The sequence below is a fragment of the Paenibacillus sp. FSL P4-0127 genome (assembly GCF_038007325.1).
Lineage (GTDB): Bacteria > Bacillota > Bacilli > Paenibacillales > Paenibacillaceae > Fontibacillus > Fontibacillus macerans.
Genome location: NZ_JBBOWY010000001.1, coordinates 1036033 through 1497405 on the forward strand (window position 1 = coordinate 1036033; position 461373 = coordinate 1497405).

At 53.8% G+C, this 461373-nt stretch carries 392 protein-coding genes, 9 pseudogenes, 2 riboswitches and 1 other annotated feature (1 of these 404 only partly in view); of the genes and pseudogenes, 262 read left to right on the forward strand and 139 right to left on the reverse strand.

Annotated elements, in window-relative coordinates:
• Window positions 1-800: 800 nt before the first annotated feature.
• Complete coding sequence (locus NYE74_RS04600; RefSeq protein WP_270619401.1) at window positions 801-3119, forward strand: endo-1,4-beta-xylanase; 2319 nt, start codon at window positions 801-803, stop codon at window positions 3117-3119.
• Window positions 3120-3588: 469 nt separating this feature from the next.
• Here NYE74_RS04600 and NYE74_RS04605 read toward each other — a convergent pair whose 3' ends face one another.
• From NYE74_RS04605 to atzF, 9 genes are all read right to left on the reverse strand, one after another.
• Window positions 3589-5124: an amidohydrolase gene (locus NYE74_RS04605; protein WP_124332329.1), complete on the reverse strand. Its 1536-nt coding sequence runs from the start codon at window positions 5122-5124 to the stop codon at window positions 3589-3591.
• A 6-nt stretch (window positions 5125-5130) separates the two neighbouring features.
• A complete protein-coding gene (locus NYE74_RS04610) occupies window positions 5131-5700 on the reverse strand; it encodes a cysteine hydrolase family protein (protein ID WP_124332330.1) in 570 nt (189 codons plus the stop codon).
• 28 nt (window positions 5701-5728) lie between these two features.
• Complete coding sequence (locus NYE74_RS04615) at window positions 5729-6301, reverse strand: cysteine hydrolase family protein (RefSeq protein WP_036618622.1); 573 nt, start codon at window positions 6299-6301, stop codon at window positions 5729-5731.
• Between the two features lie 63 nt (window positions 6302-6364).
• The gene (locus NYE74_RS04620) at window positions 6365-7474 is read right to left on the reverse strand and encodes an ABC transporter substrate-binding protein (protein ID WP_036618623.1); all 1110 of its coding nucleotides are present in this window, start codon (window positions 7472-7474) and stop codon (window positions 6365-6367) included.
• Window positions 7475-7535: 61 nt separating this feature from the next.
• Window positions 7536-8909, reverse strand: a complete 1374-nt coding sequence (locus tag NYE74_RS04625) for an MATE family efflux transporter (RefSeq protein ID WP_036618626.1) — start codon at window positions 8907-8909, stop codon at window positions 7536-7538.
• A complete protein-coding gene (locus NYE74_RS04630) occupies window positions 8896-9699 on the reverse strand; it encodes an ABC transporter ATP-binding protein (protein ID WP_036618629.1) in 804 nt (267 codons plus the stop codon). The genes NYE74_RS04625 and NYE74_RS04630 overlap by 14 nt, the downstream gene beginning before the upstream one ends.
• Before the next feature lie 35 nt (window positions 9700-9734).
• Entirely contained in the window at window positions 9735-10541 is an 807-nt protein-coding gene (locus NYE74_RS04635; protein WP_036618633.1) for an ABC transporter permease, read from the reverse strand.
• A gap of 29 nt (window positions 10542-10570) precedes the next feature.
• Window positions 10571-12205, reverse strand: coding sequence for a PucR family transcriptional regulator (locus tag NYE74_RS04640; protein ID WP_036618637.1), 1635 nt, complete (start codon window positions 12203-12205; stop codon window positions 10571-10573).
• 31 nt (window positions 12206-12236) lie between these two features.
• On the reverse strand, window positions 12237-13985 hold the full coding sequence (gene atzF, locus NYE74_RS04645) for an allophanate hydrolase (protein ID WP_036618639.1): 1749 nt from the start codon (window positions 13983-13985) through the stop codon (window positions 12237-12239).
• A gap of 455 nt (window positions 13986-14440) precedes the next feature.
• Window positions 14441-14540, forward strand: a riboswitch (guanidine-I (ykkC/yxkD leader).
• Window positions 14541-14640: 100 nt separating this feature from the next.
• Between atzF and NYE74_RS04650 the strand changes: the two genes are divergently transcribed.
• The 8 genes and pseudogenes from NYE74_RS04650 to NYE74_RS04685 all read left to right on the forward strand — a co-directional run bounded on the left by NYE74_RS04650 (window position 14641) and on the right by NYE74_RS04685 (window position 22942).
• Complete coding sequence (locus tag NYE74_RS04650; RefSeq protein ID WP_036618641.1) at window positions 14641-15357, forward strand: urea amidolyase associated protein UAAP1; 717 nt, start codon at window positions 14641-14643, stop codon at window positions 15355-15357.
• 32 nt (window positions 15358-15389) lie between these two features.
• Window positions 15390-16046 (forward strand): urea amidolyase associated protein UAAP2, encoded by a 657-nt coding sequence (locus NYE74_RS04655; RefSeq protein ID WP_155619249.1) that lies wholly within the window; start codon window positions 15390-15392, stop codon window positions 16044-16046.
• A 294-nt stretch (window positions 16047-16340) separates the two neighbouring features.
• Window positions 16341-16478 carry a hypothetical protein gene (locus NYE74_RS04660; RefSeq protein WP_155619250.1) on the forward strand — a complete coding sequence of 46 codons (138 nt, stop codon included), beginning with the start codon at window positions 16341-16343 and terminating at the stop codon, window positions 16476-16478.
• A gap of 78 nt (window positions 16479-16556) precedes the next feature.
• Window positions 16557-18251 (forward strand): annotated as a pseudogene (locus tag NYE74_RS04665) (glycoside hydrolase family 6 protein); the annotation flags it as partial.
• Window positions 18252-18278: 27 nt separating this feature from the next.
• The gene (locus NYE74_RS04670) at window positions 18279-19226 is read left to right on the forward strand and encodes a fibronectin type III domain-containing protein (RefSeq protein ID WP_240534207.1); all 948 of its coding nucleotides are present in this window, start codon (window positions 18279-18281) and stop codon (window positions 19224-19226) included.
• A gap of 292 nt (window positions 19227-19518) precedes the next feature.
• Entirely contained in the window at window positions 19519-20349 is an 831-nt protein-coding gene (locus NYE74_RS04675) for a sugar phosphate isomerase/epimerase family protein (RefSeq protein ID WP_036618644.1), read from the forward strand.
• A 384-nt stretch (window positions 20350-20733) separates the two neighbouring features.
• Window positions 20734-21756 (forward strand): SMI1/KNR4 family protein, encoded by a 1023-nt coding sequence (locus tag NYE74_RS04680; protein ID WP_036618645.1) that lies wholly within the window; start codon window positions 20734-20736, stop codon window positions 21754-21756.
• Window positions 21757-21979: 223 nt separating this feature from the next.
• A complete protein-coding gene (locus tag NYE74_RS04685; RefSeq protein ID WP_036618648.1) occupies window positions 21980-22942 on the forward strand; it encodes a hypothetical protein in 963 nt (320 codons plus the stop codon).
• 95 nt (window positions 22943-23037) lie between these two features.
• Here NYE74_RS04685 and NYE74_RS04690 read toward each other — a convergent pair whose 3' ends face one another.
• Window positions 23038-23781, reverse strand: coding sequence for a hypothetical protein (locus NYE74_RS04690; protein ID WP_051985174.1), 744 nt, complete (start codon window positions 23779-23781; stop codon window positions 23038-23040).
• A gap of 265 nt (window positions 23782-24046) precedes the next feature.
• On the opposite strand from NYE74_RS04690, the gene NYE74_RS04695 reads away from it, so the two are divergent.
• Window positions 24047-24535: a pyridoxamine 5'-phosphate oxidase family protein gene (locus NYE74_RS04695; protein ID WP_036618654.1), complete on the forward strand. Its 489-nt coding sequence runs from the start codon at window positions 24047-24049 to the stop codon at window positions 24533-24535.
• Between the two features lie 97 nt (window positions 24536-24632).
• On the opposite strand, the gene NYE74_RS04700 is transcribed toward NYE74_RS04695, so the two are convergent.
• Complete coding sequence (locus tag NYE74_RS04700) at window positions 24633-26927, reverse strand: bifunctional 2',3'-cyclic-nucleotide 2'-phosphodiesterase/3'-nucleotidase (RefSeq protein WP_420874614.1); 2295 nt, start codon at window positions 26925-26927, stop codon at window positions 24633-24635.
• Between the two features lie 606 nt (window positions 26928-27533).
• Here NYE74_RS04700 and NYE74_RS04705 point away from each other — a divergent pair.
• A complete protein-coding gene (locus NYE74_RS04705; RefSeq protein ID WP_240752221.1) occupies window positions 27534-27866 on the forward strand; it encodes a nucleotide pyrophosphohydrolase in 333 nt (110 codons plus the stop codon).
• A 56-nt stretch (window positions 27867-27922) separates the two neighbouring features.
• Here NYE74_RS04705 and NYE74_RS04710 read toward each other — a convergent pair whose 3' ends face one another.
• On the reverse strand, window positions 27923-28186 hold the full coding sequence (locus NYE74_RS04710) for a hypothetical protein (RefSeq protein WP_036618658.1): 264 nt from the start codon (window positions 28184-28186) through the stop codon (window positions 27923-27925).
• A gap of 128 nt (window positions 28187-28314) precedes the next feature.
• Between NYE74_RS04710 and NYE74_RS04715 the strand changes: the two genes are divergently transcribed.
• Both NYE74_RS04715 and NYE74_RS04720 read left to right on the forward strand, forming a co-directional pair.
• Window positions 28315-29871: a BCCT family transporter gene (locus tag NYE74_RS04715; protein ID WP_278738207.1), complete on the forward strand. Its 1557-nt coding sequence runs from the start codon at window positions 28315-28317 to the stop codon at window positions 29869-29871.
• Window positions 29872-29972: 101 nt separating this feature from the next.
• Window positions 29973-31730 (forward strand): ATP-dependent nuclease, encoded by a 1758-nt coding sequence (locus NYE74_RS04720; protein WP_155619252.1) that lies wholly within the window; start codon window positions 29973-29975, stop codon window positions 31728-31730.
• Between the two features lie 541 nt (window positions 31731-32271).
• On the opposite strand, the gene NYE74_RS04725 is transcribed toward NYE74_RS04720, so the two are convergent.
• Window positions 32272-32922 carry a helix-turn-helix domain-containing protein gene (locus tag NYE74_RS04725; protein WP_036618664.1) on the reverse strand — a complete coding sequence of 217 codons (651 nt, stop codon included), beginning with the start codon at window positions 32920-32922 and terminating at the stop codon, window positions 32272-32274.
• 191 nt (window positions 32923-33113) lie between these two features.
• Between NYE74_RS04725 and NYE74_RS04730 the strand changes: the two genes are divergently transcribed.
• Genes NYE74_RS04730 through NYE74_RS04740 form a run of 3 tightly spaced genes read left to right on the forward strand, consistent with a single transcriptional unit; the run spans window position 33114 to window position 34703 of the window.
• Window positions 33114-33719, forward strand: a complete 606-nt coding sequence (locus tag NYE74_RS04730) for a TetR/AcrR family transcriptional regulator (protein WP_036618666.1) — start codon at window positions 33114-33116, stop codon at window positions 33717-33719.
• 15 nt (window positions 33720-33734) lie between these two features.
• A complete protein-coding gene (locus tag NYE74_RS04735) occupies window positions 33735-34196 on the forward strand; it encodes a DUF2269 family protein (RefSeq protein WP_036618668.1) in 462 nt (153 codons plus the stop codon).
• 42 nt (window positions 34197-34238) lie between these two features.
• Entirely contained in the window at window positions 34239-34703 is a 465-nt protein-coding gene (locus NYE74_RS04740) for a DoxX family protein (protein ID WP_036618671.1), read from the forward strand.
• Between the two features lie 16 nt (window positions 34704-34719).
• Here the strand turns inward: NYE74_RS04740 and imm47 are convergent, their stop codons facing one another.
• Window positions 34720-35109, reverse strand: a complete 390-nt coding sequence (gene imm47, locus NYE74_RS04745) for an Imm47 family immunity protein (RefSeq protein ID WP_155619253.1) — start codon at window positions 35107-35109, stop codon at window positions 34720-34722.
• 34 nt (window positions 35110-35143) lie between these two features.
• On the opposite strand from imm47, the gene NYE74_RS04750 reads away from it, so the two are divergent.
• Window positions 35144-35407 (forward strand): hypothetical protein, encoded by a 264-nt coding sequence (locus NYE74_RS04750; protein WP_155619254.1) that lies wholly within the window; start codon window positions 35144-35146, stop codon window positions 35405-35407.
• 63 nt (window positions 35408-35470) lie between these two features.
• Window positions 35471-35794, forward strand: a complete 324-nt coding sequence (locus NYE74_RS04755; protein ID WP_155619255.1) for a hypothetical protein — start codon at window positions 35471-35473, stop codon at window positions 35792-35794.
• A 197-nt stretch (window positions 35795-35991) separates the two neighbouring features.
• On the opposite strand, the gene NYE74_RS04760 is transcribed toward NYE74_RS04755, so the two are convergent.
• The gene (locus tag NYE74_RS04760) at window positions 35992-36648 is read right to left on the reverse strand and encodes a response regulator transcription factor (RefSeq protein WP_196427450.1); all 657 of its coding nucleotides are present in this window, start codon (window positions 36646-36648) and stop codon (window positions 35992-35994) included.
• A 326-nt stretch (window positions 36649-36974) separates the two neighbouring features.
• Here NYE74_RS04760 and NYE74_RS04765 point away from each other — a divergent pair, with 326 nt between their 5' ends.
• Window positions 36975-37559 carry a hypothetical protein gene (locus tag NYE74_RS04765; RefSeq protein WP_155619257.1) on the forward strand — a complete coding sequence of 195 codons (585 nt, stop codon included), beginning with the start codon at window positions 36975-36977 and terminating at the stop codon, window positions 37557-37559.
• 308 nt (window positions 37560-37867) lie between these two features.
• Here NYE74_RS04765 and NYE74_RS04770 read toward each other — a convergent pair whose 3' ends face one another.
• Window positions 37868-38206 carry a helix-turn-helix domain-containing protein gene (locus tag NYE74_RS04770; RefSeq protein ID WP_128630615.1) on the reverse strand — a complete coding sequence of 113 codons (339 nt, stop codon included), beginning with the start codon at window positions 38204-38206 and terminating at the stop codon, window positions 37868-37870.
• A 182-nt stretch (window positions 38207-38388) separates the two neighbouring features.
• Between NYE74_RS04770 and NYE74_RS04775 the strand changes: the two genes are divergently transcribed.
• The 5 genes from NYE74_RS04775 to NYE74_RS04795 all read left to right on the forward strand — a co-directional run bounded on the left by NYE74_RS04775 (window position 38389) and on the right by NYE74_RS04795 (window position 43412).
• The gene (locus NYE74_RS04775; protein ID WP_240752217.1) at window positions 38389-38742 is read left to right on the forward strand and encodes a helix-turn-helix domain-containing protein; all 354 of its coding nucleotides are present in this window, start codon (window positions 38389-38391) and stop codon (window positions 38740-38742) included.
• A 120-nt stretch (window positions 38743-38862) separates the two neighbouring features.
• Window positions 38863-39192, forward strand: coding sequence for an HIT domain-containing protein (locus tag NYE74_RS04780; RefSeq protein WP_155619259.1), 330 nt, complete (start codon window positions 38863-38865; stop codon window positions 39190-39192).
• 209 nt (window positions 39193-39401) lie between these two features.
• Window positions 39402-39734, forward strand: a complete 333-nt coding sequence (locus NYE74_RS04785; protein ID WP_155619260.1) for a nucleotide pyrophosphohydrolase — start codon at window positions 39402-39404, stop codon at window positions 39732-39734.
• A gap of 13 nt (window positions 39735-39747) precedes the next feature.
• On the forward strand, window positions 39748-41613 hold the full coding sequence (locus NYE74_RS04790) for a DUF2075 domain-containing protein (RefSeq protein WP_155619261.1): 1866 nt from the start codon (window positions 39748-39750) through the stop codon (window positions 41611-41613).
• 110 nt (window positions 41614-41723) lie between these two features.
• Window positions 41724-43412 carry an AIPR family protein gene (locus NYE74_RS04795; protein WP_196427451.1) on the forward strand — a complete coding sequence of 563 codons (1689 nt, stop codon included), beginning with the start codon at window positions 41724-41726 and terminating at the stop codon, window positions 43410-43412.
• A gap of 385 nt (window positions 43413-43797) precedes the next feature.
• On the opposite strand, the gene NYE74_RS04800 is transcribed toward NYE74_RS04795, so the two are convergent.
• Together NYE74_RS04800 and NYE74_RS04805 are read right to left on the reverse strand one after the other, a co-directional pair.
• The gene (locus tag NYE74_RS04800; protein WP_155619263.1) at window positions 43798-44448 is read right to left on the reverse strand and encodes a PBECR4 domain-containing protein; all 651 of its coding nucleotides are present in this window, start codon (window positions 44446-44448) and stop codon (window positions 43798-43800) included.
• A gap of 459 nt (window positions 44449-44907) precedes the next feature.
• The gene (locus NYE74_RS04805; protein ID WP_270619876.1) at window positions 44908-45129 is read right to left on the reverse strand and encodes a hypothetical protein; all 222 of its coding nucleotides are present in this window, start codon (window positions 45127-45129) and stop codon (window positions 44908-44910) included.
• Between the two features lie 200 nt (window positions 45130-45329).
• Here NYE74_RS04805 and NYE74_RS04810 point away from each other — a divergent pair, with 200 nt between their 5' ends.
• The 25 genes from NYE74_RS04810 to NYE74_RS04930 all read left to right on the forward strand — a co-directional run bounded on the left by NYE74_RS04810 (window position 45330) and on the right by NYE74_RS04930 (window position 69203).
• Window positions 45330-46328, forward strand: a complete 999-nt coding sequence (locus NYE74_RS04810) for a copper amine oxidase N-terminal domain-containing protein (RefSeq protein WP_164815225.1) — start codon at window positions 45330-45332, stop codon at window positions 46326-46328.
• Between the two features lie 236 nt (window positions 46329-46564).
• Window positions 46565-47272 carry a LytR/AlgR family response regulator transcription factor gene (locus NYE74_RS04815; RefSeq protein ID WP_051985177.1) on the forward strand — a complete coding sequence of 236 codons (708 nt, stop codon included), beginning with the start codon at window positions 46565-46567 and terminating at the stop codon, window positions 47270-47272.
• A gap of 51 nt (window positions 47273-47323) precedes the next feature.
• The gene (locus tag NYE74_RS04820; protein WP_036618691.1) at window positions 47324-48079 is read left to right on the forward strand and encodes a LytR/AlgR family response regulator transcription factor; all 756 of its coding nucleotides are present in this window, start codon (window positions 47324-47326) and stop codon (window positions 48077-48079) included.
• 1 nt (window position 48080) lies between these two features.
• Complete coding sequence (locus NYE74_RS04825; protein WP_036618694.1) at window positions 48081-49133, forward strand: S8 family serine peptidase; 1053 nt, start codon at window positions 48081-48083, stop codon at window positions 49131-49133.
• Window positions 49134-49279: 146 nt separating this feature from the next.
• Window positions 49280-49426: a pseudouridine synthase gene (locus tag NYE74_RS04830; protein ID WP_115311321.1), complete on the forward strand. Its 147-nt coding sequence runs from the start codon at window positions 49280-49282 to the stop codon at window positions 49424-49426.
• Window positions 49427-49597: 171 nt separating this feature from the next.
• Window positions 49598-50302, forward strand: coding sequence for an ABC transporter ATP-binding protein (locus NYE74_RS04835; RefSeq protein WP_124332339.1), 705 nt, complete (start codon window positions 49598-49600; stop codon window positions 50300-50302).
• Entirely contained in the window at window positions 50290-52686 is a 2397-nt protein-coding gene (locus NYE74_RS04840; protein WP_036618696.1) for an ABC transporter permease, read from the forward strand. Before NYE74_RS04835 ends, NYE74_RS04840 begins: the two co-directional genes overlap by 13 nt.
• A 134-nt stretch (window positions 52687-52820) precedes the next feature.
• On the forward strand, window positions 52821-53978 hold the full coding sequence (locus NYE74_RS04845; protein WP_036618698.1) for a radical SAM/SPASM domain-containing protein: 1158 nt from the start codon (window positions 52821-52823) through the stop codon (window positions 53976-53978).
• A gap of 19 nt (window positions 53979-53997) precedes the next feature.
• The gene (locus NYE74_RS04850; RefSeq protein WP_063836290.1) at window positions 53998-55098 is read left to right on the forward strand and encodes a radical SAM/SPASM domain-containing protein; all 1101 of its coding nucleotides are present in this window, start codon (window positions 53998-54000) and stop codon (window positions 55096-55098) included.
• The gene (locus NYE74_RS04855; RefSeq protein WP_036618700.1) at window positions 55082-56377 is read left to right on the forward strand and encodes a radical SAM/SPASM domain-containing protein; all 1296 of its coding nucleotides are present in this window, start codon (window positions 55082-55084) and stop codon (window positions 56375-56377) included. Before NYE74_RS04850 ends, NYE74_RS04855 begins: the two co-directional genes overlap by 17 nt.
• A 41-nt stretch (window positions 56378-56418) precedes the next feature.
• Window positions 56419-58119, forward strand: coding sequence for an ABC transporter ATP-binding protein (locus NYE74_RS04860; RefSeq protein WP_051985180.1), 1701 nt, complete (start codon window positions 56419-56421; stop codon window positions 58117-58119).
• 441 nt (window positions 58120-58560) lie between these two features.
• A complete protein-coding gene (locus NYE74_RS04865; RefSeq protein ID WP_124332340.1) occupies window positions 58561-59004 on the forward strand; it encodes a phage tail terminator family protein in 444 nt (147 codons plus the stop codon).
• Window positions 58994-59200 carry a hypothetical protein gene (locus NYE74_RS04870; RefSeq protein ID WP_036618704.1) on the forward strand — a complete coding sequence of 69 codons (207 nt, stop codon included), beginning with the start codon at window positions 58994-58996 and terminating at the stop codon, window positions 59198-59200. Before NYE74_RS04865 ends, NYE74_RS04870 begins: the two co-directional genes overlap by 11 nt.
• On the forward strand, window positions 59193-60521 hold the full coding sequence (locus NYE74_RS04875; RefSeq protein ID WP_036618706.1) for a phage tail sheath family protein: 1329 nt from the start codon (window positions 59193-59195) through the stop codon (window positions 60519-60521). The genes NYE74_RS04870 and NYE74_RS04875 overlap by 8 nt, the downstream gene beginning before the upstream one ends.
• A gap of 13 nt (window positions 60522-60534) precedes the next feature.
• The gene (locus tag NYE74_RS04880; protein WP_036618709.1) at window positions 60535-61011 is read left to right on the forward strand and encodes a phage tail tube protein; all 477 of its coding nucleotides are present in this window, start codon (window positions 60535-60537) and stop codon (window positions 61009-61011) included.
• Window positions 61012-61057: 46 nt separating this feature from the next.
• The gene (locus NYE74_RS04885; RefSeq protein WP_036618711.1) at window positions 61058-61477 is read left to right on the forward strand and encodes a phage tail assembly chaperone; all 420 of its coding nucleotides are present in this window, start codon (window positions 61058-61060) and stop codon (window positions 61475-61477) included.
• 192 nt (window positions 61478-61669) lie between these two features.
• On the forward strand, window positions 61670-63718 hold the full coding sequence (locus NYE74_RS04890; protein ID WP_278738234.1) for a hypothetical protein: 2049 nt from the start codon (window positions 61670-61672) through the stop codon (window positions 63716-63718).
• Between the two features lie 12 nt (window positions 63719-63730).
• Complete coding sequence (locus NYE74_RS04895; protein WP_036618716.1) at window positions 63731-64399, forward strand: LysM peptidoglycan-binding domain-containing protein; 669 nt, start codon at window positions 63731-63733, stop codon at window positions 64397-64399.
• Window positions 64396-65379 (forward strand): XkdQ/YqbQ family protein, encoded by a 984-nt coding sequence (locus NYE74_RS04900; RefSeq protein WP_082207616.1) that lies wholly within the window; start codon window positions 64396-64398, stop codon window positions 65377-65379. Before NYE74_RS04895 ends, NYE74_RS04900 begins: the two co-directional genes overlap by 4 nt.
• Entirely contained in the window at window positions 65380-65853 is a 474-nt protein-coding gene (locus NYE74_RS04905) for a DUF2577 domain-containing protein (protein WP_124332342.1), read from the forward strand.
• Window positions 65850-66254, forward strand: a complete 405-nt coding sequence (locus tag NYE74_RS04910) for a DUF2634 domain-containing protein (protein WP_036618721.1) — start codon at window positions 65850-65852, stop codon at window positions 66252-66254. The genes NYE74_RS04905 and NYE74_RS04910 overlap by 4 nt, the downstream gene beginning before the upstream one ends.
• Window positions 66247-67326: a baseplate J/gp47 family protein gene (locus tag NYE74_RS04915; RefSeq protein WP_036618723.1), complete on the forward strand. Its 1080-nt coding sequence runs from the start codon at window positions 66247-66249 to the stop codon at window positions 67324-67326. The genes NYE74_RS04910 and NYE74_RS04915 overlap by 8 nt, the downstream gene beginning before the upstream one ends.
• Window positions 67319-67909 carry a putative phage tail protein gene (locus NYE74_RS04920; protein WP_036618726.1) on the forward strand — a complete coding sequence of 197 codons (591 nt, stop codon included), beginning with the start codon at window positions 67319-67321 and terminating at the stop codon, window positions 67907-67909. Before NYE74_RS04915 ends, NYE74_RS04920 begins: the two co-directional genes overlap by 8 nt.
• The gene (locus NYE74_RS04925; protein WP_036618728.1) at window positions 67906-68193 is read left to right on the forward strand and encodes a hypothetical protein; all 288 of its coding nucleotides are present in this window, start codon (window positions 67906-67908) and stop codon (window positions 68191-68193) included. The genes NYE74_RS04920 and NYE74_RS04925 overlap by 4 nt, the downstream gene beginning before the upstream one ends.
• Window positions 68193-69203: a phage tail protein gene (locus NYE74_RS04930; protein WP_036618731.1), complete on the forward strand. Its 1011-nt coding sequence runs from the start codon at window positions 68193-68195 to the stop codon at window positions 69201-69203. Before NYE74_RS04925 ends, NYE74_RS04930 begins: the two co-directional genes overlap by 1 nt.
• Before the next feature lie 493 nt (window positions 69204-69696).
• Here NYE74_RS04930 and NYE74_RS04935 read toward each other — a convergent pair whose 3' ends face one another.
• The 6 genes from NYE74_RS04935 to NYE74_RS04960 all read right to left on the reverse strand — a co-directional run bounded on the left by NYE74_RS04935 (window position 69697) and on the right by NYE74_RS04960 (window position 75230).
• Window positions 69697-70062 carry a pentapeptide repeat-containing protein gene (locus tag NYE74_RS04935; protein ID WP_304363941.1) on the reverse strand — a complete coding sequence of 122 codons (366 nt, stop codon included), beginning with the start codon at window positions 70060-70062 and terminating at the stop codon, window positions 69697-69699.
• A gap of 6 nt (window positions 70063-70068) precedes the next feature.
• Entirely contained in the window at window positions 70069-70287 is a 219-nt protein-coding gene (locus NYE74_RS04940) for a hypothetical protein (protein ID WP_036618733.1), read from the reverse strand.
• Between the two features lie 71 nt (window positions 70288-70358).
• Complete coding sequence (locus NYE74_RS04945; RefSeq protein ID WP_227872800.1) at window positions 70359-70862, reverse strand: hypothetical protein; 504 nt, start codon at window positions 70860-70862, stop codon at window positions 70359-70361.
• Window positions 70863-71385: 523 nt separating this feature from the next.
• Entirely contained in the window at window positions 71386-71724 is a 339-nt protein-coding gene (locus tag NYE74_RS04950) for a hypothetical protein (RefSeq protein WP_036618736.1), read from the reverse strand.
• 18 nt (window positions 71725-71742) lie between these two features.
• A complete protein-coding gene (locus NYE74_RS04955; protein WP_124332344.1) occupies window positions 71743-74046 on the reverse strand; it encodes a hypothetical protein in 2304 nt (767 codons plus the stop codon).
• A gap of 299 nt (window positions 74047-74345) precedes the next feature.
• Window positions 74346-75230, reverse strand: coding sequence for an alpha/beta fold hydrolase (locus NYE74_RS04960; protein WP_036618743.1), 885 nt, complete (start codon window positions 75228-75230; stop codon window positions 74346-74348).
• A 160-nt stretch (window positions 75231-75390) separates the two neighbouring features.
• Here NYE74_RS04960 and NYE74_RS04965 point away from each other — a divergent pair, with 160 nt between their 5' ends.
• Both NYE74_RS04965 and NYE74_RS04970 read left to right on the forward strand, forming a co-directional pair.
• A complete protein-coding gene (locus NYE74_RS04965; RefSeq protein ID WP_036618746.1) occupies window positions 75391-76116 on the forward strand; it encodes a MerR family DNA-binding transcriptional regulator in 726 nt (241 codons plus the stop codon).
• Window positions 76117-76211: 95 nt separating this feature from the next.
• A complete protein-coding gene (locus NYE74_RS04970) occupies window positions 76212-77321 on the forward strand; it encodes an MBL fold metallo-hydrolase (protein WP_036618749.1) in 1110 nt (369 codons plus the stop codon).
• 626 nt (window positions 77322-77947) lie between these two features.
• Here NYE74_RS04970 and NYE74_RS04975 read toward each other — a convergent pair.
• A complete protein-coding gene (locus NYE74_RS04975; RefSeq protein ID WP_278738235.1) occupies window positions 77948-78994 on the reverse strand; it encodes an SIS domain-containing protein in 1047 nt (348 codons plus the stop codon).
• A 734-nt stretch (window positions 78995-79728) separates the two neighbouring features.
• Here NYE74_RS04975 and fba point away from each other — a divergent pair.
• The 9 genes from fba to NYE74_RS05020 all read left to right on the forward strand — a co-directional run bounded on the left by fba (window position 79729) and on the right by NYE74_RS05020 (window position 90054).
• Window positions 79729-80697: a class II fructose-1,6-bisphosphate aldolase gene (gene fba / locus NYE74_RS04980; protein ID WP_082207618.1), complete on the forward strand. Its 969-nt coding sequence runs from the start codon at window positions 79729-79731 to the stop codon at window positions 80695-80697.
• Complete coding sequence (locus NYE74_RS04985; protein WP_051985183.1) at window positions 80694-81623, forward strand: 1-phosphofructokinase family hexose kinase; 930 nt, start codon at window positions 80694-80696, stop codon at window positions 81621-81623. Before fba ends, NYE74_RS04985 begins: the two co-directional genes overlap by 4 nt.
• 412 nt (window positions 81624-82035) lie before the next feature.
• Window positions 82036-82836, forward strand: a complete 801-nt coding sequence (locus NYE74_RS04990; protein WP_036618755.1) for a DeoR/GlpR family DNA-binding transcription regulator — start codon at window positions 82036-82038, stop codon at window positions 82834-82836.
• Between the two features lie 261 nt (window positions 82837-83097).
• Window positions 83098-84390, forward strand: a complete 1293-nt coding sequence (locus NYE74_RS04995; protein WP_341004600.1) for an ABC transporter substrate-binding protein — start codon at window positions 83098-83100, stop codon at window positions 84388-84390.
• A gap of 16 nt (window positions 84391-84406) precedes the next feature.
• The gene (locus tag NYE74_RS05000) at window positions 84407-85342 is read left to right on the forward strand and encodes a carbohydrate ABC transporter permease (RefSeq protein WP_036618761.1); all 936 of its coding nucleotides are present in this window, start codon (window positions 84407-84409) and stop codon (window positions 85340-85342) included.
• 18 nt (window positions 85343-85360) lie between these two features.
• On the forward strand, window positions 85361-86185 hold the full coding sequence (locus NYE74_RS05005; protein WP_036618764.1) for a carbohydrate ABC transporter permease: 825 nt from the start codon (window positions 85361-85363) through the stop codon (window positions 86183-86185).
• Between the two features lie 18 nt (window positions 86186-86203).
• Window positions 86204-87505: an alpha-galactosidase gene (gene melA / locus NYE74_RS05010; RefSeq protein ID WP_036618768.1), complete on the forward strand. Its 1302-nt coding sequence runs from the start codon at window positions 86204-86206 to the stop codon at window positions 87503-87505.
• Window positions 87505-88464 carry a carbohydrate kinase family protein gene (locus NYE74_RS05015; RefSeq protein WP_124332346.1) on the forward strand — a complete coding sequence of 320 codons (960 nt, stop codon included), beginning with the start codon at window positions 87505-87507 and terminating at the stop codon, window positions 88462-88464. Before melA ends, NYE74_RS05015 begins: the two co-directional genes overlap by 1 nt.
• A 51-nt stretch (window positions 88465-88515) precedes the next feature.
• Window positions 88516-90054: a right-handed parallel beta-helix repeat-containing protein gene (locus NYE74_RS05020; protein WP_036618771.1), complete on the forward strand. Its 1539-nt coding sequence runs from the start codon at window positions 88516-88518 to the stop codon at window positions 90052-90054.
• Window positions 90055-92006: 1952 nt separating this feature from the next.
• Here the strand turns inward: NYE74_RS05020 and NYE74_RS05025 are convergent.
• Entirely contained in the window at window positions 92007-92744 is a 738-nt protein-coding gene (locus NYE74_RS05025; protein ID WP_036618775.1) for a glycosyltransferase, read from the reverse strand.
• A gap of 197 nt (window positions 92745-92941) precedes the next feature.
• Here NYE74_RS05025 and NYE74_RS05030 point away from each other — a divergent pair, with 197 nt between their 5' ends.
• The gene (locus tag NYE74_RS05030; RefSeq protein ID WP_371861024.1) at window positions 92942-94417 is read left to right on the forward strand and encodes a protein adenylyltransferase SelO; all 1476 of its coding nucleotides are present in this window, start codon (window positions 92942-92944) and stop codon (window positions 94415-94417) included.
• 61 nt (window positions 94418-94478) lie between these two features.
• Here NYE74_RS05030 and NYE74_RS05035 read toward each other — a convergent pair whose 3' ends face one another.
• Window positions 94479-95201, reverse strand: coding sequence for a class I SAM-dependent methyltransferase (locus NYE74_RS05035; protein ID WP_124332348.1), 723 nt, complete (start codon window positions 95199-95201; stop codon window positions 94479-94481).
• Between the two features lie 155 nt (window positions 95202-95356).
• On the opposite strand from NYE74_RS05035, the gene NYE74_RS05040 reads away from it, so the two are divergent.
• Together NYE74_RS05040 and NYE74_RS05045 are read left to right on the forward strand one after the other, a co-directional pair.
• Window positions 95357-95689: a hypothetical protein gene (locus NYE74_RS05040; protein WP_036618779.1), complete on the forward strand. Its 333-nt coding sequence runs from the start codon at window positions 95357-95359 to the stop codon at window positions 95687-95689.
• Window positions 95690-95726: 37 nt separating this feature from the next.
• Window positions 95727-95846, forward strand: coding sequence for a sporulation protein YjcZ (locus NYE74_RS05045; RefSeq protein ID WP_082207619.1), 120 nt, complete (start codon window positions 95727-95729; stop codon window positions 95844-95846).
• Between the two features lie 95 nt (window positions 95847-95941).
• Here the strand turns inward: NYE74_RS05045 and NYE74_RS05050 are convergent, their stop codons facing one another.
• From NYE74_RS05050 to NYE74_RS05065, 4 genes are read right to left on the reverse strand one after another with little or no spacing between them, the layout of a single operon-like run.
• A complete protein-coding gene (locus tag NYE74_RS05050) occupies window positions 95942-96217 on the reverse strand; it encodes a hypothetical protein (protein WP_051985186.1) in 276 nt (91 codons plus the stop codon).
• A 2-nt stretch (window positions 96218-96219) separates the two neighbouring features.
• A complete protein-coding gene (locus NYE74_RS05055; RefSeq protein WP_036618781.1) occupies window positions 96220-96423 on the reverse strand; it encodes a hypothetical protein in 204 nt (67 codons plus the stop codon).
• An 11-nt stretch (window positions 96424-96434) separates the two neighbouring features.
• Complete coding sequence (locus tag NYE74_RS05060; RefSeq protein WP_051985187.1) at window positions 96435-96833, reverse strand: hypothetical protein; 399 nt, start codon at window positions 96831-96833, stop codon at window positions 96435-96437.
• Window positions 96834-97283 carry an Hsp20/alpha crystallin family protein gene (locus tag NYE74_RS05065; protein ID WP_051985188.1) on the reverse strand — a complete coding sequence of 150 codons (450 nt, stop codon included), beginning with the start codon at window positions 97281-97283 and terminating at the stop codon, window positions 96834-96836.
• Between the two features lie 189 nt (window positions 97284-97472).
• Here NYE74_RS05065 and NYE74_RS05070 point away from each other — a divergent pair, with 189 nt between their 5' ends.
• The 5 genes from NYE74_RS05070 to NYE74_RS05090 all read left to right on the forward strand — a co-directional run bounded on the left by NYE74_RS05070 (window position 97473) and on the right by NYE74_RS05090 (window position 101600).
• A complete protein-coding gene (locus NYE74_RS05070) occupies window positions 97473-97721 on the forward strand; it encodes a hypothetical protein (protein ID WP_051985189.1) in 249 nt (82 codons plus the stop codon).
• A 198-nt stretch (window positions 97722-97919) separates the two neighbouring features.
• The gene (locus NYE74_RS05075; protein ID WP_124332349.1) at window positions 97920-98357 is read left to right on the forward strand and encodes a hypothetical protein; all 438 of its coding nucleotides are present in this window, start codon (window positions 97920-97922) and stop codon (window positions 98355-98357) included.
• Between the two features lie 11 nt (window positions 98358-98368).
• Window positions 98369-98587 carry a double zinc ribbon domain-containing protein gene (locus NYE74_RS05080; RefSeq protein ID WP_036618785.1) on the forward strand — a complete coding sequence of 73 codons (219 nt, stop codon included), beginning with the start codon at window positions 98369-98371 and terminating at the stop codon, window positions 98585-98587.
• A gap of 19 nt (window positions 98588-98606) precedes the next feature.
• Window positions 98607-99128, forward strand: a complete 522-nt coding sequence (locus NYE74_RS05085) for an Hsp20/alpha crystallin family protein (protein WP_036618787.1) — start codon at window positions 98607-98609, stop codon at window positions 99126-99128.
• Window positions 99129-99215: 87 nt separating this feature from the next.
• On the forward strand, window positions 99216-101600 hold the full coding sequence (locus NYE74_RS05090) for a GH36-type glycosyl hydrolase domain-containing protein (protein WP_213510554.1): 2385 nt from the start codon (window positions 99216-99218) through the stop codon (window positions 101598-101600).
• Window positions 101601-101610: 10 nt separating this feature from the next.
• Here NYE74_RS05090 and NYE74_RS05095 read toward each other — a convergent pair whose 3' ends face one another.
• Window positions 101611-102525 carry a phosphatidate cytidylyltransferase gene (locus NYE74_RS05095; protein ID WP_036618792.1) on the reverse strand — a complete coding sequence of 305 codons (915 nt, stop codon included), beginning with the start codon at window positions 102523-102525 and terminating at the stop codon, window positions 101611-101613.
• A 104-nt stretch (window positions 102526-102629) separates the two neighbouring features.
• Here NYE74_RS05095 and NYE74_RS05100 point away from each other — a divergent pair, with 104 nt between their 5' ends.
• From NYE74_RS05100 to NYE74_RS05110, 3 genes and pseudogenes are all read left to right on the forward strand, one after another.
• Window positions 102630-103166: a hypothetical protein gene (locus tag NYE74_RS05100; protein WP_036618794.1), complete on the forward strand. Its 537-nt coding sequence runs from the start codon at window positions 102630-102632 to the stop codon at window positions 103164-103166.
• A 73-nt stretch (window positions 103167-103239) separates the two neighbouring features.
• Entirely contained in the window at window positions 103240-104829 is a 1590-nt protein-coding gene (locus tag NYE74_RS05105; RefSeq protein WP_341004602.1) for a spore germination protein, read from the forward strand.
• Window positions 104826-105970, forward strand: a pseudogene (locus tag NYE74_RS05110) (Ger(x)C family spore germination protein). The gene NYE74_RS05105 and the pseudogene NYE74_RS05110 overlap by 4 nt, the downstream one beginning before the upstream one ends.
• A gap of 8 nt (window positions 105971-105978) precedes the next feature.
• Here the strand turns inward: NYE74_RS05110 and NYE74_RS05115 are convergent.
• Window positions 105979-107070 (reverse strand): GerAB/ArcD/ProY family transporter, encoded by a 1092-nt coding sequence (locus NYE74_RS05115; RefSeq protein WP_124332353.1) that lies wholly within the window; start codon window positions 107068-107070, stop codon window positions 105979-105981.
• A 233-nt stretch (window positions 107071-107303) separates the two neighbouring features.
• On the opposite strand from NYE74_RS05115, the gene NYE74_RS05120 reads away from it, so the two are divergent.
• The 4 genes from NYE74_RS05120 (at window position 107304) to NYE74_RS05135 (ending at window position 111666) form a co-directional block, all read left to right on the forward strand.
• A complete protein-coding gene (locus NYE74_RS05120) occupies window positions 107304-108266 on the forward strand; it encodes a hypothetical protein (RefSeq protein WP_316560355.1) in 963 nt (320 codons plus the stop codon).
• Window positions 108267-108644: 378 nt separating this feature from the next.
• A complete protein-coding gene (locus NYE74_RS05125; RefSeq protein WP_328272893.1) occupies window positions 108645-109970 on the forward strand; it encodes a cytochrome ubiquinol oxidase subunit I in 1326 nt (441 codons plus the stop codon).
• Window positions 109971-109991: 21 nt separating this feature from the next.
• Window positions 109992-111011, forward strand: coding sequence for a cytochrome d ubiquinol oxidase subunit II (locus NYE74_RS05130; RefSeq protein ID WP_341004603.1), 1020 nt, complete (start codon window positions 109992-109994; stop codon window positions 111009-111011).
• Window positions 111012-111255: 244 nt separating this feature from the next.
• Entirely contained in the window at window positions 111256-111666 is a 411-nt protein-coding gene (locus NYE74_RS05135) for a YjdF family protein (protein WP_036618805.1), read from the forward strand.
• A 56-nt stretch (window positions 111667-111722) separates the two neighbouring features.
• On the opposite strand, the gene NYE74_RS05140 is transcribed toward NYE74_RS05135, so the two are convergent.
• The gene (locus tag NYE74_RS05140; RefSeq protein ID WP_341004604.1) at window positions 111723-112616 is read right to left on the reverse strand and encodes a hypothetical protein; all 894 of its coding nucleotides are present in this window, start codon (window positions 112614-112616) and stop codon (window positions 111723-111725) included.
• 138 nt (window positions 112617-112754) lie between these two features.
• Here NYE74_RS05140 and NYE74_RS05145 point away from each other — a divergent pair, with 138 nt between their 5' ends.
• The gene (locus NYE74_RS05145; RefSeq protein ID WP_341004605.1) at window positions 112755-113696 is read left to right on the forward strand and encodes a zinc-binding dehydrogenase; all 942 of its coding nucleotides are present in this window, start codon (window positions 112755-112757) and stop codon (window positions 113694-113696) included.
• Between the two features lie 436 nt (window positions 113697-114132).
• Here NYE74_RS05145 and NYE74_RS05150 read toward each other — a convergent pair whose 3' ends face one another.
• The 5 genes from NYE74_RS05150 to NYE74_RS05170 all read right to left on the reverse strand — a co-directional run bounded on the left by NYE74_RS05150 (window position 114133) and on the right by NYE74_RS05170 (window position 120618).
• A complete protein-coding gene (locus NYE74_RS05150; RefSeq protein WP_316560350.1) occupies window positions 114133-116322 on the reverse strand; it encodes an alpha-galactosidase in 2190 nt (729 codons plus the stop codon).
• A 37-nt stretch (window positions 116323-116359) separates the two neighbouring features.
• Entirely contained in the window at window positions 116360-117169 is an 810-nt protein-coding gene (locus NYE74_RS05155) for a carbohydrate ABC transporter permease (RefSeq protein WP_316560349.1), read from the reverse strand.
• Between the two features lies 1 nt (window position 117170).
• Window positions 117171-118064 carry a carbohydrate ABC transporter permease gene (locus NYE74_RS05160; RefSeq protein WP_316560348.1) on the reverse strand — a complete coding sequence of 298 codons (894 nt, stop codon included), beginning with the start codon at window positions 118062-118064 and terminating at the stop codon, window positions 117171-117173.
• Between the two features lie 103 nt (window positions 118065-118167).
• On the reverse strand, window positions 118168-119457 hold the full coding sequence (locus NYE74_RS05165; RefSeq protein ID WP_316560347.1) for an ABC transporter substrate-binding protein: 1290 nt from the start codon (window positions 119455-119457) through the stop codon (window positions 118168-118170).
• A gap of 129 nt (window positions 119458-119586) precedes the next feature.
• Entirely contained in the window at window positions 119587-120618 is a 1032-nt protein-coding gene (locus tag NYE74_RS05170) for a LacI family DNA-binding transcriptional regulator (protein WP_316560346.1), read from the reverse strand.
• A gap of 327 nt (window positions 120619-120945) precedes the next feature.
• Here NYE74_RS05170 and NYE74_RS05175 point away from each other — a divergent pair, with 327 nt between their 5' ends.
• The 4 genes from NYE74_RS05175 (at window position 120946) to NYE74_RS05190 (ending at window position 124526) form a co-directional block, all read left to right on the forward strand.
• Window positions 120946-121722, forward strand: a complete 777-nt coding sequence (locus tag NYE74_RS05175) for a TetR family transcriptional regulator (RefSeq protein ID WP_316560345.1) — start codon at window positions 120946-120948, stop codon at window positions 121720-121722.
• Between the two features lie 131 nt (window positions 121723-121853).
• Entirely contained in the window at window positions 121854-122789 is a 936-nt protein-coding gene (locus tag NYE74_RS05180) for an alpha/beta fold hydrolase (protein ID WP_316560373.1), read from the forward strand.
• Window positions 122790-122914: 125 nt separating this feature from the next.
• Window positions 122915-123787 carry a M15 family metallopeptidase gene (locus NYE74_RS05185; RefSeq protein WP_316560344.1) on the forward strand — a complete coding sequence of 291 codons (873 nt, stop codon included), beginning with the start codon at window positions 122915-122917 and terminating at the stop codon, window positions 123785-123787.
• A gap of 199 nt (window positions 123788-123986) precedes the next feature.
• Window positions 123987-124526, forward strand: a complete 540-nt coding sequence (locus NYE74_RS05190; RefSeq protein ID WP_316560343.1) for an NADPH-dependent FMN reductase — start codon at window positions 123987-123989, stop codon at window positions 124524-124526.
• A gap of 278 nt (window positions 124527-124804) precedes the next feature.
• Here the strand turns inward: NYE74_RS05190 and NYE74_RS05195 are convergent, their stop codons facing one another.
• The 3 genes from NYE74_RS05195 to NYE74_RS05205 all read right to left on the reverse strand — a co-directional run bounded on the left by NYE74_RS05195 (window position 124805) and on the right by NYE74_RS05205 (window position 127432).
• A complete protein-coding gene (locus NYE74_RS05195; RefSeq protein ID WP_316560342.1) occupies window positions 124805-124930 on the reverse strand; it encodes a hypothetical protein in 126 nt (41 codons plus the stop codon).
• Window positions 124931-125249: 319 nt separating this feature from the next.
• Window positions 125250-126755 carry a sensor histidine kinase gene (locus NYE74_RS05200; protein ID WP_316560341.1) on the reverse strand — a complete coding sequence of 502 codons (1506 nt, stop codon included), beginning with the start codon at window positions 126753-126755 and terminating at the stop codon, window positions 125250-125252.
• Window positions 126755-127432 (reverse strand): response regulator transcription factor, encoded by a 678-nt coding sequence (locus NYE74_RS05205; protein ID WP_316560340.1) that lies wholly within the window; start codon window positions 127430-127432, stop codon window positions 126755-126757. The genes NYE74_RS05200 and NYE74_RS05205 overlap by 1 nt, the downstream gene beginning before the upstream one ends.
• Window positions 127433-127610: 178 nt before the next feature.
• Between NYE74_RS05205 and NYE74_RS05210 the strand changes: the two genes are divergently transcribed.
• Genes NYE74_RS05210 through NYE74_RS05220 form a run of 3 tightly spaced genes read left to right on the forward strand, consistent with a single transcriptional unit; the run spans window position 127611 to window position 131246 of the window.
• Window positions 127611-128354: a polyphosphate polymerase domain-containing protein gene (locus NYE74_RS05210; protein WP_316560339.1), complete on the forward strand. Its 744-nt coding sequence runs from the start codon at window positions 127611-127613 to the stop codon at window positions 128352-128354.
• A complete protein-coding gene (locus tag NYE74_RS05215; RefSeq protein ID WP_316560338.1) occupies window positions 128347-129033 on the forward strand; it encodes a DUF4956 domain-containing protein in 687 nt (228 codons plus the stop codon). The genes NYE74_RS05210 and NYE74_RS05215 overlap by 8 nt, the downstream gene beginning before the upstream one ends.
• A gap of 32 nt (window positions 129034-129065) precedes the next feature.
• A complete protein-coding gene (locus tag NYE74_RS05220; protein WP_316560337.1) occupies window positions 129066-131246 on the forward strand; it encodes a carbohydrate-binding domain-containing protein in 2181 nt (726 codons plus the stop codon).
• Window positions 131247-131296: 50 nt separating this feature from the next.
• On the opposite strand, the gene NYE74_RS05225 is transcribed toward NYE74_RS05220, so the two are convergent.
• Entirely contained in the window at window positions 131297-132331 is a 1035-nt protein-coding gene (locus NYE74_RS05225; protein WP_051985191.1) for a phosphatidylglycerol lysyltransferase domain-containing protein, read from the reverse strand.
• Window positions 132332-132442: 111 nt separating this feature from the next.
• Window positions 132443-133765, reverse strand: coding sequence for an MATE family efflux transporter (locus NYE74_RS05230; protein WP_082207999.1), 1323 nt, complete (start codon window positions 133763-133765; stop codon window positions 132443-132445).
• Window positions 133766-134043: 278 nt separating this feature from the next.
• Here NYE74_RS05230 and NYE74_RS05235 point away from each other — a divergent pair, with 278 nt between their 5' ends.
• The 3 genes from NYE74_RS05235 (at window position 134044) to NYE74_RS05245 (ending at window position 138698) form a co-directional block, all read left to right on the forward strand.
• Window positions 134044-135060, forward strand: a complete 1017-nt coding sequence (locus tag NYE74_RS05235) for an SDR family oxidoreductase (RefSeq protein ID WP_124332358.1) — start codon at window positions 134044-134046, stop codon at window positions 135058-135060.
• A 1132-nt stretch (window positions 135061-136192) separates the two neighbouring features.
• The gene (locus NYE74_RS05240) at window positions 136193-137488 is read left to right on the forward strand and encodes a GntP family permease (protein WP_316560336.1); all 1296 of its coding nucleotides are present in this window, start codon (window positions 136193-136195) and stop codon (window positions 137486-137488) included.
• A gap of 67 nt (window positions 137489-137555) precedes the next feature.
• Window positions 137556-138698 (forward strand): glycerate kinase family protein, encoded by a 1143-nt coding sequence (locus NYE74_RS05245; RefSeq protein ID WP_316560335.1) that lies wholly within the window; start codon window positions 137556-137558, stop codon window positions 138696-138698.
• A 175-nt stretch (window positions 138699-138873) separates the two neighbouring features.
• On the opposite strand, the gene NYE74_RS05250 is transcribed toward NYE74_RS05245, so the two are convergent.
• On the reverse strand, window positions 138874-139902 hold the full coding sequence (locus tag NYE74_RS05250; protein WP_036618831.1) for a CdaR family transcriptional regulator: 1029 nt from the start codon (window positions 139900-139902) through the stop codon (window positions 138874-138876).
• A gap of 696 nt (window positions 139903-140598) precedes the next feature.
• Here NYE74_RS05250 and NYE74_RS05255 point away from each other — a divergent pair.
• A complete protein-coding gene (locus NYE74_RS05255; protein ID WP_341004607.1) occupies window positions 140599-141660 on the forward strand; it encodes an LLM class flavin-dependent oxidoreductase in 1062 nt (353 codons plus the stop codon).
• 239 nt (window positions 141661-141899) lie between these two features.
• Complete coding sequence (locus NYE74_RS05260; RefSeq protein WP_124332360.1) at window positions 141900-142895, forward strand: hypothetical protein; 996 nt, start codon at window positions 141900-141902, stop codon at window positions 142893-142895.
• Window positions 142896-143019: 124 nt separating this feature from the next.
• Here NYE74_RS05260 and NYE74_RS05265 read toward each other — a convergent pair whose 3' ends face one another.
• Window positions 143020-143655, reverse strand: coding sequence for a flavin reductase family protein (locus NYE74_RS05265; RefSeq protein ID WP_036618838.1), 636 nt, complete (start codon window positions 143653-143655; stop codon window positions 143020-143022).
• Window positions 143656-143797: 142 nt separating this feature from the next.
• On the opposite strand from NYE74_RS05265, the gene NYE74_RS05270 reads away from it, so the two are divergent.
• Window positions 143798-144493 (forward strand): ArsR/SmtB family transcription factor, encoded by a 696-nt coding sequence (locus NYE74_RS05270; protein WP_124332361.1) that lies wholly within the window; start codon window positions 143798-143800, stop codon window positions 144491-144493.
• A gap of 21 nt (window positions 144494-144514) precedes the next feature.
• Here the strand turns inward: NYE74_RS05270 and NYE74_RS05275 are convergent, their stop codons facing one another.
• The 4 genes from NYE74_RS05275 to NYE74_RS05290 form a co-directional block, all read right to left on the reverse strand.
• Window positions 144515-145264, reverse strand: a complete 750-nt coding sequence (locus NYE74_RS05275) for a guanylate kinase (protein WP_227872802.1) — start codon at window positions 145262-145264, stop codon at window positions 144515-144517.
• Window positions 145265-145834: 570 nt separating this feature from the next.
• A complete protein-coding gene (locus NYE74_RS05280; RefSeq protein WP_036618844.1) occupies window positions 145835-146887 on the reverse strand; it encodes a C40 family peptidase in 1053 nt (350 codons plus the stop codon).
• A gap of 70 nt (window positions 146888-146957) precedes the next feature.
• Window positions 146958-148244, reverse strand: coding sequence for a serine--tRNA ligase (gene serS, locus NYE74_RS05285; protein WP_036618847.1), 1287 nt, complete (start codon window positions 148242-148244; stop codon window positions 146958-146960).
• A gap of 523 nt (window positions 148245-148767) precedes the next feature.
• Window positions 148768-149337 (reverse strand): hypothetical protein, encoded by a 570-nt coding sequence (locus NYE74_RS05290; RefSeq protein WP_306436801.1) that lies wholly within the window; start codon window positions 149335-149337, stop codon window positions 148768-148770.
• Window positions 149338-149900: 563 nt separating this feature from the next.
• On the opposite strand from NYE74_RS05290, the gene NYE74_RS05295 reads away from it, so the two are divergent.
• A complete protein-coding gene (locus tag NYE74_RS05295; protein WP_115311341.1) occupies window positions 149901-151097 on the forward strand; it encodes an IS4 family transposase in 1197 nt (398 codons plus the stop codon).
• Window positions 151098-151803: 706 nt separating this feature from the next.
• Here NYE74_RS05295 and NYE74_RS05300 read toward each other — a convergent pair.
• Entirely contained in the window at window positions 151804-152880 is a 1077-nt protein-coding gene (locus NYE74_RS05300; RefSeq protein WP_036618853.1) for a bifunctional transcriptional activator/DNA repair enzyme AdaA, read from the reverse strand.
• A gap of 307 nt (window positions 152881-153187) precedes the next feature.
• On the opposite strand from NYE74_RS05300, the gene NYE74_RS05305 reads away from it, so the two are divergent.
• Both NYE74_RS05305 and aguB read left to right on the forward strand, forming a co-directional pair.
• Window positions 153188-154237 (forward strand): agmatine deiminase family protein, encoded by a 1050-nt coding sequence (locus NYE74_RS05305; RefSeq protein WP_036627327.1) that lies wholly within the window; start codon window positions 153188-153190, stop codon window positions 154235-154237.
• Between the two features lie 25 nt (window positions 154238-154262).
• Window positions 154263-155141 carry an N-carbamoylputrescine amidase gene (gene aguB / locus NYE74_RS05310; protein WP_036618857.1) on the forward strand — a complete coding sequence of 293 codons (879 nt, stop codon included), beginning with the start codon at window positions 154263-154265 and terminating at the stop codon, window positions 155139-155141.
• Window positions 155142-155230: 89 nt separating this feature from the next.
• On the opposite strand, the gene NYE74_RS05315 is transcribed toward aguB, so the two are convergent.
• Window positions 155231-156277, reverse strand: coding sequence for a hypothetical protein (locus tag NYE74_RS05315; protein WP_036618860.1), 1047 nt, complete (start codon window positions 156275-156277; stop codon window positions 155231-155233).
• Between the two features lie 692 nt (window positions 156278-156969).
• On the opposite strand from NYE74_RS05315, the gene NYE74_RS05320 reads away from it, so the two are divergent.
• Window positions 156970-157869: a DMT family transporter gene (locus NYE74_RS05320; protein ID WP_036618863.1), complete on the forward strand. Its 900-nt coding sequence runs from the start codon at window positions 156970-156972 to the stop codon at window positions 157867-157869.
• Between the two features lie 193 nt (window positions 157870-158062).
• Here the strand turns inward: NYE74_RS05320 and NYE74_RS05325 are convergent, their stop codons facing one another.
• The 3 genes from NYE74_RS05325 to NYE74_RS05335 form a co-directional block, all read right to left on the reverse strand.
• Entirely contained in the window at window positions 158063-159601 is a 1539-nt protein-coding gene (locus NYE74_RS05325; protein ID WP_316561234.1) for an aminotransferase class V-fold PLP-dependent enzyme, read from the reverse strand.
• Window positions 159602-159734: 133 nt separating this feature from the next.
• Window positions 159735-160214 (reverse strand): DsrE/DsrF/DrsH-like family protein, encoded by a 480-nt coding sequence (locus tag NYE74_RS05330; protein ID WP_036618869.1) that lies wholly within the window; start codon window positions 160212-160214, stop codon window positions 159735-159737.
• A gap of 64 nt (window positions 160215-160278) precedes the next feature.
• A complete protein-coding gene (locus NYE74_RS05335) occupies window positions 160279-160848 on the reverse strand; it encodes a DUF421 domain-containing protein (RefSeq protein ID WP_316561235.1) in 570 nt (189 codons plus the stop codon).
• 242 nt (window positions 160849-161090) lie between these two features.
• Between NYE74_RS05335 and NYE74_RS05340 the strand changes: the two genes are divergently transcribed.
• The 8 genes from NYE74_RS05340 (at window position 161091) to NYE74_RS05375 (ending at window position 172074) form a co-directional block, all read left to right on the forward strand.
• Complete coding sequence (locus NYE74_RS05340) at window positions 161091-162101, forward strand: LacI family DNA-binding transcriptional regulator (protein WP_036618872.1); 1011 nt, start codon at window positions 161091-161093, stop codon at window positions 162099-162101.
• 143 nt (window positions 162102-162244) lie between these two features.
• The gene (locus tag NYE74_RS05345; protein ID WP_316561241.1) at window positions 162245-164596 is read left to right on the forward strand and encodes a glycoside hydrolase family 65 protein; all 2352 of its coding nucleotides are present in this window, start codon (window positions 162245-162247) and stop codon (window positions 164594-164596) included.
• Window positions 164597-164669: 73 nt separating this feature from the next.
• Entirely contained in the window at window positions 164670-165968 is a 1299-nt protein-coding gene (locus NYE74_RS05350) for an ABC transporter substrate-binding protein (RefSeq protein WP_316561237.1), read from the forward strand.
• 24 nt (window positions 165969-165992) lie between these two features.
• Window positions 165993-166889, forward strand: a complete 897-nt coding sequence (locus NYE74_RS05355) for a carbohydrate ABC transporter permease (protein ID WP_316561238.1) — start codon at window positions 165993-165995, stop codon at window positions 166887-166889.
• Between the two features lie 15 nt (window positions 166890-166904).
• Window positions 166905-167744: a carbohydrate ABC transporter permease gene (locus tag NYE74_RS05360; protein WP_316561239.1), complete on the forward strand. Its 840-nt coding sequence runs from the start codon at window positions 166905-166907 to the stop codon at window positions 167742-167744.
• Between the two features lie 21 nt (window positions 167745-167765).
• Complete coding sequence (locus NYE74_RS05365; protein WP_316561240.1) at window positions 167766-170033, forward strand: alpha-L-rhamnosidase-related protein; 2268 nt, start codon at window positions 167766-167768, stop codon at window positions 170031-170033.
• Between the two features lie 369 nt (window positions 170034-170402).
• Window positions 170403-171077: a beta-phosphoglucomutase gene (gene pgmB / locus NYE74_RS05370; protein ID WP_036618888.1), complete on the forward strand. Its 675-nt coding sequence runs from the start codon at window positions 170403-170405 to the stop codon at window positions 171075-171077.
• Between the two features lie 436 nt (window positions 171078-171513).
• The gene (locus NYE74_RS05375; protein ID WP_036618890.1) at window positions 171514-172074 is read left to right on the forward strand and encodes a hypothetical protein; all 561 of its coding nucleotides are present in this window, start codon (window positions 171514-171516) and stop codon (window positions 172072-172074) included.
• Window positions 172075-172525: 451 nt separating this feature from the next.
• On the opposite strand, the pseudogene NYE74_RS33260 reads toward NYE74_RS05375, so the two are convergent.
• From NYE74_RS33260 to NYE74_RS05390, 4 genes and pseudogenes are all read right to left on the reverse strand, one after another.
• Window positions 172526-172698: pseudogene (locus NYE74_RS33260) on the reverse strand (transposase); the annotation flags it as partial.
• A 392-nt stretch (window positions 172699-173090) separates the two neighbouring features.
• On the reverse strand, window positions 173091-173585 hold the full coding sequence (locus NYE74_RS05380; protein WP_051985193.1) for an AbrB/MazE/SpoVT family DNA-binding domain-containing protein: 495 nt from the start codon (window positions 173583-173585) through the stop codon (window positions 173091-173093).
• Between the two features lie 199 nt (window positions 173586-173784).
• On the reverse strand, window positions 173785-175173 hold the full coding sequence (locus NYE74_RS05385) for a hypothetical protein (protein ID WP_036618892.1): 1389 nt from the start codon (window positions 175171-175173) through the stop codon (window positions 173785-173787).
• 113 nt (window positions 175174-175286) lie between these two features.
• Window positions 175287-175451 (reverse strand): annotated as a pseudogene (locus NYE74_RS05390) (Tn3 family transposase); the annotation flags it as partial.
• Between the two features lie 195 nt (window positions 175452-175646).
• Here NYE74_RS05390 and NYE74_RS05395 point away from each other — a divergent pair.
• The 6 genes from NYE74_RS05395 (at window position 175647) to NYE74_RS05420 (ending at window position 181998) form a co-directional block, all read left to right on the forward strand.
• A complete protein-coding gene (locus tag NYE74_RS05395; protein ID WP_124332369.1) occupies window positions 175647-176348 on the forward strand; it encodes a response regulator transcription factor in 702 nt (233 codons plus the stop codon).
• Window positions 176341-177438 (forward strand): sensor histidine kinase, encoded by a 1098-nt coding sequence (locus tag NYE74_RS05400; protein ID WP_124332370.1) that lies wholly within the window; start codon window positions 176341-176343, stop codon window positions 177436-177438. Before NYE74_RS05395 ends, NYE74_RS05400 begins: the two co-directional genes overlap by 8 nt.
• 155 nt (window positions 177439-177593) lie before the next feature.
• The gene (locus NYE74_RS05405; RefSeq protein WP_124332371.1) at window positions 177594-178511 is read left to right on the forward strand and encodes a carbohydrate ABC transporter permease; all 918 of its coding nucleotides are present in this window, start codon (window positions 177594-177596) and stop codon (window positions 178509-178511) included.
• Window positions 178512-178540: 29 nt separating this feature from the next.
• Complete coding sequence (locus tag NYE74_RS05410) at window positions 178541-179413, forward strand: carbohydrate ABC transporter permease (protein WP_124332372.1); 873 nt, start codon at window positions 178541-178543, stop codon at window positions 179411-179413.
• Between the two features lie 17 nt (window positions 179414-179430).
• Window positions 179431-180591 (forward strand): efflux RND transporter periplasmic adaptor subunit, encoded by a 1161-nt coding sequence (locus tag NYE74_RS05415; RefSeq protein WP_124332373.1) that lies wholly within the window; start codon window positions 179431-179433, stop codon window positions 180589-180591.
• Between the two features lie 72 nt (window positions 180592-180663).
• Entirely contained in the window at window positions 180664-181998 is a 1335-nt protein-coding gene (locus NYE74_RS05420) for an ABC transporter substrate-binding protein (protein ID WP_124332374.1), read from the forward strand.
• Between the two features lie 78 nt (window positions 181999-182076).
• On the opposite strand, the gene NYE74_RS05425 is transcribed toward NYE74_RS05420, so the two are convergent.
• The 9 genes from NYE74_RS05425 to NYE74_RS05465 all read right to left on the reverse strand — a co-directional run bounded on the left by NYE74_RS05425 (window position 182077) and on the right by NYE74_RS05465 (window position 191411).
• The gene (locus tag NYE74_RS05425) at window positions 182077-183987 is read right to left on the reverse strand and encodes an S-layer homology domain-containing protein (protein WP_124332375.1); all 1911 of its coding nucleotides are present in this window, start codon (window positions 183985-183987) and stop codon (window positions 182077-182079) included.
• 399 nt (window positions 183988-184386) lie between these two features.
• Window positions 184387-184581, reverse strand: coding sequence for a hypothetical protein (locus tag NYE74_RS05430; protein ID WP_036618907.1), 195 nt, complete (start codon window positions 184579-184581; stop codon window positions 184387-184389).
• A gap of 6 nt (window positions 184582-184587) precedes the next feature.
• Window positions 184588-185109 carry a hypothetical protein gene (locus NYE74_RS05435; RefSeq protein ID WP_316561038.1) on the reverse strand — a complete coding sequence of 174 codons (522 nt, stop codon included), beginning with the start codon at window positions 185107-185109 and terminating at the stop codon, window positions 184588-184590.
• Window positions 185106-185396: a hypothetical protein gene (locus NYE74_RS05440; protein WP_316561039.1), complete on the reverse strand. Its 291-nt coding sequence runs from the start codon at window positions 185394-185396 to the stop codon at window positions 185106-185108. Before NYE74_RS05440 ends, NYE74_RS05435 begins: the two co-directional genes overlap by 4 nt.
• 63 nt (window positions 185397-185459) lie before the next feature.
• Window positions 185460-185738 carry a hypothetical protein gene (locus NYE74_RS05445; protein WP_124332378.1) on the reverse strand — a complete coding sequence of 93 codons (279 nt, stop codon included), beginning with the start codon at window positions 185736-185738 and terminating at the stop codon, window positions 185460-185462.
• A 200-nt stretch (window positions 185739-185938) separates the two neighbouring features.
• On the reverse strand, window positions 185939-187342 hold the full coding sequence (locus NYE74_RS05450) for an NAD-dependent malic enzyme (RefSeq protein ID WP_316561040.1): 1404 nt from the start codon (window positions 187340-187342) through the stop codon (window positions 185939-185941).
• A 2-nt stretch (window positions 187343-187344) separates the two neighbouring features.
• Window positions 187345-188607, reverse strand: a complete 1263-nt coding sequence (locus tag NYE74_RS05455) for a Glu/Leu/Phe/Val family dehydrogenase (RefSeq protein WP_316561041.1) — start codon at window positions 188605-188607, stop codon at window positions 187345-187347.
• Between the two features lie 286 nt (window positions 188608-188893).
• On the reverse strand, window positions 188894-190471 hold the full coding sequence (gene pruA, locus NYE74_RS05460) for an L-glutamate gamma-semialdehyde dehydrogenase (protein WP_124332381.1): 1578 nt from the start codon (window positions 190469-190471) through the stop codon (window positions 188894-188896).
• Between the two features lie 25 nt (window positions 190472-190496).
• Window positions 190497-191411: a proline dehydrogenase family protein gene (locus tag NYE74_RS05465; RefSeq protein ID WP_124332382.1), complete on the reverse strand. Its 915-nt coding sequence runs from the start codon at window positions 191409-191411 to the stop codon at window positions 190497-190499.
• A 257-nt stretch (window positions 191412-191668) separates the two neighbouring features.
• On the opposite strand from NYE74_RS05465, the gene NYE74_RS05470 reads away from it, so the two are divergent.
• The 12 genes from NYE74_RS05470 to NYE74_RS05525 all read left to right on the forward strand — a co-directional run bounded on the left by NYE74_RS05470 (window position 191669) and on the right by NYE74_RS05525 (window position 205283).
• Window positions 191669-193528, forward strand: a complete 1860-nt coding sequence (locus NYE74_RS05470) for a sigma-54 interaction domain-containing protein (RefSeq protein ID WP_124332383.1) — start codon at window positions 191669-191671, stop codon at window positions 193526-193528.
• Window positions 193529-194300: 772 nt separating this feature from the next.
• Entirely contained in the window at window positions 194301-195722 is a 1422-nt protein-coding gene (locus tag NYE74_RS05475) for a hypothetical protein (protein ID WP_124332454.1), read from the forward strand.
• A gap of 594 nt (window positions 195723-196316) precedes the next feature.
• Window positions 196317-196520 carry a hypothetical protein gene (locus NYE74_RS05480; RefSeq protein ID WP_036627339.1) on the forward strand — a complete coding sequence of 68 codons (204 nt, stop codon included), beginning with the start codon at window positions 196317-196319 and terminating at the stop codon, window positions 196518-196520.
• Window positions 196521-196584: 64 nt separating this feature from the next.
• A complete protein-coding gene (locus NYE74_RS05485; RefSeq protein WP_051985811.1) occupies window positions 196585-197325 on the forward strand; it encodes a hypothetical protein in 741 nt (246 codons plus the stop codon).
• A gap of 32 nt (window positions 197326-197357) precedes the next feature.
• Window positions 197358-198578, forward strand: a complete 1221-nt coding sequence (locus NYE74_RS05490; protein ID WP_051985812.1) for a glutathionylspermidine synthase family protein — start codon at window positions 197358-197360, stop codon at window positions 198576-198578.
• Window positions 198579-199223, forward strand: coding sequence for a hypothetical protein (locus NYE74_RS05495; RefSeq protein ID WP_036618930.1), 645 nt, complete (start codon window positions 198579-198581; stop codon window positions 199221-199223).
• A complete protein-coding gene (locus NYE74_RS05500; protein WP_036618932.1) occupies window positions 199220-199612 on the forward strand; it encodes a DUF350 domain-containing protein in 393 nt (130 codons plus the stop codon). The genes NYE74_RS05495 and NYE74_RS05500 overlap by 4 nt, the downstream gene beginning before the upstream one ends.
• A gap of 26 nt (window positions 199613-199638) precedes the next feature.
• Entirely contained in the window at window positions 199639-200655 is a 1017-nt protein-coding gene (locus tag NYE74_RS05505) for a potassium channel protein (RefSeq protein WP_240752192.1), read from the forward strand.
• Between the two features lie 295 nt (window positions 200656-200950).
• The gene (locus NYE74_RS05510; RefSeq protein ID WP_036618937.1) at window positions 200951-202330 is read left to right on the forward strand and encodes an ABC transporter substrate-binding protein; all 1380 of its coding nucleotides are present in this window, start codon (window positions 200951-200953) and stop codon (window positions 202328-202330) included.
• Between the two features lie 81 nt (window positions 202331-202411).
• Window positions 202412-203254 carry a carbohydrate ABC transporter permease gene (locus tag NYE74_RS05515; protein ID WP_036618941.1) on the forward strand — a complete coding sequence of 281 codons (843 nt, stop codon included), beginning with the start codon at window positions 202412-202414 and terminating at the stop codon, window positions 203252-203254.
• Window positions 203254-204087, forward strand: a complete 834-nt coding sequence (locus NYE74_RS05520) for a carbohydrate ABC transporter permease (protein ID WP_036618944.1) — start codon at window positions 203254-203256, stop codon at window positions 204085-204087. Before NYE74_RS05515 ends, NYE74_RS05520 begins: the two co-directional genes overlap by 1 nt.
• Window positions 204088-204251: 164 nt before the next feature.
• Window positions 204252-205283, forward strand: a complete 1032-nt coding sequence (locus NYE74_RS05525) for a LacI family DNA-binding transcriptional regulator (RefSeq protein WP_036618945.1) — start codon at window positions 204252-204254, stop codon at window positions 205281-205283.
• A gap of 427 nt (window positions 205284-205710) precedes the next feature.
• Here the strand turns inward: NYE74_RS05525 and NYE74_RS05530 are convergent, their stop codons facing one another.
• The gene (locus NYE74_RS05530; RefSeq protein ID WP_213510564.1) at window positions 205711-206625 is read right to left on the reverse strand and encodes a transposase; all 915 of its coding nucleotides are present in this window, start codon (window positions 206623-206625) and stop codon (window positions 205711-205713) included.
• A 257-nt stretch (window positions 206626-206882) separates the two neighbouring features.
• On the opposite strand from NYE74_RS05530, the pseudogene NYE74_RS33265 reads away from it, so the two are divergent.
• The 4 genes and pseudogenes from NYE74_RS33265 to NYE74_RS05545 form a co-directional block, all read left to right on the forward strand.
• A pseudogene (locus NYE74_RS33265) lies at window positions 206883-207105 on the forward strand (IS4 family transposase); the annotation flags it as partial.
• Between the two features lie 240 nt (window positions 207106-207345).
• On the forward strand, window positions 207346-208047 hold the full coding sequence (locus NYE74_RS05535) for an N-acetylmannosamine-6-phosphate 2-epimerase (RefSeq protein WP_051985197.1): 702 nt from the start codon (window positions 207346-207348) through the stop codon (window positions 208045-208047).
• The gene (locus tag NYE74_RS05540; RefSeq protein ID WP_213510565.1) at window positions 208034-208996 is read left to right on the forward strand and encodes an N-acetylglucosamine kinase; all 963 of its coding nucleotides are present in this window, start codon (window positions 208034-208036) and stop codon (window positions 208994-208996) included. Before NYE74_RS05535 ends, NYE74_RS05540 begins: the two co-directional genes overlap by 14 nt.
• 662 nt (window positions 208997-209658) lie before the next feature.
• On the forward strand, window positions 209659-210855 hold the full coding sequence (locus NYE74_RS05545) for an IS4 family transposase (RefSeq protein WP_115311341.1): 1197 nt from the start codon (window positions 209659-209661) through the stop codon (window positions 210853-210855).
• 423 nt (window positions 210856-211278) lie between these two features.
• Here the strand turns inward: NYE74_RS05545 and NYE74_RS05550 are convergent, their stop codons facing one another.
• The 5 genes from NYE74_RS05550 to NYE74_RS05570 all read right to left on the reverse strand — a co-directional run bounded on the left by NYE74_RS05550 (window position 211279) and on the right by NYE74_RS05570 (window position 215646).
• Window positions 211279-212484 carry an MFS transporter gene (locus NYE74_RS05550; protein ID WP_341005299.1) on the reverse strand — a complete coding sequence of 402 codons (1206 nt, stop codon included), beginning with the start codon at window positions 212482-212484 and terminating at the stop codon, window positions 211279-211281.
• 249 nt (window positions 212485-212733) lie between these two features.
• Window positions 212734-213780, reverse strand: a complete 1047-nt coding sequence (locus tag NYE74_RS05555; protein WP_341004609.1) for an ABC transporter substrate-binding protein — start codon at window positions 213778-213780, stop codon at window positions 212734-212736.
• A 91-nt stretch (window positions 213781-213871) separates the two neighbouring features.
• Window positions 213872-214702, reverse strand: coding sequence for an AraC family transcriptional regulator (locus NYE74_RS05560; protein WP_341004610.1), 831 nt, complete (start codon window positions 214700-214702; stop codon window positions 213872-213874).
• Between the two features lie 237 nt (window positions 214703-214939).
• Window positions 214940-215122, reverse strand: coding sequence for a hypothetical protein (locus tag NYE74_RS05565; protein ID WP_036618947.1), 183 nt, complete (start codon window positions 215120-215122; stop codon window positions 214940-214942).
• A gap of 83 nt (window positions 215123-215205) precedes the next feature.
• Window positions 215206-215646 carry a MarR family winged helix-turn-helix transcriptional regulator gene (locus tag NYE74_RS05570; protein WP_240752188.1) on the reverse strand — a complete coding sequence of 147 codons (441 nt, stop codon included), beginning with the start codon at window positions 215644-215646 and terminating at the stop codon, window positions 215206-215208.
• Between the two features lie 240 nt (window positions 215647-215886).
• On the opposite strand from NYE74_RS05570, the gene NYE74_RS05575 reads away from it, so the two are divergent.
• Window positions 215887-216381: a glutathione peroxidase gene (locus tag NYE74_RS05575; protein ID WP_036618950.1), complete on the forward strand. Its 495-nt coding sequence runs from the start codon at window positions 215887-215889 to the stop codon at window positions 216379-216381.
• Window positions 216382-216472: 91 nt separating this feature from the next.
• Here the strand turns inward: NYE74_RS05575 and phnE (NYE74_RS05580) are convergent, their stop codons facing one another.
• The 4 genes from phnE (NYE74_RS05580) to NYE74_RS05595 form a co-directional block, all read right to left on the reverse strand.
• Complete coding sequence (phnE, locus tag NYE74_RS05580) at window positions 216473-217279, reverse strand: phosphonate ABC transporter, permease protein PhnE (RefSeq protein WP_115311326.1); 807 nt, start codon at window positions 217277-217279, stop codon at window positions 216473-216475.
• Window positions 217276-218091: a phosphonate ABC transporter, permease protein PhnE gene (gene phnE / locus NYE74_RS05585; RefSeq protein ID WP_036618955.1), complete on the reverse strand. Its 816-nt coding sequence runs from the start codon at window positions 218089-218091 to the stop codon at window positions 217276-217278. Before phnE (NYE74_RS05585) ends, phnE (NYE74_RS05580) begins: the two co-directional genes overlap by 4 nt.
• Window positions 218091-218891: a phosphonate ABC transporter ATP-binding protein gene (gene phnC, locus NYE74_RS05590; protein ID WP_036618958.1), complete on the reverse strand. Its 801-nt coding sequence runs from the start codon at window positions 218889-218891 to the stop codon at window positions 218091-218093. The genes phnE (NYE74_RS05585) and phnC overlap by 1 nt, the downstream gene beginning before the upstream one ends.
• 179 nt (window positions 218892-219070) lie before the next feature.
• Window positions 219071-220081, reverse strand: coding sequence for a phosphate/phosphite/phosphonate ABC transporter substrate-binding protein (locus NYE74_RS05595; RefSeq protein ID WP_036618960.1), 1011 nt, complete (start codon window positions 220079-220081; stop codon window positions 219071-219073).
• Window positions 220082-220303: 222 nt separating this feature from the next.
• Between NYE74_RS05595 and NYE74_RS05600 the strand changes: the two genes are divergently transcribed.
• The gene (locus tag NYE74_RS05600; RefSeq protein ID WP_227872806.1) at window positions 220304-222025 is read left to right on the forward strand and encodes a bifunctional metallophosphatase/5'-nucleotidase; all 1722 of its coding nucleotides are present in this window, start codon (window positions 220304-220306) and stop codon (window positions 222023-222025) included.
• 4 nt (window positions 222026-222029) lie between these two features.
• On the opposite strand, the gene NYE74_RS05605 is transcribed toward NYE74_RS05600, so the two are convergent.
• On the reverse strand, window positions 222030-222905 hold the full coding sequence (locus NYE74_RS05605; RefSeq protein WP_036618963.1) for an LptM family lipoprotein: 876 nt from the start codon (window positions 222903-222905) through the stop codon (window positions 222030-222032).
• A 91-nt stretch (window positions 222906-222996) separates the two neighbouring features.
• Between NYE74_RS05605 and NYE74_RS05610 the strand changes: the two genes are divergently transcribed.
• Window positions 222997-223635, forward strand: coding sequence for a class I SAM-dependent methyltransferase (locus NYE74_RS05610; protein WP_036618967.1), 639 nt, complete (start codon window positions 222997-222999; stop codon window positions 223633-223635).
• 498 nt (window positions 223636-224133) lie between these two features.
• Window positions 224134-225180: a 2,3-butanediol dehydrogenase gene (locus NYE74_RS05615; protein ID WP_036618969.1), complete on the forward strand. Its 1047-nt coding sequence runs from the start codon at window positions 224134-224136 to the stop codon at window positions 225178-225180.
• A 23-nt stretch (window positions 225181-225203) separates the two neighbouring features.
• Here NYE74_RS05615 and NYE74_RS05620 read toward each other — a convergent pair whose 3' ends face one another.
• On the reverse strand, window positions 225204-225965 hold the full coding sequence (locus NYE74_RS05620) for a DeoR/GlpR family DNA-binding transcription regulator (protein WP_036618971.1): 762 nt from the start codon (window positions 225963-225965) through the stop codon (window positions 225204-225206).
• A 337-nt stretch (window positions 225966-226302) separates the two neighbouring features.
• Here NYE74_RS05620 and NYE74_RS05625 point away from each other — a divergent pair, with 337 nt between their 5' ends.
• The 6 genes from NYE74_RS05625 (at window position 226303) to NYE74_RS05650 (ending at window position 232789) form a co-directional block, all read left to right on the forward strand.
• Window positions 226303-227361, forward strand: a complete 1059-nt coding sequence (locus tag NYE74_RS05625; RefSeq protein WP_036618973.1) for an ABC transporter ATP-binding protein — start codon at window positions 226303-226305, stop codon at window positions 227359-227361.
• A complete protein-coding gene (locus NYE74_RS05630) occupies window positions 227354-228232 on the forward strand; it encodes a carbohydrate ABC transporter permease (RefSeq protein WP_341004612.1) in 879 nt (292 codons plus the stop codon). Before NYE74_RS05625 ends, NYE74_RS05630 begins: the two co-directional genes overlap by 8 nt.
• A 43-nt stretch (window positions 228233-228275) precedes the next feature.
• A complete protein-coding gene (locus NYE74_RS05635) occupies window positions 228276-229094 on the forward strand; it encodes a carbohydrate ABC transporter permease (protein WP_445323417.1) in 819 nt (272 codons plus the stop codon).
• Window positions 229095-229170: 76 nt separating this feature from the next.
• Window positions 229171-230505 (forward strand): ABC transporter substrate-binding protein, encoded by a 1335-nt coding sequence (locus NYE74_RS05640; RefSeq protein WP_270619256.1) that lies wholly within the window; start codon window positions 229171-229173, stop codon window positions 230503-230505.
• Window positions 230506-230540: 35 nt separating this feature from the next.
• Entirely contained in the window at window positions 230541-231326 is a 786-nt protein-coding gene (locus NYE74_RS05645; protein WP_341004614.1) for a glycerophosphodiester phosphodiesterase family protein, read from the forward strand.
• Between the two features lie 119 nt (window positions 231327-231445).
• On the forward strand, window positions 231446-232789 hold the full coding sequence (locus NYE74_RS05650) for a sn-glycerol-1-phosphate dehydrogenase (protein ID WP_124332395.1): 1344 nt from the start codon (window positions 231446-231448) through the stop codon (window positions 232787-232789).
• 518 nt (window positions 232790-233307) lie between these two features.
• On the opposite strand, the gene NYE74_RS05655 is transcribed toward NYE74_RS05650, so the two are convergent.
• The 4 genes from NYE74_RS05655 to NYE74_RS05670 all read right to left on the reverse strand — a co-directional run bounded on the left by NYE74_RS05655 (window position 233308) and on the right by NYE74_RS05670 (window position 236975).
• Entirely contained in the window at window positions 233308-233901 is a 594-nt protein-coding gene (locus tag NYE74_RS05655; protein ID WP_341004615.1) for a YkoP family protein, read from the reverse strand.
• A gap of 30 nt (window positions 233902-233931) precedes the next feature.
• Window positions 233932-234468, reverse strand: coding sequence for a phosphatase PAP2 family protein (locus NYE74_RS05660; protein WP_341004616.1), 537 nt, complete (start codon window positions 234466-234468; stop codon window positions 233932-233934).
• Between the two features lie 137 nt (window positions 234469-234605).
• The gene (locus NYE74_RS05665; RefSeq protein ID WP_341004617.1) at window positions 234606-235820 is read right to left on the reverse strand and encodes an MFS transporter; all 1215 of its coding nucleotides are present in this window, start codon (window positions 235818-235820) and stop codon (window positions 234606-234608) included.
• Window positions 235821-235832: 12 nt separating this feature from the next.
• The gene (locus NYE74_RS05670) at window positions 235833-236975 is read right to left on the reverse strand and encodes an MGDG synthase family glycosyltransferase (protein WP_036618988.1); all 1143 of its coding nucleotides are present in this window, start codon (window positions 236973-236975) and stop codon (window positions 235833-235835) included.
• Window positions 236976-237363: 388 nt separating this feature from the next.
• On the opposite strand from NYE74_RS05670, the gene NYE74_RS05675 reads away from it, so the two are divergent.
• The 3 genes from NYE74_RS05675 (at window position 237364) to rlmN (ending at window position 242316) form a co-directional block, all read left to right on the forward strand.
• Window positions 237364-239934: a DUF2339 domain-containing protein gene (locus tag NYE74_RS05675; protein ID WP_036618990.1), complete on the forward strand. Its 2571-nt coding sequence runs from the start codon at window positions 237364-237366 to the stop codon at window positions 239932-239934.
• 37 nt (window positions 239935-239971) lie between these two features.
• Window positions 239972-241168, forward strand: a complete 1197-nt coding sequence (locus tag NYE74_RS05680; protein WP_213509674.1) for an LL-diaminopimelate aminotransferase — start codon at window positions 239972-239974, stop codon at window positions 241166-241168.
• An 89-nt stretch (window positions 241169-241257) separates the two neighbouring features.
• Complete coding sequence (gene rlmN / locus NYE74_RS05685) at window positions 241258-242316, forward strand: 23S rRNA (adenine(2503)-C(2))-methyltransferase RlmN (RefSeq protein ID WP_036618994.1); 1059 nt, start codon at window positions 241258-241260, stop codon at window positions 242314-242316.
• Window positions 242317-242794: 478 nt separating this feature from the next.
• Here the strand turns inward: rlmN and NYE74_RS05690 are convergent, their stop codons facing one another.
• Together NYE74_RS05690 and NYE74_RS05695 are read right to left on the reverse strand one after the other, a co-directional pair.
• Window positions 242795-243568 (reverse strand): sporulation protein, encoded by a 774-nt coding sequence (locus tag NYE74_RS05690; RefSeq protein WP_341004618.1) that lies wholly within the window; start codon window positions 243566-243568, stop codon window positions 242795-242797.
• 90 nt (window positions 243569-243658) lie between these two features.
• Complete coding sequence (locus NYE74_RS05695; protein WP_341004619.1) at window positions 243659-245659, reverse strand: beta-galactosidase; 2001 nt, start codon at window positions 245657-245659, stop codon at window positions 243659-243661.
• Between the two features lie 286 nt (window positions 245660-245945).
• Here NYE74_RS05695 and NYE74_RS05700 point away from each other — a divergent pair, with 286 nt between their 5' ends.
• From NYE74_RS05700 to NYE74_RS05740, 9 genes are all read left to right on the forward strand, one after another.
• Window positions 245946-246878, forward strand: a complete 933-nt coding sequence (locus NYE74_RS05700) for an ABC transporter permease (RefSeq protein WP_316560548.1) — start codon at window positions 245946-245948, stop codon at window positions 246876-246878.
• A gap of 15 nt (window positions 246879-246893) precedes the next feature.
• On the forward strand, window positions 246894-247775 hold the full coding sequence (locus tag NYE74_RS05705) for a carbohydrate ABC transporter permease (RefSeq protein ID WP_316560540.1): 882 nt from the start codon (window positions 246894-246896) through the stop codon (window positions 247773-247775).
• 139 nt (window positions 247776-247914) lie between these two features.
• On the forward strand, window positions 247915-249498 hold the full coding sequence (locus tag NYE74_RS05710) for an extracellular solute-binding protein (protein ID WP_341004620.1): 1584 nt from the start codon (window positions 247915-247917) through the stop codon (window positions 249496-249498).
• Window positions 249499-249682: 184 nt separating this feature from the next.
• On the forward strand, window positions 249683-251980 hold the full coding sequence (locus NYE74_RS05715; RefSeq protein ID WP_341004621.1) for a helix-turn-helix domain-containing protein: 2298 nt from the start codon (window positions 249683-249685) through the stop codon (window positions 251978-251980).
• Window positions 251981-252590: 610 nt separating this feature from the next.
• Window positions 252591-255626, forward strand: coding sequence for an exo-rhamnogalacturonan lyase family protein (locus NYE74_RS05720; protein WP_341004622.1), 3036 nt, complete (start codon window positions 252591-252593; stop codon window positions 255624-255626).
• 36 nt (window positions 255627-255662) lie between these two features.
• The gene (locus NYE74_RS05725; RefSeq protein WP_213509788.1) at window positions 255663-256466 is read left to right on the forward strand and encodes a polysaccharide deacetylase family protein; all 804 of its coding nucleotides are present in this window, start codon (window positions 255663-255665) and stop codon (window positions 256464-256466) included.
• Between the two features lie 871 nt (window positions 256467-257337).
• A complete protein-coding gene (locus NYE74_RS05730; RefSeq protein WP_341005300.1) occupies window positions 257338-258603 on the forward strand; it encodes a hypothetical protein in 1266 nt (421 codons plus the stop codon).
• A 7-nt stretch (window positions 258604-258610) separates the two neighbouring features.
• Window positions 258611-261037, forward strand: a complete 2427-nt coding sequence (locus NYE74_RS05735; protein ID WP_341004623.1) for a glycoside hydrolase family 88/105 protein — start codon at window positions 258611-258613, stop codon at window positions 261035-261037.
• Between the two features lie 10 nt (window positions 261038-261047).
• Window positions 261048-261734, forward strand: a complete 687-nt coding sequence (locus NYE74_RS05740) for a DUF1961 family protein (protein WP_051985816.1) — start codon at window positions 261048-261050, stop codon at window positions 261732-261734.
• Between the two features lie 24 nt (window positions 261735-261758).
• Here NYE74_RS05740 and NYE74_RS05745 read toward each other — a convergent pair whose 3' ends face one another.
• On the reverse strand, window positions 261759-262961 hold the full coding sequence (locus NYE74_RS05745) for an MFS transporter (RefSeq protein ID WP_036619011.1): 1203 nt from the start codon (window positions 262959-262961) through the stop codon (window positions 261759-261761).
• Window positions 262962-263219: 258 nt separating this feature from the next.
• Between NYE74_RS05745 and NYE74_RS05750 the strand changes: the two genes are divergently transcribed.
• The 6 genes from NYE74_RS05750 to NYE74_RS05775 all read left to right on the forward strand — a co-directional run bounded on the left by NYE74_RS05750 (window position 263220) and on the right by NYE74_RS05775 (window position 268485).
• Window positions 263220-264689, forward strand: coding sequence for an FAD-dependent oxidoreductase (locus tag NYE74_RS05750; RefSeq protein WP_036619014.1), 1470 nt, complete (start codon window positions 263220-263222; stop codon window positions 264687-264689).
• A gap of 74 nt (window positions 264690-264763) precedes the next feature.
• Window positions 264764-265156, forward strand: coding sequence for a hypothetical protein (locus NYE74_RS05755; RefSeq protein ID WP_036619018.1), 393 nt, complete (start codon window positions 264764-264766; stop codon window positions 265154-265156).
• Window positions 265157-265591: 435 nt separating this feature from the next.
• Window positions 265592-266050 (forward strand): MarR family winged helix-turn-helix transcriptional regulator, encoded by a 459-nt coding sequence (locus tag NYE74_RS05760; RefSeq protein WP_036619021.1) that lies wholly within the window; start codon window positions 265592-265594, stop codon window positions 266048-266050.
• A 202-nt stretch (window positions 266051-266252) separates the two neighbouring features.
• The gene (locus NYE74_RS05765) at window positions 266253-266885 is read left to right on the forward strand and encodes a nitroreductase family protein (protein ID WP_036619024.1); all 633 of its coding nucleotides are present in this window, start codon (window positions 266253-266255) and stop codon (window positions 266883-266885) included.
• A 35-nt stretch (window positions 266886-266920) separates the two neighbouring features.
• Window positions 266921-267871, forward strand: coding sequence for a ring-cleaving dioxygenase (locus NYE74_RS05770; RefSeq protein WP_036619029.1), 951 nt, complete (start codon window positions 266921-266923; stop codon window positions 267869-267871).
• Window positions 267868-268485, forward strand: a complete 618-nt coding sequence (locus tag NYE74_RS05775) for an alpha/beta hydrolase (RefSeq protein ID WP_341004624.1) — start codon at window positions 267868-267870, stop codon at window positions 268483-268485. Before NYE74_RS05770 ends, NYE74_RS05775 begins: the two co-directional genes overlap by 4 nt.
• Window positions 268486-269017: 532 nt before the next feature.
• Here NYE74_RS05775 and NYE74_RS05780 read toward each other — a convergent pair.
• Together NYE74_RS05780 and NYE74_RS05785 are read right to left on the reverse strand one after the other, a co-directional pair.
• Window positions 269018-270082 carry a DUF4179 domain-containing protein gene (locus tag NYE74_RS05780; protein WP_341004625.1) on the reverse strand — a complete coding sequence of 355 codons (1065 nt, stop codon included), beginning with the start codon at window positions 270080-270082 and terminating at the stop codon, window positions 269018-269020.
• A 70-nt stretch (window positions 270083-270152) separates the two neighbouring features.
• A complete protein-coding gene (locus tag NYE74_RS05785) occupies window positions 270153-270755 on the reverse strand; it encodes an RNA polymerase sigma factor (RefSeq protein ID WP_341004626.1) in 603 nt (200 codons plus the stop codon).
• A 248-nt stretch (window positions 270756-271003) separates the two neighbouring features.
• Between NYE74_RS05785 and NYE74_RS05790 the strand changes: the two genes are divergently transcribed.
• The 7 genes from NYE74_RS05790 (at window position 271004) to NYE74_RS05820 (ending at window position 280960) form a co-directional block, all read left to right on the forward strand.
• Entirely contained in the window at window positions 271004-272545 is a 1542-nt protein-coding gene (locus NYE74_RS05790) for a response regulator transcription factor (protein ID WP_036619037.1), read from the forward strand.
• A gap of 18 nt (window positions 272546-272563) precedes the next feature.
• Entirely contained in the window at window positions 272564-274375 is a 1812-nt protein-coding gene (locus NYE74_RS05795; RefSeq protein WP_036619039.1) for a sensor histidine kinase, read from the forward strand.
• Window positions 274376-274377: 2 nt separating this feature from the next.
• On the forward strand, window positions 274378-275949 hold the full coding sequence (locus NYE74_RS05800) for a response regulator (RefSeq protein WP_213509682.1): 1572 nt from the start codon (window positions 274378-274380) through the stop codon (window positions 275947-275949).
• 129 nt (window positions 275950-276078) lie between these two features.
• Window positions 276079-277764 (forward strand): extracellular solute-binding protein, encoded by a 1686-nt coding sequence (locus tag NYE74_RS05805; protein WP_341004627.1) that lies wholly within the window; start codon window positions 276079-276081, stop codon window positions 277762-277764.
• Between the two features lie 18 nt (window positions 277765-277782).
• A complete protein-coding gene (locus NYE74_RS05810; RefSeq protein WP_036619045.1) occupies window positions 277783-278745 on the forward strand; it encodes an ABC transporter permease in 963 nt (320 codons plus the stop codon).
• Between the two features lies 1 nt (window position 278746).
• Window positions 278747-279706: a carbohydrate ABC transporter permease gene (locus NYE74_RS05815; protein ID WP_051985204.1), complete on the forward strand. Its 960-nt coding sequence runs from the start codon at window positions 278747-278749 to the stop codon at window positions 279704-279706.
• A 240-nt stretch (window positions 279707-279946) separates the two neighbouring features.
• Entirely contained in the window at window positions 279947-280960 is a 1014-nt protein-coding gene (locus NYE74_RS05820; protein WP_341004629.1) for an endo-1,4-beta-xylanase, read from the forward strand.
• A gap of 554 nt (window positions 280961-281514) precedes the next feature.
• Here the strand turns inward: NYE74_RS05820 and NYE74_RS05825 are convergent.
• Both NYE74_RS05825 and NYE74_RS05830 read right to left on the reverse strand, forming a co-directional pair.
• On the reverse strand, window positions 281515-282684 hold the full coding sequence (locus tag NYE74_RS05825) for an anthranilate phosphoribosyltransferase (RefSeq protein ID WP_124332407.1): 1170 nt from the start codon (window positions 282682-282684) through the stop codon (window positions 281515-281517).
• 308 nt (window positions 282685-282992) lie between these two features.
• On the reverse strand, window positions 282993-283598 hold the full coding sequence (locus NYE74_RS05830; RefSeq protein ID WP_341004630.1) for an ANTAR domain-containing response regulator: 606 nt from the start codon (window positions 283596-283598) through the stop codon (window positions 282993-282995).
• A gap of 706 nt (window positions 283599-284304) precedes the next feature.
• Here NYE74_RS05830 and nirB point away from each other — a divergent pair.
• The 4 genes from nirB to NYE74_RS05850 are packed head-to-tail and all read left to right on the forward strand — an operon-like array spanning window position 284305 to window position 288419.
• On the forward strand, window positions 284305-286737 hold the full coding sequence (gene nirB / locus NYE74_RS05835; protein WP_036619053.1) for a nitrite reductase large subunit NirB: 2433 nt from the start codon (window positions 284305-284307) through the stop codon (window positions 286735-286737).
• 21 nt (window positions 286738-286758) lie between these two features.
• Window positions 286759-287073 (forward strand): nitrite reductase small subunit NirD, encoded by a 315-nt coding sequence (gene nirD, locus NYE74_RS05840; protein ID WP_051985205.1) that lies wholly within the window; start codon window positions 286759-286761, stop codon window positions 287071-287073.
• Between the two features lie 15 nt (window positions 287074-287088).
• Window positions 287089-288036: a formate/nitrite transporter family protein gene (locus NYE74_RS05845; RefSeq protein WP_082207628.1), complete on the forward strand. Its 948-nt coding sequence runs from the start codon at window positions 287089-287091 to the stop codon at window positions 288034-288036.
• Entirely contained in the window at window positions 288033-288419 is a 387-nt protein-coding gene (locus NYE74_RS05850; RefSeq protein WP_051985206.1) for an SAM-dependent methyltransferase, read from the forward strand. The genes NYE74_RS05845 and NYE74_RS05850 overlap by 4 nt, the downstream gene beginning before the upstream one ends.
• Before the next feature lie 209 nt (window positions 288420-288628).
• Here NYE74_RS05850 and NYE74_RS05855 read toward each other — a convergent pair whose 3' ends face one another.
• Window positions 288629-289999, reverse strand: coding sequence for a right-handed parallel beta-helix repeat-containing protein (locus tag NYE74_RS05855; protein WP_341004632.1), 1371 nt, complete (start codon window positions 289997-289999; stop codon window positions 288629-288631).
• Window positions 290000-290587: 588 nt separating this feature from the next.
• Between NYE74_RS05855 and NYE74_RS05860 the strand changes: the two are divergent.
• The 3 genes and pseudogenes from NYE74_RS05860 to NYE74_RS05870 all read left to right on the forward strand — a co-directional run.
• Window positions 290588-291514: pseudogene (locus NYE74_RS05860) on the forward strand (endo-1,4-beta-xylanase); the annotation flags it as partial.
• Window positions 291491-291838: a hypothetical protein gene (locus tag NYE74_RS05865; protein ID WP_341005301.1), complete on the forward strand. Its 348-nt coding sequence runs from the start codon at window positions 291491-291493 to the stop codon at window positions 291836-291838. The pseudogene NYE74_RS05860 and the gene NYE74_RS05865, both read left to right, overlap by 24 nt.
• Window positions 291825-292022 (forward strand): hypothetical protein, encoded by a 198-nt coding sequence (locus NYE74_RS05870; RefSeq protein ID WP_341004633.1) that lies wholly within the window; start codon window positions 291825-291827, stop codon window positions 292020-292022. The genes NYE74_RS05865 and NYE74_RS05870 overlap by 14 nt, the downstream gene beginning before the upstream one ends.
• Before the next feature lie 418 nt (window positions 292023-292440).
• On the opposite strand, the gene NYE74_RS05875 is transcribed toward NYE74_RS05870, so the two are convergent.
• The 5 genes from NYE74_RS05875 to NYE74_RS05895 form a co-directional block, all read right to left on the reverse strand.
• Window positions 292441-293073 carry a polysaccharide deacetylase family protein gene (locus NYE74_RS05875; RefSeq protein WP_036619054.1) on the reverse strand — a complete coding sequence of 211 codons (633 nt, stop codon included), beginning with the start codon at window positions 293071-293073 and terminating at the stop codon, window positions 292441-292443.
• Window positions 293074-293798: 725 nt separating this feature from the next.
• Entirely contained in the window at window positions 293799-294731 is a 933-nt protein-coding gene (locus NYE74_RS05880) for a copper amine oxidase N-terminal domain-containing protein (protein WP_036619055.1), read from the reverse strand.
• A gap of 86 nt (window positions 294732-294817) precedes the next feature.
• A complete protein-coding gene (locus NYE74_RS05885; protein ID WP_036619056.1) occupies window positions 294818-295672 on the reverse strand; it encodes an SDR family oxidoreductase in 855 nt (284 codons plus the stop codon).
• A 13-nt stretch (window positions 295673-295685) separates the two neighbouring features.
• A complete protein-coding gene (gene uxuA, locus NYE74_RS05890; RefSeq protein ID WP_036619057.1) occupies window positions 295686-296768 on the reverse strand; it encodes a mannonate dehydratase in 1083 nt (360 codons plus the stop codon).
• A 14-nt stretch (window positions 296769-296782) separates the two neighbouring features.
• On the reverse strand, window positions 296783-297463 hold the full coding sequence (locus NYE74_RS05895) for a GntR family transcriptional regulator (protein ID WP_036619058.1): 681 nt from the start codon (window positions 297461-297463) through the stop codon (window positions 296783-296785).
• A gap of 1047 nt (window positions 297464-298510) precedes the next feature.
• Window positions 298511-298774: a binding site (T-box leader), on the forward strand.
• 115 nt (window positions 298775-298889) lie between these two features.
• On the opposite strand from NYE74_RS05895, the gene asd reads away from it, so the two are divergent.
• Entirely contained in the window at window positions 298890-299975 is a 1086-nt protein-coding gene (gene asd / locus NYE74_RS05900; protein WP_124332410.1) for an aspartate-semialdehyde dehydrogenase, read from the forward strand.
• Between the two features lie 130 nt (window positions 299976-300105).
• On the opposite strand, the gene NYE74_RS05905 is transcribed toward asd, so the two are convergent.
• The 3 genes from NYE74_RS05905 to NYE74_RS05915 form a co-directional block, all read right to left on the reverse strand.
• Window positions 300106-300936, reverse strand: coding sequence for a carbohydrate ABC transporter permease (locus tag NYE74_RS05905; protein WP_036619059.1), 831 nt, complete (start codon window positions 300934-300936; stop codon window positions 300106-300108).
• Window positions 300936-301808 (reverse strand): carbohydrate ABC transporter permease, encoded by an 873-nt coding sequence (locus NYE74_RS05910; RefSeq protein ID WP_036619060.1) that lies wholly within the window; start codon window positions 301806-301808, stop codon window positions 300936-300938. Before NYE74_RS05910 ends, NYE74_RS05905 begins: the two co-directional genes overlap by 1 nt.
• Window positions 301809-301884: 76 nt before the next feature.
• Window positions 301885-303219, reverse strand: coding sequence for an ABC transporter substrate-binding protein (locus tag NYE74_RS05915; protein ID WP_036627372.1), 1335 nt, complete (start codon window positions 303217-303219; stop codon window positions 301885-301887).
• Between the two features lie 216 nt (window positions 303220-303435).
• Between NYE74_RS05915 and NYE74_RS05920 the strand changes: the two genes are divergently transcribed.
• Window positions 303436-305193, forward strand: a complete 1758-nt coding sequence (locus tag NYE74_RS05920) for a sensor histidine kinase (protein ID WP_051985208.1) — start codon at window positions 303436-303438, stop codon at window positions 305191-305193.
• Window positions 305194-305214: 21 nt separating this feature from the next.
• Window positions 305215-306732, forward strand: a complete 1518-nt coding sequence (locus NYE74_RS05925; protein ID WP_036619062.1) for a response regulator — start codon at window positions 305215-305217, stop codon at window positions 306730-306732.
• Here the strand turns inward: NYE74_RS05925 and NYE74_RS05930 are convergent.
• The 3 genes from NYE74_RS05930 to NYE74_RS05940 all read right to left on the reverse strand — a co-directional run bounded on the left by NYE74_RS05930 (window position 306699) and on the right by NYE74_RS05940 (window position 310487).
• Window positions 306699-307721 carry an LLM class flavin-dependent oxidoreductase gene (locus NYE74_RS05930; RefSeq protein WP_341004634.1) on the reverse strand — a complete coding sequence of 341 codons (1023 nt, stop codon included), beginning with the start codon at window positions 307719-307721 and terminating at the stop codon, window positions 306699-306701. The two genes, NYE74_RS05925 and NYE74_RS05930, sit on opposite strands and share 34 nt — an antisense overlap.
• A 1048-nt stretch (window positions 307722-308769) precedes the next feature.
• Window positions 308770-309600 carry a carbohydrate ABC transporter permease gene (locus NYE74_RS05935; RefSeq protein WP_036619065.1) on the reverse strand — a complete coding sequence of 277 codons (831 nt, stop codon included), beginning with the start codon at window positions 309598-309600 and terminating at the stop codon, window positions 308770-308772.
• Entirely contained in the window at window positions 309600-310487 is an 888-nt protein-coding gene (locus tag NYE74_RS05940) for a carbohydrate ABC transporter permease (RefSeq protein WP_036619066.1), read from the reverse strand. The genes NYE74_RS05935 and NYE74_RS05940 overlap by 1 nt, the downstream gene beginning before the upstream one ends.
• A gap of 207 nt (window positions 310488-310694) precedes the next feature.
• Between NYE74_RS05940 and NYE74_RS05945 the strand changes: the two genes are divergently transcribed.
• The 4 genes from NYE74_RS05945 to NYE74_RS05960 all read left to right on the forward strand — a co-directional run bounded on the left by NYE74_RS05945 (window position 310695) and on the right by NYE74_RS05960 (window position 317891).
• Window positions 310695-312524 (forward strand): cache domain-containing sensor histidine kinase, encoded by a 1830-nt coding sequence (locus tag NYE74_RS05945; protein WP_341004635.1) that lies wholly within the window; start codon window positions 310695-310697, stop codon window positions 312522-312524.
• Complete coding sequence (locus NYE74_RS05950; protein ID WP_213509689.1) at window positions 312517-314166, forward strand: response regulator; 1650 nt, start codon at window positions 312517-312519, stop codon at window positions 314164-314166. Before NYE74_RS05945 ends, NYE74_RS05950 begins: the two co-directional genes overlap by 8 nt.
• Before the next feature lie 146 nt (window positions 314167-314312).
• A complete protein-coding gene (locus tag NYE74_RS05955) occupies window positions 314313-315638 on the forward strand; it encodes an ABC transporter substrate-binding protein (RefSeq protein WP_036619070.1) in 1326 nt (441 codons plus the stop codon).
• A gap of 153 nt (window positions 315639-315791) precedes the next feature.
• Complete coding sequence (locus tag NYE74_RS05960; protein WP_036619072.1) at window positions 315792-317891, forward strand: alpha-galactosidase; 2100 nt, start codon at window positions 315792-315794, stop codon at window positions 317889-317891.
• A 306-nt stretch (window positions 317892-318197) separates the two neighbouring features.
• On the opposite strand, the gene NYE74_RS05965 is transcribed toward NYE74_RS05960, so the two are convergent.
• Window positions 318198-318629, reverse strand: coding sequence for an SgcJ/EcaC family oxidoreductase (locus tag NYE74_RS05965; RefSeq protein ID WP_036619073.1), 432 nt, complete (start codon window positions 318627-318629; stop codon window positions 318198-318200).
• 160 nt (window positions 318630-318789) lie between these two features.
• On the opposite strand from NYE74_RS05965, the gene NYE74_RS05970 reads away from it, so the two are divergent.
• From NYE74_RS05970 to NYE74_RS06010, 9 genes and pseudogenes are all read left to right on the forward strand, one after another.
• Window positions 318790-319278: a MarR family winged helix-turn-helix transcriptional regulator gene (locus NYE74_RS05970; RefSeq protein WP_036619075.1), complete on the forward strand. Its 489-nt coding sequence runs from the start codon at window positions 318790-318792 to the stop codon at window positions 319276-319278.
• Window positions 319279-319374: 96 nt separating this feature from the next.
• Window positions 319375-319824: an SRPBCC family protein gene (locus NYE74_RS05975; RefSeq protein ID WP_124332417.1), complete on the forward strand. Its 450-nt coding sequence runs from the start codon at window positions 319375-319377 to the stop codon at window positions 319822-319824.
• Between the two features lie 2 nt (window positions 319825-319826).
• Window positions 319827-320165 (forward strand): annotated as a pseudogene (locus tag NYE74_RS05980) (ArsR/SmtB family transcription factor); the annotation flags it as partial.
• 512 nt (window positions 320166-320677) lie between these two features.
• The gene (locus NYE74_RS05985) at window positions 320678-321655 is read left to right on the forward strand and encodes an aldo/keto reductase (protein ID WP_124332418.1); all 978 of its coding nucleotides are present in this window, start codon (window positions 320678-320680) and stop codon (window positions 321653-321655) included.
• 108 nt (window positions 321656-321763) lie between these two features.
• Entirely contained in the window at window positions 321764-322624 is an 861-nt protein-coding gene (locus NYE74_RS05990) for a GNAT family N-acetyltransferase (protein ID WP_213509690.1), read from the forward strand.
• A 72-nt stretch (window positions 322625-322696) separates the two neighbouring features.
• Complete coding sequence (locus tag NYE74_RS05995) at window positions 322697-323266, forward strand: TetR/AcrR family transcriptional regulator (protein WP_036619081.1); 570 nt, start codon at window positions 322697-322699, stop codon at window positions 323264-323266.
• A 235-nt stretch (window positions 323267-323501) separates the two neighbouring features.
• The gene (locus NYE74_RS06000; RefSeq protein ID WP_341004637.1) at window positions 323502-324983 is read left to right on the forward strand and encodes an MDR family MFS transporter; all 1482 of its coding nucleotides are present in this window, start codon (window positions 323502-323504) and stop codon (window positions 324981-324983) included.
• Window positions 324984-325216: 233 nt separating this feature from the next.
• Entirely contained in the window at window positions 325217-325741 is a 525-nt protein-coding gene (locus tag NYE74_RS06005; RefSeq protein WP_341004639.1) for a hypothetical protein, read from the forward strand.
• 224 nt (window positions 325742-325965) lie between these two features.
• Window positions 325966-327375, forward strand: a complete 1410-nt coding sequence (locus tag NYE74_RS06010; protein ID WP_328273177.1) for a sensor domain-containing diguanylate cyclase — start codon at window positions 325966-325968, stop codon at window positions 327373-327375.
• A 397-nt stretch (window positions 327376-327772) separates the two neighbouring features.
• Here the strand turns inward: NYE74_RS06010 and NYE74_RS06015 are convergent, their stop codons facing one another.
• On the reverse strand, window positions 327773-328948 hold the full coding sequence (locus tag NYE74_RS06015; protein WP_316561863.1) for an IS256 family transposase: 1176 nt from the start codon (window positions 328946-328948) through the stop codon (window positions 327773-327775).
• A gap of 313 nt (window positions 328949-329261) precedes the next feature.
• The gene (locus NYE74_RS06020) at window positions 329262-329771 is read right to left on the reverse strand and encodes a hypothetical protein (RefSeq protein WP_328271854.1); all 510 of its coding nucleotides are present in this window, start codon (window positions 329769-329771) and stop codon (window positions 329262-329264) included.
• 181 nt (window positions 329772-329952) lie between these two features.
• Between NYE74_RS06020 and NYE74_RS06025 the strand changes: the two genes are divergently transcribed.
• Window positions 329953-330129: a hypothetical protein gene (locus NYE74_RS06025; RefSeq protein ID WP_164815302.1), complete on the forward strand. Its 177-nt coding sequence runs from the start codon at window positions 329953-329955 to the stop codon at window positions 330127-330129.
• A gap of 434 nt (window positions 330130-330563) precedes the next feature.
• On the opposite strand, the gene NYE74_RS06030 is transcribed toward NYE74_RS06025, so the two are convergent.
• Window positions 330564-330746: a hypothetical protein gene (locus NYE74_RS06030; RefSeq protein WP_124332419.1), complete on the reverse strand. Its 183-nt coding sequence runs from the start codon at window positions 330744-330746 to the stop codon at window positions 330564-330566.
• 32 nt (window positions 330747-330778) lie between these two features.
• Window positions 330779-331441: a hypothetical protein gene (locus NYE74_RS06035; RefSeq protein ID WP_124332420.1), complete on the reverse strand. Its 663-nt coding sequence runs from the start codon at window positions 331439-331441 to the stop codon at window positions 330779-330781.
• A gap of 349 nt (window positions 331442-331790) precedes the next feature.
• On the opposite strand from NYE74_RS06035, the gene NYE74_RS06040 reads away from it, so the two are divergent.
• Window positions 331791-332093, forward strand: coding sequence for a hypothetical protein (locus NYE74_RS06040; RefSeq protein ID WP_124332421.1), 303 nt, complete (start codon window positions 331791-331793; stop codon window positions 332091-332093).
• A 529-nt stretch (window positions 332094-332622) separates the two neighbouring features.
• Here NYE74_RS06040 and NYE74_RS06045 read toward each other — a convergent pair.
• Window positions 332623-332751, reverse strand: a complete 129-nt coding sequence (locus tag NYE74_RS06045; RefSeq protein WP_036619087.1) for a DUF4023 family protein — start codon at window positions 332749-332751, stop codon at window positions 332623-332625.
• Window positions 332752-332963: 212 nt separating this feature from the next.
• On the opposite strand from NYE74_RS06045, the gene NYE74_RS06050 reads away from it, so the two are divergent.
• The 4 genes from NYE74_RS06050 (at window position 332964) to NYE74_RS06065 (ending at window position 336724) form a co-directional block, all read left to right on the forward strand.
• Window positions 332964-333923 carry an ABC transporter permease gene (locus tag NYE74_RS06050; protein ID WP_124332422.1) on the forward strand — a complete coding sequence of 320 codons (960 nt, stop codon included), beginning with the start codon at window positions 332964-332966 and terminating at the stop codon, window positions 333921-333923.
• Window positions 333907-334860 (forward strand): iron chelate uptake ABC transporter family permease subunit, encoded by a 954-nt coding sequence (locus NYE74_RS06055; RefSeq protein WP_036619090.1) that lies wholly within the window; start codon window positions 333907-333909, stop codon window positions 334858-334860. Before NYE74_RS06050 ends, NYE74_RS06055 begins: the two co-directional genes overlap by 17 nt.
• A complete protein-coding gene (locus NYE74_RS06060; protein ID WP_036619092.1) occupies window positions 334857-335618 on the forward strand; it encodes an iron ABC transporter ATP-binding protein in 762 nt (253 codons plus the stop codon). The genes NYE74_RS06055 and NYE74_RS06060 overlap by 4 nt, the downstream gene beginning before the upstream one ends.
• Before the next feature lie 65 nt (window positions 335619-335683).
• Window positions 335684-336724 (forward strand): siderophore ABC transporter substrate-binding protein, encoded by a 1041-nt coding sequence (locus NYE74_RS06065; RefSeq protein WP_036619094.1) that lies wholly within the window; start codon window positions 335684-335686, stop codon window positions 336722-336724.
• Window positions 336725-336770: 46 nt separating this feature from the next.
• Here NYE74_RS06065 and NYE74_RS06070 read toward each other — a convergent pair whose 3' ends face one another.
• The 4 genes from NYE74_RS06070 to NYE74_RS06085 form a co-directional block, all read right to left on the reverse strand.
• Window positions 336771-337877 (reverse strand): serine hydrolase, encoded by a 1107-nt coding sequence (locus tag NYE74_RS06070; RefSeq protein WP_127463483.1) that lies wholly within the window; start codon window positions 337875-337877, stop codon window positions 336771-336773.
• A gap of 190 nt (window positions 337878-338067) precedes the next feature.
• Entirely contained in the window at window positions 338068-338598 is a 531-nt protein-coding gene (locus NYE74_RS06075; protein ID WP_155619327.1) for an RNA polymerase sigma factor, read from the reverse strand.
• Between the two features lie 48 nt (window positions 338599-338646).
• On the reverse strand, window positions 338647-339216 hold the full coding sequence (locus tag NYE74_RS06080) for a hypothetical protein (protein ID WP_036619098.1): 570 nt from the start codon (window positions 339214-339216) through the stop codon (window positions 338647-338649).
• Window positions 339217-339232: 16 nt separating this feature from the next.
• Window positions 339233-339742: a MauE/DoxX family redox-associated membrane protein gene (locus NYE74_RS06085; RefSeq protein WP_164815256.1), complete on the reverse strand. Its 510-nt coding sequence runs from the start codon at window positions 339740-339742 to the stop codon at window positions 339233-339235.
• A 513-nt stretch (window positions 339743-340255) separates the two neighbouring features.
• Here NYE74_RS06085 and NYE74_RS06090 point away from each other — a divergent pair.
• On the forward strand, window positions 340256-342088 hold the full coding sequence (locus NYE74_RS06090; protein ID WP_155619329.1) for an ABC transporter ATP-binding protein: 1833 nt from the start codon (window positions 340256-340258) through the stop codon (window positions 342086-342088).
• A 28-nt stretch (window positions 342089-342116) separates the two neighbouring features.
• Window positions 342117-343478 (forward strand): ABC transporter substrate-binding protein, encoded by a 1362-nt coding sequence (locus NYE74_RS06095; RefSeq protein WP_036619102.1) that lies wholly within the window; start codon window positions 342117-342119, stop codon window positions 343476-343478.
• A 47-nt stretch (window positions 343479-343525) separates the two neighbouring features.
• Here the strand turns inward: NYE74_RS06095 and NYE74_RS06100 are convergent, their stop codons facing one another.
• Window positions 343526-344350, reverse strand: coding sequence for an aldo/keto reductase (locus NYE74_RS06100; RefSeq protein ID WP_155619330.1), 825 nt, complete (start codon window positions 344348-344350; stop codon window positions 343526-343528).
• Between the two features lie 38 nt (window positions 344351-344388).
• The gene (locus NYE74_RS06105; protein WP_155619331.1) at window positions 344389-345195 is read right to left on the reverse strand and encodes an IclR family transcriptional regulator; all 807 of its coding nucleotides are present in this window, start codon (window positions 345193-345195) and stop codon (window positions 344389-344391) included.
• Between the two features lie 417 nt (window positions 345196-345612).
• Here NYE74_RS06105 and NYE74_RS06110 point away from each other — a divergent pair, with 417 nt between their 5' ends.
• From NYE74_RS06110 to cydC, 7 genes are all read left to right on the forward strand, one after another.
• On the forward strand, window positions 345613-346401 hold the full coding sequence (locus tag NYE74_RS06110) for an ABC transporter ATP-binding protein (protein WP_036619106.1): 789 nt from the start codon (window positions 345613-345615) through the stop codon (window positions 346399-346401).
• A 2-nt stretch (window positions 346402-346403) separates the two neighbouring features.
• Entirely contained in the window at window positions 346404-348080 is a 1677-nt protein-coding gene (locus tag NYE74_RS06115) for a hypothetical protein (RefSeq protein ID WP_155619332.1), read from the forward strand.
• Window positions 348077-348451: a nitrous oxide-stimulated promoter family protein gene (locus tag NYE74_RS06120; protein ID WP_316560678.1), complete on the forward strand. Its 375-nt coding sequence runs from the start codon at window positions 348077-348079 to the stop codon at window positions 348449-348451. The genes NYE74_RS06115 and NYE74_RS06120 overlap by 4 nt, the downstream gene beginning before the upstream one ends.
• 198 nt (window positions 348452-348649) lie before the next feature.
• Entirely contained in the window at window positions 348650-350056 is a 1407-nt protein-coding gene (locus NYE74_RS06125; protein ID WP_371861009.1) for a cytochrome ubiquinol oxidase subunit I, read from the forward strand.
• Window positions 350043-351059, forward strand: coding sequence for a cytochrome d ubiquinol oxidase subunit II (cydB, locus tag NYE74_RS06130; protein ID WP_124332428.1), 1017 nt, complete (start codon window positions 350043-350045; stop codon window positions 351057-351059). Before NYE74_RS06125 ends, cydB begins: the two co-directional genes overlap by 14 nt.
• Complete coding sequence (cydD, locus tag NYE74_RS06135) at window positions 351059-352795, forward strand: thiol reductant ABC exporter subunit CydD (RefSeq protein WP_316560676.1); 1737 nt, start codon at window positions 351059-351061, stop codon at window positions 352793-352795. The genes cydB and cydD overlap by 1 nt, the downstream gene beginning before the upstream one ends.
• Window positions 352792-354558, forward strand: coding sequence for a thiol reductant ABC exporter subunit CydC (cydC, locus tag NYE74_RS06140; protein ID WP_036619113.1), 1767 nt, complete (start codon window positions 352792-352794; stop codon window positions 354556-354558). The genes cydD and cydC overlap by 4 nt, the downstream gene beginning before the upstream one ends.
• Window positions 354559-355343: 785 nt before the next feature.
• Here the strand turns inward: cydC and NYE74_RS06145 are convergent.
• A complete protein-coding gene (locus tag NYE74_RS06145; RefSeq protein WP_036618208.1) occupies window positions 355344-356537 on the reverse strand; it encodes an IS4 family transposase in 1194 nt (397 codons plus the stop codon).
• 798 nt (window positions 356538-357335) lie between these two features.
• On the opposite strand from NYE74_RS06145, the gene NYE74_RS06150 reads away from it, so the two are divergent.
• The 3 genes from NYE74_RS06150 (at window position 357336) to NYE74_RS06160 (ending at window position 360093) form a co-directional block, all read left to right on the forward strand.
• Window positions 357336-358247, forward strand: coding sequence for a LysR family transcriptional regulator (locus NYE74_RS06150; protein WP_341004645.1), 912 nt, complete (start codon window positions 357336-357338; stop codon window positions 358245-358247).
• A gap of 208 nt (window positions 358248-358455) precedes the next feature.
• Window positions 358456-358899, forward strand: a complete 444-nt coding sequence (locus NYE74_RS06155; protein ID WP_036619115.1) for a DUF1641 domain-containing protein — start codon at window positions 358456-358458, stop codon at window positions 358897-358899.
• A gap of 15 nt (window positions 358900-358914) precedes the next feature.
• Complete coding sequence (locus NYE74_RS06160; RefSeq protein WP_036619116.1) at window positions 358915-360093, forward strand: NAD(P)/FAD-dependent oxidoreductase; 1179 nt, start codon at window positions 358915-358917, stop codon at window positions 360091-360093.
• A gap of 72 nt (window positions 360094-360165) precedes the next feature.
• Here the strand turns inward: NYE74_RS06160 and gdhA are convergent, their stop codons facing one another.
• From gdhA to NYE74_RS06180, 4 genes are all read right to left on the reverse strand, one after another.
• Entirely contained in the window at window positions 360166-361539 is a 1374-nt protein-coding gene (gene gdhA / locus NYE74_RS06165) for an NADP-specific glutamate dehydrogenase (RefSeq protein ID WP_036619117.1), read from the reverse strand.
• Between the two features lie 303 nt (window positions 361540-361842).
• A complete protein-coding gene (locus NYE74_RS06170; protein WP_036619118.1) occupies window positions 361843-362493 on the reverse strand; it encodes a nitroreductase family protein in 651 nt (216 codons plus the stop codon).
• Window positions 362494-362736: 243 nt separating this feature from the next.
• A complete protein-coding gene (locus NYE74_RS06175) occupies window positions 362737-363417 on the reverse strand; it encodes a CidB/LrgB family autolysis modulator (protein WP_155619337.1) in 681 nt (226 codons plus the stop codon).
• Complete coding sequence (locus tag NYE74_RS06180) at window positions 363414-363785, reverse strand: CidA/LrgA family protein (protein WP_036627395.1); 372 nt, start codon at window positions 363783-363785, stop codon at window positions 363414-363416. The genes NYE74_RS06175 and NYE74_RS06180 overlap by 4 nt, the downstream gene beginning before the upstream one ends.
• Before the next feature lie 162 nt (window positions 363786-363947).
• Between NYE74_RS06180 and cidR the strand changes: the two genes are divergently transcribed.
• From cidR to NYE74_RS06210, 6 genes are all read left to right on the forward strand, one after another.
• Window positions 363948-364841 carry a cidABC operon transcriptional activator CidR gene (gene cidR, locus NYE74_RS06185; protein WP_036619120.1) on the forward strand — a complete coding sequence of 298 codons (894 nt, stop codon included), beginning with the start codon at window positions 363948-363950 and terminating at the stop codon, window positions 364839-364841.
• Between the two features lie 122 nt (window positions 364842-364963).
• Window positions 364964-366376: an amino acid permease gene (locus NYE74_RS06190; RefSeq protein ID WP_341004646.1), complete on the forward strand. Its 1413-nt coding sequence runs from the start codon at window positions 364964-364966 to the stop codon at window positions 366374-366376.
• Between the two features lie 145 nt (window positions 366377-366521).
• Window positions 366522-367280 carry a delta-lactam-biosynthetic de-N-acetylase gene (pdaA, locus tag NYE74_RS06195; RefSeq protein WP_341005302.1) on the forward strand — a complete coding sequence of 253 codons (759 nt, stop codon included), beginning with the start codon at window positions 366522-366524 and terminating at the stop codon, window positions 367278-367280.
• A gap of 557 nt (window positions 367281-367837) precedes the next feature.
• A complete protein-coding gene (locus NYE74_RS06200; protein WP_036619124.1) occupies window positions 367838-368302 on the forward strand; it encodes a MarR family winged helix-turn-helix transcriptional regulator in 465 nt (154 codons plus the stop codon).
• 24 nt (window positions 368303-368326) lie between these two features.
• Window positions 368327-370054, forward strand: a complete 1728-nt coding sequence (locus NYE74_RS06205) for an ABC transporter ATP-binding protein (protein ID WP_036627397.1) — start codon at window positions 368327-368329, stop codon at window positions 370052-370054.
• Window positions 370051-371979, forward strand: coding sequence for an ABC transporter ATP-binding protein (locus tag NYE74_RS06210; RefSeq protein WP_036619125.1), 1929 nt, complete (start codon window positions 370051-370053; stop codon window positions 371977-371979). The genes NYE74_RS06205 and NYE74_RS06210 overlap by 4 nt, the downstream gene beginning before the upstream one ends.
• Window positions 371980-372444: 465 nt before the next feature.
• Here the strand turns inward: NYE74_RS06210 and NYE74_RS06215 are convergent, their stop codons facing one another.
• Complete coding sequence (locus NYE74_RS06215) at window positions 372445-373698, reverse strand: L-lactate MFS transporter (protein WP_036619126.1); 1254 nt, start codon at window positions 373696-373698, stop codon at window positions 372445-372447.
• Window positions 373699-373818: 120 nt separating this feature from the next.
• The gene (locus NYE74_RS06220) at window positions 373819-374544 is read right to left on the reverse strand and encodes a LytR/AlgR family response regulator transcription factor (protein WP_036619127.1); all 726 of its coding nucleotides are present in this window, start codon (window positions 374542-374544) and stop codon (window positions 373819-373821) included.
• Between the two features lie 205 nt (window positions 374545-374749).
• Between NYE74_RS06220 and NYE74_RS06225 the strand changes: the two are divergent.
• Window positions 374750-375859, forward strand: a pseudogene (locus NYE74_RS06225) (RNA-guided endonuclease TnpB family protein).
• A 107-nt stretch (window positions 375860-375966) separates the two neighbouring features.
• Here the strand turns inward: NYE74_RS06225 and NYE74_RS06230 are convergent.
• The gene (locus NYE74_RS06230; protein WP_155619341.1) at window positions 375967-377643 is read right to left on the reverse strand and encodes a sensor histidine kinase; all 1677 of its coding nucleotides are present in this window, start codon (window positions 377641-377643) and stop codon (window positions 375967-375969) included.
• A gap of 177 nt (window positions 377644-377820) precedes the next feature.
• On the opposite strand from NYE74_RS06230, the gene NYE74_RS06235 reads away from it, so the two are divergent.
• The gene (locus NYE74_RS06235) at window positions 377821-378273 is read left to right on the forward strand and encodes a V4R domain-containing protein (protein WP_036619129.1); all 453 of its coding nucleotides are present in this window, start codon (window positions 377821-377823) and stop codon (window positions 378271-378273) included.
• Window positions 378274-378630: 357 nt separating this feature from the next.
• On the opposite strand, the gene NYE74_RS06240 is transcribed toward NYE74_RS06235, so the two are convergent.
• The 6 genes from NYE74_RS06240 to NYE74_RS06265 form a co-directional block, all read right to left on the reverse strand.
• Window positions 378631-379296, reverse strand: coding sequence for a DNA-3-methyladenine glycosylase family protein (locus NYE74_RS06240; RefSeq protein WP_124332434.1), 666 nt, complete (start codon window positions 379294-379296; stop codon window positions 378631-378633).
• 16 nt (window positions 379297-379312) lie between these two features.
• A complete protein-coding gene (gene abc-f, locus NYE74_RS06245) occupies window positions 379313-381403 on the reverse strand; it encodes a ribosomal protection-like ABC-F family protein (protein ID WP_036619131.1) in 2091 nt (696 codons plus the stop codon).
• Window positions 381404-381732: 329 nt separating this feature from the next.
• Window positions 381733-382689 carry a DUF4097 family beta strand repeat-containing protein gene (locus tag NYE74_RS06250; protein WP_036619133.1) on the reverse strand — a complete coding sequence of 319 codons (957 nt, stop codon included), beginning with the start codon at window positions 382687-382689 and terminating at the stop codon, window positions 381733-381735.
• Complete coding sequence (locus NYE74_RS06255) at window positions 382686-383357, reverse strand: DUF1700 domain-containing protein (RefSeq protein WP_036619135.1); 672 nt, start codon at window positions 383355-383357, stop codon at window positions 382686-382688. The genes NYE74_RS06250 and NYE74_RS06255 overlap by 4 nt, the downstream gene beginning before the upstream one ends.
• Window positions 383354-383680, reverse strand: a complete 327-nt coding sequence (locus tag NYE74_RS06260) for a PadR family transcriptional regulator (RefSeq protein WP_036619136.1) — start codon at window positions 383678-383680, stop codon at window positions 383354-383356. The genes NYE74_RS06255 and NYE74_RS06260 overlap by 4 nt, the downstream gene beginning before the upstream one ends.
• Before the next feature lie 174 nt (window positions 383681-383854).
• Entirely contained in the window at window positions 383855-385423 is a 1569-nt protein-coding gene (locus NYE74_RS06265) for an FAD-dependent oxidoreductase (protein ID WP_270620186.1), read from the reverse strand.
• Between the two features lie 541 nt (window positions 385424-385964).
• On the opposite strand from NYE74_RS06265, the gene NYE74_RS06270 reads away from it, so the two are divergent.
• The 20 genes from NYE74_RS06270 to NYE74_RS06365 all read left to right on the forward strand — a co-directional run bounded on the left by NYE74_RS06270 (window position 385965) and on the right by NYE74_RS06365 (window position 409683).
• Window positions 385965-386867 carry a transposase gene (locus tag NYE74_RS06270; RefSeq protein WP_213509693.1) on the forward strand — a complete coding sequence of 301 codons (903 nt, stop codon included), beginning with the start codon at window positions 385965-385967 and terminating at the stop codon, window positions 386865-386867.
• Window positions 386868-387213: 346 nt separating this feature from the next.
• Window positions 387214-387609 carry a Fur family transcriptional regulator gene (locus NYE74_RS06275; RefSeq protein ID WP_036619143.1) on the forward strand — a complete coding sequence of 132 codons (396 nt, stop codon included), beginning with the start codon at window positions 387214-387216 and terminating at the stop codon, window positions 387607-387609.
• Entirely contained in the window at window positions 387585-388403 is an 819-nt protein-coding gene (locus NYE74_RS06280) for a response regulator transcription factor (RefSeq protein ID WP_082207634.1), read from the forward strand. Before NYE74_RS06275 ends, NYE74_RS06280 begins: the two co-directional genes overlap by 25 nt.
• A 169-nt stretch (window positions 388404-388572) precedes the next feature.
• Window positions 388573-389823 (forward strand): methyl-accepting chemotaxis protein, encoded by a 1251-nt coding sequence (locus tag NYE74_RS06285; protein ID WP_036619147.1) that lies wholly within the window; start codon window positions 388573-388575, stop codon window positions 389821-389823.
• Window positions 389824-390012: 189 nt separating this feature from the next.
• Window positions 390013-391509, forward strand: a complete 1497-nt coding sequence (locus NYE74_RS06290) for a spore germination protein (RefSeq protein ID WP_240534083.1) — start codon at window positions 390013-390015, stop codon at window positions 391507-391509.
• A gap of 5 nt (window positions 391510-391514) precedes the next feature.
• Window positions 391515-392714: a Ger(x)C family spore germination protein gene (locus tag NYE74_RS06295; RefSeq protein ID WP_036627402.1), complete on the forward strand. Its 1200-nt coding sequence runs from the start codon at window positions 391515-391517 to the stop codon at window positions 392712-392714.
• Complete coding sequence (locus NYE74_RS06300; protein WP_036619150.1) at window positions 392707-392925, forward strand: hypothetical protein; 219 nt, start codon at window positions 392707-392709, stop codon at window positions 392923-392925. Before NYE74_RS06295 ends, NYE74_RS06300 begins: the two co-directional genes overlap by 8 nt.
• 32 nt (window positions 392926-392957) lie before the next feature.
• Window positions 392958-394031: a GerAB/ArcD/ProY family transporter gene (locus NYE74_RS06305; RefSeq protein ID WP_036619152.1), complete on the forward strand. Its 1074-nt coding sequence runs from the start codon at window positions 392958-392960 to the stop codon at window positions 394029-394031.
• Between the two features lie 81 nt (window positions 394032-394112).
• The gene (locus NYE74_RS06310) at window positions 394113-394940 is read left to right on the forward strand and encodes a uroporphyrinogen-III synthase (protein ID WP_270619905.1); all 828 of its coding nucleotides are present in this window, start codon (window positions 394113-394115) and stop codon (window positions 394938-394940) included.
• Window positions 394941-394983: 43 nt separating this feature from the next.
• Window positions 394984-395292 carry a phasin family protein gene (locus NYE74_RS06315; RefSeq protein WP_036619157.1) on the forward strand — a complete coding sequence of 103 codons (309 nt, stop codon included), beginning with the start codon at window positions 394984-394986 and terminating at the stop codon, window positions 395290-395292.
• Window positions 395293-395296: 4 nt separating this feature from the next.
• The gene (locus NYE74_RS06320) at window positions 395297-396970 is read left to right on the forward strand and encodes an ABC1 kinase family protein (RefSeq protein ID WP_155619344.1); all 1674 of its coding nucleotides are present in this window, start codon (window positions 395297-395299) and stop codon (window positions 396968-396970) included.
• Window positions 396971-397267: 297 nt separating this feature from the next.
• On the forward strand, window positions 397268-398689 hold the full coding sequence (locus NYE74_RS06325; RefSeq protein ID WP_115311328.1) for a DEAD/DEAH box helicase: 1422 nt from the start codon (window positions 397268-397270) through the stop codon (window positions 398687-398689).
• A 234-nt stretch (window positions 398690-398923) separates the two neighbouring features.
• Window positions 398924-399865 carry a M15 family metallopeptidase gene (locus NYE74_RS06330; RefSeq protein ID WP_036619162.1) on the forward strand — a complete coding sequence of 314 codons (942 nt, stop codon included), beginning with the start codon at window positions 398924-398926 and terminating at the stop codon, window positions 399863-399865.
• Window positions 399866-400259: 394 nt separating this feature from the next.
• Entirely contained in the window at window positions 400260-401123 is an 864-nt protein-coding gene (locus tag NYE74_RS06335; RefSeq protein WP_036619164.1) for an ABC transporter ATP-binding protein, read from the forward strand.
• 39 nt (window positions 401124-401162) lie between these two features.
• Window positions 401163-401969 (forward strand): hypothetical protein, encoded by an 807-nt coding sequence (locus tag NYE74_RS06340; protein WP_036627405.1) that lies wholly within the window; start codon window positions 401163-401165, stop codon window positions 401967-401969.
• A gap of 680 nt (window positions 401970-402649) precedes the next feature.
• On the forward strand, window positions 402650-404011 hold the full coding sequence (locus tag NYE74_RS06345; protein ID WP_124332441.1) for an FAD-dependent oxidoreductase: 1362 nt from the start codon (window positions 402650-402652) through the stop codon (window positions 404009-404011).
• 299 nt (window positions 404012-404310) lie between these two features.
• Window positions 404311-405156, forward strand: coding sequence for a formate/nitrite transporter family protein (locus NYE74_RS06350; RefSeq protein ID WP_036619166.1), 846 nt, complete (start codon window positions 404311-404313; stop codon window positions 405154-405156).
• Between the two features lie 495 nt (window positions 405157-405651).
• On the forward strand, window positions 405652-407721 hold the full coding sequence (locus NYE74_RS06355; RefSeq protein ID WP_341004648.1) for a molybdopterin-containing oxidoreductase family protein: 2070 nt from the start codon (window positions 405652-405654) through the stop codon (window positions 407719-407721).
• 161 nt (window positions 407722-407882) lie between these two features.
• Window positions 407883-409109 (forward strand): MFS transporter, encoded by a 1227-nt coding sequence (locus tag NYE74_RS06360; protein ID WP_036619168.1) that lies wholly within the window; start codon window positions 407883-407885, stop codon window positions 409107-409109.
• An 85-nt stretch (window positions 409110-409194) separates the two neighbouring features.
• Window positions 409195-409683: a GNAT family N-acetyltransferase gene (locus NYE74_RS06365; protein WP_036619169.1), complete on the forward strand. Its 489-nt coding sequence runs from the start codon at window positions 409195-409197 to the stop codon at window positions 409681-409683.
• Window positions 409684-409771: 88 nt separating this feature from the next.
• Here the strand turns inward: NYE74_RS06365 and NYE74_RS06370 are convergent, their stop codons facing one another.
• Window positions 409772-410032: a DUF2164 domain-containing protein gene (locus NYE74_RS06370; protein ID WP_036619170.1), complete on the reverse strand. Its 261-nt coding sequence runs from the start codon at window positions 410030-410032 to the stop codon at window positions 409772-409774.
• 160 nt (window positions 410033-410192) lie between these two features.
• Between NYE74_RS06370 and NYE74_RS06375 the strand changes: the two genes are divergently transcribed.
• Complete coding sequence (locus NYE74_RS06375) at window positions 410193-411881, forward strand: glutamine--tRNA ligase/YqeY domain fusion protein (protein WP_036619172.1); 1689 nt, start codon at window positions 410193-410195, stop codon at window positions 411879-411881.
• A gap of 843 nt (window positions 411882-412724) precedes the next feature.
• Here NYE74_RS06375 and NYE74_RS06380 read toward each other — a convergent pair.
• Both NYE74_RS06380 and NYE74_RS06385 read right to left on the reverse strand, forming a co-directional pair.
• Window positions 412725-413705, reverse strand: a complete 981-nt coding sequence (locus tag NYE74_RS06380; RefSeq protein WP_036619173.1) for a LacI family DNA-binding transcriptional regulator — start codon at window positions 413703-413705, stop codon at window positions 412725-412727.
• 236 nt (window positions 413706-413941) lie between these two features.
• On the reverse strand, window positions 413942-415153 hold the full coding sequence (locus tag NYE74_RS06385; protein WP_115311329.1) for an MFS transporter: 1212 nt from the start codon (window positions 415151-415153) through the stop codon (window positions 413942-413944).
• A 128-nt stretch (window positions 415154-415281) separates the two neighbouring features.
• Here NYE74_RS06385 and mobA point away from each other — a divergent pair, with 128 nt between their 5' ends.
• Window positions 415282-415929: a molybdenum cofactor guanylyltransferase gene (mobA, locus tag NYE74_RS06390; protein ID WP_124332446.1), complete on the forward strand. Its 648-nt coding sequence runs from the start codon at window positions 415282-415284 to the stop codon at window positions 415927-415929.
• Here the strand turns inward: mobA and moaA are convergent.
• The gene (moaA, locus tag NYE74_RS06395; RefSeq protein ID WP_036619179.1) at window positions 415926-416933 is read right to left on the reverse strand and encodes a GTP 3',8-cyclase MoaA; all 1008 of its coding nucleotides are present in this window, start codon (window positions 416931-416933) and stop codon (window positions 415926-415928) included. The genes mobA and moaA overlap by 4 nt on opposite strands.
• 477 nt (window positions 416934-417410) lie before the next feature.
• Here moaA and NYE74_RS06400 point away from each other — a divergent pair, with 477 nt between their 5' ends.
• The 9 genes from NYE74_RS06400 (at window position 417411) to NYE74_RS06440 (ending at window position 425758) form a co-directional block, all read left to right on the forward strand.
• Window positions 417411-417551, forward strand: coding sequence for a hypothetical protein (locus NYE74_RS06400; RefSeq protein ID WP_230877241.1), 141 nt, complete (start codon window positions 417411-417413; stop codon window positions 417549-417551).
• A 46-nt stretch (window positions 417552-417597) separates the two neighbouring features.
• Window positions 417598-418104 carry a TorD/DmsD family molecular chaperone gene (locus tag NYE74_RS06405; RefSeq protein ID WP_230877242.1) on the forward strand — a complete coding sequence of 169 codons (507 nt, stop codon included), beginning with the start codon at window positions 417598-417600 and terminating at the stop codon, window positions 418102-418104.
• Between the two features lie 295 nt (window positions 418105-418399).
• Window positions 418400-419908: a cardiolipin synthase gene (cls, locus tag NYE74_RS06410; protein ID WP_036619181.1), complete on the forward strand. Its 1509-nt coding sequence runs from the start codon at window positions 418400-418402 to the stop codon at window positions 419906-419908.
• Between the two features lie 217 nt (window positions 419909-420125).
• Window positions 420126-421154, forward strand: a complete 1029-nt coding sequence (gene fni / locus NYE74_RS06415; RefSeq protein WP_036619182.1) for a type 2 isopentenyl-diphosphate Delta-isomerase — start codon at window positions 420126-420128, stop codon at window positions 421152-421154.
• A gap of 1079 nt (window positions 421155-422233) precedes the next feature.
• On the forward strand, window positions 422234-422806 hold the full coding sequence (locus tag NYE74_RS06420) for an ECF-type riboflavin transporter substrate-binding protein (RefSeq protein ID WP_036619183.1): 573 nt from the start codon (window positions 422234-422236) through the stop codon (window positions 422804-422806).
• Window positions 422807-422822: 16 nt separating this feature from the next.
• Window positions 422823-423311 (forward strand): GNAT family N-acetyltransferase, encoded by a 489-nt coding sequence (locus NYE74_RS06425; RefSeq protein ID WP_036619184.1) that lies wholly within the window; start codon window positions 422823-422825, stop codon window positions 423309-423311.
• Window positions 423312-423618: 307 nt separating this feature from the next.
• Window positions 423619-424719: a redox-regulated ATPase YchF gene (gene ychF / locus NYE74_RS06430; protein WP_036619189.1), complete on the forward strand. Its 1101-nt coding sequence runs from the start codon at window positions 423619-423621 to the stop codon at window positions 424717-424719.
• A 230-nt stretch (window positions 424720-424949) separates the two neighbouring features.
• Entirely contained in the window at window positions 424950-425294 is a 345-nt protein-coding gene (locus tag NYE74_RS06435) for a TM2 domain-containing protein (protein ID WP_278739630.1), read from the forward strand.
• Window positions 425294-425758 (forward strand): TM2 domain-containing protein, encoded by a 465-nt coding sequence (locus NYE74_RS06440; protein WP_051985214.1) that lies wholly within the window; start codon window positions 425294-425296, stop codon window positions 425756-425758. The genes NYE74_RS06435 and NYE74_RS06440 overlap by 1 nt, the downstream gene beginning before the upstream one ends.
• A gap of 94 nt (window positions 425759-425852) precedes the next feature.
• Here NYE74_RS06440 and NYE74_RS06445 read toward each other — a convergent pair whose 3' ends face one another.
• Window positions 425853-426734, reverse strand: coding sequence for a helix-turn-helix domain-containing protein (locus tag NYE74_RS06445; protein ID WP_278739626.1), 882 nt, complete (start codon window positions 426732-426734; stop codon window positions 425853-425855).
• A 165-nt stretch (window positions 426735-426899) separates the two neighbouring features.
• Here NYE74_RS06445 and yiaY point away from each other — a divergent pair, with 165 nt between their 5' ends.
• The 21 genes and pseudogenes from yiaY (at window position 426900) to NYE74_RS06550 (ending at window position 451325) form a co-directional block, all read left to right on the forward strand.
• On the forward strand, window positions 426900-428033 hold the full coding sequence (gene yiaY / locus NYE74_RS06450) for an L-threonine dehydrogenase (RefSeq protein ID WP_445323418.1): 1134 nt from the start codon (window positions 426900-426902) through the stop codon (window positions 428031-428033).
• 388 nt (window positions 428034-428421) lie between these two features.
• Entirely contained in the window at window positions 428422-429489 is a 1068-nt protein-coding gene (prfA, locus tag NYE74_RS06455; RefSeq protein WP_124333285.1) for a peptide chain release factor 1, read from the forward strand.
• A gap of 4 nt (window positions 429490-429493) precedes the next feature.
• Window positions 429494-430375, forward strand: a complete 882-nt coding sequence (gene prmC, locus NYE74_RS06460; protein ID WP_124333286.1) for a peptide chain release factor N(5)-glutamine methyltransferase — start codon at window positions 429494-429496, stop codon at window positions 430373-430375.
• A gap of 140 nt (window positions 430376-430515) precedes the next feature.
• Window positions 430516-430791 carry a hypothetical protein gene (locus NYE74_RS06465; RefSeq protein WP_051985215.1) on the forward strand — a complete coding sequence of 92 codons (276 nt, stop codon included), beginning with the start codon at window positions 430516-430518 and terminating at the stop codon, window positions 430789-430791.
• Window positions 430792-431018: 227 nt separating this feature from the next.
• Complete coding sequence (locus NYE74_RS06470; RefSeq protein WP_316560628.1) at window positions 431019-432218, forward strand: FtsW/RodA/SpoVE family cell cycle protein; 1200 nt, start codon at window positions 431019-431021, stop codon at window positions 432216-432218.
• A gap of 652 nt (window positions 432219-432870) precedes the next feature.
• Window positions 432871-433599 carry a stage II sporulation protein R gene (gene spoIIR / locus NYE74_RS06475; RefSeq protein ID WP_124333288.1) on the forward strand — a complete coding sequence of 243 codons (729 nt, stop codon included), beginning with the start codon at window positions 432871-432873 and terminating at the stop codon, window positions 433597-433599.
• A gap of 426 nt (window positions 433600-434025) precedes the next feature.
• A pseudogene (locus NYE74_RS06480) lies at window positions 434026-435323 on the forward strand (L-threonylcarbamoyladenylate synthase).
• Between the two features lie 90 nt (window positions 435324-435413).
• Window positions 435414-436268: a DUF72 domain-containing protein gene (locus tag NYE74_RS06485; protein WP_036619197.1), complete on the forward strand. Its 855-nt coding sequence runs from the start codon at window positions 435414-435416 to the stop codon at window positions 436266-436268.
• Between the two features lie 285 nt (window positions 436269-436553).
• The gene (locus NYE74_RS06490) at window positions 436554-437114 is read left to right on the forward strand and encodes a manganese efflux pump MntP (RefSeq protein ID WP_036627415.1); all 561 of its coding nucleotides are present in this window, start codon (window positions 436554-436556) and stop codon (window positions 437112-437114) included.
• Between the two features lie 49 nt (window positions 437115-437163).
• Window positions 437164-437751 carry a low molecular weight protein arginine phosphatase gene (locus tag NYE74_RS06495; RefSeq protein WP_036619198.1) on the forward strand — a complete coding sequence of 196 codons (588 nt, stop codon included), beginning with the start codon at window positions 437164-437166 and terminating at the stop codon, window positions 437749-437751.
• 61 nt (window positions 437752-437812) lie between these two features.
• Window positions 437813-437895, forward strand: a riboswitch (ZMP/ZTP riboswitch).
• A gap of 156 nt (window positions 437896-438051) precedes the next feature.
• Window positions 438052-438642, forward strand: coding sequence for a TIGR01440 family protein (locus NYE74_RS06500; RefSeq protein ID WP_036619200.1), 591 nt, complete (start codon window positions 438052-438054; stop codon window positions 438640-438642).
• An 89-nt stretch (window positions 438643-438731) separates the two neighbouring features.
• A complete protein-coding gene (glyA, locus tag NYE74_RS06505; protein ID WP_036619201.1) occupies window positions 438732-439982 on the forward strand; it encodes a serine hydroxymethyltransferase in 1251 nt (416 codons plus the stop codon).
• 233 nt (window positions 439983-440215) lie between these two features.
• On the forward strand, window positions 440216-442324 hold the full coding sequence (locus tag NYE74_RS06510; RefSeq protein ID WP_082207637.1) for a BglG family transcription antiterminator: 2109 nt from the start codon (window positions 440216-440218) through the stop codon (window positions 442322-442324).
• Window positions 442321-442614 carry a PTS sugar transporter subunit IIB gene (locus tag NYE74_RS06515; RefSeq protein ID WP_036619203.1) on the forward strand — a complete coding sequence of 98 codons (294 nt, stop codon included), beginning with the start codon at window positions 442321-442323 and terminating at the stop codon, window positions 442612-442614. Before NYE74_RS06510 ends, NYE74_RS06515 begins: the two co-directional genes overlap by 4 nt.
• Window positions 442615-442657: 43 nt before the next feature.
• Window positions 442658-443926: a PTS ascorbate transporter subunit IIC gene (locus NYE74_RS06520; protein ID WP_341004652.1), complete on the forward strand. Its 1269-nt coding sequence runs from the start codon at window positions 442658-442660 to the stop codon at window positions 443924-443926.
• A 164-nt stretch (window positions 443927-444090) separates the two neighbouring features.
• Complete coding sequence (locus NYE74_RS06525; RefSeq protein ID WP_316560630.1) at window positions 444091-445158, forward strand: ABC transporter substrate-binding protein; 1068 nt, start codon at window positions 444091-444093, stop codon at window positions 445156-445158.
• Between the two features lie 19 nt (window positions 445159-445177).
• A complete protein-coding gene (locus NYE74_RS06530) occupies window positions 445178-446833 on the forward strand; it encodes an ABC transporter permease (RefSeq protein WP_036619206.1) in 1656 nt (551 codons plus the stop codon).
• A 31-nt stretch (window positions 446834-446864) separates the two neighbouring features.
• Window positions 446865-447926 carry an ABC transporter ATP-binding protein gene (locus NYE74_RS06535; RefSeq protein WP_036619208.1) on the forward strand — a complete coding sequence of 354 codons (1062 nt, stop codon included), beginning with the start codon at window positions 446865-446867 and terminating at the stop codon, window positions 447924-447926.
• A 49-nt stretch (window positions 447927-447975) separates the two neighbouring features.
• A complete protein-coding gene (locus tag NYE74_RS06540) occupies window positions 447976-448998 on the forward strand; it encodes an ABC transporter substrate-binding protein (protein WP_036619209.1) in 1023 nt (340 codons plus the stop codon).
• Window positions 448999-449106: 108 nt separating this feature from the next.
• A complete protein-coding gene (locus tag NYE74_RS06545) occupies window positions 449107-449994 on the forward strand; it encodes an ROK family protein (protein WP_124333295.1) in 888 nt (295 codons plus the stop codon).
• 299 nt (window positions 449995-450293) lie between these two features.
• Window positions 450294-451325 (forward strand): Rpn family recombination-promoting nuclease/putative transposase, encoded by a 1032-nt coding sequence (locus tag NYE74_RS06550; RefSeq protein ID WP_124333296.1) that lies wholly within the window; start codon window positions 450294-450296, stop codon window positions 451323-451325.
• Between the two features lie 116 nt (window positions 451326-451441).
• Here NYE74_RS06550 and gtfA read toward each other — a convergent pair whose 3' ends face one another.
• The 5 genes from gtfA to NYE74_RS06575 all read right to left on the reverse strand — a co-directional run bounded on the left by gtfA (window position 451442) and on the right by NYE74_RS06575 (window position 457769).
• Complete coding sequence (gtfA, locus tag NYE74_RS06555; protein ID WP_270619901.1) at window positions 451442-452884, reverse strand: sucrose phosphorylase; 1443 nt, start codon at window positions 452882-452884, stop codon at window positions 451442-451444.
• Window positions 452885-452919: 35 nt separating this feature from the next.
• Window positions 452920-454602 carry a glycoside hydrolase family 13 protein gene (locus NYE74_RS06560; RefSeq protein WP_341004655.1) on the reverse strand — a complete coding sequence of 561 codons (1683 nt, stop codon included), beginning with the start codon at window positions 454600-454602 and terminating at the stop codon, window positions 452920-452922.
• A 42-nt stretch (window positions 454603-454644) separates the two neighbouring features.
• Entirely contained in the window at window positions 454645-455478 is an 834-nt protein-coding gene (locus NYE74_RS06565) for a carbohydrate ABC transporter permease (RefSeq protein WP_412761652.1), read from the reverse strand.
• Window positions 455475-456359 carry a carbohydrate ABC transporter permease gene (locus NYE74_RS06570; RefSeq protein ID WP_036619215.1) on the reverse strand — a complete coding sequence of 295 codons (885 nt, stop codon included), beginning with the start codon at window positions 456357-456359 and terminating at the stop codon, window positions 455475-455477. The genes NYE74_RS06565 and NYE74_RS06570 overlap by 4 nt, the downstream gene beginning before the upstream one ends.
• 90 nt (window positions 456360-456449) lie before the next feature.
• Window positions 456450-457769, reverse strand: coding sequence for an ABC transporter substrate-binding protein (locus NYE74_RS06575; RefSeq protein WP_036619217.1), 1320 nt, complete (start codon window positions 457767-457769; stop codon window positions 456450-456452).
• Window positions 457770-458012: 243 nt separating this feature from the next.
• Here NYE74_RS06575 and NYE74_RS06580 point away from each other — a divergent pair, with 243 nt between their 5' ends.
• The 3 genes from NYE74_RS06580 to wecB form a co-directional block, all read left to right on the forward strand.
• Window positions 458013-459005 carry a LacI family DNA-binding transcriptional regulator gene (locus tag NYE74_RS06580; RefSeq protein ID WP_036619218.1) on the forward strand — a complete coding sequence of 331 codons (993 nt, stop codon included), beginning with the start codon at window positions 458013-458015 and terminating at the stop codon, window positions 459003-459005.
• 470 nt (window positions 459006-459475) lie between these two features.
• Entirely contained in the window at window positions 459476-460105 is a 630-nt protein-coding gene (gene upp, locus NYE74_RS06585) for a uracil phosphoribosyltransferase (protein ID WP_036619220.1), read from the forward strand.
• 233 nt (window positions 460106-460338) lie between these two features.
• Window positions 460339-461373: the 5' portion of a non-hydrolyzing UDP-N-acetylglucosamine 2-epimerase gene (gene wecB / locus NYE74_RS06590; protein ID WP_036619221.1), read on the forward strand. 120 nt of this gene lie beyond the right edge of the window; only the first 1035 of its 1155 coding nucleotides appear in the window; the start codon lies at window positions 460339-460341; its stop codon lies off the right edge, out of view.

The following is a 461373-nucleotide window of genomic DNA, read 5'->3' on the forward strand; positions in this document are numbered from 1 at the left end:
TGCTTTGTTGGTTCCGCGAAATTTGCAAATAAAAAAACAAGTAATGAACGCATAGGTGCGCACCACTTGTCTTCGATATAGTCAAATATTAAGATAACTCCGGTCATGACGGGACGAACGACATAAGCGTCCGTAAAACGCTCGCCAACCAGCCATAAAACGCGCGCTTTTTATGAAAAAGTTCTTAATATTCAAATATATCATGTTAGGATCAGAGTCTATTTAGCAAATAATCGCCTTTACCACTCTTATTGACCGTTTCACAAGTTGATGTGCGATATGCACCGGTTGTAAAGTAACCAACTTATAAAATTTGAGCTTTTAACTCAATCAATAAGGCAACAAAAGTTGCCAATCGGCATTTGACCCGGCTGTCCGTATGGCCTTAACTCTCCGAGGAAAGTGGTCAAAAATTATCTGCTTGGAAAGACCCGAAAATATACTTGAATATTAGCTTTCCAAATTAACGCTGTCCTTATATTAGCAGGACATATGGGAAAGGGCAAGAGAAAAATAAAAAATTGTTATGAATAATTTTGGATATTTAATATATGGGTTAATTGGAAAAATTTGATTGACAAATCCTGTACAAACCTTATAGGATAAATATAGAAATGGAAGCGTTTTATGTGATGGTTGGCCGGATGACGGTTTACGGTAGCCGAGGCGGGGGCCCGTCTTGTCTATAACGATGAAACCGGAGGGAGGGTGATGTTCATTAGCAGGACTTCTTTTTGTTTCCTGTTCATGCTGAACGAGACTGGAAAACGATTTTTTTCTGTGAATGGAGGAGAATGACGATGAGAAAACGGTTGTTGCGCAAAGTGCTTAGCTTGTTTTGGATTTTAAGTTTAGTCGGGGCGTACTTCTCTGCACAGCCGGACGCCCAGGCGGCGAACACCGTTCTGGTGCAAAGCGATTTTGAGGACGGCACGGCCCAGGGGTGGACCGGACGCAGTTCGGAGGAGACGCTGACGGCGGCGGCCGAAGCGGCTCGCAGCGGTGCTTACGGATTGAAGGTGGCGGACCGCAGCATGGGGTGGCATGGGGTGACGCTGGACGTGACGGCGCAGATGGAATTAGGGAAAACGTACGTGTTTTCGGGCTGGATCAAGCTGCCGGCCGGTTCTCCGGACAGCCGGGTGTACATGACGATGCAGCGAACGGCGGGGAGCGATGCGCACTACGAGCAAATCGCGAACGGCACCGCTTCGGCCAGCCGCTGGTTAGAGCTGCGGGCGGAGTACAAATACCGCGAACCGGGGGATCAACTGTCCATATACTTTGAAATCCCGGATCAGCCGACGCTGTCGTTTTATCTGGACGATTTTGCGCTGGAGCGGCTGCCGGACTCCGACCCGATCGTCATCGAAGACGGGATTCCGTCGCTGAAGGGCGTATTCGCCGGCGATTTCCTGTTCGGGGCCGCTTTTGAAAATTCCGAGCTTTACCAGGAGCCGGACAAACAGCTTTTGGCCAAGCATTTTAATAGCGTAACGCCGGGCAATGTGCTGAAGTGGGACAGCACCGAGCCGGAGGAAGGCCAGTTCCGCTTCGCTGGGGCGGACGCGGCCGTTCAGTTCGCGTTGGACAACGGCCAGCAGGTGCGGGGCCATGCGCTCGTGTGGCACAATCAGACCCCGGATTGGGTTTTCCGGGACGAGAACGGAAATCTGGTCAGCAAGGATGTGCTGTTCCAGCGGATGGAGAACCACATCAAGACAGTCATGGGGCGGTATAAGGATGCGATTTACGCCTGGGACGTTGTCAATGAGGTGATTGATCCGAGCCAGCCGGACGGACTGCGCCGCAGCCTGTGGTACCAGATCGCCGGCGAAGAATACATCGAGAAGGCCTTCATTTATGCGCATGAAGCCGATCCCGACGCCGTGCTGTTCATCAACGACTACAACACGCACGAGCCGGCCAAGAGCCAGGCTTTGTACAACCTGGTCAAGCGGCTGCAGGAGAAAGGCATTCCCGTTCACGGGGTAGGGCATCAAACGCATATCAACATCGACTGGCCGCAGATGAGCGAGATCGAAAATTCAATTCTTAAATTTGCCGAGCTCGGGCTTAAGACGGAAATCACCGAATTGGACATCGATGTGTACACGAACACCAATCAGCGTTACGACACATTGCCGGACAGCATCGCGCAAAAGCAAGTGACCCGTTATAAACAGCTGTTCGACATTTTCAGAAAACATAGCGACCTGATCGACAACGTGACGGTCTGGGGCAAAGACGACGGAAACTCCTGGCTCCGCAAATACCCGGTGAACCGCAACAATTGGCCGCTGCTGTTCGATGAACGGCTGCAGTCCAAACCGGCGTATTGGGCGATTGTCGACGCTGCGCAGCCGCAGGTTCCGGCGGTGCCGGCAAACGTCAAGGCGGCGGCCGGCGATCAGCGGGTGACGCTGAGCTGGGATGCGGCCAATGGGGCGTCCGGGTACCATGTGAAGCGGGCGGAGCAAAGCGGCGGGCCGTATGTGACGGTGGCCCAAGGGGTCACGGCCGCCGTGTATAGCGATGCCGGCTTGGTCAACGGCAAGACGTATTATTACGTGATCAGCGCCGTCAACAATGTGGGCGAAAGCCGGAATTCGGCGGAAGTCAATGCGACGCCGCGGGAGACGCCGACGCCGGAGCCCGGCGAGTTCGCGGTGCAGTACCGTTCCGCCGATTCCAATGCGGGCGACAACCATCTGAAGCCGCATTTCCGCATCGTCAACCAGAGCGAGGAAGCGGTGCCGCTGAGCGAGCTGACGCTCCGGTACTGGTACACGATCGACGGGGACAAGCCGCAGCAATTCCACTGCGATTATGCGCAGATCGGCGGCTCGAACATTAGCGGCAGTCTGGTGAAGCTGGACGAGGCTCGCTCGGGAGCGGACTATTATCTGGAGCTGTCATTCTCCCCGGCGGCCGGCAGCATCGCGGCGGGCGGCAACAGCGGCGAGATCCAGACGCGGATCAACAAAACCGACTGGACCAACTATAACGAGCGCGATGATTACTCTTATGATGGGTCAAAGACGTCGTTCACCGATTGGGATCGCGTGACCCTGTACCGGAACGGCACGCTCGTTTGGGGGATTGAGCCGGGGATGTGATATAGCGCGTAGGGGGGGGGCGGAAGCTTCCGGTGCGCTTAGGCAGTCTAAGGGAATTAGTACGCGTGGGTAAAAGAGTGTAAAAGATCGTAAAAGATCGTTCAAGTGGATTAAAGCGGTAAAGTTCATTAATTCGCCAAAGTGCATTGAAGCGCGTTGAAGCACGTTGAAGGGTTAAAGCACGTTGAAGTACCTTAAAGCACAAAAAAATCTAGCAACGGTTGTAACAGTGGTTATTTTGCGAAAAAAGGCCTTTTCAAAATTCTAACGGTTGTCAGCGTCGTTATTTGCCTGAATCTAAGCGAAATTAGCCGGTTTTAAGTGAAATAAGCGCTATGGCAACCGTTAGAATTTGAAATCAACGTTTTTGGAACAAATAACGATTGTGGCAACCGTTAGCTTCAAGTTAAAGGCAAAGCACCAAAGCCGCCAATTAACGCATGACGGCTTTGGTGCTTTGTGTTTTGGTTCAGGGGAGCTGCCCGTTTCCCCGGCAGGCCTTTACCGGGGGCAAAATATGGGCGGGAATCGGGCAGGCGTATCCCTCCAGACCACCCCGGCTGCGCAGCTCCCGTTTCGCCTCTTCGAGAACGGACGGGTCTTTCAGCAGCTCCGCCGCGGTCGCCGCGAGCACTTTGGCGGCATGCAGCATGCCTTTATGGGCGGCCGCCGCCTTCCCTTGCGCGACCATCTGCCACGAGTGAAACGGCGTATCGGCGGCAAAGCAGACCGTTTCAAGCTGGGCCGTCGGGACGACCCAACTGACATCGGCGACATCGGTGGAACCGAGCATCCGGCCGGTCAAGGGGCGGTACGGATCGAGTGTCTCCGGCAGGGCGGCTTGATCCGGAGCGTATTTCGGCTCGGGGTTCGTTTCTGGTCCGGCCTCCGGCCTTGGATCACCGATCTGAGCGGCCTCCTGCCCCGAATCCACCTGCAGTCCGCCGTCCGTGCCCGGCTTCGCCTCCGGCCGCAGCGTCTCAAGTATAGCGCGGGCGTAACGCTGCTCTTCCTCCGTAAACGCCGGCACGCCAAGCGCCTCGAAGCACCGCTGCATGATCCGCTCCACGGTCACGTTCGGGATCAGATTGGAGCAGGCTTTTTCGAAGCCGATCTGCACCTTCGTTCCGGTCATCAGCGCCGCTCCCTTGGCGATATCGTTGATCCGCGCGTAAATTTCCTCCACTTGGCGAACCTCGGGCGCGCGGATCAAATATACGACTTCCGCGGCCGCCTGCACGACGTTCGGGGAGAATCCGCCCGTATCCGTGACCGCGTAATGGAACTGGGCCTCCCGCGGGACATGCTCCCGCAAATAGTTGGCCCCGACGTTCATCAGCTCCACCGCATCCAGGGCGCTTCTTCCCGTATGGGGACTGGCGGCCGCGTGCGAACTGCGTCCTTGAAACCGGTAGCGCACCTGGTAATTGGCCGAGGACGTCTGGGAAACGACCGCGTTGCCGTAGCCGGGATGCCAGGTCAGCGCCGCGTTGACGTCGGCAAATGCGCCTTCCCGCACCAGGAACGTTTTGCCGGAACCGCCTTCCTCGGCCGGGCAGCCGTAATAGCGGATCGTTCCGGGCAGCCCCGCTTCGGCCATATATTCTTTCAGGGCCACCGCCGCGGCGAGCGAACCCGTGCCCAGCAAATGATGGCCGCAGCCGTGCCCGCTGCCTCCGGGTTTAAGCGGCGCCCGGAAAGCGGCGCCCGCGATCTGACTCATCCCCGGCAGCGCGTCGTATTCACCCAGGATGGCGATAACCGGCCGGCCGCTGCCGTACGAAGCCGTAAATGCCGTCGGCAGCCCGCCGGTGCCAAACGCCACCGTGAACCCTTCCTGCTCCAGCCGCTCCGCGAGCAGCCCGGCCGACTCGAACTCTTCGAATTTCGTTTCGGCCAGCTCCCATAACCGGTCGCTCAGCTCCGTCATCGCTTCCCGCCGCCGCTCGACCAGCTCGGCAATCCGCTTCCAAGCGGCCGTTTTTGCGCCTCTTTCCTGTACCATGGCCGATTAGCGGGTGAGCGCCAGCACGTCTTCGGTCGTGATGTTGGCCCCGGTTTGCAAGTATTCCATGTTGAGCAGCGCCATATCATGGGCTTGCCGGCTCGTGCCCACGACGGCGTCGGACACGACATGGAAATGGTAGTCGTGCTGATGGGCGTCCACGGCCGTAAAGCGGACGCAGATGTCGGTCATGCCGCCGATCAGGTACAGGCGCTTAATGCCAAGGCAGCGCAATAGCAAATCAAGGTCGGTCGCGAAAAAGGCGCTGTAGCGGCGTTTGGTGATAATGTATTCGCCTTCGATCGGGGCGGTCGAAGGGTGAAACTCCTCGGCGGGCGTCCCTTCCAGGCAGTGGACCTTCTCCACGCCGTCGAGCTCGCGGCCGAAGTCGCTGTGGTCGGCGCGGTGCAGCTCGCGAATCTGGATGACCGGCACCTGCAGCTTCCGGAATTGCTGGATGACCTTCGGCGCGTTCAGCAGGCAGGTGCCGCCCTCCATCACGGGAATGGCGTCGTTTTCCGTGTCGTTTTGAATGTCGATGACGAGCAATGCGCTATGTTCGGGGATTTTTGCCATAATCGGCTCTCCTCCTCATTATTGGATTTTAGTTGAATAAGTCTTCCACGGAAATGACCGAGCCCGTTTGGAAATATTCGATATTGTCGAGCGCCGCCTGGGCAACCTCGTCGCTGCTCGGCGTCCCGCAGGCTTCCTTGAACACGTGAACGTGATAGTTGTATTGATGGGCGTCCACGGCCGTATAGTGAACACAGATGTCGGTCATGCCGCCGGCGAGGAACAGATGCTCGGCCTTAAGCCCGCGCAGCAGAATTTCCAAATCGGTTCCGAAAAAGGCGCTGTACCGGCGTTTGTCCACCGTATATTCGCCCTCGATCGGCGCGGTCGGCTCGTAATACGTCGCTTCGGGCGTGCCTTCCACGCAGTGAATGTTCTCCGCGCCGTCCAGCTCGCGGCCGAAATCGACCAGATCCTTGCGGTGGATTTCGCGGATGTGCACGATCGGCACGTCGCCGCGCTGACGGAAATATTCGGTGACCCGTTCGACGTTTTTTAAATACGCCAGTCTTTTTTCCGGAATGCCGCGCGGATGCTTGGCAGGGTCGGAGTTTTGCACGTCAACCAGGATAAGCACGCTGTGTTCGGGAATCGCAATCATTATGGTCGCCTCCTAATTAAAATGGGGTGGCGGGGCGCTGACGCCCCGGCCAAGTTTTTCGGGTTACCAGAGGAAATCGGTGGATACCAGCTGCTTCACATCAAAATTATTCTTGATGACGCCAATGGAATGATAGAAATAAACGACATCCTTCATCGTGTTGTACAACCAGCCGCCTTCGTCCATCCCTTCATGGTTGTCGTCCAGCGTGTACAGGTGGACGGTCGGGAACATTTCCTTGACTTCCGCGGCGCTGACCTGCAGATCATCGGCCGTTACTTCGGCAGCGTCGTCCAGATCGCTGTTGACGTATTGCGTGGCGTCTTCCACGGCTTTCAGCGTGTTTTGCAGCCATTCCGGTTTTTCTTCGGCGTTTTTGGCGGAGACGACGATCACGTCCAGGATCGTGTTCTCCAAGTCGGCGGTGGAGATGATCACATTGCCGCCCCGGGAGCTTACGCCTTGAGACAGGTATGGCTCAAACGTCGTGGCGGCGTCGACGCTGCCGGCGACGAAGGCGGCCCCGCCTTTGCCCGGCCCCATGTCGACGAGCTTGACGTCATCCACGGTCAGTCCGGCCGTTGCTAACGCTTTTGCCAGCATGTAGTGGGTGACTTCGCCGTATTGGGCCGTGACCGACTTCCCCTTCAGATCAGAGACCGTTTTGATGCTTTTATCGGCCACGATGCCGTCCGCTCCCTTTGATGCGTTGTGCAGGTACACGATTTTTGGCAGATCGGCAATGTCGGTGCCCTCTTCAATGAGGGCGTTTATCGAAATGAGATAGGATTGCAGCGTCGTAAAAGCGATATCGACGTCCCCGGTCATTACGCTCATGAGCGGGGAAGTGGCGCCGAAAGCGCCGATTTGCACATCCACGCCGTGGGCCAGGTCAAACTCCTTGTCATCAAGCGCGTAGACCCCGATGCCTCCGATAAACGGCGCATACGCCGTTTTGACGGTCACGGGTGCTCCGTTCTGTGCGGAGGAGCCCGCCGCACCGTTCGAGCCTTGCGCCGACCCGGCGGCGTTGGCCGGGCTTTTGCCTCCGCCGCCGGTTGTCCCGCTGGCGGAATTGCCGTTTCCGCATGCGATCACCCCGAACATCATGGCCGTTAGCAGCAGCAGCGTTGCCCCCGTTTTCATCAAGCCGCGTTTCTTTTGTCTCGTCATGATTTCTCGCCTCCAACTATTTTTTTATTTGATTACATCCGGTGAATCAGCCATTAGCCCGCTAACCTACCAGATTGTGAATCCATTTGTTGCTCCGGATACGAAGCCGGACAAGCGCGTATTTGCAAACATCGTCAATGACGACGAAGAGATAAACGGCTTCGATGCCGAGATTCAGCGTGTAGCCGGCGAGAAACGTCAGCGGAAGCGAGACGCACCACAGGGCGGCGTTGTCGATGATGAAGCACATCTTCGTGTCCCCGCCGGCGCGCAGCGTCCCCATGATGTGCACGAAGTTCATTCCCTTAATCGGCATGATGACGGCGAGGTAAACGACGATCAGCATGACATTGTCCCGCACCGTATCCGAGATGCCTTGATAAAGCTGGAGCATCAGCGGCGTCCCCAAAACCATGACCGCTCCGGTCAAAACGCCGAACAGAGCGGTATAAGCTTCCATGCGCTTGACGTAATAGGGCGCCTTCTCCGGACGGCCTTCGCCGATCGTCTGTCCCAGCATGATCGCGGCCGCCTGTCCGGTGCCGATGAAGAAAGCGATGAGCAGTTGCTCCAGCACTTTGGCGATCCCCACGGCCGCGCCGACGGTGTAGCTCATATGGTAAAAGACGACGCTGTACAGGGCGTAGCCGATGCTCCAAACCGTTTCATTGATGATGACGGGAAAAGAGGTTTTGAAAAAAACAGCCAGGAAATCGCGCTTGGCCGCGAACAAATCGCCGACCGTTGGCGCGAAGTCGCGGAATTTGCCGTACAGCACCGCCGTCATAATGAGCATTTCGACGCATCTCGCGGCGACGATCGCGTAAGCTGCCCCTTGGATGCCCAGCGCCGGCATACCGAATTTCCCGAAGATCAGCCCATAGCTCAGCGCGATGTCAATCAAGATGGTCAGCACGGTAATGCGCAGCGGGAACCCGGGCCGGCCGATATTCCGGAAAATCATCGTGCAGGCGAGCGATAGTCCTGTCGGCAAATAGCTGAGACAGACCACTTGCAGATAGCGCCCCGCCGCCGCGGCCACTTCGCTTTCGTTGGAGAACACCCGCAGCGCCTGCTCCGGCCAGAACAGCCCGATCGCCGTAAACGCTCCGCTGACGCCCAGGATGAGGACGAAGGCGAGCGCTGAGGCGATTTTTAGCTGCCGCCGGTCTCCTTTGCCGTAAAATTGCGACAGGAAAATGGTGGCTCCGCTGACGATGCCGACGATGACCAGATTCAGGATGAAAAAGACTTGGCCGGCCAGGCTGGTGGCGGATACCTGCAGGTCGCCAAGCTGGCCCACCATCACCGAGCTGAGCGTGTTCGTGATGCTCGTAATCATGCTTTGCAGACCGATCGGCAGCGACAGAAGCAGGAAGCTTTTCAGAAACGGAACATCCTTGCGAAAGGTCGAAAAGAGATTAGGTTGCCGCATACAGGTCATTCCTGAAATCGCCGGAGTGCAGCAGGCCGTGAATCCTTTTGCGGATTTGGATGAATTCGAGTGTGTCCTTCAGCTCAAGATCGCGCCGGGCCGGCAGGTCGATCGGAATATCGGCGATAATCCGCCCCGGACGGGCGCTCATGACGTATACGCGCTGGGAGAGAAACACCGCTTCCTCGATATCGTGGGTGATGAAAATGACGGTGTGCTTCTCTTGTTCCCACAGCTCGCGCAGCTGCAGCTGCATATTGCCTTTCGTGTCCGGATCCAGCGCCCCAAACGGCTCGTCCATCAGCAGCACCTCGGGGCTGTTCGCCAGCGCCCGGGCGATGGCCACGCGCTGCTTCATCCCGCCGGACAGCTCTTTCGGCAGCCGGCCCCGGAAATCCGTCAATCCGACCAGGCTCAAATATTTCTCCGTGATCCGGTCGGCTTCGTCCTTCGGCATTTTTTTCAGCTTGAGACCGAAGCGGATGTTTTGCTCGACCGACAGCCAAGGAAACAGTGTGTAGGCCTGGAACACCATGCCGCGGTCGGCGCCCGGCCCCGTCATGACGCGGTCCCCCAGCATCACATCGCCGGAAGTGGCCTCGTCGAGCCCGGCAAAGATGCGGAGCAGGGTTGATTTGCCGCAGCCGGACGGGCCGACGACGCAAATGAATTCATTGTCCTCAATGTCCATGTTGATGTCTTTCAGTGCGTACGTTTCCGATCTTTTCGAGCGGTAGATTTTGTTGAGGTTTTTACAGGAGATTTTTGGGCTGGACGCGGGTTGCAACATGATTATTTCCCCCTTTCATGGATCGCAGTAAAGGTTTAGAGGTCTTCGGCCCAGTGAAACAGCCGCTTGTTGATGTAAGCGAAAATGCGGTCGAACAGCAGTCCCAACAGGCCGATGACGAAGATGCCGCCGAAAATGATGTAGGTTTTCATGAAGCGTTCCGCGATCATGATGCTGTAACCGAGGCCGGAGCTGGAGGCGAGCATTTCCGCCATAATCAAATAGGTCCAGGCCCAGCCCATAACCATCCGCATCGTGTCCATCACGCTTGGCATCATCGCGGGAATGATCACGCTGCGAATAACCTGCCCTTGTGTGGCACCGAGCGTATAGGCGGTATTGATAAGGTCGATTTGGATGTTTTTTACGATGTCGGCGATCATGGCTGTCATGGAAAAAACGGCTCCGACGACGATGATCGTGATTTTGGCGGTTTCGCCGACGCCGGTCCAGACCATAATAAGCGGGATCAAGGCGGAAACCGGGAGGTAGCGGAAAAACTCGATCAGCGGCTTCATCACTGCGTTTACGACTTTGTAGGCGCCCGAGAGCAGGCCCAGCGGAACGCCGATCAGAACGGAGATCAGAAAGCCCATCAACACCCGGTAGCAGCTGACGCCGATGTCTCCCCAGAGGCTTCCGTCTTGAAGGACGGAGAACAAGTAAGCGAAGGTCGCCTCCGGCGTTGGCAAAAAAATCGGATTGATGCCGGAAAAATGGCTCCCGGCATACCACAGCGCAATCAGCAGCAGAAACGTGACCGCCATGATCGTATTGAACAGGCGCGGAGGGATGTCCCGGCGAATTCGAAACAGGGTGCGCGGCTGGCTTCGGTGGTTCATTTTAAATTCCCCCTTTGTGAGTTAGTGCTCTACTCTCCCATTTCATAAATTTTCAAGCCCAGCTGCAGTTGAAGCCGCGCTTCCGGATCGTCGAACGAGATGCCCAGCAAGGACTTGATTTTATCGAGGCGGTACACAACGGTATTGTAGTGCGTGTACATATTTTGAGCGGTAAGCTTGATGTTGCAGCCCATTTGAAAATAGACCTTTAGCGTTTGAATCAGACTGGAGTGATGCGCTTCATCGTATACAACCAGCGGCTTCACATAGCGGCCCAAATATTTGTCCACGTTGGCATGTTTGGGCAAAAGGCTGAGGACGGCGTAGATGCCGAGCCGTTCCCACGTAATCAGTCTGGCGTTCTCTTTGCTGATGCAGGAGGCGGTGTATAGATTTTCCGCATCGATATAGCTGTCGTTCACCGCCAGCGGCTCACTCGCTTCGCCGACGCATAGGGAGAAGGCGTCCGTTCCGCATACGTCCGCGATGTGGCGGAATAACGGTTCGGTATCCTCCGGCGTGAGTCCGGCCCCGTTATTGGCCGTTTGCGGCAGGAGCCCGATGATTTTGCCGCCGATGCTCGTAAACAGGCAATCGTTTGGCGCGGAGCGGGTAAGCTCGGCGATCAAACCGCTATCCAAAGCGGGCGGCGAGCCGGCATGAAATTTGACGATCGCTGCCCGGTAGGTTTTGGAGGAGAGGCCCTCGTACCCGTAGAGCCGGCCTTTAATATCGAGATGCTCCGCGCTGGGAACGACTCCGGTCAGCCAGTCCTTAATAAAATCGTCGAAGTATTTGGCTTTTACCAGGTTGTACGTGTTTTCGCCGCTCAGCCTGATGTTGATCAGCGGCAAAATCCGCGATACGGTGGACAGGTCCAGTTCGCTGCAGGTGCCGTTTTTCTCGGCCAGCAGCACGAGAATCGGGTCCTTTTCCGCCTCCCAAAGATTGAATACATGCAGGCGGACGTCGCTGCCCTTGGGCGGCTTGCCCGGGACCGTGATGACGCTGCGGCTTTGGGGGGAGCTGGAATTCAGGGCCGCCAGACGCTCGCGGAACGGGGAGAAGTAGGCGGCATGCCGCGGCGAGGCGATCATCCGGCCTTCGGCGCCTAAGATGCAGAGCGGATTGCCGACCATCGTCTCGACCGCCTCCACGATCCGCGGCATTTCGCGGCCGTGCAGCATTAGCTCCGCCACTTGCTCCAGCCGCTGCTGCAGCAGCAGGACGTTTTTCGTTTCCAGTGAGATCACCTTCTCCATCACCTCGCGTACGACGTTGGAGAAGATCGTCGACTCCGGCAGCTCGAAGAGCGGCAGTTCATACGCCTCGGCGCAGTCGATAATCTGCCGGGGGATGTCCGTAATGAACCGCTTGGGCTTGATGCCGAGCGCGGCCACGCCGCGCTCGACCAGCCGCGGAATGATCTCCAGGAAGGCGTCCATATTATGGTGGTGCGAGTAGCCGGTCGTCACCAAAAATTCGTTGGCCTGGGCCCAATTCTGAATATCGGGAACCTCCATAATGTTGACCCGGCTGATGGCGTTGTCCAGCCGGCATTCGCCCGCCAACAGCTTCAGGTTGGGGAGAGAGTTCATATGAAACAGATCTGCGCAGCGGAATTCGCGGGCCGGAGGCTCCGTTAAACGACGGGTCATGTTCATGATTGTTCGCTCCCTTCTCTCATACTTGCTTTTATCCCGTCGCGGGCTCGCCGCTTTGGCTCCTGCTCCGCTCCGCGGCCGCCCAGCCGCCGTAACGGGTGATGTCTTCTCCGCCCGGCTCGGCGTAAGGCTCGCAAAGGAAGCCGGTGACTTCGCTTCCGTTGTGCAGCTCGATCTTGCCCAGCCCGAGCGGCGCGGGCACCTTGCGGATGAACTCGCCAAGCCGGTGCAGCGGAATCCGCCAAACCTCCAGCTCGATCGAGCTGCCTGGCGCGGAGCGGATCAGGCCCGGCTTCGGAGGGTTCGATTGCAGCCGGATCAGGCGGTAGCAGGGAGCCGTCCGGTCCGGCCGCAGGAAGGAGGCGCCGCATTCCAGCAGCTGTTTTTCCAGCGGGAACCCGCGCATATGCAAGCCGCAGACGGCCAGCTCAATCGAATCGGTCTGCATAAACTCGGCGGCGGCGCCTTTCAGGATGTGGTCCTGGCCGCGCAAGGCAAACATCGTGATGCCGAAAGGCAGCCGCTCGCCGGCGTAATCGGACGGCAGCGCAATGGCCGTCAGATCGAGCAGGTTGCAGTGGTTGGTGTAGTAGCCCATGTCGCTGTTGGCGGCAACTGGCGAAGCGGCGACCTGCTCCCGCGTATACGTTCCGCCGCAGGTCGGCATGACGAGAATGGCGTCCTGCATCAGCGCGCCGGTCTGCTCTTTATAGCCGCGAAGCTGGTGCAGCGCCGTAAACACGGAGGCGGCGTCGTACCCCCGATCATGCGAGGAGCGAAGGACTTGTTCCGTCACCGGGAAGATGCCGCCGGGATGCGATTCGACGAATTCCCCCAAGTCGGACCAGCGCTCCGCGATCCACGGGCCGTCGTACAGGATGCTGGACACCTGGCGGAAAATGCCGGAATCGATGTATTCGATGGGAATTCCGCATTGCTCCAGCCGTTTTACCGCTTTGTCCCAAGCGGAGCGGTAAGCGTCTTTGAAGTCGCCGTAAAAGAACAGCGGCTCCTTCGGCAGCAGCAGCTTCCGCGGCTTGCCCGAAGCGATGGGCGGATTGAAGCGGAATCCGCCGCCGTTGTGGGCATCCTGCTCCTGTATTCCCCGGGCAACGGAATCGACGAGATAAGCGTCCTCCAGCGCGGCCGTGAACACCGTGACGCAATCGAGACTGGCGCAGGCTGGAACGACGCCTTTGGTTGGCCAGTCGCCAATCGCGGCTTTGTAGCCGATCAGATCGTTCAGCGCGGCGGGAACACGCCCCGACCCGGCCGTGTCGGTGCCAAGCGCGAAGACGGCCTGCCCGCGGGCGACGGCCACCGCCGACCCGGCGCTGGAGCCGCCGCTGATCAGTTCGGGCAGCAGGGCGTTGTGCGTTTCGCCGTAAGGGCTGCGGGTGCCGACAAGCCCGGTCGCGAACTGGTCGAGATTGGTTTTGCCGATCGGGATGGCCCCGGCTTCGACAAGCCTTTCCACCACCTCAGCGCTTTGCTCGGGCGTATAAGCGTAGGCCGGACAAGCCGCCGTGGTTGGGACGCCCGCCAAGTCGATATTGTCTTTAATGGCGAAGGGGACGCCCCACAGCGGATATTGTTCCGGGCTTTTGTCCTTCAAGCCATCCAAATAAGGCTGGATCAACGACAGGGACGGAGGAACGATCCAGATGTTTAAAGACTTGTCGCGTTCGGCCTTTTCAATAATCGCTTTGATCAGTGCCTGCGGCGTCGTCTTCTGGCTCCTGTACATGGCCTTCAACGTAGCGATGGTCAGCTTTTCCAAGGTGTGAACCCCTCTCTCTCAAAATTTGCAACCATAATGGAAAAATATAAAACTTTGCCGTGTCATTTTATATGACTCTAAATGTTATTTGGATGCCATGAATCTCTTGAGTTTGCAAATTTGTGTGATGTAAATTGACATAGTGTTATGGCTTTTATTATTGTCGCTGTTGTCGAAGACTGTCAAGATACCACGAATTGGACTCGATATTTTCATGGTTTGTCCACAGAAATGGTGCTTTCCTCCCTAAAAAATTTGTGTACGATCCACAAGAAAATGCCTGTAGAATTATGGGCGGATTCAATGAGGGGCGGGAAAACCTGCTGGTAGCGCGGGTTCTGAAGATATCCTCGGTTAGGTGAGCGGGTGCTTTTTTTTCAGAAATATTTACATTTATTTGATTTGACAAGGTGATGATTCTGTTGTTATGTTATCTAACATAAAAATAAAATAGTTTAACAGTTTACTAGGGTTCCGTCTGGAAACAGAGTCTGGTCCGAGAGTAAACGGTCCCGTGCATGGGGGACTACACGGAAGGATAAAAACCTGGGAGATATCGTAAGGACGAGCGTCTGGCTGCGTTTAAAGATGTCTTCCTTTTGTTTTACCTTCCGAAAGTTCGGCGCGAACCGCCAGGAAAAAGGAGTGGATGGCCATGAACGTGATTTGGAGCGAAACGATGCACCCGGGAGGCAAATGGTCCGGAGTGATCGGCAGGGGCAAACTGATTCGTCTGACGGCCCTGGAAGGAGGGGCGAATGTGGCAATGCTGATGTACCACGCCCGCGATTTGACGGAACGGTACAATATGCCGGACACGCTTAAAGCCCAACACACCGCGCATTTAACGAAGGGAAACGTGCTCATGAGCGACAACGGCCGGGTGCTGGCAAGCATCGTTCAGGACGATTTGGGTTGGCATGACCCGTTAGGGGGTTACACGACGCGGGAATCCACCGACGCGAAATACGGCCTAAGCCGGTATCAGGAGAAGCGCAACGAATGGCTGCGCAGCGGCCAGGAAAATTTGGCGGTGGAGCTTACCCGCAGCGGGCTCGGCAACCGGGATTTGTCGCCGGTGGTCAACTGGTTCTCCAAGGTGTTCTGCGACGAGGAAGGGAATATGAATTTCGTCCAAAACCACTGCGCCGCGGGACAGACGGTCACACTGCGTACGGAAATGGATGTCCTCGTCATCTTTTCGAATACGCCCCATCCGTTGGACCCGCGAGAGCCGTACCCGTCGGTGCCGGTCAAGATCGAAGTGCTGCCCGGGCTGCCGGCCGATTCGCAGGACCCCTGCGTCAACTACCGTCCGGAGAACCGCCGTGCTTTTGATAACACGTGGAATTATTATGCGCTGCAAAGCTGACTGACTAAAAAGAAAAGGGAGGTTTAAAAATGATGAAGGCATTTTATCGGGTGGAAAGTCCACGGATGGCCGAGACGGCGATTTATGACGAGGCGATCCCGGCGGGCCAGGGCTGGATGCATGAGCTTGGGCCGGGGCAGGTGCTGCGCATCGTGGATCTGGAGGGAAACCAGGCGGCGGATACGCTGTTTTACGATGCCGACAATCCGGAAGACCATTACAGTGCCGTGCGGACGATTCATGCGCAGAATAACATTTACCTGACAACGGGCTCCGCCCTGCTTGCCGAATCGGGCAAGGAACTGGCCCGGATCGTCGCCGATACGTGCGGACGTCACGATACGCTGGGCGGGGCGTGCTCGTCCCAGAGCAACACGGTCCGCTACGCCCATGAGAAAGGCTACATGCACAACTGCCGCGATACGTTTATGCTGGAACTGTCGAAGCATCCGGAAGGCCATTTGTACGGAAAACGCGATTTGTCGCCGAACATCAACTTTTTTATGAACGTACCGGTTACGCCGGAAGGCGGGCTGACCTTCGAAGACGGCGTATCGGGGCCGGGCTGTTATGTGGAAGTTCAGTCGAGCTGCCGCTCCATGGTGCTGATCAGCAATTGCCCGCAGCTCAATAATCCGTGCAACGCCTACAATCCGACGCCGATCCGCGTGCTGATCTGGAACGAATAAAAGCCGGGTATTCAAAAGAACCGGGAGAATTTTGCGAAATGCAGTCGAGCAAATGCCTGCCTCTATCAACTATGGGGGCGGGCATTTTTTGTCAAAACGGGGCGGGGGAACGTATCGATTGTAAAATGAATGTAAAATAATGGGGTAAAACCAGTATATAAGATTCGATGGAAAATAGAGTAATTTTCTTAATTGACAAATTATTCCTCCTATGTATACGATAGAAATAGTTTGGAAGCGTTTAAATGACGCCCAAAAACTACTAATCTAACAATGGGAGGGGATGTTTAAAAGTTGGAGATCGGATGGCTGAACGATGCGGAAAACGCGGGAGGCGAGTCGGCCAAGGGAGAGAAGGAATTCAGGCTGCAGAGCGGCCGTAATTCCCTTTTTCTATCGTTTCCCGTCCAAAATGCTAGAGAGAGGGCGTGAATGATGACGCGGTAAGGACTGTTCACTGCTGCTGCTTTGTATGAGGAAATTGTCGAAACAACGAAGGGAGTAAAGGAAATGAAGAAAAAGCTTTTCGCCAAAATGAAGACCCTCTTCATGGCTAGTATGATTACAGCATTAACCGTTCCGGCAGCTTTGCCGGCTTCGGCGGCGGACTCCGCTCATGTGGACAACCCGTTTGTCGGCGCTACGGCTTATATTAACCCCGATTACGCGAACTTTGTCGACACGTCGATCGCGCAGGTGACTGACGATGTATTGGCCGCCAAGATGGAGACGGTCAAGTCGTACCCGACGGCCGTCTGGCTCGATCGGATTTCGGCGATTCAAGGCGGTGACGGACGCCTCAGTCTGGAAGAACACCTGGACAACGCGCTGGCGCAAAAAGAAGGCGACACGCCGATCACGGCCAGCTTCGTTATCTACGATATGCCGGGACGCGACTGTCACGCTTTGGCTTCCAACGGCGAACTGCCGCTCACGCAAGATGCGTTGGAAAGATACAAGAAGGAATATATCGATGTAATCGCGGATATTTTCTCCAATCCGAAGTATAAAGATATCCGCATCGTCACCGTGATCGAACCTGACTCGCTGCCTAACCTGGTGACGAACTTGAGCACCCCGGCTTGTGCGGCGGCAAATTCCAGCAATATTTACCGGGATGGGATCACTTATGCGCTGGACCAATTGCATGACATCCCGAACGTCTACAAATATCTGGACATCGGGCACTCCGGCTGGCTCGGATGGGATTCCAACCTGCAGCCTGCAGTCAATCTGTATACTTCCGTAGTTCAAGGTACCAAAGGCGGTTTCTCCAGCGTTGACGGTTTCGTCACCAATACGGCCAACACCACGCCTTTGGAAGAACCGAACTTGCCGAACGCGAATTTGCAGATTAACGGGCAGCCGATTCGTGCGGCGAAATACTATGAATGGAATCCGTACTTCGATGAGGCCGACTTTACGGCGGCGCTGTACTCCGGTTTTGTGGCCAAGGGCTGGCCGTCCGACATCGGTTTCCTGATCGATACCTCGCGTAACGGATGGGGCGGACCTAACCGTCCGACCGGGGCATCCGGATCGGACATCAATACTTATGTAGATTCCGGACGTATCGATAAGCGCCTGCATCGCGGCAACTGGTGTAATGCGGCGGGCGCGGGGATGGGCATGCCGCCGCAAGCCGCTCCGCAAGCTTATCCGCATGTCGATGCGCTGGTATGGGTGAAGCCGCCGGGAGATTCGGACGGTTCGAGTACCCTAATCCCGAATGATGAAGGCAAGGGTTTTGACCGGATGTGCGATCCGACTTACACGACAGCCGACGGTACATTGACCGGAGCTCTGCCGAACGCTCCGCTGTCGGGTCACTGGTTCCATGAACAGTTTGTAGAGCTTGTACAAAACGCTTATCCGGCGATTCCGCTGTCCGACAACGGCGGCGGGGAAGATACGCCTCCTGTAGCTCCGGATACGCTGACGGCCGCAGTAACGCTGAACTGGTCGAAGGCGGAAGGCGCGAAAAGTTACAACGTTAAACGCGCGACCAGCGCGGAAGGTCCGTTTGCCGTCATCGCTTCCAATGTGAAAGGCTTGACCTACACGGACGCAAGCGTGAAGAGCGACACTACTTACTACTATGTCGTCAGCGCCGTTAACAAAGCCGGGGAAAGCGTGGATTCCGCCGTGCAGGTCATCGTAACGACGAGCTACGGCAATTCCGTTCCTACCGTGCCGGCCGCTCCTGCGAAGGTGACCGCTAAAGCGGGGGACATGCAGGTGAAGCTCAACTGGAATGCCGTGGGCGGAGCCGAGGGCTACACCGTGAAGCGCGCGGTTGACGCGGCAGGGCCGTTTGAGCCTATCGCCGAAACCGTAACGGGGACCGTCTATACGGATACGAATGTGATTAACGGCACTACTTATTACTATGTAATCAGCGCTGTAAACGGCGCCGGGGTGAGCCCTGAATCTACCGTGGTCAGCGCGACTCCTGCCGCGGAACCGGCCCCGGATACGCCCGCGGGACTGAAAGCGACGGCCGGCAACGCCGAGGTCAAGCTGAGCTGGAACGCGGTAAAAGGTGCGGAGAGCTATAATGTGAAGCGTGCGGATAGCGCGCAAGGTCCGTTTGAGACGATCGCGGATTCCGTAACGAGAACTTCCTTTACGGATACTGATGTGAAGAATGGCAGCACGTACTACTATGTGGTGAGCGCCAACAATAAATCGGGCGAGAGCTCTGATTCCAATGCGGTCAGCGCAGCTCCCCGGGAATTGCCTAAAGGCGATTTGGTCGCGCAATACCGCAACGGCGACTCCAGCGCGACCGACAACCAGATCCGTCCTCAGTTCAACATCAAGAACAACGGTTCGACAGCCGTTAAGCTGAGCGATGTGAAGCTTCGCTACTACTTCACCAAAGAGGGCAGCGATGCGATGCAAGCCTGGGTTGACTGGGCGCAAGTCGGCTCTTCCAACGTAGTGGTAACCTTCACGGACAGTTATATGGAGGTTGGTTTCACCAGCGGCGCGGGCTCGCTTGCTCCGGGAGGACAAACCGGAGATATCCAGATTCGCGCGGCCAAATCAAGCTGGACCAACTTTGACGAAACCGATGATTACTCTTACAATGCAACCCAAACATCGTTCGCTAACTGGGAAAAAGTGACGCTGTACCAAAACGGAGAACTGGTGTGGGGGATCGAACCGGGGGTATGATGGCAAACGGTAAGCACTAAACAGCCGGAGCGAGTTGAAAACTTTCCAAAGAGCTCTGTGATCAAAGTTTTGGTGCTTTGCGCAGCATTGTACCTGCGGCAAAGGATTTGAGGCAGCATTGCTTGTTGCTTTGGAATAAACGGCCCGGGCCTTAAAGGCCCGGGTCTTTCCGTTGATTCATACGATTCATAATTAACCTTAATTTTTGCAGGAATACGCCCGGAAATGGCGAATGAACTGGAAGAAATGAGTTTTTAATCCTGAGTGGGTGAGTAAAAAGGAGGAGAAACGAGTGTCTGTCGGAATTTTAGCGCATTTGCTGGGAAAGCAGCCTTTTAGAGAGTTGGCGGCGAAGGTGGCCGAATTTCATTTTCCTTACGTGCAGTTGGCGTTGTCCAAGGCGATTTCGGACGTTGATTTTTCGCTGGGAAAAATAAGTCCGGGGTTGGCCAACGAAGTGGGAGGGGCGTTCGCGGACAACCGCGTACGGATCGCCGTGCTCGGCTGCTACGCCAGCTTGATCGAGCTTGACGACGAGAGCTTCCGCCACAATGTGGAGCGGTTTAAGGAGCATCTGCGGAACGCGCGGCATTTTGGGGCGCCGATCGTTGCGACCGAGGTGGGCGTGCCTGCGGACCGGAGCCATTTGTCCAAGCATTGGGAACGGCTTAACCAGGCGCTGGAGGAACTGGTGGAAGAAGCGGAACGCTGGGGCGTTACGATCGGATTGGAAGCCGCGCAGGGCCACCTCATCGATTCCCCCGAAACGATGGCCGAGACCATCGAGCGGTTCCCGTCCTCGTGTGTAGGCGTGCTGCTTGATCCGTGCAATATGTTAAACGCTTCCAACTTTGACCGGCACGATGAAATTATCCGTACGGCCTTCGATCTGTTCGGCTCGCGGATCGTCAGCGCCCATGCCAAGGATGTCAAGCGTGAAGCGGACGGCGGCGGGTTAACGGTCGCGGCCGCCGGCCTGGGCGAGCTTGACTATCCCCTCTTCTGGCGGCTGCTCGAGCAGTACAAGCCGCACGGGTTTGTCACGCTGGAGCAGGTGACGGAGGAGCAATGCTCCGCCGCCGCGAGGTTTGTGCGGGAAGGGCGGGCGAAGGCGAGAGTGTGATGTAGGCGGACAGTCGGATTCTCTATTTCGTGCTCTCTATTATAGAAGGCCTCATTGGTCGGCCAACTGCAAAAGTGCATCTCATTTCGGCGATTTTCCCCTTCCGAGGCAATTGGCCTGCAAAAGTGCAGTTGGTTGGGGAGTTTTTGGAAAAATATGGGCGAATGACTGAATCTGAACTGCACTTTTGCATTTGAGCCGCCTGTTATAGAGGGTTTCGACAAAAATCGCCTGCACTTTTGCATTTCGCGGAATATTACCGCCCCTCCCGTGATCGGAGAGAGATAAACAGGAAGAAATGATCAGTAAGAGGTGCCGCGCTGGAGAACGCTCCTCTCGGAATGGTATAATTTGAAAAAGGCTTTCGCGTAGGAGGAGTTCGTGTTGAGAGAAGATCTTTTGGCGCAGTTGGAGACGTGGCATGAGGAAGATGAGTTTGAGAATATCGTAAATGCGATTACGGAGATTCCCGCCGAGGACAGGAATTATGAGCTGGTCAGCCATTTGGGGCGGGCGTTAAACAATCTGGAGCGGTATGAAGAAGCGGTTGGACAGTTTATGACCGTTGCGGACGAGGGGCGGGAGGACCCGCTTTGGCATTACCGGGTGGGACTTGCCTATTACTATCTGGAGCAGTATGACGAAGCTTTGAAAGCGTTCGAAGCCGCCGACCGGTTGGACCCCGGGGATGAAGACACGCTGGAATTCCTGGGCTGGATCCGGGAAAAACTTGCGGAGGAGCCTGGCGAATCGGGAGACGGCGACCGGGGCAAAGCTGAGGCTTCAACTGGGGCGGATGCCGATGCGGACGGCGATAATGATCGGGGAAGCGGTGCCGGACGAGCCGATGGAAGTGCTGAAGGCGGCCCCGCTGGACCAGGCGGTTACGCCGTTTCCGGCGCGGACGGCGAGTTGGATTTGGCGGGTTTTTGGGACGACGGCGCCCCGGACGCGGAGAAGTACGTATCCGGACCGCCCAGCGACGAACTGATTGCTTCCGTGGAAGAAGAACTGGTTTTCAAGCTGCCTGCTTTTTATATTCAGATGATGAAAATACATAACGGCGGCATTCCGCGGAGCCGGTTTTTTCCTATAGGGCAAGCTGGTGATCGGGCTGAAGGCCCTATCGAGATTACGGGCATTTTGGGCATCGGCAGAGAGAAAAAACATTCCCTATGCGGGGCAGCGGGCAGCCGATTCCGTATTGACAACGAGGGTTATCCCGAATTTGGCGTAATCATCGGCGACTGTCCGGCGGAGTCCGGGGCGATTATGCTGGACTACCGCGAGTCCGGAAACGACGGCGAACCCGAGGTTGTGCATGTCGATAAGGCGAACAACTTCAAAATAACCAAACTCGCTTCCCGTTTTGAGACTTTTATTCGTGGGCTGGTTAGTGAGGTTTAAGCGTAAACCATTTCTTCCCCCGGGAAAAAGAATGAACGGCAGAGCCGCCTTCTTATAGGCGGCCTTGTGCTTTATGGGGCGGAAGGCCTTTCCCCGTGAACTGCTCGCTCATTTGAATAACACCGCCGCTCGAAGGGCGGCTTTTTTTTGCGCCTTGTCACGAATCGCCTGTCCTTATTTGTTATATAAGTGAACAGATTAAGGATCAGGGAGGATAACACCAATGAACAAAATTCACAAAATAATCGGCTCCGTTGCACTGGCCGCCATGCTGGTGAGCGGTTTACCGGACGCTTCTGCCCATGCCGCCTCGGCTGTAACTATCCAGAACGTGGATCAAGCTTTAATCGAAGCTGCGCAGAACAAGCTGAAAGAGATCACGGGAAATACCTACTCGTTCTCGAAAGCCGAACCGTTCGGAAACGATGTGGCGTTTGAGATCGAGGGACAGTCATACAGCCAAGTGATCGTAGATGCTGAAGGAACCGTTAATTTCATCTCGGCCCAATTCAAATACAAGGACCTGCAAAACGCAAAGTTTAAGAAAGAATTGAAAGATGCATGGAAAAAGGCATTCCCGAAGAACAGCCAGGAGCTTGACATAGTTATCGTTAACTACATGAATTCAGAGGGGCTGAAAGTGAATACAGGAAACGATGCCGGGACCATTTTCCTTACAAACGGAAAGCTGGAGTACAGTACCGTAGACATTAAAGACAAGGATGTCCCTCAGCCGGCCAAGGCGGCGGCGGACGCGGCCCTTGCCAAAATCGGCGGACTAAAAAAGAAAGCCCGCAGCGTAAGCGGTATGACGATAAAACCGAATCAAAAGCCGGTTTATAATTTGGCCTACACGACAGACAAGGGGAACGCATGGATTGACGTCGAGCAAGGAACCAACAAAATCATGACCGTCAACGCGCTGGCACTGACCGATCAACTTCATAAAAAAGACACCAAAGATAGGGAGGCTATCGAAAACAAGATCAAAAGCTATACTTTGGATCAACTGCTGAAAACTGCCGCCAAGCAGGCCAAATCGATCATGAATCTGGATCTTTCGGGATATGCCGCCGAAAAGGTCAAAGGCAATGAGGATACCGTGATGTTCACTAAAAAGGGCGCTCCAAAGGTACAAGGCAAGTTTAATTCCAAAGGTCAATTTTATTATTTCGAAGTGATGTAAAAAACCATAAACAAGCCTTCTCTGTCGGCCAAGAAGACCGCCGGGGAAGGCTTGTTTTATCGGAAAAGCGAGTCAGTGACAAGCAGGCGCTCGCTCTACTTCATGTTGCTGAAAGGTTCGACTTCAATTTGATCGGCAACAAATTCGTTTTTGGCAGGGTCGAACTTATAGGTGATGTGGACATCACATACGTACACTGCCATTCCGATGCTTGCGCCCAAGGTGGAGGTGAGCTTTTGATTTTTCACGTTATAATAAACTACGCCGCCGAACCCAAGCTGATCTTGATCCAAATCCGGATAGGGGGACTCGTAACGGAATTTGTGTTCTTTTTCCATGGCGTTCACTTTAATGTCTAAGATATCATCATGGTTCGTAATATGCGTTTCGATATGGTTGGCAACGGTTTCCTCGTAACTCGGCACTTTGATTTCCGAAAAATCGCTGCTGTCCAGCACATGGATTTCATCAAGGCTTAAACCAGTACCTTTTCCTATACTATAGATGATAACCGCTTCTTGCTTGCCATCTCCCGTCACATCCGCATAAAAAACCTGAGGCTCATAGAGCGTAGGAAAGCTCCAGTCGAATTCTTTTTTCACGCCATTGATTTCCACAGTCAGGCCCTCATAGGAAGTATCGGTGACCTTCACAGGCTTAAGCTTCACTTCTTTGTTTTCCGAAGACCAGGCTGGACCTTCTTCAGCCTCTTGTGTCGGCTCCGTTGCCGCTGTACCTTGCTCGGGATTGGTCGTACCCTGGTTCGTCTCTTGTTCCGGCTGCGTGAATGCCTGATTGCCGGTAGGCTCGTTTGGTGCCTGTGAAGCTGCTTCCGGCATATCCGAACTACATCCCGCAAGCAAAATGGCCCCCAACAACAGCCATGCGCCCAGTTTTTTTCAACGGTATGTACCCCTTTCAGCTTGTCTAGCAAAAATGATACCAGAGAAAATAAGCAGGTTATTTACATAAAAACAACAAAACTTTACAAAATAGTTAAGTTCATGTGAACCAGCCTCTTGGGTCTGTTTATTTTCCGGCCTTCCTGTTTAACCTAACGGGGAAGCAACATTCAGTCCAAAACCCTAAATGGAGGGAACCAAAATGACAAACGATCAGGCAGCGCATCAAGCGGCCGTTGAGACGGTTCGGGAATTGATCAAAGGGATCGAGATAGCGATGCTTACCACCGTAACGAAGGAAGGATTAGTGTCACGTCCGATGAAAACGCAGGAAGTCGAGTTTGACGGGGATCTCTGGTTCCTGACCAAAGAGGATACGGACAAGTATCGTCAGCTCCGGGACAATCCGAATGTGAATGTAGCCTATGCGGGGAAATCGTATGTGTCCATTCGCGGAAAAGGCGAACTTGTTGAAGACCGGGCGAAAATCAAGGAGCTCTGGAACCCGGCCTATGCGAAGCTGTTGAATACGACCAGCGACGATCCGCAGCTTGCTTTGATCAAGGTGAGGGCCGAAGCGGCCGAATATTGGGAAACCGGCAATTGGACCAAAATGATGAAGCGGATGTTCTCGCAGTTCACCGGGGCCGCTTCCGAAGCGGAAGTGAACAAGACGGTGACTTTGGTCTAAACCCGGTAAAGTTTGGGAAGCACTAAGTCATCCTGAAAAAATAAAACCAAAGGCGCAGCCATGATGGCCGCGCCTTTGGTTGTTCTATCGAAACAGGTTACTTCGCCGGAATCAAAATTTTCTGCCCGATATGGATCAGATGCGGATTCGCCAGCTTGTTGTACTTGGCCAAAGCTTGCCAGGTCGTGCCGTGTTTGATGGCGATGCGGTACAAGTTGTCGCCTTTTTCCACCGTATAGACGGTATCTTTGGAGGCTGCCGGTTGGGAAATTGTCTGTTTAGACGGCGTCTTAACAGGTTTGGCTTCCGCCTGCGGCTCTTCTGCCGGAGCGGGCTGCTCCGGCGTCGTTGCCGGCGTTTCCGCCGGATCGGCTTGCGGCGCCGCTGGCGATGCCGGCTGCGCAACCGGTTCGGAAGCAGGGCTGGCGGAGGCCTTTTCGGCATTCACGCTCAGCTTGAATTTGGCATAGCCGTCTTCCGTATTTTTCAGGTACGTCAGAACGTTTTGCTTCGCGGCCAATGCGGCGCTCGCGGCCAGGGCGTCTTTGGCGGCCGGCGAAGTGGCGAACGTTACGTTGGCGCTGCCGAACGGAGCGAGCGACCAGTTGCCGTCCGCGCTCGGATTGATCGTTTCGTTTTTGCGGATGTAATCGATGACGACCTGCCGGTTTTCGTCCGGCGAAGCCAAGATAATCCGCTTTCCGTCCGGGTTGGCGAACTTGTTCGACGAGGCGCGGTAGTTGTTGCTGGCCACGACGAATTTTTGCTGCGGATCGATCGGTTTGCCTTGGTAGCTGAGATTGACGATACGGCTGGCCTTTTCGTTCAAAAGTCCGCCTTTGGCGTCGTATTTGGCTGGCTGCGTGACGTCGATTTGGTAAGTCACTCCGTCAATCACGTCGAAGTTGTACGTTGGGAAATCGTAGTTGACCAGTTCTTGCTCCTCCGTTTTGGATGGATCGATCTGATTGAATTGTCCCGCCGACCATTCCAGCCATTCCTTCAGCTCGGCGCCCGTCACCAGCACGGCGTTAACCGTGTTCGAATACAGGTACAGATCGGCGACGTTTTTGATCGCGATGTTGCCGGCCGGAATGTCCGTGTAGTAGTTTGCGCCCTGGCGTCCGCCCGCTTTGAAAGGAGCCGCCGCCGAAATGATCGGAAGACCTTCGTATTCCGTTCCTTGCAGATGCTGTTCCACGTACCATTTTTGCGCGTTGTTCACGATTTGAATGGACGGATCGTCCTGAATCAGCGCGAACCAGCTGTTGATCGGCGCCGTCGTCGTGCCGACCGGACCGCGCACGTAGTTCAGCGTGTTTTCATGATCCTTGGCGACCGCGTCCCAGATTTTCTGGTCGGCTTCGACGAGAGGCTTTTTGTTGGCGGTGTCGTAAATCGGCTTCACGGAAGCGGTGGAATCCTTGACCGTCCATTTGCCGTCCGTTTGCTCCAGCGTCAGGTCGATGATCCCCAGATGGTTGCCCCAGTAGCCCGGCTCGACGGCGGGAACGCCGTTGATCGTGCCTTTTTTCAGGTCAACGCCGGTTTTGCCTTCGAAGGAAGCGTCCGGGAACACTTTATGCGCATGGCCGAACAGGATCGCGTCGATCCCTTTCACCTTGCTGAGGTACAGCACCGAGTTTTCCATCAGCGGTGTTTGCGGGATGTCCTCGAAGCCGGAGTGCGGTACCGCGATAATGATGTCGGCGCCTTCCGCTTTCATTTGCGGCACGAACTTTTCGGCTGTTTCCACGATATCTTTGGTGATGACTTTGCCTTCCAGATTGGCCTTGTCCCAGGACATAATTTGCGGAGGCACGAAACCGATAACCCCAACCTTTAGCGTGTGCTTCGCTCCGTTGTTGTCGATTACTTCCTTGTCCAAAATGATGTATGGCTTAAACGCATTTTTGTCGTTTGCGGGATCCCCATCTTTGTCGTCTATGTAAATATTCGCGTTCACATAGGGGAAGTTGGAGCCTTTCAGCGCAGTTTTGAGGAAATCCAGCCCATAGTTGAACTCGTGGTTGCCCAGGTTGCCCGCATCGTAATTCAGCAGATTCATCGCTTTATAGACCGGATGCGTTTGGCCTTCTTGCAGCTTCTCCACCGTGGCCACGTAATCGCCCAGCGGGTTCCCTTGAATCAGGTCGCCGTTGTCGATAAGCACGCTATTTTTGGCTTCTTCACGGGCCTGCTTAATAAGCGTCGCCGTTTTCGCCAGACCGTACTCATCGGTAGGCTTATCCGCAAAATAATCGTAGTTGACGATGTTGACGTGCAAATCGGTGGTCTCCAGGATGCGGAGCTCCACGGTAGTCCCGGCGCTGTCGGCCGCAAAGGCCGAGAAAGGCATGGCCGCGAGACTGGCGGTCAGGATCGCCGACATCAGGATAAGCTTTGGACTTCGGTGCTTGATCAATTTTATTCCTCCCTCTTTTTTTGGCCCAACCTAGAAATCGGCGCTTGACAGCCTGCTGCAGGAACACGAAGAACCTCCGGCCTTGAAAATAGCGGAATTTTATGCGCTTATTATCAGAAAGCCGGGGGTGTTCATTCCCATTAGCGGAATTTTTCGTCCTTATTTTCCTAAGACTGGTCTGGGACGCGGACATTTCCATGTAATTTACTAAAATAGCGACATAATTTTCCTTTATTTCTCTCAAATGGACGGATATCGCCGGAATAACGACATTTATTGGCTTTATATTCTTTCTGGAGGTTCACATGATTGGTTGGTCAAGCGCCGTTTTTGGTTTTGAGCCTTTTTTGGTACTTCCGAGCAAACGTAAAAACTAAGTAAACTTATGAAATTGTTTTTATTTTAAGGGATGGGGCGGGAAAAGTCATGGTTTTTTTGGACTGATGATAGGGAGATGTCAGTTATTTTTCTCTTTGTCCAGCCGAGTCATACCCCTTGTCTCCAGACCGCACGTTTGACGAACGGCGCATTCCGTAATAAGTTGGAAGTAAGACGATGATAGGAGCGCCGAACATGAATGAAGAGCTGATAAAAATGATCCTCGCTTTCCGGGAGGAGCGGAATTGGGAGCAGTTCCATAATCCGAAAGACTTGGCGATTTCTCTAAGCCTGGAGGCCTCCGAACTGCTGGAGAACTTTCAATGGAAAACCTCCGCGGAAGCCGTTTTGCACAAAAAAGCGGATATCGCGGACGAACTGGCCGACGTACTGGTCTACGCGGTTTATTTGGCTGATGCCCTGAACCTCGACATCGAGGATATTATTCGCAGCAAAATGCGCCAAAACGCAGCCAAATATCCGGTGGACAAGGCTTACGGGAAAAGGGAGAAGTATACGGAGCTGTGATAGTTAATGGCTTCAGCCAGTTGAGCCCGCGAAGCGTGCGAAACAAAAAACATCCGTTATGCAGGTGGTGTAGTTTTACCGGTATTATTCTCCTGACGATGTCGTTTGCTCCGCGTTTTTTTCCGGGCCTTGGCGCTCATATCCTCGGGTCCGCCGGCCGGCCTTACTGTAATTTTAAGCGCATCTGTTGAATTTTCCGCCAGCGTATACTGGATCATGGCCCCTTCCTGCAGATCGGGCAGAGAAATTTCGCTTTCCACTACCTGATTGTCCGAAAAAGTTATGGAAACCAGCTTCGTATCGGACGTTACCGTAATCACAGCCGTTTCCCCGCTCGCATTATCGGGGGCTGTTTCTTTCGCCAGCGCTCCACCGAGGACCGTATATTACTTAGCATGATCAGGAAAAATAAAGCGGAGAAACTGGCCAGCTAAGGGGTGCAAACATCATGAACAATAAATCGATTTGGAAAAATCCCGTGTTCTCCGTATCCGCCGCGATCATTTTTGCCCTGGTCCTGCTGGGGGCGATCATGCCCGGGAGGTTTGGCGCGGTTTCGAGCCGCTTGTTTGAGTTCACTACAAGGGATTTCGGATGGTTTTACCTGCTGGGGGTATTTGCGATCATCCTGTTTCTGATTTGGCTGGCGATTAGTAAGTATGGGGCTATCCGGTTGGGCGGGGAAAAGGAGAAGCCGGAGTTTCCTTTTTTCACCTGGATCGGCATGCTGTTTTCGGCCGGTTTTGGCGTCGGATTGGTGTTTTGGGGAGTCGCCGAGCCGATGAGCCACTTCTTTACGCCACCGTTTTCCGGAGTACAGGGCGAATCGGTCGAGGCGGCCAGAATTGCGATGGGGTATGCCTTTTTTCACTGGGGTGTCAGCCAATGGGCGGTTTTGGCGCTGGCGGGGCTGGTGATCGGATTTCTGCAGTTCCGCAAACAAAAAAACGGTCTGATGTCCACAGCGCTTGAACCCGTACTGGGGAGTAAACCCGCCGTCAAGAATACGGTGGATACGCTCGCGGTTATAGCCACCGTGATGGGCGTCGCCACGTCCCTTGGTCTAGGGGCTCTGCAAATGAATGGCGGACTCAAAGCGGTGTTTGGCCTGGGGCAATCCATCGCGGTCCAATTGGGGATTATCGCCATCATTTTTGTGGGTTATATGCTGTCATCGACCACCGGCCTCGATAAAGGGATTCGTTATTTAAGCAACTTAAACTTGGGGTTGGCCCTCGTTCTTTTGGTATTCGTATTTGCCACCGGACCTACCGTGTTCATTTTGGAAACTTTTACGCTGGCGCTGGGAGATTATTTTTCGAATTTTATCGGATACAGTTTGCGGATGCAGCCCTATCAGGGCGGCACCTGGGTGCGCGACTGGACGATTTTCTATTGGGCCTGGGCGATAGCGTGGTCGCCCTTTGTCGGCGCTTTTATCGCCCGCGTCTCGAAAGGGCGCACGATTCGCGAGTACATTATGGGGGTCATGATCATCCCCCCGGTGATCGCCTGCCTCTGGATCGCGGTGTTCGGCGGTACGGCGTTATGGAGCGATCTAAACCATGGATCGGGAATTGCTTCGGCCGTCAATGAAGACGTTACTGTCGCTCTATTCCAGACGTTGAATCAACTGCCGTTCTCCACGTTCATGTCGGTACTGTCCATTCTGCTTATCTTCGTGTTTCTGGTGACCTCCGCGGATTCGGCGACGTACATTTTATCCAGTATGACGACGTTCGGCAGCCTGAATCCGCCGCAATTCGCCAAGTTTGTATGGGGAGGGCTGATGGCGGTGATCGCCGGCGTCCTTCTCTATGCGGGCGGGCTTGAAGCGCTGCAAACCGCTTCCCTTATTGCGGCCCTGCCGTTTACGATCCTGCTGCTGTTGTTGATGGTGGCTGTCGTCCGGCTCGTCAGACAAGAACCGCTACCAATCCGGAAGGCGGACCTGAAACGTTTCCGCCGCCTGGAAAAAGCGGCCAACGAGGAAAGAAGGAAATAAGAACAGGTGAAGTGAAGGGATATTAGGAAGGAGGACAGGAGATAATGATTTTAGTGAATCTCTTATTCTAATAATCTCGCAGGCATTCGGGAGGAACGGTAATGAAGTTGGCGGAGCTAATCATCGAAAACTTCCGGGGGATCGGTCCGGAGGGCGTAAAGATAAAAATCGATAATATTATTGTACTCATAGGTAAAAATAACGTCGGCAAAACCACCGTCCTATCCGCCTATGAGGCCTTTGCGTCGACAGGTGCGCCCTTGAAATTGAAAGATTTTCACAACGAAGATATCAACCATAAGCCCGTAATAACCGGGATATTTGTGGATGTTGAAGAAGGGGAGTTAGCCCAAAAGTGGATCCATGACGACGAGGAATCCGGGTACAAAAATTGCATCAAAGCGCAGTACCGCTGGTCTTCGCCTGATGCGGGCGGTGAGAAGTTCTCCTTTAACCCCGCGACTGGGGAGTTCGAAAAAGGGGGCATGGGCGGTTTTGACAGTATTCTGACGAACAAGATCCCAACTCCTTTAAAAATATCTCCGCTCGACGATCCCTTGGAATTAGAGAAAAAAATCCTCGAAATCCTCATCGATGCCATCAAACAAAACACCAAAAGGGATAATACGAAGGTTCAGCAGCTTTTAGCCGACATTAAGAAATTAGCTGAGGACGTACAAACGGAAATTTCGGAAGAGTTGAATCGTTCATGCGCTATGGTTTCCGCAGAAATCATGAAGGTTTTTCCGGAAGCAAGCATCGTCCAGATTGATCCGCAGGCCAGCAAAATCGAACCGGACAAGCTGATCGGAAGCGGCAGCTTTATCCGGCTGGGCAGCAGTGAACAGCATTTAGCACCCCTTTCCAATCATGGTACGGGTCTGCAGAGAACGTTTCTGTGGTCGGCCTTAAAGATGCTTGCGGAAACCGGCAGACACCAGGTGAAAAAGAAGCCGGTCGGCGTAGGCACGAAAAAAATTCTACTATTGGAGGAACCGGAGGCTTTTCTGCATCCCTCGGCGATTCGAAGCGCCATGGAATCACTTTACACGATTGCAGAGCATTCCGATTGGCAGGTGATGATTTCCACGCATTCCCCTGTTTTTATCGATCTGACGAAAGACCATACAACCATCATCAGAATTGAAAAAGATCCCGGCGTTAACCACACGGTGAACACTTTTTCCACAGGTGATGCCAAGTTTACAGCCGATGATAAAGAAAACTTAAAAATGCTGAATTTCTGCAACCCATATTTCAACGAATTTTTCTTTGCAAATCATAACTTGCTGGTCGAAGGGGAAACCGAAGTTACGGTTGTAAAATCACTCATGCAAACCGGAAAAATCGCACAGGACTCGGTTCACGTCATCAATTGCTTGGGCAAAGCGAATATCGTGACCGTGTCAAAAATACTTAATCATTTTAAAGTAAACTACAGTATTCTTCATGACGCGGATAGCCCGAAAATCAAAAGAAACGGCAAGTACATCATAAATTCCATGTGGACGATGAACCAAAAAATGATGAGAGAAGTTGAGGCAGGGCGGACGAAGGGCCTTAACATCAAATCTTTTGTATCCATACCGAATTTTGAAGCCGAGTACCTAGAGGGAAAGGCCGACGGTTTAAAACCGTATAATGCATGGAAAGTTTTCGCTGAGGAAGAAAATGAGGCTGCCCAAAAGTTCATGACTATCATCAACAGAATTATCGAAAAAGAGCGGCATTGCAGCTTGGAATACGCAAATCTATTTGAGCTAACGAAGAAGGTGAGCGGATTTATTGCGCAAAAGGGGCTAAGCCATGATCCGCTTTGGAAAATTAGGGATGAGGATATTACGGTGGTGAATGAGTAGTATTATAGTTGAAAACTTAAAAAGCCGCTCAATGAGCGGCCAGTCTATTATGTATTGAATCAGGACATGGGCAATTTACCGGATACACGGAGTACAACGCGGATCGTTTCCAGTACGGCACAAGTATCCCGTATGGAGAAATTGGACATCCTCCCATGACTCGTTTTTTGCGGATTTGGCTGGTCATGTTGGTGAAAGTGCTTTGTCGCTGGCCAATATTGTTCCGGATGATAGGTATCATAGTGGAACTTCCAACACGCATCCGGATTATCCCGGTTGTACTGCCAATCATATTCAAAACCAATCACTTTAGGGGCTTCGCCCCTACGATCCTGTATGTACTCAGAGGCGTGCAAGGTGCCTCCGCTATATTTGATACGGATCGTTTTCCGGATTTGGGGGTATCGGCTAGGCCCTTCTTTGTTCCCGTCAAGAATCGAGCCGTCTATAATATCATCAAACTCGTAACTGACGTAATCCCAATCGGTGGGGACAATGGGAGGCTTCGGTACGTGTTTTTCGACATATTCGCTATATCTGCTCATGAAAGTTCTTTAAGCCTAGCCAAGTAAAAGCGCCAACGGGAAGCATCGCTTTCCTGTTCGCTTGTCAGATTTTCGAAATCAAAAGCTTCATCGAAGGCTTTCCCACCGTATTTTTGTTGAAGAAGTCTGATCTCACTAATTAGCATTGCTTTTTCGTCGTCGTCCGCGAACGAATCACTTTTTTGGTGTTTGCATCTTTCTACAACAAGTCCAAGAGGCTCCACACTTCCGTCACGGTGCTTGAATGGCGTGAAATGCGGAATTCGCGCATGTCTGCGAGGCTGCCGTTTGTATCCAATAAACCGGCCTTCATCAATCCAGTTATTGATCGCGGTTACGGAGACATCAAAAATCTCGGCAAGTTGGGTAGTGCGATAGGTAATACCTCCCTTGCGAGCGGTAGACGCGCTTTCATTAAAATCTACATACTCGATTAACGATTCCATAACGGTTTCAACTTCCGCTTCCGGATTTGTTGCATGGGTAATGATAGCGTAATCTCTCATTAGGTGGATTAAGTTTTTAAGTGAGCCGGCGTCAATCGTGATTAGTTCCTGATCGGATTTAGCAGCAATCTCCCTGACAAGCTCTCTTGCCTGCATCCGGAGTTCTATGGTTGTCATGAGCCACACCCCTTTGCTCATCATGTCTATTCACCTCCCATCATAGCAAACTAAAAGTTGAATTACAACTAAACTGCAAGTTAAACTGCAACTAGTATATGTTCGTATTTTATCCGATATGAGTTTGCTGTAAACACTAAATATATATTTACAAACCGACGGTCTGTATTTATAATAAACATATAAAATTTAAATGGTTACATGGAGGGGCGGCTTTGAAACAGGAGGAACGCAGACAACAGACAACAAGACGGCTGATCGACGCAACCAAGGCATTGATTGAGGAAAAAGGCTGCTATTCGATTACGATGCAGGACATCATGGACAGATCCGGCCTGTCCAAAGGGGCGATATTCCATTATGTCAAAAGCAAAGACGAAATCTTTGTTTGGCTTTTGCAAGAAGTTCTCGAAGAAACCAATAGACGTTTCATGAATGAGGTTGAGCATGGCCGCCGGAATTTCGACGACCCGATGCAGAAAATCAAGGAGAGTATTATCGAGTATGAAAGCCCATATAGCATTACCAACAAAGTGCTGCTGTATTTACTCGGCAAGGAGGAAGACCCCTTAGTCGCGGAAGCGTTGAAGGAGTATTACGATCGGTCCGTATATTTATCCAAGGTATGGATTGAAACGGGCCAGAAGTACGGAGTCATTCCAGAGATGGTGGATGCGGAAAAAACGGCGGAAATGTTCACCCTGATGACGCTCGGTTTCCGCATCCGCTCAAGCATTCCGAATGTTCGGGCGATTCTTAAAGCGCAGGACTTAACGGCATTGATGACGGATATTCTAAACCCCCGTAGAGAACGGGAATAGAAAGGGTGAGGATAAGTGGGACTCTGGTTAACCTTGCATCTGATCGGCGTTTTATTGATGGTTGGAAATATCGTGACGGCGGCATTTTGGAAAATTCGGGCCGATCTGACCGGTAACCCGCAGGTCATTCACCATGCTGTTAAGAACGTGATGTCCGCGGATTATGTTTTTACCATTCCCGGGTTCATCCTGATCGTCCTCTCAGGCGGTACAATGGCCGGATTATCGGGATTCTCGCTGTCGGGTTTAAACTGGCTTACCCTTTCCCTGAGCTTGTTCGCCGTTACCGGACTCGTTTGGCTGGCCGTTCTGATTCCGATGCAGCGCAAAATGATCGGGTATAGCGCCGATTGCATAGAGAGCGGCACCATCTCCGCACAATATCGCCGCGCTTCCCGTATATGGGCCATATACGGCACGGCCGCTACTTTGCTGCCGCTCGTTATTCTTTACCTGATGGTAACAAAAGGATTCTGAACTGCGGGTACTCTCGAAACCGAAAATAACGGAGGTCATACGATGGAACCCCTTATTGTTCTTGTTGTCGTCACGCTTGTCATTTTTGCTCTGGGAGCTGCTGGAGTAAAACGTCTGCGCTCTTGGCCTGTTGCGCTTCGAGGCGGAGTTGCAGCTATGTTTGTGTTGACCGGCACGGTTCATTTTGTATGGATGCGGGAAGAACTTATTGGCATGGTACCGTCCAGCTTGCCCTATCCCGGTCTAATCGTGACGATCACCGGTCTGCTGGAGTTGGCAGGGGCTATAGGTTTGCTGTGGCGGCCCACGGCCCCTTGGGCAGCTGCAGGGCTCTCGCTTCTACTCATCTGCATGTTCCCGGCAAATGTCCACTATGCCCTTTCAGGCCTTGCGACGAAACCGTTAGATGCATTGATTCCCCGCACCCTAATGCAAATCGTCTTCCTGTCAGCGACCCTTGCAATCATGATATTCTACTTCCGTCATCGATCTGTACGGAGAACATAAAATGTGATTCGGGAGGCTATAGCTTATGCCCGTAAAAATATTTTTCCCCAGCCTCCCAATCTCCTCTGGAGAGCTCTCTGACATAATCGATGAAGTCCTTGTAGTTGTGTTCGTTGATCACGGTGTGATACTCCCCGGGCACCTTCCGTCCAGACCAAATCGACAATAATGACGGAATAAGCTGCATTTCGAGCTGTTGTTGTCCGTTTGCGGCGATCAGCACTCGTTCGATCAATTTTTTCGTTAAATTCCCGGGAAAAGCCAATTTCTGATTAAAATAATATTTCTTCGTATCGCACGCGTCATAGTATTTCCAGTAATAATGCCCGATCTCTTCAATCGAAGCGCCCAAGCCCAATGGTTCTTCATAATCAATAAACGCATCGATGGCCTCTCTAAGGACCATTGAGGTTATCTCGCTAAGCCTGGAGGATTTCGAATTGCTGGAAAATTTTCAGTGGAAATTGTCCGAAGACGCGGTGTTGCACAAAAAAACAGGAGATCGCGACGAACTGGCCGATGAGCTGGACCTCAACATGGAAGACATCATTCGGGACAAGATATGGAAGAACGCCGCTAAATCTTCCGTGGACAAGTCCTTTGGGAGGATGACTAAGTATGCGGAGTTATGGGTGATTCTCTCATTAAAATTTAGTGTCCCCCCTAAGTCCCTTGTGGCAAACCATGTAAAAAATGGGTGTTAATCCACAATCAAGATAAGATATAATTATGTTATAAAAATACTTAGGGAGGATTATATCAGTCCAATGAGAAATCGAAAAAAAGTTGTTTTAATCACCATTGCAGCTTCGTTGGTTTGTGCCGTCGTGCTTCTGGCGCTTCTGAACATTTCAGATACGGGTAACAAAACTAAAGGCAACATGATTGTCAGAAAAGCTACCCCGGAGGAAATAGGGAATGCTAAAACTGCAAAATATGTTGACGGAATAACCACAAAGTTCGGTGATTTTGAGTATACACCCGATGCTCCCGTACCTTCGGAAGGTGTGGTTTATAACTTAGGTGACATTAGAAAAGATACTAAGATGGTAATCATAGGGGAGAAGAAGTTTTTGAAAGTTGAAGAGTGAGCTTTACGGTAAGAGAATGCATTCAGATAAGGAAATTAATGAGCCCCCTTTCCCCTGACAAGCTAAAACAACAGCTGGGTCTCCAAGAATTTTGTGTAAAACTCATTTTTAGGGAATCACTTGAGGAGTAACGAAGCTGTTGTTTTAGTTTGTTCAATTATGAGTCCTACATGGATTGAAAAAATATGTATTTTTATTTATATGTCCTTGAGGGCCAAGATTCTGTTTTCACGAGTTATTTTATTAAATGCTTCAGCTTTTGAATTTACACCAAGCTTGTTGTATAGCTTCTTTAAATGATTTTCAACAGAACTTTCACTGACATTCGTTTCACTGGCAATTTTTACATTTGTATATTTTTGAGCTATTAAAGATACAATTCTTTTTTCACTATCAGTCAAATCAATTTCCCAATAATGCTGAACTTCTGGAGAGCGATGTATCCTCATTCTGCTAAATATTGTTAAAGGGATCATCGTATAACCATTTATAACATTACGAATTAGTTGATGAATCTCCTTTGTGGATGCATTTTTGTTCATAACTCCGCTTACTCCACTCTCAATGATTTCATTAAGAAAAGGCTCAAAATCATATCCTGTATAAATAATAGTATTAATCGCAGGAAATTGCTCTTTTATATGCCGTAATAGTTTAAGACCAGAACCATCAGGTAGCTTTAATTCAAGTAAAACTACGGATGGATTTAATTGTTCTATAAGTTTTAAACCATCCTTACCATTTTTAGCCGAGCCAATCACTTTAATGGAGGTATCTTCCTCTAAAATGATTTTGATACCAGCACTTACGGCAGGTTGGTTATCAATAACAACTACATGAATTTGTTTTGTCATGAAAACCCTCCTTTTTTCTGATGCGCCTGTTCCCATATCTAGCAAACTATATGTTTTGATCTACATTTCAAAGACTTATCACCTACTTCATTGTAAATCTTTTTCATTACAATAATCGTACCAAAAATAACAATATTTTGAATCCTTATTTTTTCTATGGTTTTCCTCAATTTAAGTTGCAGTGAGATAATAGGATATTTGATTGAAACCATAAGGAAAAATACAACCAAGCACATAGAAATCAATGTATCAATTCCTTCAAAATGATATATAGTTAATATATGGAATATATTCCTTGAGAGGTTAATAGAAGGGAGAGATGCACAATGAAAATAGTCAAATGGCTGTCATCAACCGTAGTAGCTACTGTCTTGTTGCTAGCATTTAACGTAGGTGTTTATGCAGAGTCTGGTAATTCTTCTGAAATGAATGTGAGTTTAGGTTCTATGGAAAAAGTTGAATTAAGTCAAAGCGAGCTGGAAGAAATATTTAAACATATGGTTTGGCAAGATTCATCAGAAAGTCAAATACCGAAGGTGCCTGAAAATAACTTTGCAGTTAATTCCTCACGTGTCGTTTTTGAATATAGTGGATTAGGGGAATCAGAAATCTCTCAATCAAGTAGTACACTCACTGTTCCCGATTCAGACTACGGACGCATTGTGACGGTAACTGTAGTACAGTGGGCAGACAATCTCAGCATAATTAGAAGCCCACAAGTTCTATATATGTTGATAAGCAAAGACTTTCAAAAGGACCACTATGTAACCGGAAGGTATACTAGTGAAAATACATCTTTTGATTTTAGAGGGATACCCGAGGGAGAATATTATATATGGGTTCAAAATGTAAACAGTTACGATATCTCCGGGAATGGATATGCGGATTTATCGCCACTTCCATATCCATAAAACTTAAGAAGTGGAACATCCTTTAGAGTACTGCTCTATAGCCGTTCCTTGGAAGAGAGCAAGCTTATTTTTCGCGTGATAGAGGATGTTTTGGATACAATGGACGTGAAGGAGAAATAGACTGGGGCGAGTGAACTGATAATGATACGGACTTAGATACTTGGACTAATAAAACCACTCCACTTCAGTTTAGCGGAGTGGTTTTATTGTATTAAAAAATCGTTGTATCCAGGACAGTAACTTGGAATTTGCAGATAGTTTCCATTCATGCCGTGTATGCTAGTAATTGTCTCTCTACCTTCCGTTAATTAGTTCCCCTTCATCTCCATCCCCCAAATTACATCCCTAGTGATCTTCGTAATCAACGCGATCTCTTCCGCATTTCTACCACTTACCAACTTCAAATGTTCATCAAGTAAACGCTGCTTGTCCAATGCTTCTTCCGACTGAACTAGCTCCCCTGCCGGTACGTCTAAAGCCAAGGCGATTTTTTCCAATGTTTCCAAAGAAATATTGCGATCTCCACGCTCTACGCTGCCTATGTAACTGTTATGAAGCGAAGCAGCTTCGGCTAGTTGCTCCTGGGTCCAATTCTTCTTTCTTCTACATTCGCGTATTCGTTTTCCAACAATTTTTGGTAAACTCATGGATTTCCACCTCTTCTTTTAGTTTTGGCAAGGCACATATATAATTATAATAGAAATATAAGCGATTTAATAGTACTTATAAGTATAAAAATAAATGAGATTATTTTTTTTGGTCTCCCAAGTTCCCTCTGTTGATACCTCCCGGAAACTTGACTACACTTCTACATAGAGAGGTGAATCTCGTGACGGACAAAAAGGTATTAAAGCTCGTAGGAGCTAGAGTTCGTGTGCTGCGAAAAGAAAAGGGGTTGTCCCAGGAAGCTCTAGGAGAGAAGGGCGGCTTCCATTTTTCATATATCGGGCAAGTTGAACGTGGAGAGAAAAACGTATCACTTGTGAATTTGGCCAAAATTGCAGAGGCTTTGGAAGTTAATTTGATCCAGTTGTTTGCTTATGTTGAAGAAGAAATGAAAATAACTCTTATGGATCGCTCTATCCAAGAGATTGTGGACATGCTTCGAGAAGCTAATGAAGAGAAAATGAAGCTGGCTAAGAATGTTTTGAAGGAGATTTTAAAGACGGATACCTCATCATAAAACAGGTATTTATTTTACGATCCTACAATTAAAGAAACTCGCCTTCTTTTGTGTAAAGAGGGTGAGTTTTATTTAATATTGGGTGTTAAAATAAAGAAAACAAGATGTGGAGGGATAGTTATGACTGAGGATTTTTATTGTGATGAGGTATTAAGTGGCCGTACTTTAGTAGAGAAAGTATTTGAGACTGAGAATGTTCTTGCATATCATCACACTCGCCCTTATTATCCTGTTCACATTGTTGTGATTCCGAAGAAGCATATATCATCTCTACTAACACTAGAGCAAAGCGACAATGAACTCTTAATTGAGTTGATGGACGTTGTTAAAAAAGTGGCATCACAAGTGCAATCTGAGCATGGAGCTTGCAGGGTACTTATAAATTTGGGGAAGTACCAAGACTCAAAACATCTTCATTTTCATGTATTTTTTGGCGAGCCATTACGTTAATTCGTATTTGTCTTGCAATAAGTCCGATTAATTTGACGAATCCCCCGTTCCGTAATAAGTTGGAAGTAGGAAAATTCAACCATGGGCCAAAGCATGGCCACACCAAGAACGACAAGAGGCGGGCCCTATACCAAGGGGGTGGACCGTCTCTTTTTTGCATGGGGACGGGTACGGCTCAAACTCTATTACAGAATGATAGGAGCACAAACATGAATGAAGAGCTGATCAAGATGCTGCTCGCTTTTCGGGAGGAGCGGAACTGGGGGCAATTCCACAATCCGAAGGATTTGGCGATCTCGCTAAGCTTGGAGGCTTCCGAGCTGTTGGAGAATTTTCAATGGAGATCGTCCGAAGACGCGGTGTCGCATAAAAAACAGGAAATCGCTGACGAACTGGCCGACGTGCTGATCTACGCCGTGTATTTGGCCGATGCGCTGGACCTTAAGATCGAGGACGTGATCCGGGACAAAATGCGGAGAAACGCCGCCAAATATCCGGTGGACAAGGCCTTCGGCAAAATGACCAAATATACCGAGCTATAGGAGTGCAGGCAGCATGATTATTTATAGCAGCAACGCGTTGAATTTTAGGGAGTCGGTGGACCGCAACCAAATCACCGTGGAGATCGAGCAAGCATTCCTCAACAAGATGGGGATGAAACCGAGCCCGGGCGAAAAAAGAGCCTGGAACAACTCCATGCAGTTCATGGAACGAGTCATTCGCAATTCCAACATTGCCGACGATTGTGGCGTCATGATCGAATACAATATCCCGGCGACCAGCAAGCGCATCGATTTCATCGTGGCGGGGCAGGACACGGAAGTCCGGGATAACTTCGTAATCGTGGAGCTGAAGCAGTGGGATGCGGCCCAGGCGACCGACCGGGAGGATGTGGTCGTGGCTTACATCAACGGCAGACAGCGCGAGATCCCTCATCCGTCCTACCAAGCATGGTCTTACCGCCAGTTTCTGGACGATATGAATGAAGCGATTCACAGTAGTGAGCTTAAGGGTTATTCCTGTGCTTATTTACATAACTATCGCGTGCCGGAGCCTGATCCGCTAAAGAGCGAACGCTACCAAAACATCATCCGGGAAGCCCCGTTATTTATGGCGGATGATACGGCGAAGCTCCAGGAGTTTTTACATCAACACGTCGGCAAAGGAAACGGCATTAATCTGCTTTACTTAATTGAGAACGGGAAAATCCGCCCCTCCAAAAAGCTGATCGACCATGTGGACGGGCTATTCAAAGGGAACGCCGAATTTATTTTGCTGGACGAACAGAAGGTCGCTTATGAGACGATCATCAGTTTGGCCAAAGACATGAGCCGAAAAAAAACGATCATCATCAAAGGCGGGCCGGGTACTGGCAAATCCGTCATTTCCATGAACGCGCTGGGCGGCTTGCTGAAGCAAAAGCTGAACGCCAAGTTTGTCGCCCCCAACGCCTCCTTTAGAACGGTCATGGTGGAGACGCTGGCGAAGCAGCAGCCGAAGAACAAAGCGCGGGTTCGCAATTTGTTTGCGGGATCAGGTCAATTTGTCGATACCCCGGAAAATTTCTTTGACGTCCTCGTCGTCGATGAGGCCCACCGCCTGAAAGGAAAAGGGGCTTACCAATACCGCGGCGTCAATCAGATCGAGGATATTATCAAAGCCTCGAAGGTCAACGTCTTTTTCATCGATGAATTCCAGCGGATTCGGCCGGACGACATCGGCACTGTGTCCGAAATCGAACGAATCGCTAGTACTTATGGCTCCGAAATTCACGAATACACGCTGTCGGCCCAATTCCGCTGTTCGGGAGCTGAAGGTTTCATTAACTGGATCGACCACGTGCTGCAAATCCGTCCGACGGCCAACTTTAACGGCTGGGACCGGGAAACTTTTGAGTTCAAACTGCTTGACACGCCTAATGCCGTATATGAAGAGATCAAAGCGAAGGTAGACGCTGGGTATAAAGCACGGATGCTTGCCGGATTCGCCTGGGATTGGACCAAAGACACCGAAGGCAACCGCAACGGCGAAGTCGCGGACGTGACCATCCCGGAGCACGGCTTCCAAATGCCTTGGAACGGCCGTTCCATCTCCAGCACCTGGGCCATCCACGAGGCCGGCGTCGAGCAAATCGGCTGCGTCCATACTTCGCAAGGCCTGGAATTCGACTACGTCGGCGTCATCATCGGCAACGATCTGAAATACGATCCAACGACCATGGAACTCTACGCCGATTATAACGAATACAAAGACACCATGGGCAAAAGAGGCCTGAAAAACAACCCCGACCAGCTAACCAAGCTGATCAAAAACATCTATAAAGTGTTGATTTCCCGAGGGATGAATGGGTGTTATTTGTACTGCCGGAACCCGGAGTTGAGGGGGTATTTGGAGGGGCAATTGGGGAACTCCGCTGAATGATGCCTAAATTCTCAAATCAACATTCAGGATAATAACAGAAAATACCCCATTATGTGCTATGATATGAGGCGATAGAACTACTACAAATTTCATAATATGGAGGAAAAATGGTGTCTAGTAATGATGTAATTGTATTGAATGCAATTTTAGAACAACGTAGGGCTGAAATTGCGAAGTCAATTAGAGAAGACGATTATTTTGAAGTATTTTCCTTCGAGCAAATTTTGAAAAATAACGATTTATCATATGAGGAACTTGAGAGCGGTAAGATAGGTTCTGGTGATGATGGTGGTATTGACGGGTTCTTTCTTTTTATTAACGATGAATTAGTCGATGAGGATTTTAGCCATGAAGAAGTAAAAAGAAATCCCAAAATGGATCTAGTTCTTATACAGGCAAAGCAATCTTCTTCATTCAGTGAAACTGCTATGGACAAAGTTATATCAACTGCGTTTGATATCTTTGACCTATCAAAAAAGGAGAGGGATATCAAAGGACGGTATAATAGCTTTCTTGTTAAGAAGATAACACAATTTAAAGATATATATGTTCATTTAGCCAGAAGGCACCCACAATTATCCGTGAAATTTGTGTATGCAAGTAAGGGAGACAATCAAGACGTACATCATAAAGTAGAGGCAAAAGGAAAAAGCCTGATTGATATTGTTACATCCAAGTTCGCAGGTTCCGAATGTACGGTGGGTTTTATTGGGGCAAGACAGTTATTAGACGCAGCTCGTACTGAAAAAACTTACACACTACAGCTTCGATTTCTTGAAAATTATATATCTCGGGGAGAAGACAACTATGTAATTCTTTCGAAGATAACCGATTATTGTGACTTTGTTTCTGATGAACGAGGAAGTTTAAGAAAATATATATTTGAGTCAAACGTTCGAGACTATCAAGGTGAGGTAGAAGTAAATAAAGATATAAGACTAACATTAGAGCATGAGGATACGCTTGATTTTTGGTACTTGAACAATGGTGTTACGATTTTAGCATCGAATGCAAGTATTGTAGGAAAGACAATAACATTAGATGATATCCAAGTTGTAAATGGACTCCAAACAACTACAACAATTTTTAACTATTTAACTGTGGATAGAGAGCGTTGGAAGGATGAAGGCAGGGCCATATTGGTTAGAATTATTGTAACCAAAGACCCCGAAGCTCGGGATAGGATTATTAAAGCGACAAACAATCAAACTACCATCCCTACCGCTTCATTAAGAGCAACAGATCGTATTCAACGTGATATTGAAGAATACTTGTTGCAAAACGGATGGTATTACGACAGAAGAAAAAACTATTATAAAAATCAAGGAAAGCCATCTGATCGGATAGTAAGTATTCCTTATATGGCACAGTGCATCATGTCCATTATTTTAAAAGAGCCGGATAATGCTCGAGCAAGACCATCGTCATTAATAAAACATAATGATGATTATAAAAAGGTATTCAATGAAGAATACGGACTAAAAGTTTATCTTACCTGCTCTTCATTAATGAAGAAAATTGAGTACTTTCTTAAAGATGTTCCAGAAGAGTTGGACGATTATATACAATTTAGATTTCATTTAGGGATGATGACTGTCATAAACATATTAGGTAGAAGCAGTTATTCCGTAGCAGAGGTTACTACATTAAGTATTGATACAATAACTAATGATTTATTGATGGATGTATTCGAAAAAATGGTAGGTATTATAGATGAATATAAATCAAAACATCAGGGATCATTGGACAAAATATCTAAAACTAGGGATTTAGTGGAAAATTTGATACAATCACTTTAAGTTTTACAAAAGGCTGACCAACACGGTCAGCCTTTTGTAAAACGGATACTACATCAGAATGAATACGAACCGTTCCTTTTTCTATTTATACTCTAGATTCAGTCTCTACTCGTCCCCCTCCTCCAACCCCAATAACATCCCGCGTGATCTTCGTGATCAACGCAATCTCCTCCGTACTTCTACCGCTTACCAACTTCATATATTCATCAAGCAACTGCTGTTTATCCAATAACCTCTTCTGGACGAAACAATTCCCCTGCCGGTATGTTCAAGGCTGCAGCAATCTTTTCTAGCGTTTTCAGTGAGATATCCTGATTCTAAAAGGGAAGAGTCCGATATGAATAAGGGCCCTTCTCTTTTATTTCAGATGGGCTGAAAGATTTCATTATGACGCTGATCCATCTTTTAATTTTTCAGTAGAGGAGCGTTCCATTTTTTGTGCTCTTAATACTCGAAACGGTGTTCTGCCTTTTATAAATTTGGTGCCGTCACTCGTTTCATTAATTCGCTCAATAAGATAGGTTCTTGGGAAAAACCGCTTTGTTGACTCATCTTCATCAATTCCTACATGGACATAGGCTTCTTCCGTTGCCATATAGGCTAATAATTTCGCCTCTATGAGAGAGTTATCCTCACCTGTTACGAAATCCAACAATATTTCCGGGGAATGTACAATATAAGGGAGCAGATAGAAAAAGACGAGCTTGTCCTTAATAAAATTAAAGCGACCTTTATTTAGTGACTTTAAATGTTTTATTGTAATGTCTCTCTTTTGAATATTTTTGTATCCTTCAAGACCACAGTATTTAAATCGGTCGTGGTATCTAACAGCACCTTTGGCCATTTTTTCAATTCCAAGTAGATGACAAAGATGCTCTTTCCTAAAGTCTAATTTGATGATAACTCCGTTATCTAATTCAAAGATGTAAGTGTAAGGTTCTAAATACCGTTCATAATATTGACGCAATAGCTCTAAAGATATTTCGTCAATCCTGGGTTTAGCCGATAATTTGGACAATGCTTCTACATCAAGCATCCGGTAAGCTCCTTCATAAATAAAAAGCTCTGATGCAATCAACATCAGAGCAAGTAAGTGTGATATGGCGACAAAGGTTTCCGTGTCTTATTTAACGTCCCCACGGCGTGGAATCGAGGGTCGCCTCCCCGATGACCTAAAGGTCCCTTTTATTTCTATTCCCATTGTACGTCTAAATATTCCAGAACGCAACAACTCAGGGCGTTTAGACTCTATTAGCCCGGTTCAAAGGGAACCTAACTCGTGGATTTGGGGGGAATTAACTATTATGCCTCCAGTTAATTAATGGTAAAATATAATCTCCCCGTAAGTGCATTTCTATTCGTTCTTTTTATTCCTTAGTAAGGAAAGAGCGGGGTTTTTAGAGAACATTTTTATACTTGGTGGATGGAGCCTAAGATAAAGTTGCATGACCGACCTAATGGATTGTGTATTCAGGAGAAACGTTTTAAGAAAATCTTAGCTTCCGCCACTTATAAATTGAATAACCCCTACTATAGTCAACAGTAGAAAAATACCCAAAATAATCGCAACTAAAATAAGGACTACCTTCTGTATTTTACGTGAGGCATTCCGGGATTGGCTTAGCTGCTGTTCAACATCATGTAATCGCTGTTTAAGCTCATGAATATCTTCCTTAACATCCTCATGCTTGCTTTCGTTGGGCAGGTTTGAATTCATCACAACCTCCTATGGCAATATTTAGTATCAATTCCTTATTTGTATCATAAGAAATTCTCGCTGGAAGTGCAATTGTAAATAGGCAACTCATATCGGGCCAAGAACCATTCTAGTACTCATATACTAAACATCTTGACACAAGTCCTAATCCCATTAGACTAGTAATTAGTGGGAATTAATTGTATATGGGGGGCTCTTTGTTGAAAAGATTATCTATTATATCTATTGTATGTGTGTTGTTATTTAGTTTAAGTGCTGTATCCGCTTCAGCGGCAACCAATGGATCAAATGTTTTTGTCGATGGGCAGCCGCTTTCCTCGAAATCCATAAACCGGAACGGGGAATCATTCGTACCTTTCCGGGAAGTATTTGAGAAGCTGAATATAAACATCGGGTACGATAAGAAATCCGGTCAAACCACGGGAACCGCGGATCAATTAAAGGTAACATTTAAAGTCGGCAGCAAAACCGCATATGTTAATGGAAAAAAGAAATCTCTGAAGGCAGCGCCCTTTACTCGGAACGGCACGACTTATATTCCGCTTCAATTTGTTGGGGCAATGACGGGGTACACCGTCAATTACTCGTCGAAAGTGAATGGTATTTTAATCACAAGCCCTTCTTTTGGAGGGGCCTCATACAGCGTTGAGGGAATTGAGGTATTTTTCACTTCTTATGGAACCGTCGAGATTGGTCTCAAAGCCGAAGAGGAATTAAATATGATGAGAGAACTGGCCGAGATCAAGTCGGACTACAATGCGGCTAAGAACTCTCCGAAATACCGTGTTATCGGCGAACCTCCAACCGCTGAAGAATCGAAGGATCCCGGGTATAAAGGGTACCCCGATTATTTTGATGCCAATTATGTTGCTGCGGTAGATAACAATGAGAAACTGCCGCCGCTGATGAGCGAAGGTTGGATCTCACTGGCTATGCTCTCGGAAATCGAAAAAATTGTTAATTTGGGCAGCAGCGATAAAAGTAAGCTTTCGATCGGCAAATATGTTGGTACTGAGGTTGTCAGATACGAAATCCCCTTAACCGACGAATACAAGAACGCCAAAGAAGGCGATTTTGTATTAGGAGATTTGCGCGTCAAAAAATATAAAAATATCATGTACTTGAATCTTGAAGATTTAAAAAAGGTAGGGCTTATTGGTTCGGAAATAGAGCAGGAAGAACGCTTTGAGTTGTCCTGATTTTCTGAGTCAACGGTTCGTTCGATTACAGGGCGCTCGCTTGAGTGCTCTGTTTTTGTTTTTTAACGAGGTTTGATAAGGCGACAATTGTTTTTCAAATAATTATGGATAATTTGTTAAAAGTATAGAAAAAGAGAGGATAAAGGATATTTATGGAGAATAATATATAAAATTAATTAAAATGTTATATTTTGCATTTTTATGACGAGATAAATCCAGGATAGAGGGTGTGGATCGTGATAAAAGTGGCTATGTGTGGTGATGATGCAGATTGTTTAGATCAAGTTGAAAAGATGCTGAATGACTATGCTTGCAAGAATAGGCTGTCGTTTTCCATTCACAGTTTTACCAGTGCCGTCCCTCTGCTTGAAACGATGAATACAGATTTTCAAATCTACATTTTTGATTTTAACATGACTTCAAGGAAAAAAATGAGGTTGGTACATTCCATAAAAAAAATGGACAAGTACGCTTATTTGATTTTTTTGACATCGGCTATTGAGATGGCTAAAGATACTTACCCTGTTCCGATTATCAATTATTTGACCAAACCTCTCCATCAAACTGCGCTGGAGAGGGAAATGGACAGGGCGATAAGACATACTGAGAAAATTGCCAACAACTATATGTTCATTAAAAACCACGACGGATTGTTTAAAGTCTTTTTGCCAGGGGTTTATTATATCGAGACCTTTAACAGAAATTTGTTGATCCATACGGATCACGGCAATTACTTATGCTTCAAAAAAATGCAACAACTTGAGAACGAGTTAATCAATTATCCATTTATAAGATGCCATAGTAGTTACATCGTCAATATGGATTACATTAGGAGAATTACGAATAACGAGATCGAGCTCGAGAATCGCGATAAAATTCTAGTCAGTAAATGGAGGAGGAAAAACGTTGTAGAGAGCTTGACTAGTTATATTGAAAACGTTTAAAAGTGTGGATCATTCAGAGCTAGATTTGGCAAGTATCGGAGGTATGGATACATGATAAAAATAGCTATATGTTTGGACAGCCCCAAATTATTGAAGGAGATCCACGGCTACATGCAGCATTACTGCACTTTGAACGATACGCATCTGGATGTCAGAAAATATTATAACTTTCGCGGCTTTTTGAGAGACATTTATTATCAAGCGTTCGATCTGGTTTTTATGGATCTCCCTAAGTCCGGGGAACAGGAATTTGCCATCGTCGAGAAAGTAAAAAAAATCGTCCCGGATGCAGTTATAGCTTTTGTGTCTATAAGTTCCGCCTCCATTATCGTAAAGGAGCCTAACTTGGCGAATGTTGTTTTTATAACAAAGCCGATCAATTACGGGAAAATTGAATTTCTAGTTAACGAAATCAGAAATGTGAAATCATACAGAGAAAGAAAAAGCCTGTTGGTTAAAAATGATCAGGGTATTTTTAAAATCAGGTGTTGCGACATTATATTTTTAGAGCGTTGTCAGAAGAGCGTCATCATTCATACGAATACTGAAGAAATCAATAGCTGCAGAACAATGAAGGAGTACGAATCTAAACTGCGGGAGCCTGTTTTTTTTCGATGTCATACGAGTTTTATTGTGAATACGAATTATATTGCCAATCTACACGATCATGAATTGAGCATGATTAATAAGAAAGTGATACCCGTAAGCCGTTACCGAAGAAAAGGTTTGATTCAACTTATGTTGAGCCCAAGCAGATGTGAACCCATGAATCCGGGTGCAGGGTCAACTTTTTCAAAGCAGGTGTGAAATGAAAATAGCGGTAATCGATTCGGGCGTTAACCTAAAAGATGAACTACTGCTCGACCAAACTATTGAAACCATCGCAATGGGACAAGGCCGTTATCAATCATGCTCAATCGACGATAGCGGACATGGAACGGATATCGTAAAAATTATTTGCGGACAGACCATGGCTCCGCACATCGTTTCCATCCAGGTGCTCAACCGCGACAATAAAGGCTCTGTTGATGCCTTATGCGCAGCCATAAACCACTGTGCTGAAACCGGGGTTGATTTAATCAACCTAAGTTTAGGGCTGCGAAATACAAGCAGCGAGACCATACAAAAATTAAAGTCCTGTTGCGATGCAGCGGTGAAAAAGGGAGTGGCTATTGTCTCTTCCAACCATAACGACGGAAATACGGACCTTCCGTCCTATCCGTATGCTTTTGACGAAGTTATTGGGGTTTCCAGTTCCCTGGGGATTGAGCAAAAAATAAAATTCGACCGCCAAACGAATAAAATCATTTTCTCCGACAATATTGTCAGCGTCCCTGACCGAAATAGGGTGATACTTCAAAAAGGAAACAGCTTTTTGGCGCCGATCATAGCCGGCTTGTATAGTGAATTTCTGAAGGAAACGGTGGATCGCTCCGACATTCACCGCGATTTTTTATCGTTCATGGAGCATGTTCAGTGCAACCATACGAACCTGTTTTTCTATAGAAACAAGAGTCAAAGTTACGGCCAGTTCCATGGCAAAAAAGTCGGTTATTTTTATATGAAAAAAACCGCTAACGACATTCATTTGCTTAACCGGCTCCATCAATTTGCAACCGTTCGTTTATTTCATATGGCCGAAGAAATCGACCAATGCTCTATTTCCGGTTTGGACTTTTTATTTTTTGGAGAAATCAGCAAAGGTGAAGCGATGCAATGTGAACCCGTATTGTCAAAACTAATTAACGCCGCCGCCAGGCAAGGCATACATTTGGTGATGATGGTGCCCTTTATGAGCATTCATCAACGATTACAGGTGTCGGAAAAGTATAAAATTTACGTACAGAGCGCATATATCTAGCCTCCAAAAGGTTGCAATTTTATGAAACTGACCAATTAGCCCAAATAATGATACATTTAATCAAAAGCGCTATGTACAGGAAGAATATGGTTTTATAGTTAAGACATAAAACTTACTTGAGTAAGTGCATGAAAGGAGGGAGAACGATGAGCAAAGAGCTGGAAAAAGAACTCAACGTTTTGGACGAACTCGAGGAAATCGAAGGCTATGCCTACTGCAGCACGCATAAGGACAAATGCTTGAACGATTGTATCAACCCGCTTCCTAATGCTATGATCGCAGACATAAATTAACAAAAAGCGGATGAAAGACCTGGAATCCTGATGCTTTTATTGCAGACGCAAATTAAAAATAAAAGGTTTTAAACTACGATTTGAAACCAAGTAGTTTAAAACCTTTTATTTTACATATATAAAAGTTAAATAGATTAATTCGTCCAGTAAGCCGAGAAAGGATGTAATATCATGGTAGTCTTGGAGGCTATGTATTTAAAAAAGTATTATGGAGTTGCCCCTAACCTGATCAAAGCCTTGGATGGCGTCAACTTATCAGTGAGCCGCGGAGAGTTTGTCGCGATCGAGGGAACTTCGGGAAGCGGCAAATCAACCTTGTTAAATTTAATCGGCGGACTCGACAAACCTACGGAAGGAAAAGTGGTCATCAACGGATGCGAATTGTCCAAACTTAGCGATGATCAACTCACGGTGTTTAGGAGAACAAACATCGGGTTTATTTTTCAAGATTACAATTTGATCCCTGCTTTGAATGTCTACGAAAACGTTATACTTCCGGTTGAACTGGATCATGGGAAGATTGATAAAGATTATTTAACAAGTATTTTAGAGATGCTCGATTTATCCGATAAACAAACGAAATTAATGAATCAATTGTCCGGAGGACAGCAGCAAAGGGTGGCGATTGCAAGGGCACTGGCAACGAAGCCGGCGATTATTCTGGCCGATGAGCCGACGGGCAACCTGGACAGCAAAACAAGTGCCAGCGTGATGGAACTTTTGCGGATGAGCAACAGAAGGTTTAATCAAACTCTTATTATGATTACGCATAATCCGGATATCGCCAAACTTGCTGATCGTATCGTACGCATCGAAGACGGAAAAATAATGCCAGCAGTTCCGGAAAATAAGGTGGTAGAAAAATGGCGAAATTAAATACTTCAGGGATAAAAAGATTATCCAAAGCGAACTTAAAGGCGGATAGAGTTAAATATTACTTTGCCGGCAGTATTATTGCTTTGGCTGCATTTTTATTAACGGTTGTATTGACATTTGGATATAACTCTTTTACGAACTTGCAAAATGATTCCGATTTTCAGGCCATTTTTTATAATGTCAGCCCTGATGAAATTTCTCGAATACAACAAGTAGAGGAGATCGACAAGGTTGGGCTTTACCTGGAGGTGGGCAGGGAGAAACAAGAGGAGCGATCATTATCGATTTTGTATACGGATCAGACGATGATGGATTTATCGAATGCCAGCATCGTTCAGGGCAAGTTTCCGACACAGCCCAATGAAATGGCGATAGAAGAAGGCTACTTTTCGGCCGATGCTCCCAAACCCGGTATCGGGGATCGCATCGTAGTGGAGTTTAGAAACAACGCCAGCAAAGAAATGCAGACGAACGAATTTGTGATCTCAGGCTTGTTACAAACGACTGCGTCCGGAGAGGCAAATCGGATCAGCTACAACGCCTTGGTATCAAAGGCGTTTATCGCGGCCGATCCGCACCTTTCCAAGGCAAAATATTCCGCAGCCATTAAAGTGCAAAATGCCGGCAGCTATGCCAATGAAGAACTGAAATCCAAAATCAAAGATATCGGAAATCAAATCGGCTTTCCTGAGCAAAACGTTCAGATCAATAATATGAACGTAGATACCAACAATCTATCAGGCGGCACCATCCTGATGATTTTTTGCATCATCGTGGTCATTGCATTGGCATGCTGGGTCGTAATCTACAACATTTTTTATATATCGATTATCAAACAAATCAAACAATATGGACAACTACGGGCATTAGGAGCAACGCGCAAGCAAATTAAAAAGATGGTGAAATATGAAGGGGGATATGTATCCCGTAATTTTATCCCGGTTGGCGTTCTCCTAGGATGCTTGATGAGTTGGGCCATGAATCCTTCCGTTTGGACGTTCCTTCCCAGCCTGCTTCTCGCTATAGCGGCAGGTTTGTTTACGGTTATAACGGTACGGTTTTCATTAAACGCGCCGGCCAAGTTTGCAGCGAAAATATCCCCGATCGAAGCGATTCGCTACATCGGAGCGGAAATCTATATCTATAAGAGGAAAGAGAAGAAAAGCTCGAAACGGCTAACCCCCTTTGCTTTGGCCGGGATGAATTTAACAAGAAGCCGAAAAAAAACGCTGTTGACGTTGTTATCGTTGATCTTAAGCGGCGTTCTGTTCATTTCATTTGCGACACTGCTGAATTCGGTTGATGCGGTCTCCAGAACTCAGCCGAACTTCCCGAATAACGGGAAGTTCGTGATTCAAATCAACAGTGAACTTTATTCTGAAACGGTGAATTTAAGCGATCTGCAAAGCGAGAATCAGCTCTCCGGGACTTTAAAGGGCAGCATCCTCTCCATAAGCGGAGTCGATCGTGTTATAGAACGTCAGTATATCGAAGCCACTATTAAAGGAACGAGCGAAAGTGAAGGACCTGCGGTGGTAAGCGTAGAAAACATTTCTCCGAATAATATAGAGCCATTACGAAAGCGCCTGGTTCAAGGAAAAATACCTGAAGTTGATTCTTCGGATGATTCCTATATTCTGATGAACAGCGCCAGTAGTGCTTTCGAATTTTACGGCATTAAGTACGCCGTTGGCGACCGAATTTCATTTATCATTGGCAATGATCGGGACAAGGTTGAACATGAGTTCGAGATCATTGGCGATATAGCGGATAAAAACATGGGAACAGAGTTTTACTTGCCGTCCAAAGTCATGCAATCCTTAGCCCCTTTTAATCCGAATCAAAGTTTTGAAGTGGTTCTCAAGGAAAATACGAATGAACAAATCGTGAAAGAGGAGCTGCAACGTCTGATTCAAAACAAGGACACTTTAAACGTACTTTCATTTTCTGACATGGTGAAGTCCAATAAGGCGGGCTTTCGAATGATCACGATTGCTGTGTACAGTTTTATGATTTTTATAGCCTTATTTAGCGTTATTAATCTGTTGAACACGGTTATGACCACAATTAATGCGAGAAGAGTCGAAATCGGAATTATGCAAGCCATAGGCATGGATCGGAAACAGTTATTCGCCATGTTGGGTTGCGAAACCGGGTTTTTAATTGTTGGAAGCTTCGTGATTTCTCTTCTTGCAGGGAATCTTATCGGGTATGGGATAAGCGAATCTTTAGGGAACGTTGGCGGACTTTCTTTTATTCATTATAAATTTCCGTGGCTTGCCATTTTCTTATATGTATTCGCTACGTTGCTGATTCAAGTTTGCGTACTCCGGTTCATGAGGAGCTCAATGTCAAGGCAGACTGTAGTGGAGAGATTACGATAAATGGGGATGAGGTTAAGCTAACCACATATGCTAACCATCTAGGCTACTTCAGAGTACATTTAAACAAAAACCATTTCGCCAGGTCTCAAAGGAGCATACAGTTAAAGCAAAACCTGAATGAAAGGAAAGTGCTTATGGAGTGCACCTTAAACCTGGCGGATGGTTGCAATCTTCAATGTACTTATTGTTATGAAGGCAATGAAAAACGGAACTCGGTCTTAAGCGAAGAAGTGATGCGGGAAGCTATCGATTTTATGGTGGAAAATAACCCGAAAGAAGAAAAAATTCATCTTAGTTTGCTAGGTGGAGAACCATTATTAAACAAAAAGGTGCTCCTCCGTCTTTTTGATTATATAGATGATAAATACCGCGAAATAAAACAAAGGTTTGAGTTCGAGATGACCACCAATGGGATATTGCTCGATGACAGGATCATGGAAATCGTGAGAAATAATAACTTCAAACTTTATGTCAGCATCGATGGGGACCGTGAGACGCATAATTTAAACAGATCAAGCGGCAATAAGAGGAATTACTACGACACGATTCTGCGCAATCTACAAAAGTTAATTGAGCAAAAAGTCCAGTTTGGCGTTCGGATGACGGTGACTTGCAATAATGTACACATATTTCATCAAAATGTACTTTATTTTTACGAGATGGGCGTGAAAAGAGTTCACGCCGCTTACGATGATTTCGGAGCGTGGACACGAGAAACCCTGAACCTGCTGGATGAACAGATGGAGCTTCTGGACGAGTACTATTTAAATTCGGTGGCAAACACTCAAGATCGCCTCTTTAATTTGCATGATCTCAAGTTAACAACGTTTTTTGCCAGCAGGAAGCCGCTGTTTTGTTCGGCCGGTTCAATCGGGCACTTTACGGTAAATAGCAGCGGGGATATCTTTCCCTGCGGGTATGTACTGAACGATATGAAATGGAACATCGGAAATTTTCAGGAGGGTATTGACCGAACGAAACTAATAAGTTGTATCAAAGCGTCTGTGAAACCTTCGAACAAATGCAATGATTGCGATATCGCCTTTACGTGCAGTGGGCGAAAGTGCGGATTTCAAAATTACCGGCTGACGGGTTCTTTAAATATACCTTCGGACATTACGTGCAAACTGGAACGGATATTGTATAAACATAATTACCAAGTGATTAAAAAGATGTATGAGCGGAAAATCCCCAGATTAATGAGATATTTTGAGATTGCCGAGGCCAATCAAATTAAAATCGGAAAGACGATGGAATCCATCATCCGTGAAGCGGCGGCTGCCAAATCATAAAATAAAGGGGTATCCTACCATGTATTCAATATCGCTGGAAGTTAATCAGAAATGCAATCTGAGGTGTAAATACTGCTATTTAGGGGATAAAGCAGGCTCCGTCATGTCATTGAAAACGGCTAAACAAAGCGTAGATTTGGCATTTGATCAAGCGGTGATTCATAGGGACAAAAAAATCTGGTTTGATTTTATCGGCGGGGAAGCGCTGATCGATTTTCCTTTGCTGAACCAAATACTGCAGTATATCCAGGATAAAAATAAGGACAAGCAGTACCATGTTAAATTGTCGATGACCTCGAATGCTACGCTCCTGAATTCGGAAATTATCGATTGGTTGGCGGAAAACAACTTTGATTTAAAAGTAAGCATTGACGGAAAAAAGGACGTCCACGATCTGAATCGGGTTACCATCCATAACAGGGGTTCATTTGATGCTATTTTGAAAAACTGGAAACATGTACGTGAATATGAACGGAAAGCGGGAAAATACATCCAGGCGACCAATGTTATTACGAGAAACAATTACATGCATTACGGGGAAACCGTGAAGTTTCTGGTTGAAGAATTAGGCATCAAAATCGTTGACACGGCTATTGATTTGTCCGTCGACTGGAAAAAAGATGAGCTGACGGTCATTTGCGATGAAATAAATAAGGTATTTTCCTTTTATGAACAATGTGCCGCTGAAAGAAAAGCTTTTGGATGGAGCTTTATTAATGAAGTTTTCAGTTCCGTGGAGAAAAAGAGGAAATTTTACAGCTGCGGCGCCGGGATCATTAGCCTTTATGTCCGGACGGACGGAACCTTTTACCCGTGTCACGCCTACATGGTAGAAGAGGAAAGCCTGGGAAACGCCGATCAAGGATTAAACCGGAATAAAATTGAATACTTAAAAAATTTGAATTCTATCGATAATGAAAACTGCAATAGGTGTGAAATTTACGAAGTGTGCGGGGCAAAGGGCTGTATTATGCAAAGTTTGGAAACGAATGGCGACGTGAATTTGCCGGATCCAACGCTCTGTTATATGCAGAAGTTTAAAAGTTCTTTCTATTATAAAAATATAGACCGATTAAAAAAAATCGCCGAAGGAAGTCGTGCCTATGAATACGAACTTTAGTCCCCAAATCAAAATCGTAAAAAAGAATGGAAAAGTAATCCTGTTGAACCCGGAAAGTTCCCATTGGGTAAAGATGGATGAGCGTGTTTTTAATAAATATAGCACTCATTGGACGGTTTTTTGTGAATATTTGAACAAAAGATTCAGCCTTTTTGAGACGATCGACAAAAAACAATCGATCAATAACGTATACTATTCAGTTACGGGCAAATGTAATTTGAATTGCGATTTTTGCAGCATGAATTCGGGAACACATGTCAGCACGAAAGAGGACCTTTCCTTGGAGGAGATAAAACATACTTTGATCCCCAAAATCAGGGCAGTTAGCCCCAAAGTAGTCATTATTACCGGTGGGGAGCCTTTTGTAAGAAAGGACATCATCGAAATTTTAAAGGCCTTCAGCGATACCTTCGGAAAGGAACGCATCCTTCTTCAAACGAATGGACTGCTGCTTAGCAAAAAGCTTATCGATAACTTCGCGCAATACGTTGGAGCTGTTGAGATCAGCATAGAAAATATATTCGAACACGATAAATTGCTGAATAAGATGATAACATCGTTCAACCAGATTATTGATAACGATTGCAGTTTGAAATTTTCCTTCGTCATTAACAAGCATACCGCTCAATTTCTGCAAAGGGCGATCGCTCTAACATATAAATATAACGCAGCGTGTTTAATCAGGTTTGTAAGCGATGTAGGGCGCGCGGCGGCTTATCCATCCACTATGAGTTATTTTGAAAAGATAGATATTTATCGAAGCACGGTCCACTATGTTCTTGAGCATGAATATTTCAATGATAACATTACCAATATGTTTTTCAGCACGGTTCAGACGAAAACAGAGTGCGGCGGTTTCGGGAGAACCTGGGGAATTCATGCCAACGGTGAAATACGGATGTGTTCAAACCTTCATGATGAAAACTTCAAGATAGGGAACATTAGGGAACATACTCCTGATCAGATCACTGACCTAATCAATGTGAAGAAACAAAACGAGGAGATTCAAAATCTTTTTTTGGTAAGCAAGCGGGAGAGATGCAGTAAGTGCGATATCCAATATTTTTGTACTGGCCCGTGCGCTGCCGAAATTGTGGAAAAGGAGAAAAAATCCGAAGACATATACGGGGATTGCGAACTGAAAATATTACTGGTCAATTTTATGCTCTATCACTATGACCGTACGAAAACGAGCAAAGAAAATCTGGGCAGCTTCTTGGAATATTTGAATGACAACGCAAACGACCATTTAAAGAAGCTAGTTTTTGAATCAAAGTGAGGTACCCATTGTAATTTTATTGAGGGAAGGTTGTCTCTCTTATGCATAATGCATATATTGCTTTTTTGAACAAATACTTGCTTAAAGAAAAAAAAATTATCATCGTAGTGTTGGCTATAACGGTACTTCAAAGCCTCATTACCATCTGTATTCCATTAACCTATAAAGGGCTTATTGATCAAGCATTTCCGAAACGTGACTTTAATCTGTTTATGATTTGTGTTTCGGGTATGCTTATTTTATTTTTTACGAATTCCTTATTGAATATTTTAAAAGATTATTTGCTGGCAAAGATTGTCGAGAATCTGAGCTTTTCTTTGAGAAGAGGGCTCAACGACAAGCTCAGCCGGCTGCCCTACAAATTTTTTGACGATCATAAGTTAAGCGACATTTTATCCCGGTATAACAAAGAAATAGATACCATCAAACAAAATTGCGGATATATGACGGTCAGCATCTTCAGTAATGCGGTTACTACTGTTTTTGCTTGCAGTATGATCCTTTTTTTTGATTGGAAGTTGCTCGCCGTTTCCATGCTCATCATCGCACTATACATCTTGGTCAACAGATGCTTTGGAAAAAAAGTAAAAGAATATGCGGAAAAAACGATGAAAAGCAACGAGCAATCGATGAATCAAATGGTGGAGACGTATAATAATGTATTGATGACCAAGATTTATAATGCATTCGGTTATGTAGAAAAAAATTTTTTAAAAGCTTATAAAAGGCAATACGACCATCAGATGAAATTGGAACTGGCTTATTCAATCAATATCAATATTGGCGGTATATTGGTATACCTGCTATCGGGAGTGATATGGATCATTGGCGGGTTGGGCGTTTTTGCAAATAGATATACAATCGGAACGATCGTTTCGCTTATAAATTACCAGAGTATGCTGCTAGGGTCGACCCGGTTTTTTAGCGAATTCAACAACAGTTACCAAGGGACAGTAACAGCGATCGGCAGATTGGATGAAATTTTAAATGAAGCGGAAGAGAACGTGAAAGGTGCCCCTCCGCCTCAGCAAATTTACGAGATCATTATTGATCATGTATCTTTTTCTTACGATGTAAACGACAGACCGGTGCTTTTGGATGCCAAAGGAGCTATAAAGAAGGGAGAAATTACGGCTTTTGTCGGGCCAAGCGGTTGCGGAAAGTCAACGATAACCAAGCTGCTGCTCGGGCTGTATAAACCACAGCAAGGTTGTATTCGGATCAATCATGACAGGCTGGACGGCATGGATTTGTGTTTATTCCGAAGAAGGACGGCCTATATTCCTCAAGATTCCTTGTTTTTTCATGACTCGATCTTAAATAACATAGGCTTTGGAACAAATGTTAACCTGAATTTGCTGGATGACTACACTAAAACTATAGATTTGTACGATGAAATTATGGACTTGCCCAACAAATGGGATACGATCTTGAGTGTCGGCGGAAACAATATTTCAGGCGGTCAAAAAAAGAGACTCGATATTTTAAGGGCCTTGGTAAAAAATGCGGACATTATCATTTTTGATGAGCCGACCGCTTCTTTGGATGCGGAAAGAAGGGGCGCGTTTTTAAATTTACTAAAAGAGATAAAAAACGATAAAATCATTATTTTGATAACCCATAACACGGATGAGATGCAGTACTTTGATAAAATCTATGCCGTTCAGGACGGAACCCTTTTAAGCTTAACAAACGAAGAATGGCAAGCCAATGTGAGTAAACCGTCAGTGGTTTGCAGTTAGTCACCGTATTCTTCCCAGAAGCCAAAATACCTGTCCTCTTCCTGTCCTCCCACTTGTCCGCTCATTGTCCTTTCCATGTCCGCTTTAGGGCCGATGATGGCCGCCAATCCGAGATAAAATGATAGTGTCGAAAGATAAAAACTTAATACCGAACGGGGCTGTGAATGAGACTTTCACGGCCCTATTTTTTTCTCGCCGGTTTCAGAGGCAGCGGCAGGCATCCCATACGGGCGTACCCTCATTGCAGCGGGTGATGATACCAGGTAGGCGCTATAGAGGAAGGGCGTTCGAACAATTGTGCAATAGAAGGGACGCCGGATGGGGCCAGCCGTGAAGTGTTCTGGAAGCGTCGGCCGTTCGATGCCGGTTGAATGCTGTCCGGAATGCTGCGTCCTTGAAAATCGGCGGGAAAAACAAGCCTAAGCGAAGGCAGGTGAGCATTTGTCACAGTCGATCATGAACGACGTGGTGCAGCGGGTGGCTGCGGCGGTAGCGGCCCGGTTTCGGGATCTGCCGGTTTATACCGAGCCGAGTCCGGAAGGATTCACGGGGCCGTGCTTTTTCGTGCGGCTGCTTAAATCGGAGCAGAATCAGGAGCTGGGGCGGCGCTTTAAGCGGACCTATTCGCTTGATGTCGGGTTTTTCCCCGCGGCGGAACGCAGCCGAGAGTCCGCCTACGACATGGCGGAGCAGCTCTGCGAGCTGTTTGCGGATTTTCCGGCGGATGACGGGCTGTCGCATGGGGCGGGCATAAACGCCGAAATCAAGGACGACGGGACGCTGCATCTGTACCTGACATTCCGCCAATGGGTCTGGTCGCCGGCCAGCGAAGAGATCAAGATGAGAAAACTTCGGCAGGAGGGGAAGGTTAAAGATGGTGTTTAAGAAGAAAGCGGACAAGCCTGTGGCACCGGCGGAACGGACTTTTTCCAAGGCCCAGCTGCTGGCGGCCAAACGCTTTAGCGGCGTGGAAAAGGACATTTTGCACGTGACGCTGGAGGACGGGGCGGCCTATACGGAAGCCCAGGCCGAGCAGGCGCTACAATCATTTATCCAAAGAGGAGTGAAGGAACATGGCTAACGGCACATGGACAACGCAAAATAAAGTATCTCCGGGGGTTTACATTAATTTTAAATCGGCGGCTCGCCCGCTAGGCACGGTCGGCGAGCGCGGGGTAGCGGCTTTTCCGGCATCGCTGCCTTGGGGGCCAAGCGGATTGATCAAGCTGGAGGCGGCGACTTTTCTGCAGAACGCCTTGAAGCTGCTGGGCTTTAACGCGGCTGACGCAAGAATCCGCCACATTGCAGCGGCGATGGCGCACGCCAGCCAGGTGCTGATCTATCGGCTGGGGGCCAAAAACGCCGTAAAGGCTACGGCCGCTATCGGCAATTTGACGGCTACCGCCAAATACGGCGGCTCGCGCGGCAATGACCTGCAAATCGTCGTGCAGGCCAGCGTGGATCAACCGGACGCTTACGAAGTCCGCACGTTGCTGGAAGGCGAGGAAGTCGACGCCCAGATCGTCGGTTCGGCCGAGGCGCTCGTAAGCAATGACTTCGTCACGTTCGCGGGCAGCGGTGAGTTGACCGAAACGGCGGGAACGGCGCTGGCGGGCGGCAAGGAAGGCACCGGCGGAAACGGCGACTGGACCGATGCTTTGGCGGCTTTGGAAGCGGAGGAGTTCGACGTGCTTGGTTTGCCGACCGACGATTCCGCGCTGAAGCAGTTGGCCGTGGCGTATACAAAACGTCTGCGGGACGATGAAGGCAAGAAGTTCGTCACCGTCCTCTACAATTACCCGCAAGCGGACTACGAAGGGGTCATCAGCTTGAAGAATAGCGTGATCACCGCCGAAGGATTGACGGTGGAGCCGATTTCCCTGTTGTGGGAAATCGCCGCGATGGAAGCGGGAGCAGCCGTCAACGAATCGCTCACCTATGCGGAGATTCCGAATGCGGTTGACGTAACGCCGAAACTGACGTACAGCGAGACGATCAAGGCGCTGCAAAACGGCGAGCTGGTGCTGACGGCGGCGAACGGCAAGGTGCAGATCCAGCAGGATATCAACACCTTCAAGACATTTACGCCCGAAAAAGCCAAACATTTCAGCAAAAACCGCGTCGTGCGGGTATTGGACACGATCGCGCGGGACATTCAGCGTACTTTCGGCGCAAGTTACATCGGGAAAGTCGGAAACAACGCGGACGGCCGCAATTTGCTGAAAGGCGAGGTGCTCAGCTATCTGGGAACCCTGCAGGGCATTGGAGCGATTCAGAATTTCAACGCGGAGACCGATCTGGAAGTGCTGCCGGGCATCGACGGGGACGCCGTTGTCATCAATCTGAGCGTGCAGCCGGTGGATAGTATCGAAAAAATCTACATGACCGTCACGGTCAACTAAGGAGGACGAAAACATGGCAGGTTCTTTTTTTAATGTGAAAGATGCGATAAGCGGCAAACAGGCCAAAGCCTTCGTAAAAATCGGCGACCGGACGGAGGAGCTGTTCTACGCTAAAACGTTGGAGTCGACGATCGAAAAATCGAAAGTGGACGTCCCGACGCTGGGCAGAACGGGGACGCCGCAGCGGTCGGCCGGCTGGAAAGGCACAGGCACGCTGACCATTTATTACGTCTCCTCCTTTTTCCGCAAGCTGATGGAGGACTACGTGAAGAACGGGAACGACTTCTGGTTCGATCTGATGATTACGAACGAGCAGCCGGGAAGCAGCGCGGGCAAACAAACCGTGTTCCTGCGGAACTGCAACCTCGACAGCATCATTGCGGCCAAATTCGACGCGTCCAGCGAGGATATGCTTGAGGAAGAGATTCCGTTTACCTTCGAGGATTATGACGTGATGGAATCCTTTAACGCGATTCAGCCGACCAACTAACGATTCTTTAACGGAAAAATAAAACCATTCAGGAGGAGATTCACGAATGAGCTCTTTATCTGCTTTTTTTGCGCAAAATGCCGCCGCCGGACTGGTGGAGGAAGTTGTCGTGTCCGAACGTTTCAAGGATGAGCAGGGCCAGCCGGTCCCGTGGCGCCTGCGCAGCATGACCGAGGAGGAGAACGAGACGATCCGCAAATCCTGCCAGCGCAAGGTGAAGGACAAAGGAATGGTCAGCTACGAGACGAACACCGATGAATACCTGGCCAAGCTGGCGGTCGCCAGCGTCGTATTCCCGGATTTGAAGAATGCCGAGCTTCAGCAATCCTATCAGGTGATGGGCGCGGATCAATGCCTGCGGAAGATGCTGCTCCCGGGCGAATACGCCACACTTGTGCAGAAGGTCCAGGAGATCAACGGCTTCGACAAGAGCATCAACGAACTGGCGGATGAAGTAAAAAACTGATCGATGAGGGCGACGGCGAAACGGTCTGCGCCCTCTTCGCCCTGAACCGCTACCACTTGATGCCCTGGGAGTTCGCCGCGTTGGGCGCAAAGCAAAAGGCAGCGCTCATCGCGATGATCCAGGAGACCATCAAATCCGAGAAAAAAGCGGCGAAGAAAAAGTGAACATCCTGCCTGGAAAGAAGGTGAAGCCATGGCAACTCCAGATTCCATGATAGTAGTGTACGACAGAATGAGGAATCTGCTTCCTCAAGTCATCCAGCCTGCCGAGCAGTCGATTGTCGTCTGGGAGGCCTCCGCGCGGGCGATGAACGACAACGTTAATGTGATGCTGCAGTTCTTACAGACCCTCCAGCAAATTATATCTAGCGAATTGAAGGCGCATCGGGAAGCGATGCAGGCCACGCAAGCGCAAGAGGAATTTAACCAGGAGCTGGACGAGTCCGCCAAGAAGGGGAACAAGCTTGTCGAAGCTTTTAAAAAGATGGACCTGAGTAAGATCGCATCGACGGGTAAAGAGTTCCTCGGGCGGATCTTAAGCGACGGCGCCCAGCAGCAAACCGCAATCGATCAACTTTCCTTCAGTGCCGGCAGTCCGGGGGCGGGGCAGCAGATTTTTGACCAGACAGCCTCGCAGGCGCTGCGGTACGGGCAAGATGTGGACACCGCAATGGCCGGTACGCAGAAATTTATGTCGATAACGACTGATCCCGCACAGCTCGCCGAACTGAATATGCTGGCGATGCGGCTTGAGCGGCTTAACCCCGGGCAAGGGTTGGAAGGGGCCGCCGATGCGCTTTCGCAAGTACTGTCCGGAAGTACGGAAGGCTTAGGATCTTTCGATATTTCGGCCGGGGCGATCGATAACAGCGGAGTTCAAACGGCGGGGCAGCAGGGTAACGTGAACGGCGTCATCGCGGCGATGGATGAGCTGCTGAACAAACAGCGGATGACGCAGGCAACTTTTGAAATGATGATGGACTCCCCGGCGGTGAAATGGAAGCGGGTGGTAGACACCTTTAACTTCCAGCTCGGATCGATAGGCCGTCAGGGGCTAAACGCGCTTGGGCCAATGTTTGACTCTTTCCTGGAAGTGTTGAACAGCGATGCGTTCAAGAGCTTTATCGACGGCTTGGGGGCAGGCTTAAGCATCGTGGGGTCTTTTTTGGGCGAGGTGGCCGATGGGCTGGCGGCGTTCTTTGGAGCATTCACGTCCAACGGTTCTTCCTCTTATTTTATCGTTCTCGGAATCATAGCGGCCTTGGGGCTGATGACGATCATGCTCTGGGCGATGGTTGCACCGGTTGTGGCCCAAGCGATAGCATGGTTGGGCGTTTATTGGCCGATACTGCTCATCGCCGCCGGAATCGCCTTACTCATCGGTGTGCTGATGAATTTGGGAGTCTCCGCCCAGACCATTGTCGGTGTTATCGCGGGAGCATTTTACGGTTTTTTTGCCTATTTGTATAACCAGTTTGCACTTCTCTACAATGTAATAAGCAGCTTTGTTGAATTTTGGCTCAACGTATTCCATGACCCGGTTTATGCCATCAAAAAGCTGATCTACGATCTGGCGATGGCGTTTGGCGGGTATATGTACAATATGCTGCGCTCCGCGGAAGACTTCGTCGAAGGTTTTCTTAAATCGTTCCAGGGCGTAAAAGGATTGGCAAACGGCTTAATCAAGGCGTTTAATAAAGTGTCCGGAAAAGATGTCCCGAAGATTGATGACTGGAATTTCCATCGAATCAGCGATGGGGTACAAAGCTTCATGAACGGAATACCGGCTCCGGAGAAGCCGGATGGTGTCATTACTTTAGACAAGATGCAGTATAAGAATCCTGCCGAAGAGGCTGAAAAAGGCAGCAAGAAAGCAGTGGAACAATTTGATAAGCTTGCAAATAAGACGAATTCCTTGACCTCCGGCTTCGGGAAAGACCAGTCCCAAGATGCTCTGATTTCAGGCTTGGGAGGCGGAAACATCACCAACATCGGCAGCGTCGGGAACGTCGGCAGCGTGGACCGTGTTAATGAAACCGTGGATATTTCCTCGGAGGATTTAAAAATGATGCGTGAGCTGGCCGAACTGAAAAATATCCAGAATTACGTTACCTTGCAGCCGTCGATCAGTTTCGGGGATACCCATGTCCGTCAGCAGAGCGACATCAATACGATCATTGCGCATATCACAGAAAAATTAGAACAGGATATCGTCACCTCGGCGGATGCTGTCTATGGTTAGTAGGAGGGATGGATGGTGCGAGTATATGGCGTTGAGTTAAGTTTTAACAACAGGGCCGAGGTACTGAAGCTGCCGATCAACCCTTCCGAAATCAAAGTCAGTGAGTCCGGTCAAGGCAGCTCGTATGATGTGGCCGGGCTGGGCCAGATCAATGTGATTAAGGATCGGGGGTTGACGGAATACAGCTTTAGCGGCTTGTTCCCGGCCCAATGGTATAAGTTTGTGGCGACGGATGACCTGTTGCACCCGGTTGAATATATCAAGATGATCGAAAAATGGATGATCGCCAAGCGGCCGATCCGGTTTATTTTCACCAGTGACACTTACGACATTAATACACCGGCCAGCATCGAGTCTTTTACTTGGAAAGAGGTGGCCGGCAGCGGCGGAGACATTGAATACGATATCCAGCTTAAAAAATATGTTTTTTACGCCGCCCAGAAAATTACCCGGGAGACCACCAACGGGGGCGGCCAGGTACAAAAGAAAACGGCCAAAACCCGGCCCAATGATAAGCAGCAACCGAAGAACTATACGATGGTTGCCGGCGACAGTCTGTGGAAGGTGGCTCAGACGAAGCTCGGCAATGGAGCCCTTTGGAAGGAAATCCAGAAGCTAAACGGAATTAAGGACTCCGACCTGAAACGGCTGCCTGTAGGAAAGGTGCTGAAGCTGCCATGACCATGGCTGTGAAAATCATCAATCGGCAGGGGACCGGCAACGACGCCGAATGGGATGTTAGCGAAATCGTGAAAGGCCTGTCCTGGAAGACATCCCGGATCGGCAAGGCGGGGAGCGTTTCTTTTACGCTGATTAAAGGTTCTCCTTTTCAAACCACTAATTTTACGTACAACAATGGGGATATCGTGCGGGTCCGGGTGAATGACACGAATGTGTTCCACGGCTATATTTTCAGCATTGACGAGGGCCGGGACGAAGCCGTCAAGATCACCGCGTACGATCAGATCAGGTATCTAATGAACACCGACACCTACGTATTTACGGGCGTCACGGCGACGGAGGTTGTGCAGCGGATCGCCAAGGATTTCAATCTGAAGCTCGGGACGGTGGCTGATACGAAGCACCGAATCCCGACGATGACCGAGGATGGTAAAAAGCTGCTGGATATCATCGACAAGGCGATCACCTTGACCCTTCACCATACAGGCCGCGACTACTGCCTCTACGACGATTTCGGTTCGCTCTGCCTGCGCGAGGTGAATGATGCCGGGTTGGATCTGATTATCGGCGACGGCAGTCTGATGTACGACTATGAGGTTAAACGCTCGATCGACAGTGATACGTACAACCAGATTAAGTTATATAAGGACAACAAGGAGACCGGTAAACGTGAAATTTACATGGCCAAGGACAGCGTCAATATTAAGCGCTGGGGCTTGCTGCAGCACTACCAGTCGGTAGATGAAGACTACAACACGGCGCAGATCAGCGAGCTTCTGGATAAACTGGCCAAGCTTAAGAACCGTGAGACCAAGTCGCTTAAGGTAAACGCCCTGGGGGATATCCGCGTCCGCGCCGGCATGCGCGTCCGGATTATCATATCGGAATACGGCGTCGATCAGGCGCTGCTGGTGGATGAGTGTTCTCACGACTTCGACGGGGCGGTGCATACAATGACACTGGATTTGAGGGTGGTGTGAATGGCGGATTTACTAGGTACATTGAAAAAAGCTGCAACAGACGCCGTCCATGCCGGCAACCCTGTCGCAGTGCTGTTCGGCGAAATAAGCAAGGTGAATCCGCTGGAGGTAATCGTTGATCAACGGTTTACACTCACTGCGGATTTTTTGTATGTGACAGAACGCTTAACCCGATATGAAATCGATCTAAAACACAACCATACGTTTGACGGAGGAGTTACCCGCGATGCGTTGCCGGAAAAGATCGATCTCCAGCATAACCACACATTCGATGGCGGAATTGCCGGCGACGCGCTGCTGGACAAACTCGATTTAAAACACAACCACGCGTACAACGGTGGAATGACGGGGGACGCTTTGCCGGAAAAAATTGTGATCCGCGAAGGGCTGCAAGCCGGTGATGCGGTTCTGTTGCTGAGAGTACAAGGCGGTCAAAAATATGTCGTATGGGATAGGGTGGTGAGCGGATCATGATACCGGAAACAGACGAGAATCTGTTAAACGAGCCGTTAGTGGACCAGCCCATGCCGTCCCTGACTTGGCAAATTGATTTGGGCAGGGGACGCATCGCCGGGAAGACGGACGGCTTGGACGCCATCAAACAGGCGGTATTCAAGGTTTTCCAGACGGATCGCTTTTGGTATGACATCTATTCATTCGATTATGGCCACGAGCTAACGCTGCTGCTCGGCAGCAGCCCAGTATTTGCCCGGTCCGAGGCGAACCGGATGATTCGGGAGGCATTATTGCCTGATGACCGGATCGACTCGCTGGAAAATGTGGAGGTTGAAGTAGATGGCGATCGACTCATCATCCGTTTTACCGTGGTGACAGCGTACGGCAGTTTTGAGCAGGAGGTGAGACGTAGTGTATGAACACATGACTTTTGATTTTATACTGCAGCGAATGCTCTCCCGGGTACCGGATACGATCGACAAAAGGGAGGGCAGCGTTATTTATGACGCATGCGCACCGGCCGCGGCCGAGCTGGCCCAAATGTACATTGAATTGGACGTTAACTACACTCTTTCATTCGTGGACACGGCCAGCGGCGAATATCTGAGCCGGAAAACGGCTGAATTTGGGGTGAACCGCATACCGGCGACGCCGGCGGAGCGAAAAGCGATGTTTTACAACTCGGCCAATGACCTCATGGATGTACCTCTGGGTACACGGTTTGCGATTGCCGATTTGTCCTTTACGGTCAAAGAGAAGATCAGCACAGGCATATATAAAATGTCCTGTGAGACACCTGGCACGATCGGTAATACGCAGTTCGGTCCACTGTTGCCGATCGATTATGTGGCCAACCTGACCCGGGCCGTGTTGGCTGAAGTGCTGGTGCCGGGGGAAGACGAGGAGCCGGACGATGTACTCCGCAATCGATTTTACGAGACCGTCAACGAACCGGCTTTTGGCGGCAATGTCGCCGATTACAAGCAGCGGATCAATCGTATCCCGGGCGTCGGTGCGACCAAGGTTTACCCGGTCTGGCAGGGCGGAGGGACCGTTAAGTGCACCATCATTGCCGCGGACTGGACGCCTCCGTCGCCGGCGCTGATCGATGAGGTGCAAACGATCATCGACCCCACGGTCAATAGCGGTCAAGGATTTGGTCAGGCGCCGATCGACCATAAAGTGACCATTGCCGGAGTGACGGGCCTCCCGATCAATGTCGAGACGACGCTGACTCTAGCGACAGGAGTCACGCCCGGTCAGGTGCAGGCAGATGTTGAAGCTGTGATTGCGTCTTATCTGCTGGAGCTCCGGAAAGATTGGGCCAATCAGCAGCAGATCATCGTCCGGACCGCGCAGATCGATGCGCGAATCCTGACCGTGAACGGCGTCGAGGATGTGACCGGGACGACCGTTAATGGATCGGCAGCCAACTTAACGCTGGAGGCCGATGTGGTGCCGCAGCCGGGGACGGTGACCCTCCGTGTCTGATGATCGCATTTTGATCCATCTGCCGGCCTTTTACGGCGGCATTGAAGATTTTATCCGGCTGGCCGAAACGGAGACCATCGAGCTTGATTTGGCTCAGGGAGCCATCGACCAGCTTTTTGATGACCAGTTTGTTGAAACGTCCGCGCTGCAGGCGATCAAACGGCGCGAGCAGATGCTTGGCATCCAGGCGGACCCCACGAGAGAGACGCTGGAGTTCCGCCGGCGCCGCATTCTTAACCGCTACCAGACCAAACCTCCGTTTACCGTCAGATATTTGCAGCGGCAGCTCGACGCACTGGTCGGCAAAGGGATGACGATCGCGTCGGTGGACTATGCCAATCGGGTTTTGACGGTGACGGCCAACATTGACAATGCTAGCGTCTTCAAAGAGGTGCTCCGGACGATTGAGACGATCAAGCCGGCCAACCTCGTGTACCAACAAAACACGGCGCTAGAGGGAGCCGTTGCGCTGGAAGAGCATATCAGCGCGCGGGAAATGACATGGAATTACAAGCTGGACGGCTCTTGGAAGCTCGGGGAAAAACCATTCCTTACTTATGGACCGGAGGTGCCGATTAAATGATAGCTTCAAATTTGCTACACGATGTTGCCGAGTATGTAAATGGCCGGGTAGCCAAAGTGGTCATCAACGGGACTTATGTCATTACGAATTTTGAAGTAAAGGCTGTTACTAACAACGTGCTGGCTCTCAATTATGTAGTGCCGGTCAAAGAAGTATCTTTGATCACGTTGGTTGAGCTCAAAGACTCGACAGACGTCGTGTTTACGTCAAACGCTGTGAACATCCCGATTACGGCAGACCACCTAATGTTACAAACAATTGAATTTAAGGAGGGATTAAAGTAATGGCCAAAACGGATTGGACAATTTCAGATGTGGTTAAAGCACAAGACATGAACAACATCGGCGAAGAAATTAACAGCCTGAAAAATGCTATAGATAATATTCATATCCCGGATGCAGGCCTGACCGAAAAAGGTATCACAAAGCTCTCCAACGCCGTGAATAGCACCAGCGAAATTGAAGCTTCGACGCCGAAAGCCACGAAAACAGCATACGACGCAGCAGTGGCGGCACAAAATACAGCGAACGCTGCAAATACGGCTGCTGCAGATGCGCAGAACTCGGCGAACGCGGCGAATTCTGCCGCTGCTAACGCTCAGGGAATGGCTAGCGCGGCAAGCAGTGCGGCTGTTACCGCTCAAAGCAAGGCAGATGCCGCCAGCAACGCCGTAGGTCCCCTCTCAAGCCTGCTTACGTCGGCAAAGGGGAACGCGGTTGCCGCCATAAACGAGGTTTTTCAATCTGGAGTTGACGCTAAAAATCAGATTGTGGGCGCCGTCAACTCCAAGCTAGGCGCAGGAGCGTCCACAAGCGATCCGTGGGCTACTATAGCTCAAAAGATCACAGACTCGAAAGCGGTACGATCTATCTTTGGTTTTGGATCATCTGTGGAGTGGGGTATCCAAAGAAATGCCGGATACGCAAGTGCAAATTACCCGCCAAGTTATTATAGGGTTGAGCTAGATTTAGGCTCCGGGACCGACACTAAAGATTGTTATCTATATACCCTAACACCTATAGACTTTACTGGCGTGACACAACTCTATTGCCTCGGAGTACAGCAAATCAACAGATTGGGCAGCGACATCGCTAGGGTGGTTGTTGACCCGGTGCAGCACGGAAGTTACAGCGGAGGGAGCGTCATCGCATCGAGTGATATACCGTATCATGGTAGTGGATATCGGCAAGAGTTCAATATATATACAAAAGGATTAACTGGTTGGTACTATTTAAGAGTACATGCTAGAGGGGTATCAGGAAAATTGTGGTTAGAGAAGATGTTGCTAAATTGACCAAAACAAAGGGGAGATATACATGATCAGGATGTTTAAAAGTAATAAAGGCTTATGTCGAAGCAATCGAGTTTAAAGATTTTAAATTGATTTAGGAAATTATCCGGTTTACGGGAATGGTGGCCACAGTGAAATTCGATATGAATGGCTCATTCGATCGATTACTATCGAAAACGGGAAGAAGCCTGTCGTAGCCATTCCAGGACAGTTCATCTACAAAAACAACACCGGGGCCATTGGAGTTTTAAGACACGCTCGGCACTGAGGTAGACTGGGACACAAGACAAAGACGGTCATGATTACAAAATAATGGATAATCATAAGGCCCACTAACCAAAATGGGAGGTGGGCTTTAACATGTCTTTAAAAAACGTTAAATTCATACATCAAATTGTTGTGTTACAAGCAAGAGTATGGATATTTTCAAACTGTATCTGGGGGCTCAGTTTTTGAGGAGATCTGATTATAATACCGTATGCCTCTTTTGACTATGTCACTCTTTTCTAAATCCTAACAACCATTTCTGTATATTATCGCCCTCTAGCTTTATTGGTTCGTCTTCTGTTCCAACAAAAATATACTGAGCTGATACTTCCTCAATTCCTTTTGCATCTTTAAAACTTGTCCCGCATAGAAGTGCTCCATCAAATATAGCGCTTGTTAGATCCACATTGTAAAAATTTGCATGACTTGAATTCGCTCTTCGAAAAGAAGCACGGTGCATATCTGATCCGGATAAGTCAGCAAAGCTAAGATTTGCGTCGTCAAAAGACGCCTTTATACCAAGGCAATTTCTCAAAATTGAATTTTTTAATGATGCATAATCGAATACAGTTTTGCTCAACATACATTCCGACAAATTCGATTAATCAAACGAAGAACCTAAAAAGTAGCAATCGCTCATATCATTATTTGTCAGGAAGGAGTTGCTTGCGTTTGAATCAACAATTTCAGAACAACTTAGATTAATCTCTGTTAGATTTAGTTCACATATCTCTTTTTTTACTATTTCTAACTTTCTTCCACTTTTCCCATCCGACTGTGCCCAGAGGTGATGGCTCAAAAACATATCTTTAATATCCATGCAATACTCCTTTTCGGGCATACCTCTGAATAACAATTAAAAATATACTTAGGTTATTGTTTTAAAATAAACTACAGCATATTTTCCCGCCTTAAACTTTCCAAAAGTCTCCGGTCAATATATAAGTCTGTTATTACTGAAAAATCGTCTGAATTGTTGTGGAGACCATGCGACAGTATAAATTTTTCTCCGTTATCCATAACTATCTCAACACCAACCACATTTGGTAATTCGGCGAGCAAGGCATTTTGCGGATCGCGCTTAATAATATTTACCATCCTTATTTTCTGCCCTACTATTCGGCTCCAATAGGAATTGCTGTATTGTTTATCCAGGGCACTAATAGCGTAGAGTTCTGGATCGTTTTCGAGGGGCTCATTAGTGGTGTAGCCTATATCATCTTTTTCAACCCATGTAATAACCGAATTTTGCGATGGGTCGCTGGCGGCCCCAATGACTAACCCCGATTGAAAATACATTAACACTGGTCCTGCGGTTAATGAGAAAACGTCTTCTTCTTCAATCTCACATTGCTCTAAGGCATCACTACCTTCCCACCAGCTAAATCTTGTCAATTGGCAAAGCGTCTGATTTTTATAATTTGAAACAACCTATTTTTATCAGACGGGAAAGAACTTAATCTAATGTCTGCATTCATTGAGTTCCCTCATTATCAACGCGATTCTCTTTTAGCAGTTTCAATAAGTAGATCTATCATTCTCAAGTTATTCTAAGTCTGCTTTGAGTCTCGGCCTGTATTAATGCTCTCAGAGGATGTTTCTGTTCAATAAGAATTTTTAGCTTGATAAGAAAAGGCCGACTTCGGCACACCCTGACCAAAGACGACCTATGAACATCACTATATTGTTAAGAATGAATCTTCTCAAGGAAGTCCTCAAGAACTTTTTTTACTGGTAAGCCTACTTTAGGCAGCAAATCACGTACCAGGCCTGCAATAATACAACCATAATCGTACCATGAGTCCTCAGAGGTATCGGCAGATAATAGATTATCCAATTCTTTATACATTTAACATCCCGAATCTCTTCTTTAGATTTTGTCTTTCTAGGTTATATAAGCTCTCTCTTACTCTAAGAGTTAAATATCCTTGAGTTCTATTTTTTCAATTAGCCCCCAATTTACACCATCCTCAAGTTGATAGTCCAGCTCTTCTAATAATTTAAATCCTTCTTGTTCGATTCCTGAATCATGCCCATAAACTTGAAAGTACCGTTCTTTAAACTGTACATACCAATAATAAATACTGTAATAAATACTTTGTTTATCCAGAGGGATTGCGCTAACATTGTTCTTTAAATAAGAATAATATGCCAACAACTCGTTTAAATGAGCATCATTTATAGAATCATTGTAGAAATTCTGTAGTTCTTCATCAGAAATATATTTCTTAATTTCTTCTTCCTTTAAAATTCTCATACATCTCACCCCTAGTGACTATTCAGGAAAGAACCTCACATCAATATCGATTTTTCTAGAATTAAATAAGTTTGTCAATTGTTCTACAGCCTTCTCATCAGATACTAACCATTCTACCTTATAACCTGCAGTAACTGCCGCCTCTTGCTGTCTTAATGCCTCTTGTACTACTTTATTCTTAGCAAATTCAGGTAGTTCATCAACGTGATAGAATGATTTCGGTTTTATTATAAGCTTGCCATCCTGCAAAACATCCTCTAAAAGGTTCTCAAACTGTACATACCCCCCTTTTGGATGAGGTAAATAATAACTTTCGTTGTTAGGATTTATTTTTAGTTCAAAGTCATCTACTCTTGGATTATTCTGAGGTATTCTTTCACCAAAGAAACCTTTACCATATGGACGTGCATTAATATCATTGATGCCCCATTTTATCTTTGTATTATATTCGGGGGTTTTTGGCGTCCCCCCAACTCCCCGCTCCCTCTCCTCAATAAACTTCAGGTAATTCTCCTGCGCCGGGGTTCTGGGGAGGACGATATCATCGACGCTCGTTCCGGGGATGGGGGCCATCATGCCCCCGGAGGTCAGTCCTCTTTCGACCTTCACCGAACCGGAAATCTTCGGCAACAACTCAGCCAATTTCTTCGACGTCTTCGCCGAAATCTTGGCGCCGGATTTGGCCGCTCCGCTTACCAGCGTTAGCGCCATAACGGCTTTGGTCAAAGCGCGGCCATAGGTTACGCTCTCTTCGTAGGTGGCTTTGCCGCTGAAGATTTTGTCGGACAGCTCATTGATTTGTTCAAAAGGAACGACGAATTCTTGGGCTAACCCTTCGCCGACTGTATTTTTAACGTCATCGTAGGTGATCTCGCCGCCGGCGATCGCTTTACCCAGATCGTAATATCCCGGGATGGTTTCTGTCCAGAACTGCAGGCTGGTTGGCTGAACGCTTATTGCGTACTCAATCAAATCTTTGGCATCTTCACCAAGTTGCTTGACGATGCCCTCCCCGACGCCTACCGTCGTGAAAGCCGTGCTCATTCCGCGGGTGTCCAGGTCCGGATTATTGCGGATGCCCAGCCCTCTCTCGGCATAAGCCAATTCCAGCAGCTCTTTCGTAATTTTGCCGTCCACTTCAAATTGGTAGCCGTCCAGGCCGAACATGTCCCGGCGCACCGCGGCCACGGAACTGACGGTATTCGCAATGTGTTGGTAGCCCGCGACCGCGATCAAAAATTCCTCGTTGTACTTTCCGGTGATTTCGCCGTGATAGATGTTCATGTCTTTCAAATATTGCTGCAACTTGCGAATGTCTTCCTCGGGAACCTCCCGGTTATACGTATCAAGTTGTTCCTGAAGATTTCGTCTTTGCTCGGCGGCCTTAAGAACAGCAGCTTCGATTTGATCGTAGTGGCTACGCGCCCATTCCCGGTACACGGCGTTCAGCATTCCGGCTGCGATGACAAGCCGCAGTTCGCTTTCCTTTGGCATTGGGGATCTGTCCTGTTTGAGCGGATTGTATGCGCAGGCGTCCAAAGGCGAGCCTTTTTGGAACTCCGCCAAGCTGACTTCTTCCTTGAACCACTCCTGCGATACGCCTAAATCGGCCAACACCTTGCGATACTTCTCAGCCTCTTGATGGGTCTGCTCCATGTACATCCGGTTTCCATATACCATGTAAATACGGTAGGCCGCCTGGCTGCGGGCGATTTCTTCGAAACTTTTCGCGATAATCTCGAGTTCTCTTCTTGCGTTCAACTGCTCCTCTGCACTTCCGGTGTCCAAGCTAGCCAAAAGAGCAGCGATCCGCGCATCTTCTTTGACCGGGGCAAGACGGCTTTCAAGCGACCATTCCTGAATCTTCAGCAAAGACTCTTTGATCAACTGCAGGATGGAGGGATACGCTGCCGTAGCCGTCTGTGGGCCCGCTCCATCCCCTGCCGCAATGCCTGCAAACCGGTTCAACCCGCTCTGGAGCAGCCCCTTTAAAGTAAACACCGGCGGTTTCTTGGCACGGGTTAACGCCAGCATCTCTTTTTCGGTTTGGCGATATTGGCCGGCGGCCATCGTCAGAGCTTTCGCCTTGCTCCTCATATGATCGTCCAACTGCATCGACAGCGACATGATCTTTTGCAGCCGATCCCTTGCCGCCCGCGCCGCCGAGCGCACGTTATTTTCATGATAAGCCGATTCCACACTGCCGATCAGCCGGTTCAGTTCCCGGTACATCCCGGTGTTTGTCTCTTCAAAGGTCTGCCTTAACCGGTCCAGTTGGCGAGACAACTGCTCGATTTGATCGGGATTTACCTTTTGCAACATGCTTGATCTCCGCCTTTAGGTGGACGTATGTACTCGGTAAAATTTACCACCACCCAGTATATTCACGGGTATTCTACCAATATGAACCAGGCCGGACAATAGATACATCGTACAAATTTCGTTATACGAAAGTCCCATTATTGCGGCTCAACATGGTGTGCCAACCGCAGGCTATCCAATCGACTAACAATCGACTAACAGCCGATTAACAGCGAACAGGACCGCGAACATGACGTTCACGGCCCTGTCTTTTGCTCACCCGATTCCCCGCATCAGCGTTCCTCACCCGAATCCGCCTATCAGCGCTTTCCGCCCAACAATTTTTCCACAAGCCAAGGTTTGATCACGGGCAACACCACGTCAGGCTGCATTGCCTTTGTATGATCCATGCCGCTCCCCGGCATAATTTCAACATCCCACCCCGCTTGCCCCAACAGACTCTGGTTCTTTTTCAAGCGCCCAACGATGTCGACCGTAACATTGCCGAAGTTTTCGCCGTAAACGATTGTGTCCTGCTCCCCGGCAAAAGCGAGCTTGGGAATCGGCAGCTTCTCCAGTACGCTTCGGCCGTCAAAGCCTATCAAGCTACGGTACAACGTCATAAACTGCTTGGTTACGGACGGATCGATCGTGACGTTGACGTTATCCCAATCGAAATCCGCCGGATTTTCGGAGTCCGCTTGCTGGGGAACCGCATTTTGCTTTTGCTGCAGCGCTTGCTGATAGGTTTTTTCGGTGACGGCCAGCATTTCACGGTACGGCCCTTCGCAAGGCGGGAAGCCACCCATGATCAAACTTTCCAAACGATCCGTCCTGACCGCCAGCTGCAATCCAGCAAGCGCCAGCCAGGAATATCCGTAGTAGCTAAACTGCCGGATGTTCATTTCATCCGCGATGTGCAGGAAATCGTTCACGATATGCTCCGGGGTGAGGTAGTCCGGAACGGGATTTTGAAACAAGTGCCCTTCATAATCGAAAAATAAAACCTGAAACCGGTCGGCGAGCCCTTCTACCAAGCGCTTTCCCAATTCCGGGTCAACGCCCCACTGCTTTAAACTTTCGGCCTCTTGACCGTATACCGGTTTTTTGGCGACGGGCAGCATGATCGTTTTGGGGTTCGATTGTCCGGCAAGCAGCCCCACTTCGATGACTGAATTATCGGGCAGAGTTATCGTTTTTTTCAACACAAATCACTCCTTAGGGCGGTTATATTATCATCGTATAACATTCATGCAATCTTTCGCTTTGCCGCTCATCATGCCTTGGTATTCGTGTTATATTAATGGTCAATATTAACGCAGCACTTTAGGGTTTAACTTTAATCTTTTCACTGGGGGGGCAGGAATGAACGAAGTATATACACCGAAACAAATAGCAAAAATGTTAAACATCAGCACCACAACTTTGCGAAGATACGAGGAACAGGGGCTAATTCCACATGTCCATAGAACGGCCAGTAACCGCAGATGCTACCGGCCTGTTCACGTACAGGCTTTCACCGTTATCCGAATGTTGCTTCAAGGGTATGACATCCCGGTGGTCTATGAGGCGATGCAAAATATTAAAAAGGGGAACACGGTGGAGGCTTTCTGGTTAATCAACCGGCAACTGCACATCCTACAGGAGGAGAAGCATAGAGTTGAGGAAGTTTTAATGATGATCAAAAACGCGGATTTCTCCAAATACTGCAACGTCAAGGTTACGGAAACGATGAAAATCGGGGAAGTTGCCGCGTTGGCCGGCGTTAATCCTTCGGCGATCCGGCACTGGGAGAAGGAAGGACTGATCAAATCGGAGAGAGAGCGGGGGAACGGGTACAGAATGTACACCACATCCGAACTGAAGAAAGTCATTGTGATCAGCAGCCTGCGAAAAACGATCCATTACATCGAAAATATGAAACAGTTGCTAAATGAACTCGAAACACAGCACTACACGAAAGTGGAGCGGTCTTTTCAACTGGCTCTGCAAAAATTAAATCATCAACTTACGACTCGATTCCAAGGCATCGCCGAATTGATGAAATATGTAACTTTTTATCGTGAGCAAACCTCGCCTGGGCAAACTTGACCTCTCCCGAATGCCGTATTCCTCAGCCCTTCCGGTCAGCTCAAGCCCGGCAACAAATCTCTCATCAGCCGCTAAAAAGAAGGAGGTACAAGCGTATGCTTGTTTTCTTTACCCTCATTTGCCTCGTGGTGCTCATCGCCGTCGGCTTCGATTTGTTTATGAAGCTGTACCCGCCCTTTGGCGGCAAGCCGTCGCCCGCAGAGATGGAGCGTTACCGGCAGTCTCCCAACTATAACGGAAAAAAGTTCGAGTACCCCCTGCACACACAGTTGATGGCGCCGCTCCCCGGCAGTCTTCTAACGGCTCTGCGCGAATACCTGCAACGCAAACCTCATCTGAGGCCGGACCGGCCCCTCCCGCAGGTCAAGCTGGATCGGCAGGCGATTGAAGGGATCAAGGAGGACACGGTGATCTGGTTTGGCCATTCGGCCCTGCTGCTGCAACTTGGGGGGACGCGGATGCTGCTGGACCCGATGTTTGGTCCCTCTTCATTTCCGATCAAGGGAATGGGCGGAAAAAGGTACAACCAAGAGCTGCCATTCGGCGGCCTGGACGAGCTTCCGGCAATCGATGCCATCGTTTTGTCGCATGATCATTACGATCATCTCGACTACGGTACGATCAAGCGGTTGAAGGACCGGGTGACACGGTTTATCGTGCCGCTGGGCGTCCGCTGTCATTTGGAACGGTGGGGCGTCGCGCCCGAGCGGATCAGCGAACACGACTGGTGGGATGAACTGGAGTTTCAAGGCGTTCGGCTAGCCTGTACGCCGGCCCGTCATTTTTCCGGCAGGGGGCTGTTTAGCCGCGACGGCGGACTATGGTGTTCGTGGGTCATCGCGACGCCGGAGACGAGGGTGTATTACTGCGGGGACAGCGGGTACGGACCCCATTTCAAGGAAATCGGCGAAAAATACGGCCCGTTTGATCTCACCTTAATGGAGTGCGGCCAGTATGATGAACGGTGGATTGATGTCCACCTGCTTCCCGAGCAGACGGTGCGGGCCCATCTGGACGTCAAAGGGAACGTGCTGCTTCCGGTGCATTGGGGCGCGTTTACGCTGGCGATGCACAGCTGGTACGATCCGGTGCGTCGGCTGACCGAAGAGGCCGGGCGGCGGGGCGTCCCGATCACAACGCCGAAAATCGGGGAGCCCGTCAAGGTGGGCGCGTCCGAATATCCGGCCGAGGCGTGGTGGAAGTAGCGATGGCGGGCAGAGGCGGACGCATAAGCAGGAGCTTTTCCTTGAGGATGAGGGCGATCAAGATTGAAATCTACGATCCCTTGCGGAAAAGCTTTTTTTGTGCGGGCAGAGTGCTGTCCAGTGCTGCTCAATACTGCTCTGTGTTGCGTGCCACCTAGTGCTGCCTAGTGCTGCCTAGTAGCCGCTTAGTGCCGCCGAGCGAAAATAACGCCCTTTTTCGGCGCTATTTTCGTCATTGAGCGGAAGCTGGGGCTAATAGAGGACTTTTTGGTCGTTATTTCAGTGGGCGGGTGGTCTAAGGCTAATATCTCCGGGCCCCGGGGGAAATAGGAACATAAATGTCCGCTATTTGGAGAACGGAGGGAAAATCCGTCCCAATAGCGACATAAATTACCGTTATTTCCGGGGATATCGGGATCAATGGTGTTATGGCAGGCCATGAAAGGCCACGGAAGGCCGAATCTCGTTTATCTTTGGGCGCCATGACTTTTTCTCCAGCCCAAAAGACCGGACAGGCCAGCTCAAAGTAGCCGACTCATCAACCAAAAGGACTCGACTCATCAGTTCAAAGGACCGGAACCACTCGGTCCCGGCCCCTACCATACGGCATGCGGCGACAGTTTCGTTTACAGCTTAACCCAGGCCACCAGCCCGTCGGGCTGATCCGGGTTGATGCCGTGGCGTTCTGCGCTGGTCAGAGCGGCGATTTGCGGGATGAAAATGAACGGAATGCCCCGCACCGCAGCGTCCAGCGGCCGCTCCGTCGTGATCGCGAGGTCAACGATCTCATGCGGCACTGCCGCCGCCCGATCGGCAAACGCGATCACGGTGGCGCCGCGGTCTTTGATATCGCGCATCAGGTTGCGCTGATGGTCGATGCCGGTATCCGACAGGGCCGCGATCACTAGCGTATCCGGTCCAACCGTCACCATCGGTCCGTGGCGGACATCAAGGAGATGGTAGGCGTGCGCTTGCGTCTTGGCGATTTCGGTCAGGGCGATCGCGCCCTCGGCGGCCAGTCCCTGCAGCTCGCCGTCCGCTAGTACAACGGCGTTTGTCCAGGTGAAATCGCACACCCGGCGGATGCCGTCCTCCACGCGCGCCATGTAGGCTTCGCCCTGGTGAATAGCCGTCTGCATATCGGCAATCAGCGCCTCGTCTCCGGCCAGGAAGGCGGCGAGCAGGAGGTTGGCCGCATACAGGTTGACGACTGTGCGGGTCTGGCAGACACTATGGTCAAAAGCCCACGGCAGTTCGAGAGAAAAATCGGCCGTTAAGGAAAGCGGAGAATCTTCCACACAGGAAATTGCCAACACGGGAATGCGCTTTTCATCGGATTGGATCAACCGCAACGCTTCAACCACCTCGCTGGTGCTGCCGGACCGTGACGGCGCGATCGCCAGGGTGCCCGCCAACATAGGGCGGTAGCGGTCAGCATGGAGCATCAGGTCGCCGGCGGCCAGGGAAACCGCAGGCAGTCCGGCGCGCAACCGGAAGGAGAAGGAGGCCGCTTCGCTCAAGCAGTAGCTGGAACCGGAGCCAACGAAGGTCACAGAGTTCACCCCTTGCGCTCGAACAAATGCCGTAAACTCAGCACGCTTGGCCAGCATATAATCGTAAGTCTGCTGCAAGGCCTTGTATTGGCCTTTTATTTCACTGTACGTCAAACTCATAAAAGGTACCTCCCGTAAATGAATTAAAATGACGCTTTATGTCAATTCTATAATCATTTCGATCAAAAATGCAATAAAAAAGATTGCTTCAATCAATAAAACGGAATAAAATTTGCGAACTGAGCAATAAATTTTTACAAAATGATTGATTTAATCAAAATAAACGATTATTATGATCACAAGCACAAGATTCATCCAAGCATCAATCATCCGATTTATCAACCGGCAGTTGCAATCATTTGTCTATGTGGACCGATTCAAAAATAACGTGAACGTTGGTGTGCCGTGGATCGACCGCATACAGCTTACCGCATACCGCACGAAGGCTAACGGACCTGAACGACCTTATTTGCCAGAAAAGACGCCGTTTTCATTTCTAACGGACAGGAGAGCCTCTATTTGCTCAAAAAGTTCGGATACGTGCTCATCCATGCCCAATAAGGTCTGTGGTGTCCGTTAGGATTAGCTTTGCTGTCGCACCAGTCTCACCACTCACGTTATTCCCGAATCGCCCCACTCACGAAAGGAGGGCGTTAAACTCGTTCAAACCGCCGCCAGCCGAGCCCAAATAGGTGGGGGCAATGCCATCGCATAAAAGGGGTTGCCAGGCCCGCGTATAAAAGGGGCACATGGCCTTTTGTGTAAACGGGCTCTCAACGTCTCTTTCCAATAACGAGGCCCTGGTGCTCCCTTCACACCCGCTGCGCGGCGAAACCTTTTAAGGGGGAAAGGATATGCCACTTATCTCGTCTACTGAAATGCTGCAAGCGGCCCGCAGGGATAAATACGCCGTCGCCGCCTTTAATGTGCACACCCTGGAGATGCTTCAGGCGGTCGTTGAAGCGGCGGTGGAAATGGACTCCCCGCTCATTATTCAATCGACGGTGGGCACCGTCAAACATCTGGGTGCGGATTACCTCGCCCATGCGGCCAAAACCGCGGCGGACCGGACGGGTCTGCCCATGGCGCTGCATTTGGACCATTGCACGGATTTTCCGACGATCATCCAATGCATCCGCGCCGGTTACACCTCGGTTATGATCGACGCCTCCATGTTTCCTTTTGAGGAAAACGTGGAGCGGACCAGCAAAGTGATGGAGATCGCCAAGGCCTCCGGCGTAAACGTGGAGGCGGAGCTCGGCAAGGTCGGCGGTGTCGAGGATGACATTGTCGTCGATGAGCGGCAAGCGTCGTTGGCCGATCCCGAAGAATGCGCGCTGTTCATCGAACGCACCGGCGTACCTACGCTAGCGCCCGCGATCGGAACCGCCCACGGCATTTACAAGGGCCGGCCGAACATTGATTTTGGGCGGATTGCGCGGATCGCGGACCGCGTGTCCGTTCCTTTGGTGCTGCACGGCGGGTCGGGCATTCCGGCCGAGCAGATCCATCAGGCGGTCGCGCTGGGGATGTCCAAGGTGAACATCGCCACCGAATTGCGCATCGCCTTCTCCGACGCGATCAAAGGCGTGTTTGCGGCCGATCCCGAAGAAAACGACCCGCGCAAATACATGGTTCCGGCGAAGGAAGCGGTCAAACGGCTGGCAATGGAAAAAATGCGGCTCTGCGGCTCCGCCGGAAAAGCGGGGAAAACCGGCACGACCATAGCAGCAGGAAAAACAACCGCAACGAGCGACACGACCGCAACATCCGGGATTGTTGACGCAACCGGAACAACCGGCAAGGCCGGCGCAGCCCGATGATCACCACGGTCACACTCAACGCAGCCATCGACCGGACGTGTTACGTCGACAGGTTCAGCCTGGGCCAGGTGCACCGGGTGGCCCGGCAAGTAGATGAGCCAGGTGGCAAAGGCAACAATGTCGCCAAGGTGATCCGCCAGCTAGGCGGCCAGGTCACCGCCACCGGCATCATCGCCGGCGCGAGCGGCGCGTTCATTGAACGCGGCCTGGCCGAACGGGGCATAGAGACCGCTTTTGTCCACGCCCCGGGAGAGTCGCGGGTCTGCCTCAACATCCTGGATGAGTCCAGCGGAAGCTCCACCGAACTGCTCGGGCAAGGACCGGCCATGACGGAGACGGAGGCAGCCGCAATTAAGGAAACGCTGCACGATCTGGCCCAAAATTCCAGCATAGTCGTGCTCTCCGGCAGTTTGCCCGCGGGCGCGCCGGAAAATATGTACGCGGAACTGATCGGCATCGTCCGGTCCGCCGGCGCCAAGGCCTTTCTGGATACCGGCGGAGCGGCCTTCAGCGCCGGGCTGACCGCGTCGCCCCGCTTCGTGAAGCCCAACGAGCAGGAACTGGCCGGATGGCTGGGACGCGAACCGCGGGAGCTAAGCGAATGGGTCCGGGCTGCCCAACTGCTGGCCGATCAGGGAATCGCCGAGGTGTGCGTCACGCTGGGCAGCCGCGGAGCCGTGGCGGTTCTGGATGGAGCGGGGTATGTGGTGACGCCGCCGGCCATTCGTCCCGTGAATACCGTGGGCTGCGGCGACGCTTTTGTGGCCGGCATGGCGTATGCGGAGGAACGCGGCGATTCGGCCGCAGACAGACTGCGCACCGCCGCTGCGGCGGCCGCGGCCAATGCGATGTCCGCCAAAGCGGGGGATATCGATTGCCATCTTTTCCGGGAGTACGAGAGTCAGGTACAAATCATAGCTTTGTGAAGGGGCCGGCAAAAGCGTGCGGAAGCGCGTTTTTCTAACGGATTTTGCAGCAGGATGCGGGTTCATTTCGGCGTATTGCAATCTATCCTTTCATCCTCCACAATAGAGCTAACACGGGCTGTACGGCTCAGATATATCAAAGAGGATGTTCAAAAAGTCATCTTTTGATCACGAAGTAGAATCAAGGAGCTTACTAGACATCGAATCTTGAATTCAGCCGGGTGGGGCGGATGCTTCCGAAGCATGTTTCCTACGGAAACGTTTCAGTTGCTCACGTAGGATCTTCCTATGCTCCGCTGCTCAGTCCCTAAGCTTCTTTCGACCTAAAGCGTTTTGAAAAAACGTACATCGGAAGCATAGGCTTCGGTGCTGAAAACCTGACTTTTTGAACTCGCATTTAAAGGAGAGAGCTATGCAATATTCAAAGGGTGAGCTGCGCAGAGCGAAAACGCTGGAACTGATTAAGGCGCACGGAAAAATATCGCTGCAGGAAATTATTGAAGCCGTCGGCTGCTCGGAAGCGACCGCAAGACGCGATTTGGACGTGCTGGAGAAAGCGGGCGGGATTATCCGCACGAGCGGCGGAGCCATTTACGAAGGGGCGCTGACACCGTCGGCGGCGGAGCTGCCTTTTGCCGCCAAACGCGATTTCAAACGGCAGGATAAGGAGCGGATTGCCGAAGCCGCGGCCGCCCTCGTTCAGGAGGGAGACATTATCTGCCTGACCGGGGGAACGACGACGTTTTTTATTGCCAAAGCGTTGAAAAAACACCGCAATATTACGATTGTCACCAATGCGGTGAACATCGCTTTCGACCTGGCCGACGCCGAAGGCATTCAGGTTGTGGTGATCGGCGGCGTAATGCGGGCCAAAAGCTACGAGCTCAGCGGTCCGCTGGCGGAGAATGTGATCGATAAAATCAACATTACCAAAATGTTCCTCGGGGTGGACGGCGTATCGCTGAATCATGGCTTTACGATGCATTCCGAGCTTGAAGCCCGGATTGCCCAACTGATGATGGAACGTTCCAGCGAAGTGTATGCTGTATTCGATCAAAGCAAGCTGGAGAAGAGCGCTTTGTTTACCATTACTCCCCTGAATCAGGTGACGGGGGTAATCACGAATAAGCAGCCGGAGGGATGGTTTGAGCAAGCGTGCCGGGAGCAGCAGATTGCCGTATATACACCCTTAGACCACACTGCTCCTATTTAAAGAGGTTGTTCAAAAAGTCATCTTTTGATCACGAAGCAGCAGGTCAGGAAGTGGTCTCGACGTCGAATCTTGAATTCAGCCGGGCCTTCCGGTGCTCACGTACCCAAAACGTACGCTCCGCTCCTGACGTCCCTAGCTTCATCCAACCTTCTCGGTGCTGAAAAGCCGACTTTTTGAACTCTCACTTAAAGGCGCCCCAATTCTCAAGCAACCTCCCCTTCAAATGCTGGCTAATTTGCAGGAGATAAGGGGGATATGCGAATGCGGTTTTCGAAGTTTATGCTGATCATTGCGGCGGTTTGCGTTGTATTCGCCGCAGCGGGCTGTGCAGGCCCCTCCGCTTCCGGCGGCGATACATCCTCAGGCACGGAAGGCAAGGTGAAACTGGTCTTTTGGAGCCATCAGGAAGATGCAATTGTAAACGCATACAAAAAACAGATCTCGAAGTATCAAACCTTGCACCCCGATGTGACGATCGAATATCAGACTTTTCCTTATGACGTGTACAACCAAAAGCTGAAAGCTTCATTTTCTGCGAACACACCGCCCGATATCGCCGAGCTGTTCGGCACTTGGGTTCCCGGATATTCCAAGAACGGTCTGCTCGTTGAAATCCCCGATAGCGAAACTGTACAAAAAGCGTACTATGACGCACCCCTCGGCGGGTATTTGCGCGATGGCAAGCTGTATGGTCTGCCGCTTGAATACAACATTGAAAACGGCGGCATGCTGATCCACCCGCAAATGCTGAAGGAACAGGGCTTCGACCAGCCGCCTTCCACCTGGGCGGAACTGGTCGCTTACGCCAAAAAGCTGACCGTCCGCGAAGGCAATGTCATTAAAGTAAAGGGTTTCGACTTTGTATCGTCGGACAATATCACGTTTACTTTTCTGTCGCTGATTCTGCAGCAGGGCGCCGGTTTCTGGGGAAAGGACGGGCATGTGAACTTCCACACTCCTGAGGCGCAAAAGGCGATGTCCGCTTTGGTCTCGCTCGTGGCCGACGACAAGGTCGCCGATTTGACCACGTTTGGAGGGGAGCTGGATACCTCCGATTATTTTTTCCGCGGGAACTCGGCTATGACCTATCGCGGCCCTTGGACGATATCCGCCGGATTGAACAACTATAAGGTCAGCGATTTTGAATATGTGCCCGTACCGTCCTTTACGGAGAACCCGCCCGCCTTTGCCGCCGAATCCGGCTGGGGCCTTGCGGTGGCGAAGGAAAGCAAGCAGCCGGAGGCCGCGCTTGAGTTTATCCGCTTCATCACGGAGAAGGACAACCTTGAGGAGTGGAATACGGACACCTTCACCGTTCCGGCCAAAAAAGAAATCGCCGAAGACCCCGAATTCCTGAAAAACAATCCGTATATGAAAACCTCGCTGGAAATTTTGTCGCTTGGCCAATGGATCGGCCCCGTAGCGGACCGCGATTACTTCTTCAAGCAGGTCAACGACCATTTTCAGCTGATGGCCGGCGGAAGCCTGAGCGTGGAGGACGGATTGGCGAAAATCGAACAGGCCATCAACGATAATCAGGATCAACATAAGTGAATAGGGGTGTTCGGGCATGAGTGTTGTTGTACCGACCGACAAGACGGGTAAGCTAAAATCGGCGGGAAAAGCGGCGGGATACAGAGCCAAGCGGAGGTTCATCCTCATTTCATTGGTGCCGGTCCTGCTCCTGTTTGGGGTGTTTGCGTTTCTTCCTATCGCCTGGAGCCTGGGCTTGTCCGTTTTTAAGTATGACCCGCTTAGCTCCAAGGCGCTGTTCGTGGGGGCGGACAACTATATCCGCATGGCCCGGGACGCCGTTTTTCTGAAGTCGCTATGGGTCACGTTCAAATTCGTAACGATCACCGTGCTGATCAATATTGTCATCACGCTGTTGATCGCCTCGGCCATTCAGCGGGTCAGAATCCCCTGGCTCAAAAGTTTGTTCCGCACCGTGTTTTTTCTTCCGACGATCGCCCCGCTGGCGGGAACGGCCATCGTATGGAGCACGATGTTCAATTACAACAACGGCTTGTTCAACATCCTGCTGGCCAAGCTGCATATGGCCCCGATCCAGTGGCTCAGCGATCCGCATTATGCGCTTTATTCCGTCATTATGATGACCTTGTGGGCCGATATCGGCTATAATATCGTTCTTTTCATCGCCGGGCTGGATTCCATTCCCGACATGTACTATGAAGCGGCGATTCTGGAGGGCGCGGGCAGGCGGCATATCTTTTTCCACATCACGCTGCCGCTGCTGCGCAGAACGCTGCTGTTCGTCTCCGTGACCACGGTCGTTTCCTATTTCCAGGCCTTCCCCCAGTTCCAGATCATGACGAAGGGGGAGCCGTTCAACGAGACGCGGGTGCTGGCGCTGCACATTTACGATCAGGCGTTTGCCAATTCGAATATGGGGTACGCTTCGGCGATGGCGACCGTGTTTCTTATGATCATTTTGCTCGTGACCTTGCTGCAGCTGAGATGGGGACGCACCCAGTGGGAGCATTGAGAGGGGGAAAAGAAGCCTATGCCGTATAAACGCAAGTATTGGGACGGGGTTCTTATCGCTGTCTTGGCCATTGCAGCCTGTATCATGCTGCTGCCTTACGCCTGGATGGTGCTGTCTTCGCTGAAAAGCAATATGGAGATCGTCTCGGGCACCGGCGGGTTGTTTCCCCGGCAGCCCAGCCTGGAGGGATACCGGACGGTGTTCCGCGACGCGCCGTTTGTCACCTGGCTGTTCAACAGCTTGGCGACCTCCGTCATCATTACGGTCATGACCTTGTTCACCAGTTCCCTGGCCGGATATATTTTTGCCAAACATCGATTTAAGGGAAAGAGACTGTTGTTCATCTTGATCCTGGCGACGATGATGATTCCGTTCCAGGTGATTATGATCCCGACTTATCTCATTACGGCAGAGCTGGGGCTCGTCAACCATCTGATGGCGATCGTTCTGCCCAATCTGGTCAGCTCCTACGGGGTGTTTCTGGCCAAGCAATTCATAGAGGAGATTCCGCAGGAGCTGCTGGAAGCGGCCAGAATGGACGGCGCCGGCGAGTTCAGGCTGATGCTCCGCATCGTTTCGCCGCTGATCCTGCCGATGCTGTCGGCCCTGGGGATATTCACGTTCATGAACTCCTGGAACAACTACCTGTGGCCGCTGATTGTCTTGAATGATGAGAGCAAAATGACCGTTCCGCTCGCGTTGGTCTATTTTAACGGAACGCATATGGTTAATTACAACGTCGTCATGTCCGCGGCGGTTCTGATTACATTGCCGGTTATTATTGTGTTCCTGATTTTCCAGAAGCAATTCATAAAAGGCCTGACCATGACAGGCATGAAATAAGGAGCGAGGAGAAGAGATATGACGAAAATTTCAATTATCGGCGCAGGCAGCGCGTTTACCCGGGACATCGCCATGGATATCCTGTTGATCCAAGGTTTGGAGGGCGGCACGATCGCCCTGGTCGATATCGACGAGCGGCGGCTGGAGCTGGCGCGCAGGCTGGTGCTCAAAATCGTGGAAATGACGGGGAAACGGTGGGAGGTGATCGCCTCTACGGACCGCAGGGAGGTCATCGGCGGCTCGCAATTTGTGATCAACCAGATTGAGGTCGGCGGGCTGGAGACGGTTCGCTACGAATATGAAATTCCGCTGAAATACGGGGTTAATCAATGCATTGGCGATACGTTGGGACCAGGGGGGCTGTTTAAAACGCTGCGCACGCTTCCCAGTTGGATCGAGATTGTCCGGGACGTCGAAGAGCTGTGTCCGGACGGCATAATTTTGAACTATACCAATCCGATGTCCGCAGTTACGCTGCTGACTTCCCGCATCACGGATTTGCCGGTGGTCGGCCTCTGCCACTCCATCCAGAACACGTCCGCACAGCTGGCGGAATATGCCGGGGTTCCTTACGAAGAAATGCATTGGAGAGCCGGGGGGATCAACCACATGTCCTGGTTCGTGGAGCTGACCCATGCCGGGAAAGACCTGTATCCCGTGCTGCTGGAAAAAATCAAGGACCCCGAGCTGCTGCGGCAGGATCCGGTCCGCTTTGACGCGATGAAATATTTGGGCGCTTTCGTCTCGGAATCGAGCGGCCATTTCTCGGAGTATATACCTTACTATCGAAAGCGCCAGTCGCTTATCGATTTGCACTGCAATGCCGGCTATAACGGGGCCACGGGTTTCTATGCCGATAATTGGCCGATCTGGCGCAAAGAGAACGATGAAGAGATCGTTCAGCAGCTCGAAGGCACGCTGCCGCTCGAAATGCGGTCGAGCAATGAATACGCGGCGGTGATTATCGAAGCCGTATTGAATAACGAGCCGAAGGTCATTTACGGCAACGTTCCGAACCGGGGGCTGATCGAAAATCTGCCGGCGGACGGCGTGGTCGAGGTGGCCTGCCTGGTCGACCGCAGGGGCGTGCAGCCTACGCGTTTCGGGAGACTGCCGGAGCATCTGGCCGCATTGTGCCGCTCGAACATGGCCTTTTTTGACCTGGCGGTGGAAGCCGTGCTCCGGAGCGACAAGGACATGGCCCGCCACGCGCTGATGGTGGACCCGCTGACCGCGGCCGTTTGCTCCCTGGACGAAATCGGCCGCATGTTCGAAGAGCTGTATGAGGCGGAACAAGGCTTTGTTCCGGTATTGAAATGATGCGCTCCCAAGGGGCTCAGGAGACAAAGCCCGTTGTTGTTGTCGCCGGCGAGCTGAACGTGGACATCATTGTGTCCGGCGGGGATGTCATGCCGGAATGGAACCGGGAGAAGATGGTCGACGGGTTCGAGGTCGTGCTTGGTTCCTCCTCGGCGATCACGGCCTGCGCGCTGGCCAGCCTGGGGGCGGACGTGAGGTTCGTCAGCGTGGTGGGGGACGACGACTTCGGCGCCTTCTGCACGGGCGAACTGCGGCGGATGGGCGTTAACACCGAGCATGTAACCCGGCTGCCGGGCGTGAAGACGGGCGTGACGCTTTCCTTCTCTACGCCCGCCGACCGCGGGCTGCTAACCTACGCCGGCAGCATCCCGCTGCTGACCCCGGAGCATATCCCGGACACGCTGCTGCGGCAGGCCCGTCATCTGCATTTCGGCTCCTATTATTTGCAGGACGGCATGAGAGCGCATTGGCTGGAGCTTTTTGCACGGCTGCGCGCGGACGGGACCAGCACGTCCTTTGATACGGGCTGGGATGTGGCTAACCGGTGGGATCGCGACGGCATCGGCGCGCTGCTGGCGGAAACGGATCTGTTCATTCCGAGCGAGGATGAACTGTTGCATATTTTCCCGGCCGACCGGGTCGCCAGTGTGCTTGAGTCCGAGCTTCCTCCGGTGGCGGGGATGGTGGCGGTCAAGCAGGGCTCCAGAGGCGCGTCGCTGCGCCGGCCTGACGGAAGCGTGATCTCGGCCGGGCCGTACGCGGTGACCCCGGTGGATACAACGGGTGCGGGCGATTGCTTCAACGCGGGAATCATTTACGGATATCTGCTCGGCCGCCGCGGTGAGGAGCTGCTGCGATTCGCCAATGCCTGCGGGGCGCTGTCGACGCTAGGCCTTGGCGGCACCGGGAGCCTGCCCACGGTGGAGGCCGTCCTCCGTTTGCAAGCAGGACAGGCGTAGTGAATTTATGGTATAATGACTATACCAAACAAAGGGAGATGAGGAATCATAATGAAATTCCGGAAAATTTTACTGGCGAGTTTGAGTCTGGGGTTGGCTTTAGGACTTGGTTTGGCGGCCGGAAATGCGCAGTCCCCTTCCGCCTCCGCGGCCGGCACGGAATTCTATGTGGCGACGAGCGGCAGCGACTCCAACGCGGGAACAAGCAACGCACCGTGGAAGACGCTGCAGCATGCGGCCGATGTGGCCCCCGCGGGCAGCACGGTTTACGTCCGGGGCGGCGTGTACAATCAAAAACTGAAGATTACCCGCTCCGGCTCCGCTTCTCAGGGTCCCATTGTGTTCACCAACTATGGCAACGAGACCCCCGTCATTGACGGCACCGGACTTTCGGTCAACGGCAGCGAAGGGCTGATCGAGCTGGAGGATGTCAATTACGTTACTGTTCAGGGGTTTGAAGTCCGCGGGTTTACCACGGCATCCAAGAACGCGGTACCTATAGGTATTTATGTCCATGGCGCAGGCGGCTTCATTAATCTGTCCAACAACAAAGTCCATGACATCAAAAACACGGCCACCCCAAGCGGCAGCGGCCGGCTGGGCCGGGACGCCCACGGCATCGCGGTTTATGGCACGAAAGCTCCCGATTCGATACACGACCTGACGATCAGCGGCAATGAGCTGTACAATCTCGTGCTGGGCTCCAGCGAAGCGCTCGTTTTAAACGGCAACGTAGACGGCTTTGCGGTGACCGGCAACCTCGTTCACGACAATGACAACATCGGGATCGATCTGATCGGCTTTGAGGGAACCGCCCCGAAGACCGCTTACGATCAGGCGCGGAACGGGCTCGTGAAAGGCAACCGGGTGTACAACAATTCCGTTAAAAATAACCCGTCCTACGGGAAAGACGACAACTCGGCCGGCGGCATTTATGTGGATGGCGGCAAGGACAGCATTATCGAGCAGAACTACAGCTACAGCAACGACATCGGCCTCGAAATCGCCTCCGAACATGCCGGCAAATCCACCAGCAATATTACGGTGCGCAGCAACGTGATCTATAACAACCGGCTGACCGGCATCGCCATGGGCGGTTACGACGAAGAGCGCGGCTCTACCGTAAACTGCAAGATCGTCAACAACACAGTGTACAAAAACGACACTTTAAACGGTTATAACGGCCAGCTTCTTGTGCAGTACGATACGCAAAACAACGTAATCAAAAACAATATTTTCGTGGCCAACTCCACGGATGTTTTGATCTACAATGAATACACCAAAAACACCGGCAACGTTGTGGATTACAATTTGTATTTTGCTCCGGGCGGCAGCTCGGAAGCGACTTGGACCTGGAAAAATAAAGAATATACGGGATTCTCCTCGTATCAAAAGGGAACCGGCAATGATGCGCATTCGCTGTTTGCCGATCCCAAATTCGTGAACGCCGCGAACGGCGACTTCCATCTGCAGTCATCGTCTCCGGCGATCGATGCCGGGAACACGGACACCGCCATCATCGGAACCGAGGATATTGACGGGGAGCCCCGCGTGAAAGGCAGCGCCGTGAATATCGGCGCCGATGAATAAAGTTTATTTTAGCACAGCTACTTTGGTTACCTCAAAAGCCCTCTGCCTCAAGAGGGCTTTTGTTTTTTAGTTTTTAATTTATAACTCAACTTTCGCAGTACCAAAATCGTCTTAACCGCTGATTATTTATTTCCCCTGGTCGGATGGCGGGTAAAAGTGTGCTTGACCGGCCCTACTCTGACCATTAATTGCAAATCATACAACTAACTTTATATCCATTTGTCTAATCATTCGTTTAATTGCATTTCGTACAACTATATCCTCGTCTTTTTGCCTTTTTTTCGAAAGATTGTGGAGTAATTGCAGGTTTTACACTTAATCAAGCACTGTGGCAGGATCTCCGGATAAGTAACTGTACATTTTGCTACTATTTAGCGCGGTCTGGCTTCTTAGGGAGTACGTCGATAGACGTTTTTCTTATGTTAATCCATGTACCTCATTCAAAAAAGTTATCTGCTGCTATGAGACAAATGTCCCGCTATAAACTTGAGATAGTGTCGGGATTGACGGTTCTTCCAAGGATATTGGATATTGCTAAAATGATGACTTTTGCCGAGTATTACAATGGCCTGGGACATATCAATCACAAGGTAAATAGCGTATATGTGTTTAGCGGTACAAATATACCGTTAGAAGGAAAGTATTATAAAGATAGAGTTTTTTTACCTACGGTCCTGTAGTCGATAAAAATCCCGGTGTCGCAATCATGCTATTGTCTATTTTGGAAGTACCGGACAAAACGGGTGCTCTGTCCAGTCAGCCTCTGCCTTCGGAAACAAGTAAATCACTTCAAGCTGCCGTAAAAGGGATTGAAGCTGCAAGGGAGCAGGTACTGGAGTTAGCTAAACAATTCGAGGGGAAGGTTCCATACTATATGGACGGAAACAGGCCCAAATATATGGATCCAAAGTCACCGCCAAAAGCAATGGATTGCTCGAAGGTGTTATTGTGAAAAAGTTGTTTATACCTTTAGCAGTCGTCGCGTTTATCCTGTTATCGGGCTGCTTGGAGAATAATGGAGATCTTGCTAGTGTGGCCACGGCATGTTTTAGAGCGCTGGATGCAGAAGTCGCTAACGAGCCTGTCCCGTATTTTCCCTACATCTCCCTAGAGGGAAGCAATCTGGATACTTGGGGAAATACCGTGGTTGCTCCGTACGAGTTTACAAATGTATCGTTACTGGACCAATGAGCGGTTAAATTCCGCAGGGTTTAAAGAAACGACGGCTTTTAGAACGAATCCTCGAATCCGGTTTGGACTTTGGACACCTTGGATCCGGCCGCCATTATCCCTGTTTTTTCGGATGAAAGCAGACGGCTTTTTTACAAAGATTCGGGCTACATTAACGATCCCGTAGATTTAACCATCTTGGATGAAGGCAACTATCATTCCAACCGGGAATCCTTTCTTACGAAATTAGCTCCTGAACCGGAAGATGGAGGAGGCGGCCCGGCCGCGTCGAAAGAGCTGAGCAGCTCATGTCAGCCGTTGCTGTGGCGAAATGAATACCGAAAACTGGACTTTATATGATGCCGAGGTTTCCGCCGATTGGTTTGGCCAGAATACTGCCGCTGCCCAAGTATTTGTGGAACTGAAAGGCGGAGAGATTAAAGAGTTGCATAATATGTAAGAGTCATATCCAAAACACAGGGAGCCCTCTTGAACGATGTTTCAAGGAAAGGCTCCTTGTGCTTTTCGGGTTTTGAAAGACAAAATAGCGGAACTTTATGTGCTTATTATCCGGAGCCAGGCAGGTTCATCACCATTAGCGGTATTTTTTGTCCTTATTTAACTAGGAATGGTCCCAAACGCGGGAATTTCCAAGCGATTAAGGAAAATAGCGACATAAAGTTCCTCTATTTTTTCTAAATGGACAAATATCCTATAAATAACGCCGTTTTTTGTCCTTATTTTTCGACTATTGGTCCAGGATGAAGAAGGAAGATGTGCCATTATCGCTCCCCCTTCGGTTTACTTTGTACAAATTTTTTGTAATTTTTCACGTTCGGGATCTTTTTATGATGGGCGAGCAGCTCTTTATCGCTGATAATCCACGTATGGTTGGAGGAATTTTTACGGCGGATCGCAACAAAATTCGTTTTTTCTCCGGAATAAACTTTGTATCCTTTCCTTTTGCAGCGCAGGCAAAAAAGATCGTCTTCCCCCACGCTTTGATTGGGGAACTGAACCCGGCTTAATACCTGCCGCTTAAAAACAAGGGTAGCGCCGGGAATTTCGGTGACGGGCCGGTTTTCATCCTGCGGAAAACGAAGGATCAGCGTCTTCGATCCGCGTAAATACATATAATGCGCCCGCTTTCCGATGACGTCGGCGCCGGTTCTTCGAAAGACCCGCAAACTGGCGGTCAAATAATAAGGAGCATAGTAGTCGTCATCGTCGAACTTGGCAATGTAGCGGTACTTCGCTTTCTTGACGGCATGGTTTAAACAAGCGCCGAGCGAGAAACGCCCCGGCAAGCGGTAGACGTAAACGTTTCGATATCGCCTTGCCATGTTTAAATAAGGTTCAAGCGGAATTTTATCGTTATTTACGACGATGATCAGCTCTTTTTTGGGATGGAGCTGCCTGGCAAAGTTGTTGAACAGGTTTTTGATAGAGCTTCGTCGGTTCGTGCAGGTGATAATGGAAATTCCCTGCGGGTAGATCGATTTTTTATGGCCGGTTCCCATTTCATCACTCCCCTTATCCGTAATTTCATTCATCAAGTCCATATCTCACTCTTACAATATGTACGAGGCATATAACGGTAACGGCATATCCACATCGCGGGGGACAACGGTCCGAATGCCCCTAGGGACGGATGAATGGCGTGCGCCCAAAATTGTGTATAATAGATCAAACCATCGTTTAGAGCAGGGAGATACTTATGATGACGAAAATAACCGTTCCTACCACAGGATGGAACCTTGATAACAGCTATGCCGAATTGCCGGACGTCTTTTATTCGCGGGTTGGCCTGAATCCTGTCCGTTCGCCGAAGCTGGCCGTTTTAAACGAGCCGCTGGCCGGGGAATTGGGGCTAAACGCTGCGGCGCTGCAAAGCGAGGAAAACGTGGCGGTGTTTGCCGGAAACCGGGTGCCCGAAGGGACCTTCCCCCTGGCGCAGGCGTATGCCGGACATCAATTCGGTCACTTCACGATGCTTGGGGACGGCCGGGCTTTGCTGGTCGGCGAGCAGATCGCGCCTTCCGGGGGGCGCTGGGACGTCCAGCTGAAAGGCTCCGGCCGAACGCCTTATTCCCGGGGCGGGGATGGCCGGGCCGCGCTGGGCCCGATGCTGCGCGAATACATTATCAGCGAAGCGATGCACGCCCTGGGGATTCCGACCACCCGCTGCCTGGCGGTGGTGACGACCGGGGAGCCCGTGTACCGCGAAACGGAGCTGCCGGGAGCGGTGATGACCCGGATCGCCGCCAGCCATATTCGGGTCGGCACGTTCCAATACGCCGCAAACTTCGGCAACGAGGAGGAGCTGCGCGCTTTGGCGGACTATGCGATAAAACGCCATTATCCCCAAGCGCTCGAGGCGAAGAACCCCTATTTGGCGCTGCTTCAAGCGGTAATCGGAGCCCAGGCGTCCCTGATCGCCCGCTGGCAGCTGATCGGCTTTATTCACGGCGTCATGAATACCGATAACATGGCTGTCAGCGGGGAAACGATCGATTACGGCCCCTGCGCGTTCATGGATGTGTACGACCCGGCGACGGTGTTCAGCTCCATCGATACGGGCGGCCGGTACGCTTACGGCAACCAGCCTTACATCGGGCTCTGGAATTTGACGAGGTTGGCGGAAAGCCTGCTGCCGCTTCTGAGCGACAACGAGGACGAGGCTGTGAAGCTGGCGGAGGGGGAGCTGTCTCGGTATACCGGCCTGTTCCAATCCCGCTGGCTTGCGGGAATGCGCGCCAAGCTGGGGCTGTTCGGCGAAGAAGCGCAGGACGAAGTCATGATCAAGGATTTGCTCGGACTGATGCATGAGCACCGGGCGGACTACACCAATGCTTTTCTGGCGCTTACCTTTGACCGGCCGGACGATTCCGCTTTGTTCGGCGCGCCGGAATTTGCGCGGTGGCGGGAGCGGTGGCAGGAAAGGCTCGGCAGGCAGCAGGAGACCAGGGAGGCCTCCCATGAGCTGATGCGTCGCAGCAACCCCGCGCTCATTCCCCGCAACCACCGGGTGGAGGAAGCGCTGGAGGCCGCGGCGGAACGCGGAGACTACAGCGTGATGGAACGGTTCCTGGGGGCGCTCGCCAACCCGTTCGCGCACGCTCCGGAGCAGGCCGAATACGCCGCGCCGCCCGCCCCCACGGCCTGCCCGTACCGGACTTTCTGCGGGACATAATGAAATTCGGACGAAAAAAGGGATCGGTTGGGCTCCGGTCCCTTTTTCGCGCAAACTGAAGTCATTTTTCCCCCATAAAAACGCAAAACGAAAGATGCTCGTGAAATTCCAGCAAAAAAGCGTGATTTTGTGCAAAGAAACCTAGCGTGTCCGGGTCCTGCAGCGTTTCCAAATCAAAAAGCTGGTACGGGTCGTAAAGGAATTCCCCGTCCGAATCCGCAGGAATCAGGGAAGCCGCATCGGGTTTCCACGGCCGAACGTTGCGGAATCCGGCCGAACGCATCAGCCCGATCCATGCGTCCAGCTCCGGAAGCTGGGGATTGCCGTACAGCTTGAACATTTCCGGATACAGCTCCGGGTGAGGCGCCGCTTCATAGAGCTCCCGGTCCCATAACCGTCCCCCGGTTCGAAGCACGCGGCAATACTCCCGAAATGCTGCCGCAGGATCCGTAAAAATCGTAACCGACTCCGCAAACACGACATCGAAGGTGTCCGCTTCAAACGGAATGGAGCAAACATCCCCTTGAACCACATCAATGTCAATCCCCTGCATCTCGGCCCGTTTTTTGGCCTTCCCCACCATGGTGGAGCTCCGGTCCATAGCCGTAACTTTAGCCCCTTTTTGGGCCAGCAAACAGGCCGTTCTGCCGGTGCCGCACCCAACCTCCAATACGCGCAGCCCCGGGGGAATGTCGACCCCGTCAAGAAAAGCGAGTGTCCCTTTATATCCTCCCGGATGAGCCGCTCCTTCACCCATCGCCGCGATCATCTCATGATAGTTCATTCCATCAGCCCTTTCTAGGGTAGCATATGCCCCAGGCAATCAAAAATGATAGGCGGACGCTGATTAGTTGGCTGTATATGGACGAATGACCCAATCCACCCGCGTAGGCAAAGCATAGGATGAACCGAAAGCACCGAGAAGGGAGGCAGAGATGCATGCAGCAGATCTACCCTATTACCGAAGCTGGTTGCAGACCCTATATTGGAAGACCGGTCTGTGCGGTCCTTCGTGACGGAAACTGTTATGTTGGAACGATAAGCGCCGTTGGCCCGGAAGGCATTCAATTTGATGGGGTTGTACCCGGAGGCGCTTCGGTTCTTTCCAAGCAGTCCCCAAAAGTCAGAAAACAAGTTTCCAATTTAAAATCCAAGGCAAAAACGAAGGCTTTCGGGTTCGGCCCCTTTGGCGGCTTTGGCGGCTTCGGCGGTTTTTGGCTTCCCTGGGCGCTCCTGGCGCTGTTGTTCCTGTGGCCGTTCTTCTGGATTTGAGGCTGAGATGTATTTCTGAAAAGGAGGTGAAAAAAACATGGGTTACCCTAATGCTGCATTCGGCGGATCCTGTGCAGGCTTCGGATTGTGGACTTCTACGGGTGTGATTCTCGTGCTGTTTATCCTCCTGGTAATCGTTCTCCGCACTTGGATCTAATGCCGATCCATAAGGAGCAAAGAGCCGATTTCGACATAACGAAATGCGGCTCTTTTTCTTTTTGCTCTTGGATGCGTTTTTTCGCGAGCGTTCGGTCAGACGGCATTACGGCGATGCTTCGGGTAGATCCGCGCCGCCGTGTCCTCGCCGAACACGCTTCCCAGCAGTTCGGCGCTGCCTGCGTTGTCCAGCAGCGATTCGATGTCCTTTAATTCATTATGATCTCCGGAGACGGAAAGTCCCTGGTTTTGTTTCTTGTGGCTTGTAAATCCGCTCGGCAGGTTGTTGCCGATATTGATGCAGGAGGAGCCTTCGACGGTCCCCACCCGAATGTGGCCAATGACGAAATTGGGCGCAAGCACCAGCTCCATGCTCACACCTTCTTCCCGGGAACATGCTGGCCGACCAGCACCGAGCGAAGCCCCTGAATCCGGTTTCCCTGGCCTTGCGCGGCGGCCGCGGCCTGATTGTCCACCGCCGCTGAACTCCATCCCGACTGCCGGTTGTCTCCGGCAAAAACGCCCGAAGTACGTTGAATCCGGTCCACTTGAATCTCTCCGACAATATGCAGCTTCATTATAGACCTCCTTATTTCCTGAATGAAAACCCTTTAGGCGTCTGCTTGAACCCGGAACCGGGACTTTGCGGCGGGATGGCCCCCTTCTCATCCGTTTCCTGCGGCCCGCCCTGACTCGGGAACTCGCCGGGCTGCTTCGCGTCCGGCTTCTTGGGCTGATGCCCCCCGGTCCCAAAGTTGTTCCCGAGATTCAGGGAACCGCTGAGTTCGTCGATATCCAGGCTATCCAATTTAAACGTAAGCTGATCCAGCGCCGGATGATGGATATGGACCTGGTCGATCCGGATATGGTACTCGGTTTTGGCCTGGGGCAGCTCCTTCAATCGGGCCTCCATCTTCTCCAGGCGCGCCAGCAGGTCCTGCGGGGGAGGCGGCTTGCCGGCGGCCTTGCGTCGGAAGAGGAAGCCCATTTACGTTTGTTCCTCCTTCTTGGGCAAAATCGGAACGTCCTGTTCGGGAATGTCCGGCTTGCAGCGAAATATGGCGGTCAACAGACCGCTTTCGAACACGGCCTCTGCACTGTCCGGCTCGACCTCGACCGGCAGGGAGACCGTCCGGTTAAAGCTGCCGAGGGAACGTTCCGATCGCAATAACCGGTCTTCATGAACGGGGTAATCGTACGGAATGACCCCGGTGATTTTCAAGGTTTTTCCGTTCGTCGATATTTTGATCTTGTCGGGTGAAGCGGCGCCGGGAAGCTCGATGACGGCGATAAATCGACCGTCTTGACGATACATATCCATCCGGGGGAACAGCGGCGGGATCAAGCCGGACATATCCTCCCAGAAATTCTCTCCAACCGTCTCGTGCATATGCGAACGCAATTTGCGGAGCATTCGCTTCGAAGGGTCAACCTCCATGGCCAATCCCCCTTTTTTGGCAAAGACTTTCAGGTGATGACGCTTATTTAAAGCTTATTATTCCCGGGGCGACTTTATGAGTTGGGGCCCGCGCTTAAGTTGGCCCGGCGTTGGGACGAAGGCCCATGGCTCATCCCGGGAATCGGGACAGTTCATGGCTGCATAGGATGAATAAAGGAGTGATTTAGAGTGGCCGTTTCCATTGTCTTCAACGCGATCAACGTAGCGGGGCAGAAAACCAACAGCACCATATCCATCGGGGAAGTCCTGCAGAATACATGGTCGGCTCACGCCAAGCTGAATATCGGACAGGGGATTCAGTTCGGCATAAACAACACGATTATGTTCGTCAGCACGATCGTGGATCCCGAAGTCGTGGATGCGCCGATTGTCGACAATGATATCGTGGGACCCACCGGCCAAAATCAAACCCTATGAGTGGTTGTTCAAAAAGTTGGCTCCTCGGAGCCTGGCTTCATCCGACCTAAAGCGTTTTGAAAAAACGCATATCGGAAGCATCAGCTTCGGCACTGAAAGAACCGGCCTTTTTGAACATGCAATTTAAGCTGAAGGAACGGAGGGATTTCTCTGAAAATAACACCGCTGGGAACCGTGATTTCACTGGATAAATTGTCGGTGAACTCCATAGAATCCAATTCCGGCGTATTTATAGGCACGGTGATTCATGCGGACGGCTGGAGCTCCCATAGCAAGTCGAATGCCGGATTCGGCAGCTTGTCCGGTGTGGAGCTTTCCCACTGCGTGGGCATCGTCATCGACAATGACGTGATCGATACGCTGATCGACGATGCCGATCAGTTTTTGATTCATCATGGGGGCTGCCCGGCCGAAGGGGTTCATGCCGGGACGGGCATCTCCTTGGCGGATATTAACGTCAACGGAATGGCGGCGAATGCCGCCGTGGCGGTGGGGGAAGTCGAGCAGACCGGTTGGAGCTCGCACAGCAAACGCAATGCCGGAGTAGGCGGATCCAAAGGAATCAACATCACGCGGGACGGCAAATCGTATGTATTTGACGGCGATATTGTCGACTCCCCCATCAAGAACATGTAACGGAGGTTCATATGGCCAAGGAAGAAGAAACTCGAACGTGCGTGCGCTGTTTCTATGAAGCTAACGGCAAGGACAAATATTGCAAAATATGCGGCGCGCCTTTGATCAACCGCTGCTCGGACGAGGGGGGGCGGATCGATAAAGGCTGCTCCTATGTGAACGATTTGGACGCGGCCTTTTGCGCGAAGTGCGGATGCCAGACCACGTTCCGAAAGCAAGGATTAATTTAACGGAAAGGAGATGAGCGGCGTGCACAAGCCTTTTTTTGATGACAAATTCCCGTTTCTAAATCAACAGAGCTTTGCGAGCTTTATCAACGATCTCATTCAAAAATCCCTATCCGGCCAAAATGCCCTGAACGGCTCCAACATGGCGCCCCCCGATCCGCAGTCCATATCCCAGTATGTCAGCGACATTTTAAAAAAGACGCTGCCGGACTCGATGAATTCGTTCGCAGGCATGACTCCGCAGGCTTCGGTATCGGGATGGGCGGCGGGAAAAGTCCAGTTTGAAAATTTCGAAACCCACCAATCGGTGATTACCCGTTTTCGGGCGCCGGCGAACGTGGACCCGCAGGATATCGCGGTTTGGGTCGGCGCGGGCGAAGTGAAGGTTCGGCTGCCGGACGGCGAGGAGGAGCGGAATCCGCTGCCAAGGCGCGTCAGGGTGGAAGACAGCAAGGGCGTATATAAGGACGGCGTTTTTGAGATCAGAATGCCCAAGGAAACGGGGGATGAATTTTACCGGGAAATTTCCATCAAATTCAGTTAAAGCCCATTTTTGCAAGCCTATGTTGTATAATAAACCTGCAGTTATTTTTGGAAAATCATAGGCGTTTGAATGGGGAGAGAATCCAGGATGTTAAAAGCGACCGAGGATCAGGAGTATTACGAGTTGGCCAGTCCCACATTGCTTCCGAAGGCATCGGGATTTTTGTGGAATGAGAGCATGATGATTCATGTGAATTGCCGCGGCTACACGGTGGCCCAGTTTATGCAGCCGGAGCCCGCGAAATATTCACATGAGCCCAATCTGGAAGCGAAGACGTTCATGCAGCCGGAGCAGCCTTATTACGCGCATCATCCCGGCCGTTTCGTGTACGTGAAGGACGAGGAGACCGGGGAAATCTTCTCCGCGCCTTATGAGCCGGTCCGCGTGCCGGCCGACCAATACACCTTTGCGGTGGGCAAAAGCCGCATCGTTTGGAAAGTGGAATTTGCAGGCATCGCTCTTGAAATGAGCCTGACCCTTCCGAAAGAAGAACCGCTGGAGCTGTGGCGCATCCGAGTGAAAAACCTCTCGCCGGCCAAGCGCAAGCTGAGCATTTATCCCTATTTTACGGTCGGTTATATGTCGTGGATGAACCAGTCGGGGGAGTTTAACGAGGCGCTGCAGTCGATCGTATGCTCTTCCGTCACCCCTTACCAGAAATATCAGGACTACGATAAAATCAAGCATTTTCGCGATAAAACGTTTCTGATCCCCGACCGTCCGGCCGATTCCTGGGAGGTGAACCAGGAAGCCTTCGAAGGCGAAGGCGGCATCATGCGGCCGTCCGCGCTGGACCGCGAGGAACTCGCGCGGGGAGACGCTTTGTACGAAACGCCGGTGGCCGTGCTGCAGTACCGGATCGCGCTGGAGCCGGGGCAGGAGGAAGCCTACCGGTTTATATTCGGCCCGGCCCGGGACGAGGAGCAAATCGCCGGAATCAAAGCCGAGTATTTCGGAAGCAAACATGCCTGCGGCGATGACGGGTTCGTCCTGGCGGAACGGGAGTATAAAAGCTACATCCGGGAAGGCGGAGGCTGCCTGGAGATCGCCACCCCGGACCCGCATCTGGACAACTTCGTGAATCACTGGCTCCCGCGGCAGATGTACTATCATGGGCAGACCAACCGCCTGACGACGGATCCCCAAACGCGCAATTATTTGCAGGACCATATGGGGATGAGTTATATCAAACCGCAAACCGCCAGAGCGGCTTTCCTGACGGCCTTAAGCCAGCAAAAGGCCAGCGGCGCGATGCCGGACGGCATCATCCTGCACCCCGAGGCCGAGCTGAAGTATATCAACCAGGTTCCGCACACGGATCACTGCGTTTGGCTGCCGATCTGTCTAAGCACATACCTGGATGAAACGAACGACTACTCCTTGCTGGAAGAACAGGTTCCTTATGCGGGCGGGGAGGAAAGCGGTTCCGTATTCGAGCATGTGCACCGGGCGCTGCAGTGGCTGATCCGGGATCGCGATGAACGCGGGTTAAACTATATTAACCAGGGCGACTGGTGCGATCCGATGAACATGGTCGGCTATCAAGGAAAAGGCGTATCCGGCTGGCTGACCATCGCGACCGCGTACGCGTTTAACGTTTGGGCCGGGATATGCGCGCGGGGCGGACGGGAAGGCATGGCCGAGGAATACCGCTTGGCGGCCCGAGCGACGAACGAGACCGTCAACGAATATTTATGGGACGGCGAGTGGTATGCGCGCGGCATCACGGATGCGGGCGTCGTGTTCGGCGTAAGCGCGGACCGGGAAGGACGCATCTTCATCAATCCGCAGGGCTGGTCGCTGTTAAGCGGGGCGGCCGACCGGGACAAGCGGGAGAAGCTGATGCGGGCCGTTCGGGAACAGCTGGAAACGCCTTATGGCGTAGAAAAGCTGGCCCCTTCCTACACCGCGATGCGCGAGGATGTCGGCCGGGTCACCCAGAAGCACCCGGGATCGGCCGAAAACGGCGCGGTGTACAACCATGCGGCCGCCTTCTATATCTACGGGCTGTATTCCGTAGGGGAGAAGGACGATGCCTACCGGCTGCTGCGCAAAATGATCCCCGGCCCGGACTTGGACGATATCGTGCAGCGGGGTCAGCTCCCGGTGTTCGTTCCGAACTACTATCGCGGCGCCTACCGGCAGTTCCCGCGCACGGCGGGGCGTTCCAGCCACCTGTTCAACACCGGAACGGCGCCTTGGGTTTACCGCTGCCTGATCGACGGACTGTTCGGGCTGCAGGGATGCCCCGAAGGCCTCCGCATCCGGCCGCAGCTTCCGTCCCATTGGAGCGGGGCCAAGGTAACCCGGAATTTCCGCGGGGCCAAGATCCGCGTCGAGATGGCGCGCGATGCCGGCGTCCGCGAGACCGAGGTTTATGCCGACGGCGCGCCTATGGCGGACGGTATCCTGCGGAATGTGCGGCCGGGCGCCGAATATCGCGTGCTGGTTAAGCTTCCGGCCGTCAACTAAAGCGGCGGGCTTACATAAAATCGAAGAAATAACGGATGACGTGAAGGAACACCGGCGAGGTGTAGGTCAGGCTGTCGACGAGGCTCAAGTAGCTTTTTTTAAGCGCTTGGGCCTTGTCGTCATCGCCGATGAGCAGGTCCCGCTTCAGTACGGAAATCGTCAAACTTCCGAAGAAGCCGCTAAGGCCGATCAGCATGCCGGAGAAGAGCCCGAACCCCGCGCCGAGCGGCGTCAGATAAGGGGAGATCAGGCACGCCACCCCGGTGGTGGCCAGCAGCCCGCACGCAAAGCCCTCCCACGTCAAATACGGATTGGCGGTGGGGACGACCTTGCGCCGGCCGAAATAAAACGAGGCCGCGTATTGCACGATGTCGTTCAGCTGCGTTAGCAAGACGAGAAACAGCACCAGTCCGGCCCCGTATTCCGGCGAGGCGGCCTGGAAATAGGCGAGGTGGCTGAGACCGAACACCATCAGCATCAGCCCCCACTGCACCCGGCTGACGCTGCGCAGAAACCCGACCGTGCCTTTGTTGATCAAGCGCGGAACCGGCAGGAACAGGAAAACGTAGACCGGAATAAAAACGATAAACATGCCGTACCAGCCGATGTAGATCCAGTAGAACTGTACGGGAATCGCGAGGTAGGCCCACAGGAACAGGCGGCGTTCGGCTTTGTTCGAGCGGATCATGGAGAAATATTCTTTCAGCGCGAAGAAGCATAGGATCATCAGGGCCAGCAGAGAAGCGGCCCGGTTAAACAAGGTGGCAAGGCATAAAATCAGCCACATGCCCCACCAGGTCCGCAGGCGCAGCCCCAACGCGGCGTAGTCCCGTTCCGGGCGGACGCGTCCGGTAACGAGGTATGCGGCGTGGATCCCGAGTAAGGCAAAAAAGAGAATCATCAGCGTGAATTGCAAACTGTTCATTTTTTATCACCAACTTGCAGCGTGGTAGAATCCCTGAATCCTGGAGAGGGATACTATGTTATTATGAAGGAATAGTTCACACTTGATAAGGGGAATTTTCGGACATGGACGGGGAAAGATCGGTTTATATCCTGCTTACGAATACGGGGACGCTGTTTACGAGGGTGATTAAAGGGTACACGGGAGCGCCTTATAATCATGCTTCGATTTCTTTCGACCGCGAGCTTTCCGAGCTGTACAGCTTCGGCCGGAAGAACCCGAACAACCCGCTGAACGGCGGGTTCGTGAAGGAGGACATCAAGACGGGCACGTTCAGCAAATATCCGAATACGACGTGCGTTCTTTACGAGCTTCGGGTGACCGGGCGCGAGGTGGAAAAAATGGAGCGGGTGCTGCGGCTGTTTATCCGCAAGCGGAACAAATATTTGTACAATCTGCTGGGGGTGATCGGCATCGTCCTCAAGGAGCCGGTGGAGTTCAGCAACTCTTATTTCTGCTCGCAGTTCGTCGCGGAGATCCTTGAACGTTCCGGCATCAAGCTGTGGAACAAGCTGCCCGCGCTCGTGACGCCGGACGATTTCCGGCAGTGCGATCGGCTTAAACTGATTTACGAAGGAAAATTGAGCGAATACGAGCCTTAAAGCCTGCCCATATTGTGAATGATCCGCTTTCCAACTGGAATAATATACACATCATGAGTTAGGGAGCGGAAAGATGGATATTCTTAAGCTGCTTAAATTCTATAAAAAAGCGGATCCGATAGGGAACGCCGGCGAATCGGCTGGCCACGATCAAACGGATGCACTCGCTGCCGCCGTCTCCGACAATGAACAGATGTTCAAACAAATTTTTGCCGATTGTTCGGATATTGTGTTCCGTTCGATTATGATCCATGGACAAACCCGTTTGCTTCTGATTTATGTCGATGGGCTGGTAAACGCGAAAGCGCTGGAGCAGGTCGTGTTAAAACTGATGACGCTCGAAGGCGTGCCGGGGGGATTGGAGAACGCCGATCCGCTGGAGGAGCTTATAGAAGAACAGCTTGTCTCTATATCCCGGATAAAAGTGGTTCATCGGATTAGCGAGGTCGTTGATGGTATTCTGAAGGCCAATATAGCCGTTCTAATGGATGGAGAGAACAAGGCTATGCTCGCCGGTCTGGAAGGATCCGAAAAGCGGGCTATTGAAGAACCGACCGCCGAACTGTCCGTTCGCGGACCGCGGGATGGATTTACGGAAACGTTGCGGACCAACACCAGTCTGATACGCAAGCGAATCCGCAGCGATAAACTCAAAATGGAATCGCTCAACATCGGTGAATTTACCCGGACCGATATTGTCATTGCTTATATAGAAGGCGTCGCCTCGAATTCGGTGCTGGAGGAAGTCCGCCGCCGAATCCGGCGTATCGAAATTGACGGGGTACTGGAATCGGGGTACATCGAAGAATTCATTGAAGACACGCCTTGGTCCCCGTTTCCGCAAATTCAAAACACGGAGCGGCCCGATGTCGTATGTTCCAGCCTGCTTGAAGGCAAAGTTGCCATTCTCGTCGACAACACTCCGTTTGCGCTGATCGTGCCGATGACATTCTGGTCCGGTTTGCAAGCGGTGGAGGACTATTACGAGCGATCCATTTATACGACCTTCATTCGCTTCATCCGCTACTCCTTATTGAATATTTCCCTGTTGCTTCCGTCTTTGTTCGTTTCGCTTTCCACATTTCATCAGCAGCTTATTCCTACGAATTTACTCATCAGCATTGCTGCCGCAAGGGAAGGCGTCCCGTTTCCCACGGTGATCGAGACCCTATTGATGGAAGTTATGTTCGAAGGTCTGCGCGAAGCGGGCATTCGTCTGCCGAAGCCGATCGGTTCGGCGGTGAGTATTGTGGGGGCGCTTGTCATTGGACAAGCCGCCGTACAGGCCGGCATCGTGTCGGCCACGGTCGTGATTATCGTGGCCACGACGGGCATCTCTTCGTTTGCCATCCCGCGATATAATCTCGGGACGGCGTACCGGATGCTCCGTTTTCCCATTTTGATTTTGGCGGGAGTTCTGGGTTTGTACGGCGTCATAGCGGGCATTTTTATCATAGCCATCCATCTCCTCGGCCTTCGTTCGTTTGGAGTACCCTATATGAGTCCGATTGCCCCGCAAATTCCCGGAAACCTGGCGGATGTCTTCATACGCGCGCCCAGATGGAGCGTGTCTCGCCGTCCCCTGCTCAGCTCCGGGGCAAACAAAAAGCGAGTGCCGGAAGGCCAGCAGCCGAGTCCGAGACGAGGGAGAGAAGACAGATGAACTGGAGTCTAAGAGGACGGTTGATTTTGGCGGCTATTCTGCCTTTGTTTTTAACGACGGGGTGTTGGGATAGTTCGGAGGTCAATGATCTTGCCCTTGAGCTCGCATGGGGAATCGACGAAGCGAAGGACAAGGGGATTCTGATTAGCGCGCAGGTGATCATCCCGTCCCAGATCAGCAGTGTGCAGGGACAAGGAGGCGGAAGCGGAGGGGGGCCGGGAAAGCCCTATTTTGTCGTATCCGGCGCCGGAAGAGATACGCTGGATGCGGTGCAGCAAATGCAAACGAAGCTTTCCCGGCTGGTATTCCGCGGACACCGGCGGATCATCGTGATCGGAGAACCGCTGGCCAGAAAAGGCATCAAAGATGTATTGGATACGTATACCCGGGACCCGAACCTCAAGCTGCGGACCGATGTATTTATCGTCAAGGGAGGCAGCGCCAAGGATTTTCTGAAAGTATCCTACCCGCTGGAGAAAATTCCCGGCCTCGGTGCTTTAAAAGAATATGATCAGATCGGATCGCTGCAGGAAATGGGATTTATCAACCTGATGATCTCCGCGGCCAGTGAAGAAAGCTGCCCGGCTTTGCCGTCGGTTGCCGTCGGTTTCGATCCGGCCGATCAAGAAGGCGAAGGGCGGCAAGATCATTCCAATGCGAAAGGGTTTCGTATCGCGGGAACCGGAATTTTTGACAAAGATCTGAAATTGCTCGGGTTCTTGAATGGGAATGAGGCCAGAGCGCTGCGGTGGATTAACGGGCAGCTAAGGAAGCTGGTGGTAACGGCAACCGTGCCGCAAGTTAACGGCTACGCCAGTTTGGAGATGAACAAGATAGGCAGCAAGATTCAGCCCATGTTTCAAGGAGACAAGCTAAAATTCCAGGTCACATTAATCGGGGAAGGCATGATTCGCGAACGCTTCAAACCATTACCAAGGTCCAAAAAGAATATGGGGTGGATGTTTTCGGGTTTGGCGAAACCGTACACAGAAGACATTTATCCCGTTGGAGATCTTTAAAAAACGACTGGAACAAGGAGTTTCGGGAAGCCGAGGTTTCCGTCAAAGCGAATCTGACGATCCGGCGAATAGGCGTAACGGGACCGTCGTTGCATTTGCAAGAAGACAACATTCAAAAATGAATAGATCATTATTTTCGCAGCTTTTGCCGGGTCCACGTCACGATCAGCAGGATTGCCGGCAAGACCAAAAACATGGGCACCCAGAAATAAGGCACCAGTATTTTATAATGCTGGAAATAAATATGTTCGGCGATGTTTTTTGACATGGTCATTCCCAGGAACAAGGCGATCGCGGCTGCCGGGATGACAAGCACGCGATAATCCTTCATCTTCGTCAGCTGCTGGATGCCTCTCAGCGCCACTAGCAGATTGACTACGTTTTTTATTAACGCCGTCATGAAAAAATACATGACCCCGAACATCTGCAAGTTTTCGATGAATTTTCCGATGCTGATCATGCTCAATAAAGTGTAAAGCGGATAGAGAAAACGCGAGAACAGATCGCCATAAACCAAAATGGCCAAAAAATCAAAACCGGTGATCATAAATCCGGCAAGTAAGGTGGCGAGAAAGGTAATTTTCGTGATCTTTTCACGGTTTTTTACGTCCGGCCAGAACATGGCGAGCGCGATGGTTTCCCCAAACGGTTGGGTGATCCCGTTTGGATAAACCACCTTCCAGACGGGTTCCCATCCCCTTTCCAAAATCGGCTGGACATAATCGAAATGCAGGACGTCCGAGCCAAAGAGCAGAACCGTCTCTATAATGAACATAACGACGACGATGGGGAAGATCAATTCTCCCAGCCGCGCAATGATCTCAATGCCGCCATAGACGCAGTAAGCGATAATAATGGCAAATAACCCCGCAAATACAATTGGCGGCGTTCCGGGCAAGATGGTGGTCGAAACCATGTCTCTGATGTCCGCAATAATTCGTCCTGTAAGATACAAGAACATGAGCGGGTACAAAAACGCGATGGGCGTCCCGATCCAGCGCCCCAATTGGGCCGGAAACCATTCAACCAGGGATAAGCCCGGGTTCATGCGCATTAAGGCGGTATATACCCAAATCACGCAGAGGCCCAGCCCCAGTGACGTCAGATCGCCAATCCACGCATCCCGGCCGGCCAAGCCGCCAAACCCAAAGATGATGGTCGTGCCTAATTGAAAAATGAAGGTAATCGTGAATAATTGGTACGCGGAAATTTTGTATGTCATCTCCTCTCCTCACCCCCATTAAGAATCCAAAACAAAGAGAGCACACGGTATTTATTGTATCCATAGGGTGTTTGCAGCAAACGCTGAGCAACGGACCGCAGGTGATTCTTGATGCTCAATTATAATAGTCCATAAGGTTCATAGGCGGTATGAACTATTGGAACCCGGCGTATATTTGGATAAAATACCCTTAAAATTCTTAATATTTTTTAATGGAGGAGAAAACACGGAGCATGATGAGTATGAAGAAGAGGAGAAGCGCGTTTCCGCGCAAAAGCTGGCTGTTGGCCTTAAGTTTGCTGCTGGTGTCGCTGGCTTTCCTGCCGGCGGGTTCCGCCCAGGCTGCCGACAGCAAATGGATAAGTCAGGTTTGGAGCAAATATGAAACGTATAACAAGAAGACGGTTGCAAGCTATGATGCTTACATGAAAAAGACAACCGATACATACAATGCGTATTTCAAGGAGCAAAACGACCGGCTGGCGGAGCTGGAGCGTATTGTCCTTGAAGACCAAAAACAGTGGAACGAACGGCTGGAAGCGGACTTGGCGGAACTGGAGGAACGTTACGGGGACGACCGCGAGCTGAAGCAAGAACTCAAAGAGTATGAACGCGATATCAATCCGAATCTGCTCAGCAGTCCTATGGGGCTTTATACCCGGGCGGCCAACCGAAATTTGCTCAGCAGCACGCTGGGCGTCTACGCCCGCGCGCTTAATGAGAACCTGCTGAGCAGCTACATGGCGGAATATAAAAAGGCGGTCAATCCCAATAACTTGTCCAGCCCGGCCAACTCGCTGAAAAAGACGGTGTCCGACAGCTATCTGAGCAGCCCGATGAACACGTTGATGAAAAGCTCCAGCACCAACTATATCTCAAGTCCAATTTATAAGTATTCGCGCGGGAAAATCAGCAAAACAAAGGCGCAGCAGGAATACAACAAGCTGTACAAGAAATATACCGAACAGATTTCCAAGGATACCGCGGCTCATAAGAAAGAAATCGCCGAAACCGCCGCGTCCGCGGACCGGAAGATTCAGCAGCTGTATCTCGAAACGGTCAGCGCGCTCGAAAAGCAGCGGAACGAAACGCTGCAAAGCATCTCCGACCAGCGGAAAAAAATAACCGGAGAAGGCCTCGCCTGGGAGCCGCTGCTGGCAACCCCGGCCGAGGAAACGCGGGACGTAATCGAATAAGGAGCTCTAAAAGCAACTCTTAAACTAAGGGCCGGGCAACCGGTCTCTTTTTTTATGGACGCGTGCTAAACCAATTGCAAAAGTGCAGTTGGAATCTGCCCCAACTTGGGCATTTAGAGCGCTGAGATGCAAATGTGCATTTGAAACTGAGGATTGGAGGCGTTTTTGAGCGAAATGGTGAAAATGGCCTGCACTTTTGCATTTGGAGCGCATAAACGGCCCGGTTTCGGGGGAAATGAGATGCACTTTTGCATTTCGCGGCCCATTCGGCACCGCCAACAAACGTGAACAACGTGCGAAGTAAAATCCGAAAAAGAATAATATTGGAAATTTTTATTCATAATACTCACGTTAATCCAAAAGATGGAGGAGTTATTCATGGATAACGTGATGCTGGCCCGGGCCTTGTTCGGATCGTCGATGGCCTTTCATATCATATTTGCCACCTTGGGAGTGGGGCTGCCTTTCATGATCGTTGTTGCGGAAATCGCTTATCAGGTCAAAAAAGACCGGGATTACGCTTTGATGGCTAAACGGTGGACAAAATGCCAGGCGATCCTCCTGGGGGTGGGGATTCCGTCGGGGACGATGGTCGGCGTTATGTTGTCGCTGCTCTGGCCCGGTTTCATGGAAATTGTGGGCCAGGTGATCGCGCTGCCTTTCCAAATCGAAATCTGGGCGTTTTTGCTGGAAGCCTTGTTCATGTCGATTTACGTCTACGCGTCTGAACGTTTGCCCGCGGCTTTGCGGATCGCCAGCGTCACTTTCGTGGCCTTGGGAGCAAGCGCTTCGGCCGCGCTGATCACCGACGCCCATGCCTGGATGAACACCCCGCAGGGCTTCCGGCTGGAGAACGGGCAAGTCGTCGATGCCGACCCGTGGGCGGCGGTATTCAATCCCAGCTGGCCTACGACCGCGACGCATGTACTGTTTTCCGCCTATCTGCTGGGGGCTTTCGCCATCGTTTCCGTGGCCGCCGTCAAACTGCTCGCCCGAAAACGGCCGGAGCGGGAGCGGCAGTATCACCGCAAGGGCCTGATCCTATCGCTCGCCATCGGCGGCGTAATGTCGCTGCTGACCGCGCTCAACGGGCATGAAACCGCGCAGATGCTGCACCGCCATCAACCCGAGAAGCTGGCCGCCGCGGAGGGCCTGTTTGAAACGCAGGCTTACGCCCCGCTGGCGATCGGCGGCTTTACCGATAAGGAAACCCGGACGATCCGGGGGGCGATCGAAGTTCCGTGGGCGCTCAGCTTTTTGGCCGGCAACCGCTTTGACACCGTGGTCAGGGGGTTGAACGATTTTCCCGAGGAGGAGTGGCCTCCCCTGTTTGTGCATACGCTGTTTAACCTGATGGTGGGGATCGGTTCCCTGCTGATTGTGGTCTCGGCCGGCACTATTTTTTATCGGCTGGTCAAGAAGCGAGAGTACCCGCGCTGGCTGCTTAGGGGGCTGGTGCTGACCGGCCCGCTCGCCCTGATCGGCATCGAGACCGGGTGGATCTTCAGCTGTACGGGACGCCAGCCCTGGACGATTTACCATGTTCAGAAGACCGCGTCCGCGGCTACCCAATCGGAGAATCTCGGCACCCTGTTCGTCACTTTTATCGGGCTGTACGTGTTTATGCTGGTCGTAACGTCTTTGGTGCTGCGTTATTATTTCAAGCGTCATCCGGTGACGCCGGACATGCTGGAAGCAGGGTGAGAAGAAGGGGGTGAAGAGGATATGAGCGATTCCACGATAGCGATTTCTATTCTTTGGGGGTTCCTGTTCATCTACTCGATCATGGGCTCCATCGATTTCGGCGCCGGGTTCTGGGCGCTTGTTTTCAGCAGAAAAAATCCGCAGGCCGCCAGCCTCGCCAACCGTTTTTTGTCCCCGTCCTGGGAGGTAACCAACGTTTTTCTGGTGCTGCTGGTCGTCGCTTTGGTCGGTTTTTTCCCGCGTGCCGCTTATCTGCTCGGTACGCTGCTGCTGCTCCCCGTCAGCTTCGTGCTGGTGCTCCTGCTGTTCCGCAGCGCCTTTATGGTGTACGCCTATTCCGCGCAGCGGAACGTCCGCAGCCTGCGTTTTGTGTCCGGAGTTACCGGGCTGCTCATTCCGGGCCTGCTTGTCAGCGTGCTGCCTATTACGCTCGGCGGTTTTATCCAAGGGGAGAGCGGCTACCCTCAGTTGAACTACGGAGCTTTGCTGGCGAGCCCTTCGCTCTACGCCTATTTGGGGTTCGGGATCGCCACCGAGCTGTTCCTGTCCTCCTTGTTCCTCTCCGACTTCTCCCGGCAGGCCGGGGATGAAACCTCCTACCGGTATTACCGGACGCTGGCGGTTGTCTTCGGGCCTTTGGCGATGCTGCTCGCCGTCGTCACCACCTTTACCATGGAAGGGGAAGCGATGTGGATGGTGGCCCGGATGAAGCAGCAGGGGCTTTGGTTTATGCTGTCCACTGCGGCTTTTGTCGTCGGTTACGGTTCGCTGTGGATCAAACGGAAAGGCCGGCTCGGCTGGCCACGGCTCGCGTTTGTTTTCGTGGTGATCCAGTTCGCCTTGGCGAGTTATGCTTACGGGAAAGCGCATATGCCCTACATCGTCTATCCGTTCTTAACGGTGGAAGAGGGGATTACAAATCACTCGATGTTTGTGTCCCTGCTGTGGGGCTACGGGGTAGGGACGGTGATTTTGCTGCCGGTGTTCGTGTTGTTCTGGTGGCTGTTCTTAAGGGACAAACGGTATTTGCGGGCTGAATAGTCCGCCTGTTGTGTGTACGAAGCACCGGTACTGCCCACGGCCTTGATAGGCCTTGATATTACCCGATGCCGGCATTGCCAACCCCTCGCTCTTGAAAATATAATAGGTTTGGAGCGAAAAAACACGGCCCGGTTGGTAGTCCGGGCGCACGCGGCTTGGAACGCTTGAACCCGGCGGCGTGTCAGTAACCTTCCCCCCTCGGGATGTCCATCGCTTCCGATTGAACAAGAGGGGGATGTTTGCGTTGAAACTTACGATTTACCACGATGGGCAGTATTGGATCGGCGTGTTTGAAGAGCGCAGCCAAGGAAAGCTGCGGGCAGGAAGGCATATTTTCGGGGCGGAGCCTAAGGATGAGGAGGTTCTTGCGTTTATCCGAAGCGATTTGAGCCGGCTGCTTGACGGCATTTCGCAGGGCGTCGCCATTCAGCTGCCGGATGCCGGAAGGGTGAATCCGAAGCGGTTGGCCAGACAGGCCGCCGCGGAATTAAAACGCCGGGGAGCTTCTACCATGGCGTATGAAGCGATGCGGCTGGAGTATGAGCAGCGTAAGCAGGCCAAACGGTCGACCGCGAAGGAACAGCGGGAGGCCGAGAGGGAACGCAAGCGGGAAATCAAAATCCGCAAGGCCAAGGCGAAGCGTCGCGGGCATTAACGGACAAGGCCCCTTTCCGGACTTACGGAAAGGGGTTTTTGCCATGTTTCGGGAGACTACCGGGCGGTCCAGCCGGATTCGCAATCGGCGGGGCAGCCAAGGTCCGCGAAAACTTTGCGCGCGGAAGCGTCGACCGGCAAAAAAACTTCAATTTGCGGGTACAGGCGGCCGCCGGCGGAAACGGAAACTTGCCTGTAACGGATCGGAACCAGCTCGCCCGAGCTTTCCGAGCCGGCCAGGATGATTTGTGTACAATCCCGCTCTCCCTCTTCCTCTACATCCGGCTTATGGTCATATTTTTCGATCGCGTTATATTTTTGAGCCAGGCGGACCACGTTTTGATACCACACGTCGTAACGTGACAGCGCATGATTTCTTTTGAACGCCTGAATCCCGTGAATGGCATGGGACTCCCACTGTTCGAACGACGTTTTGTCAAAGGTGGAGCGGGGGCGTACGGGCAAATCGGCATTGAAGTGCAGATCAATCCGGTTCAACTCGTTGTTATAACAGGGATTGGGCGGGATATCGAACAAGCGGCGAAACGGCTCGTTATATCCCTTGATGTCCTGGGTATGGGTGACGATCATGGCGGGAAAAGGGAGCGTCTTCATCGTTTGCTGCGCCCATTCGAGCGCCCGCTCCAGCGCCCGCCCTGCCAATTCGGTTTGAATCGGCAAGTAACCGGCGGCCAGAAGCAGGTCGTTGCGCTCGCCGGAAGTGCATTCGAGATATTCCGCGATACCAATGATCGTCTGGCGATCCGGTATTCTGCGCGAACGTCCGATCAGCAGATTTTTATACGTGGGACAAGCCTCGTCGTTCAGCTCCTGCTGCGTAAATCTTTTCCAGGGCGAATGAGCGCGGTCGGCCAGCTCCCGCTGCCGCTTCATCCGCAGCGTTTCGATTTCTCCCAGTACGTTTTTTAGCCTCGTGTTTTCCGTATGCATCCCCCCGTTTCTCCTCCCTTCGATTTCAAGAGTAGTTCTGCACTTGGTCCGCAAAAGTGATTAAAGTATACTCCTGTATGAAATCGGAGGTCAATTCAGGTTGACCGCAATATTCCAAGTTTATGGAGGGGACCCAATATGATTCGTGCCATTGTAACCGATCCGCATGCCGCGGAATATTTCGCGATCAAAGAGGTGGACGCCCCGCAGGCCCAGCCTTGGGAAGCGATCGTGCAGGTGCAGGCCGTCTCGCTCAATCGCGGGGAAGTGAGAGACGCCATAGATCAAGGAGCTTCATCCCGGCCCGGCTGGGATTTCGCCGGGATGGTCATCGAGCCGGCCCAAATCGGCACTGGCCCGCAAAAAGGAGCGCGGGTTGTCGGTCTGCTCCCGCTGGGCGCCTGGAGCGAGCAAGTTGCCGCCCCCGTATCGATGCTGGCGGAAATTCCGGACCAGGTCAGCTTTGCGGAAGCGGCGACTCTGCCCGTAGTCGGCCTGACGGCGCTGAATGCGCTGCGAAAAGGAGGTTTGCTGCTCGGCAAGCGCATCCTGATTACGGGCTCGACCGGCGGCGTTGGCCTGTTTGCCCATCAGCTTGCGGCTCAATCGGGCGCATTCACCGTAGGCACGGCCAGCACGGCGGAGAAGGCGAAGCTGGTCCGGGAGGCCGGAGCCGACGAAGTGGCCGTTGGCGCTTCCGGCATGGAAAAGGCCCGCAGCTGCGGGCCTTATGATCTGATCATCGATTCGGTCGGCGGCGATACGCTGGCCGCTTTGCTGCCGCAGCTTGCGCCGCAGGGCATTTGCGTTGCGGTGGGATTCTCGTCAGCGCCTACGGCGACGATCGATATGATGAATTTGGTGACCAGCGGAGGGAGAACCCTGTACGGCTTCTTTCTCGGCGAGGAACTCACCCGCCGTTCGGCCGCGGACGATCTGCAGTTGCTGGCCCGGCTGGCCGCAAACGGCCGGTTAAGGCCCCGGATCGAAGTGGAGGCGCCCTGGACCGAAATTGGAGCCGTCACCCGCAGTTTCATGGACCGCAAATTTTCCGGAAAAGCCGTGCTGCGGATTGATTGACGGATAAATTGGCATTACCGCTGAATGAATCGGCATTACCGCTGTTCGGAAATATGCAATCTAAGACAAGTGACCCGGCCCCGCATCCCGGATTTCCAGACTATCGCTAACGGTTGTAATCGCGCTTAATTGGCCCAAAATGCCGGGATTCAATTTCTAACGGTTGCGAGCGCCGTTATTTGCCTGAATCCAAGCAAAAATTGCCGGTTTTCAGTGAAATAAGCTCCATGGCAACCGTTACAATTTAAAATCAACCGTATTGGAACAAATAGCGCTTGTGGCAACCATTAGAGTATTAATGTGCCGAGAAAAGGTATCTTGTCAGATTTAAATACAACGCTGGTGCCGTTAAATTTGGTTTTTCCTTTATTTCCTCGATATAGCGGCACCCGCAACCGTTAAAATGACGGCCCTGATCCGGAAAAAATGAACAGGTTCATGTCACTTTCCGCAAACGGCCGACGACGCTGAAGAAATCACCGGACTGGTGCGGGATCATCACACCGGAATACATCAGCTCATCGCCGCCGACCGGCTCGTCAAAGCCGTCGACCCGGTAAAGCGCGTCCGGGTCGAGTCCCTTGAGGCGAAGCGCGCGCAGGGGCGCGTTCGGCAGTGCCAGCACGCGGTAATAAGCGAACAGCGCTTCGCCGCGGTCCGCGGAGACGAACATCCACGCCGCTTCGTTACCCTCGAAAGGGCTGAGCAGCCGGTAGAAATCGCCGAACTGGACAAGCGGACGGATTTCCTTGTAGAACTCGACCTGTTGTTTGACCGTTTCCTGTTCGTCCTCCGGCATGGCGGTCAGATCGAGCTCATAACCGAAATTGCCGGACATGGCGACATCCCCCCGCATTTTGAGCGGGGTCACCCGCTCCACCTGATGGTTCGGAACGGCCGAGACGTGGGCGCCCATCGCTCCGATCGGGTATACGAGGCTTGTCCCGTATTGGATTTTCAGCCGGCATACCGCGTCGGTGTTGTCGCTCGTCCAGACCTGCGGCATGTAATACAGCATGCCGGGATCGAAGCGCCCGCCGCCGCCGGAGCAGCTTTCGAACAACACTTGCGGAAACCGCGTAACCAGCGTTTCCATCATTTCGTACAGCCCCAGCATATAGCGGTGGGCGGTCTCGCGTTGACGCTGCGGCGGAAGCGCGGCGGAGCCGACCTCGGTCATATGGCGGTTCATATCCCATTTGACATAGGAAATCGGCGCGGAGGACAGCACGTCCGCCACCATTTCCACCACCGCGTCGCGCACGTCCTTGCGCGACAGATCGAGCACGAACTGGTCCCGTCCCGAAGAACGCAACCGGCCCGGCACATGCAGGCACCAATCGGGATGCTGGCGGTACAGCTCGCTATCTTCGGAGATCATTTCGGGTTCAAACCAGATGCCGAATTGCATCCCGGTTTCGGTGACTCTCGCGACGAGATTTTCGAGTCCCCCGGACAGCTTGCGCTTGTCGACGAACCAGTCGCCAAGCGATGTCTTGTCATCGTCGCGCTTGCCGAACCAGCCGTCGTCCAGCACGAACAACTCCATGCCGAGCTCCCGGCCTTTGCGGGCGATGCTCTCGATTTTCTCCGCATTAAAATCGAAGTAGGTCGCTTCCCAGTTGTTGATCAATATCGGCCGCTGCGCATCCCGGTGCGCGCCGCGAACGAGACGGGTCCGGTACAGCTTGTGAAAAGTTCCCGACATGCCGGTAAGCCCCATGTCCGAGTAGACCATCACGACTTCCGGCGTTTGGAACGACTCGCCCGGCTCCAGCAGCCAGGTGAAATCGAAAGGATTGATGCCCATGGATACGCGGGCCGTGTTGAACTGATCGGTTTCGACCTGGGCCGTAAAATTCCCGCTGTAAACCAGATTGAAGCCGTACGCTTCGCCGTGGTCCTCGTTCGCGCCTGGCCGGAGCAGGGCCAGAAACGGATTGTGCTGATGGCTGCTCGCACCGCGCTTGCTTTCGATCGAATGCGTGCCCTGCACAAGCTTCCGGCGGACGATGTTCCGCTCGTTCGCCCACGAACCGGACAGATGCAGCAGCTCGAAGTCCGCATCGCGGAAATCCACACTGGCGCTAAGGGCGCGCAGCAGTTTAACCGGTTGGGAACCCTCGTTGATGATTTGAGCCGAACGCGTAATCACGTTATGCTCTTCAAATACGGTATACAACAGCTCGACGCGAAGCTTCGTGAGCTCGTCGACAAGCTGGAGCGCCAGCGTTTCGGCTTCGTCTTCCCGCTCCGCATAGGTCGCGGGAAGCCCTGCGAGCTTCGGCTTGCCTCTATAGATTTCATGCGACACGTAACGGAAATCGCTGACGGTCGACCCGTTTTCGAGTTGAATCTGGATCGCCGGCTCGCGAAAATCGCTATTGCCGTATGAAGGATATTCCAAAGGAATGGTGTCCAAGGAAAAATCGCGGTTTCCCGGGATGGGATTCGGCGCGAATCCCCGGTCCAGATAGCGGATCGGGTTTGCCCCGTGCCAGCCGGCGATTTGCTTGCCCCAGTAAAGGTGGGCGACATATTGATATGGCGTAATCTGCAGCAAATAGCTGCTGTCTTTCGCCTGCAAATGAAAAGTTTTATTGTCTCTATTGAATTGTATTCCCACGTATGGTCCTCCTTTAAGCGCTAGCCGCGCGGGCTTTCTACCCTTTGACGGCCCCGGACGACAGTCCGGACACGAAATATCTTTGCAAGAACAAATAAAGCACGATCAGCGGAAGCGCGGCCAGAAGCGAGCCGGCCGCCACCCAACCTACATTGCTGCTGTACTGCGTAAAAAACGAAGACAAAGCTACGGTTACGGTATGCATATTCAATTTTTGCAGGAAGAACAAAGAAAACTGATAGTCGTTCCATACCCCAACGCCCGTCATAATGATGACCGTGGCCGTAATTGGCTTTAACAGCGGCAGGATGATTTTAAAGAACAGACGAAAACGGCTCATGCCGTCAATCATCGCCGCCTCATCCAATTCCTTCGGGATCGAGCCGATGAAGCCCGTATACAAGAAAATCGTAATCGGCATGTTGAACGTGACCAGCAGCAGGACGATGCCCCAATACGTATTCATCGCGCCGATATCGACATAAAGCTGATAAAGCGGAACCAGCGTGGTTAGCGGGGGTACGATCATGGCGGAAATAAACACGGCATAGATCGTCTTGTTCAGCTTCGTTTGGAACCGCGACAGCGGATAGGAGGCGATCGCTCCGATGACAATGATTAACAACAGGGAACACGCCGTTATGATGATGTTATTGATGAAAGCTTGCCCCAGGTTGGCGTTTTTCCAGGCGTTTGTGAAGTTGCCGAAATAAAATCGGCCGGGAAAAAGCCATTTCGAGCTGAAATCATTCGCAGGCTTGAACGATGTCGTCAGCAGCAGATAAAAGGGCAGGATGTGAACGATGCTGATCAGCACGGTCAGAAGAATATATCCCGTCTTTTTCATCCTAATTAATCTCCTTTCTGCGCAAATACTGTAAAGCGAAAATACTAAAGAACGAGATCATTAGGAACATCAGGATGCCGATCGCGGACGCGTACCCGGCATCTTGGCTGGAGAAGTACGTCTTGTACATCATCGTGGACATCGATTGGGAAGCGTACCCCGGTCCGCCGCCCGTAAGCGCCATAATGGCGTCGAACAGCTTCAGGCCGCCGATGAGATTTAATACGACATTGATGGTGATGGAGGGCATCAACAGCGGCAGCGTCACATTTTTGAATTTCACCCATGCGTTCGCCCCGTCGATATCCGCCGCCTCGAAATAATCTTTCGAGATCGACTGCAAGCCCGCCAAATAAATAATCATGGCCGTGCCCATAAACTGAAAGCTGTTGACCAGCATTATGATCCATACGTTAAGGTTCGGATCGCCCAGCATGTTTATCGGGGCCATGCCAAACAGCTTAAGAACGTCGTTAAAAGCACCGCCTCTAAACTGAAAGAAAAAGTAAAAAATATAACCCATAATCAGACCGCTGACGATAACCGGCAAATAAACGATCGTGCGCGCCAGGCCGCGCATTTTGATGCTCTTGTTCAAGAGCAGGGCGTAGAGCAGGCCGAAAATATTTTGCAATAGCGTACTTCCGACACCGTAAATCAGCGTATTGCGGATGACGATGCCGATATTGGGGTCGGAGAACATCCGCTTGTAATTATCGAGTCCGATCCATTTGTACGTTTGAGAGAACCCGTTCCAGTTCGTGAAAGAGATTTGAACGCCTTTCAGAAACGGATAGACAATGAACAGCAAAAACAGCAACAGCGCCGGCAAATACATGAGGTTGAGCCAAAACGGCGCGTTGCGATGGAGGCGCGCAGCCCCTGTACTTTTCATACTAGGTATCCCTTCTTTTGCGTGAAGTAGGTAAAAGGGGCTTCCTGAAGCAAGCCCCTCAGTCATAACGCTTGTAATTCTCTATGTTCGATGGGTGGCCATCTTACTGTTGACTAAGCAAACGATCGACATTTTCCTTCATCGCCTTGGAGAAATCCTGCGCTGTTATGCCGCCGGACAGAATTTCCTCCCCCTTGGTCGTCAGCACGTCCCACATGCCGCTTGGCAAGTACAGGCGGTCGAAGTACGGGAATACGCGGACATCCTTGAATTGCTCATAATAAGCGGTGGCCTGTCCAAGGTCGGCGGTCACGCTTTTGAATGCGGCGGGGGAGCCCGTTGCTTCGGACATCATTTTCATATATTCCGGTTTTGCATAGAAAGCGAGGAATTTCTTCGCTTCTTCGAGCTTCGGCGAATCCTTCCAGGCCGCCAAAGTGTTGCGTTCGCCGCCGGAGAAGTTCGGCGCGTCCCCGGCAGCCATGGCAGGCACCGGCATAATTCCGAATTTCAGATCGGGGTTTAACTTCAGCGCGTCGGCGGTAAACGCCGGACCGGTCATGACAAAGGCGATTTGATCTTGAGCAAACAAAGCCGGGATATCGGAATATTTCGCCGTCAGCACATCTTCATTCATTAAACCTTTGTCGGACAGCTCTTTGAATTTTTCGGCAAGCGGCGTCCAGTTGTTCCAGTCGAACGTGTTGTCCAGCAAAGCTTGCGCCTGATTCGGTTCGGGGCTGATCAGCAGCGAGTTGGCAAAGTAATCGAAAAATTGCCCGATCGTCCATGAATCTTGACCGGCAAAATAGAACGGAATGACCGAGCCGTTGCTTTCGGCCTTGATCTTCTCGCCGGCCGCAATCATCTCATCGATTGTCGCAGGGATTTCGATGCCGTACTTCTCCAGTACGGCGGCATTAAACGTAATGCCGTCCTTCGATTCGTTCAGCGGCAGTGCGTAGACTTTGCCTGTTTCGTCCATCAGCACATTTTTGATCGTATCCGTCAGATCGGCCGTCCAGGCTTCTCCGCTCAGATCCGCAACATAGTCTTTGTAACGGGTTTTTGCCCAGCCGTGCGTGTCGAATAAATCGGGAAGCTGGTTGGAGGCCATCATCATTTTGAGAACGCTGTCATAATCGGCCCCCGGGTATTGCACTTCAATTTCGACATTCGGGTTTTCCGCTTTATAATCGGCGATTACCTTTTTCAGCACTTCTTGCGAAGAACCGTCCGATGCCGTACTGTACAAGCTAAGGGTTATCTTTTCTCCGCCCGCTCCGGAGGATGAGCCGGACGTCTGGGCGTTATTATTGCTTTTGGAGCTGCCACAAGCGCTTACAATCAGGACTAAAATCAGCAGCAGCATAGAAATGGATGTTTTTTTCATATTTGTCCTCCATAAACCTGTCGGATGATTGTTTTTTGATTTGGGCCATCATATACTACAGAATGGAATAATCTTTTTTCTTGGCTCCCTTTACGGGAGTCCTTTTTTTGCTTGCGCCGCGTTACGATGTCATTTTGTCTTTGCGCCGCAGCTCTCTCTCACTATGAGCCGGGTTGGCACTACAACGCGCAGCGGAACGTCGCGGCCCCGCAATCTTTCGGCCATCAGGTTCACCGCTGACCGCCCCATTTGTTCGCTGTAAATTTTGACGGTCGTGAGGGGTACGCTGGCAAATGCCGCCATTTCAATATCGTCCATCCCCACAATTGCAACATCATCCGGTACCGAGAGGCCCGCTTCCTTAATCGCCCGCAGCGCGCCTATAGCCATGGGGTCGTTGGCAAAGAAAAAAGCCTCCGGCAAATCCCCTTTGGCGATTGCGCTTTGCATCAGTTTGTATCCGCAAAGAATCGTCCAGTCTCCGACATACACATTGCGTTCGCGGTATAGCTTGTTGGCCCGCATGATGTTTTCGAACGCTTTCCGGCGCTTTTCGGGAATTTCGCTCATTGTGCGTTCAAGTCTGTGCATAAATTCCTGGCCGCCGACAAAACCGATGTTCCGATACCCGTGTTCCAGCAAATAGCTGAGCACATCGTTCACGGCCTGCTCCAAATCCACGACAACCGCGTCGATCTCTCCGACTTCCGGGGTGTTGGCCACGTATACTGTCCGATCGCGTTTCGGAAAAATCTCATGCAAATCTTGCGGATCGACGTTACCCACGACAAACAGGCCGTCCAGGTTGCTGAGGTCCCGATATTCCGGCGAGTCCCCGTACATCCGGATCGTTTTGACAATATCAAAGCCCAGTTCGGCACATTGGTTCTCAATACCTTGACGGATCGACAGAAAGTACGGGTCCTGCTGCTCCTGTTCGCCAGAATTCCATAGCAGCAAACCGAGATTATGGCGCTGTTCGGACAGTGCATGCGCTTTCTTTTTGGATTTGCGGGGTTTGTAGTTCAATTGCTCGCACACGGCGTAAATCCGTTGGCGTGTTTGCGGCGTGACCGCTAAAGTGGCGTCTTCATTGAGCACCCTGGATACCGTAGCGATCGAAACTTGAGCCTCCCTGGCGATGTCGCGAATCGTTGCCATTCCAAACCTCCTTCCTTGTTTCGTTAAGTAATGTTTAGTAAATCACGAATACATTATAGCAAACGAATAGCGTATGAACAATTGTTATTTTGCAAAAAACATGTGTAAATTCCGTGTTATTGCAACGTCTGGCAGTTTGAAATAAGGTTGGTTCATTTTTTGGAACGGGTGTCCATTCTTTAATATTTATAACAATGTTTAGTAAACAAATGTGAAACGAACTTTTAGGTTTTACCTTTTTGACAATTTTATCTGTTTAAAATATGATATTTACATACTTGTTGGTATGTGGTGTTGCAAACTTGTTCCTGATAGGAGAAATGAACGTTGAACCACCGCGATAAAATCATTCAGGCATTCATGAAGTTGGCCGGGCGGCTGCCTGCGGACAAAATCAGCTATGAGGAAGTGGCCCGCGCCGCCGGCGTGCATTGGACAACGGTGCGCAGACATTTGGGCGGCAAAGATGATATGCGGGCTATGCTGGCCAGCCGCGGGGCAGAGCCGGAGGGCTTGCCTGCGGATACGCGGACGCGCGTGCTGGATGCCGCCATGGAGGTGTTCGCCCGGCACGGTTATGCCAAAGCCGCGATGGACCAGGTGGCGGCCGAGGCCGGGTTCACGAAAAGCGCGATATATTGGCATTTCGCGAACAAAAGCGAGCTGTATCTGGCCATTTGCGAAAGAAATCTAAGGCAGCAGGAGCAGCTGCTGCCCGCCCAAATCGAAGCGATCGCCCGCGCGGAGGATAAAGTCCGGGCTTTGACGGACTGGCTGAAGGGCCAATTGGCCGCCTGTATGGTAACCCCCGATCGGCCGATGCTGTTTTTTGAGTTTTTAACCTCCAGCCGCAACCCGGAGGTCCAGGACAAGATCCGCGGGCTGTTCGCGGGGTTTTACGCCAAAGTCGCAGAGTTGCTCCGCGATTGCCAAACGCAGGGGTGGCTGCGCGGCGATATCGATCCGGGCTCGCTCACGCTGTACACCCAGACGGTTATGAACGGAATCGTTCTTTCGTGGCTGCTGGCCCCTAAGGAGCTAAAGCTGGATCAATTCGCCCGGGATGCCGCAAGGCTGCTGTGGGACGGATTATCGCCGCGATAAGGGCGGAAGACTTTTTCCGGCTTCATTGGAAATTTATTTCGATGAAGCCGTTAATTATAACATTAACATACCGATTAGTACGTTGCTGCGTTGGCGTTTCGGAAAACCAAAAGGAGGAGAGGGGAGAATTGGTGATACTAACTGTATTGCTGGGACTTGCTGCGATAATGCTGGCGGCGTTCTACGGCTACAACCAATTGAAGTTTCGGCAGGCGGAAATGGAATTCCCGCCATCCGGAAAGTTTGTGGAGGCGGATGGAATCCGCCTGCATTACCTGGAACGGGGGCAGGGCAGGCCGGTGGTATTTTTGCATGGGGGAGTTTTATGGAGCCGTGATTTTGAGCGGGTCATGGAACTTGCGGCGGCCAAGGGATATCGGGCGTTGGCTTTTGACCGCCCCGGATACGGGCACAGCGGCCGCCCGAAGCACGGCCCGGTTACACCGGCCGATCAAGCCCGGCTGCTGCATGAGGCTTTGAACAAGCAGGGAGTGGAGCGGCCGATTCTGGTCGGGCATTCCTGGAGCGGATTGCTGGTCCTTGCATACGGGGCCTTGTATCCCGATGATCTGGCGGGGATCGTGACGCTGGGGGGCGGCATGTATAAAGAAGGATATCCGGCGGAAAAAGGCGATCCGATCTCCAGAATCGTGATGATGCCGCTGGCGGGGCGGATCGTGATGAATCTTCTGCTGGCAACCTTGGGGAGAGTCATGGCCCGACAAATCATGAAAGCGACCTTCGCCCCGGAGCCGGTTCCCTTCGCTTATGAACAGGAAACGTTGGCGCTGTGGCTCCGGCCGTCCCAGTTCCGGGCGAACCGGGAGGACGTGCTGGCTTTTGCTCCGGCGGCCGCCGAGATATCCCCGAACTATCGCCGGATTCAGGCGCCTGCCGTCATCGTCGTCGGGCGGCGGGATCCTTTTCCGACCAAGGAACACAGCTATCGGCTGCACCGGGACTTGCCGAATGCGGCGCTGATGGAGCTCCCCGACGCCGCGCACATGATCCCCCATCATCATCCGCAAGCTGTCATCGATGCCGTGGAGAAGCTGGCTCGCGAATGAACCTTCTGAATCCATCCTCCGGCGGGATAAGCGGAAACTTAAGAAAAACTTTATTTTTATACCCATTTCTTCTTAAAAAATTTTGACTATTCTTAAGGAATGAAAGGTTAGGAGGAATACGAGCCATGAAGAAATGGGCGTTTTGTGTGCTGGTCCTGCTGCTGCTGGGCTACGCTTTCGTTAAATTTAAAGTCAGCGATTTATCCGCGATTCCGTTGGATAAAATTACGCTTACCGACGATAACCCCCAAGCCCCGGCGGACCGGGGATTCACGATAAAAATCACGGGGGAGCAGGTTTATCGGGGCGATCTGCTGCTGGTCAATCAAGACCATCCGGTTCCGGATCAAGGTCCGGAGGAGGAAGCACTCAGTCTGGTTCAACATGATGAATTACTCCAAGGTTTTGGCGTGATGGATAACACGGTTCGGCTGTCGGAAAGATTGGCTGGAAAATTTATCGAGATGGCCGCCGCCGCAGGCGAGGACGGAGTGAATCATTTCCTGATCACCAGCGGGTATCGGGACGAGCGGCGGCAGGATGAGCTGTATCGTCAAATGGGAGCGGAATATGCGATGCCGGCGGGATATAGCGAGCATAACCTGGGTTTGTCGCTAGATATCGGCTCGTCAGAAGCGGAGATGAACGTTGCGCCGGAAGGCAAATGGTTAAAAGAGAACGCATGGAAATACGGGTTTGTACTGCGTTATCCGGAGAACAAAACCGCGGTGACCGGCATTCAATACGAGCCCTGGCATTTCCGTTATGTAGGCCTGCCCCACAGCGCCATTATGCAGAGAAACGACATGGTTCTGGAAGAGTATCTCAACTACCTGAAAGTGAAACAAGCCGTTAAGGCCGACGTCAACGGCCAGACCTACCACGTATTTTATTTTCCCGTCACCGATGGCGGTACAATCCGCGTTCCGGTCGAAGGAAGTTATGAGCTTTCCGGAAATAATGTGGACGGTGTGATTGTAACTGTGCATGAGGAATAGAGCGGACGAATATATTTTTAACAAACTTTTTGTAAGCAGCTTGACAAATGGAACCGCCTGGGTTTATGATTGTTTCAGAATCAAGCATCTCAATATAAAGATAATATTTTAGGGATGCAAGCAATATACATGGCGGTGTAAACTCATGGGTCTGTTGGACAGAATATTTGGAAGAACAACGAATAAGGAGGAGACAAACGTGTCAAAATTGAACATTGGGATTATTTTGGGAAGTACCCGCGATGGCCGCGTCAGCCCGCAAGTGGGAGAATGGGTGAAAAAAATCGCCGACGCGCGCGGAGACGCGAACTATGAAATCGTCGATATCGCCGATTATAAGCTGCCGCTTCTGGGTGAAGCCGACGCTTCCGAGCAAGCGGCGAAGTGGAATGAAAAACTGAACTCCTTGGACGGCTTCGTGTTTATCGTGCAGGAGTACAACCACAGCATCACCGGCGCGCTGAAAAACGCGCTCGACTACGCACGCGAAGCCTGGAACAACAAAGCGGCCGGCATCGTGAGCTACGGCTCGGTCGGCGGCGCCCGCGCGGCTGAACACCTGCGCGGCATCCTTGGCGAATTGTCCGTGGCCGACGTTCGCGTACATGTTACGCTGTCGCTGTTCACCGATTTCGAAAACTACAGCGTATTTAAACCGGCTGATCTGCACCTGACCAACCTGAACGGCATGCTGGACCAAGTGCTCGCTTGGAGCGGCGCTTTGAAGACGCTGCGTTAATGGCATAAACGAACGAAAAGGGCCGCCCCAAAAGTAGACTTAAGCTACTTGGGGCGACCTCTTTTTTTAAGATTATTTATAACTCGACTTTCACAGAGCAAAAATCAGCTTGAGTCCCTGCGTTGAAGGCTTGAGGATAGGGAAGTGGGGGGGGAGGGGCGGCAGATCAACACTCGCTTTCCGGAGACTTTGCACGATTATCCCGTTTGATCAGGTAGCTAAAGAGAAAGACAAGCTCGGAAAATATTTGGTGAAGAAGCAGATAGGTTCGAGATAATTTAGACGGGCTTAGGAGAAGGAATCAGGTTTAGAGGAGGCATCGCGATCAACGCCTCCATGCAGTCCTGCTCGCTGTTAAAACGGCTGCTGAATGGCTGAAGTTCCGTTCCCAGATTGACTTCCATATTCGCTCGCCCCCGAATGAAGAATATACGAACGTAAGTTCCGTTTATTTCATTATAACAAACGTACGTTCCTGTATCAAGCTGAAAATCTCACTTGAACCCGCCTCATTGTTCCCCCATCTTTTTTGTTTTTTTCTTTTTTGAATCCTTGCTCTAGCCCAGCCCCCTGCTCCCTGCTCCTTAACGAAGGGGATAATCGTGCAAAGGCAGGCAGCATGAAGGGGGCACCAAGACGTGACCCCTTTAGACGGCCCCCTCACCTGGCGTCGATTTGTGACACGACTCCAAACGGCTACGGTGCAAAAGCCGAGCGCGCCTTTTAGGACAAATGCACGTAAAACGTGGTCAATTCACCTGGGGTGCTTTTGGCGTATATCCGTCCGCGATGCTGTTCGACGATCGACCGCGCGATCGCCAGGCCCAGGCCGTAACCGCCCTGTTTGCGCGACCGCGAAGCGTCGGTCCGGTAAAACCGGTCAAAGATGCGAGCCAGGTGCTCGGGGGCGATGCCTTCGCCCGTATTGGACACCTCCAGCACGGCGTCGCTGTGCTGCTTGTGCAGCGAAACGCGGATCGAACCCTGCGGCCCCGCGTATTTCACGGCGTTGTCGAGCAGGATCATGACCACCTGCTTGATTTGTTCGCTGTTGCCGTGTGCCGTCAAATTCGGCTCAATCTCGTAATCGAGCGACAGATCTTTTTCGAAAATGACCGCCTCCATCGTCAAAATAATCGTCTCAACCGCCTCGCTCAGATTGAACTTGGAATAAATCACTTCCGTCCGGGTATCGTCCATTTGCGTCAAATATAGCAGGTCGCTAGTCAGCTTCGCCATCCGCTCGGTTTCCGACTTGATGTAATGCAGCCATTTCGCCTGGTTTTCCGCCGTATTGGCTCCGCCGCTGAGCAGCACATCGGCGTTGGTGTTAATGATGGCGAGCGGGGTTTTAAGCTCATGCGACGCGTCGGCGATAAACTGCTTCTGCTTCTCGAACGCCTCCCTGACCGGGGCAATCGACCGGTTGGCAAAATAACGGCTGGCGAAAAACAACGCGATCAGCATCACCGCCCCCACCACGGCAAACGTGTAAATGAGGTTGACGAGAATTTCCTGCTGCGCGGTCACGTCCAGGAAAACCAGCATATACCCGCCGTTCTCGGGGCGGACGGAATAAATCCAGCGGCTCCCGTCGAGGTTGAACTGTCCGGTCTCTTTATGCCGGGTAGCGGCTTTCTCCAAAGCGCTGGTGTAAAATTCATCGTCCATATCGAACTTGGACGTCGCGGAGATCAGCCCCCAATCCGCATCGGCCAGCAGCATAAAGGAGACCGAACGCTCCGGCGGCGGTTCGAACCGGCCGTCCGGGGGCGGGCCACCGGATGGCGAGTCATCGGTGGTCACGTTATCGCCGGGCACATTATCGGCGGGCACGTTATCGGCGGTCACGTTATCGGCGGGCGCGTTATCGGCAGGCTCATCGGCGCGGCGTCCCGACACCGCAGTCCCGGCGCTCCCCGCGGAACCGTCCGCGCCGGCAGCGGCGGGCCGACCATCCTGGCCACCGACCCCGCCGCGCGGCGCCCCTTCCTGCTGCTGCCCGGCATCCGTCTGCGGCTGCTTGGAAGCCGTGCCCCCGCCGCGTGGCGGGCCGGATTGTCCGGGCGGTTTTTCGTAGGATTGGGAGATTTTGTGCAAGGCCATCGTGATGTCGCTTTGCACGTCCCGATAGGTGATGATGTAAATGGCGGCGAACGCCACGAGCATCATTACCGAGATCGTGGACAGATTGACGATCAGAAACCGGTTCCTGAGCTTTTTGAACATCAGATGTTCACCTCTAATACGTACCCTAATCCGCGAATGGTGTTAATGCGCACGGATGAATTCAGGAAGGTCAGTTTTTTGCGCAAAAAGGAAATATACACCTCCACATTGTTATGCTCCACCTCGGAGTCGAATCCCCACAGCTTTTCGATGATTTGCTCTTTGGATGTGACCGCCTGTTTCCGCGAAATCAGCAGCTCCAGCAGCTCGCTTTCCTTCAGGTTCAGCTTGATCTCCTTGCCCAAGGCGGCGAGCTTCAGGTTCGACGTATTCAGTTCAATATCCCCGAATTTCAGCGCCTCCTCCGGGATGACCTCGCCTTTGCGCCTTAGGGCGGCGCGGATGCGGGCCATCAGCTCCTCGGTGGAAAAAGGCTTGGCGATATAATCGTCGGCCCCGTAATCGAGCCCCGTCACCTTATCGTTAATTTCCCCTTTGGCGGTCAGCAGAATCACCGGCGTGGACACCTCTTCGTTACGCAGCTTTTTTAATAACGTAAAGCCGTCCATTTCCGGCATCATCACGTCGAGCAGCAGCAGATCGTATATCCCGCTCAGCGCGTAATCGTAACCGGATCTGCCGTCATGCACGGCATCCACCGAATAGTTATGTTTTTTTAAGATTTGGGTCAAGGCTTCCGCCAGATGCACCTCGTCCTCTACGATCAATATTCTCATCGCTCGTCATCCTCTTCCTAAAAGTCGCTTTGCGTTTTGCTTCCGCTATTATATCAGGATTACCTTTAACCAACCTTAAGCGCTCCATTTAAGATTCATTAAAGGTTCGGCGTTTAAGATACAGACATGGCCGGCGGGACAGCCGCCGAAAGTATGATGGCAGAAAGGATTTGAGGTTATGGCGATCGAGGTGTTCAACCGTTACGAAAACAAATATTTACTGGATACGGAGGCCTACCGCAATTTTTATGAGGAGCTTCTCGAATATATGGAGCCGGACGAATACAACAAGCAGCACGAGTTTTACTCCATCAGCAATCTTTATTTCGATACCAAACATGATACGCTGATCCGAAACAGTCTGGCGAAACCTAAATATAAAGAGAAGCTGCGGCTTAGAGCTTACGGGGTGCCGAAGCCGGAGGCGAAGGTGTATCTCGAAATCAAGAAAAAGGTATTCGGGCTGGTCAACAAAAGACGGACCGCGCTCCGCTTAAGCGAAGCTTACGAGTTCGTCCGCACGGGAATCGAGCCGGAGTACAGGGATTACATGAACAAACAGGTCCTGCACGAAATTACATACTTCCTGCAGCGTTACGACCTGGAGCCGAAGGTGTACCTCGCTTACGACCGCAAAGCGCTCTTTTGCAAAAACAACCGGGATTTGCGGATCACCTTCGATACGAACATTCGCAGCCGGCGGTATGATGTGGGGCTTGAACAGGGCGATTACGGCGAGCCTTTGGTGGAAAGCGGGCTGTGGCTGATGGAAGTGAAGGCGGAGAAGACGGTGCCGGTGTGGCTGTCGAGAATGCTTTCGGAGCACGGGATGTACCGGACCGGCTTTTCCAAATACGGCAACGAATACAAAAAAACGATCAAAAGGAAAGACGCGGAAAGGGAGGGTGTCCTTTATGCTTGATACGCTTTTCAATGTCAGTTTAACGAATACGGAGCTCAGTTTTACGGGCGCTGTCATCACCATATTGATTTCCATCGCGTTGGGCGCAATCATCAGCGTCACTTATATGAAAACAAACCCGAAAGGGTATTCGCAAAACTTCACGTTAACGATGGTGCTGCTGCCCTCGATCGTGGCGATCATCATTATGCTGATCGGCAGCAATGTCGCCCGGGCGTTCAGCCTGGCCGGAGCCTTCTCGATCATCCGCTTCCGCAGCGCGCCCGGCGACCCGAAGGATATTTCGTACGTACTGTTCACGATGGCGGCGGGACTGGCCTGCGGCGTCGGCTCCTTCGGATACGCCGTTTTGTTCACTCTCATTTTGTGTCTCTTGATGGTTGTGCTGAACCGGATGAACTTCGGGGCGAGAAAAACGCTGCAGAAAACGCTCAAGGTAACGATCCCGGAAAACCTGGGGTACGAGGAAGCCTTCGACGAGGTGTTCAAGAAATACAACGTCGGCTACGAGCTGAAAAAGATCAGAACAACCGAGCTGGGCAGCTTGTATGAACTGGTTTATGCGATTACGCTCGACCATCCGGCCAACCAGAAGGAATTTCTGGACGACATCCGCGTCCGGAACGGCAATCTGGACATCTCGCTGACGTTGAGCCCGGCGGCAAACGAATATGCATGACAAAAATGAAAAGCGAAAGGAACGATGGGAAAATGAAGAATTTTACGGCAATCAACAAATTGGGAATTGTGCTGCTCTGCGCTGCCATGCTTTCGGCCTGCGGTTCGGCTTCGGCTACGGAGAACGGAGGAGCGGCGTCCGGAACGCAGCAGACGGCGGCTGCCGCTGCAGTTGCCGCCTCCGTGGAGGACATTCGGTTAACGGACCTGGTTACGTTTGACGATACCGACAATACGGTGGATTGGAGCGCGGACAGCGCCACGGCGATTACGCTGAATGGCGCGAGCGCTGCGGTCGACGGCGTCGGGGCCGAGGCGAACGGCGGAACGGTGACGATCACGGCCGCAGGCACCTATGTTTTGAGCGGCAAGCTTAGCGAAGGGCAGGTTGTGGTCGATTCGCAGGATGATGGCGATGTTCATCTGGTGCTGAACGGCGTCGATATCCATGACAGCGACAGCGCGCCGATTTATGTGAAAGAAGCGGGCAAAGCGATCGTCACGCTGGCCGCGGGCACGGAAAACACCGTTTCCGACGGGGAAACTTACGTCTTCCCGGATGCCTCGGACGACGAGCCGAACGCGGCGGTATTCAGCAAGGCGGACCTGACGATTAACGGGGAAGGCCGGCTGACGGTAAATGCTAATTACAAGCACGGGATCAACAGCAAGGACGATCTGAAGATCATGAGCGGCACTTTGGTGGTTAACGCGGCCGGCGACGGCATCCGCGGGAAAGATATGGTGGCCGTGCAAGACGGGAATATTACGATAACCGCTGCGGGGGACGGTATCAAATCAAACAATGACACCGACGAATCGAAAGGATTTGTCGCTATCGCCGGCGGCACGTTCCACATCCGGGCCGGAAGCGACGGCATTCAGGCGGAAACCTCGCTGGTGGCGGACGGCGGTACCTTTGACCTTGTAACGGGCGGCGGCAGCGCGAACGGAAAAGATCACGCGGCCGATAACGGACGTGGCGGCCCTTGGGGCGAGGGTGCTCCGGGAGGGGGCGGCTGGCCGGGAACGGCGAATGTTCCGCAAGACGCCGGCAAAACCGGGGACACGGCCGGTACGGGAGCGAGCGTGCAAACGGAGAGCTCAACCGGAGCGAGTGGTGCGGACGGTACCGCCGTTACGGAACAGGCGTCCGGTACAACCGACAATGGCAACGGGACCGTCACCGCGGAAGAGGCGGAGTCGCAAAGCGCCAAGGGGCTGAAAGCTGCGGGCAATATCATCATCCATGACGGCAAATTTACGATGGATTCCGCGGACGACGCCATTCACAGCAACGGCAACGTTGGCATCAAAGGCGGGAATTTTTCCCTCCAAACCGGGGACGACGGAATCCATGCGGATCTGACGGTGGAAATCGCCGGCGGCACCCTGGATATCGCCAAGAGCTATGAAGGCATCGAAGGGGCGATGATTACGATTTCCGGCGGGGAGACACATGTCGCCGCTTCCGATGACGGGGTGAACGTGGCTGGCGGCAACGACGAGTCTGCAGCGAGCGGCAGCGGCCCGGGGGGACAAGATCAATCTAGCGATACCGGAACCCGTATGCTTAAGATCAGCGGCGGGTACCTGGCGGTGGACGCGGCGGGCGACGGGCTCGATTCGAACGGCTCGATCGAAATGAGCGGGGGGACCGTGATCGTAAACGGCCCGACTTCGGACGGCAACGGGACCTTGGATTATGACGGCAGCTTCACGATCACCGGCGGCATCCTGGTAGGCGCGGGCAGCGCGGGCATGGCCCAGGCTCCGTCCGGCGCCTCCAGCCAGTACTCGGTGGCCATGAACTTTACCGAGACGCAGGCGGCCGGAACGCTGGTTCATTTGGAGGACAGCGCGGGGAACAACATTCTGACCTTTGCGCCGGCAAAAGATTACCGGAACGTCGTCATCAGCTCGCCGGACCTGAAAGCCGGTTCCTACACGCTGTACAGCGGCGGCAGCTCGACCGGAACCGCGGCGGACGGCCTGTATGCGGACGGCGAATACACCGGCGGCGCGAAGGTGGTTTCGTTCGAAATCACGGACAGCGTAACGACGTGGTTGAACGAGTCCGGCGTCACCGACGGCAATACGATGGGCCGCGGCCCGGGCGGCGGAGGCGGCGGCCGGGGAGGCACGAGACCGCAAGGCGGTCCGCCCGCCAACCGGCAGTCCGGCGAAGAATCGAATACGACGGATGCCCCGTAAAAGTGAAGCCGGCGCGTATGCGCCGGCTTGCTTTCATATTGGAGCCCGATTTAAGAAACGAAGTTGGAAAGCATCTTGTCTTTTGCCGGCTTCCTGTTCCCGGGAGCAGTATGGATCATCAGCATGAGTACGGTGAGCGTAACCGGGAGGCCCGATGGAGGATAGACCAAGTACACATCCTTCCATGCGGGGGCAAACTTGTTCTTGTAATCGTACAACCCCTTGAAGTTATAGAACTTGTTCCCGTATTTATAAACCCATTTGGCAAAAAGAAGGTCGTTTACGTTGGCCAAAGGAGCCATGCCCAGACTGCAAAAATCGTATCGATGCTCTTGCGCCCACAAAAACAGGGAGGCAAACAGCACATCCATGGCGCCATGCGGACAGGCCTTCGTATACCGCATCAGGTCCACGGTGATCTGACGGGGTACGGCCGCATCCCGCGAATCCGGCAAGGACGGGGGCGGATCGCCGCCAAGCGTAGCAAAAGCTTCGTATTCTCCATCCGGGCCGATCAAGACAGCGACGGGGAACCGGTTGACATACTCCCGGGAGAACGAACCCACGGAGAAGCTTTTCTCTTTCCGCTCACCGAGCCATTCCCCGGAAATCTTGTGCAGCCGGTCCAGGAACCGGTCCTCAAAAGGCGGGTGCAGCACCGCAAATGTGAAGCCGGCCCGTTTCAATTTATTGATCCGGCCGCGCAGCTTCAGCCACGCTTTTCCGTGCAAATGGAACTTCGCCAGATCGACCTGGGCCTCCTCCCCGATTTTGGCATACTGGAGCCCGTACTGCTTGTATAGCTGCAAAAAGGAGGACTTGGCCTGATAAAAAGCCGGGATGTACCCGTGCTCGCGGCAGTGGTTCATAAACTGGCCGATCACCCGCGGAATCGCCTCCGGTTTGCCCAGGGGATCGCCCAACGCGATTCTGCGGTTCCCCAGGCTGCGGTAGACGATGCAAGCTTCGTGCTCGGAATCCCAAAACCATTTTTTATCGCCAAGGTAGTATAAGTGCGTATGCGAGTTGTGTCCGCAGCTTTGCAGCAGGCGCTGCAAGCGGCGCTCTTGCGTGGCGTCGATCAAAGGCACCTCTCCTAAACTGGTAATTTCTATGTGATGAAGGACGCCAATTTGCGTCGAACAGATTAATCATCGGCATTTTCCGCAGGCATTTTTAGAGGGACTTGCCGCGCTTTAAATCACTTTATGGGCATACCACTTCTTCCCGCGGAACCGCCACAGGAAAACCGCGCCGCGCACGCCCCATTCGGAGCACATCGCCAGCCAGACGCCGGTAATGCCGAAGCCCAGCGTAATGCCGAGAATGTATCCCAACACGACCCGGAACAGCCACATCGTCAGCATCGAGGTCAGCGAAGTGAACCGCGAGTCTCCCGCCGCCCGCAGCGCGGAAGGGAGGATGAAGCTGACCGCCCACAGCGGAACCTGGGCGATGGTGCTGATCAGCAGGACCGCAAATATATCGCCGACGATTTCGGCGGGAGGATCGAACAAGCCGACGAGCGGCCGGAAGAACGGCATCAGCAGAAGTCCGACCACGGCCAGGGAAGCGGAGCCGAGCCAAAGGAACGATTTGATGAACTTCCGGGCGTCGGCAATATTTCCGCTCCCGATGCATTGCCCGACGACGGTGACGATCGTCAGCGACAAAGCGCTCGCGGGGATTTGGAACACCATGGCCAGCGAACCGCCGATGGCGTTGGTCGCGATCGCGTAGGTGCCCAGGCTGACGATGAACACCTGGGTGAGCAGCTTCCCGCCGTTAAAAAACATCTGCTCCGCGGCGAACGGGAGCCCGATGAACATGATTTTGCGCAGCATCGACAACGGCAGCTTGAACAGGTCGCGCAGGTGCAGCCGCAGCGTCTCCTCCATTTTGAACAAATAAAACAACGCGCAAATAGCGCCCGCATACCGGGCGATGTTCACGGAAAGGGTCATTCCGACCACGCCCATGTGAAACACGCTGATGAACACCACATTCAGCAGCACGTACAGCAAATTCATGATGAGGGAGAGGGCCAGCGAGGCCCGGGTCTTCCCGATTCCCCGCAGTCCCGCGCACACCGCCTGTACAAGCGCCAAGCCCATGTAGGAAATGCTGCTGCCGATCAGATAGACCCGGGCGCTGTCTAGCACATCCGGGGAGGCGGAGCCGAACAGCAGGCTCATGACGGGGTTGTGCAGCCCAATCAGGAGCAGGCCGATGGCCAGGGCCATCAGGGATACCGAGGTGACCGTGCCCGCCGCGGCCCGGGAGACCATGCGGTCATTGCCGCTGCCTTTGTATTGGGCTACGACCACTGTTCCCCCGGTGGCCACGGCGACAAAAACATTGATCAGGAACACGTTCAGTGAGTCGACCATGTTGACGGCGCTGACCGCGGCGACGCCCGAGGAGCTGATCATCGCGGTATTCACCAGATTAAGGCCGACGATAAAGGCCTGATCCACCAAAATCGGCAAAAACAAGGCGATCACCTGCCGGTAATCCATCGATTCGCCGGATAAATATTTGTCGAGTAAGCCGCCCTCTTTTTGCAGACGGGCCAGAACCTGTTTCAAAGGAATCACATTCTTTTCATGTAATGGAAAAAACTCTTCGGACGAAGAGCTTGAACGAATCGCAAGATTAGCGATAGGGTTGAAGATAACATCACCGGCGCTATCTGTCAATGAAGTCGGATGGATCACCGAAATTTGCCCGCTTTCAACCGATACTTTTAAATGATACCATAAAAAAAGCAAGGCAAAGCCATAGGGGAGGGATTTTTTTGAAAGCGCTGTTTATCGGGGGAACGGGGACGATCAGTTCGGCGATTACGAGGCAGCTGGCGGAACAGGGCTGCGAGCTTTACCTTTTGAACCGGGGAACCCGGAACGGGGATTTGCCGGCCGGCGTAAAAGTCATTCAAGCGGATATCAATCATGAGGACGAAGTCAGGGGGCTGCTGGCGGACCAAACCTTTGACGTGGTGGCCGATTTCATCGCTTTTGAACCGTCGCAGGCGGAACGGGATTACCGCTTGTTCAACGGGAAGACGAAACAATATATATTTATCAGTTCGGCGTCCGCATACCAGACCCCGCTGTCGGATTACCGCATTACGGAGGGAACGCCGCTATCGAACCCTTATTGGGCTTACTCCAGGAACAAAATCGCCTGCGAGGAGTATTTGATGAAGCAGTACCGGGAGCAGGGCTTTCCGGTGACGATCGTCAGGCCAAGCCATACTTATGGCGAGCGGTCCATTCCGCTGGGGGTGCACGGTAGCAAAGGCTCGTGGCAGGTGGCCAAACGCATGCTGGAGAACAAGCCGGTGATCATTCACGGGGACGGCACGTCGCTGTGGACGCTGACCCACAACAGCGATTTCGCCAAAGGTTTTATCGGGCTGATGGGCAATATCCACGCCATCGGCGAGTCGGTGCACATTACCTCGGACGAAAGCGTCACCTGGAATCAAATTTATGAAATTATCGCCGATGCCCTTGGCGTCAAGCTGCGCGCGGTGCATGTCGCTTCCGAATTTCTGGCGGCCGGCGGTCCTTATGATTTGCGGGGCGGGCTGCTCGGCGACAAGGCCAACACCGTCGTGTTCGACAACGCCAAGCTGAAAAGACTGGTGCCCGGTTTCACAGCCACAACACGGGCCGATCAGGGCATCAAACGGACGGTGGAATACATTTTGGCGCATCCCGAGTATCAGACGGAGGATCCGGAGTTCGACGCCTGGTGCGATAAAGTGATCGGAGCGCTCGAGACGGCCGCGAAAGCAGTAGCCGAATAGTACGTTCAAAACATGAAAGCGCCTGATTTTCAGGCCCCGGGACGCCAGCTTGGCGTCCTTTTTTGACCTTATTTTATAAAATTTCGGATAGGGTAGGGGGCGATGCGCAGGTAGAAAGGGGGGGGGAGAAGAGGAATCTGGGGCTAAGGCACTTGCGTTGCATTAACGCTTACACAAAATCTTTGGTCCGCTTTGCAGGCGGGGACCGGCGTCACGCCGGAATTCTAACGGATGTACCAGCCGCTATTTTGTGAAAAAAGCCCCTTTCTAAATTTTAACGGTTGTGAGCGACGTTATTTGCTCTAATCTGAGCAAAAATAGCCGGGTTTTAGTGAAATAAGCGCCATGGCAACCGTTAGAATTTGAAATCGGCGTTATTGGAGCAAATAGCGGCTGTGGCAACCGTTAGAATAGAAACGCTACTATTCAGTAATGCTCGCCTTCATGCTCCCCTTCAGAAAATAACGGAAAATAATTCCGCTATTTTCTCTACTCGCGAGGAAATTGAAAAATAGAGGAAAAAAGTGTCGCTATATTCGGGCAGAGTGGTGTTATTTGCTGCAAATCCAAGCTTCTGGGAAAAATAGCGACATAAAATTCCTCTATTCCAGAACAGGAACTAGAAATTCTCGAAATAACGCCCTAAATTACCGCTATTTTTCGCCAAGCCCCTGAAGGGAGTCCGCGGAACCAGCAAAGGGTCACGAGAAGAGGCAAGTTACCTTACCGCAATGATCATGGGGCTAAGGGACACCAGCGCCGTTATTTTGAGGAAAAACGGAGGTTTGCAAAACGTAACGGACACAGATGATCTTATTTACCTCAAATCGGCGTGGATGAACGGGTTTAGAGCGAAATAGGGCCGTCTGTGTCCGTTAGGCTGGGAAATACCCGGGAAATGGGTGGATAGGGTCGCTGGTGTCCGTTAGAGCAACGTCCACGGGATGTAGACTACAGTTGGAAAGGGGCGAGGTACCCGACGCTACTGTTCATGAAAGCCTCTTTTGAAGGATAAACGCGCGGCAGTTCATAGTGCATTTGCACAATACATTTCGTCCCTTTATCAATATTTTTTCCGGCGGGGGCCGATTATACTGAAAGCGTGTTCAACAAATGCATGGGAGGAAGACAGATGGAAGGATTAACGATCAGTTGGATTGGCGCTTTGGCGGGGCTCGCTATAGCCATCATTCTGATATTAAGAAAGTTGAATCCGGTTTATGCGTTGTTTTTGGGCGCGATTGTAGGCGCTTTAATTGGCGGAGCCAACCTGGAAGAGACCGTTGGCGTGCTGGTCAGCGGGACGCAAAGCGTGATGGGGACGGTCATCCGGGTGCTTGCGGCCGGCGTGCTGGCCGGGGTGATGATGGAGTCGGGGGCGGCCGAAACGATCGCCCAGGCGATCGTCAGAAAGTTCGGTGGAGGCAAAGCGATTCTGGCGCTGGCGCTGGCGACCATGATCATTACCGCGGTGGGCGTATTTATTCCCGTTGCCGTGTTGATCGTAGCGCCGATCGCTTTGTCGGTCGGGAACAAGATGGGCATTTCCAAGATTTCGCTGCTGCTGGCGTTGTCCGGCGGCGGGAAAGCGGGGAACATCATTTCCCCGAACCCGAATGCGATTGCCGCCGCGCGCGGCTTCAACCTGGACTTAAGCCAAGTCATGCTGGCCGGCCTGATTCCGGCGGTTTGCGGCCTGATCGTCACGGTTATCGTCGCTACGCTGCTGAAAAATAAAGGAGCCAAAGTAGCTGATGCCGAAGCAGTAGATGAGGCGGTGGACATGTCGAAATATCCGCCCCTGGGTAAAGCGATCGTAGCGCCGCTGGTCGCCGTCGTCCTGCTGATGATCAATCCGATCGGCTCGCTGTCGGGCATCGAGGCGCTGGCGAAGTTTAAAGTGGACGCCATGTACATTTTGCCGATTGCCGGGATCATCGGGATGCTGGCCATGGGCCAGGGCAAGAAGATTTTGGAGTACACCGCCTCCGGCTTGAATAAAATGACGGCAACCGTGTTGATCCTGATCGGCTCGTGCGGCATCGCCGGGCTGATCTCCGCTTCGGATCTGTCGACGCAGGTGGTGGCTCTGATTGAAGCTTCGGGCATTTCGGGCACTTTCCTGGCGCCGATTTCCGGTATCCTGATGGCCGCGGCCACCGCATCCACATCGACGGGCGTCATTTTGGCGACCGGTTCGTTCGGACAAGCCATCCTCAATATGGGCACGGCTCCGCTGGCGGCGGCGGTGATGGTCCATACCGGGGCCACCGTGATCGATTCTCTGCCGCAGGGCAACTATTTCCACGTCACGGCGGGAGCGATGAAAATGACGATCAAGCAGCGGATGGGCCTCATTCCTTACGAAGCCATTGTCGGCGGAACGATGGCCATTGCGGCGACATTGATTTACGGATTTTTGTTCTAAAGTCAAATTTTAACACAATACGAGAATAGCGGAAGTTTGCTTTTACAATCATAGACGGGGTGAGAAAATGAAAGCGAAAACATTTGTGCTGGCGCCGGACTCGTTCAAAGAGAGCATGACGGCCAAGGAAGTGTGCGCTGCGATGGAAAAAGGGCTGCGCAAAGTTTACCCGCATGCCGACTATATCCACGTTCCGATGGCGGACGGCGGCGAAGGTACGGTGCAGTCCCTGGTGGACGCTTCCGGAGGGCGGATCTATACGAAGGTGGTAACCGGGCCGCTCGGGGAGCCGGTGACGGCGCGGTACGGCATTCTGGGCGACGGAGAGACCGCCGCGATCGAAATGGCCTCGGCCAGCGGAATTCACCATGTGAGCAAGGAGACGAAAAATCCGCTGATCACAACCACTTACGGCACCGGCGAACTGATCCGCGAATGCCTTGATAAAGGCATCAAGCGGATTATCATCGGCATCGGCGGCAGCGCCACCAATGACGGCGGGGCGGGCATGGCCGAGGCGCTGGGCGCCCGGTTCCTGGATGCGGAAGGCCGGGATCTGCCCCGCGGCGGCGGAGCGCTAAAGCGGCTGGAGCGGATCGATATTTCCGCGCTTGATCCTAGGCTGCGGCAGGTGAATCTGATCGTCGCCTGCGACGTGACGAATCCGCTGTGCGGCGAGCATGGCGCGTCCCATGTGTTTGGACCGCAGAAGGGCGCCACGCCGGAGATGGTGCGGCAGCTCGACGCCGGCCTGGCCCATTACGCGGACATTGCGAAACGGCAGCTCGGCAAGGATGTGCGCGATATTCCCGGCGCCGGGGCGGCCGGCGGGCTGGGAGCGGGGCTGCTGATTTTTACGCAGGCCGTGCTGCGGAAGGGCATCGAAATCGTTATCGAATACACCGGCTTGAAACAGAAGGTGGCGGAGGCGGATGTGGTGTTTACCGGCGAAGGCGGCATCGACTTCCAGACGAAATTCGGCAAAACTCCTTACGGGGTAGCCAAAGCGGCCAAAGAAGCGGGTAAAAAAGTCATCGCCGTCGCTGGTTACATCGGCGAAGGGATCGAAGCGCTGTACGAGGAGGGGATCGACGCGGTGTTTGGCATTGTCCCGGGCGCGGGCGAATTGGAGAAGCTGCTGGCCGAAGGGCCGCAAAACGTGGAGCGCACCTGCGAAAACATCGCCAGAGTGCTGAGGATGAGCGAGTGATCCAGAGTGCTAAGCTGAGCGAGTAGTCCAGAGTGCTAAGGCTGAGCAAGTATCCTGAGTGCTGAAGCTTTGCGAGAGCCGACGTGGGCGGGCGAATGGAGTCCGCCCTTGTACGACATGGAAAGCCGAGGGAGAAAGGTTGCGTCGTATGCGCCCTTTCTTTTTTCCTTGCCCTTTAGCTGTACAGCGACAGCAAGCCGTGAATAAGCTCAAACAATTGCAGCACGTTCCGCGGATCTTTGCCGGTCACGGTTTCGATCCGTTTCAGCCGGTACTGGAGCGTGTTGCGGTGGATATTTAGTTCGGCCGCCGTCAGGGAAACGCTGCAGTTGTTGTTGATGAAGCTGCGCAGCGTCTCCAGCAATTCTGCGGAATCCTCTAGCTTGCCGACGGCATGCAGGTCGTCGGACAGTTTCACTTGGCTCAGCTTCACCAGAAACGGAGCCTGCTCATAATAGACCGTCCGCACCGGCAGCTTTAATGCCAGCAGTACGCCCATAGCTGACTTCGCCTGCCGCTGGCTTTCCGCGATGCTGCTCGCAAACTGGCCAACGGAGATCAATACCTCGGGTTGTTTTTTCAGCAGCTGGCGAATCAGCGGCTCTGTGTCCGCTTCATGCTGCACGAGGATGAGGCAGGCGTCCTCCTCCAGGAGAAAAGAGGGATATGGCCGCAGCAGCCTGGACGTCTCTTCGTCCCATTGGAGATTTTTTAGATAGAGCGCCGCGGTTTTTAACAGCAGGTCCAGCTTGTAGGCGGCGGCTTCCTTTTTCAGCTTCTGGGTGTAAGGCCCTTGCGCGGCAAGCAGCGTTTCCAAAAACGCTTTTTTGCGGGTGGCTTCATGCGCCAGATTTTCCAAGGCGGTTTTCTGCTCGATCAGCAGCGCTACGGTCGTCCTTACGATATTGCAAAAAGGCCGGACCTCGTCCGGATTGCCGCTGATGCCAATGACGCCGACGCGCCGGCCGTCGATGACGATCGGTTCGTTGGTGCCTTTTTTCTCAAAACGTTTGTCCTCCCATACCTCCACCATTCGTCCTGTGGCCAACGCTTTGACGGCGCCTTGGTGGACGGTGCCCACCCTTTCTTTTTTGCCGCTGCCGACGATGATCCCCCGGTCGTTCATAATATTGATGTTATAGGGAATGTCCATCATCATTTTATCTACGATTTCCTGGGCCTGCTTCTCGGAAAGCTGGAACAACTCGGGGTCCTCCTTCGGAAAAAAATCTGCCTACAACCATTCTATCCTTCGGCAAAGAAGTATACATCATTTGTGCATTTGCATGAAATGATAAAAGACGTAAATCCGGTACTAAATCCGGTACTCTAGAAATCGGGTTAGTCCGAAAAGGACGCTAAAAACTCTGTTCGCCCGAAAAAGCGGGTCCTAAATTGCAGCGGTCACAGGAGGTGTAATTTCCTGCAGATTCGTAAAAATTGCCTCGTTTAGAGCAAAATAAGGTCAGTTGTGTCCGTTAAGATAGGGAATAACCAGGAAATACCATTAGCGTTGCATCCACTTCTGCTTAAGATTTCCCGTAAAAGCTACCCGGAGATCTAACGGTTGTAGCGGCTGCTATCTTATGAAAAAGGCCCCTTTCTAAATTGTAACGGTTGTAAGCGTCGTTATTTTCCTGAATCTAATCCAAATAACCGGATTTCAGTGAAATAAGCGCCGTGGCAACCGTTACAATTTGAAATCAACGTTTTTAAGACAAATAGTGCTAATGGCAACCGTTAGAATATTTGTGGCAAGAAAATGTATCTAATGGCAAATTTCGAATATAGGTATGCAGAAGCGTACAGTTTATAATCAAGCGCTTTTCTTTTTGCCTTAATGAGAAAAGTATAGTAGAATACAAAAGTATAGTTAATATATTGAAGCGGGGGACCGATCATGGAAATAGGAATCAGCACGTTTGTGGAAACCACGCCGGACGTTGTTACCGGCGAAGTCATCAGTCATGCGCAGCGGCTGCGCGAGGTCGTGGAGGAGATTATTCTGGCCGACCGGGTGGGGCTTGACGTTTTTGGCGTCGGTGAGCATCATCGGAAGGATTATGCAGCGTCTTCGCCCACCCTTGTATTGGCGGCGGCTGCGCCGCAAACGAAACGGATTCGCCTCACCAGCGCGGTGACCGTATTGTCGTCGGACGATCCGGTCCGGGTGTTTCAGGATTTCGCCACGCTCGACGGCATCCCCAACGGACGTGCGGAGATTATGGCGGGGCGCGGTTCTTTTATCGAGTCCTTTCCGCTGTTCGGATATGATTTGAACGATTACGACGAACTGTTTGATGAGAAGTTGGACCTGCTGCTCAAGCTGCGGGAGTCGGAAAAGGTAACCTGGCAGGGTAAACACCGCCCGGCGATTCAAAACCTGGGCGTCTACCCTCGTCCGGTACAGAATCCGCTCCCCGTATGGATCGGCAGCGGCGGCAATACCGAGTCCGTCGTCCGGGCCGGGGTGCTTGGATTGCCGCTGGTGCTGGCGATCATCGGCGGCCGTCCCGTCCAGTTTGCGCCGCTGGTGAAGCTGTATAAGCGTGCGGCGGCCGAGGCCGGACACGACGTTTCCAAGCTGACGGTGGCTTCGCATTCGCACGGGTTTGTCGGGGATAAGCTGGACGAGGCGGTCGAGAAGTTTTTCCCGCCGACCCAGGCCAGCATGAACATCATCGGCCGGGAGCGGGGCTGGGGCTACTACAGCCGCGCCACCTACGATGCGGCCCGCAGCCTGGAAGGCGCACTGTACGTCGGCGATCCGGAGACGGTCGCGGCCAAAATCATCCACCTGCGCAAAAACGTCGGCATCACCCGGTTTATGCTGCATTGTCCGCTCGGCACGATGCCTCACGAGGACGTCATGAGATCGATCGAGCTGCTCGGCACCGAGGTGGCGCCTCGCGTCCGCGAGGAAATCGCCCGCTGGGAAGCGGAAGGTGAGGAAGTGGAGTAAGTTAAAGCCAAAAAGCGCGAGTAATAGGGGGAGGTGTCCTTGTCCTCTATGCTCGCGCTTTTTTATACACGAAATAGTTCTTCGGAAGCAGGGAAATTGTTGGATAATAGAGAAATAACGGAAAGGAAAAGCTTTTTTTGACCGGTACCCGATTCGGTGAAGGGCCGGGATTTGAAGGTGTTGCGGCTTGCACGTTGATGATCGGGTGCTCTCAAAATTGGTTAAGGACTGGCGGGGCTATGGATAAAGAGGCGATAAAGAAATTAAAGTCCAGATATATCCTCCTATGGACCGGGTCTGTATTATGTGCGATTCTAACAATTTTTCTTCTTGTAATGGGAGAAGTTCTTCTTGGGATGTTACTCGGAGCTCTTATTATTGTTGTGGTGCCGGCTATGATAATGTACAGCAAACTGCTTAAAGGAGACATTCGTCCTTATGTTCCCAGGAAGGGCTTTTGGTATTATCGGTTGTCTCCTCAGAACAAAATAACTTATCTATCAGTAAGCCAGTTGGTTTTCTTCTTGCTCCTCATCGTTTTTTGGCTGTTCGATCTTGGTACGTGGTACGCGACTTTCACCGCCCTGGGCGGTATCGTTTATATACAGTTTGTAATCAAGCGGCGAATTAAGCTGCATACGCCCGTGGATGACGCCAGTCTGTTCGAACTTGAGGAGTTGGGAATCATTGCTTCCGAAGAATCGGTAGTTGGCTTGTACAAAGACTTTACATCTTGGAGTGACGTTCACGAGGGGGCCAAAATCGTCGTGCTCACGCCGGATCATCTGATTTTGATCCGCATGGTCACCCCGGAAGAGGGGGAGCGGTATGAATTGCGTTTGAAAGAGATTGCGGGCCTCTTCATTATGGCCGATGGAAGATACGGTCAAGGCATGATCTTAACATTTAGAATGGCAAACGAAACAAGCATTCGCTTAACTCTCTTGGGGGAAAGCGCCCAGGACTCCCCGGAGCAGTTCATTTATGCCCTGCTGAATTCCTTGGACCGGGTCAATATGGAAGCGGGAACTAAGGCCAAGGAGGTTGTCCTTGTGAAGGCTAATCGACCCGCTCCCGCCCACACCAGCTTTTCGAACGGAGCGCCGCGGCCGGTAATCCGTCATCTGGATTTGCCCGATTTCGAGCCCTCGATCAAGGAACCGGGACTATCTCCTGAAGCCAAAGAGATATCGGACTATCAAGATAAGGGAAAAGGCCGACAGCTTGATTTTTAAATGATGGCTTCGGTCTTCAATGCATTACTTCCTGGTTAGGGGCTTATTTTGTTGAATAGAGAAGCGTTGGGCGATTCTGAACCGGGGTTCTCGGAATGATGAATTCCGAATCCCCTTAATCTTCTCAGCTCTCCGCCCGGAACGTCTTCCCCAGCCGCTCCCCCAAGCCGAAATAGTGGCGGAAATTGTAGATGAGCGGGCTCCATTTGCTCGGGTCGATGCGGTTTTCGTCCAGGAGGATGCTGCGGTGGGCGTGAACCCTCACTGCCCGGGTTTCGACGATGGCGAAATCTGGAGAATGTTCCGGGACGCGCAGGGACAACACCTCGGCTTCGATCTGCAAGGGACATTCGCGAATGCGCGCGGGTTTTACTTGATGCGATACCGCCGGCGTTAAGCCGCTGGCCGCAAACTTGTCTTTTTCGAAGTTAAAGCCCATATCCAGCTTGGCTTCCGGCACCGGATTCTTGCCGGTTGTCGGGGCCAAGCGCTCCACGTTCTCCCACATGGACGGGCTGGGAAGATTGATGACACATTCGCGGTGCCTGTCCAAATTTTCCGCCGCTTTTCCGTTCAGCCCGATGCCCAGCACGATGATATCCCCGAGCGCCCACGAGGAAGAGATCGGACTGATATTGACGGTGCCGTCCTCGTTTAACGTATTCAGCAAAATCACCGGGGTTCCGTAATATAAAATTTTAGGCCGGATTACCTTGGTTTCAGCCGGCCCTGCTTCCGTATTGTCCGTGTAATGCTTCATCTTAGCTCCTCCTTTAGTAAACTTTCTTCGAACTGCTTTCCCAATTGTATAATAAGGACATTTCCACTATGATCGAAGTATGGATTGCATAGCAAAATAAAGCCGTCATACGAAAATCCACGACAAGGAGGAAGCAACTTATATGGCAATCGTAAACACCAATGTGGCGCTTATCGCCTCGATGGTCAGCGACGCCTCCCGTTCGGCCATACTTAACGCCCTGATGGACGGAAGATTCCACGCGGCCGGGGAGTTGGCCCGGATGGCGGGCATCCAGCCGCAAACGGCAAGTTTTCATTTGGCCAAAATGGTTGATGCCGGGTTGATTGCCGTCGAAAAACAGGGCAGGCACCGGTATTACGGCATCCGGAATCCGGAGGTCGCGCAGGTGATGGAATCGCTATTGTCCATCGCGCCGCCGGTGAAGATCAAATCGCTTAGGCAATCGGCGGAAGAACAAACGCTGCGCAAGGCCCGCACCTGTTATGATCATTTGGCCGGAAACCTGGGGGTGAGCTTAACCCAAAGCCTGGTCCGGGAGGGGATATTGCTGGAAGGCGAGAACGGATTTGAAGTAACGAAAAATGGGGAAGCTTTTTTTGAAAATTTTCAAATCGATCTGAACCGGGTAAAAAGAAAACGCCGCTCATTTTCCCACAAATGCCTGGATTGGAGCGAACGGCGTCATCATTTGGCCGGAGCGCTGGGCCACGCCCTGCTGGACAGGCTGCTGGAGCTGAATTGGGTGCAGCGTCTGCCGAATACGAGAGCGGTCAAAATTACGCCGCAAGGCAAAGCCGGGTTGAAAGAAACTTTCGCGCTGGAGGTAGAGGATTAACAGCCTCCGCCTGCTTAGTTCCTATATTCGCCCCTGCAGAAATAATTTGATTTTTTCCAGCGTTGCGGCCGTTTCGATATTTTGCAGCAAAAAATCGCTTTCCCGCTTGTAAATCACCTGGTCGGAGTAATTCCGCAAATACTCTTCGAGCACCTCGGGAGGAGTTCCTTCCCGCTCCAGGCGAAGCCGGATATCTTCCTTGGTGACATACAGAAAAATCCGGATAGCGTCATCGCCGTATAACTTCCGGAATGTCCGGACGCCTTCGTGGTTTACGACGACGATTGCGGCCTGGCGCTGCTGCAGCGCCTGCTCCAGCTCAAGCTTTGCGATGCCGTAGCCGCCCCGTTCGAGGCGAACGGCCTCGCACAGCTCGTCCTTGTCCTGAAGCGCCCGGAATTCCGCGTCGGAGATGAAATGATAATGCTCTCCGTCCCGTTCGCCCGGTCGAGGCGCGCGTGTCGTATAAGGAAGCACATAAGGAATACCCAGTTCGGAGCTCAATCGCATGGCAATTTCTTTGCGTCCCGAGCCGCTTGTTCCCGTGATGACAATGACCTGTTGCTTCGCGGCACCGCCAAACTCGCCAGCTTCGTTAGCCTCACCGGCCTTGCTAGCCTCGCCGGCCTTAGAGGTTTCGGCGGTTATGCCCGTTGCTTCAGGCTTGCCGATTGATTCGGGGGGAACGGGAGACGTTTTTGACGATTTCAGCCATTTCCACATCGCTCTCCGTGCGCGCGGCGAGGACCGGACTTTCGCCCTGCGGCGCACGGATTCACCTCCTTGCGGCAAAATTTTCTCTATATCATATATTTCGGCAGATTTTGGTAAATTCGTTACGTTTGCAGGTGAAATTGTAGTGCTGGCATGCGATTCGGTCATCGACGCGCTCAAGGAAGACAGACCTCGTTTAGCGATAGTTTTTCCCGTGATTATGAAATTGCTCAGCTCCGCTGAGGAAGCGGGGGAAGGGTGGCGAAATGCAAAAGTGCAGGCGGTTTTCGCCAAATTTCCCCGAAACAGGTGGTTCAGATGCAAAAGTGCAGTTCACTTCCGGTCATAAGCTACTTTTTTTATCGGATAGCCTAAAAAGAGATGCACTTTTGCATTTCAATCGCTCTAAAATGGTGATTTGCGGGAAATAGAATGCACTTTTGCAGTTGATCCCATCGGGTCGCCCTTCTTCCCGTGAAAAACAGGCAAACCCGGCTGCAGGCCTTGACCCAATTTGGCTTGGTGTTGGCCCAATTAAATAATCTAAAAAAGACCCGCGGAGGAGGCTTGAAAAACACTTCCACGGGTCTTTTGCGTCTCAGGATTCGCCTGCCCGGCGCCGCCTCTCTAAAACACCCGGCGCGCGGTTACGAACCGTTTTCTCCATTGGCCGTCAAACTCCCCGATATGTACGCCCTTCTCATTGGAATAGGTGTGAAGGATTTTATTGTTCCCGGCGTAAATGCCGACATGGCCGATGTCCAGCCCGCGTGAGCTGAAAAAGAGTAAATCGCCCTTGCGCAGTTCGTTTTCGCCGACCTCTTTGCCTTCTTTGGCTTGGTCATAAGAGACGCGCGGCAACTCAATCGACAGCACGCTCTCAAATACGTGCTTGACAAAAGAAGAGCAATCGAACGTATTCGTTTGATCCGGCGAAGCTCCGAATTCGTAAGGCGTTCCCTCGAAGGTTTTGCCGTAAGCGATCAGCTTGTCCGCTTGTTTTTCCGCTAACGCGTCGCTGGTGTAATCGGTGTATTTCGGCTTGGCGGACACATATCCGCTAAGTGCGTCCGGAGTGCGCGCTTCCAGCCAGAAGGCGCCGACCTCACGGGCTACGTGAATCTTGCTGCCGGCGGGCAGCAGTTTAACGGCGTTGCCTTCCGCGTCAGGCTTGCTGCGAAGGTAAACACTCTGCTTAATCGTCGTATCGTAATCGAAAGCCGAAGCGATCCGCACTGTCCGTCCGGCTCCGTCCCATTCCACCTCGCTGCCCAGCGCTTCGCTCACGAAGCGGAGCGGAACCAGCGTGTGACCGTCCGCGATTTGTCCGGGAACCGCGAGCGCCAGCGTGTGACCGTTCAGCTGCGCTTCCCGCTCGCCGATCCGGTAAACAAGGGTCGTGCCGTCTTTGGCCGCCGTTACTGTTTTGTTCTCCCCATCCCATGCCGGCTTTGCGCCTAAAGGTTCAAATACGTCGCGGATGGGGACGAGCACGGTTCCGTTGACCAAGACCGGCGGGACTTCAGGCACAAGCGGCTTCCCGTCCAGTTCTATGGCAATGCGGCTGTCCGCACCGGCTTGCCCCTGCTGGGCCGTACCGGCGGCGGCAGCCTCCGCCGAGGCGGACAATACCAAGGAGGCCGCCAGCATACACGTTATCGTGCGTTTTCGTTTCGTCATAAGATCACCTATTTCTGGATAGTCTTATATATTTAAACGGTGCCGGTGCGGATTAGTTTTATAGTAAATATTACCTATATGGTGGTGCGATCCTTTCCAATCCGTTCATGTACTTGCGCAGCGCCTGCGGAATCCGGATGCATCCGTCTTCTTCCTGGTGGTTTTCCAGCAGCGGGATCAGAATGCGGGGCGAGGCCACCGCCGTGTTGTTCAATGTGTAGCAGTACTGCAGTTTGCCGCTGTGATCCTTGAACCGGATGTTCGACCGGCGGGCCTGAAAATCGAGAAGCTGCGACGACGAATGGGTTTCCCCGTACGCCGCCCGGCTCGGCATCCACGTTTCGATATCGTATTGTTTGTACGTTTTTTGCGACATGTCGCCGCTGCAGACGGCCATTACCCGGTAAGGGAGTTCCAGCAGTTGCAAGAGCTCCTCGGCGTTTTCTGTAATTTCCTGAAAAAGCTGTTCCGACACCCCCGGATCGTTTTGGCAGAGGATGACTTGCTCCACCTTCGCAAACTGGCGGACCCGGTACAAGCCGTGCACGTCTTTGCCGGCCGAGCCCACCTCATTCCGGAAGCACGGTGACGCCGCGGCCAGCTTGAGCGGGCGGGCGACATCAACGATTTCATCCTCGAAATACGAGACAAGCGGCACTTCCGACGTACCGACTAGATAGCGGTCTTCATCGGCGATCCGGTAGGTCTGATCCTGGCCAAGCGGGAAAAAACCGGTGTTTAGCATCGCCGCGGGCCGAACCATTAACGGGACCTCGAACAGTGCAAACCCTTTGGCAACCAGCAGGTCGACGGCCAACTGCTGCACCGCCCGGTGGAGCAAAACGCCAATGCCGGTGAGGTAGTAATTGCGGCTTCCGGCCGTTTTGACGCCGCGGGGAATGTCGATGAGACGGTGCAGCTCGCCGAGCGCCACGTGGTCCCGCGGTTCAAAGCCAAACGCCGGGGGCTCGCCGGCTCGCCTTACTTCCACATTGTCCCGGTCCGACCGGCCTATGGGCGTGTCCGGCGAAATCCGGTTAGGCACGAGCAGCATGAGGTCCCGATATTCCCGCTCCGCTTCCTGGAGTTCATGCTCCAGACCGGTGAGCCGGCGGTTCAGCGTTTTGACCTCCCCTTTGCACGATTCGGCCTCCTCCACCGCACGCTCACGAATAAACCCTTGAATACGCTGGGTCAATCGGTTCCGTTCCTGCCGCAAACGCTCGACCTCCAGCAGCAGCGCCCTGCGCTGATCATCCCGGCGGAGCAGCTCGGGGATCGCAAGATCAATCCCCTTTTGCTCCGCGATTAATTGAACCTGTTCCTGATGCTCCCGAATCCACTTGATGTCTAACATGGCTATCCGCTCCTTTGGTTATAAAAATACAAAAAGCGCTCTCGTCCGATTGGGACGAGGAGCGCTTGTATTCTCGCGGTGCCACCCAAATTGACCGAACGGTGTGATGCCGTTCAATCCACTTGCTTCCGCGGTAACGGGCGGATCCGGTTAACTTAGGGAGAAGGAGCCGTCTTTTGCCGGCTTCCCCTTGACGAAAACGCCTCCGAGTTGGATGCTCTTCATAGGCATGATTCCGATATATTTTTCACAGTATAGCGTAGATGACGTTATTTATTCAAGGGGGAGGAGGGGATTTAATGAAAAAAAATATGCCAACCGGATTCGCTCCTTTTGGCGCCGAGGACTTCATGGCGGGTTCGGTCTAGGCAGGTCGTTTCGGTTTAGGAGGTCGTTTCAGTCTAGGCAGATCGTTTCGATCCAGGCGGGTCGTCGGGTACAAACACCTCTCCTGGTTTTGACTATCCCCGCCGTTGCTTTAATCCGGCTTGCCATTATTTAAGCCGCTCCGGCGTGATCTCACTTAGCGTTTCTTCAGGCGGCTTTTCGGACTCTCCCCGAGCTTGCCGTTCTTTCCCCGGCGAATCCGTTCGTTTATCGCCTTGCTCCCGGTGCCTCCGCCGACAGCGTGCTGCTGCCGAGTGCCTGCGCTTCCGATCGCCGAGTTGGTGCCGCCCGTGCTGTAAGCTCCAGCTCCGCTCGCGACCTGCGTGGCCGCTGAGGTTCTCTGCCCCCGTGGCAGCTTCGCAATCTGATCATTGATGACGATCACCACTTCTTTGCCGTGGCGGCCTTTTCTCCCTTTCGCGTGCTTTCCGAATGAGGCATAACCGGGATGAAACCAGCTCACCGGCTCTCCCTTCAGCTCTTTGTTCTTCGCTTTTCCTCCGGCACCCACGCTTTGCTGCTGCCGCGTATGCGGTGAATTGATCGCCGCATTGCTGCCGGCGGCGCTGCTGCGCCCCGCACCGCTAGCGATTTGCGTCGTGTTTGGCGCGTTCGTAAACTGGCGGTTTACCACGAATACAATCCGGTGCACGCCCAGCAGAGGAGTTTGGGCAATCAACCGCTGCTTGCCTTTTTCCAGGATGATCGTCAGTTTACTGTCTTGATGAGACAATTGAACATCTCCTTTTAAACTAACCTATGGCCCGAGCCGTGAATCGGTAAGGGGCAATTGCCCCTTAGGCTAATAGGGCATGAGAGAGAAACTGTCCTTACAGGCAGCGAAACTGCCCGCGGTTAACCGCACGGGATGGGGCGGAAGGAAGCAGCGCAAGAAGCAGCGCAAGAAAAAGCGGAAGGTAGAAGCGTAAGAAGCAGAGCAAGGAAGCAATGGAAGGAAGCGGCCAAAAGATGCAGTGGAAGGGAGGCCGTTAGTGGAAAGGACATTAGGAGAAATAACGGCAAAAATGGGACTTGGGGCTAAAAAACGGTGATGACAGCCGGTTACTGGAAAGACCGATCGTCGGCTGGCTTTAGACCTTTAAATAGCGGCACTTTATGCACTAGCGTTGCATAAAACCTAACGCGAATAATCAAATATTAGTTAAATATGGGTAATTATGATCATTTTTCATGGAAAAAGCATAAAAAATCTCCTATTGTAAAGAGGTAGGTACGTTGTCCATAACTCTCTACAAAAGGAGACCATCCATGGATAACGTTAAAGCTAAAACGGTCATTCGTCAACTGATTTCCTTACTGCCCATCGATGTGCATCAACGTTTACTCTTCGACCATTACACCAAGAAACTTACCACGATGAAAGCGATCATGCTCTTCATCAATGCTCAGTTGAAACAATGGTCATCTTACGGTGAAATGGAAATTGCACTTCGTGCTGAGCCGAAACTTCAGCAGCTTCTACAGTTGGAGAGTATCAGCGGCTCGCAATTATCCCGAAAACTCGATCAGATCCCAACGGAGCTGTTGGAGTGGATGTTTCAGCATCTGGCATCACAAACACAGCAACGTGCTTGCCACCAGGGCCAGAGCGGGAAATTGCACATCATTGATTCTTCCAGCATTCGACTGCCGCTTCAACTTGGAAGTTGGGCCAAGATGTCAAATAAGAGTAGCGGCGTCAAGATGCATCTGCGCCTCGTTGTTACAGCTCCCGACAAGCTATTTCCTGATGCCATGATCCCCAGTTCGCTCAATGTAGGGGATCGTGCGGGGGCCGTTGAACTGGTCGTCCCCTCGGATGCGATTTATGTGATGGATCGCGGTTATGATGATTATGCCCGGATGGATCAATGGGTCCAGGACAACATCCAGTTTGTGATCCGTATGCGAGATCGCGCGCTTGCCACCGTCATTGAGGAGTATCCTGTTCCGGAAGGCTCGAACATCACGCGGGACGCCAAGGTTTGCGTGGGCAGTTCCTTCCGATCCATGGAACATTCCGTTCGTTTGGTGGAGTTTTATGACGAGCAGGAACGGACTTATCGTATTTTTACATCGGTATGGGATAAGACCGCTGAAGAAATCGCGCAGATCTACAAAAATCGCTGGCTCATCGAGTTGTATTTTAAATGGCTGAAGCAACATTTGCGATTGAAGAAGCTGCACAGTCATAAACCACAGGCTATTTGGAACCAATTATTCTTGGCTTTAATTACTGCCTTGCTCGTGGAGCACATCCGGCACAGCACCCAAACGGCAAAAACAAACTGGCAAGTGCTCCGGATTCTCCGCGAGTATTTGTACCGTTCATGGCGATCCTTTCGAACCGAACTGGATCGGAAACCCAGTCGAAGTAGTCCGGGGAGACGTCCGGGGTCAGGTCCCAAAGCGTTATCGGTGCGCACAATGGTTGGGATAATTAAGCCAAGCAAGTTCAAGGAATAATATCCATTATATACATTTAATGGGACATCGCGACCTACGCATTAGGTAACCTTGACTTTTTGGTCTTAAGCTTAAAAAATGACTGTAAAAAAATCCATTTATAGTTTCAATAATCCAAATGTGGGTTTTGCTGAAAATTGATGTTAGTGTTCTTGCAACGCTAGTGCACTTTATGCACTTATTATCCGAAACCTAGCACGTTTATCCCCATTAGAGGCATTTTATGTACTTATTTTCCTGTAAACGCTCCAGAACGGGGCCGTTTCCTTGTGACCGGGGAAAATAGCAACATAAAATGCCGCTATTTCCCTCGGAGGGACGGATATCTCCAGAATAACGACATTTTATGCCCTTATGACTTCTTCGAGACGGGCAGCGCTTTTCCAACTAGCTCTAATTTGCTTAACTTGCTCCACTCACTCCATACGATCAAATAGTTCTACTCGCTCCACCTACCCAACTAACTTGACTCGCTCAACTAGTTAAACTCTCTCACCAGGTCAACTAGTTAAACTCGCTCCCCTTGCCCAACGTACCCAACTTGTCCCACTACCTCCGCTAGCTCACTCCTGCCACTCCTGCCACTCCAGCTACTTCTGCTACTCCCGCTACTTCTGCCACTACCTCACACTACCTCCCCTACCTCCGCAACTCCACAAACTCCACCAGCTCTATTTACTCAATCCGCTTAATCAGCTCCACCTGCTCAACTGGTATAATTCGTGACCGCCTTCACACTGCCGCTGCGTTTCTCATGGTTCAGCAGCCAGCTTTTGCGCGACAGGCCGCCGCCGTAGCCGCCCAACTCGCCATTCGAGTTGATGACGCGGTGGCAGGGAATGACGATGGCGAGCTGATTGGCTCCGTTGGCCTGGGCCACGGCGCGGTAACCCGCCGGATTCCCCACGGCAGCGGCCAGCTCGGCGTACGAGCGGGTTTCCCCGGGCGGGATTTGCTGCAGCTGCGCCCACACCTGCCGCTGAAAAGGCGACCCCAGCAAAAACAACGGGGTCTTGAATTCGCTTAACCCGCCGTCAAAATAAAGCGCCAGCTCTTTCTCAATCGAGCGGATCGGCGCGGTGACGCCGGGGATGACCGCCGCCTTGGTCCGCTGGCGAAGCCGCTCCACCTCGCGTTCCAGCCCGCGGCGGTCCACGAACTCCAGCAGATACAAGGCCGCTTCGTCGGCGATGGCGATCATCGGCCCCAGCGGCGTATCGAGCCAGGCCGCCCGTAAAATCCGGCCCTCATCCAGCCGGGTCGGCGGCGCGCCCATAATCCGGGAAAACGCGTCGCGGAACCCGCTGCTCGATTCGTAGCCTGTGGAAAGCTGGGCATCGATCACGGGCTGGCCGGAGCGAATATGCTTCATCGCCAGGCCCATGCGGCGGGCCCGGGCATATTCGACGAAGGTCATGCCGAAGCGCTTCTTGAATTGGCGGCGAGCCGTCGACGCATCGACGGAAAGCTGCCGGAAATCCTCGTCCCTCCAACGCTTCTCGGGATGCTGCTCCACCGCTGCCACCAGCCGCCGGACGAGATCGGACGCCTCGCCTGGGGGAGACAGCGGACGGCAGCGCTGGCATGGCCGAAAAGAAGCGAGCAGCGCTTCTTTGGCGGTCTCGAAAAATTCGCAATTCTCCAGCTTCGGTTTCCGCGCCGGGCAAGTGGGCCGGCAGAAGACGCCGGTCGTTTTCACGCCGACGTAGAATAAACCTTCGTATTCTGTGTTTTTCTCCAACAAAGCTTTATAAAATTCCTCTTTGCGTTCCGTGGGGATCATGCGCGGCCTCCCTGAAATTGGATTGTGTCCGTACTTACCGTCTTGATGTTGCCTGTTATAGATGCTTTCTGTATAGATGCTTACTGTTCAAAATGTCCTGTCCTATCCCAATACGTCATATCGCATAAATTATACCGCTCACCGGCCCGCGCCGCCGCCGAAAATCGGGCAGCGATTTTTTTCGCTCCGGCCTGTCCCGCAGGCGGTCAACACTTCCATTGTGGGCGGGTATGTTTTGTTATATGATATCATGGTGAACCAGGAATTCATGATCTAATGATTTTAAATATAGGGTGTGAGGGAAATGATGTATCCTAGAGACTTGAACTATAAAATGCCGGCCGAATGGGCGCCGCATGAGCGCACGTTTATTTCCTGGCCGGTGCAGGCGTCGATGTGTTATCCCGGGCAGCACGACGCGGTCTGCCGGGGTTATGCCGAATTCATCGCGGCGATCGCCGAATTCGAACCGGTGACGGTAGTCGTCAATCCGGACGATTTGCAGAGGGTGCAGGAAATCTTCAGCGGCGGCAATCACCGCCACCCGATCGAATGCCTGCCGATCGCGCACAATGACGCATGGCTTCGCGACAACGGCCCGACCTTTCTCGTGAATGGCGAAGGCGAGTTGGCCGGGGTCAACTGGCGGTTTAACGCCTGGGGCGGCAAATATGCGCCATGGGATTTGGATGACGCGGTCGCGCCGCAAATTCTCGAAGCGCTGGGCGTGAAGCGGTTTGACGCGCCGCTCGTGCTGGAAGGCGGCTCCATCCATACGGACGGCGAAGGCACGCTGCTGACGACGGAGGAGTGCCTGCTGAACGCGAACCGGAACCCGCAGATGAGCCGGGAAGAGATCGAAACGGCGGTGAAAAATTTCGCCAACGTCGATCGAATCATTTGGCTGAAGCGGGGCTTAAGCGGCGACGAGACGGATGGCCATGTCGACAACGTGGCTTGCTTTGCCGCGCCGGGCAAGGTAATTTTGCAGGTATGCACGGACCCGGAAGATGAAAATTATGAGATCACCCAGGAAAACCTGGCGATCCTGAACGCCGCGGTGGATGCTAAGGGACGCAAGCCGGAGATCATCCAAATTCCGCAGCCGCCGCGCACCATGTATGAAGACAGCCGCTTGACGCTGAGCTATCTGAATTTTTATTTCGTCAACGGCGGCATCATTTTGCCAGTGTTTGGCGGCGCCGCGGCGGAAACCGACCGGCAGGCGGAGCGAATCTTAAGCGAGGCCTTTCCGGACCGCAAAATCAGCACGGTGGACGGCATGGCGATCATCCGCGAGGGCGGCAATGTGCACTGCACGACCCAGCAAATGCCGGCGGGACGGGTACGCGTCTAAAATCAATAATAAAGGAGGACCCCTGATGAGAAATGTAAAGGTGGCGGCCACGCAAATGAGCTGCTCCACAAATAAAGAAGAAAACATCGCTAAGGCGGATAAGCTGGTCCGGGAAGCCGCCCGGCAGGGAGCGCAGATTATTTTGCTGCAGGAGCTGTTCGAGACGCCTTATTTTTGCCAAAAAGAAAAATCGGACTATTACGTCCATGCAACAGAACTGGAGGAGAACGCGGCGATCCGGCATTTTCGCCAGGTGGCCAAGGAGCTGAAAGTGGTGCTTCCGATCAGCTTCTACGAAAAAAAGAACAACGCCCGCTACAACTCGCTGGCCGTGATCGACGCCGACGGCGAGGTGCTCGGACGCTACCGGAAAAGCCATATCCCGGACGGGCCGGGATATGAGGAGAAGTTTTATTTTAACCCGGGCGATACCGGCTTTAAAGTGTGGAAGACGCGTTATGCCAAAATCGGCGTCGGCGTGTGCTGGGATCAATGGTACCCGGAAGCCGCCCGCTGCATGGCGCTGATGGGGGCCGAGCTATTGTTCTACCCGACTGCGATCGGCTCCGAGCCGCAGGACGGCTCGATCGATTCCAAGGATCACTGGCAGATGTGCATGCTCGGGCATGCCGCCGCGAACCTGGTGCCGGTCGTCGCTTCCAACCGCGTTGGCGTGGAAACGGATGAGGATTCCAGCATCACGTTTTACGGCTCGTCCTTTATCGCCGGACCTCAGGGCAACAAAATCGCCGAAGCGAACCGCACCGAGGAGACCGTGCTGGTGGCGGAGTTCGACCTTGATCAGTTGGAGACCCAGCGCATCGAGTGGGGAATTTTCCGCGACCGCCGGCCGGATTTGTACAAAATCATCACTTCCTATGACGGCGAGCTGCGTATTGACTAAGCACGTAATTTCATAGAAAATCAAGCCCCCAATTTCGCCCGAAGCCGTGATTGGGGGCTTTTGACAGCAGCATGCGGCGCAAGGCAGGTTCATCCTTGCCCGGTCTTAATCTCGGGGTTGGCGTCCATGATCGCTTCCGCCGTCTGCATTAGCCGGGGCAGATAGCGCAGCCCCTCCCCGGCGCGGGCGAGAAGGTCGGCGGAGCTATATATGCCGAGGTCGGCAAGCATTTCGTTGAAGCCGGGGAGCGATTTTTTGTGCAGGGCCGGAGCGTCGGCGGCCAAAATTTTGAGGCAGCGGGCAAAGGTAGCGACGATCCAGAACACCGCCTCCTGATGGCGGCCGCCCCGGATCAGCTCGCGGCTGCCGTCGATCGCGGCCGGGCGCGCCGCGGCGGTGATGTCGCTGCTGAAGAAGAACGGCGTACGGGCATGCGCAGCGGCCGCGTCGAAAGTCCGGGCCAGCGCGTCCAGATGGGATTCCGCCTGCTGCGGCCCGAGCTGAGTGCAGCCGAGCAGCCGCAGCAGCTCGGGGTATCTGGCGCTGAGCCCGTAGTCGGCCAGCGCCTGCCGGGCGGCGAGATAACGCAGCCGTACGGTAGGATTGCGCAGCGCGGCCGTAAGCAGGACATGGGTCATGATCCCGGTCGGAAACAGCCACGCGGTCACCTGGTCGTGCCATGGTGCGGAAGGGTCGATGCCGCGAAGTCCACGCTCTATGCGTTCCCGGGCGTTTTCGCAGCGGCGGCGTACCCATGGCCGTTCGGCGACACGGGGGGCCACTTCCGTCTGCAGCTTACGCAATCGTCCCGCCGGATCAGCGATGATCGTATCCGTCCGGAAGCTTGCGGCGAGATGATAATCCGTCAAGGCATTTTCGGCGGAGGCCAGTTGGCTCCAGGGCAGGTATGTTACCTCCAGGAGCGCTTTCTCGAAGAGAAATTTTCCCGGCTTGAGCGGTGGTTCGGTTTGAGCGGTCACAACGATAACATCGATGTCGGAACTTGGGGACATGGGCGCGTCATCCGGCAGACCAACCGTTGAACCGCTAAAATAGGCTCCCAGAAAATCCGCTTTCCGGGCTGCATGCTCCGCCACCCATCTGGCGGCTGCCGTTCGTGCGGACCCTACATTCATGAGCATCTTCCTCCATTTTTATGCAACATCGATATTTCGATCATAGTCGAAGCGAATCCGTGCTACAATCACAATCGGTACACCGCGGTAAGAAAACTCAGTCTGCCCGAGCCCCTCTAAATAAATGACTTTTATGTCCTTATTTTCCGGAGGTGAGCATGTCCATTCCCATTAGGGGACTTTTATGTTCTTATTTTCCAATAAACAGGGTGAAAAGCGCCATTTCCCTGCAGTTTGAGAAAATAACGACATAATTTCCCTCTATTACTCTTGAAGTGGGTGATCTCGCCGAATTAACGCCATTTCTGGTCCTTAGTTTCCGCCTGAGCACTAGCGTTTGCGTTAACTCTTGCACAAGACAACTTGCAGCCCTGATGTTTTCTGGATTTCCCGCCAAAACTCAAGTTTTCGAGCCGATTCTATCGCCCGCCGGAAATCTAACGGTTGCAGCAGCTGCTATTTTACGAAAATGGACCTTTTCTTAATTCTAACGGTTGCCATCGCCGTTATTTGCCTGAATCTAAGTTAAATTAGCCGGGTTTAAGCAAAATAAGCGCCATGGCAACCGTTACAATTTTAAATCAGCGTTTTTTGAACAAATAGCGGTTGTGGCAACCGTTAGAACATGCAGCTCAACTTACTATAGATAAAAATACTTTAGCGCAAACGCTGAAAGAAAGAAGGGATTGGGAGTGGCGCGTCCGCTTTATTTTGCATTGATTCTATTAAGCCTGATATGGGGAGGTTCCTTTTTCTTCATCAAAATTTTGCTGCCGGACTACGGCCCATGGGCGATCGCCTTCCTGCGGTCGGCCTTCGGGCTGGCAACGATCTCCGCGGTGATGCTGATCCTGCGCAAGCCGTTTGGCTTCCGCAGCATTCCCTGGCCGCCGATGGCCGTCATGGCGCTGGTGAATACCGCGATTCCCTGGGCGTTCATCGGCTTCAGCGAAACGCGGCTGACGAGCGGCATGGCCTCGGTGTTAAATGCCACGACGCCGCTGTGGACGCTGGCCGTAGGGGTGTTGTTCTTCCGCGCCGCCGCGGGCCGGAGGCAGTGGCTGGGGATGGGCATCGCCTTCATCGGAATCATCGTCCTGCTCGGCGTAAGTCCTACTTCGATCGTTTCGGTCGACGGGCTCGGCTTCGCCTGCATGCTGGCGGCCACCCTATGTTATGCGATCGGCTCGCACTTGTCCAAGAAGCTCTCCGAAGGATTGTCGATGTATCAGGTGACGTTCGGCACACTGCTGTGCGCCATGCTCGGCAGCGGCGTCATGGCCGCGGCGACCGAGGGCGTTTCTCTGGCGCCGCTGGCTTCGCCCGCCACGCTGGGCGCGGTCATCGGTCTGGGCGTATTCGGCTCGGGCTTGGCTTATATTCTTTTCTATTTCATGGTGCAAAAAGGCAGCGCGCAGTTCGCCACGACGGTCACTTATCTTGTGCCCGCCAGCGCGATTATCTGGGGCTTCGCGCTGCTGCACGAGGCGGTCGGCTGGCGTCTCTTGGCCGGGCTTGTGTTTATTCTCGGCGGTGTCTACCTCGCCAACAAAAAAGGGGCGCGGTCAACCCGCATGTCAAAGGCGGCCTGACCGATTGGCCGCCTGCCCGGCCTCCAGGCCGCCTGCCCGCGGGCTTATCGCCTTCATAGGCGATCCGCGAGGCGGTGCTGATAATGGCGCTGCCCGGCGGGAGATAGGTAGGTATCCGGACTCCATCCGACTCACTCCTTCTCTCAGGATCACTGGCATCGCCATACGTTATGCGCTTTCCGGCGGAATATGCCTATCCTCTGGAGAATTCGAACCATTCCTCGCCAAACGCCGGCCGCTGTTCGCGAACATGCCGCCATTCGTTCGTTCGCGGTTCATAGATGTAGTCTTGTTTCCACTCCTTGATATTCTCCGTGACCGCCCGGACCGCGGCGCCGATAAATGCGGCTTCCCGGTGCGTCATTATCGGATGAAGGGACACGCGGACCCAACCGGGCTTCCGCGATAAATCGCCGGCGGCGATCAGGCCGGCGATTTGCCGGGACGAAGCGCGGTCTATGCCCAGCAAATAATGGCCGTACGTCCCCGCGCAGGAGCAGCCGCCCCGGACCTGAATGCCGAAGCGGTCGTTCAGCAGCTTCACCATCAGGTTGTAGTGAACGGATTCCGTGACAAAGGACACGATCCCAAGCCGGTTCCGGCCGGGTCCGCCGAGAATGTGCAGCCCCGGAACGGATTCGAGCTGCCGCAGCAGCACCTCCGTCAGCTCCCGCTCGCGGCGCAGCATGCGTTCGGTCCCCATCCGCTCCTTTAGCTTCAGGCATAACGCCGCGCGCACCGCCTGCATCACTCCCGGCGTGCCGCCGTCCTCCCGCGTTTCGGGGTCGGGCCAATACTGGTACTCTCCCCAAGGATTGGTCCAGGAGACCGTACCGCCCCCGGGATGATCGGGGACCGGCTCGGCGCCCAGCTTCGCATTCATGACCAGTACGCCGCTTGTGCCCGGGCCGCCGAGCAATTTGTGGGGGGAGAACAGAACGGCGTCGAGCCGGTCCTCCGGGGCTCCCGGCGGATGCATATCGATGCGTACATAAGGAGCGCTGGCGGAGAAATCGACCACGCTGATTCCGCCGTGCTCGTGCATGATCCGCGACAGTCGGTGATAGGGCGTTTCAAAGCCCGTCACATTGGAGCAAGCGGTAAACGCCCCCACCTTGACCTTCCGCTCGCGGTACCGGTGGAGCAGCCGCTCCAGGTGCTCCGGGTTAACGCGCCCGTCGGCCCCTGGGGGAATGCAGACCACTTCGCCGATCGTTTCCCCCCAGGAAATATGGTTGGAGTGGTGCTCCATATGCGTGACGAAGATGACCGGGCGGTCCCGCTCGGCCATCGTGGACAAGGCCGCCGCCCGCCAGCGCCGCGGCATTTTCAGTCCCAGCAAACGCTGCAGCTTGTTCACCGCGCCGGTCATCCCGGTCCCGGCAAGCAGGAGCATATCGTCCGGTCCGGCGTTGACGTGGCGCTTGATGATGCGCTTCGCCTCCTCGTAAGCGGCGGTCATCGCCGTGCCGGTCAGATTGGAATGCGTATGCGGATTTCCCGCGAACGGGCCCAACTCCCCGGCCAGTTTCGCTTCGATCGGCCGGTATAGACGGCCGCTGGCCGCCCAATCGGCGTAGAGCAGCCTTTGCCTTCCGTACGGAGAAATAAAGCTCTGGCGATAACCGATCGTATTTTCCCGATAAAAATGGAACTCATTTTCCTCCGCGATGTTGCGCCGCCCGTTCAACCCGTGTTCGTGCGCGGCGGTACCGATTTTGGCCTGCAGCATGCCGTGTCTCCCCTTTAGGCTTCTTTTAAGATCGGTTTAGGTTACGTACATTCGCCCAAAGGGGTTAAGCGGAAGTTAGAATTGTCGGGAAATTGTAATAATTTGGATAAGTTATCCGCCTTGCTTCATGCCTTTAGATAAACAACTGGATATCGGATTCCAGCGCATCGCGCAGATAGGTCTGAGCATCGATGATCTCCAGTTCGGGAATGAACTCCTCCGGTTTGAGGCCCATAATTTCCACGGAGAGCTTGCAGCCGTAGAATTTGATGTTCTTTTTTCGCGCGCCTTTCAAAAAATGAATCAGCTTCGGCGCCTCGTTGTCTTCGATCATCTCCGTCAGCATCCGTTTGCCGAGCCCGCTGAAATTCATCCTGGACAACGGCAGTTCCTCCGGACCTTTGGGCGTCATCCAGGTCATCAGTTTTTCGTACAGCGTTTTGTCCTCGAGGGTCATTTTGTCGGGATCGCGCACGAGAAACAGCCCCCAGAAGGCGAAGAACATCGTCACCTCCACCTCGATATCCCGCGCGGCATTCGCCAGGATCAGTCCGGCCATCGCTTTGTCGTATTCACCGCTGAACATCAGCAGGTTCATTCTTTTTTGTCCCATCGTTTCCAGCCTCCATCACAAGATGACTCTAGTATGTTGTTGGTAGCGGCCGGTTATGCCGAATTCATGAATTGGCCATACATGGGAATTCCTTTATTGGGATTGACTGAGGTGGGATGATGGATTGGTCCAGGGACATGCCTGGTTTGAGCCCGAAAATACGCTCCAGATCGCCGACGGTAACGGGGCGGGCAGACTCCGTCAGTTCGTATCCGATCTGCCCGTTGGGTTCCAGAGTGGCCGTTTTTACGTCGGCGATGTTGGATACGCCGATCTGCCTTAACCTAAACCTCCAACTGGTCCCGCTTATGCGCAGCTTGCGCATGTTGTTCGGCACCACTTGTCCGTTTTCGATCATGGTGATGGAACGGCCGCTGAGCAAGCCTTCGAACCAGTTCCATTTCAACTGCAAGTATTCGACGACAATCAGCCAGAAGATAAATACCGACGCGGAAGCGAGTGCTTTCCACAGCGGATCGAAGGCTACCGGTTGCACGACCATCGTCCCGATCGAAATGATGATTACGGTGGTTGCGGCGGTCGATTGGGCGATCGACTTTCTGCCGGCAATCCGCAGCAGTGTGATCCCGGCCAGGACGAGGACCGAAGATTCCCATACCCAAGACCAGTTCATCAGCAGTTCCTCCTTATCCAATCCAAGAATTCATGGTTAAGTTGGATTTTTTTGCTTAATTTTATACAGAAAGCAACCCGTCCCTCGTCAGCTCGGCCGAACATAAACAAATCGAGGTAAGCGGTTAACCAATCGGTTGCTATTTTGCCGGCATTCTATACAATAGAACTTGAACCTTATAGTGCGGGTTCAAAAAGTCGGCTTTTTGACCTACCTCTTAATAGAAATGTTGTGGTGAAAAGATGGTATCGATCAAAGATGTGGCCAAGCGGGCCAATGTGTCGATTTCGGCGGTGTCCAAGACGTTGAACGGTTATTCCGACGTCAGCGAGTCGACAAGGCAAAAGGTGATGAAGGCCGCGCAGGAATTGAACTATTTCCCGAATATGCTGGCCAAAAATTTGAAGCACAAAGTGACGAAAACGATCGCGCTGATCATTTCCAACTTTGAGCAGGCCAACGGCAAAGACGGCGTAATGTTCCAGATTATGAGCGGGGTTTATGCGGCCGCCCAGCATTACCAGTATGAAGTCGTCATCTATACGCGGAGTTTGTCCGAGCAGCAGGACAAATCCTACTGGCAGTTTTGCCAGGAAAACAAAATCGCCGGGGTGGTCATTTCCGGCCTGCGCACCAGCGACCCTTATTTCGAAGAATTGGTGAACAGCGAACTGCCAAGCGTTGTCGTCGATGCGAATATCGTCGGCCCGCATTCGGGATCCGTGGCCACGGACAACCTCAGCGCCGCCAGGGAGGCCGTAAAATACTTAATCGGCAAAGGCCATCGGGAGATCGGCCTGATTAACGGGCATCCTTTTGCCGCGGTTAGCGTGGATCGTCTCGAGGGGTACCGCCAAGCTTTGGAAGAAGCGGGTTTGCCGTATCGTCCCGAACGCGTGATCGACGCAAATTTTAACGAGGAGGAAGCCTATGAAGCCGCGGACGGCTATCTGCGGGACAATCCCGGAATCACCGCCGTTTTTGCGGTCAGCGATTTGATGGCGATCGGATTTATGACCCGCTGCCGGGAACTGGGCATAGCCATTCCTGATCAACTCTCGATCATGGGATTTGACGATATCGTACTGTCCAGCTATACGACGCCCAGATTATCGACCGTCAAACAGGACTTTACCAAGATCGGTTATTCCGCCTTTGAACAGGTGGTTAACATGCTGGAAAAGCAAACGGCCGGCTATCATAAAATTCTTCCGTTCGAAATTGTTGACAGAGAGACGATTAAGGTGCAATAATGGAGTCGAAAACGTTTTCGAATAAGTAATGTCTTTTTTATTTTGCTGCAATCGAAATCGTTTTCGAATTTTTTCATCGTTTCGAAAACGATTTCGATTGCGCTTTCAGAAAAAAAGAAAGTGATATGGAGTGGATGAATGCAATGCTAAACTACAATCCGGCAAGTACGGAAGAACTGCGAAACTGGACGTTCTCCGAGACCGAATTTGATCCGCTGGCCCTCGGCAAGTGCGAGGCCGTAATGTCGCTTGGGAACGGCTACATGGGGCTGCGTTCGGCGACGGAAGAACCCTACATCGGGGAAAAAAGAAATTTGTTCGTCAACGGCACGTTCAACAAGTTCGATGAGTTCGAAGTGAGCGAATTGCCGAATGCGGCCGACTTGACCAAACTCGACATCCGGATCGACGGCACACGCTTGTCGCTGCAGCTCGGAACGGTGACCGAGTATGAACGCAGGCTCAATCTGCGGGATGCGGAGCTGGTTCGCAGCTTCGTATGGGAGCACCGGGGCCAAAAAATCGCCTTCACGTTCCGGCGGTTCGTCTCGTTGGCCCATCTGCATCAGATCGGTATGCAGGTGGAAATCCGTTTGCTGCAAGGAGGCGCTCGCCTCTCGATCAACTCGGGCATCGACGGCCAGGCCGGCAACAGCGGCAGCCAGCATTTTCATGAAGGCGAGAAGCGGATTTACGACAAAACGTATTTGGAGCTCATTCAGACGACAACGGAGTCGAAAATCGACTTTGTGCTTGGGGCGGCCCACCGCTTGGAGGTTAACGGCAGCCAGGCCGATATCGCCCCGAAAATGGACATCGACCGCCGCAAGGTAGCCGTCACCTATTCGCTTGACCTAGCGGAAGGGGACGCGCTCGTGTTTGAAAAGCTGGCCGCCGTTTACACCAGCCGCGACCGCGAGTTCGCCGAAGGCGCGACGCTGGACGCGCTCCGCGAGACGGCGCTGCACGAACTGAAGGAGATGCACCGCGCCGGATACGATGAGCTGTTCCGCCGGCACCGGGAAGCCTGGGCCGATGTCTGGAACCGGTATGACCTGTCGATTCAATCGGCCCATGATTTCGATCAGCTGGCCGTCCGCTTCGCGGTCTACCATCTGGTCGTCATGACGCCCGCCCATGACCGCCGCATGGGGATCGGCGCCAAAGGCTTAAGTGGGGAAGGCTACAAAGGCCACTCCTTCTGGGATACGGAAATTTTTATTTTGCCGTTCTACATTTATTCGAATCCGGAGGTTGCCCGTTCGCTGCTGGAATACCGTTACCTGGGGCTGGAAGGAGCGCGGGCCAAGGCGCGCGACAACGGTTACGAAGGGGCGATGTATCCTTGGGAAGCGGCCTGGCCGAGCGACGGCGAAGTGACTCCCGTTTGGGGAGCGGTGGACGTGGTTACCGGCGAGCAGACCAAAATCTGGTCCGGGTTTATCGAGCAGCACATTACCTCCGACATTGCGTACGCGGTCTGGCATTATTACCAGGCGACCGGAGACCGGGATTTCATGCGCCGCTGCGGGTACGAGATCATCTTCGATACGGCCAAATTCTGGGCCAGCCGGCTGGAATGGAACGAGGACCGGGGCCGCTACGAAATCAACGGAGTTGTCGGGCCCGACGAATACAAAGAACATGTCGACAACAACGCGTTCACCAACTATATGGCCCACTTTAATCTGGAGCTGGCCATGGAATACTATAACGTGCTGCTGGAAGAAGACGAGGAGCTGTTCGCCGAGCTGAACGCGAAGCTTGGCCTGGAGCAGGCCGTGTCCGATTGGGCGGCCAAGGCTCCGCGCATTTATTTGCCTAAGCCGAACGAAGCGGGGATCATCCCGCAGGATGATACGTATTTGCAGAAACAGATTATCGACCTCACCCCATACAAACAGCAAGAGAGGGTCGGCGGTATTTTCGACGATTACAATCTCGACCAGGTGGGAGAAATGCAGGTATCCAAACAGGCGGACATCATGATGCTGTTTTTCCTGTTGGAAAACCGGTTTTCCCCGGAGGTGAAAAAAGCCAACTACGATTACTACGAAGAAAAAACGCTGCACGATTCCTCGTTGTCCTTGTCGACGCATTGCATTCTGGCCAACGATCTCGGGGATCGCAGCCTGGCTTACCGGCTGTTCCGGCGGGCCGCCGAAATCGATCTCGGCCCTTATATGCATTCGTCCGACGCGGGCATTCACTCGGCCTCGCTGGGCGGAATTTGGGAGTCCGTAGTTATGGGCTTTGCCGGTGTGCGGATGCTGGGCGGAGAGCTGCATGTGAACCCCAGACTGCCGGAGGCGTGGGAGACACTATCTTTCCCGCTGTATTGGCGGGGCGAGCGCCTGCGGTTTACGCTGGACCGCCAGCGCCTCCATATTCAAGCGGAGGACGCGAACGCGGAGGTCGCGCTAATCATACATGGACAACGCGTACAGTTTAACGGTGAACTGCATTACAATTACGAGTTGATCAAGCAATCTTAACGGACCGTAGCTCCGGTATTTCGGCAGAATCAACGGTTTTTGATTACAGGCTAATTAAGGGAGGTCATTAAAAATGAACAGAAAATGGTCGGCAGCAGTTATTTTGGTTATGGTTGCGGCGCTGGTTTTATCGGGATGCGGAGGCGGAAAAGGCGCTTCCGGCGGCGGGGGCGCGGAAGGCGGGAAAGAAAAAGTAAACTTGACCTTCTCCGTCTGGGGAGACGTGAACGCCGGCGCCAACGAGCAGAAGCTGGCGGATGAATTCAACGCGGCGCATCCGGATATCCAGGTTAAATTCGAACCGATTCCAAGCGACGGCTACGGCACGAAGCTGACCACTTCGCTGGCCGCCGGGCAGGCCCCGGACGTGTTCCTGATCGGTGAAGGCGATTATTTCAAATATGTCGATAAGGGCGTCATTGAACCGCTTGACGATTATTTGAAGAACGACAGCTCCTTCTCCCTGGACATCTTCCAGAAGGACCTGATCGACAACATGAAGATTAACGGCAAGCAGTATTATTTGCCGAAAGACTTCAATCCGCTGGCCTTGTGGTACAACAAGCGGATGTTCGATGAAGCGAAGCTCCCGTATCCGACGGACGACTGGACTTGGGATGACCTGATCGCCGCCGCGCAGAAACTAACCAAAAAAGACGGCGGCAAATATACGCAATTCGGCTTCAACGCCACGAAATGGGAATATCCGATTTACACCTATCTGTGGGATTACGGAACGGACATCGCCAACGAGGACGGCACCCAAGCGGAAGGCTACATGAACGGCGACAAGACCGTGGCCGCCCTGGAAAAATACGTGGCCTTGTCCAAAGGAGAAGGCCGCGTCTCCCCGACGCCGCAGGATACGGAAACGATGGGCGGAGACTCTTCGATGTTCATGACCGACAAGCTGGCGATGATGGTGACCGGACGCTGGATCAAAGGGGATCTGGACAAATCGGACGTACAATACGGATCGGCCTTGATTCCCAAAGGGGAAGACGGGACTAGAACGAGCATCATCGCCAGCGCCGGCTGGGCCGTCAACGCCGCCAGCAAGCATAAGCAGGAAGCCTACGAGCTGGTGAAATGGCTGTCCGGCACCGACGCCCAGAAGCTGCGCGCGGAGAACAGCAAGGTGCTGCCCGCCACCGTCGCCGAACTGGATCAGGTGAAGGAGGCGGAAGTAGCCGACAAACCGGTGATCGAAATGATGAGCTACGCGAAAAAGCCGGTCACAATGCGTTCCGCCAACGGGCCGGTGTTCGTCGAGGAATTCACCAAGGCGCTGGAGAAAATCTTGCTGGGCAAACAGGATGTCAAGGGGGCGCTCGATGAAGCCGCCAAAAATGTGGACGGTAAAATCAAGTAGGCGTCTCATCAAGGAGGTTTTTCCATGCGTAATTCAAAATCGGAGCGCGCCGGGTACTTGTTTATTCTTCCCTGGTTGCTCGGACTGCTGCTGTTCACCATCGGTCCGATGCTGTTCTCCTTGCTGCTGGCTTTCAGCAAATGGGACATCATCACCGGGGTCAAATCGATCGAATGGGTCGGGTTGGATAATTTCCGGGCGATTTTTCAGGACGATCTGTTTTACCAGTCTTTAAAAGTGACCTTTGTGTTTGCGCTTGTTTCCGTGCCCCTGTACCAGATTCTCTCCCTGCTCGCGGCGATGCTGCTGAACATGCGAAGCCGGGGCATGAAGCTGTTCAGGCTGATTTACTTTATGCCTTCGGTCATTCCGGCGGTCGCCGTGTCGATGATGTGGGTGATGATCTTTAACCCGGAATACGGGATTCTGAACCGGGCTTTGGCCTTGTTCGGCATCCAGGGCCCGGCCTGGCTGCAGGACCCTTCCTACGCGCTGGGGGCGCTGATTGTCATGGGCATCTGGGGGATCGGCAATACGATCATCATTTATTTGTCCGGGCTGCAAGGGGTTCCGGAAGAAATGTACGAAGCGGCCGAACTTGACGGGGCGGGCCGTTTGCGCCGTTTTTCCAGCATTACGCTGCCGATGATCTCGCCGACGATCTTTTTTAATCTGATCATGGGGATTATCGGCGGATTCCAGTATTTCACCCAGGCCTTTGTCATGACGAACGGCGGGCCGCTCAACTCGACGCTGTTCTACAATTTGTATCTGTACAACAAAGCGTTCCAGGATTATGAAATGGGTTACGCTTCCGCGCTGTCCTGGATTTTGTTCGTGATCATCCTCGTCTTCACGCTCCTCGTCATCCGCAGCTCTTCCATGTGGGTGTACTACCAGGGCGACGACGAAAAGGATTAAAGGAGGCGCAAGCAAATGGAACAAAGGCTCGAAAAAATAACCATATCCGGGATCGTAAGCCAGCTGGTGCTGATTGCCGGAGCGGCGGTGGTCATCGTTCCGCTGCTGTGGACTTTTTTTACTTCTTTAAAAACGCCGGCCGAGGTGTTTAAAGACAACTTCTTCCCGACGACCTGGCTGTGGAGCAATTATGCCGACGCCGTGCGGGCGATCCCGTTTTTCACCTTTTTGCTCAACACGCTGATCATTCTGATCCCGGTGCTGATCGGAACCGTATTTTCGGCGGCTTTATGCGCCTACGGCTTCGCCAGATTCCGCTTCAAAGGGAAAAAAACGCTGTTTCTCGTTTTGCTGGCGACGATGATGCTGCCTTCCCAGGTGACGCTGATCCCGATGTTTATCATGTTCAAGGAAGCGGGCTGGGTCGATACGTTTTTGCCGCTGATCGTGCCGTCCTTTTTCGGGGGCGGGGCGTTTAATATCTTTCTGATCCGCCAATTTATGCGGGCTATCCCCCGCGATCTCGACGAATCGGCGTTTGTGGACGGGGCAAACCGGATGCAGATCTTCTTGCGCATCATTTTGCCGTTGTCCATGGCGCCGCTGATCGCCGTAGCCATTTTTACCTTTATGGGCGTATGGAACGATTTCCAAGGACCTTTGATTTATTTGAATTCCACGGAAAAATACACTCTGGCGCTGGGCCTCTCGATGTTCAAGGGGCTCTACAATGTCGAATGGAACATGCTGATGGCGGCTACGATCCTGATTATGCTGCCGGCGCTGATCGTCTTTTTCGTCGCGCAAAAATACTTTATCGAAGGCATCTCCATCTCTTCGGCGATTAAAGGCTGATTTATATCAAGGAGGAAGTTCATGAGCCGATTAACGAGCAGACACCCACTTAATCTTTATTATCACGGCGGCGAATACGTCAAAATTTGCGGCTCGCAGGACGGGTATTTCCCCGATTTCGGCCATCATCTCGCGGGCGAGATGGGGGGCGTGTGGCTGCATCCGATCAAGCTGCTGGACGGTTTTTGGCTGAAGGTCACGGATCTGGAGCGGGGCATTTCCGTCTGGGCAAGAGCCGACGCTTTTGTGAGTGAGCCTTGGGGCGGCCGTTTTGAATACGATCACTGGCTGGGCCATATTCCGGTTTCCATCGAGCGTTCCCAATTCGCGCCGGAACGGGAAAAAGGGTTCGTCGCCGATTACCGCGTCTTTGCCAATGCCGGGCAGCCCGTACGTTTGCGGTTGGAGCTGCTCGTGCGGACGGACCTTCGCCCGGTCTGGTTTTCGGAGCAGGCCGGCGTCGTGGACGGGGAGCAGGACGTGCCGGTGGAGATCGCGGATCGCCAGGTGCTGGTCAAGGATCAGGATAATTCGTGGTTCGTGCCGGTGGAGATCGCGGATCGCCAGGTGCTGGTCAAGGATCAGGATAATTCGTGGTTCGTGCGGGTGGGGACAGACCTGCCGGGGACCGCAGTCGAAGCCGATCCGGAGTTGTACGGACCTGAATTTACGGCGGGGGCCGGCTGCGGGATCGCTTTTGCCGCGGAGGTGGAGCTTCAGGCGGGGGGAACGTTCGATTTCCGGCTGTTTGCGGCCGGTTCGTATACCTCGCGGGAGGAGTGCGACCGTTCCTACGAGCTGATTTCGCAGCGGCATGAAGCGCTGCTTGCGGAGAAACAGGCGTTGTACCGGGAAATCGCGGAAAGGGCCAACCTGGAAATCGAGGGCGAACCGGGATTGAACGAAGCTTTTGCCTGGGCCAAGTGGAACAATCAGTGGCTGGTGCAGACGGTCGACGGGCTGGGCCGCGGCTTGACCGCCGGGGGACCGACGTATCCCTGGTGGTTCGGCTGCGACAGCACCTATGCGCTGCAGGGCGTGTTGGCCATCGGCGACCCCGTGCTGGCGAAGGATACGCTGGATTTGCTGCTGAAAAAGTCGGAGGAAACGAACGGCAACGGGCGAGTCGTGCATGAGATCACGACGCTGGGGGCGGTGGCCAATCCGGGCAATACCCAGGAGACTGCGCATTATATCGCGTTTGTGTGGGAGCTGTTTCAATGGACCGGCGATGAAGCGCTGCTGCGCCGCCACTATGGCTATTGTGTGAAAGGGATCGATTGGCTGCTGGGGGAAATGGACCCCGACGGTGATTTGTTCCCTTCCGGCTACGGGATTATCGAAATCGCCGGGCTCAACATGGAGCTGATCGACAGCGCCGTTTATACCGCCCAAGCGCTGCGGGCGATGGCCGCCATGAGCGGGTTCTTTGGCGAGCATGAGCGGTCGGCGAAATACGGCGAGCTGGCCGAGCGGGCGGCCGAGGCCGTCAATCGGGTTTTCTGGCGCGAAGCGGATGGCTTGTACGCCGACGCTGTAGCGCCCCGCGAAATGGTCGCGGCCAAGCGGGAGGCCATGGTGTCCCTGGCGGAGAAACACGGGGTTGCCGGGTACGGGGAGTACATGGAGCGGATCCTTCAGGACACCGCCGGCCAGGAAGGAGACATCCCTTGGCTGCTGAACAAAAACTGGGTGATCGTCACGCCGATGGAGGCGGGCATCGCCGATCCGGACAAAGCCGCCAGAGCGCTGGAAACGATGCGGTCGGACGTTTTTGTCGGCGAGTATGGCACCTATCTGTCCGGCATCCTCCAGCAGGGGACGATGACGATTTCAACCGGCGTCCATGCCGTGGCCGAAGCGGAAAACGGGCACCCGGACGAGGCGCTGGAACTGCTGCGCCGGATGCTGCGCACGTTCTCCTCGGCGCTGCCCGGCTCTTTTTCCGAGATGTCCCCGGACTACGGTTGCGTGGTGCAGGCCTGGACCCTTTACGCGCTGGCGGTGCCGGTCGTCCGCGGATTTTTCGGCGTCCGGCCGCAGGCGCACCGGCGCGTGCTGCGCTTAAACCCGCAGCTGCCGGCCGCTTGGCATGACCGCGAATGCAAGCTCAGCGGGCTGAACATCGCCGGCGTCCGGTTTGATATCGTGATCAGGCCCGGAACGGACGGGCAGGGCCGTGTAGTCACCGTACGCAATGATGAAAGATGGCGCGTGGTGCTGGAGCTGAACGGGGAGCGCCTGGAAAGCGACGAGCCTTGGATCGAGTGGGAAGTTGGCGGGAAGTAGAGGGAAGTAGAAGGAAGTAGAAGGAAGAAGAGGGGAGGTGAGGTGAGGGGAGGAGAGGGAAGATGCTCGATGATTTGGGGCGTTTTTCACTAAAAAACTCCACCTGGCGCCGATCCTTAAAATTCACCGCCCGGCCCAACGTTCTGATTGGAAAAATCCAATAGAATGGAAATTCAGTCATAAATACAATGCCCAGATTGGATATTTCCAACAGATGAGGTTCAGCAGACGCAAAACGGCGCCATTCGGGCAAAATCTATTGGATTTTTCCAATAAGAGCTCAAAATGCGTTTGGTAGCTGGAAATTCTATTGGATTTATCCAACGTGGGGTACTATTGAAAAAAGTGGATAGGAGTGTTCTGGACAATATGGAATTGAAAGCGGTCATTTTTGACTTGGACGGGGTGATCACCGATACCGCCGAGTATCATTTCATCGCTTGGAAGCAGCTTGCCGAAGAACTGGGCATCGCCATCGACCGGGCGTTTAACGAGCAGCTTAAAGGCATCAGCCGGATGGAATCGCTGGAACGGATTCTTATTCACGGCGGGAAGGCGGATGCTTATACGCCGGAGGAAAAAGAGGACATGGCGAGGCGGAAAAACGAGCATTACGTTTCACTGCTGGAGCGCCTGAAACCGGAGGATACGTATCCGGGCATACGTGAGCTGCTGCTGGAAATGCAGCGCGAGGGGATTCCGGCGGTCATCGCGTCGGCCAGCAAAAACGCGCCGCAGATTCTCCACGCTCTGGAGCTCACGGAATTATTCAGTTACGTGGTGCCGCCGGATTCGGTTAAGCGGGGCAAACCCGCCCCGGATCTGTTCCTGCGCGGAGCCGAGGAGATCGGCGTGCCGCCGAAGGCGTGCATCGGCGTCGAGGACGCCCAGGCCGGGATCGAAGCGATTAAGGCAGCGGGCATGACCGCAGTGGGCATCGGCGAGGAAGCCGCGCTCACCGCGTCGGGGGCGGACGTTGTCCTGCCGGATACCACAGGGCTGAATGTAGCCTTTTTACGGAAAACGTTGGACTTCAAAAGCTGAACTGTTCGAACCAAGTGTAGGGGCGGACCGAAGTATCATCACTTCGGCCAGCCCCTTTTTGGAGTAAAAATAAAACAATCTATGCTACGATTTAGATGCCAATAAAAATAAATTTACAAATCCCTGATTAGCTTCCTCTCTAAAGATATCAACGTCTTCATTTATCGGAATATATTCACCTTCACCAATTTTCTTTAAATAAAGAGGCTCAAAACCGAGATCAGTGCTTGGCAAAATAAATGTCTTGGTATCCCTGGATGCTGCTTTGCACGATTATCCCTCTTGTTCAGGGGGTGGAGGGGAGGGGCTAATCAAGGTCCTTTTCCCGATCAAACGGGATAATCGTGCAAAGCGTCCGGACAGCGGATGTTAATCTGCCGACCAACCGGCCTTCCCTGTCAAACGAGAATTATTGTCACGAGGGATGAATGAGTCATTGGCAGATGCAGGAATAGGTCCAGCCAATGAAAATACCACTAAAGCAGATGCAATTGTAGCTACTACTCTTCTTTTAAATCCTTTCACGAGCAACTCTCTCCCAATGAAGGAATATTATGGTACAATATTGATTACAGAATATATTTACCATGATAGCAACGAGAAAGGGCAAATTTTCAAAATGGTGAAAATTTTAAGGAAAAGAAACTTAATTATTTTAGGTTTCATAATTCTTCTATTTGGAGTGTACACGATTGATTGGAGCGGGACGCCACAACCTGTAAAAGCAGTTAATCACTATCTAATGTTAGTTCAAAAGAAAAATGCTCAAGACGCCTATCAAATGTTGTATATCCAAAACAGTAAAAGTAGATTATATTTTGAGACGTACAAAGAGAGTGTATACAGCGATCCATTGATCGAGTACAAAATTAAAGGCTCTTCAAAAATAGACAAGAAGATTTATTACGTATCGACATATATAAATATGGATGGTTGGGAGACAGATCATACCTTCGAAGTAAGGAAAATCGACGGTAAATGGAAGATTGTATACTAAAGCAACTGTTGTGGGGCTAAGAAAATAGTAAGACCCCTGGCGTAGCACCAATTAAAATTAATAGCGGAAAAAGGGACTCAAAACCGAGATCAGTGCTTGACAAAATAAATTATGACTTTGGCTCTGAGGTGGCTGTCTATAGCGTTCGTGTCTTGGTACCCCTGCATGCTGCTTTGCACAATTATCCCTTTTATTCAGAGGGGAGAGGGTGAGGCTAATCACGGTCCTTTCATTTTTTTCGGTGTCTTGCCCCATTCCTCCCGTCAGGTCTGCTTTACTTCTCCATAAATCTCCTTCTTACAAACCTGTCTAGCGATCTCGAACATGCTGCTTCTCCCAAACCTATTTTCTTCTCCTGAATTTATCTTCCTCTCTGCTTCCGGATCAAATGGGATAATCGTGCAAAGCGTCTGGACAGTGGATGTTGATCTGCCGATATTTCTTGCCACGATCGGTTACATTCAACAAGAATGCCGGTTTTGTAGCGCCCATAGTGTCTTGTGAAGTAATGACGACGTCGATAAACCTTGATGCGATTATAGAGCCCTTCGACTGTTGCGTTTGTCCAGCGACAGGATGGTAGTTCACGATCTCTTCTTGCCAATTCTGCATCGTTTTCAGCGAGAAGTAACAGTTGTTACAACGGTCTTATTTAACTTCTGTATAATATTTGTGTAGCCAGTTAGACAATTCGATATTAGGTCAAATGTAAATTGGAGGTATAAATAATGAAGTCCATTCGTTTTTTAATGAAATCATTTCGATTTTGGTTAGTTTTAATTCCGTTTTTCGTTATTGTTGTAAATACTTCGGTAAATGATGGCTACAACATACTATTGGCCATATTTGGTCCGTTGGTTTGGTTATACGATTTTTTTTATTCCATTTCCAGAGAAACTTAAAGAAGGGCGTTCCCCATGTTCCAGGAACGCCTTTCCGTTGATGAATATTCGCTTCCATTCCAGCCGGGTTACATAGCATACGTTCGTATGTATGTCTCAAACATACATTTTCTATTAGCTCTCTGCTGATTTCATAGCACGAAGTAGTTGACTGACTCTCGACGGCGAAACTCCGATCCTTTCCGCCCACTTGGATTGATTTTCAGATGGATAGATAGCCATTACTTCATTGAGCTTTCGGATTAATTCACTCGTCTTTTGCCGGGGCCGCCGTGCAGCTCCTGCGTCTAGATTGCTTTGATTTTCTAACACCACCGCAATTTCCAGGTTAGCCGATTGTTGACTCCCTGCTTGCTGTTCAGGGAACAGTTCCTGTAAGCATGCCGCGCAAATGAAGCGTTCCCGGAAGTATATAAGCTGCTCCATCGATTGGCAGAACAGGCACTCTTGTGTCCGGTACGGGCGCATCATGATTCTTTGGGATGCATTGTCAATAAAAAACTCTATGGTATCGCCCTGGCTTATCCCAATAAAACGGCGTAATTCAATAGGGATAACGATTCTCCCAAGCTCATCAAGTGGCCTGACAATCCCGATACTTCTTATCATTCCTGATTCCCCCGCCTCCGGCAGAAAAACCACCGAGCTTTGTGTGGAATCCGGTGGTTTTAGCTGATATGTAAATTATAGCGACTTGCCATCTAAAAATCATGGTAGAGATTCGAATTACCCTCCAACATGAAAGTCGAGCGTCCCCATAAGTGGTCCTGCACTTACTCCTACACTTATCACCAATACGAATAGAAAATTAATGGCGTACAGAACATTCTTTTTCATGGCCTTCCCCCATTTCCACTAATTGATGATACTCTACTTTCGATTCAGCCGACGCAACGTTTCTAAAACGTTCAAACAATCTCATACACCGAAGCATAGAGCTTTCGTTATTTATCATAGTAGATTTTTTCAGGCCATGCATCAATGATTTAAAGCCTTGTTCATAATCCTCTCTGAATAAGTAATAATCGGCTAATTCACACAGCAAACCAACGAGCTTATTATCGGTATTTTGTTGGTTATAGATTTCGTTTTCTTCCTGTTCCAGGACATTAGATAACACGGTTTCAAACTTAGTAAGGACATGATCGACGTTAATCTTGTAACGGTTAGCTACTATCATGATATTCCATAAACCCGTAAGTATTTCATTTTCCTTCTTTTCAAAGTAATTCACGTATTCCGGAAGCAACTCTATATTGCCAGCCATTAACTTGGTCAATAAAATATTCGCTTGAGTCCATTCCTGGAACAGGTTCCTCCAGTATAGTGTATCTTTATCCGCCTCTTTAACCCATGCTAAATCAGCAGCTTCGCTGAGTATTTGCAAAGCCAATTCATAATCTCCTTGTTCATAATAAGTGTTACTTATTAGCAAATTACTAAAGGCAACATAAAAAAATAATGGTCTAGGCAGTTTCTTAACAATGTCCTGGTTATTATTTTTCCGGGAGTGGGGCAAAGAGTACTGAATTTTAGCCAGCTGCTTTAACTTTATGCAAATTTTATAGACCTTATCCCAGCGACGCAAAGAACGATAAGTGTCCGCCAAATTCTTCAATGCATCCAGTTGGTCGATTTCATCAAGCCGCTCCACGAAAGGCTCAAACTGGATCGCAGCCCGGTAGTTTTGTTCCTGATCGGACCCGAGTCTAGTTAGGAACAACTTGTACTGGCAATAAGCCAACCGCTCTGAATGCTGACTTTTTTCGCTTAGCGCTACACTCTCGTAAAGAATCGCTGCTGCCATCCGTTTTCCTTGCGCAATTAAATCTTCCGCTACCTCAAATAAGGGAGATGAATATACAAGGTTATCCAGCAATAGATTTACGGTTTGTTTAATGCAATCCAGCTTGTCCAACTCTGCGCACCGGTACAAGAAAGGTTTGATTCTGCGCCAATTCGGCGCCACTTCATTCAAGCACTCCTGGATGTACTGCTCATAAAAATGCCCATCGGGGAGATTCATCACCGTAGTAATCCGGTCAAGTTGATGCACGGAAAGCACTCTCTGACTGTGTAAAATAGCACTCATCGTGCCCGTATTCAATCCGGCCTGCTTGGATAGTTGACTAATATTTAACCCATTCTGTTTTGAAAATTGCTCCAGCGCTCCGAGAATCGTGGTTGTATCATTCAAACTAACCACCTCTGATAAATTTTGGGAATATATCATAAATATAGCCATCTTTTAAACAATGGTCAATATAATTGACTAGAGAAGGTGTCAGCTTCGCTGGTACTCCCCCTAGTCAGCACGCTGGATTTGATGTAGATCAAACAGTTCTTCAGGAGGTGAAGCGACAGTACGGTCATCTCCTGATCCTCTAACCGGTTGGCAGCTATTTCTTCGCCTTTTCCGTAAAAAATGAAACTGTCTGCCGAGTTTCAATTCTCCACAACATTCAAGCCCGAATCTCCCCAGCTCTTCGCTAATCATTAATATAAATTTATTTTTTTCCAAAAAACCACTCTATTAACAACAAAACAAATGCAACCAACGAAACTATCAATGAAAAACAGAACGGAAGTAGTAAATGATTATCACTAATACCATTTGAAATCGCAGGCTGATCTCGGTTATGCTGTCCATGAAAAGGAGAGAGCCAAGCGATGAAACCAATCACGATTCTGATTGCTGATGACGAGGCGGAGATCGCCGATCTGATTGAGCTGCATCTGGTCAGAGAGGGCTACCGCTGCATCAAGGTATCCGACGGGCAGCAGGCGGTTGACGCCGTGCGGACGCAGCCGGTCGATTTGGCGATTCTGGACATCATGATGCCGAGGCTCGACGGGTACGAGGCTACGCGGCAAATTCGCGAGCGGCACCATCTGCCGATTATTTTTCTGAGCGCCAAGGCCAGTGACCTCGATAAAATTACCGGGCTGGTTCGCGGCGCGGACGATTACATGACCAAGCCGTTTAACCCGATGGAACTGGTGGCCCGGGTGAACGCGCAGCTGCGCCGCTTCATTCAGCTTAACCCGTCGGCGGGAGCGCAGGCGGGCATTCCCGTGCTGGAAGCTGGCGGGCTCGTCATCCATCCCGAGGAGCGGACCGTATTTCTGTACGGTGAGCGGATCGAACTGACGCCGAAGGAGTTCGATATTTTATATTTGCTGGCCAGCCATCCGAAGAAGGTGTTCAGCTCGGAGCATATTTTCCGGCAGGTGTGGGGCGAGGCTTATTACGAAGGCGGAAATACGGTGATGGTGCACATCCGCACCCTGCGCAAGAAGCTGGGAGAGGAACAATACAAAAACAAGCTGATCAAAACCGTATGGGGGGTAGGGTACACGTTCGATGGCTAAACTCAAATTCCGCAGTTTCCGCTTTCAAATGATCAAGCTGTTCGGACTAAGCATGCTGCTGTCCGCCGGTACTACTGTTCTAATCTACTTGGCGTTGCGGCAGTATTACCATACGTTGTTACGCGAAGACCCGATGTTCGAAATCCGCCAAACGATCAGAGATATCGGCGATATTAATGTGTTCTTGATTATTTTTTTCCCGATCTCGTTTTTTTACTTCTATCTGCTGACCCGGCGTTACGTCGCTTATTTCCGGGAAATTTCCCGGGGAATCAACCAGTTGGCCGGGGGCGATTTCAGCTACCGGGTCCATGTCCCGTCGAGTGACGAACTCGGAGATATCGCGCGGGACATCAACCTGGCCGGCGAAAAGCTGCAGCATGCGGTGGAACGAGGCGATTTTGCCGAAACCAGCAAAGAGCAGCTGGTGCTCAACCTGGCCCATGATTTGCGAACGCCGCTGACCTCCGTGATCGGGTACCTGGACTTCATTCTACAGGGCAAGGATTTGACCGCCGAACAGATGAAACATTACACCTCCATCGCCTATACCAAATCGCAGCGGCTGGAGAAGCTGATCGACGAGCTGTTCGAGGTCACGCGGATGAACTACGGCAAGCTCAAGCTGAACCGGGGGCCGATTGACCTCGGCGAACTGCTGACCCAATTGGCTGAAGAACTGTACCCCCTGTTCGAAAAAAACGAGCTGACCGTCCGCCTCGACCTCGCCCCGCAGCTGACGATCTCCGGCGACGGGGACCTGCTGGCCCGCGTGTTCGAGAATCTGCTGTCCAACGCCGTCCGTTACGGCAAAGACGGCGGGTACATCGATATCCACGGCCGGATGGAAGAAGGGAATGCGGTCATCCGCGTCATCAATTACGGGGACTCCATTCCGCCGGACGAGTTGCCGCATCTGTTTGAGATGTTTTTTACCGGCGACCGGGCGCGGACGCATCAGGGAGGCAGCACCGGCCTCGGCCTGTTCATCGCCAAAAATATCATCGAACAGCATGAGGGCTCCATTTCAGCGCAAAGCGACATCATCCGCACGCAGTTTGAAGTGCGCTTGCCGAAGTTAGGAACTTAAATACATGTTCAAAAAGCAGGTTTTATGAAAGCAGATGCCCCGCCCGGCTGAATTCAAGATTCGACATCGAGTTAAGAAAAATTTAAGATTTACCCCACTTTTGATTTTAAAAGTCTGCCCTATGCTTAAAGGCATGAATGCAGGAGGACTGGAAGATGAAGAAGTGGGTTTTTTTGCGTGCGCCGAACGGCCTGACCCGGCTGGGCCTCGCCCGCCCGTTGCGCGGGGACGGGGCGGCGGCGTGGTTGTTTCTGGCGCCGAGCGCGGCCGGGTTTGCGGTGTTTTATCTGATTCCGTTCGGGATGAGTCTGATGTATTCCTTCATGAGCGGCACTTCCGGCGGAAGTTTCGTCGGCCTGGCGAATTACCGTGAGCTCCTGTCCAGCGATTCGTTCCGGAAAGCGGCGGCCAACACGTTTTATTTCAGCGCGCTTGGCGTCCCGCTGATGCTGGTGCTGTCGCTGGGACTGGCACTGCTGTTGAACCGGCAAATCTATCTGCGGAAGTGGCTGCGCACCTCCTACGTGCTGCCGCTGGTGGTGCCGGTCGCCTCGGTCATCATCATCTGGCAGGTGGTGTTCGACTGGAACGGCGCTTTGAACTATGCGCTCAGCCATTTCGGGATCCAGCGCGTGGACTGGATGAAAACCCCCGCCGCCCGGTATGTAGTCATCGTCGTGTATTTGTGGAAGAACGTTGGCTACAACGTCATTTTGTTCCTGGCGGGCCTGCAGCAAATTCCGCAGGATTACTACGAAACCGCCCGGGTCGAAGGCGCCGGACCCTTTCGCCAGTTTTTGGGCATCACGCTCGTTTACTTAACGACGACGACGTTTTTCGTGGTCATCATATCGATCATCAATTCGTTTAAGGTGTTCCGGGAGACGTATTTGCTGGCGGGCGATTATCCGCATGACAGCATCTACATGCTGCAGCACTACATGAACAACATGTTTGCTTCGCTGAACATTCAGAAGCTGACGGCCGCGGCGGTGCTGATGGTCGCCGCCATCCTGGCGATCGTCCTGGTCTTGTTCGGGCTGGAGCGCCGCTACCGGAAGTTTATGGAATAGGGAACTTGTACGAATAGGAGGTGGACGGCGTGCAAGTGATCAAAGCGGTGCAAAAAGCTCTGCTGACGGCGTTCCTGGGGGTGATCGGCTTGCTGCTGCTGTTCCCGGTCGTCATTACGTTCACCAATTCGCTGATGACGGAACAGGAGCTGAAGATCAATTACGGGGAGATCGGAAAGCTCACGGAGGTGACTTCGACCGGTGCCGGAACCTTCGTCAATCTGAAATGGGTGCCGGACCAGGTCACCTTGGAGCAGTACGGCCGGCTGTTGGTGTATACCCCGAAATATTTGGTGATGTTTTGGAATTCCGCGGGACTGGTGCTGCCGATCATCGCCGGACAAACGGCGGTGGCGGCGATGGCCGCCTATGCGCTCTCCAAACTGCGGTTTCGCGGACGTGACGCGCTCTTCTTGGTCTATTTACTGTCGATGCTGATGCCCTTTCAGGTGACGCTGGTCCCCAACTATATCATGGCCGATAAGCTGGGACTGCTGCACAGCCCGGGAGCGGTGATCCTGCCGGGCGTGTTCGCCGCGTTCGGGGTATTCATGCTGCGTCAGTTCATGCTGCATATCCCTTACGCTTACATCGAAGCCGCCAAAATGGACGGCGCCGGCCATCTGCGGATATTCCTGACGCTCATCCTGCCGATGGTCAAACCGGGACTGGCAGCGCTGGTAGTCTTGCTGTTCGTCGATTATTGGAATATGGTCGAGCAGCCGCTGATCTTTTTGGACCCGCTCAAGCAGCCTTTATCGGTCTTTCTATCGAGATTAAGCGGAGAATGGGGGACGGCTTTTGCCGCATCCATGCTGTACATGTCTCCGATGGTGCTGTTGTTCCTCTACGCGGAGACGTATTTCATCGAAGGCGTGCAGTTGTCCGGGATCAAGGGATAAGGGGGGGATGCAAAACGATGGAGTTAACGAAAGAGCAGGCTGATCGTAAACGAAAAAAACTGATTTTTACCGTCTTTATGCTGCTGATGGGGGGGCTGCTGTTTTTCACGTTTTTCAGCAACACGCTCCAATCGGTGACCTTACCGAAGGTCCGGACGGTACAGGCGGTGGCCGGGGGGCTTACATACAAGCTGGAGGGCAGCGGGATCTTGCAGCCGGCAAAGCAGGCGGAGCTGGCGAATCCGGCGGGCTGGAAGGTCCGGGAAGTGCTCGTGAAGAAAGGCGAAGCGGTTAAGAAAGGACAGAAGCTTGTGCTTTACGACAGCGCCGCCGCCGAGCGTGAGCTTGAGGATGAGCTCGCAGAGCTAAAGAAGCAACGAATCGCGCTGCAAAACGTTCAGGATCAATTTATTCAGGCGACGGTTAGCGGAGACGAAGCCGGCCTTCGTACGACTAAACGCGAGTTGGAAACGCGAAAGCTCGATCTCTCGGTGCAGGAGCGGAAAATCGTGGGGCTGCGGGAGCAGTTAAAGCGTGAGCGGGAACTCTTGGCCCCGTTTGACGGGGTGATTAAGGAAGTGAATGCGGTGGAGGGCTTGGCCTCGGCCGGACTGCCGGATGTGGTGGTATCGAGCGGCAGCGCGGGATACCTGCTGGAGATTGCCGTCGACGGGCCGCTGATCGGCCGTCTCGGGACCAGGGCCGGGCAGAACATCGAAGTTGAGGTTGCCCAGGTCGCCGATCGGCCGGCGTACAGGCTGGAGGGCACGATCGAAGAAATGGCCGATGCGGGGTCGCGGAGCTACGGTTCGTCGGAGAACGCTGCCGGAACGCTGGAGGCGGTGCCGCAAAAGCTGCTGCGCATCCATGTGGCCGATTCCGGCCTGAAAGGGGGTGAGCAGGCTTCGGTCAAGCTGGAGCAGGCTTCCTCCGACAAAGGCTGGGTGCTTCCGAACGAAGCGGTTCATCGCGACGGAGAAAAGCGGTTTATTTTCAAGGTGGAGGAACAGCTGGGCGCTTTGGGAAATATGTTTGTGGCCCGCAAGGTGCCGATCGAAACGAGCGCCGTGAACGAAGGGGAAACGATGATTCCGGCGGATCTCCTGTATGAAGGAGACCTGATTATCCTGGAAAGCAGCGAGCCGTTGCAGGACGGCAACCAGATTCGTTTGCAATAAATTTGTTGAAAACCTGACTTTTTGAACACGGACTTTAAATAAAGATGCGAAGAGAACAAGGAGGTATATCCCATGAAAAAACGGTTGGCAATGACACTAATTGGAGCTTTAATACTTTCGGTGGCGATGACCGCTTGCGGAGCCGGCGGCGGAGGGCCGGAGACGAGCGGGAAGAAAGAGCAGCCTGTCGAGGAAGGGGGCAAAACCCGGCTGACCTTATCGGTTCAGGAAATGACTCCCTTTTATGAAGCGTTGGAGCGTAAGTTTGAAGCGAAATACCCGGACATCGATTTGAACGTCCAGGCTTACAAGCAAGCCGGAGAAGAGAGTAAGCCCGGCGATTTGGAGGAGTACCGGAAGTCGATCAATACGGAGTTGCTCTCAGGGCAAGGAGCTGACGTGTTCGAGCTCGACAACTTGCCGGTGGGCGATTATGTCGGAAAGGGCCTGCTTTTGAACATGGATTCGCTGTTGAGCCAGGATAAGACCGTGAACACGGACGATGTGCAAATGAATGTGCTGGAGGCGATGAAGGAAAACGGCGGCCTGTACGCTGTTCCGGCCGGCTTTGGCCTGAGGGCGTTTATCGGCGACGGCGAGGTGTTGAAAGACGCCGGCATCCAGGAAGGGACCTGGAACTGGCAGGATTTTGCCGATGTTGCGAAGACGTTGACGCAGGGCAAGGAAGGCATTTATGCGATGGCGGACTACCCGCCGGAGATGCTGACGCAGGAAATGGTGGTCGACAGCTACGGGACGTACGTGGATTCGGCGGCAAAAAAAGCGAAGTTCGATTCGCCGGAATTCGTGGCGCTGCTGCAGCAAGTGAAAAAGATGTACGATGACGGCATCATGACCGGGAACCCGGCAGAACTTGGCAAGCAGTTGTTTTATTCTGCCGTCTTATTCGAACCGGCCGATGTAATCAACGTTACGCATACGTACTTCGACCACCCGCAGCTGCTGCAAAAGCCCCACAGCGCGGAGCAATCCGGCACGATGCGGATCATTCCCCTTACCCAGTTTGGCATCCGTGCGAAGACGCCCGTCCGGGAGGAAGCCTGGAAGCTGGTGAGCTTCCTCCTGTCCGAAGAGGCGCAATCTATACGAGAGCGCAGCGGATTTTCGCTGCTCAAATCGGTGAACGGGCAAAAGCTGGACGAGATCAAGCAGCAAATCGGGGAAGGCGCCTACAAACTGCCTGACGGAAAAGCCGTGAAGGCGGGGGATGAGGAATTCACCCGGTTCCAGCAGCTATTGGATAAAGTGGACCAATATTCGCAGCTCGACGGGAAGGTAATCGCCATCGTGGGCGAGGAATCGCTGGCCTTCTTTAGCGGGCAAAAATCCGCGGAGGAAGCGGGAAAATTGATTCAAAACCGCGTGACGACCTTTTTGAACGAATAAAGCAGCGGGGATATGGCGGTTCATGAACCGGACCATATCCCCGTTTTCCGCCTCCACGAAGAAGATCACGTTCAGGTATTACTTCGGTGCTTCCTCCGGCGTGATCTCCGCCTCCCCCGGGATATCGATAAAGACAGGCTCGGACAGCATCACGGGATTCCGGGCAAAATCCCAACCGCCGATTGCGACGATGCGGAATCTGCCTGGGCTCTGGAGCTTCAGGTAAGCAGCCGTGCTTGGGTTCAGCTCGATTCTGAATTCATGGCGGCTGAGCATCGTCACGGTGTAATCTCCGAAGGGATTCAAGTGCTTCGTGTCCTCGTCCGTGAAGTCGCCGCTGGCCGAAAAATCAAGCGTGATGCCGCCAAAGTCCGGCGAAACCGACAAATCCTCACTGAAGGTTAAGCTAATCGTTCCGTCTTCGTTATACGTGCTGCCGGTTACGGTTGGCGGCGTCTCGTCAAACGTAATCCGGAGTTCCTGACTGCCGAGCACGACGCCGTTTTCCCAAAGATTAAAGAACAGGGACGCTTCCGTGTTTTCCGTCGCTTCCTTGGCAGGAATCATGATGATCCCGTCGTTGGACGGAATAATAGAAACGAGATCGGAGTATGTGCTCAGCGTAACCGTAGCGATCACGGCATGGGTGGACGAATCGCTCACGTTGAAGGCGCCTTTTTCCGGAGCGTATTTGATGCTTCCGGCCGTTTCACCGCGCTTGACTTGCAAGAAGTCCCTGATATTCCGCTTGTTGTAGGAGTATTCCGCTCTTTCGGATTCGGATGTATCCCCGGATGAAATCGTAACGGCAGCCTGATCCGGTAAAAGAACGCTGTTCAGATAAAGCGCGGCTCCCTCCGCCAGCTTGATTTCAAGCGGCAGCTCTTGGGCGGCGGTCAATGACACGGGTCCCGAAGGCGCCGACACATTGCCGGCGGCGTCGACCGCGTAAACCTTATAATCCCCTTCCGTGAGGCCGGAGGTAGGGATTTCGGCCATGCCGCCGGCTGCGGAAACGGCCGCCCCGCTGGCGGATGCTGCGGAGACCAGGGCATCCAAATCTGCCTTGGTCAACGGATTTTTGGCGGCCGGGACAAGGTAAACATAGCCGGCTTCGCTGGATTTGACGGCAACGGCTTGTCCGATCTTCACCGGTGAAGCGGATACAACCGTGACCGTGGGGGCGGTTGTATCCGGCCGGTTTGTACCACTGCCGCCACCGCTGCTATTGCTGTTTTCGCGGCCGGCAATCAAAGTTCCGCCGCCGCTGTCCGTCCCGCTTGCCGCAGGAGTTGTTTCAGGCTGCTTGGATGCGTCCGTATCACCTTCGGAAGGCTTCGTGTCCGGAGAAGAATCCTCGCCTTTAAGAGTGTCCAGCGTTTCGATGAATTTGCTGGTGAGCGAAGCCACCTCTTGTCTTTGCGCGCTGCCGTCAGGTTTAAACGTGCCGTTGGGATAGCCGGAGATGAGGCCCAATTCAACGGCTGCTGCGACCGCATCTTTGGCGTAACCGGAAATGGAAGCCGCGTCGTTGAATTTCAGGTACGCCGCTTTACCGGCCGCATCAACCCTAAGCGCCCGCACCAGAATAACCGCCAAATCCTGCCGCGATAAATTGTTGCCATTGCCGAAAACGCCGTTACCGTAGCCGTTTATCAAACCGGCTTTGACCGCGGCTTCCACGGCACTATAGGCATAATTGGCCGCGGGCACGTCCTGGAAGGTGGCCGACGCCGGGGGCGCCGACACATCCAGTCCCAGCGCTTTGGCGAGGATGATAGCAAAATCCTGGCGCTCAATGGTTCCTGTCGGATCGAATTTCCCGTTGCCCTTGCCGTTCAAAATCCCGGACTCCGCAAGCTTCACGATCGCATCTTTGGCATAGGAGCCGTCGATGTCCGTGAAAGTGGTTGCCGCATGGGCAGGCAGCGCGCAGGCGCTAAGCAGGGCTGCCGTGGTGATTACCTTGACATAAAGCTTTTTGTTCAAAAAAGTCCCCCCATTAACTAGCTATCTTTCATTTCCCCTCTGGTTGTCTGGAAGTCTAGTTACAGTCAATATATAATAATTTAAAAAATATGTAATCAAAATTTTGAATATACAAAAAGACCCTGCCTCCATGTTTGCTGAGGATAGGGTCTTTCTCTGCTCCTGTTATCCTAATAAATCGTAAAGCTACTATCTAGGAGAGACCGATTGTTTATGGGGTTGTAACGGAGAAGGAGGAAATTCTATTTATCCATCAACCACTTTGAAAGGAAGGACTTTTTACAGATACGGATAAACTATTTTTTGATGAATTGCACTCGATTTCATTTGTTTGCAGGAATAACCTGTTTTTTTATTTGGTAAATGCTACTTATTCAATATAATTGTGAAATTGCTTTATTAATTTACAATATCCAACCAACCATCTAAAGTCAAAATTTCTGCGTTTTGAGTTATCACATTAATTCTTACTGGAAACTTACCATTGTCAGTTTCTATATACATATATTTATAAAAAGAAGGATAAATAAAGATACTAAAAAGTACAATTAAGGCAAAAATAGCTGCTAGTAAATAGATAATTCTTTTTTTCATAGGTAGCTACTCCTTCAAGGAATCTAAATTGATTTCGTAACGAAGGACATAATTTTGATTAAAGTACTCAATTTTTTTCAGAAGGACACCAGTATCTTGGTCATACCATAGCTCGGTTTTCACTGGAACATTTGTTTCTAGCTTAATGGTATTTTTTTTGTTTTTTCCATTTACATTTATTAACTCTTGACCATAACTTTCTAGGTATCCAGACGATCCATCTAAATCAGTATAAAAATGGTATTTTTCGCTACTTTGTTTCTCAAGATAAGAAAAAAGCACATAATAAATTGACCCTTCTTGAAGATTAGAGTCTGGAGGCAGAACTAGTTTTCTATCTACGTTGGTATTATCTACTTGTTGTTTAAATTCGGTTATTGTTGATTCGACAATTTTGGCGCCATTAATATTGAGTACTTTCTTGATATCTTCATACCTCAAATTATCATCCAGATACTCCCTTTCGGTATAGCTTTGTAAAATCAATTTTTTAGAAAATTCATATTCTCTAATGTTTTTAATGTTCAATCCAATCCCTGGTAATTTCCCGTTATTGAACCATTTTTTCCTCCAAATTCACCTGCTAGTTTCCCTAGAGAAAAACCTTTATAGCTTGGGTTTATTTCCCATTTTATAGTGCTGCCACTTGTTGTTTTTGTTGTTCCTTTCGGTGACCAATCTATTACCTCATATGCAGGTTCTCCAATCCAATGAGACTCTGTAAACCCAACTAAACTAATTCCTGATTTTGGTTTCGCATTCGATTGAAACTCAAAAGTAATAATGTCATCACCTTTAGTTACAGACTTATACATTTTGTAAACTGCATAGGATTCTGCTCCAGTAGTTGTTCCACCTCCAGTAACTGTTTGTATAAGTTAATATTCAGAGGAGGCATAAGTTTCAGAATTAGTGAAAAAATCTGGATGCTCCGATAATGGAATCAGGCCATATCCTTGTTGTTCAGCAAATTTCTTGTTTAATTCTGGATCAAGGGACATCTTAATAACAGAGGTTGATTGAGAAGATATCTCAGAAGTCGATTCCATGTCCCCATTTTGACTCCCCTCTGCAAATACAGTTCCTCCGTTAGAAAGCAGTAAGGTACAGGATAATAGTAATGGAAAAGTGAGTTTTAAAGATTTTAAAATGCTCATCTTTAAACCTCCTTACTTCTTTGATATAAACCGGCCGGATAGTTTTAATATAGCATAATTGTGTATTTTATTCAATGATTTACCATGGATAAATTATGAATTGGAGTTAATGTTCGGTTTATATTCAGATCTGTTGGTGGTATGCGGCAAGTGTGAGTACAACCGGATCATCCGTCGTTGCACCCGCCAATCGCTCCCGCTTACCGGAAATCCGGCGGAATGCGCCGGGCCACTCCGGTCGATATCGCCGCCACCACGATCGCCTTACGAACCAGGGGGACTACCTGGTCGTTGAAAATGCTCGGAATGATGTACTGCTCATTCCGCTCCTCGTCCGTGACGGACGAGGCGATCGCCTCCGCCGCGGCCAGCTTCATCGCCTCGTTGATCCGTCTGGCCCGGCAGTCGAGCGCGCCGCGGAACAAGCCGGGGAAAACGAGCACGTTGTTGATCTGGTTCGGGTAATCGCTCCGCCCCGTGGCGACCACGGCCGCGTGCTTCAGCGCTTCCTCCGGCCTGATCTCCGGCTCCGGATTGGCCAGCGCGAACACGATCGGGCGCTCGTTCATCGCCAAGATATCGGCGCCGGTTAGCAGGCCGCCGGACGAGACGCCGATGAACACGTCGGCCCCGGGCAGGACGTCCTTCAGCGAGCCGGCGCGTGCCTCCACCTGCGGCTGCTCCGCCAGCCACTGCCACATCGGGTGCTCGTATTTGCCGCCGAACACGATGGCCCCGGCTCTATCCACCGGAACAAGCCGGGTGACGCCCGCGGCGAGCAGCATTTTGCAGATGGACACGCCGGCCGCGCCGACACCGCTCACGACGACCCGCACCTCGGACATCCGCTTGCCGACCACCTTCAGCGCGTTGATCAGGCCGGCGGTGACGACGACCGCAGTCCCGTGCTGATCGTCGTGAAACACCGGGATATCCAGCTCCTCCGCCAGCCGCCGCTCGATTTCAAAGCAGCGCGGGGAACTGATATCCTCGAGATTGATGCCGCCGAAAATCGGAGCGACCGCTTTGACGGTGCGGATGATTTCCTCCGTGTCGCTCGTATCGAGGCATAGCGGAAAAGCATCCACCCCGGCCAACTGCTTGAACAGCATCGCTTTGCCTTCCATGACCGGCGCGGCGGCGTACGGGCCGATGCCGCCAAGACCAAGCACGGCGGTGCCGTCCGAGATCACGGCGACGGTATTGCGCTTGATCGTCAGCGAAAACGCCTTGGCCGGGCTTTCGTGGATCGCCTTGCACACTTTGGCCACGCCGGGAGTGTACACCTGCGACAAATCGTCGCGGTTGCGGATCGGCATCGTCGGCTTGATGGAGATTTTGCCGCCGAGATGCATCAGGAACGTGCGGTCGGACACATTGATCAGCCGGACGCCGGGCAGCCTGCGCAGCGCGCCTACGATGGCGGCTTCATCACGGTCGCCTATGTCCACGGTGATGTCGCGGATCGACGAACCTTTGGCCGAAGAGATCACGTCGATGGACGTTATGTCTCCGCCGGCCTGGCTGACCGCGGCGGCGACATCGCCGAAGCTGGCGTGCTCGTGATCCAGCTCCAGCCGGATAATGATCAGCGTAGTTGCCATAGTTAGATCCACCCCCGCCATTTTACGGCCTCGGTCATTCTTTTCAGGCCAACGATATAAGCGGCCAACCGCATATTAACGCCCCGCAGCCTGGAGGTCCGGTACACCGTCTCGAACGCGGCGGTCAGGATGTCGGCCAGCTTCTTGTTGATTTCCTCCAGCGTCCAATAGTAGCCTTGATTATTTTGCACCCATTCAAAATAGGACACGACCACGCCGCCGGCGCTAGCCAGCACATCCGGCACGATCAGGACGCCGCGCTTCGTCAGGATTTCCGTCGCCGCGTACGTCGTCGGGCCGTTGGCCGCCTCCACCAGCAGCTTGGCTTTGATGTCGGGAGCGTTCTCCTCCGTGATTTGATTTTCGATCGCCGCCGGGATCAGGATATCGCAATCCTGCACCAGCAGCTCCCGGTTCGTGATCCGGTCCGGGAACAGATGGGACACGGTTCCGAACGAGTCGCGCCGGTCCAGCAGTTCGAGGATATCGAGTCCTTTCGGGTTGTATAAAGCTCCGCGCGCGTCGGCGATTCCGACGATCACCGCCCCGGCGTCGTGCAGGAACTTGGCCAGGTAACCGCCGGCGTTGCCGAAGCCCTGGATAATGACGCGCGAGCCTTCGACGGTCATGCCGGCTTTTTTCGCCGCCTCTTGCAGCACGATCGTCACGCCGAGCGCCGTCGACGACTCCCGGCCCAGCGAGCCGCCCAGCACGACCGGTTTGCCGGTGATGAAGCCGGGCGAGTCGAACTCGCGGATCCGGCTGTATTCGTCGAGCATCCAAGCCATGACCTGCGAATTGGTATATACATCGGGCGCCGGGATATCCTTGGTCGGGCCAACGATTTGGCTTACGGCGCGGACATATCCCCGGCTTAACGCCTCCAGCTCGCGCAGGGACATGGTGCGGGGGTCGCAGACGACCCCGCCTTTTCCGCCGCCGTACGGCAAGTTCACGATGCCGCATTTGATGCTCATCCACAGCGACAGGGCCTTGACCTCCTCCTCCGTGACGTCGGGATGGAACCGCACGCCCCCTTTGGTCGGACCCACCGCATCGTTATGCTGCGCGCGGTATCCGGTGAACACTTTGACCGAGCCGTCGTCCATTTTGACGGGAATCCGCACCGTCAGCGTCCGCAGCGGCTCCTTGAGCAGTTCGTACATCGCCGCGGGCTCGTTCATCGTCTGCAGGGCAGTCCGGATCAACTGCTGCGTACTGGTAAACACGTTCCCGTTTTCCGCGTTAATGAGCTTCCCCTTCATGACGTTTATCCCCTTTTCATGTCCATATTTAAAGAGGTTGTTCAAAAAGTCCGCTTTTGATCACGAAGAGAATTCAAGAAGTAACTCGGCATCGAATCTTGAATTCAGCCGGACCCTCCGGTGCTCACGTACCCCAAACGTACGCTCCGCTCCTCGGCCCCTGGCTTCATCCAATCTTCTCGGTGCTGAAAACCGACCTTTTTGAACACGCACTTGAACTATATCCACATCGGCAATAGTATCGGCAACCGTATCGCTATTCATATCGGGATTCTTCGCACCGGCGTTATTTTTTTCGCGAGGTCAGTTTGGCTTGCGTGAACAGCAGCAAATAATCGTAGCCTCCCGCTTTCGAGTCGGTGCCGGACATATTGAACCCGCCGAACGGATGGCCCCCCACCAGGGCGCCGGTGCATTTCCGGTTCACGTAAAGATTGCCGCAATGCATCGTTTCCAGCGCTTCGGAGATCCGGTCTTCATCCCGTGAGAAAAAAGCTCCCGTCAAACCGAACTCGGTGTCGTTGAACAGCCGGATCGCTTCCCGCCAGTCCTTCGCTTTGCCGATCGCCAGCACCGGCCCAAAAATCTCCTCTTGCATAATCCGAGCCTTGCCGCCGACGCCGGCAAAAACCGTCGGCTCGATATAAAACCCTTGCGCGCCGGCCACTTCGGCTTGGCGCCCCCCGGCCAGCAGTTCGCCCTCCTGCTTGCCGATCTCGATGTAGTCCAGCACCTTCCGGCAGGAGCTCTCGTCGATCACCGGGCCGATGGGGAAATTGCGCTCGGGCAGCCCGATTGTCAGCCCCCGGGTAAGCTCTACCACTTTTTCCACGACCTCGTCATACACCGCCTCCACGATCAAAGCCCGGGACCCGGCGGAACATTTTTGCCCCTGGTAGCCGAACGCCGAGGTGACGATCGCCTGGGCAGCCGCGTCCAGGTCGGCGGTTTCGTCCACCACGATCCCGTCTTTGCCGCCCATTTCCGCCACGACCCGCTTAATCCAGAGCTGCCCCGGGGCGACGCCGGCCGCCAGCTTGTTGATGTGCAGGCCCACTTCCTTCGAGCCGGTGAAGCTGATAAACCGGGTTTGGGGGTGCGCTGTCAAGTAATCGCCCACCTCCGCGCCGCTGCCCGGAACAAAGTTGAGCACCCCGGCCGGCAGGCCTGCTTCTTCCATTAAAGCGGCGAACTTGGCGGCGATCACCGGTGTGTTGGAAGCGGGCTTCAGCAGGACGGTATTGCCGGCGACGATGGCCGCCGAGGTCATGCCGGCGCAGATCGCCAGCGGAAAGTTCCAGGGCGGGATAATGACGCCGACGCCAAGCGGAATATACGTCAGCCGGTTCTCTTCGCCGGCTACCGGGGTCAACGGCATCGTCTCGTTGATTTCGCTCAGCCGGATCATTTCCCGCGCGTAAAAATTCAGGAAATCGATCGCTTCCGCCGTGTCGGCATCGGCTTCGGCGTAGTTTTTGCCGGCCTCGAGGACCATCAGGGCGGAGAACTCGTGCTTACGCTCCTGCATGATGGCGGCGGCTTTCAGCAGAATTTCCGCGCGCGTTTGCGCCGCTGTTTTTTTCCACGACTCAAACGTCTCCAGCGCCGTCTGCATTGCTTTTTCGGCTAGCGCCCGGTCAGCCTTGCTTACCCATCCGATTGTTTCGCCGGTTTGCCCCGGGTTGAAGGAACGGATCTTGTCTTCCGTAAAAATAAGCTCGCCGCCGATGCGCAGCGGATATTCGCGCCCCAGCTCGGACTTGACCTTGGCGATCGCCTCCTGCATGGCCCGCTTGCCGGGCTCCTGGCTGAAATCGGTAAAAGGCTCGTTGCGGAATACAGCGGGTTTTGCCGTTTTGTTCATGGGGGAAGTCTCCTTTTCAGAGGGATTATTTAAAAAGGTTCTTCAACACAAACCAGACATTGGCCGGACGCTCGGCGAGACGGCGCATGAAGTAGCCGAACCAATCCCGGCCGAAAGGAACGTAGATGCGCACTTTGTAGCCTTCGCGGGCGAGCTGCAGCTGAAGTTCCTCGCGGATCCCGTACAGCATTTGGAACTCGAATTGGTTAAGCGGAATATTCAGTTGTTTTACGAGCTGTTTGGTGAAGCCGATGATTTGCGGGTCATGTGTTGCTATAGCGGTATAGCTGCCGTTCTTGAGGTGAGTGGAAATGAGGCGTTTGAAATTTTCGTCGACGTCCGGCTTGTTCGGATAAGCCACTTCGGGCGGTTCTTTGTAAGCCCCTTTAACGAGGCGCAGGTTGGGCTTCAGTTCTTTGAGGTCTGCGAGATCCTGCACGGAGCGGTACAAATAAGCCTGGATGACGATGCCGACATGGCCGAATTCCCGGCGGAGACGTCTGTAGATGGCGATCGTTTTTTCGCACTGCGCATGATCCTCCATGTCGATGCGGACGAACAAACCGTGGATGCGGGCGCGCTCCAGGATGTCCGTCATGTTGCGCATGCACAGCTCCTCGCCGATGCCGAGGCCAAGCGAAGTCAGCTTCAGCGACAGATTCGCCTGGACTCCTGAGGCTGCGATCGCGTCGAGCGTCCTCAGGCACATCTCGGTGGAGCGGCGGGCTTCCGCTTCGTTCGAAACGAATTCGCCCAGGTGGTCGAGCGTCGCTTCCCGTCCGGAGCCGTTTAATCGGCGTACGGTTTCGATGGCCTGCTCAAGCGTTTCCCCGGCGACGAACCGGCTAGCCCCGAAACGGAGGCCGTATCGGCGGGCCAGTTTGCTCACGGACCGGTTTTGGGCCAAGGCCAAAAACAGCGTTCTCATTAACGCATCCATGGCACCCATCCTTTTCCATATGTCGTTGTACACAGAATATACAATATTTTAAATAAATGAACAATATGTGTCTAAAAAATAGACGGAATTTTATTGCGAAAATCTTAATTATGTTCAAAAATGAACAGTATGAGCCTCTGACTCCTGCGTCTTCTCCCTCTTACGCGTCAAGCCAATCTCGTTAAACGAGTATTGAAACGCCGCTTTTTTCATGTTAGATTTACAAATAAATTGCAACGACGTGCGAGGTAATCGAAATGTTCAATGTTGAACGGGAGCGGCTGATTCGCCGGGATTTCGTAGAACTGAAGCCGGAAGAAAAAGTTTCTGCACTGCTGGCGGCGCTTCGGCAGGGCAAGATGGTCGTTACGGCGGCGGGGGACGGGGGAGTGTGCCTGTTTGCACCCCGCGACGCCAGCTTGCTTGAGGGGGTGACGGGCCGCATCGGCGAGTATTTGGCTGCGCATGGCGCGGCTTTTGCGGCGGTTGTTGTCCACGAGGTGGAGTTGAGCGTGAGCGGCCCGCTGCATGAGCTGATCGTCAAGCTGTCTGAAGCCGGCGGCCGGACGGCCATCGTTGTCGCGGACGAGAAGGGGCGGCCGATCGGATATTGCCCGTTTGGCGAGATGCTGCGGGCGGTGGGGGAGACCGGGCGGCAGACAGAGGCTTATTTCCGGACGCTGCTGGAGACGGTTAGCGACGCCGTGACGGTCGTGGACCGGAACGGGACGGTGGTCAGTTGGAATGCGGTGGCCGAAGAAGTATATGGGATTGCCAAGGAGGACATTGTCGGGCGAACGATCGGGGAGCATTTCGACCCGGAGGCGCTGGTCGTGCTGAAGATTCTGGACGAAGGCCGGCGGCTGCAGGGAGCGTATCACCGTCCGCGGCAGGACACTCACGTCCTGATCAATGCTTCGCCGATCGTAGCGGATGGCGGCGAAATCATCGGCGGGGTGGCGACCGAGCAGGACATCACGCATCTCGTCAAGCTGAACGACGAGCTGGGGGCCGCGCAATCGCGCCTGTTGACCCACAAAATGGGCGACCGGGATCCGTTTGCGCTGCTGCACGCCCGCGGCGAAAGCATGGGCAAGGTGGTGAAAGTCGCCAAAAAAATCGCCGAAACCGATTCGCCCGTGCTGTTCATCGGCGAAACCGGCGCGGGCAAGGAACAGTTGGCGAAGGTGATCCACCGGGCCAGCCGCCGGAGCGAGGGGCCGTTTCTGTCGGTCAATTGCGGCGCCATCCCCGTAGGGCTGGCCGAGGCGGAGCTGTTCGGCTATCAGGGGGGCGCTTTTTCCGGCAGGCCGTCCGGTCAGGCCGGCAAGCTGGAAGGGGCCGACGGGGGGGCGCTGTTTTTGAACGAAATCGACCGCCTCTCGCCGGATGTTCAGGATAAGCTGTGCCGGTTCATGAAAAGCCGTATGGCTGCGCGAATCGGCGGCGGTGAGGAGACGCCCGTATCCACGCGGATTTTCGCGGCCACGGCGCAGGATCTGGAGCGGCTGGTGCAGGAAGGGAAATTCCGGGCGGACTTGTACTACGCCTTGAACGTTGTTTCGCTAAAGGTGCCGCCGCTCAGGGAACGCAAGGAGGATCTGTCCACTTTGATCCAGACGTATTTGCGCACCTTTTCGCTGCAATATCAAAAGCCGGTGCCGGTGGTGGCCCCGGAAGTGATGCTTGCCTTTTTGAATTACGACTGGCCGGGCAACCAGACCGAGCTGCGGGCGGTGATGGAGCGCTGCGTTATTTTGAGCGAAAACGACCGGATTACGCTTGAGCATCTGCCCGAGGCGCTGCAGCAGCGGCAGGCTCAGTTGGAGCTTGACGGCGAAGGGTTTGCCGGGGAGGCTCGCTCCGCTTCCGGCCGGGTCATGGGGGCTCGCTCCATTTCCGGTCAGGCCGGAGGGCAAGGAATGGAGAAGTCGGGAGGAGCAGGCTTTGAACCTCCGTCCAGAATGCTGAAGCCCCGGATTACGCCCGAGGAAGAAATCGAGCTGATGAAGGAGGCGCTGGAGCGCGCTGCCGGGAACAAAAGCAATGCCGCCAAGCTGCTTGGCATCTCCCGCGGAACCTTGTACAAAAAAATCAAGGACTACAATTTGGTTTAGTCTATAACCGCTGGTTTAGTCTGAAACAGTTGGTTTGTTAGAAGCAGCTGTTTTATTAGTACTAGTTGGTTTGAAACTAGTTTTCGCTTCAGTAGTATATGGACCCAGCCGCTTGTTGGACCAAATGCAAAAGTGCATCTTATTTTCGGCGAATGCCCCCCTTGAGGCGATTCGCCTGCAAAAGTGCAGTTGATCGGGGCCGTTTCAGAAATTTTTGATGTTTCTGGCGGAATTGAAATGCACTTTTGCATTTCGCAGGTCCATTTCGCGAGGTTTTGACAAAATCCGCATGCACTTTTGCATTTCGTGGGATTTTACCCTGGAGGAAAATTACTTCTCGGGAAAATGATGCCAGTTTGCAAAAGATTTCTACTTCGCAAGATGATGCTAATTTGCAGGATACTGCTACTTCGCAGTATGTTACTACTTTGCAGGACGTTGCTTTTGTCTCGCAGGATTTATAACATTTTATGGGTTTCACATTTCGCAAGATTTTGCGTGACTTCAATCTCCCTTATCGACTTGTCGCCTAAACTCTTCTGTCTTACTTTATACTATTACCTCACTTTCTCCCACTGCCGCCTTTCTGCAATCTCATTCCCATCTCATTCCTACACTTCACTCTTACCTCACTCTTGCCTCACTGCCATCATACTTTGAACGCCAAGCTTCGACACAACCAAACATCAGTTAGCGTCATGGGTCGAACTCTTGCTTGGGCTCCTGCATAGCATATAGCACAATATGCTTGGAAAAGGAGCGTGACATCATGATGAGAATAGAGCTGTCGGCGATTCATTACGTGTATCTGGCCTTCATCGTGTTCATTTTGGCGCTGATGATCAAGCGGCGGGATACGACGATGATTTGCGTGACCGGCATATTTGCGCTCGGACTGCTTGCGACGGGAACGCTCAGCGGTTCGGTGTCGGGCATCTTTAAATCGTTTATCTACGCCACCAAAGAGCTGATGAGCACGATCATGATCATTTCGATCATCGTGGCGATGAGCCGGGTGCTGATGCGGACCGGCATCAACGAAACGATGGTGGCGCCGCTCACGCGTTTCCTGCGCACACCTTCGATGGCGTATTGGGGCATCGGCCTCATTATGATGGTGACTTCCTTTTTCTTCTGGCCGTCGCCGGCGGTCGCCCTGATCGGGGCCGTCCTGCTGCCGGTGGCGCTTCGCGTCGGGCTGCCGGCGCTTGGCGCGGCCGTCGCGATGAACTTGTTCGGACACGGCATCGCCTTGTCCGGAGATTATATTATTCAAGGCGCGCCGAAATTGACGGCGGATGCCGCCGGGCTCCCGGTCGGCAGCGTCATGGCGGCGAGTGTGCCGCTGGTGATCGTGATGGGCCTGGTGAGCACCATCACGGCCTTTTGGATGATGCGCCAGGACATGCGCAGCGGGGTCTGGAGAGACGGGCTGGCCGCGGCCAAAAACGGCGCGGGCGGCGTGCTGGGGGAGGAGCGTTCGGCCGGCCATGAGGACCGGGCCGCGCTGCCTCCCAAAGCCCGCAAATGGCTTGCCGTCCTGATCCCTCTGCTGTTTGCCGCCGACGTGGTCGCGATGCTCCTGCTCCACCTTCAAGGCGGCGATGCTACGGCGCTCGTGGGCGGGACGGCGGTGCTGATTTTGATCGCGGTGACGCTGCTGGCCCACCAAAACCGCGGCCTGGAGAAGGTCACGTCCTACCTGATCGACGGTCTGGTCTTCGGCTTTAAGGTGTTCGGCCCGGTCATTCCGATCGCCGCCTTTTTTTATCTCGGTGATGCCGCTTTTGCTGAGCTATTCGGACAGGTGCTGCCCGAAACATCGCATGGCATCGTCAACGACCTTGGCGCGGCCCTGGCCGGAATCGTGCCGCTGAACGGCATCGTCGGCGCGATTACGCTGGCTGTCACCGGAGCGATCACCGGCCTGGACGGCTCCGGCTTTTCGGGCATTTCGCTGGCCGGCTCGATCGCGGGGCTGTTCGGCACCGCCATCGGCTCGGGGACGGCGACGCTGACCGCGCTCGGCCAAGTGGCCGCCATCTGGGTCGGCGGCGGCACGCTGATCCCGTGGGCGCTCATCCCCGCCGCGGCGATCTGCGGCGTCAGCCCGTTTGAGCTGGCGCGGCGCAACCTGAAGCCGGTGCTGATCGGGCTTGCTGTGACGACGGTGGTGGCGATGTTTTTGGTGTAGCTAACGAGCGTCTCTCCCGGTTCGCCTTGCGTGCTGCACATTGGTTTTGGATCGTGCCGGTGAGGAAATACGGGGGAACGCCAGAGAGGCCTGCACTGATGTTGATGGAATCGAAATCAGGTTTATCTTGGGATCAAGGGGGCGCTTTCCGTCTACTTGATCCTGTTTTTAATTTGTTGGTTCCTTCCGCATCAGCCTCAATATTAGTAATGAATTATAGGCCAACTTGGAAACGGTTTGCGGGACGTTGTGTCGGTTACGACAGATGCGGCGGTAAAAGCGGACGGAACAGTATGGACATGGACAAGGGAGGGCGACGGGAAAATTAGAGCAACGCAAGTGAAAGGGATTTCCGGTGCGGTCTCCATTACGGAAGACGTTCGGAATCATTATGTGCTTTTGAAGGACGGCCATGTGATAGCTTGGGGATCCAACGAGTGGGTCTAACTGTGTGGAACCACCGTGGAATCTAAAATTTTTAATCATCCCTTATCTATGATTTTTCCTGATCTTTCATGAAACTAGGGAAGATCCTTTACGTATCATTAGATAGTGTTGTTTTAAATTGAAAGGGTGAGTCGATTGGACCAAGGCATGAGCGTAAAATTATACGAGAAACTGCCGGACGGGGAGCTGCGGGAGCTGGAAGAGCGCACCTGGAGCGCCAACATGGTCGCCGCGCTTGAGCATGTGAATTATCTTGTTGTCGGCAACCGCGAATATGAAGCGGTGGAAGGCCGTCTGAACGTCGACGAGGGGAAATTGGAGCTTCTGCTCATTCCGATTGCGCACGATTAAAGGATGCTTTCGTAAGGAGGGTTCGGATTTGGCGAAAGAAGAGGAAGAAGTAACGAAAAAGCAAATGCAACCGACGGAGATCATATCGCCATCGTCGCCACCGGAAGAGCCGGCCGGCTCTAAATTTTTCACACCGGACGGCAAACCGCTGCGCGTATTGTCCACATCGCTGGGGATCGCTCTGCTGGCTAACGCCTTTTTGATTCCCGCCCCCGGGGTTTCGGCCACCAGCAGCGATTCTTCGGGGGACGGACCGAAGCTGGTCGAATGGTCGACGGATGAAGTGAAGCAGTATTTTGACAAAAACGTAGACTGGAGCATTCCGCTTCCGGCCGACGAAGAGCAGCAGGGTGGCGCTGAAGCCGGCGGCGGTGCGGGGACGGACGGAACTTCCGGATCCTCCGGCGGCACGACCGTCATTAACCATTACGGCTCGGGGTTCGGCTGGGATGATATGCTGCTGTATCATCTGCTGTTCAACAACGGTTCGTTTTATTCGTCCAGCCGCTGGTATGACAACCATCGCGGTTATTACGCGGGCACCAATACGCCGTATGCTCCGCGCACGTATTCCAGCGGAACGTTCCAAAACAAGCAGGTAGCCGGCTCCGTCGTGCGGCCGAAAACCTCGACCTCATCCACCGGGTCGATCGTCAGACGCTCCACCTCGTCGCCGGCCGGGGGGATCGGCGGCAAATCGAGCGGACTGGGCTCGTCTTCCGGCACGTCCTCCGGTTCTTCGTCGAGCAAAAGCTCGATTTCCGGCTCGAAATCCGGCGGCGGCAAAGGGTTTTTCGGCGGATGAGCGGCGGGATACCCAACGGGGCGACTGGCGGAATGAACGGCGGAACGAATGACGGAACGAACGGCTGCGTGTTCGAAGTGATCGGCCAGCCCCATCCGGACCGGAGCGAACGGGTGAAGCGGCTGCAAGAGCTCGGATTTACATGGGCGGATATCGAAGAAGAGCAGTACTGGATCGATCAGATCGTCCTAATGCCCAAGGCTGTTTACGAAGAACTGGAGCAAGCGGCGTCCGCCATCTGGCGCATTTTGGACAAAACCGTACGTTACGTGCATCGCCGCCGCGATTTGTATGAGCTGATCGGAATTCCGCCGATCCTGTGGAACATGCTCGATGATCTGCCGCTGCCGGAGCCGGGGCTCATCAGCCGTTACGCGCGGTTTGATTTCGCCGTGGCGAACGACGGCACCATCAAGCTGCTGGAGCTGAACGCCGATACGCCCACGGGATACGTAGAAGCCTCGATCGCCACGCCGTGGGTGCTGGAGCAGGCCGGGTACGCTTCGCCCAACATACGGATGAAAGAGCTGGTTAAGGAAGCTTGGGCGCTCGAACGCCCGGACACCGCAGCTTGTGTATGGTACGGCCGCCATCTTGAGGACTCGGGGACAATCGAAGCGTTGGGCAGACACAGCGGGCTGGAGCTTTTTTACGAGGATTGCCTGGAGCTTTGGGTGGATGAAGGCGTTCTGAAAAACAAAGACGGTCGCGTGATTGAACGGATGTTCGCCCTGTATCCCAAAGAGTGGATGGCGGTAGACGATGGGGGCGAAGCGCTGAGCTACGCGATCGAAACCGGACGGTTGACCCTGTTTAATTCGCCGCACAGCATTTTGCTGCAGTCCAAAGGCTTGCTCGCCGCGGCTTGGGGGCTGTATGAGTTGGGTCTGCTGTTCGACGCGGAAGAACGCGAGGCGATCGCCCGCTATGTCCTGCCGACTTACAATAAACCGGTCTTTTCGGGCAGCTTCGTGTCCAAATCAATGTTTGGGCGTGAGGGCGGTTCCGTGCGCATGTTTGATGCGGAAGGGCGGCTCGAGCTGGAGGATCGGGAAGGCTTCGACAGCAGCGTGCTGTTCCCCTCGGTGTATCAAAAAAGAGCGGAGCTGGCGCGCATCGAAACGGCGGAAGGCGAACTCCATTTGTTGACCGGCATGTTCGTCTTGAACGGAACGCCCTGCGGTTTGCTTGGCCGGGCCGGCGGGCCGATTACCGGCAACGCCAGTCATTTTATTGCGTTGGGAGTGAGATAAATGCAATTGCGTAATAGAGCCTGGGTCCGGCGTTTCCTGGCGGCGGCCGTCGCCGTTTTGGCCGTGCTGGCGCTAAGCGCCTGCGGCGGGCAAAACAGCGTGTTGAGCACGGACAGCGGAGGGGCGGAAGCGACCTTAACGACTTCGCGCGTGCCGTGGGACTACCGGATCCTCGAAGGAACGGTGGGCGATTTGGTCGGGAGCGACATGACGATATTACCCGATAACGATCTGCTGCCGAACGACAATAACTATGCGACGGGCGACAAGGTTTGGGTGCTCCAGTTTATGGATGCCGAGCTGACGACCGACGAGAACCAGAAAAACGAGGTGCGTCTGTCCTCCTGGACGACGTTGAAGTCTTACCCCGATCAGGCCACGGCCGAAAAAGACCTGGCCGAACTCAAGGTGTCCGTAACGACGGACGTTGATTTGGTCGGCGTGTACAAAACGGAGTACAAGGGGAAGACCCGGAATTTTGCCGTGCTAGAGCTGCCGACCGGCAACCGCATCAAGCAGCCGATCGACGACGAACGTTACACGGCTTTGAAGCAGGCCAAAACCGCGTCGGTCGTATTGGAGGAAGTGCATGATTTTGCCGATTATGATTTGGCGTACGCGAAATTTCGGGGGTGGGCGAATTGACGGTAGTCATTAATATTGTCGTGAGCGTGATCGCCATGATTTTGCTCCAGCTGGTGGGGATGGTCATTTTTAATTGGATGACACCGTATCGCGACATGGATGAGCTGAAAAAGGGAAATGTGGCCGTGGCCTTGGCGCTGGGCGGCAAATTTTTGGGCACGGCGATCATTCTCGGGGTGGCGGCTTATACGAACACTTCGATTTGGCACATGATGTTATGGTTTGCCGTGGGGTATGTGTGCCTGATCGCTTCGTATTGGATTTTTGAATTGGTGACGCCCGGGTTTAAAATCTCCGATCAGCTCAAGAAGGGCAACGTCGCCGTCGGCACCTTGCTTTGCCTGGTGTTCATCGGTATGGCTTTTGCCGTAAGCAGCCTGATTATTTAATAGCATCCGGGGAAGGAGCGGCCCTCGTGCATTTTTTGCTTAGAATCACGGCGCGATTGATGCGTTTGCGCAAAACCTCCCTGGCAATCTTGATCGTCCTGTTTGTCACCTTGAGCGCGACGATCGCTTACGGTCTGGAGCCGGCTACGTTCGGGACCTGGTTCAATGCGCTGTATTGGGTGCTGACAACGATGGCCACCGTGGGCTACGGGGACTTTTTTGCCGAAACGGTGCCGGGGAAAGTGTTTACGATCTTTTTGTACATTTTCGGGATCGGGCTGCTCAGTTTGGTGATCGGCAAAGTGATCGATTCCATAGGAAGCCTTCAGCGGCAGAGAGGGGCGGGAGCTTTGAGCTTTCGGGGCGAAAATCATATCATTCTGATCAACTGGAGCAAAAAAGCGCAAGCGGCGGTGGAGGAAATTTTGAGTTATTCCCCCGGCAACCGGATTGTGCTGGTCGATGAGATCGGCCAGCACCCGCTGGCGCATATGCATCAGGTTCATTTCGTGAGCGGCGACCCGGCCGCGGACGAAACGCTGCTCAAGGCGGGCATCGGCAAGGCCAAAGCGGCGATTATTTTCGCTGATGCGCGGATTGACGAATTTTCGCTGATCGACGGCAAGTCGCTGCTGATCGCCTCCAGCATTGAGCGCCTGGCTCCGCACGTACATACAACTGTTGAGATCACGCAGGAGAAAAATATCCAGAACTTCCGCCATGTTCAAGTAAACGAGTTTGTCCTTTCCCATGACGCCATCTCCAGGCTGGCGGTTCGTTCCGCGCTGCAGGCAGGGAATTCGGAGTTGATACGTCAACTTCTCAGCCGCCAGCATGGCGACGACATTTACGAAGTCCGGGCGAAAGCCGAGTGGAAAACGTACCGCGAAGCGTTTGATGATCTGCTGAGTCAAGGGGCCACGCTGCTGGCGGACCGCGGGGATCTCGGCATCAACCGCAAGCTCGACCAGCCGATTCCGGCGGAGGCCCGGCTATACATCGTGTCTGATGAGGCGACTTACCGCCGGATTAGCGGAGCTTAGATGGGAAGCGACTCGAGAAGACCTTTTTCCCTAGAGATTAACGCCATCACAGCCTTATGTTTGTTAAAACGAATCCCGCTTCAGACAAAACGCCGTCAGGCGTTTTTTGTTTTTTTAGAAAAATATGTATTGCCGACCTCAAGACAAGTGTGCTACTATTGCGTTGTGACTGAAAACGTTACCGATAAGGATGCCGGAACGGTTTTCGGAATCGTTACCGAGAGCGCATTCATAATTGTTCGGAAGCGTATTCAATCCGCTGAAATTTATACAATTCTCTCAAGGGGGAACGAACATGAAGGTCGGAAAACTGTGGAGTCTTGTGCTGGCTTTGACTTTGTTCGCCGGATTGGCGGCCGGCTGCGGGGGCGGAAGCGGCCAAGCGGGCAACGGCGGAGACGGAAATTCGGGGAAAGCGGAAGAAATCTATTTCCTCAACTTTAAGCCGGAGATCGCCGCGATTTACGAGAAAATCGCCAAAGATTACGAGGCGGAAACCGGCGTGAAGGTGAAAGTGGTGACGGCCGCCGCCGGCACTTACGAAACGACGCTGAAATCGGAGATCGCCAAGTCGGAAGCGCCGACGATTTTCCAAATCAACGGCCCCGTCGGCTATCAAAACTGGAAGGACTACGCCCTGGATTTGAAGGATACGAAGCTGTACAGCTATCTGTCCGACCAAAGTCTGGCCGTCACGAACGATGGGGGCGTTTACGGGATTCCTTATGTCGTGGAGGGCTACGGCATTATTTACAACAATGCCATTATGCAGAAGTATTTTGCATTGCCGGACAAAGCCGTTTCGATTTCGTCAATGGAGGAAGTGAACAACTTCGATACGTTGAAAGCGGTTGTAGAAGATATGACGGCAAAGGCGGACAAGCTCGGCATCAAAGGCGTATTCTCCTCGACCTCCCTCGCTTCCGGCGAGCAGTGGAGATGGCAGACTCACCTGGCCAACTACCCATTCTTCTATGAGTTTAAAGAGGATACGGCTTTCGACAACCCGATTTTGGCGGGGATGTCCAAAACGGAAGTGGAATTCAAATACAATTCAAACTTCAAGAACTTGTTCGACCTGTACATCAACAACTCGGTGACGAAACCGACGATGCTTGGAAGCAAATCGGTCACCGATTCCATGGCCGAGTTCGCTTTGGGCCAATCCGCCATGGTGCAAAACGGCAACTGGGCCTGGGCGCAGATCAACGAAGTTGACGGCAACGTCGTGAAGGCGGAAGACATCAAGTTCCTGCCGATCTACACCGGGATGTCCGGGGAAGAAAGCCAGGGTCTGGCCGTCGGTACGGAAAACTATTTGGCGGTCAACAGCAAAGTGTCGCCCGAGAAGCAGCAGGCTTCGATCGCGTTCTTGGAATGGCTGTTCTCCAGCGATAAAGGCAAAGCGTACGTTACGAATGAGCTAGGGTTCATCGCGCCGTTCAATACGTTCAAAGACAACGAAAAACCGGCGGATCCGCTGGCGAAGGAAGTGTCCGACTGGATGAACAAAGACGGCATTACCTCGGTGCCGTGGGCTTTTGCGGCCTTCCCGAGCGAAGAGTTCAAAAACGTATTCGGCGATGCGCTGCTGCAATACGCGCAGGGCAACAAAACGTGGGATGACGTTGTGACGACCGTGAAGGACTCCTGGAAAGCCGAAAGAGCCAAATAGTAGTAAAGCATTGCGATTGCGATGCGGCGGCGCTTCCGGCCGGGTGCGCCGCCGCTTTAATCCGGGTAAGGAGAGAGCCCCATGCAAAAATCGATACAAAAATACTTCGCCCTTTTTGCATTACCGACGATACTGGCTTTTACCGTCATGTTTATCATTCCGTTTCTGCTCGGCATCTATTTGTCGTTCACGGAGTTTACGACCGTAACCGACGCCAAATGGGCCGGCCTTAGCAATTATGTCAAAGCTTTTTCGAATCAGGATTTTCTCAATGCGCTTTGGTTTACGGTTCGCTTTACCGTCGTGGCCGTCATTAGCGTGAATGTGTTCGCCTTTCTCCTGGCGCTGCTGCTCACCCGGGGGAAGAAGGGCACCAACCTGTTCCGCACCGTTTTTTTCATGCCGAACCTGATTGGCGGCATCGTCTTGGGCTACATCTGGCAGCTCATTTTGAACGGGATTTTGTACAAGTTTGAAGTTACTTTGACCTCCAGTGCAACGTACGGGTTCTGGGGGCTTGTGATTCTGATGAATTGGCAATTAATCGGGTACATGATGATCATTTATATCGCCGGCATTCAAAACGTGTCCAAAGAAGTAATTGAAGCGGCCAAAATCGACGGATGCACCCGTTTCGGCATATTGAAGAACGTCACCATCCCGCTGGTGATGCCGTCCATCACCATCTGCTTGTTCCTGACGCTGTCGAATTCGTTTAAGCTGTTTGACCAGAACCTCGCTTTGACCGCAGGGGCGCCTTCCAAGCAAACCTCGATGCTGGCGCTCGATATTTACAACACCTTCTACGGCAGCGTCGGCTGGGAAGGGGTCGGCCAGGCGAAAGCGGTCGTATTTTTCGTGCTTGTCGCTTTGATCGCCCTGGTGCAATTGCTGGCTACGAGAAGCAAGGAGGTTGAAAACTGATGCCAAAAACGAAAGGAAGAGACGTGCTGCAATTTGCCGTCCTGTTCGTTCTCGCCGTGCTGTTTTTATCTCCGATTCTGATCGTGCTGATGAACTCCTTCAAGGGCAAGTTCTTTATTAGCGATACGCCGTTCCAGTTCCCGAACGGTCAAACGTTCGTCAACCTGAAGAACTATACGGAAGGCGTGGTCAAAACCGGCTTTTTCAACGCGTTTGGCATGTCGCTGTTTATCACCGTCTGCTCGGTGGCCGTGATCGTGCTGCTGACGGCGATGACCGCCTGGTATATCACCCGGGTGAAAACGAGATTTACGAAGTTGATGTACTACGTTTTCGTGTTTTCGATGATCGTCCCTTTCCAGATGGTGATGTTCACCATGACCAAAACGGCCAATATCCTGCATTTGGATAACCCTGCCGGGATCATCGTCATCTACCTCGGCTTTGGCGCCGGCTTGTCGGTGTTCCTATTCAGCGGCTTCGTCAAGTCGATCCCGCTGGAAATCGAAGAGGCCGACCTGATCGACGGCTGCAACCCGGTGCAATCTTTTTTCCATATCGTCCTGCCGATTTTGAAGCCGATTGCGATCACCGTCTCGATTCTCAACGTGATGTGGATCTGGAACGACTACCTGCTGCCGATGCTGGTCATCGGGACCGAATACCGGACGATTCCGATCGCGATCCAATATTTGAAGGGCGGCTACGGCTCGATCGATATGGGCGCGATGATGGCGATGCTGGTGCTGGCGATTTTGCCGATCGTCGTGTTTTACCTGCTTTGTCAAAAATACATTATCGAAGGCGTCGTTGCCGGCGCCGTGAAGGGGTAATCCGCACGGGGCAAGGCCAAAGGGATACAGGGGATAAGGCTTTTTGGGATTGGGGAAGTGTGAACCGGCCCCCTTGCTTTCTCCGCCTTCCCTTGTTTTCTACTACGTATGTTGCTATATTTTGAAGAGAATAGCGGAAATTACGATGTAAGGGAAGATCGGATATGGCTTCAATGACAATTATCGATATTGCCAGAATATGCGGGGTTGGCGTAACGACGGTTTCCCGGGCAATCAATAATCATCCGGACATCAGCGAAGAGACGAAAGCGATGATTATGAAAGTGATCAAGGAGAACCATTACGTTCCGAACAACAGCGCCCGAAATCTGAAGCGTTCCGCCTCAAAAACGATAGCCGTCTTGATCAAGGGGATCACCAACCCCTTTTTTAACCGGATGATACAAGTCTTTGAAAAAGAAATTCAGCGCAAAAAATACTCGTTCATCCTGCAGCGGGTCGACGAAAATCAGGATGAAATCGAAGTGGCGATCGAATTGGAAAAGGAAAAGCGGCTGAAGGGCATCGTGTTCCTCGGCGGTTATTTCGCGCATGCCAAAGAAAAGCTGGAGCAGTTGACCGTGCCTTATGTGCTCAGTACGATCGGCATGACGTCGGAGTACGATCCGCAGGAATATTCTTCGGTCTCCGTCGACGACTTTAAGGAAAGCTACAAGATGGTGGATTACCTGTGCAAGCTCGGCCACCGGAAGATCGCAATTATTTCCGCTCCGATGTCGGACGCCAGCATCGGCAGGCTTCGGTACGAAGGCTACAAAAAAGCCCTGGAGGACCACGGCCTGGAGCTGAACGAAAATTTGGTGCGTACGATGAAGGAGCATATCCAGAGCTATTCGATGGAAAACGGCTACGTCGTCACCAAGGAGCTGCTGGAGTCGGGCGAAGACTTCACGGCGCTGTTTGCCATTTCCGACAGCCTGGCCGTCGGCGCCTGCCGGGCGATTTTCGAATGCGGCAAATCGGTCCCTCAGGATTACTCCGTCGCCGGTTATGACGGCCTGGACATCGCCTATTATTATAATCCGTCGATCACGACGATCCAGCAGCCCGTGGAGGAAATCGCCGAAGAAACAATCAAAATCCTGTTTGATCTGATCAACAAAAAAATAACGCACGCCCACAAAATTTTCCCGGCGGAGCTGCTGATCCGCGAATCCACGACCCCTCCGTCGTAACGAGGCGGCCGGCTAATCCATACCGACAAAGATGACCTCTGAATTATTCAGGGTCATCTTTTTATAACTCAACTTTAACAATCAGCTTGAGTCCTTGAACTGAAGGCTTTCAAAACCGATCGTGGCAAGAAACGCGGAAGGGCGTTGAAAGCTCGGGGACAGGGAAGAGGGTGGGCGGCAGATCAACACTCCCTTCCGGAGGCTTTGCACGATTATCCCGTTTAATCAGGTAACAAAGAAACAGACAAGCTCGGGAGAAGAAATATTTGGTGGAGAAGCAGATAGGCTCGAGATAATTTAGACGGGCTTAGGAGAAGGAATGAGGTTTAGGGTAGGTGAAACAGACCGGACAAGCGATCAAGACAGGAGATCAAGGACCCATTAAGTTAATCTGCATCAAACTCCCCCCACCGTTCCAGCGTCCTGATCAGGCTGCTGCCCCAAGGGGCTGGTTCGGTTGGCGCGCGATCAGCCGGCGGTAAGGGATCGCCGGAATCGCCACACACATGCGCAGTAACTTCTGCCGCATCGATTCTTTCGCTTCGGGCAGTCCTCCGGACAGGCGCAGCCGGCGGCGTCCGGTGTATTCGTTTAGGTACGCCTGCAGATGCTTCAGCCCCAAGGCTCCATACGTACTCTTCAGCGAATCCCACGCCTCTCTCACCACTTTCCGCAAGGGCACATACAGCCGAAAGGCCTGAGGGAACAACTGTACCGTCGATGTACGGACATCCACATGCCCGCTAATAAACGCGGTTAGATCGTGACGGTTTGCCCTCTTTTCACCTCCCCGCTTATGCGGGACCAGGCGGATTTTGACCTGCTCCGGCTCGCCCGACTCCGTGACCCTGCATCCCGCAACGACCGCCGAGGCGTACGGATGCGAAAGCTGACACCGGGACGGATTACGCCCATACTGATCGCTGTTCACCTTCACGTCTCCGGAGAGCAGCTCCCGGGCATCGAACTCCCCCACGGCATGGCGTATTTTGTGCAGCATCGACCAGGCGGTCTTGTAGGTGACCCGGATCACCTTGCTCAGCCGCAGCGCCGAAATGCCGTCAGGGAGCAGGGACAACTCCAGCGCCTGAAACCACTTCACCAGGGGAAGATGCGTTCCTTCAAAAACTGTGCCGACCAAAGGCGATGTTTGATGCTTGCACTTTCCGCACTCGAACAAAGGGATATGCCGGGAGGTTAGACGGCTGCACCGGGTGTAAGCGCACCGCGGGCAGACAAAGCCGCTTGGCCACTTCATCGCAATTAGCGCCTCCATGCAGTCCTGTTCGCTGTTAAAACGGCTGCTGAATGGCTGAAGTTCCGTTCCCGCATTGATCTCCATGTTTACTCGCCCCCGAATCAAGAATATACGAACATAAGTTCCATTTATTTCATTATACCAAACATACGTTCCTTTGACAAGCCGAAAATCTCACCTGAACCGCCTCATTTTTTCCTCATCTTTTTTGTTTTTTCTTCTCTTTTTTTGGAATCCTTGACTTGCTCTAGCCCCACCCCCTGCTCCCTGCTCCTTAACGAAGGGGATAATCGTGCAAAGGCTACAGGCAGGAACACCAAGACACGAACCCGGTAAAGTACAACGTACGTTCCTTCAGCGGCTTGTTTTCCTTGCTGTGCGACGAAGTCGGCACACTCGATTGGCTGGTTGCCTTATAACAGTTGCTTGGATTGATCAACGAAGCAGCCCAAAAAGCCGGGAAAACCCAGTTTACCTCAGATTCGGCGTCTACTCCAACAATGGATTGCTGCTTTACCCAGCTACATCAAGGCTTGTCTGCCGTTTTTTTGCTGCGAAAGTTGAAACAATCCTGTAATCGCAAAAAATACCGGTTTACGCGGTCTGGCTTCCTTGAAAGTACGTCGATAGACGTTTTTCTTATGTGCTGACGAACGGCGGTCCCGGATATGTCTCCGAGATGCTAAGCATATTTATTTATCAAGCCGCGTTCAAGGCGGTGGATATCGGCTGGGGGGCCGCTTCGCCGCTTGACGGCGCGAGCCAGCAGCAAAATTTATATTGAATGTCAAAGGAGATGTCTATGTGATCGACAGCATGAAACACGGGCTTATCGTCTCTTGCCAGGCGCATTTCGACCACCCGCTCAATCACGCGCCGATGATCGCTGCGATGGCCAAAAGCGCGGAGCTGGGGGGCGCGGCCGGAATCCGGGCGGACGGTCCGGAGCATATCGCGGAAATCAAAAAGCAGGTCGGCTTGCCGGTTATCGGGATTTATAAAGTTCATCAATATGATCACCGCTTTTTTATCACGCCGACCTTCGAGCATGTGCGGGCGATCGTGGAAGCGGGGGCGGACATTGTCGCGTTGGAAGCGAGCGTGCAGAACCAGCCGGATACCGAGGCGCTGGGGATGCTGATCCGCCGCGTTAAGGAGGAGCTGCATGCGCCGGTAATGGCCGACGTGTCGACTTTCGCGGAAGGCGAACGAGCCTGGCGGCTGGGCGCCGATTTCGTCGGTACGACACTGTCAGGGTATACGGACGCAAGCGTAGGCCGTGCCCTACCGGACATCGCGCTGGTCAAGCAGTTGACGGAGGCTGGGGTGCGGGCGGTATGCGAGGGGCATGTCGGTTCGCCGGGGCAGGCGCTTGCCGCCATCGAAGCGGGAGCGTATTTCGTCGTGGTCGGCACGGCGATCACCGACCCGATCGCGATCACGCGGCAGTTTGCCGGCAAGCTGCAACCCTACCGAGAGGGAAGTGATCGGCGTGCTTATCGTTAGCGTTGACGGGGGACAAACGAAAACGGCGGTCGAGCTGCTGGACGAATCGGGCCGGCTGCTGGAAGAGTGGATGCTGCCGCCGATCATCCATTACGCGAAGCCGGGCGGGCTGCGCAGCTACTCCAAAATCGCCGCCGAGGTTTGCGAGCGGCTGAATGAGCGGGTCACGGGCGTAGGCACGAGCGTGGATGCAGACGTTGGGCCGCCGGTCAGCATCTGTTTCAGCCTGAGCGGCTACCACGGGGATGTGGCGGCGATTCCGAAAGCGATTAGGAAGGCGATGAGCGGCCGCCTCTTTGAGTTGGCGAGCTTAAAAGTCGTCCCCGATTATTGGGGGAACTGGTACGCCGCCACCCGGGGCGGCCCGGGGCTCGTCATCATCTCCGGCGGCGGCACGGTTGCTTACGGGAAAAACGCAGCCGGGCGGGAACTGCGGCTGGGCGGCTGGGGCCATCAGCTAGGCGATGAGGGCAGCGGCTACTGGATCGGGCTCGCAGCACTGAAATCGGCGCTGCGAGCGCAAGCCGGCCTGGAGCCGCCGACTGGGCTGGCTCGCCCGGTTCTGCGCGCACTGAAGGGCGAAGAGGAGAGCGTGCTGCTGGCCCGCTGCTATTCCGGCGAGATTACGGACCAGGACCTGGCCCTGCTGGTACCGCTGGTCAATGAACTCGCCGAGGGGCAGGACCGAGCCGCTTTGTGCATCATGCAGGCGGCGGCGGGGCATCTGTGCGAGCTGGCCGTTGCGGCGCGCCGGCAGTTGGGCGACGTGCCCGTGTACTTGTCCGGCGGCGTGTTTAAAGCTTCCCGGCTGATGCACGAGTTGGAAGCTGCCTTGGGCGAAGCCGGGCTGGCGGGCTGCACGGAGGTCAGCTCCGTCCGCCCGGCGGAAGGTATCTTTTTGCTGGCTCTGAAAGGGGCGGAAAGACAGCAAGGCCCGGAGCCGAGCTGAAGGCCGAAAAGGGAGCCCGGGGCCGGAAAGGCGCGGACATGAGTGGTTAAAGTAGGTTTAGGTGGAGTTGAAGGCTTGGCAAGCATAGATACGAAGTAGTTCGAAGTGGTTTAAAGGAGGGAAATGATCGGGGCCCGGTCGGGCCCTTTTTTACGTGCGTAAGGTAGCGTGAGATAGGTGAGATTAGGTAAAGGTAGTGAGAGAGTGTGAGCTAGTGTGTGTTACCGTGAGATAGTTTGAGATAGTCGTTGATAGTGTGTGATATTGGAATCCGGCCGCTGGAATGGCGCGGACATAGCCAACCGTGGGCTGGGACTTCAAAATAGCGGCACTTTATGTACTTATAATTCGGAGCCAGGCGTGTTTATCCCCATTAGCGGCATTTTATGTACTTATTTTCCCATGAATAGTCCAGAGCGCGGGCATTTCCTTGCGATGGGGGAAAATAACGACACAAATTGTCTCTATTTCTTTCAAATGGATGGGTATCGCCGGAATAACGACACTTATTGCACTAGCGTTGCATAAAACCTAACGCGAATAATCAAATATTAGTTAAATATGGGTAATTATGATCATTTTTCATGGAAAAAGCATAAAAAATCTCCTATTGTAAAGAGGTAGGTACGTTGTCCATAACTCTCTACAAAAGGAGACCAACCATGGATAACGTTAAAGCTAAAACGGTCATTCGTCAACTGATTTCCTTACTGCCCATCGATGTGCATCAACGTTTACTCTTCGACCATTACACCAAGAAACTTACCACGATGAAAGCGATCATGCTCTTCATCAATGCTCAGTTGAAACAATGGTCATCTTACGGTGAAATGGAAATTGCACTTCGTGCTGAGCCGAAACTTCAGCAGCTTCTACAGTTGGAGAGTATCAGCGGCTCGCAATTATCCCGAAAACTCGATCAGATCCCAACGGAGCTGTTGGAGTGGATGTTTCAGCATCTGGCATCACAAACACAGCAACGTGCTTGCCACCAGGGCCAGAGCGGGAAATTGCACATCATTGATTCTTCCAGCATTCGACTGCCGCTTCAACTTGGAAGTTGGGCCAAGATGTCAAATAAGAGTAGCGGCGTCAAGATGCATCTGCGCCTCGTTGTTACAGCTCCCGACAAGCTATTTCCTGATGCCATGATCCCCAGTTCGCTCAATGTAGGGGATCGTGCGGGGGCCGTTGAACTGGTCGTCCCCTCGGATGCGATTTATGTGATGGATCGCGGTTATGATGATTATGCCCGGATGGATCAATGGGTCCAGGACAACATCCAGTTTGTGATCCGTATGCGAGATCGCGCGCTTGCCACCGTCATTGAGGAGTATCCTGTTCCGGAAGGCTCGAACATCACGCGGGACGCCAAGGTTTGCGTGGGCAGTTCCTTCCGATCCATGGAACATTCCGTTCGTTTGGTGGAGTTTTATGACGAGCAGGAACGGACTTATCGTATTTTTACATCGGTATGGGATAAGACCGCTGAAGAAATCGCGCAGATCTACAAAAATCGCTGGCTCATCGAGTTGTATTTTAAATGGCTGAAGCAACATTTGCGATTGAAGAAGCTGCACAGTCATAAACCACAGGCTATTTGGAACCAGTTATTCTTGGCTTTAATTACTGCCTTGCTCGTGGAGCACATCCGGCACAGCACCCAAACGGCAAAAACAAACTGGCAAGTGCTCCGGATTCTCCGCGAGTATTTGTACCGTTCATGGCGATCCTTTCGAACCGAACTGGATCGGAAACCCAGTCGAAGTAGTCCGGGGAGACGTCCGGGGTCAGGTCCCAAAGCGTTATCGGTGCGCACAATGGTTGGGATAATTAAGCCAAGCAAGTTCAAGGAATAATATCCATTATATACATTTAATGGGACATCGCGACCTACGCATTAGGTAACCTTGGCTTTTTGGTCTTAAGCTTAAAAAATGACTGTAAAAAAATCCATTTATAGTTTCAATAATCCAAATGTGGGTTTTGCTGAAAATTGATGTTAGTGTTCTTGCAACGCTAGTGCACTTATTGCTCTTATTTTTCGCTGGGGTGGCTCTCAGGCCCCCGGATTCCCACAGGTTGCTTGGCGCATGCCTAGTGCATGCCAGCCCTATGCCTGGTGTTATGCCTGGTGTTATGCTTGGCGCATGCCAAGCCTATGCCTGATGCATGCCTGATGCATGCGTGGCGGATTTTTTTTCCAGCGTTGTTTGGCGCAGTATTGCTTAGCGGTTGTTTGGCGCAATAATTACTCAGCGCAGTTTATGCTCGGCGGAATATCACATCAATTCGTTCCGCTTCCGCAAATATGCGAATAATACGGCGCTGGCCAAGGTACACAGCAGCGCGCACACGCCGATAAAGCCGTATCCGGCCTGAAGGCCGCGCAGCAAGCCGAGCTCCGGGTCGCTGGCGTTCGCGAACAGCTTCTTAATGCCGTCGGTGATGGCGCCGATCAAGTAATTGCCGATCACGCTGCCCACCCCCATCAGCGTCACGATAAAGGTGATGGCGGAGTCGCTGCCGGAGCGGTATTTCTTGGCGATCAAGGCCATCACGGTCGGGTAGATCGGGGCGATCCCGATCCCGGCGGCGGCGAACAGGAACGCTCCGGGCTCGCCGGCCCAGATGGCGGCCAGGGTGCACAGTCCGGAAAAGCCGGAGAAAAGGATCAGCGACAGCGTGAACCCGATTTTATCCGTGACCGGTCCAAGCAGCAGGCGCGCGAACGTAAAGCATACGAAAAACGCCGACAGCATGCCCGAGGCGCTGGAGGTGTTCCAGTGGTAGGCTTTTTCCAGGAAGTTGACCAGCCAGCCGCCGACAGCCATTTCGGAAATGACGCCAAACGATAAAACGAGTACGATCAGCCAAATGGCGGGGTCCCGCATCAGCTGCGACACGGGCACGCGCTCGCCGCCGTGCTCTTCCTCCCCCGGAAACCGGCTCATAAACGCCGGAATCATCGGAATGACCGACAGCGACAACATGATCAGATACATGCCCCGCCAATCGAGCATGTGGCCGCCGATCGTTACGCTCATCAGCCCGGAGGCGATCATTGGCGCCACAATCGAACTAAGCCCGTAGAAGAAATGGGCGAGGTTCATCATCGTCCCGGTATTGCCGACGAAAATACGCGCCGCCAGCACGGCGAGCGCGATTTCCAGCATGCCGTTGCCAACGTACATGAAGAAGTAGGACCCGCTCAAGGCCGGGTAGGTGCGTGAAGCGAAGATCAGTACGCCGGAGGCGGCCATCGATCCGAAGGCCAGCAGGGTGACTGCTTTCGCTCCCCATTTGCGCGCCAGATAGGCGGTAAACGAGCAGGCCAGCAAATAGCCGAGCGAGTTGAAGGACAGCAGCGTTCCGACCTGCATTTCGTCGATGCCGAAGTCGGTTTGGATGCGCGGAATCGCTGGCCCTTTAATATTTTCGGAGAAACCAAAAATAAAAAAACCGACAAACACCGTCGCCAGCTGCAAATAATAATTCCGCTTCGCGAAACGTGGTTTGGCGCGGCCAGCTTCCGTACGGGTTGTTTCCGCGCCTTGCGCCGTGGTATCAGACTGCGCTTTCAAGTGACGCCCTCCCAATGTCGATCCGACAAGTAATGTTATGAATGAGTTCATAAGCGAACAGAAGAATCGTAACACACTTTCGAGCGGGCAGCCATATAGCAAAACTCCCCTTCCATATAAAATTCCGGAAGAGAAGGGGAGTCCCGGTGCGGCTTAGTTTTGCAAAATTTGCTCCATGACGTCAAGCCCTTTGGATTGGCCCATGGCCAGCGGCCCGACGATTTCCGTATCGATAACGTAAAGGTTGCCGTTTTTGACGGCTTTCAGCTGATTCCATACTGGGTTTTTGCCCAGCTCACCGAGCGACAGCTCCGCCGAACCGGTAAAATCCTCGCCGAGAAAAATATAATCCGGATCGATGGCGGCCACGCCTTCCAGGCTGATTTCGCTCCAATCCTGCATATCCGGGAATTTGGCAAAGCCCAGGCGCTCGTAATACGGCTCCATCCGCACGCCGCCGTAGTAATTGAACCCTTTGCCCCAGGTCATCATGAAAATCGCGGTTTTCCCTTTTACCCCGGACTTGTCCATATTCGCGGCCAGCGTGTCCAGCTTGGCGTCATAGCCGGCGATATATTGCTCCGCTTTTTCCTCTTCGCCCAAAACCGCGGCTACTTTCGTAATCGTGTCCTGCCAGTTTTCGGATTGATGGATCAGAATCGTGGGGGCGATTTGGGCCAGTTGGTCGTAAATTTTCAGATCGTCCTCCCAAGCGATGATCACGTCGGGGTCCAGCGCCAAAATGCTCTCCATATTGGCCGTGTCGCCCAGGTCGGCGATTTTCCCCTGCTTCGTGAAGCTGTCGTATACCGGGAAATTTTGCAGCGACTTCAGGCCGACCACGCCGGCCACCGCATCCTGTTCCCCGATGGCGAAAAGGTGCTCCGCATACGGGAAGTAGGTGATAGCGACCTTTTTCGGTTTTTCCTCCAGTACGGTTTCGCCCTTGTCATGGTGAATCGTTATCGGGACCTTGGTTCCTCCTGCGTCTGCGGTGGAATCGGTCCCGTTCCCGCCCCCGTTAGCCCCCGGCTGACCGGCCCCCGTATTGGCTTCGCCTGGGCTGGAGTTTTGCGCGGCTGCTGCGTCGTTTCCGTTCGGCGGGGTGGCAGCGGATGGCGTTCCGCAGGCCGCCGTGGCGACGATGAACAGGATGGCGATGATGGGCAGGACGCCCCAGCGTTTAAAGGATGCAAGCATCGGTTTTTCCCCCACTTCGTTCTACTGATAATGATTTTCATTTTCAGATCACATTATAATGAACGATCCCGGGGTTTGAAATAGACAATTGTCAAAAGGCAGGTGGATTATTTCCGCTTTGGGAACGGAATTCGCTCGGGGAGCAGCCGGTATGTTTCCGGAATAACCTGCTGAAATAATGGGCGTCCCCGTAACCGACGCTCTCGGCGATCTCGCTTACGCTGCAGCGCGTGGCGACGAGCAGCTGGCGGGCCCGGCTCATGCGGTGCTGGATAAGATAATCGATGGGAAAAATACCAGCGTATTTGCGGAATGCGTAAGCGAATTTTTTGACGTCCATTTCGTATAAGCCGGCCAAGGTTTTCAGATTGAGCGGCTCCATATAATGCTCATGGATGTAGCCCAGGGCATGCTCGATCATGCTTCGGCTTCCGGCGTTCAAACGGCTGCGCGCGCAGCTTAGCATTTCATAGACCGTCCCGTAAAACAGCTCTTTGGACCTGACGGCCTGCAGAGGGCCGGGCGTCGTCATGGACGTTTGCAGCAGCCGCAGCAATTCCATGATCCGGGGCTGTTCGCCGGTGTCCAGCGAATAATGGGTCCGCGTATAAGCATCGGGGCTGCCCGCCGGCGAATCCAGCGTGTAGTGAATAAGGGCGTAGTCGAACCCGCCGGGTCCGGCCTCGACCTGCAGCGCCGCGCCCTTGGGGCCATGGACGATCAGGCCGGGCTGCAGCTCGTAAGGCGTATCGTCAAAGGTAAAGACGGCCTGTCCGCGCAGGGCGAAAACCAGGCCGGCATGCGGCGTCGGGCGGGATTTGGTATGTCCCTTGTAAATGCCGGGCTGCAATTGGGTGAAATAAATCCCTTGCAGGGAGAGCTCTCCTGCGGCAAATTGCTTCGCTAGTTCGTTCAGATCCACGACCGGCGTCACCTGCTTCCTGAAAAATAGGGGTGGCTGCAGCTCTATTTTACCGGAGGAACGGGGCTTAAGAAAGGAATGAACCTGCAAATTTATCCATAATATAAACGCTTCGTTTGGAATTCCCTTAAACCCGGAGGAGAAGACACAAATCGGGGACGGGGAGCAAATAGCCTAGAAAACACCCGTTCGCCGCCGGTATTTCAGCGGATGAACGGGTGCTTGTTTGGAGTGTGGCTAGTGGTTGATATCGCATTTGTTCATAATGAACGAGATTTGATTTTCAATGCGGTTGATTTGCTCTTGCGTATGTGGATCGCCCGCGCCCGAGCCGCGCAGCTTGGCGAGCTCCTGTTTCAACGTATGAAGATCTTCTCCCGCGCGGGCGCAATCGTAATTGCTTTCGAGATTTTCCAGCATCAGCGAACCTCCTCCATTTTCTCCGGGGGACTTCAGGCGGTCCTCCTATGGTTACTTCCCTATTATGGAGGATTTGGCTGAACTTATTCAGCCGATCCGATTTTGCGCAGAAAGTCGTTAATATGGTTGTGCATCTCCATGATCTCCTCTTTCGTCACCTTGGTGCCTTCGTAAAGCTTAAGCGGCACCTGCACGGCTTGCTCTTGCAAAGCCCGCCCCCGTTCGGTCAACGCGATAATGACGTTGCGTTCATCCGCTTTATCCCGCGTTCTTGTGATCAGCTCCATATTCTCCAGCTTTTTGAGCAGCGGCGTCAGCGTTCCCGAGTCGAGAAACAGCTTTGCTCCCAGGTCTTTGACGGTAACGTTGTCCTGTTCCCATAAAGAAAGCAATGTAATATACTGCGTGTAAGTGAGTCCGAATTCGGCCAGCAGCGGGCGGTACAGCTTCATGATCTCCCGGGAGCATGTATAAAAAGCAAAACAGAGCTGATTGTCCAATTTCATCCATTCATGCGGCTGCATGAGAGTATCACCTGCCATTGAATTGTATGCAATTTTATTCGCGTAATTATAGCACCTGCGGGCGCGGCAAGTCAAAAGTCCGGGAAGCACGAAAGCCCGAGCGGCAAAAGGCTGAAGCAGGGGGAGCGCGAGAACGGCGGGGGTTACAGGGTAATACGGGCAAGAGAGTAATTTGACATCGCCAATTAGATTGTATACAATTTAATTATATCACATTTGTAAAAAATGGAGGAGATCATGATGTCCCTATACGGAATAGAGGTTAAAACGATTAAAGGCGAGGTGCAGACGCTGGAGCCTTATCGCGGGCAGGTGCTGCTCATCGTCAATACGGCCACAAAATGCGGTTTTGCTCCGCAATTCAAAGGTCTGCAAAAGCTGCACGACATTTACAAGGATCAGGGTTTGGCCGTGCTTGGCTTTCCTTGCGGGCAATTTGCCAATCAAGAGCTGGCCACCGACGAGGAGGTTGCCCAGTCCTGCGAGCTGAATTTCGGAGTTTCATTCCCGCTCTTCGCCAAAATCGACGTCAACGGCAAAAATGCCCATCCTTTGTTCCGCTTGCTGGCGAACGAAGCGCCCGGTGTGCTCGGTTCAAAAGCGATCAAATGGAATTTCACGAAGTTTCTGGTCGACCGCAGCGGCAAGGTCGTGAAGCGGTTTGCCCCGGCGGAGGAACCGGAAAAAATCGAAAGCCATATCCGCGAGCTGCTTGGCGCTGAAGTACGGGCGTAAGCAGGAACAATAAAACCTCCACTTCCCGGGTGGAGGTTTTATTGCGTTGATCTAGGCAATCCATTGGATATTTCCAAGCTGCCCCGGGCCGCTACACCAGTTTTTTGCGCAGTGCGCCGGAGATGAGGTCGATGATCGTGATCATCACGATAATGCCGAGCATAATGATGCCTACGCGATCCCAATCCCGCGAGCTGAGGGCGAAAATCAGCGGAGTGCCGATGCCCCCGGCGCCGATCATCCCCAGAATGGTGGCGGAGCGGAGGTTAATCTCGAACCGGTACAGCGTATACGACAGAAATCCCGGCAGCACCTGGGGCAGCACGGCGAACCAAAGGATCTGCAGCCTTGTGGCGCCCGCAGCGGTTAGGGCTTCGGCCGGCCCTTGATCCATGTTTTCAATTTCGTCGGCGAACAGCTTGCCGAGCATCCCGACCGAGTGCAGCCCCAGGGCCAGCACGCCGGCGAAGGAACCGGGCCCCACCGCTTTGATGAACAACAACGCCATGACGATTTCCGGAAACGTCCGGACGAAGCTCAGCACTATTTTGCCCGGACCGGAAATCCAGCGCGTGCGGCTCATGTTGGCCGCCGCCCAAAAGGCGAACGGAAGGCAAACGATGGTGGAAATCACCGTGCCCAAAATGGAGATCGCCAGTGTGTCGAGCAGTCCCCGCAGCAGGTCTTCGCCGTCCGGCAAATAGACGTAACCCCAATCCGGCGAGAACAGGCCGGCAAAAATCGACTTCGTAATCTGGCCGGCGGTTTCCTTAATGCCGTCCAAAGGAATGCCGGCAAAAGCCCAAATGTAAACGAGAACAAGCAGAACGTAGATGAGCCAGCGGTAGCGGTTTTTTTTCGGTTTGGTTATTTTTTCGCGCCATGTATTCGTCGTCATAACAATTTCTCCCGCACTTTCGCACTTAAATAGTCGATGATCAGCACGACCGCCAGCGTAAACAGGATGATCATGCACGTTTTGTCGTATTCCAGAAACCCTAGCGTCACCTCGTAATAATGCCCGATGCCCCCGGCTCCCACTAGGCCGAGCACCGCCGCCGCGCGGACGTTGATTTCAAAGGCATACAACACGTAGGAGATGAAATGCGCCTGGATTTGCGGAACGACGCCAAAAATAATGCGCTGCGCCGGCGCGGCCCCCACGGCCGTCATTGCCTCCAGCGGCCCGCGGTCGATCGTCTCCAGCGCTTCGTACACCAGCTTGGCGATCAAGCCAAACGAAAAAACGGTCAGCGCCAGAATGCCGGCCAGCGGCCCGAGGCCGAAGATGGCCACGAAGATGGCGGCCAGCAGCAGGTCGGGAATCGTCCGCACCAGGTTCAGCACGAAGCGGACGGGCTGGCGGATCCAGGCGCTCGGGGTCAGATTGCCGGCGCACAGCAGCGCTACCGGAACGGCGAGAATAGCGCCGAAGGTAGTGCCGATCAGCGCCATGCGGATCGTCTCCAGCATCGCCGGTACGATGTTGTCGAAGTAGCTCCACTTCGGCGGGAACATTTCCCGCAGCAGGTCGAGCATGTTGGGCGCCCCTTTGATGAGTTCGCCGAACGTTGCTTCGGTTTTTGCCGCGCTGCCCCATAGCAGCAAAATAATGATCACGGCCGTCAAATAATGCTTCAGCTTGCTTGGGGCCTTCGGGCGCCGGGCAAGCGCGGCGGCTTGGGGTTGCCGGTTTGCGTTCGTATTCATCAGGCCCGCGCCCCCAACACCGCTTCGGCCGGCAGCCGGCTGGCGAGCAGCTCTTCCCGGTCGATCTGCCGCCCGTAGATTTCGGCAAACCGCTCGTCGGTTGCTTCCGAGACCGGGCCGTCGAAGACAACCCGGCCCGCTCTTAAGCCGATGATGCGGGTCGCGTACTGGCGGGCCAAGTCGATAAAGTGCAGGTTGACGATCGTGGTGATGCCCAGCTCGAGGTTGATGCGCTTGAGGTCGTCCATCACCTGCTTGGTCGTCAGCGGGTCGAGCGAGGCCACCGGTTCGTCGGCCAGCACGATTTTCGCTTCCTGCGCGAGCACGCGGGCGATCGCCACCCGCTGCTGCTGCCCGCCGGACAGCTCGTCGGCCCGGGCGTACGCTTTTTCCACGATGTTCACCCGATCCAGCGCCCCAAAGGCCAGTTCGATATCCTCTTTCGGAAACAGCCCAAGCAGCGTGCGCAAGGTGGAGTGATAGCCGACCCTCCCGGCCAGGACGTTGCGCAGCACGGTGGAGCGTTTGACGAGGTTGAAGCTTTGAAAAATCATGCCGATGTCGCGGCGGATCGTCCGCAGCTCTTTGCCCGCGGCATTCGTGATCGACTTGCCGCCGATGAGGATGTCGCCTTCGGAAATGTCGTGCAGCCGGTTGATGGAGCGGAGAAGCGTCGATTTACCGGCCCCGGACAGCCCGACCACGGCCACGAATTCGCCTTTTTCGATGCTGAGGTTGATTTGATCCAGCCCTTTGGTGCCGTTCGGATAAATTTTGGATATATTGCGAAGTTCTATCACGTGAATAACCATCCTTTAAATGAAATATCTTAAAAAACGCATAGCCAGCACGGGCCCGGAGGGGGCACCGACTGGCTTGCACTTTGGCTTGAAGACTTGATTGTTTGAGGCTTAATTGTTTCAGGCTTAATTGTTCAAGACTTGATTGTTCGGGATTTGGGCAATCGCGGCGTCTTGAACTACTCGGTCTTTACTTTCTCGTTGTATTCGCGGACGATGTCGAACACGCTGTCGTTGGATTCGACGTAGCCTTCATGCGTGTAAATGTCGGCGATGATTTTGTGGCCTTCGCTGTCTTTGCCGATTTCGATGAAGGCGTCCTTCAGTTTTTGCACCCATTCGGCGCTCATATCGGAACGGACGGAAATCGTGTCGTTCGGGATCGGCTCCGTATAAGCGATGACGCGAGTATCTTCAAAGACGTTCGGATAGTCTTTTTTCACGGTGTTGCGCGCATCCTGGAAGATGGCGGCGGCGTCGACGTCGCCGTTCAGCACGGCGATAACGGCTTGGTCGTGGCCTTTCACCGTGATCGGTTCGACATCCGACAGCGGATCGATTCCTTTTTCCTGAAGAACAGCGGCCGGCCATACATATCCCGCGGAAGAGGTTACGTTCTGATAGGCGATCTTTTTGCCTTTGAGATCTTCCACCGATTGGATCGGCGAGTCTTTCTTGACGATAAACATCGATTTGTAGAAATCGACTAGCTCATTCGTAGGAGCGCCGGTGGCGTCGTCAACTCCGTAACGTTGCGCCTGCAAAATGACTTCCGCCGCGCCTTTTTCCTTCGCCAGCACGTAAGCGGTCGGAGGAAGGAAGCCAACGTCAACCTGCTTGGAAGCCATCGCTTCAATGATCGTGTTGTAGTCGGTCGACACGCTGACTTTTACCGGAATGCCGAGGCGGTCGGACAGCAGTTTTTCGAGCGGCTTGGCCTTGGCTTCCAGCGTGTCGGCGTTTTGCGAAGGCACGAACTGCACGGTCAGCGTTTCGGGAACATAACCGGTGTCGGCGGGTTCCGCGGCTTTGTCCGTCTGGGCGTTTCCGCCGGCAGTTGCGGAGTTGGCCGGCTGGCTGCCGTCCGCCGAGGCGTTGCCGCTGGTGTTCGCCGGGGCGTTGCTTCCGCAGCCGCTGATGAGGGCAACCGTAAACAATAAAGGCAACATGAACTTAGCAAGCTTTTTCAAAACGTATGACCTCCACACATTCTATTTTTGAATTCACTTGTTTAATATATAAGAGGTTTATTAACGGGCAGTCAGGGGATCGGCCGAGTTTTGTAAATTTTTGAGCAGCAATTTTTAACATGGCCCTAAAAAAGGCTTGCTAAAATAAGATCATGTGCAGAAGCCGGCTGGCGCCGGATCATGCGCAAAAATGGGGGATTTTGAAAAGGATGGACGCAGAAGATGAGCAAGCGTATGGAGTGGCGGCGGATAGACACAGAAACGAGGCCGGATACCGGGACGGACTTGCCGCGGGCCGGCAACGTGGAGGGGAGCAATGCGGAGGATAGCCAAAAGGGAAGCTTGGGTGACGGTACGGTTTGCGAAGCGGTCTGCGAAATTCTCGTCACAAGCGATGTGCACGGGCATATTTACCCGACCGATTACCGGACGCATGAGGAGCTTCCCTTGGGTCTGGCCAAGCTGGCGGCGATGATCCGCCGGGAACGGGAGCGGACGCCAGACCTGCTGCTGGTGGATAACGGGGATGTCATTCAAGGGTCGCCGCTTTGTTCCTTCTATATAAAACAGCGTCAGGAAGGGTCGCATCCGGCGGTGCTTGTCATGAACGAGCTGGGTTATGACGCGGCGGTCCCGGGGAATCATGAATTCAATTACGGGCAGCGGGTGTTGCGCCGGGTCATGGAGGATTCGCGGTTTCCCTGGTTGTCGGCGGGGATTGTGGACGCAGGGCAAGGTGTGCCGGTCTTTGGCCGGCCTTATCTTGTCAAAACGACCGAGGCCGGCGTCAAAATCGCCGTCTTGGGCGTGACGACACATTATATCCCGCATTGGGAAAATCCGCGGCATATCGAAGGCTGGAAGTTCCGGGACGCGCTGGAGACCGTAAAAACCTGGGTGCCCCGCATCCGCGAGCAGGAGCGGCCGGATCTGATGGTCGTAGCTTATCACGGCGGCTTCGAACGGGATTTGCTCACCGGGGAACCGGCTGAGCGGCTGACGGGGGAAAACCAGGGATACGCCATGTGCATGGAAGTGCCGGGGATCGATGTGCTGATTACCGGGCACCAGCACCGTTTAATCGCGGCCGAGGCCGGCGGGGTCACGGTGATTCAGCCGGGCTCGAACGGTCAGGCGCTGGGGAAAATCTCCGTTCGCCTCCAAAAAAGCGCGGACGGAGCATGGGCGATTCGGGAGAGGAAGGCGGAGCTGCTGATCCCGGATGAAACGACCGAAGCCGACGGCAAGGTGCTGGATTTGGTCCGCGGACTTGAAGTGGAAACTCAAAATTGGCTGGATCAGCCGATTGGGGAGGTCAGCGGGGATATGGAAATCCGCAGCCCGCTGGCTTGCCGGCTGGCCGATCATCCTTTTATGGAATTCGTGAACAAGGTACAGATGGAGGCTGCCGGGGTGGGGGTGTCGAACGCGGCTTTGCTCAGCAATGCCTCGAAAGGTTTTCGCGGGAGCATTACGATGCGGGATGTGCTGACCAACTTTATGTATCCGAACACTTTGGCCGTGCTGCGGCTTAAGGGGAAGGATATCCGGGAGGCGCTGGAGCAGACGGCGAATTATTTCACCGTCGGGGAAGACGGGAAAATTGCCGTAAATCCGGCATACGTGGAGCCTAAGGCGCAGCATTACAACTATGATATGTGGGAGGGCATCGAATACGTGCTGGACGTGTCCCGGCCCCCCGGCCGGCGCGTGGCGCTGCTGAGTTACGGCGGCGAACCCTTGCGGGACGACGCGGAGATCGATGTGGTGATGAACAGCTACCGCGCCGGCGGGGGAGGGGATTACGACATGTACCGGCGCAAACCGGTAGTCAAAGAAATCCAGACCGACATGGCCGAACTCGTGGCGGAATATATCCGGGAGCGCGGCACCATTACGGCGGCCTGCGATCATAATTGGAAGGTCGTCGCCTCCAGCCAGTGAGCGGCTATTGCAGACGGCTGGGGCTATACGGAACAAAAACGGACAAATCCTCCGCGCTAAGCGCGGTTATATCCGTGGTCGTGTTTTTTTCAACATCGCACCGGTACAGATGGTATTCGTCGGATGGCTGTTCGCTGATGTAGTCCACGATATTGCCGTCCTTATGCCATAATGCATATGCGGTCGTGATGTAATTTTTATCGCCGCCGACTTTGTGCAGGGAGTTTTCTTCCGGGTCGTACAACGCCGGGATGGCGCTGCTGGTGTCGCCAAACGAAAGCGCCAGCGTATGGCCGCCGGGCGCCCAGTTATAAGCATGGACCGTTTCGACGACCGTCTCGCCATATTCCTTCTGCAGGGATCCGATTTCGGCGTTGATGTCGATTTGTTTGCCGCTTTCGAGGTTCACCGCGATCAATTTATTTCCGATATTACTATAGAACAGGTTTATGGCCAAATACCGGTCGTCGGCGGACAGGGCCAGCGAGCTGATCTCTTTGGGTTCCGCATCGAACTTGACGGGATAGCTCCGGCCTTTCGTTTTGACGGCCATGGAAGCGAGGACGGGGGTTCCGAACTCCCCTTTCTTTTTCTTTGCCGTTACGGTAACGCCGCCGGCCGTCCAGGTGAGCTTGCTGTCATCTTCGCTAAATTCCGCGGCTAAATCGCGAGAATAATAAACCGATAAATCGACCTGATCGCCGCTTGCATCGGCGTTTTGATTTTCCGGCTGCTCCGCGGTGTTTTGTGCCGGGGAATTTACAGTTTGATCCTGCGTTTGCGGTTCGCTAGGTTTGCTTCCGGGGGTGCTGGTATTTCCGCAGCCGGCAATGGCCGCGCAAACCAAACCTAATAAGAGGACCATGGTCATTCGTTTCATGTTGCAGCTCCTTTGGGTTTTGTATAAAAACGCATATAATTGAAAGACGCAATAAAAAACGGAAAGTTACATAAAGTCGAGGGGAAATTTCATGACCGTGCCAGCGAGTTCAATCCTGTCCGCATTACTTATGCTTTTTGTACTTTTGGCCATGTTGTCCATCGTATATAAAAGCTGGCGCAACGGGATATCGCCGATGCCCGCTTCGGCGGAGGTGCGCAGGGCTGTCGCCGCGGAACTGAACCGGCTGACTGGGGCGGCCGGCGGCAGGTACCCAAAGGGCGGCCGGATGCCGACGGATGGCCGGATGCCGGCGGGCGCCGAACCGGCTTCGCCGGACTCCGCTTATTCTATCGTGGAGGCGGGTTCCGGTTGGGGGACGCTCGCCTTGCATCTCGCCAAAAGCCGCCCGGACTGGCGGATCACCGGCATCGAAAATTCTCTGATTCCATGGACGGTTTCGCGGCTGGCTCGGCGTTTGAGCGCCTGCGGGAACACCGTTTTTCACCGGAGCGATCTGTACGATTACCGTTATGAACATGCCGATGCGGTAATCTGTTATCTTTATCCCGGGGCCATGAAGCGGCTTGATCCTCTGCTGCGCCGGCAGCTTCGTGCGGGGGCGCGGGTCGTCAGCATTTGCTTCGCCCTTCCCGGCTGGCAAGCGGAAAAGATCATCACCTGCCGGGACATGTACCGGACTAAAATTTACGTCTATAAAATAGAATAAACCCGGTCGAGTTGATTCTCGATTTGGATTTGGACTATTTGATGGAAAAAGGCCGAGCCGGTAAGCGATCGTGGCAAGAAATATCGGCAGATCAATATCCGTTGTCCGGACGCTTTGCACGATTATCCCGTTTGATCCGGAAGCATGTTCGAGATCGTTAGATAGGTTTGTGAGAAGGAGGTTTAGGAGAAGTAAAGTAGACCTGACGGGAGGAATGGGGCAAGACACCGGGAAAAATAAAAGGATCGTGATTAGCCCCTACCCTCCACCCCCTGAACAAGAGGGATATTCGTGCAAAGCAGCATGCAGGGATACCAAGACACGAACGCTTTCATAATTTATTTTGTCAAGCATTGATCTCGGTTTTGAGCCCAATAAAAATAAATTAATTAATTTTAATCAACTAACTTTAAAAATTCTAAAATTAGGAGTACCCTAGTAAATGGAAGTGAATGAAAGATTCATATGCTTCATAATTTGACTAGGAGATGAGTGCAAGTGAAAGCTTTGAGATGGCATGGCGTCAAGGATTTGAGACTGGAAAACATCGAGGAGCCGAAACCGGCTAAGGGTCAAGCGAAAATAAAGGTGGAATGGTGCGGCATTTGCGGCAGCGATTTGCACGAATATACGGCTGGCCCGATTTTCATCCCGCTTGAAACCCACCCGCTCAGCGGAGACAAAGCGCCGGTAGTAATGGGGCATGAATTTTCCGGACAGGTGGTGGAAGTCGGCGAAGGAGTGACCCGGGTGGCCGTCGGCGACCGCGTCGTCGTGGAGCCGATCTATGCCTGCGGAACCTGCGAGGCTTGCAAGCAAGGCAAATACAATCTTTGCGATAAAATGGGCTTTTACGGCCTGGCCGGCGGAGGCGGCGGTTTCTCCGAATATACGTCCGTGCCGGAAGGAATGCTGCATAAAATCCCGGATTCGGTTTCCTTCGAGCAAGGCGCTCTGGTCGAACCGTCCGCGGTGGCGCTGCACGCGGTGCGCTCCAGTAAATTGAAAGTCGGCGACAAGGCCGCCGTGTTCGGCACAGGGCCGATCGGCCTGCTCGTGATCGAGGCGCTTAAGGCTTCGGGGGCTGCGGAAATCTACGCGGTTGAGCTGTCGGAAGAGCGGAAACAGAAAGCCGCGGAGCTGGGAGCGATCGTCATCGATCCGAAGGAATACGATGCCGTCGAGGAAATTCACAAGCGCACGCAGGGCGGAGTGGACGTAGCCTATGAGGTGACCGGGGTTCCGCCGGTGCTGACCCAGGCGATCAACTCCACCAAAATCGGCGGAGAAACGATGATCGTCAGCATTTTCGAGAAGGAAGCTTCGATTCATCCGCAAAACATCGTCATGAAAGAGCGCACCGTGACCGGCATTATCGGCTACCGCGACGTTTTTCCGGCGGTGATCAGCCTGATGGCTCAAGGTTACTTCCCGGCGGACAAGCTTGTAACCAAGCGCATCAAGCTGGATCAAGCCGTTGAAGAGGGCTTTGAAGGGCTCCTCAAAGAACGGAATCAGGTCAAAATCTTGGTGAAGGCCGAGTAGGAAGGCGTTACGCGGGCGGGGGATTATACCCGGTAAACGGTAATTCCCCGCTCCTGGAACGGCTTGACGTCATATTCGGAGGCTTCGGTTCCGGTAATCAGCGTATGGATGGCGCTGTTCGGCGCGACCGTGTGCAGCGACAGCTTGCCGATTTTGGTGTGGTCGGTCACGACGATGATCTCCCCCGCCGCGGCGATCATGCCCTGTTTCGCCGGAACCAGCAACGCCTCGGGATGCATCAGCCCGTGCTGGGGATGCAGCGCCGGGGTACCGATAAAAGCTTTTTCCACGTGTAAAGACTTCAAAACATGATCCGTAAACATGCCGTTCAGCATGTAGCTGGACGGATACAGTTCCCCGCCGGTCAAAATTACCTTAATCCCCGGAGCATCGCGCAGCTCAACCGCCACATTCATATCGTTGGTGACCACGGTGATGTCGGAACGCCCCACGAGATGGGTGGCGATGTGCAGGGTCGTCGTCCCCGAGTCGATAATAATGTTCTCTCCGTCTTCCACGAGGGAGGCGGCGCGGCGGCCGATGCGCATCTTTTCCTCCAAATGCTGATTTCTTCGATCGTAAAAAGAAGGCTCGTCATGCGTCCACTGCTCCATAATGACGCCCCCATGCGTTCTTTTCAGCACGCCCTCCTGTTCGATTTCCGCCAAATCCCGCCGGATCGTCGCCCCGTGCACGCCAAACTCCTGGGCCAGCGCGGCCACGGTGGCTGTTCGGTATTGCCTCACATATTCCACAATGCGTCTTTTTCTTTCGGCTGCCAACAAGGCGTATCTTCCTTCCTTCCGGACAAGTGCGCAAAAATGCGCAATTGCCCGTGCTGAAATAATCTTGATTTAATATTTGCTCTCATTTTATCAAAGCCATGTTTGGCCGGTGTTAAAGCAAAGTAAACATTTACGGCGATCTGAAGGGACAGTTCCTTTCATAGCGTGCCAAACCCCGTACCTCGGCAAGATAGGCGACCGGCGGGCAGGTTTACATTTCCGCGGATTTGTTCTAATACTCCCGAAATGAACGGATTTTAAAATCGAATTAAGCTCAAATGAGCAAAATGGATCAAAAAAATGCGCATTTTGGATTTTGCGATAAGGAGGGTGGCTCTTGGCATCCATTCAATTTGTGAACGTGGCGAAAACATTCGAGAAAAATGCGGTCATCCGGGACCTCAATCTGACGATCGCGGACGGTTCGTTCACCGTGCTGGTCGGCCCGTCCGGCTGCGGCAAAACGACGCTGCTGCGGATGATTGCGGGATTGGGCCCGCAAACGTCCGGACAGGTGCTCATCGACGGGCGCGACGTTTCGCGGATTCCGCCGGGGCAGCGCGGCGTGGCGATGGTGTTCCAAAACTACGCGATTTATCCCACGATGTCGGTGCGCGAAAATATCGAATTCGGTCTAAAAAACAATAAAGTGCCGAAAGCCGAGCGCGCCCGGCTGGTCGAGAGCATCGGCGCGACGGTGGGGCTGTTGGATTATTTGGACCGCAAGCCGTCCGCGTTGTCAGGCGGGCAGCGCCAGCGCGTCGCATTGGCCCGCGCGATGGTGAAGAAGCCGTCCGTGTTCCTGATGGACGAGCCGCTTTCCAACCTGGACGCCAAGCTGCGCGTGCAGATGCGTATTGAACTGATCGAGCTGCACAAGAAGTTGGGCGCGACATTTGTGTACGTAACGCACGATCAGGTGGAAGCGATGTCGATGGCGGACACGATCGTGCTGATGAACCAGGGGCAAATCCAGCAGGAAGCGCCGCCGCACGTCATTTACCAGCAGCCTCGCAACTTGTTCACCGCCCAGTTTATCGGCGTGCCGCCCATGAATATCGGCGATCTCGGCCGGGACGGGGCCAAATTCGGCTTCCGGCCGGAGCATGCCGTGCTGTGTCCGGCGGACGGCAGCCAACCGCACTTTTCCCTGCGCGGCACGATCGTCACCCGCGAGATGCTCGGCTCGGAAACAATTTACCAGGTCCGGTCCGGCGGCGGCCTATCGTTTATGGTGAAGAGCGCCGAGGACCGGTTCGCGGTGGACCAGGAGGTGGCGCTCGGCGTGGACGCCGCGAACATCCACTTCTTCGGCGCGGACGAACGCCGCCTGGAGGAGAGCGATCCGCGCAGAAGCGCTTATCTTGAAGCGCTCCGGGGAAGAAGCCATGAGTAGGTCCGTCATTTGGGAGAAGCTGCGTCCCTACGTGCTGATCGCGCCCGCCATGGCGGGCATCGGGCTGTTCGTCATTTATCCGGTCGCCTATCTTGTGTACCTGAGCTTTTTCAAATACAACCTGATGAACAAAGCCAGAAGCAAATTCATCGGCTTGGACAACTTTGAGCAAATTTTAACGCGGGGCGATTTCTACAAGGCGCTGGGCAATACGGCGGTGTACACGCTGGGCGTTGTCGTGCTGACGATGGCGCTGTCGCTCTTGATCGCGGTTTGGCTGAACCGGAAAACGCGCATCAATGCGCTCGTGCAGGCGGGCATTTTCACGCCCCACATCGTTTCGATCGTGTCGATCGCGCTCGTCTGGCTGTGGCTGATGGACCCGGATCAGGGGCTGCTCAACTTCGTGCTGAGGACGTTTGGCCTGCCCCCTTCCGAATGGCTGCAAAGCTCGGGAACCGCGCTCTTTTCCGTCATCATCGTATCGGTCTGGCAAAGCGTCGGCTATTACGCGCTGATCATCGTCGCCGCGCTGCAAAGCGTGCCGCCGAGCATTTACGAAGCGGCCGCCCTGGACAACGCCAGCCGGTTCAAGGTGTTCTGGAAGATCACGCTGCCGATGATTTCGCCCCAGCTTTTTTTCATCCTGATCATTATGACGATCGGGTCCTTTAAGGTGTTCGATACGGTCAAAATCATGACCGGCGGCGGTCCGAACGATGCGACGAATACGCTGGTCTACTATATCTACGGCTTCCGGACGACCAATATCGGCTATTCGGCGGCCACCGGCACCGTGCTGATGGCGATCATCGGCGTGCTGACCTTCATTTATTTCCGCCTGCTGGCGAAGAAGGTGCACTATCAATGATGGAAGGAGCTTCATGCCCGTGAAAACGTTCGATTGGAGTCCTATGCGTCCTCTGCTTGCGGCGCTAAGCGTGCTGCTCAAGCTGGCGGTCCTGATCATGTTTGTGTTTCCGTTCCTGTGGATGATCTCGACCTCCCTGCAGACGTTCCGGGAGACGCTGGCTTTTCCGCCGACCTGGATTCCGGCCGTGCCGCAGTGGCGTAATTTCGCCGAGGCGATGAACGCCGGCCCGTTCCTGATGTACTTCCGCAATTCGGCCGTCATTACGTTATCGATCATCGTGCTGCAGTTCGCCGTATTGATTCCGGCGGCGTACGCCTTCGCCAAATACCGTTTTGCCGGCAAAAACCTCCTGTTCGGCCTGGTGCTGCTGGCGTTCATGATCCCGGGCCAGATCACGTTTATTCCGGTGTACCTGATGATGGCCGATTTCGGGCTGATCCATACGCTGTGGCCGCAGATCATTCCGTTTATGTCCAACGCGTTTGGGATCTTCCTGCTGCGCCAGTATTTCATGCAGATCCCGGAGGAGATCATCGAGGCGGCTAGACTGGATAATGCCGGGGAACTGAAGCTGATCCGGAAGATCATGATCCCGCTGGCGGGGCCGGCGCTGGCGGCGATCGCGCTGTTCAGCTTCGTCAGCCATTGGAACGAATATTTCTGGCCGCTCGTCATGACGAATTCCGAGGCGATCCGGCCGCTGACGCTCGGCATCGCCATGCTGCGGGAGACGGAAGGAATCAGCAACTGGCATATCATCATGGCCGGCAACGTCGTGCTGGTCGTGCCGATCCTGATCGTGTACGTGTTTTGTTCGCGCCATATCGTCAAAGCGTTTGTCTACTCAGGGATTAAGTGAGTTCCGTCTGCGGCCGTCACTCACGTTCCCTTTTTAAATACAACACCAATTTAAAAAATCGGAGGGTAACCAAGACATGAAAACGAGATTGGGCGTATTTCTGGCATTAACGCTGCTGGTGGGCCTGTTGGCCGGCTGTGCGGGAGGGAACTCGGGCACCGGCTCGGCAAATGGAGGTGCGGAAGGCGCAGCGGCGAACGGAAACGGGACGGCTTCGGCGGGCGCCGCCGGCAAAACGGCGGTGCAATTTTGGCATTCGCTGGGCGGCAAAAACGGCGAATACATGGACGCGATCATCAAACGCTTTAATGAAACCCACGACGACATCGAGGTCGTCGGAACGTATCAAGGCGGATACGACGAGACCGTCACCAAGCTGCAGCAGGCAGTGGCTTCGGATACGGCCCCGGACGTGACGATGCTGGAACGCGCCTATGTGCAGATGTTTGCCGATTCGGACGTGCTGGAAGACCTGGCGCCTTATATGGAGCAGTCCGGCGTGAGCGCCGACGATTTCACGAAAGGCTTGATGGGGCATTCCTATTTTAACGACAAGCTGGTATCGCTGCCTCTAAACCGCTCGACGCCGATCCTGCACGTGAACAAAACGCTGCTGGACGAGCTGGGGCTGGCCGTGCCGACGACCTGGGAGGAGCTGAAGCAAACGGCGGACGCCCTGGTGGTCAAGGAAGGCGGAGAAGTGAAGCGCTACGGGCTGACGATGCCGTACGACACCTGGTATCCGATCGCGATGATTTCCCAGTCCGGGGGCAAGTTTTTTAACGATGACAAGACGTCGACAGGGTTCGTTGACAATGGCGTCGGCGAGGAAGTGTTCGGTTATTTGAAAGACCTGCAAAACACCGGGGCGCTGTATTATCCTCCGGCGCAGGATTCCGGCAATATCGTCAACAGCATGTTCGTGGAAGGCAAAGTCGGCATGATGTTCCAATCGACCGGTTCGATCGGAGGACTGAATGAGTCCGTGGATTTTGACTATGTCACCGCCTTCCTGCCGAAAAACGACGTGTATGCAAGCCCGACCGGAGGCGCAAACATCGCGCTGATGTCCGGTTCCAAAAACAAAGACGCCGCCTGGGAATTTATCCGCTGGATGGAAACGGACCCGGAGGGCGGGCTGCAGTTCATTTTGCAATCCGGATACCTGCCGTTTACGAAACAGATGGTCGAATCCCAGGAAATCCAGGATCTGTGGGCGAAGGAGCCGAACCGCAAAGTCGCTTACGACCAGCTGGAATATGCCGTCGACACCAACATGGACGTCGCCTGGCCGGAAGTGATGCACGAGTTCTTCTCCGCGATCGAGGCGATTATGTACGACAGCAAGGATATCAAATCCACGCTGGATACGTTCAATAAAGAGACGGAGCGGATTTTGTCCGAATCGTAAAAAGCGGGAAGCGTTTATAAAAGGAGGGACCGACAATGATCGGACGTTTGGAGTCCGCTGATTCCCCGCTCATGGTGGCGGGGCACCGGGGCTATAAATCGGCTTATCCGGAAAATACGCTGCTGGCGTTCCGCAAGGCGCTGGACCTGGGGGTGGATATGCTGGAGTTTGACCTCCGGCTGTCCAAGGACGGCGTGCTTATGGTGATTCACGATGCCACGCTGGACCGGACGACGAACGGAACCGGGCCGGTGGGCGGCCACACTCTGGAAGAGCTGAAAAAACTGGACGCGGGCGGCTGGTTCGGCCGGGAATTTACCGGGCTGCAAATACCGACGCTGGTGGAGCTTATCGCTCTTCTGGCGTCCTATCCGGACGTGCTGCTCAACGTGGAGATCAAGCCGGCCGCAGACGCGAAACAAGCCGCCGACCAGGCGGTCGCCCTGCTGGAGCGGGCCGGGTTCCTGGCGCGCTGCCTATTCACTTGCTTTGATGCGGCGGTGCTTGCGCATATTCACGACACGTACGGGTTGAAAACGCAGGGGTTTCCGGCCGAGCTGATGTCCGGGTTCGTGCCCGGCGAAGCCGGCACTTACTCGAAAATGTGGGCACTGGGCTTGGAAATGAAGCTGCTGACCCCCGAGCGCGTGCGGGAATTTCACGGCCTGGGCCTGCTCGTCTGGAGCTATTGCCCGGACGAAACCGAGCAGGTGCAGTACAGCGTGGAATGCGGCGTCACCGGGATGACGTGCAACAATCCGCTGCCGGCGCTGCATTTTCGCCGGGGAATGGCGGCGCCGCTGCCCGGAGATGCGAAATGAACGATGCTTGATCAACCGAAACGCGATAAACGGAAGCGAAATAAACGACGCGGGATCAAACGATGCGGGATAAACTGATGAGGTACGAACTCACTGGAAAGAGAAGGGAATTTTTACTCATGACACAGCTTTTGCATAACATCAGGCAGCAGGCTGCTGCGCTGGGGGAAGAGTACCTTAGGGCGATCGATTTGGACGAAATCCGGGTCGAGCCGGGGGCGCTTGGCCGGATGGCCGCTTATTTGGAACGAAAAAACTGCCGCAGCGTTATCGTTGCGGCCGATCGCGATACGTACGAGGCGGCGGGGAAACTACTGCTGGCGTCAATGGAGCGGGCCGAAGGGCTTAGCGGAACGGCCGTCCATACGACGATGATCCGCCCGGACGCGGAAGGCGACGTCATCGCCGACGAGGCTTCGCTGATCCAGCTGATCTTGGATATCCAGCGGTATGGCGCGGACGCCGTCATCGCCGTGGGGGGCGGGACGCTGCACGATATCTGCCGATTTTCCGCCTACACGACGGGCATCCCTTTTATCTCCGTGCCGACCGCCCCGTCGGTGGACGGGTTCAACTCCAAAGGCGCTCCTATCCTGCTGCGGGGCGAGAAAACAACGATCCCGGCGATCGGGCCGATGGCGATTTTCGCCGATCTGGACATCTTGGTGCAAGCGCCTGCGGAGCTGGCCGCCGCCGGCTTCGGCGACATGCTGGGCAAATACACGTCCCTGTTCGACTGGAGCTTCGGCGCGCTCGCCGCGGGCGAGCCTTATCTGCCGGCGGCGGCGGAGATCACGCGGTCGGCGCTGCAAAAATGCGTCGCTGCCGCCGGTTTGATCGCCAGCCGCAGCGAGGAGGGGATTCACGCGCTCATGTCCGCGCTGATCGAGTCCGGGCTGGCGATGCTGCTGTTCGGGCAGTCGCACCCGGCCTCCGGCGCCGAGCATCATCTCTCCCATTACTGGGAGATGGAATACCTGCGCCTCGGACGCCGCCAATTGCTGCATGGCGCCAAGGTGGGCGTGGCCAGCATGGAGATCGCCAAGCTGTACCGCCGGATCGCGGCGGAAGGTTTGCCCCTGAACGAATGGGCGGCACACCGGCAGGCGGAGGGGCAGAGCCGAAACCAGGGCCAGGCTGGTAGCGGGAAGACACCGGTGTCTTCCGGGAACGTTGGATCGGCACGGGGACGGGCAAACGGCAGATCCACAGCTGACTTCATCCGAGCGGAAAATGTGAAACCGGCGCCGGCGGCCGACTGGGAGCGGATCCGCCGGGAGATCGGGCAAATTCCCGATCCGCAAGAGCTTGGCGGCTTGCTGGCCCTTGTAGGCGGCCCCGTCTCGGTGAAGCAGCTTGGCGTATCGCCGGAGCTGCTGGAGCGCAGCCTGCGGGAAGCGCATCTCGTGCGGCCCGGCCGGCACACGCTGCTGCGGGCGTACAATGAGATGCGCGCAAAGTGATCATTCCGGGCCCTAAGACGCAGCCGCGGCCCCCGGTCAAAGCGGGAGCCAGGTGGGGGCCAGGCGGAAGTCAGGTGGGGGGCGTAGACTAGCTTTGGGACTTTTTTGGGTCTGCTTGTGCTGTTTGGCAGGGTTCAAATGCAAAAATGCATTTGGTAGATCGTGATTTACCCATTCCGAGTCGCTTGGCCTGCAAAAGTGCAGTTGCGTTGAGTGCTTATGGAAAAATAAGGGTGTATAACCGTAAATGAACTGAACTTTCGCAGTTTGATGGTTTTTTTCGGGAGCCTTCGACATCATTCGCCTGCACTTTTGCATTTCGTCAGAAGAGTGGACGGGGCGTGAAAGGGACGTGGGCGGTGGACAAAGACGTGAACGTTGGCGTGGACGGGGCGAGGACGAGGACGGGATGTGAACGTGGACGGGACGTGAACATGGACGGGAGATGTGAACGTAGACGTGAACGCAAGCAGGGTGCGCGCCGGAAGCCTAGCCGGGGGCCCCGCCGGGGCTTCCTCCTAAACGGCGGGATTCTGCCCGGAGAACCGCCGGATCAGCGCCGAGCGGGTCATCACCAGCCGCATCGGTACGAGCTTCTCCGCATGGGGAACGATGCGGCTGCGGTTGCTCGGGTGGAACACCGTCAGCAGCAGACGCAGATACGAAGTCGTCAGCGCGCGGAAGGTGCTGCTTTCCATTTGATGCGTCTCAAAGCCCAACCCGTGCGTGATGCCGCGATGCAGCAAAGTGACGCCCTGCAGCGCCTTGACTTGGCTCAGCTGCGGGTTTTTCACCATTTCCGCGCAAATCTGCCGCATGGTGCCCCGCATCAACCGGGCGATCATGAGCGCGACCCGGTTTGCTTCGTGGGACTGCAGCAGCGCGAGGATTTTCCGGTTGTCCAAATGCAGTTCCCCGATCCAGTCCCCGTCATGAATCAACGTTCCATCCTCGCACAACATACACTTGCCGCGATACTTCGTGACGAACATTTTGCAGATGCCGTATTCCCCGGCATATTTGGAGCGGAGGCGGCTAAACGCCTCGAATACCTGCTCCCAGCCCATCCAACCCCATTGGACGGCCCGTTTGATTATTGGAACCGGACGCATTTCAACTATCTCCTTTCAAATATTATTCATTCAAGCGGCTCCCGCGAGCAACACGACAAGCAGCGCGGTCAGCGCCCCGATCAGGCCGCCGGCGAGGCAGTCCGAAGGATAATGAACGCCCAGATAAATCCGCGACATCCCGACGATAAACGCAAGCGGCAGCAGGATTTGAGCCAGGCCGGGGGCGGCGAACAGAAACGGAACGGCGATGGAAAACGCGGCCGTCGTATGCCCGGACGGAAAGGAGTAATCCTTAAGCGGGCGGATCGAGATCCGGGCTCCCCGGAGCGCCGCGTAGGGACGGGTCCGCTGAAACGTCCTTTTGACCAGGACGGCCGCCAGATGGCTGAGCGCCAGAGCGCACAAGCTCTTCCAGCCTGCTTTTTGCCAAGGTCCCGCCGCAAACAGGATCACCGAAAGGGTGGCGGCAATCGTAAACGCCGCCCCGCCCAAATGGGTGATTCCCTTCAAGACCAGGTCGAGCGCGGGATGGCTGAGCTTATGATTGCACCAGAAAAACAGCCGGTTATCATATTCGCGCAGCCGCTCATAATAGCGATACCTCATGAAAAACATTCCACTCCCCTAAAAAAATAACGGACGTGTTCGTGGTGTGCCGTTTGAATTTCCCGCCCGCGCGGGACATTCAAACGAGTCCGCTATCCGCCGGAAATTCCGGTTTATCACACGCTTAAACGGATGGTTTAATGCTCTTGCCCGTAGCGCTCAAGCATTTGTCCGGCCTGGTACCGGACCGGCCGGATCCAGTAGAACAGCATGATGCCGAACAACAGCAAAGCGCTGACGCCGACCGTGGCCGTTTCGCCGAAGCTTTCGGCCACCCACCCGCCTAAAATCGGCCCGATGATCACGCCGATTCCTTCGATGCCGGACAATACCCCCCAGCCGGTCGCTTTTTGCTCGGCGGGAACGAAGTAGGACTGAATGGCGTTCCAGGCGGGAAGCACGGCGGCATAAGCCGCACCGAAGCCCAGGGCCAGCAGCATCGTGCTGATCATCTGCCGGGAATAAACGAGCAGCCCAAGGCAGGCGGCCAAAGCGCCGAAGCCGGCGACGAGCAGCCATTTGTGGCCCCATTTGTCGGCCAGGCGGCCCATGGGGATGAGAAGCAGCACCGTCATCAACCCTCCGCCGAGCAGCACGATCGAGTACGCCGAATAATCCAAAGCCAGATATTCGGAAGCGAAGCTCGGCAGCACGGGCACCAGCAGTCCGGCGGCCAGCGTCTGCAAAATCATGCCGGGTACGAGCGGTTTTATTTGCGACAGCTTTTGCTGCATTTGCCGTAATTGCTGCTTAAAAGGAACGGTTCGGATCAAATCCCTGGACCGGAATACGCTGCTCTTTACGGCCGCCAGCGCCCAGCCTCCCGCCCAAAGTCCGGCCAACAGCCAGAACGACAAGGAGTAGCTCCGGTCGATCAGAAAATTAACGGCAACCGGCCCGAGGCCGAGCGAAACGAGCCAAACCGTGTATACCGCGCCCATTTGCGAACCCCGGTGGTCCTCCCGGATTTCCGAGAGGCAGAGCAGCCAGATCGGGGACACGCCTATCCCGAGCAGCCCGGAGCCGGCAATGATCGCCCAGGGTGCGCTGATGCCGAAGGATACGAACAGCCCAAGCAGTCCGAGCAGCAAAAATACGTTGAGGATGAGCCGCGCCGGAAACCGGTCAAGCACGTATCCGGCGACGACCTTGATCAGGGTGTCGGCCAAATAGTGGATCGATACGGCCGCGCCGACCGCCGCCAGGGTGATATGCCGGTCATTGGCATAGGCGGGCAGGAATGAAATCAGGAAAGCGCTGCGGGCCATTTCGGTCAGGAACAAAATAGCGGAGCAATGCAGAAAGGAAGGGGGCAGCTTGCTCCAAAATCCTCCTTGCGCGGAATTTTTCATCGTTTCGAACTCCTATACTATGAATTGGTTTTCCGCGGCGGGCAGTCCGCGGACCAGCCGCAGCACGTCCTTGACGATCATATCGGCGGCATGCCCGGCGGCGAGCGCGTCGCATTGCCGCATCATTTTGTCCCGGGTAGCTTCGGAGTCGAGGATTTCGCTCACCAGCGGGAGGAGCTGCCGCACGTGTTTGGCCACCGCCGCGGCGCCTTTTCGCTCCAGATAAAGGGCGTTCTCCCGCTCCTGCCCGGAGAACGGCTTGTAAACGACGATCGGCGTACGAATTTGGATCGCTTCGGATAAAGTGATGCCGCCGGCCTTCGTAATGATGCAGGAGGCGCGCCGCATGCGGTCGTGGACCGCGTCCACGAACCCGAACAGCCGCAGCCGGGGATGACCGCCGAACCGGCGCTCCAGTTTCCGCCGCAGCTTGTCGTTCCCCCCGCATACGATGTCGACCCGCACGTCCGGCAAAGACAGCAGGCTTGCCGTCAACTGCTGAATATCCGGCAAAGGCACGCAGGCGCCCATCATGACAAGAATGGATCGGGGATGCCGCTGCGCGTCCGGCGGCACCGGAAAGGGCGGCTCGTAAAACGGTTCCCGCAGCGGAATGCCGCTGACGGTAATCGTTCCCGGCCGTACTCCCCGCCGGATCATTTCTTGCTTGAGGTCATCGGTGGCCACATAAAACCGGTCCGGGCGGTTATGCAGCCAGCGGCTGTGCAGGCTGAAATCGGTCACTACGGTAAATAGCGGGATGTGAATACCGTGCTTTTGCAGCTGATGTGAAATTCCTCCGAACGGGAACGTGCTTACGATGGCGTCCGCCTTTCGTTCCTTCAGGACGGAGATCAATTTTTTCATTCCGAGCACCCCGGCCCACTTGGCCAAAGCGCTGGTCTCTTCGATATTCCGGGTGGCGTAATACGACCAGCCATAATAGTCCAGACCGTAATTGGAGAAAAAAGGGCTGTATAAATATAAATAACGGGAAATGGAATTCATGCCGGGGTGGGCTTCCCGATACAAATCGAGAATGCTTGCCGATGCGGCGCCGAGTCGGGCGAAGGCTTGCTGCAGCGTTCGCGACACTTGAATATGACCGTTCCCGTAACCGGCGGTCAGGATAACGATGCTAATGTCCTGCTTCATGGTTTATACCTGCCTTTTTTGCTAAAATCGTTCGCGTTTTTCCGTTCCTTTATTGCACTTCGCTATTCAGTATAAGGGAAGCGCGTGAGGAACCGAACTGGCCGCGCGTCGAGATTTCGCTTCCGACTTAAGTCCAGTAGCGGGCTGGACTGACCTCCGAACCGTCCGCCAAATCGCTCCGCCGAACATATTCCACTGTATTGTCCCAGTGTTTTCACGGTTTCAACAGAGCGCCCGATCTTTGTTAACAAAGGAGCGGACTTAACGGGACATTGCAGTTTTGAGTCTTTTTACACTGGTTAACAATGGAATTTATTAGGTATAATGGAAGTCGATTTTTTATCACTCTAGTCATTTGGTTGCAGACGGAAACAGGTTGGAGGTTGCGATGAAGGAATTTAGGGATCGCCTGGTTCAACTCCAGGAGGATCAGGCCAGGATGCTTAAAGAATACCAAGCGTTGGTCGAGGAATATGAATCCTATGATTACATACGCGAAAACGGCGCGCTCCGCCGGCAATGCGAGGAGCTCAAGCGGCGGGCGGACGCGCTGGAGGAACGGCTGGGGCAGCTCGATCACGAGAACCGGGAGCTGCGCCGGGCGCTTTCCGAGCAGATGTTGGATGAAAAGCTCGGATTGCTGGCCTTATCGAGGAAGAAGCTGTACACCTATTTTTCGGAGAAGGTGATCGGACAGGGGAACCGGCTTGAAAGTCTGGAGAATTTCGCCAAACAAAGAATCGATCATTTGATCCATCAGGCTGAAAGGCAATTGGATGCCGACCAAGAAGGAATCAAGGCCCGCTTGAAGCAATTTCACGAGGAATTGGAACAGCGCATGGCCGAGCACCGGAAGCGGCTGCTGGTAGAGGAGAACCGCATTCGCCAGGAGACCTGGGCCGGGTACGAGAAGCTTGCCGCGGAAGGCGTCGATGAGGAAACGGTACAGCGCCGCAAGAAACAAAACCAGATCGAAATGAAGATCGGCTTGAACTGGATCAACAAGATCGGCATTTTGCTGATCGTTCTGGGGGTAGGCGCGGCGTTCAAATATTCCTATACGGCCTGGTTCAGCGGGTATATGAAGGGGCTGGTTTTCTTCCTGCTCGGGGCGCTGATGATCGCGGGCGGGGAATGGCTGTTCCGCAAAGGGAAAAAGATTTTCGCCTTAGGATTGCTCGGCGGCGGGATTTCGGTATTGTACGGCTCGGTTTTTTACAGCTATTTTCTCCTGCACATCATCGGCATGTATGCCGGGTTTGCCGTATGCGTCCTGATCACGGCGGCGGCCGTGTTCTTGTCGCTCAGGTACAGGTCGCGGACGATTTGTTCCCTGGGACTGATCGGCGGTTATCTGCCCTTGCTATCATACATAAGCGCATTTGGACTTGAGGGCGCCGCCGTTTATGCGGGCATGGGGTATTTGCTGCTGCTCAACGGCTTGATTCTGCTCGTTTCGTTCCGGAAACGGTGGCCTGCCGTCACCTATATCAGCTTTTTGCTTCATACGCCGTCCATGATCGCTCTGGCGGCGCTGGCGGAGCAGGCGTGGATCGCCATGCTGTACGCCGTTTGCATCTTTTTGATGTATTTGGGCATCACCCTTTGGATACCGTTTAGGCACAAGTCGAAGCTAACCTGGTGGGACTTCTCTTTGCTTGCGCTGAATACCGTCGTCAGCTGCGGGACTTTGTACGGTCTGATCGCCAAAGCGGAACTGACCGGATTCAGGGGGCTGCTGGCTCTGCTGTTCTGCCTGGTCTACACGGCGTTGGGACGGTTTGCGCATAAGAAACTGCCGCAGGAACGGGCGATCCGCGTCCTGTTTTACGCCACGGCGCTGACGTTCGCGGTTCTGATGATCCCGTTCCAGCTCGATGTCCGCTGGGTCTCCATGGGCTGGCTCATCGAGGGAATGGCCCTCGCCGTCTTCGCCGGCCGCAGCCGTTTGAAGCCGCTGGAACGCGGCGGATGGGGCATTGTGCTGCTCTGTGCGGGCGCGTTCTTCTGGGTGGATTTTATCCGCTATTTGGTGGGTGTCGTTCGCCCGGGCGATTTCAATCTGCAGTACAGCTCCATCTCTTTGGGGCCGCTGTTGCTGATGCTGTATTACGCGCTGCGTTTCCGAAACCCGGAGGAAAACGGCCGTTATCTTGCCTGGGAGCACACGTTCATCTCCTGGGTAAAATACGTCACGCTGTGCAATTTGTGGCTGTATTTGGTTTATGAAGCGGGCTTCGTCTACGATCGGCTCGTTCCGGCGTCGATGAGCCATGAAGCTTTGTACAAATGGCTGCTCATCGCGGCGGTGACGATGGTGCTGGCCTATGCGTTAACCAAGTTCAGGCTGCTTTACGACCGGTTCGTCAAAATTTATACGCTGGTCTTGTATTCGATCAGCTATTTCATTTGTTTCATTGTCACGGTGGCGCTGCCTGCGCTGCAGGAAGACGCGGCCCGGAACGGAGCGGCCGAGTATATTGCGCTGATCGTGCTGATCGCCTTTAATATTATCGTTTTCTTTAGCGGCAAAGACATGCTGTTTTCGGCGATCCGCCGCGATTTCCGCAGCGCGGAATGGTACCCGGTCATCATGGGGGCGTACCTGTTTGCCGTCATTACCGCCTTTCTGAGCGTGCAGTTCCGGCTCGGAGACGCCGGTTTATGGTTCAGTCTGGTGTACCTGCTGCTGGCGATCGGTTACATCGTTTACGGCTTCCGCTACAGATACGTGTACATCCGGCGGATCGGCCTGGGGCTGACGCTGCTGTCCACCGGAAAAATGCTGCTGTACGACCTGTCGCTGCTGACGACGGGCAGCAAAATTCTCGCCTTTTTCGGGTTTGGCGTCGTGCTGCTGGCCATTTCCTACATCTATCAGCGGGTCTCCCTCCGGCTGGAGGGTGTGAAGGAACAAGGATCTCCAGAGGAATCGGCGGTATCGAATTCGCCGGAGTAATTGGTATAATGGTTTAAAAATCTGAAGGAGCTTGGCTATGGAATTTACCCCATCGGATAAAGTGCAGCAAATGGCCACCGGCATATTTACGGAATTGGCCCGGCGTAAACGGTCCGCTTCCCGTCAGGGCATCGAAGTTATCGACCTGAGCGTGGGCAGCCCCGATCTTCCGCCGCCGCCGCTGGTCGCGGAGAAACTTGCGGCCTCGGCGCAGCATGCGGAAAACTACGGATATGCCCTGGGGGGGACCCGGGAGTTTCATGAAGCAGTGAGTCATTTTTACCGCAGACGGTACGGAGTGGAGCTCGATCCGGAGCAAGAGGTGCTCCAAACGATGGGTTCGCAGGACGGGCTTGCCCATTTGGCTTTGGCGGTCGTCAATCCCGGGGATTACGTATTGATTCCGGACCCGGGTTATCCGATTTACGAGGCGGGGGTGGTTCTGGCCGGGGGCCAGGTGTATCCGCTGCCGCTTCGCGAGGAAAACGGGTATCTGCCGCGGTTGGATCAGGTTCCGGGTGAAATTGTGGCGCGGACGAAAATGATGATTCTCAGCTATCCCGGCAACCCGGTGCCGGCCATGGCGGACGTTTCTTTTTTCGAGGAAGCAATCCGGTTTGCGAAGCGGCATAACATTTTGATCGTCCATGATTTCGCGTATTCCGAACTGATTTTCGACGGGCGCCCCCGGCTAAGCTTTATGGCGGTTCCCGGCGCCAGGGAAGTGGGCATCGAGTTCAACTCGCTGTCCAAAACGTTTAATATGGCCGGCTGCCGGATCGGCTATGCCGTCGGTCACCCTGGAGTTTTGCGGGCGCTCGGCACGCTGAAATCGAACATCGATTACGGCGTTTTTCTTCCGGTTCAACAGGCCGCCGCGGCCGCGCTGATGGCGGACGATCGTTTGCTTGAGGCCCAGGTGAAAGAGTATGAAGCGCGCAGGGATACGCTGATTTCCGGGCTGGCGAAGGTAGGCTGGCAGGTGGCGAAGTCCCCGGCCACGATGTTTGTGTGGGCCCCAATCCCGGCAGGCTGGACTTCGCGCGAGCTGGCGTTCGCGCTGATCGAGCAGGCGGGCGTGGCGGTGGTGCCGGGCGATGCGTTTGGCCGTCAAGGGGAAGGGTACGTGCGGATCGCGCTTGTGCAGCCTTCCGGCCGGCTTGCCGAGGCGGTCGAGCGGATCGGCCGGTTTCTGCGGCGGCGGGACGGTCTTGGCAGTCAAAATCAACCATAGGGCGGAATATCCTCGAACATGTGTTAAAATAGGTGAAGGTCAACTTCTAAAATTTTAAAATATAGCGAAAGAGGATCGAGGATATTACGATGAATCAACGATATTCGATATATGGTTTGACCAAGGACCGGCTCGCCGCCTGGCTGCTGGATCATGGACATAAAAAGGGGCGGGCCGAACGGGTTTGGGATTGGCTGTACCGGCAGCGGGTCACCGATTTTCAGGCGATGGACGATGTAAACGCCGAGTGCCGGGCGGTGCTTGCCGAGCATTTTGCGGTCGAAACGCTGAAAGAACATACCCGGCAGGAATCCGTCGACGGCACGATCAAGTTTTTGTTCCAATTGCAGGACGGCAATCTGATCGAAACGGTGCTGATGCGCCATAAATTCGGCCTGTCGGTATGCGTGACGACCCAGGTCGGCTGCAATATCGGCTGCAGCTTCTGCGCCAGCGGACTGCTCAAGAAAAGCCGCGACCTGACGGGCGGGGAGATCGTGGAGCAGGTCATGAAGGTGCAGCTTCACCTGGACCGCAAGGGCCGGGGGGAGAAGGTCACCCATATCGTGGTCATGGGGATCGGCGAGCCGTTCGACAACTACGACAATATGGCCGATTTTCTGCGCGTCATCCAGGATCCGAAAGGGCTGGCCATCGGGCCGCGGCATATCACCGTATCGACGAGCGGGCTGGCGGACAAAATCACCGAATTCGCCGACTCCGACCTGCAGGTTAATCTGGCAGTATCCCTGCACGCGCCGAACAACGAGCTGCGCACCCGGATCATGAAGATCAACCGGGCGATTCCGATCGAGAAGCTGCTGGCGGCGATCGACTACTACCTGGAGAAAACGAATCGGCGGATCACGATCGAGTACATTTTGCTGAAGGACGTGAACGACGGCAAAGAGCACGCTTTGGAGCTGGCGGAACTAATGGGCGATCGGCTCGTCAACGTCAATCTGATTCCGTACAATCCGGTGGACGAACACGCCCAGTATCAAAGAAGCGCGCAGGAATCGGTGCTGGCTTTTTACGATGTGCTGAAAAAACAAGGCGTCAGCTGCAGCATCCGGCTGGAGCACGGCACCGACATCGACGCGGCATGCGGCCAGCTGCGCAGCAAGCAGCTGAAGCTGCCGAGCTGAAGGGGCGGACGGCGTGGCGCCGGACCAATAAGGAAGGACTTGGAGCTGAGCTCCAAGTCCTTTTTTGAGTCGTTGAAGGCAGCGCAACTTGGCGAGGGAACGGCCGCTTAACCGGACCAATTGCAAAAGTGCATTTGAAATGAGCCGAATTCCGGCCATTAGAGCGATGAGATGCAAAAGTGCAGTTGAAAATGGCGTGTAGAAACAAATTTGCTCAACATGGCGATACTGGCCTGCACTTTTGCATTTGACGGGTCATATTCGGGCCATTTCGACGAAAACCGCATGCACTTTTGCATTTCGTGGAATTCGGGAGCAACCGCCGCCTGATGCCGTAACAAAAATCAGCTCTGCAACTGCCGCCAACCGCAAGTCCAGGCTCCTCAAAACGGGGGATGGGGATAACGCCGAAATAACGGCGCTTTTTTCCTTTATATCATCCCTTGCGGCGGCCCGGACCCCTGGGGCGATAAATGCCTTAAATATGCCTTGCAATGACCGCTTCCAACTGGGCGGCTACCGATTGCGGACCGCGAAGGAGGTCGTCTCTGGACAACCGGACCCGCACAAACCGCTCATCCAGCTCCAGCGCTTCGGCGAACAAGCCGCTTAAGCCGCGGGCGCGGCGATCGACCTGCAGTATCAGCTCGAGCGTATCGCCTTTCGGGAAAAACAGGATTTCCAACTCGTCCAGGTATCCGTAGAATCTGCCTCCGGGCGCGTATTCGAACTCCTGCACGAATGGCAGGGTCCCGCCAAGCCTCGGAGCGTAATCGTTCGTCACTTCGCGCAGGCGGAACCCGAGCAGCTCCGCCGCGTCCAGCACGGTTCGCATTTTCCGGTCCGGTACGACGTGGATCAGGTCTTCGTCCTTCGGATCGACCCCCATGTCGATGTCGAGCCCGGTTTCGATCCAGATCGGTACGTTCCGCAGCGTCACCGGCATCCGGTCCGGCAGCCTGAAGCGGAACGGAATTTGCTTCCTCTCGCCGGCCTTCAGCTCGAAGCCCTGGGTGACCAGGTATTTGGCGATCGTGGCGGTTTCCCTGAGCTTGCTGTCGCCTTGCTCGCGTATGTAATGGGTTTTTAGCTTCAGATAAATGTTGTCGATGGACTGGTCGGCCTGTCCTCCCTCCAAATAGACGGTTCCGCCGATTTCCCCGCCGACGGCGACCTCCAACGTATCCAGCTCCGTATTGATCCGCGCCGCCCCGATTCCCACGCTGGCCAACATTTTCTTAAAAAAGGACATGATATCAACCTTCCTTCAACATTTTTTCGTCTGCAGGATTATGTATGCAGCGGTTACGGAGGTTAATACGCTCTCTGGACGGTTGCGGTTTCACTTTTCCATACGGATTACCCGGCATTCATACGCGGCAACGGCGAACGCCCCGGCGGCGGTCTTGCGCCCGGTGACGGCATCCAGGCCTTCGCGGGGGAGGGTGACGGTTCCTCCCAAGCCGTCCATATTGATAATAACCCAAAGATCATGGCCGTCGTCTCCGGTTCTGGGGACAACAAGCGTGCCGGGGGTGACGTCGCTCTGCAGGGCAACTCCCGCTTCGCCGGCATAATGCCCGATCAGCTTTTGCAGCAGCAGGTCGCCCGCTTCGCCGTACGGCAGGGAGCCAAGCATGACGATTTTTCCGCGCCCATGGCGGCGTTCGGTCGCAAAGGCCATGCCGGGGGTCAGGCCCGCGGCGATGGTGCCGACGACGGCGGTTTCCCGGCCGGCCGGCGCAAAGACGGCGCTCCACAGGGAGAGCGGGGCGGTGACGCCGAAAGCTTCCCCAACCGAACCGGTCCCGTCCATCGGATACGTGTACACCGTTTTGACGCCGGCCCAACCCTCCAGCTCGCCCAAACCGGCCTCCGCCGGAATCGTATGCTCCGCCGTCCGTCCGCCGGTCAGCGGCCCGGCCACCCAGATGCCGCCCTCGGCAACCCATTTAAGCGCCCGCTGTAAAAATTCCGAAGAAACGTACGGCAGGAAAGGGGTGAACAGCAGTTTATACCCCGTCAGCTCGCCGCCTTCGGGAACGACGTCGCGATAAAGGCCCAGCGCTAAAAAACGCTTGTAAAAATCGTTCATCAACCCGCGGTAATTCAGTCTCCGGTGCGGCTCCGTCTGCAGGAAAGCTTTGGCCCGGTCGGAGTACGTGATCGCGACCTCGGCGCGCGCCGGCCGGCTCGCCAGCAACACCGGCTCCAGCTCCCGCCGCGCCGCCTCGGCTTCCAGCACGCTGCGGTAGCCGATCGTCGGCTCGCCCCAGGCGCTGACGACGGAGCCGTGCGGCTGCTCGCTGCCCGTGCGCTGCTGCCGCCACAGCCAGTAGCAGAACCCGCCCGCTCCCAGGGCGTAGGCGGCCGCCGCTTCGGCCTTGACGTAACCGATCGGGTGCGGCGAGGCGTAGCTCTCAAGCGACGCGGCGAACGACGGGCTCGTCTCCATCACCCAAAAGGCCTTTCCCGGCTTCAAGTTCCGCCACAGATCGCAGTTGAACAAATAGGCGTGGGCGTTCTCCCGGGAGGCGTACGAATCGAAGGAGGCGAAGTCGAGATTCCGGAACAGTCTTTCGTTGTCCAGATGAAACGGAATGTTGCTGTTATGGGTGATCGGCGCAGCGGAATAACGGCGGATAATGGCCGCCTGCTCGTCGGCAAATTCGGCGATTTGTTCCATGGTGAACAGCCGGTACATCGTGCGCAGCGACGAGTTGTGCAGAAACGGCGTTGGGCCGGGCTGCGGCACCTCCTCAAAACGCCGGTACGTCTGGCTCCAGACGTTGGTTCCCCACGCCGCGTTCAGCGCTTCGATCGTGCCGTAGCGCCGCTCCAGCCAGCGCTGCCACAGCTTCTTGCAGGACGAGCACAGACAGTCGGCAACATGCGCCTTGAACTCGTTGTCGAGCTGCCAGGCGACCACTCCGGGCAGCCGGCCGACGGCCTGGGCGATCCGTTCGGTAATGATCGCGGCCCGCTCGCGGAAATAGGCGTTGTTCGTGCAGACGTGCTGCCTAGCGCCATGGTTCATGACGATCCCTTGTTCGTTCACGTGCATCCGCTCCGGATGGCCGTCGCTCATCCAGATCGGCGGCGCCGGAGTCGGCGTGCACATCACCGTATCGATGCCGTTCGCATAAAGCAGCCCGATCACCTCCGCAAAAAAGCCGACATCGATGCGCCCCTCCTCCGGCTCCAGCACGGACCAGGCGAATTCGCCCATCCGCACGACATTGATGCCGGCCTCCTTCATGGCCGCGATATCCCGCATCAGCACGTCCCGGCTCCACAGCTCGGGATACAGGGCAGCGCCGTGATAAAGTTTGCCGTTTGTCATCTAATCCACCTCTCCCCGTCAGTCTGCGCCAGTTGCCGGGGGCGGCGCAATAGCAATCTTTTGCGGGGTTCGCACTTTTTTGAAAAAACGGGACCTCCTCGAGGCGGCGGGCAATTTCAAGAAAGTCCAATTGCCGGAAAGAAAGGACCGCTTCATAATGAGACTACATCGGTCGCAAGCCGGCTTCGCCGCCCGCAGCCAAATGGCGGCAAAGCCGGCTTGACGATTCGGCAGAACGTCTTGGGAGGTGAACGGGGTGAAGCAAACGGCTGCGGCAAGCATCCGAATGAATCAACCGCCTTTACAAAGCAAACGGGAAACGAGATGGAGACGCCTCAGGCGCGACAAGTGGCTGTATCTGCTGCTGACGCCCGGGGTCCTGTATTTTATCATTTTCAAATATGTGCCGATGTGGGGCGTGCTGCTGGCTTTCAAAAACTATCAGCCGTTCCTCGGATTCTGGAAAAGCGAATGGGTCGGCTTCGAGCACTTCAGAGTTTTTTTCCAGAACCCCGACTTTTTTATGCTGCTGCACAACACGCTGGTGCTGTCGCTTTACAACCTGATCTTTTTCTTCCCGGCACCGATCATTTTGGCCTTGCTCCTGAATGAAATCCGCCGGTCCTTCTTCAAACGGACGATTCAGACGATGATTTACGTCCCGCATTTTATTTCGATGGTCATTGTGGCCAGTTTGACTTACGTGTTTTTGACGACTGAGGGCGGCATGGTAAACGAATTTTTGTATACGTTTACAGGAGAAAAGATCGATTTCCTGTCCAGCCCGGACTGGTTCCGGCCCCTGATCATTTTGCAGACGATTTGGAAGGAGTGCGGCTGGGGGACGATCATCTTCCTCGCGGCGCTGGCCGGGGTGGACGTGGAGCAGTACGAGGCGGCCATCGTCGACGGGGCGAGCCGCTGGCGGCAGCTGTGGCATATTACGCTGCCGTCGATCCGCAGCACGATCGTCATCCTGCTGATCCTGCGCATGGGGACGATTCTCGATAACGGCTTCGAACAAATTTACCTCATGATGAACGCGCTGAACCGCGAGGTGGCCGAAGTGTTCGACACGTATGTGTACACGCTGGGGATCACCCAGGGGGCGTTCAGCTACAGTACGGCCGTCGGCTTGTTTAAGTCGGTCATCGGCGTCACCCTCGTGCTCGGCACGAACTGGCTGGCCAAAAAATCCGGAGAATCGGGACTTTATTAAAAAGGAGGGACGCTTATGGCCAAACAATACAAAAGCACGGGCGAAAAGGTATTTGACGCGTTCAACTACGTCTTTCTCAGCCTCTTCGGGCTGCTGGCGATCCTGCCGTTCATCTTCGTCATCTCCGGCTCCTTCGCCACCGATGCGGAAATTTCGAAACGCGCCGTGTTTCTTATCCCGCGGACGTTTTCCTTGGATGCGTACAAGTTTATTTTTTCGACGGACACGATCGTCCGCAGCATTGGAGTGTCCATCTATGTCACCTTGGTCGGCACGATCGTCAATCTGTTCTTCACGGTGACGATGGCTTATCCGATGGCCCGGCGCAACCTGATGGGCCGGAATTTGATTCTAAACCTCGTCATTTTCACGATGCTGTTCGGCGGCGGCATGATTCCCACCTACCTGGTCATCCGCGATCTCCAGCTGCTGGACACGCTGAACTCCCTTATCCTGCCCGGAGCGATCAGCGCTTTTAACCTGATTATCGTCAAAAATTTCTTTCAGGAGCTCCCCCCGGAGCTGGAGGACGCCGCCAAAATCGACGGCTGCAACGAACTGGGCTTGCTGTGGCGCATCGTGCTCCCCTTATCCAAGCCGGTGCTGGCTACTTTTACGTTGTTTTACGCCGTCGGCCACTGGAACAACTTTTTCTCGGCGCTGCTGTACATCAACGATCCCGCGAAATGGCCGCTGCAGGTGATGCTGCGCCAGATCGTCATGCTGTCCCAAGCGGCGGGGGACATCAACTCCATGGACCCGACCTTCGTGCAGCCGCCGGAGCAATCGATCAAAATGGCCGTGATCGTCGTCGGCACGATTCCGATCCTGTGCGTGTACCCTTTCCTGCAAAAACACTTCGCCAAAGGGGTGCTGCTCGGTTCGATCAAAGGCTGACCGGCTGCCGCGATCGCATCAACATTCCGCATCATTGAAAAGCCTTTGTGTAAATTCATGGACTTTTCTTGAAAGGTCCGATGATTTTGCAATATATGCCGAACCAGGCTCATACCATTAAAAGGAGGTCAAAACGTATATGACTGTAAAATCGAGTTGGAAGCGCTGGGCCGCCCTGCCGCTGGCATCGCTGATGTTCGCGGCCGCCGGATGCGGCGGGGGGAACGGCGGAGGCGGGGGACCGGAAGCGTCTCCGGCCGCCACCTCAGGCGGGGGAGGGAACGCCTCGTCGGAAGGGCCCCTGAAATTGTCGATCATGCTGCCGATTTTCAAAACAAACTATCCGAAGGACGACGGCCCGGTCGTCGAAGAGGTCGAAAAGCGGACCAACACGCAGATCCATTTCGAGTGGGTGCCGAACGCTTCCTACGCCGACAAGTTCAACATCACCCTCGCTTCCGGCAAGCTGCCGACCATCATTTACGTCGGGGACGTCAAGGGACCAAGCTTTGTGGGCGCGGCCAAGTCCGGAGGGTTTTGGGAGTTGGGGCCTTATCTCAAGGACTTTAAAAACCTGAGCGGGGCGAACCCGGTCATCATGAAAAACTCGTCTATCGAAGGCAAAAACTATGGCCTCTACCGCGGACGGGTGCTCGGGCGCAACGGAATCGCGTTCCGCAAGGATTGGCTCGATAAAGTCGGGCTGCAGACACCGCAAACGATTGACGATTTTTACAATATGCTGAAGGCCTTCAAGGAGCAAGACCCGGACGGGAATGGAAAAGACGACACGTACGGCATGGTTCTGGTCAAATGGACGGGGCAGTGGGCCAGCGGCTTCGACACCATAAAATTGTGGTTCGGCGCGCCGAACAAGTGGGGGGTAAAGGACGGCCAGCTCGTCCCCGAGCACGAATACCCCGAATATCTGGAAGCGCTGAAATTTATGAAAAAGCTGTACGACGAAAAGCTGATCAACTCCGACTTTGCCGTCATGGACAGCGCCAAATGGGTCGACCCGGTGGTCAACAATAAAGCGGGCGTCATCGTCGACGTCGTGGACGTCGGCGCGCGGATTGACGACAAAATCCACGCCGCGCTGGCCAAGGAAGGCAAAGACGAGCCGGAGAAGCATTATATCGACGTGACGGGCGGCGTCACGGGCACGGACGGCCAGCTCCGTACTTTGCCGACCTCCGGGTATTCCGGCATTTTGGCGATCCCGAAATCGTCGGTTAAAACCGAAGCGGAACTGAAGCGGGTGCTCGCTTTTCTGGATCAACTGAACGAACCGGAGATGCAGACGATGCTTAACTTCGGTCTGGAAGGCGCCCACTACAACCTGGTGAATGATTACGTCGAACCGATCAAGGATACGGCGAAGCTGGAATCGGAAGTTGAAGGTTTAAACCAGATGCTCGCGTTTATCCCCGAGGATCGTTCCAAACAGGTGAAGCAGACGCCGCTGCGCGTGAAGCAGGAGGAGGTGCAAAAGGCGAACGAGCAGTACATTGTTTCCAACCCGGCGGAGCCGTTCATTTCCACGGTATATTCGCAAAAGGGCCAGCAGCTCGACAACATCATCAACGATGCCCGCATCAAGTTTATCGTCGGCCAGATCGACGAGGCCGGGTTGAAGTCGGCCTTCGAGCTGTGGAAAAAGTCCGGCGGAGCCGATCTTGTCAAGGAAATGAACGAGCTTTACAGCAAGGAGAACCCGTAAGCGCATCAAGCTCACCGCAAAAAGATCATCGGATGGAGGCGTGGATAGCGGCTGCCCCGAAGGTTCGTGACGAGCCTTTGCGGGCAGCTTCCCGCACTTATATTCCCAAATCATGTAACGTGCATTGCAATTTATTGTGTATGCGTTTACATTTTGGGTATATCTTATTTCGGTTGGTGAGGAAATGAAAATGGGGAAAGGGCGGTATTACCGCAAAAACCTGATCCTGATGCTGGTGGTCTCGGCCATTCCGGGAATCATCACCGGGGCGCTCGTCTACGGCATGATCGGCGGGCGGCTGGAAAACGAGCTGCTGCAGATGCATCACCGGCAAATCGAGCAGCGGGCCCGCAACATCGACGAGCAGCTGGCCAATTTGGAGCTGATGTTGTCCCATTGGGCGTTTGATCCGAAATTCGATTACAGTCTGAACGGACTAGACTTCACCATCGATTTCGAGCGGGCGCGGGATATTACGAAAACGCTGGTCGTCATGCAGGGCTCCAATACGATGATCAAGCAGGTGGAGCTGTATTTAGGAGGGAATGAGCCAATCCTGTTTGACCCCGAATACGGGGAGATCAAGTCCGCGGCGGTGACCGGCTTGTACGACAAGCTGGTCGGGACGCGGCAGAGCACCTATTGGACGGAGTGGGCCTTTGACCCGAGCCGCCCTGGCGAAAAGGAGCTGACGCTGGTGCACCACATCCCCGGCGGCAGCCAGGAACCGTTCGGGGCGCTGCTGATTCGGATGGACACCGGGAAAGTGGCGGATATGCTGAAAACGATGACGCCTTATAACGTGGGGGAGACGTTTTTGGCCCAAACGACCGGCGGGCTGTTCGCTTCGGCCGGCGGAAGCGCGCCGGATTCACCGTTCGTGAAGCGGCTGCGGGCCGAAATCCGCGAGCGGGGAAGCGCCGATAAAGCTTCTTTTGTCTTCGAGTGGGAGGGGAAAACCTATGCCGTCACGTACGGCGCGTTTTCCCGGATCGCCAATGAATGGGTGTATGTCTCCGCTTCGCCGATTTCCAGCATCACGGCGCCGGTGATGTTTGTATCCAAGCTGATTTTTATCGTGAGCTTCAGCGCCTTGGTGTTGGCCGCGCTGCTGTCCTGGCTGGCGTCCAGGCGGATGTACTCGCCGATCGGGCGGCTGTTCAAGACGCTGCTGCCGGAGCATGCGGCGGCGGTGGGCCAGGAGGACGACGAGTTTGCGCTGATCGAGCGGCAGTGGCTGAACTTGCACTGGGAGAGCCACGACCTGCAGCGGAAACTGGCGGAGCAGCTTCCCCATGTGAAGGAGAGCTTTCTTCACCAACTGCTGCACGGTCATTTATACGCCTATTCCGAGCAGGAGCTGCGCGGCCGGATGGAGCGTTTTAAATGGGAGGTGGAGAACCGCCGCTTTGTTTTGCTGTATGTCCAGCTGACGGGCATCACGAGCTTGGGCGGGAAATTCAAAAACGGCGACGAAGGGCTCATATCCTACGCGGCGGCGAACATTATCGGCGAGCTCGCCGCGCAGCGCTTCAGCCAGTGCGATACGATTCATTTTCACAATTTATCGACCGGGATTGTGCTGATGGTACCGAACGAAACGTCCTACATGCCAGAAGTTCAAGCTTATAGCGAAGAGTTGATCCGGACGGTGAACCTGTTCTTGAAGATGCGCGTCACAGTGGCGGTCAGCCGGGCCGTGACCCAGGTTACGGACATTCCGTTCGCGTTTGAGGGGGTACGGCAGGCCGCCAGCTACCGGCCATTTGACGGCGAGAATCAGATCATCGAGATGGAGAAGCTGGACCGCGAAGGGGCCGAGGAGGGAGAGCCGGCCTATTCGTTTACGCTCGAGCGGGAGCTGATTCAGGCGATGCGCACCGGCCAGGAGGAGGACGCGTACCGGCTGCTGGGCGAATTCCTCGCCGCCTTGAGCGCAAGAGGCGCCAAGACGATCGACGTGCAGCAGGGGATGCTGCAGTTGCTCGGCCATATCCAGCACGCCATCATGCAGTCCGGCATTCATCCGAATCGCCTGTTTAAAGGCGTCAATCTGTACGAGGCGCTTTCGCAAATCCGCGAGCCGGAGCTGATCCTGACCTGGTTCCGGGAAAAAGTGCTCGCCCCCTATCTCAAAGAGCTGTCCCTCCGTGCAAACGCGGGGGTCAAGCTGCTGATCGAGCAGGCGATGATTTATTTGCAGCAAAACTACATGAAGGACATTTCGCTCGATAGCTGCGCCGATCACGTCGGCACGAACCCGTTTTTTCTGAGCAAATCGTTTAAGCAGGTGACGGGCCACAATTTCATCGATTATTTGACCGAGCTGCGGATGGAGAAAGCTAAGGAGCTGCTGCGCGACACCGGCCTAAGGATTTGCGATGTGGCCCAGCAGGTTGGGTACCAGCACAGCTATTTCAACCGGATTTTCAAGAAGCTGGAAGGGATGACGCCGACCCGGTACCGCGAGCTTAGCCAGTAAAACGGCACTAGCGTTGCATAAACTTTTGCATAAGACAAGTTGTAGCCCTGATACTTTTCGGATTTCCGCAATTGCTCAGGTTTTCGAAGCGATATTGTCGCCCGCCGAGAATCTAACGGTTTGTAGCAGCGGCTTTTATGCGAAAAAAGGCGCTTTCTACACTGGCGTTGCATAAACGCCTACACAAAATCTCAGTACACCTTGCCCGCTATTCCATTTGAGATCACGCCAAAATCTAACGGTTGTATTAATCGCTATTTTGCCGAAAAAGCCCCTTTCTAAATTTTAACGGTTGTGAGCGCGGTTATCTGCTCTAATCTGAGTCCAGATAGCCGGGTTTTAGCTAAATAAGCGCCATGGCAACCGTTGCTAGAAGTTGAAAGCAGCGTTTTTGGGACAAATAGTGGTTGTGGCAACCGTTAGAATACAACGCTAGTGATAAAGCGGCGGAATTCCAGGGCGCAACAAAGTCCAAAGTGAATAAAAATGTGCAATTCAGCTCACTCCGGCGGGCCGGGGCCAGGGGGAAGCGCGGGCAAAAATGTCTCATTGCCGGCAAACCGGCTTGTGCCTACAATCAGGGCACATACCAGAAAAGGAGATGATTTCCGTGTCTGGAGCTTTGCCTGGAGTTTTGTCTGGAGCGGGGCCGGTCCATTTGCGGTGGCTAAGCGAGCGGGGCGAACCGGAACTGCCTGTCGGCACCACCTGGGGCGTCCCCTGGAAAAAAGGCGCGCTCGCCCGGGAGGAGGTGCCGGGGCTTAGGCTGGGCTGGGTTGGCGGGTCCGACGGGTACGGCGGGCTCGGCCGATCCGCTGAGACTGCCGGGTCTAGCAGGCCAGCCGTGTTTGCCGAGTCAAACGAGTCTGTCGTGTCCGGCGGGTTTGGCGTGTCTGCTGGGTCTACCGGGTCTACCGAGCCCTCCAGGCTTGCCGAGCCTTCCAGGCTTGCCGAGTCTGCGGGTGGAGGATGTGCGGGCAGGTTGGGCAACGCAGGCTGCGCCACGGGCGGCACCGCGGGTAGCATGGTTGGCTTGCCGGTGCCGGGCGTTGCCCCGGGAGCTGTGCTGGTCCGGGCACATGCGGCGTGGGGGGAGATGATTCCGGACGTGATCCCGGACGAAGAGCTTGTACCCCTGCAAAGCTGGCCCACGGCCTTCTGGCCGGACGGAAGCGTGAAATGGACCGCCCATGCGGCGGTGTTCGGAAAGGGCGGAAGCATGAGGGATGCGGCACTGGCGGCGGGAGGCCCCCCTTCGGGCTGTGCCGCCGTGCGGCTGAACCCGAATGGACAGCGCCCTGCCTTAGCGGCAGGCAGCGCGCTGTCTGTCGAAGAGCTGGAGGGTGCAATCCGCGTAGATACGGGAGCTATCACATGCCTGATCGGCACGCGGGGCCAAAAGGTGATCGGCAGCATCATGCGGGGCGGGGCGGAGCTGTGCAGCGGAGGAACACTCGTCTGCCTCCGGGAAGCGGAAAGCGCCGTAAGCGGGGGGCGCGTCCGGCGTGAAGAGCCGTTCGCTGGCCGCATTCACCGGGCCAAGGTGGAGCAGGCCGGTCCGGTCCGCGCGGTGGTGAAGCTGGAGGGGCGGCATGCGGCGGCGTCCGGCGGGAGCAGGGAGTGGCTTCCGTTTACGCTGCGGTTGTATTTTTATGCCAGGCTGGAGTCGATCCGCTTCGTCTATACGTTCCATTATGATGGCAACCCGCATCAGGACTTCATCAAAGGGCTGGGCATTTCCTTTGCCCTGCCGATGCGCGGGCCGCTGTACAACCGGCATGTGCGTTTCGCCGGCGGACGCGGCCTGTTCAGCGAGTCGCCGAAAACGCTGCACACGCGCCGCACGAAGGGGCGTTACCGCGAGCTGTTTGCGGAGCAGACGGCAGGGCGGGCGATCGCGTTTGACCCGGAGCAGGACGCTTATTTCCTCGGCCTGCTGGACGACTCGGCGACCTGGGACGCCTTTAAGCTGGTGCAGGACTCTTCCGAGCACTACCGCATCGCCAAGCGGACCGGGGCAGGCTGCAGCTGGGTGAAGGCGGCGGACGGCCGGCGGGCCGGCGGTTTGGGATATGCCGGGAGCGAGGGTGGCGGACTTGCCGTTGGACTTAAAGACTTTTGGCAAAAGCATCCTTCCGCGATGGAGATCTCCGGCATGGCCGGAGAGGAAGCGAAGTTCACCGTCTGGTTCTGGTCGCCGGATGCGGGGGCCATGGATCTGCGGCATTACGATACGAAAACGCATGTGGAGTCTTCGTATGAGGGCGCCGAGGAGCTGCGGGCCACGCCCTACGGCATCGCCAACACGAGCGAACTGACGGTGTGGTGCACCGGGGGGACGCCGGAGCCTGAAGCGGTCGCCCGCATGGCGCGCGAGGCCGGCGCGCCTTCCCGGCTTGTTTGCGGGCCGGAGTATACTTACGCGGCGGGCGCGTTCGGCATATGGAGCCTGCCCGACCGGAGCACGCCGGCCAAAGCTTATCTCGAGGACCGTCTTGACGGGATCATCGCTTTTTACCGGCGGGAAATCGAGCAGCGGAAATGGTACGGCTTTTGGGATTACGGCGATGTTATGCATAGTTATGACCCGGTCCGGCATGCGTGGAATTACGATCTCGGCGGCTGCGCCTGGCAAAATACCGAACTCGCTCCGAACATGTGGCTGTGGCTTACGTTTCTCCGCACGGGGCGGGAAGACGTGTTCAGGATGGCGGAGGCGATGACCCGGCATACGAGCGAGGTGGACGCGTACCATTTCGGCGAATACGCCGGACTCGGTTCGCGCCACAACGTCGTCCACTGGGGCTGCGGCTGCAAGGAGGCGCGGATCGCGATGGCCGGGCTGCACCGGTATTACTATTATTTGACCGCGGATGAGCGGATCGGGGACATGATGGATGAGGTGAAAGATGCCGATTACTCTACCGTAACGCTGGATCCGATGAGGGCGTATTATCCGAAGGACGAACACCCCACGCATATCCGCGTCGGGCCGGATTGGGCGGCTTTCAGCTCGAACTGGATGACCCGCTGGGAGCGCTATGAGGACGAAGTTTACCGCGACAAGATCATCACGGGGATAGGATGCCTGAAAGCGGCCAACTTTCGGCTCATTTCCGGACCAACCTACGGGTACGACCCGCGGACCGGCGTGCTGACCGGCATGGGCGACGACAATTGGGGACGGCATTTGGCGATTTGCATGGGCGGTCCGCAGGTATGGTTCGAGCTGGCCGGGATGCTGGAGGACCCGGAGTGGGAGGAAATGCTGGCGGAGTTCGGCCTGTTTTACAATTTACCGTCCGAGGAAAAGCTGGTCCGCACCGGCGGGGCGGTCGGCGGCGGCCGCCTGCGGTTTGAGCACCCGGTGCTGAGCGTCGCGATCGCCGCTTACGGGGCGTATTACCACAATGACGCGGCGACAGCGGCGTTGTGCTGGTCGATTTTGCTGGACAATGACTTCGGGCGCGTCGATCTGAGCCGGGAGGAGGTTCCGGCGCTGCATGCGGAAGAAGTGCTGGAAGTGGACTGGATGAATACGAACGAGGCTTCGCAGTGGTCGCTTAATGCGATCATTAGCTTGGAGTTGATCGATCAGTTTTTGCCGGAGCAAATCACGGATGAGTCTGCTAGCGCGGCAACATAACGAACAATGAGCCAGGGGGCGGATGAAAGCATGAGGATGCCGAACATTTATTTTTGCTTTCCGGGAGGGAAGCACAAGGCGCTGACGATGAGCTACGATGACGGGCGAAGGGCGGATGAGAGGCTGGTCGGCATTTTCAACCGCCATGGGATTCGCGGGACGTTTCACCTCAATTCCGGTCTGCTCGGGGATAAGGATCGCCTGACGGCGGAGGATGCGGTGGCGCTGTATCGGGGGCATGAAGTTTCCGCGCACACGGTGTGGCATCCGACGATGGCCCGCTGCCCGATGATGCAGATCGTCGATGAGGTGATGGAGGACCGCCGCAACCTGGAGCGGCTGTTTCGGACGACGGTGCGGGGGATGTCGTACCCGAACGGCTCTTACAGCCGGGAGATCAAGGAGCTGCTGCCGCATCTCGGGATCGAATACGCGCGGACGGTGAAGACGACCCGCGGCGGCTTCGGATTGCCGGAGGATTGGCTGGAATGGGAGGCGACCTGCCACCATAAGGATCGCTTGTTGGAGCATGCCCAAACCTTCATCGGGCTGCACAAAACGCAATATTTGTATTTGATGTATGTGTGGGGGCACAGCTACGAGTTCGATAACGACAACAACTGGGAACTGATCGAGCGATTTTGCGAGACGACCGGCGGACGGGAGGATGTTTGGTACGCGACCAACATCGAAATCGTCGACTATATGAAGGCCTGCAAATGGCTGCGGTTTGCCGCGGGGCGGGAGTTTGTGCAAAATCCTGGGGCGTCCCCGGTTTGGCTTAGCATCGATGGCGGCAGCGTCGAGGTGCCTGGCGGTGGCCTGGTGGAGCTGCGCTGAAAGTTTGTTGAGGTGCTTGGTGGTGGAGGGGTGGAGTTGTGCTGAAAGTTTGAGGCGGGGTGTGTGGCGGGAAATTGGGCTCAACCAGGAAATCGGAACTGGCAACCGGCTGTTGGAACAACGAACCGTCGTCTGGCTGGAATAGCCAACTGCCGGCTGCTTGAACAGCCAATCGTCAGCAGCACAGCTGAACCGTTCAAAATAGCGGCACTTAATGTACTTATTATCCGCAGCCAAGCATGTTCATCCTCATTAGCAGCATTTTTTGTACTTATTTTCCTATGAATGTCCCGGGACACGGGCATTTCCTCGAGACTCTGGAAAATAGCGACATAAATTACCTCTAGTCCACTCAAAATGGGTGATATTGCTGAAATAGGGACACTTTTTATTCTTATATTTTTCGCTGGAGTTTCTCAGACAGCCTGGATGTTATGGATTCTGTCTAATTGTTTTGTCAAGTGCGGTTTTGGGTTTAAGCCGGAATTTGTGATGAGGATTTGTGATGAGGATTTGTGGTGAGAATTTGTGGTGTAAGTTTGCGGTTTAAGTTTGCGGTTTAAGTTTGGGTGTAAGTTTGCAGTGTAAGCTTGCGATGGAAGTGTGTATGGAAGTGTGTATGGAAATGTGTGATTGAGATGTATGATGGAAATTTGTGCAGGAGCGGTTTTTAACGTGGAGCGGAGGTAGAGTGACGATGGGACTGGAACCTGTGAAGCAGAGAGCGATGGATATAGGGAGAGCGGGGACGATGGATAATGCGTCGTGTACACGCTTGGAGGGAGAAAAACGGGGCGAGGGGAAAGCGGCCTGTCCGGAGGCTTGCCGGTTAGCTGAAATCGATATCTCGGCGGCCGGTCCGCGCTGTAAAATGCTGCTGGGCGATTTAAACGGCGACGGCCGGATGGAGCTGCTGCTCGTCCAGCCCGACAATCGCCAGGATGTGCGGTATATCCCCCACCAGGTGCAGTGCCTGACGGCGTTTGACCTGGACGGGAGGCTGCTGTGGCAGCACGGCAAACCCGATCCCGGGGCGGGCAGTCAGGGTTCGGATTATCCGGTCCAAATTTATGATTTGGATGGGGACGGCAAGCTGGAAGTGCTGTGCGTGATGAATGGGCGATTTTATATGCTGGCCGGAGAGGACGGTTCGGTAAAAAAGGTTTGCGATTTGCCGGACCCGGAAGCGCATGACTGTATTGTTATCGCCAATTTAAGCGGCGGGGAGCGGGCTTCCGATATTATTTTGAAAGACCGTTACCGGCGCCTATGGGCGCTGAACCACGATTTTGAGCTGCTGTGGACGCATGAGGGGAACACGGGGCATTACCCTTGGGCTTGCGACTTGAACGGGGATGGATACGATGAGGTGATGGCGGGGTACGATTTGCTGGATCACCAAGGCCATGTGTTGTGGAGCTGCCGGGATTTGGAGGATCACGCGGACTGCATCTGGGTCGGGGACGTGAACGGCGACGGGGCTCCCGAGCTGGTGATCGGCGGCAGCGTGACGGTGATGTACAGCCGGGACGGCAAAGAGCTGTGGCGGTACGATGGCTCGATCGAGTCGCAGCACATCGCGCTTGGCAAGTTCAGAAGCGACCTGCCCGGCCTGCAGGTTGCCGGTTTGGACCGTATGGTCCGGGAGGACGACGGCAAAGGCTTAAAAGGCAAGGACGCCTTGTTTATGCTGGACAGCGAAGGCCGGGAATTATGGAAAGAGGAGCGGCAAACCAGCGGCTGGCTGACGATCGCCGAAACGTTAAGCGGCTGGCATCCGGGGGCACCGGACTATATTTTGGCGTACCGCCGCGGCGGGGGCGTATTCCCGGCCCTTTATGACGGGGAACAGCGGATCGTCGCCCAATTTGGCCATGAGGGGTATGCGGTGCATGGCGATTTGCTGGGGCGGGGTACGGAGCAGGTGATCATTTATGACGATGAACTGGCCGTTTTGTTTGCGAGCGAACCGCTGGAGTTAAGCGGGGCTTTTGCCGCCGGTTTTGAAAGCTTTGATTCCCCCTCGGGGGAAAGCCTTGTTCAAGGCTCACGGCCGCCTGGCCCGCTGCCGCAACCGAAACGGCTTTACAATTCCACCTTGTACCCGGGAGGAGAAGTCGATTGGAGAAAGGGGTGAGGCATTGGTGCCGCCTTATTTTCATGAGTATGATGCGATAGCGCGGGTTGCGGCGGGCCGGGTGGAGCCGGTGCTGTCCGCCGTGGCCGGCAGGTTTGTTGGAGCGAACCCGCCGCGGCCTCCGGTGTACCGTGTGCACTCGCGGCGCGGGTTCAAGCGGTTGGCGGACTGCCGTTACGATATGGATTTGGCCCGGCGATGGCCCGATTTGACGCCTGGACAATTTGTATACGTGTGGGGCATGCTGTGGTGCGAGCAGGAAGGGGAGACGCCCTTTTCCGTCAGCTGTTACAGCCCGGTCAAAGTTTATGTCAACGGCGCGCTTGCCTTTCAATCAAATTTAAATGATGACGTGTTTCCCGACCGGAAAGCCTTCTTCCGCGCAAAGACGGGGAAAGGGCGGAACGACATCGTGCTGGAATTCACGGCGGCCGGCACCGGCTGCGGCGGCGTGTTCGGTACAGGCAGCGTGAAAGGAGCGCCCTTGCATTTTTTGAATCCGACGCCGGAGGGGCGCGGTTGCGAAGGGTGGGTGTACAGCGGGCCGCAAGCGAACCGTTGGGATCGGCTGCCGGGAGCGGTTGAAGGCGAAAGGTGGGGCGGTAGCCGCGGCAGCGGGAAGCGAGAGGACGCTGAGAACGTTGGGAACGCTGAGAACGCCAAGAATCACGAAAACTGCCAGAACCTTGTTGGCATGAACCAGGGCTGTATCTATGGCGCGTGGCATCCGCAGGACCGATGGTCGCCGCAGGAGCTGGAAGCGGGCTGCTTCGCCCGCCTGTTTGGTTCGGAAGCAAAGCCCGGCGACAAAGTGTTTGCATGGTGCAAGCTGGAGACGCGAAAGTTTCCGGCGGCGGACGTGCGGATCGCCGGCCATTATGAGGGCGCCGCAACCGTGTATATCGACGGCCGCCCGGTTTTCCGCGGCATGGAGGAACGGGGCCGCTTCGGGATCGTTTTGCGCGGCGTCGATTACGGTATACATGACCTGGTGGTGGAATCGGTTTGCGAAGGAGGCGGCAACTGGGGGTTCGGGATAGACGAGGTGCGGGAACTGGAGCAGGGCGATACGGGGGAGGCCTCCGGGGAGGGCGCAGGCGCAATCGCCACGGCCCAAGCTACCGAGTATCGGCGGGCCCCGAAGGCAACGCCGGCTTTTGCACGCCGGAATCGCGTCCGTCTGCTGAGGCCCTATCCGGTGGAAGGGATGACGGAAACCTGGCTGTATGCCGGTCCTTTTTCCGGGGAAAACGCCCCGCAGGCGGCCGCGGCGACCGTTATGGATACCTTGCTGGGCCGCGGGGAAGAAGCAACGTTTTGGCGGATTGACCGGCCGGATTGCTGGATTAGGCCTTTTACGGAAAGCCCGTTGTACGGCCGATGGAATTATCCGCTCGGGGTGACGCTTTACGGTCTGCTGAAAACGGGGCGCGTCCTGAAGTTCCCGCATTTTACCCAATACGCGGCCGAGCATATCGAACAGTGCAGTAAACTGCACGAGTACGCGCTTTGGGACCGGGACCGCTACGGTGCTCCCGGCATCAACCACCAGCTGGCGATGATCGATTCGCTGGACGATTGCGGTTCGTTTGGCGCCGCGATGCTGGAGGCGAACAAGCTGCGTCCGATCCGGGGAGCCGCCGAGGCAGCGGCGCATATTGCCCGTTACATTAGTCATGTGCAGGATCGCCTGTCGGACGGGACGCTGTACCGGGCCCGGGGGACGACCGACTTTATGAAAGACACCCTTTGGTGCGACGATCTGTACATGAGCACGCCGTTTTTAAGTAAGTATTACGAATTGACGGGAGAAGAAGCCTGCCTTGAGGATGCGGCCGCACAATTTTTGCGCTACAAGGAAAGGCTGTTTATGCCCGAACTCCAAATTATGCACCATGTCTACGATATGAAGTTTGGCCGGCCGAACGGGGTGGCTTGGGGAAGAGGGAACGGCTGGGTCGTTTTTTCGCTGGCGGAACTGCTGTCGGCCATGCCCGAGCGGCATGCGCTTCACCCCGAACTGCTGGCGTTCTATCGGGAGCTTTGCCAAGGATATTTGCGGCTGCAAGGTAAAAACGGGCTCTGGCATCAAGTGCTGACCGAGCCGGACTCGTATGAGGAGGCGTCCTGCACCTCGATGTTCATTTACGCGTTTGCCCGGGGCGTCCGCCGCGGCTGGCTGGAGGAGACGGAAGCCTACCTGGAGTCGGCCCTGCGGGGCTGGCGGGGGTTGACCGAGAGCTGCATCGACAAGGACGGCAACGTCTACGGTGTATGCCGCGGGTCCGGGTATTCTTTTAACAAATACTACTACAAGGATGAATTAACGTGGCGGTTGAACGATACTCACGGAATCGGCATCGTGCTGCTGGCGGGGATTGAGGCCCTTCAGCTGCTGGGCGGAAGGGAGGTTGCCGGTTTTGGCGAATGTTGATCCTCCTATGATGGAGAGCGGCCCGTTCATCCCCGAAGGTTGGCGTTTATTGTACAGCAATCCGCTGCAGTCTTCGCAGGATACGGCGGGATTTAGGATGGAAGGGGACGGGGCCGCGACTTTTCCCCTTGGACGGCTGCGCCTGGAGAGCAAGCGGAGTGCGGAGGAGGGGCAAAAAGCCAACCTGGTGTACTGGTGCCCGGAGGAGTTTCCCGCGGATATGGCGGTGTCCTGGCGGTTCCGGCCGATCCGGGAGCCAGGGCTCGCGATTTTGTTTTTTAGCGCTAGGGGGTCGGAGGGAAGGGATTTGTTCGATCCGGCGCTGCCGCCGCGCACAGGCGAATACGACCAGTACCACCATGGGGCGATGGATGCCTTTCATGTTTCTTATTTTCGCCGCATGTGGGCCGAGGAGCGCAGCTTTCATACCTGCAATTTGCGCAAAAGCTACGGCTTCCATCTGGTCGCGCAGGGCGCCGACCCGCTGCCCGGTGTTGCCGACGCCGCCGATAGCTACCGGATGCTGATCGTCAAAAAAGGCCCGTCCATCACGTTTGCGATCAATGAAATGATCATGTTTTCGTGGCTGGATGACGGGCTTTCTTACGGTCCGCTGCTGGCCGGCGGCAAAATCGGCTTCCGCCAGATGGCCCCGCTGATCGCGGAATATGCGGATTTGGCGGTGTATGGGCCTTGATTTAGGCGCTGACGCAGGCCGCGGTCATTCCGTTCCTTGCTTCCGCTCCTGCGCGTAGCTGACGGCGCCGATCACCAGCGCGAGGACCACGATCAGCGAGCCGACCCAAGGCAGCGACGTCAGGCCGATATGGGTAATGACCAGGCCGCCGATGAAGGCGCCCATCGCGTTGCCGAAGTTGCCGGCCGCGTGGCTGGAGGTGGAGGCCAGCGCCGGAGCCGCTTTGGCCAGGTTCATGATCCGCACCTGCATCCCCGGCATAACGCCGAACGAGGCCATGCCCCATAGGAAAATCGTAATGACGGCCAAAGCAGGGCTGTGAACGGTGAAGGTGAAAATGCCCAAAATGACCGCTACGGCCAAAAACAGACCAAGCAAGGACAGCATCAGCTTCCAGTCGGCGAGCTTGCCGCCGATCATGTTGCCGAGCGTGACGCCGCAGCCGAAAATAACGAGAATCCAGGTCACGTTATGCTCGGCAAAGCCGGTGATGTCCTGAAGCAGAGGTGCGATATAGGTGAAAACGGCGAACAAGCTCGTATTTCCCAGCGCCGCGATCAGCAGAAACAGCAGCAGCTTGGGGCGGAGCAGCGCGCGGATCTGCCGGCCCACGCCGCTCGGCTCCTCCTGGCGGAGGCGCGGAATGAAGCGGAGGATGCCGCCGAGGGCGATCAAGCCCATCAGGGCAATGGCGCCGAAGGAAGCGCGCCAGCCGAGCTGCTGGCCGACAAACGTGCCGAGCGGAACCCCGACGATGTTCGAGATGGTCAGCCCGGCCATCATGATCGATACCGCACCGGCGCGTTTCTCCGGCCGGACGAGGCTGGCGGCGATAACGGCGCCAACGCCGAAGAAGGTGCCGTGCGTTAAGGCGGTCAGAATCCGAGCGGCCATAAGCACCTCATAGTTGGGCGCCACGACGGAAATGCCGTTGCCTAGGATGAAGAGAAGCATCAGCAGGCAGAGCAGGCCTTTTTGCGGAATCCGCTGGGTCAGCAGCGTCAAAATCGGTGCGCCGATCGCCACGCCCATAGCGTAAGCGGTAATCAACTGCCCGGCGGTGGAGATGCTGACATCGAGGTCATTCGCCACATTCGGCAGCAGCCCCATAATGACAAATTCGGTCATGCCGATGGCAAACGAGCCGACGGTCAGGGAAAGGAGCGCGACGGGAAACGGTTCTTTTGCGGTGGTGGCTTGTTTATGTATTGCCGGAGATGTATTCATGCTGTACAACCTTTCTGAAGTACAAGTCTTCGAATGGATTCGCTTAAGTCCAGTTTCCTATTATTAGGGGTCGGCGGATGAAGATCAAGCACTTTTTTCTGTAACCGTTTGCGCGAAAAAAGCCTCCAAAACCGCTTAACGGCGGTATTTGGAGGCTTTTTTACGCAGCTTGATGCGCTTTCAAGAGATGTCGTCTGGATATCTATTTTCCGAAGCGATAAAATAGCAGCATATAGGCGAGGGGAGAATTGTCGATTGATGAAAATAAGATTGCCAAAGTACATACGAATCGTTATGGCCATGTTGATCGCTGTCATTATTCTGCAGGGGACAGCCCCTTTGACGGGGGCTTTCACGGCTTCCGCACAAACCGAAACTCCGAAATGCGGGCAGGGCTGCAGCCGTTATGACGTCGTCCTGATCGGCAGCGAAATCGAAGGGGTTTTGCTGGCCAAGGCGGCCCATGATTCGGGATTAAGCGTGCTCATTCTGGATCCGCGCGGCAAACCGGGCGGCGAATTGATCCAGGGGCAGATGCTGGTGCTGGACGAGCCGAACGACAACCGCAAGCGCAGCTTGGTGCAGGGTGAACTGAAGCCGCTGTATGACGGATACAAAGCCGGAAAGATCCGCAAGCTGCCTGCCTTTGAACGGTTTTACGGCCGGTTGATCCAGGGCATCCCGCTGCGCAGCGGCATCGCGATCGAAGGGGTGGGCATCGTCCCCCAAGGCAAGGGGAAATCGCTCAAATCGCTGACGTACCGGGCGAGAGATGGAAAAAGGTATACGGTTGAAGCCGGTTATTTTGTGGAAAACACCGATTTCGCCGTCCTGACCAGCAAGCTTGGAAATAAGCGGATTCCCGGCATGGAGAGCATCTATGGCGGCAAGAAGCCGGATTATATGGCGGCCACCTACATGATTCCGGTCAAAAACGTCAATTGGAACAAGCTGCATCAAGCCGTGTTGGAGGATTATCCGCTTTCGAACGTCCAGGAGAAATACGGTCCCAACACTTATGTGGATTGGCATTTCGCCACGGGGTTCAGCAATCTGACGTTTAAATATAAGCCGCGCGACTCGCATCTCGTGCTCCGGGGACTTAATGCGACATATCAAAAAGACGGCGAGGTGATCATCAACAGCCTGCTGATTTACGACGTGAACCCGGCGGACCCCAAATCGGTAACGTCGGCCGTCAGCCGGGCCAAAGCGGAAGCGCCTGATATCGTCAAATACTTGCGCAAGCATATTCCCGGTTTCGATAAAGCCGAGTTGAACGGGTATCCGGAATATTTGTACATCCGCGACTTCGACCGCTATGAAACGGAATACGTGCTGGATTACCCGGATTTGCAGTCGAGCCGGATGTTTTGGGATAATGTTAGCGTCGGCGGATATCCGATCGATTTGCAGGGCACCCGTGCGATTGCCAAGGGGATCGGCTACGGCAAACCGGACCGGTACGGGATCCCGCTGCGCTCTTTTGAATTGAAGTCTTACGACAACGTGCTGGTGGCCGGGAAAAACATCGGGGCCAAGATTAAAGCCTACGGCAGCGCCAGAGTCATTCCGACCACCGGTTTGGCCGGGGAAACGATCGGCATCATTCTCGGGCATGAATGGAAACAGAAGCATAAGCGATTGAATCAGCTGACGCCGGCCGATTTTGAGCGGATTCACGATTATTTGGCCAAAGATTACGGCATCGTCCTCGCCGGGAAGTAACGGTCATCTTCACGAATATTCCTGCCGATTGGGACATATTTTTGAACAAGCAAAAAATTGACCAAGCGGGAGGCATGGCCGTGGGGATCGCGTATATTAGAATTTCCGTCATTTATTTTGTCGCCGGGGTACTGTTGGGCATGTATATGTCGATGGGGCATGCGCATGAACTGGAGAGCGTGCACGCGCATGTCAATTTGCTGGGGTGGGCTTCGTTTGCGCTGGCGGGGCTGATTTATGTGCTGTTTCCGGAGGCTGGAGAAAGCTTGCTTAGCAAAATCCAATTTTGGACTTATTCGCTCGGCCTGCCGATCATGATGATCAGCCTCGCCTTTCTGGAGCTTGGCTCGGAGCAATTTGAGCCTCTGGCGGCGATCGGCGGAATGTTGGTTGTGCTCGGCGTCGTTCTGTTCGCCGCCAATGTATTGCTGCATGTGCATCCCAAGGCGTCCGGCGGCAAGCAGTGATGAGTATTGCTGCTGGACTCCTTTGGAGATAGCAGGGCAGGGGACAGGACGTGACAGAACATGATAGAACGTGACAGGACAGTTGGATCAAGCGCAAAAGTGCATGCGAATTTTGTCAAAACCTCTCGAAACTAACCGGCGAATTGCAAAAGTGCAGGCCATTCTCACCCTTTTGAGCAAACTTGTCTCTAAGTCCCATTTTCAACTGCACTTTTGCATCTCACCGCTCAAATAACCGGAATTCGGGCTCATTTCAACTGCACTTTTGCATTTCGCGGTAATGCTTCAGCTTCTTTTAAACAGAAAGGCTTGACATCGCCGAGATAATATCTTAATATTAAGACAAATAGATTTAAGAGTCTTAAAAACTTATGAAAATCGCGTATCAATTAAGAAAATGTATCTGCATGAACAAATGTTTGGAGGTGAACCGGCGTGGATAGAGTGCAAAACGAGGCGCTGCACCTGTTGGTCGTATTGTCCCGGGCAAGCCAATGGGTACATGCGCACAGCGACAAATCGATCCGCGAGTACGGGTTGACCCGCACCGAATTCGGCGTGCTGGAGCTGCTGTACCACAAGGGGCGCCAGCCGACCCAGCAGATCGGCAACAAAGTGCTGATGAGCAGCGGCAACATTACGTATACGGTCGACAAGCTGGAGAAGAAAGGGTTTGTGGCCCGCAAAACCTGCAAGGAAGACCGGCGTCTGGTGTATGCGGAAATTACCGAGCGCGGCAAGCAATTTATCGAAGAAGTGTTCCCCCGGCATACGAAACTGATTGAAGAGGTGCTGGGCGGGCTGTCGCCGGAGGAAATGCAAACGGCCGCTAAACTGTTGAAAAAGCTGGGCAAGCATGCTGAAGAGAGCTATAAGGAAGAGGGCTTTAAGTAGGCGAGAATCGATCGATGGGTTTGATGGCAAAGGTGAAGCGATTGGTTTATTGGGGAGGATCGCTGAATCGTTGGATAGGTTCGTTGGATGGGATTTTGGGGCGTCTTTTGGATGACCCCGGCCTGCTGCCTTTCCAATATCTTAATATAGAGATTCTTTAAATGTACGCATTTGACATTTCCAAGGTGAAGGAGGAGCAAGTATGGCTGATCATGATTTTACATCAATACTTAAATCCCGCCGCTCGGCGAATAAATTTATCCCGGGGGTGGAAATGGATAACAAGGAATTGGACGAGATGTTCAACCTCGTTAAATACGCCCCGTCAGCGTTTAATCTGCAGCATGCCCATTATGTGGTGGTGAAAGACCCCGATCTGAAGGAGAAAGTATACGAAGCGGCGGAAAAACAATACAAAGTCCGGACCGCGTCGGCGGTGATCCTGGTGCTGGGCAAACTCGACGCCCACAAGGACGCCGCGGCGATGAACGAAGGGCTGCTTAACCTGGGAGTGCTCAGCAAGCAGGAATACGATCAGCTCGTCTCGTCCACGATCGGTTTCTATGAGAGCCGGGGCGAGCAATTTATGCGGGATGAAGCGATCCGCAGCGCCAGCCTGTCGGCCATGCAGTTTATGCTGATCGCCAAAGACAAGGGCTGGGACACATGCCCGATGATCGGCTTTAACCCGGACGAAATGCGCAAGCTGCTGCAGGTCCCGGACAATTACGTCCCGGCCATGCTCATCGCGATCGGCAAGGAGGATACTTCCAGCTTTCGCCCGCGCGGTTACCGCAAACCGGTTGGAGAGTTTGTCAGCTACGACAAGTTTTGAAATAAGCGTAACCACAAAAAAAGGAGTGACCAGTCATGATTCAACCAACGGCAGGGATTCACCATATTACGGCTTTTGCCTCCGATCCGCAGAAAAATGTCGATTTTTATACAGGTGTACTCGGATTGCGTCTGGTCAAAAGAACAATCAATTTCGATGCGCCGGAAGTCTATCATCTGTATTTTGGCGATGAGGCGGGCAATCCGGGATCGATTATGACCTTTTTCCCGACGGCGGGAGCCCGGCGCGGCCGGGTCGGAGCCGGTCAGGTAGGGGTTACCGTGTACGCCATTCCGGAGGGCGCGATGCCGTTCTGGCGGGAACGGCTGCGGAAATTCGGCATTTCCACGACCGACACGCAACGCTTCGGCGAAACGTATTTGCATTTCCGCGATGGCGACGGGCTGCAAATCGAGCTGGTCGAACGGGCGGCCGGACCGCTAAGCACCTGGTCGTTTGGCGGGGTTCCGGCGGATAAAGCGATCAAAGGCTTTGGCGGCGCGGTGCTGTTCAGCGCGGCTCCCGGCAAAACGGCCGGGCTGCTGGAGCATGTGATGGGCCTGAAAAAGCTGGGCGAAGACGAATTTTACGCCCGCTTTAAAGCGGAGGGAGACCTGGGCGACGTCATTGACGTGAACGTTAAGCCGATGGAATACGGCGCGGGCGGCGCCGGCACGGTGCACCACATCGCCTGGCGGGCCCGGGATTTCGCCGAGCATGAAGAGTGGAGAGAGCGGGTCGCCGAGCATGGGTACCGGCCGACGCCGATCGTCGACCGGCAGTATTTTCACGCGCTATATTTCCGGGAGGAGGGCGGCATCCTGTTCGAAGTCGCCACGAACCCGCCGGGCTTCGCGAATGATGAAGATCCGGAGCATTTGGGCGAAAAGCTGATGCTGCCGGCCTGGTACGAGCCGCAACGCGAGGCGATCGAGCAGAACTTAACTCCGATCGAAGTGCGGGTGCTTGAGGAGGATCTGCGATGAAGCATATTTTCAAGCCGGGTACGGGGAGCGGCGAGCGGGCGGCTCCTCCGCTGCTCCTGCTTCACGGCACCGGCGGGACGGAAACGGATTTGCTGCCGCTGGCAGAGCTGATTTCGCCCGCGTCGCCGGTGCTCGGCGTCAGAGGCAACGTGCTGGAAAACGGGATGCCGCGGTTTTTCCGGCGGCTGGCGGCCGGTGTCTTCGACGAGGAAGATCTCGTGCTCCGCACGCGGGAGCTCAACGACTTCCTGGACGAAGCGTCGGAGCAATACGGGTTTGACCGCCGCGCCCTGGTCGCGGTCGGTTACTCGAACGGGGCGAACATTGCGGCCAGCCTGTTGTTTCATTATCCGCAGGCGCTCGGAGGGGCGATTTTGCACCACCCGATGGTGCCGCGCCGCGGCGTCGAGCTGCCGGACATGGCCGGGCTGCCGGTCTTTATCGGGGCGGGGCGCTACGACGCCATGTCCCCGGCGCGGGAAACCGAGGAACTGGAGCGGCTATTAAGCGGGGCTGGGGCCGACGTGCACGTGCATTGGGAACCGTACGGCCATCAGCTGACGCCAACCGAAGTGGATGCCGCAGCCGCCTGGTTCCGGCAAAACTTTTCGTAATTGATATCAATTTGATCCTCTTCCGTTTTGGGAGAGGATTTCTTATTTCGGGCAAGGAGGGGGCGGGGGGCATGGTTATGATTGTGGATGCTGCCCGGAACCGCAGCAATAGCGGTAAATAAGGGTGTTATTTTCGGCGAAAAAGGTGGGTCAGGGAAAGTAGGGGAATTTTTTACCGCTAATTGTGAGCGATGAGCTGACAAAGGCGCTTTTACCATGCTTGGCAGAAGAATAGGAACAAAAAGTTCCGCTAATTCGCGAGTGAAGGGTGAAGCTTAAGAAATAGGTACACAAATTACCGTTATTTCCGTACGCCGATAAATTTTCGTGCGCAGACAAATTTCCGTGCGCTGGCGAGCCTCAGTGTCATAGCGGGCCCCACCATCGGAGGAGCCGCGATTGAGGCCGGATACACCCTTACATCACCTATGGGTTGACTTTACTCTTGCCGACAAAGAAGCTTCGTCCCAAAAATGCAAAGGCCCGGCGCCTGTGTAAGGGCCGAGCCTTTGCTAATTTTAGAGATTTGCCGCTATTTTACATCCACCTGGAATTCCAGCTCGCTGAGGTATTTCTTTTCGTGGAATTTGCCGGAAGATTTGTCTTGGTTCAGCACATAAGGCTTGATCGTAATCGATTTCGGCGTCTCTTTAAACGGCGTGAAATTGTAGTCGATCACATATTGCCCGTCTATAAAGGTTATATGGTTGCCTGGAAGTTCCTCCAGCAGGCTGTTGTTCTCATCGCGGATATCGAATCCAAACCGATATTTGCCGGCGTACAGATCTTCAGCCGGAAGTTTGTACTCTTCCCCGAGGCTGGCTAGCTCCCCGCTGCCGGTCATGGTCAAACGCGTCGTGATCGGCGTCAATTCCAGCTTGTCCAGAGCAAAGCGGAATCCGTCATACGATTTAACCATTTCCGGCTTCAAAACGACGTTTTCGGTGTTTTTCTTCACCGGGAACGTCAACAAATAAGGCTGATCAGAACCGGTTAAGGTCGCTTCAAGCTTCAATTCGAAGGAATCGCCCAGCGGTTCAGGCCGTCTCACCAGATCCGGATCAGCATTAGGCAGGGTGATAGGAGGGGTGTCGTTAAATTCCAGAATGGCCGTATCCCGGGTATCTCCGTCCGTCAAAGTATAACCTCCCGGATAGTACCGCTCGCCGTTAATGTACATACTGATGTCTTTAAGGACGCCTTTGCCGCTGCTGTCGGTGTCACCGTTGTCCATGCGCTCGCCAAGCAGTTTGGCGTCCGCTTGACCGTCTCTTTTTAGGGCAATGGAGATGCGGGTTCCATCATAAACATATCCGGTGCTTTCCAGGGTCATATCGTTATGGCTGTCTTTAGCTTGGACGGGCTGGTACAATCCGTTGGCCACGCTTGCCTGCAGCCCGGTATCCCCGTACTGCTGAAAGATGTTGCCGATGAGCGGAACCTGGCTCAGCGCGCTGGCCATGACCGGGGATACGAACCCGCTGCCGATGATCCCAAAACCTAAAGCCGCGGCTATCCCCGAGACCGCCACCGTTCTTTTCATCCGGTTGCTTTTACTGCGGCTGCGACGATTCAACTCTGCATTTGTATGGTTCATTTGTTCAACAATCCTTTCACCCAAGTTTAATTCCGGAACTTCCGTATTTTGAATCATATATTCCAGGTTGTCAGTAACCTGCTTTGCTGGATCGGATATTGGCTTCAATTTTTTGGCCTCCCTTATTCCGTTTGTATTGGACTAGTTTGTTGCGGATGCGCTCATATTGTTTCCGTAATGTGGCCGGCTTGCGGTCCATAATCTGCCCAATCTCCTCGGAAGTGTACTGCTCCACCGCTTTTAACAGCACAAGATTCCGTTCGCTGGGGGTCAGCGGATCCAGCAATTCCATGACGGCGGATTCCTGTTCGGAGTAGGTGAATAATTTAGCTTCGTTCTGGTATCTGTCCGCAATTCGTTGGTACCGTTTTTTCTTTTTCAGCACATCCATGCTGTGATTGTAGGCGATTCTGTACAGCCATGCCGAAAATGGGGAGTCCCCGCGGTAATCGCCTATATTTCGATAGGCCCGGATAAAAATGTCCTGAAGCGCATCCTTGGTTTCCTCACGATCTCTAATCAGGTAGTAACAATAGGTATACAGCTCTTTTTCGAAATGGCGGGTGATCTCGATAAATGCCTCCTGAGAGCCTGTTTGCGCCTGGCGAGCCCATTCGTCAACCATAGCTCTTCGCTCAGCCCGGTTTATCGAAGTCGCTGTTTTGCTATCCAATTCATCACCTCCCTGTGTTTTAACTTCGCTTATACGACTACCGTTTCTTAACGATTTGTGACATGAAATATAAAAAAATGCAAGCTTATAACCGGAAGGCTGGCGGCCATTGTGGGATTTTTTGGTTTCCACCTTCCGGGAGTTATGCTAAATTATTTCATGAACACGCTTACAAGTTTGGCTGACTCAGCATTGACATAAGAAACAAGAAACAAGAAACGTCCGAAAAGAAGAAGGAGCGATGCGGTATGCTGCAGGTACTGCTTGTGGATGATGAGCCATGGGTACTGGAGGGGCTGCGCACAATGGTGAACTGGGAAAAGCACGGTTTCCGGGTTTGCGGGGAAGCCCACGACGGACCGGAGGCGCTGGCGATGATCGAAGAGCTCCGGCCGGAGCTGGTCTTCACGGACATCCGCATGCCGGCGGTCACGGGGCTCGAATTGATCGAAAGGAGCCGGCAGACGCTGAAAAGGCCGCCCGAATTCGTCATTTTAAGCGGCTATGACGATTTTAATTACGCGCTGACGGCCATGCGCCAACGCGCCGTGGATTATTTGCTTAAACCGATTGACGAAGAGGAAATCGAGGCCCTTCTGGCCAAGCTCGGGCAAAAGATTACGGACGAGTTGGCCGCGGAGCGCAGCCTGCCCCGGAAGCGGTCGCTGTTCGTAAACAATCTGCTCAACCGTTTGATTCAGGGGGAAGGCGATCCGGAACTGCAATCCGAAGCCGCGAGGTCGCTTGGCCTTCCGGGAGAGGCGGAGCTGCGCTGCGCGCTGATCGATACCGGGGCCGATGGGAGTGGCCTAAGCCAGCGGATCGGCGCCTTTTTCGCGCAGGATGCCGGCCGGTTTTTTCAGGACCGGGCCGGGCGGACGGGCGTGATCCTGCGCGCGGAGGACATGACGGATTCCCGTTTGGAGGAGACCGGGCTGGCCGTCAACCGCGAGCTTGCGGAGCGTAAGCAGCGGGTCCTGGTGACGGTCAGCGGCATCGCAAAAGGGATGGGGGCGATTCGGGAGCTATATTTGCAGGCGCTCGATCTGAACAGAGCAAAACGCAGCCAGGGGAAAACGGGGCTGTTTTTTCATAACGGCCCAGCCTCGGCGACTTGGCAAGATGCCGCCTATAAGGGCTGGTTCCGCCGTTTGCCCGAGCTGGTGGAAGCCGGCGCGCCGGAGATGATTGATTCCGCGATCGAGGAGGCGTTCGCGGCGCTAACCTGCGGTCAGGCGGACATCGAAGCGTTGCAAGCGGACGCCGCGAATCTGGAGCTCACCCTTTGCCGGCAAATGGCCGGATTCCACGGCGATCCCGACGGTTTCATGAAACGTATGCAGGCGGAATACGGAAGCCTCGGCGGCATAGCCGACTACGCGGCGTTGAAGCGGTATGTGCGCCGGCTGTGCCTGGAAGCGGCGGCTCAGATCGGCGAACTCAAGCGGCGGAGCGAGGGCAATACGATTTTTCAAGTGATCCGGTATGTGGACGGGGCGTACAGAAGCAAGCTGAAGCTGCAGATTTTGGCGCAAAAGTTCCATATGAACCCGGCCTATTTGGGCCAATTATTCAAAAAGGAGACGGGCAAACCGTTCAACGAATATTTGAACATGAAGCGGATCGAAGAGGCCAAACGGCTGCTGAAGCGGACTCCGATGAAAATTTCCGAGATCGCCCTGCAGGTCGGATATCCGAATACGGACTATTTTCTCAGCAAGTTCAAGCAGGCGACCGGGGTGCTGCCTTCGGTTTACAAGCAGGAGCCCGATCGCGAGCGGGCGGATTAATTGGGGGACGGTGCGCGCATGGCAAGATTGAAATTTCGGGGAAAAGTGAACGATATTCCGCTCAACTACAAGTTTTTGCTGATTTATCTGGTTGGCGTGCTGGTGCCGATTTTGGTCATCATTTTGCTGTTTATGACCCGGATGTCCGATTTCATCATGGAGCGGGAGGAGCAGAACCTGGAGATCTCCATGGAGCGGGCCCGAAAAGACATTCACGATTTTATCGACGGAGGCGTCGCCGTCAGCCATGCGCTGAATACGGACAAAGCGCTGTACGAAATGCTCGACCGGGAATACTCCGGCCAACTCGATTTCTATACGACGTTCGACGAGCAGCTGCGCAACCGGGTGACCAGCTACATTCCGGTCAACAACCAGATTTTGCGGATCGGGATTTATACCGCCAATCCGACCATCGTTCCCGGCGGCAATTACCATATCATCGACGAGCAGGTGAAAAACAGCGCCTGGTACCGCCTTTGGCAGATCTCCGGCGATAAGGTCTCCGTCGCAGCGTACCGGGCGGCCCAGGCCAGCAATTGGGCGAACACCGAGCCGTATTTGAGCGTCATCGAACGCATGGATTCCTATGATTCCTACGACGAATACGATAAGCTGTTGCGGATCGACATTGACCTCAGCAAAATTTATGACGTCATCAAGCGGGAGCAGGATTATCTGGACTTGTATCTGGTCAACGGGGAGGACGAAGTCATCATGTCCGCGGCCAGCGGCTACCAAAGCGGAGGCGCAAACGGTTACGCCAAGTTTGCATGGACGGAGGAGATGCGGGAAAAAGGCGTCAAAACCGTGGCCATCGGAAGCGCGCGCTATGTCAAAGGCTGGCGGCTGATCGGCATTCCGCAGGGAGTCCGGGTCACGAACGCGATGCTCGACATGCGGATTTTTGTCGGGATACTGGCTGCTGCTGCGGCCTTTTTTACGGCAGTGTTTATTTACGTCATGCTCCGGTCCTATCATTACCGGGTTAAGCGGCTGGCGCGGCATATGCAGAAGGTCAGCAACGAGAAGTTCGATCTCATCCGGATCGATGAGGGGCGCGACGAAATAGGCGGGCTGATCCGCCATTTCAACCGCATGACGGCGCGGATCAATACGCTGATCAACGATGTCTACAAGCTGGAAATCCAAAAGAAAAGCCTGGAGATGGAACGGGTGCGCGCGGAGCTGAATTTTTTGCAAAGTCAGATGAACCCGCATTTTCTGTTCAACACGCTCAACGCGATCCTGGTCGTCTGCACGAAAAACAATTATTCGGACGTAACGGACATCATCAAGAGCTTGTCCAAGCTGCTGCGGCGGCTGCTCAGCTGGAAGGAAGACCTGGTGACGCTGCAGGAAGAAATGATGTTTATCGACATGTATCTGAAAATCGAGAAATTCCGCTTCCGGGATAAATTCGAATACCGGTTCGACCTTGCGGAGGAGGCGCTGCACTACAAGATTCCGAAAATGAGCATCCAGCCGCTTGTCGAAAATGCCTGTAAGCATGGGATTCAAGCCGTGCAAGGGCTCGGATTGGTTCAGATTAAGGCGTACGTGGGCGACGGCAGGCTCCGCATCGTCATTTCCGACAACGGCAAGGGCATCGAGCCCGGGCAGCTGCGGGAAATGCTGGTGGCCGTGCGCAGCGAGAACGCCTCCGGGAGCAGCATCGGCATCCGCAACGTTTACCGCCGGTTCGAGCTTTATTATCGCGATCAGGTTCGTTTTGACATCAGCAGCAAACTCCACCAGGGAACGGAGGTCTCCTTCGCAATCCCGATCAAGCTGTTGGAGCATCAAGAAGAATTGGACAGGGAGGCGTGAACATGGCTTTTAAAGTGCTGTTGATCGACGACGAGCCGGGTGCGATCGAAGGAATGCAGCTGTGGATCGACTGGCGCGGGCTTGGCTTCGACGTTTGCGGAACGTGCGCCAATGGTGCGGAGGGGCTTGAAATGATCGAAAAGCTGCAGCCGGATCTCGTCGTGACGGACGTGCGGATGCCGGTGCTTGACGGGCTCGGGATGATCGAGGCGTGGCAGCGGGGCGGCTCCCGCGGGGTGCGGTTCGCCATCGTCAGCGGGTACAGCGACTTTCAATACGCGCAAAAGGCGATGCGGTTCGGGGTTAACCATTACTTTTTGAAACCGATTGATGAAGCAGCGGCCGCCAAGGAATTGGCGGTAATTTACGGGGAGCTTTTGCAGGAACGCGAGCTGCAGCGCATCAGCCGGATCGCGTCCCTGGAGGAGACGGTATCCCGGATCAAGAAGCTGCTTACCGAACCGCCCGGGTTGCCGCCCGAGCCGGAGCCCGATGCCGAGGAGGCTGCGGTGCAGCTTGCCTCGGCCAGGGGGCTTGAAGCTCTCTCCTCCCTTCGGGAGGCCTGGAATTTCTGCCTGATCCGCACCGTGCCGGACAGACGCGCGGAGCTGCGGGAAATCGCGGCTTCGCTGGCCGCCGGGGAGGAAGCGATGGTGCTGGTGGACCTGGAAACGGGCGATTTCGGTCTGGTATTCGGCTACGCTCCCGGCCCGGATGGGGAAGACGGGTTTGCCCGGATGCGGGAGCTGGCTCGGCGGTATGCCGGGTTGCCCGCGCTCCTGGCGCTGGGAGCCGGCGCACCGTCTCTCGGCGGGCTCCATGCCTGCTTCCGCAGCGCCCTTGGGGCGATGCCGCATAATTTTTACGCCCAGGCTTACCCCGCGATCGCCCGGTACCTGCAGGTATGCCTTCGTTCATTTAACTCCCGCTACGATCAGGCGGAGTGGATTGACCGCGTGCTGGAAGCCGTTCAGCTGCTTGATAAAGCCGGTTTGCGGAAAGCCGGGCAAGAGGCGGCCGTCCGCTTTCGCGAGCGGTACACCGACCCGGATATTGTGATGAAGCTGGCGATCCATCTTTTTTACAATATTGCCGATCAGCTGCGGGAAGCCTTGGGCGACAAGGCTGATCCCCTCATCGGCCGCTGCGGGCCGCCCCGCGCCCAGGAGGCGCTGACGGTGGAGGAGCTCCTGACGGCGCTGGTCTCTTTTGGCGCGGAAAGCATCGATTTGCTGCTCGAGGAAACGACGCGGAGCTCCCGGGGCATCGTTCAGGACATCAACCGCTACATCGGCGAGCATTACCGGGAAGGGCTGACGATCAAAAAGCTGGCCGAAGTTTTTTATCTCCATCCGGTATACCTGGGGCAGCTGCTGATGAAGAAAAACGGGGTTCATTTCAACGAGATGATTCATAATCTCCGCATTGAGGAGGCGGCGCGGCTGCTTCGGGAAAACAAACTGAACAACAGCGAGGTGGCGGAACGGGTCGGTTATGCCAACTACGGGCAGTTTCTCAAGCAGTTCGAGAAGCGGCTGGGCCTGTCTCCGAATGAATACAGAGGCAGGAGCTAAAATTTTGAAGGGTAATGCTTTAATTGTGATATAGTTTCGGCCGTGGCAGCGCTTTTACAATAAAGATGGGTTTCTTGTAAGGGCTTCCAAACCTTGACAAGCAACTAAAACTTTACGGAGGTGCTTTACATGGGGGGCAAGTCAAAGTCGGTTCTCCGGCTCGGCATCCTGCTGCTGCTGTCGCTTAGCGTTATTCTGTCGGGGTGCGGCGGAGGCAACCGGACAGAGGGTTCCGGAAACAATGCCGATAATGGGTCCGGAAATGCCGGGGACAAGGCGGAACCGTTTGAGATCACCGCTTTTATTGGCGAAGCGGGGCAACAGCCGACGCCGGACAACAAGATCTACAAGAAAATCAAAGACGAGCTGGGAGCGACGTTCAAATTCGAGTTCCTGGCGGGCGATATCAATCAGAAGCTGGGCGTGATGATCGCCGGCTCCGATTACCCGGATATCATGACCGGGAACACCAAGCTGACCGCGGCGGGCGCCTACATTCCGCTGGAAGATCTGATCGAAGAGCATGCGCCCAATTTGAAGAAGCATTACGAGAAGTACTGGAACATGATGAAGGACCCGAACGACGGCCATATCTACATTTTGCCGAACTACGGAGCTTTCAACGGCGAAGTCAGCAGCACCTATTACTCGGGGCCGGCCTTCTGGATCCAAAAAGCGGTGCTCAAGGAATTCGGCTATCCGCAGGTGAAAACGCTGGACGAATACTTCGATTTGATCGCCAAATACAAGGAGAAATATCCGACGATCGACGGCAGCCCGACGATCGGCTTTGAAATATTGAACTACGACTGGAAAAACTGGGGGCTGTTCAACGCGCCGCAGCATCTGATCGGGCACCCGAACGACGGCGGCGTCGTGGTGAACGACGGCAAAGCCGAAATTTTCGCCGACAAGGATTATGCGAAACGGTATTATCAAAAGTTGAACGAAGTCAACCAGCTCGGGCTGATCGACAAAGAGACGTTTACGCAAAACTTTGACCAGTATTTGGCCAAAATATCCAGCGGCACCGTGCTTGGGATGTTCGACCAACACTGGAACTTCCAGACCGCGGAGAACGCCCTGATCACGCAGCAGAAGCTGGAAAGAACCTATGTCGGGCTCCCGCTCGTTTACGATTCGAGCACCAGGGATTATTACCGGGACCGTCCGCCGCTCAACCTCAACAACGGTTTCGGCATCAGTGTTAATGCGAAGGAACCGGTCAAGATCATCAAGCTGCTCGACCGTTTGATTCAGGAGGATTGGCAAAAGGTGCTCGCCTGGGGCATCGAAGGCGAGGATTATATCGTCAATGAGGAAGGCCGGTTTGTGAGAACGCAGGAACAGCGCGATAAGACGACCGACGCCACTTGGAAGCTGGCCAACAAAGCGGACACGTTGTTTGGCTTCATGCCGAAAATGGAAGGCTACTACAGCGACGGCAATGCGACCGACGCCGCCGCGCAACCGGAAGAATACCGGGCCGGCCTGAAGGACTACGATAAGGAGTTTCTCGCGGCTTACGGTTATGAGAGCTACGTCGACTTCTTCAGCGATCCGCCGGAAAATCCGATTTATTACCCGGCCTGGTCAGTGGATCTGGTGGAAGGCTCGGAAGCGAAAATCGTCAGTACGAAGCTGAACGACCTGTCGACCAAGCACTTGCCGCAAGCGATTATGGCGAAACCGGGAGAGTTCGACAAGGCCTGGGACGCTTATACGTCCGAAATCCACAAGCTGAACGTGAAAGCTTACGAGGACCGGATCAATGAAGTGCTGAAGTGGAGAATCGATACCTGGACCGTGAAATAAAGCAGGGAGAACAACTTTATGAATGAGACCTTAATGGAACGAAGTACTGTCCGGAAAACAAAAAAGGGCAAGCAGCGCATCACGTGGAACCTCATCAAAAGCCAGCGGCAGTTGATTTACATGTCGGTGCCGCTGCTAGCTTACATTGTTTTGTTCGCATACGTGCCGGTGTGGGGCTGGACGATGGCGTTTCAGGACTACAAGCCGGCGTTGGATTTCAGTGAACAGAAATGGGTTGGGTTCAAGCATTTCAAATTCCTGTTCGAGGACGACAATTTTTTGCGCGTGCTGCGCAACACGTTGGGCATGAGCATCATCAACCTGGTTCTCGGATTTGTTACCGCGATCATTCTGGCGCTGCTGTTGAATGAAATCAAGAAGGTGTTCTGGAAAAGAACCGTACAAACCATTTCCTACCTTCCGCACTTTTTGTCCTGGATTATCGTGACGGGGATCGTGGCCACTTCTTTGGCTTCCGACGGGATTGTCAACGATTTGCTGATCAAGCTGCATCTGATCGATGAACCGATTCTCTGGCTCAGCGAAGGGAAGTACTTCTGGGGCGTCGTCGGGGCGTCCCATGTTTGGAAGGAAGTCGGCTGGAACACGATCATTTACCTGGCGGCCATGGCCTCGATCGACCCGGCGCTGTATGAAGCCGCAGACATGGACGGAGCAAGCCGCTACCGGAAAATGCTCCACGTAACGCTGCCGGGAATCAAGCCGACAATCGTCATCCTGCTGATTATGTCCATCGGCCATATTTTGGAGGCCGGGTTTGAAGTTCAGTATTTGCTTGGCAACGGGCTGGTCGTCGACTGGGCGGAAACGATCGACATCTTCGTGCTGAAATATGGGATTGCCCAAGGCAACTATTCGTTAGCTACCGCCGGCGGCATCTTTAAAACGGTCGTAAGCGTCATCATGCTGCTCATCGCGAATTGGACCGCGAAGCGGCTCGGGGAAGAGAGGCTGTTATAGCATGGCAAACCAAACGGCAAGTCCGCAGCGGGTTCCCGCTGCGGCCGTGAACCGGCGTCTGGGGACAGGCCGCGTTGAGCCCGTTCTTTTTCATACCTTCAATACGCTGTTCATGATTTTTCTCGTTGTCGTCACGCTGTATCCGTTCCTGAATACGATCGCCGTGTCGCTGAACGCGGGTAACGATACGATCCGGGGCGGGATCTACCTGTGGCCGAGGCAATTTACGCTGCAAAATTATAAGGCCGTCTTCGTGTCGGGGACGATTTACGACGCCTTTTGGATTTCGGTGGCGCGCACGGTGTTGTCCACTCTGCTGAACATTTTCCTGACGACGATGCTGGCCTATACGTTAAGCCGGCGGGAATACGTGTTCCGCAAGCCGATTACGTTTATTTTCGTATTGACGATGTATTTCAACGCCGGTTTGATTCCTGGCTACTTTCTGATGAAGGACCTGCACCTGATTAACACGTTTTGGGTGTACGTCGTTCCTTCGATGGTCAGCGCTTTTAACCTGATCGTTATCCGCACCTACATCGGCACAATTCCGGAAAGCCTGATCGAGTCGGCCAGAATCGACGGGGCTGGGGAGTTCAAAATCTTCTGGCGGATCATTTTCCCGCTGTGCAAGCCCGTGCTGGCCACGATTGCCCTGTTCGTCGCCGTCGGCGCCTGGAACTCGTGGTTTGACGCGTTTCTGTACACTTCCTCGCGGCAGGAACTGAGCACTCTGCAATACGAGCTGATGAAGCTGCTGTCTTCAAGCATGAACGCGAACAGCAATCCGGCCGTGGCCGCGGGGGCCGGGATGACCCAGGAGACTGCGGCCGCGATGGTAACGCCGCTGTCGATTAGGGCCGCAGTGACGATCGTGGCTTCCGTGCCGATCCTGCTGGTGTACCCGTTTATGCAAAAATATTTCGTCGTGGGGCTGAACGTGGGGAGCGTCAAGGAGTAGGGGATAAGCATGCGCGTTTGCATGGGCCGCTTGCATAGGTTGTTTAGCGTGTGAAGGCTGCGGGTTTTCCTTGGTAATCTAACGGTTGCAGCAGCCGCTATTTTGCGAAAAATGCCCTTTGAAATCGCCGTTGCTGGGGCAAATAGCGGTTGTGGCATCCGTTAGAATAGTTTTGCGGAAAAAAAGCATCTATCTCCACAGTCGAAAAAAGACGTAAATCGTAGGGAGGGAAAGGAAACGATGCGGGAACATGTAGAGCCGGCGCTTAAGGAGCTGTTCGCGGCTGATTTCAAGGTCGGGGCTGCCGTAAATCCGCTTATGATCGGTACGCAGGAACTGCTTCTGGCCCGTCACTTTAACAGCATTACCGCGGAGAACGAGATGAAGTTCGCCAGCCTGCATCCGGAAGAAGGGACCTATACGTTTGAGGAGGCCGACCGGCTGGCGGAGTTCGCCCGCAAGCACGGGATGGCGATGCGCGGGCACACGCTCGTTTGGCATAACCAAACGGGCGATTGGCTGTTCCAAGACAGCGGGGGAGGCCCCGTAAGCAAAGCGGTGCTGCTGGAGCGGATGCGCGAGCATATTCATACGGTCGTGGGCCGGTATAAAAACGACATTTACGCCTGGGACGTGGTCAATGAGGCGGTTGCCGACGAGGGCGGGGACTTGCTGCGCGCCTCAAAGTGGACGGAAATTGCCGGAGCGGACTTGGATTTTATCGTCAAAGCGTTTGCGTTTGCCCATGAAGCGGATCCGGACGCCGTGCTGTTTTATAACGACTATAATGAATCCCATCCGCTTAAGCGCGATAAAATTTATGCGCTGGCGAAATCGCTGCTGGAACGAGGCGCGCCGATCCATGGAATCGGGCTGCAGGCGCACTGGAACCTGTTCGATCCGTCACTGGACGAGATCCGGGCAGCGATCGAGAAGTACGCGTCGCTCGGGCTGCAGCTGCAGCTCACGGAGCTGGACATGTCCGTCTTCCGTTTCGACGACAGACGGAGTGATTTGACCGCGCCCGAACCGGGGATGCTGGAGAGCCAGGCCGAACGGTACGAAGCCGTTTTCCGGCTGCTGAAGGAGTATCGAGGCGTCATCAGCGGAGTCACCTTCTGGGGAGCGGCGGACGATTATACGTGGCTGGACGATTTTCCGGTCCGAGGGCGGAAAAACTGGCCGTTCCTGTTCGATGAGCGGCACCGCTCGAAACCGGCGTTCGACCGCGTGGCGGGGGTAGCGTTAGGATAAGCCGCATAGTTTGCACAACCGAACATATCCGCGGGGCGTATTGAAAAACGCGGCTGCTCCAGAAAGACGATTTACTCGCAAGCATTTTACGCACAAGCATTCCATTCACAAGCACTTCATTCCCCTGGGCTTCGATCAGTTGGGGGGATGGAGTGCTTTTTTCGCTAACGGACCTGAGAAACCCTACTTGTCCCAAAATGGAGAAGTAAAAATTGTAACGGACTCAGTTGGCCTTATTCCCTTCAAATCAGCTCAAATTGCCTCATCCGGGGGCAAATAGCGACCGCTGCCGCTCGATATGTCGCTGTCGCCGGACGTACCCGCCAGCCTCTGGACATACCCGCTTCCGCGCCACAGCCTGATATTTTGGTGAAAAATAATGGGCGGGTCAATTACGCCCGCTGCCCGGTGGAGCGACTGTCCCGATTTAGGGTGAGCAAGGGGGAGGAGTGGAAGAAAGAAGGCGAGTAATTCCCCGGGGGAAGGAGTTGCCAGCGTCAGCGCCGGGAGGCTCGATCCCGAGGAAATGGAAAAAAAGCCTTAAGCCGGGGGATTCAGGCTTTGCGGGAGATTTGCTCGCGTTCGGCGGCGGCCGTTTGCGTCAGCCGCATCGCCTCCTGCCAGAGGCAGTAGGCGTCCCAGGCTGCGCCGCTGTCGAGCAGCGCTTTGCAGGTGTAGACGCCCTCCTCGACGGAACTGACCCGCTCGGCCAACTCCAGGCGCACGGCTCCGTTCAGCAGCACTTGGTTGACGAAAGCGGGATGGGCTTCGCCGCGCAGCACGGCTTCCGTGACGCGCAACTGCTGCTGCGCCGACCATGGTGTGTTCGTCTCCGGGAGCGGCGTATCCAGCCCGAACGTTTCCGGGTCGATCACGCGCAGCTTGGCTGATCCCTGGTCCACAACGTATGTCCGGGTCGGCCGGTCGATAAACAGGTCTTCCGATCCTTGCGTCCCCTGGACGATAAGCGCCCGGCGGTAGTCGAGCTCCTGAATGAGCTGGGCTATCCGGTCAAATACGGTGTTGTGGTATACACCATAAACCAGACAAGGAGATTGGCTGAAATCGAGCAGTTTTTCGATCGTATTGAGGATCGACCGCAGCCCAAGTTCTTCGCGGATCGGCCGCAAACGGGCCAGCGGCGGGCACCAGACTTCCGCAGGAACAAACCGGACCCCGGCCGCCGTGACAGCGCCGCCTGGTCGGACTCCGGCTACCTCAGCCGCACCGGCAGGTCGGACTCCGGCCGCCTCGGCCGCACCTCCTGAGCGGGCAGCGCCGGCTGGTTGGGCCGCGGCGGGCGGTTCCATCTTTTCGGCATGAATGCCCATTTCACCCAGCAAGTCCGGCAGCGTGACGCCCCATTTAGGGGGCAGCGATTTGGTCCCGTGCAGCGTCACCGGCAGCTCGCATGCGGCCAGCAGGAAGGACGTAGCGAAAGTGGCCATAAAGGAATTGGTTCTCCCGTCGTAAGGGCCGGCGCAGTCAAGGCCGCCCGGTACCTCCGACCTGTGCGCATGGCGGCGAAACACGGTCACGAACGCTTTTAGCTCATCCACGCTTTCCAGCTTGATACGCTGCGCCATAAAAAACGCGCCGATTTGCGCCGAAGTCGCTTCACCGTTCACGATCAGTTCCGCAGCGGCCAGCGCCTCCTCATAGGTTAAATCTCGGGCGCCTCTTTTTCCCCGGCCCACTTCCTTCAGAATATTCGTCATCAACATCAGCAGCCCCTCCTTTTCTAGAGAATTCCGTTTAAAAACCAGTTTTTCGGCACCGAAGCCTGTGCTGCCAAGGTGCGTTTCTTTAAAAATAACGGAACTCTATGGTCTTATTTTCAGGAACTAAGCCTGTTCATCATCATTAGCGGAATTGAATGGTCTTATTTCACGATCAATGATCCCCCAAGCGTCACTTTCCCTCGCTCCAAGAAAATAACGACATAAAATTCCTTTATTTCCTTAAAAATGGGTAATCTCGCTGAATCAGCGCCGCTTTTTTCCCTTATATGACTGGCCCGAGTAAGACCGGCTCAAAATTTTAATTGCTGGTGCGCCCTAACGACCGAAGTCGCCACATCGACCATCCGTTTTCGTTCATTCATCGCCCGCTTGCGCAGCATGTCGTAGGCTTCGGCTTCGGACACCTTGTTCACGTCGCATAAAATGCCTTTGGCCATGTCGATCCATTTGCGTTCTTCCAGGCGCGAGACCAGTTGAGCGCGTTCATCCATCCACGCCTGGCGCTCAAAAAAATGCTTGGCGCCGATTTGCAACGCCCAGTGCAGCTCCTGCGCGGACATCGAGGGAGTCAGGATGCCGTCGATCGGAACGTCGGTTTCGCAAGCTTCCAGGGAAGCGGCGGCGGCTTCCGCGCTGCACCACCACAATAGCGGCAGGGGCTTCCATTCCAGCAATAACCCGCCCCAGCGCCGGACCGTATCGATCGGCATATCGAGAACGGCGGCGTCGACCTCTCTGATCCGCTTGCGGATTTGCGCTTCCTGTCTGGAGGCGAGGACGAGATAACCGCTCGTTTTCAGCTTTGCCTCGGGATCGGGGAGAGGCGGAATCACGTCCGGCGCCCCCGGCCCGGCATCGGTATAAGAAGTATCGCGTATGACCAATAAAAAGCGCATCGAGAGGCACTCCCTCCTATCCATGACGATCTTTTCAAACTTATTGAGGTAGTTCAAAAAAGGCCGCTTTTGAAGATATAAGAAAGAGTTGACTACTAAGAATCAGCTCCCTTATATCGCAAGAAAAACTATCGCTAATCGCGATCCGTTTTCTTTGAATATACGTCGATTGACGTTTTTCTTATCACGAAGTGAATTCAAGAAGTACCTCGGCATCGAATCTTGAATTCAGCCGGGCCCTAGCATATGCTTCGGCGCTGAAAACCGTCCTTTTTGAACATGTACTTATTAAGAAGGCGCAAGAACGCCCGCAGCAAGCAAGGAGCAAGGCGATGGAGAGCCGTTTGCAACGGAAAGAAAACTGACATGGAAACGAGGCGTGAAAATGATACATGTATTTTCTCGTCTTTTCTCCAAAAAATCAATATAAATGTTAAAAAAGCTGACATTAAAAAATTATTTATTAAATTTTATGTAATAATTATTGACATTGCCACAAAGCTTTTATATAGTAAATGTCAATCAATCACATTTTTAAATTTTATTCAATTCAATATTGAAACGTCGGATACAATGGGGTATCCGAATGAATGGAAGCGGCAATGGAGCCTGTCTTCGCAATCCGTAAGAAAAGCGTGTGTTTTTCTATGGGCGAAGCGGGCTTTTTCTGTTTTTTAGGGCGATTACGCGAAAGGGGAGAGTGGAGATGAACCACAAGAAAAAAATGGTGCTCGTCGGAGGCGGGATGGCGGGGATGCGCACGATCGAGCATGTGCTGAAGCTGGCCCCGGAGGCTTATGAAATTACGGTGTTCGGCGCCGAGCCGTATCCGAACTACAATCGGATCATGCTGTCCTCGGTGCTCGCCGGGGGAGCCGATATGAAAGAAATCATCATTAACGACCTCGATTGGTACGCGGAAAACAACATCAAGCTGCATCTCGGCGACGCGGTGACCAAGCTTGATACGGCGAACAAACGGGTCAGCTCGGCGTCCGGCGTCCAGGCGGAATATGATGCGCTGATTTTGGCGACGGGCTCCGACCCGTTTATGCTTCCGCTCCCGGGCGCGCAAAAAGAAGGCGTGATCGGCTTCCGCGACATTAAAGACTGCGAGCTGATGATTGAAGCCTCCAAAAAATATAAGAAGGCAGCGGTGATCGGCGGCGGGCTGCTTGGCCTGGAAGCGGCGCGGGGGCTGCTGAATCTGGGGATGGACGTATCCGTCGTGCATATCAATCCCTTCTTAATGGAACGGCAGCTTGACGAGCCGGCCGCGCGGATGCTGCAGCGCGAGCTGGAGGCGCAGGGGATGAAGTTTCTGCTGCAGAAGCAGACGGCGAGCATTTACGGCCATCGCCGGGCCGAAGGCCTGGAATTTGCCGACGGCAGCCGGCTGGAAGCCGACCTGGTCGTGATGGCCGTCGGCATCAAGCCGAACGTGGAGCTGGCCAAGTCGGCCGGGCTGGAGGTGAAGCGGGGCATCGTCGTTAACGATTATTTGGAAACGAGCGCCCCCGGCGTGTACGCGGTCGGCGAATGCGCCGAGCACCGCGGCATCGCTTACGGCCTGGTGGCCCCGCTGTACGAGCAGGGCAGCGTCCTGGCCAAGCGGCTCTCCGGCGTGGAGACGGCCGGCTACGAAGGGTCCGTCACCTCGACCAAGCTGAAGGTGTCGGGCGTGGACGTTTTTTCCGCCGGTTATTTTCACGATGCTCCGGGAACGCGTTCACTACGCGTCCAGGATGAACTGGAAGGCATCTACCGCAAAATCGTCCTGCAGGACGACCGGATCGTCGGCGCGGTGCTGTTCGGGGACACGACGGACGGCGCCTCGCTGTTCGCCAAAATCAAAAGCGGGGAGTCGGTGGCCGGAAAGGAAAAGGAGCTGCTGCTCGGCTATGCGCCGGGGCAGTCTTCCGGGGCCTCCCCGAACGCCAGGCTCGCCGCGATGGCGGACGACGAGATCATTTGCGGCTGCAACGGCGTATCCAAAGGAACGATCGTCGACGCGGTGAAAAACGGCTGCACCAGCGTCGGCGAGATCAAAGCCTGCACCAAGGCGTCGGGCTCCTGCGGCGGCTGCAAGCCGCTCGTCGAAGGGCTGCTGCACTTATACGCCGAAGGCGACATCGGCGAGCCGGCCAAGGAAGGCATCTGCGGCTGCACACCGCTTTCCCGCGACGAAATCGTCGAAAGCATCAAAACGATGGGCCTGAAGAGCGTCAAAGAAGTCATGAACGTGCTGGAATGGAAAGAGCCGGAAGGCTGCTCCAAATGCCGGCCGGCGCTGAATTACTATTTAGGGATGCTCTGGCCTGCGGAATACGTCGATGAAAAAGAATCCCGGTTCGTCAACGAACGCTACCACGCGAATATTCAAAAGGACGGAACTTTTTCCGTCGTGCCCCGGATTTACGGCGGCGTGACTTCCCCGGCCGATCTTAAGCGGATCGCGGCCGTGGCGGAGAAATACAACGTGCCGATGGTGAAATTCACCGGCGGACAGCGGCTCGACCTCCTTGGCGTCAAGAAGGAAGACCTGCCAAAGATCTGGGAGGAGCTCGATATGGCTTCCGGCCATGCTTACGGAAAGGCGCTGCGCACGGTGAAAACCTGCGTCGGCTCGACCTTCTGCCGCTTCGGCACGCAGGACTCGATCGCGATGGGGATCCGCATGGAAAAAGCGTTCGAACGCTTGAATACGCCGGGCAAGGTGAAGCTGGCCGTATCCGGATGCCCCCGCAACTGCGCGGAAGCGACGATCAAAGACCTTGGCGTCGTCGCCATCGACGGCGGCTGGGAGCTTTATATCGGCGGCAACGGCGGCGTGAAGGTGCGGGCGGCGGAGCTGCTCTGCACGGTGAAGACGGAGGACGAAGTGATGGAGTGGACGGCCGCTTTCCTCCAATACTACCGTGAGCAGGCGAGCTGGAACGAACGCACCGCCCAGTGGGTGGAGCGCGTCGGGCTGGACGCGATCAAAGCGGTGCTGGAGAACGCCGGGGAGCGCAAAGCGCTGGCCGCGCGCATCGAGGAGACGCTCAGCGGCACGACCGATCCGTGGAAGGAAATCTTAAACAACGAAGAGCTGCGCAAAAACTTTGAACCGCTGCAAAGCGCACAGCTGCAGAACTAACTGATAAGGGGAGAAATCACCATGCTGACAAAAATACAGGTTGCCCGACTGGACGAGATCGACCGGCTGGGGGCGCGGACGGTAACGATCGGGGATAGAGAAGTGGCGATTTTCCGGCTCAGCGACGGCACGGTGCGGGCGCTCGAAAACCGCTGCCCGCACAAGGCTGGGCGGCTGTCGGAAGGGATGGTGTGCGGCGCGGCCGTGCATTGTCCCCTGCATGACTGGAAGATCGATTTAAACAGCGGACAAGTGCGTGAGCCGGATCATGGCCAAGTGACCGTTTACGAAACCGAAATCGATGAAAAGGACGGAGCTATCTATATTTCGCTGTAGAAGGAGAGACGCACCATGGACTACGTAAAACCCGGTGAAGTGCTAACTGCGATGATTGAAACGGGAGAGAACAAAGCCCGCCTGGGCATCCTGCAGATGCTGGCGAAAGGATTTTTGGGCGGGTCGATTCTCGCCTTCGCCACGACGCTGGCTTTTACGGCCACGCAGCAAACGTCGCTTGGCATTGTCGGGGCGCTGATTTTTCCCGTCGGCTTTGTCATCATTGTACTGCTTGGACTTGAGCTGGTGACCGGCAGCTTTGCTTTGATCCCTTTGGCTGTGCTGGAGCGAAAAGTGCCGCTATCCCGGATGCTGGCCAATTTCGGCTGGGTGATCCTCGGGCATCTGATCGGCTGCGCGGTGTATGCGATCCTTTATGGACTGACGATTACGAAAATGGGCGCGGATTTCAGCCATCCGCTGATCCAGACGATCATTCAAACCAGTGAGGCCAAAACGGTCGCCTACAAGCATATGGGCGGCAGCGGGCTTGCCCTCGTCACCATCAAAGCGGTGCTGTGCAACTGGATGGTCACCCTGGGCGTGGTGATGGGGATGACTTCGCGTTCGACGGCGGGAAAAATCGCGGCGATGTGGCTGCCGATCCTGATCTTTTTCGCGCAGGGGTTTGAGCATGCCGTCGTGAACATGTTTATCATTCCGGCGGGGATGATGCTGGGTGCGAACGTCAGCTTTGCCGACTGGTGGGTATGGAACCAGATTCCTGTGCTGATCGGCAACTTCCTTGGCGGCGTCGTGTTTACGGGACTGCTGCTGTACGTGTCGCAGAAAGGAAAAGGCTTGGCCGTGGAAGACAATGCGCGGGCGGCTATGGCGGGCCCGGAGCGTTCGGCGGTCTCTACGGCTCCGTCGGCGCTGGCATCCTCTGGAGCAAATGCGCCGGACGAGCCTGAACGCCGCGGGGTGCCGGCCAATCCGGCCGGAGCAGGGAACAGCCTATGACAGGCCCCGCCGGTAGGGGAAGCATCGTTGGCGCGGGGCTGGGGGTTCCGGAGCTGATCACGGTCAAAGCGTTGAAGCGGCTGCGGGAGGCGGAGGTTATCCTGTGCGACCGGCTGGTAAACGAGGAGCAGCTCCGGTATGCAGGCCAAGGGGCGGAGCTGATCTCCTGCGGCAAAGCGCCGGGGCACCATGCGCTGCCGCAGGAGGAAATCAACCGCCGGCGTTCCGCTGACGCACCGCGGCGCGGCCGCTTCCTTTGCCTGCGTTACCGGCAGCCGCTGCCATGGGAACGGGGTCGCCCGTCCGCTGGGATCTGCTGGCGCATAACGTCGATACGCTGGCGATCTGCATGGACGTCGGCCAGATCCATCCGTAGCGGCTGACGCAAAAATAGCCGGATGCCATCGTTTACCGCATCCGGCTATTTGGGTGTGCATAAACCGAGTCGCATTTACTTAAGGGACTCCGTTAGACGGCTTCCTTTCACTGAAATTGAAAGTTGGCACGGCGCCGCGTGCCACATGCGCGTGCCACATGCGCGTGCCACATGACGATTGCTACACGGCGCTTGTCACACAGTGCTTGCCATGAATTACGGCATTGTCGCGCCGATATTCGTGCCGCTGGGCGTTCCTGATCCGATCAGGTCGCTGCCGGCGGCAAGCTTCAAAAAGTTCCCGAGACTGAAAGAACCGTCGGCGTTTCTGGTGACGGACGGGGTCAGGGAGACGAAATCCGCATCGCTGGCCACCAGCCCTTTGGCGTTGGTGCTTTTTTTGTTTTTCCACCAGACGTTGCTGCTGTCGACGTCGGTTCCGCTCGTTTTGTCGCTGGATCCCCCGGAGTACGACAGGTTGTTCGTGAACACGTGCGTGCCTTTGTCGAAGGCGAAATTGCTTTGCCCGTTGCTCCAGGAGGTATTATTGGTCATGGCGATGGAGCCCGGGTTGCTGTTGTAGGTGAAGCCGTGTTTCTTGTTTTGGAAAGCGACGCTGTTCTGCACGATATGATTGACGGCAATTTTGTCCCCGCCCAGCTTAAAGCCGTTGCCGTCGCTGTCCGATGTCGAATTGCCGTCCGAGGTTTGGCCGTTTTTGTAGGCGATGCTGTTTTTGATCGTAACCGCTCCGATCGCTCCCGTTTCGGACTTGGTGTACAGATCCCAGCCGTCGTCGGTGTTCCAGGCGGCGATGCAGCTGTCGAATACGTTGCCCGGGCCGATCGTCAGCTTGGCGGCAAAGCCGTCCGCGTCTTCGCCGTTGTCGGGGTCGAAATTGTCATGGGAGTACACCCGGATGATCTGGTTGTAGCTTGGCCAATCGGCGATATTCGTCATAGAGGAGGAATAGCGGCTGATCTGCAGTCCGGAATCGCGGTTATGATGGGTTTCCACGTTTTCGATGATGTTGTAATTTCCGCCGATGAAAATCCCGTTATCCCCCGCTCCCCGCACTTCCAGCCCTTTGACATGCCAGTAGTGCCCGAAAATTTGCAGTCCGCGTTGGTCGGAGGCGAAGGCTTGCGCATAGAAATCCAAGACCGGTTTTTCGCTCCCGTACGGGGCGATCGTTTTGTATTGGCCCGCGCTGCCGCTGTTGTTCCGTTCGATGGTTACCGGAGCGGAAAAGTTGTAGGTGCCTCCGCGCAAGTATATCGTGCCGCCGGGTGAAACTTTGGCAATGGCTGCAGCCAGCGTGGTTGGACTAGCGATTGTGCCCGGATTGCCGCTTGAGCCGTTGGGGGAGACATAAATGGCTTCCGCCGCCGCTGTTACGGGCTCTTCGCGCTCGTCAGCAGCAAAATCCTGGGTCGCCGGCGCAGTAAGCTCTTCGATCCCGGTCGCGCCAAATTCGTCGTTTACCGCCAGTGAGGACGGCAACCCCCAAGTTAGCGATCCGCCCAACGCAAGGCAAAATGTAAGCGTAACCATTGTTCCGTATGAACCTAATTTCGATTTTTTCATACAAACAGCTCCTTTACGGAAATTTTGTAAATCACAAACAAACAGGTGAAAACTTGCGAAAAAACCAGGGTTGGAAAAATAACGGCAGTAACGGCAGGGTTCGTAAGCGAGGCTTTGGTATTCACGCTAAAAAAGGCTAGTCCGGTCAACAAAAAGCGGCCCAGTTCGAAAGTATAATCCGTTCATGGCACACCCCCTCGTCTAAAAATTTACAGGGCGTCTTACCTCAACTCTGGGGAAATGAGAGTGGAATTATTTCTAAGCGGCGTCCTTGAATTAACTATATAGTAAATAAATGTAATCTAACAATAAGTCTTTTCGACTATTTTCCACAAATTTCCCTATTTGTTGGGTGACAGGATTGAATCCGCATAAACAAATATCTAAACTTTTCAAGGTAAAAGCTTTAATTTGGGTAATTCCAGATATTACTAAACAATTATAATATGGAAATGTAAGCGATTGCATATTTAGATTAAAGGAGGTGATTGGTTCCGATAACAGATCCAATACCGCGCGTCGTCCCAGGTAAAGATTTCGAGTAAAAATAATCAAGGAGGAATTATGATGTTTAAATCAAGGTTCATGATGGGGCTTGCCGCTTTTGTGCTGCTGGGCTCCGTGCTATCGACCGCGCTCAGCGGGGAAGCCAGGGCCGGATTGGCGGGCGGAAGCAAGTTTTTGGGCAATATCATAGCAAACAGTGTTCCCTCCAACTTTTCAACCTACTGGAATCAGATAACACCGGAAAATTCGACAAAATGGGGAGCGGTTGAAGGAACAAGAAACAGCATGAACTGGAGCGCGGCCGATACGGCTTACAACTATGCCCGAAGCAACAACATGCCGTTCAAATTCCATACGTTGGTTTGGGGCAGCCAAGAGCCCGGCTGGATCAGCGGTCTGTCGGCCGCGGAGCAGAGGGCGGAAGTTACGCAGTGGATTCAGGCGGCGGGGCAGCGGTATGGAGGCGCGCAATTCGTCGATGTCGTTAATGAACCGCTGCACGCCAAACCTTCCTATCGGAATGCGATCGGGGGAGACGGAGCTACGGGCTGGGATTGGGTCATTTGGTCTTTTGAACAAGCCCGACAAGCTTTTCCCAACTCCAAGCTGCTGATCAATGAATACGGGATCATCAGCGATCCGAATGCGGCGGCCAATTATGTAAAGATTATCAATCTGCTGAAAGCGAGAGGCCTGATCGACGGGATCGGCATCCAGTGCCATTATTTTAATATGGATACGGTGTCGGTGAATACGATGAATTCGGTGTTGAACACGCTGGCTGCTACCGGATTGCCGATTTATGTTTCGGAGCTGGACATGACCGGCGACGACAGTACGCAGTTGGCCCGATACCAACAAAAATTCCCGGTGCTTTGGGAGCATTCCGCAGTACAAGGGATCACACTGTGGGGCTATCTTGAGGGCCAGACCTGGCATGAGGGCACGCAATTGATCACCGGTTCGGGCACCGAACGCCCGGCGCTGCAATGGCTCCGGCAGTATCTTGATGGAGGCGGGGGCAACCCTGGCAACCCTGGTGGCCCTGGGGGCGGTTCCGACGGAGCTTATGCCGACTTTGAAACGGGCACCGACGGATGGAGCGGAGGCAATATTGCCGGCGGACCTTGGTCCACCACGGCCTGGAGCGCCAAAGGCTCGAAATCTTTGCAGGTCGACATTGCGATGTCGAACGGAAGCCAGCACTATATGTATAAGAGCGGCAATTTTGATTTCTCGGGCCATTCACTGCTAAGGGCTACGGTGAAGGGGGGCGAGTTGGGGGAACTATGGCTCCGGACTCGGGGTCAAGCTGTATGTGAAGCACGGTGACAACTACACGTGGAAAGACAGCGGCTGGCGGACGATCAGCGCCGGCGGAACTTTGGATTTAAACCTGGATCTGTCGGGTGTCGATAAGTCCAATATCAAAGAATACGGCGTTCAATTTATCGACGCCGACAACTCCTCGGGCCAAACCTCGGTATATGTAGATAACGTATATTTATGGAATTAAGCGCAAAAGGCAAGAGAACCGCAGCTATGGTTCGGTTCTCTTGCCTTTGCGTCTTTTGTACCTTTTGCGTTTTGAGGGCGTAAAGTGCGAGCGGTGCCGACATAGGCTATATGCCGATATAGTCGGGTGGCAGGTTACTGCGGCCGTGGGGCAACATAACGTTCTGATTGGAATTATCCAATAGAATGGTGAGTAAGCGCCAAGTACAGCAGCATGATTGGATATTTCCAATAGATTCGGCTCGGAAGGGCGCATAACGGGAGGTTTAAGCGAATTCTGTTGGATATTTCCAATGAGTGCTCCCAATAGCGTTCGGTTTCCGTCAATCTATTGGATTTTTCCAATATGAGAAAGAGGGAGGCCCTTGCGTGGGCCCTGCCCCCCTGGCCCCTGTTCCGTCGGCTGGCTCGCGGCTCCCCTAATAAGCGTCCTCGCTCATTTCAAGCAGTTCACTCACCGTAACAAGCCGGTATCCTTTACGCGTCAGTTCAGAGACGAGAATCCGTACAGCCTCTACCGTTTGTGAGCGGTCATCGAAGCCGTCATGGAACAGCAGCACGCTGCCCGGCGTCAACGCTTCCCGCGTTTTATCGACGATGTGCCGCACCCCGGGCATCTCCCAGTCGGTAGCTGCGCCGTTTACCGCCCCGATGGAGTGGTAGCCGAATTCGCCGGCCGCCATCGCGGCCACTTCGGCGTTGGTAGCGAAGTACGGTGGCCGAAACACGCGTGGTTTCGAACCGGTCACCCGCACGATCAGTTCCTCCGTTTGCGCCAGTTCCCGGCGGCATTCATCGGGACTGACTTCAGGCATAGCAGGGTGCGTGTAAGTATGATTTCCGATCTCATGGCCCTGCTCATGCACGGCCTGCGCGGTGCCAAGGCTTTTTTCCATTTGTGTGCCGATCATAAAAAAGGTGGCCTTGGCCCCCGCTTCTCGAAAAATGTCGAGAATCTGCGGCGTAAATTCCGGGTTGGGGCCATCATCAAACGTAAAAGCGACGGCCTTCTCCCGGACGGCAATCCGAGAAATCACTTCGTGACTTGACATGTCAGGACCTCTCCTCCAGTTAAATCTGTTAGCTAGGTTACTAAATTTATTCGTGGTTTGAGGGTAGAGTCCTTTTTTGTTTACAAAAGTGACATGTCAAACATTTATTATATATCCTCAATGGGTCTTTAATTAATTAGGATAAAAAGATGTATAGCTTCCTAATTCGTCAGAGGCTTTAATTTCCGATGGAAGTATATATCTTATGGTATTGTCGTCTATATCTTCTCCAAGAATATCCTTATTTGTTCCGTAAAAAAAAGCTTGCCAAACGAATTTTGAACAATAATTATATTGCGTATTGGATAACCATATATTGAATAGATAGCCATCAACATTATCTATGTTATTTCTTGCCCATTTACCTGCTTTTTTGTTTTGGGAGGAAGTATAGTGGGTACGCAAAACTGTAAGTTTAATGAAGATATTAAGTTCATCAGAACAAAAGTTGGGAAGGCCCCTTTATTTAAAACAATGGTTATATTCAAAGACGAGCCTGAGGCGTCGTATTATTATAGAGTTAGGGACGGGGAAGTTTTACAATTTACTCATTCGGTCGTTGAAGGGGTATCTAATAAAAGAAAACCCGAAGGGGAGTACAAACATATCGACAAGAGGTAGAACAGTTATAGATCAAGGTATTTGACTTGAAGAAAAAAACGGGCTGGTTACAAGAAAAAGTCTCCTGGAACCAACCCAACCCTCTATTCATGCCCGATGTCCCGTCATTTTGCCTCGTTTGTTCCCTCTAAGCGCAGAGGCGAAACTCCCGTGTTCTCTTCTTCAATAGGAAACAGAGCATCCAAATTGTTCATCTCTTTGGTGCCAAGCTGTTCCACCGTTCCATCCGTATGGATGCGGCCGTATTGCGCTTGCCCGGCGTGCGTGGAGATATCGTAAAAGATTAAATTTGTTTTTATTTCCGGGCGAGTTCCTTGTTCTTTAATGATCCCTTTAGCGTAAAAAGTGGATTCCTTGCCTTGCTTGGCGTCCAAGGCCGCCTCCCAGATTAGTTTAGCCGCGTTATCGGTAATCCGGTAATAACTGATGACTTGATTCGAGATGCTGAAGAAGCTTTTATAATCTCCCTCAGGAAAATAAATGCTCCAGGTCCCCAGGCTGTCTCCGGAATAATCAAGGTCCGGCAAAGAAGATATTTTCGGCAAATTCAAAGCCGCGAGCCGTGCGGCGGTCAAATCCCCGCTGTGCAGGCTTTTTTTCTGCTGCTCTGTCGTTTTGGCAACGTAAACCGTCTTGGTAGCCGGATTCCAGGCAACGTCGGCATCGAATGCTTCCGCAACAAATCGCAAAGGCACCATGACCCTGTTATTTATGACCTGCGCAGGTTGAGACATGCCGATCGTTTTCGCTCCCTTCTTGGCCGTTTTTTCACCGACTTTCAGGGTAAGCGTTGCATCCGTTCCGCGCTGGGCGATCGTTAAGGTTTTGGACGCATGGTCCCAACGGCTGATCGTTAAGCCTTCGATTTCCTCAACAACGCGAATGGGTACGTATACCGAACCGTCTTTGTTCACGGGTCTTGCGGGTGTATCGGCAAGCTGTCCATTGAAGTCGAGTTGAATGTTTTCCGCGGCAAGCGCAGCCGGCACTATGCTAAAAAACAGAAGCAAACCCAACAAACAAACTTTGAACCTCATGAGACCATCCTTTCGTCGCTATAAATCACCACACCACTATACTAACCCGGCCAGGGCAATCTTGGCAAAAACACCGTGTTTTCCCGTTACACGCCCGAATAAGCCATAAATCCGCCGTCCACGGGGATCACGGTCCCGGTCACGAAGCCGGAGGTGTCGGCGTCCGCCAGCCATAGCAGCGTACCGAGCAGATCCTCGGGAACGCCAAACCGGCGCATCGGCGTGTGCGTGATGATTTTATGCGAACGTTCGGTCAGCGATCCGTCGGGGTTCGTCAGCAAATTCTTGTTTTGTTCGGTCAGGAAAAAACCCGGCGCGATCGCGTTCACGCGGATCCCCGATTCGGCCAGATGCACGGCCAGCCATTGCGTCAGGTTGTTGATCGCCGCTTTGGCCGCGCTGTAGGCCGGCACTTTGGTCATTGGGCTCACCGAGCTCATTGAGGAGATATTGATCACGACGGCGCCCGGCCGGCCGATCATTTCCTTGACAAAAACCTGCGTCGGGATCAGCGCGCCGGTGAAGTTGAGGTCGAGAACCCCGCGGACACCGGCCAGGCTAAGATCAAAAAAGGTCGTCACCTCCGGGTTCTCCAAATCCTCGGGGCGAAAAGTCTCGTTTGTCGTGTTGGCACTGGCCTGGTTGCCGCCCGCGCCGTTGATGAGTATGTCGCAAGGACCGTATTTTTCGCGTACGGCGGCTTCGGCGGCCTTGACGCTCTCCGCGTCCGTGACGTCGCAGGCGATGGCCGCGGCTTCTCCGCCGTCACGGCGGATTTGCTCGGCGACGGCCTCGCCTTTCGTCGCTGTCCGGTTCAAAATGGCGACGCGAACCCCTTGGCGGGCCAACTCATGAGCCATCGCTTGGCAGAGCACCCCGGCTCCGCCGGTAATGACCGCGGTTTTGCCCGCCAGCGAAGGGTGTGAAGGTAGTGGATTCATCGCATTTTCCTCCTTATTGCTTGGACTCTGCTGCTTGCTCGGCCTTGACATAAGCATCCCATAAACCCCACAAATACATGATGCCAAGCGCCCGGTCGTAAAGCCCGTATCCGGGGCGGCACTCTTCGCCCCAAATGTGGCGGCCGTGATCCGGCCGGGCATAGCCGTTAAAGCCGTTATCGAAGTAAGCTTTTACGATCCCGGCAATGTCTACCGTGCCATCCGCGGTGCGATGTGACGTCTCGATGAAATCGCCGTTGTCAAACACGCGCACGTTGCGGATATGGGCAAACGGAATCCGCTCCTGGAACTCATGGATCATGGCGATAATATCGTTTTCCGGATTGGCCCCAAGCGAACCGCTGCACAGCGTAATTCCGTTCGACGGGCTGTCCACAAGCGACAGGAAGCGGCGCAGATTTTGCTGATTCGTAATGATGCGCGGCAGACCGAAAATCGGCCACGGCGGATCGTCCGGGTGAATCGCCATTTTGATGCCGTTTTGTTCTGCAACCGGAAGTATGGCTTCCAGAAAATATTGCAGATGCTTCCACAGGTCCTCTTCAGTCACATTACGGTATGCTTCAAACAGCTTGGTCAAATGCGCCAGCCGTTCCGGTTCCCAGCCCGGCATCGTTAATGCGCTGTTCTCGTTGATCGTCCGCACCAGCTCAAACGGGTCGATGTTATGAATTTTCGCTTTTTCATAAAACAGCGCCGTCGATCCGTCTCCGGTGGGTTTATGCAGATCGGTGCGCAGCCAGTCGAAAATCGGCATGAAGTTGTAGCAAATGACCTTGACGCCAGCCTTGGCCAATTTTTCAATGGTGCGCTTGTAATTTTCGATGTACCCGTCCCGGCTTGGCAAGCCCAGCTTAATATCTTCGTGAACGTTAACGCTTTCAACAACATCGAGATGGAGCCCGTAGCGATCGGCCTGCCTGCGGACTTCCTCGATTTTCTCCATCGGCCATTCGTCTCCGGCCGGCACGTCGTGGAGCGCCCAAACAAGGCCTTCCACGCCGGGAATCTGCTTGATCTGTTCCAGCGAAACCGTGTCATTGCCTTCGCCGAACCAGCGAAATACCATACGCATGTAATCACCGCCATTTATTTTTTAAAATAATCCGGATACCTCTCCTGCAGGACAGGCAAATTGGCTATGCTCAAATTCAGATGTTCCTTCATCAATTGGTCGGCGCTTCCGGCGTTTTGGGCCAGAATCGCCTCGTACATCGCTTTGTGCTGGTCGTATAAATGTTCCCAATGCGGATCGGTGGTCAGCCAAAGGACGCGGGTACGGTTGAGGTGGGCGTTCATCTGCTGAATGACGTTCCAGGTGCCCAGCTTGCGGCAACCTCTGAACAGGATACGGTGGAACTCTTCGTCCAGTGCGAACATCGCGTGATTGTCGTGCCGCCGGATGCTGTCCTGCTGGCGGGCCAGATTGTCCGCGAGCGCGGTTAAGCCTTCCTCCGGGAACTGCTCGCAGGCCAGCCGGATCACGGCGCGCTCCAGCTGTTCCCGCATAAACCGCGCTTCCAGCACAAGCTCCGGGTCGATCAGCGACACGCGCGTGCCGCGCTGCGGCAAAACGACCACCAGCTCCTCCTGGGCCAGCCGGACAAAGCTTTCCCGGACAGGGGTGCGGCTGACGTTGAAAGCCGCGGCCATCTCTTTTTCGGAAAGCGCCGTCCCCGGCGGCAGTTCCAGCGTGACGATCCGCTCCTTCAATTGGCCGTACACCGCGTTCCCGGCCGATCCCGGCTGCGGGAGCCACATGTCGTTCATTTCATCACCTCCTGAAAGTTTTGTGTGAGATGCCGCATGAAACAACTTCGAGCAAAACTCGCATCGTAAGCGTGGGCTTAGTTTTTAAAGAGTAACTACCATACTTGTATGGTAGTGTGGTAAGCACTAATTTGCAAGAACATTTTTTTAATTATTAAATTTTTCTTTATGCGAAAATAGCTGCGTTTATTTTTAGCTCAACCTATAGACTCATCAAGTGTCAGCCACCACCAGCCAATTGCTGGAATGATGAGGACCGTTGGCCCTCAAAATAGCGGCACTTTATGTGCTTATTTTCCGGAGCCTAACGTGTTCAGCACCATTAGCGGCATTTTTTGTACTTATTTTCCTGTGAACGGTCCAGAACGCCAGTAATTTCCTTCCTACCAGGTAAAATTACGACATAAAATGCCGCTATTTCTCTCAAAGGGATGGATATCTCTGGAATAGCGACATTTTTTGCCCTTATTTTGGCTCAACCTAATAATCAGCGTTTGACAGGGAGGGCCGGTAAGCGATCGTGGCAAGAAATATCGGCAGATCAATATCCGCTGTCCGGACGCTTTGCACGATTATCCCATTTGATCCGGAAGCAGAGAGGAGGGGAAGTTCAGGAGAAGAAAATAGGTTTGGGAGCAGCAAACATGTTCGAGATCATTAGTTCGAGATCGTTAGACAGATTTGTGAGAAGGAGGTTTAGGTGAAGTGAAGCAGATCTGACGGGAGGAATGGGGTACGACACCGGGAAAAATGAAAGGACCGTGATTAGCCCCTACCCTCGCCCCCGGAACAAGAGGGATAATCGTGCAAAGCAGCATGCAGGGATACTAAGACACGAACGCTATCATAATTTATTTTGTCAAGCACTAATCTCGGTTGTTCCGGGCCCACCTGTGCGCGTCTATTTTGTGCGGATTTCGAGAATGAGGTTGCGGCCGCTCTGGGAATTTGTTCAATCCTGTTTACGTTCCGGCTAATATTTGATAATATAATTTCAACATTGAAATGCGACTTACGATTTTAAATACGTAATTGAATACGTAATAATGAAATGCGATGAAGAGAAGAGTAGATAGACGAGTTCTTTTCCAGAGAGCCCCGCTTGCTGAAAAGGGGTAAAGAGTTGTTTATTGAAGAAAGTCTCAGAGCACCGCATCGGAACCCGAACAGCGGGGGGTGGTGTGGCAGGGGCTCCTGTTACAGAGCTAGAGTATAAGCGTCGCCCGGGGCGATGCCGTACTCGAAGAGGCTGAAATGGCGACATTTCGGCGAATTTGGGGTGGTACCGCGAGCGTAAATCTCGTCCCTAAGACGGATCGTCTTGGGGGCGGGATTTTTTTGCGCGTATGGCCATACACCAACGCAGCCGGGTTGAATAGTTATTTATCAATATGTGAAAAAGACATGGGGAAAGGGTTGATACCGGATGACGCAAAAGTTGAAAGTGGGTATTGTCGGGGGAACGGGCATGGTCGGCCAGCGGTTTGTGCTGCTGCTGGACCAGCATCCTTGGTTTGAGGTGACCGCCATCGCGGCCAGTGCGAGTTCAGCGGGGAAAACGTATGAGGAATCCGTGCAAGGCCGGTGGAAAATGGCGACACCGATTCCGGAAGCCGTCAAAAATATCGTCGTGCAGGACGCTTCGAAAGTGAATGAAGTGGCCGATCAGGTCGATTTCATTTTTTGCGCGGTCGATATGAAAAAGAATGAAATTCAAGCGTTGGAAGAAGCGTACGCAAAAACCGGCACGCCCGTCATTTCCAACAATTCGGCCCATCGCTGGACCCCGGACGTTCCGATGGTCATCCCGGAAATCAACCCGGGGCATATCGAGGTGATCGAAGCGCAGCGCAAACGGCTGGGCACCAAAACCGGATTTATCGCCGTGAAGCCGAACTGCTCCATCCAGAGCTACGTACCGGCCATCCATCCGCTGCTGGACTTCAAGCCGACCCAAGTGGTCGTCTCCACGTACCAGGCGATTTCCGGGGCCGGCAAAAACTTTACCGATTGGCCGGAAATGCTGGACAACGTCATTCCTTACATCGGCGGCGAGGAAGAAAAAAGCGAGCAAGAGCCGCTGCGCATCTGGGGCAGCATCGAAGGCGGGGAAATCGTCAAGGCCAACGCGCCTTTGATTACGTCGCAATGCATCCGCGTTCCGGTGACGGACGGCCATCTGGCTACGGTGTTCATCTCCTTCGAGAACAAACCGTCGAAAGAAGAAGTCCTCGCCCGCTGGCGGCAATTCAAAGGCCGGCCGCAGGAGCTCGAATTGCCGAGCGCGCCGAAGCAGTTCATTACCTATTTTGAAGAAGAAAATCGGCCGCAAACGAAGCTGGATCGCGACATGGAACGCGGCATGGGCATTTCGGCGGGCCGCCTGCGCGAAGACTCCTTGTACGATTATAAATTCGTGGGGCTATCGCACAACACGCTGCGCGGCGCGGCGGGCGGCGCCGTGCTGATCGCCGAACTGCTGAAAGCGGAAGGGTACATTCAAGCGAAATAAAAGAGGCAGTTTAGCGTCTTAACAAGAACAAACAAACGGCAGGCCGGACTTCTACAGAAGTTGCTGGCCTGCCGCTTTTATATTAGAGGGGATGTTAGCACTTTATCCGGCAAAGGCAGGAAGCTTATCCTTATCCCTTCACCGCGCCGGCCGTGAGGCCGCTGACGATGTATTTTTGGCCGAATAAATAAAGGATGAATACCGGCAGCGAAGTCAGCACGAGGTTGGCGAAAATCAGGTTCCAGTCCCGGCTGTATTTGCCGTAGAAATTGTAAATCGATAAAGGCATCGTCCAGGTGGAACTGTCGGTCAGGAAATACACCGGAATCGTGATATCGTTCCACACGGACATAAACACCATGATGGCCACCGTCGCGTTCACCGGCAGGATCAATGGCGTGACAATCCGGAAGAACACGCCGAATACGCTCGATCCTTCGAGAAAAGCGACTTCATCCAGCGCTTTCGGAATCGTTTTGATGAACCCGCTGTACAGGAAGACGCTGAACGCCGTGTTGAGCGCGGCATAAATGAGAATCACGCTCGTGATGCTGCCGTAGAAGCCCATCCACTGCACGACCCGGATCGTCGTGATCACGGACATCGGCGCGATCAGCCCCATGAAGAAGTACATGTAAATCGTACCCGCGACTTTCGTCTCCCGGCGCGCCAGAATGAAGGAGGCCGCCGAGGAAGCGACGATGTTGATGATGGACGAGATCCCCGTAATCCAGACGCTGTTCAGGAACGCCCTGGACAGACCGCCTTCTTCAAATACCCGCACGTAGTTCGCGAACTGCCATTTCTCAGGCAGCTTCAGGGAAAAGCTGAGCACTTCGGCGCTCGTCTTAAACGAACCGAAGATCAAAATCAGCAGCGGCAATATAATCAGCAGCGAGGCCAGGATCAAGATGCCTTCGACGATATAGTTGCGTATGGCGAGTCTGCGCGTGTATCCCATTATTCTGCGACCTCCTTACGCCGCATGAAGATCAGCAGCGGAATGGCGATAATCGTCACGGCCACGAACAGCAGCGTGTTGACCGCGGTGCCGAGCCCCCAGTTGCCTTCGCCGAAGGCCCGCATAATAATCGTGCCGACGACCTGCGAGGCGTTGCCCGGGCCCCCGCCCGTCATGACGTACACTTCCGAAAACACTTTAAGTCCGCCGATCAACGTCAGCATCAGATTGATATTGATCGCCGGCAGCAGGAGCGGCAGCGTGATTTTAAAGAAGCTTTTCCAGGAGCTGGCCCCGTCGATTCTGGCCGCCTCGTAATATTCCTGGGAAATCGACTGCAGGCCGGCCAAATAAATGGCCATCTGAAAACCGGCGCTTTGCCAAATCGACACGGCGGCGATCGTCCAGATGACGAGCTGCGGATTGGTCAGCCAAGCCTGGCTGAGCGAGTGCAGTCCTATCGCTTCAAACATCTGATTGATCGTGCCTTCGGTGCGCAGCATCGGCGTAAACAGGATGCTGATGACGAGAATGCTGAGGATGGAAGGCGAATAAAAAAGCGCGCGCAGCAGGTTTTTCGTTTTCAAGCGCATGTTTAAAGCGACGGCAAGCAAAATGCCGATCACGTTTTTGCCGACGACGGTGACGACGGCGAAGATGACCGTATTTTTAAGCGCCAGGGTAAGCGTTTTGTCGGAGAAAATTTTGCTGAAATTTTCCCAGCCGATAAAGTGGATATCCAGCCGGTCCAGACGCCAGTCGGTAAAAGAATAGTAAAACCCTATCACCGCCGGGACCACGAAAAATACGGAGTAAATCAGGATGGCCGGTAAAATCAGATAATACGAGTATAGGTTTTTCATTGTTTTCATGTTCTCACACCCCCATCATAGCCTGGGGCAGCATAAAATCCGGAGATTTTATGCTGCCTTCTTACACCATCGTCCCTTAGAAACCGGGAACCTCTTTATCTTTCATCAGTTGGCTGAATTTTTCATCCCAGGCTTTAAGCACTTCTTCCGGCGTCAAGCCGCCCGCGAATTGGTCCTGCAGCAATCTGTACAGCTCGCTGCGGTCAACCAGCATGTAAGCGTCCGACGTCAGCACGGTTTTCTTTGGCGTAATGTAATTGTCGACGATTTCCTGCTTGTATTCCGGCAGCTCCGGCGTCGTGACGTCGCTGAGATTGGATACGTAGCCTTTGGAATCGACAATTTTTTGCGCCACTTCCTTCGAAGCCATGAAATCCAGGAACTTCTTCGCTTCCGCCATATGCGGGGCTTTCTTCGGAATGAACAGCTGGCCGCCGAGCGGGCTTGCGCCGAGGCTGGCGTCTTGAGAAGACGGGATCGGGAACACGCCCAGCCGCATGGAAGGGTCCTGCTGAGCCACCCCTTCGATCAGCCAATCGCCCATAAATATCATCGCGACTTCCTTGTTCAGGAATTTGCCGACCGCCATGTCGTAGCTGTCGCTGAGCACGTCGGCGTTGGTGTAGCCTTTTTTGTACACTTCGTACTGCTGCTGCAGGAACGTTTGGAATTCCGGAATATCCGACCATTTCCGCTTGTTGCTGTTCAGATCGTCGAAGAACGTCGGATCGTTTTTGGCCGCGAAATCGGCAAACGCGGCGGCCGGCCAGATGTTAGCGGCCCAATTGTCCTTGTATGGCATAAATACCGGCGTAATTCCGCTTGCCTTGATCTTTTCGCACACGGCCAGGAACTCGTCGAAGTTTTTCGGAATCGACAGGCCCAGGTCTTCAAAAATCTGCTTGTTGTACACGACCCCCTGCATGCCCGTGTCCTGGCTGACATGGAAACTGTAAAGATGGCCGTTGGCAGACAGCACGTCCTTGTTGACGATCCGGCCGGCCCATGGCTCGTTGTCGAGAATTTCGAAGTTCCGCTCCAGGTTGAGGTCGGTCGTGGCGCTCGCCAGGTTGTACTGGATAATGTCCGGCGTTTCCTCGACGGCCAATTTGGTCTGCAGCACCGTCGTCGTCTGCTCGGCAGGGATCAGCTGCAGGTTGACGTGAATGTTCGTTTTTTGCTCAAATTCGTCCAGCAAATCCTGTTGGATAAATGCCGAATCCTGCGAGCTTTTGGAAATGGCCAGCTCGATCGTTACTTTTTTGCCGCCGGCTCCGTTTCCGCCGTTCTCCCCGCCCGCCGCGCTGCCGGAGCCGCTGCCGCTGCCGCCCGAGCCGCAAGCCGCCAGTGAGATGGACAGCAAGCTGGCCAAGGCCAGGGCCGTTATTTTTTTCTTGCGGTTGCTGTTCATAAATGAATCCCCCCGTAAATCGTTTGTTTTGAATCCGTTTACAATCCGATTATAAATTTTGCCCGAGGCAAGGTACATGTCTGTACATGACAGTTGATGTGTAAAATCCTGAACTTGAAACCGTTGTCATTTTGCGAATGGCCGTGGTACAGTTAGGACGAGTCAAAGAGCATCACGAGCTGCGCCCTGGCGGATGGAGGAGGCGAACCGGCAGCCATGATCGTAAAAACCGTACCGCGCAAATATCAGTTCAGCCTGCAAACGAAGGTGTTCCTTACGTTTGTCGCCCTGCTTCTGTTTGTGCTCGGCTGCTTTACCGTATACGTCAATCTGATCGTAGTCAAGCCGCTGAAGGAGAAAACGGTCGGCGAAACGCGGATGACCGCGGCCAAAGTCAGCGAACAGGTCGATGCTTACATCGACGGTCAGAACCAGCTGTCGCAGCGTATATTGTCCAGCAAAGATATTTTTGCCCTTTTGGATAAAGACCCGGCGAACGGTGTCGAAATGTTAAATCGCACGCGAAAGCTTAGGGATACGATGTTTCAGGCGATCGGGCCGAGCATGGCCATCAAAGACATGATCATTTACGACAAACAGGGCAACCTGCTCGTTTCTTATATCGGCTCTCAGCGAAGTCCGCTTACTCTGGAAACCTATTTGGGAAAAAGCGGCAGGGGCGGGTGGTGGAGCGGCAGCGGATTTATGTTGACCCGCGAGGGTGACACGGTATCGTTTATCCGCGCGATCAACAACCAAAACGGCAAAGTGTTCGGTTATCTTTCCATTCAAATGGATCAGGCTTATATCGAAAAAATGACCGAAGGAATCGCCGGAGGAGACGTTTATATCCTTGACGGGCAAGGCGTGGAAATTACCCGCACCGGCCCGGATACGGACCATGCCGTACTGACCGGGGGGCTAACCGGAAATGGGGTTTACGCCGACAAATTCAATAACTACGTGGCCTATTCCCAGTCGCCAAAAACCGGCTGGACCACTTATATCGTGACGCCTAAAAAGGCCGTACTCGGCCCTGTCAATTCGGTCCAATACATTTCGATGCTGTTGATTACCTCGCTGATCGTGGTTTCGTTCGTCTATATTTTCTTGTCGACACGCAACTTGCTGCTGCCGATCCGCAAGCTCCGCAGCCAAATTTGGCGCATTAACTACAGCAATATGAAGGTCAAGGTTGACAGCCGGCCGCAAAACAACGAGCTGATCCTGCTGAACGAAGCTTTCCAGGACCTCATGGAGCGGCTGCAGGAATCGATCGAACGAGAGAAACTGGCCTTGCACGAAGAGGTCAAAGCGCGCAATTCCGCGCTCCAGGCCCAGATCGCCCCGCATTTCATCCATAATGTCCTTTATTTGATCAGCATCGCCGCCCAGGAGGGAAAAACGGAGGTCGTGTCCGATATGTGCAAGCATCTTTCGGACAGCCTGCGTTATATCGTGTCGTCGCCTTACGCCCATGTGACACTGGCCGATGAACTGGAGCATACGAGACACTACTTGTCTCTCGTTCAGCAAAAATATGAGGATGACTTGGAATGGGAAATCGAAGCGGACGAATTGTCCCGGGAAATCCAGCTGCCGCGGCTGGTTATTCAGCCTTTTGTAGAGAACTGCGTCGAGCATGCGTTCACGAACACGGATCCCCCATGGCGGATCAAAATTACGGTGAAGCAGTTTAACGGGCTGTGGGCCGTCGAAATCAAAGACAACGGGGACGGCTTTCCGCCGGACAAAATCCGCGAAATTTTGGACAACATTGAGCAGTCCGCTGCGGGCGTAAGCGAGATTCAGAACCACCGGTCGGCCATCGGAAACATGGGGATTGTCAACAGCGTGGGCCGGCTAAAGCTGATGTATCAGAATCGGCTGTTTTTCAATATTTTTAATCATTCGGACGGGGAAACGGGCGCTACGGTGCAAATCATCGGATCGCTGACGAAAGATTTCTATTGAGCATAACAGGAGGGACGGGCGATGTATAACGTGATGATCGTGGAGGACAGCAAGCCGATATTGCGGAACATAAAAACGCTGCTGGAATCTATGGATTTGCCGATCCGCATCGCGGCGACGGCGACCAACGGGGAAGAGGCGCTGAAGACGCTGCGGCGGGAACCGATCCATCTGCTGCTGACCGATATCCGGATGCCGAAAATGGACGGGCTCGCGTTGATCGAGCAGGCCAAGCTGATCAGTCCGCAGCTGAAATACGTGCTGATCAGCGGGTACAGCGATTTTGAATATACCCGCAAGGCGTTGAACCTTCAGGTATTTGACTATTTGCTGAAGCCGGTGGAGCGCGTGCAGCTGGCGGAAGTGATGGACCGGGCGATCGGGGAGTTGAACAAGCGGGCGCCCGGCGATGCGGCGATGTTAAAAGATATCGTGGCTCCCGGTTATGCTGCGGACTTGCGCTTGGATGACGAGTTTCATCATTATGCGAAGATGCTGCTGATCGTGCGCCGCCAGCCGTTTACGGCAGGGGAAGAACGTTGGACGCGGGAAGAGGTCCAGCTTTGCTTAACGGAGATTTTCGCCCCGCACCGCTGCTGGGTTTTCCCTGCGCAAACGCCGAAGCAGTTTCTTGTTCTGGTGAACAGGCCGGTGCTGGACATGTACTCCTCGGTTTATGAATGTCTGGAATCGGCCCGGCGCCATCTGCACGATTGTGGCATTGACGCGATGCTCGGAGGGCAGGTGCTGTCCCCCGAGCCGGAGAAGCTGCCCGAGCTGTACCATCGGGTGTCGTCCATCCTGAATGAGCGGCAGCGGATCATGAAAGGGGGAGTGCTGGATACGGGACTTCCCGTTCCTGATGCGAAGCAGGGGGAAGTCGGGATGGAGCCGCATGTGGCGTTCGGTTTCGCGGATATGATCCGCGGGCGCCGCAAGGAGCAGTTTGCGCTTAAACTGATGGAACAACTGGCCAAATGGGGAGAGGAGAACGTCCGGCTTGCGGATCTGGAGCGATTTGTCGGGCTGCTGGTCGATACGTTCGCTCATTTGTATGAGGAGCGGGGCACGGCCCTCCGGCTCGGCCTGGAGGTGAAAGCGAAGCAGCTGTTCGAGGCGGAGAGCTACGGCGATTTTGGCCGTGAGCTGCTGGAGTGGACCAGGCAGTGCTTCGATATGCTGCAAGCGCATAGCCGAAAAAGCGGCGAGGAACTGTTTGCGCAGATGGACGAATACGTGAAAATGAATATGTATTCCCAGCTGTCGGTGGTCGATATCGCGGCGAAATTTCATGTAAGCCCTTCCTATGTCAGCCGAGTGATCAAAAAATTTACCGGTGCCACATTCGTGCAGTACTATACGGGCCTGAAAATCAAAGAGGCCTGCAGGCTGATGGCCTGCAAGCCGGAAATGAAATTCAAGGAGCTGTCGGATCTGCTGTCGTTTACCGATCAACACTATTTCTCCAAAGTGTTTAAGGAGTACACGGGATACAGCCCGACGGATTATAAAGAGCAAATTTCCGCCAGCAGCTCATAGGAGCGCAAACGAGCCTGATGATCGTAGACTTGCGCGGCTACGATGATTTCGTCGGCATTCGTTTGCTCGAGGATCAGCTGCAGCTGATCGCGCACCGTGGACGGCGAGCCGATCGCGGAGCAGCTGAGCTGCCGCTCGATCAGCGCTTGCTCCTGCAGCGACCAGTCGAGGTGGTCGACCGGCGGGTTCAGCTTTCCGGTGCGGCGGCGGATCAGGTTGAGGAACTGCTGCTGCTGCGATGTCGCCAGCCGCCGCGCTTCTTCGTCGGTATCGGCCACGATCACGTTGACGCCGATCATCGCGTATGGCTCCGCCAGCGCTTCCGAGGCGCGGAAGTGGCCGCGGTACAAATCGAGCGCCGGGAGCATATAATCCGGCGCGAAATGGCTGGCGAAGGCAAACGGCAGACCGAGCTGGGCCGCCAGCTGCGCGCTGAAGCCGCTGGAGCCGAGCAGCCAGATCGGGATGTCCAGGCCTTCGCCGGGGATGGCCCGCACCGCCAGCGAGGAGCCGGGTGCGGGCCGGAAGTAATTCCGGAGCTCGGCGAGCCGCTCCGGGAAGTCCTGGCCGTCGCTGCCCGGACCGCGGCGCAGCGCCTGCGAGGTCGCCGGGTCGGAGCCTGGCGCCCGCCCCAGGCCGAGATCGATCCGCCCGGGATACAGCGACTCCAGCGTGCCGAACTGCTCCGCTACGACGAGCGGCGAATGGTTCGGCAGCATGACGCCGCCGGAGCCGACGCGGATCTTGGCCGTGCCGCCGGCGATATGGCCGATCGCGACCGCCGTCGCCGAGCTGGCGATGCCGGGCATGCTGTGGTGCTCGGCCAGCCAGTAGCGGTGATATCCCCAGTCTTCCGCGTGCCGGGCCAGATCAAGCGAGTTTCGCAGCGACTCGGCGGCCGTGCTGCCGACGGTGATCGGAGCGAGGTCCAGGATGGATACGGGAATATCGGATAAACGACCTTTCCGGTCATGAGATGAATTTGGCATGAAGCAGGTCTCCCTTCATTTTCGGATAACAAGCTTCGCATAAATGCTTTTGAGCGGAGCCTAATTTTTATTATAACGAATTTGAAGGAAAAGGGTACAAAAGCCCATACGGGAAGCGCATGAACGGTATCAGACTAGATTGGAAACGCAGTATTGGCGAACCTATAACAAAACGGCCGTAAGTTGGCAGGCTACTAGTTTGCTAGGTACTCTTCTCCTGAGCTGGCGTCGCATTGACGCTTACGCAAAATCCCCGGTACATTTGCGGGCGGGTATTACATTCTGCCGGAATTCTAACGGTTGCAGCAGGCACTATTTTACGAAAAAAGCCACCTTCTAAATTTTAACGGTTGTGAGCGCCGTTATTTGCTTTAATCTGAGCCCCAATAGCCGGTTTTCTGCCCAATAAGCGCATGGCAACCGTTAGAATTTGAAAACCGCCTTATTGGGGCAAATAGCGGCTGTGACAACCGTTAGAATGGGGAATGCTGTCACAGTAATGCTCTCCCTTCAACCCCCTTCATCAAATAGCGAAATAGCGGAAAATAATGCCTCTATCTTCTCTATCACGTGAGCAAACTGAAAAGTAGAGGAAAAAAATGTCGCTATATTCGGGCAGTGTGGCTGAATCAGTGGCTAATCAGGACCTTTTTGGAAAATAACGACATAAAATACCTCTATTTCATAACGGGAACTAGAGATTCTCAACATAACGTCCTAAATTACCGCTATTTTTCGCAAGCCCCGGAAGGGAGTCCGGGGAAGGAACCGGCAAGGACCGCATAAAGAGGCAAGTTGCCGCAATGATCATGATGGCGGAGCGATGACAGCCCCGTCCAGCCCCCGACCAGCACACATCCAGCTTACATCCAGCTTACATCCAGCTTACATCCAGCACACATCCAGCACACATCCAGCTTATATCCAGCCTCGTCCAGCACACATCCAGCCCACGCCGAGCCCCCGTCCAGTTCACATCTACTCACATCCAGCCCCCAACCCAACAAACCCCCGGAGCATCCGCTCCGGGGGTTCTTATAAACCACTTTCAGCCCTTCACCGCGCCGGCGACCACGCCTTTGACGATGTATTTTTGCAGGAAGATGAACACGATGATCGAAGGCAGCACGGCCATCACCATGGCGGTCATCGCGTACTGCCAGTCGGAGGTGTATTGTCCGACGAAGGTGTACGCGGCCAGGGTCAGCGTTTTGGTCGTCGGCGAGCCATTGACCATGAGCAGCGGGAGCAGGAAGTCGTTCCAGATCCACATCACGTCGATGATGATGATCGTAGTCGTAACCGACTTCAGCAGCGGGAAGATCACGCTGAAGAACAGCCGGAAGCCGGAGGCGCCGTCGATCGTGGCGCTTTCGTCGATTTCCTTCGGAATCCCTTTCACGAAGCCGTGGTAGATGAACAGGGCGAGCGGAGCGCCGAAACCCCAGTACAAAATGCCCAGCCCCCAGGTGCTGTCGGAAAGGTGAAAGTTTTTGGCCATTTGCAGCACCGTCAGCATGATCGACTGGAACGGTATCAGCATCGGCATGATGCAGAGCATATAGATGATCGAACTGGCTTTCGATTTCGTGCGGGCCAGCTTGTAAGCGGCGATGGAGGAGATCAGGATGATCCCGGCCAGGCCGAGAATCGTAATGACCGCATTGTTCAGAAACAGCCGCGGGTAGTTGATGAATTCCCACACGTAGCTGTAGTTCTCAAAAGCAAGCCGTTTCGGCAAAGCGATTACGTCGGTCATGACCTCCTGGAAGCTTTTCAGCGAATTGATGATGGTCAGGAACAACGGATACAGGAACAAAATGGACAGGAGGACCATAACGATTTCCAGGACAAAACGCCCCGCTCTGTTTTTAGTCATTATGCCTCAACCTCCCTGCGTTTGAAGAGCGTTAATTGAATAATGGTGATGATCAGCACCGCCACGAACAAAATCAGCGCCTTGGCCGTGCCGTAACCGTACAGATTGTTCTGGAACGTATCGCGGTAGATGTCGTAAGCGACGCTGTATGTGGTGCCGCCGGGTCCGCCGCCGGTCAGCGACAGGATCACGTCAAATACCTTGATCGAGTTGGTCAGCGCCATAAACACGGAAATGGTGATCGACGGCGCGAGCAGCGGCAGCGTGACGTTGAAGAACCGGCGGACCGGTCCGGCCCCGTCGACGGTGGCCGCCTCCTTCAAATCGTCTGGAACCGATTGCAAACCGGCGATGTAGATAACCATGTAGAAGCCGATCGATTGCCAGATCGAGACGAACAGCACGGAGATAAAGGCTAGTCCGGGTTCACCCAGCCAGCTTAGCGCGAATACCCCCCAACCGGTGCTTTGCCCCAGCGATTCGAAACCTTGCATGAAAATGAACTTCCAGATAAACCCTACGATTACCAAGCTAAGAATGTAAGGAATAAAGAAGGCCGCTCTCAGCCAGTTGGTCGATTTCAGCTTCATGTCCAGCACGAGCGCCAGCAAAATCGCCAGCACATTGATCAAAACGATGTAAAGAATCATGTATTTGACCGTAAACCAGGCGGCGTGCGTAAAGTTGGCGTCGCCCATGAAGATCTGTTTGAAGTTATCGAGTCCGATAAATTTAGGGTGCTTCGAAATCCCGTTCCATTTGGTCAGGGAGTAGCGAATGGTCATAATAAACGGATAGTAGAACACAGCGATGACCGAAATAAGGATCGGCAGCGTAAATATTCCGAACTCCAGCTTCTCGGCGCGTTTTCTCCCAAGTTTCAACATAATGCACCTCTTTTTCGCAACGATAGTTTATATAAGGTGATTCGGCTATAATGATTATAAATCAACCGTTTTCACGCCAAAATGGATTTAAGAAAACAGTTAAGGGTAAAAACGTGAACTGGCGTTAAGCGCGGGTCATGACTTATATTTTGAACTAGGGAATAGAACGGGACAGGCAACTTACACAGTCATAGAAATGAGGGCAATATGTTCAGCCGACTGAAACGTTTGACATTGTCGCTTAAAGACCGGGTTTCGCGCCGATTGGTCAATAAGCTTATTTTGCTGTTTACGACGATTATTATTCTTGTGGTAGGCTCGCTGACCGTCATCTCCTATCAAATGCTCGAAAAAGAATCGGTCGATCACAGCATCGCCAGCACGACCAACAATTTGAAGCTGGTGAACCAGAACCTCGAGGATTATTTGTCCGGCATCGAGCAGTTGTCCCTGCCGCAAATCCGCTATGACGAGATCATCCGGGCGATTAAGCTGGAGGAAAACGATTATTCGTCCAAAATGTATCTGGAAAATTATTTGCGGAGCCTGTTCTACTCGCGGGACGATCTGGAAAGCATTTATTTCTACCTCATCGATCAGAAGAAATATTATTCGATCACCCGCGAAGCCTATAACATTACGGTGCGCGTCAGCTACCAGGAGGGGATTCCCGACCAGCCGTGGTACAAGCAGGCCATGGAGAGCCCGCACAACCGTTCGTTTCAATCGTTTATCGTTCCCGGGGCCAAGTCGGGGTACAACATGAGCAAGGAGCCCAGCTTCATGGGATATCACCGCGTGCTGCGCTCGCTCGTTTCCCGCGACCCGAAAGCGGTTATTTCCTTCTATATAAAGCCGGCCGGCAAGGACGAAATTTTGCGGGATATCCCGTTTGAAGAAGGGGAGCATCTTTTGTACCTCGATGCCGACAACGTGCCGTTTCACGTCGACGATCCGGAGTTTCTGAAGCAGGTGGAGAACGCCCCCTGGCTCAGGCAGATCGGCAAGGACGGCGGCATGCGGCCATTAACCTGGACGAGCGAGGACGGCACCAAGTATCTGATTGTATACAACGTGCTCCCGGACGAAGGCTGGAAATTGGTCAAGCCGATTCCTTACCGCAACATTTACGCCGCGGCGACGACGACGAGGGATTTGAGCTATCTCATCGGGGGCATTTTTTTGCTCATTTCGGTCGTTCTGGTTACGCTCCTTTCGAGTGCGATCACGAGACCGCTGAAAGACTTGTCCTATGGGATGAGACGTTTCAGCGAAGGCACGTTCGACGCGGAAATCCCGGTCAAGGGCAGGGATGAAATCGCCTATTTGTCCAGGCATTTCAACCGGATGGTGCGGCGGACCAACGATTTGATCAATGAGCGTTACAAGATGAAACTGGTGGAGAAAAACGCGATTTTGAAAGCGTTAGAGGCGGAAATCAACCCGCATTTTCTGTACAATGCCCTCCAGGCGATCTCGACCAAAGCGCTGAAAAGCGGGGACGACGAGGTCGCCGATATGGTGGATGCCTTGGCCTTGACGCTCAGATACTGCATAAGCGGAAAAGATATCGTAAACGCTAGGGAAGAACTTAAACATATCGATCGTTATCTGGCGCTGCAAAAAGCTAGATTCGGCAGCCGCCTTCAGGTGACGATCGAATGGGACGAATCGCTGATGGAGCTGCAGATCCCTAAGCTGTCCATTCAATCCCTGGTGGAGAATTCGATCAAGCATGCCCTGGAAAAGGTGTCGAGCGCCATTACGATTGTGATTCGGGCGGAACTGGCCGATACGCATGCGATAATTTCCGTGCAGGATAACGGACCGGGGATTTCCCTGGAAAGGCTGGAGGAAATCCTCAAATCGTTTCACGTCGAATGGGAGGACCAGGAGGGTGACAACATCGGACTCAAAAACCTGTACACGCGCCTCAGGCTGCTTTATGGCGAAGACGCCGATCTGGTGGTCCGCAGCGGCGATGGCGGCGCGGAAATGCGAATGATGATACCGCGGGGAGGCAGCAGCCATGTATAAAGTGTTGATCATTGACGATGAAGAACCGCTCCGTGAGGCGATCCGGATTTTAGGGGATTGGGAAGGCCTTGAGGTTGACGAAGTGCTGGAAGCGACGGATGGCAAAACCGGACTGGCCATGCTGGAGCGGCACAAGCCCGACCTGGCGATGGTCGATATGAAAATGCCCGAGCTGAACGGCGTCGAGTTCTTAAAAATCGTGGAGCGCGATTACCCGGAGCTGCTGACGATCGTGATTAGCGGTTATAACGATTTTGAGTTCACCCGTCAGGCGATTCACTCCAGGGTATTGGACTATTTGCTCAAGCCGATTAACCGGCATGATCTCAACCAGGCGCTCCGCAAAGGCATCGATTTGCTAAACGCCAAGCGGCAGATGCAAACCGAATCGATTACCCGCAACATTGCGTTTAATATGTCGCTGCCGAAGCTGAAGGAGAAAATTTATCTATCGATCATTGAACGAAGCTTCAAACAACATAGCAACCGGGCGTTCCTGCCGCTGATCGGGGCGGACGATCCCCTGAACCGTTTCGGCGCGCTGGTGCTGCGGATCATGAATATGGAAGCCATCAGGGACAGCCGGTTCAACAGCGATACCGAGCTGCTTTATTTTGCGGTGGCCAATGTGGTGAGCGACGTGGGCGGGGGCGACATGCTCTGCTTCAGCTTTGCCAATCCGAAGCAGGAGCGCGAGATTATTGCGGTGTATACCGCGGGGGGCGGTTATCCCGAAGAAGTCGCTTTCCGCGCGGAAAAAATGATGCGCAAGATCATCAATACCCTAAGCGAGCTGTTTGGTTTACAGGTAGCGGGAGGGATCGGCCCTTCGAGCCCAAACATCATGGAACTGGCCGATTCCTATGAGACGGCGGTCAGTTCGATCCTGGCCATCGACCTATTAAAGCTGAAGGGAATGGCCGTGATCGGCGACAAGGGGAGAGCTGCCGCGAAGAATATCTACTCTTTCACCGGCCGGATGCCGCTCCTTCGCGGGGCGCTGGAAGCCGGCAATCTCCATCATGCCAAATCGGTCATGGGGGATTTTGCCAAGAAGATCAAAGCTGCGGACGCGTTCAGCATCGGGGCGGCCGACCGGACGCTGCGCGAGATCGTCGTCCTCTTAAGCGACATGGCCCTGGATCTTGGCGTGCCGGGGGACGCGCTGCCGCGTTCCGGCGATGAAAGGGCGCTGCGCGCGCTGGGGCTGCGGACCGATTTTGCCGGCTTCGACGAATACGAAGAAGTGCTCCTGCGGCTGACGGAGTACTATCACGAACAAATCCGCCGCTTGCTGGCGGCCAACCGGCCGTTTCAGGTCGACGACATCAAGGAGTACATCGACAATCATTATTTTGAAGACATTAAAATTTCCATGTTCACCGAAAAATACTTCTTAAGCCGCGAGTATTTAATGAAGCTGTTCAAACAGCAGTACGGGTACGGCATCCACGAATACGTGCAAAAGGTCCGCATGGACAAGGCCAAGGAGCTGCTGGACGATCCTTCCCTGAAAATCCAGGAGATTTCCGAAATGCTCGGCTACAAGGACAAAAATTATTTCAGCAAAGCGTTCCGCAATTACTGCGGGTTATCGCCGACGGAATACCGGTCGAAAGAGGAGGAAGGGGTCAAAAAGTGAACTGGACGATCACTCCACTTTTTTACCCTTAAGTCACCACTTATCTACATTTTTATCGCTGCACCTTTTCTTTAGAATAAGGAACATAGAAAGCGTGAAACTGCTTTCAAAGAATGAACAACGACAAGAAAGTGGGGGCGTTACGAATGAAGAAGAAAATCTTGGCCCTGTCGTTCAGCCTTGTGCTGCTCATGGGTCTGCTGTCCGCTTGCGGTGGCGGCGGAAACAATGCCGCGGGGGGCGGAACGAATGGCGCGGGTGCAGGGAACGGCGGCACAACGGATGATTCCAAACCGGTCACGATCAACATGTTTACGGCTTCTCCGGAATATACCGACGCTTTTAACGCCTATATCGCTGAATACAAAAAAGTGAAGCCCAACGTTACGATCAACCTGGAAATCATGCAGTCCGACTATAATACGGTGTTGAAATCGAGAATCGCCGCAGGCAGCACGCCGGACGTATTCCAAACGACAGCCGGCGGAGATATCGACACGTTTGCCGAATACAGCGCCGATTTGACGGATCAGCCGCTGGCGGCAGCGATGACGGACGCCGTTCGCGCCAACATGACCTCTTCCGACGGGAAAGTGCTGGGCCTTCCGGTTAAAGGCAATCTGTTCTCGCTGATCTACAACAAAGATCTGTTTGAACAAGCCGGCATCACAACCTTCCCGAAAACGACGGCCGAACTGGACGACGCTATCGCGAAGCTGGAAGCCAAAGGCATCAAGCCGTTTGCCAACGCCTATAAAGAATGGTGGGTATGGAAACACGTATTCCAGCATTTCGTCAACGCGGCGGCTCAAGACAAGGGCGTAACGTCGAAGGACCTGGTGAACAGCTTTATCGCCGGCGACGCCAAAATCAAGGATTATCCGGTGCTTTACAACAACTTCTTTGACTTCGTTGACAAAACGGTTAAACATGGCACCGACAAACCGCTGGAACGCGACAGCAACGCGCAAATCAGCGACTTCGCCACCGGCAAGGCGGCGATCATGGTAGGTAAAGGCGCATGGGACGAAGAAGCGATCAAGAAAATCAGCCCGGACATTAAAATCGGGATCGCCGGATATCCGGTCAGCGACAAACCGGAGCAAGCCACGATCATCACCGGCGCCGACCAGGCGCTGCGGATCAACAAGGATTCCGCCGTCGTCAACGAAACGATCGAATTCTTCAATTGGCTGTATACTTCCGATTACGGCAAGAGCTGGTTCTCCAACGTAGCGAAGGTCATTCCGCCGATCAAGGACGCTCCGCTTCCGGAGCTGGATATGCCGAAGCAAATGAACGAAATTTTGCAATCCGAACCTTCGGGCGATCTGGCGATTAACTACTCGCTGGATACGTTCCACCAAAAATTCGGTGAAATCATGCAAGCTTACATCGGCGGCAGCAAAACGAAGGACCAAGCCGTGACCGAAATCGAACAAGCATGGGTTCAACTGGGCTCCGCCCAATAAACCGGCAAAATTAATGAACCCATCCTTTTTAACTCAGCACCCCGGGTGGTGCTGAGTTAAATTTTTGCAGAGGATAATGCTCCGGGTTCACGAAATCAATCAACAAGGGTCTGCAAGTTCAGCGATTTTTTAATAGGGAGGCTGCTTATTCTTATGTCCCAACTTATTCATGTTCAGGAAAACGGACTTCACCTGGTGCTGGAGGTTACGCCGGAGCAAGATGTGCGGCTGTTTCACTTTGGTACGGGCGAGCTGCGGGAAGGCGCGATTTCAAACGGGCAAAAGCCGGGCTTCCGGCTGATGGAGCTGCAGCTGACGGGCGAGGACCGCGCGGAATATCACGGGCGGACGCACCGGGCCACGTTCCCGGGGCTGCGCATGCGCTACGAGGCTCATGCCGATATACGCAATAAGGCCGGCCGCAAGCTGGAGATCGTGCTGCGCGATCCGGACACGTCGCTGCGGGCGGTGCAGCATTTTCAATTCTACGACGGTCTTCAGACTGTCAAGGCTTGGGTAACGCTGAGCAACGAGGGAACGGAAGAGTTGGGCGTAGAATACGTTTCCTCCTTCGCCTTAACCGGTCTCGATAAGGAAGGCGCGCTTGACCGCGACGACAAAATGGCGCTGTACATTCCGCACAGCGGCTGGCAAAGCGAGCTGCAGTGGCGCACGTACAGCCTGCCGGAGCTGGGTATGTCGCATTTGACGGACCGCAGCTCCAAGCGGGTTTCCTGCAGCAATACCGGTTCGTGGTCGGCTGCGGAGCATATCCCGATGGCCGTGCTGGAGAACCGGGAAGCCGGAAGCAGCCTGTTTTGGCAGATCGAGCATAACGGCTCCTGGCATTGGGAGATCATCGATCAGAACGACTTCCTCACCCTTCTCCTGAGCGGGCCGACGGAACACGATAATCATTGGTGGATTTCGCTCGCGCCGGGCGAGGAGTTCGTCAGCGTCCCCGTCGCGGTGGGCGCCGCGCTCGGCGGGTTCGAAGAGGCGATCGGGCAGCTGACCGCGTACCGCCGCCGGATTCGCCGCCCGAACGCGGACAACCGCGATTTGCGGATAATTTTCAACGATTACATGAACTGTCTCTGGGGTTCGCCGACGACGGCCAAGCTATTGCCGCTCATCGACGCCGCGGCCGAAGCAGGCTGCGAGTATTTCTGCATCGATGCCGGCTGGTATGCGGCGGGCGAATGGTGGGACGGCGTGGGCGAATGGATGCCGTCGCCGGAACGGTTCCCGGAAGGCATCAAATACGTGCTCGATTACATTCGCGGCAAAGGGATGGTTCCGGGGCTGTGGCTTGAACTGGAGGTGATGGGCATCAACAGTCCGAAGCTGGCCGGCACCGATGACAGCTGGTTTTTCATGCGCCACGGGCGGAGAGTCAAGGACCGCAGCCGCTATCAGCTCGATTACCGGAACCCGCGGGTGGTCGCCCATGCGAACGAAGTGATCCGCCGCCTGGTGGAGGATTACGGGGTAGGCTATATCAAGATGGACTATAACATCAACGCCGGGATCGGCACGGAGACGGACGCGGACAGCTTCGGCGACGGCCTGCTTCAGCACAACCGCGCTTATCTGGCTTGGCTGGACGGTATTTTTGCCCGGTACCCGGACCTCGTGATCGAAAACTGCTCAAGCGGCGGGATGCGAATGGACTATGCGATGCTCAGCCGCCACAGCATTCAGTCGACGAGCGATCAGGAAAACTACGTCAATTACGCGGCCATTGCCGCCGCTTCGCCTTCGGCGCTGACGCCGGAGCAGTCGGCGATCTGGTCCTACCCGCTGCGGGAAGGCGACGATGAAGAGGTCGTGTTCAACATGGTGAACGCGCTGCTGCTGCGGGTCCACCAAAGCGGGCATCTGGCCGAGCTGAGTCCGCGCCGGCGGGAGCTTGTGAAGGAAGCGCTGGATTACTACAAAACGATCCGCAAGGACATTCCGGAGGCGCTGCCGTTCTGGCCGCTTGGGCTGCCGAAGCAGCAGGACGAGTGGATCAGCCTGGGGCTGCGCCGCGGCGGCTCGGTTTATTTGGCCGTGTGGCGGATTGGCGGAGCTTCGCCGACCCGGACGCTTCCGCTTCCGGCGCTGCGGGGCGAGCAGCTTGACATCCGCTGCGCTTACCCGCAAGGGTTCGACTGCTCGTGGAGCTGGGACGCCGAGCGGGGCGAACTGCAAGTGACCTTGGCGAGTGTGAAATCGGCGCGCCTGTTTGAAATTCACCCGAAACGATAGACCTAAGGATTATGTGTAACAGAAACGAAGAAAATTGATCCGCAGAAACAGAACCGAAGTCGTGTTCAGGCAGGCCTTTTGAGACTGGTTGAATACTAGCAACACAGCGCCGGAAAACCGGCGCTGTGTTGCTTTTTGACATTATAGCTAGAATTTATAAAATTAAATATCCGGGAAATGGGCGGATAAGGTCGCTGGTGTCCGTTAGAGCAGCGCCCAAAGTTTAAGAAGAGCCCTCCTATTCGCTCCCAAGTAAAAGTCAGAGCCGCTAAAGGACGCCGTTAGGCGTTTTTCTTATTTGCTTTATCATGAACGCGGTCCTGACGGCATCTCCTGGATGCGGCAATTATGGAAGGCGGCAATGAGCCATTTATCAGCCTGTCTAACGATAACATTCGTATTGATGGAGCCTCTGTCGTTAGGATCCTGTTCGGGATCGCCCAGCTTAACTTCCCCGATCCCGTGGACAACGGCGACATCCGGCGTAATATAACGAGGTTGAAGATCGGATGTAAAGTTGGATTCCATTTTTGACCCGCGAAGCGGACCGTTAAACAACCAATGGTGAACTTCGGCAATTTGCTTTCTGCCTTTTATATGCTGGCCTATAAAAGTAACATAATCGGCGTCTTCCGTGAAGCATTCCCCGTATGCGGTCCCGTCGCCGTCGTTCCACGCCTCGTTAAGCGCTGTAAAGAGTTCTCTGATTGCGTCTAGGTCTTTTTCCCGATTTTCCATACTTGATCCTGTCCTTTCCATTAAGGTTTGATCATCGATTGGTTAAACTTTGGAGCTGTGATATACTGTTGCCGAATAAAATCTTAACCATGATGAAATCTTAATTAAATAATTATCTTAATTAATCAAGATAAATTAATCATATATAGGAGGTTTCTTTATGTCAAGCGATAATTATCGGCCATGGCCGAACCTGACGCCGCTGCAACAGGAAATTGTTCTGGAATTGCGCGAAAACGGGACCCGGGCCGTGATGCTGCATCAGACGATTTCTGAAAAGATCGGCTTGAATGCGACCGATCACAAATGCCTGGATTATTTGCTGAAAGCCGGCCCTGTAACCGCAGGGCGTCTGGCCGAATTAACGGGGTTGACCACCGGAGCGGTTACAAGTGTAATCGATCGCCTGGAGCAAGCGGGATTTGCGACCAGAGACAAAGACCCGAACGACCGGAGAAAGGTGCTGGTCAAAGCCGTTTCCGAAAAATCGGAGCTGATTTCGTCTCTGTTCGATTCCGCGCTAAAGGCCACTCAGGAACTGGTAACTCGTTATAATGAACAGGAAAGCCGGATCATTCTTGATTTCCTTAAGCAATGCAACGCCATGACATTAGAAGAAATGGACAAATTAAAACAGAACAGCTTATAGTAACTCCGCAGTATTGACATGAAACCAAACGGTTGCTTAAAATGATATTGAGAAACCTTTTGGTTTCATAAAACAAATCGCGAAAGGACGAACATCATGGATCAAACCAACAACCCGCATCATCAAACCGGCGGAAGCGGAGCACTGCCGGATATCCGCCATACAATTATGCTGAACGCGCCGATCTCCCGGGTATGGGAGGCGGTGGCCACCTCGGAAGGGATTGCCGCCTGGTTTATGCCCAACGATTTTCAGCCGGTCGAAGGCTTCGAGTTCCATCTTAACGCCGGGCCTTTCGGCAACTCGCCCTGCAAAGTAACGCTGGTGGATCCGCCGCATCGCCTGTCGTTTAACTGGGGCAAGGACTGGACGCTGACGTTTGAACTGAAGGAGCAGGGCGATCGGACGGAATTCACCCTGATCCACGGCGGCTGGAGCGCGGAACAAGTGACCGAATTCGGCGAAGCCCACGGGCTGGTGCGCGGCCGGATGGACCAAGGCTGGGCCGGACTGGTTCAGAAGCTGGCCGCTTACGTCGGAGCGTAACGATGGAGAGCGCTGCCGCGAAGCATGACGTGTTTCAGGCGATCGCCGATCCGACGCGCCGGGAAATGCTGCGTTTGCTCGGCGACCGGGAGCTGCCGCTCAAGGACATCAGCGGCCGCTTCCCGATGAGCCGCACGGCGGTCTCCAAGCATCTGCGCGTGTTGGCGGAGGCGGGGCTTGTCCACGAGCGCAAGGTAGGACGCGAGACGCGCTACCGGCTGGACGCCGACCCGCTGCTGGAGCTGAAGCGCTGGCTTGATTACTACGAACGCTTCTGGGAGAACAAGCTGTCCATGCTCAAGCATTACGTGGAATCCGAGCCGGGGCAATCGGCGGAAGGACTTAAGCTGGCGGAAACGAGCGAGTTTAAGCCGGGACAAGCAGAAGGGAAAAATCCAGGGACAGGCCAGGGGCAGGCGGAGGGACTTAAGCGCCGGTGCGCAGGGAAAGCGAATAAACGGGGCCGTACGCCGAAATAGCGGTAAAAAAGGGCGTTATTTTGACCGGACATGCGAAAGTGGCACGAATAGCGGAATTTTATGTCGCTAATCTTTGCAACTGCCTGTTGAGAGGCGGCAGAAAGGAAGGTCACTCTAGAAATAGAGACAAAAAATTCCGCTAAGGCCCGAAAATGAGGCGAAAAGGTGCGGATAGGGCCAAAAATTACCGCTATTTTTTGGAGAGGCAAGGGTTGCCGATAACAAGCACCGAAGGGTATCACAACAGAAACTCGAGCTTTTTACCGGTTCGGACTATGGTATATAATGGGTATGGACTTCATACACCTAGAAAGGTTTTGTGCAAACATGTCCGTTAGAGTCATGCTACCAAAACGCTTAAGGAGGTTGTAGTCATGAAGTATGCCAGTTTGGGAAGAACCGGGTTGAAGGTCAGCCGTCTTTGCCTGGGCACGATGAATTTCGGGCCGGCGACGGAGGAGCAGGAGGCGTTCAAAATTATGGACGCGGCCCTTGATGCCGGGGTCAATTTTTTTGATACGGCCAATGTGTACGGCGGCCCCGAACACCGCGGGCGGACCGAGGAAATCATCGGCCGCTGGTTCGCGCAGGGCGGAGGCCGCCGCGAGAAAGTGGTGCTGGCCACCAAGGTGTACGGCCCGATGGACGATCCTCTGGACGGCCCGAACGGAGAGGCCGGGTTGTCGGCTTATAAAATCCGCCGCCATCTGGAGGCTTCTTTGCGGCGGCTCGGTACGGATCATATCGAACTGTACCAAATGCATCATATCGACCGCAACGTCACGTGGGATGAGCTTTGGAACGCTTTTGACATCGCGCAGAAACGGGGGGAAATCGGCTATGTCGGCTCGAGCAACTTTGCCGCCCGGGATTTGGTCAAGGCTCAGTATGAAGCCAAGGCGCACGGGGCGCTGGGACTCGTCTCCGAGCAGCACAAATACAGCCTGCTATGCCGGCTGCCGGAGCTGGAAGTGCTGCCCGCGGCCGGAGAGTTGGGCATCGGCGTAATCCCCTGGAGCCCGCTGGACGGGGGCATACTCGGCGGCAATCTCAACCCGCAGCCGGGATCCCGCACCGAGAAGCAGGCCGAACGGGTCGAGAAGCTGCGCCCGCAGCTGGAGCGGTTCAACAGCCTGTGCAAAGAGCTGGGCGAATCCGCAGCCACGGTGGCCTTGGCCTGGACATTGGCCAATCCGGCCGTCACGGCGCCGATTATCGGGCCGCGTACGCTGCAGCAGTTCGAGGAGACGCTGCGCGTCGTCGATGTGGAGCTGAGCGAAGATACGCTGAAGGCGATCGACGAAATTTTTCCGGGCCCGGGCGGGGAGGCTCCGAAAGCGTACGCTTGGTAATCCGCGGTTTTCATAATATGCAAAAGGCAGTCGAACGATCGGCTGTCTTTTGTTTAGGCAAATAGCAGGCCCGCGCGTGTATGGAGAGTAGATTTTCGGAGGTGTGAAATGCTTCGTTATGCCAGAGGCTCCGAAGTGGGGACGGATGTATTGTTCGCCGCTTTTCGGCGCGGTTTTTCGGACTATATTATTCAATTCAAGCTGGACGAACCCGGCTTTGCGGCCAAATTTTTTGGCCCGGAGGGGAACCGGAGAGAGCATTCCTTCGTCGCGCTGGACGGGGAGAAGGCCGTTGGGATCGTTCTGGGCGGCGTCAAAATGTACGAATCGATCAAAACGATGCGCTGCGGGGCGCTGGCCGTAAGCCCGGAATACCGGGGGACAGGCGTAAGCGGCAAGCTGATGGACCTGCACCGCGAGGAGGCGGAAAAGGCGGGGTGCCGCCAGCTTTTTCTTGAAGTCATCGTCGGGAACGACAGGGCAATCTCTTTTTACCAAAAACGGGGGTACCGTAAAGTTTACGACCAGCACTATTATACGCTGACCGATGCGGCCAGGCTTGGCTCTCCGCCGGTCCCGGAGGGCTGCCGCTTGCGGCGGCTGGCGTTTGAGGAGTTTTCCGAGGCGGTTGACGCGCGCAGATATTTTCACGTGAACTGGCAAAATGACCTGGAATACCAGCAGCTTAGCGAGGGAAACGCGTACTTCGGCATCAGTCAAAACGATGAGCTGGCGGGGTGCCTGAGCGTAAACGTGTCCGGCAAAATCAGCATGCTGCTGGTGGATCGCCGTTATCGCGGCAGAGGGATCGCCACCTGCTTGCTGGCCGCCGCCCGCGATGAGCTGGGGATCGCCAAATTAACCGCGTCCACCCCGAGCAATGCGCTGCTGGAAGGTTTTTTGGAGCGGACCGGGTTTGTCCGGGAAAGTTTGCGTCAATATGAAATGTACCTGCCATTGGGGAGTTGACACTCCCCTCGGTTATCGTTTATGATGTAGACCGATTGGTCTAATCTTAGAATGAAAGGTACATGATGTTGGATGTCTACCCGCAATCACACCCGTCAAATACTGATCGAAACGACGGCAAAACTGCTGCAGAACCAGGGATATAACGCCACCGGGCTGAATCAGATCACGCAGCTGAGCGGCACACCCAAAGGATCGCTCTATTACCACTTCCCGGAGGGCAAGGAACAGCTTGCCTGCGAAGCCGTAAGCCATACAAAAAACGTTACGCTGGCCAACCTGCGTTCGGTTCTGGATTCGAAGGCGGATGCCACCCAAGCGGTTCAGGAGCTGCTTATGGTGCTTGCCGAACAGGTCGATCGCAAGAACGCGGAGCTCGGCATTCCGCTTGGCGTCATCGCCCATGAAACGGCGGGAAGCAACGAGAACATCCGGAAAGCCTGCTGCGGCGTATATAACGCCTGGATTGCCGAATTTGAAAACAAATTCGTCGCCTGCGGATACGCTCCTGAAGAAGCGAAGGAGATCGCCGTGTCGATCAATGCGCTGATCGAAGGCTCCATGATCATGTGCATGACCCAGCGGGACAGCGCCCCGCTACGAACGGCTGCCAAACTGGTGCCGCGCCTGCTCCAGGCGTAATGAACGAAAGGTGTAATGGATTGGCTAAAAAAGGACAGTGACAAATGCATTGGTAATACTTTAAATTTTATATATAGAACGGTCTAGAAAAACGGTTTCAACAAAAGATGAAAGGCGCTCACACCCCAAGGAAGGCCCTGGAAACATACAAATGATCTTGGACCCTCCTTGTTTATATATAAAAAATAAAAAGAGAACAATCCAATTCCGGATAGTATGGAGGTAACCGAAAAAAATGAATACAACAACGCTTAGCGCTGTCAAGGAGGCCAGTGTAGAAGGGATTAGGCGGCTGCCGATAACGATCGCCTTGATCATCGGGGCCTTTGTGTCCATTTTGAATGAAACCCTTCTGAACGTGGCTTATACGGATTTAATGCATGAGCTCGGGGTTGGAGCTTCTACGATACAATGGCTGTCGACCTCATATATGCTGGTGATCGGGATCCTCGTGCCGATTACGGCGCTGTTGATTCAGTGGTTTACGACGAGGCAAATGTTTTTGTCCGCAATGATTTTGTTTCTAATCGGTACCGTCGTTTGCGGGATTTCCCCGAATTTCGGGATGCTGCTGTTCGGGCGGGTGATTCAGGCCATTGGTACGGGCCTGCTGCTGCCGGTGATGATGAACACGATCCTGACGATTTACCCTCCCGAAAAAAGAGGAGCGGCCATGGGCACCATCGGTCTCGTCATCATGTTCGGCCCGGCGATCGGTCCGACGCTGTCCGGCCTGATTCTGGACGCCCTGAACTGGCGCTGGCTGTTCTTTTTGGTCGTGCCGCTGGCCCTGTTTTCCATCCTGTTTGGGGCCGTTTATCTGCGGAATGTTTCCGAGCCCACGAAGCCGCGGGTGGATCTGATTTCCATTCTGCTGTCTACGGCCGGCTTCGGCGGTATCGTTTACGGCTTCAGCCACGCCGGGGAAGGCGAAGGCTGGTCGAGCCCTATCGTCTACATCTGCCTGATTGTCGGATTCGTGGCACTTGCCTTATTTGTATGGCGCCAGCTGGTCGTCGCCGAGCCGACGCTCGATGTCCGCGTCTTTAAATATCCGATGTTCGCGTTGTCCGCCACGCTGCTGACGGTGATGATGATGACGCTGTTCTCCACGCTGATCCTGCTGCCGATGTATCTGCAGGGAGCGCTGCTGCTCGCGCCGTTTGTCGCCGGGCTGGTGCTGCTGCCGGGCGGGGTGATTAATGGCCTGATGTCTCCGGTGGCGGGCAGGCTGTTCGATAAATTCGGGCCGCGCGCGCTGATCACGCCGGGGCTGCTCATCGTCATCATTACGCTTTGGTTTATGCGCGGGCTGGAAACGACCACTCCTACCGGGGTCGTCATTGGTCTGCACATCGCGCTGCTCGTCGGCATCTCGCTGGTGATGATGCCGGGCCAAACGACCGGACTAAACCAGCTGCCGCGCCAGCTGTATCCGCACGGAACCGCGATCATGAACACGCTCCAGCAGGTATCCGGGGCGATCGGTACGGCGCTGTTCATCAGCATCTATTCCTCCGGCCAGGCCCGTTATCTGGCTTCTTCCGCCAATCCGAAGGACCCGGGGGAGCTGGCCCAGGCTTTGGTCAGCGGCCTGCACAGCGCTTTTACCATCTCGATGTTTGTCGGCGTCATCGCCCTCATTCTCGGTTTGTTTTTGCGCCGGACACAAGCGCCGGCGGAAGCACACGGTTCCGGGGCGAAGCAAGGCTCTTAATCCTTGGCTTCACGCCGGTTTACCCAGATCTGCCCGCGGGATCATCTTAGAATGGTCCTGCGGGCAGCTTTTTGCGTTTAAGAGGCTGCATACGCGCACTTTAAACAATTTGTAACCCGTTTTAACTTTGCTGTGACCCTTTTTCGCAGCAGCCGTCATATAATGAACGTGTAAGGCATATTAGTAAGCTTGAATGCTGAATTTGTGCTGACAGGGAAAGGCGGACCCGAAACATGAGAAATTGGTTTGTAGCAGTGCTTCCTTTGTTGTTGATCGTTGCGTTGCCCCCGTTTGCCGCATCCGGTTCCTTGGTGCCCGGAACGCAGGCAATTTCCGGACCCATGCAGGGCCCTCATACGGTTACCGTGTATGTGAACCGGCTCGAACTGGGCCCCCGGGGCGGTACCCTCGCCGCAGATCCGATTCTTTGGTACGAGGGGGAAGAGGCGGCAGCCGCGTTCGCCGAGCATGAGCCGGACGCGGGGATTGACGGACCGCCGGACGGTTACTACATCGTGAATGACGTCAAAGAGACGGTGGAGTATCCGGTAGCGAAAAATGCCGAAGTGCTGATGCAGATTTACGATCGCACCGGGCGGATCGAGGACATTCAAGTCAAATGGAACGAGCCGGTAAGCCTGGAGAAGTTCGGCCGGCTGTTTGGCGACAACGATTTGATCGATTTAAGCCGGTTTCCGTACCACCTTACCATTGAAGGCGGGCAAGTGGTGCGGATCGTTCAACAGTTTATCCCTTAGGAACAAAAACTCATGACGCGGGTTGCGGGGAATCTTAACACTCTGGACCCGCGTTTTTTTAGTTCTTCTCGATTAAAAACGGAAACGCGATGCCGCTGCATAAAATTAACGTATTCCACATTTTATACTTTGTAGTATAATAATTCCTTAGGCATAGTTCTTTATACCCACGCGAAATTCCCAGCGAAGTCTGCTGCTGACTGCAAAGCAAAAAGGTGGTAGAAATGAGTAGAGATGCCAAACTGATTCATCAAAAAAACGTATGGATGCTGGTGCTGCTGGGTTGTTTCTTTGCGGCAGGCCTGTTCATGAACATATTGATCAACCGGAACGCCATGGCGGTTCAGCCGCTGCTTGGCTTCGTCCTGCTGCTCATTTTGGCCGGCTTCGTTTGGAACGGGCGCTGGCCGACGGCCACGATGCTGCTTGCGATCTTTCTGCTGTTTATCTATCTTTTCGTTGTAATATGGAACGAGCGTTCTTTTACTAGTTATATCTTTCTTGGACTGCTGCCGCTGCTGAGCCTGTTTTATCAAAATTACACGGCCGTGTCGCTGGCGGGCGCGCTTTATTTGTCCTCGGGGGTGTACTTCTTCTACAAGCTGCAAAATACGATGTTTGCCGAAAGCACCAACCTGTCCGATACGGCTTACATCGCCGCATACGGAGTGCTCATTCTGACGTTTTCCCTTATTACTACCATGATTACCAGAAAATTGTCAGATCGGGCGGAGCACAGCGAAGGGCGGCTCAAGGCGATCCTTGAAAGCGTCTCCGTCGGCATTTGGACCTATGATTTTGGCGAGATGAAGCTGACGGTTTCCGACGGATTTGAGCAGATAACCGGGTATCCCGCTAGCTTATTTGAGCAGTCCCCGGAGCGGATCACGGATATGATTCATCCGGAGGATCAGCACATGTTTTTCGAGTCCCAACAGGAAATGATTCTCGGCCGGACAAGCTCGGTGAAGGAATGCCGGATTCTGCGGCCGGACGGCGAGGTGAGATGGATTCAAAGCCGGGGCACGCCTTATTTTAATGCCATGGGCCATCTCGTTCGTCTGGAGGGGATCATTATCGAAGTTACGGACCGGAAACAGCTGGAGGAAACGGTTCATTATCTGGCGTACCATGATGAACTTACCGGCCTGCCCAACCGGACAAAGTTCGGGGAGAAGTTTGCGGAATGCGTGAGCAAAGGGGACTATCCCCTGGCGCTGCTGTTCCTTGATCTGAACAATTTCAAGGACGTTAATGATACATACGGACATGAGGCCGGAGATCATCTGTTGAAGGAAATTGCCGTCAAATTGTCCTCCCTGATCCGGGAAAACGATATGGTTTGCCGTATGGGCGGCGATGAATTTGTCATCCTGCTGACCCATCTGGACACCGATGGCGTCTTGAAAGTGGTGGAGCGGATTCTGGCCAACCTGTCCGAAGGCTGCGAGTACCGGGGCGTTCGGCTCGGCATCTCGGCCAGCGTCGGCGTCAGCTTCTCCCCGGACGGCGGCAGCAGCCTGGAGGAGATGCTCCGGCAGGCGGACGCCACGATGTATGACGCCAAGCGGGGAACAACGGGCGCTTACCGGTTTTACGGTGACAGGCGGAACGAAACCGAACGCGTCCGGTAGGTATAGGTAATACCTGAAGCATTGTTGCGTAAGCTTTGTGCCAATGGCAAACGGCCCTAGTAGAATGATCCGGAAATAATATGGCTTATCTGCGGACAGGGGCCATGGATCACTTTGTTCTATGATTAGTCTTGTACTCAGTATCGTCCCCCATAAAATAGAGGAACTTTTGGGCCTTATATTTCGATGAACGGTCGAAAGGCGGTAGCGTCAAGAGTTTTGTGTAAATATCTTTTAGGGTTTGAAGTAGGGTATCCATTGGGACAATGGATATCATTGGTTTTCAAGCTTCAGGGGGATCCCCCCCCTGAAAAATTTCCCTTTCATTTCCAGTTGTCAAAGTGTCCTTGTTATCTGTGCTTCGTGTGCCACGCCTGGCTAACGCGACTGCATCGGTTCAGGCCTGGGGATATTTTTCGTCAAACATTTTTTTGAGCGCTTGCTGGGTTTTTGCATCCGCGAATCCACGCAACACCCGGCTGCTCCAGCGTTCGTTATAGGAGAGAGCCTCCAGATAAATAATTTTCTCCGCTGCATCCATGTTCGTCAAACTGTTCATGGGCCGCAGCCGCTTGCGGATTTCCTTGTTTGTTCGCTCGATGGGGTTCGAGGTGTAAATGGCATAGTGGATCATCGTTGGGAAATCGTAAAAGCGAAGGAGGACCGGTAACTCGTTCTCCCACGACGCGAGCTCCTTCGGATAGATCTTGCCCCACTTGGCTTGCACGAGGTCGAAGTTGGCCATGGCGACATCGCGATCCATGGCGTTGTAAATCGTCTTCATGTCCGTCACGAAATCCGCTTTGTCCTTATCGCGGATTTTCGGTAGCGTGTTACGCATTTTATGAGTGATGCAACGCTGGACACCGGCCTGCGGATACGTTTCCCGGAAGGCCTCCTCCAGTCCCGCTAAGCCATCGAATACGCCCAGCAGCACCTCGTGCGCGCCACGTTTGTAGAGGTCTCGCAGGACATCCCGCCACCCGTTGGCGCTTTCTTTGCCGCCAATGCTGAAGCTAAGGATCTCACGGTGTCCGGCCTCATCGACACCCATGGCAATATAGATGACTTCGCTGGCGACGGACTGACGCTTGAGCTTCACGTACATCCCGTCCAGATAGATGACCGCATAACGCTTGGCCAGCGGTCGAGCCTGCCAGGCCGCAACGTCTTCCAGCACCGTGCTCGTGATGTTGCTCACGGTCGTTGGCGAGTACTGGGCGCCAAACATTTTTTCGATGAAGGTGGCGATGTCTCTTGTGCTCATCCCACCCTTGTACATGTGAATGACCGTGTCCTCTAGCCAAGCTTCCCGCCGCTGGTAAGGCGCGAACAATTCCGTCTGAAAGTCGCCTTGGCGATCCCGCGGCACTTGCAGATCCGGAATCACTCCGTGCCGGGTTTCCCAGCTCCTGCTGTAATATCCGTTGCGGCTGTTTGCCACTTCCGGGTGCTCTACTTGTAAGTAATTTTTAATTTCCTCCTTTAAAAGAGTTTCAATTTTTTCTTTTAGAAAACTTTGCATTGTATTTTCGAGTTGTTCTGCGAACGAGTTTTGTTGTATAGTTGTCATTGAGTAGGGTTCCTCCTTGGTGACTTCGACAATCCCAAGCATACCCTACTTTTTTGTCGTTTGATAGACTAACCCGTCCTTACACAACTTATTTTACGCCATCCGAAAGGCGGCCTTTCGCTACTAAATCGTGAAAATAGCGCCATAAAATTCCTCTATTTCACGCAACATGGGGGATATCGCTGAAATAGCGCCCTTCCATCATGCTAACGTTATTTCCAGAATCGTCTACTAGTACCGCCGAAAGCGAACAAACGCTTCCCCCGAGTGATTCGGAAGAAGCGTCCTGTACGGAAAGCAGATCAGCTTTTGTTTACAGCCGTCTTTTTGGGGCGAGCATCACGCCGGCGCCGATGGCGATGAGCGCGATCGCCAGCACCGGTTGGCCGAAGATCAGGCGGTTATACAAGTTGCCGAGCGAAAAGACGGCAAAAAACAGCAGCGACAGCACGGTCAAAATGTTGATCGGAATGAGCAGATATCTGTTGCGGTCGCTGAACCAGTAGAACTCGAACAGGCCGACGGCCGGAGCCAAAATGAAGCCGGGCCACAGGTATTGCCAGCTGTCGAAGAGAGTGGCGAGCTGGCAGACGAGGCCTGCCGTGAACAAAATGCCGCCGGGAATAAGCAGCCCCGTTGCTCTCCGGTCCGTCATCGAGAAGTACATCCAGTGGAAAAACAGCCCGACCGGAATGACGAACAGGGTTGGCCAGAACTGGCCGAAGATCGTGCCCGCGCTGACCGCTTCCTTGCGGAAAAAGAGCAGACAAATGCCGATCAGCACAAGCGCCGGTCCGATTAATGATTTTTTATTCAAATTCATACCAAGGTCTCCTTTGCCTATGTATTCATTATCTACAGCATACAATAAAATCGCCGCCCGGTTCTTCGGACTCTGGGGAAGTTGTGAACTGGACTTAGGTCCAGTCAGAGTATAAAAACAGCCAATAAAAGACACGCTAACGCTAGAAACGAGTAATTCGGATGAATAGGAGGGTACTCACTTGGCAAACGAGAAAAACCGCGGGCGGCAAGCCGGCAACGGCAGCAGCAACGGGCAAAATGATACGACCGGAGACGGCGGAGAACGCCGCAACGGACGCCTCGCCCAAATCAAAAACCACAGCACGACGGGCGTGGGGCCGCTGGATGAGTATATTAGCGGAAACGACAAGAACTAAGGATCACCTCTGGCTTGAAAACAGCTTTTGCCGGGTTGAAACAAAAAGAGGTAGGCCTTTGATTAGAAGGTGCTATCTCTTTTTTTGTATCGATCTTCGGAGCCAAAAATCCAAATTTACGAGCTTACAGACGCCGATTGCTCAAAATGAGCAATCGGTAACAGTTTGGACATCCCTGCATGATTCATCAATCTATGATCATTGATGAACTCATCAACCAGTATTACCAACTTCATGAACGGAACATAAAAAAGCCGATTGCCTAAACAATCGACTTAGGGGCGAGAAACTTTTGCCGGGTTGCTCGCCCCTTTATTTTAACAGATAATGAAAGCGCTGATCATTAACTATTTTTGAGCCGTATAGTTTGCTTAGAAATGAATACAGCCATGATCCATTTGAATCATGGCTGTTGCATGGGGGAACCACAAGCTCTATCTAAAGTATAAGAAAAGAAGAAGTCCTACAATGATGATTATGGTGGTCAAACAACCGCCCTTTGCTAAGGCATTCCAATCACCGATTTCAGCACGATTCATCGAATCAGCAAAATTGATGAAGGGCTTGCGTTTATACTCTTCAAACTTATCCTTTTCTTGTTTTTCCCAGTTGTCCATTGCAATCCCCCCATAATTATGTGTGTAGCTCTTTAAATTCTTACATGCACTTCAATATTATAATATGCAGTCATTCCATTAACCCGTATGGTTGCCCATGAGTCTGCGCCTGTACCAGAGTATGCGGTGCTAGGATAATATTGAACGTATCCCCAATTAGGGGAATAGTTAAACGTGTTAGATGAAGGATTCTTTTTCACCGTTTTTCCTGCAGTGATGGAGTCTGCTCTATAGATCACTTCTCGATCTGTAATATAATACAACGAGCTTTCGGGAGTCCATCCTCCGGATACCGTTTGTAAATCAATAAGGTCACCCTTCTTGTCATAGGTAACTGTAATTCTTGCTGTTGCCCCCACTTCGGATTTTGAACCTCCTTGTGAAGATTGGGGCGTAATCCCTGAAGACGGTTGTTCGCTACTTGGGACATAGTAGGTAACCTTGTATGACTTAGTGATGTAGCCATTATCTGATGTGCGATTAAGTGAATAATTGTTCGGCTCTTCTTCAATAACAGCTTGAACGGATTCATTAGGATCACTACTCTTTATGGAAGCTTCGATGGTAGCTCCACCGTCAATAGATTGAACGGTTACGGAGCCTTCGTCGACATTACTTTTAGCATAAGAGGTGGGAGTTGATATAACCAGCGGGACTACAAGAACAGCTAATAAAATCGATACGAGCTTTTTCATCTTGTTCCTCCTTGAAATGGTTTTTTTGGTTATACACGGTTGTTTTTAAAAACAGATTCCCAACGTCAAATCATAGTCTTTTGAGATATTGTTAAGATTAATCACCACCATTCTGATAAATTAAGGGGTAGATTAATTTTTCTTATTCCATTATAAGGAATTAGTATTGAATTTTCAAGGGAAATTGAAATATTTTTCAAATAATTGAGTGATAATCCAGAATTGGTCTTTTTGTAAAGGGGAGCACAGAAGATGAAGGACGTGCGTTTACTGCGGTTCAGCGGTTGAGCCGGTTGGCACGAGGTTTTATTGCTATTTTTGCGGCATGGAAGTGTTCAAGGATGATGTGATGGACGATGGAAAAAGAAGGGATATCCCTATTGAAGAAGTGGTATTTCTTGCTGCTGCTAAGCAATCAACATCCGAGCTTCTAAAGAAGGACAGCTATTTTTTAACGGTACTTTTGCAACTGGTGAGGCAGGAGCGTAAGCTTACGTACAATCTGCTGCGGGTAATTAATAAAGGAGCTGCGTTGCAGCCTGGCTTCGAGGAAGGGCAGCGAGAGGTCGGCAAGACGTATCAATATTGGACAAGGAAAGCATGGATCATCGAGAATATATTGCGGGATCGGGTCGGTTATTATCCGGCTTAAAATTACAGATACAATGCTTACTAGTAGAATGATCCGGAAATAATATGGCTTATCTGCGGACAGGGGCCATGGATCACTTTGTTCTATATTAGTCATGTGCTCAATATCGTCCTCCATAAAATAGAGGAACTTTAGGGTCTTATTTTTCGAATTTGAGCCTATTCATCACCATAGGGGAACTTTAAGGTCTTATTTTCGATGAGCAGGTCGAAAGTCGGCCTTTCGCCACTAAATCATGAAAATAGCGCCATAAAATTCTTCTATTTCACGCAACATGGGGGATATCGCGGAAATAGCGCCCTTTTTTTCCTTTATGTTGTCACCCGAGATCTTCAATAGACTCATTTTGCCGTTTTCTCAAGCCTTCATTTACCATGATGTTAACGTTATTTCCAGAATCGTCGGAATATGATAAAGCAAGGAAGGCGCGTCCTCCAAAGCTTAGCAAGAAAGCCGCTGCACAGCGCACTGTGGGCGGCTTTTATAATGGGACAAATTACCCCTATGATCCGGTTGACACCATAGACTCTTACTTCTGCGTGCCGTGCTGTTTCGTCGGCAGTTGGCCGGCGGGGTTGCCTTTGCCGCGCTGTTTGTTTTTCTCCTGCTTTTCCTGCTGATCATGCACCTTTTCCACGAATTCGTGCAGATTTTCCATAGCTAGCGTCGACTCCTTTATTAAAGATATATGCTTCCCGTGATACTATGCCCCGTTTGGGTGCCTTTCATCACGTTAGGGTTGACAGTCCGGAAAATGAGACGATATAATTCAATTTAATTGATAATGAATATCATTATCAAAAATGTCCTGCCGGCAGTGGTCAAACTTGAACTTCCTCCCGGCCAGAGGAAGGGAAGCAAGGACGAATTATGAAAACAAGATATTTAACAGCAATGTTGATTGTCTTATCCCTGGTCTCCTTGTTTATCGGAGTCAAGGGCATCTCCCTGCCGGGCCTGCTCCGTCTGGACGCCGAGCAGTGGGAGATTTTCCGCATTAGCCGGATTCCCCGGCTCGTCAGCATCATCATCGCCGGGGTCAGCATGAGCATCGTCGGGCTGATCATGCAGCAGTTGACCCGCAACAAATTCGTGTCCCCGACGACGGCGGGCACGATGGATTCCGCCAGCTTCGGAATCATGATCTCGCTGCTGCTGTTTTCGGCGGCGGGGCCGCTGGCGAAAATCGCCGTGGCCTTCGTCTGCTCGCTCGCGGGCACTTATATTTTTATGCAAATCCTGGATCGCGTGAAATATAAGGATACGATTTTCATTCCGCTGGTCGGCTTGATGTTTGGCGGAATCGTCAGCTCGGCAACGACGTTTTTTGCCTATAAATACAATTTGATTCAAAGCATGTCCGCCTGGCTGCACGGCGATTTCTCGATGATCATGCAGGGGCGTTACGAGCTGCTGTACATCAGCGTTCCGCTGGTCGCGGCGGCTTATGGGTACGCTAACAAATTTACGGTCGCCGGGATGGGCGAGGAATTTTCCGTAGGTTTGGGGCTGAATTACAAGCGGGTCGTCAATCTCGGTCTGATGCTGGTGGCGCTGGTGACTTCGGTCGTCGTGCTGACGGTAGGGTCGATCCCTTTTCTCGGGTTGATTATTCCGAACCTCGTTACGATGTACCGGGGCGATAACCTGAAAAACAATCTGCCCCACACGGCGTTGCTGGGGGCGGTCTTTGTGCTGGCTTGCGACATTTTGGGAAGGGTCATCATTTATCCGTATGAGGTTTCGATCGGTCTAACCGTCGGGGTGATCGGGAGCGGCATCTTCCTGTATTTGCTGATGAGGAGAAACGCCTATGAGCCTAAGCCATAAAACGAAACTTGCGATTCTCGTCGGAATCGGCATTCTGCTCGTGGTCGTGTTTATGACGATCGACGTGGGCGGACATTGGGATTACATACTGCCGAGACGCGGCAAAAAGCTGCTTGCGATCCTTCTTACCGGAACGGCGGTTGCTTTTTCCACCGTAGTGTTTCAAACGATTACGAACAACCGGATTCTGACGCCGAGCATCATCGGGCTGGATTCGCTTTATATGCTGCTGCAGACGTTCATTGTTTTTCTGTTTGGCGGAACGGCGCTGACGCTAATGAGCAAAAACCTGCGCTTTCTGCTGGCGGTCGGGTTCATGGTGCTGTTCGCGGGGCTGCTGTACCGCCTGCTGTTCCGAAAGGAAGGGCGCAACATCTACCACCTGCTGCTGATCGGCTTAGTGTTTGGGACGTTTTTTTCCAGTCTGTCGTCGTTTCTGCAAAAGCTGATCGATCCGAACGAATTTCTCGTTATCCAGGATAAAATGTTCGCCAGCTTCAACAACGTGGATACGGATCTGCTAATGATCTCGCTGGCCGGCGTGCTGCTGGTGGGGTGGTACTTCGCCCGATTTTCCAAGTATCTCGATGTGCTTGCTTTGGGACGCGATCACGCGGTGAATCTGGGAATCAGTTACGAATTTGTCGTCAAAAGAATGCTGATCGTCGTGGCGGTCCTGATTTCGATCTCCACGGCATTGGTCGGGCCGATCACGTTCCTTGGCCTGCTGGTCGCCAACGTCGCCTATCAGTTTCTGGACACCTACCGCCACCAGACGTTGATCCTCGGCGCTTCCCTGATCAGCTTCATCGCCCTGCTCGGCGGACAGCTGCTCGTTGAACGAGTGTTTACGTTCTCCACCTCGCTAAGCGTAATCATCAACTTTATCGGCGGCGTTTACTTCATCTATTTAATGCTAAAGGAGAATAAGTCGTGATTAAGGTCAGGGGAGTATCCAAACGATACGGCGGCAAAAAAGTGGTCGACAACGTAACGCTCGACATCGCGGAGGGAAAGATCACGTCTTTCATCGGCCCGAACGGCGCCGGCAAAAGCACGCTGATGTCGATGGTCAGCCGTTTGATCGCCAAGGACGAAGGCGAAATCATCATTAGCGGCAAGGAAATCGGCAGCTGGAACAGCAGGGAGCTGGCGCAAAAAATCTCCATTTTAAAGCAGTCCAATCATATCAACCTGCGGCTTACGGTCCGCGACCTGGTGGCATTCGGGCGTTTTCCTTATTCGCAAGGGAAGCTGACGAAGGAGGACCAACGGTACGTGGACGAAGCGATTCAGTATATGGACCTGGCGCCGATGCAGCACAAATATTTGGATGAACTCAGCGGCGGACAAAAGCAGCGGGCTTTTATCGCCATGGTTATCGCCCAGGACACGGAATACGTGCTGCTCGACGAGCCGCTCAACAACCTGGATATGAAACATTCGGTACAGATCATGAAAGTGCTGCGCCGGCTTACGGATGAACTCGGCAAAACGGTCGTTCTGGTGATCCACGATCTCAATTTCGCCTCCTGCTACTCCGATTACATCGTGGCTTTAAAAAACGGGGTCGTGGTCAGGGAAGGGATGAAGGATGAGATCATCGATCCCGCGGTTTTGCGGGAAGTGTACGAGATGGATATTCCGATCGAAAACATCGGCGGAAACCGGATTTGCGTATATTTTGCGGGCTAACGTGCGAAGGCTTCGGCATCGGGCCGGCTTTAGCACATTTGAACATATTTGAGGGGGAATGAACGATGAATCGGAAAATTTCAATGTTGTTGATGATGGTCTTTTTGGTGGCAATCCTCGCGGCTTGCGGCTCGAATCAAGGCGGAAGCGCGGCGGGGAACGGTGGCAATGCGGCCTCCGGGACGAATGCCGGAGCCAGCGCGGGGAGTACGAATACCGCCGAACCGGCGAGCGCCGATGCAATTGGGTCGGAGGCGGAGGAACTGTCGATCAAACATCAGCTGGGGGAAGCCAAAGTCAAGAAAAACCCGGGCAATGTCGTCGTTTTTGACTACGGCGTACTGGAAACGCTGGATAAGCTGGGCGTGGAGGCAGCGGCGGTGCCGCAGGGGAACTTGCCGGCGCATTTGAAAAAATACGAAGACGCCAAATACACGAACGCCGGCACGCTGTTCGAGCCGGATTTCGAGAAGCTGAACGCGCTTGAGCCCGGGGTGATCTTCATTTCCGGCCGGTCTTCGGAAGCGTACGAGGAGCTTAACAAAATCGCCCCGACGATCTTTATGGGCGTCGATACGAAAAACTACCTCGAATCGTTTACGGAGAACGTGAAAACGCTGGGACGGATTTTCGGCAAGGAAGCCGAAGCCGAGCAGGAGCTGGCGGCGATCAGCGATTCGATTCAAGCGGTCAAAGAAACGGCGGCGGCCGGCGGTAAGAAAGGGCTCGTCATCCTGACGACCGGCGGCAAAGTGAGCGCTTATGGTCCGGGCTCGCGGTTCGGCTTGATTCATGACGTGTTCGGCGTGCCCGCGGTGGACGACACGATCGAAGCTTCGACGCACGGTCAAAGCATCTCCTTCGAATACGTCGCCGAGAAAAACCCGGATTACCTGTTCGTTGTAGACCGCGACGCCGTTGTTGCCGAGGAGGACAAACAGGCCGAACCGGCCGCCAAACTGGTCGAAAACGATCTGGTGAAGAAAACGAACGCTTACAGAAACGGCAAGATCATTTACCTTGACGCGAACTATTGGTACCTCTCCGGGGGCGGGCTGCTGTCCATGCCGGAAATGCTGAAGGAAGTCCAGGAAGGGATAAAATAAAGTAAACAAAGCAGGATTCCGTGGGGAGTCCTGCTCTTTTTTTTGCTTAACCGGCGCCGCCAAGGGTTTGGATGACCTGCTGCTTAAAATGATCGTCGGTTAAGTATTTTTGCAAAAACAAGTCCAGCTTCTTGCCCAGCCACATGATTTCCAGCCCCTGGGGTTCGTGAATGAACAGGGCCAGCTGAATCCGGTTGCCTTGTTTGTCTTCGCAATATAAGGTCTGATTCATAATGCTCAGGCTTGAGCCGCCCTTGGACCCGATAGTTATGTACCTGGATTCCGGCTTTGGCTTACGTTCCATGATCTCCCTGGCGATCCGGGCCGCTTCCGGGGAAAGCGATTCGCCTTTCTGGATGTTTTGCAGCAGGACGGCATATTCTTTGACCGTGGCGCCCGGCAGTTTGGATGACCAGATCCGCTGAACCGGTATAGGGGTGCTGCGGTCGTGCAGCGACGGAATCGACTCCGGGTTTTGCCGGATCCAATCGAAAATGAGCTGCGCTTTGGCGGCGTATTCCTGGTCCGTCAACCCTTTCATCGCTTGCTCCGCCTGCCTGTGCGGCATATGCTCGTATTTGGTCATATACCCGTACATCAGCATGGCCGAAGAGACTGGAAATATCGGATCGTGCCGGGACAGGGCGAGTTTTTGGATGCGGGCGTTGATGTTGTCCAGGCCAAGCCTCTCCATGAAATATTCCGTATTGGCATTGGAGCTGTAGTGGATCATGCCTTTGGCAGCTTCCATCAAGGAAACCGTGCCGTCTGCGGTTACGGCAGGACCCAGCGCGTCCAGCCAGCTTGGGTGCGCGCCTCCATCCGTTCCCGGAATATAGAAGCGGCGAAGCGAATCAAGAGGCACGGCTTCATTCATATCGATGCGCCCCTCCGCCGCCTGTTCGGCCAACTCTATGGCCAATATGATTTTGAGCACGCTGGCCAGCGGCCGCTTGACATCGGACTGATAATCGATCAGTACCCGATCATTTTCCATGACATACATTGAGGCGAGCTCCGGATGAGCCGCCAGAAACTGCAGGACATCCGCTTCCGTTTTGCGCTCGTCTTTCCGCTTGGCGTAGAATACCAGCAGCCCAAAGGACACAGCACTCAAAACAAGCACCGCGGCTACTATAATAAGTACTATCAATAGGAACCTCCTTATCGGGGATAAAAAATTTCTTAATCTTTTTACGCACAATAAGGTGTGCAGGTTCCACGAAAGGTTGGCTTTGGGTAACCACGTTAATTTGGAAAAAGCAAAACCTTGATGTATTTTTCTGGATGTTCCTTAAAAAAGCATTTAATATTATGTATAGCCTAGTGCTTCCTTTTGAAAATTAATATTTCGTATCAATATAATTATTTTGAATTATTTTTCTAGCTCTATATATATTCTGCTTTACCGAACCTTCAGTTATCATTAATATATTGGCTATTTCTTTATAGCTTAATTGCTTTACAACTCGGAGATAAATAGTTTCTCTTAGTTTTAAAGGAAGCTCTGTTATATCATGTAGCAGACTTTTTAATTTCATATATTCTGCAATGTTATTGGAGTCATGCAACTTATTTATTATGTCATCAATGTTTACCGAACAACTATCTCTTCTATATTTTCTGATATAATTTAAAGTTGTGTTTCTTGTTACAGTAAGTAACCAAGGTTTTAATTTATTCTCATTAATTTTAGTTAAATCTCTCCCTATTATTCTAATAAATGCTTCCTGCAAAATGTCTTCTGTTGAGTAATGATTCCGGACAGTTGAATTTACAAAATTATAATATGAGCGATAAAAATGTTTGAATACTTTCTTTTGACGATCATTATTCAAAAGTGAGAAATTCTCAAGATCATTTTTTGAAAGCATTGGATTTCTCCTTTTAATAAAAATATCCTCTCGATCCTTCTCTTTTTTTTAACTAACTTCATCCATATTAACAGTAGAAATATTGTTTTGAAGCAATACACCTATATCATCTCTATTTTGAATAATTCCCTTATTTATGATTTCCCCAGTGTTAGAAACAACATAACAAAAAGGGAAAGTACTTGTTCCATATTTGTACATTTCATCAAGTTCAACGTGATGAATCGGAAGTTTTAATTTATATTTACTTTTATTGTAAATAACACTATTTAATGGAGCTATCATTATGGAGATGACTTGGTAGTTAGGCAAGTTATCTGCTATAGAGTCCATTTGTGGATAGAGTCTCTCACAAGCATTACAACCATGTACACTAAAAAGAACGATAGAACCTAAATGATTCGAATTATTTAGTTCAATTACTTCATTTGTTATTGTTAAAAGACTGAGGCTTGGGAAAAAGCTTCCTATTTCAAGGTGTTTGTTGCTATTAGATTCTGTCATGGAATAATTTACTGAAGCAGCTTCGTAGCTCTTATTGAAAATATAGGTCATAAAAAAAAGCATAATTATAATTATGAACCATTGAGCAACTTCGAATAATTGTAAGAAACTCATTTTTTATTCAATCCTCCTATTTTGATATTTTATTGAATTTTAAGAAAGAATTAGAGACCGCATATAAACATATAAATGAGACACTTAATAGGACAGATAATAAAACTTCATATGGATCAACTAAGTTCAAACTTGCAGTACTAAATAGTAGAACGATAGATAATATAGTAAGAGCGAAAATTCTGTACAATGTAGACTTCCCAAGTTCTTCTGGAACCCAGTCACCGAAGCAATTGCATGTAATTTTTGATTTCAGTGCTGTAGCTCTCCAAACAGCCCATAAATAACTTGAAATTAATAAAAATGAAATATAGACACCGTAAGAAGATAAATTATCTAAAAATAATAAAATGCCACAAAGTAACTCTAAAAGAATAATGAGATAAGTTCCGAATGATATTAATTTTCTAGATTGGATTAGTTTTGATACAGTTACCTTAAATGATTTTAAAGAAAACAATTTTAAAATACCTGAAGAAATCATAATGACAGCAAGAAAGACTCGAAAATAGATAACTAAAGTCATATAATACCTCCTTAAAAACATTTTTATAACATATAACACCAAAAAAGGAGGTTTTGTTACAAAAATAATAAAAAAATAATAATTTAATATTTTTTATAATTCAATGTAACATTCGACATTAGAAATTGGTTATATATAATAGACCAACAGCGAGATAAGCTTCTTATCCCCGCAAAAAATAAGGAGGATTTAAAATGATTACAATAATGGATCTTACAAAGAAAACATGTACGTATTATTCAAACTGCACCACGGACCCAAGTGATTCCTCTTACAAATATTGTGATTGGGTACAGTACACATGTTGCGGATGTGAAAGCCCAATTGATAGAGGGACTGAAATTGCTAGCGGAAGAAATCGCTTTTCAAGAAGTGTAGGAGACAAAACTTGTAGTACAGGAACTTGTTAGGAAAAATAATCTAAAATTTATTAATGCGGGGATAAATTATCGCTGATAAACGTTTTGTTTATCAGCGATACAATTTTATTCAACTGAATGGGGTATACAGGGAATGTTAACTATATCCAAACTAAGGTTTATAACCCGAGTAAGCATTCGGTTTGTACTATACTTTTGGTATGTTGCAAAATTAGAAATTATATTTTCAATTTTTTTGAAAATTGGGCAGGCAATTATTCCAAGCCTACATTTATTGGTAACAAAATTATTAATTGATTCAATAAGTAATGTTCTACAAGGAGACGTTGCTATCGATATAGTAATTAAGTATTTAGGATTACAAGCAATAACCATGGTTCTAAGTCATATTTTAATTGCAATTGATAGATTAAATAGTATTAAAATGCAAAATAAAATTACGTATGCAACTGAAGAAAAAATAATTACTAAAACTTCGACGATCCCTATTCTTCATTTTGAAAAAAGTGAGTTCTATGATCAATTATTACGTGTATCGTCTGGACAGAGTCAAAGGGTTGTAGAAATGTTTAATGGTCCATTAAATATACTCCAAAATCTTCTTACTCTCACAACTATTATTGGACTTATTTCCACGATCCATTGGATAACAAGTATATCAGTTGTGATTTTTGCTATTTTTCCACTGATTATTAACATAAAAGTAAGTAAACTGAATTTTAAACTCAATAAAGAAATAACTCCTTTGACAAGACTAATTAACTATTTTTTAAATTTGTTAAAACATAGAGACAGTGCTAAAGAGATAAGAGTGTTTCAATTACAGAACCACTTGATCGATAGATGGAGAAGACTCTATGTTACGTACACAAGAAAAAAATTTTCTTTTGAGGTTTATAGCACATATTTAAGGACAGGTACTGAGATATTTACTACACTGCTAATTGCAGTAAATTTAGGTTTTATTATATGGGTTGGAATAAAAAATAAGTTAACAATAGGGGATTATACTGCTATAACACAAGCATTTGTATCTGTTCAAGGTATATTAGTTTCTCTTTCATATTCTGTTTCTTCATTGTATGCCAACGCATTAGCAATACAGGAATTAATTCAATTTCTTGAAATGTCTGATGAGTTAACAACAGAGTACAACAATATTGATAAATCATTTTCTAATGAGGATAAAGATTTCATAGGGAATGGTATTGTTGTAAAAGATCTTCAATTTTCGTATGATAATAATCGGGTAGTACTTGATCATCTCTCATTTAGCATTAAACCAGGGGAAAGAGTAGCAATTGTTGGAGATAATGGGGCCGGAAAAAGCACACTTGTCAAATGTCTGTTAGGGCTATATCGCACATATGATGGTAGTATTTACTATGGAAATAAAGAATTGAAGCAATTACCGATAAATAGAGTGTTTAATCATGTAAGCGCATTGTTTCAGGACTTTGGCAAATATGAGTTGACGGTAAGTGAAAATATTTCCTTTGGAAATATAAAATATATTCATGACCAAGATAAAATACTTGAAGCATCTAAAAAAGGCGGGGCATATACATTTATTAATCAACTCCCCTTCGGTTTTAATACTCAATTAGGAAGAAGTTTTAATGGGGGAACTGAAATTTCAGGCGGTCAGTGGCATAGGATTGCAATAAGTCGTGCTTTTATTCGAGACTCCGAAGTTATCATACTAGATGAACCAGCAGCATCATTGGACCCATTTGCTGAAGCCTCTCTTTATGAAAATTTTGCAAACTTGTCAAAAGGGAAAACTACTATATTAATATCACATCGTTTAAGTAGCTGTGTGAATGCAGATTTAATTTTAGTGATGAGAGAAGGGAAAATTGTTGAGCAAGGGAAACACGAAGAGCTTCTTGCTCAAAATGGATATTATGCCAAAATGTTTTTGTTACAAGCTAACAGTTATCAGAAGGGAACGGTACTTTCATAGGTAAAATACCATAGAAAGCGGTGAGCTAATGAATATAAAAGTATTACTCTGCACTTTTTTAACCATGATACTCTGTGTCGGTTGTACTGATATTAACTTGTTTAAATCCCAAAAGAACGAAACCAAAGAAGTTGTTAAGGTATTGTATGAAAGCGAGGAGGCCTTTTTCACGAACTATGGGTCCTTATTGAGCGCAAAATACCCCAATATAGAATTTGTTGTAATTCCGTTCCCTTACGTTGCTCCTTCGGCTGACGGTGAAGAAATTCAGCTTGCTTATGATCAAGTAATCAAAGAGCAGCAACCGGATGTGCTATTTTTATTTCCGGAGCAAGTAGAGAGATACGGAAATTTAGGGCAATTATATAATTTGGACTCACTCATTAATCAGGATCGCTTCGATATTGAAAAATTGCATCCTGCTATCGTCGATTACATACGTTCTATCGGTTCAGGACAGCTTTTTGCGCTAACCCCAAACTTTTATGGCACGGGAGTCTATTACAATAAAGATTTATTCGATAAGTTCCAAGTTCCGTATCCTACAGATGCAATGACATGGGAGGAGTTAATGCAGCTTGCCCGGAGATTTTCCCCTAGTAGTACATCATCCTATGGAATACGGTTCAACTCGGCCAATTCGTCTCTTTTTCAATTGGCTCTAAAAATTGGGGCAAACAATGACCTGAAATATATCGATTTAGAGCATAAAAGGATGACATTAAACACACCTAGTTGGAAAAATATTTTTCAATCCGTTTTTGACACTTATAAAGAAGATGCTATTTACCAAAATTCCGATCAAGACAAGCTTAAGCCAGGTATGACATATCAGGAAAGGTTATTGCTGAATCCTTTTATTACCAATCAAGTAGCTATGGCCATAGAAGGGCATTACTTTATGAATGATTTGAGGCTGGCCGAAGAATTAAAGCCGGAAGAAGTGCCAAACTGGGACGTGGTTAGCCTGCCCTCTAACGACGACCAACTGTTTAGTGAAGACTCCATATGGATTCAATACATGCTTTCTATTAACTCGCAGTCAGCGAATTTATCTGCGGCATGGGAAGTGGTGAAGTATATTAACAGTGAGGAATTTACCAGGGTGACGTTAAAATCAACGCTCCGGGACAGCTTGCCTTTAAGAAGAAGTGCAATGACCGGTGACAGTCATAACCTGGATGCTTTTTATAAACCTAAAATGAATCCGTACCAGCCGCAAAGTAATTTAAGGCTCTCACATCGTTTTAATGAGTTATTAAATGCTTATGCAGATACTGAAATTGAAAAAGCGTATGAAGGAAGTATTACGCTTGATGAAGCACTTTCCTCTATAGAACAAAAGGGCCAAGAACTTTTGCTTGATAAAAACATGAGCAACGCTCAGTGAGGAATAAAAGAAGAGTTGTCTCGTATGGGACAACTCTTCTTAAATGCTTAACGCACGTGCATTTCGTTCGGATTCGAGCCTTTGCGGCGGTTGATGTTGAGCTTGTTGATCCGCTCCATGTCGCTGTCCGCCAGCTGGAAATCGAACACGTTGAAGTTCTCCTCAATCCGCGAAGGGGTGACCGATTTGGGGATGACGATGGTGTTGTTTTGCAGATGCCAGCGCAGCACGACTTGGGCCGCTGTTTTGCCGTGGGCCTCGGCAATTTCCTTGACAACCGGGTCCTTCAGCACGTCGCCGCCTTGCTCCAACGGGCTCCACGCTTCGATGAAAATATCGTGCTTCGCGCAAAACGCCTTCAGCTCATTTTGGGACAAATGCGGGTGGCACTCCACCTGGTTGAGCACCGGTTTGATTTCCGTTTCGTTCAGCAGGCGCTCGAGATGCTCGATTTCGAAGTTGCAGACGCCGATCGCTTTGGCGCGGCCGTCGCGGTACAGTTTTTCCAGCGCTTTATAGGTGTCCACGTACTGATCGAATTTAGGCGTCGGCCAGTGGATCAGATAAAGGTCGATGTAATCGAGACCAAGCCGCTCCAGGCTTTCGTCAAAAGCGCGCAGCGTATTGTCGTAGCCTTGGTCGGCGTTCCACACCTTGGTTGTAATAAACAGATTTTCGCGGGGAACGGACGACTGCTTGATCGCTTTGCCGACCCCAACCTCGTTGCGGTAAATCATCGCCGTATCGATGGAAGTGTATCCGACTTCCAGCGCTTTGGCTACCGCCGCAGTGGCTTCCTCGTCTTTGACCTGCCATACGCCAAACCCGAGCTGCGGCATCTTTACTCCATTGTTTAATGTGACAAAATCCATATGTAAATCCTTCCTTTCTCCATTTGATAGCTTTGCTGTTAAAGTGTTTCCGATATCGCTCTGGCGCAATCCTTAACCATGCGGATATGCACGGGATCCTTGTCCCTGCACAGCCGGTTGGATGGACCGGATAACGCGATCGCCGCGATAACCTGATCTCCTTTGCGGATCGGGGCGCCGATGCAGCGTACGCCGATTTCCCCCTCTTCGTTGTCCAACGAATAACCGTTTTGCCGAATTCGCTCCAGCTCCTCCCGGAACAATTCCCGGGACGTGATCGAATGCTCCGTCAGTTTTTCCAAAGACAACTGCTCGATGATCCGGCTTTGTTCCTCCCGCTCCTGAAAGGCCAGCAGGCATTTGCCGATGGCATCGGCATGCAGCGGCAGGCGGTCTCCGGCTTCATGATGGGTACGTGTAGCATATTTGCCGGGCACGGCTTGCGTGATCATCATTTCCGTTCCCTGCAGCATCCCGATGTAGGCGGTCTCCCCGGTTTCCCGGCTCAATTGATCGAGATGAGAAACGGAGCGCCACCTGAAATAGTCTTGTTTCTGCGGGTAGTTTGCAAACAGCCTGGAGATGAAGACATCCGACACGGCGTACCGGCTGCCGCTGTTTTTGGCGATGAAGCGGTTTTGTTCCAAGGTGCTGATCAAGCGGTAGGCGGTGCTTTGGTTAAGCTGCAGCTTTTCGATGATTTCCTGGGCCGTGAGGCCGGGCGAATCGATCAGCAAATGGAAGATATCCAGTCCTTTTTTGAGCGTTTGGACTTCATTCCGGTTAATGCATAACCACCTCCTTCGGAGCCCGGATGCGATTAATTTCCAGTAAAAGTATATCACGATTAAAATTTAATTTGCAAATAAGGATAATTTATTTGTTTTCATTATCCATAACGGAGAATTTTATTTTGAAAAAAGTATAAATTTATTTCAATATATGGATTTTGTGTAAAACTATAATATTATTAAGTTTGCAATAAAATTCACTATTTTGGTGGGCCGTGAGGTGGTTCAAGATGAGGTATGATTATAAGTGGAGATATCTTTTTTATCTGATACTGCTTCTAGTGACAATAACTGCTACATTAAAAACATGGAACGATGAGGGCTATGATAAATTCCTTAGCTTGCTTGGAGCAGTGGCTTGTTTAGTGGGATTGTACAAAACGTGGAAGGAAAGAAGGTAGGACTCTAAGACTCTAAGACTGTAAGACTGTAAGACTCTAGACGGATTAACCTTGAGAAGGGATGGAGAAAATGGTCGGCAACAATGAACCTGTCATCACGCTGCGGGATTTGCGTATGAGATTTGGAGACAAATTTGTATTAAACGGAATTGATTTGGACGTGTATCCGGGGCAAATCATCGGCTACATCGGTCCAAACGGGGCGGGCAAAAGCACGACGGTCAAAATCATGCTGGGACTGATCGAAGGGTATTCCGGCGAGGTCCGGATTTTGGGCGCCAGCCCGCAGGATGAAAGCGTGGAGTACAAAAAACGCATCGGTTATGTGCCGGAAGTGGCGGAAATTTACGATACGCTGACGGCGCGGGAATATTTGACGTTTATCGGCGAGCTTTACGGCTTGCCTGCGGATGATGCGGAGAGCAAAGCGCGCCGGCTTGCGGAACGTTTCGGTCTTAAGGATGTTTACGACGTCCGTATCGCCACGTTTTCCAAAGGGATGAAGCAGAAGGTGCTGCTTATTTCCAGCCTGCTGCATAACCCGGACATTTTGTTCCTGGACGAGCCGCTCAGCGGGCTTGACGCCAACAGCGTCATGGTGGTGAAGGAAATTCTCGCTTTGCTGGCCGCGCAGGGGAAAACGATTTTTTATTCTTCGCACATTATGGACGTGGTGGAAAAAATCAGCGATCGGATCATCCTTCTGGACCGGGGAATCGTGGTCGCCGACGGCAGCTTCGAGCAGCTTAAAGGCCAATTTAAAGAGGGCTCCCTGGAACAGGTGTTTAACCAGTTGACCGGATTTAACGAGCATCAAAGCATCGCCGAACAGTTTGTGGCGATTGTGCAAGAGGTGTAGTTATGAACGAGATGAAGTCGCTGAAGGTGCTGGACCGGTTCCGCGGGCTGTTCGAGCAAATGGGGGTAGACTATCCCGTTATGCGCCGCATCCTGCAGGTGAAGCTGACGATGGATGCCCGGCGGGTGCCCACCATTGTCGGAAAATCCCGAAAGGAGGCGGATCGGGGGAAAGACCGCTTCGGGAAGGAAAAGGAGAGAAACCAGTTTTTTGGTTCCTTGTGGCTTTACTTTATTTTTGGCGCGCTGGGTGGCATCATTGTGGCGGCCGGGGACAACTACCTGTTTCAGGTAAGCATGTTGTTTGGCATTATGATGTTTATAGTCATGACCTCGATGATCTCCGATTTTTCCGCGGTGCTGCTGGATATCCGGGACCGGAGCATCCTGGCGGTCAGGCCGGTGAACCGCCGGACGATCGCCATGGCCAAGGCGCTGCACATTTTCTTCTACCTGTTTTTTCTGACCGGCGCGATTGCGGCGGTGCCGCTGGCTGTCGGGCTGCTTAAGCACGGGGCCGGGTTTACGGTGTTGCTGCTGTTGGGGCTGGTGCTGATGGATCTGCTCATCGTGGTTATTACCGCCTTGCTGTATTTGGGAGTGCTGCGCTTCTTTGACGGCGAAAAGCTGAAGGACATCATCAACTATGTGCAGATCGGGTTAACGATCGGCATCACGGTCGGGTATCAGCTGGTGGTCCGGCTTTTCGATTTTGCCGACTTAAACGTCGTGTTCCAGCCAAGATGGTGGCAGTATTTCATCCCGCCGATTTGGTTCGGAGCGGCGTTCGAGACGGTGCTGCATCCGGGGAACGGAAGGCCGTACACGGCCCTCGCCCTGTTGTCTCTGCTCGTGCCGCTGGCCGCTTTCGCTCTGTATCTGAAGTTGGCGCCTGCCCTGGAAAGGAATTTGCAGAAGCTGGCGGAGCCGGGACGGCGGCGCGGACAGCGGACCGGAACCGCATTGAAGCGGCTGGCCGAGTGGCTGTGCCGGGACCCGCAGGAGAGAGTATTTTTCCGGTTCGCCTGGTCGATGCTGGGGAATGAGCGGGAGTTTAAGCTAAAAGTGTACCCGACGCTGGGGTTTTCGATTATATTCCCGTTTATTTTTCTGTTTACCGACGGCTTCGGAAACGGACTTCAGGGGCTGGCCGGAACCCGCAAATATTTGTTTATTTATTTCTGCGGCTTGATGCTGCCTACCGTCATTATGATGCTGCGCTATTCCGGCAAACACAAGGCCGCCTGGATTTACCGGGTGCTGCCGATCCGGGAGGAGGGGCCGGTATACAAGGGGGCGCTGCTCGCTTGTCTGGTTCGGCTGCTGCTGCCTTTGTTCGTGCTGGAAAGCCTGATTTTCGTCCTGTTGTTCGGGGCGCATATCATTCCCGACCTGGTCGTCACCGGCCTGGCGCTGCAATTGTTCGCCATTCTGTGCTTCGCCTATTTGCGCAAAGGGCTTCCCTTCTCGGAACCGTTTGAGGCCACGCAGCAAAGCGAAGGATTGAAGTTACTGCCGCTTATGTTCCTGCTTGGCGGCATGGGACTACTGCATTGGGCGGCGACCACGGTTCCGTTTGGCGTTATCGTCTATGCGTTATTGCTGATCATCGCGATTTGGCTGGGGTGGCGAAAAGTGTTTGCTCCCGGAACGCTCGCAAAAGGGAGGGCGGAGTATTGAAGGTTGGAAGGATGCAATCGGAAAAAGAAGGGCCGCGGATCCGCCGCGAGAAGGCGACAGTGGCCCTGATGATTTCCCTTTATTGCCGGCGCCGGCATAGCCGCCGGGAACGGACCGGCCGGGACGAAGCCGCCGCCGGAAGCGAACCCGGCCTGTGCCCGGAATGCGCGGAGCTGCACCGATACGCGTTGGAGCGGCTCGCCCGCTGCCGGTTCGGCGAAGACAAAACGACCTGCCGGGCGTGTCCGGTCCACTGCTATGCGCCCAAACAGCGGGACAAAATCCGCAAAATCATGGTTTACGCCGGACCGAAAATGCTGTTGCGGCATCCGATATTGACGGTCCGGCATCTGCTGGACGATAGGAAGTGATCTCATTCACAATAATGTCAAACTTTTTGTGGCATTTAAAAAGTCCAGTAATGGCGCGGGTTTTCGGCTCCACTTTCGCCTTTGTGACATACATCATGTGATTTCTGTCACAAAATTATTATTTTTTCGGCGTTCGTTTTCATCAATGAGTGCTAGAATTCACATTAGATAATAATTATTCGAAAGTAGGGGAATGAAATGTTGGATCCGATTCTGCTTGCACGGCTTCAGTTTGCGGTCACGACGATTTTCCATTTCTTCTTTGTGCCTCTGTCCATCGGCCTAGTCGTCCTGATCGCGATCATGGAGACGATGTACGTCGTCAAGGGAAAAGAAGAGTACAAACGGATGGCCAAATTCTGGGGAAAACTGTTCCTGATCAACTTTGCGGTCGGGGTCGTAACGGGGATTCTTCAGGAATTCCAGTTCGGAATGAACTGGTCCGATTACTCGCGGTTCGTAGGGGATGTGTTTGGCGCGCCGCTCGCGGTGGAAGCGCTGTTCGCCTTCTTTATGGAATCGACCTTTATCGGACTGTGGATCTTCGGCTGGGATCGCCTGTCCAAGAAGGTGCATCTGCTGTGTATTTGGCTGGTGGCTCTGGGGACGACGGTATCGGCGTTCTGGATTTTGGCGGCCAACTCGTTCATGCAGCGCCCGGTCGGGTTTGAAATCAATAACGGCCGTGCGGAAATGAACGACTTCTTTGCGCTGATCGGCAACGGCCAGCTGTGGGTGGAATTCCCGCATACCGTGCTTGGCGCGTTTGCCACAGGAGCGTTTATGATCGCCGGGGTCAGCGCGTATAAGCTGCTGAAACGCCAGGATACGTCCTTTTTCAAAAAATCGTTTACGATCGGCATCATCGTTGCTTTAATCGCTTCGTTCGCCACGGCGCTGTTCGGCCATCAACAAGCGCAGTATCTGGTCAAAACGCAGCCGATGAAAATGGCCGCGTCCGAAGGCCTGTGGGGCAAATCCGGCGACCCGGCGCCTTGGACGCTGTACGCGCACATCGATTCGGGCAACGGGAAAAACGACTTTGAAATCAAAATCCCTTACCTGCTCAGCTTCCTGTCTTACAGTAAATTTTCCGGCGAAGTAAAAGGAATGCACGAGCTTCAGGCCGAATATGAACAATCATATGGGCCTGGAGATTATATTCCGCCGGTGCGGACGACCTTCTGGAGCTTCCGGATCATGATCGCCGCCGGCTGTCTGATGATCCTGCTTGGACTTTACGGGACGTATCTCGCTTGGCGCAAAAAGCTGGACCGTCCGAACAAATGGTTCTACCGCGCGATGCTGTGGTCGATCTCGCTGCCGTTTATCGCCAATACGTCCGGCTGGATCATGACGGAAATCGGCCGTCAGCCGTGGACGGTATTCGGCCTGATGCAGACGAAGGACAGCGTATCGCCGAGCGTCACCGGCGGGCAAATTTTGTTCTCCCTGATCGCGTTCACGCTGATTTACGCGGTGCTTGGAGCGGTGATGGCCTACCTGTTCGTTAAAGTTATCAAGAAAGGGCCGAATGAGGACGGCGCCGGTGCCGACCATTCGACGGATCCATTTGGTAAGGAGGGTTATCATGCTGTCTCTTAATGAGCTGTGGTTTATCCTTGTCGCGGTATTGTTCATCGGTTTCTTTTTTTTGGAAGGTTTTGATTTCGGCATCGGAATGAGCACCCGGTTTTTGGCAAAAAATGATATGGAGCGTCGCGTGCTGATCAACTCGATCGGACCGTTCTGGGATGCCAACGAGGTATGGCTGCTGACGGCGGGCGGGGCCATGTTCGCCGCGTTTCCGAACTGGTACGCCACGATGTTCAGCGGATATTACACCCCGCTCGTCGTGCTGCTGCTGGCGCTGATCGCCCGCGGGGTCGCCTTTGAATTCCGCGGCAAGGTCGGCAGCGAGAAATGGAAGTCGACCTGGGACGCCGCGATTTTTCTCGGCAGCCTGCTGCCGCCGTTCCTGCTCGGCGTGGTGTTCGCCGGTCTGATGAAAGGCCTGCCGATCGACGGGGACATGGAAATGAAGGCCGGCCTGTTCGATATGGTGAACGTCTACACGCTGGTCGGCGGCATTACGGTCGTGGTGCTGTGCCTTGTGCACGGCCTGCTGTTCGCCTCGCTGCGCACGACGGGCAGCTTGCGGGAGCGGGCCCGCAAGCTGGCGCATAAAATGCTGATTCCGCTCGCCGTATTGTTCGTACTGTTTGGCGTGTTGACCTACTTCCAGACGGACGTGTTCCAAGTCCGCGGCTTGGTGCTAGGGCTGGTAGGGTTGCTCGGCGTTATCGCCTTTGTGTTGGGGGGATGGTTTATCTCCAAGCAAAAAGACGGCTGGGCGTTCGGCATGACCGGAACGATGATCGCCTTATCGATCGCGGCGGTGTTTATCGGGTTGTTCCCGCGCGTCATGGTTAGCTCGATCAGCGAGACGTTTTCCCTGACGATCCAGAACGCGTCTTCCGGGCCGTATTCGCTGAAGGTCATGACGATCGTGTCTTTAACCCTGCTGCCGTTTGTGCTGGGGTACCAAATTTGGAGTTATTTCGTTTTCCATAAACGCGTACACGAGAAGGAGCATTTGGAATATTAATGGGACGCGGTTTGATGAAATTTCAAGGGGTGCGGCCGGTCATGGCGATCATGGCCCTGCTGACCCTGCTTCAGAGCATCGCAATCATCGGGCAGGCTAAATGGCTGGCGGAGATCGTCTCCGCCCTGTTTGCCGGCGCCAAGCTGCAGGAACAAGCCGGCGGGGCCGGTTTGTTCCTGCTTGCTTTTATGGTGCGGCAAATTTGCGCGCTGACGATGCAGAAGACGGCCTACCGTTTTGCGGAAGAGACGGCGCGGGACCTGCGGAAGCAGGTGCTGGAGAAGCTGTTTCAGCTGGGTCCGCGGTTTACTGGAACCGAAGGCACAGGGAACCTGGTGACCTTGGTGCTGGAGGGCGTGGCCAAATTCCGCAATTACCTGGAGCTGTTTCTGCCGCGGATGCTGGCGACCGGGCTTACGCCGGTGCTGATTTTGGCTTACGTTTATAAGCTGGATCTAGCTTCCGGGGTTATCCTGACGATCACGATGCCGATTTTGATCGCGTTTATGATTTTGCTCGGGCTGGCGGCGCGGAAGCAAACGGAGCGGCAGCTCAAATCTTACCGCGTGTTGGCGAACCATTTCGTCGATTCGCTGCGCGGTCTGGAGACGCTGAAATTCCTCGGGCGCAGCAAATCGCATCAGCAATCGATCGCCCGGGTGAGCGATTCCTATCGCTCGGCGACGATGCGCACGCTGCGGGTCGCCTTTTTGTCTTCGTTTGCGCTCGACTTCTTTACGATGCTGTCGGTCGCTTCGGTGGCGGTCAGCCTCGGGCTGCGGCTGGTGGACGGGGAAATGCTGTTGCTGCCCGCGCTGACCGTGCTGATTTTGGCGCCGGAGTATTTCTTGCCGGTGCGGATGGTCGGGGCGGATTTCCACGCCACCCTGGACGGGAAAGAAGCCGGGGAAGCGATGCAGGCGATCATCACGGCGGCGGAGGAGGAGGCGTCCAAGGCGGCGCCGGTGCCGGAAGGCGTGGCCTGGGCGTGGACGGCGGACAGTACGCTGGCCTTGCATGGCGTGGGCGTGATTCATGAGCGGGAGGCCAAGGCCTCGCTGGAGGACGTCGGGCTGTCGCTTCGCGGCATGGGCAAAATCGGCATCATCGGCGAAAGCGGAGCCGGAAAGTCGACGCTGATCGACGTGATCGGCGGTTTTTTGCGGCCGACGTCCGGCGGCTTTGAGCTGAACGGCAGCGCGCTGGGCGACTTGACGGCCGCGGGCTGGCGGGAGCAAATCACTTATATTCCGCAGCGTCCGTATATTTTCAGCGGCAGCCTGGCCGATAATATAAGCTTCCATGCGCCCGGGGCTTCGCGCGGGGACGTGGAGCGGGCGGCGGTGGCGGCCGGGCTCGGGGAATTGGCGCGCAGCTTGCCCGGCGGGCTGGACGAGCCGATCGGCGGCGGCGGGCGGACGCTGAGCGGCGGCCAGGAGCAGCGGGTGGCGCTGGCCCGGGCTTTAGTCAGCAAACGGCCGATCATTTTGCTCGACGAGCCGACGGCCCATTTGGACATCGAGACGGAATACGAATTGAAGAATACGATGCTGCCTTTGTTTGAAGGCAAGCTCGTATTGCTGGCCACCCACCGCCTGCATTGGATGCGGGAGATGGACCGCATTATCGTGATGGAGCAGGGCCGGGTGGCGGAATTGGGAACGCATGACGAGCTGATGAAGAAACGGGGCGCTTATTACCGCATGGTTGCGGCGCAGCGGGAGGAGATCGGATGAAGCGGGAGTCTTGGATTGGCCCTTATTTTCGCTTGTACAGCGGACGGTTTGCCCTTTATTTGCTCCTCGGCGTGCTTACGCTGCTCTCCGCCGGCATGCTGATGTTTACTTCCGGTTTTCTGATCTCGAAGTCGGCGCTGCAGCCTTACAATATTTTGCTGGTGTACGTGCCGATCGTCGGCGTGCGCACATTTGGGATCGGCCGGGCGGTCATCCACTATGTCGAGCGGCTGGTCGGGCATGACACGGTGCTGCGGATTTTGGCCCGGATGCGGGTGCGCCTGTACCGGATTTTGGAACCCCAGGCGCTTTTTATCCGCTCCCGCTACCGGACGGGGGACATTCTCGGGGCGCTGGCCGATGATATCGAACAGCTGCAGAACGTATATATCCGTACCGTGTTTCCGGGTCTGGTCGCTTTGATTTTGTATGCCGCGGCCGTAATTGCGATGGGATTTTTCGATGTGACGTTCGCTTTGCTGCTGGCGGGGTACATTTTTGTTTTGGTGGCGGTGTTGCCCTATGTGACGCTGCGGCTGACCCGGCGGACCAACGAAGAGGTCAAACGCGAGCGTGGCGGGCTGTACCGCACCTTGACCGACGCCGTCATGGGCATCGGCGATTGGGTGATCAGCGGCCGGGCGGACGAATTCCTGGCCTCGTACGAGCGGGATGAGGCGGCCGTGGCCCGCAAAGACCGCAAGCTGCGGGCATGGGCGCGCTGGCGGAGCCTGATCGGACAAATGGTCGTTGGCCTCGCCGTCGTCTCGATGGTGTACTGGGCCGGCGGGCAGGCCGCGGCCGGACAGATCGACGCCACGCTGATCGCCGCGTTTGTGCTGATCGTGTTTCCGCTGGCGGACGCGTTTTTGCCCGTCTCGGACGCGGTGGAGCGTATCCCGCAGTACGGCGTGTCGTTGGCGCGGCTGGAGCGGATCGAGCACTCCGGCGGTGAGCAGCGGCAGGCCGCTGGCGGAGCGGGCGTTGCCGGCGGGAGCGGGGGATTCCGCGGCATGGCCCCGGAGGCTGCTCAAGCCGTCCACATTCGGCTGCAGGGCGTGCGCTTCGCGTATGCGGCGGGCGGCGCCATTTCCGTGGACGGTGTGTCGCTGGACATCCCGCAGGGCAAGCGGGTTGCCGTGATCGGCCGCAGCGGCGCGGGCAAGTCGACGCTGCTGAAGCTGATCCAGGGGGCGCTTGCCCCAAGCGATGGAACGGTGACGTTTAACGGCGTCCCCGCCGCGGCCTTAGGCGAACGGATGCCGGAGTACGTGTCCGTTCTGAATCAGAGCCCGCATCTGTTCGACACGACGGTGGCGAACAACATCAGGCTCGCCCGGCCGGAGGCTGCGGACGAGGAGATCCGCCGGGCCGCGCAAGCTGCGCAGCTGGGCCCGCTGATCTCGGCGCTGCCGGAGGGCCTGAACACGCCGATGCGCGAAACGGGCCAGCGTTTCTCCGGCGGCGAACGGCAGCGCGTGGCGCTGGCGCGGATCTTGCTGCAGGACACGCCCGTGCTCATCCTCGATGAGCCGACCGTAGGGCTCGATCCGCGCACGGAGCGTGAGCTGCTGGCGACGATCTTCCGCACGACGCAGGGCAAAACGCTCATCTGGGTGACGCACCATCTGGTCGGCGCGGAGAAGATGGACGAGATTATTTTTATGGAGCATGGCCGCATCCTGATGCGGGGCACCCACGCCGAACTGATGAAGTCCGAACCGCGCTACCGCAATCTATACCGCTTGGACCGGCCGGATTAACGGCTTGGCAGCGGTTATAGGCTGTATGTCGAGGGACTCCGGCGGCAGCATCAAACCGGATGTAGCAATGGCAAGACCGGCTGCTTACCACTTCATTCGATTCATTCGTTATTGGAGTTAGCGGGTTCGGCATCCGGGGGCTTGGGTCTTTCGCTAACGGTTGTGATAGCCGTTATTTAGCTGAAAAGCGGGGGTTTCAATTTCTAACGGTTGCAACGGCGCTTACTTGGGTGAAAAAGGCTCGAATCCGCGGAAAAAAGCAAAAATTAGCTTTATGGCAACCGTTAAATTTTGTTTTGGTCACATTATGCCGAAATAACGGCGCTGGCAACCGTAAGAATGACGGCTCACCCGAGAGGCCGCGTCTTTCTGATCGTCAAGCGCCGTTTTTAGTTTTGAGCTAGCTAAAACAGCTCGGCTTGGGAAGTATGTTTGACAGCAGCCGGCTTCCGGAATGACGAGGACCGTCGGCCTTCAAATAACGTCACTTTTTGCTCTTATTCTCTGCTCTCCGGCATGTCCATCCCATTAGCGGCATTTTTTGTCCTTATTTTCTTATGAATGGCCCGAAACGGGGATATTTCTTCACGATTCGAGAAAATAGCGGCATAAATTGCACTAGCGTTGCAAGAACACTAACATCAATTTTCAGCAAAACCCACATTTGGATTATTGAAACTATAAATGGATTTTTTTACAGTCATTTTTTAAGCTTAAGACCAAAAAGCCAAGGTTACCTAATGCGTAGGTCGCGATGTCCCATTAAATGTATATAATGGATATTATTACTTGAATTTGCTTGGCTTAATTATCCCAACCATTGTGCGCACCGATAACGCTTTGGGACCTGACCCCGGACGTCTCCCCGGACTACTTCGACTGGGTTTCCGATCCAGTTCGGTTCGAAAGGATCGCCATGAACGGTACAAATACTCGCGGAGAATCCGGAGCACTTGCCAGTTTGTTTTTGCCGTTTGGGTGCTGTGCCGGATGTGCTCCACGAGCAAGGCAGTAATTAAAGCCAAGAATAACTGGTTCCAAATAGCCTGTGGTTTATGACTGTGCAGCTTCTTCAATCGCAAATGTTGCTTCAGCCATTTAAAATACAACTCGATGAGCCAGCGATTTTTGTAGATCTGCGCGATTTCTTCAGCGGTCTTATCCCATACCGATGTAAAAATACGATAAGTCCGTTCCTGCTCGTCATAAAACTCCACCAAACGAACGGAATGTTCCATGGATCGGAAGGAACTGCCCACGCAAACCTTGGCGTCCCGCGTGATGTTCGAGCCTTCCGGAACAGGATACTCCTCAATGACGGTGGCAAGCGCGCGATCTCGCATACGGATCACAAACTGGATGTTGTCCTGGACCCATTGATCCATCCGGGCATAATCATCATAACCGCGATCCATCACATAAATCGCATCCGAGGGGACGACCAGTTCAACGGCCCCCGCACGATCCCCTACATTGAGCGAACTGGGGATCATGGCATCAGGAAATAGCTTGTCGGGAGCTGTAACAACGAGGCGCAGATGCATCTTGACGCCGCTACTCTTATTTGACATCTTGGCCCAACTTCCAAGTTGAAGCGGCAGTCGAATGCTGGAAGAATCAATGATGTGCAATTTCCCGCTCTGGCCCTGGTGGCAAGCACGTTGCTGTGTTTGTGATGCCAGATGCTGAAACATCCACTCCAACAGCTCCGTTGGGATCTGATCGAGTTTTCGGGATAATTGCGAGCCGCTGATACTCTCCAACTGTAGAAGCTGCTGAAGTTTCGGCTCAGCACGAAGTGCAATTTCCATTTCACCGTAAGATGACCATTGTTTCAACTGAGCATTGATGAAGAGCATGATCGCTTTCATCGTGGTAAGTTTCTTGGTGTAATGGTCGAAGAGTAAACGTTGATGCACATCGATGGGCAGTAAGGAAATCAGTTGACGAATGACCGTTTTAGCTTTAACGTTATCCATGGTTGGTCTCCTTTTGTAGAGAGTTATGGACAACGTACCTACCTCTTTACAATAGGAGATTTTTTATGCTTTTTCCATGAAAAATGATCATAATTACCCATATTTAACTAATATTTGATTATTCGCGTTAGGTTTTATGCAACGCTAGTGCATAAATTGCCTTTATTTTTTTCAAATTGATCGATATCGCCGGAATAACGTCATTTTTTGCTCTTATGGTTTCTGTTGGAGTTCACCGAGTTCGCTAGAGTCCGCCGGAGTTTGTTGAGTTTCGCTAAAGTCACCGAAATTTCGCCGCATTCAACCGCATTCCGCTGAAACTCGCTGGATTTGGCTGGAATCCAACCGAAGTTCCGCAGCATTCCGTATAATCCCGCTGAAGTTCGCCGCGTCCCGCAACATTCCGTTGAAGTTCGCAGCATTCGCGGCACCCCGCCGCATTCCGCTGGCGTTTTCCGGCAGCCTGGTCCTAGTGCCTGCAAATTATGCAGGTATTTTCTTATGTTTCCAGCGCTTTTTCCTGAAGTCTATGCTTCCGTTTCGGTCGCTTCCCTTATATAATGGAGATTAATATATTTACACGGAATGTAAGGGATTTAATGGGTTAATAATCTAATGGTTTAATAGTTTAATGATTTAATGATTTAATGGTGGAGCCATTTAAATGGCCTGCCGGCGGTAGAGCATCGCTTGCTGCGGGCAAGTGCGCCAAAGGCTGCTGACGGCTTAGAAGAAGGCTTTTTCACGAAACAGGGGAATCCGGTTTTTCTGAGGCGTCTGGAATAGGGAGGGTGTGGCATGGAACTGAGGCAAATCCAATATTTCATCGAAGTGGCTAAACTTGAGCATGTGACTGAGGCATCCTACGCTCTGCACGTTTCGCAATCGGCGGTAAGCCGGCAAATTTTCAAGCTGGAAGCGGAGCTGGGCGTGGACTTGTTTATTCATGAAGGGCGCAAGGTCAAGCTGACGCCGATCGGACGGCAGTTTTTAAACCAGATGGAGCAGCTGATGAAAGTCATCGACCATGCCCGTCAGGAGATCGAAGAATATTTGGATCCCGAGCGGGGGACCGTGCGGATCGGCTTCCCCAGCAGCTTGGCGGCGCGGATGGTTCCGGCGGTCGTTTCGGCTTTCCGCAAAAAGTACCCGTATGTCCATTTTCAACTGCAGCACGGCTCGTACAAAGAATTGATGGACTGGGTCGTCGAAGGGGAGATCAACCTGGCGGTGATGGGGCCGGTGCCGCAGCAGGAACCGCAAATCAACGGCGAGATTTTGTTCCGGGAAAAATTCGTGGCGCTCCTTCCCGCCGGACACCCAATGGCCGACCAGCCCTCTTTGAAACTCAGCGATTTGAAAAACGACGTGTTTGTCTTGTTCCCCAAAGGTTTCATTCTGCGCGATATCGTGGTGAGGGCTTGCGCCAATTTGGGGTTTCAGCCCAAGGTCGCTTTTGAAGGGGACGATCTGGATGCCATCAAAGGGCTGGTTTCCGCGGGCCTTGGCCTGACGCTGCTGCCGGAAATCGCCTTAAGCGAGCAGATTCCGCCGACGATTGTGACGGTGCCGATCAATGAACCGCAGGTCACCCGGGATGTCGGGGTCATCGTTCCGGCGGGGCGCGAAATGGCGCCGACGGAAAAGCTGTTTTACGAGTTCCTGACGGAGCTTTCGCCCCAGGCGCTGGGTTATATATCCCCTGGTTAAGCGAACCGAAAAATTTTTAATAATTAAGGACCGTGAAAATAATCACTTTCATGGTCCTTTTTTGTAGAAAATGTGGTACAATTTATTGGGATTGTTGCAGGTTGAGATGTGCCTTTTTTCACTAACCAAAAATGGTTGGAGAAAGAGAAGGTTGGAACACTAAGGAACAAGTAAGTCACTCAAGATCTATTGCAAAGGAGAATCGGAAATGTCAGAAACAATTGCCGAAACGAAGACGGAGCAAGGCGGCGCCTTGTCTGCCGGGCAGCAGGAGCGTGAACTTCTGGAGCAGCTGTTGAAGCCGGAAGTTCAGGAATCCTTGAGCGTGCTGGTAGAGCAGCTTCCTAAATTAACGGAAATGGTCGGCGCGCTGACCAAATCGTATGATTTTTTCAAATCATTGTCGACGGACGAAGTGCTGAAAAACGACATGGTTGGCGGTTTCGCGGAGGTGGCCGGACCGGTGGTGGGCACGGTGAAGAAAGTAGCCGCCAACGTCATCGAAGCCAGAGATCGGGCTGAAGAGAGCCAGGAGGTAATCGGCTTGTTCGGTCTGCTTAGAATGCTTAAGGATCCGCAGGCGCAAAAGCTGTTTCGCTTTGTGAATGCTTATCTTCAAGTCTCTGGCGCACGCGACAGTCAACAAAAATAACGGAGGATAATAACCATGGCAAAAGAAATTGTAATTTTAGGTGCCGGTTACGGCGGTGTGCTTAGCGCTTTGACCGTTCGCAAATATATGGACAGATCGGAAGCGCAGGTGACGGTCGTTAACCAATACCCGACGCATCAGATCATTACGGAGCTGCATCGTTTGGCTGCCGGCAGCATTTCCGAACGGGCGGTGGCGCTGCCGCTGGATAAGCTGTTTAAAGGAAAAGACATCGATCTGCGTATCGCCACGGTCAAGAGCTTTTCGGTGGATAATAAAGAAATTAAGCTTTCCGACGGTTCGACCCTGACTTATGACGCGCTGGTGGTCGGGCTTGGCAGCAAAACGGCCTACTTCGGCATCCCGGGTCTGGAGGAGCACAGCATGGTGCTGAAATCGGCCGATGACGCCAACGCAATTTACAAGCATATCGAGGAGCGGATCAGCGAGTATGCCAAGTCCGGCAATGAAGCGGACGCCACGATCCTGATCGGCGGCGGCGGTTTGACCGGCGTCGAGCTGGTTGGGGAAATCGCCGACCAGCTGCCGAAGCTGACGAAGAAATACGGCGTGGACCGCGAAGCGATCAAGCTGCTGCTCGTGGAAGCGGGGCCGAAGATTTTGCCGGTGTTGCCGGATTCTTTGATCGAACGCGCGACGGCGAGCCTGGAGAAACGCGGCGTGAAATTTTTGACCGGGTTGCCGGTGACGAATGTCGCGGGCAATGTAATCGATTTGAAGGACGGCCAAAAAATCGTGGCCAACACTTTCGTCTGGACAGGCGGCGTGCAAGGCAATCCGCTCGTGGGCGAGTCCGGCCTGGAAGTGAACCGCGGACGCGCTTCGGTCAACCAATTCTTGCAGTCCGTTTCCCATCCGGACGTGTTTGTGGTCGGCGACAGCGCGGTATTTATGGGACCTGACGGCCGCCCGTATCCGCCGACGGCGCAAATCGCCTGGCAAATGGGCGAGCTGACCGGCTACAACCTGTTCGCTTTCTTGCGCGGCAAAAAGATGGAAGGGTTCGAACCGGTCAACTCCGGTACGCTGGCCAGCCTTGGCCGCAAGGACGCCGTAGCGACGATCGGCGCCAACAACACCGAGCTGCGCGGTCTGCCGGCCACGATGATGAAAGAAGCGAGCAACATCCGCTATTTGTCGCACATTAAAGCTCTGGACGCCCTGGCTTATTAATTTAGCCGGGCTCTAGCGAAAAAAAGCGCCCGGGACATTAGATCCCGGGCGCTTTTTTTGGTTTTATTCTATTTAAACTACCCCATGCGCCAGCATCGCGTCGGCGACTTTCAGGAAGCCGGCGATGTTGGAGCCGACCACCAGGTTTCCGGGATGGCCGAACTCTTCGGCGGCTTTTACACTATTGGCATAGATGTTCTTCATGATGCCTTTGAGCTTTTCGTCCACTTCCTCGAAGGTCCAGGACAATCTCGCGCTGTTTTGCGCCATTTCCAGGGCGGAGACGGCGACGCCGCCGGCATTGGCCGCTTTGGCCGGGCCGAAATATACTCCGCTGTTCAGATACACCTCGATCGCTTCCAGCGTCGAAGGCATGTTGGCGCCCTCGGCGACGAATTTCACGCCTCCGGCGACGAGCTGCTTTGCCGCAGCTTCATCGATTTCGTTTTGTGTCGCGCACGGCAGGGCGATATCGCAAGGGATGCTCCAGATATTGCGGCAGCCCTCATGGTATTCCGCACCCGGATGCTCGTTCACGTATTCCTTAATCCGTTTTCTTTCGACTTCCTTCAACCGTTTGACCGTTTTCAGGTCGATGCCGTTCGGATCGTACACGTAACCGTTCGAATCGCTGCACGCGACCACCTTGGCTCCCAGCTGCTGCGCTTTTTCGATGGCGTAGATCGAAACGTTGCCGGAACCGGAAACGACGACCGTTTTGCCTTCAAAGGTTTCGCCTTTGCTGGTCAGCATTTCCGCCGTGAAGTACACCAGGCCGTACCCCGTTGCTTCGGTGCGCGTCAGGCTGCCGCCGTACGTCAGGCCTTTCCCCGTCAACACGCCGGTTTCACTGCCGTAAAGCCGTTTGTACTGGCCGAACATGTAGCCGATTTCCCGTCCACCTACGCCGATATCTCCGGCAGGCACATCCATGTCGGGACCGATGTATTTGGCCAGCTCGGTCATAAAACTCTGGGTGAATCTCATGACCTCCAGCTCCGATTTGCCTTTGGGATCGAAATCCGAGCCGCCTTTCCCGCCGCCGATCGGCAAGCCGGTCAGCGAATTTTTGAAAATTTGCTCGAAGCCGAGGAATTTAATGATGCTGGCATTTACCGACGGATGAAAGCGCAGCCCGCCTTTGTAAGGCCCAATCGCGCTGTTGAATTGCACGCGGAAGCCGCGGTTAACCCGTACTTTGCCCTGATCGTCCACCCACGGAACGCGGAAGCTGATCAAACGCTCCGGCTCCACGATTCTTTCGAGGATGCCGCTTTCCTGGTATTTCGGATGTTTGGCAAACACCGGAACCAGCGAATCCAAAATCTCCTTCACCGCTTGATGGAATTCGTGTTCTCCCGGATTGCGTTTTTGAACGGCTTCATAAACTTCAGCCACATAGCGGCTGGCTTGTTCCAGTGCCTCGTTTTGCTGTGTAATCGCCATTTGGATCCACCCTTTCTCGCTAAAAACATGTTCTACTTTTCACGTTTTTTATGACCTTTATTGTAATATCTATGTAAGCTTTAAACAAAGCTAATTATAGATCAACTTCATGAGCAATTGAGATCAACTTCGCCGAGCGGCCGCTCAAGCCGCGGACTTATGCAGAAAAAAAGCAAATGACCTGATATAGTATGCGCCAAACGGCGGCCAAACCGGCTGGGAATTTCGAAAAAATAGGGGCAGCCATCCGGGCATAAAAAAAGCGGAAGAACCTTTCGGTTTCCTCCGCTTTTTGTTTGCTTATCAGGATTGGAACGAGTTCCAGGACGTCACTTGATCTACGCCCAGGCGCGGTGTGGCATGAGCCGGTTTGGCCGCTTTGCCGATGGCGATGAGGAGGATCGGCTTGAGCGTTTCCGGAACTTCGAAGACCTCGGCGAATTTTTCCGGATTGTATCCGGCCATCGGCACGGTGTCGTAGCCTTTCGCTTTGGCGATCAGCATCAGCTGCATGGAGATCAGACCGGCGTCGAGCAAGTTGACCTGATGGAGCCGCTCGTCTCCCAAACCTCCGTACATTTGCTGCAAACGTTCGACAAAATTGGTTTTCACCTCTTCGGTCATTGCGCCCATCGCCACGGACTGGCTGTAAATCGCATCGGCCTGCTCATAGGACTTCAGGTCGCCAAGCACCGCGATAACGGCGGAAGCTTCCACGACCTGCTGCTGGTTGTTGGCGATCGGCAGCAGCTTTTGCTTCAGCTCGTCTTCGTCAATCACCAAAAACCGCCAAGGCTGCAAATTGGAAGAGGAAGGAGCGGAAAGCGAAAGCTCCAGCATTTCCTTCAGTTCTTCCCGGGAGATTTTCACCGACGGGTCGTAAGCGCGAACCGAATGTCTTTCCCGAAGTACCGTATAAAAATCGTTCAGATTTACTGTCTCTGCCGTACTCATATCCAAAATCATCCTTTCTTTATAAAATGATCTCGATCACAGTATAAAGCCTAACTGTTAGTATTTCAAGTACAGTTTTAAATGATGCCGGCCAAATGTTGACTCGGCATAAACGGGCGAAAAGCCGGCCGTCGGTGGAAGCCGCAAGGCAAAGACTTACCGCGCAAAAAAATACCCCCGCCCAAGGCGGAGGTTCAAGAGGAAACTATATGTTGAGTTTGGAGGAACCGTAAGGTTATTGCATTATTGCAGCAGCGAGATCAGCATCGGGGCGGCGCCCAACGTGAACAAGGCGGCCAAAATCATGGAGATGCTGGAGATCGTGCCGGTCAGCGAGCTTAGCTCAAACGCTTTGGACGTTCCGGTGCCGTGGGCGCTCGTGCCGAACAATACGCCGCGCGCCACCTCGTTTTCGATGCGGAACAGCTTCACGACCAGCGGCCCGAGCATCGTTCCGAGCAGGCCGGTAATAATGACGAAGACGGCTGTAATATTCGGCACGCCGCCGATGACCTGGGAGACGTTCATAGCGATCGGCGTCGTAATCGAACGGGGGATCAGGCTTGTGATCAGATCGTTGTCCAGATGCAGCCACTCGGCCAGGAAGGCCGAAGAGAACATCGCCACCACCGAACCGGTCAGTACGCTGATGAGAATTTCCACCGCGTGTTTTTTCAGAACATTGTAGTATTTATATAGCGGAACGGCAAAAGCGACGGTGGCGGGCTGCAGCATCGTGCTAAGCCATTTTCCCCCGGCCTGGTAAGTTTCGTAAGGAATCTGCGCCCACATCAGGCCGATGACCAGAAACAGCGGCGTAATCAGCAGTGGGGACAAATAAACTTTAGGCCGGATTTTGTACAGCCGTTTGGCCAGATAATAAATCACCAATGTAAAAACAAGGCTAAGCAAACCGGTGATCATGAGCTGTGACGCTCCTTTCGTTTGGAAATGCGGGAGGCGACAAGCCCCGAGCTGATCATGACGATCAAGGTGCTGAAAATGACGACGATCAAAATCCGCACGCCTTCGCTTTCCAGCAGCGGCATATATTTCATAATGCCAACGGCGGACGGAATAAAGAACAGCAGCAGCTCGGCGAGCAGCCAGTTTGCGCCTTGTTCGATCCACGCCAGCTTGACGATGTTGGTTTTCAGAAGGACAAACAACACGAAAATGCCCAAAATCGAGCCGGGTACCGGCAGATGAAGCAGCTTTGCAACCTCGTTCATGACAAAGGTGAATAAAAATAAAATCGCTACTTGAAATACGCCCTTGCCGGCCGTTTTCATTATTTTCATCGTGTTCATGGTGAACGGAAGCTCCTTCCTGTCGGTTTTGCGTCGTTGATAATGAAAATATTACACCGATTGTTTTCATGGGTAAAATGAATATACTGAATGAATAACATTCCAATTGGCTATCGATAGGTTGTGAAAGGAGTGTCTCCAAATTTGGATATTCGGCAAATGCAATATTTGATCGAGGTTGCCCGGTTCAAAAGCTTTACGAAAGCGGCCGAAGCGCTGTATATCACCCAGCCGACCATCAGCAAGACGATCAAAAGCATGGAGGACGAACTGGGCGTCGTTTTGTTCGATCGGGTCGGCAAAAAAATCGTGCTCACCGATGCCGGTCAAATCATAGTGGGACAAGCGCAGCAAATCGTCACCTCGTTCCAAAACCTGGTGGCGGAGCTGGACGACCTGCGGAATTTGAAAAAAGGGCATATCCGGATCGGACTTCCCCCGATGGTGGGATCGAGTTTTTTTCCGAAAGTGATCGGGCAGTTTCATCAGAAATATCCGGACATTTCGATCCAGCTGTTTGAGGACGGGGCCAAAAAGGTGGAGTCGGATGTGGTCGGCGGGGCGCTTGATGTCGGCGTTATCGTGCTGCCGGCGACGGCGGAAGAATTAAGCAGTTTTCCGTTCGTGGAAGAGAAGCTCAACCTGGTCGTGCACCCGTCCCACCCGCTTGCGGAGCGGCAGGCGGCGGAACTGTCCGAACTGGCCCAGGACGGGTTCGTCCTGTTCCGGGAGGATTTTACGCTGCATGACCGGATCATTAACGAATGCGCCAAGGCCGGATTTCAGCCGCATGTCATTTACGAGAGCTCGCAATGGGACCTTATCAGCGAAATGGTCGCGGTCGGCCTCGGCATCACGCTGCTGCCGGAAACGATCTGCCGCGAGGTGGATGACGAGCGCGTAAGGATCATTCCGCTGGTAAAGCCGATCATCCCCTGGAAGCTGGGCATCGTCTGGCGGGACGACCGCTATTTGTCCTTTGCGACGAGGGAGTGGATCCGCTTTGCGCAGCAGGAGTTAACGGGGGGCCCGGGATAATATTTCCTGAAATGTTCGAAATTAAAGGCGCAACCGGCAATATTTGCGCTTGTCCGTACCGCACGGGGACTCTATAATTGCCGGATGGGTGTCTTAAATTTGAATTAGGGGACAGAGCCTAAATGCATTTATTCAGAAAAAAATCGATAACCTCCATGCTTGCGGAGAAAAACGCGGCCGGCACCACGCTCAAAAAAGAGCTTGGCGTCTTTGATTTAACCATGCTTGGCATCGGATGCGTCGTCGGGACGGGCATCTTCGTGCTCACCGGTGTTGCGGCGGCGCAGCATGCCGGGCCGGGACTTATTCTTTCCTTTATTCTGGCCGGGATCATCTGCGCCTTTTGCGCGCTGTGTTATGCCGAATTCGCGTCGATGGTTCCCGTGTCGGGGAGCGCCTACACCTATAGCTACGCTACCTTCGGGGAGCTTGTCGCCTGGATTCTCGGCTGGGACTTGATGCTGGAATACGGTTTTGCCGCTTCTATGGTGGCCAGCGGCTGGTCGGGGTATTTTCAGGGCCTTGCCGCCGGGTTTGGCATAGCCCTGCCGCATGCGATCAGCAGCGCCTTTGATCCTAAAGCCGGGACCTATGTCGACGTTCCCGCCGTTTTGATCGTGCTGCTGCTTACGTTTATCGTATCCCGCGGATCGAAGGAGTCGTCGCGGCTGAACTCGATCATGGTCATTGTCAAAATCGCCGTGATCGCGTTGTTTGTCGTTGTCGGCGCCTTTTACGTGAAGCCGGGCAACTGGACGCCGTTCATGCCGTTTGGATTCAGCGGCGTCGTTACCGGGGCGGCGACGGCCTTCCTTTCTTATCTCGGCTTTGATGCCGTCGCCACAGCCGCCGAGGAGGTGCGGAACCCGCAGAAGGATCTGCCGCGCGGCATCCTCTGGTCGCTGGCGATTTGCTCGCTGCTGTACGTCCTCGTCACGGCGGTGCTTACCGGGATCGTTCCGTATTCGCAGCTGAACGTCAAAAATCCGGTCGCCTTCGCCCTAAAGTATATCGACCAGAATTGGGCGGCCGGCTTTATTTCGCTGGGAGCCATCGTCGGTATAACGACCGTGCTGTTTGTGCTGCTGTTCGGCCAAAGCCGGCTCCTGTACGCGATCGGGCGGGACGGATTGCTTCCCGGGAAGCTGGCCCGGCTGCATCCCCGGACCGGGGTACCTTCCGTCAGCATCTGGACGACCGGCATCGCGGTCGCGGTGTTGGCCGGTCTGATTCCGCTCGGCCGGCTCGCCGATTTGGTCAGCATCGGTACGCTTTTTGCCTTTATCACGGTATCGCTCGGGGTTGTCATTTTACGCCGGACCCGCCCGGACTTGCCCCGCTCGTTCAAAGTGCCGCTGGTGCCCTGGATCCCGCTGCTGGCCGTGTTGACCTGCGGCTATTTGTTAACCAGCCTGCCGCGGATAACTTGGATCGCCTTCCTCGTTTGGATGATTTTCGGGTTATTGGTGTATGTGCTGTACGGGTACCGGCACAGCGAACTGTCCGGTTCGGCGGGCAGACAGCAGGGCAATTAAAGTTGCGGTGCGAGGGGCCCGGCCGGCCCAAAAGCGAGTTGTATATTTCCCGCAGTACAGGCAATAGTAAACGAGAGCGCTGCAGCTAGGATTTTGGAGAATAAGGAGAGAATGCTCTGTGAGATTGGCCTTGATCTGTGCGGTAATGGCCGGCATGCTGCTTGGCCCCGCGGTACCGCAAACCGTTAACGCCGATTCGCCCCATCATTTCGGGTTCAAAAAAAGCGTAAACGGAAGTCTTCCTTCGATTAACGAGGAGGGTTTCAAAGAGATCGTCGATAAACATGGGGCAATTTTTCTCGGCGATACCTCCCTGAAGGAATTGTTTCTCACGTTCGACAACGGTTATGAAAACGGGTATACCGCGCCGATTCTCGACACGCTGAAGGCGAAGAAGGTGCCGGCCGTTTTTTTCGTCACCGGACATTATGTGAAGGATCAGCCCGAGCTGTTAAAGCGGATGGTTGCCGAAGGGCATCTTATCGGAAATCATTCCTGGAGCCATCCGGATATGACCACGATTTCCGACGAGCGAATCCGCGACGAACTGGAACGCGTCAAGCAGGAGACGGCGAAGGTGACCGGCCGTCAGGAGATGAAATACCTGCGGCCGCCCCGCGGCATTTTCAGCGACAGAACGCTGCGGGTGACGAAAGAGCTGGGGTACACCAACGTATTTTGGTCGGTGGCCTACAAGGATTGGGATGTCAAGGCCCAAAGAGGCGCAGATTACGCATACCGGCAAGTGGTCTCTCAACTGCATCCCGGCGCGGTGATTCTGCTGCATTCCGTGTCCAAGGACAACGCGGCGGCTTTGGGCTCCATCATTGATGAAGCCCGGCGCCAGGGATACGAGTTCAAAAGTCTGGATGAACTCCGCCAAGGCGGCGGGGCAGGGCAGTAATGGAAAAGGATCGTAACGGCCATGGGGACAATTTTAGCTCTACAAGCCCGCCGGTACGATCTTTTTTGCGGAATCGAGGGAAATAGAGGTAAAAAAGGGCGTTATCCCCTACCGAGATAGGGGGTCCAGCTATATTAGCGGAACTTTTTACCGCTATTTTTTGAAAATGAGCGGGAAAAGGCTGCTTTTTCAAGTTCAGTTCCCAATAGGGCCTAAAAGTTCCGCTATCCTGCGACCGAGGGACAAAATCACGAAAATAGCGCCACAATTTACCGTTATTTCCGGCAACAGTGGTTTGCCCGTCCCGATCCCATCCCATATCCTTCGCACGCACCTGCAAAGCTTTATCCGAAAACGGAGCCAGTTCCTTATTTAAGTGTAAAAAAGACGCCAGCACCCGGTAGCTTTACCCCGGCAGGCGTCTTTTTCTTTCTAATATGTGGAACTTCGGGCTCGCTTGACTTTCATGATAAGCGAAATTATAATTAGGCTTGCTAATAAATAGGATTCCTAATTATTAAATCATGAAAATAAATGGAAAGCTGAGGTGATCACCGGTGCATTCCAGCGATAATTCGCAGGCGCATAAGCTTATGCTGGCGCTGCACCGCTTGCGGAGACTGGATATGAACAAAATGGCGCCGTTAACGTTCAAACCAAGCGAATTCAGACTGATGTATTCTATTCTTCAAGGGCTTGAACAGGAGCCGCGGGGCATCACCGTCTCCGAGCTCAGCACAAGGATGGGAGTGGCTTCGCCCACCGTCACGCCGCAGATTCGCAGCCTGGAAGAACAAGGGCTTGTGCATCGCTACAACGATCAGGAGGATCGCCGGGTCGTGCGCGTCAAGCTGACGGAGCAAGGCCATCAGGCGTTTCGCACGGCGGCGGAACACCGATCCAAGCAAATTCAAAATTTATGCGATTTTTTGGGCGAAGAGAAAAGCAACCAATTGATCGAGCTGCTGCACGATGTACACCGGTATTTCGAATCGCAGATCAATCAAAATAAAACCGAGTGATTCGGATAAGTGGAGATGATGGAATTGATCAAACTTTTCCGCTATTTGAAACCATACCGCTGGCTGGTCGCCGGAGTGCTCGCCCTCGTCTTTCTTCAGACGTTGTCCGAGCTGTATTTGCCGACACTGATGGCCGATATCGTCGATATCGGCGTCGTCAAAGGTGACACGCCGTATATTTGGCGGGTGGGCGGATTTATGCTGCTAGTGGCGCTGGGCGGAATGGCCTGCTCCATCGGAGCGAGCTTCTTCTCGTCCAAGGCGGCGTCGGGATTCGGCAAGCGGCTGCGCGCCAAAATGTTTAACCATGTGTCCAACTTTTCGCTGGAAGAGTTCGACAAGGTGGGCACCGCTTCGCTGATCACCCGGACGACGAACGACATTACCCAAGTTCAGCAGGTGCTGATCATGATGATGCGGATGATGGTAATGGCGCCGCTCATGTGTTTGGGCGGGATCATCATGGCCGTATCGAAGAACGCGGAATTGTCCCTGGTGCTGGTGGTCGTCCTGCCGGTGCTGGCCGGGTCGATCTGGTTGATTGCCGGCAAAGGGATCCCGCTGTTTAAGGCGATTCAGAAAAAAATCGATAAGCTGAACCTCGTCATGCGCGAGAGTCTGACCGGCATCCGGGTTATCCGCTCGTTTAACCGGACCGCTTACGAAAGCAAACGGTTTGACGCGGCCAACCTCGATTTGACGGATACCTCGATTCGGGTCAATAAAATCATGGCTTTCATGATGCCGATCATGATGCTGGTGATGAACCTGTCTTCGGTGGCGATCATTTGGTTCGGCGGGCTGCGGATCGATGCCGGGCAAATGCAGGTAGGGGACCTGATGGCTTTTCTGCAGTACGCGATGCAGATTATGTTTTCGCTCGTCATGGTTTCGATGATGTTCGTCATGGTTCCCCGCGCTTCCGCTTCCGCCGTGCGGATCAACGAGGTGCTGGACATGGTTCCGGAGATCAAGGATGCCGATGTGGCGGCGGCGATGTCCGGGCAAAAAGGTTACGTGGAATTTCAAAACGTCTCCTTCAGCTATCCCGGAGCGGAACAGCCGGCGGTGCGGGACATTACGTTCAGCGCCAAGCCGGGCGAGGTGACCGCGATCATTGGCGGAACGGGTTCCGGGAAATCGACGCTGATCAGCTTGATTCCGCGGTTTTACGACGTCGATGAGGGACGCGTGCTGGTGGACGGCGTCGATGTGCGGGAGATGAAGCAGGAGGAACTGCGGCGCAAAATCGGTTTCGTTCCGCAAAAAGCGGTGTTGTTCTCCGGCACCATCAACGACAACATCCGTTACGGCAAGGAGGACGCCACCGACGAGGAGATCCGCCACGCGGCCGAGATCGCCCAGGCGAGCGATTTTATCGCCGAGATGGAGCATGGTTACGAATCGGTGATCGCTCAAGGAGGCACCAACGTGTCGGGCGGGCAGAAGCAGCGGCTTTCCATCGCCCGGGCGCTCGTGCGGAAGCCGGAAATTTACATTTTCGACGACAGCTTCTCCGCGCTCGATTTTAAAACGGACGCGAAGCTGCGCGCCGCCTTGAAGCAGGAGACCCGGGAAGCGACGGTCATTATCGTGGCCCAGCGGGTAAGCACCGTGCTTGACGCCGACCGCATCATCGTCATGAACGAAAGCCGGATCGCCGGCATCGGCAATCACCGCGAACTGATGGAAACCTGCGACGTGTATAAAGAGATCGTTTATTCACAGCTTTCGGAGGAGGAGATTGCATGAGTCAGGAGCAAAAAGGCGCGGGCGCCTCTGGGCAGCCTGCCGGCAGACCTCCGGGGCTAAGAGGACACGCTCCGAGACATCCCGGACCGGGAGGGCCCGGCGGACCCGGCATGAGCATGCCGGCCGAGAAAGCAAAGGACTTCAAAGGGACTTTAAAGCGGCTTATCCGTTATTTGCGGCCGCATCAATATCAATTGGCAGCCGTGCTTGTCATGGCGGTTTTAAGCACCGTGTTCAGCATCGTAAGCCCCAAGGTGATGGGGAAAGCGACGACCAAGCTGTTTGAAGGGATTATGGCGAAAATTCAGGGGGTTCCCGGGGCGGCGATCGATTTTGCGTACGTGTGGCAGATCATCATGGTCCTGGTGGGACTTTACGTATTAAGCTCGCTGTTCAGTTATGTGCAGCAGTACCTGATGGCCGGCGTCGCGCAGAAAACGGTGTACGACTTGCGCCGCGATGTGAACGCCAAGCTGAACCGGCTGCCTTTGAAATACTTCGACGCTCGTACCCACGGTGAAATTCTCAGCCGGGTCACGAACGACGTCGACAATATCAGCAATACCTTGCAGCAAAGCTTGACGCAACTGATCACCTCGATCTTGACGCTTATCGGCGTCATCGTGATGATGCTGTCGATCAGCCCGCTGATGACGCTGATTGCCGTGCTGACGCTGCCGCTCAGCGTGCTGGCGATCACCCAGGTCGCCAAACGCTCGCAGAAGCAGTTCGTCCGCCAGCAGGCGGAGCTGGGCAAACTTAACGGCCATGTAGAGGAAATGTATACCGGCCACAAAATCATTAAGGCGTTCGGCCGCGAGAAAACGTCGCTTGAGCAGTTTGACGACATTAATGAGCGGCTGTACACGGCAGGCTGGAAGGCGCAGTTCATTTCCGGCGTCATCATGCCGATCATGAGCTTTATCGGGAACATCGGCTATGTGCTCGTGTCCGTGGTCGGCGGCATCCTCGTCACCAAACGGACGATCGAGATCGGCGATGTGCAGGCCTTCATCCAATATGCGCGGCAGTTTACGATGCCGATCACGCAAACGGCGAACATCGCCAACATCATTCAATCGACGGTCGCTTCGGCGGAACGCGTATTCGAAATTTTGGACGAAGAAGAGGAAGTGCCGGAATCGGCCCGGCCGAAGGTACTCAAAGAGCCGCGCGGCGATGTGGCCTTCAATCACGTGAAGTTCGGATACGATCCTCAGCATCCGCTGATCGAGGATATGAACATTAATGTATCGCAGGGGCAAACGATCGCGATCGTCGGACCTACCGGGGCCGGCAAAACAACGCTGATCAACCTGCTGATGCGGTTTTATGAAGTGGGCGACGGGGCGATTAGCGTGGACGGCGTCAACATCGCGGAGATGAAGCGCGGCGACCTGCGCAGCATGTTCGGCATGGTGCTGCAGGATACGTGGCTGTTCAACGGCACGATCCGCGACAATATCGCCTACGGACGCGAAGGCGCGACCGAGGAGGAAGTGGTGCGGGCAGCCAAAATGGCCTACGCCGATCACTTTATCCGCACGCTGCCGGACGGATATGATACGATCCTGAACGAAGAGGCCTCCAACATCTCGCAGGGTCAGAAACAGCTGCTGACGATCGCGCGGGCGATTTTGGCCGACCCGGCCATTCTCATTTTGGATGAAGCCACGAGCAGCGTCGACACCCGGACCGAGGTGCAGATCCAGAAAGCGATGAACGAACTGATGAAGGGCAGAACAAGCTTTGTCATCGCCCACCGCCTTTCGACGATCAAGGACGCCGATCTGATCCTGGTCATGAATCACGGTTCGGTGATCGAAAAAGGCACGCATGAACAATTGCTGGCTGCAAAAGGCTTCTACGCCGATCTGTACAACAGCCAGTTTACGAAAGGCAGCTTCGAGCCGGAGGCGGTGTAAAAGAGGCAATCATTTAAATATCCTATAAACTAGTAGACGATTCTGGAAATAACGTTAGCATGATGGCAAGTGAAGACATGAGAAAAGGGCAAAACTAGTCTGTTGAAGATCTCGGGTGACAGCATAAAGGAAAAAAAGGGCGCTATTTCAGCCGATACCCCCATGTTGCGTGCAATAGAGGAATTTTATGGCGCTATTTTCACGATTTAGTGGCGAAAGGCCACTTTTAGACCTGTTCATCAAAAAATAAGACCCAAAAGTTCCCCTATTGGTGATAAATAGGCTCAAATTGGAAAATAAGACCCGAAAGTTCCGCTATTTTATAGGGGCGATACTGAGCACAAGACTAATATAGAACAAAGCGATCCATGACCCCCGTCCGCAGATAAGCCATATTATTTCCGGATCCTTCTACTAGCAAAAGCCGGGCGCACCGCAAAGCAGTGCGTACCGGCTTTTTATAATTTAAGCTGCGGACCTGAAAGGCTTTAGGTGCAGCCCCTTTTTCTTCGTGTTTTCCACAGGCGGTTTTATGAGCGCCGCGATGACGACTGCGGCCAGGCAGAGCAGGCCGATGACGATGAACGCCGGCTTGAAGCCGCCCAGCATCACGGCGATGAACGAGCCGGATAGCGCGCCGATGCCGAAGCCCTGATAGATGAGACCGTAGTTTTTGCTGTGGTTGGCCAGGCCGAAGAAGTCGCCGACAATCGCCGGAAAGATCGTGATATTGCCGCCGAAGCAAAAGGCGATAGCCGCCACGCAGGCGAAGAACAGACCGAAATTCAGCTGAGCAAAGCTCAGGGTGAACACCGCCGCCGCCGTTACCGCCAGCGCTCCGCCGATCAGGCCCAGCCGGCTTATCTTATCGGACAGCGCGCCCAGCACCAGCCTGCCCGACGTGTTGAACAAAGCGATCAACGCGACCGCGTTGGCCGCGGCGGCCTCGTTAAGCCCGGCAAGCTGAATGCCGATGTCCTTCACGATGCCGATCAGATAAAGCCCGCTCATACAGGCGGTAAAAAAGATCGCGAACAGCATGTAAGCCTCTTTCGTACGCAGCATTTCACCCACGGAGTAATTGCGCGGCTCCATATCTGCGGCCTTGTCCGCGCCGTACGGGCGCGATTCGGCTGCCGGGACGGCGGGCGAATGCTGCGCCTCGCGCACCAGCAAGGAACCGGTGGCAATCAGCGCCATGACGATCAAACCCCAATAAAGAAAAGCTCCGGAAACGCCGGCAGTTTCAAGCAAAGCCCCGTTGACATACTTGAACAGCAGGCTGCCCGTACCGTAAGCCCCGACGGAAACGCCGGAGATAAGACCCTTGCGGCCGGGGAACCATTTCAGCAGATTGGACAGTGAGGTGATATAAGCCGTCCCGTCCGCATAGCCGACCATCACGCCGGCGAGCAGGTACAGCATCGGAAGGGAACTTGCCTGCGAGCTTAACATCAGGCCGAGTCCCAACAAAATGCCTGCCGCCATCGTCAGCCTGCGCAGACCGAAGCGGTCCTGCAGCTTGCCCGCAAACAATGTGGCCAAGGCGAGCGCGAAACTTGTGATGGAGAAGGTTGTAGAAACGGAGCCAAGATCCCACCCGAATTTGTTCGCCAATGGCTGGTTAAACAGACTCCAGGTATAGATGGTGCCGAGACCCATCTGCATAATAATGGTGCCCAATACGATCGGCCACCGCTTTCCGGATTTGCCGTTCATAGCCATTCCTTCTTTCTCTCTCGATTCCGCAAGAGCTCTCTGCACTCTTATTGTAAACGAATACGCGCAGCGCTTGACGGGAACGGGAACGAAATGACGCGAATACGGAATGAATTGCGGCTACAGACGCATGAGCTGCCGGAATTCCTTCGCTTTACCGCGGCTGACCGGCACTTCAAAGTCCAGATCGCGCAGCCGCAGCAAATAGGTATTGTTGAACCACGGAATAATTTCCTTGATTTTGCCGAGATTAACGATGTAGGAGCGGTGACAGCGAAAAAAATGCTCCTGCGGCAGACGTGCCTGGAAGTCGCTGATGCTGAGCGCCATCGTGTATTCCCCGCTCTTCGTCATCACGCTGGTGCTCTTCTCCCGGGCGGCCGCATAATAAATGTCGTCGATTTCCACGACAATAATTTTTTCGTTTTTCCACAGATTGATCTTGCCGAAGGCGCCTCTTCCTTCTCCCGTGCCTCCGCTTCGCGCCGTGTGGGCCGCCTCCAATTTGCCAAGCATATTCTGAATCCGCGACTCGCTGTAAGGCTTGAGAATATAATCAAAGGCCTCCAGTTCGAACGCATCCGCGGCATGCTCCTTGTACGCCGTAGTGAACACGATAAAAGGTCTGGCGGAAAATTTGCTGATCGTCTGAGCCAACAGCAAGCCGTCAATCGAGGGAATATTGATATCCAGAAACAGTACATCAACCTCCCGGTTTTGCAAGAACTTCAACGCCTCCAGCCCGTCCTCGAAGCAGGCTTCGACCGCAATCGCGCTGTAGCGCTCGATCAAGTAAGCCAATTCCCGGCGGGCCAGTTCTTCATCTTCGATGATGATCGCTTTCATCGATAACGTAAAGGATACTTGAGATTTTAGTCATGAGAGGAATTTACGCCTCACTGACAAGCTATATTCCTTTACTTCCTCCCTTCAAAATATTGAAAAGACATTGTTATCGCTTTAAACGAGAACGAATGTTTGGTATAATGGAATGAGATAGATGTTGCTTCCTTGTGTTGACTTCACCTTTCTTTGAAGTGTGGTGACAGGTTTGAAACTTACTTTAACAGCGAAAGTGAAAATACTGCCTAATGAGCAACAAGCGGATTGGTTACGACAAACCCTAGCGCGCTTACCGCGAAGCGAGCAACCACTTGTCTGTACTTGTACATAAAGACAAGATCCTCTCGAAGACTTTACTCCACAACATGATGTATCGAGAATTGCGCTATGCTTTTTCGCTCCGGTCGCAAATGGCCCAGTCCGTTATGAGTACCGTCATCGCCAGATACAAGTCGTTACTCAGCAACAAACACCCTTGGACACGGTCCTTTTCAAGAAACCCGAGTACGACCTGGTATGGAATCGGGACTATTCGCTCTCCAAACAAATCATTTCCATCAACACGCTGTATGGTCGGATTAAAGTACCCTACATGACGAAAGGTATGGATTCTTACTTTGACGGATCTTGGTCATACGGCACTGCAAAGTTGGTCCACAAGAAGGGGAAATTCTTCCTCTATATTCCAGTATCCAAAGAAATCGCCGAAATCGAAACAGGAGCCATCCATCAAGTCGTCGGTATTGATCTCGGGATCAACTTTATCGCCACCAGTTATGATTCGCAGGGCAAGTGTACGTTCTTCCACGGTCGACCGATCAAAGATAAGCGATCGAGGTATAAGCATATGCGAAAACAACTGCAACAAGTCGGCACAGCCTCCGCCAGAAGGAAACTAAAGCGGATTGGAGGACGAGAAAACCGTTGGATGTATGATGTCAATCATTGTGTATCGAAGGCACTCGTCCGTAAGTATGGTGCAACCTTGATGGTGGTGGAGAATTTAAAAGGTGTTCGTAGTAAAACAGAAAAGATTCAACTTAACGAACGTTATGAATCGGTATCTTGGTCGTTCTATCAACTAAGAAAGATGATCGAGTACAAAGCCGCATTACATGGAGGAAAAGTGATTGCTGTAGATCCCAAGTACACCTCACAGACCTGCCCGAAGTGCGGCCGTAAAAACAAAGGGAACCGGGACAAGAAGAAGCATCACTTCAAATGTAAAGAATGCGGGTATAGCTCAAGTGATGATCGAGTTGCCGCCATGAACCTTCAGCGTATTGGAATGAAGTACATCACTGAAGGGATTGTATAAGGTATACCTATACAATTGGGCAGATGTCAACCTGCCTATAGTAACGCCATGTTAAGGAAGGAGACTTTTTGTCGCATTCACTTCCGGGCAGTTACAAGCTCATGACTTTAGTCATGAGTAATTGATGAGATCTCCTTCTTGAGGTTAAAATAAATCGCCGTTCCTTTGTCCAGCCTGTGGATCCTAAGCCCTTCCCCGTAGATCAGCTTTACTCTGCGGTGTACATTGTAAAGCCCGATCCGGTTGTCTTCCATGGAGCCTTCGTATACCTTACGTATCGTTTCCGGCTCGATGCCGGCGCCCGTGTCGACAATGCCGATACGCACGGTGTCTCCGCGGTCTTTGACCGATATCGTGACCGTACCCTTGCCTTTTCCCTTCAAAATTCCGTGGACGATCGCATTCTCCACCAGCGGCTGAATGATCAGACTCGGAATTCGCACCTGCGTATCGTCGATATCGTAGCGCACCTCCAGCCGGCTGCCGAAACGGGCCTGCTCGATCTCCACATACTGCCGCACCTGCTGCAGCTCCTTGCTGAGATCGATCATCTCGTCCGTCAGCTCTAGATTGTAGCGCATGTATCCGGACAAATTGACGATCAGTTCGCGCGCCTTTTCCGGGTCGACACGGATGGAGGAAGCGATCGCGTTGAGCGCGTTGAACAGGAAATGCGGGTGAATCCGCGTCTGCAGCGCCTTGAGCTCGGCCTTGTTGGCCATCTGCTTAAGGTCCTCAATGCGCGAAACCTCCATTAGCGTGGAGATCATCTGAGACAGTCCAACGGCCATCGCCTGCAGCGAGTAAGTGATTTTATGCGCCTTGGCATAATAAATTTTCAGCGCGCCCGTTACCTCCCCCTTTTCCTTGAGCGGAATAATGATCTGCGACTTGATCCGGGGGTCGATATGGGCGGCCTCATTATTGCGGATCGTAATTTCCCCGTTGGCCAGCGAACTCTTTGTCTCATCGCTCACGATTTCATGCCGGTTCGCATAATGTTCCTCCCCCAAGCCCACGTAAGCGAGAATATACCGGGTATCGGTGAGCGCCACGGCGTCCGCGCCGATTTCGGCCTGGATGATGCGGCAGATCTTCCGCAGCGATTCGGGCGTGATGGAGCGAAAATAAGGCAGCGTCTTGTTGGCGATATCGAGCGCCAGCTTGGCCTGCCTGGCGGCGATCCGCTCCTTCTCTCCTTCCACGCTCTGCACCAGCATCACGATCAATCCCACGCAGACCTGGCTGGCAATCATCGGCAGGGCGATCTGCGAAACGATGTTCAGCCCCAGCGAGTACGGCTCGGCCATCCAGAGAATCAGCAGCATCGTCAGCGCTTCACAGCCCATGCCGGCGGCGATGCCGACCGCCCATTTCCGTTCCGCCGGCGTGCGGACGTATATGATGCTTGCAACAACGCCCGCAATCATGCTCGTTATGAGGCAGGGCAGCGAGGTCACCCCGCCGATGTCGATCAAGAAGCGGTGCGCGCCCGACAGGAGCCCGGTGATCAGGCCGACCGCCGGGCCGAAGAGTATGCCTCCCGCCATGATGGCGATAATCCGCACGTTGACCAGCGAGCCTTCAACGTTGATGCCGCTGTAGGTTCCGAAGATGGCGAACAGACTGAAAATGGCCGTAGCCAGCGCCAGCTCCTGACGGTTGTATTCTTTCTTCTGAAAAAGCTCCTTGAAGCGGGGCAGACGGGTCAGCACAAACAAACACATTTGCAGCAGCGCCGCCCGCTCCAGCAGCTGCAGCAAAATAAACAAAGTGTGTTGCATCATTCATCCCTCCACCCGGAATCGAGACGATCTTGTTTTTACCCTATCAAGGATATGCGTCATATTTCGTGATATATATCACATTTATAGCTGTGCATTTTTGATCTCAGTCAAGGAAATGAATTGCGTTTTATGGCAAATTAAAAATATAACCAACGAGGAAAAGGGGAATGAGCCATGACAAGCTTTACGTTTGAGGATCTGCAGCGGATCAATCGCGTCCGTCTGGGAGACGAGGTGCCGCTGGAGCTGTTTCGGGCGATCCGCTTGATCGGTATGCAGCAGGGTCTGCCATTGGAAGGCAAAGGAACGACGGCGTCGATCGGCCGCAAAATCGGCGAGAGCCTCCCGGTAGGGACGCTGGAGGAATTGTTGGAGTTGTTCGCCAAGCTGCGGATAGGACTGCCGCGCGTTTTGCAGCGGGATGAGCGGCTGATCCGGATTGCGGTAGACGATTGCTTCTGCAAAGGACTGCCTGTGATCGAAGAGAAAAAGGTATGCGACTTGGAGGGGGCAATTCTGGAAGGGGCGCTCGGCCGTATATTGAACCGCAAGGTGAGCGTCCGTGAGACCCAATGCAACGTATCCGGCGACGAGCATTGCGAATATGAGATCAGAATTTACGGGTGAGGACAGGAGGAGTGGGTTGGGTTCCGGGACCGCATGGTAAGAGGGAGCAAGGCGCGGGCGTAGGGGCTAACGGACACTGATGACGCTCAACTGGCGAAAATTCGAGCAGAAAAATTGTAACGGACCGAGGAGACCTTATTTTGGTCAACTCCGCCCCGATCGCCTTATTTCCAGCCCAATAACGCCTTTGGAGTCCGTTACAGCGGGAAATAACCGGGAAATGAGCGAATAAGGTCATCTCAGTCCGTTAGAGGTGGAAGGGGCTGCGGGCGACGGGGGGAGCATCGGATCGGGATCAATTACGCAAGCGCCCGCCTCTTTGTCACCGTTTAGCAAACGCCAAAGGATAACACCCAATCATAGGTGTTTACAGCGCTCTTCGAAGGTTTCGCCGGAATCGACGTGACCTTGATTGATCGCTTCCCATAAATACAGGGAAGCGATCGATCCATAGGGGGACCATGGCGCGGCCACCTGCTGCAAATATTTGCGGTCGTCCCGGTCCTCCATGGCGTACAGCCATTTGGCGGCCCGCTGCAAGCCGGCATCGCCGAACGACACGACGTCCTCCCGGCCCAAGGCGAAGATCAGGAACATTTCCGCCGACCATTTGCCGATGCCTTTCACGGATACGAGCGCGCCTACGACTTCTTCGTCGCTCATGTCCTCCAGCTTTTCCAGCTGGAGTTCGCCGGATAAAACCTTGCCGCATAAATCGCGGATATAAGCGACCTTGGAGGCGGAGAGGCCGGCGGCTCGTAAGCCGGCGTCCGTTTGCGCCGAGAGAGCGGCCGGGGATAGTTCCCCGGCAAGCTCGATGACCCGGCCGCGGATCGTCGCCGCCGCCCTGACCGAAATTTGCTGGCTGATAATGGAGCGGGCCAGTTCGGCAAAATAAGCTCCCTGCGGTTTGGTCGCCAGGCCGCCGATCAAGGCCGTCAGGCGCCCCATTCGCGGGTCGGCGGCGGCCAGCGCCCGGACGCGGGGGTCTTCGGGGTGAAGCTGGAATTTGGGGGGATTCATCGTTATCGCTCTCCTTTTATTCGGCGGATTCATCCAGCAAGGCAAAATACTCTTCCATCATCTCGTCAAGCCGCCCCTGCAGCGCATCCCGCTCCTGCTGCAGCGCGATCAGACGCGTCGCGTCGCAAGCCGTTTCCGGGTCGAGCATGGCGTTGTCGATCTTCGCCAGCTCGGCTTCCGCGGCGGCGATATCGGCCTCCAGCTTGCGCAGATAGGCCGGATTTGCCCGGGGCTTGCGGGCGGCTTTCACCGCTTCTGCCGAAGCTCTTCCCGAGGCTCCCCCAGAGGCTCCTCGCGAGGCTCCATCTGAAGCCGAAGCCTCATAGGTCCCATCCGCTCTATCGGCGGATTTTGTCCGTTCCGCAGCGTCCGCTTGGGCGGAGAGGGCGGGGGACACCCCGGCCGCTGAAGCCGAAGAGGAGGACGGAGCCGGGGCCGGACCGCCGATGTGAACCTCCGCGGCGGCCGATCTTCGGGACAGTTCCTCCCGGTAATCTTCATAGTTGCCATGGGTAACGTGCATCCGTCCGCCCTCCAGCGCCCAGATCTGACTCGCCACCTTGTTGATGAAGTAGCGGTCGTGGGAGACGACGAGCAGGGTGCCCGCATACTCTTCCAGCGCTTCTTCCAGCGCTTCGCGCGAATCGATGTCGAGATGGTTGGTCGGTTCGTCAAGCACCAGCAAATTCGGCTTGCGATGCATCAGCACGGCCAGCCGCAGCCGGGTCCATTCTCCGCCCGAGAGGCTGCGCACCTTCTTGAACACGTCCGCGCCGTAGAACAGGAAACGGGCCAGCTGATGCCGCGCCTCTCCGGCTTCGATGCCGATCTCGTCGCGGAAATACTGCAGCACCGTTTCCTCGTGATCGGCGGGGGCCGATTGCTGCGCCAGATAACCGGCGTCGATCCGGGTGCCGAGACGGGCTTCCCCCTCCTCCGGCGGCTCAAGGCCGAGCGCGTTTTTGAGCAAGGTGCTTTTGCCGGTCCCGTTCGGTCCGATCAGCACGGCGGCTTCGCCGTAGCGCAGCGTGTGCGTCAGTCCGGAATACAGCCGCCGGGCTCCGCGGACGCAGCCGACCTCTTGCAGCACGACCGCGTCATTGCCGGAACGGTCGGCCTGCTGCAGCTGGAGGCCGATCTTTTTGCGCTCCAGGATCGGCCTTTTCAGCTTCACCATGCGGTCCAGCGCTTTTTGCATCGAAGCGGCGCGCCGGTGGAACGAGGGGTTCGGCGGATTGGAACGGTTGCCCCATTCGATCAGCTGCTTGATCGTTTCCTGCATCTTTTTGATCTTCTTCTGCTGCTCCTGGTAGTCGGCAAATTGCTGGAGCAGGCGGCGTTCTTTTTCTTCCTTGTACGTGCTGTAGTTCCCATAGTAGGTGAAGGCTTCGCCGTCTTCCAATTCGACGATTTTCTCCGCCACCGCGTCGAGAAAATAACGGTCGTGGGAAATAATGACGACGGTTCCGGCAAAAGTCCGGATATACGTTTCCAGCCATTCGATCGCGGCCATGTCCAAATGGTTCGTCGGTTCGTCGAGAAGCAGCAGATCCGGCTGCTGCAGCAGGATGACCGCCAAGCCGACCTTGGTTTTTTCCCCGCCGGAAAGCGAAGAAAAGGGGCGGGAAAACTGCTCCGCCGGGATGCCAAGCCCGCCGGCCACCCGGTCGATGGAGGCGTCGATTTCATAACCTCCTCCGCGCTCGAAGGACTCCTGCAGCTCGCCGTACCGGCGGAGCAAGCTATCCATGTTGCCTGCAGTCTCGGCATGGCCTCCGGCCGCGGACATTTCGTTCTCTAGTTGCTTCATTTCCGCCTGCACCCGGCGTAGCCCGGCAAAAGCCTCCAGCAGCACGCCGCGAACGGTTTCGCCGTTTTGATAATCGGGAATCTGCGCCAGCGCGCCGATGCGGGCGTTTTTGCGGATATGCAGCTGTCCGCGGTCGGGCTGTTCTTTGCCTGTCAGCAGCTTCATCAAGGTTGTTTTGCCCGTGCCGTTGCGGCCGATCAGGCCGACGGTCTCGCCCGTTTTGATTTCAAACGTAACATCGCTTAGCACCATTTCGGCGCCGTAATATTTCTGTATGTTTTGACATTGGATCATCATGGGTTATTTAATCTCCTTCGTCCCATGCCGTCCGCTGCCTTAAGCCCGTAAATCCAAAAAAAAGAAGGCAGCAGGAAATCCTGCTGCCTTCGGTACGCACGTTTAACGTGAGGTTAAGGTAGGAGCGGCATTTCGCAATTGGGTATGGATATCGAATCGTTAAAAATGGACAGACCTATCCCGTTAACGGCTGTGCCAAAGATAATGCCAGACATTGCCAATGGCAGCTGGCTAATCCGATTCCATACAAGCTTGCGATCCACTCTACCCACCTCCTTAAATGTTAGTTATGTGAATTATATAATTAATGATCTGAAAAATCAAGGAGGTTACCGAATCCGGATATCGCCGGACGTTGTCCGCACCTTGACGACGTCTTCCGATTGCTGCGGCGACTCGGGGGCCGTGATGCTGCCGGATTTCGTCCTTAGGTCGTAAACTCCCCGGAACTGCGGGTCTATGGACAGCTTTACGCTGCCGGATTGCACAGCGATGTCCAGGCTGTCCGAACGTTGATTTTCCAAAGTGATGTTGCCGGAGGTCGACTTAAGCTTGCCGTTCCCTGTGAAGTCGGTGAATTTGATATTTCCGGAACCCAGCGAAGCCTCGACGGGTCCTTCCACACCGCTCGCCGTAATATTCCCGGAAGTCGCTTTTGCCGTCAAAGCTCCCTGCAGCTCATTGATTTTGATGTTGCCGGAACCTAGCTTGATTTCCGCATTTCCCTGAACCTCAACCCGTTCGGCGGTAATATTCCCGGTGGTGGCGGTAAACTTCAGGGTTTCCGCTTGGACGGCATCGGCGCGGATGTTGCCCGAGGAAACGGAAAGCTCGATATTCTCAGCCTTTAAACCAGCGAAGCTGCCGTTCCCGTCGACCGACTTGTAGCTGATCGCCTTCAGTCCGCTGTCCTTGGCCAGGGCCACGGTAATATGCTGTTTGGTTGATTGGAAATTCATGCTGAAGAAGGACCAGTCCCATGGCTCCTCAAATTCCAGCTTAAGCGTTTGGCCGGATATCGCGGCCGCTTTTATTTTATCGATCGCTTCCTGCTTCATGTTGCCGCTGGCCTCGATATAACCGGCCCCGTCCGGGCTGTCGATAAACTCCACATCTACGTCATATTCGCCTTCGATGTGCAGATTTTCCAGCTCGCCTTCGCCGAAGGTCCATTTTTGCTGGTAGGCGGGCAGCTTCTCGCCGAAGTCAAACCGCTGGTAGGCCATCCCGGCCAGCCCCAGCACGATCAAAAACAATCCAAGCAGCGTCCATCTTTTGCTGTTCACGCCGCATCTCCTCCTTTTGCGATTCGAACGTTCCACTTCCAATATCCGGTGCTCAAGCGCAGCATTCCGATGAATAAATAACGTGAACCGACCGCCAGCAAGATGCCGATCCCTACGCAGGCAACCGCTGCAAAAAGCTTGCCCGGGTTAAACTGGTGATGCACCGCAAATTCCAGTCCGAGGGCGAGCGGGCTGATAATCCCGCCCAGCGCGATGGCCGCAAAACCGGCAAATGCCGACCATAAGGACAGAAGCAGCGGAACGACGATAAGGTTTAAGAAAAAAAGTCCGATGTATACCATCACACCGGCAAACACGCCGCGGCGCTTAACGGCCTTCAAACCCGGTCCGGTATAGGCCGGCGTATTTCCCGCCGGACGATCGTTTCCCGCGCGGGCGGCGGAGTTCGGTTCAGGCGCGTTGGCGCGGCCCGCCGGATCAGGTCCGTACCAATACACATGATCTTGGGGGATGTAGCGGTTGCCGAGCGCTTCTTTGGCCAGTTCCGCGGGTTCGCCCAGTTCCAGCACGATTTCTTCCTCCGTCTTCCCGCTTTGCAGGCCGAATTCGAAGTGAGCTTCGTAATCTTCCAGCAATTCGTTTTGTTCTTCCGGCGGAAGGACGGAGAGATGGGCTCTAAGAAGCGCAATAAATTCATTTTTATTCATAAATGGCTTCCTTTCTCGATTAATGTAGATACGCTCTGGACGAACTGTTTCCACTCGACCACCAGCCTGTTCGTATATATTTCCCCTTCGGGCGTCAACTTGTAATATTTGCGCGGCGGGCCGCCCGTGGATTCCTGCAGGTATGTCGTGCAGTAGCCTTCATGGACCAGTCTTCGCAGCAGAGGATAAAGCGCTCCTTCGGCCACTTCGATATGCTTGGAAACGGACTGGGCGAGCTCGTACCCGTAACGGTCCCGTTGCTGGATGAGCACGAGCACGCAAAGCTCCAAAGCGCCTTTCTTGAATTGGATGCTGATGTCCATACCGGTGTTCGCCTCATTTCAAGATATTTCTCCACTACTGAACAATAATCAGTATCACTGAAAGCATAATATCACACAGTACTGAACAAAGCAAGGTAGTGAACAAAAAACAAAACATCCGCCGAGCCTTTTTCAATTCAAAAAATAAGGATCTCAGCGGATGCAAGCGCCATCCTAGCTTTTCATTTGTTCGGGCTGCCGGTGCAGCCGAGGTAAATCCTTGGTTGCGGGTCCCTCGATGACCGCGCCTTTATAATCAAACCGCGAGCCGTGGCAAGGGCAATCCCACGAGCGTTCCGCTTCGTTCCATTTGACCTCGCAGCCCATGTGAGTGCACGTTGTGTCCACAAGATAAAGCTGGCCCTCGTCATCGCGGTAGGCCCCTGCTCTTTTGCCGCGGTGCTTGACGACAGCGCCCTGGCTGGGGACGAGATCCTCGGGTTTCAGGTGGACAAGCTCCACCTTGCCGGTCACCCATTCTTTGGCCACATCGGCGTTTTGCCGGGCCAAATTTTTGATCGTGGGTTCCGCCTTGAACCGCGAGGGTGTAAACAAGCGCTCGTACCGGTTATCTTTTTCCAAAATCAGATCCCGGATCAGGTGCGCGGACACCGTGCTGCTGGTCATGCCCCATTTGGCAAAGCCGGTCGCTACATAAATGTTGCGGCGATCTTCCGTGAGGCGGCCGATATAAGGCACGTCATCCATCGTGACCAAATCCTGCGTCGACCAGCGGTAGGGGATCGATTTAACGCCCAGCACCGACTGCCCGAATTCCGCCAGCGCCTCGTAACATTTGATCGTGCAGTCGTTTTTTCCGGTTTTGTGCGATTCTCCGCCGGCGATCACCACCGTTTTCCCGTTCAGCTCGGCCGAGCGCAGCGAGCGTTTAGGGTTCCCGCAGTTGATGTACATGCCTCCGGGATACGGCTGCTCGGGCTCGAAGGCGACCGCATAGGACCGCTCGGAATAGAGCCGGGCAAAGTACAACCCTTTGCCGTCGATGAACGGAAAGTGGGAAGCCGAAACAGCGTGGCGGCAGATGACCGTGTGCCCATCCTCGGAGGACAGCTTGAGCCGGCCGTCTTCCAAATCCTCGGCTGGATCCCTCATGGTGGTGTTCTCGTAAAAGGTACCGCCGCTTTCGGCCACGAACTCGGCCAAATCGCGCAAGTAATGGAGCGGATGGAACTGCGCCTGGTTCTTCAGCACGATCGCCCCTTTGGCGGACAGCGGCAAGGACAGGGAATCAAGCCATTCGGCAGGCAGATCAAGCTCTTTGTAAGCCTTCCATTCGGCTTCCAGCTTCTGCAGCTGCTCATCCGAATCGGCGTACAGATAAGCATCTTCGCGGCGGAATTGGCAGTCGATTTTCCGCTTTTTCACCGTGTCCGCAATAAAGCCGAGCGCTTCCTCGTTCGCCTCGTAATACAGCCGGGCGCCTTCCTTGCCGAAATGGTTCAACAGTTTGTCGTAAATCAGCCCGTGCTGGGCCGTGATTTTTGCCGTCGTATAGCCGGTCGTTCCGTCGAGAATTTTTCCGGCGTCGATCACGGCGACCTTCAATCCGGCCTGGACCAGCAAATAGGCGGTCGTAATGCCGACGATGCCGGCACCCGCAATGAGCACGTCGGTTTCGATATCTTCTTTTAATGGTTCAAAAGCAGGCAGGGCGGTCGTTTTGCGCCACATGGATTCCGGTTGCTGCGGCAGCCGGCCGGATGGGGAAGTATGGTTTGACATGCCTTGTTCCTCCTTGGGGAAATCATTTTTTTTCATTATTTCCATCACCGGGTAGTTAGAAACTCAACTTTCGCAGCAAAAAATCGGCAGGCAAGCCTGGATGTAGCTGGGCAAGCAGCAATCCATTGCCGGAGTTGACGCTCAATCAAAGACGGACAGTGTGGAAGCGTCAACGATGTAGAGGCGTCACGATCCGGCGGGGCGGTGTATCTACCTTTTGCACCGTAGCCGTTTCGAGCTGCGTCACAAATCGACGCCAGGTGAGGGGGGGCTGTCTGGATGGGACCATCTAAAGCGTTCGTGTCTTGGTGTCTCTGCCTGCTGCCTGCCTTTGCACGATTATCCCCTTCGTTAAGGAGCAGGGAGTGGGGTTAGAGCAAGTCAAGGGTTCCAAAAAAAGAGAAGAAAAAACACAAAAAAAGCTGAGGACAAAATGAGGCGGTTCAGGAGAGATTTTCGGCTTGATTAGAGAACGCATGTTTGGTATAATGAAATAAATGGAATTTATGTTCGTATATTCTTGATTCGGGGGCGAGTAAACATGGAGATCAATGCGGGAACGGAACTTCAGCCATTCAGCAGCCGTTTTAACAGCGAGCAGGCCTGCATGGAAGCGCTAATCGCGATGAAGTGGCCAAACGGCTTCGTCTGCCCGCGCTGCACTTACACCCGCTGCAGCCGCCTGACTTCCCGGCACATCCCTTTGTTCGAGTGCGGAAAGTGCAAGCATCAAACATCCCCTTTGGTCGGTACGATTTTTGAAGGAACGCATCTCCCCCTGGTGAAGTGGTTCCAGGCGCTGGAGTTGTTCCTACTCCCTGATGGCATCTCGGCGCTGCGGCTGCGCCAGGTGATCCGGGTCGCCTACAAGACCGCCTGGTCGATGCTGCACAAAATACGTCATGCCGTGGGGGAGTTTGATGCCCGGGAGCTGCTCTCTGGAGACGTGAAAGTGAACAGCGATCAGTATGGGCGTAATCCATCCCGGTGTCAGCTTTCGCATCCGTACGCCTCGGCGGTCGTAGCCGGCTGCACGGTCACGGAGTCGGGCGAGCCGGAGCAGGTCAAAATCCGCCTGGTGCCAAATAAGCGGGGAAGTGAAAAAAGGGCAGACCGTCACGAACTCGCCGCGTTCATCAACGGGCATGTGGATGTCCGTACATCGGTGGTGCAGTTGTTCCCTCAGGCCTTTCGGCTGTATGCGCCCTTGCGGAAAGTAGTGAGAGAGGCGTGGGAATCGCTGAAGAGTACGTATGGAGCCTTGGGACTGAAGCATCTGCAGGCGTATCTGAACGAATACACCGTACGCCGCCGTCTGCGCCTGCCCGGAGCGGAAGAAACGATGCGGCAGAAGTTGCTGCGCATGTGTGTGGCGATTCCGGCGATCCCTTACCGTCGGCTAATCGCGCGCCAACCGAACCAGCCCCTTGCGGCTGCGGCCTGATCGTGACGCTTGAACCGTAGGGGTACTTGATGCAGATCAATTTAATGGGTCCTTGATTCCTATCTGATCTGTTTCACCTCCCCTAAACCTGATTCCTTCTCCTAAGCCCGTCTAAATTATCTCGAGCCTATCTGCTTCTCCACCAAATATTTCTTCTCCCGAGCTTGTCTGTTTCTCTGCTACCTGATCAAACGGGATAATCGTGCAAAGTATTCGGACAGCGAGCCGCCCACCCCACTTTCCTAACCTCAAGCTGACTTTTGCTCTGCGAAAGATTAGATTTGACTGAAACTAAAATAAGACTTATACTAATTCTAAAAATAAAAACAATAGGGATTGATAATAGATGAAAACTTTAAATCTGACGACTCAGCGCAAAGCGGTGTACGATGTAGTGCGCAACGCGAACGATCACCCGACGGCGGCCGAGGTCATGAACCGGCTTGTGGAGCAGGGCTATAACTTCGCCTACGGTACGGTGTACAATTCGCTGCGCTATTTGACCGAAAAGGAATTGATCCGCGAGTTGAAGCTGGGGGAGTCCGCCAGCCGGTACGACGCCAAGATGGATGACCACCAGCATATCTTGTGCGAAGTGTGCGGGCGCGTGGATGAAGTGATGTCCGGGTTGCCCGAGGAATGGAGCAAGACCGTTGCCGAAGAAACTGGGTATGATGTCCATCATGCTCATATCGTATTTGGGGGGGTGTGTCCGTCGTGTCAGCAAAAGAAGCCAAACTGAAAGAGATCGTAAGCACGGTGACGCCGTTTCGCAGACCTGCCGGCCTGGAGGCCGCCGTTCATGAGGAGGAGAAGACGATAGGGCGGGAGGTTTGCCCGATTACCCAGCGGGTTATTCTGATCAGTCCCTTCCCCAGCGATGTTCATGAGCTGGTGCGGGATTTGTCGGAAGGCTGCTTCGACGTTCTGGTGTTCCATCACTGGGAGCAAGGGATTCGCAACGCGATGACCGCGGATTTGCTGATTTTCGATTTGACCTCCTATAAGGAAGGCGAGGAGTCTGCGGCAATCCGGTCCATCGTGCAGCAGGAAACCGGAGACATTCCTTCCCTCCTGCTGATCAAGGAGTCGATGCTGCCGCGCCTGGATCAGGGGCTGATGAATCAGGAACTGCTCGTGCTGCCCGCGCGCCCGATGGAGATCGTCTACCGCGCGCAGCGGATCATCCAAAGCAGCGGTGCGCGCAGGGCAGCCACGCGGCTGCTTCCCGGGAGCTCACCGGCGATCTTCAAGGATTTGTGGATCGACCGCAAGAAGATGGCGGTTTACCGCAACGGGGCTCAAATCGAGCTGACGAAAACGGAATACGAGCTGCTGATTAAGCTGCTGGAGCAAGAGGGCGGAGTTCTGTCCCGCGAAGAGCTGCTGGCGGAAGTGTGGGGAACATCGTTTCTCGGCGGCAGCAACGTGGTCGATGTTCATATCAAAAGCCTGCGCAAAAAGCTGGGCGACCGGGCCGCCAACTCCATGTATATCGCCACCGTGCGGGGCGTGGGCTACCGGTTGGCCGATTAACTTGCGGTTGTTCACCGGACCGTTCATCCATGTTTGGGTGGGCGGTTCTTTTTTTACGAAAGGCACGACGGCCGATAAATGTTTTCTTACGTAGCAGGAAACTTCGTTAAAATCTATAATACATACAGATATACCTACCAAATTTTGATAGAGAGAGGGTCTGTTCATTATGGCAAAGCGTGTTAGGTTAACTTTGCTGATCACGACGGTGCTGGCGGCGATCGTTCCGTGCGTGCTGGATCAAGTGCTGAGGGGCATCTTTGACTCCACTTCCTTGCTGATCGCGGGAATTTCCTTGGCGGTGGCCATCGCGGCCGCCTGGATCACGGTCCAAATGATCGCCGTTCCGCTGGACCGGCTGAGCGAAGCGACACAGCGCATCAGCGAAGGGGACCTTACAAGACGCATCGACTATTTGAACCGGAAAGATGAAATCGGGGTGCTGGCTAACCATTTTCAGCGCATGGTGGACAACCTGAACGGGATGATCGCCAGCGTGCGGGAAACGGCGAACCAGGTTACCTTTTCGGCGGAGCAGCTGTCGGCCGGAGCGGAGCAAACGACCAAGGCGATTGAGCATGTGACCGTGGCCATTCAGGAAATGGCGACCGGCAGCGAGCAGCAGCTGCAGAAGGTTGAAGCCGGCGCGGACGGCGTGGAGGAAATGTCGCGTCAGGTGATCACGATGTCCGAGCATATCCGGGCGGTCACGGAAACGATGGAGCAGACGAACGGCGTTGCCGAGGAAGGGAACGCCTCCGTGCTTAGCGTGGTGGAAAAAATCGAGTATATCCAGCAAACGGTCGATCAATTGGGGACGGTCATCCAAACGCTGGGCGAGCAGACGCAAAATATCGGGGGAATCGTGGAGGTCATTGCGGGGATAGCCCAGCAGACGAATTTGCTGGCGCTGAACGCCTCGATCGAAGCGGCCCGGGCCGGGGAAGAGGGGCGGGGATTTGCGGTCGTCGCCTCCGAGGTACGGAAGCTGGCCGAAGGTTCGGAGCAATCGGCCCAGCAAATTGCGGAGCTGATCGCCGGCATTCAAAACGAAATGGAGCGTGCGGTTCAATCGATGGAGAACGCCAAGCAGGGGGTCGAGGAAGGGATCGTCGCCGTCGACACCTCCGGGCGCTCCTTCTCGCGGATCCGCAAAGCGGTTCGCGGCGCAGCCGCCAAGATGGAAGGCGTGGCCGGAGCGGCCAAGGAACTGGCGGCGGGAGCCGGCAAAGTGACGGAATCGATCAAGGACATCCGGCTGATTTCCGAGGAAGCGGCCGGAAATACGCAGACGATTTCGGCGGCCGCCGAGCAGCAGCTCGCCTCCATCGAGGAAGTAGCTTCTTCTTCCGCCGATTTGACCCGTATGGCGGAGCAGCTTAAGGGGCAGCTGGACAAGTTTACCGTTAGAAAACAATAGAGGCAGTTCAAAAAATCCGCTTTTGATCACGCACAAGTAGAATACCGCGCATTGAAAAAGTTGTCCGAAAGGTCATGCCGGCCTGTAGGGCAGCTTTTTTTCTTTCCCTCCGGCTACATATTATTCCCCGAATGGTACATTCTACATCTTGTTAACGATGAACAGTTGACCGCAGGGAGTTGTGTTGCAGTGAGGGAGAAAGTCAGCCGCGATCTGACGAAAAACACGAAAACCGTCAAAAAAGTATTCCAGGACTGCTCGGACGTCATTTACCGCGAGGTCCAGTTAACGGACTACATTAAGGGCCTGCTCGTCTACATCGAAGGGATCATCAAAGTGGAGGACGTGCAGGAGCATATTCTGCGTCCCGTCATTCAGGGGCTGGCCGGCGTCCTGCCGGACAATCCGTACCCGATTTCGTTCAAGCGGGTTTCCATCAGCCAAACCGATGCGAGCTCCGACTGGGAAAAGGTGATTAATGCCGTCCTGACGTCGAACGTGGCGGTTTTTATCCAAGGGATGGATGAGGCGCTCCTCTTCAACGTGAAGGGCGGTTCGCGCCGGAGCGTGCAGGAGCCGCAGACCGAGGCGGTCATTCGCGGACCGCGCGAAGGCTTTACCGAATCGCTGCGGATCAATACCGCGCTAATCCGCTTCAAAATCAAGACGGAGAAGCTGAAGCTGATCGACATGGTGATCGGCAAGGTGACGAAGACGGATGTAGCCATTGCGTATATCGAAAACATCGCCGAAGAACATCTGATTAACGACGTCAAACAACGGCTCGAGGCGATTGACATCGACGGGATTCTGGAGACGGGATATATCGAGGAATGGATTGAGGATAATCCGTCGTCTCCGTTTCCCCAAATGCAATATACGGAAAGGCCGGATACCGTAGCCGCCCAGCTCCTGGAGGGCAGAGTGGCGATCTTCGTCGACGGTACGCCGTTTGCGCTGATCGCGCCGGTAACTTTGTGGCAGATGCTGCAGGCCAGCGAGGATTATTACGAGCGGTTTTTTATCAGCAACATGATCCGCTGGATTCGTATTTTTTTCCTGTGCGTCGCCTTGTTTCTGCCGGGGTTATATATTGCCGTGACGACGTTCCATCAGGATATGCTGCCGTCGACGCTCATTTTGAGCGTTGCCGCCGCCCGGGAAGCAATCCCGTTTCCCGCCCTCGTCGAGGCTTTCATTATGGAAATCTCGTTTGAGGCGCTGCGCGAAGCCGGCATCCGACTGCCCAAAACGGTGGGACAAGCCGTCAGCATTTTAGGGGCGCTGGTCATCGGCCAGGCCGCGGTTCAGGCGGGGATCGTCTCGGCGCCGATGGTTATCGTGGTGTCGCTCACCGGCATCGCCTCGTTTACGATTCCGCGGTTCAGCTTGGCCGTCACCATCCGCATGCTGCGCTTTCCGATCATGATATTAGCCGGCGCTTTCGGATTGTTCGGCATCGTGGTCGGCGCGGTTTGGATTATCGTGCATCTGACGCAATTAAAATCTTTTGGCGTTCCCTATATGACTGGGGTCGCTCCTTACCGGCCCAGGGATATGAAAGATATCTTCAGCCGCGTCCCGATGTGGAAGATGAAAAAACGGCCGGCCGCCGACGCGGCGGACAATATCCGGAGAATCGGCAAAACCCGGCGGCTGGGCAATGATACCACCGAGGGATGGTGAACAAGGTGAACCGAAAAACACCGTGTTTCCTACTGACGTTGGTGCTGCTTCCCCTTCTGCTGACCGGCTGCTGGGACCGGATTGAAGTGAACGACATCGCTTTTGTGCTCGGATCTTCCATCGATAAGGAAAACGGCCTTATCCGCTCAACGGTTCAGATCGCTCTCCCAAGCCAATTGGGCGGGGCGGGAAGCGAGGGAGGAGGCGGCGGCACATCCGGGAGCAAAACGTTTCTGATGCTGTCCAAGACGGCGCCGACGGTTTATACCGCAAATAAGGAAATGCAGACCAGCCTGTCCCGCGTGCTGAACTATTCCCACCGCCGGGTAACGTTGTACGGCGAAGAATTTGCCCGGACGGGAATCGGCGAGCAGATCGATACGTTCGCCCGTTTTCCGCAAAACCGCCTAACCACCTACATTGTGGTTACCCGCGGCCCCGCATACAAAGTGTTGGGGGCGGACGCCCCGATCGAGCAGGTTCCCGCCGAGATGATCCGGGAAATCGCCAAATCGGGAATGAAATCGGCGATGAGTGTGCAAAAACTGTCCAACCAGCTGCTCACGGAAGGGATCGACCCGGCGATTCCGGCCGTTACCTTGGGGGAAAGCGCCCCGGACAAGGTCGGCGACGGTCAAAGCCTCGTTCGGCTGGATGGGCTGGGCGTCCTCCGTACAGACAAGCTGGTCGGTTTTTTGGACACGGACGATGGAGCGATGGCGCTGCTGGCGATGAACGAGGCGATCGATCCCAAAGTCAGCGTCCGGTATGAAGGCGGCAACCCCGACCAAATGATCACGGTAAGCCTGAACGAAACGAATTCCAAAATCCGGACTCGCCTGAAGAACTCGCAAATTGTCGCGGACATCTATATCCAGGCCAAAGGGCTGCTTGTGGAAAATACGTCGAACGTGAACCTGGAGTCCACCATGATGGGCAAACTGGAAAAGCAATGCAATGACTTTGTGGCGGAACGCGTTCGCGAGGTGGCGAACAAAGTGCTGAAGGAGTACCGTTCGGACATATTCGGAATCGGCAACTCTTTTCACAACGCCTACCCGGCGGAATGGGCAAAAGTGCATAACCGCTGGAACGATGTGCTCCCGGAGGTCGAAGTCCGCGTGCACTCTCACGTTCATCTGGAAAATACCGGCGAATTGATCAATTCGCTTGGCGTAAGGGAGGATCGGCTCCGCAATGATTGATATCGTCTTGCTGCTGCTGATGCTTATGGCCTTCGGCGTATGGCGGGACCAGGAAGCGATGAGGGAGGAGCCCCCCATAAACCGGTGGTTTTCCTACGGCATGATGGCCGTTTCCCTCGGCATCCTGCTCTATACCATGCTGTCGCCTCAGCTCTTTTACCCAAGCGAATGGCTGGGCAAGGTGCTCCGGCCGCTTGTGCCTTTTCCTTAAAGAGATTATGGAAGGAGAGAGCATTAATTACGATGAGAAAAATAACGGAGCGGCAAATCGCGCTGCTTGGCTTGCTGTATATCAACTCCTTGACGTTTTTGCAGACATTTTCGCCAATGGCGGATGTGGCCCGGCAGCATGCCGCGATCTCCTTCGTCTTTGGCTGCGGGGTTTGCGTGTTGTCCCTGTGGCTGCTTTCGGCGGTGCTGAAGCGGTTTCCCGACAAAAATCTGATGCAGGCGGTCGTGGAGAGATTTCCGGGGAGCGGCCGGGTCCTGTTGGGAATGTACCTTCTCTTTTTTCTGTTCATCGCCGCCAGAGATATCCGCATCCTTGCCGATTTTACGAATTCGGTGCTGCTGAACCGGACGCCGATCTTGATTTTGGGGATCATGATCACCGCCACGGCAGTCTATATTTCGCAGGGGGGAATCCGGGCCTTCCTCGGGCTCAGCGAAATCTATGTGCCTATCATGATCTCCGTCCTGACCGCCGTCAGCGTCATCATGCTAAGGAATATACATATCAAGTACATGGTTCCTTACTTTTCCTTCGATTGGATAGGCATCGCCAAGGGCGCATGGTACGCGGTCCCTTATTTGGGGGAAATCATCGCCCTGCCGCTCGTCATTTCGGGAAAGTATTACCGTCCTGCGGGCGTGCTTGCCGGTTTGATCGCCACCTCGGCGCTGCTTCTCGGCACCCTGCTTATGACCGAACTGGTCATGGGTGTGCCGCTGACCGGCAAATTGACGCATTCGGGATACGAGCTTATCCGGCAATTGCAGATCACCGATTTCATGGACCGCTTCGATCTGCTTGTCGTAGGACTATGGTATCCGACGGCGCTGGGCAAAATCGGCTTTGATATCTACGTGCTGTGCTATTTAATGCAGATGGTCGTGCCGAAATTGTCCGGCCGCCTTATGACGGCCCCCGCGGGCGCGCTGGCGTTCGTGTGCTCCATCTGGTTTTTCAAAAACGCCTTGCAGCAATTCAACTTCAATTACGTATGGCCGCTGGTGGCGCTGATCTTCGAACTGGTGCTGCCGATCGTATTGTTCGCCGCGTTATGGCCGCGAAAGGTCAAACCGAAATCGGGCTGACGTGCGGGCCTTGGGATTTACTTCCTCCCCTCGGTCGTATAAGCTGGTAGTAGAAAACAGGCTGATTTTGGGGAGGTAAATATGGCGCGGAGATTGGAAGGGAAAAGGATTGCGTTGACAGGTCCTCGCCGGGCGGAGGAACTGGGGAAGCTGGTGGAAAACCTCGGGGGAATTCCGCTGTACCGGCCGGCCCAAGGAACGGTTCTGCTGGACGACGCGGATCTGCGGAGCGGTATAGCGGCCTGGGTGGAGACTCCGCCGGACTGGTCGATCTTCACCACCGGCATGGGGCTGGAAGCCGTGTTCGAGATGGCCGAGGATATGGGGGCGGCTCAGCAGCTTTGGGAGAACCTGCGCAGGAATGCCATTGCCGCCCGGGGGTACAAGACGGCAAACGCCCTCAAAAAACGGCAGTTGACGCCGCTCGTCCGCGATGACGACGGCAGTACGGAAGGCTTGATCCGGGGACTGGCGGAGCATGATTTCACGGGAAAAAGCGTGATGCTGCAGCTGCACGGCGACCCCGCCCCGCGGCTGACCGCGTGGCTGGAAGAGCAAGGGGCAAGCTGCCGCCAGGTCTTGCCGTATCGCCATATTGCGCCGCCGGAGGAAGCGCTGGAAGAACTGCTTGCCGACATCGTGGAGGGGAAGGTGGACGCCGTGACGTTCACGAGCGGGCCGCAGGTCCGTTTTCTCATGGAGCATGCGGAGAAGAGGGGGCGGCTCGAGGCGCTGATGCAGGCGCTGGAGGGGCCGGTGCTGGCCGTCGCCGTAGGCAAGGTGACGGCGTCCGGGCTGCGGGAGGCCGGGGTTCCGCGCGTGCTGGCCCCCAAGGAAGAGCGAATGGGCAGCATGATCGTCGAATTGGCCCGGTATTATGCCGGAGAAGCCGCGCCGCTGATGCAGTAATGATAAGCAATATCCAAACCTATGACGGAAAGGATGATTGGTTATGAGCGATTTGTTGAAAAAGGCGATTTCTTTAGGTTGGGGCCTTACGATCGTGAGCAAGGAAAAGATCGAAGGGATTGTGGACGATCTGGTGAAGCGCGGCGAACTGGCTCCATCCGAATCGAAACAGCTGGTGGAGAAGCTGATCGACAAAGGCGCCGAGGAACAGGGAAGATTCAAGGAACTCGTTAACGAACAGGTGAGATCCGCGCTTCAAACCATGGGGCTCGCCTCGGCCAAAGAGGTGGAGGAACTGACCCGCAGGGTGGCCGAACTGGAGCTGAAGCTCGCCGAGCTGCAGCAGCCGTAGACCCATGGGCAGCTTTGTCCGTCATAACGGAAGATACCGGGAAATCGCCATGGCGCTGGTGCGCCATGGCTTTGGGTTTATGGCCGAAGAGATCGGGTTAACCCGGCTCATTCGAGGTCCGCTGCGGTGGTGGCGCAAGGCCGGGCCGCTGGAAACGCGAACTTTGGCCGAGCGGATCCGGCTGGTGCTGGAGGAATTGGGCCCGACCTTTATTAAGGCCGGGCAACTGGCCAGCACGCGCTCCGATTTGCTTCCGGAACCGATCGTTCAGGAGCTTGTCAAGCTTCAGGATCAGGTGCCGCCTTTTTCCGCCGAAGAAGCGAAGGCGATTTTGGAGCAGGAGCTGCAGATGCCGGTCGGGGAACTGCTGGCCAGCTTCGACGAGACGCCGCTGGCTGCGGCGTCGATCGGGCAGGTTCACCGGGCGCGGCTGACGAGCGGCGAGCGGGTCGCCGTCAAAATTCAGCGTCCCGGCGTTATTCCGGTCATCGAGCGCGACCTGGACATTCTGAAGCACTTGACGGCGCTGGCGAATAAACGGTGGTCCTGGGTTTCCCAGTATCAAATTCCGCAGATGGTCGAGGAATTTTCCCGGTCGATCCGGGCCGAGCTGGACTACAGCCATGAAGGGCGGAACATGGAGAAAATCCGCCGGCAATTCAAGGAAGGGGAAGGGATCTACATCCCCGGGGTTTATTGGCACTACACAACGTCCAAGGTGCTTACGATGGACTTTGTCGACGGCGTGCATTTGAACCGGCTGAACGGGCGGGCGGAAGTCCGCTTCGACCGGAAGACGATCGCCCAGCGCCTCGTGGATGCCCTGCTGCGGCAAATTTTTGAAGGCGGCTTCTTTCACGCCGACCCCCATCCCGGCAACCTGCTTGTGACGGAGCGGGGGGAGTTGGCGTTTATCGATTTCGGCATGGTCGGCCGGCTCAGCAGCGACATGAAGGACCACCTCTCCTCGCTGGTGATCGCTTTGATGCGGCGCAGCACCGAAGGTATGGTACGGGCGATCCTGCGCATGGGGCTGGTGGATGACGCCTCCGATACGGCGGGGCTGCGCATGGATCTGGAGCGGCTGCGGGACAGGTATTACGATATCCCCTTCGCCGAAATTCAGGTCGGCCAGGCGTTAAACGATCTGTTTGTGACCGCCCGGCGGCACCGGATCACCCTGCCCGCCGATCTCTTGCTGCTCGGGAAGGCGCTGCTTACGGTGGAAGGCGTGGCGCTAAGCCTTGACCCGAACTTGCGCATTCTCGACATGGCCGAGCCGTTCGGGCGCAAGCTGCTGCGGGAGAAATACGGGTCGCGCCGGCTCACGAAGAAGCTGATCGAAGGGGCGGCCGAATTGACCGATTCTGTGGTCGACCTGCCGCAGCAGCTGCGCCGGCTGTCGACGATGCTTGGCAAAGGGAAGATCAAGATGGAGATGGATTTCCCGGAGATGGAGCAGTTTCTCCGCAAGCTGGATCAAATCAGCAACCGTTTGTCCTTCAGCATCGTTCTCCTTTCGTTCAGCATCATCATGGTCGGCTTGATCGTCGGCTCGTCACTGAGCCGGCAGCCGACGATACTGTGGGACGTTCCGGCGATCGAAATCGGCTTCGTCGTGGCGCTGCTGATGTTCCTGTGGCTGCTGTATTCGATCTTCCGCTCGGGGCGGTTTTAGCTCGCCGTGCCGCGGATCGTCTGTTACAATAAGAAGGTTGCCGCCCCGAAACGGCGGCCGTTAAATCGGTTGAACCGGAAAATGGCTGAACAGAAACGGGATGAACCGGCAAAGAACGAATCGGCAAAGAACGAACTGGCAAAAGACGAATTGGCATAGGACAGACCGGCATTGGACGAACTGGAATTAGGTGCGCCGGCGATAGGTTGAAACCGGCGATGCGAGCATGGGGGCTGCCTCCCCCTGGCCTAGTCGGCATCATTCGTTCGGCTTATCCTAGAATATGAGGTGAATTTGTTGACGACTTTTGAAAACCTGGGCATTTCGCCCGCGCTGCTTCGCAGGCTGCGGGAACAAGGCATCGCCAATCCGACCCCGGTGCAGGCGGCGGCGATTCCGGCGCTGCTCGCCGGGGAGGACGCAATCGTGCAGGCGCAGACCGGCACGGGTAAGACGCTCGCTTTTTTGCTGCCGATTTTGGAGAACATCCGTCCGGACAAGCAGGAGGCCCAGGCGCTGATCATCACCCCGACCCGGGAGCTGGCGCTGCAGATTACGGCCGAGGCCCGCAAGCTGGCGCAAGCCCGGGAGGGCTTGTCTTTGCTGGCCGCCTATGGCGGACAGGATGTGGAGCGGCAACTGCGCAAGCTTAAGGGCGGCGCCCAGCTTGTCATCGGAACCCCCGGCCGGCTGCTCGACCACTTGCGGCGCGGCTCGCTGACGCTTGGCGCCGTGCGGATGCTGGTGCTTGATGAAGCGGATCAGATGCTGCATATGGGCTTTTTGGCCGAGGTGGAGGAGATCATTTTGCAGGTGCCGCGCAGCCGTCAGACGATGCTGTTCTCGGCGACGATGCCCGATCGTGTAAAGCGTTTGGCCCGCACGTACATGGATCGTCCGCGGGATATCCGCGTTGCGGAAACGCCGCGCGTGACCTTAGACAGCATTCGGCAGGTTTTGGTGGAATGTACGGACCGGACGAAGCAGGCCGCGCTGATCGAGAAGATCCGCGGGGAGCGCCCGTATTTGGCGGTGATCTTTTGCCGGACGAAGCGGCGGGCGAGCAAGCTGAACGAGGCGCTGCAGGAGGCTGGATTTAAATCGGACGAACTGCACGGCGATCTGTCGCAGGCGAAACGCGAGCAGGTGATGCGCGCCTTCCGCGAGGCCAAGCTGGAGCTGCTGGTGGCTACGGATGTGGCGGCGCGCGGCATCGATGTCGAAGGAGTCACGCATGTGTTCAACTACGACATCCCGCATGACGTGGACAGCTACATCCACCGTATCGGGCGGACCGGCCGCGCCGGGCAGGAGGGCGTGGCGGTCACGTTTGCGGCGCCGAAGGACATCGAGGCGCTGCGCCTGATCGAGCGGGGTATCGACCGCAAGCTGGAGCGGCAGCGCTATGCTGCGGGCGGCGCGGGGAGCGGCGCCGCCCGGGGCTCCGCCGGCGGCCGGCTGGACTCGGCCCCGGTGGAGGAAACGGCGCGCCGCGCGAAGCACGGCGGCGCGAAGCGCGCGCCCGGCCGCCCTGGCCGCGAAGCGGCCGGCGGGCGCGGGCGCTCGGCCGGCGACGGTGGGGCGCCGGCACGGGGAAGCCGCGGCGCGGGGAAACGCCGCGGCGAAAGTGCGCGCACGCAGCGCGGCTCCGGCGGAGGCGCTGCGCGCGCGCAAGGGCAGAGCCGCCGCGGCGGCGGGCACGGGCGCCGGGGACGGTAGCCCGGCGCCATTGGCAACCGGTGCGGCCGGTGCGGCGATCCCGGCGCGCTTTGCGCCAATATGCGATCCGGCGCGCCAGGAGCCGTGCGCCTTGGCCAATCCCGGCGCCGTCGTTATTTTCCATGCAACTAATTTCCTAAGGTTTTCGTTAAAATTATAGATGAATTGCAAAACAAGACTACAAGGTTTGTTGCTTAAAGCTGCTAGCGATCGACCTAATGGGGAGGAACCAGGATGTACAGCAAGAAAGGCACGCTGACGGCAGCGGTCATATTGATGATGGCGGCGGCGCTTTTTGCGGGCTGCGGAGATAAAGAAGCGGACGCGCCGCAAGTTTCGTCACCGGGAACGGAGAATGCCGGGGAGGCAAACGGAGGAGCGGGCGCTGGAGGAAACGCCGCCGCGGGAGGCGAAACCGGGGACAATGGAGCGGTGAATCCTGATGATAACGCGAATAACCCGGCTGATTCCGGAACGGCGGGTTCGGGCGCGGGAAATGGGTCCGGCGCTGAAAATTCGCCTGGCCAAGGCCCGGCCGATTCCGGCGCCGACAACGGCCAAAGCGTGGATACGGCCGCGGCCTCCGATCCGTACAGCACCGCCGTTTTGATTAATAAGCAGTTTGCCTTGCCGGACGACTACGAGCCGAAGGATCTCGTGTATCCTGATGTCCGGTTCACGTTCAAGGAAAAAATCGAAAAGCGGATGATGCGCAAAGAGGCGGCGGAGGCTTTGAAGGAGCTGTTTGCCGGCGCCGAACAAGACGGAATCTATCTCGCCGGCGTATCCGCGTATCGTTCGCACAAAACGCAGACCGCTTTGTTTAACCGGTACGTAGAGAAGGACGGGGAAGAGAAAGCCAAAACCTACAGCGCCGTTCCCGGCCACAGCGAGCACGAGACCGGGCTGGCGATCGACGTTTCCGGCAGCGACGGCAAATGCGCGGCGGAAAGCTGCTTCGGCGATACGAAGGAAGCGGCCTGGCTGGCCGATCATGCAACGGAATACGGCTTTATTATCCGCTATCCGGAAGGCAAAGAGGACATTACCGGGTATAAATACGAGCCATGGCACCTCCGCTATGTCGGTAAAGAGATTGCGGCGGACATCGCCGAACGCGGCATTACGCTGGAAGAGTACTATGATGCCGTGCCGGTATCCGGCCAGCAACAATGAATATACAAGAATAAACGTCAAAACAAAAGGGCGCCTGTCGGCGTCTTTTTCGCATGTTTGAGGGAATATAACGGCTTGATTGGATTTTTCCAATATGAGGATGTATGAATTGTATGGCTGATAGCATTAACGGCCGCCGCCGGCAACCGCTGAATGAATTCCGCTTGAGAGCAGGCCCGCTGAAGGGGTAAAAGTGAATTTAACAGTTGACAAATGATAATGATTATCAGTATCTTTAAAGATAAAGATGAAAAATAAATGAAGTCTTGATGAAGCTGAACATAGATGTTGGAAACTGGCGTGGATGAGCGCAAAATTAACGAATACGGATAAACGCATCTAAGCGCATAAACGCATGAGAAATTAAGGGCTGCATACGGAAAGGAAGAGTGCCATGGTTTCATTAAAAACTTCCCATTTGGATATTGCCTACGAGGACCGCTTGATTGTCGAGGACTTGAATATTTCCATTCCGGAAGGAAAAATTACGGCGCTGGTTGGCGCCAACGGCTCCGGCAAATCCACGGTTTTAAAAACGATGGCCCGGATTTTGCAGCCGAAGGGCGGGACTGTACTGCTGAACGGCAAGTCGATTCATAAACAATCGACTCGGGAAGTCGCCAAGCAGCTGGCCATCCTGCCGCAGAACCCGACGGCGCCGGAGGGGCTGACGGTGTACGAATTGGTGTCGTACGGACGTTTTCCCCATCAAAAAGGCTTCGGCGGGTTAAAGGCGGAGGACCGCAAAATCGTCGAGTGGGCGATCGAAGCGACGCGGATGAACGAATTTGCCGATCGCGCTTTGGAGCATTTGTCCGGCGGGCAGCGTCAGCGGGCCTGGATCGCCATGGCGCTGGCACAGGAGACCGATATTCTGTTCCTCGACGAGCCGACGACCTTCCTCGACATGGCGCATCAACTGGAAGTGCTGCAGCTGTTGGAGGAATTGAACGCGGCATCGCAACGCACGATTGTGATGGTTGTGCATGACTTAAACCATGCCGCACGGTACGCCCATTATATGATCGCAATCAAAAAGGGCCAGGCCGTAGCTTCGGGAACTCCTGAAGAGGTGGTTACTTCCGCCGTGCTGCGCGACGTGTTCGGCATTGAAGCGGATATTGTAACGGACCCGCGCAGCGGGGTGCCGCTGTGTCTTCCTTACGAGCTCTACCGCGCCGCTGCCGAAGGCAAGGTGCGCCCTGCGGCCAAAGACGGGCGGGAGGAACCCGAGCGCAAAGTGGTTTCGTTCCTGTAGTTGAAAACGGCGGGAGAAACAGGGCTGGAGGAAAAAAGAATGCCAATCGATTATGAGCTGCTTGAACAGCAATTGGGAATCGTGACGAAGAAACGCCAAGACGCCCTGCTCACGATGCCGGCAGCCGAGCTGACGGATCGCGAACCTATGGAGTCTTTTCTGAAATTGTACCGGGAGCAGATTAAGGGGCTCGACATCCAGGTGGCGGCGACGTATTTCGCTGCCACCTGGCGGGCGTTGTGCACGGCGATGCAGTATATGCTGTCCGCGGCGCCGGGCCGGCTTTGTTTTTCGCTTGAAAATCTCACTATTCAGGTCGTTCTAGTCAATGATTTTCCGTGGGTTTATTTCGTCTTGAACGATCCGGGCGAAGCACCCTGGCCGCAAGGAGAAAGGAACGCGTGGCGGGAAAACGAGCTGGGCGGATTCTACGCGGAGGCGCTGCGCCCGGTGATGGAGAACATCGCGGCCGTATCCGGGGTGCCGCTGACGCAGCTGTGGGGGCAGATTCCGCTGGGCGTGCAGTATTATATCCGCGCGATCGCCGGCAAGCTGGAGGACGAGGCGCTGCGCTCCCGGCTGATGGAGGATTACGGCTATCTCGCCAAAGAGCTGCCTGCCGCGTGGTTTGGACTGAAGCGGAATCCTTTTAACGTTAAGGAGGTTTTGCTGGACGATCCTTACCGGCCGGGCGAGAAAACGCCGATGAAGCCGACTTGCTGCCTGGCCTACCGGACGGATACCGGGCACGGCTATTGCTACGGCTGCCCGAAGCTGACCAAGCAGGAGAGGGAAGCCAAACGTCTTGAGATCATGGAAAAAATAGCCGCTTCCAAAGCGCAGTAACTTGGCTGCCGCTTTCGGGAGCGGCTTTATTTTGCGTTAACGGACCCCAACTGCCTTATTTGTTTGAAAAGACGGCGTTTTAGGTTACCTAATAATCAGCGCTCGACAGGGAGGGCCGGTAAGCGATCGTGGCAAGAAATATCGGCAGATCAATATCCGCTGTCCGGACGCTTTGCACGATTATCCCATTTGATCCGGAAGCAGAGAGGAATATAAGAGAGGAAGATAATTTCAGGAGAAGAAAATAGGTTTGGGAGAAGCAGACATGTTCGAGATCATTAGTTCGAGATCGTTAGACAGGTTTGTGAGAAGGAGGTTTAGGAGAAGTGATGCAGACATGCCAGGAGGAATGGGGCAAAACACCGGGAAAAAATGAAAGGACCGTGATTAGCCCCTACCCTCCACCCCCTGAACAAGAGGGATAATCGTGCAAAGCAGCATGCAGGGATACCAAGACACGAACGCTATCATAATTTATTTTGTCAAGCACTGATCTCGGTTTTGAGTCAAATTATGAATATTAAAAAATTATTTTTTCTTGCAATGTGAAAAATGTCACACTATAATATAAAACATAAGGTGAAACATTTCACAAGATTCCAGTTATTTAAGTGAACACTTTCACATTATATGTCTGAATATGTGGAAAAATAAACAAACATTTCGAGGAGGAAACCATCATGAAAGTAGCAGTTATCGGATGTACGCACGCAGGCACGGCCGCTATCGTCAATATCGCTAAACTATACCCGGAAGCAAACATCACCGTCTACGAACGGAACGACAATATTTCGTTCCTGTCGTGCGGGATCGCATTGTACGTCGGCGGTATGGTGAAGGACCCTCAAGGATTGTTTTACTCCTCGCCGGAGCAGCTGGCGGAGCTGGGGGTCCACACGAAAATGCGCCATGAGGTGGTGGCGGTCGATACGGACGCCAAAACTCTGCAGGCCCGCAATTTGGTCACCGGCGAAGAGTTCGAGGACACGTTCGACAAGCTGGTCGTGACGACCGGATCGTGGCCGATCGTGCCGAAATTCGCGGGCATTGAGCTGGAAAACATTGTGCTTTCGAAAAACTTCAACCATTCCAATACGATTATCGAAAAGGCCAAACAGGCGCAAAATATCGTCGTCGTAGGCGCCGGTTATATCGGCGTGGAGCTTGTGGAAGCTTTTCAATTGAACGGCAAGCAGGTCACTTTGATCGACGCGGAGGAGCGGATTTTGAGCAAATACCTGGATCCGGAGTACACGGACAAAATCGAGCAATCGCTTAGCGAACACGGTATTCGGCTGGCGCTCGGACAGAAGGTAACCCGCTTTGAGGGCGAGGCAGGCAAGGTAACCCGCGTCGTGACCGATCAGGGTAAATACGACGCCGACATGGTGATCATGTGCATTGGCTTCCGTCCGAATACCGGGCTGCTTGAAGGCCAAGTAGATATGCTCGACAATGGGGCGATCATCGTCGACGAATATATGCGCACCAGCAAGCCGGACGTTTATGCGGCTGGCGACAGCTGCGCGGTGTTTTACAACCCGACCGGCAAACACGCCTACATTCCGCTGGCCACGAACGCGGTCCGCATGGGGACGCTGGTCGCCCGCAATCTGGCGGCGCCAACCGTAAAATACCTTGGCACCCAGGGAACCTCGGGCATCAAGATTTACGAGGACAACATCGCGGCAACCGGTTTGACGGAAGCGGCCGCCAAGGATGCGGGGCTTGAGGCTGAGGCGGTGCTTATTAACGACAATTACCGGCCTGAATTCATGCCGACCCATGAACAGGTTACGCTAAAGGTCGTTTTCGAACCGAACACGCGGCGCATCCTGGGCGCGCAAATTATGTCGAAAGCGGATCTGACCCAGTCGATCAACACGATGTCGGTATGCATTCAAAACGGCATGAAGATGGAGGAACTGGCTTTTGTCGACTTCTTCTTCCAGCCGCATTACAACAAGCCGTGGAACTTCCTGAACAGCGCCGGCCTTGGCGTGCTGCCGGAGGTGCCAAGCAAGGAGTCTGTGCACGCTTGACGGGGGCAGAAGAAAGCGAGCCATTAATTTAATCTTCGCCGTTTTCGCCGTTATCGCGAAGCGGCCATAATCGGCCGACGGAAGAAGCCTAGCGGGATCAACCCCCGGAGCTTCGGATGCCGGCCTTTTTTTGCCATTGGCGGGAAGAAGGGGAGAGGGACACCGGTAACGGGAGGAATGCTGGCGGATTAAATGTGAATTTTTTCACCATCCGTGATTTATGTTATTTATTTGGAGGAAGCGGGGACGCTACAATAGACTCGGGCAGTAAAGTGAGACGAATAGAAGGAGACTTGATCATGGCTTACCATAAACCCGCGCAGATTGCCGAAGTGACCGTGGAGAACGGGATAAAAAAGGCGCATAATCCGCTGTTGACCGTGCTGATCCTCGGGTTTCTCGGCGGAGCGTTTATCGCTCTCGGTTTTCTGCTGGATATCCGCGTCATCGCCAGCGCCCCGGAGGAGTGGGGGAGCTTTGCCACATTCATCGGCGCGGCGGTGTTCCCGATCGGCCTTATACTCGTGCTTTTGGCTGGCGGAGAGTTGCTGACGGGGAATATGATGGCCGTTCCCCTGGCCCGGATGGCGGGGCGGATATCGACCGGCGAAGTGTGCAAAAACCTGGTGCTGATCACATTAAGCAACTTTGTCGGAGCGCTGTTTGTCGCTTATTTTTTCGGCCATGTCGTCGGATTGACGGCAAGCGGGCCGTATTTGGATAAACTGGTCGATATGGCGGGGCATAAGCTGGACGACAGCTTCCTGCCGGCGTTTGTTTCCGGGATCGGCTGCAACTGGCTGGTGGCCCTGGCCGTCTGGCTGTCTTACGGGGCCGATAATATGAGCGGCAAAATCCTCGGCATCTGGTTCCCGACGATGGCGTTTGTCGCCATCGGCTTTCAGCACGTCGTGGCCAATATGTTTCTGATTCCGGCGGCGATTTTCGAAGGGTATTACTCCTGGAGCGAATATCTCGGCAATTTCGTCCCGGTTTGGCTCGGCAATTTGACCGGCGGCGGGCTGTTCGTGGCCGGGGCGTATTGGACGGCTTATTTGAAGGATAGGGGAACGAAAGCCGATTCCGGCGCAGGCCAGGGGGCAGGGGCTTCCGTATCCGCTAAGACGGGCAGCAGAACGGCTTAGGATGTAACGGCTTAGGGCGTAAGGGCTTAAGGCGTGAGATTTAGGGTGTAAGATTTAAGGTGTACTCGGAGTAGCTCTATCATTGGCTTGATCCGTATTGGCCGGCATGATCCGTGACGGCATGACAGGCCGCTTCTCATTAAGGGTTTGGTGAGGGGCGGCCTTTTTTGTGTAATTTCATTGGGATAATCCAATTGATTTCGCATAAGTCGCGTTATTTGCTCCAAAAACGTTGATTTCAAATTGTAACGGTTGCCATGGAGCTTATTTCACTGAAATCCGGCGGACGATAGTTTCGATTCGAAAACCTGAGCTTTTCCGGGAAATCTCAAAAATATTAGAAATACAAGTCGTCTTGTACATGAGGTAATGTAACGCTAGCGCATTTTAAGCTCTGGTGAATCTGATCTATTGGAAATATCCAATCAAGGTGTTGCGGCAGTAGACAAAAGCAAAAGCTTTTTTCTACAATAGCTAAGACAGGAGGGGATAGACATGATCCACGAAGAGAACGGGGCGTTTCCGGCGGTGTGCCCGCTGGATTGTCCCGATACTTGCGGCTTGCTGCTTCACAAAGAAAACGGAAAAATCGTGAAGGTGACGGGTAATCCCGATCATCCGGTGACCCAGGGGGCGATTTGCAACAAAGTCCGCAATATGGCGGAGCGGGTCTACCATCCGGAACGGGTGCTCTATCCGCTCAAGCGGGTCGGGGCCAAAGGCGAAGGGAAATTCGCGCGGATTACCTGGGACGAGGCGGTGGCGGAAATCTCCGGGCGATACAAGGAGCTTATCCGCGAGCATGGGCCGGAATCGATTATGCCGTACAGCTTTTACGGCAATATGGGGATTCTCAGCGTCGACGGGATGGACCGGCGCTTCTTCCACCGGCTGGGTACGACGCAGCTGCAGCAGGGGATTTGCAATTCCGCGGGGAACGCGGGCTGGAAATATACGATGGGCTTCGGCGGCGGGACCAGCCCGGAGGAAACGGTAAACGCGAAGCTGATCATTGTTTGGGGCGGCAATCTCGTCAGCACGAACATGCACCAGGTCGCTTTGATCGAAAAAGCCCGCAAGCAAGGGGCGCAGCTGGTCGTGATCGACGTGCACCGCAACCGCACCGGGCAGCGGGCCGACTGGTTTATTCCGCTGTATCCGGGAACGGACAGCGCCTTGGCGCTTGGAATCATGCACGTGCTGTTCGAGCGCGGGCTCGTGAACGAAACATTCCTGGAGCGGTATACGATCGGGCACGCCGAGCTGCGCGAGCATGTGAAGCAGTATACACCGGAGCGCGTTTCGGCGATCACCGGCGTGCCGGCGGAGGACATCGTCAAGCTGGCCGTCTTGTACGGCGAGACTTCGCCGGCTTACATTCACATCGGCAACGGCCTGCAGCACCACGATAACGGCGGCATGAACGTGCGTACGATCAGCTGCCTGCCGGCATTGACCGGCCAGTGGCTTGTGCCCGGCGGCGGTGCGTACAAGTCGAACGGCGCTTACGGGAAAATGAACGCGGCCGCGCTGGAGCGGCCCGATCTGCGGCCGAACCCGGGCGCCCGCACGGTGAGCATGAACCGGCTTGGCGAAGCGCTGCTGACGCTCGATCCGCCGATCCGCGCGCTGTTCGTGTATTGCTCCAACCCGGCGGTGGTCGCGCCGGATACCGGGAAGGTGGAGCGGGGCCTCCGGCGGGAGGATCTGTTTACCGTCGTGCACGACCTGTTCCTGACGGACACGGCCAAATACGCCGACATCGTGCTGCCGGCGACGTCCTCTTTTGAGAATACGGACTTGTACAGCTCTTATTGGCATCATTATGTCCAGCTTCAGGAGCCGGTCATTCCGGCCCGGGGCGAAAGCAAAAGCAACGTCGAGACGTTCAAGCTGCTGGCGGCGGCGATGGGCTTCGAGGAGGAAGCGTTCCGGGACAGCGAGGAGGATATGATCCGGCAAGCCTTGCAGTTCCCGCACAACCCCTATTTGCAAGGCGTTACACTGGAAAAGCTGCAGGAGCAGCGCTTCGTCAAGCTGAACATGGAGCACCAGAAGGATTATTTGGACAACTTAAAGACGCCTTCAGGCAAAATCGAACTGTATTCCGCCGCGATGGAGAGAGCCGGCCTGCCGCCGCTGCCCACTTACGTGCCGCTGCGGGAAGGCTATGACGGCGAACGCCGGCCGGGCGAGGGGGACGCTTACCCGCTGATGTTCATTTCGCCGCCGAACCACAGCTTCCTGAACTCGACGTTCGGCAACGTGGAGAAGCTGACCGCGCTCGAGAAAAGCCCGCTCCTGCAAATCCATCCGCAGGACGCGGCGGAGCGCGGCATTGAAGACGGCGACGAGGTAACGGTGTGGAACGACCGCGGCAGCTACCGGGTAAAAACCTCTGTCACCGACAAAATGCTGCCGGGCATCGTCGTCAGCCAAGGGCTATGGTGGGAGCAGGAAGACGGACGCCGCACGCGGGCCAATGCCCTCACGCCCGACCGGCTTGCCGATCTGGGCGGAGGCGCGGTGTTTTTTTCCACCGTTGTTAATGTAAAGCGGCAATAGATGTACTTGCCTGGCTTGCCCTTTTGAGCGATACTATTGTAATCTGGGCAATGTGCAACCGGTGCGGATTTTCGCCGTAATCCTAGCGTCGATGGAGAGCCCCTGGGGCTCTCCTTTGTTTTATATAGAGAACCGCATGTACAAAAGGGGGGAGTAACGGAATGAAGTGGCTGAGTGCTTATCCGCGCGAGGTTAAAGTTTTTTTGGTGGCCAGTCTGATCAATTCAGCCGGCGGCTCTTTAATGTGGCCGCTAATCACGATGTTTGTGTTCAAAATATTGGGCAGGTCGGTGACGGACGCCGGTCTGGTCATTCTGGTCATGTCCCTGGGCGGCATCGCCGGCCAGCTGTTGGGCGGGGCTTTGTATCACCGGCTTGGGGTCACGCGGCTGATTGTGGGCGGGCTTGGCCTGAACGCGTTGTTTTTGCTGCTCCTGCCTTACGGCAGCGGCAACTGGCATTTGTTTATGCTGCTGATTGCTATGGTCGGCTTTTTTAACGCGATGTCCATGCCGGCGATCCAGGCCTTCATCGGCTTTCGCTTCGCGGAACGGCGGGGCGAGCTGTTTAACGTCATTTATGTGGCGAACAACATCGGCGTTGCCGTAGGTACGGCGCTCAGCGGGTTTTTGGCGCAGATTTCCTACGATTTGAGCTTTATTCTGAACGGGCTGACGTCGGCGGCATTTGCGGTTTTTTTCTGGTTTTATTTGAACAAAGTTCAAAAAAGCCAAGGCGAGCTGCATGTGGAAAAACGCAAAACCGTCGCGGAAGGCCAGAGCGTGTGGACGTTGATGAAGTGTTATCCGGTTTATTTGTTTATGGGCATTGGCTCATTTTTCCTATGGCTGGCCAATTGCATTTGGAACAACGGCGTATCGCCGTTTACGATCTCCCGGGGGATGCCGGAATGGAACTACAGCGTGCTGTGGACGCTGAACGGGGTGCTGATATTTGTCGGGCAGCCTTTCGTGCTCTGGATCAAGCGGACCTTCGCCGGCTCGCCGCAAGCGCAGATGACGGCCAGCGCTGTGTTTTATATGCTTGGTTACGTGACCATTTTAGGTTTTCACACTTATCCTAGCATGGTGCTGGCGATGGTGCTGACGACGATTGGGGAAATGCTCATATCGCCGGCGATTCCGTCGTTTATTTCCGACCAAACGGGCAAAGGCGCTCCTTTTTACCTCGGACTGGTCGGCGGCATGGGGGTTGCGGGCCGGGTGGTCGGGCCTTACGCGATGGGCGTGTTGTTCGACTGGAACGGACTGGTCCCGGTGGCCTGGCTGGCGGTGGTGATTGCGGCGCTGGCGATCGGCGCGTTTCTGATCCATGCGTTTATGAACCGGGAAGGCCGGGAAACGACCGGCATCGCATCGGGAATGTAAAGAGTCCCCCGGGCAGGGGGGCAGAAAATTGGCGAAACGTGTAAAATAAAGAAAAAAACGTGGCGGCACAAAAGGAGGGAAGCGGATGAAAAACGAGGTTTGGACCCGCTTGTCGGAAATGCGCGATGCGCCCACTTTGATGGAGATCGACCGGCTTGTCTGGGATGACCGGAACACGCCGTCCGAGCGGCTCGTCTGGGATTCGCGCGAGCAATTTTTGCAAAGCTGCCCGCCGGGGAGTCAAATCGTGGCCGGAATCGGCGAGCAAGTCTGCGGCTACATCGGCTTTAAACCGCCGACGCCGCTGCCGAGCAACGCCCATGTGCTCGAGTTGAACATCGCCATCCATCCGGAATGCCAGCGGATGGGAATCGGGCGCGCGTTGATGGAGGCGCTGCTGGCGTTCGCCGCGCAGCGGGGCGTACGCAAATTGTGCCTGCGCGTGCTGGCCAGCAATCCCGGGGCCGTGGCTTTTTACGAAAGCTGCGGATTTGTGGAGCAGGGACGGCTCATCGGCGAGTTTTTTATAGGTGGACAGTATGTGGACGATATCTTAATGTGGCGCAAGGTATAGTGGCGACAGGCGTCTGGAAACCGGAAGCTGCCCCGCGCCCCGGGCGGGTGCTTGGGCAATCTGCTCCGGCACCGGCGGGCAGCGCTTGTTACCGCGGCAGGCGCGGACGAACCTCCAGGGCGTAAATGTCCTCTTCCAAGGTGACCATGCGCTCGTTCAACACCTGGCGGCAGTCGGCCAGCGCCTGATTGTATACATACGGCCCGATGCGGGTCAGGAAAAAATCGAGCACCCCGTCCGCCGCAAGCTCACCCAGCGTTTCGCCGCGTTCCTCCTCGAAAAATTGCTGAATTTGGGGGATGACCAGGTTTCGCTGCTCTTTTGTCAGATGGATGGGCTTTAAAGGCATGGTTATGTCGCTTCCTTTCGAGTAATGACGTGATATTTGCTTTTATCTTAACAGAAAACAACCGTCAAAACAGGCGAATGCGCCGAGCCATTGAACAATTGCGGAGATATCGGTATATTTAGAAGAAGAAAATCGGGGATAGTATACAGATACTTATGAAATGGAAAGGTTGATACCTGTGGTAAACAACAGCACCCCTCCCAATTTTATTAAAAACATTATCTCGGAAGATCTGAAAAGCGGCAAAGTGCAAACCGTGGTGACGCGTTTTCCTCCAGAACCGAACGGTTACTTGCACATCGGACATGCCAAAGCGATCTGGATCAATTTTACCCTGGCCGACGAGTTCGGGGGACGGACGCATCTGCGGTTCGACGATACGAACCCGGTCAAGGAGGACGTCGAATACGTCAATTCGATCAAGGAAGACGTGAAGTGGCTGGGCTTCGAATGGGAAGAGCTGCATTTCGCTTCCGACTATTTTGAGGAAATTTACAACCGCGCCGTACTGCTGATCAAAAAGGGCAAGGCTTACGTGGACGATCTCAGCGCCGAGCAAATCCGCGAGATGCGCGGCACGCTCACGGAGCCGGGGCAAAACAGCCCTTACCGCGACCGTTCGGTGGAGGAGAACCTCGATCTGTTCGCGCGGATGCGGGCCGGTGAATTCAAGGACGGCGAAAAGGTGCTGCGCGCCAAAATCGACATGGCTTCGCCGAACATCAACCTGCGCGACCCGGTCATTTACCGCATCGTGCATGCGTCTCATCACAATACCGGGGACAAATGGTGCATTTATCCGATGTATGCGTTCGCTCATCCGCTGGAGGACGCGATCGAAGGCGTGACCCATTCGCTGTGCTCGCTGGAGTTCGAGGATCAGCGTCCGTTCTATGACTGGACGATCGCCGAAACGGAAATGCCGAAGGTGCCGCATCAATACGAGTTCGGACGGCTGAATCTGCTGCAGACGGTCACGAGCAAGCGGAAGCTGAAAATGCTGGTGGACGAAGGGTATGTGGACGGCTGGGACGATCCGCGCATGCCGACGATTTCGGGATTGCGCCGCCGCGGGGTGACGCCGGAAGCAATCAAGGCGTTCGTTTACGAAACCGGGATTTCCAAGGCTTACGGCAGCATTGATCCGAAAACGCTGGAGCACTTCATCCGTGAGGATCTGAAGCTCAGAGCGCCGCGCACGATGGCGGTGCTTGACCCGCTTAAGGTGGTCATTACGAACTACCCGGAAGGGCAAACCGAAATGCTGGAAGCCGAAAACAACAGTGAAAACCCGGACATGGGCAATCGCCAAATTCCTTTCTCGCGGGAAATTTACATCGAACGCGAGGACTTTATGGAGAACCCGCCAAGCAAATATTTCCGCTTGTTCCCGGGCAACGAAGTGCGGCTGAAGCATGCGTATTTCATCAAATGCCACGACGTAATTAAAGACGCGGACGGCAACGTAGTGGAGATACACTGCACGTATGATCCGGAAACGAAAAGCGGCAGCGGGTTTACCGGCCGCAAGGTGAAAGGCACGATCCACTGGGTGGATGCAAGCAGCGCGGTACCGGCCGAGTTCCGCCTGTACGAGCCGCTGATCATGGACGAGGAAGCGGATGAGGACACCATCGAGGAGAAGTCGTTCCTCGATTTGGTTAACCCGAACTCGCTCAAGGTGGTGCAAGGCTATGTCGAGCCGGGCTTGAAGGATGCGAAGCCGCAAGATAAATTCCAGTTTTTCCGGCATGGCTACTTCAACGTCGATACAAAATATTCGGAGCCGGGCAAGCCGGTGTTCAACCTGATCGTCTCGCTGAAGAGCTCGTTCCAATTGCCGAAGTAATGCGGGCGGCAGGGGGCGGTAGGCGGTAACGGGGAAGCCGGGGAACCGGCGTTTCAAGAAATGCTGCGCAGTAGGTTCCTCGCGGCCTGGCGGCCATAATCGCACAACGTTCTGATTGGAAACATCCAATGGAACTGGAAGATTAGTGGTGAATACAGCGGCTTGATTGGATATTTCCAATAGGTGGGGCTCAGCAGGGCGCAAAACGGGCGATATAAGTGAAGTCTATTGGATTTTTTTCAATCGGCGTATCGGTCGTATCGGCTCTAAGGCAGTTTCGGCAATTATTGGATAGTGCCAATGGAAGCGGCCAACATGCAATTAGTAAATACCGGAATTCAACGAAAAGGCGGTCTCTCCCCGGATACAACCGGGAGGGCCGTCTTTTTCTTCTTTGTAGCATGAGTGGGTGAAATAGGCGCGTCTTGCTTTGGCACGTTACTTTGGGTGGAACGACGGCTGGAATGGATGGATGATAGATGAATGATAGATGATAGGTGAATGATGAATGATGAATGATGAATGATGAATGGTGGGTGAATGATGGATCAACTGCAAAAGTGCATTTCATATTCTACAAATTTCCGTATTTTGAGCGGCTGAAATGCAAAAGTGCATTTGAATTGGGGCTATAGGATAAAAAAGTAACTTTGGAGCGGAAATGAACTGCACTTATGCATTTGGGCCGCCCGTTTTGAGGGCTATCGACAAAAATCGCATGCACCTTTGCATTTCGCGGGATTTGGAGCAAGTTGCGGCAACTTGCCGTAACTGGCCGTAATTTACGTAACTTCCCGTAACTTCCCGTAACTTCACGTACTTCCGCAGCATCAGTCCCGTCCCTCACACCGAGCTGCGCTCGATGAAGCGGAAGCCGAGCTCCTCGCTGGCCGGGCCGGGGCGCTGGCCGGCCAGCTGGCTGCGGACGAGAGCAAAGGCGCGGGCGCCGATTTCGGACAGCCGATTATCGATCGTCGTAATGCCCAGCACGGCGGAGATCGGCTGATTGTCGAAGCCGATGACGGCGAAATCGCCGGGCACCTCAAGCCCCCGGCTGCGAGCGGCCAGGATGAAGCCGGCGGCAACCTGGTCCCCGGTGATCAGCAGGGCATCGGGACGCTCCGGCATGGCCAGCAGATGTTCGACAAGCGCGGCGCCGTCCCCGATGTCGTAACAGCTGTCCAGCACCCATTCCTGGCGGGGGCTGCCGCCCAAAGCCAGCAGCGTGTCGTTGTACGCCGCAAGCCGGCGGCGCAGGCTGGGACTGTTGCGGCGGCGTCCCGCGGTGAATCCGATCCGGCGGCGTCCTTTGTCCCATAGATAGGTGATCGCCTTCTGAAAGATGGCGTAATGGTCGATGTAGACGGACGACAGCGGCCGGTCCCGAACGGCTTCACATAACGCGATCGGACCGTAGGCGGCGTAGGCCTCCACCTCGTCCAGCGGCAGCGACCGGGAACAGATGACCAGCCCGTCGATTTGCTTGTTGCGCAGCATCTCCAGCACCTTCCGCTCCTCATCGTGCCGGTAATCCGTCTGGCAGAGCATCAGTTGGTAGTTGTGAAGCAGCGCCTCCTGCGCCATCCCCTCCATCATCCGGGCGAAATAGTAGAGATTGATGCGGGGCAGGACGACGCCGATCGTCCGGGTCGTGCCTTTGATCAAATGAACGGCGTTCATATTGCGCGAATAGTTCAGCTTGCGGATCGCTTCCTCAACAGCTTTCCGCTTGGCTTCGCTCACGTAAGGATGATCGTTCAGGACGCGGGAGACGGTCGTAATGGAGACGCCGGCCGCCTCGGCGATTTGCTTGATGTTCGGCAAGCGGGCCAACTCCTTTCCAGTTTGCAGGGCGGTACACCCGGGCAAAAGCCGGTTTTGCAAACGCCGCAAAGCTTTCAAGCAGACGCAAAATCCCAAAGAAACGCTTGCTCTGGTATGCATTTCATATTTTACAATAATGATGCATCCAGAAAAACAATGCATTCCATCCGGCGTAACCTCGGCGGAGGGCGTGACGCTTGGAAGGCATTGTTTTTTCCTGTCCAAGGTTATCGATATTAGTACCGTTCCATGATCGGCGAATAGCCGTTTTTGTGGATACGATACCACATGGCCGCATAACCGAGCGCGCCAATGAGGGACAACCCCATCCCGGTACGATACATGACGCCGCCGCCGAGGTTCTGGTACAACCAGCCCCCGAAGAAACCGGCAATCAACGCGGCGAGTCCGCTGAGCGCAACCGTATAAACCGCTTGTCCGGCGGAACGCAGCGGGCGGGGCAGCAGCAAGGCAATCAGCTTGATGCCGACATAGAAGAAACCGCCGAACGTGACCGAGTGCAGCAATTGAATCAGCATGATCTGCGCCGGCTGGGTCGCATCGGACATCAAGTTCCATCTTAACGCGAACAGCAGGCTGACCGCTGTGATACAGCCGAGCAAAAACGTGATTTTTCGCTTAAAGTAGCGGTTCAGCACGGAAAAAGCGAGTACTTCAAAAGCCGTGGACAGAAAAACAGCGCCCCCGACCTGCAGGCGGGAACCGCCCAGTTCCGTGATGAACAGCGGGAGGAAAATGCCGTTGATCGCGTTTGGGATAGCCACCAGCAGGCCGAATACGGTAAAAGCGACGAAATATTTATGCTGCAGCGTCCGCGCGATTTCAACCGTTCGCAGCCACGGCGTATTCGACGTTTGGCGGATGGACGGCAGCAGCAGCGCGGACCCGATTGCCAGCATCAGGCAAATGCTGAACAGCAAAGAGATGCCGTTATGACCCACGGCGTCAATGATCGGCCCGGCCCCCAGCGCGACTAAGCTCCAGCCGAGCGAACCCCATATCCGGAAAATGCCGTATTTCCGCTCGCTGCCTTCCATGTAGCTTAAAACCAGGCCATTGCTATGCGAGAGAAGCGGGCTATGAAAAAAATAAAGCAAAATCATCGTCAGATATAGCATATGAAACGTATTCGCTTTAAACACCAAATGGCCCATGACGAGCAAGCCGAGCATCATAGCGATCAGAGCGGCCCGCGGATTTTGGCGCAGATCGCTGATGTATCTCCAAAACGGGTGAGCAAGCAAAGAGATGACAGGCCCGATCGCCATCAGGCTTCCGATCTCCAGCTTGTCCATGCCGATGTCCTGCAAATATAATTGAAAAAAGGCGGCGAAAATGACCATCGTTCCGTAAACGAAAAAGTTAAGCAGCCCAAGCGGCATCCATGAGGAGGGCGAATATCGTTGTTTGTCCCGCAAATGCGCCATTCCTTTCTGTCCGAGTCGGTAACGAAACCGGGAAGAGTTAACTATGTTCTCAATGTAACACAGAGGTGAAAAGGGATACAAACCAAGTTTTATGAAATTTTCCAATATTTTTAAAAGGGGAGCTGTTCGTGGAGACAACGGCCATTGTTCTGGCGGGGGGAAGATCCAGCCGGATGGGCGAAAACAAAGCGCTCATGAAGCTGGGGGGAATCACCGTTATAGAAAAAATCATCCGTGAGCTGGAGCCGGTCGCCGCCCGCATCGTGGTCGTGGCGGACGACAAAGAGGCGTACCGGCCTTTCGGCAAAGAGGTTGTGACCGATATGTACAAAAGCGCGGGTCCGCTGGCCGGATTGCACGCCGGCCTGGCTAACTCCGCTTCAACCTGGAATATCGCGGTGGCGTGCGATACGCCGTTTGCCAACCGCGGTTTGTTCCAGGCGCTGCTCCGGCAGGCCCGGCAGTCGGAGGCCAAAGCCGGACGGGAAGGCGGAGCCCTCGCTACCGAAGCGGTGATCGCCCGCACGGGCGAGCGGGTTCACCCGCTGCTGGCGGTATACCGGCGCAGCGTGCTGCCGGGACTGGAGCGGGAGCTTCGCCTCGGACGCTACAAAATGACCGCGTGGCTGGACGGGCTGCGGACCGAATATGCCGGCGGGGAGACGCTCGCCGCCGCTGCGGGCCTACCGCAGGAATGGCTGGCCTTCAATATGAACCGGCCGGAGGATTATGAAAAAGCCAAAGCTTGGCTCGAAAAAATGAAAGGCCCGCTTTAACCGCCAATTTGCGACATGCGGCGCACGGTTGGCGTATGGCTTTGCTGTTTTTTCTCCAGCGCCAGCGCCATTTCATGGTTTTTCGGCTTGCCGCCCAGCGCTTTCAGGAACATCGCGCGAATGCCTTCCCGGTCGCCGGCGGCGGCCAGCGGGCGGACATGCAGCTCGTCCGACCAGTACAGGCAAGCTTTAATGTGGCCGTCCGCGGTCAGACGCAGGCGGTTGCAGTTGTCGCAAAAATGTTCGCTGACCGGATGGATCAGGCCAAACGTGCCGGCCGCGCCGACAACCCGCTTGCTTTCGGCCGGACCGTTTCCTCTTGGGCCGGCCACGTCCTCCGTTTCCCAGCCGGCTTCCCGGCATACTTCGTCAACGGTAGACAGCGGCAAATAGGTGCTGCGCCAGGAATCGGTCGCGCTGCCGATCGGCATATATTCGATGAACCGAACATGCAGCGGCTTATCCAGCGTCAAAGCGATAAAATCACGGATTTCATCGTCATTGACCCCTTTCATCAGCACGACATTCAGTTTGATGGGGTCGAAGCCGAATTCAACGGCCGCCTGCAGCCCTTCCAGCACCCTCCGGACTTCTCCCCCGCGCGTGATCATCGCGAAGCGGTCCTGGCGCAGCGAGTCCAGGCTGATGTTGACCCGGTTCAGGCCTGCTTGTTTGAGCGCGGCCGCCTTGCCGGCCAGAAACATCCCGTTCGTCGTCATGGCGATATCTTCAATGCCCGGGATTCCCGAAAGCATGGCGATTAATTTGTCCAAATCTTTGCGAACCAGGGGCTCGCCCCCGGTTATCCGGAGTTTGCGAAGACCCATCGGAGCAAGCGCCGAAACGGTTTCGGCAATTTCCTCATAGCTCATTATTTCATCGTGCGGTTGAAAAACCACTCCTTCTGCCGGCATGCAATAGACACAGCGGAGGTTGCAGCGGTCGGTCACGGAAATCCGGAGATAATCGTGTTCCCGGCCGAAGGAATCAAGAAGCTGCTCCATACGGGGCGCCTCCTTTCTTTTTGGTGCTTCAAATTTAATATATATCTCGAGGATCAGTCAATGCGTTGGCACACATTGTTCAAGTATATTTTACGGCGCAGGACGATAGAATGTTATTAAAAACAAGTGTAAAAAAAATCACATAAAGCGCTTACATTGGCTGTTATAATGAAAGTAAGCGATACGTGACCCCCTTAATCATGTGTCGGTATATGCGATTGAGATGATTTCCGGCATAGAAGGAAGTCATCTTTTTTTGAAAATGCGAGTTCAAAAAGTCAGGTTTTCAGGACCGAGAAGATTGGATGAAGCTAGGGACTGAGTAGCGGAGCGTACGTTTTGGGTACGTGAGCAACGGAAGGCCCGGCTGAATTCAAGATTCGACGTCGAGTCCGCTTCTTGACCTGCTTCGTGATCAAAAGATGACTTTTTGAACAACCTCTTAAGAAGAAATATTGGCAAGGAGATGACCTACCGATGGCAATGGCATATCCACCGTTTGTTTTTACGCAGGAACAGGTTCAGTGGCTGGAGCGGCGCGGGTGGGGGTACCGGGTGTTGATGGATTTTTTGAGCCGTCCGCCGCGGATGTCGCTGATCGCCCATTTGGCGATATAAAGCGGAACTGATCGGCCTCATTCCGGCGAGCCGGGGCGGGCACAAATTGATCGGCTATCTGAAAAGCATACCCGAACAGCAATTTCGCCAGGTTTGCGTCAGGGAGGCGGCGGAATACGAACGCCTGTTTACGGGCCGTGACGCCGTAATGACCTCCTGCGAAAGCCTGTTTCGCTGCAGGACGGAAGGAGCCGACGCGGCTGTCTGCATCTCCGAGGTGCGGAAGATCTATATGGAAAACGGTATTGTATTCAATAAATTAAACGGGGAACGCGACGATCACATTGCGTTGGAGCTGGAGTTCATGGCCGTGCTGGCCGAAGGTATGCTCGGCAAGAGCAGCCTGCCGCACACCTGTCTGACGCTGGCGGACGCGCAGATCGGTTTTCTGGAATCCCATTTGCTGAAATGGGCCCGGCCGTTTGCGAACGAACTGATGCTGGTCTCGTCCAGTCCGTTATATACGGGGCTGGCGGAGCTGCTGGATGAATTTCTCGATCATGATCTGCGGCAGCTCCGGCAATGGCGGGATACGCAGGCGCGGCCTATATAAGTCGAGCTAAAGAAATCCGGGACGGGCAGCGATCGCAAGAATATGTCACAGCTAGCCGGCCATTTTCCGGAACGTAAACGGCCCTGAACAACCCATCAAACGCGCGGGCCGGCCGCAGGGCCGTTTATGTGCCGACCGATCCCGGTATTTTTCCTCCTCTAGCGTCCTTCTTTTTAAAAAACCCCCCCTCCAAATTTCTCATCTCTATAATATTTAACTCTTGTCAGTAGGAAGAAAAGCAAGCTTCATGTAAAATAGAAGCAGCATCATTAGAGAGAAAAAAAGGGGTACTGGCATGAGACGGGGACTTCAAATCATTATTATCGTGGCGATTCTTTTTGCTTTTTACTATTTCGGATTTGGCGTCTTCGGGAAATTCGGGGGTACGTTGGTCAGTATATTTCAGACGCTCACGGTCATCACAATCGGTCTGGCGATATTTATGGAAAACCGGAATCCGTCCAGTACGGTGGCCTGGATTCTGGTGCTGGCCCTGCTGCCGGTAGTGGGGCTGCTGCTTTATTTTTTGCTGGGACAAAACTATTTCAAACGGCGCAAGTTCGATAAAAAGGCCGAGCAAAACCAGCTTAGCTATGAACGGATCCACTTTAACGGCCATTTGCTGCCCCGGGATCTGTCGCAATTCAGCCCGAGCCAGCAGCGGCTGCTGCAATTGGCGCAGCGGCTGGCCCGCACGCCTTTTTCCATGGCCAGCCGCACCAGGGTGCTGACGAACGGGGAGGAGACGTTTTCGACGCTGCTGAAAGAATTGAAAAAAGCGCGGCATCATATTCATATGGAATACTATATTTACCGTGCGGACGACATCGGCCGGGAAATCCAGAAAACGCTGATCCAAAAAGCCCGGGAAGGCGTCGAAGTGCGGTTCATGTTCGATGCGGTCGGCAGCATCGGTCTGCCGAAATCGTTTATCAAGGAGCTGCGGGACGCCGGGGTCAAGGTCGGCATTTACGGGCAGATGCGCTTTTTGGCGCTGTCCAGCCGGGTCAATTACCGCAACCACCGGAAAATCGTCGTGATCGACGGCAACACCGGGTTTATCGGCGGGCTTAACGTCGGGGACGAATATTTGAGCCGCAGCAAAACGTACGGTTTTTGGCGCGATACGCATATGCTGGTCAAAGGCGAGGCCGTCCGGTCGCTGCAGATTATTTTTTTGCAGGATTGGCAGTACGTGACCGGGGAAGAAATTATCGACCTCGCTTATTTGTCGCCGGAGCTGGAGCAGGGCTGCAGCGGCGCGGTGCAGATCGTGCCGAGCGGACCGGACAACGAGAGCCGGACGCTGAAAAACATCTTTTTCGCCATGATCACTTCGGCCAAAAAATCGGTCTGGCTGGCGACGCCGTATTTTATTCCGGATGAGGACATTTTGACCGCGCTGCGGGTGGCCGGGCTGTCAGGTATCGACGTCAGGATTTTGTTCCCGGCGAAGCCGGACAAATGGCTGCCGTTTCTGGCGTCGCATTCGTATTTTCCGTCGCTGCTGGAAGTCGGCGTGAAGATCTACGAATATGAAAAGGGCTTCCTGCATTCCAAGCTGCTGATTGTGGACGGCGAAGTGGCCACCGTCGGCACGGCCAATATGGACATGCGCAGCTTTCATTTGAATTTTGAGGTGAACGCGCTGCTCGTGCAAAGCGACAGCATCGCCAAAATCGTGGAAAATTTCGAACGCGACCTGTTGTCGACGAAACTAATCGACCGGGCAAGCTTCATGAACAAAAAAATCGTGGTCCGTTTCGCGGAATCCGCGGCCCGGCTGCTGTCGCCGCTGCTGTAGCCGGCGTCTGGACCAGGGCCGGAGCGCCGGGGGGAAGGGCTGAATGCAGAGGCTAAATGTAAAGGCTAAATGCAGAGGCTAAATGCTAAATGCTAAATGCTAAATGCTAAATGCTAAATGCTAAATGCTAGAGGCTAACCCGCTCACCGGCCGGATGACCGAAGAAAACAAAACGAACTGAGTTCACGAAAGCAAATCGCGGCAAAGGAGGCGGATTATGGAGAATACGTCCGAACGCAAAACCGAGCATATCCGCTTATGCCTGGAAGAACAGGTCAATGCGGAGGGGATCCGCACGGGATTTGAAAAATATGTGTTTCGGCATAACGCGCTGCCGGAGCTCAATTTTGACGAGATCAGCCTGAAAACGACGTTTTTGGGCGCGCCGATTCGGACGCCGCTGTTGATCAGCTCGATGACCGGAGGCAGCAAGCTGGCCGGGGAAATCAACATGCGCCTGGCCGAGGCGGCGGAGCGGCGCGGTTGGACGATGGGCGTCGGCTCGATCCGGGCCGCCGTGGAAAGGGACGAGCTGGCGCCCACGTTTGCGGTGCGGCGGTTCGCCCCGTCCATTCCGGTCATCGCCAATTTGGGCGCGGTGCAGCTGAATTACGGCTACGGCCCGGAGGACTGCAGAAGGGCGGTGGATATCGCCGGGGCGGACATGCTGGTGCTTCATCTGAACGGCTTGCAGGAGGTGTTCCAGCCGGAGGGAAACACGTCCTTCGGCGGGCTGCTGTCGCGCATCGAGCAGGTGTGCAAGGCGCTGCCGGTGCCGGTCGGCGTGAAGGAGGTCGGCTGGGGGATCGACGGCGGTACGGCAAAACGGCTGCGCGGCGCGGGCGTCGCTTTTATCGACGTCGCCGGCGCGGGCGGAACAAGCTGGAGCCAGGTCGAGAAGTTCCGCAGCGGCGATCTTGTCCGCCGCGCGGCGGCGGAAGCATTCGCGGATTGGGGCATCCCCACCGCCGAATGCATCCGCGAAGTGCGGGCGGCGGTCCCGGACGCCGCCCTGATCGGCAGCGGGGGCCTGAACACCGGCGTGGACGCGGCCAAAGCGCTGGCGCTTGGCGCGGACCTAGCCGGGTTCGGCCGGGCGCTGCTGGAACCGGCGGTGCATTCGGAGGAGCGGCTCGACGCGCTCCTGGAGCGCGTCGAGTTCGAACTGCGCACCGCCATGTTCGGCATCGGCGCCGGGAGCATACCGGCGCTGCGGAACACGGCGCGGCTCGTGCGCCGGGAGTAGGCGCACCGGCGCGCTGGATAGCCCCGCCGTGCTGGAGCGCTAGATGGCCGCGCTGTGCTGTGAGCGCTGGCTGGCCGCGCCGTGCTGGAGCGCTAGATGGCCGCGCCGTGCTGGAGCGCTAGATGGCCGCGCCGTGCTGGAGCGCTAGATGGGCCGCGCTGTTGGAGTGCTGGCTGGCTCCGCCGCGCTTAAGGCCGGCCTGCTCGGGGCCGATTGGGGTGGCGCTCCTGGTGCAGGCGGGGTTGGGCGCCCCAGGTTTAGGTTAGGAGGCCAACGCTTCGTCACAAGTCGGGCCAGCCAGCCTATGGGCTAACGTCCCTAGGGGCTCGTCTGACCCCAAAGTTGGGGGGATAGCCCCAAGCCAGAGCCTTCCTTTTAAAAATCTCGCGATTAGCGGTAATTTTTGTCGCTATTTTAATGTGAGAAGCCAAAAACCTCTGAATAACGGTAAAATTTTCACCTATTTTATTGCGAAGGGGCTGAAATCCGCACTTTTCCGGTAGCCCCTACCCAATAACGACATAAAAGTCCGCTATTTTTCTCGTGCTGCATTTTGGCGCGTAATAGAGCCCTTTTTTACCGCTATTTTTGGCGCGATGGCCATTTCCCGTAAAAGGTGCCCGGATATCTAACGGTTGCAGCAGCGGCTATTTTCCAAAAAAAGACCTTTTCTAAATTCTAACGGTTGCGAACGCCGTTATTAGCCTGGATCCGAGCAAAAATTACCGATTTTCAATGAAATAAGCAGCATGGCAACCGTTACAATTTGAAATCAACGTTCATGGAACAAATAGCGCTTGTGGCAACCGTTAGAATATTTGTGTGTGGCTAGAAAATGTATCTTGTTAGAAAACAGATTTGATGCAACGCTAGTGCGCGGCAGCGGTTAGTTCCCTATTTTTCATTGCATCTCCGTAAATTACCTATTATATTGAAGGGGAATATCGGCCTGCGGGACGGCACCCCTCCATGAAATGGCGTATATGGCGCAAACAGGCGACTGGCCGGCCAATTAACAGGAATCGAAAACCGGAATTCCCGGCTTTTCGTCTTTTTCTTTAGCACAAGGAGGAGCGATGATGAAACCATCATTGTGGGCATGGAATACAAGAACGGTGGTGGCGACCGGCATTGGGGCCGCATTGTACGGGGCGGCCAGTTGGATCAACGTCCCGATCGTGCCGGATACCCAGCTTCGGCCGGCCATCGCGCTGCTGGCGATACTCGGGGCGTTGTACGGGCCGGTCGTCGGCTTTATCGCCGGGTTTATCGGACATGTATTCAACGACCTGATTACGAGCGGCGCCGTTTGGTGGAGCTGGGCGCTGGGTTCGGGCATTACGGCGGCCTTTATGGGGTTGGTTTACATGTTCAAGGACTTCAACGCTAGAGAAGGGCGGATGAATAAAAGCCACTTGGTCCCGTTTGCCGTTTGCGGAATCGTGGGGATTTTCGTTTCCCTGACCTTTTCCGGCTTGTTCGATATCCTCGTCATGGGCGAGCCGCACGATAAAATCGTCGTGGAAGCCGTAACGGCAGGGCTCGCCAATGCCGCGGTGTTTCTCATTCTCGGTTTGCCGTCCGTATGGGCCTATGCCAAACGCAACCGGAGCAACCCGAATTTGAGCGTGGACAGAATACAAAACAAATGATAAGGCAGGGGACTTCATGGTTCAATTGATTCCTATGAGCGAAGCCGATTACCGCGGCTTCCGCAGCCGGTCGGTCCGCGATTACGCGGAGGACAAGGTGGCCGCCGGAACGTGGACGGCCGAGGACGCGCCGGCGCAGGCGGAAGCGGCGTTCCGCCGCTTTCTTCCGGACGGCGCAAATACGAAGGACGCCTACCTGTACCTTGTCCGGGACGCTTCGCGCGGGGAGGCGGTCGGGCATCTGTGGTTTAACGTCATGGAACAGGAAAAAGGGCGGATCGCTTTTATTTTGGATATTTTGATCTACGAGGAGCATCAAGGCCAAGGCTACGGCAAAAGGACGATGGCCGCGCTGGAAGAAGAGGTTCGCCGGCTGGGCCTGGACACCATTTCGCTGCACGTCTTTGGCCACAATCAAAGAGCCTTCGAATTGTACCGGAAGATGGGGTACGAAGTGACGGACATCCAGATGACCAAAGTTTTGGCGGGGGAACCCGAGGCCTGACGGACGGTAACGAGTTTGGGCGAAGGGAAAACGGTCAGCGAACTAAAGGCAACTAGGCAAGCGTCCGGCTGACAGGTTTGACCGGTACACCTGACCGGAGCGCCTAAACGCCGGATTCAACCGGCAGCCACGGCCCGGAGCCTTGTCCCGACAGATCGACTGCCAGGCCCAACCGGCAGGCCGTACGGCTGGACGGAGTATGCCGCCAAACCGCCGGTTTTCGGGATGTCCTTGAAATATCTCCGGCGTATCGGTACTATGGTTGAAGGAAGATGAGCAATTACATGAATGAGGAGTTGTCATAAATATGGCTTTAAAGGCTGGCATTGTGGGCCTTCCGAACGTCGGAAAATCCACATTGTTTAACGCGATTACCCAAGCGGGGGCGGAATCCGCAAACTACCCGTTTTGCACGATCGATCCGAACGTCGGCGTGGTGGAGGTGCCGGATGAGCGGCTCGATAAGCTGACGGAGATGGTAACCCCGAACCGCACGGTGCCGACGGCGTTTGAATTTGTCGATATCGCCGGACTGGTGCGCGGAGCAAGCAAAGGCGAGGGGCTCGGCAACAAGTTCCTGGCCCACATCCGCGAAGTCGATGCGATCGTGCACGTCGTCCGCTGCTTTGAGGATGAAAATATTACCCACGTCGAAGGCAAGGTCAACCCGATCAATGACATCCAGACAATCAATCTGGAGCTGATTTTGGCCGATGTGGAAAGCGTGGAAAAAAGAATCGAACGCGCCCGCAAAAATATGAAAGGCGGCAATAAGCAATACGCCCAGGAAGTCGAGGTGCTGGAACGGATCAAGGAGGCGCTCTACAACGACCAGCCGGCGCGCAGCGTGGAGCTTACGGATGAAGAGAAGCTGCTCGTGCGCGATCTGCATCTGCTTACGGTCAAGCCGGTGCTGTACGCGGCGAACGTCAGCGAAGACGGTGTGGCCGACGCGGACAACAACCCGTATGTGCAGCAGGTGAAAGAATTCGCCGCGGCGGAAGGCGCCGAAGTTGTGCCGATCAGCGCCAAGGTGGAAGCGGAAATCGCCGAGCTCGACGGCGAGGACAAAGCGATGTTCCTGGAAGAGCTCGGGCTCAAGTCCTCCGGGTTGGACCGTCTGATCCAGGCCGCATACCGGCTGCTCGGCTTGTATACGTACTTCACCGCCGGCGTGCAGGAGGTCCGCGCCTGGACGATCCGTAAAGGCACAAAGGCCCCGGGGGCGGCGGGCGTTATCCACTCCGATTTTGAGCGCGGCTTTATTCGGGCCGAGGTCGTATCCTATGAGGATCTTGTCGCCGCCGGTTCGATGAACGCCGCCCGCGAACGCGGCCAGCTGCGCCTGGAAGGCAAAGACTACGTCGTTCAGGACGGAGACATCATGCATTTCCGTTTTAACGTATAATGTAAATTCGGGCTGGCGGAAGCCTTCAAGTCGCTTGTTCAAGCGGATTTGAAGGCTTTTTGAATTTCCGCAGCAAAGAGACTGCGAATTTGTCTTTAAGGAAGATTTACCTAGGTCCTTCGATTTAAGCGCGGAAATGGGAAAAATTTGTATTGTTTTGCTCAAAAGCTATGAGTATACTGGAGTCAGCTTTGGCTTTATTTATCGATTAGGAGGAGTTTTTTGTGAGTATGGATTACTTGATGTCCAGAAAAAGCCAGTTGGACACCCGGGAGCTGCTGCTTCTTGAATCCGAAGTGAAGGCCCAGGGGAAAAACATGGTGGTGGCTTATGTTCTGTGGTATTTCCTGGGGGTGTTCGGAGGTCATCGTTTCTATATGGGACGGACCGGTTCGGCGGTAGCCCAGTTGATTTTGTCGCTTACGTTTATCGGATTGGCCGTCACGTCCATCTGGTGGATCGTTGACGCTTTCCTCGTGCACACTTGGGTAAAACAACACAATGCGGAAGTGGAAAACCGTTTGATCGACAAAATTTTTTATGACCGCGGCAGATCTCCGGAGTACCCTATCTAATGGCGCTGACGAAAAACGATCTGTCCACGAATGAATTGCTTGTGCTGAACCTGGAAATGAACAAGCGGGAAAAGTCTTTGGTGCTTGCGTATCTCATGCTGCTGGTAGGCCATCTGGGCGTTCACCGTTTTTATCTGAAAAAAATCGCTACGGGAATCGTCCAGCTCTGCCTGTCTGTTCTTGCGTTTGTGTTTTACTTTGTGTTTGCGATCGCGGCGGGCATCGAAAGCGTGGAGTCGCCCGACAGCATGGGATCGCTGGTGTTCCTGATTCCCGTTGTTCTTTTTGGTCTGGCCCTCACCGTATGGGTTATCGTAGACGCTTGCCTGCTTCCGGGGATGGTCCGGGAGTGGAATGCGCGGCTTGAGAACCAGCTGATCGCTCAAATCGCCGCGGCCCGGTCCGCTGGCCGGCCCGGTGATGCGGAACAGCCGCAGCCGAACGGAATTGACCTGACAAAGTGATGGAGCGTAAGCTTGAATCTTATATTGAATAAGCTTGAAGAAGGACGCCGGATGGCGTCTTTCTTTTTTTGTACAAATTTTCCTGCGGCTTTCGTCAGGAAGAACTCGGACCGTGTCCTGTACGCGTTTGCCGATTCAACTGGTACTGCTTCGGGGTGATGCCGTACTTTTTTTTGAACAGGGCGATAAAGTGGGAGATGTTTTCGTAGTTCAAATTGTACGCCACTTCCGTAACCGTTTGCGTTTGCAGCAGCGAGCGCGCCAAAATCATTTTCTGATTGGTGATATATTCATGGGGTGTAAGCCCGGTGATCCGCTTGAACATATGCGTAAAATGGGTGTGCGACATATTGTAATTATCGGCGAGATCTTTGACATGCCGGATGGCCGGCAGATGCTCGCGAATATCCCGGATGGCGCGAAAAACGGGGTGCTTGCTGTCACTGCGCAGGCACTTGGCGCAGATTTGGCGGCGCAGCAAATGATAAGCCATCTCCTGGGCGGCCAGATCGATCAGGAACCGGTTGTCTTCCCGGCCGGATCTTAGATACCGGCGCATCCGGGCGACGGTTTCCGCAACCAAGGCGGCCTCCCCCGGCCGGCACAACACGACCTCTTCCGGCCCGGAATCCTCCGTAAGGTCGAACTCTTCCGCGACCGTATCCTTTACCCGCTCGATCAACTCCCCGCTCAGCTCGAAGACCAGCGCTTTGGTCGGGGCTTGAATCGTCATCTCTACGGACGAGCCCGGCGGCAGCAGGATCATCTCTTCGGACCCGTATGCGAACCGGTCGGCCCCGTTGATGCCGACTTCCTTCTTTCCTTCGAGAATCGTGCAAAGCTTCGAGCATTCGTAGGAAGTGTACTTTTCCTCATAAGCCTCGGGCAAATCATAATATAGAATCCGAATGAACTCGGTTTCAAAGCCGTAATGCAGTTCGTCATAACGATCAAAACGATGCAGGCATTTTTCCATCCCGATCACCCTTTAGCTTAAAATTCCGATTATTTTCCCGCAGAAAGCGTTAGTTTTCATCCGCCGCAGCGCGGTATTTTTAGTTTGACAAGCCTAAGCTGCTTACATTATTGACAAAAATCAAAATCTGACGAGGTGGTTGTTGTGGCCAACAAAACGAAGTTCATGATGCCCCCGATGAGCCTGATGGGCTCAGGCGCCCTTGAGGATCTGGGGAAGGAAATTCACAGATTGGGCTTTGAAAAAGCGCTGATCGTGACCGACGGGCCTTTGGTCAAAATCGGCATGGTTGAGAAAGTAACGCAAATTCTTGAACCGCTCGGGATACAACATGCGGTTTTCAGCGGGACTCAGCCCAACCCGACCGTTTCCAACGTCAAAGACGGCCTTGCCCTGCTTGAACGAGAAAATTGCGATTTCGTCGTTTCGCTTGGCGGCGGATCGCCCCATGATTGCGCCAAAGCGATCGCGCTGGTCGCCGCCAACGGCGGCGAAATCGGGGATTATGAGGGCGTGGATAAATCCGAACGTCCGGCGCTGCCGCTGATTGCGGTCAACACGACGGCGGGAACGGCCAGCGAAATGACGATGTTTTGCATTATTACGGACGAGAAACGCCAGATCAAAATGGCGATCGTTGACAAACATACGACGCCGCTCATTGCCGTCAACGATCCCGACCTGATGATGGCCATGCCGAAATCGCTCACCGCGGCCACCGGCATGGATGCGCTGACCCACGCGATTGAAGCTTACGTATCGAACAGCGCGACGCCGATCACGGATGCTTGCGCTCTGCAGGCCATCGCGCTGATCCGCGACTATCTGCCGCGCGCCTATGACGATGGAAACGATGCGGAAGCGCGCGACCGGATGGCTTATGCCGAATTCCTCGCCGGGATGGCGTTCAACAACGCCGGCCTCGGCTATGTGCACGCCATGGCGCACCAGCTTGGCGGCTTCTACGATTTGCCGCACGGCGTGTGCAACGCGGTGCTGCTGCCGCATGTGGAGCGGTTTAACGCCAAGGTATGCGCCGCGCGTCTGAGCGACGTTGCGCGCACGCTCGGTAAACGCGTAGACGGCCTAGGCCCGGAAACGGGCGCGGATGCCGCTATCCGCGCCATCGAAGAACTGGCCCGGCGCGTCGGCATTCCTTCGGGGCTGCGCGAGCTTGGCGTAAAGCCGGAAGATTTCGACGTTTTGGCCGAAAACGCTCTCAAGGACGCCTGCGGCGCCACCAACCCGGTTCAAGCCACGCATGAAGAAATCAAGGGAATTTTTGCCCAGGCCATGTAAGACCCGATGCTAGATATAAAAAGTATGAGTCTTGTTATTTTTTTCACTTGTACTCATTGTACTAATAGTTGCTGCAACCGACAAGAAACGGAAGGACAAAATCCGACCGGATAAACTGATAATTGTTACAGGAAGGATAGCTGCATGTAGCTTATTGGCGGTAGTGGCGGCGCTTACTGCATTAATATTTTGTGAAAAACAAGGACGCTTACACCGGGGAGTTTATCCTGGTAAGCGTCTTTTTTGTGCGACGGAGCGGATATTAAGGTTGGTTATTTTCGTTGTGATATGATATAATAAAAAGTCGTTTATCCATTTTATAGTCTTTGACTAAAGGCGGGATAAGCGGGCTTTTTCAGGAAATTGTGAGATAAGAGAGGTGATTTCCTTGTTGGACCGACTACAATCCCTAGCCGACCGGTACGAGAAGCTGAGCGAGCTGCTCTGCGATCCGGACGTGGCGAATGACGCAAAGCGACTGCGGGATTATTCCAAAGAACAATCGGATTTACAGCCGGCTTATGAGGCGTACACCGAATATAAACAAGTAATCGGCGAGTTGGAAGCGGCCAAGGCGCTGCAAGCCGAGAAGCTGGACGACGAGATGCGCGAAATGGTGAAGATGGAAATCGAGGAGCTGACCGCGCGCCAGCAGGCTTTGGAGGAAAAAATCCGCGTTTTACTGCTGCCCAAGGACCCGAATGACGATAAAAACGTAATCGTGGAAATCCGCGGCGCCGCAGGCGGAGACGAAGCGGCCTTGTTCGCGGCGGATTTGTACCGCATGTACACCCGCTACGCCGATTCTCAGGGCTGGCGCGTCGAATTGATGGATATGAACGAAAGCGACCTCGGCGGCTTTAAAGAGGTCATCTTCATGATCAACGGCCGCGGCGCGTACAGCAAGCTGAAATACGAAAGCGGGGCGCATCGCGTGCAGCGCATCCCCGCTACGGAGTCCGGCGGACGGATTCATACGTCGACCTCGACGGTGGCGGTGCTGCCGGAAGTCGAGGACGTCGACATCGAAATTTTGGATAAAGATATCCGCGTCGACACGTTTTGTTCCAGCGGCGCCGGCGGCCAATCGGTCAACACGACGAAGTCGGCCGTGCGGGTGACGCATATTCCGACGGGCATCGTGGCGACCTGCCAGGACGGCAAATCGCAAAACTCCAACAAAGAAAAGGCGCTGCAGGTGCTGCGCGCCCGCATCTTCGACATGAAGCGGCAGGAAGAGGAAGCGAAATACGCCGGCGAGCGGAAAAGCAAGGTCGGCACCGGGGACCGCAGCGAGCGGATCCGGACGTACAACTTCCCGCAAAGCCGGGTCACGGATCATCGCATCGGCTTGACTCTGCACAAGCTGGATCAGGTCATGAACGGCGAGATCGACGAGATCGTGTCCGCGCTGACGATCGCCGAACAGGCGGAATTGATGGAAAAAGGAGTATAATAGATTGAACAGTGAAGGATATCGGTTATCCGGAGCGATCAGCATTTGGGAAGCCCGCAAAGAGGCTTCTTCTTTTTTAGCGGCGGCGGGTGTGCGTGAGCCGGAGTCCAATGCCGAGCTGCTGCTGCGGCATGTGCTTGGCCTGCCCGGGGCGGCGTATTTGGCCGCGCTGCGCGAACCGTTCCCGGCGGACAAACAGGACGCCTGGGAGGAGGTTATCCGCCGCAAAGCGGCGGGCGAGCCGGCGCAGTACATTATCGGGGAACAGGAATTTTACGGCCTGACCTTTCAGGTCGCGCCGGCCGTGCTGATTCCCCGCCCGGAAACGGAGCTGCTCGTCGAGCGCATCGCCGTCGAGGGCGACGCGCTGTGGCCCGGCGGCGCGCCTTACGCCGCCGATATCGGCACCGGCAGCGGGGCGATCGCCGCTGCCCTGGCCCATCTGCGCCCGGCGTGGCGCATCGCGGCGAGCGATATCTCGCCGGACGCTCTCGCGGTGGCGCGGGACAATGTCCGGCGGCTCGGCCTGACGGTGGAGTTCAAGCGGGGGAACCTGCTTGAACCGTTTGCCGGCGAGCCGCTGGACATCGTGGTGTCGAACCCGCCGTATATTCCGGCGGGGGACATCCCGCACCTTCAGCCCGAAGTGCGGGACTACGAGCCGCGCGGCGCGCTTGACGGCGGTCCGGACGGGCTGGCGCCCTACCGGGCCATGCTGGCGCAGCTCGCGCTGCTGCCGAGGCCGCCTCGCCTGATCGGCTTCGAGCTCGGCCTGGGCCAGGCCGCCGCGGTCGCGGACATGCTCCGCGCGGCGGGCCATTGGCGGGAAATCGTCACGATTCCCGACCTGGCCGGCATCGACCGCCACGTGATCGGGATCGGCTAAGGCGGCCGAGCTGAGACGAACGAACAAGCCCGGTCCGGCCAGGCGAGCTAAAAAGGCGAATCTTCTCCTTCAATCGTCGCTACCACATGTAAAGTAGATTCATAGATTGTGGTATACCACGAAAAGGAGGAGATTCATTTATGCCAGTCACTTTAACGTTTCCTTATTCGCAAGCGGCCGGAGTCGGCCGGGGGTATTTTGTGGCCGCGGACGCTCCGGGGGCTGCCGGGATCGTTACGGTAGCTAGTACGACCGGCGACGTGGAACTGCGCATCACCCGCTACAACGCTCCCGATTTTGTCGCCACCGTCACTTCCGGTACGACGTTTTCGGTAAGCATCGGCAACATCCAAACGATCGGTATTTTGGCGCTGCAAACCGCAACCGGTACGCTGTCGCTGATTACGAACGTCTAATCTCTTCTCCGCCGTCTGCCGGGAGGGCGCCGACGATCAAATCGCCGGCGCCCTTTCCCGTTTTATGGCGTATCGGCGGCAAGACGCCGCAGTACTTATGTAGGATTTTATTGGCATACGGGAACATTTGTGCTTTTATGCGGATTCTTTTACAGTATAATAAGGGATAAGAGCTGCTTCAGGTAAATAGACGGTGTTATTAGCCATCAAAGGAAAAGAGGATGAACGTGCTGAGCAAACTCAAAAAGATCGACTACACGATTGTGTTTATTTTGCTGCTGCTGATGGCGATCAGCATCACGGTGCTGTACAGCGCTACCTCGCATACCCAATACCACGGTTACCATCTTCGTATGCTGGCCTATTATGCGCTGGGGTTTGCCGCGTTTTTCGGGTTTGCCGTTCTGGACTACCGCCTGCTTATGAAGTATGCGCCTTATTTATACTTGTTCGGATTCGGGCTGCTCGTCGTAGTAATGTTCATCGGCAACACTTACTACAACGCCACCGGCTGGATTACGATTCCGGTAATCCAACAGAGCTTTCAACCGGCGGAATTTTTTAAACTGCTCCTGGTTGTTTTTCTCGGTTTCATGCTGCTGCGCAAGCGGAAGCCGCGCCTTTCGTTCTGGCGCGATGTGGTGCCGATCTGTCTATTGACGTTTATTCCGTTTCTGGCGGTCATGGCGCAAAACGACCTCGGGAACGCGCTCAGCTACGTGGTGATCCTGGCCGGGATGCTCTGGATCGGCAACATTAAATATACGCATGCGCTGATTGCCTTGGCGATTTTTGCCGGTACGGTTTTCGGCGGGATTACCGCCTACAAGACTTACCATGACCAGGTATACAACTTCTTCGTAGAGATCGGCCGGGAGCATTGGATCAACCGGATCGACCCGTGGCTGATGCCGGAAAAAGCGTCGGAAGACGCTTCCTACCATACGAGAAACGCCAAACTGGCCATCGCTTCCGGGGGAATGACCGGGGAAGGGTACATGAAGGGCGAGACCGTGCAATCGGAGCGCGTGCCGCTGACATATTCGGACTCCATCTTCGTCGTGATCGCCGAGGAGTTCGGTTTTCTCGGCAGTTCGGTGCTGCTTCTGCTTTATTTTGTGCTGATCCACCGGCTGATTCTGATTTCTCTGGAATGCCGCGACACCGGCGGCCCCTATCTAATCGTCGGCATCGTCGCGATGCTGCTGTACCAGATTTTCGAAAATATCGGGATGTTTATCGGACTTATGCCGCTTACGGGTATCACCTTGCCTTTTATCAGCTACGGCGGTACCTCGCTGCTGATCAATATGGCGAGCATCGGAGTGGCGATGAGCATCCGCATCCACGGCCATGAAAAGGAAGAGGAGAACAATATCCCTTCCGACCGGTACGCTTCCTTGAAAGCCAAGAGCAGTATGGAGTGAACTGATTGTACATCTGAAGAAAATAGCGGGATTTTTGGGATCAGTGCTACGGTGCCTCGCCTCTGTCGAAACGATTTATGGTTTGGGGCGGAATCCGAAAGCGGCCGGCCCCGGAAATTCCGCTATATTATTTTGGCTCAAAACCGAGATCAGTGCTTGACAAAATATGTCTATAGCGTTTGTGTCTGAGTATCCCTGCATGCTGCTTTGCACGATTATTCCTTTTGTTCAGGGGGAGAGGGTGGGGGCAAATCACGGTCCTTTCATTTTTTCCGGTGTCTTGCCCTATTCCTCCCGTCAGGTCTGCTTCACTTCTCCTAAACCTCCTGCTCACAAACCTGTCTAACGATCTCGAACTAATGATCTCGAACATGTCTGCTTCTCCCAAACCTATTTTCTTCTCTTGAAATTATCTTCCTCTCTTATATTCCTCTCTGCTTCCGGATCAAACGGGATAATCGTGCAAAGCGTCCGGACAGCGGATATTGAACTGCTGATATTTCATGCCACGATCGGTTAGCGGCTTGGCTATCAAAGCGCTGATTATTAGGTTGAGCCATTATTTTTTCATAGATTAATAGGTTTACATCTCTCTTAACCGGACATACTGGTAGACATCGGCATAAAGGATTCGGTTAAGGGGAGAACGGACATGACTAAAGACAGACCTTATATTCGCAATTTTGCGCTTATGGTTTTCAGTTTGGCGATGCTGCTTATGTCCTGGGAAGGGCAGGCTAACGATACCGCGGCGGCTGCGGGGCTAATCCCGCAGGATTCAATCCGGCTGCGCATTCTGGCGAATTCGGACGGCGCGGGCGACCAGATCGTAAAACGGAAGGTGCGCGATGCCGTCGTGGAGCAAATGAACGGCTGGGTCGCCCGGCTGGATCAGCCGCAAAGCCTGGAAGAAGCGCGGCGCATCATTCGCGACAATTTGCCGGCCATCGAGGAGCAGGTAGGGGAAACGCTGAAGGAAAGCGGGAAAAACTACGATTACAAAGTGGAGCTTGGGGTTGTGCCGTTTCCGACGAAAATGTACGGCGGCGCCGTCTACCCGGCGGGCGATTACGAAGCGCTGCGCGTCACGCTCGGCGAGGGCAAGGGCAAAAACTGGTGGTGCGTGCTGTTTCCTCCGCTTTGCTTCATCGACGCCGGCAGCGGGGATGCGCTGGCTGGGGGCGGAAAAACGGCAGCTACGACGACGGCGGCAGCGGCGAAAGGCGCTTCGGACAAAGCGGGCTTAGCGGCTGCTGCCGGCGGCGGTGTCGGCGCGGACTCGGCAGCCTCGCCCGTAGAGCCGGAGCAAGTCGAGGTGCGGTTTTTCTTATGGGACATGCTGACCAAGTTAGGGGGCTGGGTTACGGGTTTGTTTGCCTGAACCATGGACTGATGATAATAGTAAAAAACGGCCGTACGGAGCGTATCGTACGGTTTTTTTGCGTTTCTCGGCTTGACCGAGCGATTCTGATTGGATAAATCCAATAGATTTAGAAATATGTTGATTGATACAGCAATTGGATTGGATTTTTCCATTAGATTCAGTTCGGCGAAGCGTAAAACGGGGGATTTGAAGAAATCTATTGGATATTTCCAATGGGAGCTTCAAATGGCATAGGTTAACGCCAATCTATTGGATTTTTCCAATGTGAAGTGGGGGAAGATTGGGTTGCGGGGAATTTGGGCGGGTGTGTAAACCGCGAAAGATTCGCCGAAGCCGTAAACATGTAATTCGTTGCTGCGTACTATGCTCCGGGACGTGATCGGGTATAATAGAAGAATAACTTGAAGTTAGGACGCGATACGAATGGATAGACAGAAACATGTGGATCGGGCGAGCCGGGAGGGAAAAGCAGATTCCGCCGCCGGACGGACGGCGGAACACCGGACGGTGCCGGCGGACAAGCCCCAATCGGGGACAGCGGGGGCCGGGGAAGTACGGCCAACCCGCTGGTGGAAGGTCGCTTCCACCTGGGCGGCTGCCGATCAACAAATAAAAGCGGCGGCTATAGGTGCTCAAACCGTTGGCGCTGGCCAACCCGCTTCGGTCCCGGCTGCCCAGGCCGCGCGGGACGCCGAGGCTTTGGCTGAAGCGGCCGCGGTGCTGGCGGCCGGGGGGACGGTGGCGTTTCCGACGGAGACGGTGTACGGGCTGGGTGCGGATGCACGGAACACGAAGGCGGTAGAGGCGATTTTTGCCGCCAAAGGCCGCCCTTCGGACAATCCGCTAATCGTGCACATCGCGTCCATGAGCCAGCTGGAGGGGCTCGTTACGGAGGTAAACGAGACCGCGCGGAAGCTCATGGAGGCGTTTTGGCCCGGGCCGCTGACGCTGGTGCTGCCCGCGGCCCCGGCGCCGTCTCGCCCCGCGTGACGGCGGGGCTGGATACCGTGGGCGTGCGCATGCCCGCCCACGACGTGGCGCTGCGGCTGATCGCCGCAGCGGGGTGCCCGGTGGCGGGGCCCAGCGCCAACCGGTCGGGCCGCCCGAGCCCCACGTTGGCAAGCCACGTGGGCGAGGACCTGTCCGGCCGGATCGACGGCATCGTCGACGGCGGGCCCACGGGGGTGGGCCTGGAGTCGACGGTGGTGGAAGCCGGCCGTGACGGCACCGTGACCGTGCTCCGCCCGGGCGGGATCACGGCGGAACAAATCGCCCGCGTGACGGGCGCGGGCGTGAAGCTTGACGCCGCCCTGCGCGAGGCGGGCGGCGGTGCGGACAGCCCGGCGCCGCGCGCGCCGGGCATGAAGTACACCCATTATGCGCCGCAAGGGGTAATGCGCATCGTGAGCGGGGCCGCAGACCGCGTGGCGGCCCGCATTCAGGCCGAGCTGGCGGCGGCCTCGGCGCGCGGGGAGAAGACGGGCGTGCTCGCCTTCGACGAGCGTCTCCCGTCCTACCGCGCCGACTGCTCGCTTTCGCTCGGCAGCGAAACCGAGCTCGCGGCGGCGGCGCACCGCCTGTACGCGGCGCTCCGCCGCTTCGACGAATGCGGCGTCACTTATATTCTCGCCGAGTCCTGTCCCGAGGAGGGACTCGGCGCCGCAGTGATGAACCGGCTGCTGAAAGCGGCCGGACACCGCGTCATCGACGCCGGCGAATGAATAAGCCGACGAACGGTAGAAATACCTGCGACTGAGAATGCCCGCGAACGGAAGTCAACTGCCGGCGCATAGGAAAGGCTGGGATGAAGCATGATCAAGATCGGGCTGTCCGGCTGGGGCGATCACGACGATTTATACCCTCCCCGGACGCCGGCCAGGGACAAGCTGGCCTGGTATGCCCGCTACTTTTCCCTGGTGGAGGTGGACAGCGCCTTTTACGCCGTGCTTGGCACGGATGTGTACCGGCGCTGGCTGGCTGAGACGCCGGCGGATATGACCTTTATTCTCAAGGCGTACCAGGGGATGACCGGGCATTCCCGGGGCAAAACGAATTACGGCGGACCGGGCGAAATGTTCCAGGCTTACCTGGATTCGATTCAGCCGGTCGTGGAGGCCGGCCGTCTCACGGCGGTGCTGTTTCAATTTCCGCCCTGGTTCGACTGCAGCCCGGAGCATGTCCGCCAACTGCGCGCCGTTCGCAAGTGGATGGGACGGCTCCCGCTGGCGCTGGAGTTTCGCCATCAAAGCTGGTTTGCGAAGGAGACGCGGGAGCGCACGCTGGCGTTTATGCGGGAAGAGGGCTGGATTCATGTCGTTTGCGACGAGCCCCAGTCCGGTCAGGGTTCGGTGCCGACGGTGCTGGAGCCAACCGCTCCGGACCTGACGCTGGTCCGCTTGCACGGCCGCAATGCTGCCGGTTGGAGCCAAAGCGGATCGCCCCGTTGGCGGGAGCTCCGCAATTTGTACCGCTACTCGCGCGAAGAGTTGTTGGAATGGCGGGACATGCTTTCGGAGCTGTCCGGGAAAGGCACGCGGGAAATCGGCATGATTTTCAACAACAACTCCGGGGGCGATGCCGCGGGAAATGCGCTGGAGATGATGGAGATCCTCGGCCTAAGGCCGCGCGCGCTACCGCCCAGACAGCTGGATCTATTCGATGTATAAAGAGGTAGTTCAAAAAGCTAGCTTTTGAAGATATAAGAAAGAATGGACGTCGGAGCCTCAGCTTCCTTATATCGCAAGAAAAACAACCGCTAAACGCGGTCTGTCTCCCTAGAAATGTACATCGATAGAAATTTTCCTTATCACGAAGTAGAACTATGTTTTTGAACCCGCACTATAACTGACAGAATCACAAGCGCCAGGCGCCCGTTCGCCTTGTCCATGTCATGAATTCGGACCTGTCCGCATATGGTTGTACAAAATACACGGACATGGAGGATACCGATGATGACGGAGGTATACGCGCGGCTGGGAGAGCTTTTTACCATTCTGCTGATGGCGGTGGCTCTGGGGATGGATGCATTGTCGCTGGGTATCGGCATCGGAATGAGAGGGGTCCGGTCGCGGGATGCGATCCGCATCGGATCGGCGGTGGCTCTGTTTCACGTGCTGATGCCTCTGCTCGGCATATTGGCGGGCAAATACGTCGGTATATTGCTGGGCCATCTCGCCCGGTATGCGGCCGGAGGGCTGCTGTTTGTCTTGGGCGCTCATATGATCTTCAGCTCGGTAAAAGGCGGCGGCGTGCAGTCGATCAGCCATCGGACATGGTTCGGCGTGCTGCTGTTTTCGTTAAGCGTCAGCATCGATTCCTTTTCCGTCGGCGTCTCGCTTGGCATGTTTCATGGCGATTGGATTTTGACGGTGCTGGCCTTCGGTTTTTTCGGCGGTTTGATGTCGCTCGCCGGACTGGTGATGGGCCGCCGGGTGGGAAGGACGATGGGCGAATACGGAGAAGCGGCCGGGGGAGCGATTTTGCTCGCGTTTGGCCTTATGTTCATCTTTTGATAAAATATCATAAACGCGATAAAATATCCGGACGTGGGAGGTGAAAGGCATGCGCATTTTGTTTGTATGTACCGGGAATACATGCCGCAGCCCGATGGCGGAAGGATTGCTGCGCAAGATTGCGCGGGGACGCGGTTTGGACGTGGAGGTACGGTCCGCCGGCGTGGCCGCGATAAAGGGCGCTTCGATGTCCATGCATGCGGAGGCCGTACTGAAGGAGCGGGGCATCACGGATGCGTTCGAGTCGACGCCGCTGCACGCGGAGCTCGCGGAGTGGGCGGACCTCATTCTGACCTTGACGCAAGGCCATAAACGCCAGGTGGTTTACACATTTCCCCATGCCGCGGACAAGATATACACTTTGAAGGAATTCGTCGAAGACGATGAAAAGCTGCTTGCGGATCGCGAAGAGCTGCAGCGTCTCATTGCGGACCGGGAGCTGGGCAAAGCGCTCGGCCAGGGTTGGACGGACGCGGAGGAGCGCCGCTTGAACGAACTGCAGCAGCGAATGCCGGTCTACGATATTTCCGACCCGTTTGGAGGATCGCGGGCGGATTACGACCGGACGGCGGCCGAAATCGGCGCCGTATTGGAAAAACTGGCGGATAAACTGCAGCGCGGAGAGCTGGGGAAATAACGCAGCGAAAACGAAGTTGCATTTGTCGGCCTAATGCTTTATTCTAAGATCAGATAGTTTTTGGTTCCGATGTAACTGGCGACAAAAGTGGATCAAACCACGGTGGAGCATCGGAGTATACGGCCGGTCGCCTGGGCAAAGAGCAAGACGCAGCGGTTGCGTTCTGCTCTTTTTTTGTTGCATGAAGCGTCACGGTTTGCCGCGGAGGCGGATTTGTCGGCACGAATTCCGGTGGTTTTAGGTATAATAAGGACAGACTCTATGGAGGTTCTTCACTTAAGACTGAAGGAGGCCGGATGCATGGAAAAAGGAGAACTCGGAAACATCCGGGACCAGGTGGCGGAAATTGCCGGGGAATTGGCGGCGGCGGCCAAGCTTGGCCCGGGGAAATTGCTGGTGGTCGGCGCCAGCACCAGCGAAGTGGCGGGCCGCAGAATCGGCACCGGCGGAGCGGAAGACATTGCCGCCGCGCTGTTTGACGGGCTCGAGCAGGTTCGCGGCAAATTCGGCTTTGACCTCGCCTTTCAATGCTGCGAGCATTTGAACCGCGCCCTGGTGGTGGAGCGTACGGTTCTGGAGCGGCTTCGCCTGACGGAGGTGGCGGCCGTGCCCGTGCCGAAAGCCGGCGGATCGATGGCGGCGGCCGCTTACCGCCGGTTTGCCGATCCTTGCCTGGCCGAGAGCCTGGAGGCTCACGCCGGGATCGACATCGGCGAGACGCTTATCGGGATGCATCTGCGCCGCGTGGCGGTGCCTTTCCGCCCTTCGCGCCGGATGATCGGCATGGCCCGCGTGACCGCAGCCTGGGCGCGCCCGAAGCTGATCGGCGGAGAGCGGGCGGTCTACGCGCTGCCGCAGGCTGCGGACGGGAACGCCCCGCATTGCCAGTAAAGGCGCGCTGTGATTCGTAATCGGGTATGAGATTTTGCTGGGGAACAAGTCATCTGCAATTGTATATTATTCCAAGGAGGAATTTAACAATGGAAAACTTGAGAAAACAAGATCCGGCCGTGCTGGAAGCGATGAACCTGGAACTGAAGCGCCAGCGCAACAATATCGAGCTGATCGCTTCCGAAAATATCGTCAGCGAAGCGGTGATGGAAGCGATGGGTTCGGTGCTCACCAACAAATACGCCGAAGGTTATCCGGGCAAACGTTATTACGGCGGCTGTGAACGCGTCGATATCGTGGAGAACATCGCCCGCGACCGCGCCAAGGAACTGTTCGGCGCCGAGCATGCCAACGTGCAGCCGCACTCCGGCGCCCAGGCCAACATGGCGGTCTATCTGGCCGCGCTTAAACCGGGGGACACCGTGCTGGGGATGAACCTGGCTCACGGCGGCCATTTGACCCACGGCAGCCCGGTCAACGCATCCGGTTTACTGTATAATTTCGTGGCATACGGCGTACAGGAAGACACGTTCCTGATCGATTACGATGAAGTGCGCAAAGCGGCCTTCAAGCACCGTCCGCGGTTGATCGTTGCCGGCGCGAGCGCTTATCCGCGGATCATCGATTTCGAGAAGCTGGCCTCGATCGCGAGTGACGTAGGGGCTTTGTTCATGGTCGATATGGCGCATATTGCCGGCCTTGTTGCGGCGGGACTTCATCCGAATCCGGTACCGCACGCTCATTTTGTGACCACCACGACGCACAAGACGCTGCGCGGTCCGCGCGGCGGCCTGATCCTATGCCGTCAGCCATGGGCGGCCGCGATCGACAAAGCGGTGTTCCCGGGCACGCAAGGCGGACCGCTGATGCACGTGATCGCTTCCAAAGCGGTTGCGCTCGGCGAGGCGCTGCAGCCTTCCTTCAAAACTTATGCGGAAAATGTGGTCAAAAACGCCAAAGTGCTGGCCGAAACGCTGCTGGCCGAAGGCCTGAACATCGTATCCGGCGGTACGGACAACCATTTGATGCTCGTCGATACCCGCAACCTGAACATCACCGGTAAAGACGCTGAGCATGTGCTGGATTCGATCGGCATCACGGTCAACAAAAACGCGATTCCGTTCGACCCGACAAGCCCGTTCGTAACGAGCGGCATCCGGATCGGCACGCCGGCCGTAACCTCGCGGGGCATGGATCAGGAGGCGATGAAGTCGATCGGGCAGATTATCGCGCTTGTCCTGAAGAACCCGAAAGACGAGGCTGCTCTGGCTAAAGCCCGTCAGCAAGTTGTCGAACTAACCGATAAATTCCCGATCTATCCGGAACTCAGCTACGAATAAGCGCATATGGTTTAACGGAGGCCAACCCGTCGATGCGGGTTGGCCTCTTTTGAATCTTGGCCCATGGTACAGGTCTGATACTGGCCCCGCGGTTACGTTTGCGGGGGCCGCATCCTCGCTAACGGATGATGCTCGGCGACTTTTTTCGACGAATGCCCTATATCTCGCCAAGCAAATATGTAATAATAAATTTATGATAGCGCATACAAAATTGCGAACCGCAGGGTGACATTATGATATCAAGCAGACAACAGAGAATGCTCGGACAACTGATGGAGAGCGAGGGAGCCGTCTTTATTCCCCTGCAGAAATTGGCGGATGATTACGGGATCTCCCTGCGAACGGTACGGAGCGATTTGCTGCACCTGGAGGATTGGCTCAGAGAGCGGGGAGTGCGTCTGGAACGGGACCGCTCCGCCGGCGTTCGGCTGCGGCTTGGGCCCGGTCAGTCGGAGCGCCTTGCAGTTCATATGGAGCAGCGGCCCGATTATATGGATGCGGAACAGCGAATCGGCTTGTTGCTCAAACAGCTCTTGCAGGCGGCGGCACTGTCCGTCAAGGAGATCATGGAAGAATTCGGGATTAGCAAAAATACGCTATTGCAAGACTTGAACGAAATTAAGCAGCGGCTCGGGCGGTGGGGGCTATCCTTGGTCCGTGACCGGGGAGCGCTTTACATCGAAGGGCCGGAGAAGCTGAAGCGAAGAGCTTATTTAAGTTTGCTTCGCGACGAAATTACGGACGACCGGCTGCTTCGGTATATCCTTGATCAGCGGGAGCGGGAAGAACCCCATTTGCGGCTTCAGCCGTGGAAGGAATGGTTCAAGGCCGGAGATGCGGCCATGCTGTTCGATACGATACAACAACTGGAGGAAAAGATGGGCGTTCAGTTTACGGACGCCGGATATTCCACATTGATCCTTCATATGCTGATGGCGATGGAGCGGCTGAAAGAAACGCATTCGATTGAGATGGACCGTGAATCGCTTTCCGAGCTGCAAGGCCATGACGTATATGAACAGATCAAGACGGAAGCGGCGCCGCGGATTGAAAGGCATTTCGGGGTAAAGCTGCCCGCGGCGGAAATCGGCTATATTACCCAGCATATCCTCGGCGCCCAGAAGCAAAGCCTGCCGGCCGAGGAGTTGATGATCGCCGAGCTGGCGGAGCAAATGGTGATCCGCATCGAGCGGGCTTTGGGCCGTCCGCTGCAAATGGCTGAACAGATTGTCCAGGGCTTGGCCATTCATTTGAAGCCGGCCATTTACCGCGCAAAGTTTGGGCTGCAGTCGAAAAATCCGCTGATGCGGCAATTGGAGGCGCAGTACGGCACGCTGCTCAACTTGCTGGAGCGGGTAGTGAACGAGGTGATGGAACCGTGGTCCATCGTCTTCGACCGGGACGAGGTCGGTTATATTATGCTCCATATCGGGAGCGGGCTGATTCCTCCTAAGGCGCCCGTGCGCAAGCGCGTGGCGATTGTATGCGGTTCGGGTCTCGGCACTTCGGCGATGCTGAAGCGGCGGATGGCCGTTATTTTTCCCCAAGTCGATATTGCAGGTACGTATTCGTATAAGGAAGCCGTAAGCATCACGCTAGGAGAAGCGGACGCGATGATTAGCACGATGGAGATCAGCCATCCGCTGCAGGTGCCGTGGGTTAAAGTATCGCCGCTGCTCGATCAGCATGACCAGCAGCGAATTGCCGGCTTTCTGGGCGTTTCTCCTTCGGGCGAACCGGCTGCGGCGGCGGCGGCCGTGCAAGCGGTTAACGATATTTTTCAAGCGGTTGAGCGAAATGCCCATATCCATAACCGGAACCGCTTGCTGGAGGAACTGCTGCATCTGTTTCAGGGCGGAAGCGGGGTGGACAAGGGGCCTTATGAGGACTATGCGCTCACTTCGCTGTTGCCGCCGGTCTCCATCCGCCTTGGACTAGCTCCTGTTCCATGGGAGGACGCCGTTCGCGAGGGGAACCGGCTGCTGATCGAAAGGGGCGTTGCGGACGCCAAATACGGGGATGCCCTGCTCGAAATCATTCGTTCCAACAAGCATCCTTTTATTATACGTTCAGGGGTGGCTTTTCCCCACGTGTACATGCCGGAGTGCGTGACAAGAACGGGCTTCAGTTTGCTGACCTTTCGCGAGGCGCTGGCGTTCGGGCCGTCCGCGCAGCCGGTTTGGCTTGTGATTACTTTGGCGGCCATCGATAAGGAGCGGCATGTGACCGCGCTCGGAACGCTGCTTGATGTCATGAATGATGAGTCGTTTATGGCCGATTTGCGGCAAACCGTGGATGCGGAAGGCGTGTGGCGAAAGCTGCGGGAGAAGGAGGGCTTATGAAAAAGATCATCGTTGCTTGCAACAGCGGTCTGGGGACGAGCCTGATGATCCGGCTGAATGTGGAGGCGCTTATGAAGGAGTGGGGAATAAAGGCCCAAATCGAACATACGGACATTACCTCGGTTGATGCCTTTGATGATGCCGATTTGATTATAGGCTCCAGCTACCATATGGAATCGCTGCACATTGGCGGGAATGCGGAGACGATCGGGCTGGAGGACATTACGGACCGCCAATATTTAAAAGCCCGGCTCAAGGAAAGCGTTACGGTCCGCAGTTGGCTGGACTAGCGCAACAAACTTACGGAATTTACCACAAGACGGGGGGTTACCCATGAATGCGACGCAAATCATCAGCAAGGGACTGCTCGGGGAACCCGCCCTGCTGCTCGGATTAATCGCGTTTGTCGGATTGCTGCTGCAGAAGCAGCCGTTTCAAAGACTCATTCACGGTACGATCAAAACGATGCTCGGATACACACTATTGCAAATCGGAGCTAACGCCGCCGGCTCCTCCTTGTCGAATTTATCGGCGGTCATTCAGAAAGGATTCCAAATTATCGGCATTATTCCGCATAACGAGACGATTACCGCGCTGGCGCAAATCAATTATGGCGAGGAAATCGCGCTCATTATGCTGGCCGGGATGATCGTTCACCTGATGATCGCCCGGTTCACACCGGTGAAATACATCTTTTTGACCGGACATCATATGCTGTTCATGGCTTCTTTGCTGGCGGGGGTCTTGGTGTCGATGTCCATCCCGTTATGGCAGGTGGCGCTTAGCGGCGGCGCGGTTCTGGCTTTGTGCATGTCTTTTGCCCCGCTGATCGCGCAGCCTTATGTTCGGCGGGTAACGGGAAACGATGATTTTGCGCTCGGGCATTTCAACAGCGCCGGCTATGTTCTAAGCGGGTTTATCGCCTCCTGGTTCAAAAAAGGGACGGAGCCGCCGGAGTCGCCGGGACTGCAAAAGCTGCGGTCCTTTTTTCAGGATCATATGGTCGTGATTACGGTATTTACGTTCGTGTTATTCCTTTTCTCGGGGCTGTTCGTCTCTTCCGGCGGGGTCGCGGAAATGTTCTCCGGCCGGCATATTCTGGTGGTTTCACTGATTCAGGCCACCTGGTTCGCAGGCGGCTGTTACGTTATTTTGGCCGGCGTACGCATGCTGCTGTCCGAAATCGTCCCCGCTTTCAAAGGCATTGCCGACCGGATCGTGCCGGGAGCCATTCCCGCCCTGGATTGTCCGGTATTGTTCAAATTTTCGCCGTTTTCGGCGATGATCGGCTTTTTGCTCAGCTTTGCCGGAGGGCTGGCGGCGATGGCCGTTCTGCTGCAGGTTCAGTACACGGTCATTATTCCCGGGGTTATTCCGCATTTCTTCTCCGGAGGAACGGCTGGCGTCATCGCCTATAGAATCGGAGGGCGCAAGGGATTGATCGTATCCTCTCTATGCCACGGGTTTGCAATCACGATCCTGCCGGTGTTTCTGATTCCGCTGTTGTCGAATCTCGGCTATCTGCGGGCGACGTTTGCCGACAGCGATTTCTCGGTAATCGGCGTGCTGGTCCATGCGTTGTTTGGTTGGTTCAAGGGGTAGCTTCCGACCGTATAAAGAAAGTCCGATTTCGCCTTGGAGAGGCGGGGTCGGGCTTTTTTGGCGTGTCCGTTTTTTTGCCGAAAGAAGTGGCAAAGACTTGGACTCACAGTATTGTAAGCGCAGCCAATATAATTGACTCATAAATAGCGAAGGGGGATTTCAAGATGAGAAAGAAAAAATGGATCAGTTCCGTTGCCGCGTTGACGATGGCCGCCATGCTGTTTACGGGCTGCGGATCGGCGGGCGGAAACCATGCTGCAGGGGATAAGGCGGGGAAAGACGCTGCGGACAAGCCTCAAGGCAAGCTGACGGTCTATATTGGTTTTCAGGAAGACCATGCGGTAGCCGCCATCAAGAAGTTTACGGAAGACACCGGCATCGAAGCCAGCATGATCCGGATGTCGGCGGGGGAGATCCTGGCCAAGGTTCGGGCCGAAAAAGACAATCCGCAAGCGGACGTTTGGTATGGCGGGCCGGCCGACACGTTCGTGCAAGCGGCAAGCGAGGGGCTGCTGCAGCCTTATCAATCGCCGGTTGCCGAGAAAATCGACGCAAAGTATAAAGACCCGGAAGGCTACTGGACCGGCGTGTACGTAGGCGCTGTCGGTTTTGCCTCCAACAAGGAATTTTTGGAGAAGAAAGGCGTACAGGCCCCGACGAAATGGGCGGACCTGCTTAATCCGGCGTTTAAGGGCGAAATCGTTATGGCGGACCCGGCTTCTTCCGGTACGGCATACACGGCCATGTATTCGGTGTTGAAGGTGATGGGCAGCGAGGAGAAAGGTTTTGAGTACCTCAAAAGCCTGCATCCGCAAATTCAGCAGTATACGACAAGCGGCGCCGCTCCGGGCCGGATGGTCGGCATGGGCGAAGCCGGCGTAGGTATTTTGTTTGCGCATGACATTATCAAGTATCAGGAAGAAGGCTTTGACAGCCTCGTGCTGACGGTCCCACAAGACGGTACGGGGTATGAGACAGGCTCGATCGGCATCATCAAAAACACGAAAAACGAGGAGCTCGCGCAAAAATTCGTCGATTGGGCCTTGTCTCCGGGAGCACAGGAGCTTGGCAAAACGGTGGGCAGCTTCCAAAACCTGACGAACCCGGATGCGGTAGGGCCGGAACAAGCCTTGAACCTGTCCGATATCAGAACGATTGATTATGACGTGGTTGAAGCCGGAAAGGAACGCCAGCGCTTGATCGACAAATGGAGCGCCGAGGTCAAAAAATAACTGTGAGGAGAGAGCTGGAATGAGCGCCATGTTCAAAAGATTCAAGCGCGAGCCGCTCCTGCCGATTCTGATCGTGTTGGTCATGCTCTGCTTAGTCGTTTTTATCGTCTATCCGTTATTCCAGATTCTAAAGTCCAGCTTCGTCGGCTCCGCCGGCGAGGTTGGCATTCAAGGTTATCAGCGGGTACTCTCCGGGGGAGGGTTGCTGCAATCCCTGGTGAATTCCCTGATCCTGGCCGTATTGACGTCGACGCTGTCCACAGCGATCGCCTATGTATTCGCCTATACGTTCGCTTATGTAAAGGTGCCGTTTAAGAAGCTGTTTAACGGAATTGCTATTTTACCGGTCATATCTCCGCCCTTTGTGATCGCGTTATCCGCGATGCTGCTGTTCGGAAAACAGGGCTTGATCACCAAAAATTTGCTGGGCCTCGAAAACGCCAACATATACGGGCTGCATGGCCTGGTGCTGGTGCAGACGCTATCGTTTTTTCCAATCGCGTTTCTGACGCTGTCGGGTCTGCTTCGTTCGATCAGCCCTTCTTTGGAGGAAGCGAGTCAAAATATGGGGGCCAGCCGGTTGAAGACGTTCCTTAGCGTTACTTTGCCGCTCTCGGTTCCTGGGATAGCCAACGCGTTTTTACTAGTGTTTGTCCAATCTCTGGCCGATTTTGGCAATCCGATGACGATCGGAGGGAACTACTCTACCGTTGCCAGGGAAATCTATTTGCAGGCGGTCGGAAGCTATAATTTGCAAGCGGGCGCGGCTCTGGCGATGATTTTGCTTACGGTTACGATTATCGTGTATATTTTGCAAAACTTCTGGGTGGGTAAAAAAAGCTATGTCACGGTAACGGGCAAACCGACGGGACAGCGGAGAATGATTGAGTCCGGGGCCGTTAAACAAGGGTTATTCGCTTTTTGCTTGATCATGTCGCTGGCCGTTATCGCTTTTTATGCTCTGGTACCGGTCGGATCGTTCATCAAGCTGTGGGGGATCAACAACAGCCTGACCCTGGACCATTACAAATACGTATTCTCCATCGGGCAAAAAGCGATCAAGGACACGCTGACGCTGGCTGTCGTCGCCACTCCGGTCGCCGGTCTGCTGGGGATGATCATCGCCTTCCTGATTGTCCGCAAGCGTTTCTTCGGCAAAAAGGCGCTGGAGGTGATCAGCATGCTGTCGATTGCCGTGCCGGGCACGGTCATCGGGATCGGTTATATTCTTGCCTTCAATAAGGCACCGCTGGCGTTGACGGGAACAGGAATGATTATCGTGGCCGCCTTCGTCGTACGTTCCATGCCGGTGGGCATTCGTTCCGGGATCGCCGCCTTGCAGCAAATCGACCCGAGCATCGAAGAGGCCGCGACGAATCTGGGAGCCGGGGGACGTAAAGTGTTCACCAGCGTAGTGTTGCCACTGATCAAGTCCGCTTTCTTCAGCGGCCTCGTCAACAGCTTTGTCAAAAGCATGACCGCGATGAGCGCCGTGATTTTCCTTATTTCGGCCAAATATAATCTCATTACTGCGTCGATTCTGGCGCAGGTCGAGGCGGGCCGGATCGGCGTGGCCAGCGCTTACTGTACGATTCTGATTCTCATCATGATCGTTGCTCTGGCGCTAATCAACTTGCTGGTGAAATGGATGGGCGGCAAAGAGCGATCCGTTTAATTGGCGCCCATTCTTGAAGGAGGTATTGTTTATGGCTAAATCTGTCACTCTTAAAAATATATCGAAGGCCTTCGTGAACGACAAAGGCGAACGGTCGTACGCGGTAACCGGGGTTGATCTGAGCATCGGAGAGGGCGAGTTCGTCACTCTGCTCGGCCCTTCAGGTTGCGGCAAAACGACGACGCTGCGCATGATTGCCGGATTCGAGGAGATTACCGAAGGGCATATTTATTTCGGGAATGAGGCGGTCGACGGGATACCTCCAAACCGGAGGGACTGCACGATGGTGTTCCAATCCTATGCCCTGTTCCCGCATTTGAATGTTTTTGACAATATCGCTTACGGGCTCAAAATTAAGAAGCTGACCAAGTCGGAGATTAGCTCGAAAGTTGAATCCGTATTGGATATAATGAATTTGCGGGATTACCGGGACCGGATGCCGAGCCAATTGTCGGGCGGGCAGCAGCAGCGGGTTGCCCTGGCCAGAGCGCTCGTGATGGAGCCTGGCGTGCTGCTGTTTGACGAGCCGTTGTCCAACCTGGATGCCAAGCTGCGTTTGGTGATGCGGGACGAAATCCGGCGGATTCAGCAGCAGATCGGCATTACGGCCGTTTATGTCACGCATGATCAAAGCGAAGCGATGAGCATGAGCGATAAAGTCATCGTTATGAATAAAGGGAAAATCGAGCAGGTCGGTACGCCGATGGAGATTTACCAGCGCCCCAAAACGAAGTTTGTGGCGGACTTTATCGGAACCGCCAACTTTATGGAGGGGACGGTGAAAGGAACGGAGGCAGGCCGGCTGCTGGTGGAGACGGACGCAGGTTTGCTGCGGATTCGCCGGGACGGTTTTAAGGCGGGAGACCGCGTTACCGTCGTAATCCGCCCGGAAGCCGTATCCTTGTCCAATGAATCGGCGCACCTGGGTGTCGTGCGAAAGAGCGTATTCATGGGCCAAACGCAGGAATACGAAGTGCAGTTTGCCGGCCAGTTGTTCCAAATTACCGAGCATAACCCGATCCAGGAGAAAGTTTACGCGGTCGGAGCCAATGTATCGCTGCAGTTTGCCGAAGACGCACTTCATGTGATTTAACCCAAAACATCACGTTCGGATGACATCAAGCAAGGGGGAGAGGGGCGGCATGAAACGAATAACTTTAGGCATATTGCTGCTGTTCCTTATGATATCGCCGCTTCTGGCCGCTTGCGGCAGGGAGAGTCAAGGTACGTTGACGGTGTATGCGGGACTGTATGAGGATCACGCCATCAAGGCGATCGAGACGTTCCAGAAGCAGACCGGCATTAAAGTGAATTATGTGCGGATGTCGAGCGGGGAAATCCTGGCGCGAATCCGGGGGGAGCGGAACGCGCCCAAAGCGAGCGTTTGGTATGGCGGACCGGCGGATACGTTTATTCAGGCGAAAACCGAGGGCTTGCTGGAACCGTATCTTTCGCAAAATGCCGCATCGATCCCCCGTGAGTATCGCGATCCGAGCGGATATTGGACAGGAATTTACGTCGGTTCCATCGCGTTTGTGTCCAACAAAACCTGGCTGCAGGAGGTAGGGTTGCAAGCTCCTCAATCGTGGAATGACCTGCTGCAGCCGGAGTACCGGGGGATGATTTCGATGGCGGACCCCCGTTCATCGGGAACCGCCTATACGACGCTGGCTACGCTTGTGCAGTTGTTCGGCGAGGATCAGGCGTTTGACTATTTGCGCCGGCTGCACCTGCAAAATGTCGTTTACACCACCTCCGGGAGCGTTCCCGGGCGAACGGTAGGCATGGGGGAGTCAGGCACGGCGGTCATGTTCGCTCATGATGCGCTCAAATATTACAAGGAAGGGTTTCAAAATCTTGTCATTAACTTTCCAACCGAAGGAACCGGCTACGAAATCGGGGCGGTCGGCATCATCAAGGGCGGCCCGAATCAGGAGGAGGCCCGGCAGTTCGTCGATTGGGCGCTGACCAAGCAAGCTCAGGAACTCGGCAAGCAGGTCGGCAATTACCAGCAGTTGACGAATCCCGACGCCGTTGCCCCCGAGGAAGCCATTCCTTTGGAGAAACTGAATGCCATTCCATACGACCTCGAATGGGCCGGCAAAAACCGCGAGCGCCTGATCGGCAGGTGGACGGCCGAGGTGTTGGGTTCGGGAAACGGATAGGATCTTCTATTAACGCGGCCGATATCATGGTATAATTTTTTTAGAGACTGATATGGTAACGTTCGTCATACTATCTTATCCGCAAGCTGAAAATGGAGGTTGGCATCATTGAAATTGCTGGGGGCTATTGAAGCCGGAGGAACTAAATTTGTATGCGGTATCGGCCATGAGGACGGCACGATTCTGGACCGGGTCAGCTTTCCGACGACGACGCCGGAAGAGACGATGGGCCGGGTGCACGATTATTTCCGGGATAAGGAGATTGAGGCCATGGGCATCGGCTCGTTTGGGCCGATCGATCCGATTCCGGGGAGCCCAACCTATGGTTATATCACGACGACCCCGAAGCCGCACTGGAGCAACTTTGATCTCGTTGGGGCCGTTCTGAAGGCCATGAACTGCAAGGTAGGCTTTGACACGGACGTAAACGGGGCGGCGCTGGGCGAATTACGCTGGGGTGCGGCCCAAGGGCTGGATAATTGCCTTTACATCACGGTCGGAACGGGGATCGGGGCCGGATCCGCTTTAAACGGAGGGCTGATTCACGGCTTGTCCCATCCCGAAATGGGGCATATTCTCGTGCGCCGTCATCCGGACGATAAATATGAAGGCACATGTCCATACCACGGGGACTGCCTGGAAGGCTTGGCCGCCGGTCCGGCCCTCGTCAAACGCTGGGGAGTCGCCAACGGCGCGGATCTTCCTCCCGACCATCCGGCTTGGGAAATGGAGGCCTATTACTTGGCGCAGGCATTGATGAACTATATTCTCGTGCTTTCTCCGCAAAAGATCATTATGGGCGGCGGAGTCATGAAGCAGAGCCAGCTTTTCCCGCTGATCGCGGACAAGCTGCAGACTTTGCTGAATGGGTACGTTCAGCACCCAAGCTTGCGTGAGGGAATCGCCGATTATATCGTTCCGCCGGGGCTTGGCGACAATGCCGGACTGGCCGGCGCGCTGGCTTTGGCCGACGCGGCCTTGTCCTCGCCAAGCTGAGGCGTGGTTCAAAAGGCGCTTTTTCCAAGCCTGATCCGTGAATTGGACCGAAAAGCGGCCCGATTTTGAATGTAACGGACACCAGAGACCTTATTCAGGTAAAAACAGAACATTTCAGCTTGTTTTTGATCAAATAAGGTCCTTCTGGCTTTGCTTTCCTAATACTGATCGATGATATAGTTTAAGATATACAAATGAAAACGAAAAAGTGAAGCACACTTGCCGGTGCCCAAGGGGCGCTGTGGCGGTGTGCTTTTTTTGTTGAAAATTGTCCATTGTGGGAGAGGAAGGGATTAATCATGAGTGCTTATGAACTAGCGGTAAGAGAAAAGAAAGCGAAATGGCCGGAAGGCAGGCCGTTTACCCCGCATGACGAAGCGTTCAAGAAGCTGCTGCAAACCTTTTTTGCGGAGTTCATTGAACTGTTTTTTCCTGAACTGGACAAGCTGCTCGATCATCGTCATACCCGTTTTTTAATGCAGGAGCTGCTAGTGGATATCGTTGGCGAGGAGAAGCGGACGCTGGATCTGCTGCTGGAAACGAGATACTTGGAGCTGGATGCCTACATATTGATCCACATTGAGCCGCAATCCTACCAGGAGAACGACTTCCACGAGCGAATGTTCATCTATTTCAGCCGTTTGTTTGAGCGGCATCGGAAGGAATATAAACTCATTATTCCCATTGCCGTCTTTACGGCGGACGAGGCTAAGGAGGAGAAAAATGCGCTGGTGATGAGTATGCCGCAGCAGCCGATTTTGCGGTTTGAATTCATGAAGGTGGAGCTAAGGAAGCAACCTTGGCGGCAATTTATCGATTCCGCCAATCCGGTGGCTGCTGCGCTGCTGGCGAAAATGGGCTATACTAAGGGAGAAGAGCGAGAAATACGCCTGGCGTATTTACGGATGATTTTACGTCTGCAAGGAAGGTTGGATGATGCGCGAATGGCCCTGATCATGTCGGTGGCGGATCTGTATTTCAATACTGATCCCGAGCAAGACAAGCAGTTGCTGGAAGAGTTGAAAGAACAATACCCGGAGGTAGGTGAGTCTATTATGGAACTGATGCCCGCATGGAGTCGTTTGGGATACGAGGAAGGCTTGAAGGAAGGCTTGCAGAAAGGTTTGGAGGAAGGTTTGGAGAAAGGTTTGGGAAAAGGGATTGAGCAAGGCATAGAGCAAGGCATAGAGAAAGGGATTGAACAAGGTATAGCCGTGGGCATGGAAAAGGCGGCGCTTAATATGCTTCGCGAGGGAATGGAGACATCGCTGGTCGCTAAAGTTACGGGGCTAACCGAAGAGCAGGTGGCGAGGCTGAAAAAGCAATCTTGAATTCAGCCGCTTAGGGCGGATGACCAAATGTTGAGCCAGTAAGGAAGCGCCTGTCCTTGGGAAGTTTTATCCCTGACAGGCGCCGCTTTTTAAACATGACCTTTTCGCTTGCAAAACTACATCAATAAGGTCCAGTTTGTCTCTGCGTCTTTGTATCGGATGCTGAATTCCTTGGTGGCCAGGTTGGCTTCCAGCTTCGCTTCGGAGGCGCCGTTTTTCCAAATGATCCGCAAATTGTTGATGTCCGCTTGCTCGGCTTCGACGGTTCCGTCAAACGCCGGGCAGGTGTTTCTAAACTTCAGCAGCCGGAACAACTGCTTCACGACAGGACGCTCCACTTCGCGTTCGATTTCCTCCAGCGTGTAGTAATGACGGTTGATGTTCCGCCCCTCTTTGGTGCGCTCCAGCAGCTCGATATCATTTTCGCCGGCAAGCAAGCCTACATAATAGATTTGCGGGATGCCCGGGGCGAAGCACTGAATCGCCCGCGCCAACAAGTAGCTCTGGTCATTGTTGCCGAGCGCCGAGTAGTAGGTGCAGTTGATCTGGTAAATATCGAGATTGTTGTAGGCTTCCGTGCTGTAAATCTTTTTGACGTTGGCGCCCTGGCTGTACAGGCTCTCCCGGGTCATTTCGCACTCCTCGTCGGACAGCAGGTCCTTAACGTCGACGACCCCGATGCCGTCATGGGTATCCAGCGTCGTAAACTGTTTGCGCGGGCAAATGTTAAGCCAATGAACGAGCCGGTGAACCTGGCCGCTGTACAAGGCATGCAGCACCAGCATCGGCAGGGCGAAGTCATACACATAATAGTCCTGCTCGGCGATTTTCAGCTGAATGCTGTAATGCTCGTGAATTTCCGGGAGGACCGTAATGCCGGAAGGGGAAATGATGTCCTCGGAATACCGCAGCATGTCCCAAATATCCGGCTCCACGAAAAAGCAGTTCGTGCCGATTTTTTTGTTGGCGTAAGCAAAGGCGTCAAGCCGGATGATGGAGGCTCCTTTTTGGGCCAGGAACGTCAGATTGTCGCGGATGAACTTTTTCGTGGTGTCGGTCGTTACATCCAGGTCGATCTGCTGCTCGTCGAAGGTGCACCATACCTTTTCCGTGCTTCCGTCCTTAAAGGTTACTTCTACATAAGGGGCGCGCGGTTTGCGCTTGTAGATCAAATCCACGTCCTCCGGAGTAGGCTCTCCGCCGGGCCAGAAGTTTTTGTAGCGGATAAACAGATCCTTGTAGGCGGACTCGTCTTTTTTCTCCAGAAAATCCTGAAAATACGGCGATTGCCGGGAGATATGATTAATCATGAAATCATACATCATGTAATATTTTTGACTCATTTGCTCGACATCGGACCAATCGCCGAAGGCCGGATCGACCTTGGTGTAGTCCATGGGGGCAAAACCACGGTCGCCTGAAGAAGGATAGAAAGGCAACAGGTGAACGCCGCCGACGACTCCTTGCAAATGCTTGTCCAGCACCTGGTTCAATTCCTTCAAGTTCGTCCCGAGGCTGTCTGCGTACGTAATCAGCATCGCTTCATTTTTTATCTTCATAAGTTCTCCTTCTCTATCGGAAAAATAAGCGGTCTTTATTTCAACCGGTACACTCTGGCTTCATACGGCTTAAGCCGGAATGACCGGAAATCGTCCTTTCCATCGGCCTCGTAATTGGAGATAAGCAGTTCTGCCCGGGTGCGGTTCAAGCCTTCCGGCAGCGTGAACTGAGGCCGTTCCGCGGAAAAATTGCAGATCACGAGCAGTTGGTCTTCCTGCAAGGTTCGCGTGTACGCGTAAATCTGTTCATGGTCGTCCAGCAGCAGCTCGTAGCCGCCGTCCACGATCACCGGATTTTCCTTGCGCAGGCGGATCAGTTTTTGATAATAATAGAAAATCGAATTTTGATCCCGCATCGCGGCTGCGACATTGATCTGCCTGTAGTTCGGGTTTACGGCAATCCAGGGCTGACCGGCCGTAAAACCGGCATGTTCCGCGTCCGTCCACTGCATTGGCGTGCGCGCGTTGTCACGGCTGCGTTCGTGGATCGCCTTCATCATTTCCTCGCGGGTGAGAAGCCCGGCCGCAATATAATCTCTGTACGTGTTTAAAGTTTCGATATCGCGGTATTCATCCACGGTTTCGAACGCTACGTTGGTCATTCCGATCTCTTCGCCTTGGTAAATGTAAGGCGTCCCCTTAAGCATATGCAGGCAGGTGGCCAGCATTTTGCCGGATACCTCGCGGTATTCCTCGCTGTCGTTGCCGAAGCGGGAAATCGCCCGCGGCTGGTCATGGTTGCTCCAATACAAGCTGTTCCAACCCTGTTTTTCCAGCCCTTTCTGCCATCTTGTGAAAATCGCCTTCAAATCCGTGAGCTTCCACGGCTGCGGGGACCATTTCCCAAATTTGCCGTTGCCGACATCGACGTGTTCGAAATGGAACACCATGTTGAGCTCCCGGCGTTCCTTGGCCGTGTACAGCTTTGCTTCCTCGACGCCTACGTTCGGCATTTCGCCGACCGTGATCGTGTCGTATTTGGCGAGTACCTCATGGTTCATGTCGCGAAGAAATTCATGAATGCGGGGGCCGTTCGTGAAGTGGGGGCCGCCGTCGCCGTATGCCGTATCGCCAACAACGCCGTCCAAAAAACGCTGATCCTTCGATATGAAATTAACGACATCCATTCGGAATCCGTCCACGCCTTTATTCAGCCAGAAGGTCATCAGATCGTACACTTCCCGGCGCAATTGCGGATTCTCCCAATTCAGATCGGGCTGCTTCTTGCTGAACAGATGCAAATAATATTCTCCCGTCACGGGATCGTATTCCCAGGCGCTTCCGCCGAAGAAAGAACCCCAATTGTTGGGAGGGCCTCCGTTTTTCCCTGGTCTCCACACGTAATAATCGCGGTAAGGGCTGCTCTTCGAGCTACGCGACGCGATAAACCAGGAATGCTCGTCCGAGGTATGATTCACGACGAGATCCATCATGATTTTTATATTTCTGGCATGGGCTTCGCTCAGCATTTCGTCGAAATCGCGCATCGTTCCGAATTCATCCATAATGGCGCGGTAATCGCTGATGTCGTAACCGTTATCATCGTTGGGGGATCGGTAAACCGGCGACAGCCAAATCACGTCGACGCCCAGGTTTTGCAAATGATCCAGGCTTTGCGTAATCCCCTTGATGTCGCCGATCCCGTCCCCGTCGCTGTCTTTGAAGCTGCGCGGATAAATTTGATAGACAACGCTTTGTTTCCACCACTCCTGATTCATGGGTTCTCCTGCTCCTTGTTTCGTTTTATTTCTATAGTTTGATTACGATTTGACGGCTCCTTCCACAACGCCCTGGATGATCTGCCGCTGCATCGCCACGTAGAAAATCACGATCGGAATCATCGAAAGAACCAGCGCCGCCATGGCTACTCCGTAATTGGACGTATATTTACCGAAAAAATAGTAGGTGGACAGCGGCAGCGTCCGGTCTTCCGGCGAGATGAGAACGAGCGAAGGAAGCAGGAAGTCGTTCCAAATCCAAAGTACGTTAAGTATGGCGATCGTGGTCGTGATCGGTTTCAAAATCGGAAAAATCACGCTGCTGAACAGTTTGATCCGTCCGGCTCCGTCAATCAGCGCCGCTTCGTCCATATCGACCGGGACGCCCTTAATGAAACCGTGGTACATAAAGGTCGACAAGCTGATGCCGAACCCGAGGTAGAAATAAATGAGCCACCATTTGCTGCTGAGCATGTCCAAAGACCCGAACACCGAGACGAACGGAATCATGATCGCTTGGAACGGGATAATCATCGAAGCGATCAGCATCAGCAGGATGATGTGGTTGATTCTCCATTTCCACCTTACCAGGAAGAAGGCGAGGCTGGAGGAAAAGATCAAGATCAGCGCGACGGCGAAAACCGTGATGATCAAGGAATTGACAAAGGCGCTGCCGAATCCCATGGTCTTGTAAGCTTCGGTGTAGTTGGCAAAGCTCCAGTCCACCGGCGGCGCAAGCGGATTGCGCACGATATCGATCCGCGACTTAAACGAGTTCACGATAATCATAAGCAGCGGAAAAATGAACGCAACCAGCAGCAGTACATTCAATACAAGCGCGGATGCTTTTTTCATTCGGGACGATCCGGTCATCATGCTTCCACCTCCACCTTTTTCATCACGCTGACCTGAACGATGGCGATGATCGCCACCACGGCAAACAGAATAAACGCTTTAGCTTGCCCCGGCCCGAAACGCTGGTACACAAAGGCTTCGTTGTACACGTGCATGGCGATCAATTCCGTCGAGCGGAAGGGGTCGCCTTTCGTCAGCGACAGGTTCGTGTCGTATACCATGAAGCTTCTTTGCAGCGTCAAAAACAAGCTGATCGTAAAAGCGGGTACCATGAGCGGAATTTTGACGTTGAACAACTGGCGGATATAAGACGCTCCGTCCAGGCTGGCCGCTTCGGTCAGCGAAGCCGAAATCCCGTTCAACCCCGCTACGTAAATAAGCATCATGTAGCCGGCGTTTTGCCAAATGCTCACGATGATAAGGGCCCACAGCGCTTTATCCGGATCGCCCAGCCAGGACGAAGACAGAAATCCCCAGTCCAGCTCGCGGCCGGCGTACGTAAATACTCTGGCAAAAATAAACTGCCATACGAACCCCAAAATAATGCCCCCGATGAGATTGGGCGTAAAATATCCGGCGCGGAAAAAGTTCTGCCCTTTAAAACCGCCGGTGACGAGCAGGGCGAGCCCAAACGCGACGACGTTGGTCAGCACGAGCGTGACGACCACGTATTTCAGCGTCGTTCCCATCGATGCCCAGAATGTCGAATCGGTCAGGGCAGCTTGATAGTTGGAAAGTCCCAAAAAATGAAAGGTGTCGGAGGTGCCGTTCCAGTCCGTGAGCGTCGTGAATATTCCCATGCAAAAGGGGACGAGTATGACTGTCGCGAAAGCGAATAAAGGGATAAAGCCGAATGTCATAAAAACTTTCAGTTTGTCGATCCATGTTTTCTCGTTGTACATGAGGAACCTCCCATCTGGCGCCTGAAATGAGCCGGGAGCAAGCGTCCATGCTTATTCCCGGCCGTTTTGCTGGTGATGCTTGCGCCTCGCTTATTTCTTGCCCGCGGAAGCCCAGTAAGCTTGGAACTCCTTGGTCAACCCGGCTCTGTCGATTTCTCCGCCCAGGTATTTTTGCAGACTGGCCGCCATGGCAGGGAAGGCATCAGGCGGATAGTAGGAGTTCATCCATGCCAGCGTGTTCTCGGATTCCGTGTAGGAAAGCACCGATGTGGAGACCGGATCCGTCGGTTTGGTCGTGAAATTGTCGTATGCCGGCAAAAATCCGAACTGATTTACATAGTAGTCCTGACCTTTTTCGCTGGACACCATCCAGTTCAGGAAATCCTTCGAAGCCTGCTGTTCTTCAGGCGTGGATTGGCTGGCATCGACGACCCAATATTCCGGAACGCCGACAGAAATACGGCTGTTGCCGAAATCGCCGGCGTTGTTGCTGACCGGAACCGGCAGGAATCCATACTCCCCTTCAGGATCGATTTCTTTAATTTGGGTATAGGCCCAGTTGCCCATGAACCACATGCCGGCTTGTCCGTCCGCGAGCACGATCGGAGCGTCGTCATAGGTTGCGGAGAGCGGCGCGTCCTTCGCGTAGTTGTATTGTTTGATCAGATCCAGCGTGTCCAGCCAGCCGTTGAAAACCTGGTCTTGGGCCAGGTCCACTTTGCCGCTTTTCAGATCTTCGAGATATTGCAAACGTCCCGCGTGATCCTGGGACTCGTTTGCGGCGAACACGTTCGTGAAATGCGCGCCCAGGGACCAGTCCACCGGGGTGATTTCAACAGCTTTTGCGCCGGTTGCCTCAATCTTGTCGAACAAAGCCTTCAAGTCGTCCTGGGTGCGGATTGTGGAAGGATCAAAGCTGCCGCCTACGGCTGCGTCCAGCACCTTCTTGTTGTACAGGAAGCCGAAGGCTTCGATCGACATCGGCATACCGTATACTTTGTTGTCGACGGTGACATAATCAAGCGTACCGGCATTGGCGTGCTGCACCCATTCCTGATCGGAAAGATCGGCAAGCTTGTCCTTCATTTGATCGAATTCGCTCAGAAAGTGCATGATGTTCGGCGCGTTATTGGAAGCGTACAGGGTGGTGATCCGCTGGTAGCCATTTTGTCCGGCCATCGGAATCAGCGAAACTTTGACCTTGTCCTGCGAACTGTTGTATTCCTGGACCATTTCTTCAAACTGTTTCGAAATTTCCTGTTTGCCGACCAGCACCGAAATTTCGGTTTTCGCCCCGCTGCCGCCGGCGTTGCCGGCTCCGGCGTCGCCTTTGCCCGAATTGCCGCCGCACGCCGCAAGCGCCAGGGACAATAAGCCGACTAACAGCAGTGATGAAAGCGTTCTCTTCATAACTATTAGACCTCCTAGATTTTGAATACAACTCATTTTATAACCGTGCAAAAAATATGTCAAACGTTTTCCTATAAAAAAATCCCGTAAAATAAGGATATAGTAACTGATAATTTACAAAGTTTTATGGTATCGTTAATCATATGAAAACAGTTGTATGCCAGGATATGGCCGACTATTATGGAAATAGACAATTCCGAGTTGCGGGTTCTTTTCGATAGATAAAGTGAGGGGATGCATGAAATGGCGAGTATCAAAGATGTGGCCAAAGTTGCCGGAGTATCCGTGACGACCGTTTCCAGAGTGATGAACAACCGGGGATATATCAGCAAAGAAACCCGCCGCAAGGTGGAAAAGGCGATGGAGATGATCGATTATCATCCCAACGAGATCGCCAGGGCGCTGCAGAAAAATCAGTCTTATTTTATCGGGATCATCGTTCCCGACTCGAATCACCCGTTTTTCTCCGATTTGATCAAGTATGTTGAAATGAGCGCGAATGAAAAAAACTACAAGCTGCTCGTTTGCAATTCCCTCGAGGACCCGGACAAGGAAGCGAACTACATTAGTATGCTGCGCCAGAACCGGGTGGACGGGATCATCATGTGCAGCCATACGATGGATATCGAAAGTTATAAGAAGGTTCCTTTTCCGATCGTTTCCTTTGACCGTCTCGTATCGCCGAATATCCCCTGCGTAGGCTCCGACAATTACAGAGGCGGGGAACTGGCGACGGAGCATCTGATCGGGCGGGGATGCAAACGGCTCCTGCATATCTCGGGGCCGCTCGGTCTGGATATGCTCTCCAACCGGCGGAGGGACGCCTTCGTGATCACTTGCATGAAGCACGGCATTGCCTACGATATCATTGAAGGCGCACACAACAAGCTCACCTTCGATTATTTCTGGTCGTTTATCGCCGAAAAGCTGCCGCCGGACAAGCTTGGCGAATACGACGGCGTATTTTGCAGCAATGACATCGTGGCATACGCCTTGTACATTTACGCGCAGCAGCACGGTATCCGGGTGCCAGAGGATTTTAAAATCGTCGGCTACGATTACCATAGCTTCACGCGGATGCTGCAAAATCCGAAGCTAACCACCATCATGCAGCCCAGTGACCGGATCGGCGCCATGCTGACAAACACGTTGATCCGAATGATCGAAAATACGGAAGGGGAATTGATCAACAATACGACGGTGGACATCACCCTGATTCAAGGGGAGACTACCTGATTTCCAGCAGATACGACCATTATATAGAAGAGTCATGAGCCGAGGGTTCGCGCCAAACGGTGCGAGCCGGCTAAAAGACGGATTTTGTTGCAGGGCGCCTATGGCGCTTTTTTTTGAAGAAAGACGGTTTGGTGGACCAAGTGCAAAAGTGCAGTTTATTCACCTCAAACTGGCCCACTTATGCGATACAAATGCAAAAGTGCATCTCATTTGAGCCTTCCGATAAAAAAGTAGCTTTTGACCGGAATTGTACTGCACTTTTGCATTTCGCTACCCATTTGTCTCTGCTTTCCAGCGAAAGTACGCCAATACGCCGTTTTTCTTTGCTCTTTTTTGCCAGTCGATTCCATACCGGCCCCTTCATGGCATTCGAAAAAAGACAGTGATATAATAAACAAGATTTGTGCACATTGGAATTTGGGAAACTTGATGCAAATGGAAACTTAGCAATAGAACCGGAGGGACTAATTATGGCGAAATTGGTGGTATGCGATCACCCTTTAATCCAACACAAACTGACATTTATCCGTGATATGCGAACGAACACGAAGGATTTCCGCGAGCTGGTGGATGAAGTGGCCACATTAATGGCCTATGAAATTACGCGGGATATTCCGCTGGAATCCATCAAGGTGCAAACCCCTGTGGCCGAGGCCGAATCGCGGGTCATTTCCGGCCGGATGCTCGGGCTTATTCCGATTCTCCGCGCGGGGCTGGGCATGCTGGACGGCGTGTTAAAGCTGCTGCCTGCGGCGAAGGTGGGGCATGTCGGACTGTTCCGTGATCCGCAGACGCTGCAGCCGGTGGAATATTACATAAAGCTGCCGACGGATGTACAGGAACGCGAGTTGATCGTCATCGATCCGATGCTGGCGACAGGCGGTTCGGCGATCGCGGCGATCGACGCCCTGAAAAAACGCGGCTGCACGCAAATCAAAATGATGAACCTGATCGCCGCCCCGGAAGGAGTCAAAGCGGTGCATGACGCCCATCCGGACGTCGATATCTACGTTGCCGCCCTGGATGAACGCCTGGATGATCACGGTTATATTATCCCTGGCCTGGGTGACGCCGGCGACCGTCTGTACGGCACGAAGTGATCCAAAGACGACTTTTTGAACTACCTCATTTAAGTATTGTTCAAAAAGTTGGCTTTTCAGCACCAAGAAGGTTGGATGAAGCTAGGGACTGAGTAGCGGAGCGTAGGATGATCCTACGTGAGCAACGGAAGGCCCGGCTGAATTCAAGATTCGATGTCGAATATGCTGCTGTGTACCAACTTCGTGATCAAAAGACAACTTTTTGAATTACCGCTAAAGGAAGGGAATGGGACATGTCTAAGATTAAAGTAATGACCGTCTTCGGCGTAAGGCCGGAAGCGATTAAAATGGCGCCGCTGATTCTGGAATTGCAAAAGCATAGCGACCATATCGACTCTATCGTGTGTGTGACGGCCCAACACCGTGAGATGCTGGACCAGGTGCTGGACGTGTTTAAAATCGTTCCGGACTACGATCTGGATGTGATGAAGCCGAGCCAAAGCCTGAACGAAATCACGATTCGCGTACTGCAAGGTTTGGAAGGGGTGCTGCGCGAGGCGAAGCCGGATATCGTGCTGGTCCACGGCGACACGCTCACGACATTCCTGGCCAGCTATGCAGCTTTCCTGCAACAGATCAAAGTCGGCCATGTCGAAGCAGGCCTGCGCACCTGGAACAAGTTGTCTCCGTATCCGGAAGAAATGAACCGCCAGTTGACTGGAGTGCTTGCGGACCTGCATTTTGCTCCGACGGAGTGGTCCGCTGGAAATTTGCGGAAGGAAAATAAGCCGTCGTCAGCTATATATGTCACAGGCAACACGGTAACAGATGTGTTTCAATATACAGTACAACCTGATTATAAGAACGATGTGCTCGACTGGGCCGCAGGCAAACGGTTGATTTTGATGACGGCTCACCGCCGCGAATCACAGGGCGAACCGCATCTGAATATTTTCCGCGCCGTGCGGAGAATCGCCGATGAGTTTGAGGATGTGGCCATCGTGTATCCGGTACATCCAAGCCCGGCGGTTAAAGGTCCCGCCCACGAAACTTTGGGAGGGCATCCCCGTATTAAACTTATCGATCCTTTGGATGTGGTGGATCTGCACAATTTTTATCCGCACACCCACCTTATACTTACGGATTCGGGCGGTTTGCAGGAAGAAGCGCCTTCCTTTGGCGTTCCCGTGCTCGTGCTTCGCGACACGACGGAACGTCCGGAAGGAATCGAGGCAGGGACACTGGAACTGGTCGGCACGAACGAGGAGATGGTTTATGAACGGACAAAGGCGCTGCTTTGCGATCAAAAAGCTTACGCCGCCATGAGC

Excerpts from the sequence above, each read along its gene's own strand:
- NYE74_RS04600 (WP_270619401.1), top strand. The coding sequence starts at position 801 with ATGAGAAAACGGTTGTTGCGCAAAGTGCTTAGCTTGTTTTGGATTTTA.
- NYE74_RS04605 (WP_124332329.1), bottom strand. The coding sequence starts at position 5,124 with ATGGTACAGGAAAGAGGCGCAAAAACGGCCGCTTGGAAGCGGATTGCC.
- NYE74_RS04610 (WP_124332330.1), bottom strand. The coding sequence starts at position 5,700 with ATGGCAAAAATCCCCGAACATAGCGCATTGCTCGTCATCGACATTCAA.
- NYE74_RS04615 (WP_036618622.1), bottom strand. The coding sequence starts at position 6,301 with ATGATTGCGATTCCCGAACACAGCGTGCTTATCCTGGTTGACGTGCAA.
- NYE74_RS04620 (WP_036618623.1), bottom strand. The coding sequence starts at position 7,474 with ATGACGAGACAAAAGAAACGCGGCTTGATGAAAACGGGGGCAACGCTG.
- NYE74_RS04625 (WP_036618626.1), bottom strand. The coding sequence starts at position 8,909 with ATGCGGCAACCTAATCTCTTTTCGACCTTTCGCAAGGATGTTCCGTTT.
- NYE74_RS04630 (WP_036618629.1), bottom strand. The coding sequence starts at position 9,699 with ATGTTGCAACCCGCGTCCAGCCCAAAAATCTCCTGTAAAAACCTCAAC.
- NYE74_RS04635 (WP_036618633.1), bottom strand. The coding sequence starts at position 10,541 with ATGAACCACCGAAGCCAGCCGCGCACCCTGTTTCGAATTCGCCGGGAC.
- NYE74_RS04640 (WP_036618637.1), bottom strand. The coding sequence starts at position 12,205 with ATGAACATGACCCGTCGTTTAACGGAGCCTCCGGCCCGCGAATTCCGC.
- NYE74_RS04650 (WP_036618641.1), top strand. The coding sequence starts at position 14,641 with ATGAACGTGATTTGGAGCGAAACGATGCACCCGGGAGGCAAATGGTCC.
- NYE74_RS04655 (WP_155619249.1), top strand. The coding sequence starts at position 15,390 with ATGAAGGCATTTTATCGGGTGGAAAGTCCACGGATGGCCGAGACGGCG.
- NYE74_RS04670 (WP_240534207.1), top strand. The coding sequence starts at position 18,279 with ATGCAGGTGAAGCTCAACTGGAATGCCGTGGGCGGAGCCGAGGGCTAC.
- NYE74_RS04685 (WP_036618648.1), top strand. The coding sequence starts at position 21,980 with ATGAACAAAATTCACAAAATAATCGGCTCCGTTGCACTGGCCGCCATG.
- NYE74_RS04690 (WP_051985174.1), bottom strand. The coding sequence starts at position 23,781 with ATGCCGGAAGCAGCTTCACAGGCACCAAACGAGCCTACCGGCAATCAG.
- NYE74_RS04695 (WP_036618654.1), top strand. The coding sequence starts at position 24,047 with ATGACAAACGATCAGGCAGCGCATCAAGCGGCCGTTGAGACGGTTCGG.
- NYE74_RS04700 (WP_420874614.1), bottom strand. The coding sequence starts at position 26,927 with ATGTCGGCGATCCTGACCGCCAGTCTCGCGGCCATGCCTTTCTCGGCC.
- NYE74_RS04705 (WP_240752221.1), top strand. The coding sequence starts at position 27,534 with ATGAATGAAGAGCTGATAAAAATGATCCTCGCTTTCCGGGAGGAGCGG.
- NYE74_RS04715 (WP_278738207.1), top strand. The coding sequence starts at position 28,315 with ATGAACAATAAATCGATTTGGAAAAATCCCGTGTTCTCCGTATCCGCC.
- NYE74_RS04720 (WP_155619252.1), top strand. The coding sequence starts at position 29,973 with ATGAAGTTGGCGGAGCTAATCATCGAAAACTTCCGGGGGATCGGTCCG.
- NYE74_RS04725 (WP_036618664.1), bottom strand. The coding sequence starts at position 32,922 with ATGATGAGCAAAGGGGTGTGGCTCATGACAACCATAGAACTCCGGATG.
- NYE74_RS04740 (WP_036618671.1), top strand. The coding sequence starts at position 34,239 with ATGGAACCCCTTATTGTTCTTGTTGTCGTCACGCTTGTCATTTTTGCT.
- imm47 (WP_155619253.1), bottom strand. The coding sequence starts at position 35,109 with ATGGTCCTTAGAGAGGCCATCGATGCGTTTATTGATTATGAAGAACCA.
- NYE74_RS04755 (WP_155619255.1), top strand. The coding sequence starts at position 35,471 with ATGAGAAATCGAAAAAAAGTTGTTTTAATCACCATTGCAGCTTCGTTG.
- NYE74_RS04760 (WP_196427450.1), bottom strand. The coding sequence starts at position 36,648 with ATGACAAAACAAATTCATGTAGTTGTTATTGATAACCAACCTGCCGTA.
- NYE74_RS04765 (WP_155619257.1), top strand. The coding sequence starts at position 36,975 with ATGAAAATAGTCAAATGGCTGTCATCAACCGTAGTAGCTACTGTCTTG.
- NYE74_RS04770 (WP_128630615.1), bottom strand. The coding sequence starts at position 38,206 with ATGAGTTTACCAAAAATTGTTGGAAAACGAATACGCGAATGTAGAAGA.
- NYE74_RS04780 (WP_155619259.1), top strand. The coding sequence starts at position 38,863 with ATGACTGAGGATTTTTATTGTGATGAGGTATTAAGTGGCCGTACTTTA.
- NYE74_RS04785 (WP_155619260.1), top strand. The coding sequence starts at position 39,402 with ATGAATGAAGAGCTGATCAAGATGCTGCTCGCTTTTCGGGAGGAGCGG.
- NYE74_RS04790 (WP_155619261.1), top strand. The coding sequence starts at position 39,748 with ATGATTATTTATAGCAGCAACGCGTTGAATTTTAGGGAGTCGGTGGAC.
- NYE74_RS04800 (WP_155619263.1), bottom strand. The coding sequence starts at position 44,448 with ATGCTTGATGTAGAAGCATTGTCCAAATTATCGGCTAAACCCAGGATT.
- NYE74_RS04805 (WP_270619876.1), bottom strand. The coding sequence starts at position 45,129 with ATGAATTCAAACCTGCCCAACGAAAGCAAGCATGAGGATGTTAAGGAA.
- NYE74_RS04820 (WP_036618691.1), top strand. The coding sequence starts at position 47,324 with ATGATAAAAATAGCTATATGTTTGGACAGCCCCAAATTATTGAAGGAG.
- NYE74_RS04825 (WP_036618694.1), top strand. The coding sequence starts at position 48,081 with ATGAAAATAGCGGTAATCGATTCGGGCGTTAACCTAAAAGATGAACTA.
- NYE74_RS04830 (WP_115311321.1), top strand. The coding sequence starts at position 49,280 with ATGAGCAAAGAGCTGGAAAAAGAACTCAACGTTTTGGACGAACTCGAG.
- NYE74_RS04835 (WP_124332339.1), top strand. The coding sequence starts at position 49,598 with ATGGTAGTCTTGGAGGCTATGTATTTAAAAAAGTATTATGGAGTTGCC.
- NYE74_RS04840 (WP_036618696.1), top strand. The coding sequence starts at position 50,290 with ATGGCGAAATTAAATACTTCAGGGATAAAAAGATTATCCAAAGCGAAC.
- NYE74_RS04845 (WP_036618698.1), top strand. The coding sequence starts at position 52,821 with ATGGAGTGCACCTTAAACCTGGCGGATGGTTGCAATCTTCAATGTACT.
- NYE74_RS04850 (WP_063836290.1), top strand. The coding sequence starts at position 53,998 with ATGTATTCAATATCGCTGGAAGTTAATCAGAAATGCAATCTGAGGTGT.
- NYE74_RS04855 (WP_036618700.1), top strand. The coding sequence starts at position 55,082 with ATGAATACGAACTTTAGTCCCCAAATCAAAATCGTAAAAAAGAATGGA.
- NYE74_RS04860 (WP_051985180.1), top strand. The coding sequence starts at position 56,419 with ATGCATAATGCATATATTGCTTTTTTGAACAAATACTTGCTTAAAGAA.
- NYE74_RS04870 (WP_036618704.1), top strand. The coding sequence starts at position 58,994 with ATGGTGTTTAAGAAGAAAGCGGACAAGCCTGTGGCACCGGCGGAACGG.
- NYE74_RS04875 (WP_036618706.1), top strand. The coding sequence starts at position 59,193 with ATGGCTAACGGCACATGGACAACGCAAAATAAAGTATCTCCGGGGGTT.
- NYE74_RS04880 (WP_036618709.1), top strand. The coding sequence starts at position 60,535 with ATGGCAGGTTCTTTTTTTAATGTGAAAGATGCGATAAGCGGCAAACAG.
- NYE74_RS04885 (WP_036618711.1), top strand. The coding sequence starts at position 61,058 with ATGAGCTCTTTATCTGCTTTTTTTGCGCAAAATGCCGCCGCCGGACTG.
- NYE74_RS04890 (WP_278738234.1), top strand. The coding sequence starts at position 61,670 with ATGGCAACTCCAGATTCCATGATAGTAGTGTACGACAGAATGAGGAAT.
- NYE74_RS04895 (WP_036618716.1), top strand. The coding sequence starts at position 63,731 with ATGGTGCGAGTATATGGCGTTGAGTTAAGTTTTAACAACAGGGCCGAG.
- NYE74_RS04900 (WP_082207616.1), top strand. The coding sequence starts at position 64,396 with ATGACCATGGCTGTGAAAATCATCAATCGGCAGGGGACCGGCAACGAC.
- NYE74_RS04905 (WP_124332342.1), top strand. The coding sequence starts at position 65,380 with ATGGCGGATTTACTAGGTACATTGAAAAAAGCTGCAACAGACGCCGTC.
- NYE74_RS04910 (WP_036618721.1), top strand. The coding sequence starts at position 65,850 with ATGATACCGGAAACAGACGAGAATCTGTTAAACGAGCCGTTAGTGGAC.
- NYE74_RS04925 (WP_036618728.1), top strand. The coding sequence starts at position 67,906 with ATGATAGCTTCAAATTTGCTACACGATGTTGCCGAGTATGTAAATGGC.
- NYE74_RS04930 (WP_036618731.1), top strand. The coding sequence starts at position 68,193 with ATGGCCAAAACGGATTGGACAATTTCAGATGTGGTTAAAGCACAAGAC.
- NYE74_RS04940 (WP_036618733.1), bottom strand. The coding sequence starts at position 70,287 with ATGGATATTAAAGATATGTTTTTGAGCCATCACCTCTGGGCACAGTCG.
- NYE74_RS04950 (WP_036618736.1), bottom strand. The coding sequence starts at position 71,724 with ATGAGAATTTTAAAGGAAGAAGAAATTAAGAAATATATTTCTGATGAA.
- NYE74_RS04955 (WP_124332344.1), bottom strand. The coding sequence starts at position 74,046 with ATGTTGCAAAAGGTAAATCCCGATCAAATCGAGCAGTTGTCTCGCCAA.
- NYE74_RS04965 (WP_036618746.1), top strand. The coding sequence starts at position 75,391 with ATGAACGAAGTATATACACCGAAACAAATAGCAAAAATGTTAAACATC.
- NYE74_RS04970 (WP_036618749.1), top strand. The coding sequence starts at position 76,212 with ATGCTTGTTTTCTTTACCCTCATTTGCCTCGTGGTGCTCATCGCCGTC.
- NYE74_RS04975 (WP_278738235.1), bottom strand. The coding sequence starts at position 78,994 with ATGAGTTTGACGTACAGTGAAATAAAAGGCCAATACAAGGCCTTGCAG.
- fba (WP_082207618.1), top strand. The coding sequence starts at position 79,729 with ATGCCACTTATCTCGTCTACTGAAATGCTGCAAGCGGCCCGCAGGGAT.
- NYE74_RS04985 (WP_051985183.1), top strand. The coding sequence starts at position 80,694 with ATGATCACCACGGTCACACTCAACGCAGCCATCGACCGGACGTGTTAC.
- NYE74_RS04990 (WP_036618755.1), top strand. The coding sequence starts at position 82,036 with ATGCAATATTCAAAGGGTGAGCTGCGCAGAGCGAAAACGCTGGAACTG.
- NYE74_RS04995 (WP_341004600.1), top strand. The coding sequence starts at position 83,098 with ATGCGGTTTTCGAAGTTTATGCTGATCATTGCGGCGGTTTGCGTTGTA.
- NYE74_RS05000 (WP_036618761.1), top strand. The coding sequence starts at position 84,407 with ATGAGTGTTGTTGTACCGACCGACAAGACGGGTAAGCTAAAATCGGCG.
- NYE74_RS05005 (WP_036618764.1), top strand. The coding sequence starts at position 85,361 with ATGCCGTATAAACGCAAGTATTGGGACGGGGTTCTTATCGCTGTCTTG.
- melA (WP_036618768.1), top strand. The coding sequence starts at position 86,204 with ATGACGAAAATTTCAATTATCGGCGCAGGCAGCGCGTTTACCCGGGAC.
- NYE74_RS05015 (WP_124332346.1), top strand. The coding sequence starts at position 87,505 with ATGCGCTCCCAAGGGGCTCAGGAGACAAAGCCCGTTGTTGTTGTCGCC.
- NYE74_RS05020 (WP_036618771.1), top strand. The coding sequence starts at position 88,516 with ATGAAATTCCGGAAAATTTTACTGGCGAGTTTGAGTCTGGGGTTGGCT.
- NYE74_RS05025 (WP_036618775.1), bottom strand. The coding sequence starts at position 92,744 with ATGGGAACCGGCCATAAAAAATCGATCTACCCGCAGGGAATTTCCATT.
- NYE74_RS05030 (WP_371861024.1), top strand. The coding sequence starts at position 92,942 with ATGATGACGAAAATAACCGTTCCTACCACAGGATGGAACCTTGATAAC.
- NYE74_RS05035 (WP_124332348.1), bottom strand. The coding sequence starts at position 95,201 with ATGAACTATCATGAGATGATCGCGGCGATGGGTGAAGGAGCGGCTCAT.
- NYE74_RS05040 (WP_036618779.1), top strand. The coding sequence starts at position 95,357 with ATGCAGCAGATCTACCCTATTACCGAAGCTGGTTGCAGACCCTATATT.
- NYE74_RS05045 (WP_082207619.1), top strand. The coding sequence starts at position 95,727 with ATGGGTTACCCTAATGCTGCATTCGGCGGATCCTGTGCAGGCTTCGGA.
- NYE74_RS05050 (WP_051985186.1), bottom strand. The coding sequence starts at position 96,217 with ATGGAGCTGGTGCTTGCGCCCAATTTCGTCATTGGCCACATTCGGGTG.
- NYE74_RS05055 (WP_036618781.1), bottom strand. The coding sequence starts at position 96,423 with ATGAAGCTGCATATTGTCGGAGAGATTCAAGTGGACCGGATTCAACGT.
- NYE74_RS05060 (WP_051985187.1), bottom strand. The coding sequence starts at position 96,833 with ATGGGCTTCCTCTTCCGACGCAAGGCCGCCGGCAAGCCGCCTCCCCCG.
- NYE74_RS05065 (WP_051985188.1), bottom strand. The coding sequence starts at position 97,283 with ATGGAGGTTGACCCTTCGAAGCGAATGCTCCGCAAATTGCGTTCGCAT.
- NYE74_RS05080 (WP_036618785.1), top strand. The coding sequence starts at position 98,369 with ATGGCCAAGGAAGAAGAAACTCGAACGTGCGTGCGCTGTTTCTATGAA.
- NYE74_RS05090 (WP_213510554.1), top strand. The coding sequence starts at position 99,216 with ATGTTAAAAGCGACCGAGGATCAGGAGTATTACGAGTTGGCCAGTCCC.
- NYE74_RS05095 (WP_036618792.1), bottom strand. The coding sequence starts at position 102,525 with ATGAACAGTTTGCAATTCACGCTGATGATTCTCTTTTTTGCCTTACTC.
- NYE74_RS05100 (WP_036618794.1), top strand. The coding sequence starts at position 102,630 with ATGGACGGGGAAAGATCGGTTTATATCCTGCTTACGAATACGGGGACG.
- NYE74_RS05105 (WP_341004602.1), top strand. The coding sequence starts at position 103,240 with ATGGATATTCTTAAGCTGCTTAAATTCTATAAAAAAGCGGATCCGATA.
- NYE74_RS05115 (WP_124332353.1), bottom strand. The coding sequence starts at position 107,070 with ATGACATACAAAATTTCCGCGTACCAATTATTCACGATTACCTTCATT.
- NYE74_RS05120 (WP_316560355.1), top strand. The coding sequence starts at position 107,304 with ATGATGAGTATGAAGAAGAGGAGAAGCGCGTTTCCGCGCAAAAGCTGG.
- NYE74_RS05125 (WP_328272893.1), top strand. The coding sequence starts at position 108,645 with ATGGATAACGTGATGCTGGCCCGGGCCTTGTTCGGATCGTCGATGGCC.
- NYE74_RS05130 (WP_341004603.1), top strand. The coding sequence starts at position 109,992 with ATGAGCGATTCCACGATAGCGATTTCTATTCTTTGGGGGTTCCTGTTC.
- NYE74_RS05140 (WP_341004604.1), bottom strand. The coding sequence starts at position 112,616 with ATGCATACGGAAAACACGAGGCTAAAAAACGTACTGGGAGAAATCGAA.
- NYE74_RS05145 (WP_341004605.1), top strand. The coding sequence starts at position 112,755 with ATGATTCGTGCCATTGTAACCGATCCGCATGCCGCGGAATATTTCGCG.
- NYE74_RS05155 (WP_316560349.1), bottom strand. The coding sequence starts at position 117,169 with ATGAAAAAGACGGGATATATTCTTCTGACCGTGCTGATCAGCATCGTT.
- NYE74_RS05160 (WP_316560348.1), bottom strand. The coding sequence starts at position 118,064 with ATGAAAAGTACAGGGGCTGCGCGCCTCCATCGCAACGCGCCGTTTTGG.
- NYE74_RS05165 (WP_316560347.1), bottom strand. The coding sequence starts at position 119,457 with ATGAAAAAAACATCCATTTCTATGCTGCTGCTGATTTTAGTCCTGATT.
- NYE74_RS05170 (WP_316560346.1), bottom strand. The coding sequence starts at position 120,618 with ATGGCAACGATTCGCGACATCGCCAGGGAGGCTCAAGTTTCGATCGCT.
- NYE74_RS05185 (WP_316560344.1), top strand. The coding sequence starts at position 122,915 with ATGAAGAAATGGGCGTTTTGTGTGCTGGTCCTGCTGCTGCTGGGCTAC.
- NYE74_RS05195 (WP_316560342.1), bottom strand. The coding sequence starts at position 124,930 with ATGGAAGTCAATCTGGGAACGGAACTTCAGCCATTCAGCAGCCGTTTT.
- NYE74_RS05200 (WP_316560341.1), bottom strand. The coding sequence starts at position 126,755 with ATGTTCAAAAAGCTCAGGAACCGGTTTCTGATCGTCAATCTGTCCACG.
- NYE74_RS05205 (WP_316560340.1), bottom strand. The coding sequence starts at position 127,432 with ATGAGAATATTGATCGTAGAGGACGAGGTGCATCTGGCGGAAGCCTTG.
- NYE74_RS05210 (WP_316560339.1), top strand. The coding sequence starts at position 127,611 with ATGGCGATCGAGGTGTTCAACCGTTACGAAAACAAATATTTACTGGAT.
- NYE74_RS05215 (WP_316560338.1), top strand. The coding sequence starts at position 128,347 with ATGCTTGATACGCTTTTCAATGTCAGTTTAACGAATACGGAGCTCAGT.
- NYE74_RS05220 (WP_316560337.1), top strand. The coding sequence starts at position 129,066 with ATGAAGAATTTTACGGCAATCAACAAATTGGGAATTGTGCTGCTCTGC.
- NYE74_RS05230 (WP_082207999.1), bottom strand. The coding sequence starts at position 133,765 with ATGGATTACCGGCAGGTGATCGCCTTGTTTTTGCCGATTTTGGTGGAT.
- NYE74_RS05240 (WP_316560336.1), top strand. The coding sequence starts at position 136,193 with ATGGAAGGATTAACGATCAGTTGGATTGGCGCTTTGGCGGGGCTCGCT.
- NYE74_RS05245 (WP_316560335.1), top strand. The coding sequence starts at position 137,556 with ATGAAAGCGAAAACATTTGTGCTGGCGCCGGACTCGTTCAAAGAGAGC.
- NYE74_RS05255 (WP_341004607.1), top strand. The coding sequence starts at position 140,599 with ATGGAAATAGGAATCAGCACGTTTGTGGAAACCACGCCGGACGTTGTT.
- NYE74_RS05260 (WP_124332360.1), top strand. The coding sequence starts at position 141,900 with ATGGATAAAGAGGCGATAAAGAAATTAAAGTCCAGATATATCCTCCTA.
- NYE74_RS05265 (WP_036618838.1), bottom strand. The coding sequence starts at position 143,655 with ATGAAGCATTACACGGACAATACGGAAGCAGGGCCGGCTGAAACCAAG.
- NYE74_RS05270 (WP_124332361.1), top strand. The coding sequence starts at position 143,798 with ATGGCAATCGTAAACACCAATGTGGCGCTTATCGCCTCGATGGTCAGC.
- NYE74_RS05280 (WP_036618844.1), bottom strand. The coding sequence starts at position 146,887 with ATGACGAAACGAAAACGCACGATAACGTGTATGCTGGCGGCCTCCTTG.
- serS (WP_036618847.1), bottom strand. The coding sequence starts at position 148,244 with ATGTTAGACATCAAGTGGATTCGGGAGCATCAGGAACAGGTTCAATTA.
- NYE74_RS05295 (WP_115311341.1), top strand. The coding sequence starts at position 149,901 with ATGGATAACGTTAAAGCTAAAACGGTCATTCGTCAACTGATTTCCTTA.
- NYE74_RS05300 (WP_036618853.1), bottom strand. The coding sequence starts at position 152,880 with ATGATCCCCACGGAACGCAAAGAGGAATTTTATAAAGCTTTGTTGGAG.
- NYE74_RS05305 (WP_036627327.1), top strand. The coding sequence starts at position 153,188 with ATGTATCCTAGAGACTTGAACTATAAAATGCCGGCCGAATGGGCGCCG.
- aguB (WP_036618857.1), top strand. The coding sequence starts at position 154,263 with ATGAGAAATGTAAAGGTGGCGGCCACGCAAATGAGCTGCTCCACAAAT.
- NYE74_RS05315 (WP_036618860.1), bottom strand. The coding sequence starts at position 156,277 with ATGAATGTAGGGTCCGCACGAACGGCAGCCGCCAGATGGGTGGCGGAG.
- NYE74_RS05325 (WP_316561234.1), bottom strand. The coding sequence starts at position 159,601 with ATGCTGCAGGCCAAAATCGGTACCGCCGCGCACGAACACGGGTTGAAC.
- NYE74_RS05330 (WP_036618869.1), bottom strand. The coding sequence starts at position 160,214 with ATGGGACAAAAAAGAATGAACCTGCTGATGTTCAGCGGTGAATACGAC.
- NYE74_RS05335 (WP_316561235.1), bottom strand. The coding sequence starts at position 160,848 with ATGAACTGGTCTTGGGTATGGGAATCTTCGGTCCTCGTCCTGGCCGGG.
- NYE74_RS05340 (WP_036618872.1), top strand. The coding sequence starts at position 161,091 with ATGGTATCGATCAAAGATGTGGCCAAGCGGGCCAATGTGTCGATTTCG.
- NYE74_RS05345 (WP_316561241.1), top strand. The coding sequence starts at position 162,245 with ATGCTAAACTACAATCCGGCAAGTACGGAAGAACTGCGAAACTGGACG.
- NYE74_RS05350 (WP_316561237.1), top strand. The coding sequence starts at position 164,670 with ATGAACAGAAAATGGTCGGCAGCAGTTATTTTGGTTATGGTTGCGGCG.
- NYE74_RS05355 (WP_316561238.1), top strand. The coding sequence starts at position 165,993 with ATGCGTAATTCAAAATCGGAGCGCGCCGGGTACTTGTTTATTCTTCCC.
- NYE74_RS05360 (WP_316561239.1), top strand. The coding sequence starts at position 166,905 with ATGGAACAAAGGCTCGAAAAAATAACCATATCCGGGATCGTAAGCCAG.
- NYE74_RS05365 (WP_316561240.1), top strand. The coding sequence starts at position 167,766 with ATGAGCCGATTAACGAGCAGACACCCACTTAATCTTTATTATCACGGC.
- pgmB (WP_036618888.1), top strand. The coding sequence starts at position 170,403 with ATGGAATTGAAAGCGGTCATTTTTGACTTGGACGGGGTGATCACCGAT.
- NYE74_RS05380 (WP_051985193.1), bottom strand. The coding sequence starts at position 173,585 with ATGATAAGAAGTATCGGGATTGTCAGGCCACTTGATGAGCTTGGGAGA.
- NYE74_RS05395 (WP_124332369.1), top strand. The coding sequence starts at position 175,647 with ATGAAACCAATCACGATTCTGATTGCTGATGACGAGGCGGAGATCGCC.
- NYE74_RS05400 (WP_124332370.1), top strand. The coding sequence starts at position 176,341 with ATGGCTAAACTCAAATTCCGCAGTTTCCGCTTTCAAATGATCAAGCTG.
- NYE74_RS05405 (WP_124332371.1), top strand. The coding sequence starts at position 177,594 with ATGAAGAAGTGGGTTTTTTTGCGTGCGCCGAACGGCCTGACCCGGCTG.
- NYE74_RS05415 (WP_124332373.1), top strand. The coding sequence starts at position 179,431 with ATGGAGTTAACGAAAGAGCAGGCTGATCGTAAACGAAAAAAACTGATT.
- NYE74_RS05420 (WP_124332374.1), top strand. The coding sequence starts at position 180,664 with ATGAAAAAACGGTTGGCAATGACACTAATTGGAGCTTTAATACTTTCG.
- NYE74_RS05430 (WP_036618907.1), bottom strand. The coding sequence starts at position 184,581 with ATGAAAAAAAGAATTATCTATTTACTAGCAGCTATTTTTGCCTTAATT.
- NYE74_RS05440 (WP_316561039.1), bottom strand. The coding sequence starts at position 185,396 with ATGTATAAGTCTGTAACTAAAGGTGATGACATTATTACTTTTGAGTTT.
- NYE74_RS05445 (WP_124332378.1), bottom strand. The coding sequence starts at position 185,738 with ATGAGCATTTTAAAATCTTTAAAACTCACTTTTCCATTACTATTATCC.
- NYE74_RS05450 (WP_316561040.1), bottom strand. The coding sequence starts at position 187,342 with ATGGCAACTACGCTGATCATTATCCGGCTGGAGCTGGATCACGAGCAC.
- NYE74_RS05455 (WP_316561041.1), bottom strand. The coding sequence starts at position 188,607 with ATGAAGGGGAAGCTCATTAACGCGGAAAACGGGAACGTGTTTACCAGT.
- pruA (WP_124332381.1), bottom strand. The coding sequence starts at position 190,471 with ATGAACAAAACGGCAAAACCCGCTGTATTCCGCAACGAGCCTTTTACC.
- NYE74_RS05465 (WP_124332382.1), bottom strand. The coding sequence starts at position 191,411 with ATGGATGCGTTAATGAGAACGCTGTTTTTGGCCTTGGCCCAAAACCGG.
- NYE74_RS05470 (WP_124332383.1), top strand. The coding sequence starts at position 191,669 with ATGTTCAATGTTGAACGGGAGCGGCTGATTCGCCGGGATTTCGTAGAA.
- NYE74_RS05475 (WP_124332454.1), top strand. The coding sequence starts at position 194,301 with ATGAGAATAGAGCTGTCGGCGATTCATTACGTGTATCTGGCCTTCATC.
- NYE74_RS05480 (WP_036627339.1), top strand. The coding sequence starts at position 196,317 with ATGAGCGTAAAATTATACGAGAAACTGCCGGACGGGGAGCTGCGGGAG.
- NYE74_RS05485 (WP_051985811.1), top strand. The coding sequence starts at position 196,585 with ATGCAACCGACGGAGATCATATCGCCATCGTCGCCACCGGAAGAGCCG.
- NYE74_RS05490 (WP_051985812.1), top strand. The coding sequence starts at position 197,358 with ATGAACGGCGGAACGAATGACGGAACGAACGGCTGCGTGTTCGAAGTG.
- NYE74_RS05495 (WP_036618930.1), top strand. The coding sequence starts at position 198,579 with ATGCAATTGCGTAATAGAGCCTGGGTCCGGCGTTTCCTGGCGGCGGCC.
- NYE74_RS05510 (WP_036618937.1), top strand. The coding sequence starts at position 200,951 with ATGAAGGTCGGAAAACTGTGGAGTCTTGTGCTGGCTTTGACTTTGTTC.
- NYE74_RS05515 (WP_036618941.1), top strand. The coding sequence starts at position 202,412 with ATGCAAAAATCGATACAAAAATACTTCGCCCTTTTTGCATTACCGACG.
- NYE74_RS05520 (WP_036618944.1), top strand. The coding sequence starts at position 203,254 with ATGCCAAAAACGAAAGGAAGAGACGTGCTGCAATTTGCCGTCCTGTTC.
- NYE74_RS05525 (WP_036618945.1), top strand. The coding sequence starts at position 204,252 with ATGGCTTCAATGACAATTATCGATATTGCCAGAATATGCGGGGTTGGC.
- NYE74_RS05530 (WP_213510564.1), bottom strand. The coding sequence starts at position 206,625 with ATGGAGATCAATGCGGGAACGGAACTTCAGCCATTCAGCAGCCGTTTT.
- NYE74_RS05545 (WP_115311341.1), top strand. The coding sequence starts at position 209,659 with ATGGATAACGTTAAAGCTAAAACGGTCATTCGTCAACTGATTTCCTTA.
- NYE74_RS05555 (WP_341004609.1), bottom strand. The coding sequence starts at position 213,780 with ATGCTTGCATCCTTTAAACGCTGGGGCGTCCTGCCCATCATCGCCATC.
- NYE74_RS05565 (WP_036618947.1), bottom strand. The coding sequence starts at position 215,122 with ATGCTGGAAAATCTCGAAAGCAATTACGATTGCGCCCGCGCGGGAGAA.
- NYE74_RS05570 (WP_240752188.1), bottom strand. The coding sequence starts at position 215,646 with ATGCAGCCGCATGAATGGATGAAATTGGACAATCAGCTCTGTTTTGCT.
- NYE74_RS05575 (WP_036618950.1), top strand. The coding sequence starts at position 215,887 with ATGTCCCTATACGGAATAGAGGTTAAAACGATTAAAGGCGAGGTGCAG.
- phnE (WP_115311326.1), bottom strand. The coding sequence starts at position 217,279 with ATGACGACGAATACATGGCGCGAAAAAATAACCAAACCGAAAAAAAAC.
- phnE (WP_036618955.1), bottom strand. The coding sequence starts at position 218,091 with ATGAATACGAACGCAAACCGGCAACCCCAAGCCGCCGCGCTTGCCCGG.
- NYE74_RS05600 (WP_227872806.1), top strand. The coding sequence starts at position 220,304 with ATGAGCAAGCGTATGGAGTGGCGGCGGATAGACACAGAAACGAGGCCG.
- NYE74_RS05605 (WP_036618963.1), bottom strand. The coding sequence starts at position 222,905 with ATGAAACGAATGACCATGGTCCTCTTATTAGGTTTGGTTTGCGCGGCC.
- NYE74_RS05610 (WP_036618967.1), top strand. The coding sequence starts at position 222,997 with ATGACCGTGCCAGCGAGTTCAATCCTGTCCGCATTACTTATGCTTTTT.
- NYE74_RS05630 (WP_341004612.1), top strand. The coding sequence starts at position 227,354 with ATGAGTAGGTCCGTCATTTGGGAGAAGCTGCGTCCCTACGTGCTGATC.
- NYE74_RS05635 (WP_445323417.1), top strand. The coding sequence starts at position 228,276 with ATGCGTCCTCTGCTTGCGGCGCTAAGCGTGCTGCTCAAGCTGGCGGTC.
- NYE74_RS05640 (WP_270619256.1), top strand. The coding sequence starts at position 229,171 with ATGAAAACGAGATTGGGCGTATTTCTGGCATTAACGCTGCTGGTGGGC.
- NYE74_RS05645 (WP_341004614.1), top strand. The coding sequence starts at position 230,541 with ATGATCGGACGTTTGGAGTCCGCTGATTCCCCGCTCATGGTGGCGGGG.
- NYE74_RS05650 (WP_124332395.1), top strand. The coding sequence starts at position 231,446 with ATGACACAGCTTTTGCATAACATCAGGCAGCAGGCTGCTGCGCTGGGG.
- NYE74_RS05655 (WP_341004615.1), bottom strand. The coding sequence starts at position 233,901 with ATGCGTCCGGTTCCAATAATCAAACGGGCCGTCCAATGGGGTTGGATG.
- NYE74_RS05660 (WP_341004616.1), bottom strand. The coding sequence starts at position 234,468 with ATGAGGTATCGCTATTATGAGCGGCTGCGCGAATATGATAACCGGCTG.
- NYE74_RS05665 (WP_341004617.1), bottom strand. The coding sequence starts at position 235,820 with ATGAAAAATTCCGCGCAAGGAGGATTTTGGAGCAAGCTGCCCCCTTCC.
- NYE74_RS05670 (WP_036618988.1), bottom strand. The coding sequence starts at position 236,975 with ATGAAGCAGGACATTAGCATCGTTATCCTGACCGCCGGTTACGGGAAC.
- NYE74_RS05675 (WP_036618990.1), top strand. The coding sequence starts at position 237,364 with ATGAAGGAATTTAGGGATCGCCTGGTTCAACTCCAGGAGGATCAGGCC.
- NYE74_RS05680 (WP_213509674.1), top strand. The coding sequence starts at position 239,972 with ATGGAATTTACCCCATCGGATAAAGTGCAGCAAATGGCCACCGGCATA.
- rlmN (WP_036618994.1), top strand. The coding sequence starts at position 241,258 with ATGAATCAACGATATTCGATATATGGTTTGACCAAGGACCGGCTCGCC.
- NYE74_RS05690 (WP_341004618.1), bottom strand. The coding sequence starts at position 243,568 with ATGTCCTTTTTTAAGAAAATGTTGGCCAGCGTGGGAATCGGGGCGGCG.
- NYE74_RS05695 (WP_341004619.1), bottom strand. The coding sequence starts at position 245,659 with ATGACAAACGGCAAACTTTATCACGGCGCTGCCCTGTATCCCGAGCTG.
- NYE74_RS05700 (WP_316560548.1), top strand. The coding sequence starts at position 245,946 with ATGAATCAACCGCCTTTACAAAGCAAACGGGAAACGAGATGGAGACGC.
- NYE74_RS05705 (WP_316560540.1), top strand. The coding sequence starts at position 246,894 with ATGGCCAAACAATACAAAAGCACGGGCGAAAAGGTATTTGACGCGTTC.
- NYE74_RS05710 (WP_341004620.1), top strand. The coding sequence starts at position 247,915 with ATGACTGTAAAATCGAGTTGGAAGCGCTGGGCCGCCCTGCCGCTGGCA.
- NYE74_RS05715 (WP_341004621.1), top strand. The coding sequence starts at position 249,683 with ATGAAAATGGGGAAAGGGCGGTATTACCGCAAAAACCTGATCCTGATG.
- NYE74_RS05725 (WP_213509788.1), top strand. The coding sequence starts at position 255,663 with ATGCCGAACATTTATTTTTGCTTTCCGGGAGGGAAGCACAAGGCGCTG.
- NYE74_RS05730 (WP_341005300.1), top strand. The coding sequence starts at position 257,338 with ATGCTGCTGGGCGATTTAAACGGCGACGGCCGGATGGAGCTGCTGCTC.
- NYE74_RS05740 (WP_051985816.1), top strand. The coding sequence starts at position 261,048 with ATGGAGAGCGGCCCGTTCATCCCCGAAGGTTGGCGTTTATTGTACAGC.
- NYE74_RS05745 (WP_036619011.1), bottom strand. The coding sequence starts at position 262,961 with ATGAATACATCTCCGGCAATACATAAACAAGCCACCACCGCAAAAGAA.
- NYE74_RS05750 (WP_036619014.1), top strand. The coding sequence starts at position 263,220 with ATGAAAATAAGATTGCCAAAGTACATACGAATCGTTATGGCCATGTTG.
- NYE74_RS05755 (WP_036619018.1), top strand. The coding sequence starts at position 264,764 with ATGGCCGTGGGGATCGCGTATATTAGAATTTCCGTCATTTATTTTGTC.
- NYE74_RS05765 (WP_036619024.1), top strand. The coding sequence starts at position 266,253 with ATGGCTGATCATGATTTTACATCAATACTTAAATCCCGCCGCTCGGCG.
- NYE74_RS05770 (WP_036619029.1), top strand. The coding sequence starts at position 266,921 with ATGATTCAACCAACGGCAGGGATTCACCATATTACGGCTTTTGCCTCC.
- NYE74_RS05775 (WP_341004624.1), top strand. The coding sequence starts at position 267,868 with ATGAAGCATATTTTCAAGCCGGGTACGGGGAGCGGCGAGCGGGCGGCT.
- NYE74_RS05780 (WP_341004625.1), bottom strand. The coding sequence starts at position 270,082 with ATGAACCATACAAATGCAGAGTTGAATCGTCGCAGCCGCAGTAAAAGC.
- NYE74_RS05790 (WP_036619037.1), top strand. The coding sequence starts at position 271,004 with ATGCTGCAGGTACTGCTTGTGGATGATGAGCCATGGGTACTGGAGGGG.
- NYE74_RS05795 (WP_036619039.1), top strand. The coding sequence starts at position 272,564 with ATGGCAAGATTGAAATTTCGGGGAAAAGTGAACGATATTCCGCTCAAC.
- NYE74_RS05800 (WP_213509682.1), top strand. The coding sequence starts at position 274,378 with ATGGCTTTTAAAGTGCTGTTGATCGACGACGAGCCGGGTGCGATCGAA.
- NYE74_RS05805 (WP_341004627.1), top strand. The coding sequence starts at position 276,079 with ATGGGGGGCAAGTCAAAGTCGGTTCTCCGGCTCGGCATCCTGCTGCTG.
- NYE74_RS05810 (WP_036619045.1), top strand. The coding sequence starts at position 277,783 with ATGAATGAGACCTTAATGGAACGAAGTACTGTCCGGAAAACAAAAAAG.
- NYE74_RS05815 (WP_051985204.1), top strand. The coding sequence starts at position 278,747 with ATGGCAAACCAAACGGCAAGTCCGCAGCGGGTTCCCGCTGCGGCCGTG.
- NYE74_RS05820 (WP_341004629.1), top strand. The coding sequence starts at position 279,947 with ATGCGGGAACATGTAGAGCCGGCGCTTAAGGAGCTGTTCGCGGCTGAT.
- NYE74_RS05825 (WP_124332407.1), bottom strand. The coding sequence starts at position 282,684 with ATGTTGATGACGAATATTCTGAAGGAAGTGGGCCGGGGAAAAAGAGGC.
- NYE74_RS05830 (WP_341004630.1), bottom strand. The coding sequence starts at position 283,598 with ATGCGCTTTTTATTGGTCATACGCGATACTTCTTATACCGATGCCGGG.
- nirB (WP_036619053.1), top strand. The coding sequence starts at position 284,305 with ATGAACCACAAGAAAAAAATGGTGCTCGTCGGAGGCGGGATGGCGGGG.
- nirD (WP_051985205.1), top strand. The coding sequence starts at position 286,759 with ATGCTGACAAAAATACAGGTTGCCCGACTGGACGAGATCGACCGGCTG.
- NYE74_RS05845 (WP_082207628.1), top strand. The coding sequence starts at position 287,089 with ATGGACTACGTAAAACCCGGTGAAGTGCTAACTGCGATGATTGAAACG.
- NYE74_RS05850 (WP_051985206.1), top strand. The coding sequence starts at position 288,033 with ATGACAGGCCCCGCCGGTAGGGGAAGCATCGTTGGCGCGGGGCTGGGG.
- NYE74_RS05855 (WP_341004632.1), bottom strand. The coding sequence starts at position 289,999 with ATGAAAAAATCGAAATTAGGTTCATACGGAACAATGGTTACGCTTACA.
- NYE74_RS05875 (WP_036619054.1), bottom strand. The coding sequence starts at position 293,073 with ATGTCAAGTCACGAAGTGATTTCTCGGATTGCCGTCCGGGAGAAGGCC.
- NYE74_RS05880 (WP_036619055.1), bottom strand. The coding sequence starts at position 294,731 with ATGAGGTTCAAAGTTTGTTTGTTGGGTTTGCTTCTGTTTTTTAGCATA.
- NYE74_RS05885 (WP_036619056.1), bottom strand. The coding sequence starts at position 295,672 with ATGAATCCACTACCTTCACACCCTTCGCTGGCGGGCAAAACCGCGGTC.
- uxuA (WP_036619057.1), bottom strand. The coding sequence starts at position 296,768 with ATGCGTATGGTATTTCGCTGGTTCGGCGAAGGCAATGACACGGTTTCG.
- NYE74_RS05895 (WP_036619058.1), bottom strand. The coding sequence starts at position 297,463 with ATGAACGACATGTGGCTCCCGCAGCCGGGATCGGCCGGGAACGCGGTG.
- asd (WP_124332410.1), top strand. The coding sequence starts at position 298,890 with ATGACGCAAAAGTTGAAAGTGGGTATTGTCGGGGGAACGGGCATGGTC.
- NYE74_RS05905 (WP_036619059.1), bottom strand. The coding sequence starts at position 300,936 with ATGGGATACACGCGCAGACTCGCCATACGCAACTATATCGTCGAAGGC.
- NYE74_RS05910 (WP_036619060.1), bottom strand. The coding sequence starts at position 301,808 with ATGAAAACAATGAAAAACCTATACTCGTATTATCTGATTTTACCGGCC.
- NYE74_RS05915 (WP_036627372.1), bottom strand. The coding sequence starts at position 303,219 with ATGAACAGCAACCGCAAGAAAAAAATAACGGCCCTGGCCTTGGCCAGC.
- NYE74_RS05920 (WP_051985208.1), top strand. The coding sequence starts at position 303,436 with ATGATCGTAAAAACCGTACCGCGCAAATATCAGTTCAGCCTGCAAACG.
- NYE74_RS05925 (WP_036619062.1), top strand. The coding sequence starts at position 305,215 with ATGTATAACGTGATGATCGTGGAGGACAGCAAGCCGATATTGCGGAAC.
- NYE74_RS05930 (WP_341004634.1), bottom strand. The coding sequence starts at position 307,721 with ATGCCAAATTCATCTCATGACCGGAAAGGTCGTTTATCCGATATTCCC.
- NYE74_RS05935 (WP_036619065.1), bottom strand. The coding sequence starts at position 309,600 with ATGACTAAAAACAGAGCGGGGCGTTTTGTCCTGGAAATCGTTATGGTC.
- NYE74_RS05940 (WP_036619066.1), bottom strand. The coding sequence starts at position 310,487 with ATGTTGAAACTTGGGAGAAAACGCGCCGAGAAGCTGGAGTTCGGAATA.
- NYE74_RS05945 (WP_341004635.1), top strand. The coding sequence starts at position 310,695 with ATGTTCAGCCGACTGAAACGTTTGACATTGTCGCTTAAAGACCGGGTT.
- NYE74_RS05950 (WP_213509689.1), top strand. The coding sequence starts at position 312,517 with ATGTATAAAGTGTTGATCATTGACGATGAAGAACCGCTCCGTGAGGCG.
- NYE74_RS05955 (WP_036619070.1), top strand. The coding sequence starts at position 314,313 with ATGAAGAAGAAAATCTTGGCCCTGTCGTTCAGCCTTGTGCTGCTCATG.
- NYE74_RS05960 (WP_036619072.1), top strand. The coding sequence starts at position 315,792 with ATGTCCCAACTTATTCATGTTCAGGAAAACGGACTTCACCTGGTGCTG.
- NYE74_RS05965 (WP_036619073.1), bottom strand. The coding sequence starts at position 318,629 with ATGGAAAATCGGGAAAAAGACCTAGACGCAATCAGAGAACTCTTTACA.
- NYE74_RS05970 (WP_036619075.1), top strand. The coding sequence starts at position 318,790 with ATGTCAAGCGATAATTATCGGCCATGGCCGAACCTGACGCCGCTGCAA.
- NYE74_RS05975 (WP_124332417.1), top strand. The coding sequence starts at position 319,375 with ATGGATCAAACCAACAACCCGCATCATCAAACCGGCGGAAGCGGAGCA.
- NYE74_RS05985 (WP_124332418.1), top strand. The coding sequence starts at position 320,678 with ATGAAGTATGCCAGTTTGGGAAGAACCGGGTTGAAGGTCAGCCGTCTT.
- NYE74_RS05990 (WP_213509690.1), top strand. The coding sequence starts at position 321,764 with ATGCTTCGTTATGCCAGAGGCTCCGAAGTGGGGACGGATGTATTGTTC.
- NYE74_RS05995 (WP_036619081.1), top strand. The coding sequence starts at position 322,697 with ATGTCTACCCGCAATCACACCCGTCAAATACTGATCGAAACGACGGCA.
- NYE74_RS06000 (WP_341004637.1), top strand. The coding sequence starts at position 323,502 with ATGAATACAACAACGCTTAGCGCTGTCAAGGAGGCCAGTGTAGAAGGG.
- NYE74_RS06005 (WP_341004639.1), top strand. The coding sequence starts at position 325,217 with ATGAGAAATTGGTTTGTAGCAGTGCTTCCTTTGTTGTTGATCGTTGCG.
- NYE74_RS06010 (WP_328273177.1), top strand. The coding sequence starts at position 325,966 with ATGAGTAGAGATGCCAAACTGATTCATCAAAAAAACGTATGGATGCTG.
- NYE74_RS06015 (WP_316561863.1), bottom strand. The coding sequence starts at position 328,948 with ATGACAACTATACAACAAAACTCGTTCGCAGAACAACTCGAAAATACA.
- NYE74_RS06020 (WP_328271854.1), bottom strand. The coding sequence starts at position 329,771 with ATGAATTTGAATAAAAAATCATTAATCGGACCGGCGCTTGTGCTGATC.
- NYE74_RS06030 (WP_124332419.1), bottom strand. The coding sequence starts at position 330,746 with ATGGACAACTGGGAAAAACAAGAAAAGGATAAGTTTGAAGAGTATAAA.
- NYE74_RS06035 (WP_124332420.1), bottom strand. The coding sequence starts at position 331,441 with ATGAAAAAGCTCGTATCGATTTTATTAGCTGTTCTTGTAGTCCCGCTG.
- NYE74_RS06040 (WP_124332421.1), top strand. The coding sequence starts at position 331,791 with ATGGACGATGGAAAAAGAAGGGATATCCCTATTGAAGAAGTGGTATTT.
- NYE74_RS06045 (WP_036619087.1), bottom strand. The coding sequence starts at position 332,751 with ATGGAAAATCTGCACGAATTCGTGGAAAAGGTGCATGATCAGCAGGAA.
- NYE74_RS06050 (WP_124332422.1), top strand. The coding sequence starts at position 332,964 with ATGAAAACAAGATATTTAACAGCAATGTTGATTGTCTTATCCCTGGTC.
- NYE74_RS06055 (WP_036619090.1), top strand. The coding sequence starts at position 333,907 with ATGAGCCTAAGCCATAAAACGAAACTTGCGATTCTCGTCGGAATCGGC.
- NYE74_RS06065 (WP_036619094.1), top strand. The coding sequence starts at position 335,684 with ATGAATCGGAAAATTTCAATGTTGTTGATGATGGTCTTTTTGGTGGCA.
- NYE74_RS06075 (WP_155619327.1), bottom strand. The coding sequence starts at position 338,598 with ATGCTTTCAAAAAATGATCTTGAGAATTTCTCACTTTTGAATAATGAT.
- NYE74_RS06080 (WP_036619098.1), bottom strand. The coding sequence starts at position 339,216 with ATGAGTTTCTTACAATTATTCGAAGTTGCTCAATGGTTCATAATTATA.
- NYE74_RS06085 (WP_164815256.1), bottom strand. The coding sequence starts at position 339,742 with ATGACTTTAGTTATCTATTTTCGAGTCTTTCTTGCTGTCATTATGATT.
- NYE74_RS06090 (WP_155619329.1), top strand. The coding sequence starts at position 340,256 with ATGTTAACTATATCCAAACTAAGGTTTATAACCCGAGTAAGCATTCGG.
- NYE74_RS06095 (WP_036619102.1), top strand. The coding sequence starts at position 342,117 with ATGAATATAAAAGTATTACTCTGCACTTTTTTAACCATGATACTCTGT.
- NYE74_RS06100 (WP_155619330.1), bottom strand. The coding sequence starts at position 344,350 with ATGGATTTTGTCACATTAAACAATGGAGTAAAGATGCCGCAGCTCGGG.
- NYE74_RS06110 (WP_036619106.1), top strand. The coding sequence starts at position 345,613 with ATGGTCGGCAACAATGAACCTGTCATCACGCTGCGGGATTTGCGTATG.
- NYE74_RS06115 (WP_155619332.1), top strand. The coding sequence starts at position 346,404 with ATGAACGAGATGAAGTCGCTGAAGGTGCTGGACCGGTTCCGCGGGCTG.
- NYE74_RS06125 (WP_371861009.1), top strand. The coding sequence starts at position 348,650 with ATGTTGGATCCGATTCTGCTTGCACGGCTTCAGTTTGCGGTCACGACG.
- cydB (WP_124332428.1), top strand. The coding sequence starts at position 350,043 with ATGCTGTCTCTTAATGAGCTGTGGTTTATCCTTGTCGCGGTATTGTTC.
- cydD (WP_316560676.1), top strand. The coding sequence starts at position 351,059 with ATGGGACGCGGTTTGATGAAATTTCAAGGGGTGCGGCCGGTCATGGCG.
- cydC (WP_036619113.1), top strand. The coding sequence starts at position 352,792 with ATGAAGCGGGAGTCTTGGATTGGCCCTTATTTTCGCTTGTACAGCGGA.
- NYE74_RS06145 (WP_036618208.1), bottom strand. The coding sequence starts at position 356,537 with ATGGATAACGTTAAAGCTAAAACGGTCATTCGTCAACTGATTTCCTTA.
- NYE74_RS06150 (WP_341004645.1), top strand. The coding sequence starts at position 357,336 with ATGGAACTGAGGCAAATCCAATATTTCATCGAAGTGGCTAAACTTGAG.
- NYE74_RS06155 (WP_036619115.1), top strand. The coding sequence starts at position 358,456 with ATGTCAGAAACAATTGCCGAAACGAAGACGGAGCAAGGCGGCGCCTTG.
- NYE74_RS06160 (WP_036619116.1), top strand. The coding sequence starts at position 358,915 with ATGGCAAAAGAAATTGTAATTTTAGGTGCCGGTTACGGCGGTGTGCTT.
- gdhA (WP_036619117.1), bottom strand. The coding sequence starts at position 361,539 with ATGGCGATTACACAGCAAAACGAGGCACTGGAACAAGCCAGCCGCTAT.
- NYE74_RS06170 (WP_036619118.1), bottom strand. The coding sequence starts at position 362,493 with ATGAGTACGGCAGAGACAGTAAATCTGAACGATTTTTATACGGTACTT.
- NYE74_RS06175 (WP_155619337.1), bottom strand. The coding sequence starts at position 363,417 with ATGATCACCGGTTTGCTTAGCCTTGTTTTTACATTGGTGATTTATTAT.
- NYE74_RS06180 (WP_036627395.1), bottom strand. The coding sequence starts at position 363,785 with ATGAAAACGGCCGGCAAGGGCGTATTTCAAGTAGCGATTTTATTTTTA.
- NYE74_RS06190 (WP_341004646.1), top strand. The coding sequence starts at position 364,964 with ATGCATTTATTCAGAAAAAAATCGATAACCTCCATGCTTGCGGAGAAA.
- pdaA (WP_341005302.1), top strand. The coding sequence starts at position 366,522 with ATGGCCGGCATGCTGCTTGGCCCCGCGGTACCGCAAACCGTTAACGCC.
- NYE74_RS06210 (WP_036619125.1), top strand. The coding sequence starts at position 370,051 with ATGAGTCAGGAGCAAAAAGGCGCGGGCGCCTCTGGGCAGCCTGCCGGC.
- NYE74_RS06215 (WP_036619126.1), bottom strand. The coding sequence starts at position 373,698 with ATGAACGGCAAATCCGGAAAGCGGTGGCCGATCGTATTGGGCACCATT.
- NYE74_RS06220 (WP_036619127.1), bottom strand. The coding sequence starts at position 374,544 with ATGAAAGCGATCATCATCGAAGATGAAGAACTGGCCCGCCGGGAATTG.
- NYE74_RS06230 (WP_155619341.1), bottom strand. The coding sequence starts at position 377,643 with ATGCAACACACTTTGTTTATTTTGCTGCAGCTGCTGGAGCGGGCGGCG.
- NYE74_RS06235 (WP_036619129.1), top strand. The coding sequence starts at position 377,821 with ATGACAAGCTTTACGTTTGAGGATCTGCAGCGGATCAATCGCGTCCGT.
- NYE74_RS06240 (WP_124332434.1), bottom strand. The coding sequence starts at position 379,296 with ATGAATCCCCCCAAATTCCAGCTTCACCCCGAAGACCCCCGCGTCCGG.
- abc-f (WP_036619131.1), bottom strand. The coding sequence starts at position 381,403 with ATGATGATCCAATGTCAAAACATACAGAAATATTACGGCGCCGAAATG.
- NYE74_RS06255 (WP_036619135.1), bottom strand. The coding sequence starts at position 383,357 with ATGAATAAAAATGAATTTATTGCGCTTCTTAGAGCCCATCTCTCCGTC.
- NYE74_RS06260 (WP_036619136.1), bottom strand. The coding sequence starts at position 383,680 with ATGGACATCAGCATCCAATTCAAGAAAGGCGCTTTGGAGCTTTGCGTG.
- NYE74_RS06265 (WP_270620186.1), bottom strand. The coding sequence starts at position 385,423 with ATGTCAAACCATACTTCCCCATCCGGCCGGCTGCCGCAGCAACCGGAA.
- NYE74_RS06270 (WP_213509693.1), top strand. The coding sequence starts at position 385,965 with ATGGAGATCAATGCGGGAACGGAACTTCAGCCATTCAGCAGCCGTTTT.
- NYE74_RS06275 (WP_036619143.1), top strand. The coding sequence starts at position 387,214 with ATGAAAACTTTAAATCTGACGACTCAGCGCAAAGCGGTGTACGATGTA.
- NYE74_RS06285 (WP_036619147.1), top strand. The coding sequence starts at position 388,573 with ATGGCAAAGCGTGTTAGGTTAACTTTGCTGATCACGACGGTGCTGGCG.
- NYE74_RS06300 (WP_036619150.1), top strand. The coding sequence starts at position 392,707 with ATGATTGATATCGTCTTGCTGCTGCTGATGCTTATGGCCTTCGGCGTA.
- NYE74_RS06305 (WP_036619152.1), top strand. The coding sequence starts at position 392,958 with ATGAGAAAAATAACGGAGCGGCAAATCGCGCTGCTTGGCTTGCTGTAT.
- NYE74_RS06310 (WP_270619905.1), top strand. The coding sequence starts at position 394,113 with ATGGCGCGGAGATTGGAAGGGAAAAGGATTGCGTTGACAGGTCCTCGC.
- NYE74_RS06315 (WP_036619157.1), top strand. The coding sequence starts at position 394,984 with ATGAGCGATTTGTTGAAAAAGGCGATTTCTTTAGGTTGGGGCCTTACG.
- NYE74_RS06320 (WP_155619344.1), top strand. The coding sequence starts at position 395,297 with ATGGGCAGCTTTGTCCGTCATAACGGAAGATACCGGGAAATCGCCATG.
- NYE74_RS06330 (WP_036619162.1), top strand. The coding sequence starts at position 398,924 with ATGTACAGCAAGAAAGGCACGCTGACGGCAGCGGTCATATTGATGATG.
- NYE74_RS06335 (WP_036619164.1), top strand. The coding sequence starts at position 400,260 with ATGGTTTCATTAAAAACTTCCCATTTGGATATTGCCTACGAGGACCGC.
- NYE74_RS06340 (WP_036627405.1), top strand. The coding sequence starts at position 401,163 with ATGCCAATCGATTATGAGCTGCTTGAACAGCAATTGGGAATCGTGACG.
- NYE74_RS06345 (WP_124332441.1), top strand. The coding sequence starts at position 402,650 with ATGAAAGTAGCAGTTATCGGATGTACGCACGCAGGCACGGCCGCTATC.
- NYE74_RS06350 (WP_036619166.1), top strand. The coding sequence starts at position 404,311 with ATGGCTTACCATAAACCCGCGCAGATTGCCGAAGTGACCGTGGAGAAC.
- NYE74_RS06355 (WP_341004648.1), top strand. The coding sequence starts at position 405,652 with ATGATCCACGAAGAGAACGGGGCGTTTCCGGCGGTGTGCCCGCTGGAT.
- NYE74_RS06360 (WP_036619168.1), top strand. The coding sequence starts at position 407,883 with ATGAAGTGGCTGAGTGCTTATCCGCGCGAGGTTAAAGTTTTTTTGGTG.
- NYE74_RS06365 (WP_036619169.1), top strand. The coding sequence starts at position 409,195 with ATGAAAAACGAGGTTTGGACCCGCTTGTCGGAAATGCGCGATGCGCCC.
- NYE74_RS06370 (WP_036619170.1), bottom strand. The coding sequence starts at position 410,032 with ATGCCTTTAAAGCCCATCCATCTGACAAAAGAGCAGCGAAACCTGGTC.
- NYE74_RS06375 (WP_036619172.1), top strand. The coding sequence starts at position 410,193 with ATGGAAAGGTTGATACCTGTGGTAAACAACAGCACCCCTCCCAATTTT.
- NYE74_RS06385 (WP_115311329.1), bottom strand. The coding sequence starts at position 415,153 with ATGGCGCATTTGCGGGACAAACAACGATATTCGCCCTCCTCATGGATG.
- moaA (WP_036619179.1), bottom strand. The coding sequence starts at position 416,933 with ATGGAGCAGCTTCTTGATTCCTTCGGCCGGGAACACGATTATCTCCGG.
- NYE74_RS06400 (WP_230877241.1), top strand. The coding sequence starts at position 417,411 with ATGGCAATGGCATATCCACCGTTTGTTTTTACGCAGGAACAGGTTCAG.
- cls (WP_036619181.1), top strand. The coding sequence starts at position 418,400 with ATGAGACGGGGACTTCAAATCATTATTATCGTGGCGATTCTTTTTGCT.
- fni (WP_036619182.1), top strand. The coding sequence starts at position 420,126 with ATGGAGAATACGTCCGAACGCAAAACCGAGCATATCCGCTTATGCCTG.
- NYE74_RS06420 (WP_036619183.1), top strand. The coding sequence starts at position 422,234 with ATGAAACCATCATTGTGGGCATGGAATACAAGAACGGTGGTGGCGACC.
- NYE74_RS06425 (WP_036619184.1), top strand. The coding sequence starts at position 422,823 with ATGGTTCAATTGATTCCTATGAGCGAAGCCGATTACCGCGGCTTCCGC.
- ychF (WP_036619189.1), top strand. The coding sequence starts at position 423,619 with ATGGCTTTAAAGGCTGGCATTGTGGGCCTTCCGAACGTCGGAAAATCC.
- NYE74_RS06435 (WP_278739630.1), top strand. The coding sequence starts at position 424,950 with ATGGATTACTTGATGTCCAGAAAAAGCCAGTTGGACACCCGGGAGCTG.
- NYE74_RS06440 (WP_051985214.1), top strand. The coding sequence starts at position 425,294 with ATGGCGCTGACGAAAAACGATCTGTCCACGAATGAATTGCTTGTGCTG.
- NYE74_RS06445 (WP_278739626.1), bottom strand. The coding sequence starts at position 426,734 with ATGGAAAAATGCCTGCATCGTTTTGATCGTTATGACGAACTGCATTAC.
- yiaY (WP_445323418.1), top strand. The coding sequence starts at position 426,900 with ATGATGCCCCCGATGAGCCTGATGGGCTCAGGCGCCCTTGAGGATCTG.
- NYE74_RS06465 (WP_051985215.1), top strand. The coding sequence starts at position 430,516 with ATGCCAGTCACTTTAACGTTTCCTTATTCGCAAGCGGCCGGAGTCGGC.
- spoIIR (WP_124333288.1), top strand. The coding sequence starts at position 432,871 with ATGACTAAAGACAGACCTTATATTCGCAATTTTGCGCTTATGGTTTTC.
- NYE74_RS06485 (WP_036619197.1), top strand. The coding sequence starts at position 435,414 with ATGATCAAGATCGGGCTGTCCGGCTGGGGCGATCACGACGATTTATAC.
- NYE74_RS06490 (WP_036627415.1), top strand. The coding sequence starts at position 436,554 with ATGACGGAGGTATACGCGCGGCTGGGAGAGCTTTTTACCATTCTGCTG.
- NYE74_RS06495 (WP_036619198.1), top strand. The coding sequence starts at position 437,164 with ATGCGCATTTTGTTTGTATGTACCGGGAATACATGCCGCAGCCCGATG.
- NYE74_RS06500 (WP_036619200.1), top strand. The coding sequence starts at position 438,052 with ATGGAAAAAGGAGAACTCGGAAACATCCGGGACCAGGTGGCGGAAATT.
- glyA (WP_036619201.1), top strand. The coding sequence starts at position 438,732 with ATGGAAAACTTGAGAAAACAAGATCCGGCCGTGCTGGAAGCGATGAAC.
- NYE74_RS06510 (WP_082207637.1), top strand. The coding sequence starts at position 440,216 with ATGATATCAAGCAGACAACAGAGAATGCTCGGACAACTGATGGAGAGC.
- NYE74_RS06515 (WP_036619203.1), top strand. The coding sequence starts at position 442,321 with ATGAAAAAGATCATCGTTGCTTGCAACAGCGGTCTGGGGACGAGCCTG.
- NYE74_RS06520 (WP_341004652.1), top strand. The coding sequence starts at position 442,658 with ATGAATGCGACGCAAATCATCAGCAAGGGACTGCTCGGGGAACCCGCC.
- NYE74_RS06525 (WP_316560630.1), top strand. The coding sequence starts at position 444,091 with ATGAGAAAGAAAAAATGGATCAGTTCCGTTGCCGCGTTGACGATGGCC.
- NYE74_RS06530 (WP_036619206.1), top strand. The coding sequence starts at position 445,178 with ATGAGCGCCATGTTCAAAAGATTCAAGCGCGAGCCGCTCCTGCCGATT.
- NYE74_RS06535 (WP_036619208.1), top strand. The coding sequence starts at position 446,865 with ATGGCTAAATCTGTCACTCTTAAAAATATATCGAAGGCCTTCGTGAAC.
- NYE74_RS06540 (WP_036619209.1), top strand. The coding sequence starts at position 447,976 with ATGAAACGAATAACTTTAGGCATATTGCTGCTGTTCCTTATGATATCG.
- NYE74_RS06550 (WP_124333296.1), top strand. The coding sequence starts at position 450,294 with ATGAGTGCTTATGAACTAGCGGTAAGAGAAAAGAAAGCGAAATGGCCG.
- gtfA (WP_270619901.1), bottom strand. The coding sequence starts at position 452,884 with ATGAAGATAAAAAATGAAGCGATGCTGATTACGTACGCAGACAGCCTC.
- NYE74_RS06560 (WP_341004655.1), bottom strand. The coding sequence starts at position 454,602 with ATGAATCAGGAGTGGTGGAAACAAAGCGTTGTCTATCAAATTTATCCG.
- NYE74_RS06565 (WP_412761652.1), bottom strand. The coding sequence starts at position 455,478 with ATGATGACCGGATCGTCCCGAATGAAAAAAGCATCCGCGCTTGTATTG.
- NYE74_RS06570 (WP_036619215.1), bottom strand. The coding sequence starts at position 456,359 with ATGTACAACGAGAAAACATGGATCGACAAACTGAAAGTTTTTATGACA.
- NYE74_RS06575 (WP_036619217.1), bottom strand. The coding sequence starts at position 457,769 with ATGAAGAGAACGCTTTCATCACTGCTGTTAGTCGGCTTATTGTCCCTG.
- NYE74_RS06580 (WP_036619218.1), top strand. The coding sequence starts at position 458,013 with ATGGCGAGTATCAAAGATGTGGCCAAAGTTGCCGGAGTATCCGTGACG.
- upp (WP_036619220.1), top strand. The coding sequence starts at position 459,476 with ATGGCGAAATTGGTGGTATGCGATCACCCTTTAATCCAACACAAACTG.